Below are 447,064 nucleotides of genomic sequence, written 5' to 3' on the forward strand. Positions count from 1 at the left end.
AGCATCCAGTCGTGCAGCTTGCCGACATCGTCCTCGGTGAAGTAGCCGCGCGCCACGCCGGACTGATTGGTGAAGAAGAACACGAAATAGCCGGCGTCGTTGAGGCGGCGGATCGCCTTCGCCGCGTTCGGCATCCAGCGGATCCGCTCCCGCGTGCCCATATAGCCGTCGTCGTGATTGACGACGCCATCGCGGTCGAGGAAGGCGGCGGGTCGAGGCGTCGAGCGGGCGGGATCGGCGCCGCTCATTTTCGCAGTGCCTCGCGCATCATGGTCCGCTCGATCTCGTCGCAAATGCCGTGGGCAACCGCGAGATGGATCTGCTGCACCACCGGCGTGTCGTCGGTCGGCGCGACCAGCAGGTGATCGCAGAGCGCGCCGAGCGCATCGCCCCTGAGCCCGGTGAAGCCGATGGTGACGAGCCCGATGTCGCGCGCCTTGCGCAACGCCGCCAGGATGTTGGGCGAACGTCCCGAGGTGGAAAGCGCCAGCAGCACGTCGCCGCGCCGGCCGAGCCCTTCGACCTGCCGGGCGAACACCTGCTCGAAACCGTAGTCGTTGGCGATCGCGGTCAGCGCCGAGGTGTCGGTGGTCAGCGCGAGCGCGGCATAGCCGGGCCGGTCCTGCTTGTAGCGGCCGATGATTTCGGCGGCGATGTGCTGGGCGTCGGCGGCGCTGCCGCCATTGCCGACGACCATGAGCTTGTTGCCGGCGCGCAACGCCGCGATCATGGCGGCCGCAATGGCGCGCGCGGCGGCGAGCATTGCCGCATCCTTGGTCGCCCGCTCCAGCGCTGCGAGCGACTGGCCGAGATGGGCTCCGATCGGATCTTTCGAATCTTTCGAATCTTGGCTCAACGCGCACCGTCAGGGTTGGAATTGGCCATCTTGGTAATGACCGCACCGCGGCTGCGCAAGCTCGCGGTGTCAGCGCGCAACGCCGGCTCCTGCCTCGGCCAGCACGCACCCGGCGATCGCAACCACGTCGGAAGCGGGAATGTCGCGCATGCAGCGATGGTCGTTCATGGTGCAGACCGGGCGGTGGCAGGGCTGGCACGGCACCGCTGTCCTGGTCTGCACCGTCGCGGCGAGGCCGTTCAGCGGCGCCCAGTGATAGGGGCTGGTGGGACCGAAAATGCCCATGGTCGGCGTGCCGATCGCCGCCGCAATATGCATCAGCCCGGAATCGTTCGATATCGCGACGCTGGCCGCCGCCATCGCCAGAATGCCGTTGCGCAGGTCGGTGCCGGTGAGGTCGCGGACGCGAGGTCCGCCTGCAGCCACGATCTCGGCCGCCAGCGCCTTTTCGCCGGGGCCGCCGACCACCCAGACATCAAGGCCGCGTTCGGCCAGCAGGCGCGCGGCTTCCGGATAGTAGGTCCAGCGCTTGGACGCGCCGACCGAGCCCGGTGCCAGGGCCACGGCAGGGCCCGTGCCAAGCCCGTTGGCCTGCCGCCAGCGGGCGCTTTCCTCAGGCGGCACATGAAGCTGCGGCACCGGCCATTCGCCCGGCAGCGGCGCGCCATCGGGCAGCGCCAGGGCCGCATTCTTGTCGATGAAGCGGGGCAGGGCCTTTTCGCCCCAGCGCCATTGGTTGATCAGCCCGAACCGGGCCTCGCCGACGAATCCCACCCGTTCCGGAATGCCCGCCAGCGCCGGCGCAATGGCCGATTTCCAGGTGCGGGGCAGCACCAGCGCGGTGCCGTAGCCCCTGGCCCTCAGCTGCTCGGCCAGGCCCCATTGCTTGGCCAGAGCCAGCCGGCTGCGCGGCAGGTCCCAGACGATCCCGGCGCGCACCCCGGGCATATAATCGACCAGCGGGGCGCACAGCGAGGTGACGAGCAGATCGACCGGCCGATTCGGCCAACGCTGCTTCAGGACGCGCACCACGGTATGGCCGCGGACGAAATCGCCGATCCACATGTAGGGAACGATCAGGATCGGCCGGGTATCGCCCGGGTCCTCCAGCGCCTTAAGTATTGAATCCAGACTCATATTTTGGTGGTCTTCCCCGGGGCATTTCAAACCTGTCGGTACCGGCTCCTCCGGGCGAGGTAAAGTCACCGTCCGGGGGGCAGCCTTCGTCTTCACCAAGCGGGACGCCCCAAGTTGCCTGCCGGGCTGGGTTGAGGCAAAGCTGCGATCCCACATCAAGGGCAGGGTACGGAATGTTGCTGGTGACCGGTGGCGCCGGTTTTATCGGATCGAATGTCGTGGCCGCGTTGAACGACGCCGGCCGCGCCGACGTGGCGGTGTGCGATGTGCTGGGCCATGACGGCAAATGGCGCAATCTCGCCAAACGCCAGGTTGCGGACATCGTGCCGCCGGCGGAACTGATGGACTGGCTCAAGGGCCGTCGGCTCGATGCCGTCATCCATCTCGGCGCCATCTCGGAGACCACGGCGACCGACGGCGATCTGGTGATCGAAACCAATTTTAGGCTGTCGATGCGGCTGCTCGACTGGTGCACGGCCAATGCGACGCCGCTCATCTACGCCTCGTCGGCGGCGACCTATGGCGACGGCGCGCAGGGCTTTCGCGACGACCAGTCGATGTCGGCGCTGAAGACGTTGCGGCCGATGAATCTGTACGGCTGGAGCAAGCATCTGTTCGACATGGCGGTCGCCGAACGCGCGGCCAGGAGCGAAAAGCTGCCGCCGCAATGGGTGGGCTTGAAGTTCTTCAACGTGTTCGGCCCCAACGAATATCACAAGGGCGCGATGATGAGCGTGCTGGCGCGTCGCTTCGACGACATCAGGGCCGGCCGCGTCGTGCAGTTGTTCAAGTCGCACCGCGAGGGCATCGCCGACGGCGATCAGCGCCGCGATTTCATCTATGTCGACGATGTGGTGCGGGTGATGATGTGGCTGCTCGCGACACCGTCGGTCAGCGGCATCTACAACGTCGGAACCGGCAAGGCGCGCAGCTTCAGGGATCTGATGCTTTCGGCCTATGCCGCGCTCGGCACGTCTGCGAATATCCAGTATATCGACATGCCCGAGCAGATTCGCGGCAGCTACCAGTATTTCACCGAGAGCGATGTCGGCCGGCTGCAGCGCGCCGGCTACAACGGCGGCTTCACGGCGCTGGAAGACGCGGTCGGGACTTACGTCAGGGGTTTTCTCGATTCCGCCGACCGCTTCCGCTGACGCGCAACGGATAACGAGTTCAGATGTTCGATTTTGAAGCCCTGTCGCATGCGATTGCCAGCCGGACGGTGATCTGCGTCGGCGATCTCATGCTCGACGAATTCGTCTATGGCGAGGTATCGCGTATTTCGCCGGAGGCGCCTGCGCCGGTGATCGCGGTCCAGCGCAGCGAGATCAATATCGGCGGTGCCGGCAATGTCGCGCGCAACATCGCCTCGCTCGGCGCACGCTGCATCTTTGTCGGACTGATCGGCGACGACGATTCGGGCGCGACGCTTAAATCGGCGCTGGCGCAGGAAGGCAGAATCGAAAGCGTGCTGGTGTGCGATCCCTCGCGGCCGACGACGCGGAAGGTGCGCTTCGTCTCCGAGCATTTCTCCACCCACATGCTGCGCGCGGACTGGGAACTGGCACAGCCTGCGGCAGCGGATATCGAGCAGAAACTGATCGACGCCATCCTGCCGCAGCTCGCCCGCGCCGACATCGTGCTGCTGTCCGACTACGCCAAGGGCGTGCTCACGGCTCGCGTGATCCGCAACGTCATCGACGCTGCGCGAAAGCTCGGCAAGCGCGTGATCGTCGATCCCAAGAGCGCCAATTTCGCGATCTACCGCGGGGCGACGCTGCTGACGCCCAACCGCAAGGAGTTCGCGGCGGCGACCCGCAGCCGCGCCGATACCGAAGACAGCATTGCGGTCGCAGCCCAGGATGCGATGCAGCTGGCCGACTGCGAAGCCATCCTGGTGAAGCAGAGCGAACACGGCATGACGCTGGTGCCGCGCAAGGGCGAGGCCATCCACGTGCCGGCGCATCCGGTCAAGGTGCGCGACGTCTCCGGCGCCGGCGACACCGTTGCCGCGGCGCTGGCGGTGGCGCTGGCGGCGGGGGCCGATTGGGAGACCGCGCTGCGGATGGCGAATGCGGCGGCCGCGGTGGCCGTCGGCAAGAAGGGTACCGCCAGCGTGACGCCGGCGGAACTGCGGCGCAAGATTCTGCCGCACGCTTTCCTCGCGGCGGAGGAAAAGATCGTGGCGACAGGCGGTGGCCTCGACGCGCAGCTTTCGGATTGGCGCAAGCAGGGATTGCGGGTCGGCTTCACCAACGGCTGTTTCGACATCCTGCATCCCGGCCACGTCAAGGTCTTGACCGCGGCGCGCGCCGCCTGCGACCGGCTGATCGTCGGTCTCAACAGCGACGCATCGGTGAAGCGGCTGAAGGGCGAGGGGCGTCCGGTCCAGGACGAGCGCGCCCGCGCCGAGGTGCTGGCGGCGCTGGAGGCGGTCGATCTCGTCGTTGTCTTTGAAGAGGACACGCCGCTCAAATTGATCGAGCAGATCAAACCGAGTATTTTGGTCAAGGGTGGCGACTACACCCGCGAGCAGGTCGTCGGGCACGAGATCGTTACGGTCGGCGGCGGTGAAGTGTTGCTCGTTGACGTGCTCCAGGGCTTCAGCACGTCATCGCTGATCGGACGGGCGCGCAAGGTAGACAGATGAAGACGAGCAACGCTAATTATCTAGCTGGCAAAACCTTGTTGTTTTGGGCCGATATCGAACGGCGAAAACTCGTCTCCGATGTTTTGGCAGTATTGGTTGTGGTTACATTGCTGTGGTCAACGTCGCTTCCAGCCATTTTTATCGCTATTTGGTTGCTGGTGCTGGTGCAGACAGGACATACAGCGCCTGTTGATGCCCCCCAGGCGGGTCGGTCCGCTAACCGTTGCGCAGACGAGTTCGATGCTTAGTTCTCCCTTGTTGGACTTCCAAGAGGGATGGATGTACGTACTTGGCGTGGACATCACGGGTGGATCGGTGACAAAAGCGGCCTCACAGTCGGCGGTTTTGCCGACCCTTAGGATGCCTTGAATCCCATGCTCTCTCGCTCAACAACTCAGAAGTCAGTTGCGATCTGTTATGCCCCCCGCTTATTTTGAACATTCAATAAATAGCCTTCGACGCCTGACCTGGCGCAACCTGCTCATTGCTGTTCACGATGCTGTAGTCACGACTATCGCGGTTCTCGCGAGCTTCTACTTGCGTTTCGAGGGACAGGAATTTCTAGTTCGGATTCCTCTCCTGTTTTTGATTTTGCCTTGTTTCGTCGCGTTTAGCGTCGTTGTTTGTTACGTCTTCAATCTGACCACAACAAAGTGGCGATTTGTTTCTCTTCCGGATGTTCTCAATATTTTACTCGTGGCGACCGTGCTGACGCTGACCCTTCTCGTCATCGATTATATTTTCCTTGCGCCCAATATCTATGGGTCGTTTTTCTTAGGCAAGACGACGATGCTGATCTACTGGTTTCTTGAGGTTGCCTTCCTCAGTGGATCTAGGCTGGCGTATCGTTATTTTCGCTATAGTCGCACCCTCAACCGAGCAAGAGCTCTGGACGCGGTGCCGACGCTGCTAATCGGCCGGGCTGCCGACGCAGAGATTTTCCTTCGCGCGGTCGAGAGCGGCGCTGTGAAGCATCTCTGGCCCGTTGGCGTACTCTCTCCGTCCAGGGCTGACCGCGGGCAAACGATACGTGGTATGCCGGTGCTCGGGGGAATTGATGATCTCAACGAGATTTTGAACGAGTTCATCAAGCATCAGAAACCTGTTGAACGTATCGTTATGACGCCATCGGCTTTCGAGCCGGACTCTCAACCGGATTCGGTTCTCATGCTGAGTCGCAGGCTGGGGCTGATCGTCAGTCGTCTCCCCTCGCTCGAGGAGAGCAGGGAGATGCCGCAGTTGGCTCCTGTTGCGGTGGAGGACCTGTTGCTTCGTCCAAGCGAGACGATCGACTACAATCGACTTGAGACTTTGGTGAGAAACAAGTCGATCGCGGTGACCGGTGGTGGCGGATCAATCGGATCTGAGCTCTGTAATCGTGTTGTTGCGTTTGGCGCAAGCAGATTGCTGATTATCGAGAATTCCGAGCCTGCACTTTACGCTATCAGCGAATCCCTGACGAGCAAGAATCGCATCGCCGTGATTGAAGGCCGAATTGCCGATATTCGTGACCGTGATCGAATGCTTCGCCTAATGGAAGAATTCAAACCTGATATCGTCTTTCATGCAGCAGCCCTCAAACATGTACCGATTCTTGAGCGCGACTGGAGCGAAGGTGTCAAGACGAATATTTTTGGATCGATGAACGTCGCAGATGCGGCATTGGCTGCGGGCGCTGAAGCGATGGTTATGATATCGACCGACAAGGCAATCGAACCGGTTTCCATGCTTGGTCTAACCAAACGCTTCGCTGAGATGTACTGTCAAGGACTTGATCGCGAACTTGCGGCGCAGGTGAAAGAAAAGCCCCCGATGAGGCTAATCTCGGTGCGGTTCGGAAATGTGCTGGCTTCGAACGGATCGGTCGTACCGAAATTCAAGGCGCAGATCGAGGCAGGTGGGCCAGTAACTGTCACCCACCCGGATATGGTGCGTTATTTCATGACGATCCGCGAAGCGTGCGATCTGGTCATAACGGCGGCGAGCTATGCATTGACGCCGGCGCGCCGGGATGTGTCGGTGTTTGTTTTGAACATGGGCCAGCCGGTCAAGATCGTTGATCTTGCTGTGCGAATGATCCGTCTATCCGGACTTGAACCGTATCACGATATCGACATCATTTTCACCGGCATGCGGCCGGGAGAGCGGTTGAACGAAATCCTTTTTGCGAAAGAAGAGCCGACGATTGAGATCGGCTTGTCGGGGATCCTGGCGGCCAAGCCGAACGAATTTCCCCTGGAGATGTTGCGCCGATGGATCGCCACGTTGGCGGAGGCGATTGCAAACGAGGACAAGGCGGCCATTCGTTCAATTTTAAAGCACGCGGTGCCTGAGTTCAGATCCAATACTATTTCTATCTCAGATTGACATGACGATAGAGGAAAGGCTGTAGCCTAACCGGTCGCCACCATGGAGCGTGGGTGATCGAGCGGCGAAAGTTCATGAGGGAGTTGAAGCTTGAGCTGCGCGGACTGGGTGAGTAAGTTTGCAAACGATCCGCAACATGCGGTTGCTGACCAGCAGCAATGAAGCCCAGGCAGTTGGAGATCTGGCGGCTGAAGCACAAGGTCACCAAAGCTGAAATCGAACAAGACAGCTATGGGAACGGTATATTGCACAGAAAGCTGATGCTTCTGCCGTCAGGTGACTCTCCTACCTGTCTCGGGAAGCAGTTCGTCTATTCTGGGATTTTGACTGCGGCCGAACCCTGAAATGCCTTTTCCGCGCTGAAAATCCATACCAGCCCGCCGCAGGCGCCGACGATGAAGGACACTGCTCCGAACAGCAGCGAGATGTTCACGCCTTCACTTGTCACCAGCCCGGCATATCCGAACGCCAGGCCCATGGTGGCCTCGCGGACGCCCCAGCCGGCGATCGAGATCGGCAGCATGGTGATCAGCATCACCGGCGGAATCAGCTGGAAGATCTGGCCGAACACGACCGGCGCCGCGATCGACTGCACCACGCACCAGGCGATGACGATGGTGAGAACGTGGACCAGCGACGACAGCACCGCGATTTTTGGTCCGCGCTGCCGGCTGAAGATGACGCGGTTGGCGATTACCGAGCAGGCGTGCAGGTGATGCGTGCCCCACCACCGCTTCAGCCAAAGCCATGGCAACCTGCCAAGAATCAGGAATCCCGCTCCGCCCGCAAGGGCGGCGAGATCGACGAACAGCAGCGCCGATCGGCCATGGGGATCGCTGATCAGCTTGTAACTCCATGGCAGGCTTGCCACGATGATGACCGCAAGCGCGATCAGGCCGATCGCGCGGTCGACGAAGATGGAGTAGGTCGCGGCGCGCCATCCGGCGCCGGCGCGCGCCAACAGCCATAGCCGCACCGCGTCGCCGCCGATCGAGGACGGCAGTGTCTGATTGAAGAACGTCCCGATGACGTTGTAGCGCATCGCCTGCGCGGTTCCGAGCGGCGCGCCGCATTCTGCGCTGATCTCGCGCCAGCGCAGCACGCCGACGAAGATCTGCAGGAACGACACCGCAATGGCGAGGCCAATCCAGCCCAGGCTCGCGACGTTGAAGCGCGAGGCGAGTTCGTAAAAATTGACCTTGCGGAGCGCGAGATAAAGCAGCGCCGCGGAGATCAGTATTTTTGCCGCTGAAAGCAGTATCCGGCGCATGTCGCTCGCGCTCTCGGGTTTGAGAATGTGTCAGAAGAACGCGATCCGGTGGCCGGGCGTTGCATTTCGACCGCCTTGGTATGGTTTTGAAGTCGATATGGCAATAGCCGGGCAAACGGGTATTGCCGCACCCTCGACACGGCAGGTAAAGAGGGCCGGCCGGAGCGGCCGCAGCTGAAATCGATGCCCTCGAGGATACGATGGCGGATCAAACAATATTGGTCACGGGTGCGGCCGGCTTTATCGGCTTTCACGTTGCCCGCCGGTTGCTGGCGGAAGGCCGCGAGGTTTTTGGTCTGGACAGCCTCAACAGTTCTTACGACCCTGCCTTGAAGCAGGCGCGGCTGAGTATCCTGCGCGAAAATCCGCGGTTCGATTTCGTCCAAACCGACCTTGCGGACCGCCGGTCGATGGCGTCGCTGTTTCAGCAACACCGGTTCGAGGTGGTGGTTCACCTGGCGGCTCAGCCTGGCGTGCGCTATTCGATCGACAATCCTCACGCCTATGTCGACGCCAATCTCGAAGGTTTCGTCAACGTCCTGGAAGGATGCCGGCACAATGGATGCCGTCACCTGATTTATGCGTCGTCGTCGTCGGTATACGGCGTCAACGCGAAGCTGCCGTTTTCCGTCGATGACAGGACGGACCATCCGATCAGCTTCTATGCCGCGACCAAGAAGGCCAATGAAGTGATGGCTTATTCCTATAGCCATCTCTATCGCCTTCCGGTCACCGGCCTGCGGTTCTTCACTATCTACGGGCCGTGGGGACGGCCCGATATGGCGGTTTTCCTGTTCACCAAGGCCATCGTCGAGGGCACGCCGATCAAGCTTTTTAACCATGGCAGGATGCGGCGGGATTTTACCCATGTCGATGACGTCAGCCGTGTAGTATTGCGCCTTGTCGATCGGGTTCCGGCAAGTGAGGGTGAAACCGGAGTGCCGCCGGCCAAGCTTTACAATGTCGGTAACAATCACCCGGAAGAACTCATGCACGTCGTGTCAATTCTGGAGAAGGAGTTGGGCCGCACGGCGATAAAGGATATGTTGCCGATGCAGCCCGGCGACGTCATGGAGACTTTCGCGGATGTCGACGACCTGATGCGGGACTTCGGCTTCCGGCCCGAGACGTCCATCGAGGCTGGTCTGCGCGATTTCGTCGCGTGGTATCGCAGTCACTACAAGGTTTGAGGCGCCGATGACCGGACGAATTATTCCCCTGATCATGTGCGGCGGCGCCGGGACGCGGCTGTGGCCGGCCTCGCGCGAGGTTCATCCGAAGCAGTTCCTGCCGCTGTTCGGGCCGCGCTCGACCTTTCAGGATACCATGGTGCGGGTGTCGGATGCGGCGCTGTTCGAGCGGCCGATCGTCATCACCAACACCGCCTACCGCTTCATGGCGCTGGAGCAATTGGCCGAGATCGGGCTCGAGGCCGATGTCGTGCTGGAGCCGATGCGGCGGGATTCCGGGCCGGCGATCGCCGCCGGCGCTGCCTTTGCGCAGATGCGCGACGGCGAGGCGGTCGTGCTGGCGCTCGCCGCCGATCACGTCGTGCGCGACACCAATGCGTTTCTCGCCGCCTGCCGGCAGGGTTTCACCGACGCCGAAGCCGGACGCATCGTCACCTTCGGCGTTGCGCCCGAGCGCGCGGCCACCGAATACGGCTACATCAGTCCGGGCGGGGCGATTTCAGGCGAGGTCCGCAGCGTCGCGAAATTCGTCGAGAAGCCGGATGCGAAGACGGCGGCCGAATACGTCAAGGCGGGCTACCTCTGGAACAGCGGCAACTTCATGTTCCGCGCGTCGGTGCTGCTCGATGAATATCGCAACGTCGATGCGGACAGCGTGCAGGCCGTCACCGATGCCGTGACCAAAGCAGGCCGCGATCTCGGCTTCATCACGCTCGATCCCGACGCCTTCGGATCGGCGAAGGCGATCTCGATCGACTATGCCGTGATGGAAAAGACCGCGCGCGCCGCGGTGGTTCCGGTTTCCTGCGGCTGGTCCGATGTCGGCTCCTGGCATGCGGTCTGGGAATTGTCGGGCAAGGACGACCAGGGCAACGCCGCGCAAGGCGCCGCCGTGTTCGAGGATTCCCGCAACTGCAACGTCTCCACCGACCGGGCGCTGGTGGCGCTGGAGGGGGTCGACGATCTCGTTGTGGTGGCGACCCAGGACGCGGTGCTGGTGTCGCGGCAAAAGGATGCCAACGGCCTGAAGCGGCTGGTGGCGAAACTCAAGACGGTAGCGCCTGAAGTCACCGAGGATCACATCAAGGTGCACCGGCCGTGGGGCAGTTACCAGTCGGTCGACAATGGCGACCGTCACCAGGTCAAGCGGATCATCGTTAAGCCGGCCGGCCGGCTGTCGTTGCAGAAGCATCACCATCGCTCCGAGCACTGGATCGTGGTGCGCGGCGCGGCGCGGGTGACGGTCAACGAAACGGTGAAGACCGTGCACGAGAACGAATCGATCTACATCCCGATCGGCGCGGTGCACCGGCTGGAAAACCCCGGCAAGATTCCGCTGGAACTGATCGAGGTTCAGACCGGCAGCTATCTCGGCGAGGACGATATCATCCGCATCGAGGACGACTACCAAAGATCGTGAGCACCAGCGATCGTGACGAGGAATTTCCGTTTCAGCGAAATCGTTGGCTATTCGTCGAGTTAGGTTCGCAGGGAACGTGCGCGGGTGATTGTCATGAAGTTCCCCCGATGACCGCGACGGTCTTTTGCGAAGATGGACGCGCAACGACTCCAGCAGATCAGGCCTCCTCAAATCCGCTTCACAAGCTAGCCAAGTTTTTCGTGCCTCTCATCCCGCAGCGGCAGAAAGCTTTGTGCCTCGCATCGGTCAACGATGGCGGACAATCGCATTGAATCGTATCTGCTATCCTTAAAAAATACGGAATACACCCGCTGCTTTGATTGCTCTGTAGCGCCGCTCCTCAAGCAAATGATCCATGGAGCAGATGAAATTGGGTGGGCAGCGATGGGTCCCGCGACTTCAAGTGGCTCGGCAAGTTTGGCTTCGGCGGCAGCCTTCTTCAGATCTTGAACGGAGGTCGAAAGGAAGGGGGCGGGGTCTTCCCTGGGCGGTAGATCTTCAACAACGGATAAGCAGGCCACGAGGACGAGACACGGCAAGACCTTGGCCAATTGCATCTGTTTGTTCCCATTTCTATGGTTTCGTCCAAGTCCAAGGACAATTTTCGGACTGCAAAAACCAAAGAGGCCTGACCGGCAGTCATTTCGGCGAGGATGACATCATCCGCATCGAGGATGATTACCAGCGCTCGTGATAACTCCCTCTTCGCAGCTAGGTTGTTTGGCTACCGCACTCACAACGTCAGGACTTAGAACCATTGATGGGCCGCTGAGCATTCCGGAGGCGGACGCCCAGTCCGCCTCCATTCTCAAAAAGAAACTCGATTCCTGCGGTTTCAAGCGTACGGCGGATGGCTGCCAAATTTGATGCGGTCATTTGTGGAGGCCCGTCCGCAGATTCAGCGCGGCGTATCGTGGCTACGCCCAGAACGGCCTCTCTTGCCAAGTCTTCTGCCGTCCAACGTATGAGAGCACGCGCAGCTCGAATATGAGCGCTCGTGATATTTTTAAGATCATCTGATTTCCTATTGACCAAGGCCGACTCATTTGATATGTAAGCGATCATAAGATATTAAAGAGATCAAAGAGAGATTCTTATGTCATGTGATCGTGTGTTCTCTCAGGTCAAAAAGCAAAGCCTATTTGACCGCAAGAATTTTATCGGCGGCTCCGATGCCCGGATCATCATGGGCAAGGACGAGAAGGCCCTGCTGCGGCTCTGGAAGGAGAAGCGGGGCGAGGCAACTCCCCCGGACCTATCGGCCGTATTGATCGTCCAGCTCGGTTTGGTGACCGAAGACCTCAACCGCCGCTGGTATGAACTAAACTCCGGCCACCGGATCGGCGATGTCCAGCGCCATGCGATCCACCGGACCATCCCATGGATGGCCGCCACGCTGGACGGGCTGGTCAAGGAAACCGGCGCGGTGTTCGAGGCCAAGTTTATGCTGCCTTGGTCATTCTCGGACGAGGGGGCCGCCGAGAAGCATATGGCCCAGCTCCAGCACAACATGCTGGTCGCTGGCACCAAGAAGTCCGTGCTCTCGATCATTAACGGCGGGGGCAAGTGGATTGAACTCTCCATCGAAGCCGACCCGATCTACCAGACCATCTTGATCGCAGCGGAAAAGGCTTTCTGGCGGGCGGTCAAGACCGGCGAACCCCCAGCTTTGTTCGATTGCGAACCTCCGAAACCACGGATCGAGGCGGTCCGGGTGGTCGACATGAACGCCTCCAACTCCTGGGCGGAATTTGCGGCCCTGTTTCGCGAGACCCGAAGCGCTCACGAAGAGCACGAGCGCGCCAAGACCGAACTCAAGACCTTGATGCCGGAGGACGCCAAGGAGGCCATGGGCCACGGCATTCGGGCGAAGCGCTCAAAGTCTGGCGCGGTCAGCTTCGACCTGGTCGAGATGGAGGCCAGCCATGCATCGGTCCAGTGAAAGCGTCGCGGCTATCGCCACGGCTCTGGCCAAGGCCCAGATCGATCTCTCCAACCCCGAGAAGGCGATGGTCGGGACCGTCTACAACAACCGATCGGACAGCCCCCAAAGCTTCCGCTATGCCTCTCTGGCGAGCGGCCTCGACATCGTTCGGAAGGTCTTGGGTAGCCAGCAAATCGCGGTCGCCCAGACGACCGACATCGATCGGGCCAATGGCACGGTCAACCTCACCACCCTCCTGCTGCACACGTCAGGGGAATGGATCTCCTCGGACTGGCCGGTCTGCCAGCTATCGGAGACATCCGCGCCCCGACGGATGGGGGCGGCGCTGACCTACGCCCGCCGCTATGCGCTGTTTACGATGGTGGGGATCGCCGGCGAGGACGATCTCGACGCCCCGGATCTCACCACCGATCAGCCTGAAGGAGACAAGGCTGTCGGTACGGGCGTTACCCCCAATCCCAACGTCAGGCCGGCCCCGGTCCGCCCCAGCCAGTTCCGAGCCGGGAACGCGCGCATGCCGATTCACGAAAAGCTCAGTACCGAGGACTCAGCCGCGATCAGGGCCGAACTGCTCCGGGAAATCGAAACCCTTCCAGAAGAGGACCTGCATTCCCGCGCGATCGCCATCCTGAAGGCTAAGAACCGCCTGTCATTAAATCACGCCAAACAGGTCGAGGACGCCTTCGCAGCGAGGATGGCGCTGCCAGGCGCGTTGGTGGAGGTTCTTACGAGGGATGAGCCTATGTCTGCTCCGACAAATCCACCGCCGCCCCAGCTGCCCCCAGTTTCAACGGACGCCGTCAAGCCGCCGCGGCCCAGGCGTTCGAGAAGGGTCAAAGTCGCGACCGAGCAAACTGCTGCGCCAGTCGACGACAGCCTGTCGGCTTCGGTACGTCTTCAAGCCGACGGTGACCCCGCTAGGATCCAAAAGAGCGAGCTCGCGATCAGCGAGCCGCGCCGGCATCGCGATAAAGGCCATCTCAGGTTTGTCGCGTCGCAGCCTTGTTTGGTCTGCGGCAGAAGCCCCGCTGACGCCCACCATCTGCGATTCACCCAGCCGCGGGCGATGGGACGCAAGGTCAGCGACGAATTCACGGTCCCTCTGTGTAGAACCCATCACCGGGACAATCATCGCTTTGGAGATGAGCAGGCTTGGTGGGGCAGACAGGCTATCGACCCTGTCGGGGCGTCACGACAGCTCTGGGTTTCAACGCGGCGTATTGAATGAGGGCGACGTGATTTATTCCCGTCCTTGCCGGATCAGCGACGAGTTCACCGTACCCCTGTGCCGAACCCTTCACCGGATCAACCGTCGTTTCGGAGACGAAGTCGCCTAGTGGGAGAGACATCCTTGACCGCAGCGAACGACCTCGCCGCTCGTCGGGCGCTGGAAGCCGCCGGCGTCGAGTTCATTGATGAGAACGGCGGTTGCCCAGGCGGCCGCCCTCGAAAGCCCGCAAAAGAAAAGTCGCGGAAATAAGCGGATCCGGCGCACGGCCGGTTTGCGAATTCGAAATACACCCCGTGCGCAGAAATACGCTTGGTCCCAACATGGGACTATGGTAGGGTTATTCCGTGAGGATCATTGCGCTCAGTACGCTCAAGGCTTTCATCAGCCGAAGCCCCGCGCACGCTGATGCGCGCGAACCATTGATGGCCTGGTACCGGCAGGTCAGGGGAGCCGACTGGGCGACGCCGGCGGATGTGAAGCGAGCCATCGGCAGCGCAAGCATCCTCAACGACGGTCGTGCGGTGTTCAACATTGCCGGCAACAAGTATCGCATCGTGGTGTGGATCAATTATCCTTATCGCGTCGTCTATATCCGGTTCCTCGGCACGCACCGGCAGTACGATGGGATCGATGCACAAACCGTTTGAAGGTAGAAGTCATGGACATTTTGCCAATCAAGAGCCAGCGCGACTACCGTAAAGTCCTCAAGGAGATCGAGGGCCTGATGATGGCGAAACGCAACACGCCCGAGGGTGATCGCCTCGACGTGCTTGTCACGCTGGTGGAGGCGTGGGAGCGAAAGCATTATCCAATGGATCTTCCAGACCCGGTGGAGGCGATCAAGTACCATATGGATCAAAATGGGCTGCAGCCTCGCGACCTCATTCCCTTCATCGGCAGTCGCAACCGGGTGCATGAGGTGCTAAATCGAAGGCGCTCGCTGACGCTCAAAATGATCTGGCGACTACATGAGGGACTGGGCATTCCCGCAGAGTCGCTGATTAAAATGGGACAGGAGCAGGGGCAGGCAGCCTGAGACTAAAAGGCTCACAACCGCGCCTAGAGCCGCCTGCGTCGAGTTCATCGACGAGAATGGTGGCGGCCCCGGCGTGCGTCTTCGAAAGCACGCCAGAGATAAGCCAAGAAAATGATACCAACGGCCTCAAGGAATGACCGTCGCCCAGGTTCTGGATGTGATTGAGGCAACGCGCTCGGGGTCGTCGGCGAAGAAGCGCCAAGCAGCGCAGGATTTGTCGACAATGTCGTCGTAGCTTTCGAACACGGTGATGGCGAGTTTGTTGCCGCGCAGATATTCCCAGACATTCTCGACCGGGTTCAGCTCTGGAGCGTAGGGCGGCAGGCGGACGAGCGTGATGTTGCTTGGAACGGAGAGACGCGCCGCGACGTGATAGCCTGCGCCATCAATGACGAGCGCAGCATGTGCTCCCGGCGCAACACGGCGGCCGATTTCGGCCAGATGCATGGACATGGCATCGGTATCGGCGGCGGGCAGGACGAGCGCCGCCGTAGCTCGGCGTTGCGGACAGACGGCGCCAAAAATGTAAGCCCACTCGTAGCGTTGGTCGCGTGGCGCACGAGGCCGTGTTCCTCGCTTGGCCCAGACGCGGGTCAGCGTCCCTTGCTGGCCGATGCGGGCTTCGTCCTGGAACCAGATTTCGATGGGTTTGTCTTTCGCGCGGTCGGGGAGTTGCGCCGCGACCGTTGCGGCAAAGTTTTTTTAAAGGCCTCCTGGGCTTCTTCGTCGGCCTGCGGATGGCGCGGACGCACCGAGAGCCGGCGGTAGCCGAGCTTCGCCAGCACCTTGCCGACCGAGCGTTCATGCAATGCGACGCCAAAGCGCCGTTGCAACTCGTCGCGCAAATCCACGCGCCGCCAGCGCACTACCCCATGGCGAGCCGGATCGGGCCCGGCCTCAACCAGCTTGGCCAGTTCGGCTTGCTGCTCCGCTGTGAGTTTTGGCGTGGGACCTGGCGTCTTCAAATCGTGCAGGCCGTCCAAGCCCTCAGCGTTGTAGCGATGCACCCAATCCCGCAGGGTCTGGCGATCCATGCCGCAGCTCTCCGCCGCCGACTTGCGATCCATCCCATCGAGCACCATCGCAAGAGCCAACATCCGCCGTGCTGCTGAACCATCCTTCTCCCGGCCCGCCGCCGCACGAAGGTCCTTTGCCGTCAAATCAAGCCGTAGGATCCTAACCGCTCCACCCATCGATGCTGCTCCTCTCAAAAGCAAACATCGAGTCAGAGTTTCTCTGATTTGGGAATCCCAAAATGAGTCAAAAGCCGCGGCCGTTGGTATGAGAGGACAGATCGCACGCTAGCAGTTGGTTGGCCGGCGCTTTTGTAGAACGAGCCCAAATCTTTGCGGCCCATTCCTCCGGAATGGATGCGCCTGAATCCCTTTCAGATTTTTCTCTTGTTCCCGTATTGGGAACAGTGCTATAAGGCACGCATGCGGGTGATTGCGCGAAACGTTCTCCTGACCTATGCCCGCGTGCATGCTGAAACGGCGATTCCGCTTGAGCGTTGGTATCGGCTAGTCAAGGCCGCGAATTGGACTTCGATGGACGACATTCGTCGTGCTGCTCCGAAATCCAAGGTCCTTAATCGTGATCGTATCCGCTTCGAAGTTGCTGGCGGAGACTATCGGCTGATCGCCGCATTCGACTTCCGTCGGCAAATTGCGTTCGTGAAGTTTATCGGCACGCACGCTGAATACGATGCCATCGACGCTCTGACTGTCGCTCGATTTTGATGAGGACCGCCATGCAAATCCGCCCGATTCGCAATGACAAAGACCACCGCGCCGCACTCGCGGAGATCGAGAAGCTTTGGGGCGCGTCCAGTGGGACATCAGAGGGCGATAAGCTCGACATTCTCGTCACGCTGGTCGAGACGTATGAGGAGCGGCGTTGGCCGCTCAAGAGCCGTCGGCGGTTTGACCCGGTCGATGTGCTGCAGTATGCGATCGAGGAGCTCGGTCACAGTCAGGCGGAGCTTGCAGACATTCTCGGCTCGCGGTCGCGCGCTTCGGAGGTTCTGGCTCGTCGTCGGCCCCTTACCCTTGAGATGATTCAAAAAATCAATGCCAGTTGGAAAATCCCGGCCGATCTTCTTGTTCAGCCTTATCGGGTCACCGCAAAGGCAGCGTGAAAGAGATTGGTGAGGTTTTGCTCAGCCTCGCACTTAGCGAAACAAGGTCTTCGATCGCTTCCGGCGACCAAGCGATGTCCATGTCGCCAATCGCTTAGGGGCTGGACGCTTGCGCTTGCCGTTCCAAGAATTAACCCATGCCCTGACCTGTTCATGCGGGACATTTCCCCTCGATCAACCATCGTTTTGGCGACGAGCAAGCCTGGTGGGGTCGACAGGCGATCGATCCCCTGAACGATTAATTTCGTATTTGCTTCATCTGGACCCCGGATGGTCCGGAATCTTAGCGTCATTTTGAACCTGAAAAGCTCGGTGATGCAACGGGACGGGACGCCAGAGCGCCCGCGTCCAGGCGAAGGCGCACTACCATGGCGATCCCTTCCGGCATCCCATGGTCGCGCGACTTCATTCCGGCGATCATGTTTATCGCATCCAGCAAGGCAACTTGCAGCAACTGAAGTTCGGCGCGGGATCAACCTTCAGGATCAGTCTTCCCTGAAACACCGGTCGGTTTTGCAGGCAGCACTTCGATCTCGACAGATTTTGCGTCAACGGCTTTTGCCACGTAGAATTTCTTGTATTCTTTGATCATCACCAATCGCTTCAACGCCTTCTCGATCCTCCGGTCGATTTCGGCGAGGATCTTCAATTCCCTTTCCGTAATGTCCGGATGGTAAGCTCGCTCGATCTGATCAAGCTTCTGTTTTTCAGCGGCATGAAGCGTTGGAACGATGAGATCTTTGCTGACGAGGTTCAGCTCTTTGGCCAACGTGGTTAGCTTCTCGAATTCAACGGCTTCGCTGTCGGCTTTCGCTTCATCGGGCTTAATGATTCGCTCCATGTGTTTGACGATCATGTCGCAGACAACCTGCGCGGCCTTGATTTGCGACTTGGCTGCGGCGCGAGCGTCATCAGCCACGCGATCCCAATCGTCGCTGCTGGCGTCAGCCACAGTAGGGTCCCCCTGCTTTTGGAGGGCCTGTTTCAATCCGGCTTCGAACCGGAGTTTTTTCCAGTGCAGGCTAGCCAGATCAAATACCGCTGTTTCTTCCGAGACGGCACCTGGACAGTATTCGTCGCGAAGGGCTTGCAGTAGATCGTCGAAATCCTGCTGATTTTCCCAGGGTAGAACGAAGTCGTTAGAATAAAAACCGTGTGAGAGGGCATTTTTAGGTTTAGAATTAGGCATTTTAAGATCTCCTATAAATTATATTTGAAATATTGAGCAATAAATACAACCATTATATATTTATATTTCAATATTTATAAGTATATCATAATATAATTATTTTTCAACTAGTATACGAGCCAAATTTCGATCCTAAGTATACTATAAGGCACAACTATCAAGTGTATTCTTGGTTATGCTCGCATAAGATGTATTTGTCGGAAACGAGGTCCAACGGCCGGAGTTGATGGCACCCTGAGCTGGTCTTGCCAGTTTGCGAAATGAAGCCAATGGGGCGCTCCAACGCGGACCTGGATAACCTCAGGCTTCTCCGTGTGTGCTACGTCGCTGAAGCTGAGCGTCTCCTGCTGTCAGTGATTGGACGTGTAGCTGATCGACCGGGATCATTTCCGTCAGATTATCTACGCCGAGACGTCACTTACGCTCTGATCTAATCGCGTCGCTGCGAGCTACGATTGCGCTCAATTCGGAAACCGATTGATCGAAGGACGGTGTAATTTTTTGAATCAAAACGTGTCCGGGATCGCCTCTCTGCATTCGCCACGTGTGTGGCGACGTGCTAGGAGAGCGACCGGGATATTCGTGACGAGGGATACCGGGGTTGAGAAGATGAGTTCCAAAGGGGCCGCATCGGGGGTGAAGGCCGAGGCGAAGCGTTCGCTTCGCATCGGCGTGATCGGCGCAGGCGTCATGGGCAGCAATCATGCGCGCGTGCTGGCCGGCTTGCCGGACATCACGCTGGTCGGCGTCGTCGATCCCCTGCAGGCGCATCGGACGCGTGCGACGGACCTGACCGGCTGCCGCACCTTCGCAAGCCTGGACGATCTGATCGCGGAAGGCGTCGAGGCGGTGACCATTGCCGCGCCGACCCACCTCCATCACGAGGTCGCGCTCGCCTGCATCGCGCGCGGCATTCACATCCTCGTCGAAAAGCCGATCGCGCCCTCGGTGGCGGAGGGACAGGAGATCGTCGCCGCGGCCCACCGCGCCGGCGTGACGCTGATGGTGGGGCATGTCGAACGGTTCAACCCGGCGGTCGCCGCCATCAAGAAGGCGCTGTCGGGCGAAGACATTCTTTCGATCGCGATCACGCGCGTCGGCCCGTTCCCGCCGCGGATGTCGAATGTCGGGGTGGTGATCGACCTTGCCGTGCACGACATCGATCTGATCCGCTGGTTCACCGAGTCCGATATCGTCGAGGTGCAGCCGCAGCTTTCCAGCGCCGTCGCCGAGCGCGAGGATATCGCGCTGTTGCAGTTCCGCACTGCCTCCGGCGTGCTCGCGCACATCAACACCAACTGGCTGACGCCGTTCAAGGCGCGCAGCGTCACGGTCGCGACCCGCGGCAAATATGTGATGGGCGATCTCCTGACCCGTCAGGTCACCGAGTGCTTCGGCTTCAAGCCGGACGGCAGCTATTCGATGCGCCATCTGCCGGTCGGCCATGACGAGCCGTTGCGCGCCGAATTGATCGCGTTCCTTCATGCCGTGCGCTCCGGCAACGTGCCGGCGGTGACCGGCGATGAAGGCGTCGCCAGTCTCGAAATCGCGATCCAATGCCTGGAAACTCCGACAAAGCCGACCGCAGCCTCAGCAGCCCTCAAGGGGCCGCGCCGCGTTGTCGGCTGATCGTACTCTTCAGAGAAGTCACATGAACCAGCATACGCCAGCTCAACCTATCGCTTTCATCGATGTCGTCGAACAGCGCCGCCGTCTGGGCAAGCGAATCGACGATGCGGTCGCACGGGTGTTGACGCATTGCCAGTTTATAAACGGGCCTGAAGTGGCGCGTCTGGAGGCTGACCTGGCGGCGTTCAGTGGAGCGAAACATGTGGTGGCCTGCGCGAGCGGCACCGATGCTTTGCTCATGGTCTTGATGGCAAAGAAAATCGGTCCGGGCGACGCCGTCATCTGCCCGACGTTTACCTTCTGTGCAACGGGCGAGGTGGTCGCACTTCTCGGGGCGACGCCGGTATTCGTCGACGTCGATGAGGCAACCTTCAACATCGATCCTACCTCCCTGAAAGCCGGAATCGTGGCGGCAAAAAAGCAGGGCTTGAAGCCGCGGGCCGTTATCCCGGTCGATCTGTTCGGCCAGCCGGCCGACCATCACGCCATTGCGGCGATTGCCGAGGCCGAGGGGATGTTCGTGCTCGATGACGCGGCCCAGAGCTTCGGGGCCGCCTACAAGGGACAACCGCTGGGAACATTTGGACTTGCGACCGCCACGAGCTTCTTCCCGGCCAAGCCGCTCGGCTGTTTTGGCGATGGTGGGGCGATCTTCACCGACGATACCGAGCTTGCCGAAACCCTGCGCAGCGTGCGTGTGCACGGCCAGGGATCCGACAAATACGATAACGTCAGACTTGGCCTCACGGCGCGTATCGATACGATTCAGGCGGCGATCCTGATCGAAAAACTCAAGATATTCCCTGACGAGATTGCCGCGCGGAATGCGGTCGCCAAGCGATACAATGAGGGACTTGGCAATGCCGTGATCGTTCCTCGCGTGGAGCAGAATTGTACGTCGGTATGGGCGCAGTACACGATTCGACTTCCGGAAGGCGGTCGGGACGTCATGGCTGCGACATTAAAGGCACAGGGCATTCCGACCGCGATCTATTATCCGAAGTCGCTGCACCAGCAAACCGCCTACCGAAATTTTCCGGTTGCAAGCGGCGGCCTTCCGGTGAGCGAGAGACTTTCCGGGGAAGTCATCAGCCTGCCGATGCATGCCTATCTTGACGAACCGACGCAGGAGCGGGTCATCAGGGCTGTGCGCGGCGCGGTTAGCGCATGATCCCGACCCGAAGGGCCGCGTTGGCGCAAAGTGGCGTCCGGTTTTCGGAAAAGATCATGCGCAAAGAAAGAATCACCTGATTTCGCCGTTTTGCAGCGCCGCCGCTTGCTGTAGAAGCGGCTGATGCTCGGACGTATCTTCACCGTCGGCGGCTTTACGCTCCTTTCGCGGCTGACCGGCTTCGCGCGCGACATCATGCTGGCCGCGATTCTCGGCGCCGGTCCGGTGGCGGATGCGTTCTTCGTGGCGTTGCGGCTGCCCAATCATTTTCGCGCGATCTTCGCCGAGGGCGCCTTCAATGCGGCGTTCGTGCCGGCCTACGCCCATGTCCACGGCGAGCGCGGCGCGGCGTCGGCGCGATTGTTTGCCGACCGTATCTTCACCCTGCTGTTTCTGACGCAACTGGTGCTGCTGGTCGTCGCATGGCTGTTCATGCCGCAGGTGATCGCCGTCCTGGCGCCGGGATTTACCGACGATCCGGCCCGCGGCGAGCTCGCGATCACGCTGACCCGGATTACCTTCCCCTATCTGCTGCTGGTGACGCTGGTGACGCTCTATGGCGGCATGCTCAATGTGATGCACCGCTTCGCCAGCGCCGCGGCGGCGCCGATCTTCCTCAATCTGTCGATGATGGCGACGCTGGCGCTGGCGGCGTTCTTTCCCGGCGCCGGCCATGCGGCGGCGTGGGGCGTGTTGATCGCGGGCTTCCTCGAATTTTTCCTGCTGGCGGGCGACGCGGCGAAGAGCGGCATCCTGCCGCGGTTCGCACCGCTCAAGCTCGACGAGGATGTCCGCGCCTTCTTTCGTGCGCTGGGGCCCGCGACGCTGGGTTCGATGGGGACGCAGGTCGCCCTGTTTGCCGACACCATCATCGCGACGTTCCTGCCGGCGGGAGCGCTGTCGGCGCTGTATTACGCCGACCGGCTCAATCAGCTGCCGATCGGCGTCATCGGCATCGCCATCGGCACCGTCCTGCTGCCGGAGATGTCGCGCAGCCTGACCTCGAACGACCAGGCCGGCGCGATGGCGTCGCAGCGGCGCGCCTTCGAGTTCACGCTGTTGTTCTCGGTGCCGTTCGTCGCCGCCTTCCTGACCGTGCCCGACGTCATCATGCGGGCGATGTTCACCCGCGGCGCGTTCACGAAGGCCGATGCCGCGGCGGCCGGCGCCACGCTCGCCGCCTACGCGATCGGGCTGATCCCGTTCGTGCTGATCCGCAGCGCGGTCGCGACCTTTTACGCCCGCAAGGATACCGCGACGCCGGTCAAGGCGGCGCTGACCGGGGTCGCCGTCAATGTCGCGCTGAAGATCGCGCTGGTGGGCGCGCTCGCCCAGGTCGGCCTCGCGCTCGCGACCGCGGCCGGGGCCTGGATCAATCTCCTGCTGGTGGTCGGGTTTGCGGTGCGGGCAGGGTATCTCGATCTCGACCGGGCGCTGATGCAGTCGCTGGCGAAGTTTGCCGGGTGCGGCGTCGCATTGGCGACCGCGCTCTGGTGTGCCGCTTGGTTCGCGACCCCGCAGCTCGCGCATTTGGGGGTGTTGCGTGACGAGGCGGCGCTGGTGCTGCTGGTTGCAACCGGCGCGGTTGTATATGCCAGCTCGATCCTGCTGCTATTTGGCCGCAATTGGCTGGTGTCGCTGGTTCGTTCTTCATAAATTCGCTCGATATTTCAAGTGTATATGACCGATGCCGCGATCGTCCGCCGCACTGGCTCCTTTTTGCAACATCCGCGAGCAAAATGCTGGAGGGGTACAACTCTGAATCCCCTCGACCGGGAATCCCCGTTAAGATCGCGCCAGGTTTCGATTTGATCTTACGAACAGGGGCTCCCCATGCGCGCTTCGACATTCAAGGCAATCGCGACCGCGGCCTTCGCCGCGGTGGCAGCAATTCCGGCAGCGTCCGCGGCGGATCTCGCTCCGCGCTACACCAAGGCGCCGCCCGTGGTCGTGGCCGTCTATGATTGGACCGGCTTCTATATTGGCGGAAACCTTGGCTACAGCTGGGGTCGCGAGCGAACCGATGGAACGCAGTCGGGTACTCAGAATGTCAGCGTTTTCCGCACGGCGGGACCAGTCTTGGAGTCCTCCGTTACCACGGCTCTTTCGGCGCCTTTGACCGGGCGGGCCAATATGGACGGATTCATTGGCGGCGGACAGATCGGATATAACTGGCAGCGCAGCAGATGGCTATTCGGCCTGGAGGCGGATTTCCAGGGCAGCGACGAACGCGCGACGGCCGGTGTCTGTACGATTGCCGGCTGCCCGCTGGGATCGGCGGTTTTCACGGCAAACTACAAGCTCGACTGGTTCGGCACCGTACGTGGTCGGGCTGGCTTTCTTGCGACGGATCGCGTGCTGCTTTACGCCACGGGGGGTCTCGCTTACGGTCATCTCTCGGCGGATGATCCGTTGGTGTCGTTTGGTTGGGGCTCGACCCGCGCCGGCTGGACGGTGGGTGCAGGCGTAGAGGCTGCGATCAACAGCAACTGGTCGGTCAAGCTCGAATACCTGTACATGGATCTTGGCGACTTTGGCGGCAATTCTGCATCGGCAACCGTCGTGACGAACGCTTTGAACACGCCGACACAAGGCTTCAATACGGTCACGACGACGACCCTCGCATCGGCTGTCAATACCCGATTCACTGACAACATCGTTCGCGTCGGCGTCAATTATCGTTTCGGCGGTCCGGTGGTCGCGAAGTATTGATCTCGACGCGAACGCTGCTCCCGACAATCAAAGCCCCGGCATCGGCCGGGGCTTTTTTGTCGGCTGATTGCAGCGCAACCGGGGGCTGAGCTTGCTTCGGGCCGCGAATTCCCGGCTGAAAGCGGTTTGCGCTGGCAGCAGAACCGCTGCAATATGCGCCGCCTTTCATTTGTAACCCGGAGATACGATGGCTGCTCCCATCAAGTTCGGCATCGGTCAAAGCGTCGTTCGCAAGGAGGACGACGCGCTGATTCGCGGCAAAGGCCGCTACACCGACGATCACGCGCCGCAGGCCTCGATGCATGCGCTGGTGCTGCGTTCGCCTCATGCGCACGCGAAATTCACCATCAACGCCACCCGCGCCAGGAGCCTGCCGGGCATCGGTGCGATCCTGACGGCGGAAGACGTCAAGGACCTCGGCGGCCTTCCCTGCCTGTTCAACCTGGAAGTCAATCCGTTCACCGGCCCGCTTTATGCGATTCTCGCGCGCGATGTGGTGCGCCACGTCGGCGATGCCGTGGCCTTCGTGGTCGCGGACACGGTGGATCAGGCCCGCGACGCGATCGAGGCCATCGAGGTCAACTGGACGCCGCTGCCGGCCACGATCGGCGTGGCCAATGCGGTGAAGAAGGGCGCGCCGCAGGTCTGGCCCGAGCATCCGGGCAATGTGCTGTTCGACGTTCCGATCGGCGACAAGAAGGCGACCGAGGCGGCGTTCGCGAAGGCGCATGCGGTGGCCGAAATATCGATCGTCAATCCGCGGGCGGTGATCAACTTCATGGAGACGCGCGCGGCGGTCTGCGAATACGACGCCAAGCGGGACCATCTGACGCTCACGGTCGGCAGCCAAGGCAGTCACCGGCTGCGCGATATCCTGTGCCAGAACGTGCTGAAAATTCCGGTCGAGAAGATGCGGGTGATCTGCCCGGATGTCGGCGGCGGCTTCGGCACCAAGCTGTTTCCCTATCGCGAATATGCGCTGATCGCGGTCGCCGCGCGCCGGCTGCGCCGTACCGTCAAATGGACGGCCGATCGCTCCGATCATTTCATGGGCGACGCGCAGGGCCGCGACAACGTCACCACGGCGCGGATGGCGCTCGCCGAGGACGGCAAGTTCCTCGGCATGGACGTCGATCTGATGGGCGACATGGGCGCCTATCTGTCGACCTTCGGCCCCTACATTCCGCATGGCGGCGCCGGCATGCTGCCCGGTCTCTACGACATCCAGGCCTTCCATTGCCGGGTCCGCACCGTGTTCACCCACACCGTGCCGGTCGATGCCTATCGCGGCGCCGGACGCCCCGAAGCCGCGTATGTCGTCGAGCGGCTGGTCGACGCCGCCGCGCGCAAGCTCGGGATGACGCCGGACGCCATCCGCCGCAAGAATTTCATCTCGCCCCGCGCGATGCCCTACAAGACCGCGACCGGCAAGGTCTACGATTCCGGCGACTTCACCGCGCATATGAAGCGGGCGATGGAAATCGCCAACTGGAAGGAATTTCCCAAGCGCGCCAAGGCCGCGAAGAAGCAGGGTCTGGTGCGCGGCATCGGACTGGGCACCTATGTCGAGGTCTGCGGCACCATGGGCGAGGAGACCGCCAATGTGGCGCTCGATCCCGATGGCGGCGTCACCATCCTGATCGGCACGCAATCGAGCGGGCAGGGCCACCAGACCGCCTATGCGCAGATCGTCGCCGAGCAGTTCGGACTCTCGCCGGATCGCGTTCGCACCTTGCAGGGCGATACCGACAAGATCGCCACCGGTCTGGGCACCGGCGGTTCGGCGTCGATTCCGACCGGCGGCGTCAGCGTCGAGCGCGCCACCCGCACGCTGGGTGCGAATTTGCGCGAGATCGCCGCCGAGGCGCTGGAAACCAGCGCCGGCGACCTCGAGATCAGCGGCGGCATCGTGCGGATCGCCGGCACCGACCGTTCGATCACCTTCGCCGATCTCGCCAGGCGGCCGGGCGTCGACCCGTCGAAGCTGAAGGCCAGCGCCACCTTCACCAGCGCCGATGGCACCTTCCCCAACGGCACTCACCTTGCCGAAGTGGAGATCGACCCTGCCACCGGCATCATCAGGATCGTCAACTACGTGATCGTCGACGACTTCGGGGTGACACTGAATCCGCTGCTGCTCGCCGGTCAGGTTCACGGCGGCGCAATGCAGGGGATCGGCCAGGCCCTGATGGAACACGCGGTCTATGATCCCAAGAGCGGCCAGCTCGTGACCGGCACGCTGATGGACTACGCGCTGCCGCGCGCCACCGATGGTCCGTCATTCGTGTTCGAGACCCGCAACGTCCCCTGCAAGACCAATCCTTTGGGAGTGAAGGGCGCGGGCGAGGCGGGCGCGATCGGCTCCTGCCCGGCGGTCGTCAATGCGATCATCGACGGGCTGTGGCGCGAATACAAGATCGACCACATCGACATGCCGGCCACCCCCGAGCGGGTCTGGATCGCGATCCGCGAGCATCAGCGCCGGCATAGTCTCTGACATTTTGTCGCGTCGCGGGAATGAAAATCCGGGCGCGGGGTTGGGCCATAGTCAGCGCAGTTCGCCGACGGCGGACTGGCGCGCTCAAAGCAGGGGGATTCGACTGATGATGATGCGAACTGTCGTGGTGGTGGTGGGAACGTTGTTGCTCGGAGTTGGCGCTGTCACGGCGCAACAGGACCTGGTCACCAAAGCCCAGAACGTCATGAAGGCCAACGGAAAGAACTTGGGCGGCGTTTTGGGCCCCATGTTCAAGGGCGAAAAGCCCTACGATCAGGCCGCGGTCGATGCCGCTCTCGCGCAGCTCGACGACACCGCCAAGAAGCTTCCGACCATGTTCCCCGCCAGCATCAAGGGTCTGAAGCCGGAGGGCGATTACAGCTCCTCGCCCAAGATCTGGGAAGACAAGGCCGGCTTCGACGCCAGGATCGCCAGCTTCGCCAAGGTGGTGAGCGAGGCCAAGGCCAAGATCAAGGATCTCGACTCGCTGAAAGCGAATTTCCCCGGCATCGGCAAGGAATGCGGCGGCTGCCACGAGACCTTCCGCCTCAAGAACGGCTAAAGCGTGATGGCATTAGGTTCGATAGCCTGAATTTTTGAGGTAGTTGGCGCATTCTTGGGGTGTGAAGGCGTTGAGCAACTGACTGATTACGGCGCAGACCGCATCGACGGTTCGCGCGGCGGCCTTTCGGAGCAGATGTTTGAGCTTGGCAAAGACCTGTTCGATCGGGTTCAGGTCGGGTGAGTATTTGGGCAGAAAGAACAGCTTGGCACCGGCAGAACGGATGAGCTGACGCACGCTCTTGCTTTTGTGGCTGCCGAGATTGTCCATGACGACGATGTCGCCGGGCCGCAGGGTCGGCAGGAGAGCCTTTTCGACATAGGTCCGAAAGCTCTCGCCATCGATCGGTCCCTCGATGAACCATGGCGCATCGATCCGGTCATGGCGCAGGGCCGCCAGGAAGGTCATGGTCTTCCAGCGCCCGTGGGGAACCTTGGCGGGCAGTCTGCGCCCGCGCAGTGCCCATCCCCGCAAGGGAGCCATATCGGTCCGGGTCCAGGTCTCGTCGATGAAGACCAGCCGCTCAGCTTCGACGCGACCTTGATACTTTGTCCACTGGGACCGCCGCCGCGCCACGTCGGGACGATCGCGCTCGCCAGCCACCACGCTTTTTTTTGAAGCTGAGCTTCTCGGCATGCACGAAGTCCCACACCGAGTGGTAGTCGACCTTCAGGCCGCGTCCGGCGAGTTCGGCAACGAGCCCGCGTATGGTGAAATCGCTGTCCCTGAGCCGCTGCGACAGCCAGACCGCGTGGTCTCCCGAAATTGCTTTCGGCTTGTGGCCACCCATCTGGCCAGGCTCAACGCTGCCGGTCTCCTCGACCCGCTGCATCCAGCCGATGGCCGTGCTGATCGCGACCCCAAACCGCTTGGCGGCCTGATTGCGGGACATCCCTCCCTCAATTGCCGTCACGACACGCTTGCGCAAATCCAGAGAGTAAGGCTTGCCCATACATGCTGGCCTCCTAACCCAGCCTGCATGGTGAATCAGAAACACGCTGATTTGGGAATCCCAAATCGATTCAACCTAACCCCATCCCGCTTTAGTCCGGGCTTGAGCGAACAAAGGGCGGACGCTTGCGGCGTCCACCCTTCTTCGTACTCTCGCGTACGAAATTTACTTGGTCACCGCGGGTGCGAAGACTTACTTCGTCACCTGACCGCGGATTTCGCCGGCCGGATTGGCTGCGGTGTGGATGTTGATGTAGTATTTGCCGGCCATCAGGTCGGCGGCCTGGGCGTCGGTCAACGTGGCGCTGCCTTCGACCGGGCTCGCGGCGGCATTGGGGATCGCCAGTGCGACGCCGCCGTTGGCGCCGGCTGCGGCGGGGCCGTGGAAATGCGCGGCAGTCGCCGGCCCGGAAAGCCCCGAATAGGTCAGCTTCCAGCTCAGCTTCTTGGTGGCGGCGTCGTAGTCGAGGTCGGCGGTGCCTTTTCCGGCAGAGGTGGTGGCGGGGACCTCGGCTTTTCCGTCGAGGGTCGCTTTCAGCTTCTCGGCAAAGGCGGGTCCGGCAATGGCGACGGCTGCGCCCAGAGCAAGGGTGGCAAGCATGGTCCTGGTCTTAGACATGGTTTTCTCCCTGTTGACGCGAGGCGGTAGTGCCAGTTTCAACCGCGGGATTCCGGTATTATTCCCGCAGGCTTGCTCCAACGCCCTAAATTTTCCGGCAGCTTATGGCCGCAATACCGGCCATACTAGCCAACAGATTCAGGCGGTTGATGACGGATCGGTGAATGCTGCGGCGAATTTTCCCAACTGTTATTTTCCCAAGTCTTATCTTCTCAAGTCCTGTTTTCCTTGGCCTTGTCGTCACCGCCGTCATTGGCTGCGCGATGTTCTGGTGGCTGACGATCCCGGCGGTCGTCGCTTCGAATGTGTTGCCCGCTTACACGCCGAATTCGGCCAACGGCCTCACAACGTTCAACGCCGGCGGATGTTCCTCCTGCCACGCCGTGCCCGGCCAGCCCGATCGCCTGAAACTCGGCGGCGGCCTTGCCATCCCGTCGCCGTTCGGGACGTTCCGCGTGCCCAACATCTCGCCCGACCCTGCCGACGGCATCGGGCGATGGACCGAGGCGGAATTTGTCACGGCCATGCTCGAGGGTACTTCGCCCGCGGGCAGGCATTACTTTCCGGCGTTTCCTTATGCGTCTTACAGGCACGCGAAGGTCGAAGATGTCCGCGATCTCTTTGCCTACCTGAAGACGCTGGCGCCGGTGTCCGGCAAGGCGCCCGATCATGATGTGCCGTTTCCATTCAATGTCAGGCGCAATGTCGGGATCTGGAAATTTCTGTTCATGGACGGCAAGCCGTTCGCGCCGGATCCGGCGCGTTCGGCGCAATGGAATCGCGGTGCCTATCTGGTGAACGGCCTCGGCCATTGCGCGGAGTGTCACAGCCCGCGCAATTTTCTCGGCGGCATCGTCGCGGCGCAGCGCCTCGCGGGCGGACCGAATCCCGAAGGCGAGGGCTGGGTGCCAAACATCACGCAAAAGCGGCTTGGCGAGTGGGGCGCGAAGGACTTCGCCTATTTCCTCGAGACCGGGCAGACGCCCGAAGGCGACACCGCCGGCGGATCGATGGCGCGCGTGATCAGGAACACCTCGCAACTCAAGCCTGAGGATCGCGCGGCGATGGCCGAATACCTGAAGTCGCTGCCGCCGGTGGAGGGACCGCCGCGGCCGAAGAAGGCGACGAAATCCCAGAGCCCCGATTCTGGCTGAACCAGAATCGGGGTTCTCGGCCGCATCGCTAGAACGTATTCACCAAGCCGGCCTTGGCGAGCGCCGCCTTGCGCGCGCTCATCCACTCCTCGGCGAATTTTGCCGGATCGGCCGACGGGCTGCCCTTGTTGAAGTCCGTCCACGCCGCGGCCAAAATCTCCTGCCGCTTGAACAGCGCGTTGTTGTGCTTCTCCTGGTCGTCGCTCCAGGCACCGGCTTCCTTCAGCGCCTTGACGGCGCCCTTGTGCACCGGCACCGCCCAGTTCTTGGTCTGCCCCTTCACCGCAAGCCCGCTGGCGCCCGGCGCGCCGTCCTTGTATCCGTCATAGCCTTCGATCAGCGCCTTGGTCAGCATGTAGACCTCGTTCTCGGCCTGGCTGCCGTAGACCGTGTAGATCGGATACGGATAGGTGCCGATCTCGATCGGCTTGTCCTTGGAAAATTCGCTGCCGGCGCCGCAGGTGGCTTTGTGCTCGGTGAAGAACGGCCCGACCTTGCGCACGCGATCCCAGCCCGCCTTGTCGGAGTGCGGCAGGGGAGGCCAGACGATACCGCGCGGCGAGGTTTGCAGCTCCTTGGCGGGCCCGGCGATGGTCGAACCGAACATCGCATCGACGTCGTTGTTGTTGGCGCCTTTCCACATCGCGTTGTTGCTGGCGAATTCGACGATCTTGACATCCTTGGCCGTCAGACCGGCAAACGCCAGCATCGCCAGTGCATTCTGGTTGAGCGCGGGCGAGCCGACGACGAAGCCGACGCGCTTGCCCTTCAGCTCCGCCAGAGTCTTCACCCCGACGTCGCCGGCGACCGCCAGCGAAAGGCCGTTGCAGTCGACTGAACTCAGGGTGATCTGGACCGCCTGCGGTCCCCATTCCCGCGTCGCGAATTCGAAAACGCCTTCCTGCGAGAAATAGACGCCGGCGCCCATCGCCGAGATGACCGCGCGGTTGAGGCGCAGAGGCTGCAGGCGGGCGACGTCGTTGCCGGCGGGCAGGACGCGTGCGTCCGTGCCGTACTTGTCCTTGAACATCTTGCCGATCGCGACGGTGATGTTGAATCCGGACGTGCCGGTGTCATAGGCCGTCATCGTCACGCTTGGCGGCAATTTCACCTGCGCGACCGCAGTCGATGTCGCAACCGCAGTTCCGGCCAGTGCAATGGCCGCAAGCCTGATTATCGGATTGATCATTCCATTCCTCCCTTTGCGGCTGACGTTGCAGCCTTGAGACGCTTTGTCGCCGATGCTTCCTCGCCCGCAAGGGACGCCGGCTGCCACAGGCTCGTGTAGTGGAATGAATGCTCGCGGATTTCCGGCCTTCCCGCAAGGCGGAAGCGAAGCGGGGGATATTGATCCGCGCCGAGAAGTACCCCGCAACATCGCGGTGCCGGCGTCAGCGGCGTCCTAGCCTGGGCCGAACGCCTTGAAGGTGATGATGGTATGGGTGTCCTGGATGCCGGGAATGACCTGCACCTTCTCGTTGACGAAATGGCCGATGTCGGTGTCGTTATCGACGTAGAACTTGACCAGCAGGTCATAATCGCCGGCGGTGGAATATATCTCCGAGGCGATCTCGGCCTCGGCGAGCGCATTGGCGACGGCATAGGATTGGCCGAGCTTGCATTTGAACTGTACGAAAAAGGGAACCATCGCTGTCGTCTCCGAAAGGCGTCTCGTTGGGGCCAATATAGCGTTTTCAAGCGAAGTGGATACCGGTTCGCGTCAAGAAAACACAGCTGCTGGAAAGAGCCAAATTCAAGGGCTCATAGCAAGCGAACTTGCTGGTCGTGGCACGTCGGGTTAGGACAATCGATGCCCATGCCGGATTGCCTGAAATTCCCGCGAGCCGAACCATGACGATCCCGATTGCGCTTACCATCGCCGGCTCGGATTCCTCAGGCGGCGCCGGTATCCAGGCCGACCTGAAGAGCTTTGCCGCGCTCGGCGTCTACGGCGCCTCCGTCATCACCGCCCTGACCGCGCAGAACACGCGCGGGGTGACCGGTATTCATCAGGTGCCGGCCGATTTCGTCAGCGCGCAGATCGACGCGGTATTTGGCGATCTCGAGGTCAGGGCCGTCAAGATCGGGATGGTGGCGGAGCTTGCGGTCATCGACGCCATCGCCACGGGGCTGAAGAAGTGGTCGCCGCAACACATCGTGCTCGATCCCGTAATGGTCGCGACCTCGGGCGACCGCCTGCTGGCCGCGGACGCGGTCGAAGGCTTGCGGACCAAACTTATTCCGCTGGCCTCGCTGATCACGCCCAATTTGCCGGAAGCCGCCGCGCTCTTGAACGAGCCGCTCGCCGCCGGCGAGGCCGTGATCGAGAGCCAAGGCCAACGGCTGTTGGCGATGGGCTGTCCCGCGGTGCTGATCAAGGGCGGCCACGGGCAGGGCGCCGAGAGCATCGATTATCTCGTCAGGGATAGCGGTGTCATCGCGCTCGCGGCGCCGCGCATCACCACCGGCAACACCCACGGCACCGGATGCTCGCTGTCCTCCGCCATCGCGGCCGGCCTTGCGAAAGGCGAAGACCTGGAAACCGCGGTGCGCCACGCCAAGGCCTGGGTCAGCGCCGCAATCGCCGCCGCCGACCGGCTCGGCGTAGGCCACGGCCACGGCCCGATCCATCATTTTCACCGGTTTTATTAGACTCTCGTCCTGCGTGTCGTCCCCGAACGCGGGATTGCGGTGACAGCACTGTCACCGTAATGCTGTCACCGTAATGCTGTCACCGTAATGCGGGCGCCATGCGCCGCGAGATCGCGAAGCTGTTTGAACGTCATTGCCTGCGACAAACGCGAAGCGTTTGCGCAAGGGAGCGAAGCGACGAAGCAATCCAGCTTCATTCCTGCTGCGACAATGGATTGCTTCGCGGAGCCTGTCATCGGGCGCGCGTTCGCGCGACCCGTTGGCTCGCAATGACGGTTCCGAAGCCGCGCCACACCCACAACTGTCATCACCCGCGAAAGCGGGTGATCCAGTATGTGCGCCCGGCATGGGCATTGACTTGGAGGTGAAAGTCCTCCCGTGAGCTGGTCACAGCGAGCGAAGGGAAACGCAGAGCGTCGGGCCGTGAGGACGGCGTGAAGGAAGCGTGGAACGAAGCTGCGGGCCGACGAACAGGAACCGGATAGAAGGCGGAGCCGAGCAGGGCGAGCGGGCATACGGCCGCGAAGCTCTCGTGACCAAGGCGAGGCGACGTAGATCCGGCGGTCGTGCAGCGAAGGCCGATGTTCTTACCCGGGGAGATCTCGCCTTGTGCCTGAAAGGGCGACGATGGCCGAAAGGCCGGCGGAGCGAGAAGTCAGCAGAGGCCATAGTAGTTCTGCCGAAGCCTTGGCGACGGCATGACGAAGGGCCAAACGATGGGAAGGGCGAGACGCCCATGGGCCTCGGGGGAATTATGCCACGGAAGTCGGATGAAGATCCGAGCGCTCGAACGGCCAATGCGGTGAAGCCGCAGGGGTCGGACGGACGTGTGGAAGCGCCCCTGACTGGCAGTGGAAACGAGTGCCTGGGAAGTAACGACCTGATGGAGCGGGTGTGCGAACGCCCAAACCTTCAGGCCGCATTGAAGCGCGTTCGACAGAACGCGGGAAGTTGCGGCATCGACGGGATGACGGTCGAAGAGCTGCCCGGCTATCTGCGCGTGCACTGGCCGCGTTTGCGCGAGGAACTGCTCGCCGGACGCTACCAGCCGCAGCCGGTGAGACGGGTGGCGATTCCCAAGCCCGGCGGGGGCGAGCGTGAGCTCGGCATCCCGACGGCGCTCGACCGGTTCATCCAGCAGGCCCTGCTGGGTGTCCTGCAACCGCTGTTCGACCCGACCTTCTCGGATGCGAGCTACGGCTTCCGGCCCGGACGGAGTGCGCACGACGCGATACGTCGCGCGCAAGCCTACGTGCAGGAAGGTCGGAGCTTTGTCGTGGACATCGACCTGGAGAAGTTCTTCGACCGGGTCAACCACGACCTCCTGATGGGGAGGTTGACCAGACGGATCGCGGACCGTCGGGTGCTGCGGCTGATCCGCCGCTACCTCAACGCGGGCGTGCTCGCCGACGGGGTGGTGATCGGGCGGGAGGAAGGCACGCCGCAAGGCGGCCCACTCTCGCCGCTGTTGGCCAACGTGCTGTTGGACGAAATCGACAAGGAGCTGGAGCGAAGGGGCCATACCTTCGTCCGCTACGCCGACGATCTGAACGTCTATGTTCGGACGCAGCGTTCGGGCGAGCGGGTGATGGCCTCGCTGCGCAAGCAGTTCGGAAAGCTGAAGCTCCGCGTCAACGAGGCCAAGAGCAAGGTGAGGCGTGCCACGGCATCGAAGTTCCTCGGCTTCTCCTTCTGGACAGGCAGAGGGCGGACGATCCGGCGGCGCGTCGCTCCACCGGCCATCAAGCGCATGAAGGAGCGTGTGCGGGAACTGACCCGGCGCAGTGCCGGACGAAGCCTCGCGCAGACGTGCAAATCGCTTGGGGTGTATCTGACCGGGTGGAAAGGCTACTTCCGCCTCGCAGAGACACCTGGGGTGTTTGCCGACATCGATGCCTGGGTCCGTCATCGCCTGCGGGCGGTGCAGCTCAAGCACTGGAAACGGGGTCGGGTTATCTACCGCGAGATGATCGCACGGGGGGCATACCCGGCCGCGGCCAGACGAGCAGCCGCCAACAGCAGACGCTGGTGGCGCAACTCGGCGATCGCGCTCAACACGGTGCTGCCGAATGACCTCTTCAAACGATTGGGAGTCCCAAAACTTGCCAGTTGACCTCAACCCGTCGAACCGCCCGGTGCGGACCCGCATGCCGGGTGGTGTGGCAGGGGACGCGGAGACAAACCTCCACGCCCCTATGCCGATTCCAGAGACGTCAGTGATTGAACCGATAAGCCGCGGCGTACTGGTTCCCCCGCATGCGCGCATAGGCGTTAAAATAGACTTGTGGCGTGGAATCGCGTGTGATTCATCAATTGGATGATGCACGAATCGCTTGTGAACGAAGATTGGCAGAGCATTGTTGCCCGGCTTGGCGGGGCGAAGGCGCTTAATGAGAGCGCGCGCGAGACGAAGGCTTTTCTGCGCCCGCGCGAGATCAAGGATGCGGTTGATCTGCTACGCATGATCTTGGCGTATTGCCTGGGAGAACGAGGCTTGCGCCTGACCGCGGCGTGGGCTGCGTCAGTTGGATTGGTCGACATCTCCGGCGTTGGCTTGCTGTACCGGCTCCGTCAGTGCGGCGATTGGCTCGAGCTGCTGATCGGCAAGGTGCTGAGTAGCGCCGCACCGAAGGCGAGCCGAGGTCGACTAATCCGCATCGTTGATGCGACCACGGTGCCGAAAGCCGGAGCGGCGGCCAAGAAGAATAGCCAGTTGTGGCGCATTCACAGCGCCTTCGATCTTCCGCATGAGCGCTTTGGCCACTTCGAGCTCACCGATCAGAAGGAAGGCGAGAGGCTCGACCGCATCCCTGTCGTCAAGGGCGAGATACGCATCGCCGATCGTGCCTACCTTCAGCCTGAACGAATGGCCACTGTTCTCGGTCGTGGGGCCGATGTCCTGATCCGGGCCGGATGGAAGAGTGCGCGCTGGCTCGACGCCAAGGGTAATCTGTTTGATCTCATCGCCGCTTTGCGCAAGGCTTCAGCGCGCGGGCTGATCGATCAGCCGATTTGGGTTGGACGCAAAGGCGGTGCTGCGCTCGCCTTGCGGCTGGTCGCCATCAAGAAGCCGCCGGAAGCAGCCGCCGAGGCGCGCCGCAAGGCTCACCGGGATGCTCAGCGAGAGGGCTATCAACTATCGAAGCAAGCCCTTGCCGCCGCAGACTGGGTTATCCTGATCACCTCGCTCAGTCCTGATGACTTCACGACCGACGACATCCTCGCGCTCTATCGCCTACGATGGCGCATCGAGCTCGGCTTCAAGCGGCTAAAAAGCCTAGTTGGCCTTAAGAGCCCGCCCGGCATAAATGCACGTTCCGCCAGACCCTACATCCTGGCCCACCTTCTCGTCATTCTTCTGCTCGAGCCGCTCGTTGAGCGGATCGAGGACTCTCCCCGCTTGGCCGAGGCCGCTTGACCCGGCCAGGCCTGTGGCGGACGATGCAGCAGCTCGTTGCTTCCCTGTTGCAAGCCATCATCCCTCAGCCGACATTCGCTGCTCTACAGCGATGCAAAGCCGCCATCCGGCGGCATCTTCACGAGCCACCTAGAAAAAAGCGTCGCTACCAAACAATGGTCTCGCTACCTTAACGCCTATGCGCATGCGCGGGGGATGACGACTGTTGGGGTGGCGGACATCTTTGGCATCGACCAAAGCCGCTGCATATGGGTCTCGGATTGCGCTCGCTTGTCCAGGACGACGGGTGAAGAGAGGCCTGTCGCTCAATTGTCGTACGGCACTGTTATTTGCCATTCGAACGCACACCATTGATTCGTGTTTGCCCTCTTTCGGATGCCGCATGCAAAGCACCGATCTCGACCGCCGCATCGTTGAAACCGCCTATGCGCGGTGGGCGCCGATCTATGACGCGGTGTGCGGGCCGGTCATGGTGAATGGCCGCCGCGCGGCGGCGAAGGCGGCGCGCGCGACCGGCGGCAAGATTCTCGAAGTCGGCGTCGGCACCGGTCTGTCATTCGACGACTACGATGCGTCCACCGAGATCACCGGCATCGATCTTTCCGCGCCGATGCTGGCGAAGGCGCGCGAGAGAATGGCGAGCGGGCGCTATCCTTACGTGAAGGATGTGCGGCTGATGGATGCGCACCGGATGGCGTTTGCCGACGCGACCTTCGATTGCGTGGTGGCGCAGTTCGTCATCACGCTGGTGGCCCATCCCGAACAGGTGCTGTCCGAGTGCCACCGCGTGGTGAAGCCGGGCGGGCGGATCATCCTCGTCAACCATCTCTATTCGGAGAAAGGCGTCGCCGCTGCGGTCGAGCGATGGGCCGCGCAGCGCACCCGCGGGCTCGGCCTGCGGCCGGAATTTCCGTTCGCGCGATTGCAGGCATGGGCCCACGCCAACAACGACGCCATTCTGGTCGAGCGGCGCAAGGTGGCGCCGTTCGGGATCTACACGCTGGTTTGTTTCGAACGCGCGGTATCCTCGGCAGCCTAGACTGTCATCGCGCTGTCACGGAGTTCTGTTAGCTGCTCGCGCATGGGAATGACGCTATGAGTGAAGAGTTGCCGGACCGGCGCTTTCGCACTTTGTTTATCTCCGACGTCCATCTCGGAGCACGCGGCTCGCAAGCCGGCCAGTTGCTGGATTTCCTCCGCTGCCATGACGCCGAGACCATCTATCTGGTCGGCGATATCGTCGACGGCTGGGCGCTGCAGTCGAGCTGGTACTGGCCGCAATCGCATAACGACTTCGTGCAGAAGCTGCTGCGCAAGGCGCGCAAGGGCGCCAAGATCGTCTATGTGCCCGGCAACCACGACGAGTTCCTGCGCAACTACTACGGCACGCATTTCGGCGGCATCGATGTCGTGGAAAACACCATCCATACCGGGGTCGACGGCCGGCGCTATCTGGTGATCCACGGCGATATCTTCGATCTCGTGGTGCAGAATGCGCGCTGGCTCGCCCATCTCGGCGACAAGGCCTACGATTTCGCGATCCGGATGAACCGCCTCGTCAACGCCTTCCGTCGCGCGTTCGGCGTGCCTTATTGGTCGCTGTCGCAATGGGCCAAGCTCAAGGTCAAGAATGCGGTCAATTACATCGGCGCCTTCGAACAGACGCTGGCCGCCGAGGCGCGGCGTCACGGCGCCGACGGCGTGATCTGCGGCCACATTCACTACGCCACCATCCGCGACGAGCATGACATCCGCTACATGAACTGCGGCGACTGGGTGGAGAGCTGCACCGCGCTGGCCGAGCACGAGGACGGCCGATTTGAAATCATCACCTGGACCGATCCGCTGCGGCGGACGGCCCCTGTCGCCGCCGTGGCGGCGCGCGCGGCCTGATGCGCGTCCTGGTTGCGACCGACGCATGGCATCCGCAGGTCAACGGCGTGGTGCGGACGCTGGCCATGACGGCGGAGGCGGCAAGGGCGCTCGGCGTCGATGTCAGCTTTCTCACGCCGCAATCGTTCCGCACCGTGGCATTGCCGAGCTACCCGGATCTGCGCCTGGCGTTGCCGTCTCCTGCGGCGATCGCCCGGCTGATCGGTGAAGCCCGGCCCGACAGCATCCACATCGCAACCGAAGGCCCGATCGGGTTGTTGACGCGACGCTATTGCCGGAAGCACGGATTGCCGTTCACGACCAGCTTTCACACCCGCTTTCCCGAATACATTTCCGCGCGGCTGCCGATCCCGGAGTCCTGGATCTGGGCGGCGCTACGCTGGTTCCACGGTGCGAGCCAGGCGGTGATGGCGGCGACGCCGGCGCTGGCCAGTGAATTGCGCGTGCGCGGCTTCCGTAACGTGGTGCTGTGGCCGCGCGGGGTCGACACCAGCCAGTTTCACCCGCGCGCGGTCGACCTCGGCCTGCCGCGCCCGGTCTTCCTCAGCGTGGGCCGCGTCGCGGTCGAAAAGAATCTGGAGGCGTTCCTCGGCCTCGATCTGCCCGGCACCAAATTGATCGTCGGCGACGGGCCGGCGCGCGCCGGCCTCGCCCGGAAATATCCGCAAGCGGTGTTCCTCGGCGCGCGGCAGGGCGAAGAACTGGCCGAGGTCTATGCGGGCGCCGACGTGTTCGTGTTCCCGAGCCGGACCGACACGTTCGGCCTGGTGCTGCTCGAAGCGCTGGCCAGCGGCCTGCCGGTCGCCGCGTTCCCGGTGACCGGGCCGCGCGATGTGATCGGTGCCGCGCCGGTCGGCTCCCTGAACGAGGATTTGCAGGTGGCGTGCCTGGCCGCGCTGGCGATTTCACCGCGGGCCTGCCGCGAATTTGCGGCCGGGCATAGCTGGGAAGCCTCGGCCCGCGCCTTCGTCGAAAATATCGCCCATGCCCGCTCGCTCGATCCGAAGGGCGAACCCGTACAATTTGCGGTGAAAGCGCCGCGTTTGATCGGCTGATCCCCAGTCAAGCGCCTTGCCCGGGCGTCGCGGTACGCGATACAAGTTGAGGGATGAACACTCAGATCCTGCCTGTCACGTCTGCGGATATCGATGCGGCGGCGCGCGTGCTGGCGCCGTTCGCGGTGCGGACGCCGCTGTTGTCGCCGCCGGTTCTCAGCGAACGCATGGGAACCCGGGTTTTCCTGAAGCCGGAAATGCTGCAGCGGACCGGCTCCTTCAAGTTCCGCGGCGCCTTCAACAAGATGTCGTCGATCCCGCCGGACAAACGCAGCGGCGGCGTGGTCGCATTCTCGTCCGGCAACCACGCTCAAGGCGTCGCGCACGCCGCGCAGATCCTGGGCATGCAGGCGACCATCGTGATGCCATCAGACGCGCCGCTCTCCAAGCGCGAACGCACCAAGGCCTTCGGCGCCGAGGTCGTGCTGTACGACCGCGACCGCGAGGACCGCGAGGCGATCGCCAACGGGATCGCCGAAAAGCGCGGCGCTACCTTGGTGCGGCCCTATGACGATCCGTTCGTGATCGCGGGCCAGGGCACCGTCGGCCGCGAAATCTGCGAGGACATGGCGGCGCTCGGCGTGGCCCCGGATATCGTGATCGCGCCCGCCTCGGGCGGCGGCCTGGTCGCCGGTGTCGCCACCGCGATCAAGGCGCGCTATCCGCAGGCCATGGTAATGTCGGGCGAACCCGAGGCTTTCGACGATCACGCGCGCTCGCTGCGCGCGGGCAGGCGCGAGCCGCACGCTTCCAAGGGCCGCACCATCTGCGATGCGCTGATGGCCTCGATCCCCGGCGAGATCACCTTTGCCATCAACAGCCGGCTGCTGGCGCAGGGCGTCACTGCTTCGGACGCCGAAGTCGGCACCGCGGTTGGATTTGCATTCCGTGAATTGAAGCTGGTGGTCGAGCCCGGCGGCGCGGTCGGGCTCGCGGCGCTGATGGCCGGCCGCATCGATATCGGCGGCAGGAACGTCGTGATCGTGCTGTCGGGCGGCAATGTCGACGCGGATATGTTCTCGCGCCTGATCAACTGATCCAAGAGGTCACGAGAAGAACGCGATCTTCTCGGCCTGACTCATGCGCCGGATCGGCGCGAACGGATCGCACGCCGTCATCTTGGGCCGTTGCAGGATGCCGCTGGCGATAAGTGTCGAGCCCAGAGAAGGCTCGGGTTCGGCGGAGGCTTCGGGCGAAGCCTGCAACGGGAGTTCAACGGCCTGCGGCTCCGCCGCGGCGGCGGCGATCGGCTCCGGTTCCTCGGCGACGACGATGGGATCGGCCGGCGCCAACTCCGCGACGTGAGTTTCGCCGGCATCCATCTCAAGCGCATCGTCGGCGTCGCAGGGATCTTCCGCAGCCATCTCAAGCGCGATCATGTCGAGGATCGCGTCGTCATGGGCATCGGCGGCTTCGTCCGTGATGACCTCGGCCTCGACCGTTGCGACCGCGGTCTCCGCGACCTCATCGAGCTGTGCTGCCGGGGACGTCATCGCGGCCTCGACGATGTCCTCCGCCATTGCCACCTCGGCGGCGGCGGACATTTCGGCTGTCGGGGCGGGAGCCGATGATGGGGCGGCTGCTTCGACGGTAGGCGCGGTGGCGGTCGGTGCGGTGGCGGTGTCGTCGTCACCGAGCTCCGCGATCCGCTCCGCGATCAGGTCGAAGGCGGCGCTCAGTTCCGTCCGGGGATCGATCGAGGCGATCTGTCCGCAGGCGCCTTCGATGGCGGCGACCTGGGAATCGAGGAGATCGCAGATCCGGCCGTCGGCGCCGATTTCCCGCCAGCGCCAGGAGATCTCGCGGATGATCCGGGCGCCCTTGCGGACCGGCGCAAGCTTGTCCTCGAGCGCCAGCCCGTCGAGCGCCGCAGCCGAGGCGCCCCGTGCCTCGTCCACCGCATTCCGGATGGCGGCGAGCGCCTCCGCAAGCCCGTTGTCGGGGGCCGGTTGCGGTTGCCGCTGGGCGGCGAGGCTGTCCTCGATCCGCGCCACCGCGTCGAGCACCATGCGGGTGTCGGCATTGCGGTTGCGCTTGGCGTATTCGCCGAGGAACCAGCGGCCCCGCGAGGTCTCCATGAACGCCTGGCTGATGGCGTCATAATCCTCCTCGCTCGGCTGCGCGGCGCGCGCCGAGATCGGGGACAGGGCAAATGCTTCATCAGCCATGCAAGACTCATCGCGCAAATGTCGGCGCGTTGCGTTAACGATCATCACGATATCGAGCGAATCGCAATTGAATTGATGCCGAGCGAATCACAAATCCCCACCGCATCTCAAGCGGCGTCCCGGCGATTCGCGACTCGGCTGGCGCTGTTTTACGGCACGCTGTTCGGCCTCGTCGGCACCCATCTGCCGTTCTTCACGGTGTGGCTCAAGGCGGTCGGCATCGATGCGTCGTGGATCGGGATCATCTCGGCGGTGCCGTCGGTGACGCGGTTCACGATACTGCCGTTCATCACCAGCCTGGCCGAAAGGCGTCGGGCGCTGCGCGGCGCCATGATGGTCGCGGCTTTCGCGACCGCGCTCGGATTCGCGGTAATCGGCACCCAGCATGTGCCGCTGGTGATATTCGCTGCCTATGCTGCCACTTGCTGCCTGTGGACGCCGATGACGCCGCTGACGGACGCCTATGCGCTGCGCGGCGTGGCGCGCTACGGCCTCAATTACGGGCCGCTGCGGCTGTGGGGCTCGGCGGCCTTCGTCGTCGGCGCGCTGGCCTGCGGGCTGCTGGTCGAGGTCATCGCGGCCAGGCACCTGATCTGGGTGATTGCGTCGGTGGCGGCGCTCGGCGCCCTCGTCAGCCTCGGGCTGCAGCCGCTCGGTCATCCGAAACCGGCCGCGGCGACGTCGCACGGAGCCAAGGCGCTGCTGCGCGATCGCGGCTTTCTCGCCATCATCGCGACGTCGGCGCTGATCCAGGGCAGCCACGCTGCCTACTACGTCTTCGCCTCCATCGCCTGGCAGCAGTCGGGATTGGGCGGGCTGACCATTGCCGGGCTGTGGTCGCTGGGCGTGCTCGCCGAGATCGTGGTGTTCGCGCTGTCGCCGCGGTTCAAGCTGCAGCCTTCGCTGCTGGTCGTGATCGCAGCATTCTGTGCCGTCGCCCGCTGGTCGATCACCGCGCAGGATCCGCCGATCGCGATCCTCGCCATCGTGCAACTGGCGCATGGCCTGACGTTCGGACTGACCATGGTCGGCACCATGAGCCTCTTGGTGCGCCACGTGCCCATTCATATGATGGCGCGGGCGCAGGGTTATCTGGCGGCCTGCACCGGCATCGTCAGTTCGGCCGCATCGATCTCGTCCGGCGTGATCTTCGCCCGCTACGGGCAGGGCGTCTACTACGTCATGGCCGCGATGGCGCTGTCAGGCGGCATCATCATGTGGCTGGCGCGGCACCGGCTTGCCGATCATCCCCACAACGCGGCCTCCGGCGGATAGACCAGGCTGCCGTCGTAGCGCAATCCGCCGTCGCGGTCGCGCGCCAGCAACAGGGGGCCATCGAGATCGACGAAGCGCGCCTGCGGCACCAGCAGCATCGCCGGCGCCATCGCCAGCGAGGTCGCGACCATGCAGCCGATCATGATCTGAAATCCCAGCGCCTGTGCGGCATCCGCCATGACCAGCGCTTCGGTCAGGCCGCCGGTCTTGTCGAGCTTGATGTTGACGGCATCATAGCGCTCGCGCAGTCCGTCGAGCGAGGCGCGATCGTGCACGCTCTCGTCGGCACAGACGGCCAGCGGCCGGCGGATGCGCGCCAGCGCCGCGTCCTGGCCGGCGGGCAGCGGCTGCTCGACCAGCGTGACGCCGGCTTGCGCGCAGTCGGCCAGATTTCGTTCGAGGCTGTCCGCCGTCCAGGCCTCGTTGGCGTCGACGATGAGTTCGGATTCGGGCGCGGCCTTGCGCACCGCCGCGATTCGCATTCCGTCGCCATCGCCGCCGAGCTTGATCTTGAGCAGCGGCCGGTGTGCCGCCTTGGCGGTCGCTGCCGCCATCGCCTCCGGCGAGCCCAGCGAGATGGTGTAGGCCGTGGTGCAGGGGCGAGGGGCGGGGCGCCCGAGCAGGGTCCAGATGCGCTGGCCGCTGGCCTTGGCCTCGAGGTCCAACAGTGCGCAATCCAGCGCGTTGCGGGCGGCGCCGGCGGGCATGGCGGCCTGCAGGGCCTGCCGGTCGAGGCCGCGCGCCATGGGCTCCTGCATCGCCTGCAGGGCGGCCAGCGTCGCCTCCGGGGTCTCGCCATAGCGCGGATAGGGCACGCATTCGCCCCGCCCGGTCAGGCCGTCGCGGCAGACCTCGGCCACGACCGTCACCGCCTCGGTCTTGGCGCTGCGGCTGATGGTGAAGGAGCCTGCGATCGGCCAGTGCTCGATTCTGGCGGAAAGGATTGGAGATTTGCTGGAAGTCATTTCAAAATCTGGCAATTTCTGAACCGTGAGCTTGCCCGGCGCAACCAATTATGGCTGGTTAGGGACACGTGTTCTACAGGGCGGCGGCGACGTGCAGGAACTTTCAATTTCCATGAATAGCGGAGAATCGGCTGAGGTGCTGGCATCGTGAGCGGCGACCCGACATTGGAACGGATTGCCCAGGGCAACGGCCTTGCGCTGTGCGCTGCGGGGTCGTGGACCGCCCGTTTTGCGCCCGATCTCGAGCAGATCGTCGCCGACGCCGAGAAACTGGCCGGCAGCCGGCCCAACATCTTCATCGATGTCTCGCAGGTTTCCAAACTCGACACCTTCGGGGCCTGGCTGATCGAGCGGCTTCGCCGCAGCCTGACCCAGGGCGGGGTGGAGGCGAAGATCGCAGGCCTTTCGGCCAACTATTCCAGCCTGGTCGACGAAGTACGCCGGGTGAAGGCGGCACCCGCGCTCGACGCCAGTCCGGTGACGATCACGGGGATGCTGGACCAGGTCGGCCGCAGCGTGGTCGGCGTCGGCGCCACCCTCGTCAGCCTGATCGACATGCTGGGCGCGGTGCTGGCGGCCAGCGGCAGGGTCCTGATCCATCCGAGGGGCTTTCGCCTGACCTCGACCGTGCATCACCTCGAACAGGTCTGCTGGCGCGCGGTGCCGATCATCGTGCTCATCACCTTCCTGATCGGCTGCATCATCTCGCAGCAGGGCATCTTCCATTTTCGCAAATTCGGCGCCGACATCTTCGTGGTCGACATGCTCGGCGTGCTGGTGCTGCGCGAAATCGGCGTGCTGCTGGTGGCGATCATGGTCGCGGGCCGCTCCGGCAGCGCCTACACCGCCGAACTCGGCTCGATGAAAATGCGCGAGGAGATCGACGCGCTGCGCACCATGGGGTTCGATCCGATCGAGGTCCTGATCCTGCCGCGGATGCTGGCGCTGGTGATCGCGCTGCCGATCCTGGCCTTTCTCGGCGCGATGGCTGCGCTGTATGGCGGCGGGCTGGTGGCCTGGCTCTATGGCGGGGTCGATCCTGAAGCCTTCCTGCTTCGCTTGCGCGACGCGATCTCGATCGACCATTTCATCGTCGGCCTCATCAAGGCGCCTGTCATGGCGGCGGTGATCGGCATCGTCGCCTGCGTCGAGGGGCTCGCGGTGCAGGGCAGCGCCGAATCGCTCGGCCAGCACACGACGTCGTCGGTGGTGAAGGGGATCTTCTTCGTCATCGTGATGGACGGCGTGTTCGCGATCTTCTTCGCATCGATCGGAATGTGACGATGGCGCTGCAACCTTCCGACGCCATCATCCGGGTGCGCGACATCACCGTGCAGTTCGGCTCCACGCGCGTGCTCGACGGGCTCAATCTCGACGTCAAGCGCGGCGAGATTTTAGGCTTCGTCGGCCCGTCGGGGGCCGGCAAGTCGGTGCTGACGCGCACCATCATCGGCCTCGTGCCCAAGCTCAGCGGGCGGATCGAGGTGTTCGGCATCGATCTCGACGCTGCGGACGCGCGGGCGCGGCGCGGCGTCGAGCGGCGCTGGGGCGTGCTGTTCCAGCAGGGTGCGCTGTTCTCCTCGCTGACGGTGCGGCAGAACATCCAGTTCCCGGTGCGCGAATATCTCGATCTGTCGCAGCGGCTGATGGACGAGATCACCATCGCCAAGCTCGTCATGGTGGGCCTGAAGCCCGAGGTCGCCGACCGGTTCCCGTCGGAACTCTCCGGCGGCATGATCAAGCGCGTGGCGCTGGCACGCGCGCTGGCGCTCGACCCCGAGCTGGTGTTCCTGGATGAGCCGACCTCAGGCCTCGATCCGATCGGCGCCGGCGACTTCGACGAGCTGGTCCGGACCCTGCAGCGTACTTTGGGGCTGACCGTTTTCATGGTAACCCACGACCTCGACAGCCTTTATACAGCTTGCGACCGGATCGCGGTGTTAGGGAACGGTAAGATCATTGCGGCAGGATCGATCGCCGACATGCAGGCCTCGCAGCATCCCTGGCTGAGGCAATATTTCCACGGCAAGCGTGCCCGCGCCGTGATGGGCTAGAGCATGATCCCGAAAAGTGGGTACCGGTTTTCGGAAAAGATCATGCGCAAACGAAAAGACAAACGACGGCTCTGATCGAGCGGAGCTTGATCAGAGCCTAGTACCGGAGTTGGATTGATGGAAACGCGGGCGAATTTCGTCCTGATCGGATCGTTCACGCTGGCAGTGATTGCCGCGGCGTTCGGCTTTGTGCTGTGGTTCCAGAGCCTCCACACCACCAAGGCGCGCAGTCCGATCCGCATCGTGTTCGAGGGCCCGGCCGCCGGCCTGCGCAATGGTGGCAGCGTCAATTTCAACGGTATCCGGGTAGGAGAGGTCGTCTCCGTGAAGCTGGATAACCCGCGTCGAGTCGTCGCACTCGCTATGGTTGAGAACAAGGCGCCGATCCGCAAGGACACCCTGGTCGGGCTCGAGTTTCAGGGGCTGACCGGCGTCGCCGCGATCTCGCTGAAGGGCGGTGAGGAGGCGGCGCCGCCCGTTCCCTTGGACGAGGACGGCATCCCGATCCTGACCGCCGATCCGAACGCGCTGCAGGACGTCACCGAGGCGATCCGCGCCACGCTGCAGAACGTCAACCGCATCGTTGCCGACAATCAGGAGTCGGTGAAGAATTCGCTGCGTAACCTCGAGACCTTCACGGCGGCGCTGGCGCGCAATTCCGAGAAGATCGACAACGTCATGGTTCGGGTCGACGGCGTCATGACCAAGGCCGACAGCCTGATGCTGGGCCTGAATTCGATCGCGGGCGGCAACAGCGGCGGCGAGCTTTCGGCGATGGTGAAGGCGATCAAGGACCTCGCCGAAGACTTCGACAAGCGCTCAGGGCTGCTGATGGCCGACGGCCGCCGCACCCTGGCCGACATCAGCCGCGCCGTGAACAATTTTGATCGCAACCCGAGCCGCGTGATATTCGGCGGGAGCAACAACGCCGCGCCGGCCGAGCCTGCGTCAACCCCGCCGAGGTCGGCGCCAACCGCGGCAGCTCCGCCGAAGCCGGCGCCTGGACCCGCAGCACGTCCTCCGGCCCGTGCGGCGCAATAGCGAAGCGGGGTGGTGCAAAGCGCCGCCCGCGCGCAACCCGTTGGCTAATTTATCCCGCTGGCTAGCGGTATATGACCTTGATGTCACCGACGCGTTGTTCGCTCAGTGTCACGCGACCGAGTGAAATTGAGATCGGCCCCTACCAGCGGCGAACGGCGCAATGCGGCGAGGATGCCGCCCTTACTCGGCGGTTCGGTGGCGGCATCAAATCGCGCCGGGCGCTTGGCCAGCCGCCTCCGATAATTCGGTATCGCTTTCTATGCGGTGTCGATCATGGCGGATTGATGCCTCCGAATACACCAAGAAATATATCGGGATCTTCATTCAGTCGCGAGTTGAGCGTTGCAGTCGCAACCTGTGCCCAAACCAAAATGGAGGCCGCGAGGCCTCCATCTCTATTCGCTACTCGCTACTCGCTATTCGCAGCCTTACCCCAGCCGTCCCGCCGCATGCGCGAGCAGGGTGTAGACGAGGCCCGTCTCCGAGGTGAGGTGACTGCGCAGCATCGCAGGTCCCCGTTCGTCGCGCGCGACTTCGTCGAGCAGGCGTTCGAACTCGGCGATGTAGCGGTCGACCGTCTGCTTGAAGCCGCGGTCGGCGCGGTACTTGCGGGCGACCTCGTCGAAGGCCTTCTGGCCGGCCGGCGTATAGAGCCGCTTGGTGAAGGCCTTGCTCTCGCCGCGCTGATAGCGATCCCACATCTCGGCGGCGAGATTGCGATCCATCAGGCGGCCGATGTCGAGCGACAGCGACGCCAGCGGATTTTCGCCTGCGGCCTGCTGCGGCGCGCGGCCGCGCGGGGCCTGGTTGGCGCCGGCATCGGTGCGGCTCAACAGGTCGGAAAGCCAGCCGTCGCGTCCCTGGTCGGAACTCGCCGGGCTGACCGGCGGGGCTTCGGTGCGGCGCGGGGCCGGCATGCCGAGATCCGGCGGCGGCAGGTTCGAGGCTGAGCCACGCGATGCGGTGCGGGACTGTCCGCCGGCGGCGACCAGCAACGGCTCTTCCTCGCGCTGCACGCTGGCGCGGCCGGAGGTCGTCATGACGTCCAGCCCGCGGCCATGATGGGCCACGATCCGGTTCAGTTCGGCCAGGGCTTCGATCTGGTCGACGATCACCTTGCGCATCTGCGCAGTGCTCTCGGCGGCCTCCTGCGGCATCTCCAGCACGCCACGGCGCAGCTCGTTGCGGGTGGCTTCGAGCTCGTTGTGCATCTCCGCGGCCATCTGCTTCATGCTCGACACCATATGGGCGAACTTGTCCGCGGATTGCTTGAACATCGCGTCGGCTTCCTGCGTGCTCTGCTGATAGAGCGCGGTCATGGTCTCCGCCGTCAGCCGGCGCTCTTCCTCGGCGGTCTCACGAACCACCTCGAACTGGTGGCTGATGGCGGCGGAACCTGCGCCAGCGGTTTCCGCAACCACGCGGGCGATGTCGCGGGCGCGCTCTTCGGCGGCGGCCAGCGATTCATCCAGCAGGCTGGTGAAGCGCGACAGCCGCTGATCGAGATCGGTGGTGCGCAGATCGATGGTGGTGACCAGCGATTCCAGCGCCGACTTGCGCTCGGCGACGGAGGCGGTGGTGCTGCGGTTGGCTTGCTCGACCACTGCGGCTGCCTCGACCAGTGCGTGGCCGTGATGTTCGAACTGGCTGGACAGCGAACCGAGGTCTTCCAGCGCCTTCGACGTCTTGGTGTTGAAGATCGACAGCTGGTCTTCCAGGGTCTGGGTGGCGACGCCGTTGCGCGAGGTGACGTCGTTCATGGCGGAGACGAAGTCGGCCACGCGGGTCACCAGCGCACGTTCCAGCGAGTTGAGGTTGTCGTGCGCGCCGGTCAGCACTTCCTGCAGCAGAATGTTGCCTTCGCGTAGCCGCTCGAACAGGGCAACCGTGTCGGTGCGCAGGATCTTGCTGGTTTCCTGCATTTCGGTCACCGCCGCGATCGACACCTGACGCGACTGGTCGATCGCCGCGCGCGATGCCTGCTCGAGGTCCTTGAGCGACTTGTTGACGGCGCCGGAGGCGAGTTCGCCTGCGGAGGTGATGGTCCGCGCGACGTCGGAGCCGTTGGTCATCATCGACTGCGAGAATGCCTGGCCCCTGGTCTCGATCGATTTCAGGGCATCGGCGGTGACGCGGTCGATGTCGATCGTGAGCTGGTTGGTCTTGGAGCCGATCGCCTCGACCAGCGTTCCACGCTTGCCATCGATGATCTGCGACAGACGGTCGGTCTGCTGCTGCACATAGGTGACGATTTCATCGGTCTTGCCGGTCATGGTGGAACCGAAGGTGCCGCTGGCGGCGAGAACCGTCCGTTCGACTTCAGCCGAGGTCGACTTGACCTTGGAGCTGACTTCATTCGATGCGGCCACCAGCGCGCTCTGTGCGTTGAGGGCGCTGGCCTGGATATTGTCGGTGGTATTGGCGGTGACGACGCCGAGCGAACGCTCGATGTCGGTTGCGATCGCCTTGATCTGGCTGGCGGCATCCGCCGACGTCGTCGTCAGCGAGGTTTGCGCCTCGCGCGCACTGGCGAGGATCGACGCTGCGGTGTCGGCGCCGACTGCCGTCAAGGTGCGTTCCACATCGATCGCAAGCGACTTGACATGGTTGGCGGCCTCCGAGGAGGCGGCGACCAGCGTGGACTGGGCCTCGCGGGCGCCTGATGTGACCGCCTCGGCGGTGGAGGTTCCGGCGATCGACAGCGTGCGCTGGACGTCGGCGGCCAGCGATTTAACCTGGTTGGCCGCATCGGTGGAAGCGTTGACCAGCGTGCTCTGGGCTTCGCGCGCGCCAGCGGTGATCGATTCGGCGGTGGAAGTCCCGGCAATCGACAGTGACCGCTCGACGTCGGCGGCCAGCGACTTGACCTGGTTGGCCGCGTCCGTGGAAGCGGTAACCAGTGTGGTCTGCGCCTCGCGGGCGCCGGAGACGATCGAATTCGCGGTCGTCGTGCCGGCTGCAGAGAGCGTGCGCTCGACGTCGGCAGACAGCGACTTGATCTGGCTGGCGGCCTCGGTGGAAGCCGACACCAGAGTCGACTGCGCATCGCGGGCGCTGGTCAGGATCGAGTTTGCAGCGCCGGTGCCGACGGCGGTGAGGGCGCGCTCGACTTCCGCCGAGGTCAGCTTGAGCTGGGCGCCGACGTCGGAAGAAACCGTCAGCAGCGCCTGCTGCGCGGCGCGGGCGCCGGTCTGGATGGTCTCGCTGGTATTGACCACGAGGTTGGTCAGCGAACGCTCCGCATCCTCGACGTGGGACCTGATCCCGAGCGACAATTCTTCGGCGCGTGCCATCAGGCCTTCGCTGGCCTGCCGGCCGCTGCTCTCGATGCGGCCTGCCACCGCTTCGACGCGCGAGCCGAGCAGATCCTCGAACTGCGCGACGCGCATGTCGATGTCGCCGGCGACCGCGCCGACCCGGGTTTCGATGCCCTGATGGATTTCCTGGAACCGCGCCGTGATGGTGTCGGTCAGGTGAGCGCTGCGACCATCGATGGTCTGGGTCACGCTGGCAATGCGCTGGTCGACGGCGTCGATCGCCTGCGCGGCGCCCGACGTCAGCGACGTGGTGAGATGGGTGAGGCGCGAGTCGATCGACTGGATCGCCTGCGCGGTGCCATCGGTCAGGGAAGAGGTGAGGTGGGCCAGGCGCGAGTCGAGCAGATTGACCGCCTGTGAGGCGCCGTCGGTCAGCGACGAGGCCAACGTGCCGAGACGGTTATCGATGGTTTCGGTGACCGACTTCGCGCGGGTGTCGAAATTCTGTTCGAGCGACTTGAGTCGGCCGTCGATCGATTCGTCGAAGGACTTGATCTTGCCGTCGAGCGAGGTGTCGAGATTGGCGACGCGGCTTTCCAGCGTGGTCTCGAACTGCATCAGGCGCTGGTCGAGCGAAGCGGTGATCTCGCCGCCATTCGAGGTCAGGCGAGTGTCGAAGGTATCGACATAGGTCTTGAGCGTTTCCGCGATATCCTGGGTGCGCTGACCCATGCGGTCGACGATTTCGCCGCCGAAGGTTTTGACGGTGCGGTCGAATTCCGAGATGTGGCGGGTGATCAGGGCGCCCAGCGTGCCGCTGTCGCGCGCGAATTTCTCGGCCAGTTCGCCGCCCTGGTTCTTCACCAGTTCGTCGAACGCGCTCATCTGCAGCGAGAGCGTGTCGTGCGCGGTTTCGGTCTGGCTGACGACCTTCGCCACCAGCGAATTCACGGTGACGTCGAGCGCCTCGCTGGCCTTGTCGCCGGAGGTGAGGATCTGGGTCGCCAGACGGTTGCCGGCATCGTCGATCTTGTTGACGAGGTCGCCGCTGCGCAGTTCGAGTTCGAGCAGCAGGGAGTCGCTGGAATTCTTCAGCGAGTCGTGAACCTGCTCGGTGCGGTCGGAAATGCCGTCCACGATGGTGGAGGAGCGCTGCTCGAATTCGCTGGTGATACGGTCGATCCGCTCGTTCAGCATCTCATGCACGCGATCGGCGAGATCGACGAACTCGTCGTGGACGTGGCCGGTCTTGAAATTGAGGCTGGTGGTGAGACGTTCGCTGGCGTCGAGCACGGCGCGCGTGGTCTCGGTGCTGGCTTCCTCGAGGCGGTCGAGCAGGTCGCCGCCGCGCTCGCCGAGCGCGAGGATCATGTTGTCGCCGGCATGGCTGAGCGCGCCGGTGATATGCGCGCCGCGTTCTTCCAGGGCGCCGGTGATGCTTTTCGCGACTTCGTCGACGCGCGAGGCGATCGCGTCAGAAATCAGCGCGATGTCGTGGCGCAGGTCGATCTGCACGCCGGAAATGGCGCTGCGAACCTGTTCGGCCTGTCCAACCAGGTTGTCGCGCTGGTGGGCGATATCCTGCAGCAGGGCGCGGATGCGCACTTCGTTGTCGCTGTAGGCGCGTTCAAGCGCGGAGACTTCGTTGGCGACGAGGGTTTCCAGTTCGCCGGCGCGCGCGATGGCGCGTTCGACGCCGTCGCCCATCGCTGCGACCTCGCGGCGGATCGCCTGGCCGACGGTCACCATCGAGTCGGAGGCTGCGCCCTCGGGCTCCGAGAAACGGATCGCGACCTGCGCCATCGACTGCGCGATCATGCGCAACTCCTGGCCGCGCCAGGCCAGGCTCGCCAGGAAGTAGAACAGAAGCACCGGCGCAAAGAACAGCGCAGCAAGGCCGGCCAGCACCAGCGTGCCGCCGGGGCCCTGGCCGATCGCGGCCTGCAGCGAGGCAAAGAAGCTGACGGTCAGAAGCGCGCAGCCGAGCAGCCAGACGCCGGCAAAAAGGGTGGCAAGCGTATAGACGTTGCGGGCGGGGCGGCCCTTCTGAATCGCCTGCAGGATCTGCCCGATGGTTTCGCGGTCGTCATTGGCGGCGCGCCGGGCCGGGCGCGGCTCCTCGATTGGCTCGAAGATCTGGCGGTCGTCGCTGGGGCGGGTGTCGAAGCTGTCGTTGTAGGTCGGCGCCGCGGACGCATTGGAGGGCGCCGCATCGCTGCGGACCGAGCCGCGCGCGCTGTCGGAAGCGGGCGCGTCGCTGATGTTGAGCGCTTCCTGAATGGCGGAGAGCGCGACTTCGGTAGGGTCTTTGACCTTTTTGGGATTGTTCGCCATGTTCAGTCTGAGCCCTCGTTCTACTTTTTACGCATCCGGGCCGGTCTTGCTGGAACGCCCCCTTGCAAGCTCGAAACCGGTGTCATGCCCTGCGCGGAGCGAAAGCGCGGCCGTTGCTCGCCTTCTCCGCTAACATCCGGAAACATCCTATTGGCAGAGCGATGCGAATGAAATGCCTGCGATTAATACAATCTTAATCATCGTTAACAGCAGGGCCGCCTAAGGCCTTACGGTTCCACAAAATTCTCGTTTCGGTGGGTTAATTGCGGCGACTCTTCGCCGAAAACAAGGCGAACTTGCGGCGGATGCGCCAAACGTTCCGTTAACCATTTCCGTGATTGGCTGGCGCAAACATCGTTGCCCGGATCGATCAAGCCGGGAGATCTGGGCTATCGCCATGCCGCTTCATCTGGAACGGATTGACTGGATGCCATCGCCGCCGCTCGCTCCCGATGACGGTCCGCTCGATCTCGAACATCTTCGCCGCATGACCCTTGGCGATGCCGGCCTCGAGCACGAGGTGCTGGCGATGTTCTCGGCCCAGACCGCCAGCCTGATCGGCGCTCTCGCCGCCATGCCCGCGGATGCGGGCGCCCTGGTGCATACGCTGAAGGGTTCGGCGCGCGCGATCGGCGCATTCACCGTGGCTGATGCCGCCGCCAGGCTGGAAGCCGCCATCCACAACGGCGACGATCCGGCGGAGGCGCTTGCCGGGCTCGCGGCTGCGGTGGCCGAAGCGCGCAGCGCCATCGACGCGATCCTGCGCCGATCCTGATCCTGATCCGATCCTGATTCCTGGCAGTATGATTGGGCCGCACCCGGGGCCCGCCAAAACCGCGCCGCAGGTTTTCCTCCCCGGCGCTGGCGCGGAGCGGATCGACCCGTTATAGGACTGCCCGGACCTGTCTTAATCCCCCGACAATACGAGCAATCATGGCCAAGATTCACTTTGTCGACCATAACGGCGAAACCCGCATCATTGACGTTGAGAACGGCGCGACCGTGATGGAAGCGGCGATCCGCAACGCCATCCCGGGCATCGAGGCCGAATGCGGTGGCGCCTGCGCCTGCGCGACCTGCCACGTCTATGTCGACGAGGCCTGGCGCGAGAAGGTCGGCGCACCGTCGCCGATGGAAGAGGACATGCTGGATTTCGGCTTCGACGTGCGGCCGAATTCGCGGCTGTCGTGCCAGATCAAGGTGACCGACGAACTCGACGGCCTGATCGTGACGACACCGGAGCGGCAGGCCTGAAGCGCCTCGCCGCCTAGGCTGTGTCGATGCCACGCCGCAGCCAGGGCTGGAAATTCTTGAGGATATCCTCGGTGAGCGCGGTCGGCTTGCGCGTCGCCTCGTCCAGCAGCACCGACACCGATCGCGCCGAGGCGACGCAGACGCCTTCGGAAAACACCACCTGATCGAACGTCACCGAGGTGCGGCCGAACTTCACGACGCCCAGCCCCATCTCGATCGCGCCGGGCCAGCGCAGCTCGGCGCGGAAATGCATGTCGAGCCGCACCATGATCCAGGTGACGCCTGATGGCATCAGGCCGTAACTGCGGTCTTTCATCAGGGTGACGCGGCCGGTCTCGAAATAGGTTGCATATACTGCATTGTTGACGTGCTGGTTCGGGTCGAGGTCGGCAAACCGCACATTGTCCGTGAGACGGTAGGGGAAATCTTCCAGGCGCGGGGTTGAATCGAGACGGGCAGGGGCGTTCACGGGGGCGGTCTCCGTACGTTTCGTGCCGTTACAGCCCAGTTATACAAACCCGGCAAGGGGTTGCCGGACAGCCCAGCCGCCCATTTATGGCTTTCCTCAATCGGCGGCGTTGGCTAGACAGGCGCAGCCAAAAAGCGACCCTCTGGCCTGCCGGCGAAGGTTCAACCGAAAAGAAGCTGATATGAGCGAAGCGATCAAAACCGATGTGCTGATCATTGGCGCGGGCCCGTGCGGACTGTTTGCCGTTTTCGAACTGGGCCTGCTCGATATGAAGGCGCATCTCGTCGATATTCTCGACAAGATCGGCGGCCAGTGCGCCGAGCTCTATCCGGAAAAGCCGATCTACGACATTCCCGGCATCCCCTTCGTCACCGGCCAGGGCCTGACCGATGCGCTGATGGAGCAGATCAAGCCGTTCAATCCGACCTTCCACCTCAACGAAATGGTCGAGAAGATCGAGAAGATCGGCGATCCCGGCTTTCGCGTCACCACCGACGCCGGTCAGGTGTTCGAGTGCAAGGTGGTCGTGATCTCGGCCGGCGGCGGCTCGTTCCAGCCGAAGCGTCCGCCGGTGCCCGGCATCGAGGCCTATGAAGGCACCTCGGTGTTCTACGCCGTGCGCAAGATGGAGCAGTTCCGCGACAAGGAGCTGCTGATCGTCGGCGGCGGCGACTCCGCGCTGGACTGGACGCTCAACCTGCAGCCGATCGCCAGGCGGGTGACGCTGCTGCACCGGCGCGACGACTTCCGCGCCGCCCCGCACAGTGTCGAGCAGATGCGCGCGCTGGTGGCATCGGGAAAACTCGACCTGAAGATCGGCCAGGTCACGGGCCTGGAAGGCGAAGGCGGCAAGCTCACCGGCGCCACCGTCAAGGGCAACGACAATGCTGTCTCGAAGATCGCCTGCGATACCATGCTGCCGTTCTTCGGCCTGACCATGAAGCTCGGCCCGGTCGCGAACTGGGGCATTGCGCTGGAGAACAATCTGGTGCCGGTCGAGACCTCGGCGTTCGAGACCAGCGTGCCCGGCATCTTCGCGATCGGCGACATCAACACCTATCCCGGCAAGCTGAAGCTGATCCTGTGCGGCTTCCACGAGGGATCGCTGATGGCGCAGAAGGCGCATCGCTACGTCTATCCGGACAAGCGGCTGGTGTTTCAGTACACGACGTCGTCCTCCAGCCTGCAGAAGAAGCTCGGGGTCAACTGACGGCTTGCAAATGCCGATCGATCAGGCAGTGCCGGCCGCCCCGGCCGCCTCCGATCCCCGCCGGCAACGCTGGAACCATCCGCGAAATGGCCTTAGTCTGGGGCCATTATTTTGTGGATTGGTCAGGTGGTGACGATGCGGACTGCGATATCCAGATTTTTGGCCCTGCCGTTCATTGTCCTGGCGCTGTCGTTCGCGACGATAGCTGCAGGGCAGGTCGCAGAGCCGACGGCCGCCGGCCTCTGGCAGAAGATCGAAGACGGCAAGACGGTCGGTTGGTTTCTTTTCGTCGATCGCGACGGAATCTTCGAAGGCGTGATCGCCAAGACGTTTCCAAGGCCGGGTGACGATCCCAACGAGGTTTGCAGCAAGTGCGTCGACGACCGCAAGAACGCGCCGGTGCTCGGCATTTCCTTGATCAGGGATATGAAACGCGACGGACTGAAATATGAGAACGGCAACGTTCTCGATCCGCGCGACGGCAAGATCTACAAGGCCAGGATGACCGTCAGCCCCGACGGGCAGACCCTCACCATGCGCGGCTATCTCGGTATCGCGCTGTTCGGCAAGGATGAGACCTGGGTCCGGTTGCCGGATACGGCGATGGCCCAGCTCGATCCCGGCATCATTGCGAAATACCTGCCGGCGCAGGCCGCGGCGATGAAGCCGCCCGGGAAGCCGCCCGTCGCCCCGAAGAAGGCCGGCGCACCCGCACCCGCGCGTTGACGTCGGTCAGCGCGCCACAGGCTCCGGGCTAACCCCGGATTCAACCGCATCGAGCTGCAGCACCGAGGCTACCGCCGGCAATGCTGCGTCCGCCATCGCGGCGTGTCCCTCGGCGGAGGGGTGAACGGCGCCGCCATACACGGCGGAAAGCACCCCCCAGGTCGCGTCATGGATATCGGTGGGCTGGCTGGAAGCGGGCAGCCCGCCCGGATAGGTCATCGCTGCGAAGTAGCTGTCATTGGCGTCGCGAATCCAGCGCGCGCGCGGAAGATAGGCGCGGTATTCTCCGGCGCTGCGGCCGCACAGCATCGGCTGGCTGGCCGCCGCGACGATGTCGGGATCGAAGCTTTCGCCGGTGGCTGAAAAGCACGCCTGGTCGAATTCCGGATCGGTTGGCGCGCGCGCGCAGAAGCCGTGGTTTGCGAATGCCGCCTGATGGGCATCGACGAAGGTCATGCGATCGGCTGCCGGGTCGCGGCACAGGATACCCGACTGACACAGCGCGAGCGCCTTCAGCTGCGGCAGGAATTCGTTCTGCACATAATCGGAGACGTTGGCGAGGCGCTGCGGCCGCGCGTTGAAGGAGGGGTGAATGTCGAAGCCGGCGCGTCCGCCGGGGCAGGGCGCGCCGCCTTCGGCGAGCGTCGGGTTGGCATAGGAGACATAGACGACCCGCGACATGTCGCCGACCAGCGGCTTCAGCGCCTCGCGCAGTTTGGCGAATCCCTGCGGCAGGTCGCGCGCCATCGCCGCGCGGGAATCGTCGACCGATCCGAGCACGCCCGAGCGCCGGAACAGCGCGCGCTCGGTGGACGTGTCCACGATCACGTCGGCGACCAGTCCGGAAAAATTGATGTCGTTGGCGCCGACCGACAGCAGCACGAGATCGAGACTGCGCTCGGGCTGCCGGCGCTTCGCCGCGCTGACGGCTTCGCGCAATTCGGCGAGCTGCGCGCTGACCGTGCCGGAGCATCTGGCCCCGGCCTTGGTCGGCGGGCATTCGCGGGCGCGCTGCGAGCCGAACAGCCCGTCGGCGATGGTGGCGCCGGTGCATGCGAGCGGCAGATAGGTCACCGCGATGTGCGGATGCTGCACGGCGAGCGCCAGCGCGGTGCGGGTCTGGTAGCTGTACAGCGAGCGATGGCAGGCGGAATTGAACCAGAGCGCGCTCTGGCGCTGCCAATTCTGCACCGTATCCGGCGCCTCGCAGGCCCGTCCGCCCTTGTAGCCGGCGCGGCTCGGGCGGTAGTACTGGGCGCTGGCGCTGCTGAGATAGAAGCGGAAGCAGAAGCCCTCATCCGAAAGGGCGATCGGCCGGTCCGGATTGCCCTCGCCCGAGGCGATACTGTCGCCGAGGCCGGCGATGAAGAAATCGCGCACCATGACCTCGGTGGCGACGCGCTGCGGCGCGTCGGGACCGGAGGAGACCTCCACACTGGCGACGGTGGGCCGGCCGTAGCGGGCGCGGAAATTGACCGGCTCGGCGCAGTCGAAGGTGGACAGCCGCGGACCGTCGCCATCGTCGAGCGTCCAGGCGCAGGTGGCGCCCACCGGAACCTGGCCGGTCAGCCGGAGGGTGACGGGATGTTCCGTCGGCGTCAGGTAGCTTTCCTTGATGTTGTCGCGGGTGCAGGGCTCGCTGACGCGGCCCAGCAGGTCGATGCAGAGCCGGTTCACCGTATTGCGGGCCCAGCCGCGGCCGTCGCTCTGCAGCTCCAGCGCCTGTTCGGAGGCGAGAATGCTGCGGCCGTGCGCCCCATCGGTATGGAGCAGGAAATCGCGCTCCTCGCGGAACAGCCGGAAGCGGTTGCGGACCTCCCACGAAATCTGCATCGGGACATCCGGCGCGCCCTGCGCTGCCGCCGGCGCGCCCTGCGCTGCCACCGGGGCGCTCTGCTCTACCGCTACGGGAGCGGTCTGCGCCGCCGCCGGTTGCACCGGCAGCGCGGCCGGCGCCGCCGCGAGCAGCGCTGCGAGCACAATGAGGCGGACAGGAGTTCGGGCCATGACGCGTTTGACGTTACCGGTGGGGCGAAAATAAGAGAACCCATAACAGGCCGGATAACGTGGCCGTTACGTGGCTATTACCCCTGCGCCTGCCGTTTCCGCACCGGCCGCCGCACCGCGGCGGAAGCCGTGCAGGCCCCGCTCAGCCGGCGGCGTTCCTGCCAGGGCAGCACGACGCTGAGCCATATCTCCCGGGTGCCCATGATCGAGATCGAGATGGCGAAGGGGATCAGGAAGTACAGGATCCGGAACACCACCAGCGTGGCCAGCAGCTGTTCCCTGCCGAATTCCGGCAGCGCCACCAGCATGGCGGCGTCGAACACGCCGATCGAGCCGGGCGCATGACTGGCGAAACCGAGCAGGGTCGCCAGAATGAACACCACCGCCAGCGAGATGAAATCGATGCCGGGCTGCGCGGGCATCAGCAGATACATCGCAAGCGCGCAGAAACCGAGATCGACCACGCCGATCAGGACCTGCAGCAGCGTCAGCCGCGCCGAGGGCAGCACCACCTTCCAGCCGTTCTGCCCGAGCTCGCGGCGTTTTTTGCCGGTCACGAGCCAGACGAAATAGGCGGCGATGCCCGCGAGGCAACCGAGCGCAATCAGCCGGTTCATGGCCGGCGGCAGCAAGTCCATCGCGGATGCGGCCGATGGATGCCAGGCCATGCCGAATCCCAGCACGAACAGATTGCCGAGCCAGAAGGTGAGCCCGGAAAGGAAGCATATCTTGGCGACGTCGATGGCGGAGAGGCCGTAATCCGAATAGATCCGGAAGCGGATCGCGCCGCCGGTGAAAACGGTGGCGCCGATATTGTGTCCGATGGTGTAGCTGGTGAAGCTCGACAGCGCTGCGATGCGATAGGGCACGTGCTTCTTGCCGATGGTCCGCAGCGCAAAGAAATCATAGAATGTCAGCGTGCAAAAGGCGCCGATCACGCACAGCGCGGCGAGCGCGATGTTCGCAGGAGGAATCTCCGTCAGTGCGGTGAGGATGACGCCGGTATCGACGCCCCGCAGCGTGCGAACCATCGTGTTGATGGCGAAGGCGATGATGAGGAGGCTCGCGGCGATTCCAAGCCGTTTCCAGCCGATCCGTTCCTTGAAGCCACGCCTCAGCGCGGTCAGCAGTCGATGCATTCATCCTCCCGGCAGGGCGGCAACCAGTTGCAGGCCATTTCGCAGCGATTGATGACAGGCATGACGCCAATCGCCCGATATCCGAAGACCCATAGGGCAAAAAAGCCGCGTTGTGCAGTCCCTTGACAACGCCAGCTTGGTGCTTCGCAGGCGCGGCTGTCACACTGCGTACATATGCCGTGACGCAGAAGATTCGAGTTCCGGCATTGACCGGTATCAATCGTTGCATGGCTGGCGGTGCCGCCGTTCCGCCGCGTTTCAGCCCAGTGCCAGGAACTTCCTGCAGCGAAGAAACTGGGCTCGGAAAGGCGGCCACCACAATCAAAACTGTCGTCGCCCGGCTTGATATACGGCCCGGAGAGATGGGTAACGGGTGTTCGGAGACATGGGTAACACATGGTGGCATGGATTGGCCTTCCAAAAAGGGGAAGCGCGAGCAGGTGCTTCGAAAGGAGAAGGTCCTAGCCCGATCTTCGCGAGGGTTGTGCCCAGCCCCTTGCTCCCGCTATGTTGCCGCTCATGGGGGAATCCAGAAATAGCGAAGCCGTTGAAGCGTTTATACGGCGCTGGCAGGGCCGCGAGGGCGGCCAGGAGCGGGCCAATTACGTCTCCTTCCTCAACGAATTGATCGCGCTCCTGGGATTGCCGCCGCCGGACCCGGCCGACGCCACCCATGAGAACAACGATTACGTGTTCGAGCGCGCGGTCCGGAAGCACAAGGACGAAGGCGATTCACAGGGCCGCATCGACCTCTACAAGAAGAACAGCTTCGTTCTCGAAGCCAAGCAGAGCCGCCTGAAAGGCGTCAAGAAAGTCGCCGGCCAGAACGACCTGTTCACCGCTGACGTTCCCGAAGAATCGCGCGGCCGCCGCGGCGCCGATCGCGCCTGGGACGTGCTGATGCTCAACGCCAAGCGTCAGGCAGAGGAATACGCCCGCGCGCTGCCGACCTCGCACGGCTGGCCGCCGTTCATCCTCGTCTGCGACGTCGGGCATTGCATCGAGGTCTACGCCGACTTCTCCGGGCAGGGAAAGAACTATACCCAGTTCCCGGACCGCCAGACTTTTCGCATCTATCTGGAAGACCTCCGCATCGACGAGGTCTGTGAACGTCTGCGGCAAATCTGGCTTCATCCCGAAACGCTCGATCCGGCGCAGGCCTCGGCGAAGGTCACGCGCGACATCGCCAGGCGTCTCGCGCAGGTGTCGCTGGCGCTGGAGAAGAAGAACTATCCCGCGCCTGATGTGGCGATGTTCCTGATGCGCTGCCTGTTCACGATGTTCGCCGAGGACGTCGGCCTGCTGCCGGAGAAATCCTTCAAGGAAGTGCTGGAGGAATGCGAGAAGAACCCGGAAGCCTTCACTCACGATGTCGGCCAGCTCTGGGAAGCGATGGACCTCGGCACTTGGGCGCACGTGCTCAAGACCAAGGTGAAGAAATTCAACGGCGAATTCTTCCGCAATCACGCGGCGCTGCCGCTCGGTCGCGAGGAAATCGGCGAGCTGCGGCAGGCCGCGAGCTACACCTGGAAGGAGGTCGATCCCTCGATCTTCGGCACGCTCGTCGAACAGGCGCTCGATCCCGAAGAGCGCAAGCGCCTTGGCGCGCACTATACCCCACGCGCTTATGTTGAGCGCCTGGTGGTCGCGACCATCATCGAGCCATTGCGCGAAGATTGGCGCAACGTGCAGGCCACGGCGGAAACCAAACGCGCCTCCGGCGATCTCAAAGGCGCGGCGGCCGAGGTGCAGGCGTTTCACGACAAGCTGTGCGAAACCCGGGTGCTCGATCCCGCCTGCGGCACCGGCAACTTCCTCTACGTCTCCCTCGAATTGATGAAGCGCCTGGAAGGCGAAGTGCTGGAAGCGCTGCTCGACCTCGGCGGCCAGGAAGCCTTGCGCGGGCTTGGTTCGCACAGCGTCGACCCGCATCAGTTTCTCGGCCTCGAAATCAATCCGCGCGCGGCGGCGATTGCCGAACTGGTGCTCTGGATCGGCTATCTGCAATGGCACTTCCGCACCAAGGGCGCCGCACCGGAAGAACCGATCCTGCGCGCCTTCAGGAACATCCAGGTCAAGAACGCGGTGCTGACATGGGATGGCAGCCCGATCCCGCGAATCGTTGATGGCAAGGAAACCTATCCGAATGCGCGACGGCCGGAATGGCCGACGGCGGAGTTCATCGTTGGCAATCCGCCATTCATAGGCAAAGGATCATTTCTGCGAGCAGCATTGGGGAATGCGCAAGTTGAAGCACTTTGGCAAGCAAACTCAAGCATGAATGAATCTGCGGACTTTGTTCTCTTTTGGTGGGACCGGGCAGCCGAACTCTTGACGCGCAAGGGCACGGCACTTCGCAGATTCGGCCTTGTTACAACAAATTCCATCACTCAAGTGTTCAATCGAAAAGTGATGGAACGGCACTTCAAGTCCAGCAAGCCTGTTTCACTTGTTATGGCTATACCGGACCACCCTTGGACAAAAGCAACCCGAGACGCTGCGTCTGTTCGTATCGCGATGACGGTTGTCGATGCCGGATCGAAGGAAGGTCTCTTGGAAGAAGTCGTTCACGAGGAGAGCCTTGATACAGACGCTCCAAAGATCGACTTGAAGCTAAGCCTTGGTCACATCAACTCTGATCTAACGATTGGTTCAGACGTAACAACCGCGAAACCTCTCAGAGCTAATGCAGAGCTGTCCTCCAACGGCGTTATGCTTGCCGGGGCTGGGTTCATCATCACTCCGTCAGAGGCTGAACATCTCGGCCTTGGACGGCGTGCCGAGCTAGAGAAGCACATTCGCGACTATCGCAATGGGCGCGACTTGGCGAGTCGTCCGCGCGGAGTAAAGGTAATTGATCTGTACGGACTTGCCGTAGAGGAGGTCCGTACAAAATTTCCGGAAGTGTACCAACACGTTGTGACGACGGTGAAGCCAGAACGTGATTCCAATCGCGATGCCGGCTTCCGAGACAGGTGGTGGATTTTTGGACGTCCTAGTACCCACTATCCGAAGTGACTGAGTCATATTTGCACTATCGTGCGGCGTTGCGGCGTGATTCAAGATGGCATGATAAGCGATGCCATGAAAGTCCGGCTGCGGCCGGGAGATCGCGCGATCCTTGAAGCGCGGTTGCGCGCCGGCAGCACCGAGCAGCGGCAGCTGTTGCGGATACGGATCGTGTTGGAGGCGGCCGGCGGGCACGCGACACGGGAGATCGCCCGCGAGCTGGAGACGACGCCGACCACGGTCAGCTTGTGGCGTATCCGTTACGCGCGCGAAGGCCTTGATGGGCTGGAGGATCGGCTGCGGTCCGGCACCCCGCCGATCTACGACGAGGCGACCGACCAGCGCATTCGCAAGGTTCTCGACCAGCCGCCGCCCAAGGGTTTTGCACGCTGGAACGGGCCACTGATCGCGCGGGCTTTGGGCGACGTCGATGTGCAGTATGTTTGGCGATCGCTGCGCAAGCAGAAGATCGATCTGGCCGGACGCAAAAGCTGGTGCGAGAGCAACGACCCGGATTTTGCGGCAAAGGCCGCCGATGTGGTCGGCCTCTATCTGGCGCCGCCGAAGAACGCGATCGTCCTGTGCGTCGATGAGAAACCGTCGATCCAGGCACTTGAACGGGCGCAGGGTTACTTGAAACTGCCGAACGGGCGCGCCCTGACCGGGCAAAGCCACGACTACAAGCGGCATGGCACGACAACCCTGTTTGCCGCCTTTGAGGTCGCCACTGGCAAGGTCCGGGCCACACACAAGAAACGCCGTCGCCGCAAGGAATTCCTCGACTTCATGGATGACGTCGTCGCCGCCTATCCAAAGGCACGGCTCAAGGTCATCCTCGACAATCTGAATACGCACCAGAAGAACGACGAATGGCTGAAACGCCACCCGCTTGTGACATTCCACTTTACGCCGACACGCGCCTCGTGGCTCAATCAGGTCGAGGGCTGGTTCTCCATCTTGCAGGGCCAGTCGCTGACCGGCGCATCATTCACCTCGGTCGAGCAACTCAAGCAGCACATTAATGCCTTCGTCAAAGCCTACAACAAACATGCGGAGCCGTTCATCTGGACAAAATCCAAAGTCCACCAGCGCCGCGTCAAAGGACGCCGTCTTAGTGACTTATGATTCCGGGTACTAGAACTGAATTACGGCCAGCTCTTCAGGGCCTAGCACGATACATTGCGACCGTGGAAACGACGAAACACCGGACGTTCCAATTCTTGGATATCGGAGTCCTTCCGGATCACATGCTGATCGCAATTGCTACCGATGATGCAGCAAACCTTGGGATTCTCTCCTCCCGTATTCACGTTGTTTGGTCACTTCGCGCGGGCGGTTGGCTCGGCGTTGGCAATGATCCGCGCTATTCGAAATCCCGCTGCTTCGATCCCTTTCCCTTTCCCGAAGCCAACAATATCCAGAAGCAGAAAATCCGCGTCATCGCCGAAGAACTCGACGCTCATCGCAAGCGCGTGCTGGCCGAACATCCGCATCTGACATTGACCGGGCTCTACAACGTGCTGGAGATGTTGCGCGCCGGAATTAAACCGGATGCTCTCGACGAGCGCGACCGCAAGATTTTCGACGACGGCCTCGTGCTGATCATGAAGGAACTGCACGACAAACTCGATGTCGCGGTGGCCGAGGCCTATGGCTGGCTCGCCGATCTCTCCGACGACGAAATTCTGGCGCGGCTGGTGGCGCTGAACAAGCAGCGGTCCGAGGAGGAAAAGCGCGGACAGGTGCGCTGGCTGCGGCCGGACTACCAGATTCCCCGCTTCGCCAAGGGCGTCGACAAGCAGGCGGCCAAAGAGGAGGGCGCGCAGGTCGCAGCCGAACTCATCGCCGTCGTTGAGCAGAAGCCGACGTTCCCGAGCGGCGCGGTGGAACAGACCGCCGCCGTATTCGCGGCGCTGGCCGCCGCCAGCGGTACGCTCGACGCGAAAGGGCTCGCGGCGCAGTTCAAGCGAACCAAGACCACCGAAAAGAAGGTCGGCGAGGTGCTCGCCTCGTTGGCGCGGCTTGGTTACGTCACGTCGGAAGACGGCAAGACGTTTGCGCTGCGGCGGGTGGCGTAGGGCATGCTTAACCTCGCATAAGACCTAGTACTCGTAGACCATTAAGATTCTTGGGAGCAAGTGATCGAATGAGCGAATTGAAAACATGCTTCAAGCGCGTCGACTACGATTTGGCAGGTTTGCTTCATTATCTCGATATCGGCGATATAGGTTTGCCAGACATTCAGCGCCCATTCGTATGGTCAAATGCAAAGGTGCGGGACCTCTTCGATTCGATGTATCGCGGCTTCCCGGTCGGATACTTCCTCTTCTGGGAGAATGTCCAAGCCAATGGCGCGAAGCAAATTGGGGTTGGGGATAAGCAGCATGCAGTCCCATCTCGTCTGATCGTCGATGGTCAGCAGCGACTGACCTCCCTTTATGCGGTCTTCCGCGGAAAAAAAGTGCTGGACGATGACTACAGGGAAAGACTCATCGAGATCGCGTTTCGCCCGCGGGACGGACGATTTGAGGTCGCTGACGCTGCCACCCGCCGCGATCCTGAGTGGATTCCCAACATTTCGGATCTTTGGGCTTCGGGCAAATCCAGCTACCAGATGGTCAAGGGATTTTTGAGTAGCCTTCAAGAGAAAACAGCGCTCTCAGAGGACGAAGAAGAGCACATCAGTCACAATTTGGATCGGCTCTTTGACTTACTGAAGTATCCTTTTACGGCATTGGAGATTGCATCAACCGTCGACGAAGAGCAAGTCGCGGATATTTTTGTTCGCATCAACAGCGAAGGGGTTAAGCTCAACCAAGCCGATTTTATATTAACATTGCTATCTGTCTTTTGGGACAAGGGTCGTGCCGACCTCGAGGATTTTTGTCGAGCATCCAGGCAGGCTCCGACCGGTGGCGGAAATGCATCTCCCTTTAATCATTTTATCGAGCCTGACCCGGACCAGTTGCTCAGAGTTTCAGTGGCATTAGGTTTTGAACGGGGTCGTCTCAAGAGCGTTTATCAAGTCCTGCGAGGAAAGGATCTCGATACCGGCGTCTTTTCTGTTGAACGAAGGGATGCGCAGTTCAAGATTTTGCAAGAAACCCAAGCGGATGTTCTGAACCTGACGCATTGGCACCAGTTCTTGAGCGCCTTGATAGGCGCGGGGTTTCGCAGCGGTGAAATGATATCTTCGCAGAATGCGCTGCTCTATGCTTATGCTTTCTATTTGATCGGGCGCCTGAAATATAAGGCTCCGGAACACAAACTTCAAAAGGCAATTGGACGATGGTTCTTTTTTTCCAGCCTCACCGGTCGTTACACGAGTTCGCCGGAAACGGTGATGGATGGCGACCTCAATCGCTTGAAGAATCTCACCGATGGTGACGCATTTCTCTCGATATTGAATAACCTGATGGAGAATGAGCTAACAAATGATTTTTGGACCACGACGTTGCCGGCGGCACTCGAAAGTTCATCGGCGCGCAATCCAGAATTGTTTGCGTTCGTTGCCGCGCAAAATCGTTTAGGAGCTCCGGTTCTATTCTCGCATAAGAAGATTAGTGACCTGATTGACCCAGCGTTGAGAACGAAGAAGAAGTCATTGGAACGGCATCACTTGTTCCCCCGCGCATGGCTTGAGAAGGCGGGCGAAAAAGACCTCAAGGTGATCAATCAGATGGCGAATTATGCGTTGCTCGAATGGCCGGAGAATATATCCATCAGCGACGATCCTCCCAGCAAATACGTCAATGAAATTCGCCAACGCTTTGAGGCAAGTGAGTGGAAGCGCATGAGCGAGATGCATGCGCTACCTGAAGCATGGGAGACAATGTCCTACGAATCGTTTCTAAAAGCCCGAAGAGGGTTGATGGCTTCGGTTATTAGGCGGGGTTTCGAGACCTTGCAGTAGGATAGGGCGTAATCCACTATCTGGAAGAACGGCGGATCATCGATCGCCCCACAGACTACGGACCTGGCAAATAATTTGTCCAACCAATTCAACAAGTCCACCCGATCGCCCGGTCAAGCCGGGCGACGACAGGTGAGCGTGAACTGCGCTCATTCTCACCCCCGCGCAGGAGATGGCGCCTCACGCCTTGCGCAACGCGAAATACGCGCCGCAGAACGCCATCGCCGCGCCGAGGCACAGCGCGGCCAGACCTGCGAGCACGCCTGAGATCGACGGGATCGGGCTGGGGGCGGAGGCCGCCTGGCCCGCGCCCGCCAGCACCAGCACGCCGACCGCGATCAGGAACTGCCGCATCCGCTGCGGGATTTGCCCCGATACGGCGCTGTCCATCAATGTCGCGGTGAAATAGCCGCCGGAGAAGCCGACGGTCGCAATCAGCCACCATGCGATGGCGGCTCCCGCGGGCATGAATTCTCTGATGTCGGAGCGCCACAGGCCGCCGAGGTCGAGGCCGTAGCGCGCGCCCAGCATGTGCACGGCGAGCGCCAGCAACACGCCGGAAATCATCGCGCCGGCGAGGATCAGACGGCGCGGAAAATAGGTCGTCTCGGCCATGGCTCGCTTGTAAGGTAAAGCCTGCGGTGCGCGCAAGCCGACGCAACCAGCTACGACCGGGATTTATCGAATTGCCAGAACCGCTCCAGGACCATCCAACGGCGTCGCAGGACGACGCTCCCGCCACCCGTTACGCCTACAAGGCGTCGCTGATCGGCAGTGCCCATCAATTCGAACTGACGGATGAGGGGCTTAAGTGGAAGGTCGGCAGCAGGTCCGGCGTCTGGCCCTATGCCGATATCACAGCGGTGCGTCTCACCTATCGGCCGATGTCGATGCAGCCGCGCCGCTTCCGCGCGGACATCGAACGCAAGGACCGTCAGCGCGTCGCCATCCTGTCGACCAGCTGGCAGACGGTGACATTGATGGCGCCGCAGGATCGGGAATATAGCGCTTTCATCGCCCAGCTGCATGAACGAATGAAACAGGCCGGCAGCAAGGCCGCGCTGATCGGCGGCATCAAACCCGGCCTCTACGCCGCAGGTGTCGCGCTGGTGGCGCTGGTCGCGGTCGCCATCACCGGGCTGCTCGCGCGCGCGATCGCTACCGGCGAATACGGCGGCGCCTTGTTCCTGGTCGGATTTGCCGCGCTGTTCGGCTGGCAGATCGGCGGCTTCATCCAGCGCAACCGGCCGCAGAGCTATACGTTCGACCATTTGCCGCAGGCGTTGCTGCCGTGACACCTGCTCCCGGCTGACACGATCGCCCGAGGTGACGTCCAATTGCTATTCGGTGGAGTCGAAATCCTCTTCCTTCGAACGCAGAATCCCCGCAAGCGTGCGCAGCGCCGTATCGAGCTGTTCGATCGGAGGCGCCGCCAATGCCAGCCGCACCGCGTTCGGTGCATGGCCGGGGCTGACCGCAAACGTCGTCGATGGCGTGAGCGCGATATCGCGCCGGGCCGCGGCCGCGACGAAGGTCTGCGACCGCCAGTGCGAGGGCAAGGTCAGCCAGAGATGGTACGATTTGCTGCTGGTCTGGATCTCGAAACCGGAGAGGCAGGCGACCGCAATCTTCTGACGTTCCTGCGCATCGATCCGCTTCAACCTGGCAAGCTCGGCCGCCGTGCCGTCGCCCATCAGCTGTTGCGTGGCCGCGAAGGCAAATCCCGACGCGGTCCAGCCGCCGGAGCGGACTGACGCCATGACGCTTTCGCGCAACCGAGGCGGCGGAACGACGAAGCCGAGCGACAGCCCGGGCGCCACCTTCTTGGAAAGGCTGTCGAGCACTACGCAACGATCCGGCGCCAGCGCGGCCAATGGCGGCGCGTCGTCGAGAAAGCCGTAGACCATGTCTTCGATGACGGTGAGATCGAGTTTCTCGACGACGCGCAGGAGGTCGGCGCGCCGCGCAGGCGGCATGGTGATGCCCAGCGGGTTCTGAATGACGGGTTGAATGTACAGCCCGGACAGATGCGCCTCGCGGTGCGCTTTCTGCACCGCATCCGGGCGTACGCCGTTTTCGTCCATCGCCAGCGGCACCAGTGTCACGCCGAGCCGGGCGGCGATGCCCTTGATGAACGGGTAGGTCAGGGTCTCGACGCCGCAGCGGCCGCCGGCCGGCACCACAGCGGCAAGTGCGGCCGCGATGCATTGCCGGCCGTTTGCGGTGAACACCATCTGCTCCGGCTTGGGCGACCAGTCCCGGTTCTGACGGGCGAGATAATCGGCGGCGACATTCCGCACCGCCTGCGTTCCGATGCTGGTCGCCTGTCGCAATGCGCCATCGAGCGCCTCGGGCCGGTTCAGTCCCTCGAGGCTCTTTGCGATCAGCGCGGATTGCTTCGGCAGCAGCGGATAGTTGAATTCCAGGTCGATGCGCGCGCCGCGCGGCTCGGTCGGGGCGGCGATGCCGCGGCGCCCTTCTCCGGAAATGAACGTGCCGCGTCCGACTTCGCCGACCACGAGGCCGCGGCGCAACAGTTCGGTGTAGACCCGGCTCGCCGTCGAGACGGCGATCCGGCGCTCATAGGCAAAGCTGCGCTGCGGCGGCAGCCGGTCGCCGGGCTTGAGCGCGCCGTTTTCGATCTCGGCGGCAACGGCGTCGGCAAGCTTCAGGTATTCGAACTTCGACATTATTGCACCGAGAGCAATGTTTCACTTGCACCGATACATCTACAGGAGCATTTGAAGCCCATCAAGTCAGCGATTGTACCGAGGAGAGCGAAAGCAATCCGAGGTCACGAAACGCGTGCAGCCGCTGCGACCAGCGTCTCGCGCGAACGGCCGCGCTTTGCCGCGCGGAAGCATTGGAGAAGAAAGATGACCATGTTTTCCTCGAGCACCGTTCAACCCGCGATGTCAGGCACGTCGGGCGGATTGGTCCGCTGGATCGGGATTGGGGCGCACGCTTTGGCCACTTTTTGGGTGCGCCGGGCCGCGATCAAGGCGCTCCGGGAACTGGATGACCGCGCGCTGCGCGACATCGGGCTGCACCGCAGCCAGATCGAGTCCGCGGTCGGCGGCGCATTCAATCCGGATATGGGACGGATGCGGTAATTCTACTTTGCATGGGGTCGTTTTCGCGATTTTCTGTAGAGGCGAGGCGCTCAGTGCCGCACCACCAGCACCGAGCATTTGGCGTAGCGCACCACATGCCCGGCGTTGGAGCCGAGGAAATAGGTCCGCATCGCCGGCCGGTGCGACGTCATCACGATCAGGTCGGCCTTCATCGCCGCGGCTTCCTCCAGGATCTCGTGATAGATGCCGCCCTGACGCACCACGGTCGAGATCCGCGACGGCTCGATGCCGGATTCCCGCGCCACGATGGAGAGCGCCTCCTCGGAGGTTTCGCGCTGCTGGGTGTCGAAATCGGCGGGCACATATTCCGCCAGCATCACCGGCGTCATCGGCAAGACGTTGAGAAGGCGGACCGCGCCGCTCCAGGTCTGCGACAGCGTCGCCGCCGTCGCGATCGCGGGTTTCGCCAGATCGGTATCGGCGAGATCGATCGGCACGAGAATGGACTTGAACATCTGCCCCTCCATTTCCGCGATCAGCCTAGCATAAAAACGCCTTGTGTCCGGCTCAGTCGCCCGAAGTTTGCTTCAGGAGCCTCGGGCTGACGAATTTTGCCAGCCGTCCGCGGCGGAAGGCCACGTCGCCCCAGTCGTCGACCTCGAAGTCGAATATCGCAAGGCCGGATGTCGGCAGATTGTCCGAGAGCGCCTTGCGCCCCGCGGCGTCGCCGCTGCCGGCAAGCATCAGCGCCAGTTCATGCATTCCGGGATTGTGTCCGACCATCAGCAGGACTTTCGGATCGGTTGTTGCCGCGGCGTGGACGGCTTCCAAAAGTTGCGACGGTTCGGCGCCATAGAGCTCCGGCGAGAGCTCGACCTTGGGCTGTGGCGCCAGAGCCTTCATCGCCTCCCAGGCGATGTCCCAGGTCTGGTTGGCCCGAACCGCCGTCGATACCAGCACGGAATCGGGAAACGGCGGATGCCGGCCGATCCAGCCGCCGATTTCGGCGGCATCGTTGCGGCCGCGGTCGTCCAGCCGGCGGTCCTGGTCGCGGCCCGAGGGCGCGTCGTGTTCGGTCTTGGCGTGACGCAGCAGCATCAAACGGCGCATGGCGCTATCTCGATTCGTTTCAGGCATCGCGGATTAATGTACAAGCTCATGCCCGGGACAAGGTGACAAGCGCCGGATCGGTCCGTAAGAAAACGACATGAGCGAGACTTTCACAAGCGCGACCAACGGAGCCGATGCCGCCGAGATGCCGGCGCGCTCGCGGCTTTCGTTCGATCTGGATGTCGATATCTGCGTGGTCGGGGCGGGGCTTGCCGGCCTCACGGTGGCGCTGGAGGCCGCGCGGCTCGGCGCCAGCGTCGCCGTGCTCGAGGGCCGGCATATCGGCTGGAACGCGTCCGGCCATCAACTCGGCACGGTCATGCCGGGTTACGGTCTTCCGATCGGCGAGCTGATCGCGCGTATCGGTCTCGATGATGCCCGCGAGCTCTGGTCGCTGTCGAAGGAAGGCGCCGAATATGTCCGGGCCAATGCCACCGAGGAGCAGATTCCGGGCATTGCGCTGAGCGAGGGGGCGCTGGAGGTCTCCAATGTCGAGGCCGGCGACGCGTTGATCAGGCGGCTGCAGATGCTCGGCGGGGATTTCGATACCGAAGTCGAGGGCTGGCAGGTCGACCGCGTGCGCGCCGAGCTCAAGACCGATCATTATTTCCACGGCGTGTATTATCCGAGGGCGTTTCAGGTTGACGGCCGCAGATATCTCCACGGTCTTGCCGCGATGGCGCGGCGGGCAGGGGCGCGGATCTTCGAGGACACCCCGGTCGTCAGCATCGATCCCTCTGGCATCCGCAAGCGGATCGTCACGCCGTCGGCGCGGCTGCGCGCATCGCATATCGTGCTCGCCGGCAACGTCCATCTCGGCGCGCCGCTGCGGCGGCTGTCGGAGACGCTGCTGCCGGTCTGGCGCTACGCCGCGGTGACCGAGCCGCTCGGCGGCCGCCTGGCCGAAGCCGTGACGTTCCGGGGATCGGTGAGCGACAGCGACGGCATCGACCATTTCCGGATCGTCGAGGGCGACCGGCTGATGTGGGCCAGTCCCGAAACCACCTGGGCGGCGCGGCCGGAGCGCTTTGCGCCCGCGATCCAGCGCCGGATCCAGACCATCTTCCCGCAACTCGGAAAGGTCGGGATATCAGAGGTCTGGGGCGGAGCGGTCGGGGAGACCGTGCATGGCATGCCGCAGATCGGCCAGTTGCGTAAGGGGTTGTGGGTCGCCAGCGGCTTCGGCCGCCAGGGTTTGAACACGACGGCGATGGCCGGACTGCTGGTGGCGCGAAGCATCCTGTGGGGCGACGAGCGCTGGCGGCTGTTCTCGCCGTTCGAACTGGTCTGGGCGGGCGGCGCCATCGGCCGCGCCGCCGGATATGCCATCGGGCTCTGGGGGCGGGGAAGTGCCGCCGCCGCCGGTGCGCTGGCCCGTTACCGGGAGCGGGCGCGGGTTAAGGAACGGCTGCGCGAGGCGCGTCTGGCCGAGGCCAACCGTCAGGCCGGGACCCGGCCGCCTCGTCCCCGCCCGCCGCCCGGCCACTCGCCTCCGCAGCCGCCGCCTGCAGCGAATGCTGGCGACGCCGATTGACCTCCGCCCTAGACGTCCCCTCAAGCGGGAGAGGTGGGATCCTCGCAACAAAGTGAGAAATTTCGTTCGATATCCGTGTAACTTCCGTGGGCGCGCGCCGTATTTAGCAGCGAACCGCCATTTCGCTTCGCACGGAGACCATCATGATCGACCGCCGTATCCTGCTCGCGTCCGTCGCCAGTTTGCTCGGCCTTGCCGCCTTCCGCTGGCTGCGATCCTCGCCCGCACAGGCCGCCGAAAAGTTCGAGATCGAGAAGACCGATGCCGAATGGCGCGCGCAGCTGACGCCGCAGCAGTACGAAATCCTGCGCAAGCATGGCACCGAACGCCCGGGATCGAGCCCGCTGTTGAAAGAGCACCGCAAGGGCGTCTTCGCCTGCGCCGGCTGCGACCTGCCGCTGTTTTCCTCGGAAACCAAGTTCGAGAGCGGCACCGGCTGGCCAAGCTTCTATCAGCCGCTGGAGAACGCCCTCGGCAAGACCGAAGACCGCGCCTACGGGATGCTGCGGACCGAAGTGCACTGCCGTCGTTGCGGCGGCCATCTCGGTCATGTTTTCGACGACGGGCCGAAGCCGACCGGCCTGCGCTACTGCATCGACGGCTTCGGCCTGGTGTTTCACCCGGCCGCAGCCTCGGCGAGCTGATCCTGAGGGCTTGCGCCCGGCAATTGTTGCCCGCCCCGGCAATTGTGCCCCGGTCTCTGGACCGGGGCTTTTTATTTAAGTAGCTGATTCATATGGAATTTTAATCTGGCATAGCGCTTGCGACACTCTCCTTCGATTGCGGCCAAGGTTCCTGGGATCGGCGGCCGCCCGGATTGAATTTGGAGAAAGTGTCATGGGTATCTTCGGCGCTCTTACGACCTCCGTCTCGGGCCTGCGCGCGCAGTCCTATGCGCTGGAAAACATCTCCGGCAACATCGCCAACTCGCAGACCACCGCCTTCAAGCGGATCGACACCAGCTTCCTCGATCTGATCCCGGACACCGGCGTCAACAATCAGCTCGCCGGCAGCGTCACCACCGGATCGCGTGAGACCAACACGGTGCAGGGCGACGTGCAGAGCGCGTCGGTGTCCACCTACATGGCGATCAACGGCAGCGGCTTCTTCGTGGTGCAGAAGCCCGGCAGCTTCACCGACAACCAGCCGGTATTTTCGGGCGTCGACAACTACACCCGCCGCGGCGACTTCGCGCTGGACAAGAACGGCTACCTGGTCAACGGCGCGGGCTATTATGTCGAAGGCGTCGGGATCGATCCGGCGACCGGCAACATGACCGGCAGCGTACCGCAGGTTTTGAAGTTCGCCAACGACTTCCTGCCGGCGGTGCCGACATCGGTGGTGAATTATCGCGCCAACCTGGCGAGCTATCCGCTGACCACCAGGCACGACAATTCCGTTCCGGGCTCGGAATTGCTGCGGCCGGCGGATTTCGCGTCCGGCAATCCGCGCTCGCTCGGCACGCCGGCAGCGCCTTACGTCGATGCGTCGATCACAGGCGCCGCCAAGAATAACAAGGCGGCGATCCCGGCGGCGAACACCGCCGCGACGTTATTGTCCGGTGCGATCGGCACGGATTCGCTGACAACGAATTTCGCCGCCGGCGACACCATCACGGTCAACAGCATCGTCATCACCTTCGTGGCGGCGGGCGCTGTCGGCAACCAGCTCAACGTCACCGACAACATCGGAACGCTGCTGGCCAAGATCGATTCGATCACCGGCACGGCAACTGCGTCGTCGATCAACGCCAGTGGCGCCGTTACCCTGCACACCGGCACCACGTCTGATCTGAGCATCACCAGCTCCAACACCACGGCGTTTGGGGCGCTCGGCCTGACGAGCCCCGTGAGCGTGTTGCGCGGCGGCGGCGGCACGGCCGGCACCGGACAGGTGCTCGGCAGCGATCTCCAGGCCTTCATCAACGAATCCGTCAGCGGCGGCGCGGTGACGGCCTACGACATCTCCGGATCGCCAGTCAGCCTGCAACTGCGCTGGGCCAAGGTCGACAGTTCGTCGCTCGGCGCCGGCCACACGGATACCTGGAACATGTTCTACCAGGTCAACTCCAACGCCACCGGCTCCGACCTCGCCTGGCAGAACGTCAACACCGACTTCACTTTCTCGCCGAACGGCCAGATGAACCCGGCGATCGCCGGCATCACCCTGACCGCGCCGACCATCGGCGGCGTGCCGCTCGGCAACGTCGCGATCAACTTCGGCGCCGGGGGTGTCACCCAGTTCGCCGACTCCAACGGCAACGTGAAAGTCAACCAGATCCAGCAGGATGGCTTTCCGGCGGGGTCACTGCAGACCGTGTCGGTCGGCGAGAACGGCCGCGTGGTCGGCAACTACTCCAACGGCCGCAACATCGACCTGGCGCAGATCTCGGTCGCGACATTCAACGGCACCAACTTCCTCAAACGCATCGACGGCGGCGCGTTCGAGGCGACGGACCAGTCCGGCTCGGCGCTGTACGGCAGCGGCGGGACGATCGTCGGCTCGTCGCTGGAAAGCTCCAACACCGACATTGCCGACGAGTTCACCAAGCTGATCGTCACCCAGCAGGCCTATTCGGCCAACACGAAGGTGATCACCACAGCCAACTCGATGGTTCAGGATCTGCTGAACGTGATGCGATAGGTCGCGCACATGGACGGCCTGATCCGACAGGGAATTGAAACGAGCAGTTTGTCATGAGTCTCAGTCAAGCCCTTTCGATTGCCATGTCGGGACTGCGCGCCAACCAGCTTGGGCTGTCGCTGACCTCGTCGAACGTCGCCAATTCCGACACGCCTGGCTACATCCGCAAGACCGTCAACCAGGTGCAGACGGTCTCCGGGGCGATCGGTGCCGGCGTCAGCGTCACCGGCGTCAATCGCGAACTCGACCTGTATCTGCAGCAGCAGATACGCACCGAGCAGTCCGGCGCGTCGTACGCCGACCTGCGCTCCTCGATTCTGAGCAGCCTGCAGTCGATCTACGGCGCCCCCGGCAACACCGGAACGCTGGAAGCCGCGTTCAACAATCTGGTCACCGCGGTGCAGGCGCTATCGACCAGCTCCGACAGCCAGTCGGCCCGGATCGGCGTGCTCAATGCAGCGCAGTCGCTGACTCAGCAGCTCAACAGCATGTCGGGCGGCATCCAGTCGCTGCGCAGCCAGGCGGAATCCGGGCTCAATTCGGCGGTCAACACCGCCAACACCGCGATGCAGCAGATCGCCGATCTCAACGCCCAGCTTCAGAGCGGCAACACCACCGATGCCGCGGCCGCGGCCCTGAAGGACCAGCGCGACCAGTATGTCGATCAGTTGTCGCAACTGATGGACATCCGCGTCATCGACAACGGCGACAATCAGATCCAGATCTTCACCAATTCCGGCGTGCAACTGGTCGGTGCCCAGGCCTCGACGCTGTCGTTCAATCCGCAAGGCACGGTAACACCGAACACCCAGTGGGACGCCGACCCGACCAAGAGCACGCTCGGCACCCTCACGCTCAATTTCCCGAACGGCGGTTCGCTCAACCTGATTCAGACCAATTCGATCCGCTCCGGCACCATCGCCGGCTATCTCGAGCTGCGCGACAACACGCTGGTGCAGGCGCAAACCCAGCTTGACCAGTTTGCCGCCAACATGTCGAGCCTGTTGTCCGACAAGACCACGGCGGGAACTGCGGTGAGCTCGGGGCCGTCGAACGGCTTCGATCTCGATCTGTCCGGCCTGCAGAACGGCAATGTAATCCATCTCACCTATACGGATGCCAGCAACGTCCAGCATCAGCTGTCGCTGCTGCGGGTCGACGATCCGTCGGTGCTGCCCTTGTCCAACAGCGCCACCACCGATCCCAACGATCAGGTGATCGGTATCGATTTCTCCGCCGGCATGGCTTCGGTGACGAGCCAGCTCAATGCGGCGCTCGGCTCGGCCGGCCTGCAATTCTCCAACATCGGCTCGACGCTGCGGGTGCTCGACGACGGCTTCGGGACGGCGACCGTGAACGCCGCCTCCGTGACGTCGACCACATCATCGCTGCTGGGCGGCAGCGGCGAGGTGCCGTTGTTCACCGACGGCAACAGCCTTTATACCGGCGCGATCACCGCGGCGGGCCAGCAGTCGGTGGGGCTCGCGGCGCGCATCCGGGTGAACAGCCAGATCGTCGGTGATCCGTCGAAGCTGGTGCAATACAACGCGACGACGTCGTCCGGCGACACCAAGCGGCCGGATTTCCTTTACCAGCAGCTCACCGCCGGCAAGTCGCTGTATCCGGCGTCGACCGGTTTCGGCACCTCGGCGACGCCGTTCCAGGCGACGCTGTCGAATTTCTCGCAGCAGATCGCCAGCGCCCAGGGCCAGTCGGCGGACACCGCCAAGCAGATCGCCGACGGTCAGGACGTGGTGCTGAGCACGCTGCGGGAGAAGTTCAACACCCAGTCCGGCGTCAACATCGACGAGGAAATGGCGCACTTGCTGTCGCTGCAGAATGCATATGCGGCGAACGCGCGGGTGATGTCGACCGTCAAGCAGATGTTCGACGCGTTGCTGCAGATCTAACGTTATGTTTTGGAGTAGGACATCATGACGGTTAGCGGCGTAGGCATCAAGACATCGGTTCTGGCATCGCGAATCCTGAATCTGCAAGGCCAGTTCGACGATCTGCAGACTCAGCTGGCCACCGGCAAGAAATCGAACACCTATGCCGGCATGGGCGCCAACCGCGGCTTTGCCATTGGGCTGCGTGCGCAGATCAGCAGCATCGACGCCTTCGCGGACACGATGACTAACGTCAGAACGCGCATCGACGTCGCCAACGCAGCACTGACGCGGATTGTCGCGATCGGAACCACGGTGCAGGGCGCGGCGACGACGTCCTCGACCCAGATCACCAGCAACGGCCAGACCATTGCCCAGGGCACGGCACGCAGTTCGCTCGACGAGATGCTGAGCCTGCTGAACAGCCGGTCGGGCGATCGCTATCTGTTTTCCGGACGCGCCACCGATACGCCGGCCGCGGCGGCGACCGACGACATTCTCAACGGCGTCGGCGCGCAGGCGGGCCTGAAACAGCTGATCGCGGAGCGCAAGCAGGCCGACGTCGGCTCCGGCACCGGCCGGCTGACACAGGCGACGCCGACGGCGACGTCGATTTCATTGACCGAGGACGCCGGTCCGTTTGGCCTGAAGCTCGTCGCGATCACCTCGTCGGCCGCAAGCGTCACGATCACCGGGCCGGCCGGCTCGCCGGCCACCGAGTCGCTCGATCTCGGCGCGACCAACCTGAACGCCGGCGCCACCATCACGCTGGCGTTCAATCTACCGGACGGCACCACCGAAAACGTGCAGTTGACCGCGACCACCACGACGCCGCCGCAGGCCGGCCAGTTCCTGATCGGCGCCAACTCGACCGCGACCGCCGCCAACCTCAACACCGCGCTGACCACCGCCGTCGGCGGCCTCGCCAACGGCGCCCTGGTGGCGGCGTCCGCGATGAAGGCGTCCAGCGAGTTCTTTAGCGGCAGCCCGGTGCCGCGCGTCGGTGGCCCGCCGTTCGCTACCGCGACGGCGCAGGTGCCCGGCACGGCTGCGAATACGCTCTCCTGGTACAATGGCGAAACCGGCACCGACTCCGCGCGCGGCACCGCGGTGGCACGCGTCGACGACGCCATCACCGTGCAATATGGCGCCCGCGCCAACGAGCCGGCGCTGACGGCGCAATTGCAGACCATCGCGGCCATGGCCGCCATGACCACCACGACCGGCGACCCGAACGCCAGCGCCCAGATCGGCGCGCTCTATCAGCGGGTCGCGACAAAACTTCTGGTGCAGACCGGCCAGCAGAGCGTGCAGGACATTGCGGCGGATTTCGCCGGCGCGCAAACCGCGATGAAGTCGGCAGCCGATCGCCAGACCCAGACCAGGAACACCGCGGAGACCATGCTGCAATCGATCGAAGGCGTCACCGACGCGGAGGTCACGGCGAAACTCCTCGCCGTGCAGAACAGCCTCAACGCGTCGTACCAGACGACGGCGATGCTCTATCAAACCACGCTGCTGAGATATCTCTAAGGCGCGCTGTCCGGCTTAGACTTGTTCGACGCGTCAGGCTGGCCATTGGGGGTAGCGCGCAGACCCGCGCATCCGGCTTTTTCAGCGTTTCAATTGCAAGCGAGCTGGATTGCGCAGCAGTTCGGGCCTGCCCGAATTGCGTTCTTCTCAAGAGGGCCAAGTCGGATAGATCCGGCCTGGGCTGTCAAGCCCGGCAATGACGAACAACAAGATCGTCTGCGCTTTCCCGGGGATTGAAAAGCACGAACGTTTCCAGCCTGCGCCGAAGTGCGAGCGAAGGGCGCCTTAGGAACGGCGCCCCACACGCGATGTTCGGATTTGCTTAAGACCTGAACGCCGGCTCGCCCGCCGATGGCTTCGGATACTCCCCACCATCTTCACCTTTTCTTCACCATGATTTTGGAACCGGCGCGGTAGCACCGTATATCTGCCGGGTCCGATTCATTTTTCATTGATCATTTGGTTTCAGGGTGCCCGGGTTCGGCCAAGAAGGCCGCGCTGTTGCGTAACACCAGAAAGGTTGTGTCCATGTCTCTCTCCAACATCACGCTCTCGTCTTCGGTTCGCCAGAACCTGCTCTCGCTGCAGGACACTGCGAACTTGCTCTCGACCACGCAGACCCGCCTCGCCACCGGCAAGAAGGTCAACAGCGCGCTCGACAACCCGACCAACTTCTTCACCGCCGCCGGCCTCGACGCCCGCGCCAGCGACATCGGCAACCTGCTCGACAGCATCGGCAACGGCGTGCAGGTGCTGCAGGCCGCCAACACCGGCATCACCTCGCTGTCAAAGCTGGTCGATACCGCGAAGTCGATCGCCAACCAGGCGCTGCAGCAGCCGGGCGGCTACACCTCGAAGGCGACGTACACGGGCAACGCGCCGACCGGCGCCGGTCCGCTGGCCGTCGCTGGTACGGCGACCGACATCACAAACAACGGCACGAACTCGCTGAATGCCCAGGCTCTGGTGATCAACACGGCAAGCGGCACGACAACGCTGACGATCGGCACCGGCGCCAACCAGCTCAACACGATCACCGACCTCAATTCGGCGCTCTCGGCCGCCGGCATTGAGTTGACCGCAAGCATCAATGCAAACGGCTCGCTGACCTTCACCTCGAGCAACGACGCCGCCTCCCAGACCATCACCAACGCCGCTGCCCTTGCGGCTCCGCCGGCTGGTTCGTCGGGCTCGGTGAACATCAGCACCACCAGCGGTGCTGCCTTCACCGGTGGTACGGTCGTCGCGGCCGTCGCCGACGTCGCCTCGCAGAACACCCGTGCGGGTCTCGTCGCTCAGTACAACCAGATCATCCAGCAGATCACGACGACGGCGCAGGACGCGTCCTTCAACGGTGTCAACCTGCTGAACGGCGACTCGCTGAAGCTGGTGTTCAACGAAACCGGCAAGTCGACGTCGACGATCGCAGGTGTGACCTTCAATCCGAACGGTCTCGGCCTGGGCTCGGCCACCGTGGGCACTGACTTCATCGATAACGTCGCCACCAACAAGGTGCTGACCGCGCTGAACACCGCCAGCACCACGCTGCGCTCGCAGGCCTCGGCCTTCGGTGCCAACCTCTCGATCGTGCAGATCCGTCAGGACTTCTCGAAGAACCTGATCAACGTGCTGCAGACCGGGTCGTCCAACCTGACCTTGGCCGATGCCAACGAAGAAGCGGCCAACAGCCAGGCGCTGTCGACCCGCCAGTCGATCGCGGTCTCCGCGCTCGCGCTCGCCAACCAGTCGAACCAGAGCGTTCTGCAACTCCTGCGCTGATTTCGGCGAACCATTCGATCCATCACGGCGGCGGGGCTTCGGCCCCGCCGTTTTTTTGTGTCTGAGGTCCTGGCGCCGAAAACCGTCGCGAGCGGGGTATTAACCATGTCTAATAAGGTACCGTTAACCACCTTTTAAAAGCTTTCGTTCATAACGTCCCTGGGTGAAGTCACGTAGTCCGTTGGCGCGGGAGAAGTCGCCGGCGATGCACACTTGAGGAAGGCGTTGAATATGTCCGATATCGTCCTGACGGCGGCAGTCCGCCAGAACCTGCTGTCCCTGCAGAACACCGCCGATCTGCTCTCGACCACGCAGACCCGCCTTGCCACCGGCAAGAAGGTCAACAGCGCACTCGACAACCCGACCAACTACTTCACCGCCGCCGGCCTCGATGCCCGCGCCGGCGACATCAGCAATCTGCTCGACAGCATCGGCAACGGCGTGCAGGTGCTGCAGGCCGCCAACACCGGCATCACCTCGCTGCAGAAGCTGGTCGACACCGCCAAGTCGATCGCCAACCAGGCGCTGCAGCAGCCGACGGGCTACAGCACCAAGTCCAGCATTCAATTCACCGGTACGGGCGTCGGGGTCGCCCCCGCAGGTCCGGCGACTGCCGCCAACCTCACGAGCAGCAAGCTCAACGGTGGTGTTTTCACCTTCACCAATTCCGCGGGCACCGCTGTGACAATCACTGTCGGCACGGCTGCCGCGGCCTTCGATCCCACAACCAAGACGGCGACCGTCAAGACTCTCGACCAGCTCAACACGGCGCTGGCAGTGGCGGGCGTCAACCTGTCGGGTTCGATCACCGGCCCGGACGATCTGACCTTCACGTCAACCAACGATGGTGCAGGTCAGACGATCACCGGCACTGCGGCTCCAACCGCGCCGGCGGCGCTCGACGCGATCAACATCAGCGCGAACGCGCTCGGTGGCGGCGCCGGCGGTGCAGTCGTTGCAGCGGTTCCCGATGCGGTGTCCCAGAATGCGCGCGCCACGCTCGTCGCGCAGTACAACCAGGTCATCCAGAACCTGACGACCACGGCGCAGGATGCATCGTTCAACGGCATCAACCTGCTGGACGGCAACTCGCTGAAGCTGATCTTCAACGAAACCGGCAAGTCGACGTTGACGATTGCGGGGGTCAACTTCGACCCGAACGGCCTCGGCCTCGCAACGCTCACCGCCGGCACCGATTTCATCGACAACGTGTTGACCGGCAAGGTGCTGACGGCGCTCAACGCCGCCAGCGCCACGCTGCGCTCACAGGCCTCGGCGTTTGGCGCCAACCTCTCGATCGTGCAGATTCGTCAGGATTTCGCGAAGAACATCATCAACGTGCTGCAGACCGGTTCGTCCAACCTGACCTTGGCCGACTCCAACGAGGAGGCGGCCAACAGCCAGGCGCTGTCGACCCGGCAGTCGATCGCGGTCTCCGCGCTCGCGCTCGCCAACCAGTCGCAGCAGAGCGTGCTCAAGCTCCTGCAGTAGACCGGAGCAACGTTCGAGCCATCAAAACGGCGGGCAGGGTCCCGCCGTTTTTCATTGAAGCCGCGACGGAGCCGGCCGGCAACACCCAAAACTTGCTCCGTTGATGAAGCAAAAGCCTTTTTTTTGATGCAGTTTTGCATTCGAATGTTCGGGTATTGTTCCTGATGATTCGTGAAATCGTTTCCGGACACGCGCTCTGCGACGCTGCTGCGGTTTGCAAGGGATGAGGCGATGGCGCTGAAGATTGAATTGAGGCCGTTCGAGCGGATTGTTATCGGCGAAAGCGTCATCACCAATTCGGAGACGCGAACCCACTTTTTTATCGAGGGCGAAGCGCCGATCCTGCGCGAGAAGGATATCCTGACGGCGGAGACGGCCAATTCCCCGGTGAAGCGGCTCTATCTCTGCGTACAGATGATGTATCTGGAGAAGGACATCCCGAAGTACCAGGAGCTTTATATGGGCTTCGTCAAGGATTTGCTGGAAGCAGTGCCGAGCTTCAGGCCGCAGATCGAGGCCTCAAGTAAGCTAATTTTAAGCGGCTCGCTTTACAATTCGCTAAAGGAAATCCGCAAGCTTATCAAACTGGAAGAGGAGTTGCTGAGGTGACGAATGTCTAGTGCTGCCGCCAGGGCCTACTCACGCGTTGCGACCACCACCGCCTCCCCCCGTGACATCGAAGCCCAGGCCCTGCTGAAGGCGGCGAACAAGTTGCAGGCTATCGTCACCGACGAAAATGCGACGATCGAGCAGACCTCCGAAGCGCTGATGTTCAACCGCAAGCTGTGGGCCATCTTTCTCAGCGACGTCTTGCGCGACGAAAACCAGCAGCCGGTGGAGCTGCGACAGAAAATCGCCAACATCGGTATCTTCGTTCTGACCCAGACCATGGCGCTGCAGATCAGCCCGCAGGTCGAGCACATCGAGCCGCTGATCGAGATCAACCGCAATCTCGCGGCCGGCCTCAGCGGCCGCATGTGAGTCGCAACGGGCATCAAGCCGGAAGGTTCAGCTATGGGTGATATCTTCAGCGTTCTTGCAGCCGGCTACACGTCCAAACCCCCGACGCCTCCGTCGCGTACGACCTATGTGCCTGTCGATGCCACGCAGTGGGAAGGGACCTGGAAGGGGACCTATTCGACGGGCGAGAAGTTTTCCTTCACGGTGTCCAACGTGGCGGGATTTCGCGCGAAGGTGAGATATCAGAGCGGCAACGGTCCGATCAAATTCCAGGATGTCCTGATCAAGGACAACGCCTTCAGGATGGGCGACTCTAAATTCTTGCTGTCGAAGGCCGGTCACGGCACGATCAAGACCGTGGTCACCAATCCTGCCACCGGGCAGTCGACCCTGAACTCGGCGCCGGTCGATAAGACCTGATTGTTGTAAACTTTGCTTCGGCACGATCACCACCAGCGATCGAACGCGGCGGGGAAAGCCCGCCGTTTTTTTTGCACCACGCAATGAGTGAACGAGCCGGCAATGCCCGAATTCCGTCACATTTGGTAACCGTTGCTAACCATATTTAAATGCACGGACTGTATGAAAGTTGGGCAGTTTTGAAGTCCCCGGCGGTCCTGCGAACCGCCCCCATTGAGGTCGTGAATGTCCAATGCAGCCCAAGCATACTCGCGTACGTCACATACGACGGCATCCCCCCGTGAAATCGAGGCGCAGGCGCTGCTGAAGGCTGCGAGACAGCTTCTGGATGTCCAGGCCAACTGGACTGGTCCCGACAAGAACATGCACAACGCGCTGCTCTTCAATCGCCGGCTGTGGTCGATCTTCATGAGCGCGGTCGAGACCAACGACAACCCGCAGCCGCTGGAAATTCGTCAGAACATCGCCAATATCGGCGTGTTCGTGATGAAGCAGACGGTCGACATGCAGCTGAATCCGGATCCGGCGAAACTGAAGTCGCTGATTGACATCAATTGCAACCTCGCCGCGGGCCTGTCAGGCAAGGTTTGATGGCCGGTGGGCTAGTGGAGCGGAATCATGGTTGATCTCATGAGCATGCTGTAGGCCAACTACTAGGCCGTGGGACCGTTCCCTCCAAGACTCCGTATGTGGCGGTCGATCCTGGGCTCTATCAAGGCAACTGGACCGGCAAATACGCCAACAACAAATCGTTCAAGATCACGATCTCGAACGTGACCCTTGGATCAAGCCTTGCGGTCGGTGGCCAGCAGCCGCGTCGGCGCACCCCTCGTCAGGTCGAGGGTGCGGAAATAGGCGCGGCGGCGCAGGATCGCCTCGTCGGGAAATTGCCGCACCACCAAGCTCGTTTTTTCGTCGACCACTTGATAGACGATCGAGGCGGCGGCGCGATCGATCACCACCTGATGCGACACGGAAGAGTTCGCGACGTTGGAATCGATCCGCGCGCGCATGCTCGCGTCCGCCGCCGTGACGCTTTTCGACGCCGGCAGTTCGGTCGCGACCGCATGATCGACCGCTTCGCTGACGGGCGGCGCCACCGGTGTGGCAACCGGTGCCCCCACCGGTTTGATGTTGAAATCCATACTCATGGCAGCCTCCTGGCTTCCTTTGAGTCAAATCCCAACCCCTCTCTGGGCGCAACTATGCCCGGTACCTCTCAACACTGAGTTAGAGAATGCGATGAATGCGGCGCTGAAATCGGCGCGGCAGTTTGATGAAAATTGTCGGTATTTCGCGCCGCGAACCGCCGCTGCTCAGAGCGAGCGGCTGACCGCCAGCGGCGTGATGTTGCGCGGTCCCGGCGTCGCGCGCTGTCCGGAAGCCGTGTAGGTGTTGGGAATGTTGCGGCGCTGAATCTCGGTGTTGACGCCGCGCACGATGCCTTCGGACACCGCGTGCGCCGTTGCCAGCACCGTGAGGTTGACCTGCAGCATGGCGCGAAAAGTGTCGTGATGACGATGCAGCGTGGTCAGAAGCTCGGGTGCCTTTTGCGTGAGATAGTGCTGGCTGGCCTTCAGATGCGCGACCGCGCCGAGATAGCGGCGGGACAGTTCGGCCTTCTGCGCTTCCAGCGCGATCGCCTCGCGCACCTTGCCGGCGCGAACCAGTTCGGTTTCGCGCTCGATGACGGCGAGCAGCGCGTTCATGGCGTCCATCAGGCTCTCGGCAAGCTTGCGGGCCTCGGCGGGGGACGAAGCGACCGGAATCGGCGCGGCCGTCTGCTGCCGTTGAGGTTGCGCATTCATGTCGGTATTCCTTTCGATCAGCCGGCGCGCTTGGCCTGCTGCAGGATCAGCGTGCGATAGACGTCGGTGGAAATGCCGACACCGCCGGCCTTGGCGAAATTCTTCGAATATTGTTCCGTCAGCATCGAGCGCCACACGCCGGTGCCGGTGGTGCTGCCGAACGGGCCATCGCCCTTGATGCCGCTGGTCATCTGCGCGAACATCGAATTCAGGAACACCGCCTCGAAGTCCTGCGACGAAGCCTTGGCCTTGGCCTGCGCCTGCGGCGAGACCTTCGTCAGCGCTTCGGCGAGCTGATAGTCCGGACGGCCGTAGCGCATCGGCATCGCCGCCCTGGCGGGCGTCGTGCCGGTGGCCGGGTTGATCAGGCTGGCCGGCATCACATCACCTCGATGTCGGCCTGGATCGCGCCGGCGGCCTTGATCGCCTGCAGGATGCCGATCAGGTCGCGCGGGCCGATGCCGAGGCCGTTGAGGCCGTCGACCAGCTGCTGCAGCGATACGCCGTCCTTGACGACCGCGAATTTCTTGCCGTCCTCGGAGACGCCGACGCTGGTTCGCGGCGTCACCACGGTTCGTCCGCGCGAGAACGGATTGGGCTGGCTGACCTGCGGGCTTTCGGAAATCGTCACGGTGAGATTGCCCTGCGCGACCGCGACGGTGGCGACGCGGACGTCGCGGCCCATCACGATGATGCCGGAACGTTCGTCAATCACGATCTTGGCGGCGAGATCAGGATCGACTTGCAATTGCTCGATCTCGGTCAGGAAGGCGACGACGTTGCCCTTGAATTCGGAAGGGATCGCCAGCTGCACGGTAGAGGGATCGATCGGCTCGGCGGTCTTGACGCCGAGAAAGTCGTTGACCGCCGCGGCGATGCGCTTGGCGGTGGTGAAGTCGGCATTGCGCAGCGCCAGCCGCACATTGGGCAGGCGGTTGAGCGCGAATTCGATCTCGCGCTCGATGATGGCGCCGTTGGCGATGCGGCCGACGGTCGGCACGCCGCGGACGATCTTGGCGGCCTCGCCCTCGGCCTGGAAGCCGGAGATCGCAAGCGATCCCTGCGCCACCGCATAGACGTTGCCGTCGGCGCCGAGCAGGGGGGTGACCAGCAGGGTGCCGCCCTGCAAATTCTTGGCGTCGCCGAGCGCCGAGACCGTGACGTCCATCCGCGTACCCTGGGTGCCGAAGGCGGGCAGGTTGCCGGTCACCATCACGGCGGCGACGTTGCCGGTGCGGATGGTGGCGCCGCGGATATTGACGCCCATGCGCTCGAGCATCGCCTGCAGTGACTGCTTGGTGAAGGGGATGTTGTTGAGGGTATCGCCGGTGCCGTTGAGGCCGACGACGAGGCCGTAGCCGATCAGCTGGTTCTGGCGCACGCCCTCGATATTGGCGAGATCCTTGATCCGCGAGGTCGCGCCCGCGGGCATGGCCGATAGCGCCAGCGCCAGCAGCGCGGCGCAGGCCACTCCAAACACGGTCTTCGAACGGACGCTTGGCATCCTCTGCTCCCCACGAGGTCTTCGGCTGGATCGCCTGGCCACTCCCATGACGGCGATCCGGCATTAACTATGCGAGCTCCGTGCCACGCCCTGTTTCTTTTATAAGACATTGATATATAACAAGAATCATTGCTTGGTCGACGGCGCCTCTGCGCCGCCGCAACGGCGAAACTGCCGCATCCCGGCAGATTCTGCCGGGCGATTTACGCTTCGTTAACCACAAGGAGGCGAAGCTGCCGCCTGCACCCGCGAGACAGCACGATGCGCATCTACGGACCGAACGGCACCACAATCGGGTCTCAGACCGGCAATACCAAGCGAACCTCCTCGACCGGTTTTGCGCTGCCCGACACCAATTCGACCGCCGAAACCCGCTCCGCGGCGCCGCCGAAAGCGGCCGGGAACATCGATGCGCTGCTGGCGCTGCAGGGCGTCGAGGACCCGGTCGAACGCCGCAAACGTTCGGTGCAGCGCGGTAGAGGCGCGCTCGACGTGCTGGACGACCTCAAACTGGGGCTGTTGTCCGGCAATTTCGACGCTTCCACGGTGAGCCGGCTGCGCGACGCCGCCGCCAACCTCAAAACCTCCTCCGGCGACCCCGGCCTCGACGCGGTCCTGTCCGAGATCGAGCTGCGGGTCGAAGTCGAACTGGCCAAAGCCGGGCAGTTCTGACGCCGCCCGGGCCGGGCCGGCGCTTTTTCACAGGTTCCTGCGCGAAACCCCGAGAAACCCTTGGTCCCGCAGGCTTTCCCGCTTCGGGCGATATTGTCTGTCACAACACGTCGCTATATAAGGCGCGCGCGGACGGACCGTTTCCGCCCCGCCTTGCACGTGAAGATGGGCTGGCCTTGGAAAAGTTGAAGAATTATCGACCCTCCGAAAAAGAGCCTTTCATGAACGACCGCCAGCGCGATTATTTTCGCGCCAAGCTCTTGGCGTGGAAGGACGAAATCCTGCGCGAATCCCGCATCACGCTGCAGACGCTGCAGGAAGAGAACGTCAATCACCCCGACCTCGCCGACCGCGCCTCGTCGGAAACCGACCGCGCGATCGAACTGCGCGCCCGCGACCGCCAGCGCAAGCTGATCTCCAAGATCGACGCAGCGCTGCAGCGCATCGAGGACAACACCTACGGCTATTGCGAGGAGACCGGCGAGCCCATCTCGCTGAAGCGGCTGGAAGCCCGCCCGATCGCGACGCTCTCGGTCGAAGCCCAGGAGCGCCACGAGAAACGCGAGAAGGTCTATCGCGACGAATAATGGTGGCCGCCGCGTGCGGCCATTTTGTTGTCCCATTTGCGGACCCGTCTGGCGGTTATCGCTTCGTTTCCCGATCGGCGCGAAGGTCGGTCTCGTAGTCGCGTCCGGCATAGGCAATCGTCACGATTTCTACCCGCGTTTTCAGCACCCGATAGGCGATGGTCACGCGCCGTTCGAAGGCAATCGTGCGTAGCCCCGGTGTGAGATCGTCGCGCCTGGTGCCCCGATCTGGAAACGTTCCCAGCGACGTGCAGGCAACCTCGATGTGGTCGATGTAGCCGCCTGCATTGGCCAAGCCGGACGCTTCGGCGGTGTAGCGATAAAGCGCCAGCAGGTCCGCTTCGGCTTGTGGCCGAAAGAAGACCTTAAGTGCCACGCTTGCTCGCCTTCATCGTCCTTCCATGAACCGCCCGCAGACGTTTGAACACGTCGGCTGCAGGAACGCTCTTCCGAGGATCGGCAAGCGAAGCAGCCACCTTGGTGCGGAGGTGGTCTTCGATAGCCGCTTCCTCCCGGTCGAGCGCCCGCAGCGCCGAACGCAGTATTTCACTGGCGTTGTCATAGCTACCTGACTTGAGCCGCTTTTCGAGGCTCGCCTGCATCGGTCCGAGTGTAACTGTGATAGGCTTGCTTGTACGCATGGTCTGGTTCCCTGTTCGTCAGCAGTCTAACATATGTGTATGACGATGTCATACAGTCTGATCCAGAGAAGTCTTCGCCGATGGACAAAATTCTCGCGGCCGCAAAGGCCATCGCCACCGCCCGCCGCAATCGCACGCCGCTCGCCGCGCTGCCGCCCGACATCGCCCCGCGGGACGAGGCCGAGGGCTACCGCATCCAGCGCGCGCAGCACGATCTCCTGTTGCCGCATGCCGGCGCCATGGTCGGCTACAAGATCGGCTGCACCTCTGCGGTGATGCAGCGATACCTCGACATCCCGCATCCCTGCGGCGGCGGTGTGTTCGCCAAGGGCGTGCACGACAGCGGGGCGCGGCTTGCGGCGAGCGACTACGTGCGCGTCGGCGTCGAATGCGAGATCGCGGTCAAGCTGGCGCGCGACCTGCTGCCGACGGAAGCGCCGTTCACCGCGGAGTGGGTGGGCGAAGCGATCGAGGCCTATTACCCCGCGATCGAGATCGTCGACGACCGCTACGTCAAATGGGAAACCATGGGCGCGCCCACTCTGGTGGCTGACGATTTTTTCGCCGCCGGCTGCGTGCTCGGCGAGGCCGTGGAGCGAACCAAAGCGCCCGACCTGCTCAAGGTCGCCGGCCGCGCCGTGATCAACGGCGTGGAAGCCGGCCGCGGCACCGGCGCCGACGTGCTCGGCCATCCCCACAATGCGCTCGCCTGGCTCGCCAATCATCTCGCCGCCGAGGGCAGGGGACTGCATGCCGGGCAGATCGTGCTGACCGGGAGCCTGGTGAAGACGGTGTGGCTCAAGGCCGGCGACAGCGTGACGATGGAGCTGGCGGGGCTGGGGAATGTGCAGGTTACGTTCGCGTGACGCGACGACCATTGCGCGCAAATGTTGAGCGGCTTTGCGACCATCTCTCGTCGTCCCGGCCTTGAGCCGGGGCCCATAACCACTGAGTTGAGTGGCGAAAAAGATTGGGGCTCCAGCCTGACATAACATCGGCGTCGGTGGTTATGGATCCCGGATCGCGTTCGCTGCGCTCACTTGTCCGGGACGACAGAAATTATCCCCGCGGCGCGATGACGCGACCCCGGGCCGGCGAAAGGATTTCTTAACCGGGAACATCAGTCGATCCGGCCCGGCATTTGATATTCGTTTAGGGTTCTCCGCGTTGATGGCGGAGGCGTCCGGCGCGGGAGAGCGTCCCGACCCTCTGCGAGCGAGAGCCCTCCGATGGACGATTCAGTTCAGGTCCACTGCACCCGCTGCAGGAACGTGTTCCGGGATCGGGCGCGCCGGCTTCAGAACGGCTATTCCAGGCAGTGCCCCTGCTGCGAGGTGGTGCTGTTCTTCGAGGAAACTTCCCCCGACAAGAACATCAAGCGCGCGATGTCCTCGGCGCGCGGCGTGTGCAAGGCGCTGCGCGAGGAGGAAATGGCAGGCCCGCCGAAGGCCATTCGGGGCACGCGCCGGTCGTATTGAGAGGACTCGCTTCGACGTCATTGCGAGCCAACGGGTCGGCGCGAAGCGCCGCCCGATGACAGGCTCCGCGAAGCAATCCAGCTCTCGTCCCTAATTCGCTTTGCCCGTCTGCCGCCGCAGCTCCCCGATCAGCGCCGCCAAATTCCGGTCTTCCGGCGTAAGGACCGCGAGCTGTTCGGCGTAGCCGAGCGCGGCGCCGGCATCGCCGGCGGTGCGGCTGAACGAAACCAGCGCCGACAGGATATCGCGATTGTTGGGATGGCGCTTCAGGGCTTCCTTCAAAACGGCCATCGCTTCGTCGCGGCGGCCGCCGGAATTGAGCGCGACGGCGTGGACATAGGCGTAGCGCGCTTGATCCGGCTGCAGCCCGGCCGCTTGCTGCAACTCAGCGAGCGCGTCATCCGGCCGCTTCAGCCGGCTCAGGGTCAGGCCGAGCGCGTGATGCGCGGCGGCATCGCGCGGCGACGCACCAAGTGCGGCGCGCAGCACGGCTTCGCCGTCGGTGTCGCGACCGCGTTGCCGATAGAGGTCGGCCAGATTGATCGCCGCCGTCGCATATTGCGGGCTGAGTTTCAGCGCGGCTTTGTACTCGGTCTCGGCATCGTCGCTCTGCCCGCGCTGGGCGAGAAAATTCGCCAGCGTGGTGCGGGCTTCCGGCCGCTCGGCATTGGCGCGCTGCGCCGCGATGAATTCCTTCGCCGCCTGATCGAAGCGTGCGCGATCCGCCGGCGGCTGGCTTGCGGCCGGAACGGAAGCGAGCAGCGCGGCCGCCCTGATCCGGACCCCGCGCACGGGATCGGCGAGCAGCGGAGCGGCAAGAGGCCAGATCTGGTTGGCCGGCAGGTTCTCCAGCATGTCGAGCGCGCCGATCCGCACCATCGGATCGGGATCGGCCAGCGCCGTTCTCGCGGTCGCGATATTGGCCGGCGAGACGCGGGAGGCGAGTTCTGAAAGCGCGCCGGCGCGGGCGACGGCCGGCGCATTCTTGTCCGCGGCGATCACGCCGAGCAGGGCTGCGGCATCGGCCGCGTCGGTGCGCGCGGCATGGAACGCCGCGCCGTAGTTCTGCAAGCCCTTGCGGGTGGGGCCGAACCATCGCTCGACCGCCTCGGCGGCCCATTGCGCCGGCTTGTCGCGGTGGCAGTCGTTGCAGGCGTTCGGCGTTCCCAACCTGACCGAGAGATCGGGCCGCGGCACGCGAAAGGCGTGGTCGTGCCTGATATCGACCACCATGTAGCTGCGGGCCGGCATGTGGCACGACATGCAGGTCGGGGCTGCGTCGGCGCTGGCATGATGGCGATGCCCGGCGTCGGCATACTTGTCGGAAGCATGGCATTGCAGGCAGACGCCTTCGCCTGAAGTTCGAAGTTTCGCGCTGTGCGGCTCGTGGCAGTCGCTGCAGGTGACGCCGGCGGCGAACATTTTTCCTTGCTTGAACGGCGTGTAATTATACGGCTCCTCGACGTCGCGAAGCTGGCCGTCGGCATGATAGGTGGTGCGCGCCAGCGCTTCGACCGCGTGGGTCTGCGACAGCCATTGGCCGGGCACCCAATCGGCGTGGAACGCGGCCCGGCGCGCGTGGCACAGGCCGCAGGTCTCGACTTCCTTGCTCAGCGTCGCCGGCGCGAGACTGCGCCGTGCGTTTCCGGTCCGGGCGTCGATCGGCCAGGCGACGTTGCGACGCTCGTCGAAACGCACCAGCAACCCCTTGCTCGAATCCTCGCGCTTGCCGAACGGCCACCAGCTCTGCCGGTCGCGCGCCCAGGCGGCGTGACGCGAGCCCTGGCCATGGCAGGCCTCGCAGCCGACGCTGATTTCCGCCGATGTGGTAGCGAAGCGATCGGTACTGGCGTCGTAGTTCTTGGCGACACCGGTGGAATGGCACTCCGCGCACATGAAATTCCAGTTCTGGTTCAGTTTGGTCCAGTGCAGGATATCGTCGTGCCGGATTTCCTCCTGGGGCGAGAGGTGAAACCAGCGCTGGCCGCCGTTGGCTGACGGCCTCGAGTCCCAGGCGAGCGACAGCGCCTGGATGCGTCCGTCAGGGAATTCGACGAGATATTGCTGCAGCGGATCGACGCCGAAAGTGTATTTCACCTCGAACACGGCGAGCTTGCCGTCGGGGCCGTCGGTCTCGACGAGAAATTTGCCGTCCTTGCGGAAGAAGCGCGAACGCACGCCGAAATAGTCGAAGCTCAAGTCGTTGAAATTGCCGAGCACGGTCTTATCGGTGGCGTGCTGCATCGCGGCCTTGTGCTGCGAGGCATTCCACAGCTTCGCCTCCGCCTGGTGGCAGCCCGCACAATTCTCGCTGCCGACGAAAGTCGCGACGGCGGAGTGTTGTGCCTTCGAGGCCGGCCCGCCGCCATTGAGGAGATGGAAGGCGACGCCGAACGCGAACACGGCAGCGATGGCGACCGCGATCGCTATCCAGATCCGGCGCTTCCGGAAGAGGGCGATTTTGAATCCGGCGGGAGCAGGGGCTTGCGACGGCGCGGCCTGCGAGGGCTCTCCGGCAGGTCCTTTCCGCGATCCAGCCTTGTTGCCGGACTTACGCCGCTTGCGTGACAACAACAGCCCCTCAGTGCTGGGATCGCCTAACCGCGATCGGGCAATGCCTGCGTCGGAACCGCCGCACGCATCATCGGCCGGCCCTGTATCAAGTCAAGCAGACCTCTCAGCGCATGGGCTGGTCGACGCTCTTGACCTGCATCAATACGCGGATCACTCTATGACGCCATTTTGAACTAAAATGGAGGACGTGGACATGAAGCTCTCGATCGCGTTATCGGCGCTGCTGACGACCGGGCTGGTGACTGGCTTCGTCGCCGCGAGCACGGAAAAGGCCAGCGCCGTCGTGTACTGCCAATATGTCGAATATCCCGTCGGTTGCGTTGTCAGGCCCGGCGTCGTGCTGCGGCCCCGGCCGGTCGCGCGCGCCGTGGTGGCCCCCGGCGTCGGCGTCCGCGGCACACCCATGAATCGCGGCGGTCCGGTCAACCGCGTCGGCCGGCGCTAGACGCCATGTTCCGGGGTGTCACCTCGGATGTGTCGCAATGTTGCCGTTGCCGGCACTTTTTGAACATGACCGCTTGAGCTGACGCAGGCTATGCGCGTCATTTGCTATTTCGGTTTTTGCTCGCGCCTCTGAGTTTAGGCGCGGGAGAAAGCGATTTGGCCGCGTCTGCCATTTGCATGCAAGTGAGCAGGTCGACATAACTGTCGCTTCCGGCTGCCGTCGCCTCGCCCTCGCATTGGTTTCTGATCTCTTTGGAGTTTGAGAGCCAAACGGAATTCAGCTGTTGTTGCGCGTCATTCTCGTCGCGCATGCAATCCTCGTAGCTCTGGGGCAGGGCGAGGCCCATCGCCTTGTCGGCTGCGACTGTCGCCTTGCATGTCGCCTCGACATTGAGTTTGGGAACGCGATCGCTGACGGGGATCGCCACTTGACCTCCAATCATCGCCATCGATAACAGCGCAATCTTCATCAAAGCCTCCTCCGAAAAATGAGAAGCATATCAGACGGCTGGTTGCGACGGTACGCTTGATTCAGCTCAGCGATCCCAAATCGTCGATGGCTTCCGCCGGCTTGAATTCTGTTGTCGGTTGCCATGGACGAATTGAAGCAAATACGAACGGGTCGACAACCGTTTGCGTCAATATCGCTGACACAAATGGAGCGTGATGACCGGCGCGTTTGCGCAACTGACATGATCATGCGAGCTGATTGTCATCCGCGCTTGATGTGGACCGCTTACGAGATGAAGGAGTATAGATTCTCTTCATTCTGTAGGAGGTATTTGATGAATTGCTCTCGAATTATTCGCACGATGATCGTTGTTGGTGGGCTTCTTTGCGTGCCGGCCCTGGCGTTAGCTCAAGGAACGCCCGTTACCCCGCCGCATGCTCCACTGCAAAAGACGATCGGCGGTCAGACCAAGCCCGAGGTCGTGCACACGGCGACCGTTCCGCACGAACAGCGGGGCGGTCACGATAATCCGGCGTCCGACATTTGACCTGAATCAAGAGCTAACGCGCCATCGTCTGCGATTTTATAAAATATTTGCTCCGCGCGATGAAAATGCATGTCTCAAATGTTGCCGCAGCTTCAGGCGGCGTTCGATCGTACCGGGAGAGCTTCATCATGAAATCGTATCAATCGGTTTTCGCGGCATTGAGCGTGTCGTTGCTGGTTTCCGCTTCGGCAGGCGCGCAACAGATCACCGGCGTTCCCGGCTCGCCCAGCGCTACGACAACCATTCCCGGCGATCAGCTTCCGGCGCCTCCGGAGAAATTCGGCGGCAAGATCGAGCGCGAGGCGACGAAGTCGAAGCCTTACTGGCCGGCGCGCATCGTGCCGCCGAAGGGCGCGCCGAACGTGCTCATGATCATCACCGACGATTCCGGCTATGGTGTAACCTCGACCTTCGGCGGCGTGATTCCGACGCCGGCGCTCGATCGGATTGCGAAGGATGGTCTGCGCTACACCAATTTCCATTCGACCGCGCTGTGCTCGCCGACCCGCGCCGCGCTGATCACCGGCCGCAATCATCACTCGGCCGGTTACGGGGTGATCGCCGAGCAGGCCACCGGCTTTCCCGGTTACGACAGCGTCATCACCAAGGACAAGGCCACGATCGGCCGCATCCTGCAGGACAATGGCTACCACACCGCCTGGTTCGGCAAGAACCACAACACCCCGGAATACCAGGCGAGCCAGGCAGGCCCCTTCGATCAGTGGCCGACCGGCATGGGCTTCGAATATTTCTACGGCTTCATGGGCGGCGACACCAATCAGTGGGAGCCGGGTAATCTGGTCCAGAACACCACGCCGATCTATCCCTATGTCGGAAAACCCGGCTGGAACCTGATGACGGCGATGGCCGATGAGGCGATCGATTACGTCAACCGCATGACTACGCTGTCGCCCGATCAGCCCTTCCTGATCAAGTTCGCGCCGGGCGCCACCCACGCGCCGCACCATCCGACGCCTGAGTGGGTCAAGAAGATCAGCGACATGAAGCTGTTCGACCAGGGCTGGAACAAGCTGCGGGAAACCATCTTCGAAAACCAGAAGAAGCTCGGCGTCATTCCGCAGAACGCCAAGCTGACACCGTGGCCGAAGGACCTGATCAAGGAATGGGACCAGCTCAACCCCGACGAAAAGAAGCTGTTCATCCGGCAGGTCGAAATCTTCGCAGCCTACGTCGCCTACGCCGACAACGAAATCGGCCGTGTCATCCAGGCGATCGACGACCTCGGCAAACTCGACAACACGCTGGTGATCTACATCAACGGCGACAACGGCACCAGCGCCGAGGGCCAGCCGAACGGCACGCCGAACGAAGTCGCGATGTTCAACGGGGCCAATCCGGGTGTCGAAGAGCAGCTGAAATATTTCTACGACGTCTGGGGCACTGATCGCACCTACAACCACATGTCGATCGGCTGGGCCTGGGCGTTCGATACGCCGTTCTCCTGGACCAAGCAGATCGTGTCGCATTTCGGCGGCACCCGCCAGGGCATGGCGATCTCGTGGCCGAAGGGGATCGCCGACAAGGGCGGGATCCGCCATCAGTTCCATCATGTCATCGATGTCGTGCCGACGATCCTGCAGGCGGCCGGCATCAAGCAGCCGGCCATGGTGGACGGCATCAAGCAGAGCCCGATCGAGGGCGTCAGCATGATGTACACATTCGATGCCAAGAACGCGAACGCGCCCTCGACGCACAAGACGCAGTATTTCGAGATGTTCGCCGACCGCGCGATCTATAACGACGGCTGGATCGCCTCTACCAAGGTCATGCGGCCGCCGTGGGTGACGGATGCCAAGCTGCCGAGCCCGCTGGATTATCCCTGGGAGCTTTACGATCTCAAGAACGACTGGACGCAGTACGAGGACGTTGCGGCCAGGAATCCTGCCAAGCTGAAGGAGATGCAGGAGCTGTTCTGGAAGGAAGCGCAGAAATATCAGGTACTGCCGCTGGATTCGTCGGTGGTTTCGCGGATGATAACCCCGCGGCCAAGCCTCAGCGCCGGCCGTAGCTCCTTCACCTGGACCCGGCCGATGACCGGCACGCCGAACGGCGATGCGCCGAGCCTGCTCAACACTTCCTATAATTTCAAGATCGACGTCGAAGTGGCGCAGGGCGGCGCCGAGGGCATGCTGATCACGCAAGGCGGGCGGTTCGGCGGCTATGGCTTCTACCTCTTGAAGAACAAGCCGGTGTTCACCTGGAACCTGGTCGACCTCAAGCGCGTGCGCTGGGAGGGGCCGGAACTTGCGCCCGGCAAGCACGTGATCGAGTTCGACTTCAAGTATGATGGTCTTGGGCCTGCGACCATGGCGTTCGGCGATTATAGCGGTGTCGGCGCCGGCGGGACCGGCGAGTTGAAGGTCGATGGCAAGATGGTCGCGACCGAGAAAATGGAGCACACGCTTCCCTTCACGGTGCAGTGGGATGAGTCGCTCGATATCGGATCGGACACCGGCACGCCGGTCGACGACAACGATTACAGCACGCCGTTCGCCTTCACCGGCAAGCTGAACAAGATCGCGCTGACCATCGACCGGCCGAAATTGAGTCCCGCCGACATCAAGCGTCTGCAGGAAACGGCGCGCGCCGCCGGCGACGGACCGTCGGCCGATGCCGGCGATACGGCGGCTGCCGGCGCCGCGCCGCAGGTCTCGGGCGACATCGGCCTCGGCCTCGCGCAAAAGGTCGTGCTGCGCATGGACAAGCTGGAAGGCTGCCGCAAGCAGGCCCAAGGGCTGGGTCTCAGGATTGTCGAACGTGTCCAGTACGTCCGCAATTGCATGAAGTGAGATGCGGTCGAACCGGCTGTCGCGTGAAAACTCGGTCACGTGCAGCGCGCAACAATCGAATTGCGCGTTGCCGGGATGTGGCATCAAAGCCTCACGCGGGATAGATCGACGCATTCGGGCCGTTTTCATCTTGCGTCCCGAAATCTTCGGGAATCAACTGGCATCGCGATCGAACTTGTGGGGGGCCGCCGATGCAGCCTGAGATATCGGTTTTGAGATCCGGCGGTTTGCGGCGAAAGCTGAGCGCCGGCCTGGCCGCCACCGCGCTTGCTGCGCTTTCTCCTCAAATCGCGCGTGCCGACGAAAGCGGCGTCTCGTTCTGGCTTCCGGGATTATACGGCAGTCTCGCCGCAACGCCGGCCACGCCGGGCTGGTCGGTGGCCGCGATCTACTACCATACCTCCGTGGGCGCGTCGGGAGCCGCCGCTGCATCGCGGGAATTCCAGGTCGGGAGATTTTCGCCGACCGTCAACATCGATCTCAATCTGGCCTTGCGCGGCCAGGCCGATCTGATGCTGATCGCGCCGACCTACACCTTCGCGACGCCGGTGCTCGGCGGCCAGTTGTCGGCGACGCTCGCCGGCGTCTACGGCAGAAATTCCGCGAGCCTCGACGGCACGCTGACCGTGGCGGCGGGGCCGATCGTGACCACGCGCAACGGATTCCTCGAAGACGCGCTCGTCTCCTATGGCGATCTCTATCCGACCTTGAAGCTGAAGTGGACCAACGGCGTCCACAACTACATGGTTTACGGCGCGGGCGATATTCCCGTCGGCGACTACAATCCGAACCGGCTGGCCAATATCGGCATCGGTCACGGCGCCATCGACTTCGGCGGCGGCTACACCTATTTGAATCCCGCGACCGGCACGGAATTTTCCGGCGTCGGCGGCTTCACCTACAATTTCAAGAACCCCGATACCCAGTACCAAAGCGGCATCGATTTCCATTTCGACTGGGGCGTGTCGCAGTTCCTGTCGAAGCAGGTCTTTGTCGGCTTCGTCGGCTATGCCTACCAGCAGATCACCGACGACTTCGGTCAGCCCGCCGTTCTCGGCGGCTTCCGCTCGCGCGTTCTCGGCGCGGGCCCGCAGATCGGATATATTTTTCCGATCGGCAGCAACCAGGCATTTCTCGGCCTGAAGGGATATGGCGAGTTCGACGCCGCCAACCGGCCGTCCGGCTGGAACACCTGGCTGACGTTCTCGATCTCGGAGGCCGCGCCCGCCAGCGCGATGACGCCGACCAGGCATATCGTGCGGAAGTAGACCGGCGGCGTTTATTGGCCGTCGCCCGGTAGCGCCAGAAACAACCACGGCCTCCGCCAGGGGAGCTGACGGAGGCCGCGTTGGAACACTTCATCGCGCCTAGGTTCGCAATGAGGTGTGGGAGCTCTTGAAACGAACGACTAGAACGGCAGCAACACGTCCATCACCTGCTGGCCGTATCGCGGTTGCTGCACATCGGTGATCTGGCCGCGGCCGCCATAGGCGATGCGGGCCTGCGCGATCTTGCTGGAGTCGATGGTGTTGTCGCTCTGGATGTCCTCCGGGCGCACGATGCCGGCGACGATCAGTTCGCGGATTTCGAAATTGACCCGGATCTCCTGCTTGCCCTCGACCACGAGATTGCCGTTCGGCAGCACCTGCGTGACCACGGCGGCGACGCTGGTCTGCAACGCTTCCTGGCGATTGACCGAACCCTTGCCGTCGCTGGAAGACGTCGAGTCCGTGGTCAGGAGGCGGCCGGGCAGGATCTTGTTGGGTTGCGTGATCGTTTGGGAGCCGATGAAGTCGGTGATGCCCGAATCTTCCTTGCTGGTGCGGCTGCGCTGGGTCTCGTTGGCGATATTGGCCTTGTCGGTGAAATTCACGGTCACCGTGAGCAGGTCGCCGATCCTGGCGGCGCGCTGGTCCTTGAAGAAGGCCCGGGAGCCGTTGCGCCATAATGAATTGGCGTTGTAGGAGGCGGTCTCCGGCTTCGGCATCGGCATCTGCACCGGCTTGTAGCCGGGCTGCGCCGTCGGATTCTCGATCTCGGTCAGCTTCGGCTTCTCGCCGATCTGCGACAGCCGGTCGATCGACGAACAGCCGCTTGCAAGGGCTGTGGTCGCCAGCAGCGCGCCGGTCAGGATGAAGCGGTGGATACGGGAAGCGTACATCTACATTACTCGGCTTTTGGAGACACGGGTGCAGTTGCGTTGGCGGCGGCGACCGCGACCGGCGCTGCGCCGACGGCGGAAGTCGCGTCTGACGTGTCGGGCAGGCGGGGCGTCGCGACCGTGATCGAGACCTGGCCGCGGCCGGTGACGACGCCGGAGATAGTGCGCTTGGATTGCAGGTTGAGCACGTTGACGACGTCGCCTTCGGTGCCGCTCTCCAGCGCCTTGCCGCGAATGGTGAGATAGAGCCCGGCGGCTTGGTAGATCAAAGTGACGCTCTGGTCGCGCTGCACCAGATCAGGCTTGGCGAGATCGGCCAGCCGCAGCGCCTGGCCGGCGCGCAACTGCCTGCGCGCCTGCATGCCGACCGCGCGGTCGCGGCGGGCGGCGTCGTTGCCGACCTCGGCCTTCGGCCGGCGCTCGATCACCACGTCGGAGGCTTTCAGCACTTCATTGCGCTCGACGCCGCGCGCCAGCACCGCGGCCTCGACGGTCTCGATCACGGTGCCGGCGAAGCGCAGCCTGACCGGGGCGGCGCCGCTGTCATTCGATATCTCGAGCGTCACGTCGAAACGGCCGTTGCGCGCGTCGTAGCGCACCGATGCGGGGTGCAGCGCGCCGCTGTTGGCGGCGTCCAGCCTGACATCGCCGGCGTCGCGGTCGAAGGTCAGGCCGAGATTGGCGGCCTCGCCGAGGCCATTCCGGCGCTCCAGCGCATGGGCGACGGCGAGCTCGATGTCCTTGCCCTCCAGCGTCCGCGCCAGCCGGGTGACGGAAATCTCCCTGAGGTCGCGGGTGTCGACGCCGATCACCTGATGCGCGCGCAACGCGGTCAGCACCCGGTCGACCGGCAGCGTCCCTGTCATGCCGAGATCCGGCGCGCGATAGATCGCGATTCCAGCCGAGGGGCCGGCGTTGTCGATGACGTCGCCGATCCGAACCAGGTCGCCCGATACCGTGACATTGGCGCGCAGCACCGGCGTCGCGATGGCGTCGTCGCGGGTCTGGCCCAATGCCGCCGCGGACACGGCGGCGAGCAGGGCGATGGCGAGGGAAAGCGAACGGACGAACATTTTCAGCGCCCTCAGCGGAACATATTGGAAGTGGATTGCAGCATCTGGTCGGCGGCGCTGACGACCTTGGCGTTCATCTCGTAGGCGCGCTGCGCCGCGATCAGGTCGGAGATCTCGGAGACCGGATCGACATTGGCCTGTTCGAGGTTGGACTGCTGCATGTCGCCGAAGCCGTCGGTGCTGGCGATGCCGTCCTGCGGCGTGCCCGAGGCCGGGGTGTCCGTGAACAGATTGTCGCCGATCGGCTGCAGGCCGGCCTTGTTGATGAACCGCGTCAGCCCGATCTGGCCAACGGTGGTCGGCGTGGTCGATCCCGGCAGCGTCACCGTCACCTGGCCCTGACTGTTGATGGTCAGGCCGGAGGCGCTCTGCGGTATCGTGATCGTCGGCTGCACCGGATTGCCCTGCGAGGTGACGACGCGGCCCTGCGCGTCCATCTGGAATGAGCCGTCGCGGGTATAGGTGTAGGTGCCGTCGGGCATCTGGATCTTGAAGAAGCCTTCGCCGCGGATCGCGATGTCGAGTTCGTTGCCGGTCGGCAGCAGCGAGCCCTGGCCCATCAGCCGGGGCGTGCCCACCGTCTTGACGCCGCCGCCGAGGTCGATGCCGACCGGCAGGATGGTGCCCTGGTCGGAGGCCTGCGCGCCGACCCGGCGGACGTGGTCGTAGATCAGATCCTGGAACGCGGCGCGCTGCTTCTTGTAGCCGGTGGTGCGCATGTTCGCGATGTTGTTGGAGATCACCTGAACGTTGAGTTCCTGTGCCGCCATTCCGGTCGCTGCGGTGTAAAGAATGCGCATGGGTGGTTCTCCTTACGCCGGAACGTCGGCGAGCCGGTCGAGAGCGGATTTGCGCAGGTCGCCCTGCTGCTGCAGCATGGACGAGATCTGCGTGTAGGTACGCGTCACCTCGATCATGCGGCTCATCTCGGCCACGGAATTGACGTTGGATTTTTCGATGAAGCCCTGGCGAACCCTCGAAACGGTGTCGGGCTGCGCCGCGGTGCCGGCGCCCGCCGAATAGAGGTTGGAACCTTCCTTCACCAGCTTCTGCGCATCCGCGAAGTTGACGATCCGCAGCTTGCCGCGCACCGAGTCGATCCGGTTGCTGCCCTCGACGACCGTGATGTTGCCGTCGGCGGCGATGGTGACTTCCTTGTCGGTCTGCTGAATCACGATCGGGCCGCTGGCGCCGAGCACCGGGTAGCCCGAGACGTTGACGAGCTGGCCCAGATTGTTGATCTGCAGTCCGCCGTCGCGGGTGTAGCGCTCGCCGGCCGGGGTCTGCACCACCAGGAAGCCGTTACCCTCGATCGCGACATCGAGCGGGTTCTTGGTCTGCTCGACCGGTCCCTGCGAGAAGTCCTTGAAGGTGCCGCGGTCCTGCACATAGCTGACGCGGCGGTCGCGTCCGATGAAATTGTCTTCGTGCGCGCGCGAGTTGAGGAATTCCTCGAACAGCGAGCGGTCGGCCTTGAAGCCCGACGTGTTGACGTTCGCGACGTTGTTGGCGACGACATCCATCTGCCGTTCCAGCACCATCTGCCGCGATAGTCCGATGAGAAGCATATTCTCCATCGGTGGTTCTCCCCTGATCGATCCGAGAGGGGCTCTCCCAAGCCCGTTCGCGGATCATTCCGAACCGAAGGCTCTCCCAAGCCGCGGTTCGCCATACTCAGAGCGAAAGCCGTGCCAGTTGGGAAAATCTCTAGTTTAGAATGGCTTGGGCGTTTCAGAGGGGGGCCGGAGGGGCGGCAATAAGGTCTTGTTGACCATGTTTGCCCGGCAGTTTTTTCCTACCCGAGGGGCAAAAGAAAGGTTCCGTTAACCATTATTACCTTAGCGTCACCATTCAGAGAGCGCGTGTGCGCTGGGGGCATTTGTATCGCGTCATAGCCGGCCTCACGGCATCGGGTTCGTTTCCTAATACTTCGGCGGGCGGGCGATGGCAGACAACGATCAGATGGAAGGCGGCGCTGACGGCGTCGAAGCAGCGGCTCCCGCCCCGAAGGGCAAGCTCAAGCTGATCATCGCGGTCGTCGGCCTGGTCGCCATCATCGGCGGCGGCGCCGGGGCCTGGTTCCTCTTCTTCAAGGGCGGCCACGGCGAGGAAAAGCACGCCGAGGCGGCGCCGGCGGCGAAACCGGCTGTGTTCGTGGACGTGCCGGACATGCTGGTCAATCTGGTCGGGCTGCCCGGCGAGCGCGTGCAATACCTCAAGGTCAAGGTCGTGCTCGAGATCAGGGAAGAGAAGCAGGTCGAGGCGATCAAGCCGGCGATGCCGCGCGTCACCGACATCTTCCAGACCTACCTGCGCGAACTGCGGCCGGCCGATCTCAACGGCTCCGCCGGCATGTTTCGCCTCAAGGAAGAACTGACCAAGCGGGTCAATGTGGCGGTCGCGCCGAATGCGGTCAGCGCCGTGCTGTTCAAGGAAATCGTCGTCCAGTGACGAGACGGATCTAGCATCATGGCGGGCAACCCACTCGACGACCAGGACGCAATCGCAGCCCAATGGGAAGCGAGCCTGGATTCCGAGGATCCGGCGGAAGCCGCGGCCGCGGCCGCCGCCAACGAAATCTCCGGCACCATGGCGCTGCAATGGGCCGCCATGGTCGAAGACGGCAGCCGCGACTTCGGCGGCGGCAAGAACGGCGGCGAGCGCGTCCTGTCGCAGGAGGAAATCGACAACCTGCTCGGTTTCTCCGTCGGCGAAGTCAATCTCGACGACAATTCTGGCATTCGCGCCATCATCGATTCGGCGATGGTCTCCTACGAGCGTCTGCCGATGCTCGAAATCGTCTTCGACCGCCTGGTGCGGCTGATGACCACCTCCTTGCGCAACTTCACTTCCGACAACGTCGAAGTCTCGCTCGATCGCATCACCTCGGTGCGGTTCGGCGACTACATGAATTCGATCCCGCTGCCGGCGGTACTCAGCGTGTTCAAGGCCGAGGAGTGGGAGAATTTCGGCCTCGCCACGGTGGACTCGAGCCTGATCTATTCGATGATCGACGTTCTGCTCGGCGGCCGCCGCGGCCAGACCTCGCTGCGGATCGAGGGCCGGCCCTACACGACGATCGAAACCAATCTCGTCAAAAGGCTGGTCGAAGTCGTGCTGGCCGACGCCGAGCAGGCGTTCCGGCCGCTGTCGCCGGTCAAGTTCACGATCGACCGGCTGGAAACCAATCCGCGCTTCGCCGCCATCAGCCGGCCCGCCAATGCCGCGATCCTGGTGCGACTGCGCATCGACATGGAAGACCGCGGCGGCAATATCGAACTGCTGCTGCCTTACGCGACCATCGAACCGATCCGCGCCGTGCTGCTGCAGATGTTCATGGGCGAGAAATTCGGCCGTGATCCGATCTGGGAAGGACATTTCGCCACGGAAGTGGCGCAGGCGCAGATCTTGGTCGATGCCGTGCTCTATGAGGCCGATATCCCGCTCAAGCAGCTGATGAAGCTGAAGGTCGGCGACACCCTGCCGCTCGAAATGCGCGCCGACGCGCTGGTCGCGGTGCGTTGCGGCAGCGTCACCCTGACCGAAGGGCGGATGGGGCGCGTCGGCGATCGCGTCGCCATTCGCGTCACCAAACAGCTCCGCAAGCCGAATACCACCTTCGCGATGTTCGAGAAGGCCGATGAGCAAACCAAGTTGATGGAGGCCCAATGAGTCATTCATTTGGAATTGTGATCGAGAGCCTGGTGGCGGTGCTGCTGCTGCTGACGATCGGCTATTGCATGCTGCTGAACACCAGGCTGAAGCGGCTGAAGGCGGACGAGCATTCGCTGAAGGCGACGATCGGGGAACTGATCACCGCCACTGAAATCGCCGAGCGTGCCATCGGCGGCCTCAAACACACCGTTCGCGACGTCAACGAAAATCTCGGCAACCAGCTGACCGCGGCGGCCCAGATGTCGCAGCAGCTGAAGAAGCATCTCGCCGAAGGCGACAACGTCATCCGCCGGCTGTCCAAGATCGCGCTCGCTGCAAGGCCGTTGTCCGAATTGGAACCGGCGGCGCCGGGGGCTCCCAGGGTATCGTCGGCCAAGGCGGTTGCCGCGGCGGCGCAGGCGTTCTCCGAGCGCAGAAGGTCTGATGGCCTGGCGGCATGAAATCCTTCCGTGACATTCGCGTTATCCCGGTCGTCCTGATCGCGATCCTCGGCCTTGCCGTGCTGAAGGTCGCCGGGTTGGTGATCGATGGCGGTTACGTGTTCGACTATCAGCCGCAGAGCACCCAGAAATCCTGGGCGCAGGAAACCCTGAACTTTCCCCTCGGAAGCAAATCCGATCCCGCCGACATCACCGGTTCGGTCGCGGCGAAGAAGGAGGAGGCTCCCAAGCCCGCCGCCGCGCCGCCGGAAGTGACCAAGCCCGACGGCGTCGCGGCCCGTCCTGAGCAGAGCGCGCCGGTGTCGGCGTCGGAGCGCGCGATCCTCGAACGGCTGCAACAGCGCCGGCAGGAACTGGAGGCGCGCGCGAGAGAGATCGACATTCGCGAAAGCCTGCTCAAGTCAGCCGAAAAGCGGATCGAAACCAAGGTCGAGGAGCTGAAGGCGGTCGAATCGCGGATCAGCATCGCAGCCGGGCAAAGGAGCGAGGCCGACGCCGCCCGCTTCAAGGGCATCATCACCATGTATGAGGGCATGAAGCCGAAGGACGCCGCCAAGGTGTTCGACCGGCTCGAGATGGGCGTGCTGTTCGAAATCGCCTCGCAGATCGCGCCGCGCAAGATGTCCGATATCCTCGGCCTGATGCAGCCGGAAGCGGCCGAGCGGCTGACCGTCGAACTGGCGCGCCGCGCCGGAACGGACAAGTCCGCCGCCGTGACCGAACTGCCGAAAATCGAGGGCAAGATGCTGCAGCAAAAGTCCAATTAACAGGGACAATTAACAGCCTCTTAATTCGCCAATTCTAGGATTCGAAGGCGCGGGGTGAGGGCGTCCCGCCGAAACAATAGATGGTCGAAGCTGAAAGACCCCTTGGAATGGCGCGAACGGCTGCCGCTGGAACCTGGTCGCGACGCCGTGCTTGCGCGCGGACGGCGCGGCGTTGTCCCGGCGGGACGTCACGCCTCGCCGCCGGGCTTGCGTTGCTAGCCGCCGGGCTGGTCCTGTTCGGCCTGACCTCGCCGGGGTCGGCGCAGACCGAGCCGGTGAGGGGCGCCGCGACGTTTTCCGCTGCCGGCGGCTACGCCCGGCTGGTTCTCAAGCTCGCCGAGGACGTCGAGTCCGACGTGTCCACCGCCGGCTCCATCCTCGTGATCCGGTTCAAGCGCCCGGTGGACATTCCGGTCGAAAAACTGTCCGACGCGGTGCCCGATTATGTCGGGTCGGCGCGGCGCGATCCCGATGGTTCGGCGATCCGGCTGTCGCTGGCGCGAAGGGTGACCATCAACACCATGACGGCGGGCGAGCGGGTGTTCGTCGACCTGTTGCCCGACACATGGAGCGGCCCGCCGCCGGCACTGCCTGCTGAAGTGGTGCGCGAACTGTCCGAGCGCGCGCGGGCCGCCGAGCGCGCCTTGCGCCAGCAGCGCGCGGCCGCGCTTGCCCAGAAGCGGTCGCCGATTCGCGTCCGCGCCTCGGTGCAGCCGACCTTCGTTCGCTTCGTGTTCGAAATGCCCGACGGCGTCGGCGTCTCCAGCGTGCTGAACGACCAGAAACTGTCGCTGTTGTTCAACGCCGCACTCAACTTCGATCTGGCGGACGCCAAGCTGGCGGCGCCGTCGAACGTCGCCTCGATCGATCAGAAGATCGAAGGCGACACTTCCGCGGTGCAAGTCGCGCTGATCGGCGATGTCGACGTCCACTCCTTCCGCGAGGAGAAGAACTACATCATCGACGTCGCCTTCCAGCAGCCGCAAAAACCGCCGGCGCTGCCGTCGCCGGCCGCCGATGACTCGCATGCTCCGGCGACAGCCGCTCCGGCGACAGCCGCCCCGGCCGCGAAGCCCGTCGAGCCTCCGGCGTCCCGGCAGGTGAGCGAGATCGTACCGCCGACGTCGGAGATGATCGCGAAGCAGGCGAAGATCGAAATCAATCCCGAGGCGGCGCCGAAGAACGTGCCCGCGCCGGAATCGCCGCAGCCCGCGCCGCCATCGAATGAGATGTCCAAGGAGGCGCCGGCTCCCGCAGCTGAAGCCCCGGCAAAAATGGCGCCCGTTGCATCCGAACCGGCGCCGGAGGTCAAGGCGCCTCCGGCAATCCAGGCGCAGCCAGTCGTTCAGGCGCCGCCTGTCGCTCAAGCGCCGCCGGCGGTTCAGGTCCCGCCGGCCACGGCGGCCGGCGAAGCGGCTGCGATCGTCAGCGCCCAGCGGGACAGCGACGGCCTGCGCCTGACGTTCGCCTTTGCCACGGTGACACCCGCGGCGGCGTTTCGCCGCGCCGACACTGTCTGGCTGGTGTTCGATACAATGAAGCCGATCGATATCGAGCCGATCCGCAGCAAGGGCGGGGCGCTGCTGGGCGATGTGAGCCGGATCCCGCTCGACAAGGGACAGGCGATCCGCATGCGCCTCAACCGCCCGCAAATGCCATCACTGAGCGGCGACGATCAGGGCGGCTCGGGCTGGACGCTCACCTTTGCCGATACGATGCAGGCGCCGCCGCAGCCGCTGGTGGTGGTCCGGAACATCACCGATCCAGCGCTCGCCAATGTCACCGTACCCTTGTCCAGGCCCGGCCTGCTGCATCGGCTTACCGATCCCGATGCCGGCGATACGCTGCTGGTGGTCACCGCGCCGCTGCCGGTCCGCGGCTTCATCAAGCGGCATGATTTCGTCGAGATGTCGCTGCTGGAATCGATCCATGGCGTCGCCATCCATCCCAATTCCGAAGACGTCCGCGCCGAGGTCGCGCCCGACAAGGTCATCATCGGCAGGCCCGGCGGCCTGACGCTGTCATCGGCCGACTCCGCCGCCGAGCGGGCGACCACCGCGGTGCGGCCGATTTTCGATGTCGCCGAATGGCGGAAGAACCAGGCGGAGGACTTTATCACGCGCCGGGATGCGCTGATCGCCGCGGCAGGTGCGATCGAGCCCGGTCAGCGCACGCAGGCCCGGCTCAACCTTGCCCGCTTCTACATGTCGCGCGGGATGTATCCGGAAGCCAGAGGCGCTGCCGATCTCGCGCTCGCCGACGTCAAGTCGGGATCGGAAGATCCGATCGCTTTTATGGTGCGGGCGGTCGCGAGCATCGCGATGGGCCGTCCCGAGCAGGGCCTGAAGGAACTCGCCAATCCCGTGATCGGGTCGAATTACGATTCGCAGCTGTGGAAGGCGCTCGGCCTGGCGCGGCAGGGCAAGTGGTCGGAAGCGCGGGAGAAATTCAAGAACGTCGAATTCGCCATCACCTCGCTGCCGATCGAGCTGCAGCGCATCGTGATTTCGGAGGCGATGCGGGCTTCCCTCGAGGTCAGGGATTTTTCCGGCGCCGCCAAACGCGGCAGCGATCTGCAGGTGGTCGGCATCCCGCCCGAGATGAAGCCGGCGATGGCGGTGCTGCACGGCCGGCTGGCCGAGGCGCTCGGCCACGACAAGGATGCCGAGAGCGAATACAAGGCCGCGATCAAATCTTCCGACCGCGCCGCCGCGGCCGAAGCCAGGCTGCTCAATGTCTTCCTGCGCCAGAGGCGCGAGGAGATCAGTCAGGCCGACGCCTTGCGTGAACTCGAGACGCTGTCGGTGACGTGGCGCGGCGACGCGGTCGAGATCCGGGCGCTGCAGATGCTGGCGCGCATCTACACCGATACCGGGCGCTTCGCCGAATCGCTGGCGGCGGCCAAGACCGCGACCAAGATGCAGCCGAATTCGGAAATTTCGCGGGCAGCGCAGGATGCGGCAGCGACGCTGTTTGCGCAGATCTATCTCAGCCCGAAGGGCGACGATCTTCCGCCGGTCGACGCGCTCGCGATGTTCTACGAATTCCGCGAATTGACGCCGATCGGACGGCGCGGCGACGAGATGATCCGCCGGCTCGCCGACCGGCTGGTCGGGGTAGACCTGCTCGATCAGGCCGCCGAACTCCTGCAGTATCAGATCGACAAACGGCTGGAGGGCGCGGCACGCGCCCAGGTCGCGGCGCGTCTGGCCATGGTCTACCTGACCAACCGCAAGCCGGATCGTGCGATATCGGCGCTTCACACCACGCGGATCGCGGACCTTTCCGGCGAACTGCGTCAGCAACGGCTGCTGCTGGAGGCGCGCGCCCAGAGCGACGTCGGCCGCCGTGACCTCGCGCTCGACATCATCTCGAACATCGGCGGCCGGGAAGCGATCCGGCTGCGCTCCGACATCTACTGGGCGTCGCGGCGCTGGCGCGAGGCGTCCGAGCAGATCGAGTTGTATTACGCCGATCGCTGGCGCGATTTCAAACCGCTGAACGCGGTGGAGAAGGGCGACGTGATTCGCGCGGTGGTCGGATACGCGCTGGCCGAAGACGCCATCGGCCTGGCGCGCTTCCGCGAAAAATATGCGCCCTTGATGAGCGGCGAAGCCGACCGCGCCGCGTTCGAGACCGCCGGCACGCCGGCCGCCGCCAGCAGCGCGGAATTCGCGGCGATCGCGAAGATGGCGGCCAGCGTCGACACGCTCGACGGCTTCCTGCGGGAAATGAAGACCCGTTTCCCGGATGCGACCGCACGGGCGCCGTTGCCGCCGGGAACCGCGAAGGGGGAGCCGGTTCACACCGGCTCGCTGCCCCGGATCATCGGATTGACGCGGGCCGACGCCAAGCGGTGGTAGAGCGTCGATCTGTTCTCCCCGGGCGTCCAATGAGGGTGACTGGTTCGACGAGGGTGATTATAAGTCGCGCCCCGAAACCGATTCCGCCTACCGACGTAGCTCCGGGATGACAAACATGGAGAGATGCCGGTGGACGCCCAGAGCGGAAATAATCGCACACATCGGGTGCCGGCGGCGACCGCTGCGGTCCTGGCGGCTATCGGCATTGCATCCTTCCTTTTCACGCATTTCGGTCCGAAAGCGGATGTTCAACCCGGCGGCATCAGCATGATCTCGACGGCGGCGGTCGAGCGGGCAGGCGCCACCCTGATTCCGACCGAACCGCGGGCTGGACCGGGCCAGCCGGAAATCTCCGCTGCGTCCCAGCCGCCGGCGGATTAAATCGGGCGCGCCGGCTTTGCAGGAATATTGCGCCGCCGCCGCGATCCCCTCGACAGATGCCTGCCGAAACGGCAACCTGCTGTAAACCGAAGCCCGGAGGAAGCCGTCGCCATGAGCAAGCCCGTCAAGACCGAAGCCGAACTGATTGCGATGGCGAAGGCCGAACTGAAGGTCCACGTCGATGGTCCGGATGGAATCGTCATCTCCGTGCTGCGCGACGGCGATAGCTGGGAGTTCCGGGCTTCCGCCGACGAGGCGACGATTGCAAAACCCGGCTATCCCGAGAGCGTCGCGATGCTGGTTCAGATCGGCGACCATCTCAGCAAGCAGTATGACGTGAAGGGGTGAGGGCGGGCGCCGTTCTGAGGTGCGAGCCGTATTCGGTAGCGCGGCTGAGTTTTCAGCTGATCGTGTTCGGCTGGATCGTTGAAGATACGAACCCGCATCTCGGGATATGCTTGCGCACCTTTTCATCAAGCGTATCGACAGGCTGATCGCGGCTCCGCCGGGCGAGGGCTGGGATGGCTCGTGGCATCTCGAGCGGAAGTAACGCGGGAATAACGGAAGTTACCGGCTGTACCGCGCAATGCAGGGGCGGATGACATCCGCTACCGCTCGTCGAACTGGTCCGGTCCCATCGCCCAGTCCCACTGCTCGTGGCCGTGGGCGTAGGTGCGGTTGGTCACGGCCGGATTGCGGTTGACCAGCGGCCGCAGGTACATCGGATGGGTGGCGCTGCGCACCTCGTGCTCGACCGTGAACAGGTGCCTGCCGTCGGCGGGATCGACGATGTCGCGAAAGCGGTACTGGTATTGGTTGTCTTCTTGGGAGACCAGGCCGCGATGTTGCAGGCGGCGGTAAGGACCGGAGAAATCCGTGATGTACATCTGCACATGGTGACCGTCGTAATCCGGCTGCGGCCGGTCGGTCTCGCGGAATAGCAGATACTGGTCCTTGCCCATCCTGGCGCGCGCCACGGTGCCGTCGCCGTTCCTGTGTTCGGCCGGGATCCCCATCACCTCCCGGTAGAAGGCGCAAATGCCTTGCGCCGTGCCGGCCGGCACCTCGAACTCGACATAGGGAATGCCGAGCGTGATGCGTCCGAAGCGCGCGGCGTCCGGCTCATGGCAGCGCACGCGATTGCCCCAGGGACAAACAGCCTCGACATAGTCGTTGTGTTCGCTGAACGCGAAGGCGGTGCCGTCGAGCTTTTTGGCGACCGACGCCAGCCGGTCGAGCAGGGCCTCGCGGCCCGCGATCACGATCCCGGTATGCCCCCGCAGCACCTGCGGCGCGCCGCTCGGCAGATGAAACTGGCCGCGGCCGACGTTGACCCACATATTGCCGTCGGACACCATCAGGTAGGGATCGCGGGTCAGCCCGAGCCCGGCGACATAGAACAAGGTGGCCAGCCGCTGGTCGGGCACCTGGACGTTGACGTGTTCGAGATGGATGGCGTTGCCGAGATCTTCGTGGGTGCGGTCGAATGACGGCTGCATGGAGGCGCTTCCTGAATGCGTTCCGGCGCATCATAGGGGAGGGCTGCGGCCTGATCCAATCATTCGGCGATGCAGGATCGCTTCGCCGCGGCCGGGCGATCGCCGCCGCAAGACCGCCCGCCTATCCCCCGTAGCTCTGCACCAGGCTGCCTGCCACCAGCGACCAGCCATCGACCAGCACGAAGAAGATCAGCTTGAACGGCAGCGATACCACGACCGGCGGCAGCATCATCATGCCCATCGACATCAGCACCGAGGCGACCACGAGGTCGATGATCAGGAAGGGGAGGAACAAGAGGAAGCCGATCTCGAAGGCGCGCTTCAGTTCGGAGATCATGAAGGCCGGCACCAGGATGCGCAGCGACAGGTCGTCCGGCGTCGCCGGCGGCGGTTCGCGCGACAGGTCCATGAACAGCCGCAAATCCTTTTCGCGCACGTTCTTCTGCATGAAGCCGCGCAACGGCACCGAAGCGCGCTGCAGCGCGTCCTCGACCCCGATCTGGTTGGCGACCAAGGGCTTGATGCCGTCGTCATAGGATTTCTGCAGCACCGGGCCCATCACGAACGCGGTCAGGAACATCGCGAGCGCAATGATGACGGAGTTCGGTGGCGCGGTCGCGGTGCCCAAGGCCGTGCGCAACAGCGACAGCACCACCACGATCCGGGTGAACGAAGTCATCATGATCAGGATCGACGGCGCGATCGACAGCACCGTGAGCAGCGCGATCAGCTGGATCGCGCGCTCGGTGACGCCGCCACCGCCCTGGCCGAGATTGATGCTGATATCCTGCGCCAGCGCCGGATCGATCAGCGATCCGGCGGCGGTCAAACTTGCAAAAAATAAAACTCTACGCGGGACTGTCGCCGATCTCACGAAGGAGACTTTGGACGGCCCAGCAGGGACGCCATCTCGTCTTCGAGATTCTCGAAGCCGCTCTTTGCAGGCGCCGGCGGCTGCTCGCTGCGCGGGGCGCGGGCGGGCGGCGGCTCGGGAGCGACCGGCGGCGCCACCGTGTCAGCGGGCGGCCGGCGCAGCGCGGCTTCCAGCCGTTGCGCCATCTCGGCGAGATTCTGGTCGGCGCTCGACTGCGCCGGAGGAGGCGGCGGCGGTGCCGCGGCCCGTTCGGGTGCGCGCGGTGGCGCCTTCGGCGGTTCGGGGCGCGGTGGACGCGGCATGACAGGCTCGCTGCGCGCAACGGCCCGCGACGGCATCGGTTCCGGCCGCGGCTCGGGGCGGGGTTCGGGCCGGACGCCCATCGGCTCCGGCGCAAAGCCGGTGAGAGGATCGGCACGTTCGACGCGCGGCATCGGCGGGGCCGGGCGACGCACTTCGTCGGCAAAAGAGGGGCGAACCGGCCGCGGCGGCGGCTCGGGCATCTGCGGCTCGGCGTGGTCGAATTGGCCTTCCTCGGCCCAGCCGGCGTCGGGCAGCGGCGCGATCCGGGGCGGCGGTTCCGCGCCGCCGACGGCGGGCCGTTGCGGGATCTGTTCCCGGCCGGGCATGGCGCGGACGATGTTGGATTCCACCACGATGTCGCTCGGGCCGCCGATCATCAGGAGATGTTCGATATTGTCGCGCCGGACCAGCACCAGGCGCCTGCGGCCGTCGACCGCGGCAGCGTCGATCACCGCCAGCCGCGGCATCCGCCCGCGATTGGTGTTGGCGCCGAGGCGGTTGGTGGCGAATCGGCGCACCAGCCAGGCGGCGACGCCGATCAGGGCCAGGACGGCGACGAATGCGAAGAAGAATGTAAGTGCCTGCATACTCTCAGTCCCCGGCCAATAAAGCCCGCTTCAGGCTTCGATCCCGGCGAATCCGGACCGCAATCGATCCATCGGACGGCAAACGAAGCCCAAGATCAGCCTTATTTCTTAAATTCCCCACGGCAAGAAGTGCCGCCCAGTCATCTTAATAAACCAAGAATCGCTTGAGCCAAAACGACTTCTGAGCGCTCGCAGTTCATCCCCTCGACTGGTTAACGCAGCTTTCGTGGCAAAAATGCGCTCGTCCCGTCGCCGGATGCGCGATTCATGGCCCGCTTTGGGCGGTTGTGCACGGCATCGGATGGAATCTTAACCAGCTGTTAACCATACACACGGCAAATTCTGCCTACCTCAGCGGCGGCATGCCCCGGAGGCAACGGGGCGGATGCGATGGCTATCAACGATCTTCCGGTGTTGTCGGCGCTGCGCACCAAGATGCAGTGGCACCAGGAGCGCCAGCGCGTGCTCGCCGAAAACGTCTCCAACTCCGATACGCCGAATTTCAAGCCGCGCGACCTGATCGAACCGAAATTCGACCGCAACGGCGCCAACCCCGCCGCGGCGCAGGGTTCGCTTGCGATGATGCGCACCAGCGCCAGCCATATCGCTCCCGCAGGCGGCGGCGGCGACAGCTTTGCGCACGGCGGCAAACCCGATTTCCGCACCCGCCCCGCCGGCAACGCCGTCAACCTCGAGGACCAGATGCTCAAGGTCTCCGCCAACCAGATGGACTACGCCGCGGCCACCTCGCTCTACAGCCGCAGTCTCGGCCTTCTGAAAACCGCCATCGGCAAGCGCTGACGCGCAGTTAGGGAAAGTTAGGGAAACCCGGTCATGGCAAATGATGGAAGCGATTTCGCCCGCTCGATGAGCATCGCGACTTCGGGCCTGCGCGCGCAGGCCGGACGGATGCGGGTGATCTCGGAAAATATCGCCAACGCGGATTCCACGGCGGCGAGCGCCGGCGGCGAACCCTACCGGCGCAAGATCCCGACGTTTTCCTCGGCGCTCGATCGCTCGCTGGACGCCAAGGTGGTGGCGCTCGGCAAGGTCAGGCCCGACCAGTCATCGTACCGTATCAAATACGAGCCGTCCAATCCGGCAGCGGACCAGGCCGGCAACGTCAAATATCCCAACGTCAATCCGCTGGTCGAAATGACCGACATGCGCGAAGCGCAGCGATCCTACGAAGCGAACCTCAACATCATCAGCGCCACGCGCCGGATGATCCAACGCACGCTCGACATCCTCAAGGCCTGAACAGGAAAGCTTGAACCATGGCATCACCCACAGTCGCTGCAAATGCCTACGCCAGTCTCGCCCGCATGGTGGAATCCGGCGGCGCCGGCAAGGGAGCCGTGGCAGGCGGCCAGTCCTTCAGCGCACTGCTCAAGGACGCGCTCGGCAGCGTGATGGACGCGGGCCGCAAGTCCGACGCGCAGACCGTCGCGATGACCTCGGGCAAGGCCAATGTGATGGACGTGGTGACGGCGGTAGCCGAAACCGACGTCGCGGTCTCGACGCTGGTGTCGGTGCGCGACCGGGTGATCCAGTCCTACGAAGACATCATGAGGATGCCGATCTGAAAATGGCGAATAGGGAGTGGCGAATGGCGAATAGCGACGGATTGCTCTGATCTCCATTTCGCTATTCGCTATTCGCTATTCGCGATCGGCGAAGCAAGAAGACCAATACAACAGGAAAGCAATATGACCGGTGCCGAAACCCTCGATGTGGCGCGCGATGCGATCTGGACCATCGTGGTGGTGTCGTCGCCGCTGATGGTGGTCGGCCTCGTAGTCGGCGTCGTGGTGTCGCTGTTCCAGGCGCTGACGCAGATCCAGGAACAGACGCTGGTGTTCGTGCCGAAGATACTGGCGATCTTCGTGACGCTGTTGTTGGCGCTGCCGTTCATGTCGGACTCGCTGCACGGCTACATGATGCGGATTTCATCGCGAATCATAGGCGGCTGATGCACTATGGCTAGGTCATGCGCATCGACGTTTCACTGCTGCCCGCGCTCGCTGCGACCTTCATGCTGGTGTTCGCCCGCATCGGCGCGATGGTGATGCTGTTGCCGGGGTTCGGCGAGACCAACATTCCGGTTCGCATCAAGCTCGCGATTGCCCTGCTGCTGACGCTGATCATCCTGCCGCTGCACCGCGCCGCCTACCAGGTCGACATGGGGTCGATGACGCCGCTGTTGGTATTGATGATGCACGAGATCGTTATCGGCGTCGTGCTGGGGGCGACCGCGCGGGTCACGCTTTCGGCGCTGCAGGTCGCGGGCTCGGTGATCGCCCAGCAGCTCGGCCTCGGTTTCGTCACCGCCGTCGATCCGACCCAGGGCCAGCAGGGCCTCCTGATCGGAAACTTCCTCACCCTCCTCGGCCTGACGATGCTGTTTGCCACCGACAGCCATCATCTGGTGATCGCGGCGCTGAACGAAAGCTACAGGATTTTCGCGCCGGGCGAGTTGATGTCGAGCGGCGACGTTGCCGCGCTCGCCACCCGCGCCTTTGCCGCTGCGTTCAAGATCGGCATGCAGCTTTCGGCGCCGTTCCTGGTGTTCGGCCTGGTCTTCAATATCGGGCTCGGGGTACTGGCGCGGCTGATGCCGCAGATGCAGGTCTATTTCGTCGGCGTGCCACTGTCGATTCTCGCCGGCTTCCTGATCTTCGCGCTCGTCATCGTCACGATGATGGGAACGTTCCTCGACTATTTCATCGGCGTCATGCACCAGCTGATACCGCAGAGGTGAACGATGGCCGACGAGAATGACGCATCGGACAAAACAGAGGACCCGACACAAAAGCGTCTGGATGACGCCCATGAAAAAGGCGACGTCGCCAAGAGCCAGGAGGTCAACACATGGTTCGTGATCGCCGGCGCGACGCTGGTGCTGTCGTCGTTTTCCGGATCGATCGGCGGTGGGGTGCTGATGCCGCTGCGCAACCTGGTCGCCAATTCTTGGATGATCCGCGCCGACGGGCCGGGCCTGATGGCGCTGACGCAGAGCCTCGGCTATGCGCTGATCGCGGCGCTCGGCGTGCCGTTTTTGATGCTGATGCTGGCGGCGATCGCAGGCAACATGATCCAGCACCGGCTGGTGTGGTCGGCCGAGTCGATGAAGCCGAAATTCAGCAAGGTCTCGCCGGGCGCCGGATTCAAGCGGATCTTCGGCAAGCAGGGGGTGGCGAACTTCGCCAAGGGCCTGTTCAAGGTGATCGCGCTCGGAGCGGTGATGACGGCGGTTCTGTGGCCGGAGCGGCATCGCCTCGACGCGATGGTGCGGTTCGATCCGGCGGCGATCATGGGCGTCACCACCAGCTTGACGCTGAAACTGCTGGGCGCCGTGGTGGCGATGCTGGCCGTGGTCGCGATCGCGGATTATTTCTTCCAGTACCGGACGTGGTTCGAGCGGCAGAAGATGTCGCTGCAGGACATGAAGGAGGAGTTCAAGCAGTCCGAAGGCGACCCGCACGTCAAGGCCAGGATCCGGCAGTTGCGGATGGAGCGCATGAAGAAGCGGATGATGGCTGCGGTTCCCAAAGCCTCCGTGATCATCACCAACCCGACCCACTATTCGGTCGCGCTGCGCTACGAACGCGGCATGGCGGCCCCGGTCTGCGTCGCCAAGGGCGTCGATACTATTGCGCTCAAGATCAGGGAAATCGCCGGCAAGCACGATATCCCGATCGTGGAAAACGTGCCGCTGGCGCGGGCCCTGTACGCGACGGTGGATATCGACGAGGAAATCCCGGTGGAACATTATCATGCGGTCGCCGAGGTTATCGGCTACGTCATGGGCCTCAAGCGCGGGCTGGCCAGCCGGCAGGCATGAGCCCGAGGGGGCGGTTTACCCCTCGCGAATGCGCCGGAAACGGCCGTAGCGGGCGAAATAGCCGTCTGACGGCCTTGCGCTTGCAGGCCCGATTCAGGCACTCAGGAGCGGCGCGAAAAGCGCGTAACATCTAGTCGACAGGCTGTATCCCCCGGTATGACCGCCGAACTTGACAACGATCCGCCGCAAGAGCCGTTCGCCGCCCATGAGCCGGTACGGCGCAACGGCAGCATCGTGCTGGTGCTGCTGGTGGCCTTCGGGATCGTCGCGGTGGCGGTCGCGCTGATGACCATCGGCCGGGCGCAGGCGCAGCCCTATATCCTCGGCCTGCTGGCGCTCCTGGCGATGGTCGGGCTGTTCAACCTGTTCGCCTTTGCCGCCGGCATCATTCGCTTCGCCGATCGCGCCGCCGACGATCCGGTCATCAGCCGGATCGCCGATCATGCCCATGATGGGCTGGCCGTGACCGACTCCCGCGGCCATGTGGTCTATTCCAACGCCGCCTATCTGGCGCTGACGGGTGCTGCGACCGCGGCCGATGTTCGCCCGGTGGAGCGGGTATTCATCGGCAATCCCGATGTGTCGGAGGCGGTGTTTCGCCTGCTCAAGGCGGCGCGCGAGGGCAAGCGGCAGCAGGAAGAAGTCCGCATCGCGGGCACCGACGGCAGCCATGGCCGCTGGCTGCGGATGCGGGTCCGGCCGCTCGGCCAGGGCAAGCGCGAGGCGAAATATGCGGTGTGGTCGATCGCCGACATCACCCGCGACCGCGAGCGGCAGGAGGACGTATTCCAGGAACTGCAGCACGCCATCGAATATCTCGATCATGCGCCGTGCGGGTTCTTCTCGGTCAATGCGGGTGGCGACCTCGTCTATGTCAACGCCACGCTGGCGAACTGGCTCGATCACGACCTCGCGGAAATCGGCAATGGCGGGCTGAAGCTGACGGACATCGTGTCCGGCGACGGCGCCTCGCTTCTGACCTCGATCGTGGCGGTGCCCGGCGAGGTCAAGACCGAGGTGTTCGACATCGACCTCAGGATGCGCAGCGGCAAGACCATGCCGGTGCGGCTCTACCACAAACTGGCGTTCGGCGCCGACGGCGTGCCCGGCGCCTCGCGCACACTGGTGATCAGCCGGGCGCGGGACGAGCATTCCGACCCGCAGCGAGCCGCCGAAGTCCGCTTCATGCGCTTCTTCGATCACACCCCGATGGCGATTGCGACCGTGGACCGCGCCGGCGCGGTGGTACGCGCCAATGCCCGGTTTGCCAAACTGGCGCAAAGCCTCAATCCCGACGGCGCCGCCGGCAAGTCGATCTTCCGCGCGGTGAATCCTCGCGACCGCCACCTCCTGATCGCGGCCATCAACCAGGCGGCCGAGGGGCAGGGCGACATCGCGCCGGTCGAGGCGATGCTCGACGGCGCCAAGGAACGCTGGGGACAGTTCTTCGTCACCGCGGTCGAGGAAAACGAACGCGAGACTGAGGCCGCCATCGTCTACATGCTGGAGACCACCGAGCGGCGCGCGCTGGAGAACCAGATCAACCAGTCGCAGAAGATGGACATGGTCGGCCAGCTCGCCGGCGGCATCGCCCACGACTTCAACAACGTGCTTTCCGCCATCATGATGGCGAACGACTTCCTGCTGAACGCGCACAAGCCGACCGATCCGTCGTTCCAGGACATCATGCAGATCAAGCAGAACGCAACCCGCGCCGCGACGCTGGTGCGGCAGCTGCTGGCATTTTCGCGCCGCCAGACCTTGCGGCCGCAGGTGCTCGATCTCGGCGACGCGCTTTCCGACCTCACCATGCTGCTGCGTCGGCTGATCGGCGAGAAGGTCAAGCTCGACCTCGTGCATGGCCGCGATCTCTGGCCGGTCAAGGTCGACGTCTCGCAGTTCGAACAGGTGATCGTCAATCTCGCCGTCAACGCCCGCGACGCGATGCCCGACGGCGGCAAGCTGACGGTGCGGACCGCCAACGTCACCGCCGAGGAGGCCGGGCGTCTCACCTACAAGGGCATGCCGGCGGCGGATTATGTGCGGATCGACGTCGCCGACACCGGCACCGGCATTCCTGCCGATATCGTCGAGAAGATCTTCGAGCCGTTCTTCTCGACCAAGGAAGTCGGCAAGGGCACTGGGCTCGGCCTGTCGACGGTGTACGGCATCGTCAAGCAGACCGGCGGCTTCATTTATGTGGACTCCGAGGCCGGTGAGGGCACCTCGTTCCACATTTTCCTGCCGCGGCACCATCCCGAGCAGGAGGTCCAGCCCGAGGGCGCTGCCAATGGCGCGGCCAAGGCGCCGGCGGGCGAAGCCAAGCCGCGGGCCGATCTGACCGGGCAGGGCACCATTCTGCTGGTCGAGGACGAGGAGGGCCTGCGCTCGCTGAATGCGCGCGGCCTGCGCTCGCGCGGCTACAACGTGATCGAGGCCTCGAACGGCATCGAGGCGATGGAAGCGCTGGACGAGAAGGACGGCGCCGTCGATCTGGTGGTTTCCGACGTGGTGATGCCGGAAATGGACGGGCCGACGCTCTTACGGGAGATGCGGATCCGCAATCCCAACCTGAAGATCATCTTCGTTTCCGGCTATGCGGAAGAAGCCTTCGACAAGAGCCTGCCGGAAAACGAGCAGTTCGCCTTCCTGGCCAAGCCCTTCGCGCTCAGCGCGCTGGTCGCCAAGGTCAAGGAGACCATGGCGCCATCGTGAGGGGCGGTCTGCGTCCGTCCAATGCGGGATCGCGAGGCCCTGCACTAAATGACGAACACCGGCGCAAACCCGCCGCCCGGCGTCCGGAAGTTCGTGGTCTGGCCCTGATACAGACGCGCCGCGGTCAGCAACACCTGGCCGTCGTAGACGTACAATCTGACATCGGTTTTCCGGGGCTCCGATGAGCCGTCGAGCTGGATCATGCGCTCACTGGGCGCAGCGAATTCCTGCGCGACGTATCCGCCGCGAATGATCTCCGCCCATACTCCCTTGGTGACCTTGTCGCCGCGATAGACCGCCTTGCTGCCGTAACCGCCCGCCGGCTTGAAGAACAATGACTTCCGCCTCTGCCACAACTCCTGCGCATTGCCGGAAGTGACGAGAACCGTGTGCGGCACGCCCGCAAGATCAGCCAGCATCTGCGCCGACGCTCCCCAGGAGCGAAGGGTCGAGCGATCAGACAGCAGCGCCAGATTGCGCTTGTCGGCGTAGAGCGCATGTACACGCGGGTTAGGCGTGACGACGACGGCGTCGTCGAGATAGGCTGCACGCAGATCCCGGTGTTCGGGATCGTCTAGAGAAAAATCGACCAGTCGATTGTAGACGAGATCGATCGGCGCTCCCTCAGCGAGCAGTTGATCGCGCTCGTAGCGGAGCTGATTTCCATCGACGACCATCGCGTCGATGCCGTTCTTCTGAAAAAAGCGCTGAGCCAGCAGGAACTCCGGATAGAGATATTGCTCTGCCGGCCGGTCATCGACGATGGCGATCCGTCGCGGAAGGCCCTGCCTATTCTGCAGTTCCCACTCGTGTCTGAACATGCGCATGACCGCCGAATCAAAATCGCCGGTCTTTGGCTTGCCCAGGGTGACCTCGACTTCCGCGCAGCAGGCCCGTTGCGCCTTGGCCAGCAGCGCATTCAGGAAAGCCCCGCCGGCGTTGGTATTCACCTCGATCAGCTTGGGGCCATCGGCGGCCAAGTGGAAGTCGTAGCCCATGAACACGCCGAGCGGTCCGAAATCGCGTCGAGCGATCTCGGGAGCCCAGGACAACGCCGCCTCGCGATAGAAGGGCAATCGGGTCGCGGCCTCGACCGCATGGACGATCCGAAGCATCTCGCCGACATTGGCTTCTGACAGGAATACCGGCACGTTCGAGAACAGATTGGTCTTCGGGCCGATCAGCGTCCTGCAGAACTCCGGGTCTCCGGCCTCCCGTTCGAGCGCCCGGCACAAGACGTTTCGGTCCAACGTGATGCAGAAGCACTCGTGGTTCAAAAGCTCGGAGACGGATCGAGCCCCGGACGTGGCAGTGACAGGCGCTGGAGCGTCCATGCGTTCAACCTCACGCTTTCCGTTCCGAATACCGGTTCGTCCGGCGGTTTTGATGGCTGGCAAAATAGGTTCGACTCCAGACATCGTCAACGATATTTCTAGAATTATAGAAATAAAGGTTCGGACTGCCACAATCAATACCAAGGGCGACCCGTCGGCTCCTTGCGCCGAATCCTGTGTGGCTACGGCCCCATGCCGGGGCGCGGACCCCAATGTGCGGCGTGCCCCCCCGGAAAACGGCGAAAACCGGCCTTATTGACGCATCCCCGCGACCGAGCGCCGCAGCCATGCGTCCCTTTAGCGGCTTCACTTTTGGGCAGCACTGCCCATGTTAGGGGCGCTTCCCCCTGCCGGGGACATTGAGGAAACAGACATGAAATTTACGCAGCGCACGCGCGGCATCGTTCAGGCCATCGCCGTCGTCCTATCGCTGGCGGTACCGGTGATGTTCGCGATCTCCGCGGCCGACGCCCGCGTTGGTGGCGGCGGCAGTTCGGGTTCGCGGGGAACGCGGACCTACTCCGCGCCGCCGTCGACCTCCACCGCGCCGGGTACGGCGCAACCGATGAATCGCACCATGACCCAGCCGGGCAGCCCCGGAATGGCCGGTCCCGCAGCCGCGGGTGCTGCCAGCAAGGGCGGCTTCTTCAACCGGCCCGGTATGGGCATGCTCGGCGGCCTCGCCGCGGGCTTCCTCGGCGCCGGCCTGCTGGGCATGCTGTTCGGCGGCGGGATGTTCTCCGGCCTCGGCGGCCTGTCGTCGATCATCGGCCTGATCCTGCAGATCGGCCTCATCATCCTCGTGGTCCGGCTGGCGATGTCGTGGTGGCAGCGCCGTAACGCCACCGCGTCGGCCTATGCCGGCCCGGCGCCCGGCGCCGCCGTCGGCCCGGGTGCGCAGACCAGCTTCCGCACCGGAACCGGCTTTGGCCTCGGATCGGGCAGCGCGCCGCTGGAGATTCTGCCCGCCGACTACGAAGCGTTCGAACGGCTGCTCGGCGAGGTCCAGGCCGCGTGGTCGAACGAGGATGTCGAGAAGCTGCACACGCTGGCGACCCCCGAAATGGTGTCGTATTTCAGCAAGGATCTCGAGGAGAACAAGGCCCGCAACGACATCAACAAGGTCACCGATGTGAAGCTGTTGCAGGGCGACCTCGCCGAAGCCTGGCGCGAGGGCGATACCGACTACGCCAGCGTGGCGATGCGGTTCTCGCTGGTCGACAAGACGCTGGAGCGCGGCACCGGCCGGCTGGTCGCGGGCAGCGACACGCCCACCGAGGCGACCGAGGTGTGGACCTTCGTGCGGCCGCGCGGCGCCAACTGGGAACTCTCGGCGATCCAGCAGACCAACTGATCGCCCCAAAACGATCATGACGAAAGGCGCCGCGGTTCACTCCGCGGCGCCTTTTCATTTGAGGGGCGCCTGTCGGTAGAATGACCTGAAGGGCATCGGCAGCGACGGGTTGTTCCACTGCTTCGCAGCAAACCAAGATTTCGCTGGCGCGTTGGCGCCGGGAATATAGCTTTGCAGCGGCGGAGCCATGCTTCGTCCGCCGGAGGGACGCCGATGCGTTATGAGCTCTATTACTGGCCGGGGATTCAGGGCCGCGGCGAATTTGTCCGGCTGGCGCTGGAAGAGGCCGGCGCCGATTACGCCGACGTCGCGCGCGAGCGCGGCATGGGCGCGATGATGAAGATGATGGAGGGCGGCGGCACGCCGCCGTTCGCGCCGCCGTTTCTGAAAGCGGGGAAGCTCGTGATAGGACAGACCGCCAACATCCTGCTCTATCTCGGGTCGCGCCATGGGCTGGCGCCGAAGTCGGAAGCCGGCAAATTGTGGGTGCATCAGCTGCAGCTGACGATCACGGATCTGGTGCTGGAAATTCACGACACCCATCACCCGCTCGGGCCGACACTGTATTACGAGGACCAGCGCGCGCCGGCAAAGAGACGCACCGGGGAATTCTGGAAAGAGCGAGTCCCGAAATATCTGGGTTATTTCGAGGGATTGCTGGAGAATACGGGCGGTCCCTACGTCACCGGCCGCCGGCTGAGCTATGTCGACCTCTCGCTGTTCCAGATCGTGGAGGGGCTGCGCTACGCATTCCCGAAGCGGATGAAAGCGTTCGAGCGCGACATCCCCGGCCTGGTCGATCTGCACGACCGCGTTGCCGCAAGGCCGAACATCAAGGCTTATCTATCGAGCGACCGCCGCATTCCCTTCAACGAGGAGGGGATCTTTCGTCGGTACAGGGAGCTGGATTCGCAGCTTGTGATCTAGCGGTTCCGCCCGTCGATCGGCGTCATCGCCAGTTTTGCCAGCTCGATGCCGTCGATGCAGCTGACGTTGAGCGCCACCACCTCGGTGCCGTCCGGCTTGTTGCCGTTGGCGAAGACCTCGACGCCGCAGTCGATACAGGACTGGTGCCGGATCGCGTGCTTGTTGAAGAGGTATTCCTTGAGATTGTCCTCGCCGGCGCGCAGCACGAAGCTCTTCGGCGCCAGGAAGGTGAAATGCAGGCCCTTCTTGGTGCAGATCGAGCAGTTGCACGCGGTGACCATGGCAAGGTCGGTGGTGCATTCGAAGCGCACCATGCCGCAATGGCAGCCGCCGGTGTAGGTCTTGGTGTCGGGCATCGGTCTGGCATCCGTGAGTGGCTGATGCCGGCAGTATAAGCCCCGACACAATACCGGCGCCATACGTCAATGCGAGGCGCATTGCACGGGAGCGCGGCGCCCTCACGCGAGCTGGTCGATCCGCCTGCCTTGGCCCGGGGGAAGGGGCGCAAGGCCCGTCGGCTTGGGCAGGCCGGTGCGGTCGTCCTCGGGTTTGACTTGCGGTGGTTTGGGCTCGCTGGCTTCCGGCGGTTTCACCGGGATGGAGACGCTGACGGCAGAAACGTTCATCGGACAGATCCTTGGCTTCGTTGCCATCGACTGTGAGACGGCGGAACCGAATGCTTTATGAATCCGCAGCAGGGATCGCGCGCCATCGCGGCCATTCCCGCCGGATGGTGAACGGCAGGCTCCAAACTCCGTCAAATTGACCGGTATTTTATCGAATGCGATGCCCGCAGAGGGACCGATCACTCATCCTTGCCTCGGGTGATCGCGATCGACGCCTCGGTCTTGGTGCGGGTGCACTCCATGTTGAGCCGGCGGAAGCGCATCTTGACGGTGTCGCCGCGCAACAGGCCCATCCGCTTGATGCAGCGGGTGGCGCCGGTGAGCACATCGGGCTTCGGAATGGTGAAGACGATGGCGCCGGCCCTGGCGACCAGCTCGTAAAATTCCGGCTTCGGCTTGCGGCTGTCGGCCTTGGCGTAGAACTCGTTGGAGTAGTTGGCGCCGCGGCAGCCCAGCGAAAGCTCCCTCGCCTGGGGATGCGACAGATAGACTATTCTGGCGGCGGTGATGCCGATCTTGAGCCCGTCGATCTGGCTCTTGAGCTGGTTGGCGATATCCTCACAGCGATCGGCGCGGGCGGGGGAAATGCCCGATATGGTCAGTGCCAGCGCCGCCAGCAGCGCCGCGGCCATGAACGTCGTCGATCTCAGAAACTTCATTCTCGATGCCATTGCGGATGCCCTTTTGTGCCATTGAAGCGTCCGCAAGCGGATAGCGCAAGGGCGGCAATTCTCGACATGCTTTTTGTCGCGTCATGGCCGGGCTTCACCCGGCCATCCACGTCTTCAGTTAGCATTTGAGAAAGACGTGGATGCCCGCGACAAGCGCGGGCATGACGGGTAAACTGCCAAACCTCACGCCTCAGCGACCGCCCGAACGAGCGACGACCGATGAAAAGGCCAACAGTTAAATACAGCAAGGGCGAGATCGGCCGCGTCCGGGTCGTCGAGGACTTCCTGCCGTCGCCAGACCGGCTGGTGCTGCGCGAGGAAAATGTGAGGGTGACTCTGAGCCTGTCGCGGCGCTCGGTGGCGTTTTTCAAGCGCGCCGCCCGCCAGCGCCGTGTGCCGTACCAGAGGATGATCCGCGCGCTGGTGGATGCCTATGCGGAGAAGCAGCAAGGGAAGGGGTGAATGAGGGTCCGGTCGCGGCTGGTAGCCATTCGGAATCTTCCTTTTATCCAAAAAGTGCTTAGAACGGTTCAATCGCCGGGCGTCTCAAGACAGACGCTTCCGGTTCCTAACCCATGCGAGTCCCCATGAACGCCCCCACCGCCTTTCCCGACCAGAAGCCCGTCCCGCCCTACAAGCACACCCCGCTGTTTCCGCTGGGGCCGGACACCACGCCGTACAAGAAGATCACCGCCGAAGGGGTGCGGGTCGAGAAGGTGCTGGGCAAGGACATGCTGGTGGTGTCGCGCGAGGCGCTGCGGGCGTTGTCGGAAGCAGCGTTCGGCGACATCAATCATTACTTGCGCCCCGGCCATCTGAAGCAGCTGCGCGCGATCCTCGACGACAAGGAGGCCAGCCCCAACGACAAGTTCGTGGCGCTGGATTTCCTGAAGAACGCCAACATCGCCGCCGGCGGCGTGTTGCCGATGTGCCAGGACACCGGCACCGCGATCATCATGGGCAAGAAGGGCTGCAACGTCATCACCGAGGGCGACGACGAGGCCGCGCTCTCGGAAGGCGCGCGCGACGCCTACCTGCGCCGCAATCTGCGCTATTCGCAGGTGGCGCCGCTGTCGATGTATGAGGAAAAGAACACCGCCAACAACATGCCGGCGCAGTGCGAGATCTATGCCGAGGGCCAAGGGGACTCAGCAGCCGCCTACAAGTTCATGTTCATGGCCAAGGGCGGCGGGTCCGCCAACAAGAGCTTTCTGTTCCAGGCGACGCCGTCCGTCCTCACAAAGGACCGCATGCTGGCGTTCCTGAAGGAGAAGGTGCTGACGCTCGGCACCGCGGCGTGCCCGCCCTATCATCTGGCGATCGTGATCGGCGGCACCTCGGCCGAACTCTGCATGAAGACGGTGAAGCTGGCCTCGGCCCGCTATCTCGACGCGCTGCCGACCCACGGCTCGCCCGACGGCAATGCCTTCCGCGATCTCGAGATGGAGCAGGAGATATTGAAGATGACGCAGTCGCTCGGCGTCGGCGCGCAGTTCGGCGGCAAGTATTTCTGCCACGACGTCCGCGTGATCCGCTTGCCGCGCCACGGCGCCTCGCTGCCGATCGGTTTGGGCGTGTCCTGCTCGGCGGACCGCCAGGTGCTCGGCAAAATTACAAAAGACGGCGTCTATCTCGAGGAGCTCGAGCATAATCCGGCGCAGTATTTGCCGGCAGTGGAACAGGCGCTCGGCGGCGAGGTCGTCAAGATCGATCTCAACCAGCCAATGAAGGACATTCTCGCCACGCTCTCGAAGCATCCGATCAAGACGCGGCTGTCGCTGACCGGCACCATGATCGTGGCGCGCGATTCAGCGCATGCCAAATTGCGCGAGCGGCTGGAGAAGGGCGAACCGCTGCCGGATTATTTCAAGAACCATCCGGTCTATTACGCCGGTCCCGCCAAGACGCCCGACGGTTACGCCTCCGGCGCGTTCGGCCCGACCACCGCGGGCCGCATGGATAGTTTCGTCGACCAGTTCCAGGCGGCGGGCGGATCGATGGTGATGGTGGCCAAGGGCAACCGCGCGGTCGCGGTGCGCGAGGCCTGCAAGAAGCACGGCGGCTTCTATCTCGGCTCGATCGGCGGTGCGGCGGCCAATCTCGCCGAACACTGCATCAAGAAGGTCGAGGTGGTGGAATATCCCGAACTCGGCATGGAAGCGATCTGGCGCATCGAGGTCGTGGATTTTCCGGCCTTCATCATCATCGACGACAAGGGCAACGACTTCTTCAGGGAGCTGAATTTGGGGTAGGTTGTCGTCCCGGCGAACGCCGGGACCCATAATCCCGGGCGTTCATTGTTGAGGGGAAGGCCGGCGACCATCGCGTCCGACAACGGCCGCCACGGCGTATGGGTCCCGGCGTTCGCCGGGACGACCAAGATGAGGCCCTTACGCCCGTGTCCCCGTGAACGGGAAGCTGCCCATCGGGCCGATGCCCATTTCGCCGGACATGCTGTCGCCTTCGACCTTGCCGGAGAACGCCAGCGTCAGCGGCATCGGGTTGGTGATCGAGATCTTCCAGGCGACGTCATCGCCGGAGACGGTGCCGTCGAAGATTTCGCCGGAATTGCCGTCGGCGCCTTGCGTGCCCGTCAGCGTGCCGCCGGCGCTCTTCACGGTCAGCGTTGCCTTGCGTTCGCCCATCGGGGTGCTCATGACGATATTCCAGTTTCCGTCCACGGCCATCTTTTGGTCTCCTCACGCTGTTCTTCGCAAAACCGGAATGGTTCTGGGAGCTGGTCTAGCTCGGGCGGCGGTATATAGCGCATCTTTCGGCCCGTGCACATTGATCTCGGTTAGCCGCGGCCTTTTGTCGTGACGCGTCTCCCTGGGCGCTTGCCATTGCGAGACGGGTGCCCGCCATGACGGCCGCACCCGTTCGATTGGTGAATACTGTCAGATTCCGGATAGCGCCTTGGCCGGCGCAGGCCCGTGCTTCGCCTTGTGGTATTCGGGATACCATTTGGTAAAATAGACCGCGCTGTTGCGGGCAGCAAACGCGATCAGCAGGCCAAGCCAGAGCGGAAGGCCGGGCACATAGATCAGCGCGATATTGCCGATCATCATCAGCAGGAAGCAGGCGGTCCACGCCCAGGTGATGATGTAGTTCGCCCGCATGAAGCCGGGCTGTTCGGCGGTTTCGGCGTCCACCACTTCGAGCGCATATTGCAGCGTGAACGGCTTGCGGAACGCCAGCGAGCCGAGCGAGATCGCGAGCACGCCGATATCGATCGTGAGCTTGACGGCGGAGCCGCTCAAGGTGTCATCGATCAGGGTGAGGTAGAAGCCGAGGGCGAGGAACAGCGCGACGGTGCCGGCGCCGAGGATCTTGAGTGAGCGGCTGCGGGCCATGTCGTAGGCGATCACCAGCAGGCAGATCGCGGCGGCCGCGAACAGGCTGGCGGCGGCCGACGTCACCAGCATCAGCAGCGTGAACACGCCGTAGGGGGCAAGGATCAGGAATATCGTCATGGCAGCCTCTCGGGCTAATCTTTACAGTGGCGTCAAGCGAAATCTTTACAGTGTCAAAATAATGTGAGTGCGACCACGACGACGGCGACGTCATTCCGGGGCGATGCGAAGCATCGAACCCGGAATCCGGAGCCCCCGGAATGACGTGGGTGATCCCTACGCCGCCCTCACCCAGTTGCCATGAAAACCATCGGGCACGCGATGTCCGAGCTGCACCAGCGCCACCGGGCCGGCGGCGACGTCGGTGGCGTTGAATACCGCGAGATCGCTGCGGTTTTCGCGCGCGCGCCACACCGCAGCGAGCAGCCAGCCATCGCCCTCGGCGGCGTCCTTGCCGCGCTCGACAAAGACCGGCTCGGAAAGGGTGTCGCCCTCCGGCAGCAGATACTGGCCTAGCCGCGAGCCCTTGCCGTCGACATGCACGATGCCGCAAAGCGCACCGACGAACGGCAGATCGGGATTGGCGCAGGCGTACCAGCCACGGCTGCTGTTGAGACCGGCGCGGCGATCGTCGATGCGCGGGAATTCGCCTGTGATGTCGTCGAGATAGGTTTGCGTGAAGCGGTCGGTATTGCCGGCGAGATCGAAGGTCCAGCGGCACAGCCGGGCGTTGGATTTCCTGGGGTCGGTCGGCGAGCCGTCGGGATGGGGGAATAGCGGCGCCTCCTCATACTGCATGACGTCGGCGATGATGCGGTCGCCTTCTTCCCAGGCATTCATGACGTGGAAGACGTAGCAGGTCTCGGCGCGAAACCAGACGATGTCACTGGGCGAGCCGTTGCGCTTCATGACGCCGACATAGCCGCCCTTGTCCGGCTCCCAGGCGTAGGGCGGCCGGCCGCGCATGGCGCGCTCCATGCTGCCGGTGATCGGCAGGATCGGAAACAGCAGATGGTTTTCGGTGACGATGAAGTCGTGCACCATGCTGGCATAGGGCGCTTCGAAGCGGTCGAACCGCGTCACTACGCCGGAGGCGTTGACGGATCCGAAGGAGAGGGCAGGGGTCAGCGGCCCCGCGGCGTTGTAGCCGAAGAACACCATCTCGCCGGTGACGGGATCGATCTTGGGATGCGCGGTGAACGGCCCCGAGATACCGCCGTTATAGTCGCAGTAGCCTGTTCGCTTCAGCGTCCCGGGCTCGATCTCGGTCGGCAGATGGCCTTCCTCCAGCGCCAACAGCCGTCCGGCGTGAAAGATGATGTTGGTGTTGGCGACGCCGCCGTCAGGGGTCACCGAGGCGGGGACGTCCGGCAGCTTGCGGCCGAAGCCGCCGAACAACGCGCGGCCGGCGTCATGCTCGGCCTGCCACTTGGGGGTGCGGACCCAGCGGTTGCGGTAGCTGGCGCGGCCGTTTTCGAGATGGAAGGCGTGCAGCATGCCGTCGCCGACGAACCAGTGGGCGCCCGGCGATTCGAATTGCGGGTCGGGGCCGTTGCGATAAAGCGTGCCGTTGAGTTCGCGCGGTAGCTCGCCCACGACCTTCAAAAACGGCGCGTCGCATTCAAACGGGATCGGCGCCAGATTGGTCCGGGCCGCCTTGGTCGCTGCTTCCTGCTGCATCATTCGCTCCCTGGATTGATCTTTACATCGTAAAGATATGAGTACAGGGCATGGCAGCCATCGTCAAGCAAAATCTTTACAGTGTAAAAATAGGGACTATAAGAAACCCATGGCAAGAAAACCCGCTGCACTGAAGAACCGCGCCCGGCCTGCTGCCAGCAGGGGCGCTCAGGCGCGTGGGCCGCGGAAACGGCTGGCGCCGCGCGCTGCAGGCGCAAGCGAAGATACGCCGTACCACCACGGCGCGCTGCGCGACGCGCTGCTGACGGCGGCGGAGACGGTGCTGGAGCGCGACGGGCTTGGCGGCCTGACGCTGCGCGCGGTGGCGCGCGAGGCCGGCGTGTCGCATGCAGCACCGACCCATCATTTCGGCGACCTCACCGGGCTTGTCAGCGAACTGGCCGCGATCGGCTTCCGCCAGTTCAACGCGGCGATGGCGGCGGCGGGCGCGGTCGATGCGCCGCCGCTGATGAAGGCGATGGCCCGGGCCAAGGCCTATGTCGCCTATGCGCAGGCGCATCCCGGCATGTACGGGCTGATGTTCCGCACCGAGCGGCTGGATATGGCGCGGCCGTCGTTGCACGAGGCCGCCAGCGCTTCGTTCGCTGGCCTCGCCGGTGCGATCGGAGTCAGCCGTCAGGAGCAGATTTCCGACGAAGCGCTGTCGCTGGAACAGGCCGCGGCTATCGTGAGGGCGTGGTCGCTGGTGCATGGCTTCACCATGCTGCTGCTCGACGGGCGGCTGACCGACGTCCTGCGGCGGCTTCCCGCAGGCAACAATGCCGAGACCCTGCTGGACGCCATGCTGAGGTCGACCGTGGCCCGGCCGCCGGGGCCATAGATCAGCGTTGTTCAGCGCCGCTTCGCCAGCTCCACGGCGCGGCCGCTGGCGCCGATCACCTTCACCTCGTCCTTGCCGCATTTGAAGCCGCGCGCGATTTCGTCGGCGGCCTTGCGGGCGAGTTCGTTAGCGTCGGGATTGGCCTTCACGTCGACATAGGCGACATGGCACACCGCCCCAGGGGGCAACCGCGTTACCGCCAGCAGCGGCTTTGCGATGGGCCGGCCCTTCTTGTCCTCGTCGGTAATGTCGGCGATATGCCAGCGCTGGATGATGGCGAAGGGTTTGCCGTCCACGGCCCGCCATTCCACGGTGTGGGTGGTCGAGTTGAACGGCCCGAAGGAAGCCTCCGCCGCCGGCTCCCTGTCCGCCGCGGCGCGGCTGCGGCCGACCGAGACCGCCTCGCGCAGGTCATCCTCGCTGATGACGACCACGAGCCCGGCCTTGCCCGGGCAAACCCGTATCGTGGAATCGTCGACGCCGTTGCCGGCGCTCTTCACTCGGCAATCCCTGGGGGCGGTCGAAGTGTAGCTGCTGCCGAATGTTTGGGCGCTGGCCGGCGGAATCAGGGCGAAGCAGGCCCAGAACAGCGCCGACAGGGCCATTTGCGGCATGACAAGCACGCCGGGGACGATGAGGTGAGGGATGCGCTTCATCTAGCCGCCATTTTGATTGCGGAACCGCTGATGCTTCGACGTGCGCAATCTGGGGAAGGTTCACGCGAAATGCGCGAAAGGCCTGACATCGGCGCGGAATCGTCCTAGAACAGCGGCTTCGCAATCCCCTTCATAGCGTGTCAGTTCAAGTCGATCATGTCTGCCATTCCGTCGAATAAACCGTACCGCGTCGGCCGTTCCCGCACCGGGCTTGGCCTCTTCGCCACCAAACCGATCAAGAAGGGCACTAGAATCATCCGCTATTTCGGGCCGCTGCTGGATTCCCGGAAGAAGGAAGAGGACGCGATCGAGAACAAGTATCTGTTCGAGCTCAATAACCGCTGGACCATCGACGGCTCGGTGCGCAAGAACATCGCTCGCTATATCAACCACGCCTGCAAGCCGAACGCCGAATCCGACGTCAAACCGCGCAAGCGCAAGGTGTTCATTCGCGCGATCAAGAACATCGAGCCCGGCGAAGAGATCAACTACGATTACGGCACCGACTACTTCAAGGCCTACCTGAAGCCGATCGGCTGCAAATGCGACGCTTGCGAGAAGAAGCGCAAGAAGCAGCGCGCCGAGGCGAGGGCAGAGAAGGCGCGGCTGAAGGCCAAGGCCGAGCGCAAGGCCTTGAAAAAAGCCGAGGAGCTGGCGGCGAAGGCCGAAAAGCTGAAGCGGAAGCTGAACGGCGCCAAGACCAATGACATTAAGGCGAACGGCGTTGAGGCGAACGGCGTCAAGCTGAACGGCAAGCTGATGAATGGGCACGGCGGAAAATCCGCCGCCGGCAAGCCGACACCGGTAAAATCCGGGATCTTTGCGACGGCAAAAGCGAAGCCAGGCCGGGAACGCCGCGCTTCGGCTTAAGACGGCGGTCTCTCTCCTCGTCACTGCGTGGAGCAACGCGACGAAAATCTGACGCCGTCATTCCGGGGCGATGCGAAGCATCGAACCCGGAATCTCGAGATTCCCCGATGTGCAGTTGCACATCTGAGGTCTGGTCCTCCGGACCATCCCGGAATGACGGAGGACGGACTGCTTCGCTTCACCAGAGATGACGAGTTCAGGCTGCTGCCGCTCGCCGAAATGCCGGTTACTTCTACCCGCCGGGCTTCCGGATCGATTTCGGCAGCGGCGCATCGCCAAAATCGAGTGCCGAGCGTTGCAGGATCGCGCCGGCTTCGTCGACGACCACGCGAAATCGCCGGTGCTCGGAGAAGAAGGTCAGGCGATAGCGGCCGCTGTCGGCATCGACGCCGCGCTCGGAGAGGCCGGTGATCTTGCCGGCGCGCATCTGCTCCCTGAACAGCGGCAGCGCGATACCGAGCCCCTCGGCAATCACGGAGGCATCGATCGCAACGGCGCCGTTCTCGAATTCAACCGGTTTCATGGCCTTTGTCCAACTCTCATGCGACGCCTGCCGCCTTTCTCGACCGGGCGGGATAGGCGCATTCCGCCAGCGTGGTGGCGTCGAGCTCCCGCATGAAGGCTTCGCGCGCGGCGGCAAGGCGGGCCTTCAGGCGGCAGCGCGGCTTCAACACGCAAGTGCCGCCGTCGCCGCGAAAGCATTCGACCAGCGCGTGGCGGTCTTCGAGCGCCCGCACCACTTCGCCGAGCGTGATCGACTGCGGCGGCCGCGCCAGCATGAAACCGCCGCCGGCGCCGCGCTGGGTGCTGATGAAGCCGCCATCGGCGAGGTCGCGCACCACCTTGGCCAGATGATTGCGCGAGATGCCGAACTCGGCGGCGATCTCGTTGGTCGCGAACGACCGCGCCGGCTCGCCGGCCAGCCGCATCAGGGCGCGTAACGCAAAATCCGTAAACGACGTCAGGCGCATGGGATCCCCGAAAAATAGGCCTTGCAAACCATCTATAGCCATCTAAATAGGCATTTAAAATACCTATTTGAGGAGATCGTCGTGACCCCCACGGAACGGCGCGAAAGGATCACGGCCGAGATCGTCGCTAGGACCGGCATCACCGAGCCGCTGATCGAGCGGCTGGTGCGCGGTTTCTACACCAGGGTCCGCAGCGATGCGGTGCTGGGGCCGGTCTTCGAAGCGCGAATTCACGACTGGGAGCCGCATCTGCAGCGGATGTTTGCGTTCTGGTCGTCGGTGGCGCTGATGTCGGGCCGCTATCACGGCACGCCGATGGCCAAGCACATGCCGCTGCCGGTCGATGCCGATCATTTCGACCGCTGGCTGGCGCTGTTCGAGGAAACCGCCCGGGAGGTCTGTTCTCCGGAAGCCGCCATGCATTTCGTCGAACTGGCGCGGCGGATCGCCGCCAGCCTCGAACTCGGCATCGCCGGCGCGCAGGGCGTGCTGCTCGGCAACGGCGAAAGGTTTCGGCGTAACGCGGCAGGAGAGATGCCGGGATGATCGCCGCCGTAATCTGGAGCTGACGGAACGGACCGGCCGCCGCCAGGCCTCAAGGCCTCGGCGGCAGCAGCTTGCCCCTCCTCGTCATTGCGAGGAGCCAACGGGTCGGCGCGAAGCGCCGCCCGATGACAGGCTCCGCGACGAAGCAATCCATCTTGGTAGCAGGGAAGAATGGAGCTTCGCGGAGCCTGTCATCGGGCGCGCGTTCACGCGACCCGTTGGCTCGCAATGACGGCTCAGGCCGTGATCGCGCCGCCGCTCTTGCGCAGGCCGATATATTGCAGCTCGGCAAACGCGCCGACCGCAATCGCCTGCGCCGCGACCATGATCTCGCCGAGCAGATTGGGGTTGACCCAACCTGAGAACAGCAGCGCGATGCTGGCGAGGGTCCAGGCCGCATTGCCGGCGACCACGATCGCCAACAATGCTTTCGGCATCGTCTGCCGCGTGCCGAGCCAGCCGACCAGCGCCGCATAGGCGATCAGGAAGAGGCCGGTTTCGCGCAACAGCGCCTCGGGCAGGCTGAGCCACGGCGCGAGCATGCCGGCGCCGAGCGCGAGCAGCACCGCCGAGATGCCGCTGAAGATGGCGTCGGCCAGGATGGCGCGGCGAAGAAACAGGGATGGCTGGATCATGGCAGTTCTCCTTTGCAGAGGGATGGACCAGAGTGATGCGAAGATGATCCGGCCGGCGAGGTAATTCGATTACGTCGGAGGTAATGGAAGCCGCGAAATTCGCATGGTAGGTTTTCCCACCATGAACGCACACACCGCCACGGCCCGCACCGAGAAGGCCCAGCCCGTCCATATCGGCGATCACCTGCGCGAATGGCGGCAGCGCCGTCATCTCAGCCAGCTCGATCTCGCCGGCGACGCCGAGATTTCCGCGCGGCATTTGAGTTTTGTCGAGACCGGCCGCGCGACGCCGTCGCGCGAGATGGTGCTGAAGCTCGCCGAACGGCTGGAGGTTCCCTTGCGCGAACGCAATGTGCTCTTGGTGGCCGCGGGCTATGCGCCGGCGTTTCCGCAGCGCTCGCTCGACGATCCCGCGCTGAAGTCGGCGCGGGCGGCGATCGATCTGGTGCTGAAGGCGCATGAGCCCAATCCGGCGCTGGCCTATGACCGGCACTGGAACCTGGTCTCGGCCAACCGCATGGTCGCGCCGCTGCTGCAAGGCATTCCGCAGCGGCTGCTCGGCCAGCCCCTCAACATCCTGCGGCTCGCCTTTCATCCCGAAGCACTGGCGCCGCGCACCGTCAACCTCGCCGAATGGTCCAGCCATCTCTTGGAGCGGCTGCACCGCCAGTGCGAGGCCACCGCCGATCTCGAACTGCTGAAACTCTATTCGGAGCTGAAGGCCTATCCGATGCCGGCGCGCCCGGCGCCGCTGTCGTCGGACAATGTCGCGATCCCCTTCAAGCTGCGGCTTGACGGCGACGTGCTGAGCTTCATCTCCACCACCATGATCTTCGGCACGCCGGTCGACATCACGCTGTCGGAACTGGCGCTGGAGACGTTCTTCCCCGCCGACGAACTGACCGCCGAGCGGATGCGGAAGCTGGCGGCAGACTTGAGGTAGGCGACAACGTGAGGCGTTTACAGCGCCGTGCGCCGCTCGCATAATCCTGCCATGGATTCACGCGCGCAAAGCATCGGCTTGCGGCCGCATCCGGCCGGCGATCTCCTGCGCGGCTGGCGCAATCGCCGCGCCATGAGCCAGGCCGACCTCGCCTTCGAGGCCAACATCTCGATCAAGCATCTGAGCCATGTCGAGACCGGCAAGGCCGCCGCCAGCCGCGAGATCCTGCTGCAACTGGCCGCAGCCCTCGGGTTGTCGCTGCGCGACCGCAACGCGCTGCTGGAAGCCGGCGGTTTCGCCAGGCAATATGGCGAGCGCGACCTGTCCGCACCCGAAGTCGCCGACGCCAAGCGCGCCATCGATCTGTTGCTGCGGCGGCACGAGCCGTTTCCGGCCATCGTCACCGACCGGCAGTGGAACGTGCTGCAGGTCAACCGCGCCGCGGCGCGGCTGATGACGCTGCTGCTTGGACCGGAGCGCATGACGCGCCCGCTCAATCACATGCGGATGTTCCTGGCCCCGGACGAGTTGCGCCCATTCGTGGAGAACTGGCCTGATGTCGCGGCGGCGCTGATGGTGCGCGCGCGGCATGAGGCGATGGCGGCGCCGCTGGATCTGGCGCTGCAATCGACCTGGCGCGAACTGACGAGACTGCCTGATGTCACCACGCCGCAGCTCAATGAGAGCGAGGCGCCGGGGCCGTTATGCGAGGTGCGTCTGCGCAAGGGCGACGTCAGCATCGGGCTGATCGGCGCGGTGCTGACCTTGGGCACGCCGCAGGACGTCACGCTGCAGGAATTGCGGGTGGAGATGTTCATGCCGGCGGATGCGGCGTCGGAGGCCGCGCTGGTCGCCTTCGCCGCTCAGGACGCCTGAGCCTGCGCTTCCCGCCGCTCGAACGTCATCGCCTGCAGCACTTCGGCGAACGGGCCCTGCCGGTCGCTCAAGGTCGCCATGGTCAGCCCGGCGCCGTTGGCGCCGGCGCGGGTACGCGAGCGGATCAGGATCCATTCGCCCTCGGGCGGGCGAAAGAAATACAGGCTGATCTCGGGGTTGATGAAGGTCCATTCCCGCATGTCGACGATCTGGCCGACGCCGCTGGAGAAATCCGCCGCCTGCACGGCCTGTACGAGCGGCGTGTTGGCTTCGCCTTCCACCATGGCAACGTCGAGCCGCATCCAGGCCGCGGCCGGTCCCGGCTTTTCCAGCGCGCCCTCGATCAGCCGCACCGACACGTTCTGGAAATAGCGGCTCCATTTCTGTGCGAAGGCCGGCGGCGGCGTGCCGGTTTCAGGCGCGGCATCGGCGCCGGTGACCTTCGAGAAGGGATCGGCGGGGGATTCGCTGCCTTGCGCGGTCAATAGCGCGGTGCAGCGGCCGATCTCGGTCTCGCCGTCCAACAGCCGCACCTGGATGGTCTTGGCCTTGCGGCCGTCGCGCAGCATCCCGGTCTCGACGCGATAGGCGCGCAGTCCGGCGGGCCGCCACAGATCGAAGGTGAGGCGGCGCACCGCAAAGCCGGAAGCGACCGCCAGCCGCTCGACCTCGCGCACCATCAGTGCAGTGGTGGCGCTGCCCTGCAGCATATCCGGCGACCATAGCCCGCCGGCAAGCTCGGTGGCGCGAAACAGGTTGCCTTCCCTGGTGAAAATGGCGGTCATGGCCGGGCTCCGCGGTTCAGGTCCCGATGCGTTCTTACGAATCCGGAGCCACAATCACAATAACCCCGGAGGTTATGTGGCGCAGGGCATGCGGCCCGCGCACTTGTTTCGCGCCCGGATCGGCCTATTTTGCGGACATCATTTCACGAAAGGCTAGCCTGATGAGCACCCTGAAACCGCTTCCGATCGACGTCGTCTCCGACGTGGTGTGCCCGTGGTGCTATATCGGCAAGCGCCGCATCGAGAACGCGCTGGCGCTGACGCCGGACGTGCCGGTCGAGATCAACTGGCGGCCGTTCTTCCTCAATGCCTGGGTGCCGCGCGAGGGCATCAGCCGCGACGAATATCTCACCGCGAAATTCGGTTCGGTCGAGGCCTACAATGGCATCGCCGGCCGCGTCGTCGCCGCAGCGAGCGAAGAGGGCCTCACCTACCGGCCGGAACTGGTCAAGCGCCAGCCCAACACCATTGACTGCCACCGGCTGATCTACTGGGCCGATGCGCAAGGCAAATCCGCCGAGATGAAGCAGCGGCTGATGGAGTTGTATTTCCGCGACGGCGGCGATCTCACCGACGTCGATGTGCTGGTGCAGGCGGCGGCCGATGTTGGCCTCGATGCCGGGGACGTGCGCAAGCGCCTGGCGACCGACGAAGACGTCGACCTGATCTCGGCGCAGGCCAAGGACGCCTCCGACAAGGGCATCTCCGGCGTGCCGACGTTCGTGTTTGCGCAGAAATATGCGGTGTCGGGCGCGCAGCCGGCCGAGCAGCTTGCCCGCGCCATCCGTCAGGTGTCGGCGGAAGTGAACGCGCAGGCGGCGGAGTAGGGGCGGATCTGCCCGTCCTTGCATCGCGCGGCCTCCGTCGCAGAAATTTTTGTCGAACGGGTCGTGCACGCAAGAGCCGATTTGTTCAATCGATTCAACGAATCCACCCGACGGGCAAATCGGTCGAAAGTCCGTCAAGCCAATTGGGCAAAAATATTCTGATTTTCCGAAATCGCAAATCGGTCTATATCCATCGCATCCCGTCCCATCAAGAGGGGCGTTTCGCGAACGTCACGGACGTAGGGGCGGGATGCGGTGGACGCGGGCGGCGCGCGAGACGGGCGTGCAGCTTGCGTACGGCGAAGCCGTGTGGTCCTGAACGCCTCGAGGTTGGCTTCAAGTTCGCGGGAAGGAAAACTTCCGCGGACGACGGTGACAAGCAAATCCTGATCGCCGGGGAGCGCGGAGTAAGCCGTAAAACCATTGCGCAGGGAAGGCCGGAGTGTCGCCGCTGAACCTGTATGCTCGTGTGCGTTTTCTCGTGCATTCATTGCACACGAGACCGCGGGTGCAGCGCGCACCCGGTCTTCCCTTCGCCCTCTGACCGGAGGGCCGAGGAAATTCGATAGCAAACCTCGGGCGAAACGCGCCGCGAGATCGCGAAGCTGCATTTGCGCGTACCGCTGTTTGAAATCCAGTTCCGTCAGCGCAGGCCCATCGGCTCGACGCCTCACGCTCCCTTCAGATAGTAATTCGCCCGCTTGCCGAGCGCGATCCTCCGCAGTACGCGGCGCATCGCGAGCGAGCCGCGCAGCGGTTTGATCGCGGCGATCACGGTGCGATAGAAGGCAAGCTTGAGCGCATCGCGTACCGGCTGGTGGCCCGGCGGCTGTTGTGGCAGGCCAATGCCGCGCAGCATCGAATTGAAGAAGTGCAAATCGTTGACGCGACGCACCTCGCAGGTCTTCCAGGTGATCGCCATCGAGATCGAATGGCTGCCGGCGGTGCGTACCCAGTGCGGCCACTGATAAGGCACATAGCAGCCGTCGCCCGCGAACATGTGGAATTCGATGCCGCGCGACGCAAAGCGCTCGTCATACTTCAGGTTGCGGTGCTTGGTCATCGAGCGCTCGATCGCCTCGTCGGAGACGATGGCGCGGTCGTTGTTGTCGTAAATCGTGAAGAATTTCTCGCCGTGGATCTGGACGAAGAAATTGTCCTCGCTGTCGAGATGGAACGGGGTGGTCGAATTCGGCGAGGATACGAAGATGAAGCCCTCGACCTGTTCGAAGCCGGCGTCGAGCAGGCTGTTGAAACCGCGCGCCCGCGCCACCGACAACAGCGTGTCTTCCAGCAGCTTGCGATATTCCGGCGCGTTCTCCACGCGCTTGAGCACCATCCAGGCGCCGGCGGTCTCGATGCGCTCCACGACTGCCACGGGATCGAGATCGACCGATGGAATCGCATCCGGGTCCTGGCTGATCGCGACCTTGCCTGAATTGTATTCGATCAGGTCGCGCGGCAATTCCGAAGCCAGCTGCGCGATGCGCGGCAGGTTCAACAGCGGGTGGCCGGCGAGGCGGTGACGGATCGCGAACGGCTTCAGCGGAAAGTCGCGCTTCAGCGCGTGATTTTCCGCGGTCAGCACCGGCGCAAAGGCGGTGACAGTGGTCATGACGGTTTCTCCTGGCGTTTCCGGATCAAATGAGCGGCGCGGCGCAGCGGCTCGCGGATCAGCTGGCGAAGCTTCAAAGCGGCGCGGACCAGCGGCACCACGGGATCGTGCGGCCGCAGCGGAATCAGCACGTCGCCGATGGCGAGGCGCCCGCGCCAGATCGGATTGATCATCGGATGATCGGCACCGGCGGTGGAGTCGACCAGCCTGATCGCTGGATCGGCACAGAGATGCCGCGTCAGATCGAGCGTCAGCTGCACGCCGGGTGAGAATTTCGCATAATGCTCATCGACGCCGAGCTTGAAGTAGAACGCGCGGTCCTGATGCCGCAGCACGACCGCGGCCGCGACCGGCGTATCGCCTGACAACAGCGTCACGATCTCGCATTGGCGGAATTCGGCGAGTGCGGCGGTGGCGCGGCGGACAAAGCCGGCATCGCCGTCATGCTGCAGCAGCGCGGTGCCGCGCTGGCCTTTCCAGCCGGAGGCTTCCAGCTGCAGGAAGATCTCGACCGCGGAGGCGACCGCTTGCGGCGTGCTCGCGACCTCGAAGCGGACCTCGCCGTGCTCGGCGAGGCGGTTGCGCTGGCGGCGCAGTTCCTTCAGCTTCTTCGGCCCCAGCGCATCGTGCAGGCATTCATCGGCATCGCGCGTGGCGTCGAGACAGGCGCGGAGGTGGGATTGCAGCAGACGCGGACGCATGCCGCCCTGCCGCAGCACTTCCCTGAATGCCTTCATGGCCGCGCCGTCGAGCGACATGTCGCGCAGGATCAGCGCATGGGCGCCAGCTTTCCGTGCCTGCATCATCAGCCCGGCGGCGGCGTCCTCGGCCATGTCGCGATCGAGCGGCGGGGTGCCAAGCGTGCCGTAGGGATCGGCGCTTACCAGAACCGGCAGCGGGATCTTCCAGGCGCGCCACATTGAAATCGCGGGCAGGAGCCCGATCAGCCGCGCCGCGCCGTCTTTTGCCGCCGCAGGTTGGCTCCACGCGGCCAGCGCCGCGACGCCGGTACGGCCGCGCGCGGAGGCGTTCACCGCCAATTCCCAGTCGGGGAGGTAATAGCCGTTCGGCTCGTTGGCGCGTTCGGCAAGTGCGCGCCACTGGCTCGCGGCCACGGCCGTAAGCGGCGCGAGACCGTCGGGACGCGAAGCCGCTTCCGGCGGCGGCCGCTTCCCGGCGATTACCGAACTGCCGCGCACCAGCACTGTATCAGCTATCTCGACCACGTCCCCGTTTCCCCGTTCGCGATGACCGAAGCGGGCGCGTGCGTCGCTTCCTGCATTGCGTTGACGGGGACGCTAGCGGAAAAGATTGGAAAAACCCGCTGGAGCGGAGATGCAATTCGAGCGGCTGTGTTAACCGGCCGTTCATCATGCGGGCGTCGTGAGCGGCGTGTCCGGGGCGCTGCCTTGCCGTGCATTGGCGTTGATCCAGGTTAACAACGCAGATCAAATCGACCTCCCCTTGGGTTAACTCAGGCGGCCTATAACTTGGCCGACAGCGCTGTCGACGCTTCGGGGCAATGAAAGACGTGTGTGGTGAGATGAGTTTCATCAAGAAGAATTTCGGATGAATCCGTTGAACCAGCCCTTGAGAGCGTGGCAGATCCACGGCGCCCGCCTGCAGGGCGCCGCGATTCTGGCCGCCGCCGGTTTGGCTGCGATCGCACTCCAGCTGGCGCCCGGAATATCCGGGCTCTATGCGAGTCTGCTTGTTATCGCTGTGCTGCTGGCAGGCGGCATTTACGCCAGGCAAGGTTCGAAAGGCGCGCAGCACGCGGCATCGTCGTACACGCGGCCGGAGATGCTGTTGGCGACCGCGATCGAAAGCACGCCGAACGGCCTGTGCATTTTCGATGCCGACCTCAGGGTCGTGATCAGCAACAGCCACTTCGCCACGATGTATGGGCTGACGCCGATGCAAACCCGGCCGGGGACATCGCTGCTCGCTGTTCTCGACAGCCGTGCGGCTGCTTCCTGCCGTCCGCCGGATGCGGCGGAGTATGTCGCCGATTGCCTCAGGAGTGTCGGGTCCGGGGAGACGTTCGATTCGACCGACGAACTCAGGAATGGAAACATCATCGCCGTCAGCCGCCGTCCCATGCTCGACGGTGGATTGATCGAGGTTCACCGCGACATCACCGATGCGCGGCTCGCGGAAGTCCGGGCCGAAGCGGTCCGGCAGGAACTGATCGAAAAACAGTATGCGATCGACCAGGCCGTTATCGTTGCGGTGACCGATCTCACCGGCAGCATCACCTATGCCAACGACAATTTCTGCAGGATCAGCGGATATTCCCGCAGCGAATTGCTGGGGCGGAACCACCGCATCCTGAATTCCGGCGCACATTCGAAGGAGTTCTTCCGCGACATGTATCGTTGCATCGCGGGCGGCGAGGTCTGGCGCGGCGAATTATGCAACAAGTCCAAATCGGGCATGCTCTATTGGGTCGACACCATCATCACCCCGCAACTCGGCGTGCATGGAAAGCCAATTGCCTACATGGCGATCCGGATCGACATCACCGCGCGAAAACATGCCGAAGCCCAGATTTCCTATGCGGCGACCCATGATGCATTGACCGGGCTGGCCAACCGGGCGGCGCTGCTGGAGCGGATGAGCGATGCGCTGGCTCACATGCAGCAGCACGGAGGCGCGCTGACCGCGCTGATGCTGGACCTCGACGGATTCAAGAGCGTCAACGATACGCTGGGGCACGCCGCCGGCGATACCCTGCTCAAGGAGCTGGCGGACCGCTTCGAGTCCTCGCTCGGCGACACCGACCTGATCGCGCGTCTCGGCGGAGATGAATTTGCCGTCATTCGAACCGATATGGCGGATCAGAGAGAGGATGCGATCGAACTGGCGGTCCGGCTGCTCGAACTGGCGGCCAAGCCGTTTCATCTGGACGGGCAGGACGTCTGCATCGGAACCAGCATCGGCATCGCGCTGGCGCCGGCCAACGGCACCGATGCCGGGGAGTTGCTGAAGAAGGCCGACCTCGCTCTGTACCGGGTGAAATCCGAAGGGCGTAACAGCTTCAGTTTCTTCGACGAGGATCTGAGCGAGAAGGCGATATCGCGGCTGCAGCTGGTCAACGACATGCGGGCGGCGTTGTCGCGCAATGAATTCGAGCTGCACTACCAGCCGTTGTTCGATACCGCGACGTCGCGGCCCTGCGGTATGGAAGCGCTGGTCCGGTGGCGACACCCGGTCGCAGGACTGCTGTATCCGGATCGCTTCATCGGCATCGCCGAAGAGACCGGACTGATGGAGCCGCTCGGACAATGGATCCTGCAGCGCGCCTGCGCCGATGCCGTCTCCTGGCCGCAGGATATCAAGGTGGCGGTCAATCTTTCCGCCGCGCAGTTCCGGGCGGGGACGCTGTTCGACGTGATCCTGTGCGTGCTGGTGGAGACCGGATTGCCGCCGGAGCGGCTGGAACTGGAGATCACCGAATCTCTGCTGCTGCAGGACAAGGACAGCAACGTGCTGATCATCCAGCAGCTCAAGAATATCGGAATTGCCATTGCCCTCGACGACTTCGGAACCGGATATGCGTCGCTCAGCTACCTGCTGTTGTTTCCGTTCGACAAGATAAAGATCGACAAGTCCTTTACGCAGGGCTTGTTGTCGCGGGCGGATTGCAGGGCCGTGGTGGCGTCGATCCTGACGCTGGCCCGAGGGCTCGAGATTGCCGTGACCGCCGAGGGCGTGGAGACCAACTCGCAGTTCGAACTGCTGCGGGCCCAGGGCGTCGATTACGTCCAGGGTTACCTGTTCGGTCGTCCATGTCGGCTGGCGGAACTTGACTTCGCGGCACTCGAACTGATCGCGCGGGCAGATGAGGCGGCCTGAGCATGATTTGCCGCGGCGCGAACCACCACCGCGCCCGTGCGGCCGAGGGCAGGCATCGTGATTGCAAACCAGTCACTGGTCGATGAGCTCGAGACGGCTATCGCGAACGCCGATGTCGGACGCAGGGCCGCGATATTGCGGCGCGTCGCCGATCTCTTTGCGTCGACCTCCGGAAATATTTCGAACGAACAGACCGTCCTGTTCGATGACGTCCTGCAGCAGCTGGTCGATGAGATCGAGGTCTCTGCGCGCGCCTGTTTCGCCGAATATCTGGCGCAGAGTCCCGCCGCCCCGCCCCGGATATTGCGCCGGCTGGCGCTCGACGACGTCATCGACGTGGCCCGTCCGGTTCTCTCGCACTCCGAGCAATTGGACGAGGTGACGCTGGCGGAAGGCGCCAGGACCAAGAGCCAGGCGCATTTGCTGGCGATCTCGATCCGCAAAACCATTCCGGAATCCGTGACCGACATCCTGGTCGAGCGGGGGAACCGGGAGGTCGCCCTGAGCACCGCGGCAAATCCGGGAGCTTCGTTCTCCGAGTCCGGTTATTCCTCGCTGGTAAGGCGCTCGTCGGATGACGACGATCTGGCGGTTTGCACCTGGTCGAGGCACGAGATTCCGCGGCGGTATCTGCTCAAGCTGTTTGCCGACGCCTCCGATTCCCTGAAACGCAGGCTGTCGAAAGAAGACCCGCGCAAGGCCGCGCGCATCGCCGACATCGTTTCGCGGGCGTCGAACAGGCTTCAAGCCCAGACCAGGGAAGGCTCGGCGGACTTCGCCAGGGCGCGCGCGCTGGTTCAGCCGCTCGACGAAGCCGGCAAGTTGGACGAAGCCGCGCTGTTTGATTTTGCCAGCGCGGAGAAGTTCGCCGAAACCGTGCTGGCACTGTCCGTCATCTGCGACCTTCCCGTCGGCCTCATCGAGCGTGCATTGGTCGAGGAACGGTCGGAGCAGCTTCTCGTCCTGGCCAAGGCGGCCAGTTTGAGCTGGAAGACCACCAAGGCGATCCTGTTGTTGCAGGCACCGGCCGAGAAATCGACTGCAGATCTCGACCGGCTGCTCGAAACCTTCCTGCGGCTCAGGCCGGAAACCGCCGGACAGGCGGTGCAGTTCTATCGGCTGCGCGAACGATCCTTGGCGGGAGGTCCGAATTGACCGGATGGAACACCGCTCAAGGTGGTTCGCTATCGCAGCGAACCGATCTTTTCCAGTTCCGCAAGGTTGGAAACCCTGAGCGTGCTCTCGGACATTGCGAGAATGCGGCGTTTGCGAAGCTGGCTGAATACCCGGCTGACATGGACGGGGGTCAGTCCGACCGCGTCGGCGATGTGCTGCTGGCGCAACGGAAACGGGTAGCGCTGTTCGCGGATCACGTTCCTCGCCGCTACTCGCGACATCAAGTGCAACAGCAGATAGGCGATGCGTTCCTCGGCCGAGAGCTGGCCCAGCACGGTTACAAGCTCGGTCGCCTCGCGAGTTTCTGCGGCGCAGGAATTTGCCACGGCCCATCGGATGTCGGGGCTGGCGGCGCACCTCGCAAGGATTTCGGCGCGCGCGATTCCGCTCATCTGGACCTCGGTTAATGCCTTGACCGAGAAATGGTACGCTTTCTCGAAAATGGCAGTAGGAGAAAAGAAGTCTCCCGGCAGCAGGAATTTCAGGATTTGCCTGCGGCCGTCGGCAAGCTGAAAGTAGCGGAAGGCCCAGCCCGTGCAGAGTACGAATATGTCGTTGGACGGCTGATTTCGGTAGGCGATCTGCTCGCCTGCCCGGGCCGCAGCGAAGTGCTGCCAGCCGAACGCCTGGTCTGCTTTCGGGGTTTCCGAGGGCGACCCGAGCAGCGTCCCGCAAAAGCCGGTTTCGCGGTGAGGGCAGGTTACGCAAATCGACGCAATGGACATATCAGGGTGTTTGGCTAAACGGGATCACAGAATTCTACGCTAGATAGTGTCGGAACTTTTCTTCCCGTCGCAGGGAGGAGGTTGCATCTGCATCTATCAGAATTAGCTAATTGAGCAAAACCAAATTGTAATTAGCTTTAATGCCAGCGGCGCCATCGGCCGCAGTCATGCCTGGAGCGGCGGCAGTTTGAAGGCTCCGGCGCCGCGTTTGCTTGCGTGCACTTGATGCAGATCAACAACCTGGATCAAGTTATGGAGCTCGGAGTTTTTCCGAGAATCAATCTAGTTTTTGACGGTGAGGAAATCACATTGTCCGCCCTGCCGGGACGCGGGGCTTTGTTTCGAAAAATTTCAATTGGCATCATTTAAGGAAAATGTTCATGACGGAAGTAACTCTTGCCGACAGCAGCCAGGATCGCGAAACCAGGATGCGCTTCATGCGCATCGACACCACGACCGGCGAACTGCTGCGGGAGTTCTGGAAGATCGTCGAGCCGGCGCTGCCGGAGGTGCTCGAAGGCTTTTATCGGCATGTCACCAGGGAGCCGCAACTCGCGCGCCTGATCGGCAGCGACATTCCCCGCCTCAAGGCCGCGCAGCAGTCGCACTGGGCGCGGCTGTTCAACGGCCGCTTCGATCATGAGTACATGCAGGGCGTCCGCGCGATCGGCCTGATCCACAACAAGATTGGGCTGGAGCCGCGCTGGTATATCGGCGGATACAATTTCGTGCTGAGCCAGCTCGCCGCGCTCGCTGTTCGCCACTACCGATGGAAGCCGGGTCATCTCGCGGCGGTGCTGACCGCCACGAACTGCGCGGTGCTGCTCGACATGGACATCGCGATTTCGGTCTATCAGGAAGCGATGCTGGCGGAGCGTCAGAAACATCAGGACAAGATCACTGCCGCGATCCGGGACTTCGACGGCCAGATGAAGATGGTGCTGAAGACGGTCGGGGGCTCGGCGGAAAATCTGCAGAACGCCGCCAATACGCTCGCCGCCAATGCCGAACAATCGACAAGGCAGACGACCACGGTGGCCGCGGCCTCGGAGGAGGCATCCGCCAATGTGCAGGCGGTAGCGTCGGCCACCGAGCAACTGACGTCGTCGGTCAGGGAGATCGGGCGTCAGGTGACGGAGTCCACCAGGATGACGGGCAAGGCGGTAGAGCAGGCCAGCCAGTCCAGCGCCGGCATGCAGGGCCTCGCGGAAGCGGCGCAGCGGATCGGCGCCGTGGTCGAACTCATCAACAGCATCGCCGGGCAGACCAACCTGCTGGCGTTGAACGCCACCATCGAAGCGGCGCGCGCCGGCGATGCGGGCAGGGGATTTGCCGTCGTCGCCTCCGAGGTCAAGGCGCTGGCCGAGCAGACCGCGAAGGCGACCGACGAAATCAGCCAGCAGATTCTCGCGATCCAGACCGCAACCCGGCAATCGGTGGGTTCGATCGAGGAAATCGGAACGACGATCGCGTCGGTCAACGAGATTGCGACGGCGATCGCGGCGGCTGTCGAGCAACAGGGAATGGCGACGGCCGAGATCGCGCGCAACATTCAGGAGGCTGCCCGCGGCACCCACGACGTTTCGAGCAACATCAGCGGCGTCAGTCAGGCCGCGAGCGAAACCGGTCAAACCGCAACGCAATTGCTGTCTTCCGCCAACGAGCTCTCGCAGCAGTCGGAGATGCTGCGCAACAATGTCGAAGGTTTCTTCGCGATGATCCGGGCTGCCTGATGCGGATGCCGCGTCGGCGCAAGAATGCGGTTCGCATTGCGATCAGGACAGTTGTGGTTTGTTCCAGGAGAGTCTCAAGCGCACACTTCAAGGAGGCCGCATGTCAACCTCATCAGATCGCCCGTCCGATGAATTGATCTTTCAGCACCTTGGCGCAGCCATCGTGCTGTGCTGGGCGCAATTGCCCCCCGGGGCGAGAGACCGGATCCTGCGCCAGGCCGACGATGTGATCGGGCTGGCGCCGATCCCCGAGATTCGAAGCGAGATCGTGAAGCTGCTGTTGCGCCACGCCAAGGCGCAGTGGGCGGCTTCGTTCCTGTCGGTCACGGCGCCCCGGAGTAACCCTCCCTTTCGAGGGCACTGATCCCGGCGGGTCGGCGTGAAGCCAAATTCGAGGGCGCCGCTAGATCGGCTCGTAGCTCTCGGATGCGCAGTTGTCGTCGGCCTCGGCGCGCCGGCGATCGATGATCGTGCCGCTGTTGATGACGAGGCGGTAGGTCTCGGCGCCCAGTGGCTTGCCGATGACGGAGGTAAGCTCGGCCCTGACGCACGCCGTCCAGCCCGCGCCCCTGACCTCGCGGTGCGGCGGCGAGACCCGCACATGGCGCGGGTTCGCCGCGGCGAGGAAGACCGAGTCCAGTTTTTCGCGCACCAGCCGTTTTACGTCGGGCGGCGGCTCGGGCGGCGGTGGTTCGGCGGCTTGGCTGCGCATGAACTCAGGCACCGGCGAGCGGCTGTCGGCGATGCCGCACCCCGCCAGCGCAAATGCCCAGCCCGCAATCAACGCCAACCGAACAACGACCCGCTGCATTTGCCCACTTTATCCCGTGCCGGTTAAAATTGCCCACAATTGCGGTTAATTTGCCCTTTTCAGCCATCACCAATTGCTGAAACCGGTCCCACAGCCAGGCCGGCGCCCTGCCATATCGATGGGGTTCACCCCGGAATCTGCCAGGAAGCCAAATAGCCAGGAAACAAAGCAGGGTATTCGTGGCCGGGGTTTGAACCTCCGCGCGAGGACGACTGACGTATGGGGAAGCCTGGAGGTGTCGCCATGATCCGCCCCGTCCTTCGCCATGCCTTTCTCGCAGCGGGAATCTTGCTGGGCTCGCACGCGGCGCTCGCTGAAAATCGCGTCGCGCTGGTCATCGGTCAGTCGAACTATCGTGCCGTGGTTCCGCTCCCCAATCCGGCCAACGATGCCAAGGCCATGTCACAGATGCTGACCGAGTCGGGTTTCGAGGTGCTGACTGCTGCCGACCTGTCGCAGAACGAGCTGCGGACCAAGGTCGGCGACTTCGCGGCAAAGGTCGCCGAGAAGGGCCCCGATACCGTGGCGCTGGTGTTTTATGCGGGCCACGGCCTGCAGATCGACGGCGAGAATTTCCTCGTGCCGGTCGATGTCGACCCGAAGCGGGAAACCGACATTCCGCTACAGGCGGTCCGTCTCAACGACGTTCTGAACACGCTTGCCTCGGTGCCGAGCAAGACCCGCATCCTGCTGCTCGACGCCTGCCGCAACAACCCGTTCCCCGACATCAACAAGACGGCAGGCCGCGGGCTCGCGATCGTCGATGCCAAGACCGGCGCTCCCGGCACCTTCATGTCGTTCTCGACCTCGCCCGGAGCAGAAGCCGAGGACGGCAGCGGCGCCAACAGCCCCTATACGTCGGCATTGCTGGCCGCTGCGAAGGAGCCGGGACTTTCGATCGAAGATACCTTCAAGCGCGTGCGTGTTGCGGTCAACAAGGCGACCGCGGGCCGCCAGACGCCCTGGGACAGTTCCTCGCTGACCGACGACTTCAGGTTCGTCGGTCCCGCCGTTGCCGGCCCAAAGCTCGCTTCCGTCAAGAAGACGGTCGACGAGTGGAAGCGCGACTTGAAAGGCAAGCCGGCCGAGGCCGCCAATGAATTGATCGTCGCCGACGGCACCGACGAGGCCTATGAAGCCTTCGCCGTCCTCTACGCGCAAACGCCGCTGGGTTTGCAGGCGCGCGACTGGCTCGATCGTCACCGCCGCATGGTGGCATGGAACAACGCGGTGATCATCAATACGGCGGCCGGCTATCGCGCCTTCATTGCGCAGTATCCCGACAGCGATCTCGCCCCGACGGCGCGCAAGCTTGAAGAGCGGCTGCGCAATCGTCCGAACTTCGTGGCGACCGTCGCCACCGCCGGCGGCGCGCCGAACGCGTCCGGCGCGGCCGCGTCAGGCCCGGCAGCCGGCCAGCCGACCAACGCTTCGCTCGGCCCGACCTGTCCCTGCACCACGCCGACCCTGCCGCTGAAGAAGGTCGATACGCCGCCGAAGAAGCGCACCGAGCCCGATCCGCCCAAGCGCGTCGACCGTGCGCCGCCGAAACGTTATGTCGTGCCGGAAGACGATGTCGTGGTCTATCGTCGCCCGCCGCCGCGTGACTATTACGAGCCGCGCGGACCGTCGATCGGCATTGGAATAGGCATTGGCGGGTTTGGAGGAAGCGGTGGCTACGGAGGCGGTGATCGTGGCGGCGGTCACCAGGGCACATCGAGGAGCGGATACTGAAGGCAACCCTTGCAGCGGCTTCGCCAGCGTCATGGCCCCCTGAGCGATGATCGTGCTGCAGGGGAGAGCCATGCAGAAAGTTCTCGCGCTGTTCGTGCTCGCCGTCTTTGCTGCAGCGCCCGCGCTGGCCTGGGAGCATTATGCGGTTTTCGCCGCTCACCCAGATCGCACCGGCCAATGTCGGCGATCTCGTGCGCGCCTGGGATTTTCGCGCCGGCGATCTCGACAGCTGCGCGCCGGCGGTGATGGCGCGGATGATGGTCGCGGTCGACCTGAAGGCGGGGAAGATTCTCTGGCAGTCGTCGGTCGGCACCGTGGAGGACCGCGCGCCGTTCGGGGGCGCATTCAGCTTCGGCACGCCGTTGGTCAACGGAGTGGCGATCACGGCAGGCGGCCTCGTCTTCACCGGCGCAATGGACACATATTTGCGTGCCTTCGACGCGGAGTCGGGCGAGGAACTCTGGCAGGGCAGGCTGCCGGTCCCCGGCGTCGCCAATCCCATGACCTATCTCTGGAAGGGCGAGCAATATGTCGCGATCGGTGCCGGCGGCCATTCCGAATCCGGCACGACGATCGGCGACAGCTTGGTGGCGTTTTGGCTGGCGCGGCCGGGCGAAGCGCCCTCGCTATGGTCGCGCACCATCGACCGGCCCGGCGGACGGTTCCTGAGTAAGGCGATTGTGCTCGCGCTCGTGATTATGCTGGCGGCAAGCGTGTTCTGGCGCTGGCGCCGTCACTCAAGGCAGGGCCGGACCGGGCTGTCCGGCACTCCCCGATAGTTGGAAGCGGCTTACGCCTGCAAATCCGCCCACCACATGACCCCTGCGAACACCGCAAACATGGCGACGACACTGACGGTAACCAGGATCGAATCGAGGGGCATTGCTGAATCCTTCAAAAAAGAAGGCTCAAAGTGGCAAAGGGCCGCGGGTGGCTTCATTGATCTGGATCAATGACAGCCATTTCGGCGCCTGCCCTTGGCCGAAGCAAGCCGCGGCAGATCGCGGCCCCGATACCTGCGGCTATCGATGCTTCTTCGGGCGGATCGAATGGGTGGTTACTTCCCGCGCGGCGGCCTGTTGCAGTTCGCGCCGAAATTCATCGCGCTTCTCGTGGATGGAGGCAATGACGGGTCCTGTCGCCTGTCCCAATCCGATTAGCGCCGCTTCCGACAACTGCAGGCTGGCCTCGATGGTTTCGGGCACGGCGTCGGTCACCCCGATCGCGTAGAGGTGGCGGGCGTGGGAAGCGTCGCGGGCGCGTGAGACGATAACGACGTCCGTTCGGAGCGAACGCACCTGTCTCACGATCTCGTCGATTTCGGCCTTCGCGGCGACCGTTACGATGACGGCCTTGGCGTCCATGGCCCCGCAGCTCTTGAGGAATTCCGGATCTGTTGCATTGCCATAGTAGACCTCGCTGCCGCTTCGCCGCTGTGCCGGCACTACGGCGGCATCGTTGTCGACGGCGATATAGGGACAGCCGTGCCGATCCAGTAACGAGCAGACGACTTGTCCAACCCGGCCATGCCCTATGACGATTGCGTGTCCAGTGCTTCCATTTGGCGCGATGGTCAGTTCCGGGTCGAGCGCCTTGGGCTCCCGGAACCTCGGCGTCAATCGCCGCGCGACCAGCGACAGCGCTGGAATGAGCGCCATGGTGATTGACGTCACCGTCAAGGTGAAGCTCGACACATTGGAGCCGATGAGCCCGAGCGTGGTTGCCAGGCCGATGCCGACGAATGCGAATTCGCCGCCGGGCCCAAGGAGAAGACCGGTTTCGATCGCTGCAGACCAGGGCAGGCGAAAGATCCGGGCGAGCCCGATGAGCAGGATGGACTTGATGACGATGAGGCCGACGACGCATGCAACGAGCAGCAATGGCTCGCGAGCAAGCTCGCGAACGTCGATACTCATGCCGACGGTAAAGAAGAACACGCCAAGCAGCAGCCCCTTGAAGGGGCCGACAGTCGTTTCGATCGCCTTGCGGAATTCGGTCTCGGCGAGCAGCAGCCCCGCGATGAACGCTCCCAGCGCCATCGAAAGTCCGGCCATGGCCGCGGCGACCCCCGTGCCGATAATCACAAACAACGTTGCCGCCACGAACAACTCGATGGTTCCGGCGGAAGCAACCAACCGAAACAGCGGTCGCAAGAGCAGGCGGCCGACAGCAACGATCGCTGCAACCGCGAGTGTCGCATTCAGGAGCGCAAGCCCGAGACTGGTCATGACCGAGCCGCTCGCACCGCCACCCAGAATGGAGACAAACAGCAGGATCGGAATCACCGCCAGGTCTTGCGCCAGCAGAACGGCGAAACCGGTTCGGCCGGCCGTCGTGGCGAGGCGGCCCTGGTTGGAGAGGACCTCGATGACGATCGCGGTCGAGGATAAAGCAAGGCACGCGCCGATGATGACCGATACGGTGGGAGAGTTGCCGGCTAGGCTGGCGATGCCGCCGATCACTGCAGCAGTGACGATGATCTGCAGGCTTCCGAGTCCGAACACCAGGCGGCGCATGGTTTTCAGGCGCTCGTAGGACAGTTCCATGCCGACAATAAACAGCAGGAAGACGACGCCGAGTTCGGCGATGCCTGCAACGTTGCTGGCATCGACGACTGTAACCCAGTACAAGAACGGAAACGTCTTGATGAGCGAGCCCAATCCGAGCGGGCCAAGGACCGCGCCTGCCGCAAGGTAGCCGAGGACGGGGCTCAGTCCGAAGCGGCGCACCAATGGGATGACAATGCCAGCCGTTCCAAGCACGACCAGCGCATCGCTGTAGACATCGATATTGATCGGCGCCGTCACTGATTTCCCTAGCTTGGCCTGCAATTCCGCACTGGACTACATGGCGTGTGCATAGGCAAGGTTATCCCGGACGCAAAGGTCCGTGCCTCAACCCGATGCGGCGGGAAAGAACCTGCCGCCAGCCGGGGCGGCGAGACCCCAAGAGATCGGTCGCAGTGGGAGGGAAGGCGGACGCAGCGCCGACATCGAAATCCGGCGGTGATGCCGCGCGCCCTGCGACTAGTCGAAGGCGAGGCCGATCCGCCTGTCGTGGCTCCAGACCGCGTGGCAGCGGCGGATGAACTGGTCTTTTTCGATCACCAGCATGAACGATGACGGCAGGCTGACGCAGCTGGCGAGGTCGACCGCGGCGCCGTTCGGCGACAGATTGCGCACGGTGCAGGTGATGATGCCGCTGCCATCGAATGCGATGGCGCCGCCCTTCAGCACCCGGAATCGCTGCGCCGCTCTCCTCTCTGTGATGTGCTCGCTCATCGCCGCAAATCCGAAAATCCCGCCTGGCAATTCTGTCCAAATTAGCGCACCGGAATTACGGACGATTGAATCGAATACCCGTAAAATTTGATCCCGGATTAGGGTTTCGTTTACGCTGGCGCGGCACAGCAGAATCTGTCCATGCTGCAACTTCACGCTGCAACGGAGATCACGATCATGAAAACGACGGGTGCGCTGCTGTTTGCCGCCGGCCTCCTGCTTTCGGCGCCGGCCCATGCCGTCGTGCTCGACCTGTCGACCATGACCTGCAAGCAGTTCGTCGAAGGCAGCCAGGACGAAATCAAGATGGTGCTGACCTGGATGGACGGCTGGTACAAGGGCGATTCCGACGAGGCGATCATCGATACCGACGTGTTCGTCGAGAACGCCAAGAAGTTCGGCACTTTCTGCGGCAAGAATCCGACCGTCAGCATCGTCACCGCCGCCGAAAGGATTCTCGGCAAGTGATCCGCTAACCGGCAGCAGGCTTTCGCACGAAAGCACTATGTCAGCATCGCGAAAGCGCTCGATACCATCGCCACCGGCTTGTTGTCGTGGGCGCTGGACAGGGTGACATGGCCAAAGCTCATGGTGCGGCCCATGCGGACCACCCGCGCGTCCGCCAGCACGTCGGACGCGGTCGCGGCCCGCATGAAATGCGTGGTTTGGTCGACCGTCGTCATCGGCCGGTAGCCGCGGTTGGCCGCGAGGTTGGCAATCACCATCGCGGTGTCGGCGAACGCCATCAGCGCCTGGCCGCAGACAATACCGCCGTTCCGGCACAGCCGCTCGGAGAAGGGCATGCGCAGGATCGCACCCGGCTGCCAGCCGGCGGCGGCAGTCTGCGGCGGCTCATAATCGATGCCCTCGATCGAGAGGTTGAGATCCTGCACCCACGGCGCAAACACATCGCCGAGCACGCGCCTGGCTTCCTCGATATCGAATTTCCTCGGGTGCTGCTGGTGCTGTATCAACGTCGGTTCCCCCGTTTCATTGGTTTCCTCGCATTCTTAAGTGCGTCCGGCCCAAATGAACACTCTCCCTGCGCGGCTTGAAAATGCCTGACTTCCAGCCGTAGGATGGCAGGGTAGAGAGCAGGGTAACCATGCTCAGGCGATTGGCACTGATTTTTGGCGTGGCCGCCCTGGGTCTCGCGCTCGATGGCTGCACAACATGCGGCCCGATCTGGGACGATTGGACGCAATCGCCGAAATCCTGCAAGTCGGACCGGTTTTAGGCCTTGGAGCTGACGTGCTTGGCGTCATGGTTGGCGCGATGATATATAGCCTTCGAAAATGCAAGGGAGCTTCCCCGATGAGAATTCTTGGCGCGGCCGCCGTCATCGCGTTGCTGGCAGGGACGGCTTACGCGCAGACCCCCAACATCAACCTGATCCCGGAGCTGCAATCCAAATCCCCGGAGGAAAAGGAAGCCGAGGCGGAACGCGACAAGAAATACAAGGATTCGCTGAAGAAGATTCCGGACGCCAAGGTCTCCAACGATCCCTGGGGCACCGTGCGTAGCGCCGATGCGCCCAAGACATCCACATCCAAGACGTCGGCTCCCGCGAAGCCGCGCACCAAGACAGGCAGTACCGCCAACTGAGGCGGCGCGCCTCGATCAAGCCAGCGCGGCCGACTGATCGAGCAGCGTCTCGTAGCACTCGCAGGACAACCGCAGCAGTGCGGCCCGGTCCAGGATCCTGATCACGCCCCGCGAATAGCGGATCGCGCCTGCGGCCTGCACCTTGCTCGCAACTTCAGTCACCGAGGTGCGCCGCACTCCCAACATTTCCGCGAGAAATTCCTGCGTCAGCGCGACGGTGTCGCTGCCCGCGTGGTCGGCGCTCTGCAGCAGCCAGCGGCAGAACCGGGCCTCGATCGAGTGCAGCGCGTTGCAGGCAGCCGTCACCCGCGCTTGCGACAGCAGCACCTCATTGTAGCGGATGCAGAGATTGCGGATGGGTTCGCTGGTAGCGGCGACGGTCCGGAAATGGGTGGCGGCGATCCTGCTGCAGGCCATCGGCATCTGCACCACGACGCGAACCAGCGACTTGTACAGGCCGAGCCCGGCCATCGCGCCGACCACGCCTTCGCGGCCGACGGTTGCGGTCTCGATCGCCTTGCCGTCGCGCAGCACGGTGAGCAGCGACAGCATGCCGTTATGGGGAAAGTAGATCTGGTCGACCTCATCGCCGGCTTCGCCCAGCACGAGCGCCTGCGGCAGAGACACCGACGACAGGTGCGGAAGCAGCCGATCGAAATCATGGCGCGGCAGCGCGGCGAGCAGTTTGTTGTCAGAGGGAAGGCCGATGTCGACGGGCGTTGCCACTGCGATGTCCTGCCCGGTCGGTTGGCCGAGTTACCGCAGGGTTGAGAAGAGCGCTCCGAGAGGGCGATCCGCGGCTCGCCGGCGACTGGGGGATCATTGCCGGTCCTCAATTGTAGCAATCCTAGGTCGAACAGGCGACTCAATTCCCGGCAGTCGGGTAGGGGGACTCGGATTGGTTCCTCGCCCACCCTATATTGTGCCGGTCGTCATCTGTTTGGAGTTGCGACATGGCCTCTCGCCCGCGCGACCTCGCCGACCGGATGGCCGCCCGGCGCAAGCCGGACGACGGCTTTCTGCGCGAGACCTTCACCTTGCCCCGCGGGGCGGCGCGGACGAAAGCGAGGGACTTCCTCACCCGCTATCCCAAGGCCGCCTATATGAGCGGGGTCGAAAGCTGGCGCGAACTGCCTGATGGGGATATCGAATTCACCATGCGGCGGCTGCGCAGCGCCGACTGACGGTTCCGGATGTGGGACCGGTGTCGCGCCCCCAACTATCTATGAATATTGAGATTCTTCCCGCAGAGGACGTTCCGGCGTCTTCGCATGGCCTCTGCCGGAGGGGGAACGATGGCTGGACACCTCGACCTAGGCGCGGTCGGAAACCACGTGATCGCAAGCGTAGCAGCGGAAAACCTTGATGGCGGCGTGGGTCGACAGCGCGGGGAGTTCGCCCAGCCGTTTCATTTCAGCGCCGCATCTTTCGCAACGGCGCGCGGGGCTGTTCTGATCCGCGGGGTTGGGCGGAACGTTCCCGTCGCCAGACGCCATGACGGCTGCCCCTCACGCTTTTTTCCGAATCGGTGACAGTCAGACTGCCACATCTGCGTGTATAGGATTGTATCAGCTCAACTAAAGCTTGTGGATGGGGCGGCGCTGGCCGGGGGTTATTCTTCGTCTGCCCCCAGCAGCCTGCCGCTCGTTCGGTTGATGAAATGGAGGCGGCTGCAGGCCTGGCAGACTACGGTTTCGTAACTGGAGGTTGAATCGTCCGCCCCGGGGTCGTCAGCCAGCCAGTGCTGCACATTCATACCGGTTCGTGGACACTTGAAAATAATGTTACCCATAAGTAGGCCACTCTGGCCTCAAGAAAAATTTTCCGAATTGATCCGCGTCAATGATTTCGGACGGAGGATGTGCCGGCGAGCCCCGCCGCCACGCGAATCGGGGGCCAGTTCTGCGGTAAGAGCTCAATTCGGCGCGCAGGATCTATCGAAAAGGCGGAGCCCGAACGATCTGCTCGCCGGGCTCCTGGCAGATGCCGGAACGGCGCCCTCGCGGGGCCACTCGGTAGGTGCTGGTGCATGAATGATCCAGGTTGCAACAGCGCGCATTGATCCAGGGCAAAGGCACGAGGCCTTATTCAGCGGCTTTGCCGCAACATGGATGGGAAAGGAAGAATCGAGTCTCGCCCGCCGGGCCGGGCTTAGTCGAACGCGACACCGATCCGTTTTTCCTTGCGCCAGATGACGTGGCAGTGGTGCGGCGAGCCATCGGTGAACAGCGTGAAATGCGCGGGGATGCCGACCGGACTGGTCACGTCGAGAGCCGCGCCCGCAGCCGATAGATTGCGGACCATGCAATCGATCCCACCGCCGTGGAACTCGATCGTTCCGGCCTTCAAGACGCGGTGCCGTGGGGAAGTCCGCTTCTCGTCCATGGAATCCACATACACCCTAATCCTAAGAATTCGATAAGCGTCCGGTGGGCGGAATACCCCGTGGGACCGTGAGGTGGCTGCCAACCGAGGCGGCGGGCTAATAGGGCTCCGATGCGACGTTGTTGCATAAGTGGCAGCGGAAAATCCGGACCGCAGGCCTTGCCCTGACCTGCGGCAGTTTGCCGAGGGCATTCATGTCGCCTCCGCAATCCTCGCACTTGCGGGGTGGAGGCTCCTGCTGTGGCTCGCCGGTTCTGGTCATTTGCCGAAACGGTCTAGTCGAGGACGATTGCCACCGCTACTCAAGTCACGACAAAACAGCCGTCTCCGTAGTCCTACGGGGCGTTGTCGGTGTTCTGATGACGAGACTGCGATGACGGGTATCCGAGCTTCAGGGCGAAGAATGACGGATGAATGAGGCCGCCAACTGAGGCGGCCTTACCCGTAATTTTACGGTTTCCGTTAACGGAACGTCTATTCGCGATCCGTTCTCCAAAATCAAAATAGGCCAGTGCTCATTTCAATTTAGGCCACTAGGGCCTGGAAACAGGCCAGTACCCCGCGAGGAAAAAGAACATATTGCGAACTTGGAACAAATGGGGTACGTTTTTGCTATCGCTCGTTTCAAGCTCAGCCGCCCGTTTGTCCCTCTAGCGAATCCCCGTCATAAGGAGCACCACCAATGGCCGCGCCCACCACCGCCCTGCGTATCGTCGAAGGATCCTCAATGGACAAAACCAAGGCCCTGTCCGCCGCGCTCTCCCAGATCGAGCGCCAGTTCGGCAAGGGCTCGGTGATGAAGCTGGGCAAGAACGACCGCTCGATGGACGTCGAGACCATTTCTTCGGGTTCGCTCGGCCTCGATATCGCGCTCGGCGTCGGCGGCCTGCCGAAGGGACGGGTGGTCGAAATCTACGGGCCGGAGTCCTCCGGCAAGACCACGCTGGCGCTGCACACGGTGGCCGAAGGCCAGAAGAAGGGCGGCATCTGCGCCTTCATCGACGCCGAACACGCGCTCGATCCGGTCTATGCCCGCAAGCTCGGGGTCAACATCGACGAACTCCTGATCTCGCAGCCCGACACCGGCGAGCAGGCGCTGGAAATCTGCGACACTCTGGTGCGCTCCGGCGCGGTCGACGTGCTGGTGGTCGATTCGGTGGCGGCGCTGGTGCCGCGCGCCGAGCTCGAGGGCGAGATGGGCGACGCGCTGCCCGGCCTGCAGGCCCGTTTGATGAGCCAGGCGCTGCGCAAGCTCACCGCCTCGATCAACAAGTCCAACACCATGGTGATCTTCATCAACCAGATCCGGATGAAGATCGGCGTGATGTACGGCTCGCCGGAAACCACCACCGGCGGCAACGCGCTGAAATTCTACGCCTCGGTCCGCCTCGACATCCGCCGCATCGGCGCCATCAAGGAGCGCGACGAGGTGGTCGGCAACCAGACCCGCGTCAAGGTGGTGAAGAACAAGCTGGCGCCGCCGTTCAAGCAGGTCGAATTCGATATTATGTACGGCGAGGGCGTCTCCAAGATGGGCGAAATCCTCGACCTCGGCGTCAAGGCCGGCATCGTCGAGAAGTCCGGCGCCTGGTTCTCCTATGACAGTCAGCGATTGGGCCAGGGCCGCGAGAATTCGAAGGCGTTCCTCAAGGCCAATCCCGACATGACCGCGAAGATCGAGGCGGCGATCCGCCAGAACTCCGGCCTGATCGCCGAGCAGATTCTGGCCGGCAGTCCCGAGCGCGACGCCGACGGTGACGAGCCGGCGGAGGATTGAGCATGATCCGGAAAAGTGGGAACCGGTTTTCCGACTAGATCATGCTCAGACAAAGAAACGAGGTCATGATTCCGATTCATTCGGATCATGACCGAGAGAATTTGTCGGGCCTTGGTCGCCTGACTTAAGGTTCGACATGAACGGGCGCTGAGGACGTTGAGTTGCCGACGTCCCCAGTGCCTGTTTTGATTTTGGACGAGTCGCGAAGGCGGCGTTTTGTGCGCGCGACCGATTCGGAATTGCGAGAGTTTGAAAGCGCTTGGAGTCGTGAGCGGAGATTTCTGATCCGCTCACCTGGCGTGGCACTTGAAGCACTGGAACTGTCATTCCCTAGACCGGGATGAGATTTGGTTGGGCCGTGACGACGGAACGTTTTTCTTCTCGTGCCCCGGACGCAGCACAGCACGAGTGCAGCGAGCCGGGGCCCACTTTACTTTGCATGGGGTCGTTTTCGCGTTTTTTTGTCCGGGTGCTGCGGTGCACCGCCGAAGCAGCGCTATGCTGGGTCCGGGACATCGTTAGTGCCCCGCGCTTACGGGACGAAGCGATCCAACTTCGACCCATCATTCCCTAGCGCGAGCGAACCCGAAAATCCCGGGACCATCAGATGCAGTCCACACGTCTGAGGCCCGTGCGCCGCACCATCCCTGAATGCTCTTAACAACCCGTCACTCCGCCGCCTCTGCGTAATCCGCCACCGGCGGGCAGGAGCAGACGAGGTTGCGGTCGCCATAGACGTTGTCGACCCGGCCGACTGGCGACCAGTATTTGTCGGAGCGCGAGGTGCCGGCCGGGAAGCAACCCTCGGCGCGGCTGTAGGCCCGCTGCCACAGATCGTCGGCGATGTCGTGCACGGTGTGCGGGGCGTGGCGCAGTGGCGAGGCCTCGACCTTCCAGCGGCCGGACTCGATCTCGGCGATCTCCTGCCGGATCGCGATCATGGCGTCGCAGAAGCGGTCGATCTCGGCTTTCGATTCGGATTCGGTCGGCTCGATCATCAGCGTGCCCGGCACCGGGAAACTCATAGTCGGCGCATGGAAGCCGTAGTCGATCAGCCGCTTGGCGATGTCGTCGACGGTGACGCCGCTGGAAGTCTTCAGCGGGCGGGGGTCGACGATGCATTCATGGGCGACCCGGCCTTTGGCGTTGCGGTACAGCACCGGGAAGTGCGGATCGAGCCGGTTCGCGATGTAATTGGCATTGAGGATCGCCATTTCGGTGGCGCGGGTCAGGCCTTCGCCGCCCATCAACAGGATGTAGATGTAGGAGATGGTCAGGATCGACGCCGAGCCGAACGCCGCCGCCGACACCGGCCCGACCGCCGAGGGCGCCGCGCTATCCGGATCACCCGGCAGGAACGGGGCGAGATGCGCCCGGACCCCGATCGGACCCATGCCGGGACCGCCGCCGCCATGGGGGATGCAGAAGGTCTTGTGCAAATTGAGATGGCTGACGTCGGCGCCGTAGTCGCCGGGCCGCGACAGCCCGACCTGGGCATTGAGGTTGGCGCCGTCGAGATAGACCTGCCCGCCGTGGCCATGCACGATGTCGCAGATCTCGCTTATATGCTCCTCGAACACCCCGTGGGTAGAGGGGTAGGTGATCATGATTGCGGCGAGGTCTTGTGAATGCTTTTCCGCCTTGGCGCGCAAATCGGCCACATCGACATCGCCCCTGCTGTCGCAGGCGACCACCACGACCTCCATGCCCGCCATATGGGCGGAGGCCGGGTTGGTGCCGTGCGCCGAGGAGGGGATCAGGCAGACCTTGCGGTGCGGCTCGCCGCGGGCGGCGTGGTAGCCGCGGATCGCCAATAGCCCGGCATATTCGCCCTGCGCGCCGGAATTCGGCTGCAGCGAAACCGCGTCATAGCCGGTGATCTCGCACAGCCATCGTTCCAGCCGGTGGAACAGCGCGTGATAGCCTTCGGCCTGGCCGCGCGGCGCGAACGGGTGCAGCGCGGCGAATTCGGGCCAGGTCAGCGGGATCATCTCGGTCGTGGCATTGAGCTTCATGGTGCAGGAGCCGAGCGGGATCATGGCGCGGTCGAGCGCGAGATCGCGATCGCTGAGCTTGCGCATGTAGCGCAACAGTTCGGTCTCGGACCGATGGGCATGAAACACCGGATGGGTGAGGAAGGCGGTCGCCCGCTTCAGCTCCGCTGGCAGCGCCTCGCGGGCGCCGGCCTCGACTTCCGCGTAAGCCAGCTTGCCGCCGAACGCCCGCCATACCGCTTCGACGTCTTTCGGGCTCGTGGTCTCGTCCAGCGCGATCCCGAGCGTGCCCTCGCCGAGCCGCAGGTTGATCCTTTCCGCCAGCGCGCGGGCGGCGATTTCCCCGGTTCTGGCGCCGGCGTCGACCGTCAGGGTGTCGAAGAAGGCCGCCGATTGCGGCGCAAAGCCGAGCTGGCGCAGTCCCGCCGCCAATATGCAGGCGCGGCGATGCACGGTCCGCGCGATGTGGCTCAGCCCCTCCGGGCCATGATAGACCGCATACATCGAGGCGATGACCGCCAACAGCACCTGTGCAGTGCAGATGTTGGAGGTCGCCTTTTCGCGGCGGATGTGCTGCTCGCGGGTCTGCAGCGCCAGCCGATAGGCGGGCTGCCCCCGCGAATCGATCGACAACCCGACGATGCGGCCGGGCAGCGAGCGTTTCAGCGCGTCGCGCACCGCCATATAGGCCGCGTGCGGTCCGCCATACCCCATCGGCACCCCGAAGCGCTGCGCCGATCCGATCGCGATATCGGCGCCGAGTTCGCCCGGCGACGCCAGCAGCGTCAGCGCCAGCAGGTCAGCGGAGACCACGGCCAGCGCGCCCCTGGCACGCAGCCCCGCGATCGCCGGACGCAGGTCGCGCACCGCGCCGGAAGTGCCGGGATACTGCAGCAATCCGCCGAACACCTCGGCCTTGTCGAGATCACAGGCGGGATCGCCGACGATCAGTTGCCAGCCCAGCGGCTCGGCGCGGGTGCGCAGCACGGCAAGGGTCTGCGGGTGGACCTCGTGGTCGACGAAGAAGGCTTTGGTCTTGCCTTGCGCGGCGCGCTCGGCCAGCGCCATCGCTTCCGCAGCGGCAGTGGCTTCATCCAGCAGCGAGGCATTGGCGACGTCGAGCCCGGTGAGGTCGCAGATCATGGTCTGGAAGTTGAACAGCGCCTCCAGCCGGCCCTGGCTGATTTCGGGCTGATACGGCGTGTAGGCCGTGTACCAGGCCGGGTTCTCCAGGATGTTGCGCTGGATCACCGCCGGCAGCACCGTGCCGGAATAGCCTTGCCCGATCAACGAGGTGAACATCTGGTTCTGCGACGCCAGCTCGCGCATATGCGACAGCGCCTCGGTCTCGCTCAAGGGGAAGCCGAGATCGAGCGGCGCCTTTTGCCGGATCGATGATGGCAGGGTCTCGGCCATCAACGCGCCGAGGCTCTTGGCGCCCACGGTCTCCAGCATCGCCTGGATGTCGCGGGGCGAGGGGCCGATGTGGCGGCGCACGAAGGTGGCGGCGGGCTCAATGGCGGGTTTGCGGTGCGCGGTCATGGGCTGTTCCTCTATTGCTCGTCATGCCCCGCGAAAGAGGGGCATCCAGTACGCCGGGAAGTCAGAGATTGAGCTGAAGGGCCGCGGCGTACTGGGTCGCCCGGTCAAGCCGGGCGACGACAGCGCGTGTGTGGCTGCAAATCGCTTCATTCAGTCACGCCGTGTGTGCCTTGTAGGCGGCCTCATCCATCAGGCCGCCGAGTTCGCTCTTGTCCGATATCTTCACTTTGAAAAACCACGCCTTGCCGGCGGCGTCGGAATTGACCAGCGCCGGTTCGGCCGCGAGCGCGTCGTTGACCTCGAGCACTTCGCCGGAAATCGGCGCGTAGACGTCGGAGGCGGCCTTCACCGATTCGACCACGGCGGCGGCTTCCGCCTTTTTCAGGCTGCGGCCGATCTTCGGCAGTTCGACGAACACGACGTCGCCGAGCTGCGACTGCGCATAATCGGTGACGCCGACGGTGGCGACATCGCCCTCGATGCGGAGCCATTCGTGGTCGGCGGTGTACAAGGTCGTCATGGCAATTCCTTCAGCGTTCAGCGTTTGCAGATTCAGCGCTTGTAAGTGTTGGGAACGAAGGGCATGGCGGCGACCCGCAGCGGCAGCCGGGCGCCGCGCAACTCGGCGAACACCAGCGTGCCCGTGGCCGCCTGCGACGACGGCAGGTAGCCCATCGCGACCGGCGCATTGAGGCTGGGGCCGAAGCCGCCCGAGGTGACCGCGCCGATCGGTTCGGAGGACGCCTCACTGGCGAATAAAAGCGCGCCTTCACGCACCGGCGCGCGGCCCTCCGGCCTCAACCCGACCCGGCGGCGCGGGGCGCCTTGTTCGAGCTGCGCCAGAATTTTGTCCGCGCCCGGAAAGCCGCCGGCGCGCGTGCCGCCATGGCGGCGGCTCTTCTGGATTGACCATTCCAGCGCGCCCTCGACCGGCGTGGTCGTGGTGTCGATGTCGTGGCCGTAGAGGCAAAGCCCGGCCTCCAGCCGCAGGCTGTCGCGGGCGCCGAGGCCGATCGGCAGCACGTCGCTGTCTGCCAGCAGTGCCTTGGCCAGGGCTTCCGCCCGCTCGGCCGGAACCGAAATCTCGAAACCGTCCTCGCCGGTGTAGCCCGAGCGCGAGACGAAGCAGTCGATGTTGTCGACGCGCCGCGGTCCGGCGTCCATGAACCGCATCGCCGTTACGTCCGGGCACAATTTGGCCAGGGCCGATTCGGCCTTCGGACCCTGCAGCGCGATCAGCGCGCGATCGCCGAGCGGTTCGATGATGCAGTCGTCCGAAAGCTGCGCGCGCAGATGCGCCTCGTCCTCGGCCTTGCAGGCGGCGTTGACCACCAGGAACAGGTGGCTGCCGAAATTCGCCACCATCAGGTCGTCGAGGATGCCGCCCGCTTCATTGGTGAACTGCGCGTAGCGCTGGCGGCCCGGCGCAACCGCGACGATATCCTGCGGCACCAGCCGCTCCAGCGCCCTGGCCGCATCCTCGACCCGGCCGGATTTCGCCCGCAGCGCGATCTGGCCCATATGCGAGACGTCGAACAGGCCGGCAGACTTGCGGGTATGTAGGTGTTCCCTGAGCACGCCGGCGGCGAACTGCACGGGCATGTCGTAGCCCGCGAACGGCACCATTTTGCCGCCGCAGGCGGCATGCAGCGCATGCAGGGGAGTGGTTTTCAGTGGCGTCTCGGCTTCGCGCGCAAGCATCATGGGGCCCTCGCGGTTCTCGAGGACAATTCCTCGAAAACCTGTCGAAGCCCCATCTGTCGCTGTGCCTGAGAGTATTATCCCGTCGGCGGACGCCTCCCGGAACCGGCCCGGTGGCGTCTCTTTCCAGATGCTAGCAAGTCACGCGGTCCGTTTGCCTGAGAGTTTCCGGGGCGGTTGCTCCTTCGGCGCCGGCGTCTAAGCCGATCTCTCCCGACGTGACTGTCTTGAACAGATAGGAGGAAAACACAGCCGCGCCAAGGCTGTCAACGCAGCCGCAGCATCTATCAACGGTTCCTGTGCTGGTGCGGCAAGCCCCTGATCTCCTGCACACTTTCTGGACACCGCCATCCCCCGCGTCTAAAAGCGTTGCGCCGGGAGAAATGGGCCAATCCCGGGCGATATTGCGATTGGACGGACATGAGCGGCGTTAACGAGATCAGGTCGACTTTTCTGAAATTCTTTGCCGACAACGGCCACGAGATCGTGCCGTCGTCGCCGCTGGTGCCGCGTAACGACCCGACGCTGATGTTCACCAATGCCGGCATGGTGCAATTCAAGAACGTCTTCACCGGCGTCGAAAAGCGGCCGTATCAGCGCGCCACCACCTCACAGAAATGCGTGCGCGCCGGCGGCAAGCACAACGATCTGGACAATGTCGGCTACACCGCCCGGCATCACACCTTCTTCGAGATGCTCGGCAACTTCTCCTTCGGCGACTATTTCAAGGATCGCGCCATTGAGCTCGCCTGGAATCTCGTCACCAAGGAATTCGGCCTGCCGAAGGACAAGCTGACGGCGACCGTCTATGTCGACGACGACGAGGCCTTCAATCTCTGGAAGAAGATCGCCGGCCTGCCGGAGTCCCGCATCATTCGCATCGCGGGCTCGGACAATTTCTGGCAGATGGGCGATACCGGTCCGTGCGGGCCGTGCTCGGAAATCTTCTACGACCACGGCGACAAGATCTGGGGCGGCCCTCCGGGCTCGGCCGAGCAGGACGGCGACCGCTTCATCGAGATCTGGAATCTCGTGTTCATGCAATACGAGCAGCTCGAAGGTGGCGTGCGCAATCTGCTGCCGAAGCCATCGATCGACACCGGCGCGGGGCTGGAACGCGTCGCCGCCGTGTTGCAGGGCCAGCATGACAATTACGACATCGACCTGTTCGTCGCGCTGATCCGCGCCATCGCGGAACTGACCGGCGCCGATCCGAAGGGCGAGCAGAAGGCCTCGTTGCGCGTGATCGCCGACCATCTGCGCGCGTCGTCGTTCTTGATTGCCGACGGCGTGCTGCCCTCGAACGAGGGCCGCGGCTACGTGCTGCGCCGGATCATGCGCCGCGCCATGCGCCACGCGCAGTTGCTCGGCGCCAAGGACCCGCTGATGCATCGGCTGGTCTGGGCCCTGGTGCGCGAGATGGGCCAGGCCTATCCCGAACTGGTGCGCGCCGAAAACCTGATCGAGGAAACCCTGCGGCTGGAAGAGACCCGGTTCCGCAAGACGCTGGAACGCGGCCTGACTATCCTGGAGGAGAAGAGCGAGAGCCTGAAGAAGGGCGACATGTTCGACGGCGATACCGCGTTCACGCTGTACGACACCTATGGCTTCCCGCTCGACCTCACCCAGGACGCGCTGCGCCACCGCGGCATCTCGGTCGACCTCGCCTCCTTCACCGACGCGATGGACCGGCAGCGGGCGAAGGCGCGCGCGGCATGGGCGGGTAGCGGCGATACCGCCAGCGAGAACGTCTGGTTTCCGCTGCGCGAGAAGCTCGGCGCCACGGAGTTTTTGGGCTACGAGACCGAGACCGCCGAAGGCGTGGTCGCGGCGCTGGTGAAGGACGGTAACGACGTTGAGAGCCTGAAGGCGGGCGAGAGCGGCGCCGTCGTCCTGAACCAGACGCCGTTCTATGCGGAGTCCGGCGGCCAGGTCGGCGATACCGGGGTCATGACCGGCGAGGGCGTGCGCTTCCGCGTCACCGATACCCAGAAGAAGGCTGGCGATCTCTTCGTGCATCTGGGCCAGGTCGAGCAGGGCACCCTGAAGCCGGGGACAGCGCTGGCGCTCGAAGTCGATCACATCAGGCGCTCGTCGATCCGCGCCCATCACTCCGCGACGCATCTGTTGCACGAAGCGCTGCGCCAGGTGCTCGGCGACCACATCGCCCAGCGCGGCTCGCTGGTGGCGCCGGATCGCCTGCGTTTCGACTTCGTGCATCCGAAGCCGATCACCCAGGACGAACTCGTCCGCATCGAGGACATCGCCAACGAGGTGGTGCTGGAGAATGAAGAGGTCGTCACCCGGCTGATGGCGGTGGATGACGCCCGCGACGCCGGCGCGCGCGCGCTGTTCGGCGAGAAATACGGCGACGAGGTGCGCGTGGTCTCGATGGGCCGGCAGGCCCGCGAGCACGGCAGCAACGCGCTCGGCTGGTCGGTGGAATTGTGCGGCGGCACCCATGTCAGGCGCACCGGCGATATCGGCCTGATTTCGGTGACCGGCGAAAGCGCGGTTGCCTCCGGCGTCCGCCGCATCGAGGCGCTGACCGGACGCCATGCGCGCAAGCACGCCAATGACAGCATTGCGCTGGCGAAATCGGCTGCCGGCGAACTGCGCACTTCGATCGACGAGATGCCGGCGCGCATCGCGGCCTTGATGGAAGAGCGCAAGAAGCTGGAGCGCGACCTGTCGGATGCGCGCAAGAAGCTCGCAATGGGCGGCGGCGCTTCCGGTTCCAACGGAGCGGCGGCTGCCGCGGGTGTCCGCGAGATCGGCAACGTCAAGCTGATGGCGCGCGCGGTCGAAGGCATCGAGATGAAGGATCTCAAGAGCCTCGCCGACGACGGCAAGAAGCAGCTTGGCTCCGGCGTGGTCGCCATCGTCGGCGTCACCGGCGACGGCAAGGCCGGCGTCGTGGTCGGCGTCACCAGCGATCTCACCTCGCGCTTCAACGCGGTCGATCTCGTCAAGATTGCCTCCGAGGCGCTCGGCGGCAAGGGCGGCGGCGGCCGGCCCGACATGGCGCAGGCCGGCGGTCCCGATGGCGCCAAGGCGGGTGCCGCACTATCGGCCATCGAAAAAGCGATGGGCAGTGCCTGAGCCCATCCACCCGGGGGAGAGCGCGATGCAAGGTTACGATCTGCGCCGCCGGGTTTATGATCTGCTCGAGCACGACAACATTCCCTACACGCCGAGCGCGCGGCTCGCGCATGTGATCATCGGGATCGTCGTCGTCAATGTGTCGGCGATGGTGCTGGCGTCGGTACCGGAGATCGATGCGCGGTTCGGCTGGCTGCTCAGCGCGATCGAGGCGGGGTCGCTCGCGGTCTTTGCCCTCGAATATGCCGCGCGGCTCTGGTGCGTTGCCGGACATGCGCCGTATCGGGAGATGAGCCCGTGGCAAGCCCGCTTTCACTACGCGACCTCCAGCCTCGGCATCATCGATCTGTTGTCGGTGCTGCCGTCCGGCATGGCGCTATTCAGCGGCGAGCGTCCGATGCTGGTGTTGTTCGGCATGCTGCCGTTCTTCAAGCTGGTCCGCTATTCGACGGCGATGCGCTCCTTGCTTGCGGCGGTGCATGCCGAGCGGCGCACATTGTTCGGGTGTCTGGTGATCCTGGTCGGCGCGGTGCTCACCTTCGCGACACTGCTGTACGCGATCGAGCATGAGGTCCAACCCGACAAGTTCGGCACCATTCCGCAGGCGATGTGGTGGGCGATCGTGACGCTCGGCACGGTCGGCTATGGTGACGTTATTCCGGTAACGCCAATGGGCAAGGCTGTGGCCAGTTTCGCCATCGTCGGCGGATTTGTGATGATCGCGCTGCCGGTCGCGATCATTTCCGGCGCCTTCGCCAACGAAGTCCGCCGTCACGACTTCATCGTGACCTGGGGCATGCTGGCCCGGGTGCCGCTGTTTGCACATCTGCGCGCCGTCGAGATCGCCGATATCATGCGGCTGTTGCGCACCCAGACCATCGAGACCGGCGAGATCCTGGTGCGGCGCGGTGAGCCGGCTTCGTCGATGTATTTCATTGCCGCCGGCGAGGTCGAGATCGAGCTGCCGGCGCAGAAGATACGGCTCGCCGACGGCAGTTTCTTCGGCGAGATCGCGCTCCTGCAGCGGACCCAGCGCAGCGGCACCGTCACCGCGCTGCGCAAATCGAACCTGCTGGCGCTGGACGCGCAGGACTTCCATGCCCTGATCGCGCGGGCGCCGAAGCTCGCCGCCCACGTCCAGGAAGTCGTCAAGGCGCGCCTCGCCGAAACGGCGGTGGCGCAGAAGGGCGACATTGCCGCCGACGAACTTACTCAGGCCGCGCAGACGGATGATGACGATGAAGGCGGCGTCGTCGTGTAGTCGGCGAAACGCCGGACTATTTCCTGTCCAGAAACGGTGCGACCACTTCCCGCGTTTCCTTGCTCGGCACGACCGGTACGATCTCGAAGGTCATGCCGAGGTCGCGATTGCTGAGGATCCATTCCTGCAGCAGCCGCGCATCGTCGCATTCCATCAGCTGGAAACAGCGGTCGAAATTGGGTTCGATCCAGCTGCCGACATAGGTCAGCCCTTCCGGGAATTTGATGCCGGGATCGCGAACGCGCCGGTAGACCGGAATCGGGTCGCGGTCTTTGAAGCGCTCGATCACCATGAACAGCACGGAAACCTCACCTTTGCTCGTCATTGCGAGGAGCGTAGCGACGAAGCAATCCGGCGGTAAGACTATGGATTGCTTCGCTTCGCTCGCAATGACGTTGATAGGCCTAAAGTCGTCGCCGGCTCAGGCGGCCATCGCCTTGGTCAGGTTTTCGGCGACCTTGTCGAGGAAGCCCGTGGTCGACAGCCAGCGCTGATCGGCGCCGACCAGAAGCGCGAGGTCCTTGGTCATGAAACCGGCTTCGACGGTATCGACGCAGACCTTTTCCAGCGTCAGCGCAAATTTTTCCAGTTCCACATTGTTGTCGAGCTTGGCGCGATGCGACAGGCCGCGGGTCCAGGCGAAGATCGAGGCGATGGAGTTGGTCGAGGTTTCCTTGCCCTTCTGGTGCTCGCGGTAGTGCCGCGTCACCGTGCCGTGGGCGGCTTCGGCCTCGACCGTGTTGCCGTCCGGCGTCATCAGCACCGAGGTCATCAGGCCGAGCGAGCCATAGCCCTGCGCGATGGTGTCGGACTGCACGTCGCCGTCGTAGTTCTTGCAGGCCCAGACGTAACCGCCCGACCACTTCATCGCGGCGGCGACCATGTCGTCGATCAGGCGATGTTCGTAGGTGATCTTCTTCGCCTCGAACTTGGCCTTGAACTCGTTGTCGTAGATCTCCTGGAAGATGTCCTTGAAGCGCCCGTCGTAGACCTTGAGGATGGTGTTCTTGGTCGAGAGATAGACCGAATAGCCCTTGGACAGGCCCTGGTTCAGCGAGGCGCGGGCGAAATCGGCGATGGAATCGTCGAGGTTGTACATGGCGAGCGCGACGCCGGCGCCGGGGGCCTGGTAAACCTCACGTTCGATCACCTTGCCGTCCTCACCGACGAATTTCATCGTCAGCACGCCCTTGCCCGGGAACTTGAAGTCGGTGGCTTTGTACTGGTCGCCGAAGGCGTGGCGGCCGATGATGATGGGCTTGGTCCAGCCCGGCACCAGCCGCGGCACGTTCTTGCAGATGATGGGTTCGCGGAACACCACGCCGCCGAGGATGTTGCGGATGGTGCCGTTCGGCGACTTCCACATTTCCTTCAGACCGAATTCCTTCACCCGGGCTTCGTCGGGGGTGATGGTGGCGCATTTGACGCCGACGCCGACCTTCTTGATGGCGTTGGCGGCGTCCACGGTGACCTGGTCGTTGGTCTTGTCGCGGTGTTCCATCCCGAGGTCGAAATACATCAGGTTGATATCGAGGAACGGGTTGATCAGCTTGTCCTTGATGTATTGCCAGATGATCCGGGTCATCTCGTCGCCATCGAGTTCGACGACGGGGTTGGTCACCTTGATTTTTGCCATGGCAGGTCGGGCCTTTTCGGAACAGCGCGTTTCGGATGGGGTGGGAAGGTAGCTGGGTCGCTATAGCACCCGGAAACGCGGGCTGGAAGGCGAATGGCAGCACAGATCCGGCTGGTTTTCAGGTGAGGCCGAAACGCCGTTCCAGCCAGCTTCGCGCCTCGCCAGGCGGCATGGCGCGGATCACCGCGGCAGCGCCACTGGGATTCCGTCCGTTCTGAATTTCCGCGATGTGCAGATAGAGCCGGGCGGCACGCCAGTTGTGGTCCGGGTGGCAAAGCTCCAGAATTCTGTCCCAGACCGGTTTGGCATTGCTGGGGGCCGCCGCGAAGCAGGCGCTCCAAAGAATCTCAAGCGCATAGGCCTGGGACGCGCGGGGCTCGATCCCTGATGCCAGCGCAAGGCACTTTTTGAGTTCGCGCTCGGCGAAGTTGAGATGTCCCTGCTTGAATGCCACGCGAAGCGGCCACGCCATCACGGCCACCGTGCCATAGGCGTCTGGACATGATTGCGCTTCACGCGCGGCTTCTTCCAGAATCGACAAGACCAGGCGCTGGTCCGCGTGCTCCGCAACCGAGGCGAGAGCCTGGACGCGATACCACGCATCGGGGCAGGCGCGCGCGGCCTGCAGCGCCTTCCCGGTGTCGGTCGGCGCCAGCTGTCCCGCCCTCCGACGGCCCGTAAGGGACGCACGCGAAGGCGAGGGTGTATGTGGATAGCGCTGTTGCTGCGAAGACATGATGCTTTGTCGCAGCGAGAGGAGATGCGGTTCGCGGCGAGGGCTGCCTCACGCCCAGTATCAGGGCGATCAGAAAGCCGTCTGCGTCGCCGTTCCCGCCACCACGTACCAGGTAACGAACATGCCGCAGATCAGGGCGCCGGGCAGGCTCGAGCCAGTGCGCCGCCAGGTGAATGTCGCGATCACGGCTGCGATCGCCAAGAGCGGCACGAACTGGATGGCGACGATGGTGGAGAGCGGCACGAAGCCGGGATCGGGCAGCGGGTTGAACAGTTTTCCGCCGAGCCAGAGCAGGCCGTATTGCAGGGCCAGGAGCACGATGAAGCCGAGCGTGAGCGCGAGAATATTGGTGAGGTAGAGCGCGCCGCGGCCCAAAGCCATGGTCGAGAAATTCCGGTGCAGCACGTGCAGAGCGATCACGAAAAACGCCGTGAACGGAACCAGATAGATCAGGAAGATCAGAAACTGCTTGGCGCTCATCAGCTTCAAGGTGACGATCCAGAACCGGAAGTCGATCTTGAAGAGGAGATCGGCCAGCCACAGCGCGGCATAGCCGGCGATGATGGTCAGGACCGCGATCACCACCGACTGCAGGACAATGCCGCCGCGGCTGGCGCGCTTCGGCGCGAACGGCATCAGCGCCAGCGCGATCAGCGCGTTGATGACGGCCCAGACCAGGATCTGGTTGGTGATGCCCTGCGGCAGCCAGGCCGACGGTTTGACGAAGGTGCCGCCCAGCGCGAACGCCGGATAATAGGTCAAGGCCGGAATGAAGGCGGACAGGATGAACGCCATGGTCCAGCGGCGGCCGGAAGCGGCAGCATGCGCCGGCATGGTGCCGTCGGCGATCTCGGGCAATCTCAGGCGGGAAAACATCTTGGCTTCCAGCAGGCCGTCGAAGGCGCCGATCACGAGCGCGACAAAACCCAGAAACGCGATCAGGGTGCCGATCTCCTTGCGGAACCAGATCTGGTCGTCGGCCGGCTTCGGCGTGCCGCCCTGCAATGTCTTGGCGAACCAGTCGAGGCTGTAGCCGATCGCCTCGTGCGAAATATGCTCGGCCGGATGGGTGATCGCGGGCGTGTAGAGCACCCGCGCGGTGCCTTGCGCGATGTCGCCATAGACCTTGCCGGGTTCGACCGGCCCTTGGGTACCGAACAGCGCCCAGAGTTTAGGGCTCCTGGTGACGTCGCGGGCGAGTTCGACGCCCCACATCAAATTGGAGAACTCCTCGTATCGGGCGAACACCAGCGCGGCATTGCGCGGCCAGTTCGCGGTGCCCTCGGCGGCGAACGGCTTGCCGGTGGAGGAGCCCTCCAGCACCATCGACTTGTAGTCGTTGGGCATTGCGGTGGCGGCAGCCAGCACGGTCCAGCCGCCCATCGAATGGCCCTCGAGCCCGATATTGTTCTTGTCGACGATGTCGAGGCTGCGCAGGTGCGCGAGTCCGTCCGGCCCGCCGAAGCCGTTGGCGAAAGCCGGCGGATCGCTGTAGCCGTGGCCGGTCTGGTCGAGCGCGAGCACGACATAACCGCGGCGGGCGAACTCGATGGCAAAGCCGTCCTGGGTCTCGCGCGAATTGATGTAGCCGTGGACCGCGAGGATGCCGGGGGCGGGGGTCTGCGCGGTTGCATTGGGCGGGATGTAGAGCAGGGCGCTCATGGTGTTGCCCTTGGCGCCCTTGAAGCGGACGTCCTGGATCTTGATTCCGCCTGATGTCTGGGTGAAGTGCGCGAGCAAGCCGCCGGCCAGAATCAGCACCACGCCGGCAATCGCCAGCGACCATCTGCTGCGCATTGGAGCCTCCCTTGTGCCCTGGCCGTTCGACGGCTTTGCGGTTCGTTTCGATTGTGATTGATAGCCTATCCGAAACCGGAACGCGCGCAAGATGCGGCGATGCCGATGCTACCTGAGGTTTTGGCCGAGAGTTAGATAACGCCGCTAACCCTGTTATTTGACTTGAGAAATCCTGCCCGTCAGGCAATCCAGTACGATTGATCGTGAGGTCTTGGGTGAGGTTCCCCGGAACCTCGTCCAAAACCTTCAGATGTAGAATCAGAAAGTGAAGTGAGATGTCCGGTTCGGGCACCGACAAGACTAAAACCGGCCATGACCTTGCGGGTCCTGTTGTGATCCTAGTCGAGCCGCAGCTCGGCGAAAACATCGGCATGGCCGCGCGCGCGATGGGTAATTTCGGGCTGACGCGCTTGAGAATCGTCAATCCGCGCGACGGCTGGCCGAACGTTCACGCCCGCCGCGCCGCCTCCGGCGCCGACCATATCCTGGACCATGTCGAACTTTACGACACCGTCGAGCAGGCGGTTGCCGACTGCACACTGTTGTTCGCCACCACCGCCCGCGCCCATGACCAGGCCAAGCCGGTGGTGGCGCCGGAAGCCGCCGCGCGGGAGATCGTGGGCGGCATTGCCGGCGGCGGCACGGTCGGCATCCTGTTCGGCCGCGAGCGCTACGGGTTGCAGAACGAGGAGGTCGCGCTCGCCAACCGCATCATCACCTTTCCGGTCAACCCGGGCTTCGCCTCGCTCAACCTGGCGCAGGCGGTGCTGCTGATCGGCTACGAATGGTTCAAACTTTCGACCGCAGGCACGCTGCCGTTCGCGATGCCCGAGCGCTCCGAGCCCGCCTCGCAGCACCAGATGCAGGCGTTCTTCGACAATCTGGTGCGCGAACTCGACAAGGTCGAGTTCCTGCGCCCGGCCGAGAAGCGCGAGACCATGCTGGTCAACCTGCGCAACATCTTCACCCGCATGGACCCGACCAAGCAGGACATGCACACGCTGCACGGCGTGGTGATGGCGATCGCCGAGGGGCGGAAAGGTCCCGCCAAGGGCGGCGTGCTCGACGGCGAACAGGCGACGCGATTGCGCGCGCTGCTCGCCGAGCACGGGCAGGGCGCGCTGCCCTCGGAGAGCGGCACGGTGAGGGGGCTGGCGCGGCTGCTGCGGCGAAACCCGACCGACGCCGAGCGCATTTTGTGGCAGGCCTTGACCACCGACCGCCGCTTCGCCGGCCAGTTCAAGCGCCAGACTCCGGTCGGCCGGCACATTCCGGATTTCGTCTCCTTCGTGCACCGGATCGCGATCGAACTGGTCAACCCCGACGAGACCGAGGTGATCGCCAAGGACCGCGCGATGCGGCAGCAATGGCTGGAGGCGCGCGGCTACCGGGTCGTGAACATGGCCGCCGCCGAGATCGAGGGCGATCTGGCCGCGCAACTCGGCCGGCTGGAGTCGAGCGTGGCGGAAGCGCGGTAGGGTTGTCGTCATTGCGAGCGAAGCGAAGCAATCCATCGGCACCGTATGGATTGCTTCGTCGCTTCGCTCCTCGCAATGACGGCAGGGCGGAGCCTTCGCTCACACCGCCATCAGCTGCGCCGTTGCCTCGCGTTTCGGCTTCTTCACCTTCGAAGGCCCGAACAGCGAACCGGCGGCAAGGGCGGCGGTGTCGGCGACGCCGGGATTGCGCGACACCATCGCGGCGACGATGGCGCCGTCGATCAGCAGCGCGAGCTGATGGGCGAGCACTTTCGGCTCCGCCGCGCCCATCTCGGCCGCGAGTTTCTCCAGATGCGCCAGCACCACCTTCTTGTGGCGCATCGCGATGGCGCGAAACTGCTTCTGGTCCTTGTCGTGCTCGCCGACCGCATTGATGAAGGGGCAGCCGTAGAAGCGTTCCTCGCCGAACCAGTCCTTCAGCGCCGGAAACATTCGCGAAAGCTTGGTCTGCGGGTCGCCGCCGCCAGCTTCCATCGCGCCGATGAACCATTCGCGCCACTGCTTGCCTTCGGTCTCCAGCACGGCGTGCACCAGATTGGTCTTCGAACCGAACAGCTTGTAGAGCGTGGTCTTTGCGGTGCCGGCCTCGTTGATGATGGCGTCGATGCCGGTGGCGTTGATGCCGTTCTTGCAGAACAGCCGCGTCGCGGCGCTGAGCAGGCGTCCGCGCGCCGACTCGTCGTCGCCGGCTGCGAGACTTGCCGCGGTCGAACGCTTCTTCGAAGCAGGTTTGCGCATGCGCTCAGTTAATCGAAATGCGGCGCGATCATCAAGCCGCATCTCGTGCTGCTCAAAATATCCGCGACGAGGCAGCAATTGCATCCGATTTGAGCAGAAGGCTACCGATCGGTTTTCGAGGCCGTGCGGCTTAAGCGGTTTCAGGAATTCGGATTTTGGCTCGATGCGCCGTGTGGCACGCTTCGTGCAGGAAACAGACCGTTCGGTATCCTGACCCTCTAGGGAGAAAACCAATGACCGCGGTCGCTCAAAAAACAGTACTGACGGGCTGCCTTGCCCCGATCGACAAGGACGGGCTGGAACAGCTCATCGTCACCAGCAAAGCCAACCCGAAGGTCATCAAGACCTTGAAATGCAAGACCGTGGCCGAAGGCAAGTTCCGTCACGCCAATTACATCCGCAACCTGCCGCCCTACATCGTCGACGAACCGCCGGGCCTGCTCGGCGACGACACCGCGCCGAATCCGTCGGAGGCTTCATTGGCGGCGCTCGGTTCCTGCCTCGCGGTCGGCCTGCACGCCAACGCGGTGCATCGCGGCTGGATCGTCAACAAGCTCGAACTGCAGCTCGAGGGCGACCTCAACATCACCGCGGTGTGGGGCACCGGCGACGTCAGCGAGAAGCCGGTCGGCTTCACCGACGTGCGGGTCAAGGTCGACATGGTCTGCGAGGGCGTTTCGCAAGCCGAGATCGACGCGCTGGTTACACACGTCAAGAAATGGTCGCCGGTCGCCAACACCTTCACCCGGCCGGTCAATCTCGAAGTCAGCGCGTAGAGGCAACCAGCGTGCAATCGCTTCCCAGAAAACCGGTGCGGAGATTCCGATGAGTCCAGTGGCTGTATCACGTTTGCCGGTCGACGAAGTCGGCGACCCTTCGCCGGCATCGGTCGTCGAAGCGGTTGCTTCGATTGCACGCAAGGACCTCGCGCCGCTCGCCTCTGCGATCGACGAGGGTACGGTCTACCCGGCCGAACTGCTCCGGCGTCTCGGCGACGCCGGGGCCTGGGGCAGTCACCGCCCGAAGGGTGGCGCGGCCGATCTATGCTGCGCCATTCAATCGATCTCGGCGCTCGGCGAGGTGTGCGGCGCCACCGCCTTCATGGCGTGGTGCCAAAACACGCTGGCCTGGTATGTGACCAATTCCGGCAATCCCGCGCTGGTCGCGCGGCTCGCCGACGGCGTTTCGTCGGGCAAAATTCTCGGCGGCACCGGCCTATCCAATCCGATGAAGACCTTCTACGGAATCGAGAAGCTGAAATTGAAGGGACGCAAAGTCGACGGCGGCTATGTCGTGCGTGGCGCGCTGCCCTGGGTGTCCAATCTCGGACCCGATCATCTCTTCGGCACGATCTTCGAGATCGAGGATCAGCCCGGCGAGATCGTGATGTTTCTCGCCGACTGCTCCGATCCCGCGGTCACGTTGACGCCGTGCAAGCCGTTTCTTGCGATGGACGGCACCGGCACCTATGGCGTGCAGTTTCGTGATGCCTTCGTGTCCGACGATTTGATCCTTGCCGCACCCGCCGGTCCGTTCGTGAAGAAGATCCGCGCCGGCTTCATCCTGCTGCAAGCGGGCATGGCGACCGGCCTGATCCGGGATTGCATTGCCATCATGAACGAAGTCGCAGCACCGCTTGGCCACGTCAATCGCTTCCTGCCGCAGCAACCGGTCAATTTCCAGGAGCTGCTGACCGAGCTTGAATTGGAAACCATGCAACTGGCGCGCGATCCCTACAACGCCGACGACAGCTATTGGCGCCGCGTCGTGGCGCTGCGCCTGAGGGCGGGCGATGCGAGCGTCGCCGCCGCGCATGCGGCGATGCTTCACTGCGGCGCGCGGGGTTACCTGAAGAGCCATCGCGCCCAGCGCAGGCTGCGCGAAGCCTATTTCGTCGCCATCGTAACGCCGGCCACCAAGCAGCTGCGCAAGATGATGGCAGAGGCCTGAGTCTTGCAGGCAAGCTTTGCAGGAGAGTGTTGCAAGAGAGGTGTGCAGACAGATTCTTAGAGACATCGGATCGACCCTAACTTTCAACGACGAAAACAGGAGAGGCCTGACATGACGGACGTTCTGATTTCTGCCGGCGAACTCGCCGATCTCGCCACCAGGGAGCCGTGCGTGATCATCGACACGCGCAATCCGGAAGCCTACGGCGCGGGACACATCCCCAATGCCGTCAATGTGCATGAGATCTTCACCTACCTTGCCACCTCCACGCCCGAGGGCATGAGTGAATTGAAGACGAAGTTCGCCGACGCCTTCGGCAAGGCCGGGCTTTCCGGCAAGGAAACCGCCGTCATCTACGAACAGTCGATGAATTCCGGCTTCGGCCAGTCCTGCCGCGGCTATTTCCTGCTGACCATGCTCGGCTATCCCAAGGTCAAGGTGCTGCATGGCGGGTTCGACGCCTGGGCTGCCAAGGGGATGCCGGTCACGACGGAAGTTCCGGCGCCGAAGCCGGCTTCATTCAGCGTCGTGCCGGAAGCCGGCGACATCCTGATCGACGCCAAGACGATGCTGGCCGCGGTCGGCAAGCCCGGCATCGCCCTGCTCGATGTGCGCGATGTCGATGAATGGATCGGCGACAGCTCCTCGCCCTATGGCAAGGATTTCTGCCCGCGCAAGGGACGCATTCCCGGCGCCGTCTGGCTCGAATGGTATCGCATGATGAAGCCGACCGCCGAGGGCCCGCGCTTTAAGTCCAAGGACGAGATCCTGGCCGAATGCGCCACCGTCGGCATCACCCAGAATACCCCGGTCTACCTCTATTGCTTCAAGGGCGCGCGTGCCTCCAACACCTTCCTCGCGCTGAAGAATGCCGGGGTGAAGGACGTGCGGATGTATTTCGGGTCGTGGAACGAATGGTCGCGCGATCCGGCGCTCCCGATCGAGGAAGGCCTGCCGACTGAAGTCAGGCTGACGGAAAAGGCGGCATAGAACCTGCAAGTCTTCGCATCGCCCGGCCGCGCGCAAGCGGCCGGGCGATGAATGCGCCCAGGGCGGCGCTAGCTGTTTGATTATCCCGGTACCCACAAAAAGGAATGGGCATGTCCACCTTCGATGATCCGTTCGATGCCGATCGCAAGCTGTCACGGTCGGGCTGCGTCTGCGGTCAGCACGGCTCCGCAGCCGAGCACGATGCGCTGACGCTGCGCTGCGAGCCGGCGCCGACGGAGGAACAGCGCTACGAGGGCGTCGTGGCCTCCGCCGTGATGCGCGCGATGTTTCCCAAGGACGCCGCGCGGCGGGCTTTCCTGAGATCGGTCGGGGCTTCGACCGCGCTTGCCGCGATCTCGCAATTCTTTCCGCTTCAGGCCGCGACCGAGGTTTTCGCGCAGGCCGGCACACCCGAGAAGAAAGACCTCAAGGTCGGCTTCATCCCGATCACCTGCGCGACGCCGATCATCATGGCCGCACCGCTCGGCTTCTATTCGAAATACGGTCTCAACGTCGAGGTGGTGAAGACCGCCGGCTGGGCCGTGATCCGCGACAAGACCATCAACAAGGAATACGACGCCGCGCACATGCTGGCGCCGATGCCGATCGCGATCTCGCTGGGTCTCGGCGCCAATGCGATCCCGTTCACGGTGCCGGCGATCGAGAACATCAACGGGCAGGGCATCACGCTCGCCATGAAGCACAAGGACAAGCGCAATCCGAAGGACTGGAAGGGCATGAAATTCGCCATTCCGTTCGATTACTCGATGCACAATTACCTGCTGCGCTATTACCTCGCCGAGCACGGCCTCGATCCCGACACCGACGTGCAGCTGCGTTCGGTGCCGCCGCCGGAAATGGTCGCCAACCTCCGCGCCGACAATATCGACGGCTTCCTTGCGCCCGACAACATATGCCAGCGGGCGATCTATGACGGCGTCGGCTTCCTGCACATCCTGTCCAAGGAAATCTGGGACGGCCATCCCTGCTGCACCTTCGCGGCGAGCCGCGAGTTCATTACGCAATCGCCAAACAGCTTCGCGGCGCTGACGCGGGCGATCGTCGACGCCACCGCCTACGCCTCGAAGGCCGAAAACCGCAAGCAGATTGCCGAAGCCATTGCGCCGGCGAACTACATCAACGCCCCGGTCACCGTGCTGGAGCAGGTTCTCACCGGCACCTATGCCGACGGACTCGGCGGCATCAAGACCGACCCCAAGCGCGTCGACTTCGATCCGTTCCCCTGGCAATCCTTCGCGGTCTGGATGCTGACGCAGATGAAGCGCTGGGGCCAGATCAAGGGCGACGTGGACTACAAGTCGGTGGCGGAGCAGGTTTTCCTTGCGACCGATACGGCCAAGGTCATGAAGGAGATGGGCCTGACGCCGCCGGCAAGTTCGTACAAGTCGTTCTCGGTGATGGGCAAGGCCTTCGACGCCGCGAAGCCCGACGATTATCTCGCGAGCTTCAAGATCAGGAAGTCGTCGTAAAGGACACGCGATTTCTCGTGTGCTAGCTAGTCTTTTGTTTTGACGCGTTTTCTTTACGCGAACCGGTGCCCACTTCGCTCGAAAACGCTATGAACGGCGCGCGGCTCAAACACCTGCCTGCCGCGAACGGGCAGGCGCGATCCCGAGCGCCTTCATGCGGGATGCCAGCGTGGTCGGCCTGATGTCGAGCATCGCGGCGGCGCCGCCTGCGCCGAACACCTTGCCGTTGCAGGCCTCGAGGGCGGCCAGGATGTTGGCGCGCTCGTGGTCGCGCATTTCGGCGGACGTCATGACGGCCGGCGGGGGTTCCGCCTGTTGCCGGCCGGAACCGGATGGCGCGTGCGGTCCCGGCATGTCCGGCAGATCGATGCGCAACCGTCCATTTTGCGCAAGGATTGCCGCGCGCTCGATCACGTTCTGCAGTTCGCGGACATTGCCGGGCCAGTCGTAGCGCGACAGCCGCCGCGCGTCGCCTTCGGACAGCCGCAGGTCGGATTTCAACTCCTTGCTCTCGCTCGTCAGGAAGTGCTGGGCGAGCAGCGGAATGTCCTCGCGGCGGTCGCGCAGCGGCACGGATTCCACCGGAAACACGTTGAGCCGGAAATAGAGATCCTCGCGAAACCGGCCGCGCTGCACTTCCTGCTTGAGGTTCCGGTTGGTGGCGGCGATCACGCGCACATCCACGGTGCGGGTGCGCTCTTCGCCGACCCGCTCGAAATTGCCCTCCTGCAGCACGCGCAGCAGCTTGCCTTGCAGTTCCAGCGGGATTTCTCCGACTTCGTCGAGAAACAGCGTGCCGCCGTCGGCGAGCTCGAACCGGCCGATGCGGTCGCGCACCGCGCCGGTGAAGGCGCCCTTGACGTGTCCGAAGAATTCGCTCTCGAACAGTTCGCGCGGAATAGCCGCACAGTTGACGCGGATCAGCGGCCGGTCGCGGCGGCCCGAGGCCTCGTGAATGGCGCGCGCGATCAGCTCCTTGCCGGTCCCGGACTCGCCGGTGATCATGACAGCCGCGGCGGTCGGGGCGACGAGCTTGACCTGGCGCAGCGTCTTCTGGATCGCCGCGCTCTGGCCGATGATCCCGCGCGGATTGGTCTCGATCCGGATTTCTTCCTGCAGATAGGCGTTTTCCAGTTCCAGCCGCTCGCGCAGCCGATCGACTTCGGCGAGCGCGGCGTGCAGCTTTTCATCGGCCTCGCGGCGCTGGCTGACGTCGCGAAACACGATCACCGCGCCGACCACCATGCTGCGGTCGCGGATCGGCGTTGAGGTATATTCGACCCACACCGGCGAGCCGTCCTTGCGCCAGAACACCTCGCCGTCGACGTTGTGCACGGCGCCGTCGCGGAACGCCGCATAGATCGGGCAATCCTCGTCGGGGTAATGACTGCCGTCATGGTGGCTGTGGTGGACGATCGGATGGATCGTCTTGCCGACCAGTTCCTCGGCGGCCCAGCCCAGCATCCGCTCCGCGGCGGGATTGACGAAGGTGGTCTTGCCCTCGGCATTGACGCCATAGATGCCTTCGCCGGCCGCGCGCAGGATCAGCTGGTTCTCCCGCTCGATATCCTGGAACACCCGCTCCACCCGCTGCCATGCGGCGAGCCCGCTGCGCATGTGGTCCTCGGCGGTGGCATCGACATATCGGCGGCGGCGCAGGTCGAGATCGCTCATGGTGAGCAGCACCAGCGAGCGCCCGTCATGCGGCAGCCGCGATCCCATATATTCGAGCCGCAGCGGCTGGCTGGTGGCGTGGCGCGGCGTCAGCGCATTGGTCCAGTACGCGCCCTTGTCGAGCACGGCCTGGGTGAACACGATGAGCGCGGGCAACTGCCCGGCGTGCAGGGCGCTGATCTTGGTTTCCCGCAGCAAGGCCCGGTCGTAGCCGAGCAGGGCGCAGGCGGCCGGATTGGCATCGATGATCTGGTCGGCGTGCGGATCGAGCAGCAGCGTCGGTTCGACCAGATAGTCGAAAGCCAGGGTGCGCAGATCGGCGTCGCGGACGGCTCCGGCAAAAGGTTGCGGCGCCAGCTCCATGCGAAAATACTCCGAAAATTCGTAATTCACCTACGATTTTTCGTATATCACGGATTTTCGTAATAGCCAATAATCCAGCGAAATGCTTGTGCCAATTAGGCAATCGCGGAAATCGGCATGTGGCATATTCCTTGCTGCTTCTGCCTCAGCTTTAGGCAGGAGGGCTTCATGTCCACATTCGACAATCCGTTCGATCCCGACCGCAGACTTCGCGCCGGTGGCTGTAGCTGCGGCCAGCATGGCAGCGAAGCCGAGCATCAGGCCGCGGCCCAATTGCAGATCCAGGCGTCGGTCGAGAGCGAGCAGAAGCGCTACGAGGGCGTGGTTGCTTCCGCGATCATGCGCGCGATGTTTCCGCAGGATGTGGCGCGTCGCGCCTTCCTCAAATCGGTCGGGGCCGCCACCGCCGCCGCGGCATTGTCGCAATTCTTTCCGCTGAAGACCGCGACCGAAGCCTTCGCGCAAGGCGGACCGCTGGAAAAGAAGGACCTCAAGGTCGGCTTCATTCCGATCACCTGTGCGACGCCGATCATCATGGCGGCGCCGATGGGGTTCTATTCCAAGAACGGCCTCAACGTCGAAGTCATCAAGACCGCCGGCTGGGCCGTGATCCGCGACAAGACCATCAACAAGGAATACGACGCGGCCCACATGCTGTCGCCGATGCCGCTCGCCATCACCATGGGCGTCGGCTCCAACCCGCTGCCCTACACCATGCCGGCGGTGGAAAACATCAACGGCCAGGCGATCACGCTGGCGGTCAAGCACAAGGACAAGCGCAACCCGAAGGACTGGAAGGGTTTCAAGTTCGCGGTTCCCTTCGACTATTCGATGCACAACTACCTGCTGCGCTACTATCTCGCCGAGCACGGCATCGACCCGGATGCCGACGTGCAGATCCGCGCGGTGCCGCCGCCGGAAATGGTCGCCAATCTGCGCGCCGACAACATCGACGGCTTTCTCGGGCCCGATCCGATGAACCAGCGCGCGGTCTATGACGGCGTCGGATTCATCCACATCCTGACCAAGGATATCTGGGAAGGCCATCCGTGCTGCGCCTTCGCCGCATCGAAGGAATTCATCACCTCGATGCCGAACACCTATGGCGCGCTGCTGAAATCCATCATCGAGGCGACCGCATTCGCGCACAAGGCCGAGAACCGCAAGCAGATCGCCGAAGCCATCGCGCCGGCGAACTACCTGAACCAGCCGCAGATCGTGCTCGAGCAGATCCTCACCGGCACCTTCGCCGACGGCCTCGGCAATATCGTGAAGCAGCCGAACCGCGTCGATTTCGATCCGTTCCCCTGGCAGTCGTTTGCGATCTGGATCATGACGCAGATGAAGCGCTGGGGTCAGGTCAAGGGCGACATCGACTACGCCGGGATCGCTTCCCAAGTCTATCTCGCCACCGACGCCACCAGGCTGATGAAAGAGGCCGGGCTGACGCCGCCGACCACTACCACCAAGAGCTTCTCGGTGATGGGCAAGACCTTCGATCCGGCAAAGCCCGAGGAATATCTCAACAGCTTCAAGATCAGGAAGGCCAGCTGACCATGTCGGCCTCGCTCCGGCTTCGTGCCGCAATCGTGTCGATAGCGCTGTTCCTGGCCTTCATCGGCATCTGGCACATCGCCACGCGCGGCACCGGCGCCGTCGCCACCATGAGCCCGGAATACGCCAAGCTGATGGGGCTGACGGCGACGCAGGGCAAATCGGCGATGCCGGGCCCGCTCGACGTCGGCGCCAAGCTGTGGGAACACGTCAAGCGGCCGTTCTACGACAACGGGCCGAACGACAAGGGCCTCGGCATCCAGCTCGGCTATTCGATCGCGCGCGTAGGGCTCGGCTATTTGCTCGCGGTCATCGTCGCCATCCCGCTCGGATTCCTGATCGGGATGTCGCCGCTGATCAACAAGGCGCTCGATCCGTTCATCCAGATTCTGAAACCGATCTCGCCGCTCGCCTGGATGCCGCTGGCGCTCTACACCATCAAGGATTCCGGGCTGTCGGCCATCTTCGTGATTTTCATATGCTCGGTGTGGCCGATGCTGCTGAACACCGCGTTCGGCGTCGCCGCCGTGCGCAAGGAATGGATCAACGTCGCGCGCACGCTGGAGGTCGGCACCGTCAGGCGTGCCTTCACCGTGATCCTGCCCGCCGCGGCGCCGACGATCCTGACCGGCATGCGGATTTCGATCGGCATCGCCTGGCTGGTGATCGTCGCTGCCGAAATGCTGGTCGGCGGTACCGGCATCGGTTACTTCGTCTGGAACGAGTGGAACAACCTCTCGATCACCAACGTCATCATCGCCATCCTCCTGATCGGCGTGGTCGGCATGCTGCTCGACCAGATCCTCGCGCGGTTCACGCGCATGGTCACCTTCCCGGAGTGATGCGATGACCGAAAAATTCATCTCCATCGAAGCTATCGCCAAGCGCTATCCCGGCGCGGGCGGCGGCGAAATCGCGGTGTTCGATAATCTCTGGCTGTCGATGGGTCGCGGCGAGTTCGGCTGCGTGATCGGTCATTCCGGCTGCGGCAAGACCACGGTGCTCAACATTCTCGCCGGGCTCGACGAGCCGAGCGAGGGCACCGTGATCGTCGACGGCCAGGCGATCGAAGGCACCAGCCTCGACCGCGCCGTGATCTTCCAGAGCCACGCGCTGTTGCCGTGGCGTACCGTGCTCGGCAACGTCGCCTACGCCGTAACCTCGAAATGGCGCGACTGGGACCGCGCCAAAGTCAAGGCGCACGCCCAGACCTTCATCGATCTCGTGGGTCTCACCGGCGCCGAGCATAAGCGGCCGTCGGAACTCTCCGGCGGCATGAAGCAGCGCGTCGGCATCGCGCGGGCGCTCTCGATCACGCCGAAGATCATGCTGATGGACGAGCCGTTCTCGGCGCTGGATGCGCTGACCCGCGGCACGCTGCAGGACGAGGTGCGCCGCATCTGCCTGGAGACCGGCCAGACCGCATTCATGATCACCCACGATGTCGATGAAGCGATCTATCTCGCCGACAAGATTTTCCTGATGACCAACGGCCCCGGCGCGGTGCTGGCCGAGATCGTCGAAAACCCGCTGCCGAAGGATCGCGGCCGCGCCGACCTGCACCGGCATCCGCTGTACTACGCGCTGCGCAATCACATCGTGGATTTCCTGGTCAGCCGCAGCAAGACCTTTGCCGCCGACGTGCCCGGTCACGATCCACGCAATGTGCCGGTGGTTCGGATCGGTAAACCCGAACTGATGATCGCGTCCGATCCCGACGCGTCGCGCGACGAGTCCCGACAGACGTCATGGCCGGGCTTGTCCCGGCCATCCACGTCTTCCTAATCAACTTAGCAAGGACGTGGATGCCCGGGACAAGCCCGGGCATGACGATCGTAATAAGGAGACCACAATGAAACGATCCGACCTCACCGAGAAGCTGCTCGACATCAAGCGCGAGAAGGGCTGGAGCTGGAAGCACATCTGCGAGAAGATCGGCGGCTATTCCGAAGTGCTGATCGTCGGCGCCATCCTCGGCCAGATGAAGCTGACCAAGCCGCAGGCCGCCAATGCCGGCGAGCTGTTCGGGTTGTCGAAATCGGAAGTCGCAATGCTGAACGAGACGCCGATGCGCGGCGAGGGCACGCCGATGCCGCCGACCGATCCCCTGATCTACCGGTTCTATGAGCTGGTGATGATCAACGGCCCGGCCTGGAAGGCGCTGATCGAGGAAGAGTATGGCGACGGCATCATGTCGGCGATCGATTTCGACATGGTGATGGAGCGCCTGCCCAACCCCAAGGGCGACCGCGTCAAGATCACGATGTCCGGCAAGTTCCTGCCGTACAAATATTACGGCGCCAGCGGCAACGTGCCGGAATACGGGTTCAAGGAAGGATAGGACGCGAATGGCGAGTAGCGAATGGAAATTTCCCCATTCGCTATTCGCCACTCCCTATTCGCTTGGCCTTACGTCCCGGCCTTCACCTGCTGGATGGCCTGCGCCATCAGCTCGTCCATCTTCACGCGAAGCTGCGGCTCGGTGATGGCGACGCCCTTGGCGGTGAGGTCGGCCAGCACCTTGCGGACCACGTCGGCGTCGCCGGCTTCCTCGAAATCGGAGGCCACGACTTCCTTGGCATAGGCGGTCGCGGCCTCGCTCGTCAGTCCGAGCTTCTCCGCTACCCACATTCCGAGCAGCCGGTTGCGGCGGGCCTCGGCCTTGAACTTCTGTTCCTCGTCGAGGGCGTACTTCTTCTCGAAACCTTCCTCACGCTTGTCGAATGTGCTCATACCCCAGGGTTCCGATCTCTGTGCCAAAAATGGTTAAAACGGCCACGTTGCGGTCGCCGGCTCGCGCGCTTAGATAACGGTAGCCATTCGTTAAAACAACCGGCTTTAAGCCGCAGGGAGAGGGGTAAAACTCGCCCCAAACGGACCGGATCGATTGTACTCGATAGGCCAATCGGATAGGTTGCCTTTGGGCCCGGTTCTTGTTCTGTTTCCCGTTCCTGGCCTTCACGGCAGCTCCGTCGTGGGTCGCAATCCCTATGTCATCCGGAGCACACCAAATTCATGGATTTCAACAACACACGGTACATCCCAATGAGCCGTCGACGCCGCATTTATGAAGGCAAGGCCAAGGTCCTCTACGAAGGCCCGGAGCCGGGAACCCTGATCCAGCACTTCAAGGACGACGCGACCGCGTTCAATGCCAAGAAACACCAGGTGATCGAGGGCAAGGGCGTCCTCAACAACCGGATTTCGGAGTACCTGTTTCAGCACCTCAACGACATCGGGGTGCCGACCCACTTCATCCGCCGGCTCAACATGCGCGAGCAGCTGATTCGCGAGGTCGAGATCGTGCCGCTCGAGGTGGTGGTGCGGAACGTGGCGGCGGGCTCGCTGTCGCAGCGCCTCGGCATCGAGGAAGGTACCCAGCTGCCGCGCTCGATCATCGAGTTCTATTACAAGAACGACCAGCTCAACGACCCAATGGTCTCGGAAGAGCACATCACGGCGTTTGGCTGGGCCACGCCGCAGGAAATCGACGACATCATGGCGCTGGCCATCCGCGTCAACGACTTCCTGACCGGACTGTTTCTGGGCATCGGCATCCGCCTGGTCGATTTCAAGATGGAATGCGGCCGGCTGTTCGAGAACGACATGATGCGAATCATCGTCGCCGACGAGATCTCGCCCGATTCGTGCCGGCTATGGGACGTCAAGTCGAACGAGAAGCTCGACAAGGACCGCTTCCGCCGGGATCTCGGCGGCCTTTTGGAGGCCTATACCGAGGTCGCGAAAAGGCTGGGCATCCTGATGGAAAACGAGCGGCCGGTCGGCTCCGGTCCGGTGCTGGTCAAGAGCTAGAGGTCGGAAGTGAAAGCGCGCGTCACCGTTACACTGAAATCAGGCATTCTCGATCCGCAGGGCAAGGCCATCGAAGGGGCGCTGAAATCGCTCGGCGTCGACGGCGTCGCCAGCGTGCGCCAGGGCAAGGTATTCGACATCGAGATGTCGGGCTCCGACAAGGCCAAGGCGGAAGCCGCGCTGAAGGCCGCGGCCGACAAGCTGCTGGCGAACACCGTGATCGAGAATTACCGGGTTGAACTTCTCTAGGCCGATACCTCGATGAAATCCGCTGTTCTCGTTTTCCCCGGAATCAATCGCGAGCGCGACATGGCGCGCGCGCTGAAACTCGTATCGGGCCATGAAGCTGCGATGGTCTGGCATGCCGAGACCGCGCTGCCGAAGGGCACCGATCTGGTCGTAGTGCCGGGCGGGTTTTCTTATGGCGACTACCTGCGCTGCGGCGCCATCGCTGCCCGCGCGCCCGTGATGAACGCGGTGCGTGCTTTCGCTGCCGATGGCGGCTTGGTGCTCGGGGTCTGCAACGGTTTCCAGATTCTCTGCGAGGCAGGGCTGTTGCCCGGCGTGCTGATGCGCAATGCGCGGCTGAAATTCATCTGCCATGACGTGCATCTGCGGGTCGAGCGCTCCGACACGCCGTTCACCCGCGGCTACAATGCCGGCCAAATCATCCGCGTGCCGGTCGCCCATGGCGAGGGCAATTACGAGGCCGACGAAGAGACGCTGAAGCGGCTGGAGGGCGAGGGCAGGGTGCTCTATCGCTACTGCTCCGCCGAAGGCGTGGTCGACGAGCAATCCAACATCAACGGCGCCGCGAACTCGATCGCCGGCATCGTCAACGAGCGCGGCAATGTGCTCGGCATGATGCCGCATCCGGAAAATCACGTCGAAGACATCATGGGCTGCACCGACGGCCGCGGCCTGTTCGCAGGGCTGGTGGCGCATCTGGAGCGCGCGGCGTGAACGCCATAGCGTTTTCAAGCGAAGTGGGGACCGGTTCGCGTGAAGAAAACGCATCAAAATAAAGTCAGGGCGCGGCTGCTTGCAGTCGTCGCGGTGCTTTCGTTTGCCGCTGCCGCCCAGGCTCAGGACTACCCGAAGCGTCCCATCACCATGATCGTGCCGTTCGCGGCCGGCGGCACCTCCGACGTCATCGCGCGCACGGTCGCCGAACAGATGGGCGCATCGCTCGGACAGACCATCGTGATCGAGAATATCGCCGGTGCCGGTGGCTCAACCGCGTTGACACGGGCCGCGCGCGCGGAAGCGGATGGCTACACCATCGCAATCGGCAACGCCGGCACCAGCGCCGCCTCCTACACCATCTACCCGAAGTTGCCGTTCACGCCCGACTCCTTCGCGCCGATCGCCATGGTGGCGAAGACTTTCGGCATCGTGGCGCTGCGCAAGGACTTTCCGGCCAAAGACCTCAAGGAGTTCATCGCCTACGCCAGGAGCAATCCCGGCAGGATCAATCTCGGTCATGCCGGCGTCGGCTCGTCGAACTTCCTGATCTGCAAGAGCTTCGTGCGGGCGGCAGGCATCGATGTGCAACTGGTCGGCTATCGTGGTGCTGCGCCGGCTTTGACGGATGCGATCGGCGGCCAGATCGACGGCGTCTGCGACGCCGCAGCTTCCGTTTCCCAGCCGATCGGCGACAAACTGGTGAAGGGGTTGGTGGTCGGCTCGACCGTGCGGCTTTCGACGTTGCCGGATTTGCCGACCTCGGCCGAAGCCGGCCTTCCCGAATTCGAGGCGCAAGGCTGGAACGGCCTGTTTGCGCCGAAGGGCACGCCGCCCGAGATTATCGCCAAGTTGAACGCATCTGCGCGCACGGCGGTGGAGAGCGAGCAGGTCAAGAAGCGCTTTGCCGATCTGTCGACGGTCGCACCCGATGCCAACGAGCACGCCCCGGAAGTCTTGCAGCAGCTGGTGACGCGAGACGTCGAAAAGTATCGCAAGCTGCTGGAGGAGAAGAGGTAAATCGTTTTTCGAAGGCAATCACTCTGTCAGCTGGGGCCAGAACCGGTCATCGCCCGCCACCTCGCGAGACTGGCCGCGGGCCAGATCTCTTCCCTGTCATAGAACTCTTCGACGGCGGGCACGTTGGAGGGTAACACGATCCATGGCTGCTTCGACATCGTGAAAATGTGAACGTTCGGCGGTAGCGCATCCGGCGTGTCGAGCGTACCGACGCGAACGAAGCGGAAGCGATCGCCCGAACCCGCGAAGTTACTCCAGACCGCGATACGGCATTTGGGGCATCGTGAAATCTTCTGGCCCTTGCCGCTGAGAGAAGGAGTCACGACGATTTCAGGCTCGCCGGAGAGTAGTTCGACCCGGTCGGCTTCGATCATGGCATTGAGCGCAAACGATGCGCCGCTTTCGCGCTGGCACCATCGGCAATGACAGCAGTGAACGAAGAGGGGACGCTCCGTCATGCGGTAGCGGACGTTCCCGCACGTGCAGCCGCCCTCGATTGCGAATGTGCTCATGACCATGCTCCATCGTAGCGGCCTCGTCATCGAGGCAGACAACCGAGGTTGCTGCCAGGTTAGCGAATGCCTGATCCTGCCGTCAAACCCGGCTGGCAGATGGCTATGCCTGCGTTCGGCACAAGCCACCGGAAAACGGCTATCGCAGCCAGTGCGCCTGCGGCTTCGGCGGCAACGAAGCCAACAACATCCGACGGTCGGATGCCGGCGAACGTATCGGTGAGGGCCCGGGCGACGGTCACCGCGGGATTTGCGAAGTCGGTCGCCGTAAACCAGAAGGCTCCGCCTATATAGGCGGCAACCGCGCCCGCGACCGAAGAAGGGCGCGTCAGCGAACATGTCCAGACAATGCCCACCAGGCCAAAGGTCGACACGAATTCGCTGAACAGCTGCGATGGCCCGCTTCGCACATGTCTCGACAGGGAAAACACCGGCACGTCAAACATGAGGTGCGCTACACCCACTCCGATCACGGCCCCGGCAATCTGGATCGGCATATAGGCCACAGCGGCGCGGGGCGAGATATCGCCGCGGATCGCCATCGCAAATGTGATCAGCGGATTGAAGTGCGCGCCTGAAAGCGGCGCAAACCATTCGATCAAGGCGAACAGCGCGGCTGCTGTCGCCAGCGCGTTGGCAAGCAGCGCGATCGCGGCATTCCCGGCAGAAAGGCGTTCTCCCAGAATTCCGGAGCCGACCACCGCAACAAGCAGGAATCCCGTCCCGAGCGCCTCCGCCGTCAGGCGACGCCGGAGCGATATCAATTGGACCGCGCCGCGCGCATTGGTCGTCTCCGCAACACCGATGCCATGAAAGACCTCGGCGTATCGCTGTTGCATCTTGCCGGCCATGCCATCTGTCCTCAGGTGACCTGAGAGACCTTGTAGGCAATCCCGCCTTCGATCAGATATCCCGACCCTACGCAGACAATGTCGTTCAGCCAGGCGTATTGCTTCGCTCCCGTTTCGAACAGAGGGTTGGTCCGGAAGTAGTAGCGAGCAGGATCGACCTGATATCTTTTGACCGGATCGGCCATGTCGGCTCGCAGTTCGGGCGGCGTGATCCAGCGGCCGCCGTAGGTCATGTGCACCAGAGCGTCATCATGGGTGCGCAGGGTCAATCGCACGTCCAGCGTCATAGCTCCGTCGGCACGAAACAAGGCCCAGTCGCCGCCGCCAGCGAGAACCTCGCCACGCAATTTGGGGCCTTCGAAGGTGCCGCCGGCAGCGCCGAACAAAATCCGCCGACCCAGCGGGCCGTCGCCGATATTCAGCCGCGGATTCAAATCGATGACGATGTCGAACAGGTGGGTGGTCTCGATGTCGCCGATGGCCTTCACGCGTGGGTCTGATGTCATGAGTCGTTGCCTTCAATTGCGGGGAGGGTGATGCGGATGCCGCGCGCTATTCGGCCGCGAGCTGTGCAGCGGCGGCGTCTCCGAAGATCTTTCGCCGGACCGCGTCGGTGGACACGCCGGATTGGGCGCAGAGCGCCGACAGGTCAAAGAAGAACCGTTCGCCGGCAATCAGGTCGTCCTTGAAGGCGAATTGGATGTATACCGGCAGCTCAGCGCGCCTGCCGTTGGGGACTACGCCGAACCGATCGCCGGTCATGGTCATGTGCACCGTGCCCCAGCAGATCAACGCATCGTCGTTGCTGGCGCGACCTTGCAGGGCGACGTTGTAGTCAGGAAAGGACGCGAAGAACCTGGTCAGCGCCTTCTCGTTCTCGGCGAGGCCCCGCGCCATCGTCCCGAAGGCCGGGCTCTCAAGCAGCATTTCGGAGTGGAGAAGTCTTAAAGCCGCAGGCAGGTCCTGGCGGCTCTTGGCGACCGCCAGCGCCTGCGCCAGTTCGAACATCCGATTGCCGTTCATGTGATCCTCCGATCTGCGGCATGTCACGCTCATTCCGGATGCCTGGGTGGCAGTCGGCCGTACAAACATTCGAGATGTCTTTAACATACCGAATGTATGTAATATATTGAGAGACTAAACGACGTCAAGCGGTATGTTGCCTTCATGGACAAGAGCAAACCTGAGCGAAGTCGGCGCGAGGAGTACACGGAGGCAACCCGACTGGCGCTGCTGTCGGCCGGCCGTGATGTATTTGCGAAGGAGGGCTATCAGGCGGCTGGAATCGAGACGATCTCGCGGGCGGCGCGGGTGACGCGAGGCGCCTTCTATCACCACTTCGATGACAAGAAGGCCCTGTTCGATGCCGTCGTCGTGTCCCTGCAATCGGAGGCGGCTGCCAAGATCGGCGAACGGGCCCGGGCGCAGCGGAAGATATGGGAACGTCTGAGCGTGGGGATCGACGCGTATCTGGACGCCTGTCTCGAGCCGGCTTACGGGCGCATTGTCATCCAGGAGGCGGCGGCGGTGCTTGGCAACGAGCGCTATCGGGAAATCGAAGAGGCCTATCCGATGGCGCTTCTCACCGCGACCCTGAACGCCCTGAAGCGCGAGGGCGAACTCGATTTCGAGGACATCGATCTTCTCAGCCGCATGGTAGACGCCATGATCTGCAAGATGGCGCTCATGCTGCCGGAGGCGGACCACCCCAAGAAACTGCGAGAGCGTGGACAGAAGATCATCGGCAGCCTGCTCGGCGCCTTCCGCCGGGGATGATTGGCGTCCGCCTCATTGCTCCGCGGCTGGCCCGGACTTGCGTCCGTTCAGTCTTGCGCGGAACTGGTCGATCCTTCGTCCGTAGCCGCCGCCGGGGACGGTCATGGCGGCGACGCCGGCCATCACCAGCAGCAATCCGAGCGCCAGGTTCGACGGTACGGTTTCGCCGAGCAGCACGACCGACAGGCCGACGCCGATCGGAATGCGCAAATAGCCCTGCGCGTTGGTGGTCAGCGTGCCCAATCGCGTCAGGCACATGTAGAACAGCATCAATCCGAGCGCACTCGAGAAAATTCCCATGGTGACGGTGGCGGCGAGCGCTTCCGGCGTCGGCCGCAAGGTCCAGGGGTGCTCGACGATCAGCGCCGCCGGCAGCAGGATGAGACCGCCGAACAGCAGCGAGCCCGCCGCCACCACCATCGGGTCGTACTCGGTCAGCCGCAGCCCGAAGATCGTGGCGCAGGCAAAGGAGACGGTGGCGACCAGGATGACCATCTCGGCGAAGATATTGCCGCCGAGTCCGCCGAGCGAGTCGAGGCCGATGATGACGGCGGTTCCGGCGAGCCCCAGCACGGCGCCGGCGAGTTTCAGGAGCGTGGCCGGTTCATGCCGGGTGATGCCCCAGGTGATGAGGAAGGCGAAGATCGGCGTGGTCGACGCCAGCACCACGGTCGGCGCCGCCGCCACATATTGCTGCGCCCAGGTGATCATCAGGAACGGAATCGTCGAATTGATGGTCTGCTGCTGGGCGAACAGTTTCCAGGCCCTGGCATCGGCCGGAATTCGCATGCCCCGCGCGCGCAAAATCATGAGCAGAAAGCCGGCGGCGATCAGCGAGCGCGCCGAGATGAAGGTGATCGGAGGGATCGAGCCGAGGCCGATCTTGGTCAGCGGATAGGTCGAACTCCAGCAGCACGCCAGCGCCAGCAGCAGCGCGTAATCGCGCCAGCGGTGAGGGGCCCTTGGAGACCGGGCTGGATCCGGTGGCGCGGGTGGTGGGTCGCCTTCTATCGCTGCCATTTTCTTGAGCAACTCAATTCTCCCGGCGCGCCGGCCGCTCACAAGTCAGGAAACGCCGGGGATTGAGAGAGGCCGGGTCGAATCAGGTGGCAACCGCGCCCGCCTTTGCCGGCGGCTTCCACTTCACCCGCTTGATGGTGCCGGAAAAGGTGAATAGCGTCCGCTCGCCGGCTTTCAGCACGCCGCGCAGGAAGATCATCGAGCCGCCGGCCCGCATGACCTCGCCGGTACCCTCGACCAGCTCGCCTTCGCGCGCGCCGTCGAGAAATTCGCAGCCGAACGATACCGTCACTCCCGGACCCTGCAGCACGGGTGCGGCAAAGGCGAACAGGCAGTAGTCCGCAAACGTCATGAAGCAGCCGCCATGGACGTTGCGCATGCCGTTGAGGTGCTTCTTCTCGACCCGGAACGCACAACGCACGCTGCCGTCGTCCTCCATCCGGTGCCAGAACGGCCCGGTATGGGATTCGAAGTGGTCGCGGATCCAGGTGCGCCAGCCGGCGAATTCGCCCTCGGTTTCGACGTGCAGATCGGGACGGTGGAGGAATGCGGATTTGGTGATGTCGTCCAAGTGAAAAGGCCTTCAATTGAGGGTTTGAATCCTTAAATCCGATCCAGAACTGATGTGCAAACCCCGACAATGCATGGACCGCCCGCAAATCTATGGACAGCGGGAAAATGCGCCTAAAAAGGCCTTTTCCGGCCCCTCCGATCTCCCTAATAAGGGGACCTCAATCGCCCAAAGAGCCTCATGAACCAGCCCCAGATTACCCCCGAACTCGTCGCCAGCCACGGCCTCAAGCCCGACGAGTATGAGCGCATTCTCAAGCTGATCGGCCGGGTGCCGACCTTCACCGAGCTCGGGATTTTCTCGGCGATGTGGAACGAGCACTGCTCGTACAAGTCCTCACGTATCCATCTTCGGGGCCTGCCGACCAAGGCGCCCTGGGTGATCCAGGGGCCGGGCGAGAACGCCGGCGTGATCGATATCGGCGACGGCCAGGCGGTGGTCTTCAAGATGGAGAGCCACAACCATCCGAGCTACATCGAGCCCTATCAGGGCGCGACCACCGGCGTCGGTGGCATTTTGCGCGATGTGTTCACGATGGGCGCGCGCCCGATCGCCTGCCTCAATGCGCTCTCGTTCGGCGCGCCGGAACATCCCAAGACGCGCCATCTGGTGTCGGGCGTCGTGGCCGGCGTCGGCGGCTACGGCAATTCGTTCGGCGTGCCCACGGTCGGCGGCCAGGTGCGTTTCCACACCCGCTATGACGGCAATATCCTGGTCAATGCGATGGCGGTCGGCCTCGCCGACAGCGACAAGATATTCTATGCGGCGGCCTCCGGCGTGAACATGCCGATCGTCTATCTGGGCTCGAAAACCGGCCGCGACGGCATTCACGGCGCCTCGATGGCGTCGGCCGAATTCGACGACGACTCCGCCGAGAAGCGGCCGACGGTGCAGGTCGGCGATCCCTTCGCCGAAAAACTGCTGCTGGAAGCCTGCCTCGAAATCATGGAAGCCGATTGCGTGATCGCGATCCAGGACATGGGCGCGGCGGGGCTGACCTGCTCGGCGGTGGAGATGGGCGCCAAGGGCGACCTCGGCGTCGATCTCGATCTCGACGCGGTGCCGACCCGCGAAACCGGCATGAGCGCCTATGAGATGATGCTGTCGGAAAGCCAGGAGCGCATGCTCATGGTGCTGAAGCCCGAAAAGGAAAAGCAGGCCGAGGCGATCTTCAAGAAATGGGGGCTGGATTTCGCCGTGGTCGGCTACACCACGCCGAGCAAGCGTTTTGTCGTCAAGCATGGCGGCGACGTCATGGCCGATCTGCCGATCAAGGAACTGGGCGACGAAGCGCCGCTGTACGACCGGCCGCACGTGCCGTCGCAACCGCTGCCTGTGATCCATGCGCGCGACGTGACGCCGCCGATCGGAATCATGCCTGCGCTGGAAAAACTGATCGCCACGCCCGAGCTGTGTTCGAAGCGCTGGGTGTGGGAGCAGTATGATCACGTTATTTTGGGCAACACCGTGCAGCGCCCCGGCGGCGACGCCGCTGTCGTGCGGGTGCAGGACGGGCCGAAGGGGCTGGCGCTGACCGTTGATGTGACGCCGCGCTATTGCGAGGCCGATCCTTATCAGGGCGGCAAGCAGGCGGTGGCGGAGGCCTGGCGCAATATCACCGCGGTCGGCGGGCGGCCGCTGGCGATCACCGACAATCTCAATTTCGGCAATCCGGAGCGGCCGGAAATCATGGGCCAGTTCGTCGGCTGCCTGAAGGGCATTTCGGAAGCCTGCCGCACGCTCGACTTCCCGGTCGTGTCCGGTAACGTCTCGCTCTACAACGAGACCAACGGCCGCGGCATCCTGCCGACGCCGTCGATCGGCGGCGTCGGGCTGCTCGACGACTTCACCAAATCCGCGACATTGGCGTTCAAGGCCGAGGGCGAAGCGATCCTGTTGATCGGCGAGACCCATGGCTGGCTCGGGCAATCGGTTTATCTGCGCGACATCTGCGGCCGAGAAGAGGGAGCGCCGCCGCCGGTCGATCTCGCGGCCGAAAAGCGTAATGGCGACGTGGTGCGCGGCATGATCCATGCCGGCACCGCGACCGCCGCCCACGACCTTTCCGACGGCGGGCTGTTGATCGCGCTGGCGGAAATGGCGATCTCGAGCGGCATCGGCGCGAAGCTGTTGGCGGCGCCGGGCGCGATCGTGCCGCATGCTTATTGGTTCGGCGAGGACCAGGCGCGCTATATCGTGACGGTGCCGGAGGAACAGGCCGGCCTGGTGCTGGCGAAGATGCGGGGCGCCGGCGTGCCCTGCGCGCGGATCGGCACCACCGGCGGCGACGCGATCAGCATCGTCGGCGAGGCGCCGGTGACGGTGAAGGGCCTCGAGCACCGTTTTGAAAGCTGGTTGCCGGCCTACATGAACGGCGCGGTCTAATCTCACCGTTTATCGTCATTGCGAGGAGCGCAGCAATCCACACGTCATTCCAGCCGTGCTGATGGATGGATTGCTTCGCTTTATAGCACCTTCGACGCGCCCGGGATCTGCCGTAGCGCCCGCGTCGCCGCCCAACTGAAGGCGACGGTCAGCACGAACGCGATCAGCGCCTTGGCGACCGCGGGCAGGTCGTAGTCGAACAGCCAGTATTGCAGCCAGAGCACGATCGGGTAGTGCACGAGGAACATCCCATAGGCGTCAGCCTGCATCGGGTCGAGCATGCTCCAGCCCGATCGCTTGAACCGCAGGAAATACGCCAGGATCGCGAACAGGATGGCCGCGCTGAAGGCGACGAAGAGCAGGCCGTAACTAGCTTCGTACCAATTGGGCAGGACGACGGGATTGTCCAGTATTTCGCGCTTTATGGCGATCAGTCCCCACAACAGGCAATACGGAACCAGCGTCACGGCCATCCAGCCCCAGCTGCTCCTGGCCAGCCGTCCGTCCTCGCTCAGCACGCCGTGCTCGAAATTCGCAGCCCCCACTCCCGCGCCGATGAAGAAGTAGGCCGCATAGAGCAGCACGCGGCTGGCTTGGATGTCGAACGGTCCCAACTCGAACCACTTGCCCGGTCCGAAATGGACTCGCGCCGGGATATAGAGGATGGCGGTGACCACGGTGAGAAACAGGAAGAAGTCGGCCGGCCGCTCGAAGCCGCGTTGCGACAGGCGATTGATCGGATCAACCATCCTTGGCGAGATCCGGTACAACAGGCTCGCGGTAAGATCGAACGCCAGCAGCACCCAGATGAACCAGACCGGGCCGCTTGGCCAGGGACCTGATGTGACCGTCTTCCACCAGAATGCCGAGAAGCCGAGGTCGGGATTCTGCCGCAGCGCGATGGCGTAGTAGGCGATCGGGATGATCGTGAACGCGGCGACTGCGAAGGGCAGGCCGAGCCGGAGCAGGCGGTCGCGAAAGAAGATGGCTGGCGACTTGTGCCCGAGGCCCGGCCACACGAACAGTCCGGACAGGAAGAAGAACATCGCCATGAAGAAGCTGTCGGTGGCGAGCACGATCATGTCGAAGCCGATGAACGACTTGGCGTCGGTATGACCGAAATAGGTGTAGGGAATGACGGCATGGTGGACCAGCACCACAAGGGTCAGGAAGGTGCGTGTGCGGTCGAGCGAGGCGTCGCGCGCCTTGGCTTGTGGCGCCGCCTGGACTTCGGCGGCCGCCCCCGTGTGGGAGATCGTGGTCATGCGCGCCCCGGCAAGGATGATGATCGCCAAGATGTTGCCGCCGGGAACCGGATTCAGCAAGGCCCAATCAGAATGCGACTGGTGCTGCAGCGAGCCGGCGGAGTCATCCAGCGCGAAGACGCACTTCGCGCTTTTGCCCGGCCATGACGGATGATCTGGGGCTCAGCCCACTTCCTCGATCTTCACCCTGTCCGGATAGAACGCCAGATGGCCTGTTATTTCCTCCATGGCGGGGAATGGCGTCTCGTAGGTCCAGATCGAATTTTCCAGCGTCGCGCCGTTCGCCTTGATGCTGAAATAGTTCGCATCTCCCTTGTAGGGGCAGTGCGTTACCCGCTCGGTGCGCGCCAGCAGCGCCATATTGGCGTCGCTGCGCGGCACATATTGCACGGCGGGATAGCGCGCTTCCTTCAGCGTCAGCGCCTGGGTGGTGTCGGCGATGACGACGCCACCGGCGGTGATGCGGACGCGCTTCGGGTTCGCTGTAATGGTGATGGGGTGGTCGGGGCCGGGGAGTTTCATCGAGGGGTAGCCTTTTCGGTCAGCCGGTTGTGATCGCGAGCCGCGATATCAAGGGCTTTGCAGCGACTGGATCGGGAATATAGTGCCACAGGGCGTGACGTAGAAGGGTGGCCGGGCTAAGTTCCGGTGCCGCCGCAGCGAAGCTGGCGGCGATTCGAAACGCCGGATTTGGAGAGATTTTGGATGCCGATGGACGCCCACGATATCGAATCGATGATCAAGGCGGCAATTCCCGACGCCGAGGTGACGATCCGCGATCTGGCCGGCGACGGCGACCACTATGCCGCGACCGTGATCTCGGAGTCGTTCCGCGGCAAATCCAGGGTCCAGCAGCACCAGATCGTCTATCAGTCGCTGCGCGGTCAGATGGGCGGCGTGCTGCACGCGCTGGCGCTGCAGACCGGGGTACCTGGCGGACCCGGGGTACCGGAAGGTTAGGCCCGGGGTAGCACTGCCATGGCGGGGGACGATCAACACGGCGCGCTGTTTCGCCCGCTCGTGCCGAACCAGCACAGCCGCGTCACCTACGCTGAACTGTTCTTCGACCTGGTGTTCGTGTTCGCGGTCACGCAGATCTCGCACACGCTGCTCGGCCGCTTCACCCCGCTTGGCGCGGCGCAGACGACGCTGTTGTTTCTCGCGGTCTGGTGGGTGTGGGTCTACACGTCCTGGATCACCAACTGGCTCAATCCGGAAACGACGCCGGTCCGGGTCATGCTGTTCGTGCTGATGCTCGGCGGACTCGTGCTCTCGACCTCGATTCCGCAGGCGTTCGAATCGCGGGGGCTCTGGTTCGCCGTCGCCTACGCCGCGATGCAGGTTTCGAAGACGGTGTTTCTGCTGGTATCGACGCCGCCCGCCCGAACCTTGGCGCGCCTGAATGCAATCCGCATCACGACATGGCTGTCGGTCTCGGGCGTGTTCTGGATCGCGGGCGGCTTTGCCGAAGGGCAAGCGCGGCTGGCATTCTGGGCGGTGGCGCTGGGAATCGAATATCTCTCGCCCGCGGTGCGGTTCTGGATCCCGAAATACGGCGCGTCCTCGATCGAGGACTGGACCGTCGAGGGCGGCCACATGGCCGAGCGCTGCGCGCTGTTCGTCATCATCGCGCTCGGCGAATCCATCGTCGTGACCGGCGCGACCTTTGCGGATCTCACCTGGACCGCCGAGACACTCGGCGCCTTCGCGTCAAGCTTCATCGGCAGCCTCGCGATGTGGTGGATCTATTTCCACCGTGGCGCGGAGGCGGGGTCCGAGCTGATTTCGAGATCGAGCGAGCCGGGGCGGCTGGCGCGGCTCGCCTACACCTACCTGCACATGCCGATCGTGGCCGGTATCATTCTTTCGGCGGTCGCCGACGAACTCGTGCTGAAACATCCCGGCGGCCATTCCGATCTCAAGACGGTGCTGAGCGCGATCGGCGGACCGCTGTTGTTCCTGCTCGGGACCATCCTGTTCAAGCACACCATTCGCGGCTGGCTGCAGCTCTCGCACGGCGTCGGCATCATTGCGCTCGGCGTTCTCGTCTGGTTCGCCGGCGAGATGTCGCCGCTGCTGCTCTCGATCGTGACCACCGCGATCATGATCATCGTCGCGGCGTGGGAGTCGATCTCGCTGAAATCGGAGGCCGCCAAGCCCCGGCGTGAACAGCCTCACTCCGAAGCCGGCAGCACGTAAGCCGCCAGCGCAGATCGCGCGTCAGTCTTCCCTAAAATGCGCCGGGTCGGCAATGACGCCTTTTTCGCAGAACTGCTGGAACGATGCCAATCGCGAAGTGAGCCCGGACAGGCTGACGGCGTAGCTTCCGCCCGCCAGCGTCAATTCCATATCGCTGGCGGTCTTGATCGACGCCAGCAGCGCGGGGCTGGCTTCGGCATAGTGAATAGCCGCATCCCAGTCCATGCTGCAATACGCCGGCCAGACCTGCGGCGAGCGACATCGATAGAGGCGGCGGACGCCCGCCGAACCAGAGACTGACCAGGGTGCCGATCACAATGACGGCAAGCGACAGCAGCAATGCCACCGCTTCGATCGCCTTGGCCTTGCGGAAGGTCAGCACCATCGTCACGATCGACAGGATCAGCATCGCCATGCTGGCGACCGCGATGAGTCGAAAGAAGACCCGCAGCGGATTTGCAAACAACGCCGAAACGGCCGCCAGGATGGCCAGTCCGCCAAGGAGTATCCCGCCGGTCTTCACCCGCCCGAGAATTTGGCGTTTGATTTGCGATTCGACGTCGTAAGGCACGAAATGACCAATGTGGCAGTAAACACCGCCCTGATCATTCTCTACTGCACCACCCCGCAGCCGGCATCTTGACGTACGTCAATCCGGGCATCGGCACCGCCGAAATGCGGATGCGGCAGATCTTCATCACCGGCCTGTCGGCGTGCTTCGGACTGAGGCTTTCACTCCGAGGCCACCAGCGCATGAACCGAGAACATGCCATCCGCGTCGGTCCAGGATTCCAGTGGGGTCCAGCCCGAGCCGCGCGCCAGCGCGTTGAAGCGGTCGAGGCTGTACTTGTAGCTGCTCTCGGTATGGATGGTTTCGCCGGGGCGGAATGAAAAGCTGCGGCCGAGCACCCGGACGGACTGCGCCTTCTTGCTGATCAGGTGCATCTCGATGCGATGCCGCTCGCGATTGTAGATCGCGCGATGGATGTACGCGCCGGTGTCGAAGTTGCCGCCGAGTTCGCGGTTGATGCGAACCATGACGTTGAGATTGAAGCGCGCGGTGACGCCGGCGGCATCGTTATAGGCGTCGTACAGCACGCGCTCGTCCTTTTCGAGGTCGACGCCGATCACCATCTGCGCGCCTTGTCCGAGAATCTCGCGGGCGCTGCGCATGAAGGCGCTTGCTTCGTGCGGCTCGAAATTGCCGAGCGTCGAGCCCGGGAAGAACCCGACCTTGGGCATATCCTTGACCGCGTCGGGCAGCGCGAACGGCGCGGTAAAATCGGCCGTCACCGGATAGACCGACAGCGCTTGAAAATCCCGGCGCAGCGCGTCGGCCTGGGCTTTCAGGAAATCGCCGGATATGTCGACGGGGACGTAGGCGCTGAGCGCGCATTGGTTCAGGAGCAGCCGGACCTTGGTGGTCGCGCCGGCGCCGAATTCCACCAGTGCGGCGCCTTGGGGGATGATCGAAGCGATCTCGCCGGCGCGGTCGCGCAGGATACCGAGTTCGGTGCGCGTCGGGTAATATTCCGGCAGCACCGTGATCTGTTCGAACAACTCGGAGCCGGTGGCGTCATAGAAATATTTCGGCGACAGCCGCTTCGGAAATTGCGACAGGCCCTCGATGGCGTCCTGAGCGAATGCCGAGGTCTGTTCGTCGAAACGATGCGCTTTGGCCAAAGCGGCGGCGTGCACATTCATGATGTTCTCCAGAACGCGCTTTCCGGCGCGATTGAATTTGAAAAATCAGGTGGCGTAGTCGGCAAGCCGCAGTCCCGTGAATTGCCAGCGATGATGCGGATAAAAGAAGTTGCGATAGGTAATACGGCTATGGCCGGCAGGAGTTGCAAGCGAGGAGCCGCGCAGCACCATCTGGTTGACCATGAACTTGCCGTTATATTCGCCGAGCGCGCCCTCGATCGCGCGGTAACCGGGGTAGGGGCTGTAGGCGCTGCGGGTCCATTGCCACACGATCCCGAAGGCGTCGTTGAGCTGCCCGGCGCGGGCTGCGACCTCCCATTCCATTTCGGTCGGCAGATGCCGGCCGCGCCAGCGCGCAAACGCATCGGCCTCATAATAGCTGACGTGGCAGACCGGCGCTGACGGATCGATCGTCTGAAGTCCGGCCAAGGTCATGATCTTCCATTCGCCGTCGACCTGACGCCAGTGGCCGGGCGCCTGCCATTCCTCTTTCTCGACGGTAGCAAAACCGTCCATCAGCCAGAGCGTCGCCGTCGCGTAGCCGCCGTCTTCCATGAAGGCGAGCCACTCGGCATTGGTGATGAGGTTGCGCGCCAGCCTGACCGGCCCGACCAGGGCGCGATGTGCGGGCTTTTCATTGTCGAAGTGAAAGCTGTCGTCGGTGTGTCCGACGGTGTGGATGCCCTCGTTCAGCGTCGCCCATTCGTCGCCGGCGCGAGTTTCGTCGCCACCGCGGGTCGAAGCGGGAAAGCGCCACACCGGATCGTAAGCCGGCGGGATCGGGTTTTGCGCAAACGCATGCAGGATGTCGGTCAGCATCAATTCCTGATGCTGCTGTTCGTGGTTGAGGCCGGTCTCGACCAGCGGCACGAGCGCCCGCAGCGCGTCCTCGCCGGCCTCGTGGAAGAATTTCACCACCGCCGCATCGACATGCCGGCGGTAGGCGGTGACGTCGTCGGCGCCGGGGCGGGTCAGAAGGCCGCGCTGGTGGCGGGCGTGCCTGGGGCCGGCGCTGACATAATAGGAATTGAACAGGAAGGCGTAGTCCGGGTGGAAGGGCTCGTAGCCATCGCAGTGTTCGCCGAGCACGAATTGCTCGAAGAACCAGGTGGTATGGGCGCGGTGCCATTTCGCGGGGCTGGCGTCCGTCATCGACTGGATCTGCTGATCCTCGGGCGACAGCGGGGCGGCCCGGCGCTCGGTCTCGTTGCGGACCATCAGATAGGCTTCCACCAGATTCTGGGTGAGGCTGCCTGAATCGGAGAATAATGACGGGCAAGGGGCGGCGATGGCGGCCGCAGCGGATGCTGGTTTCGTCACTGGTGTCTCCGGTTGGTTAGAGAACGTTGAACTGGCAGAGCGGTTCCCCGGGAACAGTCCGTCCTAGATAGGGGTTTCCGGCGGGGATAAAAGCCTCCACGGGCTATGATGTTGCTGCCTTCCGGCTATGGCCCCCCTCCGGCGCGCCTTGGGGATATCCGGATGCGGATAGCCTGCGCATGCCAGCTCCCCGCCATTTTACTTTGGATGCACAACGGTTTGGGATACATATATAAGTAGTGTCGGGTTTACGGGTCGACGCCGGCCCGGGAAGGTTATGCCGCAAAAGGACGCCAATATGAGCATCGAGCAATTCATCGATAACGAAGTGAAGTCGAACGACGTCGTACTGTTCATGAAGGGAACGCCGCAGTTTCCGCAGTGCGGTTTTTCCGGTCAGGTGGTGCAGATCCTCGACCACGTCGGGGTCGGCTACAAGGGCCTGAACGTACTGGAATCCGCCGACCTGCGTGACGGCATCAAGGCCTATTCGAACTGGCCGACCATTCCGCAGCTTTACGTCAAGGGCGAGTTCGTCGGCGGCTGCGACATCGTCCGCGAGATGTTCCAGGCCGGCGAGCTGCAGCAGCTTTTTGCCGACAAGGGTGTCACCGTTAACGCGGCGGCCTAGGCCTGAGCTTGGCCGCGCGCCAGATCGGCACGGCACGTCTCGAAGTCATCGTCGCCGACATCACCACCTTGAGTGTTGACGCCATCGTCAACGCCGCGAATGCATCCCTGCTCGGCGGGGGCGGCGTCGATGGCGCGATCCACCGCGCCGCGGGGCCCGAGCTGCTCGCCGAATGCCGTACCCTCCATGGCTGCGAGACCGGCGGCGCCAAAATCACGAGAGGCTATCGGCTTCCGGCGCGGCATGTGATTCATGCCGTCGGCCCGGTTTGGCGCGGCGGCAACGCCGGCGAAGATGACGCGCTGGCGTCGTGCTACACCAGCGCGATCGAACTCAGCCACGCCCACGGCCTTGCCTCGGTCGCCTTTCCTGCCATTTCCACCGGCATCTATGGTTTCCCCGCTGCTCGCGCGGCGCGCATCGCCGTCTCCGCGACGGTCGCGGCGCTGCCGGCGGCGCCGGCGCTCAGCCGCATCATCTTCTGCTGCTTTTCCGGGCAGAGCGCCGCCCTGCATGCGCAGGCGATGGCTGACTTCGGCAGCCCTTGTGCCGATTGAGACGGCCGGTAGACTGCATCGGCCGGCGATGAAGAAACGGATCCATGACGCGACGGAGAACTGACGGCTTCGGGCGGAGGCGCCCGGTTGCAGCCGTGCTTGCGCTGCTGCTTCTCGCGGCCGTCGTTCGGCCGAACACCGCCGCTGCCGAATCATCGCCTGTCGTCCGGTCGAGCTTCTCGCCCGACAAACTGACGCGCATCGGCGACTTCATCCGCAACGAGGTCGCAACCGGCAGGATCGCGGGCGCGGTCATGCTGATCCAGCAACACGGCCGTCCCGTCTTTTTCGAAAGCTTCGGGGTGCGCGACGTCGAAAGCAGGCGTCCGATGACCGCGGACACCATCTTCCGGATTTATTCGATGTCGAAGGCCGTCACGTCAGTGACGGCGATGCTGCTGGTCGAGGACGGCAACCTCGGGCTCGACGATCCCGTGTCAAAATACATCCCCGGCTTCGCCGACGTGAAGGTCGGCGTCGAAAGGCGCGATGAAAGCGGAAAGCCGATGCTGGCGCTCGAGCCGGCCAACCGGCCGATCACCGTCAAGGATCTGCTGCGCCACACCTCGGGCCTGACCTATGGCTTCTATGGCGACAGTCCGGTGCGAAAACGCTATGCGAATTCCGATCTGTTCGACGGCGATTTCGACAATGCCGCCTTCGCCGAGCGTATCGCCAGGCTGCCGCTCGCCGAACAGCCGGGGACGTCGTGGGATTACGGCCATTCGACCGACGTGCTCGGTCGCGTCATCGAGGTCGCATCGGGGCAATCGCTGTTTGCGTTTGAAAAGCAGCGGCTGATTGATCCGCTGGGCATGACCGAAACCGCTTTCTACCTCGCCGACGAGTCGAAGCGGCCGCGCATTGCCCAGCCGATGCCGAACGATCGCTTTGGCGGTCCCGTCGCCGGCATCCGCGATCCGATGTTGCAGCGGCGCTGGGAATCCGGCGGCGCCGGCATGGTCGGGACGATCGGCGACTACGCCCGTTTCGCACAGATGCTGCTGAACGGCGGCACTCTGGACGGCAGGCGCTACCTTAAGCCGGAAACCATCGCATTGATGGCGTCGGACCATATCGGCCCGGAAACCGGCATCGCCCGCGACCAGTTCTATTTTCCCGGCGAGACCTCCGGCTTCGGGCTCGGCTTTGCGGTGCGCACGTCGGTGCCGCCGAACACGTCTTGGCCGTTGGGTGAATTTCGCTGGGACGGCGCCGGCGGCACTTTCTTCTTTATCGATCCGCGCGACGATATGTTCGCTATCTTCATGGTGCAGGCGCCGTCGCAGAGCGGACGGATTCAACTGGCGCTGAAGACGCTGATCTACGAGGCGCTCGGAAAATGATCGAGCCGGAACTTGCCGTGCCAGCGTTGGAGACAACGAAACTCGACGGAAAGGGTCGCTTTCCGAAACTTGCTATCGCAGAGTGGCTCGCTCTGGCTATCTATCTCGTTCTGGTGATCGGCTTCGCGTGGAATCCAACACCTCTTGCGCAATGTCTGGCTGCGATCGGAATTGCCGGTGCCTGTGCTCACGCGGCATTTTTCTATGGTTGGAAGGATGCAGCGGCCCTGCTGGCTATCTGCGTTGTTACGGCATTCACGATGGAGAACTTGGGTGTCACCACGGGTATACCCTTCGGCCGTTACCATTTTGAGGTCGGAGCCGACCTGACGCATGTCGGTGCCGTCCCGATTATCGTCGGCCCGCTGTGGTTCGGCATGGGGTATTTCTCATGGATCATTGCCGCGGCTCTGCTTGGCGGCGCTGATCTGCGTTTGAACAGAAAATTCGAAATTATCGCACTGCCCATCGTTGCAGCGTTCGTGATGGCGCAATGGGACGTGGTTATGGACCCGCCCGAGGCGACAATCTCCAGGGCCTGGATATGGCATGACGGCGGGGCTCATTTCGGCGTGCCGCTATCGAATTACCTCGGCTGGCTGCTAACTGCATGGCTGTTCTATCAGGCGTTCGCAATCTATCTCAGCCGGCGCATCGTATCGGTGCCGACGATTGGGCGAAGGCGCGCGCTCACCCTTGTGGCAATCTTGTTCTATCTCAGCGCGGGCCTCACTCATGTTACGCCATGGCTGATAGGTCAAAGTGGCGAAGTGGTCGACGCGACCAACCATATTTGGCGCGTGCAGGATCTGCGTGAATCCGCGGTCGTGACCATGCTATTCACAATGTTCTTCACGTCGATGCTCACGGCGCTGCGTCTAGCAACGGACAATCTGCACACAAGAATTGATCGTGGTTGAGGAGGAACATGCCGCGCGCAAGCCCGCCGGATGAGGGCAGCATCGCGCTCTGCTGCGATGCGAAGCGGGATCGGGTTTCGCGCCAGCGCCCGGCTGGCGGGTGCGGGCAAAGCTGCTATCATTGCTGCCATAACAATAAACGGAAGGAAGCATCGCCATGGACGCCGTGACGTCGAAGGGCCCGCAGACCGCCGACACGCATTCCCATCTCGTTCGTCCCGACAGCATGGAGTGGCAGAAGACCCGCTTCCCCGGCTGCGAAGCCAAGACGCTGCTGTTCGATCACAAGACAGGCCTGATGACCGCCTTGATGCGGTTCGCGCCGGGCGCGGTGCTGCCCGACCACGAGCACGTCAACATCGAGCAGACCTACGTGCTCGAAGGCAGCCTGGTCGACAAGGAAGGCCCGGCCAAGGGCATCGAGTGCAAGGCCGGCGAATTCATCTGGCGCGAGGAGGGCAGCCGCCACGTCGCCTGGTGTCCGCAGGGCGGGCTGATGCTCGCGATCTTTCAGGTCCCCAACAAGTTCTTCGAAGCCGACGGCCGCGTCATCGACGCGGCTGGCCAGGACTGGGACGAGACCTGGGGGCATACGCGGAAGGGGTGAAGGATAGCCAGTGTTCGGCACGCAGGCTTATCTTTTCGTCATTGCGAGCGCAGCGAAGCAATCCATTGCCGCTACGGCAAGAAGGGTGGATTGCTTCGTCGCTGATGCTCCTCGCAATGACGACGAATAGGGCCGCTTGCCTACGCCCCCCGCACGATCTCGCGCACCAGGCTTACGGTTTCCTCGATCATCTCAGCGGTAACATCGAGATGGGTGCAGGCCCTGATGCGGCCGTCCATCATCGCGAGCAGCACGCCGCGCTGGCGTAAGCCACGGACCATGTCGTCGCCGGTGACGCCGGCGCCGTCGGGCTTGAAGAACACGAGGTTGGTCTCGGGCTGCTGCACTTCGACGCCCTGGATTTGCGACAAGCCCCGCGCCAGCGCGCGGGCGTTGGCGTGATCGTCGTCCAGCCGGTCGACATGGTGGTCGAGTGCGTAGACGCAGGCTGCGGCACAGATGCCGGCCTGGCGCATCGAGCCGCCGAGCCGCTGCTTCCAGCGCCAGACCTCGTCGATGAAGTCGCTGCTGCCGGCGATGGCGGCGCCGACCGGTGCGCCCAATCCCTTGGAGAAATCGATCCAGGCCGAGTCCCAGCCCGCCGCCATGTCGCGCGCATTGATGCCGGTGGCGACGCAGGCGTTCAAGAGCCGCGCGCCGTCCATGTGGGTGGCCATGCCGTTCGATTTGGCGATTTGCACGACCTCGTCGAGGTCGGCTTTCTTCCAGATCGTGCCGCCGCCGATATTGGCGGTTTGTTCGACGCTGACCACGGTCTGCGGCGGCTGGTAGCGCGAGCGCGGGTGCAGCGCCGCACGAAGGGCGTCGGGCGAAAATTGACCATCGGGGCCCTTGAGCGGCGTGATCTGGAAACCGCCGAGCGCGGCATGGGCGCCGCCTTCGCGGGCGATGATGTGCGCGCTCTCATGCGCCAGGATCTCGTCGCCGGGCCGGCAATGCACCAGCGTCGCGGTGACGTTGCACATGGTGCCCGATGGCAGGAACACGGCGGCCTCCTTGCCGAGCAGATCCGCCACCCGCTCGCACAACAGGTTCACGGTCGGATCGTCGCCGATCTGCTCGTCGCCGACCTCGGCCCGCGCGATCGCCTCGCGCATGCCTGAAGTCGGGCGGGTCTGGGTATCCGACAGCAGGTTGATGCGGACCGGCGGGGCTTTCGGATCCGGTGGGGCTGGGGTGTAATAGGTCATGGCGGGTTCTCTTCAACTCAACGTCATGGCCGGGCTTGTCCCGGCCATCCACGGTCTTGCTTGCCGGTGCGACCATAGAGACGTGGATGGCCGGGACAAGCCCGGCATGACGAAACAATAAGGCCCCGGCAAAACCGGGGCCTTTTCACGTGACGCCGAGGAAAAAATCAGCGCGAATAGAATTCGACGATCAGATGCGGTTCCATCTGCACCGCGAACGGCACGTCTGAGAGCGCGGGGATGCGGGCGAACTTCGCGGTCATCTTGCCGTGATCGACTTCGAGGAAGTCGGGCACGTCGCGCTCCGAGAGTTGGCTCGCTTCGAGAACCACGGTGAGCTGCTTGGAGGATTCCTTGACCTCGATGAGGTCGCCGACCTTGACCTTGTAGCTCGCGATGTTGACGCGGCGGCCGTTCACCTTGATGTGGCCGTGGTTGATGAACTGGCGCGCGGCGAACATGGTGGCCACGAACTTGGCACGATAGACCACGGTGTCGAGACGGCGCTCCAGCAGGCCGATCAGGTTTTCACCGGTGTCGCCCTTCATCCGGCCGGCTTCGACGTAGATGCCGTGGAACTGGCGCTCGGAAATATTGGCGTAGTAGCCCTTCAGCTTCTGTTTGGCGCGCAGCTGCACGCCGAAGTCGGAGAGCTTGCCCTTGCGGCGCTGGCCGTGCTGGCCGGGGCCATATTCGCGGCGGTTCACGGGGCTCTTCGGGCGGCCCCAGATGTTCTGGCCCATACGGCGATCGATCTTGTATTTCGCCTCACTGCGCTTAGTCATCGCGTCCTCTTTGAAGGTTTGAGTTTTGAGGAAACGCGCCCTCCTGTGCGCCGGGAAGTTCCCGGTGCCGACAGGCCCAACCCCCAAAGCTTGAAGGGATGGGCCACGGGTCGCGAAACGCAACGCGGGCCGAAACCGGCCCGCGAGCAGGCGTTTTCTAGGGAGAAACCGCTGCTATGTCAATTGGAAGGAGCCTGTTTGGGTAATGGAACCGTCATTCCGGGGCGTCGCGGTAGCGACGAACCCGGAATCTTGAGATTCCGGGTCTGGTCCTGCGGACCATCCCGGAATGACGGCCTTTCCGGCCGTCAGGTCGCGACCGCCCGAACCGGCTTTTGCTCGGCCTGCTGGCTCTGGCCGCGCAATTCGGCTGCGATCTCGCTGTTCAGCACCTGTTCCAGGCGGGTCAGGGCCTTGGCGATCAGGGCCGCGTCGGTGATCCGGTGATCCCAGCGGATCGCGACATTGATGGTCTGGTCAGGCTCGACCACGCCGTAACTGAGGATGAATGGCCCCGGGCTCAGCGCGTGCAGCTCACCCGCCCCGTAGGCGGCCACCGAGGTCACGCCAAAACTGCCGAACCAGTTGGCGCGCTGGCGGCCGAAATTCAGCCCCACCAGCCACATGAACCGCCGCAGCGGCAGCGGCAGCCGCGTCACCCGCAATATCTTGCGAAAGGCCGGTACCTCGCCGGCCGGCGCATTCTTGGCGTGCCGGATCTGCGCATCGATTTCGCTCAACGGCGATACGTCCGCCGAGGGGACCTTTTGCGGCAAGACACAATCGTGGCCGTCCTCGACTCGCGCGATGGCAACCATCGCGATGCTGCGCGGCAGTTCGTAAAAACTCGGCCACGGCCATTTGGCGTAGAGCGTGCGCAGGACGGGCTCATCCTTCGCCACCAGCGCGAACGCCTTGACGAAGATCGCGGCCCAGCCGGGCGGCTGCATCGCGAGCGCGCGGGCCTCCAGCAATGGCCTGACGTCGAGGGCGCGGGTGAGCGAAACAAAGGGTACGCCGATCGATGCGTGCATGAGGTCAGCGACGAGGCGGCGCGGCATTGAAATTTTTCGAACCGTTCCGCGCATCGTTCCACTCAGATTTCCGCAACAGCAAAGGGGAGCCGGATTACCTCGTCCGCCAAGCCACCATCTAGCACGAACAGACGGAGCTGACGCCAGTCCTTGCTATCAATCAATCAAAGCTGCCTCGGCGTCTCTTATCATAAATACCTTGAATGTGCTTGAGATTCTGGCGTGGACCTGTAGCCTCAGGCACATTGCAGGCACCCCTGCAGGTCCGGTTTTGTTGGACCGTCGGACGATGGCGCCAGGGCGAGTGTGCCGCATCCGATCCGGGGTGAATCTGGATTTGGCCCAGCCACTGCGCCTGCATCTTGACCGAGAGTGCCGGTGAAACGATGAATGATCTCGCCAAGGCTGGGCGACCCCGGAAAATACTCCGTCCGGCCGTCGTTGCATTGGCGGTGACGACTGCGACCCTGGCCGCGCTGGAAAGCTTTCTCCGCATTGCCGACTTCCGGGAGTTGCGCGAGGGCGTCAACGAGCGTTCGCTGAGCTATCGCCGCGTCCAACACAACAGCCTTGGTCTGCGCGACATCGAGTTCATTCGCGATTCCCGAACGACCATTATGTTCCTCGGCGATTCCTTCGTTTGGGGGCTGGATGCCGAGGCCGATCAGCGCTTCAGCGACTTGCTGAGAAAGCGCATCCCCGGTCACAACATCGTCGCCGCGGGTGTTTCGGGATTCGGCACCGACCAGGAGTATCTGCTGCTGCAGCGGCTATGGCCGAAGATCCAGCCGGCCGTGGTGGTGCTGATTTTCTGCACCCAGAACGATCGCCAGGATAACAGCACCAATATTCGTTACGAGGGCTATCAGAAGCCCTATTTCGTCGCGGCTGCGGATGGCTAGCTGGTGCTCCGAGGACAGCCGGTGCCCAAGTCGCGCCTGCAGGTCATCAAGGAAGACTGGCTGGTGCGCCATCTATGGCTCGCCCGGCTCGTGTCCGCGGTCCACCTCAAGGTCCGGGCCACAAGCTCGTCGCCGAACGCGTTCTCGGTCTGCTGTCCGGAAACAACATCGTCCCGGCGGGGGTTCGTTCGCCGGAATGATGACGCCGGTTGATACGATTTTCTTGATCATGTTTTCTTTTCTCCCTGTGCAGGGAGACTAGTACCCACTATCCGAAGTGACTGAGTCATATTTGCACTATCGTGCGGCGTTGCGGCGTGATTCAAGATGGCATGATAAGCGATGCCATGAAAGTCCGGCTGCGGCCGGGAGATCGCGCGATCCTTGAAGCGCGGTTGCGCGCCGGCAGCACCGAGCAGCGGCAGCTGTTGCGGATACGGATCGTGTTGGAGGCGGCCGGCGGGCACGCGACACGGGAGATCGCCCGCGAGCTGGAGACGACGCCGACCACGGTCAGCTTGTGGCGTATCCGTTACGCGCGCGAAGGCCTTGATGGGCTGGAGGATCGGCTGCGGTCCGGCACCCCGCCGATCTACGACGAGGCGACCGACCAGCGCATTCGCAAGGTTCTCGACCAGCCGCCGCCCAAGGGTTTTGCACGCTGGAACGGGCCACTGATCGCGCGGGCTTTGGGCGACGTCGATGTGCAGTATGTTTGGCGATCGCTGCGCAAGCAGAAGATCGATCTGGCCGGACGCAAAAGCTGGTGCGAGAGCAACGACCCGGATTTTGCGGCAAAGGCCGCCGATGTGGTCGGCCTCTATCTGGCGCCGCCGAAGAACGCGATCGTCCTGTGCGTCGATGAGAAACCGTCGATCCAGGCACTTGAACGGGCGCAGGGTTACTTGAAACTGCCGAACGGGCGCGCCCTGACCGGGCAAAGCCACGACTACAAGCGGCATGGCACGACAACCCTGTTTGCCGCCTTTGAGGTCGCCACTGGCAAGGTCCGGGCCACACACAAGAAACGCCGTCGCCGCAAGGAATTCCTCGACTTCATGGATGACGTCGTCGCCGCCTATCCAAAGGCACGGCTCAAGGTCATCCTCGACAATCTGAATACGCACCAGAAGAACGACGAATGGCTGAAACGCCACCCGCTTGTGACATTCCACTTTACGCCGACACGCGCCTCGTGGCTCAATCAGGTCGAGGGCTGGTTCTCCATCTTGCAGGGCCAGTCGCTGACCGGCGCATCATTCACCTCGGTCGAGCAACTCAAGCAGCACATTAATGCCTTCGTCAAAGCCTACAACAAACATGCGGAGCCGTTCATCTGGACAAAATCCAAAGTCCACCAGCGCCGCGTCAAAGGACGCCGTCTTAGTGACTTATGATTCCGGGTACTAGCAGCGCCGCGGTTGAGGGAAAGCGCGTGGGATGTGTTGGCCGGTACGGCGCGTTTCAGCGCTTGATGCCTTCGAAATTCGCCATGATGCCGCGCTGAAACAGCGACCAGTCGAAGCCGAGCGCCAGCGCCAGATAGCCGCGATCGATCATCGCATTGGCCTGTTCGGCGGTGCGCGCGACGCCGCCGATCGGCACGCCGCTTTTGAGAATGCCGGCCTCGGCGCGCGCCATCAGGGCCTGGACTTCGGGATCATCGATGCGGCCGCGCTTGTTGATGGAGGTGGCGAGGTCGCCGGGGCCGATCACCGCGACGTCGATGCCGGGGGTAGCCATGATCTCGTCGATGCGCTCGACCGCATCGACATGCTCGATCGTGACCATGCAGATCATGTCGTCGTCGGCGGTCGCCATGTAGTCGGGCATCGAGACGCCCCAGCGGAACGGTGCGTGGAACGGCCCCCGACAGCCGGTCGCCGCGCGGCGGATAGCGAACGCTGCGAACGGCTTTTTCGGCGCCCTCGCGGCTGCAGATCATCGGAAAATTGATGCCGAGCGCGCCGATGTCCATCGGCGCCTTCGCCAGCCAGGGCTCGTTGGATGCAATCCGCGCCAGCGGCATGCATGGCGTGCCCGAGGTGGCCGTGATCATCGCATGCGCGGAGCCGAGATCGATCGGGCCGTGCTCGAGGTCGACGATGATCCAGTCGAGCCCCGAACGGGCCATGATCTGCACGGTCTGGATGCTCGGAATGGTCGCAATGGCTCCGAAGGTGGGACGTCCCTCCCGCCACAGCTTGCGGAGACGGTTCAGGGGCGCAGGCGTCGGAGACGTCAAATGCGAAACTCCATCTTGATCACGCCGGGACGCGGCCGCCGAAAAACGGCGTCAGCGCCCGGCTCAGAGTGTGCGGACGGCCGGAGGTGAAATTCATTTCGGCGCCGGCGTGATCGGCCTCGCTGCCGGGAGGCCCGAGCAAGTCCGACACCCGCCGCGCGATCGCGGGGGCGGGATCGATCCAGTCCACCGGCCATGGCGCCAGCCTTTTGAGGCGATCCAGCAGCAGGGGATAATGGGTGCAGGCCAGCACCACGGTGTCGGTGCGCGCTGGATCGCTTGCGCCGGCCCCGACAAAGCATGGCGCGATCTCGGCTGCGATCGCGGCGTCGCCCACCGCTTCGCCGCTCAACGCCGTTTCCGCCAATGAGGCGAGCTCCGGCGACCCCACCAGTGTCACTTCGCAGCCCTGCGAGAAGTCGCGGATCAGCGCCCTGGTGTATTCGCGCTGGACGGTGCCCTTGGTGCCCAGCACCGACACCCGCTTGGTCCTGGAACTGGCGCAGGCCGGCTTGATCGCGGGCACGGTTCCGACAAAGGGCACCTGATATTCAGCTCGCAGATCCGACATCACCAGCGTGGAAGCGGTGTTGCAGGCGATCACCACCAGGTCGGGGGCGCGCGCGGCGATCAGTTCGCCGATCAGCGGCACCACCCGGGCGATGATCTGCTCCTCGCTGTGGTGCCCGTAGGGAAAGAACGCATCGTCGGCGACATAGACATAATGGGCGTCGGGCCGCGCCCGGACGATCTCACGCAAGACCGTGAGCCCGCCAAGGCCGGAATCGAAAACCAGAATCGTCGGAGGCGCTGACACGGCCGGGATCCTAGCCGATCCGGGGTTACCATTCAGTTGTTATTGCATGGCTGTGAGGAGGGCACGGCGCGGGTCGGGGAGGCGGGCCAAAGCCGCCGGCGGGTTGCGGCTAAATCCTTAGAATCGCTCCAAATTAGAGCGAGTCTCTTTGCGCCATAGCCGCGTAGCGGCTAACAGCGGCCTGATATCAGCACTCCATGAAAGAACGATCATGTTTGCCTCGCTTATGCTTTCGAAGACCGCGTTTATCGCCGCGCTGGGCATTGCATCAGTATCTGCCATGTCGACGGCCGTCGCGCAGACCGCCACCGAGATCCAGCTCAGCTACAAGGACAAGAAGTTCGAGCCGGCGGAGATCAGCGCCCCCGCCAACACGCCTGTCGTGATCAAGCTGAAAAATCTCGACGCCAAGGCGATGGAATTCGAGAGCAAGACCCTGAAGGTGGAGAAAGTGGTTGCCGGCGGCAGCGATGCGATTATCAATGTCCGCGCGCAAAAGCCCGGCCGCTATGAGTTTTTCGACGAATACAACGAGAAGACGGCTCGCGGCGCGCTGGTCGTAAAGTAAAAGGGGCGTCGTGCTCGCTGCTCTGATCATCGTATTCCGCGAAGTTTTCGAGGCCGGTTTGATCATCGGTATCGTGCTCGCGGTCACGCGTACCGTTCCGCACCGCAACCGATGGATCGGCGGCGGCGTGCTGGTGGGCGTGCTGGCCGCCTGCGTGGTCGCGGCGTTCGCCGGCGCGCTCTCCAATCTGTTCGCGGGGATGGGGCAGGAGCTGTTCAACGCGGCGATCCTGACCGTCGCCGTCGTGATGCTGACCTGGCACAATGTCTGGATGGCGCGTCACGGCAGCGAGCTCGCCGGCGAACTGCGCTCCGCCGGACAGGCGGTGGTCGAGGGGGCGAAGTCGCTGTTGGCGCTCGCGGTCGTGGTCGGTGTCGCCGTGCTGCGCGAGGGTAGCGAGGTGGTGCTGTTCCTGTACGGCGTGCTGGCGGCGGGGGGCGACTCGGCCTGGAGCGTGGCGCTCGGCGGCTTTGGCGGACTTCTGCTCGGCGCGCTCATCTGTGTGCTGACCTATGTCGGCCTGATCCGCATTCCCATGCGCGCGCTGTTCGCCACCACAACGGTGCTGATCGCGCTGTTGGCCGCGGGCATGGCGGCGCAGGCGACCCACTTTCTCGAACAGGCCAATTGGCTGACGGCGATGGACACCATCGTCTGGGACTCCGGCTGGCTGTTGTCGGATTCCAGTTTCCTCGGCCGCGCGCTGCACACCCTGATCGGTTACACCGATCAGCCCACCGCGATGCAGCTTGTGGTCTATCTGGCCATCCTGCTCGTGACCTTCGTGCTGATGCGGATCTACGGCTCGCCCGCCAAGGCGATGCCGGAGCCGGCGCACGGCTGAAATTCCGGCGCAGGCTTTCGGCAGTTCGATGCGGATCGCATCACCCCGCCGCACGTCGCCGTCCGCGATCACGCTGCTCGTGGCGACGCTTCGCGTCACGCTTCGCCGAACACCCGCCTGAAGATCGTGTCGACGTGCTTGAAGTGATAGCCGAGGTCGAACTGTTCCGAGATCTCGGTATCGCTGAGGTACTTCTTCACCTCGGCGTCCTTTTTCAGCAGCGTCTGGAAATCGCCCTGGCCGCGCCACACCGGCATCGCGTTGCGCTGCACCAGCTTGTAGGATTCCTCGCGGCTGCAGCCCTTTTGCGTCAGCGCGATCAATAGCCGCTGCGAATGCACGAGGCCGCCGAGGCGGTCGAGGTTCTTCTGCATGTTCTCGGGGTAAATCAGCAGCTTGTCGACCAGGCCCGCGAGGCGATTGAGTGCGAAGTCGAGCGTGACGGTGGCGTCGGGCGCGATCATGCGTTCGGCCGAGGAGTGCGAGATATCGCGCTCATGCCACAACACGACATTCTCCATCGCCGGGGTCACATAGGCACGCACCATGCGCGACAGGCCGGTGAGGTTTTCCGACAGCACCGGGTTGCGCTTGTGCGGCATCGCCGAGGAACCCTTCTGCCCCTCGGAGAAGAATTCTTCGGCCTCCAGCACTTCGGTGCGCTGCAGATGCCGGATCTCGGTGGCGAGCCGCTCGACCGAAGCGGCGATGACGCCGAGGGTTGCAAAATACATCGCGTGGCGGTCGCGCGGGATCACCTGCGTGGAGATCGGTTCGACCGCAAGTCCCATCGCCTTGGCGACATGGGCCTCCACGCGCGGATCGATCTGCGCGAAGGTGCCGACCGCTCCGGAGATCGCGCAGGTCGCGACTTCCTTGCGGGCAATCACCAGCCGCTCGCGGGCGCGGGCAAATTCCGCATAGGCATAAGCGAGCTTCAGCCCGAACGTCACCGGTTCGGCATGGATGCCGTGGGAGCGGCCGATGGTCGGCGTCATCTTGTGCTCGAAGGCGCGCTTCTTCAGCGCCGCCAGCACCTTGTCGACGTCGGCAATCAGGAGGTCGGCGGCCCGGGTCAGCTGCACGTTGAGGCAGGTGTCGAGCACGTCGGAGGAGGTCATGCCCTGGTGCACGAAGCGCGCCTCGGGGCCGACGATCTCGGCGAGATGGGTGAGGAAGGCGATGACGTCGTGCTTGGTTTCGCGCTCGATCTCGTCGATCCGATCGACGTTGAAGGCCGCATTTTTGGCCTTGGCCCAGATCGTCCTGGCGGCCTCCTTCGGGATCACCCCGAGTTCGGCCAGCGCGTCCGCCGCATGCGCCTCGATCTCGAACCAGATCTTGAAGCGTGTCTGGGCCTCCCAGATGGAGGCCATTTCCGGGCGGGTGTAGCGGGGGATCATCGACGACTCTGACGGTTCAGGGGTTACGCCGCGCTTTAGCAGAGCCGCCCCGGTGAGACAAACGCCGTCCCGGCGGCCTTGCGCCGCCGGCTGGCCACGGACGAACCCGCTCACGAAATATTGACTGACAGATATTGTAATCTGTCATCGCGATGGGCTATATAGCCCTCGACGCCAACATTGCGGCGTCAGCTTCGCCCGCCGGCCGATCGACCGCGGGCCAGCAGACTTGCAGAGGACTTCGCCATGACGATCGAGATCTTTCATCTGACCCAACAAATCACACGATGGCTTAATGCCCAGGTTGCCCGCCACCTTGAAGCGCAGGCCAGCCGGTTAGCCCGTTAAGAGGGCGGCGGTGGCCGCCCGCCACAACGACTGGAAGCAGACGGTGCGCGCATGAACGAGAATGTAGTTCTGACCCCCGAGCGGATCCTCGAAGTCACCGAGGACGTGCTGCGCCGCTACGGTCTGGCGAAGGCCACCGTGGTGGACGTCGCCCGCGCGCTCGATGTCAGCCATGGCAGCGTCTACCGGCATTTTCCGAGCAAGGCTTCGCTGCGCCAGGCGGTGGCCAAACGCTGGCTCGACCGCTTCAATGCGCCACTGCAGAAGATCGTGGACGCGTCGGGGCCGGCGCCGGCCCGGCTGGAGCGCTGGCTGCGCACGCTGTTTGCGAACAAGCACAAGAAGCTGTCCGACGATCCCGAGATGTTCGCGACCTATCTGGCGCTGGCCCAGGAGGCCTGTCAGGCGGTGAGTTCGCACAAGGAATGCCTCTGCGATCAGGTCGAACGTATTCTGGCCGACGGCGTCAAGCAGGGCGCGTTCGAGATCGCCGACGTCAAGGCCACTTCGCGTGCGGTGTTCGACGCCACCATCCGTTTCCATCATCCCGCCCATTCCGAGGAATGGAACGATGCCGGGCTCGCAGCAAGAATCGACGCCGTGCTGGCGCTGCTGCTCAAGGGGCTGGAAGCGCCGGGCAAGCGATAAATATCTCTGCGCGCGAATCGCCGCAGCACACCACACACCCCCTGTGTCTCTGCTGACCCGATCGCTGCCATCAGCGCGATTGCGGGACAGCCTCGCCCTGTTGTTTGATATCTGTCAATCTGTGCAGAGGCGCGGCCGGTGTCGTGCGGATGGAGGAAATTGTGCTGCTGGCCGTGTTTGCGGATATCCATGCCAATCGGCAGGCGTTCAGTGCCTGCCTCGACTATGCGCGGGCGCGCGGCGCGCGACGCTTCGCCTGTCTCGGCGATTACGTCGGCTATGGCGCCGATCCGGAATGGACGGTCGAGACGGTGATGGACCTCGTCAACAGCGGGGCGATAGCCGTGCGCGGCAACCACGACAACGCCATCAGCACGCCTTCCGAGACCATGAACGCCGAGGCCCAGGCCGCGATCGAATGGACGCGCGGGCGGCTGAATGCGGCACAGCGGCGCTTTCTGGCGGAACTGCCGCTGACGCAAAAGGAGGACGATCGCCTCTACGTCCATTCCGAGGCCAGCACGCCTGCTCGATGGCGCTACATCCAGAGCACGGCGGACGCCGCGCGCAGCCTGGTGGCGACCGACGCCCACGTCACATTCTGCGGCCACATCCATCAGCCGTCGCTCTACTCGATGTCGGCAACTGCGAAGATGACGAGTTTCATCCCGACATCGGGGGTGCCGGTTCAATTGCTTGGCGGCAGGCGCTGGCTCGCCGTTCTCGGCTCGGTGGGGCAACCGCGCGACCGCAATCCGGCGGCTTCGTTTGCGATGCTTGATACCGCAACCGGGGAAATCACCTATTGCCGCGTGCCCTACGACGTCGAGGCGGCGGCGCGGCGGATTCGCGAAAACGGGCTGCCGCTCTGGCTGGCCGACCGGCTCAAGGTCGGGAGGTAGGCGATGGTCAAGACGCTGGTTGAGCCCGGCGCCGTCATCGACGGCTTCACGGTCGGAGAGCGCGTCCATAGTGGCGGCATGGCGACGCTGTGGAGCGTGACCTGGCCCGACAGCGACACGCCGATGCTGATGAAGGTGCCGCGGATTTCCGAAGGGGAAGATCCCGCCGCCATCGTCGGGTTCGAGATGGAGCAGATGATCCTGCCGCGGTTGTCGGGGCCGCATGTGCCGGCCTGCTTCGGGGCAGGCGATTTCGCCCGCCAGCCCTATGTCGTGATCGAGCGCATTCCGGGCAAGACGCTGTACGAGCGCCTGAGCGAATTGCCGATCTCCTATGAAGAGGCGAGGGCGATCGTCGGCAAGATTGCCACCGCGCTGGCCGATCTGCACACGCAGAACGTCATCCATCACGACATCAAGCCGAGCAGCATCATGTTTCGTCCCAGCGGCGAAGCCGTGCTGATCGACTTTGGTTTGTCGCATCACAACCAGTTGCCGGATTTGCTGCAGGAAGAATTCCGGCTGCCCTACGGCACCGCGCCTTACATGGCGCCGGAGCGGCTACTCGGGGTGCGGGACGATCCGCGCAGCGACCTGTTTTCGCTGGGGGTGCTGCTCTACTTCTTCACCACGGGCGAACGGCCGTTCGGCGAGACCGAAACCCTGCGCGGCATGCGGCGGCGGCTGTGGCGAGATCCGCACCCTCCGCGCCGGCTGCGGGCGGACTATCCGCCCTGGCTGCAGGAGATCGTGCTGCGGTGCCTCGAGATCGAGCCGGTCTGGCGTTATCCGACGGCGTCGCATCTGGCGTTCGATCTGGGCCATCCCGACCAGGTCAAGCTGACCGCGCGAGCGGAGCGCCTGGTGCGCGATCCCCTCAGCACGGTCTGGCGCCGCCGTTTCAACCGCGGCCTGACCCAGCCGAAGCCGAAAGCGGATCTGGCGGCGCAACTGGCTTCATGCCCGATCCTGACGGTCGCGATCGACACCACGGAGGGATCGGAGCAGCTCAACGAGGCGCTGCGCGTCACCGCCGAAAGGATTCTCGCCACCCTGCCTTCCGCGAGGCTGGCCTGCCTGAACGTTCTGAAGCTCGGCCGCGTCACCATCGACCGGACCCTCGACGAAGAGGGCAACAACAAGCACATCGAGCGGATGGTCGCGCTCAAGCATTGGGCGTCGCCGCTCAAGCTCGACGAGGACCGGCTCACCGTCCATGTCCTCGAAGCGATCGATCCCGCTTCCGCGATCCTCGAATTCGCCGAAGCCAATCATGTCGACCATATCGTGATCGGCGCGCGCCAGAGTTCGCTGGTGCGCACGCTGCTCGGCAGCGTTTCCGCCAAGGTGGCGGCGGAAGCGCCGTGCAGCGTGACCGTCGTGCGGCCGCCGCGGCAGGCGCCGCTGCAGGAGCTGGAGGGAACAGGCAAGGAGCCCGGGGAGGCAATGTTCTAGCTGCGCTCCCCTTTCGAGCGGCTGCCCTCGATCGGTTGGTCGGCCAACGCTGGATGGCGCGGTTGCGCGGGATGGCGTAAGGTTCGGCGCGGGGGTTCTGCTGTTCGTGAAGGAGGATTTCCCATGTACGCCGCCATTCGCCAGGGCAAGGCCAAGGCCGGCATGGCCGAAGAGCTGACACGCAGGATCAAGGAAGGCGCCATTCCAATCATCAGTGATGTCGAAGGCTTCATTGCCTATTACGTGGTCTATGCGCCCGACGACACGGTGACGGCGATCAGCATCTTCAACAATTTCGCAGGCGCGGAGGAGTCGAACAGGCGCGGTGTCGCCTGGATCGAGCAGAATCTGACGCCACTGCTCACCGGGCCAGCCACAGCCATCGCCGGACCGGTGATCGTTCATACGCTGGCATGACCGCGTCCTCGTGCCCGCTCGAGGATATCCCGCACGGCCGAGGCGTCGCGAATGCAGCGAAACCCGTAGCGGCCGGTGTAATCGGTATCGGGAGAGCGGGTCGAAACCCCTGAGGCGAAATTCAGGTGGCCGGCGCCGCGGCCGATGTCGAGAATCTCGAACGTGGCGTCCATGTCCGCAAAGGCGGTTGCGGTCACGGTCCGCTTGCCCCAGGCCGTGCGCAGGATCAGCGCGCGCCGGTTGGTGATCACGCACAGCGTCTGCAGGTCGTGCAACAGCATCACCAGCGGCGCCGCAACCATCACGGCCCCGGACAGCAGAAGGAATGGCGTCGATTGATCGATCCAGCCCCGGGAGATCGCGATCGCCGTGACAAGCAGCCAGGGAAATCCGATCCACCACAGAAAGCGCCACATCATCATGTCGGCAACGCCGTCGGGCTGGCCCTGCCACAGCACGCGCTCGCCGGGTTCAAGCGTTTCCGAAAGCAGCCGCCGCAGCCCGGCCGAAAACAACGTCGATCGCAATTCGTCCATGGTCATGTTCGTTGGTCGCGGCAACGCAGGAATGCGTTCGACCAGGAACGACCAGGGTGCGTCAGATCGCTTCGCCGCGCGCCAGCGCCGCCGCGTTGCGGATCGCGGAAATGTTGGCCTTGTAGCTTTCCGTGGTGCCGCCCTTGAACACGGCGGAGCCGGCGACGAAGGCATTGGCGCCGGCGGCGGCGAGCTGACCGGACACATCTGCGCTGACGCCGCCATCGACCTCGATGTCGATCGGCCTGCCTGCGGTCATCGCGCGCAGGTCCTGGATCTTGCCGAGCGCCGAGGGGATGAAAGCCTGGCCGCCGAAGCCGGGATTGACCGACATCACCAGCACCAGATCGACGAGGTCGATGACATATTCGATCGCCGAGATCGGCGTGCCCGGATTGAGCGAGACGCCGGCCTTCTTGCCGAGTGCGCGGATCGCCTGCAGCGATCGATGCAGATGCGGGCCCGCCTCGGCATGCACCGTGATGTGATCGCAGCCGGCCTTGGCGAAGGCCTCGAGATAGGGATCGCAGGGCGCGATCATCAGATGCGCGTCGAACACCTTGCTGGTGTGCGGCCGCATCGCCTTGATGACGTCGGGGCCGTAGGAAATGTTGGGCACGAAATGGCCGTCCATCACGTCGAGATGGATCCAGTCGGCGCCCGCCGTATCCACGGCGCGGACCTCCTCGCCGAGCCTGGCGAAATCGGAAGCCAGGATCGACGGCGCGATGACCAGGGGGCGGGGAGCAAATTGTTGAGACATGAGCGCTGTTTTCCGGGCCACTTTGCAAGCGTGCAGAACGGGAAGCGTGCGGTTTTCGCGTAACACGCGCCAAGCCCGGGAGCAATGCGGGCTGGCGGCACCTCGGAAGCGGAAAATTCTGCCGTTGGCGGCATCAATTGCCGGGCAACCGCGGATCGCTCGGGACGAAAAGCCGCTGTTTTGTGGGGTTTTCGCGATGGCACGGCGTTTGCTCACTGTTCGGCGTGGAAGTGAAGGGCCGCGCCATGCGGCCAATGTCGGAGTTCTGCCATGCTGCTAGGTCTCGGCGCCGCGTCATCGGCTCTCGGCGCGCTGCAGTCGCTCACTGCGAAGAAGTCGACCCCGACCACCGGTGTCACGCAGAACAGGCAAACGCCGGATTTCTTCGGCCGCACCGAAAGCCCAGGTTTGTTGTCCAATTCGAGTGCGGCGCCGAAGGGCTCCTCCTCGAAGTCCGGCGCGCTGTCGCCCGAACTGATGAGCGCCTTGCTCGCTGCGCTCGGCCAGACGGATTCCTCGACAGGCGGGTCCGACGGCGCATCGTCAGCAGGCGGATCCAATCCGCTGAAGGACCTGTTCGCGCAGATCGACGCCGACGGCGACGGTAAGCTCAGCAAATCGGAATTCGAGAATTCGCTCGGCGCCGGCGGAACCAATACCGCGCAGGCCGACGACGTGTTCAGCAAGATGGACAAGGATGGCGACGGTTCGGTCAGCCTCAACGAGATAATGTCGGCGCTGCAGGGCAAGGTTCACCGCCACCAGCATCAGGTCGGCGGTGCCACGGATGCGGGCGGTTCGGGTTCGGACCCGCTGATGAAGACTTTGCAGGGCGCAACCAGCACAACGGTCACCAACAGCGACGGTTCGACCACGACGTCACTGACCTATGCCGACGGTTCCAAGGTAACGATGACGTCGCCGGCGGCATCGTCAGCATCCGGCGCCGCGACCTCGTCCTATAATTTCATCGAGCAGATGATTGCGCGGCAGGCCAAGGCGATTTCGTCGGCGGCGACCGCCTCGCTTTCGGTCAGCGCCTGACCCCCTTGAACGCGCGCGGGTGAAATCCTGCCGCTAACCGAAGCGGTCCTTCCACGCCGGTAGCGCGCCGGGGAAGGGCAGGGCTGTTGCCTCGTAAACGCCGCGCGCGATGGCGCGGGCCACGACATTGGCCGCGACCATGCCGAGCTCGGTGAGGCCGGCAAGCGGATCGATCGGCTTTTCGCCGGTGGCCGCGGCGAACACCACGTCGCCGTCGAGCGGCGCATGCACCGGATAGATCGCGCGCGCAAATCCGGTCTGCGCGATCATCGCCAGCCGCTGGGCCTGGGGCTTGGTCAGCGCCGCGTCGGTCACAACTACCGCCAGCGTCGTATTCTCCACCGCGGTCGCGGCCGCGCCGCCCTTGATCCGCATCGCCAGCATCCCGGGCGTGAACTGCGGCGGCCATCCGCGGCCGCCCAGTTCACCGCCGCTTTCAAAGGGCGCGGCCCAGAACCACGGCCCGTCGCCGACGGTGACGCTGCCGACCGCATTGACCACCGCAAGGGCCGCAACCTTGACGCCGCCGCGCGTCGCCGCCGACGCCGAGCCGATGCCGCCCTTGCAAGTGGCGGTGGTGGCGCCGAGCCCGGCGCCGACGCTGCCGAGCGCGAAGTCTTCGCCCGCCGCCACGGCGGCGGCGTAGCCGAGATCGCGGTAGGGCGGGAAGCGGCCCCAGGCCTTGTCGCCGCCGTTCAACAGATCGAAACAGATCGCGCCGGGTACGATCGGAATCAGCGCGCCGCCGACCGCAAAGCCGCGGCCTTGCTCGGCCAGCCAGGCCTGCACCCCGCCGCCGGCCTCGAGCCCGAACGCCGAGCCGCCCGAAAGCGCGATGCCGTGGATCTGCTCCACGGTATTGGCGAGGTCGAGCACCGCGCCCTCGCGGATACCGGGACCGCCGCCGCGGATATCGATCGCCGCCACCGCCGGCGTATCGAAGATCACGGCGGTGACGCCGGAGGCCAGCGTGGCGTCGTCGGCGTGGCCGACGCGGACGCCGGCAATATCGGTGAGGAGGTTCTTCATGCGACGTTCCCTGCGGAGCGCAGATGAGCGCAGGGCTGCGCTGCGGTCAACCGCGTCGCACGCAGCGATGCTCCCATCGGCTCGCTACCAACAAAAAACGCCCCGGCGAACCGGGGCGTTTGATGTCTTGATGGACCGGTCAGACCTTACGAGCCCTTCGGGTTGATCTCGACGTAGTTGCCCTTGGCGTCCCACTTGTAGACGACATAGTCGAGTACCTTGATGTCGCCCTTGGCGTCGAATTCAAGCTTGCCGATCACGGTGTCCCATGCGCCGGCCTTGATCGCCTCCATGACCTTCTTCGGATCGGTGCTGCCAACCTTCTTCACCGCCTGCGACCAGACCTGCATCGCGGCGTAGGTGTAGAGGGTGTAGCCTTCGGGATCGATGTTCTTGGCCTTGAACTTCTCGACGATCGCCTTGGCGGTCGGCTTGTTGCGCGGGTCGGGTCCGAAGGTGAACAGCGTGCCTTCGCCGGCGGGGCCGGTGATCGATGCAAACTCCTTGTCGGCCAGCGCGTCGCCGGCCATCAGGGTGGTCTTCAGGCCCTGGTCGCGCATCTGGCGCACCAATAGTCCGGATTCCTGATGGTAGCCGCCGACATAGACGAGATCGATATTGTCGCGCTTCATGCGTGAGACGATCGCGGTGAAGTCCTTGTCGCCCTTGTTGTAGGACTCGAACATCTTCTCGGTGAAGCCAGCCTTATTGAGCGCCTTCTTGGTCTCGTCGGCTAATCCCTTGCCGTAGGTGGTCTTGTCGTTGAGGATGGCGACGTTCTTGCCCTTGTAGTTCTTGGCAATGAATGCGGCGGCGACCAGGCCCTGCTGATCGTCACGGCCGCAGACCCGCGCCACGTTCCAGAGCTTGCGCTCGGTGAACAGGGGATTGGTCGAGGCCGGGGTTATCTGCAGCACGTTGCCGTCGGCATAGGCTTCCGACGCCGGGATCGACGACGAAGAACAGTAGTGGCCGGCGACGAACGGGATTTTCGCACTGGCGAACTTTTCCGCTATCGAACGGGCCTGCTTGGGGTCGCAGGCATCGTCACCGACCTGCAGCGCGAGCTTCTTGCCGAGCAATCCACCCGCGGCGTTGAGATCCGCCACCGCCTGCTCGGCGCCGTTCTTCATCTGCCGGCCGAATGCGGATTCGCCGCCCGTCATCGGGCCCGCCACTCCGATGGAGATGTCCTGTGCCAGCGCTGCCGTCGACAGCGCGAAGGTCGCGCCCAATGCCAGGCCGATGAGTTTCAGTGATTTCATGGTTGGTCCTCGCGATAATCGCTACGGTAGGGACCCGGCCCCTCGCCGGGTTCGAGAAGAGGGGGGCATTGTCGGCTGAATTTGGTCCGAAGTCATCGGCGATTTTCGGGCAAATCCACCATTCATTCGCCGCATCTTGCCGCAGCCGGCCGCGCCACGGGGGCTAACCCCGCCGGCCGCCTTCCAGATACGCAGCGCGGATTTCCGGGCGCTGCAGCAGCTCGCCGCCGGTACCTTCCAGCGTGATCAGGCCGTTGACCATGACGTAGCCGCGATGGGCCAGCTTGAGCGCATGATTGGCGTTCTGCTCGACGATCAGCACGGTGAGGCCGTCCTGCCGGTTCAGGGTCCGGATGGCGTCGAAGATCTGCCGCGCGATCAGGGGGGCGAGGCCCAGCGATGGCTCGTCCAGCATCAACAGGCGGGGGCGGCTCATCAGCGCGCGGCCGATCGCCAGCATCTGCTGCTCGCCGCCGGACAGCGTGCCGCCGCGCTGGGCCATCCGCTCCTTGAGCCGCGGAAACAGTGTCAGCACGCGTTCCAGCCCGGCGGCGCGGTCGGTTTCGCTGCTCTCGGTCGCGTCGGCTCCCATCTGCAGGTTTTCCGCCACGCTCATGCGCGGAAAAATCCGGCGGCCTTCGGGCGACTGCGCGATGCGCAGCCGCGCGATCTCGTGGGTCGGCACCGCGGTGATGTCGTGGCCGTCGAACAGGATCTGGCCCGAGCGGGCGCGCGGCCGGCCGAACACCGTCATCATCAGCGTCGATTTGCCGGCGCCGTTGGCGCCGATCAGGGCGACGATCTCGCCGGGGTTGATGGTGAGATCGACGCCTTTCAACGCTTCGATCTTGCCGTAGGCGGCGCGCAAGGACCGGATCGCGAGCAGGGGCGTGGCGGACGGCGCGGTCACGTTCCGCTCTCCATCACCGCGATCGCCTCGTCCTCGTCGGCGCCGAGATAGGCTGCGATCACCTTGGGATCGTCGCGGATCCGTTGCGGCGTGCCTTCCGATATCTTCACGCCGTAGTCCATCACCACGACATGGTCGGAGATTTCCATCACCACCGACATGTCGTGCTCGATCAGGAGGATCGAGGTGCCTTGTTCGGCGCGGATCGAGAGCAGCAACTCGCTCAAGGCGGCGCTTTCGCGCGCGTTCAGTCCGGCGGCCGGCTCGTCGAGACAGAGCAGCGCGGGTTCGGTGCACATCGCGCGCGCGATTTCGAGACGGCGCTGGTCGCCATAGGGCAGGTTGCCGGCGGCGTCGTCGGCGCGGTCGATGAGCCCGATGCGCTCGAGCCAGAGCTTTGCCAGGTCGATCGCGCGTTTTTCCGCCGCGCGCCACGACGGTGCGCCGATCAATCCGAGGAAGGTCAGGCCGGAGGCCAGCATCAGCGCGTTGTGCTGCGCGACCATCAGGTTTTCCAGCGCGGTCATGCCGGGAAACAGCCGGATGTTCTGGAACGTGCGCGCGACCTTGGCCTGTTTGGAGATCCGGAAATCGTTCAGCCGCTCGAGCCGGATCTCGGCGCCGCCTTCATGTTGCAGCCGCATCGTGCCGTCGCTCGGCTTGTAGAATCCGGTGATGCAGTTGAACACCGTGGTCTTGCCGGCGCCGTTCGGTCCGATCAGTGCGGTGATCTTGCGCCGTTCGGCGCCGAACGACAGATCGTTGACGGCGACGATGCCGCCGAAGCGCATCGACAGGCGGTCGACTGTAAGAATGCTGTCGCCGCTCATCCATGCCCCTCCTTGACGAGGTCGGATGAGATGGCTTGGCTATGGTGCAGGAACACGGTCGGGGCGCGATGGCCGATCAGCCCGCGCGGCCGCCAGATCATCAACAGCACCATCGCCAGTCCAAACACCAGCATGCGATACTGGTCGAGGCCGCGGAACAGCTCGAAGCCGCCGATCATGGCCAGCGCCGCAAGCGCGACGCCGAGTTGCGAGCCCATGCCGCCGAGCACGACGATCGCCAGTACCAGCGCCGATTCCTGGAAGGTGAAGGATTCCGGGCTGATGAAGCCCTGCCTGGTGGCGAAGAACGCGCCGGCGAAACCGCCGAACATGGCGCCGGTCGCGAATGCCGTCAGTTTGGTGGTTGTGGTGTTGATGCCGAGCGCGCGACAGGCGACTTCGTCCTCGCGCAGCGCTTCCCAGGCGCGGCCGATCGGCAGACGTCGCAGCCGGATCGTCACCCAGTTGGTGAGCAGCGCCAGCGCCAGGATCAGATAGAACAGAAACACGATGCGGTGGGTCGGCGAGAATTCGATGCCGAGTTTCGCCGCAAGGCCGTCGTCTCCCGGCGTCAGGGGAATGCCGAACAGACTCGGCCGGGGAATGCCGGTGACGCCGTTCGGGCCGCCGGTCAGGCTTTGCCAGTTGATGATGACGAGGCGGATGATCTCGCCGAACGCCAGCGTCACGATGGCGAGATAGTCGCCGCGCAGCCGCAGCACGGGAAATCCCAGGAGCACGCCCCAGAATGCCGCGAGGATGCCGGCGAGCGGCAGGCAGACCCAGAACGACAGTCCGAAATTCGTCGCCAGCAATGCGTAGGAATAGGCGCCGACGGCATAGAACGCGACATAGCCGAGGTCGAGCAGCCCGGCGAGCCCGACCACCACGTTCAATCCCCATCCCAGCATCACATAGGTCAGCACCAGAATGCCGAGGTCGAGGATGTAGCGCTCGTTGTAAAAGATCACCGGCACCAGGAAGGTGAAGACCAGCAGCACCGGCGCGATCCATCGTCCTGTGGTCGCCAGCACGCTCTGCACGGGTTGCGGCACGTTCCTGACGGTGCCGACCGGTCCCCACCACTGCCGCAGCAATTCGACGACGATGCTGCCGCCGAACACGGTGGCGACCATGGCGGCGAGATCGCCGAACCGGGTCCAGTAGATCAGTTGCCCGGAAGGGCCCGCCTCGGTGCGCACGCCGATCATCAGCGAGAACAGCACCAGCGCGACCAGCGCGCTGATCAGGGCTTTCTTGAAGATGAAGGCTGCGCCGGGGCCCCGCGATATGGCCGTCGCCCGGGGCGCGGGTGCTGTCACGCCGCCCATCAGACTTTTTCGACTTCGGGACGGCCGAGCAGGCCGGTCGGCATGAAGATCAGCACGACGATCAGGATCGAGAACGCGGCGACGTCCTTGTATTCGACCGAAAAATACGCCGACCACAGCGTCTCGATCAGGCCGATCGCGAGCCCGCCCAGCATCGCGCCGGGCAGCGATCCGATGCCGCCGAGCACGGCGGCGGTGAAGGCCTTGATGCCCGCGACGAAGCCCATGAAGAAATCCACCAGCCCGTAATAGAGCAGGTACATCATGCCCGCGACCGCGGCGAGCGCGGCGCCGATGACGAAGGTCATGGAGATGGTGCGGTCGACGTCGACCCCGAGCAGCGCCGCCATGGTCTGGTCCTGTTCGCAGGCGCGCATGTCGCGCCCGAGCCGGGTCCGCGCCACCAGCCAGGTGAACAGCGCCAGCAGCACGACGGTCGTGACGACGACGATGATCTGGATGTTGGAGAGCTGCACCACGAAGCCGCCGGCGCCCTCATGCAGCGTGTAGCCGCCGGTGATGATCGGCGGCACCGGCTTGACCCGGGCGCCCTGCGCCACCTGCGAGTAGTTGGTCAGCACGAACGACATGCCGATCGCCGACAGCATCGGCGCGAGGCGGAACGAGTGCCGCAGCGGCCGGTAGGCGATGCGCTCCACCGTCCAGCCATAGAGCGCGGTGATCGCCATCGATACCAGCAGCACGATCAGGAGGATCACGGGAACGAAGGTGAGGCCGAACGAGACCAGGATCAGGAACGAGATCAGCGCGATGAAGCCGCCGATCATGAAGATATCGCCATGGGCGAAATTGATCATGCCGACGATGCCGTACACCATGGTGTAGCCGATGGCGATCAGGCCGTAGATCGAGCCGAGCACGATGCCGTTGATGAGTTGCTGGGCGAAATAGTCCATGCGCTGCCGTTGTTTCGATGACGCGGCGGTGGCCCCGGCAGCCGGTACGACGCGTCGTGTCATTTTCTAACAGCGGGAACCGGGTGCGGCAACAGCGCGGGGGGCGGCTCGAAGGGCTTGTACAGTGGTCATTTTACGGTCGGAGTTCCCGGCGGGGCCGCGGCAACGCGACTCTGCCAGGCAATGATCCCGCCGGAACCGGCCTTTCCAGCGCAACCAAAATCGGTTTTGCGAGTTACCCGCCGGTTAGGTTCAACAAGGGAGATCCCGATGTCCAACCAGAACCAGAAGCCGGGCCAGCAGAATCAGAAACCGGGTCAGAAGCCCGGCCAGCAGCAGGGCGGCGGCCAGAAGCCCGGCCAGCAGCAGCAGGATCCGGGCCGTCAGGGCCAGAACCCGAACCCCAACCCGGGCCAGCGGGCAGGTCACTAGTTCGGACTTGATGTCAGCGCGAGCAGGAAGGGTCCGCCGAGAGGCGGGCCTTTCTTGCGGTGCTCGCCCCAAAACTAAAATATCGAAAACAACCCCATGCAAAGTAACCTAGCGTCGCTGGCATCAGCGCCTTTGAGCGATCCCGCGAAAACATTTGACACGTCGGGCAAATCACCGGCACTATTCCACCATCACGCAATTTGTAGAACGCTTATGGTCCTGCCCGACGGACCTTCCGGTGCGATTGCAGGCAAAAAAACCCCGACAATTGAAGCTGCAGCGGTTCGCCAGAGCGAATGATCGCCTGCGCCTTGCCGGTGCCGGGTCCGGGTAGTGTCTCAGTTCGAAATTTCATTGGCCTTTTTCTTATAAGGTCCGCGAAGCACGGGGTTTCCCGTACGTCGATCATCCCAATCAGCCGCCATTGCAGGCGTTGCGCCCAGCGTCTTGTGGGCACGGCAGAAGTTGTGGAACACGAAATAGAGCGCCAGCGCGTGGCAATGGTTCTCGAATTTCTTGCTGAACGCATCGGTGAGCCGGGTGAACCAGCGCATTGATATGTGCATTGTGACGTGCTGGCGCTCGGCAAAAGACGTGTTGATAAGGTCTGAGTGTAGGCCGTGCCAGCCAGTCCCGCGTCAACCAGCAGCTTCGAAAGATGGATACCCCAGTGATCCGGGATACCGAACGCATGGACGACCCTCGCAGAGAATTCAGATGGGTAGGTAAAATGTTACTTTCGGGGGAAAGCTGGACATTAAGCGCCTATCTCAAGTGTAAAGTAACTTGTAAAGTGTCAACTGGAGTGCCAAGTAATGGATTGCCAAGTGGAGGGGGTCATGGGCAAGAAAATGAATAATGCCCCGGTTTACTATGCGCTGGCGCAAGTCAAGTTTAATACCTTGGCGGCGCTGGCTACCTACGTGCCTGCAATCCAGGAAAACCTGCGCAAGGCTGGATACCCGGATTTTCAAACCATCCAGTTGGCACACTTGGAGCTAATCGGAGCTCCGGTACCAAAGACAACGGTCGCTACGCGGTACTTGTTTTTGAATTCCCGTAAGACGGCCGGCTTCATTTTGGACCAGTCTTGGTTGACATACCAAACGACAGATTACGACACGTTTGAACCATTTCTGTCGGCGTTCCTTTTTGGTTTGCAGGCGATACACAAAGAGGCGGTCCTGAACTACTCGGAGCGTGTTGGGGTACGTTATTTGGATGCGGTACTGCCTAACGCGAATGAATCTGTAACTGACTATCTGCAGCCTTGCGTTCTAGGGCTATCTGGTAGCTTTCCTGATAGATCCCTCGTTCATACGCTCTCCGAAACAAGGACTGTGCTCGACAAAACCACGCTGGTAAGTCGAGCTATTGTGCATACGCAACAGGATCGCGGCGCCGCATTTCCAGAAGATTTGCAGCCGATACACCTCACGCTAATAGCGAAATTTGCACAAGTCACTGGGCAATACGCGATCATTGATACCGATGGCTGGATGGAAGATCGACAGGATTTTGACTTGGACCGTCTAGCAACAACGCTGGATTCGCTTCATAAGAACATAGGCCGTTCATTCGAAAAAATGGTGACTCCTCATGCTCTCAAAGTCTGGGATTGAGACAATGGATAGGACAACTCCAAATCACCGCAACGGCACCTTCTTAGCCCCTCTTGTGACATTCACTGTTCTTTTGGGAGGGGTAGGTACGGGAGGAGATTATACGCCTGCCTATCATGCGCTCCGTGAAAGCAGGGATGTTTTCAGCAAGCAGCGAGACAGCGCTCCTAAGTCGAATGGGTTCGCGGTTAGTGCAGATATTGAATACACGAAGTCTACGCTGCACCTGTCAATGGCAGAGCTGGCGCGTTGTTTGGGTGTCTCGCGGCAGGCGCTCTATAATTGGATTGACGGTGGATCCATCAAACACGAAAACTTGGCAAAGCTGATTGAGTTGAAATCAGCCGCAATCGTCATTGCTGACGCTAGCTTGTCTGAACGCGCACTCTTTATTCACCGCAAATTGCCGGGTGGTAAGACGCTTATAGAAACTGTCGCTATGGGCGGAAGCGGTACAGAGGCCGCACAGTCTCTTGTAAAGTTGGCTAATGAGGAGGCCGAACAGCGGCTTGCTCTTAATGGGCTGTTAGTCGATCGAAAACCGCATAACCTTCTCGGACACGGCACTCCAGAGTTGGTCGATAAGTCATGAAGAATGCAAGAGACCAGAATTGATACCCCTTGGGAGCAAGGTCTGCTTCTCAGCGTAAGCAGCGCTGAGAAGCTCGGGCTGCTTCACCCAGAAACAAGAGAGGATACCGTTGCTATCCTTGTTTCGCATGATTGTGACGTTCTTGAGAGTGCTGCAAACGAGCCGTTCTGCGAGATTCTTATTGGACGGAAGATAGAGGCTATTAATGGACTCTACGCCAACGGTAAGAGCCCACGGCGCTTGCATCTGAATTTTTCAGCAGGGCCAACTGCTCTATTAGCTGAATTTTTTGCAACCGAAAAAAGGTCCATAAAGAAGGAATTGTTGCTCGCGGAGTCACCTCTCCCGGAGATCAGGCTCACTCAAGACGAACACTTTACGCTGCAGTCCTGGTTGGCAGCCCGCTATCATCGGGCAATTTTCCCCGATGAATTTGATCGGCGATTGAAGGAAAGGCCTGCGGAAGTCCATAAGAAGATAGCAAGCACTATCAAGGCGACGGGTACCGACCTCATCGCCGTTCTATTTGATATCGACTCCGGCAAGGACGAAAAGCATGGAGAGGCAGACGACCCTTACGCTCTAACAATAATTCTCGTTTACAACGTGTCAGAAGACCCCGGGAGGGCGCAGGCGTCAGCGAATAAAGCCGCAAGCACAATCAAGAGCCTCTTCAGGCAATATTACTACAGCGACAAGAAATGGAAAAATATCGAGTTGCGCGTATGCTTGCCCGTCTCTGCGGATAGTATTTCCCTGCATCAACTTCGATCTACAAGGCCGTGGAACTTCGATTACCTTGATATCGTTGAATCTGGTTAGGCCTCACTTTTCCATCGAGACTTGGCCGCCTTCTTTGCGATCTCCGACCGCTTCTTGGCAGTCATCCCCGCGGCCCGCGCTTTCCCGCCCATGCGTCCCAGCGCCACGGCGGCGGCGTTCTTACCGTCCTTGGTGGTGATGTCCTCGATCTCGCCGGTCGCGATCTTGGCGATCATGACGGCGTTTCCGATGGCGTCAGTTGGACGTTTTTCGCCTTTTGTTGAGCGCTGGTTGCGGTCGATGCAATCAGGGCAATCAGCGTGGAGCATGGTCCAGACCCATGACAAAATTTCAACCTGAGACACTACCCGGTGCGGACGTTGTCCCCCGGCTACCGCCTCGTTGTGTCCGCCGCCGCCCGCCATTAAGGTAAACAAAGGGTTTAAATTGCCCGCCCCAGTTTAAGCGAGTTACCTCGCCCGCAAGCCGCGGCTCCGGTCCGGAGCCAGCGGAACGAGCGGGAAGCGGCATGTCCACAAACTGGCGGATCAGTTCATTCAACGGCGCGCTGCTGGCGGCCTATTTCGTTCCGACCTGGACCATCGTTGCCCTCAAGATCGTGATTTCGCCGATCCACGGCCTCTACGAGCGGCCGAACATATCGGTGGCGCTGTTCATCAGCGATTACCTGCAGCTGGCGGCGCTGAACACGGTGCGCTTTGCCTGGCTGGTGGCGTTGGGCAAGCTCACGGTCGCCGCATTTTTTGCGCTGTTCGTGGTCCTTCTCACCCGCCCTTCGGTCCGCAAGAGCGGCGGCTGCGACGAAGCGCTTGGCATCGCGCTCGCGATCGGCAGCGTGATCAGTTTTGCCAGCATGGTGATGGCCTCGCAGGTCGGCGAAACCGCAGCCCTCAGGCTGCATGCGACGGAGCTGTTGCTGTTGCTCGGCGCCGCCATCGTGCTGGTGATCGAACGTCCGGCACAGCCGCAGACCGATCACAGCGTGACTGCGCCCGCTCTATCGCTCCAGCAGGCCCAACTCCCCCACAACCGCTGACGCCGCCCTGGCGGACGCGGCCTAGCGCTGCGTCAGGAAGCCGACCACCGCGTCGGTGAAGGCGTGCGGCTGTTCGACGTTGGAAATATGCGCGGCGTCGAGAATCGTTAAGGCGGCGCCGGGGATCTGGCTGCGGATGAACTCGCCGGCCGCGATCGGCGTCGACATGTCGTGACGCCCGGCGATGACCAGCGTCGGGCTCTTGATCCTGGGCAACAGCGCGCGCTGATCGAGCGTGCTCAGCGCTTCGCAGCAGGCGAGATAACCCTGCACCGGCGAGGCAATCAGCATCGCCTTCATGTTCGCCGTTATCTGAGGCTCGCGCTCGCGGAAATCGGCGGTCAGCCAGCCTGATATCACGGTGTCCGCCACCGCGGCGATACCGCCTTCCTTCACCGCCTTGATGCGGTTCAGCCAGTTGGTCGGATCGGGATAGTGGCAGGCGGTGTTGGCGAGAATGATCTTGCCGAACCGCTCGGGCGCGTTGGCCCCCAGCCATTGTCCGACCATGCCGCCCATCGACAGCCCGCACCAGTGCACCTTCTCGATGTTGAGGTCGTCGAGGATCGCCAGCACGTCGCGGCCGAAGCGCTCCATCGAATAGGGGCCGGGCGGCACATTGGACTTGCCGTGGCCGCTCCGGTCGTAGCGGATCACGCGAAACACCTGGGTGAGCGCCTTCATCTGCGGCTCCCACATCTGCAAGGTGCAGCCCAGCGAATTCGACAGCATCAGCGTCGGTCCGCCGTCGCGGCCTTCGACGGATACATTGAGCAGGCAACCGTCGGCATCGATCATCGGCATCAGGATTCTCCGGAGTGGTCCTATTTCTCGTCGGCGAGCGAAGCGGGCAGCCGGGCTTGCGAGTAGCTTTGATAGGCCATCGGTTCAACCAATGCAGCGATTCTTTCCACGCACAAAGGCGCGGCGGCCTCGGCCTCCCGCCTGGCTCCGGCAATCCCGAGACATCGGCGCAACTCTGTTGCGCTGCGAATATGCGTCGGTTGTGATCGGTCCGGCCTCTTCCTTTTGGCCCGGGCGTGCTTTACTTGGGGGACAACAGGCAAAGCGACTGGGGAGGCACCACGATGGCCATGACGATGAACGGCGAAGTCCAGCTTGCGGCGCTGCGCGAAGCGGTGTGGACCAAGTTGAACGACCCGGAAGTGCTGAAAGCCTGCATCCCCGGCTGCGAGGAACTGGAGAAGACCGAAGACAACGGCTTTCGCGCGGTCGCCAAGATGAAGGTCGGGCCGGTGTCGGCCCGCTTCAAGGGCCGGGTGATGCTGAGCGATCTCGATCCGCCCAATGGCTACAAGATTTCAGGCGAAGGCGAGGGCGGGGTCGCAGGCTTCGCCAAAGGTGGCGCAACCGTGGCGCTGGCAGAGAAGGACGGCGGCACGCTGTTGACCTACAATGTCGAGGCGCAGATCGGCGGCAAGCTGGCCCAGCTCGGTCAAAGGCTGATCAATGGCGCGGCCAAGAAACTGGCCGATGAATTTTTCGCCAATTTCGCCAAGGCGGTGCAAAATTAGTCTCGAGGACCCGAGCCCTCAACAGGCGGGTCCCGCCAAAGTCCGCATAAGTCACATCTGGCCATGCCCAAGGTGAGGTTGCTCATTGCCGGGATGGCCCATATTATGGCTTTGGAATTACTTTAAATGACTGTTTGGCTGTGCAATGCAGCAGGGCAGATGAAGAGAGTGCTGAATGGCCAAGATTTCGCTTGTTGTGAACGGTAGTCCCGTCAACGCCAATGTCGACCCCCGCACCCTGCTGGTGCAGTTCCTGCGCGAGAATCTGCGCCTGACCGGCACCCATGTCGGCTGCGACACCTCGCAGTGCGGCGCCTGTGTCGTGCATCTGGACGGCAAGGCGGTCAAATCCTGCACCACGCTGGCGGTGATGGCTGACGGCCACGAAGTCAGGACCATCGAGGGCCTGGCCGCCGACGGCGCGCCGCTGCATCCGATGCAGGAGGCGTTCCGCGAGCATCACGGCCTGCAATGCGGTTTCTGCACGCCCGGCATGATCATGACCGCGGTCGACCTCGTCCACCGCAAGGGCCACGATCTGACCGACCACACCATCCGGGAAGAGCTCGAAGGCAATCTGTGCCGCTGCACCGGCTATCAGAACATCGTTCAATCGATCGCGGCCGGCGCCAAGGCGATGGCGAAGTCCGATCTCGCGTAACGCACGTCCCGCACGGCGATCAGGAATATCTCATGTACGAATTCAAATATCACCGTCCGGCGACTGTGCGGCAGGCCGCCAATCTGCTGGTGAAGAACGAAGACGCCAAGGTCATTGCCGGCGGTCACACGCTGCTGCCGGTCATGAAGCAGCGGCTCGCCAGCCCGCCGCATCTGGTCGATCTTTCCCATATCGAGGGGCTCGACGGCATCGAGATGAAGGGCCGCTCGCTGGTGATCGGCGCCACCGCGACCCATAACGCGGTCGCCACTTCCGCCATCGTCGGCGAGGCGATCCCGGCTCTGGCCGAACTCGCAGGCCTGATCGGCGATCCCGCAGTGCGCCACAAGGGTACCATCGGCGGCTCGCTCGCCAACAACGATCCGACCGCCGATTATCCGGCGGCCTGCATGGCGCTCGGCGCCACCATCGTCACCAACAAGCGCCGGCTGAAGCCGGAGGAATTCTTTCAGGGCCTGTTCACGACCGCGCTCGAGAGCGACGAGATCATCACCAGGGTGATGTTCCCGCTGCCGAAGAAGGCCGCCTACATCAAGTTCCGCAACCAGGCCTCGCGCTATGCGCTGGTCGGGGTGTTCGTCGCCAAGCGTCCGTCGGATGTCCGCGTCGCCGTCACCGGCGCCGGTTCCGAAGGCGTGTTCCGCCTCACCTCGTTCGAGGAAGCCCTGAAGAAGCGCTTCTCGGCGAAGGCGCTCGACGGCCTGACGGTACCTGCGGACGGATTGAACAGCGACCTGCACGGCAGCGCCGAATATCGCGCCCATCTGATCGCGGTGCTGGCGCGCCGGGCCGTTGAAGCGGCGACCGGCAAAGCCTGACATTGCCGATTCCTGACGCATCGAGATTGGCGTTCCCATGACCGCATTGGCGCTGCCCACCTCCGTCGATGCGATGCTGGAACTGCTGACCTCGCGCGGCTATCTCGCCGAGCGCTCGCTGGCAACGGTGACCTATCTGTCGCTGCGGATGGGCCGTCCGCTGTTCCTCGAAGGCGAGGCCGGCGTCGGCAAGACCGAGATCGCCAAGGTGCTGTCGGCGGCGCTGGGTCGCAAGCTGATCCGGCTGCAATGCTACGAAGGCCTCGATGTCGCCTCCGCCGTCTATGAGTGGAACAGCGCGGCGCAGATGATCGCGATCCGGCTCGCTGAAGCGGCAGGGGATACCGACCGCGCGCAGCTGTCGTCGGATATTTTTGCCAAGCGTTTTCTGATCGAGCGGCCGCTGTTGCAGGCGCTGGAGCCCGATGTGGCCGGCCCGCCGGTGCTCCTGATCGACGAACTCGATCGCGCCGACGAGGCGTTCGAGGCCTATCTCCTGGAAATCCTCTCGGACTTCCAGGTCACGATTCCGGAATTCGGCACCATCAAGGCGCCGCATCCGCCGATTGTCATCATCACCTCGAACCGCACCCGCGAGATTCACGACGCGCTGAAGCGCCGCTGTCTCTATCACTGGGTGGACTATCCCTCTGCCGAGCGCGAGCTCGCGATCGTCAAGTCGCGCGTGCCCGGCATATCAGCGAAACTATCGCAGCAGGTCGTCCGTTTCGTGCAGGCGCTGCGCGACCAGGATTTCTACAAGTCGCCCGGCGTCGCCGAGACCCTCGACTGGGCCACCGCGCTGACCGAACTCGACGCCCGCTCGCTGACCCCGCAGGTGGTCGGCGATACACTCGGCGCGCTGCTCAAGTATCAGGACGACATCGCGCGGATGCAGGGCGACACGCTGCAGAAGGTTTTGAAGGAAGCGACGAGCGACTAGCCGCCATTCCGGGGCACGCGAAGCGTGAACCCGGAATCTCGCGCCGCAATCTCCAGATTCCGGGTCCGCACTTCGCGCGGCCCGGAATGACGAGGCGACAAACCCATGGCCGCAATCAATCACCTCAATCCCCCGACCGGCCAAATGGCCGACAACGTCATCGGCTTTGCCCGCGCGTTGCGCGCCGCCGGCATTCCGGTCGGGCCCGGCGCCGTGATCGATGCCATGAATGCGCTGCAGGCGATCGAGATCGGCAACCGCGGCGACGTCTTCACCACGCTGGAAGCGATCTTCGTCAAGCGCCACGAGCACGCGCTGATTTTCGCGCAGGCGTTCGATCTGTTCTTCCGCGCCGCCGAAGAATGGAAGCACATGCTGGATTCGGTGCCGCTGCCGGACCACGCCAGGAAGAAGCCGCCGCCGGCGTCGCGCCGGGTCCAGGAGGCGCTGGCGCAGCCGCAGATGAGCGAGACGCCGCAGGCCCAGGAGCAGGAGTTGCGGCTGTCGGTGTCCGACAAGGAAGTGCTGCAGAAAAAGGATTTCGCGCAGATGAGCGCGGCCGAGATCGCGGAAGTCACCCGCGCCATTGCGCAGATGAAGCTGCCGCAGGCCGAATTGCGCACCCGCCGCTACCAACCGGACGCGCGGGGCTTGCGGCTCGACATGCGCCGCACCCTGCGCGGCTCCTTGCGCACCGGCGGCGACATCATCGACATCCATCGGCTCGGGCGGATCGACAAGCCGGCGCCGATCGTGGCGCTGCTCGATATCTCCGGCTCGATGAGCGAGTACACGAGGCTGTTCCTGCATTTCCTGCACGCCATCACCGACGCGCGCAAGCGCGTGTCGGTATTCCTGTTCGGCACCCGGCTGACCAATGTGACGCGGGCTTTGCGGGCGCGCGATCCCGATGAGGCATTGGCGAGTTGCTCCTCGACGGTGGAGGACTGGGCCGGCGGCACCCGGATCGGCACCTCGCTGCATACATTCAACAAATTGTGGGGCCGCCGCGTGCTCGGGCAGGGCGCCATCGTGCTCCTGATCTCCGACGGGCTGGAGCGCGAGGCCGACGCCAGGCTGGCGTTCGAGATGGACCGGCTGCACCGCTCCTGCCGCCGCCTGATCTGGCTCAATCCCCTGCTGCGCTTCGGCGGCTTCGAGGCCAAGGCGCAGGGCATCAAAATGATGCTGCCGCATGTTGACGAATTCCGCCCGGTACATAATTTGAGTTCGATCGAAGGGCTGATCGCGGCCCTTTCGTCGGCGCCGCCAGCGCATCACCGCAGCCTGATTCGATCCGCAGCTTGAAAGAGGCTTCCATGCTCAATCGCGACGAAGACATTCTCAAAGCGGCTGAGGACTGGCAGAGGGCCGGTCACGGCGTGGCGCTGGCGACCGTGGTCGAGACCTGGGGCTCGGCGCCGCGGCCCGCGGGCTCCAGCCTCGTCATCAACGACGACGGCACGTTCCTGGGCTCGGTCTCCGGCGGCTGCGTCGAGGGCGCCGTGGTCACCGAGGCGCTGGACGTGATCGCCAGCGGCAAGCCGAAGATGCTCGAATTCGGCGTCGCCGACGAGACCGCGTGGAATGTCGGCCTGTCCTGCGGCGGCACCATCCGCGTGTTCGTCGAGAAGGTAGGCCAGTCGTGAAGATTGAGACGCTCAAGACCGTGAACGCCGAGCGCGCCGCGCGCCGGCCGGTCATCCTCATCACCGATACCGAGAACGGCGAGCAGCGGCTGGTCAAGGCCGCCGACATCGCCGCCGACCCCTTGCGCGCCGAGCTTTCAAAACAGTTGCGCATGGGCAAGAGCGGCACGGTCGAGGCCGGCGGCAGGAAGCTGTTTCTCAACGTCTATGCGCCGACCGCCAAACTCGTCATCGTCGGCGCGGTTCATATCAGCCAGGCGCTGGCGCCGCTGGCGCGCTCGCTCGACTATGACGTGACCGTGGTCGATCCGCGCACCGCCTTTGCCAGCCCCGAGCGGTTTCCGGACGTGCCGCTGATCGCCGAATGGCCCGACGTGGCGCTGCCGCCGCTCAACATCGATCATTACACCGCCTTCGTGGCGCTGACGCATGATCCGAAAATCGACGATCCGGCGCTGCTGCACGCGTTCGAACGCGACTGTTTCTATATCGGCGCGCTCGGCTCGCGGAAGACCCACGCCAAACGCGTTGAACGGCTGAAAGCGCAAGGCGCGCGGGATAGCGACATTGCCCGCATCCATGCCCCGATCGGGCTATCGATCGGCGCGGTCTCGCCGTCCGAAATCGCGGTCTCGATCATGGCCGAGATCACCGCGCAACTGCGGCTGCCTCCGAAAGAAAAAGAAGCCGCGGCATGAAGTTCGGTCCCGCCAGTCCGGCCGACGCGGTCGGCGGCGTCACCGTCCACACCCTGCGTCAGGGATCGCTGGTGCTGAAAAAAGGCACCACGATCGGTCCCGCCGAAGTCGAGGCGCTCGACAAGGCCGGCGTTGCGGAAATCGTTGTGGTGCGGCTGGAGCAGGGCGACGTCTCCGAGGACACAGCTGCCGCCAGCATCGCGCAGGCGGTGGCCGGTGACGGCGTCAATGTCGAACGCGCCTTTACCGGCCGCGCCAATCTGTTTGCGGCCAAGGCCGGCGTGCTGGTGGTGGACCGCGCAAGGGTCGACCGCATCAACAGCGTCGATGAGGCCATTACGTTTGCGACGCTGGCCGCCTTCAAGCCGGTGGTCGAAGGCGAGATGATCGCCACCGTGAAAATCATTCCGTTCGGCGTTGAAGCGAAACTGCGCGATGCCGCGGTGGCTGCGGCCGGCGGCGGCGCGCTGCGGATCTCGCCCTATGTCATCAAGCGCGTCGGCGTGGTCTCGACCTTGCTGCCGGGACTGGCGCCGAAGGTGATCGAGAAGACGCTGCGGGTGACGGCGGAGCGGCTGGCGCCGGCCGGCGCCGCCATCATGGCCGAGCGCCGCGTGCCGCACGACGAGGCGGCCTTGGCGGCGGCGATCAAGGAATTGCTCGGTCTCGGCGCCGAGCTCGTGATCGTGTTCGGCGCCTCGGCGATTGCCGACCGGCGCGACGTGATTCCGGCGGCGATATCGGGGATCGGCGGCGCCATCGAACATTTCGGCATGCCGGTCGATCCCGGCAATCTGCTGTTGATCGGCAATGCCGGCGGCGTGCCGGTGCTGGGCGCCCCCGGCTGCGCGCGCTCGCCGGTGGAAAACGGCTTCGACTGGGTGCTGATGCGCCTCCTGGCAGGCCTCAAGGTCACGCGCGCCGAGCTCACCGGCATGGGCGTCGGCGGGCTGCTGATGGAAATCGTCACCCGGCCGCAGCCGCGCGAAAGCCTTGTGACCGACAGCAATCGCAATATTGCCGCGGTCATTCTCGCCGCCGGGCGCTCGACCCGGATGGGCGGTCCGAACAAGCTGCTGGCCGAACTCGGCGGCAAGCCGCTGGTGCGGATCGTGACCGAACAGGCGCTGGCCTCGAAGGCGTCCGGTGTGACCGTGGTGACCGGACATCAGGCCGAGCAGGTCGAGAAGGCGTTGGCCGGGCTGAAAGTGAAATTCGTGCGCAATCCGGATTTCGCCGAGGGGCTGGCGAGTTCGGTCAAGGCCGGCATCGCGGCGGTGCCGCAAAATGCCGATGGCGCGGTGATCTGCCTCGGCGATATGCCGCTGATCTCGGCCGACCTGATCGACCGGCTGATCGAGGCCTTCGCGCCCGATCGCGGCAACCTGATCGCGGTACCGGTCAGCGACGGCAGGCGCGGCAATCCGGTGTTGTGGTCGCGCCGCTTCTTCAATGAATTGATGACGCTCGACGGCGATATCGGCGCGCGGCATCTGATCGCGAAACACAGCGAGGCGGTGGCCGAAGTCCCGGTCGAGGGCCATGGCGCCTTCCTCGACATCGATACCCCGCAGGCGCTTGAGGAAGCGCAGCGGGGGTAAGCGCGAATCCGTAGGGTGGGCAAAGGCGCGCTCTTCGCGCCGTGCCCACCATCCCTTTTCCCGCGGAGGTATGGTGGGCACGGCGCAAGGGCGCCTTTGCCCACCCTACGAATTCTTTTTCAACCTCCCGTTCACCAAGTTGAAACGTCCCCCGGATAGATTCGCCGCCGATTGCCTCGGGGGAGGGGATATTGATCGTTTCGACTACGAAAGCCCAACGCCGGGCGCTGTTCGTTCTTGTGCTGACTCTGCTGGTCGGTGCATCGCGCCTGGTGACGGAGAGTTGGGCGGCGGGCGCGTTTGCAGTCGGCAAGTGCGGCGCCTATGGCCAGGCCTTTGACTATCCCGCCGAAGCGGCGGCGCGCGCCGCGGCGCTGAAGCAATGCAAGGGCGCGTGCACTGCCGTCACCATGAAGCGCGCCTGCGCGGCATTTGCAGTCGACATGGCCAATCCCTGCGGCGCTCACGGCTATGCGGTCAAGCCGAGGATTTCAAGTTCGCTGAACGCGGCGACCAGGAAGTGCTACGAATTCGGCGGCAAAGAATGCGTGATCCGCGCCTGGGCCTGCGACGCCAGGGGGTAGATTCAACAACCGTCGTTCCGGGATGGTCCGAAGGACCAGACCCGGAACCTCGAGATTCCGGGTTCGCGCTAATGCGCGCCCCGGAATGACAGCGGAGAATCCAAGCAATTCGACACCAAGATCGCGGTCGTGAGCGCAAGGTGATCGACGTCGACGGGTTGAAATTTCACAGCTGATCTAGATCAAGCCGACGCCCCGGGCCTGTGTCGTACTTATTCAATGAACCGAACGGTCGGTGGGCAGGGCAGGGAACATGACGGCGGTCACCAAAATCGTCTTTATCGGCGCAAGCAGTGCCTCGTTCGGCATCAGCATGTTCCGGGACCTGTTCTCCACGCATGATCTGGCCGGCAGCACCCTGGTGCTGGTCGGCAGGCACGCCGAGCGGCTGGCGCGCGCCGGGCGCGTCGCAAAGTTGCTCAACGAGAAATCCGGCGCGGGATTGAAGATCGAGTGCACCACCGATTGGCGGGCCGCGCTGGACGGCGCGGAGTTCGTCGTCCATTCCACCGCGATCGAGCGCAACCGGCTGTGGAGGCTCGATTGGGAGGTGCCGCGCAAATACGGCATCCGTCACACCTTGGGCGAGAATGGCGGCCCGGGCGCGTTGTTCTTCACCCTGCGTACCCTGCCGGTGGTGTTCGATTTCGTGCGCGAGATGGAGCGGCGTTGCCCGAACGCGCTGTTCATCAACTTTTCCAATCCGGAAGGCCGCATCGTTCTGGCGCTCGGGCTGTACAGCAGGATCCGCACCGTCGGTCTCTGTCACGGCATTTTTCTGGCGCGCGATGCGGTCGCCTCGATCGTTGGGCTACTTCCCGAACGGGTGGACGTCTGGGGCGCGGGGCTCAATCATTTCCAGTGCCTGACGCAGATCCGCGATCGGGCGACCGGCGCCGACCTCTATCCGCTGCTGCGCGAAAAGGAGAGGGATTTCGACCCGAAGTTTTCGCCGCTGACGCGCAATCTGTTCCGGGCCTTCGGCTATTGGCTCGGCTGCGGCGACGGCCATGTCGGAGAATACATGGCGTATGGCTGGGAGGCCGGCGAGGGCGGCTTCAATTTCGATTGGGACGAAGGCGAGCGGGCCAAAACCGAAAAGACGATCGACGACGTGCTGGCGGGAAGGGCGGAGATTCCCTGGTGGTGGTTGACCGAATCGGGCGAGCGCGCCGTCACCGTCATCGCGGCGGTGCTGCACAACCGCAAGCAACTGATCGAATCCGGCGTGGTCTATAATCAGCAAGTCATTCCGAACCTCCCGGCCAATGCGGCGGTGGAAGTTCCCGTGATGGCTGACACGGCCGGCATTCATCCGGTTTCGCTCGGCCCGCTGCCCGATCCGGTCGCCAAACTCATGACCGTTCAGGTCAACGTGCAGCAACTCGCCGTCGAGGCGGCGGTGCATGCCTCGAAGGAGCTGGCATTGCAGGCGCTGCTGATCGATCCCGTCGTCAATTCCGTAGCCGCCGCGCGCAGCCTGCTCGACGAACTCTGGGAGATCAACCGGCCCCATATCCGCAAGTGCGTCTAGCGCGGCGCGGACAAGAGAAGATCGCCGACGGGCTGACGTTTCACCTCCTGCCGAATACGCGAACGCCCGGCTGCCTAGCGGGCGTCATTGCGAGGAGCGAAGCGACGAAGCAATCCAGCTTTGTTGCGGCAAAGCTGGATTGCTTCGCTTCGCTCGCAATGACGTTGATAGAGAGCGAGGGTAGGCAAGGCGCCGATAACCGCTCGCGATGGTGGGCGCGTCGCTTCGCGCCGTGTCCGCCCTACGGCCGACCGCGGCTGCGGCAAAATAACCTGACGGGCGGACTCACGCGCACGTGAAATTCGAAGGTTTCAATCGGAGTTGACAGTGACTGACCGGTCAGTCATATCGTGACCATGTCAATCCCGAGAACCAGCCGCGGAACCCCGCCGAAGCCGGCCCATCGCCGGCGCGGGGAGAAGGCCGCCGCGTCGAAGGCCGCACGGCCTGCTTCGCCAAAGACCGCGCCGCCCAAGGCTCCAGCGAACCGGGCGGAGCGCGCGGCGGAACGGCGCGCGGCCATCATCGAGGCGGCGCTGGACGAGTTCATCGCGCGCGGATTTACCGCAACGCGCCTCGACGACGTCGCGAGAAGGGCCGGGGTCGCCAAGGGCACCATCTACCTGCACTTCAAGGACAAGGAATCGATGTTCGAGGAACTGATCCGGACCGCGCTGGTGCCGATGATCAACCGGCTGCATGCGCCGCCGCCGATCGGCGGCTCGGTGCGCGATATGATCGAGGGCTTTGCCCAGAATTTCATCCGCGAAGTCGCGACCACGCGCCGCGGCGACATCGTGCGCCTGATCGTCGCCGAAGGTCCGCGCTTTCCGGCGGTGGCCGACTTCTACTACCGCGAGGTGGTTTCGCGCGGCCTTGCCGGCATGCGCGCGCTGATCGAGCTCGGCATTGCGCGTGGCGAAATCCGGCAGAAGGATTTGGCGCGCTTTCCGCAGATCATGGTGGCGCCCGCGCTGATCGCGGTGATCTGGCAGAGCCTGTTCAGCAGGCACGCGCCGCTGGATGCGATCGAGATGTTTCGGGTCCATCTCGACCTGATTTTTGGCGAACGGAGGACGGCATGACCCCGTCGCGAACGAGCCTATCCATTCTGGCGGCGCTGGCGCTGGCGGCGGTGCTGGCCGGCTGCAACGAGCGCCGGGATCCCGGTTACCAGGGCTGGGTCGAAGCCGACATGATCTTCGTCAGCCCCGACGAATCCGGCCGCGTGACCAAACTGAACGTGCGCGAGGGCGACGAGGTCAAGGCCGGCGCGCCGCTCTATTCCGTGGATGACGATCTGCAAAGGGCCGATCTCAACCAGACCAATGCCACGCTCGCCAACGCGCAGCAGACCTACGACCGCGCCGCCTCGCTGAGCAAGACCGGCTCGGGGACGCAGGCCAATCTCGACGCCGCCATCTCCGCGCTGCGGGTGGCGGAAGCCCGGGTCAACACCTCGCAGACACGGCTGGCGCGCCGCAGCGGCTTTGCGCCGGTCGGCGGCTCCATCCAGCAGATCTACTTCCGCGAGGGCGAGATGGTGCCGGCGCAGCGGCCGGTGCTGTCGATCATGCCGCCCGGCAACATGAAGCTGCGCTTCTTCGTGCCGGAAGGGGATCTGCCGAAGCTTGCCGTTGGCGACGAGGTCCGCGTGACCTGCGACAACTGCGCCGCCGATCTCACCGCAAAGATCTATTTCATCGCGACCCAGGCCGAATACACCCCGCCCGTGATCTATTCGCTCGAGGAGCGCAACAAGCTCGTCTATCTGATCCAGGCGCGGCCGAGCCGGCCCGATAGCTTGCGCGTCGGCCAGCCGATCAGCGTCTATCTCGGCGCCAGGACGCCGGTGGCGGACAAGCGATGACCGCGGCGCCCGTCCACGCAGCCGACATCGCGATCGACGTCCACGGCCTGTCCAAATCCTTCGGCGGCCGCGAGGTGGTGCATGACCTCTCGATGCAGGTCAGGCGCGGCACCATCTACGGCTTCCTCGGTCCCAACGGGTCCGGCAAGACCACCACCATCCGCATGCTCTGCGGCCTGCTGACGCCCGACAGCGGTGAGGGGACTTGCCTGGGCTACGACATCCGCCGCGACGCCGACCGGATCAAGCGCCAGGTCGGCTACATGACGCAGCGTTTCTCGCTGTACCAGGATCTGTCGGTGCGCGAGAATCTGGAATTCGTCGCGCGGCTCTATGGCATGGCCGATGCACGCGGCTCTGCGGCCGACATGATCAAGCGGCTCGGCCTCAACGGCCGCGAGGAGCAACTCGCCGGCAACCTCTCCGGCGGCTGGAAGCAGCGGCTGGCGCTCGGCGCCTGCACGCTGCCCAATCCGCAATTGCTGCTGTTGGACGAGCCGACCGCCGGCGTCGACCCCAAGGCGCGGCGCGATTTCTGGAACGAGATCCATGCGCTGGCGGCCGACGGGCTAACGGTGCTGGTCTCCACCCACTACATGGACGAGGCGGAGCGCTGCCACGAGATCGCCTATATCGCCTATGGCTATCTGCTGGCGCACGGCACCGTCGATGAGGTGATCGCCAAGTCGGCGCTGTCGACCTGGACGGTGTCGGGCGACGACCTCAACGGGCTCTCGTCGGCACTCACAGGCAAGCCCGGCGTCGACATGGTGGCGCCGTTCGGCACCTCGTTGCATGTCTCCGGCCGCGACAGGGCGGCGCTCGAGGCCACCATCGCGCCGTACCGCGACAACAAGGGATTGAACTGGCAACACAGCGAGCCGTCGCTGGAGGATGTGTTCATCGAACTGATGACGCGCTCGAAGGACAATTTCCAATGAGCGTCGCCGAGGCCCCCGATCACAGCCGCGACAGCAAGGAGCCAAGGTTCGGCTTCTGGCGGCGCAGCTTTGCGATGGTGGTCAAGGAATTCATCCAGCTCAGGCGCGACCGCGTCTCGTTTGCGATGATCGTTATGATCCCGGTGATGCAGCTGTTGCTGTTCGGCTTTGCCATCAACACTACGCCGCGCAACCTGCCGACCGCGGTGTTGCTGCAGGAGGACAGCGATCTCGCGCGCTCGATCCTGAAGGCGCTGGAGAACACCGCCTATTTCCGCTTCACCCGCGAGGTGCACGATGTTGCCGAGTTCGACAACCTGTTGCTGTCGGGCAAGGTGCTGTTCGGCGTGGAAATTCCGCGCGGCTTCGAGCGCGCGGTGCGGCGCGGCGATCACCCGGCGCTATTGGTCGCCGCCGACGCCACCGATCCGGTGGCTGCGGGCTCGGCGATGTCGGCGCTCAACATGGTGGTGCAGACGGCGTTGCAGCACGACCTGCACATTGGCGATCCGTCTTTGCCGCCGTTCGAGATCCGCACCCATGCCCGTTACAATCCGGCGGCGTCGTCACGGCTGAATATCGTGCCCGGGCTGGTCGGCACCATCCTGACCATGACCATGCTGATCTTCACGGCGCTGTCGGTGACGCGCGAGACCGAGCGCGGCACCATGGAAAGCCTGCTGTCGATGCCGATCACCCCGGTCGAGGTGATGCTCGGCAAGATATTGCCCTATGTGCTGGTGGGCTTCATCCAGGCCATCCTGATCATCAGCATCGGCGTGCTGCTATTCGGCGTGCCCGTCAACGGCAGTCTCACGCTGCTGGCGCTGCTCTCGACCCTGTTCATCACCACCAATCTGGCGATCGGCTACACCTTTTCGACCATCGCGCAGAACCAGCTGCAGGCGATGCAGATGTCGATCATGTTCTTTCTGCCCAGCATCCTGCTGTCGGGCTTTATGTTTCCGTTCGCCGGCATGCCGGTATGGGCGCAATATATCGGTGAAGGCCTGCCGCTGACGCACTACTTGCGGATCGTGCGGGCCATCATGCTGAAGGGCGCGACGCTGCCGAATCTGCAATACGATGCCATCGCGCTGCTGGCGCTGATGCTGCTGGCGATGACGATCGCGGTGTTGCGCTTCCGCCGCACGCTCGATTGATGCAGAATACTGATGGTCATTCCGGGACGACGCGAAAGCGTCGGCCCCGGAATCTCGAGATTCCCCGATGCGCAATTGCGCATCTGAGGTCCGGTCCCGCGGACCATCCCGGAATGACAACGGAAAATGGGTGCGACGTCATCGTGGGCAAGATGGACAAACAACAATCGGCGGTGTCGGCCGACTTTGAACAGGCGCTGACGCGCGAAATCCTGCTGACCGAGCGGCTGCGGGTCAAGGCGATCCTCGCCACCATTTCGCTGCTGCTGGTGATGCTGACCGCGGTCTACCTGATCGCGCCCGACGCCATCGAGCGGATCTGGCATGGCCATGTCCCGATCCTGCCTCTGTATGCCGTTTTTGTCGTGTTCGCGCTATTCGAGCTGTCGGTGCTGCGCGTGCTCGGCCAGCGCCTGGTGCAAGGCCGCGACGTGCCCCATGCTCGGCGCTATCTCGGCGCCCTGATCGAAACCAGCCTGGTCACCGTTGCGCTGTACCTGCAGATGAAGGCAATGGGGCCGGCGCAGGCATTGGCCTTCGTGATACCGCTGGTCTATTTCATCTTCATCATCCTTTCGACGCTGCGGCTCGATTTCTGGCTCTCGACCTTCACCGGCTTCGTCGCGGCGGCGGAGCTGTTCGCGATGGCGATGTTCTATCGCCCGGAGCAATTCGCCGCCGAGCCGGCGCCCGACTTCGCATTTCATCTCGTCCGCGGCCTCGTCATTCTGGTTTGCGGCATGCTGGCGGGCGCGGTGGGGATGCAGCTGCGCCGGCAGTTTGAGGCCAGCATCGTCGCTGCGACCGCGCGCGACCGCATCACCAACCTGTTCGGCCAGCATGTCTCGCCGCAGGTGGTCGAGCGCTTGCTGACGGAGGGCGCCAGGACCGACAGCGAAATCCGCCAGGTCGCCGTCATGTTCGTCGATTTCCGCAGCTTCACCGCCGGCGCACGGTCGCGCTCGCCGCGCGAGGTGGTTGAGCGTCTCGATGGCGCGTTCGGGGTGCTGGCGATATCCTCGATCGCCATGGCGGCATCCTGAACAAGTTTCTCGGCGACGGCTTTCTGGCGCTGTTCGGCGCGCCGCTGGAGGCGCCCGACGCCGCGCACCGGGCGGTCGCCGCCGCCCGCGAAATGCTGGCCGCGAACGAGCACATCAACCGGGAAACCAGCTGGCCGCTGCGGATCGGCATCGGCATTCACTTCGGCGAGGTCGTCGCCGGCAATATCGGCTCGCCCCGGCGCAAGGAATACACCGTGATCGGCGATACCGTGAACTTCGCCGCGCGGCTGGAAGCGCTCAACAAGGACTTCAATTCGCAGTTCCTGATTTCGGCCGACGTTCGCAACGAGCTCGGCGATGACGGCAGCGATGCGGTGCCGCTCGGCGAGGTCGCGATCCGGGGTTATGAGCGGCCGATGGCGGTGTGGCAGTTGGGATAGCGCCTGATGTGGTGGATGCTAAACCTGCCTCGCCGCCAGATTCTCGATCCTGACCCCGTCGCGCTGCTCGATGATCTCGGCGATCCATTGCCGGTGGCATTCGCGGTGATCGCGCTCGTAGCAGAGGATGCAGACCGGCCCGGATTTCTTCACCAGCGCCGAGAGCTCGTCGAGCTCCTCCCGCGCCTGCGGCGTCTTCAGGTGCCTGGCGTAGATCTTGTGCAGCGCGTCGAACCGGCCGCTGCGCGCCGCGTCGCGGCCGTCCTTGGGCGTGCCGAGTCCGCGCAGATGCAGGTAGGAGATGCCGCGCTCGTCCAGCCCGGCGGCGAGTTGGTTCTTGGAAAAACCGGGGCGGCGGGAGGCCGCGACCGCGCGCACGTCCACCAGCAGCTTCACGCCGGCCTGCTCGAGTTCGTCGAGCACCGCCTTGGCGGGCGTCTGTTCATAGCCGATGGTGAAGAGGCGGTTGGACTTGCGTGCCATAGCTTTGCGTACCATGTCGGCGTCCCGGCATTTGATGTCATCGGCGTAAGGCTATGCCGCCGCCCGCGAGATTTCCATAACCGCGGAGGTTATGCGAGGCCCGGGATCCGTTGCCGCCGGCTGCGGCATGGCGCATAGTCGGCTCCGAAAAAAGAGCCTGTCGAAGGCCGGTTTCTTTCCGGGGGGAATACGATGATCCGATTTCGCCGCTCGCTGGCATGGATCGCCGCTGTGCTTGCGCCGTTCGCGCTCGGTGCAGTGGCGGCGCAGGCGCAAGGCAGCTATCCCGACCGTCCCGTCAAGATCATCGTCCCGATCGGCCCGGGCGGCAGCTACGACCTGGTCGGCCGTTACCTCGCCGACGTGCTGTCGAAACGAATGGGCCAGACCTTCGTGGTCGAGAACAAGCCCGGCGCCGGCACCGTGGTCGGGACACAGGCTGCGGCGCAGAGCGAGCCGGACGGCTACACGCTCCTGGTCGGCGGGCTTTCCAACATGGCCTTCAATTCGGCGCTCTATTCGAAGCTTGCTTACCAGCCGCTGAAGGATTTCGTCCCGGTCGCACTGGTCTACAAGTTCGGCTATGTGATGGTCGGCCGCAAGGATCTGCCGCAGGCAAGCCTCAAGGACATCATCGCCGCGGCGAAGGCCAAGCCGGGCTCGATCACGGTGGCGACCGCGGGCGTCGGAACCGGCCAGCATCTGGTGGCGGCAGCCTTCATGAAGGCTGCCGGCGTGAAGTTCCTTGAAGTGCCTTACAAGGGCTCGCCGCCGGCCTTCACCGATCTGCTGGCGGGCCGCATCGATCTGTTCTTCGATTCGATCGCCGCGGGTCTTCCTTACGTGCGGTCGGGGCAGGCGAGGGGCATCGCCGTGCTGTCGTCGAAGCGCAGCCCGCTCGCGGCCGACGTGCCGACGATGTCGGAAGCCGGCGTGCCCGGGCTCGATGTCGACTCCTGGCTCGGCATATTTGTCCCCGCCAAGACCCCGCCGGAAGCGATTGCCAGATTGCGCAAGGAAATCCGCGCCTCGTTGCCGGACCTCAAGGAGCGCTTCGAGAAGAGCGGCGGCGAGGTGTGGGACCTGCCGGACGACAAGCTCAATGCCTTCGTCGCCTCCGAATACGAGACCTGGACCAGACTGATCCGCGAGGCCGGCATCAAGCTGGATTGAAGCGGATCACTTCACCCGCGCGATCAATTCCATCGCGCCGGCCGGTGCGCGCACCTTGCCCTCGTGGATGACATAGGCGAACACGTCGCGCGGCGACTTCTTCGCAGCCTTGGGATCGACCCGCGGCAGTTCGTCCGGCTCGCCGCCGCCGGCCCAGGTTTGGAAGCGCTTGGCCCAGGCGTCGAGCGCCTTCGGCGGGTAGCAGGTCTTCAGCTCGTCATTGCCCTTCTGCAGCCGGGCATAGACGAAATCGCCGGTGATGTCAGCGATCGCCGGATACTTGCCGTGCTCGGCGAACACGACAGGCGTTTCGAACCGGCGCAGCAGCGCGATGAAGTCAGGCACGGCAAAACTGTCGTGCCGCACCTCGACCACATGGCGCAGCGCGCGGCCTTCGAGGCTGCGCGGCAACAGTTCGAGGAACTTGCCGAAATCGGCCTCGTCGAATTTCTTGGTCGGCGCGAATTGCCAGAGCACCGGACCGAGCCGGTCGCCGAGCTCCAGCACCCCGGAATCGTAGAACCGTTTGATCGAATCGCCGGCCTCCGCCAGCACCCGCCGGTTGGTGGCGAAGCGCGGCCCCTTCAGCGAAAACACGAACCCGTCCGGCACCTCGCGCGCCCATTTGCGGAAGCTTTCCGGCTTCTGCGAGCCGTAATAGGTGCCGTTGATCTCGATCGAGGTCAGTTTCGACGCGGCGTATTCCAGCTCCTTCGCCTGCGTCAGTTTTTCCGGATAAAACACCCCGCGCCACGGCGCAAAGGTCCAGCCGCCGACGCCGATGTAGATATGGCCGGAGGATTTGGAGGCGGATTTCGGGGCCTTGGTCACGGGGAGTCTCGTCGGGCAAGAGGGAAGAAAGCTGTCGCATCGAGTCTATTCAAAAGAGCCCCGATTGGCCAGTTCACCGGAGCGGACCGCGCTGTCGGCATAGGGCCCCCGTCTTGTAAGCCCGCTCCGTCAGGCTAGGATGGGCGATGGCTGGCGAGTTCGACAAGCAGCTGGAGCGGATCGAAAACACGGTCGCCGAGATCGTCGAGGCGGTCAGAAAACTTCGCGACGACCGGGCGGCTGCGGGCGAGGCGGCCGAAGTCAATGAACGGCTGAGACGCTTTCTGGAACAAAAGAAATAGGCTTAAGATAGCGGCGGCGATGGGCGGGCAGGACCGGCGCGCGTTGCCGATCAGCCGGCCTCGGTGAGGCGACCAGGGAAGTAGCGGGATGGACTCGGAAGCTATCGCAAAACTATTGGGCGGAATCATCGCAGCCGTCGTGCTGGTGATCGCGTTCGTCTTTGGACCGGTCGGGCAGATGGGCAAGCCGGCCAAGGAGATGCAGAAGATCGAGGCGCCGAAGGCCGCGGCTCCGGCCGCGCCTGCGGTCCGGGGGCCGGTGGTGCGGGAAGTGCCGCAGTAGGCCCGCAAGGCCGCGGCGCAGCGGGATCTAGCGTGCTGCCGGCGGCGGCTTCGAAGGTGTGAACGCCTTCATGACGAGGTCGTTGTAGAGTTCGCGAATCTTCCGCGAATCCGCGGCGTAGGTCTCGTAAGCCTGCCTGGCGAATTCGCTCTGGATCTCGAGCGCCTTGTCGAGCGAGCGCACGCCGGAGAGTTTCTCGACAAAGCACCGGGCCTCTTCGAGGGATTTCATGGTGTAGTCGCTGTAGGCGGTCGCGATCGTCTGCAAGCCGATCGGGGGAGTGTCCGCCGATACGACCGCGCCGATCGGCGAGGTGTCGGTTGGCGTGGCTGCTGCTTCGATCGGCTCTTTGGCGGCCTGCTGCTGCTCCAGTTTCTGGCTCCGCTGCTGTTCCGCCTTCCGGTTGCGCCGGCCGGACTTGCCCCCTGACTTGTTCTGGTCTGCACTCGACATTTCCTGGATCCCCCGTTTTCCAAATCAAACCAAAGTCGCAAAGTCCGTCATGTTTGCGCTGGAATCGCGGTTCCGGATTGTCCCTTGCGGGGCGCTGGCGTGGTGACATTTGGAAATTCGCATGACTTGGCGCGCGCCTCTGCCCCCTTGCGGAACGGCCCGACCGTTCCTATCTAGCTCTCAACGGCGACGTCGATGCTTCATAGCTCCGGCGCTGGGACGACCACGGAATAGTAAGGTAGCGCCGGATGTACGCGCGCCCTCTGTTCGTGGTCGTTGGCATTTTTGGGCCTGTTTTGCCCCGTTTTGAGCCCCCGGACCGCGCTTTTTCGGCCTGTCGCCCTGGGGCTTCCCTTGGCTTCCCTTGGCTTCCCTTGGGCCTCCCTTGGCTTCCCCTGACGCTATCGGATATACGCTGGCGGCATGAATGAAGCCATCAGACCGGGCCCCGAAACCCTGCCGCAATCAGCTGTTGCGCCCCGGATTTCGGTCGTCGTCCCCACCTTCAACGAGCGCGACAACGTCACCACGCTGTACCGGCGGCTGGAGGCGACGTTCGCCGGCATTCCCTTCGAAGTCATCTTCGTCGACGACAATTCCCCCGATGGAACCTGGGAGGTGGTGCGCGGCCTGGCGCGGGCCGATACCCGCGTCCGCTGCATCCGGCGGATCGGACGGCGCGGCCTGTCCGGCGCCTGCATCGAGGGCATCCTGGCTTCCAGCGCGCCGTGCGCCGCCGTGATCGACGCCGACCTGCAGCATGACGAGACGCAATTGCCGAAGATGTTGGCGCTTTTGCAAAGCGGTGAATTCGATCTCGTGGTCGGCAGCCGCTACATCGAAGGCGGCAGCGCCGACAGTTTCAACCGGCAGCGGGCCGGGGCCAGTCAGCTTGCCACCGAAGTCGCCAAGCGCGTGCTGCGGGTGAAGATCGCCGATCCCATGAGCGGCTTCTTCATGATCCGCCGCGACCGCTTCGAGCAACTGGCGCCGCAGCTCTCGACGCAGGGCTTCAAGATCCTGCTCGACATCGTCGCCACCGCGCACGGCGAACTGCGGGTCAAGGAAGTTCCCTTCACCTTCGGCACCCGGCTGCATGGCGAGAGCAAGCTCGATTCCATGGTGGCGCTGGATTTCCTCGGCCTCGTGCTGGCGAAGCTGACCAACGACGTCGTATCGCTGCGCTTCCTGCTGTTCGCGATGGTCGGCTCGATCGGCCTCGTCGTGCACCTGGCAACGCTGAAGATCGCGCTCGACGTTTTCAACGTGCCGTTTCCGCATGCGCAGGCGGCTGGCGCGGTCGTCGCCATGACCAGCAATTTCGTCCTGAACAATTTTCTCACCTATCGCGACCAGCGGCTGAAGGGCTTTGCGATCCTGCGCGGCTTGTTGCTGTTTTATCTGGTCTGCAGCGTCGGCCTCGTCGCCAATGTCGGCGTCGCGTTCTCGGTCTACGATCAGGAGCCGATCTGGTGGCTGGCGGGCGCGGCGGGTGCGCTGATGGGCGTGGTATGGAATTACGCGATGTCCGGGTTGTTCGTCTGGCGCAAGCGATGATCGGAAAATGAGTTCGAACGAGGCGCGACTCGCCCGCAACACGGCGCTTACGGTGCTGGCGCTGGTGGCGTTGCGGCTGGTCGCCGCCGCCTGGACGCCGCTGACCTTCGACGAAGCCTATTACTGGATGTGGTCGAAGCATCTGGCCTTCGGCTACTACGATCATCCGCCTGCGGTGGCGTTCGTGATCCGCGCGGGCACCATGATCGCGGGCGATACCGAGCTCGGCGTGCGGCTGGCCTCGATCCTGCTGGCGCTGCCGATGAGTTTTGCGGTGTACCGCACCGCCGCCATCCTGTTTGGCGGCCAGCGCGTGGCGGCGACCGCCACCGTCCTGCTCAACCTCACTTTGATGGCCGCGGTCGGCACCCTGATCGTCACGCCGGATGCGCCGCTGCTGGTGGCCTCGAGCTTCGTGCTGTTCTTTCTCGCCAAGGTGCTGGAGACCGGGCGCGGCGCCTGGTGGCTCGCCGTCGGGGCCGCGGTCGGCACCGCTCTGCTTTCAAAATACACTGCGATGTTTTTCGGCGCGGCGATCTTGATCTGGCTGCTGGCGGTTCCGAAATTGCGGCGCTGGCTGGTCTCGCCCTGGCCCTATCTCGGCGGGCTCGTGGCATTGGCGATCTTTGCCCCCGTGATCCTTTGGAACGCCGATCACCACTGGGTCTCCTTCATCAAGCAGATCGGCCGCGCCAGGATCGAGGATTTCAGGCCGGCCTTCATCGGTGAGCTGGTTCCGACCCAGGTCGCGTTTGCGACGCCCCTGGTATTCATTCTCGGCGCGATGGGGCTTCACGCCCTGGTCTGGCGCGATGCCGGAGCGTTCGCCGCGCGGATGCTGGTCAACACGATGTTCTGGACCATCGTGGTCTATTTCATCTGGCACTCGCTGCATGCCCGGGTCGAGGCCAACTGGTTCGCGCCGGTCTATCCGGCATTTGCGATCGCCGCCGCGGTCGCCGCGCATCTGACGCGATGGGACCCGCGCCGCCAGCGCCTTGCCGATTTCTGCCTGCGCTGGGCGGCGCCATCGGCGATCCCCATGTTCATGCTGCTGATCGTGCAGGCCGATACCGGCGTGCTGACGGGCTATCGCCGCGACGCCACCGTGCGCAGCGTCGGCGTCGGCTGGCGCGAACTGGCCGGCGAGATCGAGGCGGTGCGCGTCCGCACTGGCGCGACTTGCGTGCTGGCGCCGGACTACGGCACCACCGGATGGCTCGCCTTCTATCTGCCGAAAGGAAGTTGCGTGGTGCAGCCGACCCAGCGCATCCGCTGGGTCAACATGCCCGAGCCGTCCGAGGCGCAGTTGTCCGGCAAGCTGCTGTTCGTCGACGAGGCGCGGCCCGCCGGCCGCCGGTACTTGCAGCAAAATTATGCCAGGGCCGAGAAGGTCGCCGAACTCACGCGCAAGCGCGGCCCGCTCACCGTCGAAACCTATTCGCTCGAGCTGCTCGAATTCCCCAAGGGCAGCGTGCTCGACCGCTCGCCGCCGCCGGAGCTGCAGTAGGGGGCGGGGGACGGGGCCTTTTGCGGCTCGTCATTGCCGGGCTTGACCCGGCAATCCATCTTCTTCGCAAGAGTCTCTTGAAGTCGGATGGATACGCGGGTCAAGCCCGCGTATGACGATCGGAAAATATTTCTTCCATCCCGTCGGATCGATGCCCTCCCGAACGTCTTATGGCGAGCCCCACTCCAACGGAGATCGTGCCATGAGCAGTTCCAGCCTGAAGGTCGCCAGTCATTCCATCCTGAAACCCGCCGCCGAGCTGGCGCGCGCCAGCGGCGTGCGTTTTCCCAACGAGAGCGCCGAATATCGCCGCGCCCGCGAGACGCTGTTGGCCGAGGAGATCGAACTCCGCCGCCACATCGAGCGCGTTGCCGCGCAGCGCCGCGCGCTGCCGCCGGGCGGCGAGGTCAGGAAGAATTACGCGTTCGAGGGCGAAAACGGAAAGGCGTCGTTCGCCGATCTGTTCGGGGACAAGGATTCGCTGGTCGTCTACAGCTACATGTTCGGCCCGCAGCGCGAGCGGCCGTGCCCGATGTGCACCTCGCTGTTGTCGGCATGGGACGGCGAGGTGCCGGATATTACGCAGCGCGTGGCGCTCGCCATCGTCGCGCGCTCGCCGATCGCGCGGCTGGTCGCATTCAAGCGCGAGCGCGGCTGGCATCATCTGCCGCTCTATTCCGATGTGTCCGGCGAATTCAGCCGCGACTATCACGCCTTGACGAAGGACGGCGGCGACGATGCGGCGTTCAACGTGTTCACGCGGCGCCGGGAAGGGAACGGTGTCACAATCAGGCATTTCTGGGGCGGCGAGATGAACGGCGCATCCGCCGATCCCGGCCAGGATCCGCGCGGCGCGCCCGATCTGATGCCGCTATGGACCATCCTTGACGTCACGCCCGAAGGCCGCGGCGCCGACTGGTATCCGAAGCTGAATTATTGAATTCGGAACGTCGAAAAACCCGCATAAATGCGGCCGATTCACTGAATCGGCCGCGTCGTTAACCATGCCCAACAACCGCCCGCACTTAATCCGCATTTAACTAAAAGTCGCCTTAATGACGCTCCGCGCCTCTGCGAAATGCTCTGCCGGAACTTTCGATCCGGTGCTGCGAAGAGGAAAAAAGTGGAACTTGTCTGGGTACGAGGCGAATGAGTTACAGTACGAGTGCGTCCAGTCAGTTCGCGGCCTCGAAGCGAAAAAAATCCCGTAAAGCCATTCCTAACCATGTTTTCGGAAGCGCCGCGGTCGCGTGCCTGGTGGTCGGCTGCGCCTGGAATCTCTATACGCATGTTTTCGGCGCCGGCATCTATCCGACCATGGCCGGCGGAAATTTCGATGCGCCGGTGATCCGGCGGCCGCAGGCCGTCGCGGCCCCGACCCCGCAAACCATCGTCAACACCGTGTTCGCCGCCTTGCCCGAACCGGCGCCGGTCGTCTCCGCGCCTGCTGCGATCGCATCCGCCACATCGCTGATGTTCCGCGATCGTTTCGCAGCCGCAGCGCCGCAGTCGGTCGAGCCGCAGCCGCAGCCGCAGCCGCAAGCCGAGACGATGAAGCTCGCTTCAGCGTCACAACCGGTCGAAGCGGCGAAGCCTAAACAAAGCGCACCGGCGCCTGCCAAGGTTGCGGCACTCGCGCCGGCGGCCGATCCCGTTGAAGCCAAACCGGCGAAGGGCGCGGCAGCTTCCGTCAAGGACATGACGCAGCGCGCCAAGGCGGCTGTGATGTCGATCGCTTCCGGCGGCAAGCCCAGCATGGTCGAAAAACTGTGGGGCAAGGAGCCGTCGCGCGGATCGCTGCTGTCCTACGCTTCCGCCGATGTCAGCGCGACCGGCAGCCTGCCCAGGGAACAGAACCCGATGCTCGGGGGATCGGCGCCCTATGATCGCTCGACCGCGGTCTACGACATTGCGGCGCGCAAGGTCTATCTGCCCGACGGCACCGTGCTGGAAGCGCATTCCGGGCTCGGCTCCAAGATGGACGACGTGCGCTACGCACATGTGCGGATGCAGGGCGTGACGCCGCCGCATATCTATGAACTGACCCCGCGCGAGGCGCTGTTCCACGGCGTGCCGGCGCTGCGGCTCAATCCGATCGGCGGCGAGGACAAGATCTTCGGCCGCACCGGGCTGCTCGCGCACACCTACATGCTCGGTCCCAACGGTGATTCCAACGGCTGCGTGTCGTTCAAGGACTACTACGCATTCCTCGACGCCTACCGCAACCGCGGCATCAAGCGGCTGGCGGTGGTCGCGAAGGTGGAGTGAGGGGGGATCGTCATGCCGCCGGGCGCGGCACGATCTTCTTGTAGCTGTGGGTGTTCTCCGCCTTGGAGAGATCGTAGGCGGCCTGCAGGTTGAGCCAGAAGCGCGGATCGGTGCGGAAGTAGCGTCCGAGCCGGATCGCGGTGTCCGCGCTAACGTCGCGCGCGCCGCGCATGATCTCGGTCAGCCGGTTGGCCGGAATATCCAGCTCCTTCGCCAGGACCCGCGCCGACAGGCCCAGCGGCACCAGATATTCCTCTTTCAACACTTCTCCCGGATGAGTCCGCAACCGCGCCATCGCTGCCTCCCTCAATGATAGTCCACGATCTCGATCGCCTCGGGGCCGTCGGGCGTCCAGCGGAAACAGATTCGCCACTGCCGGTTGATGCGAATGGAATGCTGCCCGCGGCGGTCGCCTTTCAATGCTTCCAGCCGGTTGCCCGGCGGGGATAGCAAATCGTCCAGACGGGTCGCCGCGTCCACCATATCGAGCTTGCGCAGGGCGACGGCCTCGATACTCCGCCAGCGGGCCGGGCAGGGGCCGCCACGAAACAGCAGTTCCGTGGCCTTGTCGGCAAAGCTGCGGATCATGCCCTGTAGTATGCGATACGTATCGCGGATTAGTCAAGCGGACTTTCGCGGTGGCTGACTGCCTCCCCATTTTTTCACCTTGGGCATGGCTTGCGCCCCCCCGGCTACGCCAGCGCATCGCCGTCGCGCGCGATAATCGCGAAACGGTCGGATAGCTCGACCAGCGCCACGTCGTGAACCGTTGCGGCGGCAATCGTCCCGCCGCGGCCGTCGGGAAGGTCGCGCGTGGCGCAGCTGTTGGCGTCGATGGTGACGCGAAAGCCGAGGTCGAGCGCCGCTCGCGCCGTGGAGCTGACGCACATATGCGTCATGAATCCCGCAAGAATGATGTTCTTGCGCCCGGTCGCGGCGAGGCGCGGCTGCAGATCGGTCCCGGCGAACGCATTGGGCAATTCCTTCTCGACCACCGGCTCGCCATCCAGCGGAGCCAGCGCGGATACGATCGCGCCACGCTCGGCGGCGCGATCGAACAGGCCGCCGGGCCGTCCCTTGTGCGCGATGTGAAAGATCGGGGCCCCGCTGTTCCGCGCCCGCGCCAGCAGCTTTGCGGCGTTTTTGATCGCCGCATGGGCGTCGGGCAGAGCGAGCGGGCCTGTGAGATATTCGTTCTGCAGGTCGATCAGAACGAGGCAGGCGTCGCTCAGCCTGGGAAGGCTGAGGTCGGCGCCGGCGAGCTGAAGCAGGGTTTTGGCGACGGTCATGGTTGCGGGATTTCCGATTGTGGTTGCCGATGACCAAACATAGCGAAAGCAGTCCGGCTTTCACGCAGGAAAATTGCTGCCGATGGCTGCAATATTGCAGGAAGCGGCTCCGTCGTGATAACGGAGAGCATGAACTGGGATGATCTCCGCATCGTTGCCGCAGTCAGGGACGAAGGCACCTATGCCGGCGCCAGCGCGCGGCTGCGGATCGACGAGACGACGGTGGGCCGGCGACTGGCGCGCATCGAGCGCGCGCTGGGCCTGAGACTGTTCGAGGCCGTCGACGGCGTGCGCCGGCCGACCCGGCAATGCGAGGCGGTTCTCGCGCATATCGAGGCGATGGCGGCGCACGTTGCCGACATCGGCAAGGTCGGCGAGAGCTTGGCCGGTCTGACCGGACGCTTCCGGATTGCGTCCACCAATGCCATTGCGGAGGAACTGTTGGCTCCGCGCGCCTGCCGTTTGCTGGTGCCGAACCCGGGCCTGAGCCTGCATTTCCTCACCTCCAGCGAGAACGTGAAATTCTCGCGCTGGGGTGCCGACCTCGCCATTCGCCTGCGAAAACCCGACAAGGGCGATTTCACGATCTCGAAGCTTGCTGAAATCAGGCTGTATTTTTTCGAGCCGGCCGTCGCGCCCGATTTCGAGCCTGTGATCTGCAGCTATCCCGATGACCTCGACCTCACCCCGGATTCCCTGTTCCTGAAGGGGAGGGGACTGCAACAGCGCGCGCGCTGCATCACGGATAATGTCCGCATCATCAAAACGCTGATCCAGACCCATCAGGCCATCGGCATCCTACCCGAACATTCCTGCGAGGAATTGCTGTCGGACCGCGGCCTGCGCGCCACGCTGCTGCCGCGGCGCCGCGACGTTTGGCTGCTGGTGCAGAACCATCTCAAGCGCGATCCCGCGGCGCGCGCCGTGATCGACTGGGTTCGCGACTGCTTTGAGGAATTTTCGAAGGCATAGGCGGGAGAGTGACTGGCGCAAGAACCACCTATCATACGCGGGCCGAGTTTTGCCTGCCAAACGAAAACCCCGGCATCGCTGCCGGGGTTTTGCATTTATGGAGCGAGATCCCGGCTCTGCGGTGCACCGCTTCGCGCTGCACCGCGTCCGGGACGACTTCGTCGCTTAGAAGTCCATGCCGCCCATGCCGCCGCCCGGGGGCATGCCGCCACCGGCCGGAGAACTCTTCTTCGGCAGTTCGGCGATCATGGCTTCGGTGGTGATCAAGAGAGCCGCAACCGAGGCTGCGTTCTGGATCGCCGCGCGAACCACCTTGGTCGGGTCGATGATGCCCTTGGTGACCAGGTTGCCGTATTCGCCGTTCTGCGAGTCGAAGCCGTAGGCGTACTGATCCTTCTCGAGGATCTTGCCGACGATGACGGAGCCGTCTTCGCCCGCGTTGATCGCGATCTGGCGGGCCGGCGCGGACAGCGCCTTGCGCACGATCTCGACGCCGGTCTTCTGGTCGTCGTTCTGGGTCTTGATGCGCTTGAGCTGCTCGGAGGCGCGCAGCAGAGCGACGCCGCCGCCCGGCACGATGCCTTCTTCAACCGCCGCACGGGTCGCATGCATCGCGTCATCAACGCGATCCTTGCGCTCCTTGACCTCGACCTCGGTCGCACCGCCGACGCGGATCACCGCGACGCCGCCGGCGAGCTTGGCCAGACGCTCCTGCAGCTTCTCGCGGTCGTAGTCCGAGGTGGTTTCCTCGATCTGCGCCTTGATCTGATGCACGCGGGCTTCGATGTCGGCCTTCTTGCCGGCGCCGTTGACGATGGTGGTGTTCTCCTTGTCGATCATCACCTTCTTGGCGCGGCCGAGCATCTGCAGGGTCACGTTCTCCATCTTGATGCCGAGATCTTCCGAGATCGCCTGGCCGCCGGTCAGGACAGCGATGTCCTGCAGCATGGCCTTGCGGCGATCGCCGAAGCCCGGCGCCTTGACGGCGGCAACCTTGAGGCCGCCACGCAGACGGTTGACGACGAGGGTGGCGAGAGCTTCGCCTTCGACGTCTTCCGCGACGATGACGAGCGGCTTGCCGGTCTGCACCACGGCTTCCAGCAGCGGAAGCAGTTCGTTCAGGTTGGAGAGCTTCTTCTCGTTGATCAGGATGTAGGCGTCGTCGAATTCGACGCGCATCTTGTCGGCGTTGGTGACGAAGTAGGGCGAGATGTAGCCGCGGTCGAACTGCATGCCTTCGACGACATCGAGTTCGGTCTCGAGCGACTTGGCTTCTTCAACCGTGATGACGCCCTCGTTGCCGACCTTCTTCATGGCGTCGGCGAGGAACTTGCCGATTTCGGCGTCGCCGTTGGCGGAGATGGTGCCGACCTGGGCGATTTCCTCGTTCGAGGTGACCTTCTTGGAGTTCTTGACGAGGTCGGCGACCACGGCTTCGACAGCCAGGTCGATACCGCGCTTCAGGTCCATCGGGTTCATGCCGGCGGCAACCGACTTGGCGCCTTCACGGACAATCGCCGCCGCGAGCACGGTCGCGGTGGTGGTGCCGTCGCCGGCAGCATCCGCCGACTTCGATGCCACTTCGCGCACCATCTGGGCGCCCATGTTCTCGAACTTGTCCTCGAGCTCGATCTCCTTGGCGACGGTGACGCCGTCCTTGGTGATGCGGGGAGCGCCGAACGACTTGTCGAGCACGACGTTGCGGCCCTTGGGGCCGAGCGTGACCTTCACCGCGTTGGCGAGGATGTCGACGCCGCGCAGCATGCGATCGCGGGCATCAACGCCGAATTTGACTTCTTTAGCTGACATTTATTCGTCTCCGTTTGAAACTGGATCCTCATCCCATGGGAGCCCGGAGGGCGTCTCGAAGGATGAGATGAGTTGAGCATGGGGCTCATCCTTCGAGACGCCGGCTGCGCCGGCTCCTCAGGATGAGGGAACGGACGCGGCTTACGCGGCCTTCTTCTTGGTGGCGGGAACGTCGGTGAGGACGCCCATGATGTCGCTCTCCTTCATGATCAGGAGCTCCTCGCCGTCGAGCTTGACCTCGGTGCCCGACCATTTGCCGAACAGCACGCGGTCGCCGACCTTGAGGTCGATCGGGATCAGCTTGCCGGCTTCGTCGCGGCCGCCCGGGCCGACGGCGGTGATTTCGCCCTGCGAGGGCTTTTCCTTGGCACTGTCCGGAATGATGATGCCGCCTGCTGTCTTCTCTTCGGCGTCGATGCGCTTGACCACAACGCGGTCGTGAAGCGGACGGAATTTCATGCAGTCCTCCTAAGATTTTGAAGATGTTCGAGTTTTTAGAAAATTAGCAGTCCCCGCCGGCGAGTGCCAGCGTGAGCGCTCTCGACATAGGGCAGGTTGGTTGCGGGGACAAGGGCTTCTAGCAGAAAAACTGGCACTCAAATATGGCGCCTGCCAAAATCGTTCATCATCATTAATTCCGGCGGCCAAACCGCGGAAAGCCGTATTAGCACCTGCGGTAAGCTGCTGCTAACGCGGCCTTTTTCAACAAATCGTTAAACATTTAGGCTTGTGATGGACGGGTCGCGTGCGTCACATTTCTCTCATGTGAGCGCATCTCCGCCGGGCTGGCTCCGGTTGGTGGCCACCACGTGAATGCGCTCCAGCAATGGAGGTTGGCATGGTTTCGCGGGTTGGAGTCGTTTCCGACGACTTTCGGAAACAGGTGCTGGGCTACGGGCTGACGACGGCGCAGATCCTTTATCGGATGCCGGATCATCCCTCGCTGCTGCAGACCTACGTCTGGCAGAACTACGATCTGTTTCCGAAATTCCCGGCGCTGAAGGATTTTCTCGTCTTCTGGCAGGAGAAGCTCGAAGGCCCGTTGTTCTCGGTCACGGTGGCGCATTCCAAGCTGATCAAGCCCGCCGAGCTGCGCGCCGTCGACGGCGTGTTCCGGCTGCATTGACACGGGGCAGGGTGGGCGCGGCGCGAGCGCGCTTTGGCCCACCCCGCGAAGCCCAAATTGTGCTAGCCTCTTTCCTCCATTCGGAAAGGGAGAGCACCAATGGCCCAGAAGAAGCCGAAATCGCGCGCCGCGTCGAAGACCGCCGCGTCGAAGAAATCGCCGGCGCGCAAGACCGCCGCCAAAAAGGCGGCCGCCAAATCCACCGCGCGAAAAGCCATCAAGGCCAAGGACCGCAAGACCAAGGCGCGTGCGGCGCCTGCCGCCAAGCGCGCCCGCCCGAAGCAGCGCGTCGCCGTCAGCCATCACCGCGAAGAGGATTTCAAGGCCGATGGCCTGCGCGCCTACGCTATGTACCGCGATCTCGGCTTCGCCGATGCGACCGAAGGCCTGGCGCAGGCGCATGTGATCCGGCTGGTCGGACCGTGCGATCCCGATGAGGTTTCGAAACTGCACTTCCACGATGTCGAATTCCAGATGGTCTATGTCCTCAAAGGTTGGGTGAAGACCTACATGGAGGGACAGGGCGAGACCCTGATGGAGGAGGGCAGCGCCTGGATCCAACCACCCCGCATCAAGCACCTGATCATGGATTATTCCGACGACGTCGAACTGCTGGAAGTGATCCTGCCGGCGGAGTTCGATACCGTCGAACTGACGGCGTAAGCCGTCATTCCGGGGCGGCGCGAAGCGTCGAACCCGGAATCTCGAGATTCCGGGTTCAGCCCTGCGGGCTGCCCCGGAATGACGATAACTAATTCAACACCCCGACGATCGCGCCCATCAGGCAGGTCGTCAGCGTGCCCGAGACGATCGACTTCAGGCCAAGCGCATTGATCTCGTCGCGGCGCTCCGGCGCCATGGTGCCGAGCCCGCCGATCATGATGCCGAGGCTGCCGAAATTGGCAAAACCGCACATCGCATAGAGCATGATCAGCCGCGAGCGGGGCTCGAGCGCGTCGGGGCCGAGCTTCGACAGGTCGACATAGGCGATCAGTTCGTTCAGCACGGTCTTGATCCCCATCAGGCTGCCGGCGGTGACCGCCTGCGGCCACGGCAGGCCCATCAGCCAGCACACCGGCGCCATGACATAGCCGAGCATCCGCTGCATCGAGATCGCGGCGCCGCCGACGTTGGGCAACAGCCCGAGGATGGCGTTGGCGAGATAGACCAGCGCCACCAGCACGATCAGCATGGCGATGATGTTGAGCAGCAGCTCGAGCCCGGCGGTGGTGCCCTTGACGATCGCATCCATGGTGGAGGAGGCGTGGATGTCGGGATCGGCCTGCGCCACCCTGGAATCGATGAACGCCACGCGGGGATCGCCCCGGGGATCGGCCAGCGCGCCGGCGGTGCGCCTGTCCGACGTCTCCGGCACCATGATCAGGCTGACCAGGATCGCCGCCGGCGCGCCGAGCACGGAGGCGATGACGAAATGCACCGCGGCATCCGGGATCAGCGGCGCCAGCAGGGTGGCGTAGAGCACCAGCACGGTGCCGGCGATCCCGGCCATGCCGCCGGTCATGACCAGGAACAGTTCGCTGCGCGTCAGCTGCGCCAGATAGGGCCGGATGAACAGCGGCGCTTCGACCATGCCGAGAAAGATGTTGGCCGCGGTCGATAGCCCGACCGCGCCGCCGACTCGAAGCGTGCGCTCCAGCAGCCACGCCATGCCGCGCACGACCGGCGGCAGGATTTTCCAGTAGAATAAAAGCGTGGTGAGCACGCTCATGACCAGCACGACCGGCAGCGCCTGGAACGCCAGGATGAAGGCGGCGCCCGGCGCCTTCAGGTCGAACGGCAACGCAGCCCCGCCGAGATAGCCGAACACGAAGGAGGTTCCGGCGCGTGACGCTGCGGAGATGGCGCCGACGGCGTCGTTGATGACGCCAAATCCATACACCACGAACGGCAGTTTGATCAGCGCCACCGCGGTGAGAAGGGTCACGGCAAGCCCGATCGCCGCCTGCCGCAGCGACACCGCGCGGCGGTTCTCGCCGAACGCCCACGCGATCAAAAGCAATGCCAACACGCCGAACGCCGATTGAAGTTGCAGCATGATTCCCCCGCGGCCCCGGGGGATTATGGCAGCGATGGCAAGGTGTGGAAACCCGGCGCGCCCGGGCTGGATCACTCAACATGTCGTCCCGGCGAACGCCGGGACCCATACGCCGTGTCCTCTCGGTGAGAGCACCAGCGTTAGACGCCTCTTAAACCAATCAGCGCCGCGGAGTATGGGTCCCGCTTTCGCGGGGACGACAAGAGAGTGCGCTTACCCCCGGCCCACGAACGGCATCTTGGTGGCCATGACAGTCATGAACAGCACGTTGGCGTCGAGCGGCAGGCCGGCCATGTAGGCCACGGCGTCGCCGACCGCTTTCGCATCCATCCGCGGCTCCGGAATCTTGCGGCCGTCGGGCTGCAGCACGCCGGCGACCATGCGGTCGGTCATCGGGGTCGCGGCATTGCCGATGTCGACCTGGCCGACCGCGATGTCGTACATGCGGCCGTCGAGGTTGCTGGCCTTGGTCAGGCCGGTGATGGCGTGCTTGGTGGAGGTATAGGCCGCCGAGAACGGCCGCGGCGCATGCGCCGAGATCGAGCCGTTGTTGATGATGCGGCCGCCGCGCGGGGTCTGGTCCTTCATGATCCGGAACGCGTGCTGCGTGCACAAAAACGGCCCGGTCAGATTGGTGTTCACCACCGCCTGCCATTGCTCGAGGCTCAGGTCCTCGAAGTTCACCGGCGGCGCGCCCATGCCGGCATTGTTGAAGAGCACGTCGAGCCGGCCGTAGGTGTCCATCACCTTGGCGAACAGGGCTGCGATCGAGCCGGGATCGGTCATGTCGGCGGACACGCACAGGCTCTTGCCGACATTGTCGCCGAGCTTTTTGGTTTCTTCCAGCATTTCCATGCGGCGTCCGGCGAGCACCACCGTGAAGCCCGCGTTCATCAGCGCCAGCGACGCCGCGCGTCCGACGCCGGTGCCCGCACCCGTCACCACTGCAATCTTGTCGGCCATTGGTTTCCTGCCCTTGTGCTTTATGTTTTTGCGTCTGGTTCGGTCTTGTAGGGTGGTCTCGGAATATTCTGGTGCGCGGCGCGCAGCGCCGCCGACCAGCGCGAGCGCAAGTCGTGGAAATACGGCTCGCCCGCCTCGATGCGGTGATTGAGATCGGCGTCGCAGACGTCGGTGCGCACCACCAGCACGTCGATCGGTAGGCCGACGCCGAGATTGGAGCGCATGGTCGAGTCCATCGAGATCAGGCTGGTCTTCAGCGCCTCGTAGAGTTCGACGTCGTAATGCATGGCGCGGTCGAGCACCGGCTTGCCGTATTTGTGCTCGCCGATCTGCAAATAGGGCGTGTCGGTGGTGCATTCGATGAAGTTGCCGGCCGGGTACACCATGAACAGCCGCATCCGCGAGCCCTTGATCTGGCCGCCGAACAGGAACGAGACGTCGAAATTGATGTCCTCCGATTTCAGCGCGACGCCTTCGGTGGCGTGCACCGCGCGGATCGCCCGGCCGATGCGCTGCGCGGCCTGGAACATGGTCGGCGCGTTCATCAGCGTCTCGATCTCGCCGGTGTGCGGGTCTTCGAGTCCTTCGGTCAGGGTCGACAGCACCGACTGGCTGATCGCCAGATTCCCGGCGCTGGCGATTGCCATGATGCGCTCGCCAGGCTTGTTGAAGATGTGGAGCTTGCGAAAGGTCGAGACGTTGTCGAGCCCGGCATTGGTGCGGGTGTCGGCGATCATCACCAGCCCGTCCCGCACCAGCACTCCGCAACAATAGGTCATTCCCGGTCCTCGGAACCATCCGCGATGATCGACGGGAAACGTGTAGCCAATTTCAGGGGGCCATCCAACCCCAATTCCCCTTCATTCCCCTTGGCGCAGCCATCCCCGAACGGGTAGAAAACCACCCATCGTATCCGAAGCAGGGCGGCCATGCGAAAACCAGTTGTGATCGGCGGCATGATCGTGGCCGCGCAGATGTGGGGCATCTCTGCCGCCTGCGCGGGCCCCTGGGAAGACGGCATGGTGGCCTATAACCGCGGCTTACGTGCCGGCGATCCGGCTGTTCCGTCCGCTCGCCGAGACCGGAAACGCCAAGGCGCAACACCTGGTCGGGGTGATGTACCGGAAGGGGCAGGGCGTCGCGCGCAACTCGGCCCGCGCCTTCATGTGGCTCAGCCTCGCCGCCAGGCGCGGCGACGCCAGGGCCAAGGCGGAGCTGCAGCAGGTATCGCAGGCCATGAGCCCGCAGGAAATTTCACAGGCGGGCGAAATGGTGCAGACCTGCGAAGCGTCGAATTACCGGGCTTGCGAGTATTGACGTCGCCCCGTCGATTCGCGGCGCTGGTTGGCATCGCGTGTTTCAGAACCGAGAAGGCCTAGAGGCGGCTTCGCGCCGTCTCTCCGGCATGTGGTTCAGCTTCGTCGCGGGGAGCGCACTTCCTAAAGGACTAGGCGGCAGCCACGTCGCCGTCGATGTCCGTTTCCGTGACAGTTCTATTGCGGCCGGATTGTTTCGCTTGATAGAGCGCACGGTCGCATCGCTCGATCAGGGCCTCTGCCGATTCCGCCATCCGGAATTGCGCAACGCCGACTGAAACCGTGACGCTCGAAATCTCCTCGCCTGTCGCGCGTCGGGTCAGCCGCGCTTCCGAAATGCGGCGACGAATGCGTTCGGCGACCGCTGCACAAGCAGCGAGGTCGCTTCCGGGAAGCACTGCGATCAGCTCCTCCCCGCCGTAGCGAGCCGCATGATCGACATCGCGCACGCTGTCCAGCATGACCTTGGCCACCAGCCGGAGCACCTGGTCTCCGACCTGATGTCCGAAGCTGTCGTTGAATTTCTTGAAATGATCGATGTCGATCATCAGGGTGCTGAGCGGTTCGCCCGTCTCCATCGCGGCAATCAAAGCCGACCGAAAGAACTCATCCAGCGAACGCCGGTTGGCCAGCCCGGTGAGTGCATCGGTGTTCGAGCGTTGCTCTGCGAGCTTCAGCGAGTCGCGGATCTTGTCCAGTTCGTGCGACGTCTCGGCGAAATTGGCCTCCAAAGCCGAGGCCCGCGTCGTCGCCTTTGACAATTCGGTCACCAGCTTTTCGATGATCGATCTCGGATCGCTGGTTGTCTCAACTTGTGACGAGACCTCGCCGAGCGCTTCGATCTGGGTACGATTGTCGGAGATGGCTGCCGCGAGGAATTGCCTGGCGGTGGATATCACCCCTTGCAGCTGTTCGGGAAAATCACCGGCGGCGGTACCGGCATTGGACTGCGGGTTGACATAGGTCACGTAGAGTTCGTGATTGATCGCGGAATCGAATTTGCGTTTGTTGCCGATCAGAATATCGATGGTCTTTCTCAGCGCCGGCGAGGTGCCCATCGCATAGTTGAACCAGACCGCGAAATTGTTAGGCGTTGCAGGTACAGATTGTAGCGACATCGACCGGATCGCGCGGTCCGCAACCGTGGTTGCATATTCCACATCCATGTCGTTGAGGCTGTCGTCTGCCATGGTTGGTGCCGGTGATTCAGCAAAAATGCCGCCTGTATCTAAGGCATCCGAATTAAACTTTCACTAATCCTTTGCCGGGCAGGCCATTCAGATCACTGGTATTGCATCTCGTTCGCAGAAGTCGTTGCGCTGTGGAAAAGACGGCGTGGTCTGGGGAGCATCCATGGTTCACGGCTCGAACGCAGGTGCGCGCCGCCTCAGCCGATTTCCCGCGCGTCGCGCCGTCGATAGACCATCAGCATCAAGGGCGCGAGTTTGCGCAGCAATCCGTGCGCGAGGATCGGGGCAGGATCCGTGAACGGCAGCGCGAGATCCTTTTCCGGGACACCCCGCACGGCTTTGGAAAGTTCGTCGCCGAGCGACATCGTCAGCGCGACCGCGCGGCCGTTGCAGCCGGTCCAGCCATAAGCGTCAGGCCCGAGGCGGTGAATGCGCGGCAGGAAATCGGTGGTCATGCCGACATAGCCGTTCCAGACATAATCGAATTCGACTGCCCCGATCTGCGGCCACAGCCGCTGCAGGCGCTCGCCGACTCGCTGCTTGATCCTTTCCACCTTGTTGCCGGGACCGATCACGGCGCCGCCGGTGACAAGGCGATTCCGTGCGTCGTAGCGCGCAAAATAGAGTTCGCCGTGGGTATCGGACATCGCCTGCCGTCCGGGAATGATGGTTTTGCGCGCCGCCTCGGACAGCGGCTGCGTCGCCATCTGCCAGGACAGCACCGGCATGACTTCGTGTGCGATATCGGGCATCAGCGATTTCGAGAATTCGCCGGTATAGGCGTTGCTCGCCACGATCAGCGCCCGGCCGCTGATCTCGCCCTTTTCCGTTCTGACCACCCAGCGGCCGTTGCGCCGTTCGAACGAGGTTGCGGGCGAGCGCGCGTAGATTCGGCCGCCGCGTTCCAGCACGACGCGCGCCAGACCGCGCGCCAGCGCCAGCGGATTGATGTGGCCGCCGGTCTTGTTCCAGAAGCCGCCGAACCAGGCATCCGATCCCAGCATCTCCCGTGTCTGGTCGCGGGACAGCAGTTCGACCGCAGCGCCAAATTTCGACCATTGCCGCACCCGCCGCTCGGCGATCTTGATGCGCCCCGGCGAATGCACCGGCTGCACCCAGCCGGTCTGTTCGTGCTCGGCCTGGATCTGATAGCGCCGCGTGATGTCGAACAGCGTGGACGCGCTGTCGCGCAAAAGAGCGACGAAACGTTCGCCGGCGGCGCCGTGCCTTGCAATGATGTCCTCCGGGTCGGGCCGCGACAGGGTAGGGATCACCTGTCCGTTGTTGCGCCCCGAGGCACCCCAGCCCGGCTCCATGGCTTCGACGATGGTGACATCGACGCCGGCCTCGCGCAAATGCAGCGCCGTCGACAGACCCGTGAAGCCGCCGCCGATCACGATGACGTCGGTTTCCGCGTTCCCGGCGAACTCCGGCAGTTCCGGACCGGGCGGCGTCGCCGCCGCCCACAGCGAGTCGGGCCAGCGGACAGTTGCGGTATCAATCATCATCTTTCCTCGTCGATCGACGGCGGTGAAATCGGCATCGCTCCTTCGTTGCCTTGCAGACGCCGGATCGATCGGGTTAGCTTAGTGTCCAATTCATGCCGGGGAAATAACAGAGTGACACTCAAGAATGTCATCGGAATCGATCATGCCGTGGTCATGGTCAGGGATCTCGACAAGGCCGCCGCGAACTGGAAGCGGCTCGGCTTCACGATATCGCCGCGTGGCACCCACAGCGCCAAGATGGGATCGGGCAACTACACCATCATGCTCGATCCCGATTACATCGAATTGCTCGGCGTGCTGGCCGAAACCGAACACAATGCGCCGGCGCGCGCCTTTCTCGCCAAGCGCGGCGAAGGCATCGAGCGCATCGCCTTTACCGCGGTGGATTCGGCCGCCGGCGCCGAAGAGATCCGCGCGCGCGGTTATGCGGCCCTCGGCCCGACCGATTTCGAGCGGCCGGTGACCATGCCTGACGGCACGCAGTCGGCGGCCAGGTTCAGGATCTTTCAGTGGCCGATCGAGGAGGCGCCCGCGGGGGTCCGCATCTTCGCTTGCCAGCACAAGACCCGGGAAACCGTCTGGATTCCCGAACTGATGAAACACGCCAACGGCGCGAGACGGCTGAAGCAGGTTCTGATCGTTTCAACCGAGCCTGCGAAAGATGCCGCGCATCTCGGACGCCTGATCGACCGCGACGCCAAGGCAGCGCCGGATGGCGCGGTCGCGGTGCCCTCCGGTTCGGACCGCGCCGATTTCGTCTTCCTCACCAGGGAACAGGTGGCCCGGCGTTATCCCGCGGCCTCGCTGGCGGGACTACCCGAGCGCGGCGGCGCAGGCCTCGTGATTGCGACATCCGATCTCTCCGCCGCGGAGAAGGCGGCCGGCGGCTCGGCTGTCCGCAGCGGAAACGCGGTGTGCGTTCCGCCTGCGGCGGCGAACGGCACGCTGCTGGCGTTTGTCGGGGTGTAGGAACGCGCGCGCAGATTGAGACCGTCATTGCGAGGAGCAAAGCGACGAAGCAATCCACTCTTGCTCCTCGGTTATGGATTGCTTCGCGGAGCCTGTCATCGGGCGCGCATTCGCGCGACCCGTTGGCTCGCAATGACGACTGACTACGCCTTCCGCAGCGTCTTCACCCTGTCGATGATGCTGCCCAGGATGCCCTTGGGCAGGAAGATGATGAAGACCACCAGCAGCACGCCGTAGACGAGGTTGTCCCAGCCGACCGCCTTGGTGCCGAATCCGATGCGCAGGATTTCCGCGAGCAGGATGGTGATGACGGCGCCGACCGTCGGCCCGAGCGAAACATAGAGGCCGCCGACGATGACGGCGAACACCATCTGCAGCGACACCGAGATGCCGCTCACCGTGTCGGGCGAGATGAACATCTGGTACTGGCAGTAGAGCGCGCCCGACAGCGAGGTCATCAGCGCCGAGATGATCGTGATCTTGAGCTTTTCCCAGGTCACGTTGACGCCGGCAGCCGCCGCGGCGTCCTCATCCTCGGAGATCGCCTCCAGCGCATAGCGGTCCATGCTGCGGTCGACCCGGTTCCAGATCAAGAGCCCCACCGCCCAGACCCCGAGCGCGATCAGGTACCAGGTCAGCTTGTCGTCGAACTGTAGCGCCCAGAGATGGTTGCCCTTGGTGCGGTCCGGCGTGTAACCGAGCGAGCCGCCGGTATAGTCGCGCGTCGCGGTGATTACCTGCAGCACGATACCGGACAGCGCCAGCGTCACCAGCACGAAATAATGGCCGGTGATGCGGAAGCGGAAACACGGATAGGCCACGATGACAGCCAGCACGGCGGCGGCGAGCATCGCGATGGGAATGCCGATCCACGGCGACACCCCCAGATGATTCCACAACAGCGCCGTCACATAGGCGCCGACGCCCATGAACCCGCCATGGCCCAGCGACACCAGCCCGAAGCGCCCCATCATCGACCATGACGTATAGGCGAACGACCAGATCAGGATCAGGATCAGGATGTGGAGATGGTAGGGCTCGCGATAGACGAAGGGCAGCGCGATCAGCGCCGCGCCGGCAATCCAGGGCAGGGACTGACGCATGGTCACGAGCGCCTCGCCAACAGCCCGGCGGGCCTGATGAACATCATGACGATGAAGAAGGCGAAGGCCAGCACGTAGCCCCACTCCAGATCGGAGAACAGGCCGCCGAGCGAGATGATCTCGGCGAACACGAACGCCGCGACGAAGCCGCCTACGAAATTGCCGAGCCCGCCCAGCACACAGATCAGGAAGGTGATCGGTCCGAACGACAGGCCGACGAAGGGGTGGATGTCGTATTGCAGCACCAGCAGGCAGGAGGCGAGGCCGGCGAGGGCGCCGCCGAGCGCCGAGGTGATGAGATAGATCCGTTTGGTATCGACGCCCATCAGCGCCATGATCTGGCGGTCCTGCGAGATGGCGCGGATCGCGGTGCCGATATAGGTCCGTTTCATGAAGAAATAGACCAGCAGCATGCCGATCAGCGCGGCGGCGAACGCCAGCAGGCGCGAATAGCTGAAATGCATGTCGGCGAATTTCAGCACCGGCATCCGGATGCCGAGGTTGCGGAAGTCGATGCCGAACGCGACGGTGGCGAAGCTCTGCAGCACGAACAGCACGCCGCCAGTGGCGAGCAACTGGTTGATCGGCGGCGCCGAGAGCAGGGGAGCGATCACGAGCCAATGCAGCAGCGCCCCAAGTCCCGCCACCAGCAGGATCGTGAAGGGTGCTGCAACGTAATAGGGCAGCCCGAAAACCTGGACCAGGTAATACATGCCGTACATGCCGATCATGACCAGTTCGGCGTAACAGATCCAGGTCACGTCGATGACGCCGAAGATCAGGTTCAGCCCCAGCGCCAGCAGCGCCAGTACGCCGCCGAGCAGGATGCCGTTCACCATGGCTTCGAGCAGGTAGATATCGAAAATGTCCGTCATGGTGTTACCTACACTCCGAGATAGGCTTGGCGGATGGTGTCGTCGGCGAGCATCTCGCCCGATGTGCCGGAGGCGCGGATCGAGCCCGCCTCCAGCAGGTAGGCGCGATCGACCACCTTCAGCACTTGCTGCACGTTCTGCTCGACGATCAGCACGGTGAGGCCGCCGGCGCGGATGCGCTTTACCAGTTCGAACACCTGCTGCACCACGACCGGCGCGAGGCCCGCCGAGGGCTCGTCGAGCAGCAGCAATTTCGGGTCCGACATCAGCGCGCGGCCGATCGCGCACATCTGCTGCTCGCCGCCGGACATGGTGCCGGCCATCTGGTGGCGGCGCTCCTTCATGCGCGGAAACAGGTCGAACACGAAGTCCAGCCGTTCGGCATAGCGCGCCCGCGCTTCCGGCATGAAGGCGCCCATCTTCAGATTGTCTTCCACCGTCAGGCGGGGAAACAGCCGGCGATTTTCGGGCACATGGGCGATGCCGAGGCTGACGATGCGATGTTCCGGCGTTTTCAGGACGTCGGCGCCTTCCATGGTGATGGTGCCGGCGCTGGGCCGGATCAGGCCGGAGATCACCCGCATCAGGGTGGTCTTGCCGGCGCCGTTGGGGCCGATCACGCCGACCGCTTCGCCCGCCTTGACGTCGAGACTGACGCCGAACAGCGCCTGAAAGGTGCCGTAGCCTGCATCGACCGATTTCAGTTCCAGCATGCGCGCTACCCCTTACCGACGCGCTTCGGCAGCTGCGGCCTGCGTCGCATCGGCGTCGGTGCCGAGATAGACCTCGACCACCCGCGGATCGTTCGACACCTCGCTCGGCAGCCCTTCCGAAATCTTCTCGCCGTGATCCAGCACCATGACGCGGTCGACCACGCGCATCAGCACGCCCATGATGTGCTCGACCCAGATGATGGTGATGCCGAGCTCGTCGCGGATCTTGCGCAGCATGTCGGCGGCCTGGTCCATCTCGGTCTCATCGAGCCCGCCCAGGCTTTCGTCGGCCAAGAGCAGTTTCGGACCGGTCGCGAGCGCCTTGGCGAGTTCGAGCTTCTTCAGCCCGGCGGCGCCGAGCCCGTCGACCGCAGCGGTGCGGTCGGTCGGCAGCCCGACCATGCCGAGCGCGCGTTCGGCGGCTTCCTCGGCCTTGATGCGGCTGTGCTTGCCCTGGCCGAAATAGCCGGCCAGCGCCACATTCTCGAACATCGTCAGGCGGTGGAACGGCCGCGGGATCTGGAAGGTCCGGCCGATGCCGCGATTGATGATCCGGTGCGGCGCGAGACCGGAGATTTCGGCACCGGCGAATTTGATCGAGCCCGCCGACGGCTGGAACGTGCCGGAGAGCATGTTGAAGATCGTGCTCTTGCCCGAGCCGTTAGGACCGATCAGGCCGAGAATCTCGCCCTGATCGACCTTGAACGATACCTGGTTGACGGCCGTGAAGCCGCCAAACCGCTTTACCAAGCCCTCGACTTCCAGCACGACGATCCCTTTGGTGCGCAAAAAACACGCGTCAAAACAAAAGACCGGAGCCGCGGTTCTGATTTCAATCAGAACCGCGGCTCCAGGGATCGCCTATTTGTCGCTGTAGGTCGTGCCTGCCGGCAGCGGCAACACGGCCTCGCGCTGCGCCTGGCTCTTCGGCCACACCACATACGACTTGTCGTCGACATACTGGATGACCACCGGGAACGAGCGTTCGTTCTGCCCGGCCATCGGCGCGCCGTCGCCGTAGAACTTGACGCCGAAGCCGAGCATGGTGCCGCCTTCGGGAATGTCGACTTCCAGCGACGCCTTGCGCAGCGCCTCGGGATCGACGCCGCCGTATTTCTTGATGGCGCGCGGCAGCACTTCGGTCAGGAAGACGTAGGTGTTCGACGCGGCCATGCCGACATGCGCCGAGCGGATGGCAATGCCCGGCTTCGCCTTGTCGAACTCCTCACCGACCATCTTGATGACCGGCGGCAGCTTGGGATCCATGGTCTTCTGGTTGGCGAGCCAGATCGAGATCGGATCGACGTTGAAGAAGTGGTTGACGTCGCCGCCGAGGCCTTCCTTCAGCTTCTCGTAAACGCCGTAGCCTGCGCCATGGCCGACCAGGGCGCCGAATTTCAGCCCCTGTTCGCGCGCCTGGCGCAGCAGCAGCGTGATGTCGGGATTGTAGCCGGTGTGGAAGATCACGTCGGGCCGGGCACGCTTCAGCTTGGTGACGAGCGCGGAGAGATCGGGCGCGGTCGCCGAATAGCCTTCCTTCATGACGACGTTGAAGCCGGCCTTCTTGGCGCCCGCCACATTGCCCTTGGCCACATCAACGCCGTAGGCGCCATCCTCGTGGATGATGGCGACGCGCAGGTCCTTCGGCTCCTTGCCGAACTTGGCCTTGGAATTCTTTTCGATGAAGTCCATCGCGATCATGCCGAACTGATCGCCGCTCGCCTGCGGGCGGAAGATGTATTTGAAATTCTTGTTCTCGAGCACCGCCGAGGAAATGCAGGTGGTAATCCACATGAATTTCTTGAGCTGCTCGACGCGGGCGGCCACCGGCACGCACTGCGCCGACGAGAAGAAGCCGAGCAGCATGTCGACCTTTTCCTGCTCGATCAGCCGGACCGCCTCGTTGATGGCGACATCGGGTTTGCTCTGGGCGTCGGCGTAGACCGCCTCGATCTTGTAGCCTTCGACCTCCTTCTTGGCATAGGAGTCGAGCATGATCTTGGCGCCGGTGTATTGCAGCTCCGAACCGCCGCCCGCGAGCGGGCCGGTCAGGTCGTAAATCACGCCGATCTTGATTTTCTTTTCCTGGGCGTCGGCGGAAGCCGCCATCCCCAGCGCCGCTACCGCGGCAATCAACCCACCAAACACACGAGCAGCTTTAAGCACCAGCATCGAAATCCTCCCCTGGAAAATTGTGCATTGCGCTTCTTGGTTTTTGTTGTCGCCCATCACAGAGGCAGGGCCGACGGATGTCAAGCGGCAAGCGTCGCTGATCCGACACGAGAAGGCCGGACGTCATGCCAACTGACGAAAAGCTGCACATCCGCCGCCGCGCCATTGCGCAGGCGGCAAATCGGGAAAATTACGACTGGCTCTGCCGCCCGGCCTGTTCGACCCTGACCGCCACCGACAGGGTTTCCGTGCCGCCGCCGTAGCGGGTGCCACGCACCGGTGCGGCGCCGAGATAATCCAGCCCAATGGCGACGCGGGCGTGGGCATCGGTGGTGCAGATGGCGTTGGCCGGGTCGAACCCGACCCAGCCGAGATCGGGCACGAAGGCCTCCGCCCAGGCATGGCCGGCCTGCTGATGGGTCATGCCGTCGGAACGCAGGAAATGTCCGGCGACGAAGCGCGCCGGCACGCCGGCGGTGCGCGCGCAGGCGATGAAGATATGTGCGTAGTCCTGGCACACCCCGCGCTTCAGCGCGAAGGCTTCCGCCGCTGAGGTGCCGCTGTTGGTGGGGTCCTCGTCGAAGGTCATGTGCTCGTTGATCTGCATCATCAGCGCATGCAGGAAGCCGAGCACGTCGGCTTCGGATTCCGAGCGCAATTCGCGCGCAAAGGCCGCCATCGCCGGATTGACCTCGGTCAGCGAGGTCGAGCGCAGGAACAGGCTCGGCGGAAACCGCTCGTCGGTGCCGCGGAGCACGCCGCCGGTGTCGTGGGTCTCGATCAGGCCCTCGACATTGATGGTGAGGGCGGCGATCGGCCCTTCGGTCAGCACATGCGTGACATTGCCGAAGGCGTCCTGATGCACCTGGAGCCGTGAATCGGTGGAAACGTCGATCTGCCATTCGGCGACATATTGCCCGTCATGGCTGCCCGGCGTCATGCGCAGGATCTGGATCACCCCGGTGGCCGGCGGCTCATAGCGATAGATGGTGGAATGGGCAATTCGCAGGCGCATGACGCTAAGATTCCGAATCGGGTGTGAGCAGCGAAGGCTGGCGCTAGATCAGGTACTGCTTGGTGATGATTTCGCCGAGCCTCGAATTATCCGCAATGAATTCCTGGATGAACTCGTGGACGCCGTGCTGGAAGATGTCGTCCATGTGGCTGTGTTCCAGCCGGTTGCGCACGCCGCGGGCATGGCGCTGGGCGGCGCCCTGGCGGCCATAGGCGACGCCGATCTGGTCGAGGTTGCGCACCAGGTTGCCGTAGCAGCTCGCCAATGAGCGCGGCAGCGAGTCGTTGAGGATCAGCAGGTCGGCGATCAGCCACGGTTTCAGCGTTTCGCGATAGACCCAGTGATAGGCGGTCAGCGCCGAGACCGAGCGCAGGATCGAGGTCCACTGGTAGTAATCGAGCGGGCCGCCGACATGCTCTTCCTCGGGCAACAGCACGTGATACTTGACGTCGAGGATGCGGGCGGTGTTGTCGGCGCGCTCCAGATGCAGGCCGAGCCGCGAGAACCAGTAGGCGTCGTTGCGCAGCATGGTGCGGTAGGCCGAGCCGTCGAAGCGCAACGAGGTTTCCTGCACGAAGCGCAGGAACCGCGCCAGTTCCTCCCGGGTCTTGGTGCCTTTGCCCCAGACTTCCTGCAGGTCGATCCAGGCGGAGTTGATGGTGTCCCACATCTCCGATGTCAGCGCGGTCCGCACCGAGCGCGAATTGAGCCGGGCGTTTTCGATGCAGTTCTTGATCGAGGAGGGATTGCTAGGTGAGAACGACAGATAATCGACGACGTTGTGCTCGTCGGCTTCGTCGTAGACTTCGTAGAAACTGGCGCTGACGCCGGCGGTCAACAGCGCCGAATCCCATTCGTTGGTCTTGCCGATATAGGTGTTCGGCAGCGCCGTGACGCGCAGCGTCGCCTCGATGGTGCGCGCGAGATATTCCGCGCGTTCGACATAGCGGGCCAGCCAGTACAGGTTTTCGGCAGTGCGCGACAGCATGCGTCAACTCTTCTCCCTCCCCCCTTGCGGGGGAGGGTTGGGGAGGGGGGTAATTCGACGTGCGAGTGGCGAATAGCGAATGGCGAGTGGTAACGCGCGCCGGCGCGGAACGGCTGCTCGATGCCCCGTTCGCCATTCGCCATTCACTATTCGCCACTCGCGTCTATTCATCCGGAATCCAAATTCTACTCGTCCAGTATCCAAGTGTCCTTGGTGCCGCCGCCCTGGCTGGAATTCACTACCAGCGAGCCTTCCTTCAGCGCCACCCGCGTCAGCCCGCCCGGCACGATGGTGACGTGGTTGCTGCCGGTCAACACGAACGGCCTCAAGTCGACATGGCGCGGCGCGAGCCCTGATTCGGTGCAGGTCGGGCAGGTCGACAGCGCCAGCGTCGGCTGGGCGATGAAACCCTCGGGCTCGCGCTTGAGCTTGTCGCGGAAGGCCTCGATCGTGGCCTTGGTCGCCGCCGGCCCGATCAGCATGCCGTAACCGCCGGAACCGTGCACTTCCTTGACCACCAGTTCGCTCAGATGGTCGAGCACGTAGGACAGGTCCCTCGGCTCGCGGCAGCGCCAGGTCGGCACGTTCTTCAGGATAGGTTCCTCGCCGAGATAGAACTTCACGATCTCCGGCATGTAGGAATAGACCGCCTTGTCGTCGGCGATGCCGGTGCCGACCGCATTGGCGAGCGTGACGTTGCCGGCGGCATAGGCCGACATCAGCCCGGGCACGCCGAGCGCCGAATCCGGACGGAAGGTGAGGGGATCGAGAAAGTCGTCGTCGACGCGGCGGTAGATCACGTCGACCCGTTTCAGGCCCTCGGTGGTGCGCATGAACACCTCGTCGTTCTTGACGATGAGGTCGCGGCCCTCGACCAGCTCGATGCCGAGCTTGTCGGCGAGAAACGAATGCTCGTAATAGGCGGAGTTGTAGACGCCGGGCGTCATCAGCGCCACCGTCGGCTCGGCCGAGGCGCCGAGCGGCGCCACCGAGCGCAGCGCCGACAGCAATTCGTCCGGATATTTTTCCACAGGTGCGACGCGGTGGCGGGCGAACAGGTCTGGAAACAGCCGCATCATGATTTCGCGGTTTTCCAGCATGTAGGAGACGCCGGACGGCGTGCGCGCGTTGTCCTCCAGAACGAAGAACTCTTCCGGATTGACGCGGACGATGTCGATGCCGGCGATGTGCACATAGACGTCGTGCGGCACGTCCTGGCCGTTCATTTCCGGCCGGAACACCGGGTTCTGGAAGATCAGGTCGTCGGGAACGATGTTGGCGCGCAGGATGTCGCGGCCGTGATAGATGTCGCGCAGGAACATGTTGAGCGCGCGCACCCGCTGCTTCAGGCCTTTTTCGAGGATCGCCCATTCCTTGGCCGATATGATCCGCGGGATCACGTCGAAGGGTATCAGCCGCTCCTGGGCCTCGGCGTCGCCATAGACGGCAAAGGTGATGCCGATCCGGCGGAACAGCAACTCCGCCTCCTGGCGCCGATATTCCAGCGCGTCGGGCGGCGTCTCCTTCAGCCAGCGGGCCAGCTCCCGGTAGGCCGGGCGGAGGTCGCCGCCGGGCCCATTCATCTCATCGAACGCAACTGCCATATACCCCGACGCTTTTTCAAGGCCATGCGAGACAGTGCATGACTGAAAGGGATGGTAGCAAGGGCCGGGCCAGCGCGATATGCATTCACACGCGGCATTTGGTATGGGTGCTCGAGGCATTGCCTGAAAAAACGGCGGCTGGGTGCTTATTTCGGCAGCAAAACCCCGTGACTTCAATGCGTTGCTTGCGCAAAGTCACTATAGAGGGCGAGGAGAGGTTATGAGCGAGATCGTCACCGCGGGAATTCTTGTTATCGGCGACGAAATCCTGTCCGGGCGGACCAAGGACAAGAATATCGGCTTCATCGCCGAATACCTGACCAATATCGGGATCGACCTCAAGGAGGTCCGCGTCGTCGCCGACGAGGAATCCGACATCATCGCGGCGCTGGACGCGCTGCGCCATCGCTACGATTACGTCTTTACCACCGGCGGCATCGGGCCGACCCATGACGACATCACTGCCGACGCCGTCGCCAAGGCGTTCGGGGTCGGCATCGACCATCATCCCGAGGTGGTGGCCCGCTTCAAGGAGCGCTGGAGCGAACAGGACCTGAACGAGGCGCGGCTGCGCATGGCGCGGATTCCCGACGGCGCCGACCTGATCCAGAGCGCGACCATTCTCGCGCCGGGCTTCAAGATCGGCAATGTCATCGTCATGGCAGGGGTCCCCACGATCATGCAGGCGATGATGGACATCGTCGCGCCGAAGCTGAAATCGGGTGTCCGGATGCTGTCGGAATCGGTGCGCGCCAATGCGCGGGAAGGCGATGTCGGCGGTCCGTTGCGGGAAATAGCTAAGGCGCATCCCGACACCGTGATCGGCAGCTATCCGTTTCTCGACGACGAGAAGAAGCCGAACACCAATCTCGTCGTCCGTTCGCGCGATCCCGAGAAGCTGACGGCCGCGATGAACGCGGTGAAGGAAATGCTGGCGGGACTGAACGTCACCACCCGCTAGCGGATCGATCACTGAAAGCGGAGCGAGAGCAGCGTGGTGAATAATCATTCGGAACCCGGCGCGCTGGAGCGGGCCGGCAAGCCATTCCCGGTCTCATGGGACCAGTTTCACCGGGATTGCCGGGCGCTGACCTGGCGGCTCAACGAGGTCGGGCCGTTTCACGCCATCATCGCGATTACCCGCGGCGGACTGGTGCCGGCGGCGATCGTCGCGCGCGAACTCGGTCTTCGCGTGATCGATACCGTTTGCGTTGCGAGCTACGATCACGACCAGCAGGGCGAGCTGAGGGTGCTGAAAGGTGTTTCGGCCGATATCGCCAAACTCGGCGGCGGCACCGGCAAGGGGTTGCTCATCGTCGACGATCTCGTCGATACCGGCAAGACCGGGCGGCTGGTGCGCGAGATGCTGCCCGACGCGCATTTCGCTGCCGTCTACGCCAAGCCGCAGGGCCGGCCGCTGGTCGATACCTTCATCACCGAAGTGTCGCAGGACACCTGGATCCACTTTCCCTGGGACACCGCGCTGTCGTTCCAGCCGCCGATCCGCGACGGCGCGGGGTGATAAGGGTCGTCATTCCGGGGCACGCGAAGCGTGAACCCGGAATCTCGAGATTCCGGGTTCGATGCTCCGCATCGCCCCGGAATGACGGCGGGGAATGATCGGACTCGCACCATGCCGCTGCAAAACCGGGTCACGCCGACAGGCGAAATCATCGCCACCCCGCATCGCGGGATGTTCACCGGCAATCGCGGCATCATCCACGATCCCGGGACCAAAACACTGACGCGGCGCTGGGCGAGCCAGGCGTGGCTCACCTGCGTCTGCGAATTCCGGGGACGGCGGCGTGAGGTGATGGGGGGACGGAGCTGGACCGAACTGTTCTTTCTCGACGAGGCCACTGCGCTCGCAGCCGGCCATCGCCCCTGTTTCTACTGCCGCCGCGACGACGCCAACCGGTTTCGTGCAGCGTGGGAGCAGGGCAATGGCGTCAGCCGTGTTCTCGCGCGCGATATCGACGCAGTGCTTCACCGCGAGCGGCTCGACGGCGGCAAGAAGCGGCTATATGCGCTTGCGGTGCCATTGGGCGAATTGCCCGACGGCGCGATGTTGCAGGAAGGGACGGAGAGCTATCTGATCGTGCAGGGCCGGCCGCTAAAATGGTCGCCAGCCGGTTATCGCGCCGCGCCGAACACGATCTGGGGCCCCATGCTGCTGACACCGCCCTCGACCCTGCGGGCGCTCGCCGCCGGATATAGCCCGGTGCTGCATCCGAGTGCAGTGGAATTGATGGCGTAGTTGCCTCGTCATTGCGAGGAGCGAAGCGACGAAGCAATCCAACTTCCTTCTTCGCGCGGCAAGCTGGATTGCTTCGCTCCGCTCGCAATGACGGAAATTCTCACCCCAGCTCCTGCCTTGCCAGCTTCGCCCCCGCGCCGAGCGCCATCAATTTGGCCTCTGCGATATCGCGATGCATCGGCGCCATGCCGCAATTGGTGGTGGCGACGATGTTGCTGACAGGCACGAATTTCGAGACCGCCTCGATCACCTTGACCACATCCTCGGCGGTCTCGACGGTGTCGCTGGCGACATCAATGACACCGGCCTGCACGATCTTGCCCTTGAGCAAAGCGAGCAACTCCAGCGGCACCCTGGAATTGCGGCATTCGATCGCGACCTGCTGGATCGGGCTTTTGGCGATCGCCGGGAAGATATCCTCGTACTGCCGCCACTCGGCTCCCAGCGTTTCCTTCCAGTCGGTATTGGCCTTGATGCCGTAGCCGTAGCAGATGTGGACGGCGGTGGCGCAGGTCAGGCCTTCGGCGGCGCGCTCCAGCGCCTTGATGCCCCAGTCGGAGACCTCGTCCATGTAGACGTTGAAGGCGGGCTCGTCGAACTGGATCACGTCGACGCCGTCGGCCTGCAAGGCTCTCGCTTCCTCGTTGAGCAGTTCGGCAAAGGCGAACGCCATCTTGACGCGGTCGCCGTAATACTGGTCGGCGATGGTGTCGATGATGGTCATCGGGCCGGGCAGGGTGAATTTCAATTTCCGCGTGGTATGGGTGCGGGCGACGCGAGCCTCGTCGGCATGGACCCGGCCCTTCAGCCGCAACGGCGACACCACCTGCGGCACCATCGCCTTGTAGCGGTCTTTGCGGATTCCCATCTCGACCTTGTGGGCGAAATCGATGCCTTCGATCTTCTCCAGGAAGCCGTGAACGAAGTGCTGGCGCGACTGCTCGCCCTCGGTGAGGATATCGATGCCGGCGTCTTCCTGCAGTTTCAGCACCAGCAAAGTGGCGTCGCGCTTGGCCCGCGCCAGTTCCGCGCCTTTCGATTTCCAGGGCGCCCACAGCGTATTGGGCTCGGCCAGCCATTCCGGCTTCGGCAGCGAGCCTGCGATCGTGGTTGGAAACAGCATTGGCGAATCCTCGTCGTTTTGATTTGGACGTCTATCTGCCATGTCTCGCGCTCCTGGTACATATGCCCGTCGTGCCCGGCCATGACGATGCGGAGGCTTCAACCCGGCTAAACTCTGCTTTAGGGTGGCCCGATCAGGAATGGCGGAACTCCCATGATCGACCTGCACTATGCGCCGACGCCGAACGGCTGGAAAATCTCGATCATGCTGGAGGAACTCGGGCTTCCCTACACCGTGATTCCCGTCAACATCCGCTCCGGCGACCAGTTCAAGCCGGAATTTCTCGCCATCAGCCCGAACAACCGGATTCCCGCCATCGTCGACCATGCGCCCGCCGGCGGCGGCGAGCCGTTTTCGGTGTTCGAGACCGGCGCGATCCTGATTTACCTCGCCGACAAGACCGGCCGTTTTCTGCCCAGGGAAATGCGGGCGCGATCCAACGTCCTGCAATGGTTGATGTGGCAGATGAGCGGGCTCGGTCCGATGCTCGGCCAGCACGGCCATTTCGCGCTCTACGCCAGCGAGAAGATCCCCTACGCGATCGAGCGTTACCGCGACGAGGCGGCGCGGCTCTATGGCGTGCTCGACCGCCAACTGGGCAAGACCGGGGCTTACGTCGCCGGCGATGACTATTCGATCGCCGACATCGCCTGCTTCCCCTGGACCATGACCCACAAGGCGCAGGGCTTCACGCTCGACGATTACCCCAACGTCAAACGCTGGTACGCTGTAGTCCGCGCCCGGCCGCAGGTGCAGGCGGGGCTTGCGATCGGCAAATTCGTCAAGGAGCCGTTCGACGAGGAATCCCGCAGGATCATGTTCGGCCAGGCCGCGAAGGAGCTGGCGAAGCAGAAATAGGAGACCCCGTCATTGCGAGGAGCGAAGCGACGAAGCAATCCAGCTTTGCTGCGCCAAGAAGGAAGCTGGATTGCTTCGCTTCGCTCGCAATGACGGTGATAGAGCAAAGTTCAACAACGGAAATCGCGCTCAGACGCGGCAATGAGGAAACATCATGATCGAATTCTTCTTCGACTGCTCCAGCCCCTGGACCTATCTCGCCTTCCACAACATCCAGCCGGTCGCCAAGGAGTTCGGCGTCGAGATTTCGTGGCGGCCGATCCTGGTCGGCGGCATCTTCAACACCGTCAACCCGAGCGTCTATGCCTCGCGGGAGACGCCGGTGCCGCTGAAGGCGCGCTACATGAAGAAGGACCTCGCCGACTGGGCGCGCTCGGCAGGGCTTGCGATCAAGATGCCACCGACGGTGTTCCCGGTGAACAGCGTGAAAGCAATGCGCGGCTGCATCTGGTTGGGCAAGGACATGGTGCCGTTCGCGCGCGCGGTATTCGAGGCCTATTGGGGTGAAGACAAAGACATCTCGAAGGACGAAGTGCTGACCGAGGTCTGCAAAGGCGTCGGCGTCGACCCGCAAAAGTTCTTCGCCGGGATCGGCGAGCAGGCGATCAAGGATCAGCTCAAGGCCAATACGGATGAAGTGATGGCGCGCGGCGGGTTCGGCTCGCCGACCATCTTCATCGACAAGACCGACATGTATTTCGGCAACGACCGGATGCCGCTGATCCGCGAAGCGCTGCAGCGGCTCAAGGCGCGGGCGGCCTGATGCCGAAGAAAGTCGTCTGCCGCGAACTCGGTCCGCCCGAGAGCCTGCGCCTGGAAAGCTTTGCCTCGGCGCCGCTGGCGCCGGGCGAGGTGCGCGTCGCCATCCATGCCGCCGGGATCAACTTTCCCGACATCCTGATGGCGGCGGGTGAGTACCAGCTCAAGCCGCCGCTGCCGTTCACGCCGGGGGTGGAAGCCGCCGGTGAGGTCGCCGAGGTCGGCGCCGATGTCGGCGGTGTCGCGGTCGGCGACAGGGTGATCGTCAAGATGCGGCACGGCGCCTATGCCGACGAGGCCGTGGTGGCGCCGTCGCAGCTGACGCCGTTGCCGTCGACCTTCGATTACGCGGAAGGCGCGACCTTTCTCGCCGGCCATGGCACCGCCTATCACGCGCTGATCGATCGCGGCAAGGTTCAATCAGGCGAAGTGTTGCTGGTGCACGGCGCCGGCGGCGGCGTTGGACTGGCCGCGGTCGAGATGGGCAAGATGTTAGGGGCGACCGTGATCGCGGCGGCGTCATCCGAAGAAAAGCTCGCGGTCGCAAAGGCGCGCGGCGCCGACCACCTGGTGCTCTACAGCCGCGAACCATTCCGCGACGCCGTCAAGCGCATCACCGGCGGGCGCGGCGCCGATGTGGTGTTCGATCCCGTCGGAGGCGAGGTGTTCGAGAACAGCATGCGCTGTATCAATTGGGGCGCGCGGCTTCTGGTGATCGGCTTCACCGGCGGTATCGGGCTTGCCCGCACCAACCTGTTGCTGATCAAGGGCGCCAGCGTGCTCGGCGTCCGCGCCGGCGAGGCCGTGCGGCGAAATCCTGAACTGGCGGCGGTGCGGTTGAAGGCTTTGGTGGAATGGGCCGAGCAGGGGAAAATCCGTCCCAACGTCTCGCACCGCTTGCCGCTGGAAGAGTATGCGAAGGCGATGCGGCTCCTGATCGACCGCAAGGCGATCGGGCGCGTGGCGCTGACGATGCGGTAGCCCCGCCGTCATTGCGAGCGAAGCGAAGCAATCCATCAGGCCGCAAAACAAGAGTGGATTGCTTCGTCGCTTTGCTCCTCGCAACGACGCCTTTGGTTATTTATACTCCCGCTCTTCCCACCATGGGAAATAGTCGGGCATGTCTGCTGACACCTTGTTCTTGAACACCGCCGGGCGCTTTTCCAGGAACGACACGACGCCTTCCTTGACGTCGTCGGAGCGACCGCGGGCATAGATGCCGCGGCTGTCGATCTTGTGGGCTTCCATCGGATCGTCGGCGCCCAGCATGCGCCACATCATCTGCCGGATCAGCGCCAGCGAGACCGGCGCGGTCTTGGCGGTAATCTCCTTGGCCAGCGCGCGCGCCGTCGGCAGCAGGTCGTCCGGCGGCACCACCTTGCTGACGAGGCGGCCGGCCAAGGCTTCCTGCGCCGGAAACACCCGGCCGGTGTAACACCACTCCAGCGCCTGGGCGATACCGACCAGGCGCGGCAGAAACCAGCTCGACGCCGCTTCCGGCACGATGCCGCGCTGGGAGAACACGAAGCCGATCCGGGCATTCTCGGAGGCGATGCGGATATCCATCGGGAGCAGCATGGTGGCGCCGATGCCGACCGCCGGGCCGTTCACCGCGGCGATCACGGGCTTCAGGCATTTGAAGATGCGCAGCGTCACCGTGCCGCCGCCGTCGCGCACCTGGGGATCGCTGTAGTCGACCTTGCCGTTGGCCAGCCGCTTCACCGGCCCGCGCCGCGCGTCGCGGTCGAAGGTGTCGGCGCCCGAGGAGAGGTCAGCCCCGGCGCAGAAGCCGCGCCCCGCGCCGGTGACGATGATAGCCCTGACATTGTCGTCCTTGTCGGCGGCATCGAAAGCGTCGATCAATTCCTGCTGCATGGAGCCGTTGAAGGCGTTGAGCTTGTCCGGCCGGTTCAAGGTGATGGTGAGAATCTGTTCGTCGACCTCGTATTTGATGGTCTCGTAGGCCATTGGGTGCGGTTTCCTCTCGCTTTTGCTTTGATTGCATTTCGTCATTGCCGGGCAAAAGCGCAAAGCGCGTCTTTGCGCTAGGTGACCCGGCAATCCATCTTCTTCAAGAAGATGGATGCGCGGGTCAGGCCCGCGCATGACGATTAGCGCGTGCCGTTCTACTTCCTCGGCGGGCTGGGCCACGGCCGTTGCGGCCCGCGCAATCCCTCGAACGCCTTGGCCATGCCGAGCACGCCGATGTCGTCGAAGCGGCGGCCGATGATCTGGACGCCGATCGGAAATCCCTTCTTGTCGAAACCGCCGTTGATCGAGGCGGCCGGATTTTCCGACATGTTCCAGGGCACGGTATAGGCGATGTGCTCGAACGGCTTGTCGGGATCGTTGATCGGGGCGGCGAGTTCGGCGGCGAAGTTCACCACCGGCGACACCGGCGAGATCACATAGTCGATTTCACAGAACAGTTTCGCCGCCGCTGATCGAATCGCCATGGTGGCGTTGAAACCCCTGATGACGTCGACGCCCGACAGTTTTGTCGCGGTCTCCGCCCATTGGTAGATATAGGGCAGCGCCTTGGCGCGCTCGGCCGGCGTCAGCCTGGACAGGTCGTCCCACATCCGCGCGCGCCAGAAATTGTCGAGCCCGTCGAGCATCTCGCGCGTCATGATGCCGTCGACTTCGGTGACGACCGCGCCCGCGGATTCGAAGGCTTCCGCAGCCTTGACGGCGACTTCGCGCACGTCCTTCTCCAGCGCCTGGCCAGTTCCGGCATCCAGCATCAAGCCGATGCGCAGCTTGCGCGGCGACTTTTCCAGCGCCTTCCAGTTGATGTCATTGGGCGGCAGGCTCATGCCGTCGCGGCGGTCGGGCCGCGACAACACGCTCATCATCAATGCGGCGTCGTCGACGGTGCGGGTCATCGGACCTGCGATCCGGCCGACATAAGGCGGATCGATCGGAACCCGCCCGAGGCTCGGCTTCAGCGCGACCAGGCCGCACCAGCATGCCGGCAGCCGCACCGAACCGCCGATGTCGGTGCCGAGATGCAGCGGGCCGTAACCTGCGGCGCCGGCTGCACCGGCGCCGGCGCTGGAGCCGCCGGGGTTCTTGCTGACGTCCCAGGGATTGCGGGTGAGGGGATGGAAACTGGAGAGGCCCGACGACAGCATGCCGTAGTCCGGCATGGTGGTCTTGGAGAAGATCACCGCACCCGCTTCGCGCAAGCGCGCCGCCGGCGGCGCATCCGCCGGCGCCGGCACCAGTTTGACGCTGGCCGCCCCCAGCGGCACCGGCACGCCCTTGGTGGCGATGTTCTCCTTGATGGTGACGGGGACGCCGTCGAGCGTGCCCATCGGCTCGCCCTTTTGCCAGCGCTCGGTCGAGGCCCTGGCGGTGGCGCGCGCGCCGTCGGGATCGAAGGCGTACAGCGCCTTGATATGCGGCTCCCACACCGCGATATGCGTCAGCACGTCTTCCAGCACCTCCGACGGCGAAAACTGCTTGGCGCGAAAGCCGGCGATCAGGTCGACGGCGGAAAGGTCGTGCAGCGACGTGATCGCGTCGTCGGATGCCGGTTTATGCATCGGCGCCTACCGGAAGCCGGGTTTCGATGATGCGCGCGAACATGCTGGCGCCGATCGGCAGGATCTTGTCATCCAGCACATAGCCGGGGTTATGCACGGGCACCGAGCCCTCATGGCCGAGCCAGAAATAGGCGCCGGGCACCGCTTGCAGCATGTCGGCGAAATCCTCGCTGCCCATCTTCGGCTGCGACCGGGTGAAGACCTTGGTGGGATCGACCACCGTGCGCGCCACGGCCTCGACCACGCTGGACTGCTCTTCCTCGTTCACCAGCACGCCGAAAGTATCGCGGATGTCGGCGACGATCTCAACATGGAAGGCTGTGGCCATGCCGGCGCAGAGCGCGCGCATCCGTTCGCGGATCATCGCGCGAACCTCGTCGGAAAAGGCCCGCACGGTGCCGCACAGTTTGGCCTCGCCCGGGATCACGTTGTAGGCGGAGCCCGAATGGATCTGGGTGATCGACAGCACCGCCGACTGCAGCGGATCGACGTTGCGGCTGACGATGGTCTGCAGCGCCTGGCCGAGCGTCATCGCGATCACGACCGGGTCCTTCGAGCGCTCCGGCATCGCGCCATGCGCGCCATAGCCCGAGATGGTGATGTCGAAGAAGTCGGCGCCGGCCATCGCCGGTCCCGGCAGGATGGCGATCTCGCCATGGTTCAGGTCGGGCGCATTATGCAGCCCGTAGATCTCGTCGCAGGGGAATTTCTCGAACAGCCCGTCCTTGATCATGGCGCGGGCGCCGCCGAGGCCTTCTTCCGCCGGCTGGAAGATGAAATGCACGGTGCCGTCGAAGTTCCGGGTTTCGGCGAGATAGCGCGCGGTGCCGAGCAGCATGGTGGTGTGGCCGTCATGGCCGCAGCCGTGGAAGCGGCCGGGAATGGTCGAGCGCCAGCGCAGATTGGTGTTCTCTTCCATCGGCAGCGCGTCCATGTCGGCGCGCAAGCCGATCCGCTTGGTGCCGGCGCCCTTGCCCCTGAGGACGCCGACCACGCCGGTGCCGCCGAGCCCGCGATGCACCTCGATGCCCCATTGCGTCAGCTTGTCGGCGACGATCCCGGAGGTGCGGACCTCCTCGAAGCCGATCTCGGGATGCGCGTGCAGGTCGCGGCGGATGGCGGTGAGTTCGTCGGCATAGCCGTCGATACGTTCGATGTTGGGCATGATCAGTTATCCGGTTGCAGACGACGTTGAACGTGATTCGGTTTCGGGCGCGAAGGCGGGACCGTTCGGCCGGATGCGCACGCCCGCGCGCAGCCGCGTCCAGGGCAGGGCGGCGGTGTCGGCCGGCATCGCGCCGGGCGCGGCGCAGATCAGGAGCTTTTCGGCGATCGGCTCGAAATCGGCGCGGAAATGCACCGAGCTCTTGTTGACGAGGATGGACTGCTCGGTCGGCTCGATGCCGACATAGCGGTACATCGATTGGTCCGCGAGCTGCGCCTTGTAGGATCCCACGACCACCCGAACGTCGCCGATGCGCAGGCAAGCCGACGGTCCCATGTCCATGTCGCGGCCGCCGTAATACGGACCCGGCGCGACGAATTTTCCATCGGATAATTCCTCGACGACGAAGGTTTCTTCATATGGTTCATCGCCTGGGATGCCCGATTTGCCGCCGAGCGCCAGCGTGACGACGGCGCCAACACCTGCAGCATGTGCGGCCAATGCCGACTCTGGATCGTGGATCACGCCGATCGCGGCTTTGGTTGCGTTGTTGCGCACCAGCGCGCGCAGCATGCCCGTGGTGTCGGAATCGCCGCCGGCGCCGGGATTGTCCTGGGTGTCGGCAATGATGACCGGCTTCGTCGCGCGCGTCGCCAGCTCCATCGCGTGCAGCACGCCCTCGTCGGGCGTGAAGATGCGGCCGTCGAAATCGTCTTCGTGGCCCTCGACCAGCGCGGCGAGCTGGTCGGCCGCCGCATCCGCATCAGCTTGCGTCCGGCCATAGGCGAACACGCTCGGCCCGCAATGGGCAAAATCCGCCGCCGGAAAACCCGGCGCAAAGGACAGCGTCGGCACCGCGTCGCTCTGCATCGCCGCCAGCTTCTGGTAGATGCCTTTGGTCGGCTGGTCGTTGGTGCATTGCCAACTGATCGGAATCAGGAACGGCAATTGCCGGAACGCTTTTGCGTATTTGTGTCCGGTGTCGAGCAACAGCGCCAGGTGCTCGGCGGCGGCGCGGCCGGTGTCGGCCATGTCGACATGGGGATAGGTGCGGTAGGCGATGAGCGCATCGGCATGTTCGACCATTTCCGGCGTAACATTGGCGTGCAGGTCGAGGCTGGCCACCAGCGGCAGATCGTTGCCGATCACCGCGCGCACGCGCCGGAGGATTTCACCTTCGCCGTCGTCGAAATGTTCTGACACCATGGCGCCGTGCAGGTCGAGATAAACCGCATCCAGCGGACCTGCGGCTTTGATGCCGTCGACCATCGCCTTGACGATGCGCTCATAGGCGTCCTCGGTGACGTGCGCCGACGGGCTGGCGGCGCAGGCGATGGTCGGCGCTATCTCCCAGCCGCGGGCTTGCGCCGCGCCGATGAAACCGGCCAGCCCGACATTGATGTTGCGCATCGTCGTCAGAATATCGCCGCCATGCGCCATCGACGGCCAGCCGCCGCCATGCACGAAATCGGCATAGGTTGCCTTGGTCGGCGCAAAAGTATTGGTTTCGTGCAGGAAGCCGCCAATGGCGATACGGGTCATCAATGATCTCGGTCAGTGGTTCGTGCGCGCGACGTTAGACTCGTCATTGCGGCCAGCGCAAGCGACGAAGCAATTCCGTTTTGCATGCCGCATGGGCGCTCTGTCATTCCGGGGCGATGCGTCAGCATCGAACCCGGAATCTCGAGATTCCGGGTCTGGTCCTTCGGACCATCCCGGAATGACGAACATTGTTCTATGCCGTCGCAGGAGTCGCTTCCGCCACCGGCCGGAAATTCGCAAAATCCCATTCCCGCCCAGGGGCGGCGTCGAGCAGTGCGCGGGTATAGGCCTGTTGCGGATGGGTCAGCACCTCGGCCGCCGGGCCCTGTTCGACGATGCGGCCGTGCTGCATCACGGCGACGTCGTCGCAGATCTGCGCCGCCACCCGCAGATCGTGGGTGATGAACAACAGTGCGATGCCGAGCCTGGTCTGGATTTCGTCGAGCAGTTCCAAAACCTGCGCCTGCACCGAGACGTCGAGTGCCGACACCGCTTCGTCCGCCACCAGCACGTCGGGGTCGAGCGCCAGCGCGCGTGCAATCGCGATGCGCTGGCGCTGGCCGCCGGAGAACTGGTGCGGATAGCGCGAGATCGCGTCCGCCGGCAGGTCGACCAGTTCCAGCAGTTCGCGCGCCTTGGCCAGCGCTTCAGCGCGCGGCATGCCGTAATTGATCGGCCCCTCGGCGATGGTCTCGCCGACGGTGATGCGCGGATTGAGCGAACGATAGGGGTCCTGGAAGATGATCTGGATGCGCTTCCGGTGCGGCTGCAGCAGCCGCCGCGACAGGTCGGAGATTTCGCGGCCGGCGAGGCGAATGCCGCCGGAGGTTGGATCGATCAGCCGGACGATGCAGCGTGCCACCGTGGATTTGCCGGAACCGCTTTCGCCGACGATGCCGAGCGTGCGGCCCTTGCGCAACGTGAGCGTGACGTCCTTGGCCGCTGCCACTTCGCGGACGCCGCCGAAGAACGAGCGTTCGCGGTAGACCTTGCCGAGTTCGTTGGCTTCCAGCACCACCGGCTCCGTCGATTCCGGCCGCGCCGCGCGGGGGATCAGGCTCGGCACCGCCGACAGCAGGTTGCGGGTGTATTCCATGGTGGGCGTGCGCAGGATGGTGTCGAGCGCGCCGGTCTCGACCAGCCGGCCCTGGCGCATCACGGCGACGCGGTCGGCGATCTCGGCGACCACGCCCATGTCGTGGGTGATGAAGAGAACGGCGGTGCCGTGATCCCTTTGCAGGTCGCGGATCAAAGTGAGGATCTGTTTCTGCGTGGTGACGTCGAGCGCGGTGGTCGGCTCGTCCGCGATCAGCAGTTTCGGTTCCAGCACCAGCGCCATCGCGATCATGATGCGCTGGCGCTGGCCGCCGGAGAGCCGGTGCGGGTAGGAGGCGAAGATGCGCTCGACCTCGGGCAGCCGGACCTGCTCCATCATGTCGAGGATGCGCTTCCTGCGCGCGCGGGCGTCGAGATCGGTGTGAGCGCGCAGCACCTCGTCGATCTGGCGGCCGACCGGCACCACCGGATTGAGCGCGGTCATCGGCTCCTGGAAGATCATCGCCATGGTGGTGGCGCGCAATTGCCGCAGGCGGCGGTCGCTGGCGCTGAGCAGTTCCTCGCCGACCAGCTTGATGCTGCCGCCGGATGCCACCAGCGAGCCCTTCTGCAACAGGCCCATCACCGTCAACGAGGTGACGGACTTGCCGGAACCGCTTTCGCCGACCAGGCACAGCGTCTCGGCTTCGCGGACCTGCAGCGAGACGCCGTCGAGCACCCGCTGGTTGCCCGGCTTGTTGCCGAGGCCGACCACGAGATTGTCGATGTCGAGGACGAGGGGTTTCATGTTCATCGTTCTCTCACCATCGTCATTGCGAGGAGCACTTGCGACGAAGCAATCCATTCTTTCTTTCTGCGGCGCGATGGATTGCTTCGCTGCGCTCGCAATGACGGGATGAAACACCTTCACTTGCCGCCCTCCCGCTGCTTCATGCGGGGATCGAGCGCGTCGCGCGCGGCATCGCCGATCAAATTGACGCTGAGGATCGCGATCGAAAGCAACAGGCCCGGCCAGAAGATCAGCGACGGCTTGATCTGAAAATAGGCGCGGCCCTCGGCCATGATGTTGCCCCAGGTCGGCGTCTCCGGGTTGATGCCGGCGCCGAGGAACGACAGGATCGCCTCGGTGAGAATGGCGGACGCGCAGACATAAGTGCCTTGCACGATCAGGGGCGCCACCGTGTTCGGCATCAGATGCCGCCACATGATCTTGGGCAGGCTGGAGCCGACCGAGATCGCGGCTTCGACATAGGGTTCCTCGCGCGCGGACAGCACCACCGAGCGCACCAGCCGCGCCACGCGCGGGATTTCGGGAATCGTGATCGCGACCAGCACCGTGGTCAGGCTGGCGCCCGACAGCGACACCACGGCGATCGCCAGCAGGATGCTCGGGATCGCCATCAGGCCGTCCATCACGCGCATCATCACCGCGTCGACCCATTTGAAGAAGCCGGAGACGAGGCCGATCAAGAGCCCGATGCCGATCGAGAACACGGCGGCGCCGAGACCGATCAACAGCGAAATCCGTCCGCCATAGAGAATGCGCGACAGCACGTCGCGGCCATAGGCGTCGGTGCCGAGCAGGAACTGCGCGCTGGCCGGCTTCAGCCGCTGTGCCGGCGCCAGCAGCAGGGGATCGTGCGGCGAAAGCAGCGGCGCGAAAATCGCCGACAGGATCACCAGCGACAGGCAGACCGTCGCCGCGGCGATGATTGGGGTTGCCGTCAGAAATCCGAGCCCCGGCCGGAACGGCGTGGTGATCGGGATCGACGGCTCTGGAACGGTTTCGATGGCCATCAGTACCGGATCCTCGGGTCGAGCAGGGTATAGGCGACGTCGATCAACAGATTGACCGTGACATAGATCAGCGACGTCAAGAGGATCATCGCCTGAATGACGGGATAATCGCGCGCCAGCACGGCATCGACGGTGAGCCGTCCGATGCCGGGCAGGTTGAACACGCTCTCGGTGACGACCACGCCGGAGATCAGAAGCGCGAATCCGGTGCCGATCACGGTGATGACCGGCACCGCGGCGTTGCGTAGCGCATGGCGCAACAGCACGCCGGTCTCATTGATGCCCTTGGCGCGGGCGGTGCGCACATAATCCTCGCCGAGCACGTCGAGCATTGCAGCCCGGGTCATGCGCGCGATCAGCGCGACATAGATAAAGGACAGCGTGCAGGTCGGCAGGATGATGCGTTCGAAGAACGGGCCGAAGCCCGCGGTGATACTCTTGAATCCCTGCACCGGCAGCCAGCGCAGTTCGATCGCAAAGACCTGGATCAGCACATAGCCGATCACGAACACCGGCACCGAGAAGCCGAGCACCGACAGTCCCATCACGAAGCGGTCGATCCATGTGCCGTGTTTCCAGGCCGCGATGACGCCGAGCGGCACCGCGACCACGATGGCGAGGATGATGGTCGACAGCGCGATCGAGATCGACGGCTCGACCCGCTGGCTGATCATCTTCAGCACCGGCACGTTCGAGATCAGGGAGACGCCGAGGTCGCCGTGCAGGAGCTTGCCGACCCAGGTGAAGAACTGGGTGTAGAGCGGCTCATGCAGGCCGAGCGAAATGCGGATGCGCTCGAGCTGCTCGGGGGTTGCATTGTCGCCGGCGAGAATCGCGGCGGGATCGCCCGGCGTCAGCCGCAGCAACAGAAACACGAACAGCGCCACCACGCCCATCACGGGAATGGCGGCCAGCACACGTCGAAGCAGGTATCCGAGCATCAGACGCCCCCACTTCGTCGTCCCTGCGAAAGCAGGGACCCATACGCCGGGAACTCTCGATGGAATGCTGGAGCAGACGTTTGGAACGACAACACAGGCCTGTGGTTTTGGGTCCCTGCTTTCGCAGGGACGACGTATTGAGATTGGGGAATGCTGCAGAAATCCATCATGACGTCACTCTCGCACTCTGCGGCCCCGATGCAAGGTTAGCAAATCCTGTGCCATCGGGAATGCACAAAAGTGCCATCACTCCAGCGTCGCCAGCAGGCCGGCCATCAGGCGGCCGCGTTCGGCGAGGCTGTCGATCTCGATGTGTTCGTTCAGCGTATGCGCGTCGGCGCCGCGGACGCCGAGGCCGTCGAGGGTCGGGATGCCCATCGCGCCGGTGAAATTGCCGTCGGAGCCGCCGCCGGCGCTGCCATGCGGCAGCTCGACGCCCATTTGCTCGGCGACGCCGCGCGCCTTTTCATACAGCGCCATGGTGCCGGCGTCGGGCTCCCAGACCGGCCGGGTCACGCCGCGCGTGACTTTAAAGGTAACGTCATTGGCGGAGCCGGACAGCGCCAGCATCCGCTCCACGCCGTGGTCGAGATCGGCCTGGCGCTTGGCCATGCTCAGCGCCTCGCCGGTAGCGGTGGTGGCGACGCAGTTGACCCATTGGCCGCCATGCACGATGCCGACCGAGAAGGTGCAGTCCGCCGTCGTCATGGCGTCGATGGCGAGGATTTGCCGCGCCATTTCGCGGATCGCGGAACGGCCCGAGGCGAGGGTGGCGCCGGCATGGCTCGGCTTGCCGATGGCTTCCAGATTGAACCGCGCGATGGCGTAGCGCCCGGTGACGACGCCGTTGTCCGGGCGGCCCGGCTCCGGCACCAGCACATATTTGTTGCGTGCGGCTTCGGCCTCGATGATGTCGCGGGTCGACGGTGTGCCGACTTCCTCGTCAGGCGTGAACAGCACGGTGATCGGCAGCGGCGTGGTGAAGGACGCGCGCGCCAGCTGCCGGATCGCTTCCAGGGTGAGGTAATTGCCGCCCTTCATGTCGAAGATGCCGGGACCGTAACATTTGTTGCCCTCGCGCCGCCACTTCAGCTTTTCCAGCGTGCCGATCGGATGCACGGTATCGAGATGGCCCGCGATCAGGATGCCGGGCTCGCCCGCTTTCGGATGCGGAAAGCGCGCGCGGACGCAGCCGCCAAAACCCTGCCGGCCGGCGATGCGCTCGATCGAGGCGCCCATGATCGCCATGTCGCGCGCGGCGATATCGAGCATGCGCTCGACCGCGGGCGCGTCGAAAGTCGGACTTTCGCATTCCACCCAGCCGCGCAGCCCCTGCAGCATGGCCTCGGAATCGAAAGGAAGGTTGGCGGGGTTCATGGGCTTCTCTTGGTTCTTGAACGGGATGCTTTCTTGGCGCGCCGGCTCTCGGCGACAGGCTTACGAGAATGACCGGCGGCGAGTTTGTAAAGTGAAACTTGCGCGCCGTTGTGCGGCGCATTCGCCGCGCACACTTGCGCTAAAACCCGATTGACGCGCAACGCACTTGATGCAAGGCTCAAATGCTTCGGAGTTACAGCGTGTTAGCGCGCGCCTAAATAACGCGCCGCATGCATAACGAATAATCTGAGTTTGACCAGTTTCACGTCAGGAGACAAACCAATGTTCCACATCCCGCGCTGGAAACCTACCGCGATAGCTTCAGGTGTCGCGCTATCGGTCCTCGCTCTTTCGGCGGCCGCGACATCGCAGGCGATCGCCGCCGGCAAGACCATCACCGCGGTGATGCACTCCGATTTGCGCGTGCTCGATCCCGGGCTCACCACCGCCTACATCACCCGCGATCACGGCTACATGGTCTACGACACGCTGGTGGCGACCGATGCCAACTTCAAGATCCAGCCGCAGATGGCGGAGTGGAAAGTCTCCGGCGACAAGCTCACCTACACCTTCACGTTGCGCGACGGCCTGAAGTGGCATGACGGCGCGCCGGTCACCGCGGAAGACTGCGTGGCCTCGCTGAAGCGCTGGGGCAAGAACGACGGCATGGGCCAGAAGCTGATGGACTTCACCGCCAGCATCGAGGCGCCAGACGCCAAGACCATCGTGCTGAAGCTGAAGGAGCCCTACGGCCTGGTGCTGGAGTCGCTCGGCAAGCCGTCGTCGCTGGTGCCGTTCATGATGCCGAAGCGGCTGGCGGAAACGCCGGCCGGCAAGGCGATCGCCGAGCAGGTCGGTTCCGGCCCGTTCAAATTCGTGCAGGCCGAATTCCAGCCCGGCGTGAAGGCGATCTATGTCAAGAACGCCGACTACGTGCCGCGCAAGGAGCCGGCGAGCTGGACCGCCGGCGGCAAGGTGGTCAAGGTCGACCGCGTCGAATGGGTGACGATGCCCGATGCGCAGACCGCAGTGAACGCGCTGCAATCCGGCGACATCGATTTCATGGAAAACCCGTCCTTCGACCTGTTGCCGGTGCTGGAGGCCAACAAGGACATCAAGATCGAAATCCTGAACAAGTTCGGCTTCCAGACGCTGGGGCGGATGAACTTCACTCTTCCGCCGTTCGACAACGTCAAGGTACGCCGCGCCGCGTTCCTGGCCATGAGCCAGAAGCCGGTGCTCGACGCGCTGGTCGGCAATCCCAAATACTACAAGATCTGCGGCGCGATCTTCATCTGCGATACGCCGCTCGCCACCGACGTCGGCTCGGAGACGCTGGTGAAGGGCAACGGCATGGCGGAAGCCAAGAAGCTGCTCGCCGAGTCCGGCTATGACGGCACGCCGATCGTGGTGATGGCGCCGGGCGACGTCGTCACGCTGAAGGCGCAGCCGATCGTGGCCGCGCAATTGCTGCGCGAAGCCGGCTTCAAGGTCGACGTGCAGGCCACCGACTGGCAGACCGTGGTGACCCGCCGCGCCAGCCAGAAGCCGGTCAAGGAGGGCGGCTGGAACATGTTCTTCACCAACTGGGTCGGCGCCGACGTGGCCAACCCCGTCGTCAACGTATCGATCGGCGGCCGCGGCACCAAGGGCGGCTGGTTCGGCTGGGCGGAAGACGCCAAGGTCGAGCAGCTTCGCGATGCCTTTGCTCGTGCGGGCTCGCCCGAAGAACAGAAGAAGATCGCCGCCGACCTGCAGAAGCATGCCTATGAGCAGGCGATCTACATCCCGCTCGGGCAGTATTTCGCCCCCAGCGCCTGGAGCAAATCGCTCTCCGGCGTGCTCGACGGCCCGGCCACGCCGGTGTTCTGGAATATCGAGAAGAAGTAGGGGGCGGGGGCGACGCCGTCGCTCAGAGAGTCCAACTCGAAACCATCGTCATGCCCGGCCTTGTGCCGGGCATCCACGTTTTTGCGGCAAGCGACCAAGTATGAAGACGTGGATGGCCGGGACGTAGGTCGGCCATTCGGTATCAGATATGGAGCGGATGCGTAGTTCCTGGATGTGGTCGTGAAGAAATACGAAGAAGCTATGTCTCAAGACAGGATTCGGCGCTGTCGCTGCTCTCATTGAAGAGCGCTCTCAGCAAGCGCCAGAGTTCGCGGTGTCCAGCGGTTTGACCACCTTGCGTTAGATAATCGGCGATATCCATTGTCGCTGTTTGGTATTCGACTTTGCCCCCAATGCTTGCCTCCAAATGCGCCACTTCTCGCTCGACATACAGACTTTTGGTGTCCGTATCGAAGACAAGGGAACAACGATCCTCGTGTGTGATCTCGGGGCCTTTTACCTGACGGTACAGTTCTCTTTTCAGGAGGGCCATTTTCCGTTCCAGATGAATAAGGCGCGATGGCCAGGTTTCCTAGCTCAATAGGGTTCGGACCTTTGTAACGGCGTCATAAATTTCGATCTGGAGCATCGGATAAGCCGATTTCAGTTTCCGACCCGATGCTTCAGCAGTTTCGACAGTGTCAAACTCTGACTTGAAGTGCCCGTCGACAATCACCACAAATCCTTCCGTCGGTGGCCTGTCGGCACGTGGTGCCTTCTGCTCAGGCTCGTCAGTTGAGCGAACTGGCTTCTTCATCGGAACTCTCATCATGTCGCAGACGCGTAACAGGTGGGCTCTTTGAGACCGAAAGCTCCACTAGGCCGTGGATTGAAATTTCGTTCGATCACGGCATCGAAAAGTGAATGACAAGATCCGGAGACCGGAACTGGTTTACTTGGTTCGGATCTCCGGTTTCTTGCGATGACCGCGCAGGACTATGCGGCCTTGTTCGGTGCAGCGGCCTTGTTCGATACAGGGGGCGTGCTCGGTGGAGCGCCTGTCTTGATATTGATTGTCTTGGTGGACTTCACCGCCTTGGCGGGCTTCTTTATGGTGATAAGTAGCACACCCTTGTCGAAATGAGCTTCGACGGCCCCGTCTTCCGGCTCGAAGGGCAACAACATCGATCGATAGAAGGAACCGTAACTCCGCTCCTCGACATGCCAGTCCTTTTCTTCTTTCGTACTCTCCGCCTTTTTCTCACCGGAGATGACCAGCTGGTTGTCGTCCAGGCTGATATTGATATCTTTCTCGTCCACACCGGGAAGTTCGGCTGTCACTTCGAAGGCGTCATTTGTCTCCGCAACATTGATTGCCGGCGCGCCCGCCCCAATGCTGGGAGAAGGCGAACTCTGATCGAATGCACGCAATGCGTTTTCCATTTCGCGCCGAATGGCTCTGAAAGGGTCGGATGCAAGCTCTTGGCCACTGGTCCACAATCTCGGGAGGCTCATCTGTTCTCTCCATTAGGCTAGAGAATGTTTAAAGCCTGCCCCTCACGATCCTGATGGCCTTGACGTAGCTCAAAATGGCCAAGTTTTTTCGAGCCGGAAAGGCCGGCCGTGATGCCAATCAGCGAATCTACTTGCATCATGGCTCGCAAAAGCAAAATCAGCGACTATGTAATCGGAAGCATGCGAGAGAGCACGTCAGTGAGGTTGACCTAATGACTGGCAAATACCCATCGAGCTTCTATCGCCGCGTTGAGCGCCGCTGGGCTGGACGCATCGAGTCGCTAAGACAAATCCGCGGTCAGATTGTTGTGGCAACCGAGCGTACATTGCAACGCATGTTCAACCGTGACGGTTCGTTGATCCCAATCCCGGTAAGAGCGGTTTCGGACCGGCAACGACGTGATCGGTGCCGATCACGTGATTGATTTTCCAAATCATGGTCGTTCATACGACCATACGCGGCGCGCCGTGCGCGTCTCGATCAGCGGCCGCGGCACCAAGGGCGGCTGGTTCGGCCGGGCGGAAGACGCCAAGGTCGAGCAGCTGCGCGATGCCTTTGCGCGTGCGGGCTCGCTCGAAGAGCAGAAGAAGATTGCCGGCGATCTGCAGAAGCATGCCTATGAGCAGGCGATCTGCATCCCGCTCGGGCAATAGTTCGCGGCCAGCGCCTGGAGCAAATCGCTCTCCGGCGTGCTCGACGGCCCGGCGACGCCGGTGTTCTGGAATATCGAGAAGAAGTAGGGGGCGGAGGACGCATCGCGTCCTTACCGTCTAGCGCAAGACTATCGCGTACACGTCATGCCCGGCCTCGTGCCGGGCATTCACGTTTTTGCGGCAGTCACCTGAGTCAGGGCGTCTACCGGTTCGCCTGAATCGTTGCCGCTTCTTCCCGTGTCCTGATGGTTCGAGACGCGCGAAGATGCGCTCCTTACCATGAGGGTCTGAGACTTCATCTTGAGGAGCATCGCCAACGGGTCGCGTGGATACGCGCCCGATGACAGGCTCCGCGATGCGTTTCGAAGGATGAAGCCATTGAAGTGGAAATTGGGTTAGAAGACGCGGATAGCCGGGACGAAACCCGGCCATGACAAAATCCCAAGGCGGTATCAGCAGTCGCCGCTGCGCGGCAGTTCCAACCCGTCGTTTGATATCGGCGGGCCGGCGCAGCTGGGTTAGATTGGTGCGCAATTCTCCGGCGGCGCGCTTCGGTCCTGTTTAATTCGGAACGCCTGCGATTGAGGCCGACGCGAAGTCAGCGAGTTCAAAAAATTGCCATGAAAGCGGTGAAGCTGAGCCAGTTCTGAACCAGGAAGCGGCGATTCAGGGAGTTCATTCGCGGCGCCTCATGAATCCGCGAGCATTTGAGACATGCCGAGCGTTTCAAGCCGGCTCATCATTTTGGCGCCGGTGTCCTTCTGATCAATCAGGATATTGACGACCTTGTCGATGTCATCGGTGAAATGAACTTTGCTCTTGTATTGTTCACCATGGCCATTCTTGACGAACAACGCCTCGAGCAGCGGTTCGACGGGAAGCGTCTCCCGCCAGAATTTCGTGTCGAAAAAAATCATCGGACTGAAAGGGCCGTCGCCCCGATAATAGTTCTGGGCGGCATCCTGGAAAACCTCCTGCAGGGTGCCCGCGCGTCCCGGGGCAAAGATGATACCGTTGGTCGCAAGCGCCAGCAGAACATCTTCACGAATGCTGTTGAGGAAATACTTGGCCACTTCGGTAGCCAGAGGCGTGAGTGGCTCGTGGCCATAGTGCCAGGTGGGGACGGCCAGACTGCGCCCGCCATCGCCAAGCTTGTCGAGCAGTTGGACGGCGGGTGCCGCCCATCGATGGACTTTCGCGACGAGCGCCTTATCGACAGCGCCGTCCTTGTCGACGATGTTCATGGAGTTCGGAAGCTCCGGCTGCGTAGCAAGAAGATCGATAGATTTTGCCACGGTTGCGGCGTCCTTGTGTGCAAGCAGCGCCCCTAAATGGGTTGCTTCCATGGCGCCTGGCCCGCCGCCGCTTGCCATCAGGAATCCCCCCTCCGTCAGGCGCTTGGAGATTTCCGTAACGGCCCGGTAGGCGGCGGAACCTCGCGGCTCTTTGTGACCGCCCATGATCGCGGCGATCGGTTGCCTTGCCGCGCGAATGAAATTGAACATCGCGCGCAATATCGAATTATCGTGCACCGCCTCCATCATGCCGGCGTAGGGATCTCTCGGCGTCGAGCGGCCCTTGATGACGAAATAAACGTAGATAAGGAAGTCCGGAATCCGTTCATGACTAAGTGGATCAGCCACATCGAAGCCGGCCATTAGTTCGCGCGAGCTATAAAGACTGGAGCGTATCGGCTGAAACGGCAATTGGTCATCTGTCGGCATGTTTGGTCCCTTCGGCCACGAGCGTTAATTGGCCTCATATGAAAAAAGGGCTCGTATCAAATGGCCGATGCGGCAGCGCTGCGCTCGGCGAGCGGCGCAACCGAACCGTTAGAGATCGACGTCCACCCAGATTGCGGCATGATCCGAAGCGCCATCCCGCTTTTCGACGATCTCGTCATACACGTCCCATTTTTTGGGACGAACTCCAGGCCACATGCCCTTGCGGATAACGCCGCCTGCGATGACCTTGTCGAAAAGTTTCGGGGAAAGCAGCAAATAGTCGATCTTCTTGTCTGCCGAACAACTGTCGTAAGTGCCTGGATAGCCGCCATTGTCGAAGCTGGGATGCTTGAACGCATCCTTGAGCGTCGTCGTGCCGATGAGGGGCGCAAGGGGAATGCTGTCCGGCGTGTCGTTCAGGTCGCCGACGACGGCGATGAATTGTTCACCTTGCTGGATCAGGCCCTCGTAGATCTCCTTGACCCGTTGGGCCTGCGCTTTGCGGCGGGCTTCTGAGCTGGAAAGCGAGCCGTAGCCTTTGCTCTTGAAATGATTGACCATGACGACAAGGCGATTGCCGTTTGGAGTCGTCAGATGATACTCCGGGCAATCCCGCGAGAAAGTCTCGACGCCATTTGCCATCCGATCATCGACATGGCTGCGCATCACATCGATGGCAAATCCCTCGCGGCAAAGTAATCCGACATCGATGCCGCGTTCATCGTTGCCGTCGATCACCATGACATGCCGAAAGGCGGTTCCGCCAGCCGCCGGAATCATGATCCGATTGAATTCGTTCAGTGCCGGCCGATTTTCAGCTTCGATCACCCCGACGACATCGGCCTCAAGATCAGCAAGAACGCGGGCAGTATTCCGTACGGCGTTTTCGTCGATCGGCTCGTCACGCAATTCGAGCGAACCCACCCAATCTGCGCTGCCGTCGGCGATGATCTCCAAGCCTCCTGTGCGTGGTCTCTTGACCAATCCACCATGATTGCGTCGAAGGATGACGAATGGACCTTTGTCGCTTTTCTCCAGACCGAGCTCGATCATGAGCTCGACCATCTTGCGCTTGTCCGCGGTCGAATAGGAAATTTCGCCCAGCAAGGAATTGAGCTTGGCGAATGCCGTAAGGATTGGTTTGCCTTCTGCCCATGAATCCAGGTTCATGGCCTTGGCGCGATCGAACAGGTTCTCGACGTTATAGGCTGCCAGTCTCATATTTCCTCCACTATGAACTTAAGCAATATTTCTGGTGCGGCTGCGTCGGAGCATGGAGCGAAATACATCTTCTCCTTGCTTGTTCGGCTCGTCCGCGAAACTTCATTCAGATCGCGGGATGCCAAAATGAGGCGATTGGTCGTCCCTCAGCACTGTCATTGATACCACCACAGGATGTAAATATGAAGAGCCGTTCTTAATGCGAGATCAAACGAAGGAGTGTCGTAGGGCGGGCCTCGCCCAAGGCAGTCGCCAATACTTCGTCATGAAAGGGCTGGGAGGCCTGATCGCTGGGTTTGATCGAGTTGCTGCGGTCAGCCCGTGCCCACGTCGGACTATAGGGGGCTAGTTGGTGCGGGCGGTGGGACTCGAACCCACACGACGTTGCCATCGAGGGATTTTAAGTCCCTTGCGTCTACCAGTTCCGCCACGTCCGCTTTGATCACGAGATCAGATACTTAGCGCGTTTCCTTCGGCTTGGGAAATGGGTAGGCTTGAGGGAAATCGCGGCTTTTCCTTAAGCGAGTGCGCGGGCCAAGGCAAAGCCTCATTCCCGACACCGGCGGCTGCTTTAGGCATTCTCAACCGTGTCGGTTTACGAAAGTCGCATGATCGTCTTGCTCAAGCATTCCCGGCCTCCGCTGCGCCTCGTCGCCGCGATGGGGCTATTCGCCTCCGCCATCGGGCTCGGCGGCTGCGCCGGCATGAGCGACGGCATGACCACGGCGTTTGCCGATCCCGCCAAATACGACCTTTACGAATGCAAGCAGCTTGAGGCCGAACGCAAATCGCTCGCCGCGCGTCAGGCCAGTCTGCAGGCCCTGATGGCGAAGGCCGAAACCGGCGCCGGCGGCGCCGTGGTGGCCGAGATCGCCTATCGCAACGACTACATCGCGGTGCGCGGGCAAGCCCAGTTCGCCGAGGAAGCCTGGCAGCGCAACCGCTGCGTCGCCGGTGCGCCGGCTGCCGTGACCGCGCCTGTGCCGCCGGTCGTCGCGCCGGCGCCAAACCGTGCGGCGAAGCGCTAAATCAGGGCGCGGTCGATGCGCGATGGCGACCAATTCCTCCGGCGCTTCATCGGCTTGACGCCTGTCCAGTCGTCCGCGCGGGGATGACGGCCAGTGGCGGAGCAGCGAACGCGAACTCCCACCCAACACTCCAGCCCTCACACCCGCCAGTCGTAGATCCAGTCCTGCCGCGCCAGCATGCGCTGCGGCCCCATCGCGCGGATGAACCAGTCGCGCGCCAATGCCGCCGGGCCGCTCAGATGATAGATCGCGCCGTTGTGCCGAGCGGTACGCTGCACGCGGCTGACGCGGGCGCGGCGCAGCCGGCCGTAGCGCTTCAGCGCCGCCGCAATGCCGGCGGCGGCTTCGCTTTCGCCGAGGCACTTGGCCAGCACCGCGGCATCCTCGATCGCCATGCCGGCGCCCTGCGCGGCAAACGGCAGCATGGCGTGGACGGCGTCGCCGAGCAGCGCGATCGGGCCCTTGCTCCATTCGACGCCTTCGGGCACCGCGAACAGTGCCCATTTGCGCCAGTCGTCGACGGCGTTGAGCATCATCCGCGCCGGCCCCGGCCATTTGTACGAGGCGAACGCGTTCTTGATTTCGGCGTTTTCGCCTGCCGTACTCCAGCCCGGCCGGTTCCAGGTGCCGGGCACCACGGCGACGACGTTGATCTGGCGCGCGCCCGAAATCGGATAGACGACGAGATGCGCGTTCGGCCCCATCCAGAGCTGCACCCGGCGCGAGGTATACTCGCGCGGCAGCTGCGTGGCATCGAGCGTTCCGCGCCAGGCGATCAGGCCGGAGAATTGCGGCTGCGCGTCCGGAAACAGATGATGCCGCACGGTAGACCAGATGCCGTCGGCGCCGATCAGCGCCGTCGCCAGTTCCTGGTGGCGCGCATTGCCGCTCCGCTGCACCACCGTCAGCCCCTTGGCATGGGGGGCGGCGTCCTCGAACTGGCAGCCGAGCCTGAGTTCGATATCGGGATTGTCGGCCACCTGCGCCGCCAGCGCGCCCTGCAGGTCGGCGCGATGCACCACCCAATAGGGGGCGCCGGCGCGAAAAGTGGCGGCCTCGCCGAGCGGCAGGCGGCTGATTTCGCCGCCGGCGCGCGCGCTCATGATGCTGACGGCATCGGGGATAACCGCGCGTCCGGCGAGCCGCGGCTGCAGTCCGAGTCCGACCAGCACGCGGCTGGCATTGGGGGAGAGCTGCAAGCCGGCGCCGACTTCCTCGAGCCGCTCGGTCTTCTCCAGCACGACGACGCGAAAGCCTTGCGCGGCGAGCGCCAGCGAGGCCGTCAGTCCGCCGATCCCGGCACCAGCGACGATGATGGTGCGCGACGCGGCCACGGCCCGGTCAGGCGACTTTCAGGACGCACTCCGGCGGCCGGGCTTCGCCGGCCTCGAGGTCGGTGGCGTAGCGATAGAGTGTCGAGCAATAGGGACAGATGATCTCGTTGTCGTTGCCGAGATCGAGAAAGACATGCGGGTGATCGAACGGCGGATTGGCGCCTACGCACATGAACTCCTGCGAGCCGATCTCGATGACCGGAACGCCGGCGTCATTGTGGAAGTGCGGGACGACATGGTCGGACATTCTATTTCACCTTGGGTGGCAACGGCGGCGCAGAAAAACAACGATACGCGGCAGGCCGGTACTGCCGCGCAGCCTACTGATACTTGCGGGTGGCGTTGATTCCTAGAGCCCCGGACGCTCATTTGTTCATGCAAATTCGACACAATCTTGTCGTCCCAGAGAAGCCCTTCTTTCGTCGGGCTTCTTTCGTCGGGGCTGTTGTGTCCGAAAAGCGGCACCCCATGTTGAGGGCATCGGAACCCAAGGGTTTTTCGGCATGAGGCGGTCGCGGATCGGTCCGGCACTGGCTGGTATGGCGGTGTGCGCGGTGGCGTGCGCGCTGCTGTGGCCGCATGCGCGGGACGCCTATGCCCTGCTGGCGGCGCGGGACGATCCGGCCGAGCTTTCCGACCTCCAGCTCGGTTCTGCTCTGCGGAATAACGCCGAACTGATCGGGCAGAACATCGAGGCGGCGCTGGCCGAAAACGACCCCGATCTGGCGGGCAGTTTCGCCGACCTCGCCCGGGACAAGAACATCCCGCTCGGCGATGAACTTTCGAAGCGTGTCAGCGACGCCGTCGCGGAGCATCATTCGACGCCGCAATTCGCCAAGCGCTTCGCCACCGGGCTCGTGACCGGCAATGCCGACGACGTCGCCAGCCTGTCGGGCACGGTGGCCGGCGATCTCTTCGTGTTCGGCGACATCAGGGACGTGGTGCGCGAAGGCAAGCATCTCGCCATGGGCGAAGACACCGACCATTTGGTGCTCGGGCTTGCCACCGCGGGCCTTGCGGTGACGGCGGCGACCTATGTCTCGGTCGGCGGCGCGCTGCCGGTGCGCGCCGGGCTCACGCTGGTCAAGGACGCCCGCAAGGTCGGGCGGCTGGGTGCCGGGCTGACGCATTGGGCCGGGCGCTCCGCGCGCGAGATGGTAGATGCGCCGGTCCTGCAGCAGGCGGTCGCCTCCGGCTCGGTGCTGCGGCCGGGCCAGACCATGACCGCGATAAGAGCGGCGTTCCGCGCCGAGAAGGCCGGCGCGCTGGTGCGGCTGGCCAAGGACGTCGGGCGGGTCGGCGAGAAGGCGGGCATCCGCGCCGCGCAGGACACGCTGAAAATCGCGGAGTCGCCGAAGGACGTCGCACGCGCCGCGCGGCTCGCGGAATCCAAGGGTGGCCAGACCCGCGCGATCCTGAAGGTGCTGGGCCGAGGCGCATTGCTGCTGGCGACCGGCGCCTTCAATCTGACGCTGTGGCTGTTCGGCGCGCTCATCACGCTGTTCGGCTTGCTGTCGTCGATCAAGGCCACCACCGAACGGCTGACCTTGGCCTATCTGCGCCGCAAGAAGGCGCGACGATTGCGAAGACAGTTGGCGGCCGCGGCGTTGGCGCCCGACGCCTCTCTGGCGGGCGCCGTCGCGCAGGCCTAAAGTTGCAGCGAGCCTCCGATCGACGATCTCCCTTTCAGGAAATACGGAACGACCCGATGCCGAGTTTTCACAACGGCGAAGTTGAAATTGCCTATCTCGACGAAGGCGAGGGCGATCCGATCGTTCTGGTACACGGCTTTGCCTCGACCAAGAATGTGAACTGGGTCTATCCGACCTGGGTTTCCGAGCTGAAGAAGAACGGCCGCCGCGTCATCGCCTTCGACAACCGTGGCCATGGCGATTCCGGCAAGCTCTACGATGCGGCCGCCTATGACGTCGCCACCATGGCCGGCGACGTCATCGCGCTGATGAATCACCTCGATATCGAACGCGCCGACGTCATGGGCTATTCGCTGGGCTCGCGGATGACGGCGGTGCTGGCGCGGCAGCAGCCGCAGCGGCTGCGTTCGGTTGTGTTCGGCGGCATCGGCATCGGCCTGATCGAGGGCGGCGGCCCCGGTGAAAACGTCGCGGCCGCACTGGAGGCGGCCTCGCTCGACGACGTCACCGATCCGGTGGGGCGGACCTTTCGCGCCTTCGCCGACCAGACCCGCTCCGACCGGCTGGCGCTGGCGGCCTGCCTGCGCGGCTCCCGCCGCCTGATGACGCGGGATGAAGCCGCCGGCATCGAGGTGCCGGTGCTGATCGCGGTCGGCACGACCGATGAGATCGCGGGCTCGGCGGACGCGCTAGGCAAGGTCATCCCGGGCGCCGAGGTGCTCCATATTCCGAACCGCGACCACATGCGGGCGGTCGGCGACAAGGTCTACAAGGCGGGCGTGCTGGATTTCCTGTCACGGCGGAAGTGAACCGTCCGGCTCGTCGCGGCCGGCGAAATGTCTGACGATCGCGATCAGCGCGACCAGGGTGGCGACCCATGCGATGCGCGCGCCGTAGCGGTCATGCGGTCCCGATATCACGCCGCAGACGAAGGCGTTGCCGAGCAGCGCCAGCGTGATGGTAGCGGCGAGCAGGGAGAGATCGTCGAGCTTCCGCCGCCAGATCGCGCCGGCGCAGATGGCGGCGACGGCCAGCATCGAGGCCAGCGCGACGGGGACGTGGAGCCGGTTGATGACGGCAAAGTCGATGTCCCAGTGCTGCTGATGCGCCGCGCGCATCGGCTTGAGTTGTGACGGGATATAGCGCTCGATGATGCCGTAGGTGTGGGGGATCCAGCCGCTGGTGCCTTCGCCGGTTCCGACATGGACCAGTTGCTGTGCGGTGGCGACGATCGCGGCTTGGGCCTGCCACAGCGGATATTCGGCGAGCGAACGCGTGACGATGAAGCCCATCTCGTCGTTCAGGCCAGTGAAGCGGCCGAGCGTGTTGAACATGCTGCTGCCCCAGAGGAACTGATCGGCGGTCGCCGGAAGTTCATTGCGATAGGGGCAGAGCTTCAGTTTCTGCTGCGGGCAATGATCCCGCAGATATTGTTTGACGATGCCGTCCTGCAACATCCGCCCGAACGCGACGCCGTAGCCGCCGGGTGTCCATGCCGGTTGTCCGGACAGCGCGAAATTCGCGGACACCAGCATGGCGGCGCCAGCAACAAGGGTCAGGCTGCCCTGCAGCAGTCCGGAAATGGCGATCCGTGAGCGCAGGAAGGGGAGTGCGATCCAGCCGGCGCAGCACAGCCCCAGCAGCACCGCCAGCGTGGCGCTGTGGGTTGCCGCGGCGAAGGCGGTGAAGGCGAACAGCAGGCACTTCTCAATCGTGGAAGTCTTGTCGCCGTGTACGACCAGGATGAACAGCGCCAGCACAGACAGGCCGGTGAAGATGTCGGTCAACAGCATCGAGGCGAGCCAGGGCAGCGCCGTGGTCACGATCAGAGCGACGCTGATGGCCGCCAGCCGCCATGGCCTGACCATGCCGAACACGCGCAAGGTCAGTTGCAGGATCCAGAGCGTCGCCAGCGCCTGAATACCCAGATTGATCCAGAAGCTCGAATCCTCGCCGAAATGCAGGTAGAGGCCGAACACGGTGGAGCGGCTGGGGACCAGATAGCCTTCGTACCACCGGGCCAGATACCCGCCGGTGTCCCACTGCAGGAGCGGGTAGCCGTTCCAGAGCGCCGGCGCGATCAGCATGAGGGGTATGGCTACCGCCGATAGCCATACCCAAGCGCAATCCGGCGCGCGCGCGCGTAAAATCTGGGTGTGAATGCTGTCTCCCCCCGAGTTTTGCGATTAGCATGCCCCCATTGGCATGCGGAAATCCACAAATAGTTGGAACCCGGGTGGCTTGATTTCCCGAAATCGCGGGCCACCTTGAACGGATCCTGTCCGTGGGGTGGTCGCGGCTGGTCAAGGAATGTGTGCCGTATCAATGTCTTGGCGCAGTTTCCTAACCGGGGCTGCCGGTCACTTTGCCTGGGAGCGGGACAGCCGTCCGGCCGTCGTGCTATAAGTACGTTTAAGAAACCCGAAATCGCGAGAGCAGCCCATGGCAGTGCATCAGATCAATCCGCAGGGTGGGAAAGTGGCGGCGCTCGATCCGATCTGGGATCGGGTGCGGACCGAAGCGGAGGACATCGTCCGCCGCGAACCGGAGCTCGCCTCCTTTATTTATTCGGTCGTGCTGCATCACGACCGTCTGGAAGACGCGGTGGTGCATCGCATCGCCGAGCGGCTCGACCATACGGCGCTGTCGGGCGATCTGATCCGCCAGACCTTCGATGAGGCGCTGCGCGACGATCCCGATCTCGGCAACGCGTTTCGCGCCGACATGGTGGCAGTGTACGACCGCGATCCCGCGACCTCGCGGTTCATCGATCCCTTGCTCTACTTCAAGGGCTTCCATGCGATCCAGACCCATCGCCTCGCGCACTGGCTCTATAAAAAAGGGCGCAAGGATTTTGCCTATTACCTGCAGAGCCGCGCCTCCGCGGTGTTCCAGACCGACATCAATCCGGCGGCACGAATTGGCCGAGGTATTTTCCTCGATCACGCCACCGGCTTCGTGGTCGGCGAGACCGCCGTCATCGAGGACGACGTCTCGATCCTGCACGGCGTCACCCTCGGCGGTACCGGCAAGGAGAACGAGGATCGCCATCCCAAGATCCGCCGCGGCGTATTGATCGGGGCGGGCGCGAAAATTCTGGGAAATATCGAGATCGGCCATTGCGCCCGCATCGCCGCGGGCTCCGTGGTGGTGAAGCCGGTGCCGCACAATGTGACCGTGGCAGGCGTTCCCGCCAAGATCGTCGGCGAAGCCGGCTGCGCCGAGCCGTCGCGCACCATGGATCAGATGCTCAACGCGATCGGGATTTGATTCTTGCGCGTATTCCGCGAAGGAATACGCGCAAAGCCAAAAAAGTCGTCTGAATCGCGTGCACGATTTTCTGCAAGTTGGGCTGGCAGTCCGCTTCGTCCCGGCCTAGAACCTCCCGAAACCTAATCCGATTGGAGACTGCCGTGGACGTTCAGGAAGTCAGGAAACTCGACGCCTATCTCAAGCGCCTGTTCGGCAATCCGAAGATTCGCGTGGTGCCGCGGCCGAAGAAGGACGATTCAGCCGAGGTCTATATCGGCGAGGAATTCATCGGCGTGCTGTTCGTCGACGATGAAGACGACGACCGCTCATTCCAGTTCCAGATGGCGATCCTCGAGGACGACCTGGTCGAGCAGGGCTGAGCATCCCGCAAGGGGATCGTTACTTCGGTCCGCGCAATTGCGCCGTCAGCCGATCCATCGCATCGGCGACGTCGCGCCACTGCGCGAGCCAGCTCCGCGGAAAGCGAAACGTCAGGTCGGCGCCGTCGATGCGGCGCTCGCTCAGGCACATGCCGGGGGTAGCCGCGTCGCGCGTGCAGCGCGCGTTGAGGCCCGGCGAGCTCGCAAGGAACAGGTCTTCATTGCCGTAGGGCGTGCCGTCGCGGAATGCGCGCAGCGTCAGGCCGTCCTGTGCCGCCGAGGGGGCCTGCTCGAGATAACGCGGATAAATGGTGCGCAGGCGGGTATCCGGCGCCAGCGTGTCGTGATGCGCCGATATCGACAGGAAGATCCGGTCGATCGGCTGCACCGATTCCTCCACGGTATCGGCGCTGACGTGCTTCGGCGCCTCGGGCGCTTCGAGCGAGGGAAACATGAAGCTGAGATCGACGCGTTCCTGCGGCCCGGAGTGACGCTGGATCTTCCTGCGGATCGCCATGGTCGGCACGTTGAAGAGGGTCGCACCGACGCTCACCGGCAACCGGTCCGGATTGCTCGAAGCCTTCGGTCCCCAGGTCGGCCAGAGCAGATAGGCGACGATCGCGATCGCGCCCGCCGTGACCGCGCCCCCCAGCACGATCGGAATCATGTGGCTGCGGCGATGCCGGCGCGAGTTGCGGGCGCTGTGCTGGGCGGTCGAGAAGAAGGTCATGAACGGGACATCGTGAGGGTGGCCCTCGGTGGTCGAATCAATTGCAAATATGCCATGCGCCAGCGGACTTCCGTACCACTTCGCGCGCTTTCAGCCGCCGCGAGCCATGTCCTGGCCGCGGTTCCGGCCGGCAGCGTTAACCTTTCCTTAAGGATAGTGTGGCGGCCGCCTGCCGATTTTGCGAAGCAGGGGAGGTCGTTGTGTAGCGGAAGCGTTGCGATGTCGCCTGAAGCGTTGAATTCCCTGTTTTCCATCGGCATCGGCTTCGCGCTCGCTGGCGCGCTTGCCAGCGGATACCAGGCGTTGGCGCAGCGCCCGGCAGGATTCGGACTGCTGCAAGAGGGCGTGGCGCCGAGGGCTTTCGCCGCCGTGCCGTTCCTGGTCTTCGCGGCGCCCTTCATCATCATGCGCAACACCTTGCGCGGTGCGAAGATCGAGCGCCGCCGCGTCGAATTCGTGATGATGGCAACCGTGCTGGCCGGATTCTGGAGCCTGATGTCCGGCACGTTTTTCGTCATGACGCTGCGCGCCGCAGGGGTGCTGGCCTGAGCGATACGCCTATGCCAATGTCTCCGCGAACCGGAGACTGACAAGAGCATGGCGATCTACGAACTCGACGGGCAGGCGCCCAATCTTCCTTCCGACGGAAACTATTTTATCGCCGACACCGCAACCGTGATCGGCAAGGTCCGGCTGTTGAATTCCGCGAGCGTGTGGTTCGGCGCGGTCTTGCGCGGCGACAATGAATGGATCGAGATCGGCGAGAATTCCAATGTGCAGGACAACTCGACCTGCCACACCGACATGGGCTTTCCGCTGACGATTGGAAAGAATTGCACGGTCGGCCACAATGTCATCCTGCACGGCTGCACGCTGGAGGACGACGCGCTGGTCGGCATGGGTTCGATCGTGATGAACGGCGCCAAGATCGGCCGCGGCAGCGTGGTCGGCGCAGGATCGGTGATCACGGAAGGAAAGCAGTTTCCCGAATATTCCCTGATCATCGGATCGCCGGCGCGGGTGATCCGCACGCTCGATCCCGCGCAGGTCGCAAGAATGGGAAGCGCGGCAAAATTCTATGTCCTCAACGGCTCCCGATACAAAAAGGGCCTGAAGAAACTCGGCTGAAGCGCTGCAAGCACTTCAGATGCCGCTTCATGACTTGGTATGTCTCGATGAGCGCGGCCTTGCGCTGTTTTGCGCCGACGTCTTTGTCAGCGCAGCACTTCTGCGAAGCGCGTCCTTCAGGTCGACGGGAATGCCGTGCTTCCTGAGCAGGTCGGCGAACGCTTCATCCGCCAATTCCTGAAAGGTCGCCATCCTGTCGCGGCCGAGCTGCTTCAGTTTGTCGAAGGTGTCGTCGTCGAACGCGATCAATTTGCGCAACTCGGGCCTGCCTTCCGCGCCGCAGACGGACGCTGATTCAATCGTGGTTGAGGAAATCGCTCGGGCGAGGAACCTGCGGCGCTTCTGCAATTGAACCGCAGTCGCAAATGTCGGGAAAGCCGGTCAAATAAATACCGCCTGGCCCGGGACAAGCCTGCGACTTTAGTATAGCATTCATCTACGCCGTTGACCTGATTCATGGATGCTCACCATGCTCACAGCGCTCACAACCCCGGCATTGACGTTACTGTTTCTGGGCGTTGTCGTTGGTCTGGGCGCTGCCTTTGTCTGGATGTTCTGGGAAATCGAGCAGGTGAAGGCACGCCATAGCCGTGATCGCTTCGCAGCCGCCGCCAGACGTCCTCGTCATAACCGTCCGGGATAGCGCCCTCCACGGTGACCAGGATCGCGCCGAGCAATCCTGCAAAAAAACAAGGCCGCCGACGCAGTATAACGCCAACGGCCTTGCCAGCCCCGGATATTGAAATTGGCTTGCGCCATCCGGTGAACTGCATACTGCCCCGGAACAATACGGGCATATGTGATCCAGTTCACAATCGGACGGAAAAAGTTCCGGCAGCGCCTATGGGGTTTCCGGCTGCGCCCATGGGGCTGGAGACGCCGCGCGACGACCGGCGCGGTGCCTCCTGGGACGACGCTAGTTTAGCCTCGCGATTTGCTGCGCTTGCGATGCGACACCGCGCTGCGCTTGGTCCGGATCGGCTTCTTTCGGATGGTGGGCGTATTGGATACGTCAGAGGGTTGGGCGCTCGCGAACGACTGTCGCAGGCCGTCGATCGCGCCAGTCAGGCCGCCGACCTGTTCGGCCAGCTTCTTGGTCTCGGTCTGCTGCGCGGCGAGCAGGCGTCTGACGGTCTGCAGCTGATCCTGAACGACTTGTAGCTGATCGATCGACTCCTGCTGGGTCGCCTCCAGGCCCTTGGTCTTCTCCACGAGTTGCTCGGAGGCCTGAGCCGTCCGGGCCTGCAACTGCCTGGTGGCAGCGACGCGGTCCGGTTCGGGCGAGATGCCGGTGTACCCACGCCACAGGGCGATGGAGGCGCCTCCGGCCACCACGGCAACCAATACCGCGGCAGCGAGCGCAATCGGCTGCGAGCCGATGCGGGTGAGGCTGTTGCTCATGCTTTGATCAGGTGCGAGTTCGATCATGGGACTCCAAAGCCTAACAGCCAAAGTTCCAGCACGCTCGACGCGTGCCCACCGGCACGGCGCTAGTATAGATAACTATGACCGGCGGCCGGCCCGTTCAACTGCACGGGTGGCGTCGGCCGTCCTGGCCCCGGTAGCTTGCCGTCGATTGCCCGCAATGGCGATCGAATCCGTCATAGATGCCGTAGGGCCGTTCATTCAGCGGCACGACGACCCGGTCCGGCGGCGCTGTCGTTCCCGGGTAAAAGTCGGCGGGGCCGTAATTATGCGAATAGTCGATGATCAACGGGGCGTCAAAAACCTGCTGCGCACGCTGGCGGTGACCGCGAACATCGGCGTCGGCGGCAAACGCGGGCAGGGAGAACACGATCAGGGCCGCGGCAACCAGCAGTCTCGGTTTCATCTCGCCCTCGTTATCCGACCAACGCGCAAATCCTAGCGGCATCGGTCAGGGCGGTAAAGGGAAGCGGTCGGAAGACCGCGTGCCACCGCTGCAAGGCGCCTCGGCATCGCCGGCCTCATTCAGGTCGCAGCTCGGCGGCAAGCCTTTGAAAAATCGCGAGTTTAAGTACCCCGAAAAAGTTGCGGCCAGCCTTTGGGGGAAGGCTGGCCGCGCGCGATCCGGTCTGGGACGGGGAGGGGTGGGGATGTGACCGGGTCGCGTGTTCTCTGATTCCTTTGTGTCAGCGATCCCTGGCGCTGGCGGTGGCAACGGCCGGGCGGCTGTCGCCCAGCGAGACCCACACATTCGGGTCGCCCTGCGACTGGCGCTTGACGAAGCGGTATCCGGTCTCGGTCCAGGCCAGGACGTTTTCGTTCTGGTTGTCGAGCACGAATTCGCCCTTGTCGCTTTTCACGGTCAGTACCGCGTGGCCTTCGCCCTTCTTGTCGCGCACCACCGTGATCAGCAGCGCTTCGCGAGGCCAGCCGGCGTCGATCAGCATCTTGCGCTTCAGCAGGACGTAGTCCTCGCAGTCGCCGTGGCCGTCCGTCGGCAACGACCATTTCTCGATCACGCCCCAATGATCCATGTCGGTGATCGGCTTGACGGTTTCATTGACCCAGCGGTTGACCCGCAACAGATCCCGCCATGCCGTCTGCGACATCACGATGTCGCGTGGCTGTGACGCGCCGCCGCGGCAGTCGCCGGGATTTTCGGCGCAGAATTCGACCCAGCCGATCGGCGAACGCGTGGTGTCGCCGAGGCTGGCATAAAGTACGTCACCGGCACGCGCCGGTGCATTCAATCCGATCAGGATGGCGACAACCGCCAATCCTTTCCCCTGTCCCCCGAACCCAAACATTGTGGCCCCCGTTTCTTGTTGGGACCACGTTTCGCACAAAGGTTTTGCGCCGCCGCTAAGTAGCACAAGTACATTTGACGCGAATACAAGTAAAAGTCGCGGATAATTCTTTCTATACTTGAATCAAGTTCGACTAAAATTTTAAACGACTGCAATTGATTCAAATTTTATGTATTAACGCGGCAAAGCCCGCCGATACGGCACTTGCGGCGGCAAAGCGGCGGCCGGTTAACCTCGTTTTGGCCGGCTCCGAATACGAAAAGGCGGCATCCGCGACGCGGATACCGCCCTCAAGCCTTGGAAAAAATGGGAAATTGCGGGCTCTCGCGCTTTACCGCGCGGTAACGCTGTCTTCGAGCGTCTCGGCAATTTGCTCGTGAACGAACTCCAGCGCAAAGCCTTCCTCGAGATTTCGCACCACCCGGGCCTGGACCTTGCCGAGCATGACCAGCGATTTCAGCGGCGGGCGGTTTTCCGCGGCGATGGCGGCGCCCGACAGCGACATGTCGATGATGCGGCAGGTCATCTTGGTGCCGTCCTCGAGCGTGAGCAGTGCGATCGGGTTGCGCGGCACGATACGGTCGTGGCGGCGGTCTTCCGGCAGGTTGAGAATGTCGCGGTTGGCGAGCCAGGTCAGCTGCGCCGCCAGCTTGTCGCGCTTGCGGGCGGTGGCGCCGATGCTCATCGCGAAACCATTGTCGATGATGCGGGTGATCTTGCCCTCGACCCGGCCGATATGGTCGAGATAGGCGATCACGCGGTCGCCCACATTGCCGATGCCTGGCGCCAGCAGGGCCAACCCCCCCGGCGACATGTTGATGATCTGGCATGGAAATTCGCGGCGGTCCGGCAGCATGTAGCGGCCGAGCAGGTGGACTTTCACCCGCTGGAAACGCCGTCGCTCTTCGGCGGCCGGAAGAATCGATCTTTTCGCAAACGCCATCTTCGCCACCCGACAACCGGCATTTCGGTGTCACCTGACCCTACGGCCGACAAGGTTAACGAGGAGTTAGCGGTGGTTGCATTAAGTGTGTGCAGGGGCCTTGCTTCAACCCGGACGAGCATTTCGTCGTCCGGTCTCTCGTTCCTGATGCCGCCCAAGCTCGCGCGATCTGCGCCGGCGCACCCGAAGCGTCGAGCCAGCTTCAGCGCAACCCCTCATAGACCATGAAGCCGCGTGCGACGGCGAGTTTGCGCAATGCGCGCGGAACCAGTCTTTGCGGCTGATGTCCGACGTAGCGCCACGATGTCAGTTTGAAATCCCCGAGTTGCCGGTGTTCGCTTTCGAACGGCGCCAATAGCCCGGTCAGGCTGAGCGGTGAATGTGCGCGGGCGTTGAACGGCAGCAGCAGCAGTTCCAGATGCGCCGGCCTGCCGTCTTCCGAGATGGCGGTGATGCCGGCGACCGCCGCCAGTTGTTCTTCGGCCACGACGGCGACGACTTCCTCGATCTCGCGGCGGCTCTCGGCTGCAAACAACGCGGAGAAACTGCGGTCCTTCAAATCGTAGCCGAGCAGGGCGCAGACGCGCGTTCCGGCGACGCGGAACGGATAGCCGGCAGCGTAGGACAGTACGAAGATGTCGCCGAGCAGCTCGCGCACGGCGCCGGGCTCGATCTCGCTGCGATCGGGTGCGCGGGCGTCGCCACGCTTCTCATCCCAGTATGCGTAGAACTCGCGGCTTGACGGATGCTTCATAATTTTGCCTTGCCCCCCGCGCCCGGCTCGGCGGGACAGATCTGTCCCGCTTTCGCGCATGCGCCTTCCCCGGTTTGTTTTGCAAGACAGGCTTTGCAGCGTCCATGCCGCCGCCGTGTTTTCGCGAGCCTGGCGCCGTCTTTGCGTTGTTAACGTTAAGTTAACTATGACCTTGGGGATCGGCGCAGAGCTGGCTAGGGTCCGCCCGCTCTGGTTCGCCGGTTTTCTCAGCGCGTGTTCCGCAAAAGTGGCTACGGTTTTGCGATCAGAGCATGCGCAGAGTATCGATTAAGAACATTTTCCTACGGAAAATGCTCTCGGGCCGGCGAGTTGGTACACAGGCGGCGTCAAACAGTTTGGTCGTCGCGCGGGGAGGGGTGGGGATGTCGCCCGGGCCCCGGCGCGAAAAGATCAGCACGGACGAGGGAGGGTGTTCTCAGCACCCTCCCTTTTTCCTGTGCGCCCAGCATGGGCGCACTCTTATGGGTGCAAGTCCCATCGTGAGTTGATCACAACGAACGAAGCGAAGCGCAACTGCATGAGGGAGACCGAGTGTGGGGAGGAAGCGTGGAGCGAAGCTGCGGGCCGATGAACAAGAACCGGATAGAAGGCGTTGCGGACCAGGGCGAGCGGGCAAGAAATCGCGAAGCTCTCGTGATCAAGGGGAAGCGGCGTAAATCCGGCGGTCGTGCAGTGAAGGAGTGCGTTCTTACCTGGGGAGATCTCGCCTTGTGCCCGAAAGGGCAACGGTGTCGAGCCGGAGCGAGAAGTCAGCCGAGGTCGTAGTAGTCGGTGGGAAGGCTGCGAGCCGTCTTGCAGGCGAAGGGCCGAACGAGAGGGAGTGTTCGACGCCATGTCGATGTGGCGAGCATCGCATCAGATGCCTGCGCGAGCAGGGCGGCCCGGGGTAGGACGCGGTGAATCCGCGTGTGGCTCGGGCAGCGATGAAGCTCGTCTCCCGCGGCATGAACCGAAGGACACAGGGTCAGCGCTGCTTCTAGCGGTACTGGCGAGAGAGAACCTGCAACGGGCGTGGAAGCGGGTGCGGGCCAACAAAGGCGTAGCCGGTGTAGACGGTCTGGATATTGACCAGACTGCCGCGCATCTACGCACGGCGTGGCCCGTGCTCCGCGAGCAACTGTTGTCGGGGACGTACCGGCCCAGTCCGGTGCGACGGGTGACGATCCCCAAGCCTGAGGGTGGGGAGCGCGAGCTTGGCATCCCGACGGTGACGGATCGTCTGATCCAGCAGGCGCTGCTGCAAGTGCTGCAGCCCATTCTTGATCCAACCTTCAGCGAGCACAGCTACGGCTTCCGGCCGGGCCGAAGCGCGCATGACGCCGTCCTTGTGGCGCAGTCATACGTGCAATCGGGCCGCCGGATCGTGGTGGACGTGGACCTGGAAAAGTTCTTTGACCGGGTCGATCACGACATCCTCATCGACCGCCTCCAGAAACGGATCGGGGACACCGGGGTCATCCGGCTGATCCGTGCGTATCTGAACAGCGGGATCATGGACGATGGCGTGGTCCGGACGCGCATGATGGGGACGCCGCAGGGCGGCCCGCTATCGCCGCTGCTGGCCAACGTCCTGCTCGATGAAGTGGACAAGGCGCTGGAACGTCGGGGCCATTGCTTCGTGCGCTACGCCGACGATGCGAACGTCTACGTTCGCAGCCGCCGGGCGGGCGAACGGGTGATGGCGCTGCTTCGGCGGCTCTACGGCAAACTGCGCTTGACGATCAACGAGACCAAAAGCGCAGTGACCGGTGTGTTCGGTCGCAAGTTCCTCGGCTACGGCTTCTGGCCGGGGCCGGGTGGTGTGATCAAACGCAAGGTTGCTGACAAGCCGCTGAGGACGTTCAAGCAGTGCATCCGGCAACTGACCGGCCGCAATGGCGGGCGCAGTATGCAGGATGTGGTGGATCATCTGCGGCCCTACATTCGGGGATGGAAGGCTTACTTCCGGCTGGCGCAAACCCCACGGGTCTGGCGAGAGCTCGACCGGTGGCTGCGTCATCGGCTGCGTGCCATCCAGCTCAAGCAGTGGAAGCGCGGCACGACCATGTACAGGGAATTGCTGGCGCTGGGAGCCAAGCTTGACGTTGCGCGAAAGGTGGCGGCCAACAGCCGTCGCTGGTGGCGTAACAGCGGCATGCTCCTCAACGCCGTGTTGACCCTGAACTGGTCGGACCGGCTGGGACTGCCCCGGCTCTCATGACCTCAACTTCTCGAACCGCCCGGTGCGGACCCGCATGCCGGGTGGTGTGGCAGGGGAGCGACCCAAAAGGTCGCCCCCTATGCCGATTGGCGATGGGCTCCATCGCTGTGATGCCGTGCTTGCGCCGCCCGGCCAAGCCGCCTATTGGGGCGCAACCGCTCCCGTCAGCCGCTCGTTTCAGGTCCTGAGCCCTTGGAATCCCCGCCAGAATTGCCGCAAGCCACCCCGCGCGAACCAATCCTGACGCTGCCCGGCGCGCTGACCGCCTATGTCGTGCTGCTTGCGGTCATTCACCTGCGGGTGCTGCTGCCGCCCGATCTCGAATACTGGACCATCGAAGTATTCGGCTTCATTCCGAAACGCTACGATTCGACGCTGCTGGCGATCGCTTTTCCGGGCGGCGCCGGCGCCAAGGTCTGGACCTTCGTCAGCTATTCCCTGCTGCACGCCAATCTCAGCCATATCGCCTTCAACGTGCTGTGGCTGCTGCCGTTCGGCAGCGCGCTGGCGCGCCGCTTCGGCGCGGTCAGGTTTTTCGTCTTCATGGCGGTGACCGCCGCGGCCGGGGCGCTGGCGCATCTCGTCACCCATGAGCACGCGATTGCGCCGATGATCGGCGCTTCGGCGTCGGTGTCCGGCGCGATGGCGGCTGCGATCCGCTTTGCCTTCGTGCAGGGCAGCTTCCTGTCATTCAGCCGCGGCGACGCCGATGCGGCGGCGCGCGTACCGGCGCTCTCGCTGATGCGCTCGTTCCGCAATCCGCGCGTGCTCGGCTTCCTCGCTGTCTGGTTCGGCGTCAACATCATCTTCGGCATCGGATCGATCGCGATCGGCGCCGACGGCACCAGTGTCGCCTGGCAGGCGCATATCGGCGGATTCTTCGCAGGGCTGGTGCTGTTTTCGCTGTTCGATCCTGTTCCGCGCGCCGCTGCCTATGCTGCGGATGCGTCATCCCGGGACGCATCGGATCGCGGCTGATCGTCGCTTGCGGGGCAACGCGATTTCATCCATCATTGCTCCGTTGCAAAGCAGGGCTTTAAGCCCGCGAACGTGCATAAAAATAGCCGTGCTTGCCGAAAGCGCCTGCAACGAAATTGGCGCAGAACTGTTGATTGAAGACTCAAGGGAACGAAGGTCGCGCTCGCTCAGGGGCGCGATCGGCTTCAGGGAGACGACAATGACGGTACGTGCAATTCTCGATTCCAAAGGCCATCACATCCAGAGCGTCGAGCCAGACGTAAAGCTCTCGGCTGCCATCAAGATTCTGGCGGAGCGGAGGATCGGCGCCGTGCTGGTGATGAACAAGGGCCGGATCGAGGGCATCCTGTCGGAGCGCGACATCGTGCGGGTGCTCGGCGAGCGCGGCGCGCGGGTGCTCGACGAGCCGGTCAGCGCGGTCATGACGCGCAAGGTCGTCAGTTGCCGGCAGGCCGACACGGTTGCCGCGATCATGGAAATGATGACGCTCGGCAAATTCCGGCATCTGCCCGTCGTCGAGGAAGGCATGGTGGTCGGCCTGATTTCGATCGGCGACGTCGTCAAGTGGCGCGTGCACGAATTCGAAGTCGAGCAGGAAGCGCTGCGCGACTACATCAAGACCGCCTGACACGCGACTCTTTAAGGCAAGCCCGCGCGGTCAGGGCGTCTTGTTGGCCGCCGCACCCGGTTCGCCCGGCACCGGTGCCAGAACGTGGATCACTTCCTGGATCGAGTCGATGGCGCGCTCGGCGGCGCGGGTGCCGAATGCGATCAGATCGTCGGCGCGATGGAAATCGAACCAGCCGATCTGGCCGACCCGGGGCGTGATCAGCATGTCCGGCGGATCGCCGGCGAGGCGCGCGCGGGTGATGCGGTCCTGCATGATGTTGAAGGCATCGACCATGACTGAGGAAATGCCCGGCCGTCCACCGCCGCCGAAGAACTCGCGTTTCACAGTGCGCTCGGCGGAGAACAGTTTTCCGAAACCGCGCTTCGGCGGCGCGGGCTCGATCGCAGCTCCCGGCGTGTCGGCGGTCGGGCCGTGGGCGTAGATCGTCGTTGAGTGGGTAAAGACGTCGCTGGAGAGATTGGCGGCGATCACGATTTCCGCGCCCAATGCGCGCGCGGCCGACACCGGCACCGGATTGACCAGCGCGCCGTCGACCAGCCAGCGGTTGCCGACCAGCACCGGAGAAAATATTCCGGGCAGGGCATAGGACGCGCGCATCGCATCGACCATGCGGCCGTGGGTCAGCCAGATCTCATGGCCGGTGCGGACTTCGGTCGCCACGGTGGCAAATTTCAGCGGCAGATCCTCGATCAGGGTCGGGCCGATCGCGGCCTCCAGCTGCGATGCGAGCTTTTCGCCGCCGATCAGGCCGGAGCCGTTGAGGCGGATATCGAGATAGCCGAGGATATTTCGGGGCTGCAGGCTGCGCGCCCATTCCTCCAGCGCATCGAGCTGGCCGGCCGCATAAGCGCCGCCGATCACCGCGCCGATCGAGGTGCCGACCACGACATTGGGAACGATGCCATGGGCCAGCAATGTCCTGAGAATCCCGATATGGGCAAATCCGCGCGCGGCGCCGCCGCCCAGCGCCAGCCCGATCACCGGCCGCCGGATACTACCGAGTCCCACCTTGTCCTGGTCCTCGGTGCTACCTTGGCCGAGTCCGATCAAACTCTTCAGCACCTGTATCTCCTTGCCGGACAAGCGCTTCGCAGTGGCCTCAGGCCGCCGGTATGTACTGACAAGTAATCATATGTCCGCATAAGCATAGACCGTGCCGCCAACCGGCCTAGGCAGGGATTGTGACTGGACCGCGACCTCGCCACGACACTGGGGCTAACTCTCAAGCAGTTTCCGGGTTCCATAGCCGGAACATCCTGCGAACGGATCGCCACAGGCTTGAATTTGCCGCGTTTTCAGTGAAAAGCATGCGCCATGACATCAGGGGGTAAAGCAATCGGCAAGTCCGGGTGGGGCGGGAGCCTGCGGCCGGCGCTGGCGCTCGCGGCAATGCTTGCCGCCTCGACTGCAAACCCTGCCTGGGCCCAGATGTTTTCCGACCGGCCGCCGCCGGTGCCGCCGGCATCCGTCCCGGAAGCGCTCACCGGACCAGCGATGAATCTGGCCCCGCCGTCCGGTCCGGCGTCGACGCCCAATTTGCCCGTACCGCTGACGCAGCCGCCGATCGCGGCGGTGCCGCCGGTGGTTCCGCCGCCGGGCGCCTTGACCGCCGGCCAGGCCGTGCTGTCGCTGACCGCGCGCTACGGCAAGGACCTGCCGGTGATCAACAACGGGCTGGTGTGGCGGGTGTTCGCCGACAAGCCGGATGAGACCGGCATTTTCAAACTGATCCGCGAGGAGCGTGGCGCTACGCCCAACATCGTGCTGCCGCCGGGCGGCTATGTCGTCCATGTCACGATGGGCCTGGTCAGCGCGGTCAAGCCGGTGACGCTGAAGGCCGAGACCGACCGCCAATCCTTCGTGCTGCCGGCGGGCGGTCTGCGCATCGAGGGCCGCGTCGGCACCAGCCGGATTCCGCCGAACCAGATTTCCTTCGCGATCTACAAGGGCAGTCAGTTCGAGGGCGGCGATCGCGCTTCGCTGGTGCCGAACGTCGCTGCCGGCGACGTCGCGCTGCTGCCGGAGGGCACCTACAACATCATCTCGAACTACGGCGACGCCAATTCCGTGGTGCGCTCGGATATCCGCGTGCAGGCCGGCAAGCTCACCGATGTGGTCATCACCCATCGCGCCGCGGTGATTACCTTGAAGCTCGTCAGCGACAAGGGCGGCGAGGCCCTGGCGAACACCGCCTGGTCGGTGATCACGCCGGGCGGCGACGTCATCAAGGAATCAATCGGCGCCTTCCCGCGCGTCGTGCTGTCCGAAGGCGAATATCGCGCCATGGCCAAGAATGAAGGCAAGGTGTTCGAGCGGCCCTTCAACGTCGTCAACGGCGTCGACGGCGAAGTCGAAGTCGTCGCGCGGTAGCTCGCGGCGCCGGCGCAATACCGCGCGGATCAATCCCGGCACAACTGTCATAGTCGCTAATCCGCACTAACCATCGGATGACTTAGAACTGTCATAATCGCCGGATCGGCGTACCGCCCTTGCATTTTTTACAAGGCGTTAAGCCCGGTTGCATTGGATGCGGCCGGGCCAAAACGGCTGTTTGCGTTGCAGGGAATGTCATGATTGCCGCCAAAAAAGCACCCGGAAAATTCAACATCGAAATGTTCGATGACGTCCCCGTCCTGCAGCGCAAGTGGCACGCGGGGCTGAGGCCCGGCGAAAGGCTGCCGCGCTATGAAGATGTGATGCTGGGCAGCCTCGGCAGGCTGGCGGATCATATCGTCCTGCTCAAGGACAACAATGAAACGCTCGAAGTATCGCGGACTGGCCGCTTCATTCAGAAATGGCTCGAAGACGATCGCTGGGACATTCCCTTGAGCGCGCTGTCGCCTGATTGCGCCACCGCGCTCGGCGAGGCCGCCGCCAGCGCGCTGCGGAACAGCCGCCCGTATCCCACCGTCGCGCATCGCGTGCGCGATGGCCTGGTCCAGACCTACGATATTCTGGCGCTGCCGACATTTTCACGATGGGGCGGCACGCTGATCGGCGTCTATGTCAACGAGCGGGCCCCGCAGTATAATCTGCTGGACGCGATTTTTTCCACCACCGACGAGGGTGTGCTGTCGCTCGCGACGATACGCGATGCCGCCGGGCAGCCGTTCGACTTTCAGATCGTCCATCACAACCAGGGCGCATCGCGGCTCCTCAAACTGCCGTCGACCGAATTGCAGTGGCGCCGGCTCAGCGCCGGAGGCAATCTGCTGTGCCTGCCTGAGGTGACCGAGCGATTGCTCGGTGTGATCAACAGCGGCAGCCGCGATCAGTTCGAAGTCGACAGCGACGACCGTAACCTGAGATTGGGCGTGACGGCGTTCGGCGACATCCTTTCGCTGACGGTTTCGGACGTCACGGCCCTGAAGCGGCGCGAAGCTTCGTTTCGCCTGCTGTTCGACAACAACCCGATGCCGATGTGGGTGTTCGATGCCGAGACGACCGGTTTTCTGAGCGTCAACGACGCGGCGGTGCAGCATTATGGATACAGCCGCGCGATGTTTCTGCGCATGAAGCTTCGGGAGATATGGCCGGAGGACGAATGGGTGCCCCATAACCAGGCCCTGCAGCAGGTCGGCGACGTCTATCATTCCGGCCGCAACTGGCGCCATCTCAAGGCCGACGGCAGCGAGATCGAGGTGCTGACGTTCGGGCGGCGCGTTGCCTTCGACGGCCGCGACGGCTTTCTCGTCGCCGTCGTCGACATCACCGAACGGCGCAAGGCCGAGGCCCGGATTGCCCATATGGCCCACCACGACGGCCTGACGAATTTGCCGAACCGGGAGCTTTATCAAGACCGCCTCAAACAGGCACTCGAGCAGAGCCAGCCCGGCAACAAGCGGGTGGCGGTGCTGTGCGTCGATCTCGACCTGTTCAAGAACGTCAACGATTCGTTCGGGCATCCGATGGGCGATCGGCTGTTGAAGGCAGTGGCTGACCGGCTGAGGTCGGAAGTTAGCGGCAACAATCTCGTTGCCCGGCTCGGCGGCGACGAGTTCGCGGTCGTGATGGCCTCCGATGTCTCGCCGAACGAGGCGAGCGATTATGCGGCCGGTCTGATCAAGACCTTGAGCGCCACCTACGACCTCGACGGCATCGATGTCGTGGTCGGCGCCAGCATCGGCATTGCGCTGTCGCCGGGCGATGGCGCCACGAGCGAGGAGTTGATGCGCAACGCCGACATGGCGCTGTACCGGGCGAAGTCGGACGGCGGCGGCGTGCATCGGTTCTTCGAGCGGGAGATGGACCGGCAGGCGCAAAAACGCCGCGACATGGAGCTCGACCTGCGCCGCGCTTACGCAAATGGCGAATTTGAACTGCACTATCAGCCACTGGTGAACCTCGCCGCCGACCGGATCAGCGGCTTTGAATCGCTGCTGCGCTGGCGGCATCCCGAAAAGGGCATGATCTCGCCGGCGGACTTCATCCCGGTCGCCGAGGACATCGGGCTGATCGTCTCGCTGGGCGAGTGGGTGTTGCGGGAGGCCTGCATCGAGGCCGCGAAATGGCCCGCGGACGTCAAGGTCGCCGTTAACCTGTCGCCGGTGCAGTTTCGCAGCCGCAACCTCGTTCAGGTGGTGGTCTCGGCATTGGCGCATTCCGGATTGTCGCCGCGGCGGCTCGAACTCGAGATCACCGAATCGCTTTTCCTGGCCGAGACCGAGGCCAATCTCGCGATCCTGCATCAGTTGCGCGAACTCGGCGTCAGTATTTCGATGGACGACTTCGGCACCGGATATTCAAGCCTCAGTTATCTCCGAAGCTTTCCGTTCGACAAGATCAAGATCGATCGCTCGTTCGTGAAAGACCTTGCGGAGCGCTCCGATTGCGTTGCGATCGTGCGGGCGATCTCCGGTCTCGGGCGCAGCCTGAACATCACCACGACGGCCGAAGGCGTGGAAACCATCGACCAGCTCGACTGGCTGCGTGCCGAAGGCTGCAACGAGGTGCAGGGCTTCCTGTTCAGTGCGGCGAGGCCCGCCGCCGAGATCGAAGCGCTGTTGTCGAAGTTTGGCCGCTGTGCATCGAAGGCGGCGTGATCACATCGTCATTGCCGGGCTTGGCCAGGCTTGGCCCGGCAATCCATCCAACAAGCCTTGTCGTATGGATGCCCGGATCAAGTCCGGGCACGACGATATCTCTAGAACCGCGTCACGATGTCGCCGAGCGCGGGCCGCGGGCGGTCTTCGCTCGGCTTGGTCGGCGTGCCGATATGAATGAGGCCGGCGAGCTTTTCGTCCGCCTTCAATCCGAGGCCGTCGAGCACGTCGCGATCGAAGGCGAACCAGCCGGTCAGCCAGCAGGCGCCGTAGCCGAGCGCGGTCGCCGCCGTGACGATGTTCATGGCGCTGGCGCCTGCCGACAATTCCTGCTCCCAGGGCGGCACCTTGGGATGCGGCTTGGTGAAGCTCACCACGCCGATCACCAGCGGAGCATCGGTGAGCCGGCGCTTCTCGACCTCGATCTCGGCTGCCGCCGCCGCCGGGTTCTTTCGCGCGAATACCTGCGCGATCACCTCGCCGGCGCGCGCCCGCGCATCGCCTTCGAACACGATGAAGCGCCACGGCGTCAGCTTGCCGTGGTCGGGCACCCGCGCGCCGATGGTGAGAATGGTGTCGAGTTCGGCAGGCGAGGGGCCGGGACCGCTCATTTCGCGCGGCTTCACCGAGCGGCGGATTTTCAACAGTTCAATGGCGTCAAGCATCGGGATTTCCGCTGTTTCGCAGGTTTGCAGCAGATATCTGCATCCGCGGGGCGATAGCAAGCCGAAGCTGTCTATCTGGACTCCAGACTGGCGTTCCCGGCCGGACCGCCGGGAGCTCAGGGATCATTGATCCCGGTCAAGGACCCCCTCGGAAATGCCCCTACCGTAATGTTACGGGACTTCTTGGGAAACCCTGTCGATGTCGGAATCGAAAAAGATCGATGAGAATGCAACCGCAGGTCATCCTGTCAGCGCGGTCAAGCTGCCGGCGGTTCTCACCGCCAGCATCGATGCCTGGGCCAGCGCGCATGCCGTCAATCGTTCCGAGGCCATTCGGCAGCTGGTCGAGTTGGGCCTGAAGGCGGAAGCGACGGCAACGGCGTCATGGCGTGAGACAAGCTTGGCGCTTGCCGTCGAAGAACTGGCCACAAGCCAGCTCGATCAATTCATCGATCCGGCCACGCCGCAGGAAGAACGCGACCGGCGCATTCACCGGCTGACGGAAGGACCGCCGGAATTCGTCGGTCTGCGCATCGATCTGCCGAAACGCGGAAACTGAAGGGCGAGGCCGCTCGGGAATCGATCGATCGCGGTTCGGTCTATTGCTTGCGCGCCGCCGGGGCAGGGGCCGCGGGCGGCGCCGGCACACAATTGATGCTGCCGATGGTATTGGGGCCGTACTGGACGAACCCGGTCGCCGTGGTCGGCGAATGCGGCGCCGAGATCGGCAGATAGAGATAGCAGATGGTGCCGTCGACGGGATCGCGCAGCCGCTGGATCACGGTGTCCTGCAAGGGACCTGCGAACTGGCGCTCCAGGGTCATCTTCGGCAGCTTTCCCCATTCGGCCGATTGCTGGAACTGCTGCTGAGGCGCCTGCGCGGGCGGTTGCTGCGCCAACGCGGCTTCGGGCCATGCGGCTGAGATCAATGCCGCAAGCCGGACGTATCGGATCATCATCGGGAGGCGAGGGGTTCGAAGCATTTTCAAGCTTCTAGCCCAGTCAGAATTCGACCGCCATACCCGCGCGTCCGATATGTTCGGCGCCGCCGCCGTTGGAATAACTGCCATAGAGCACGGTCGGCACCGCGAATCTCAGCCGGTGCGAAATGCCGATGCCGATGCCGGTCTCGCCGCGATAATAGCCGGCGTTGACCGCGACGGTGGTCTTGCCCGCCGCCGAAGGCATCAGCACCGGCGCCACCGCGACCGCGGCGACGATACCGCGTCGCGCCTCGCGCTGGTTGTCGGTGATCTGGTTCTGCAATCCGCCGATCTGCGACTGGAAGCCCGAAGCGATCGACTGCAGTTGCCCGACATTGACGGCGTCGGTCTGGCTGATGCCGGCGGCGACGTTGGTGAGCCGCCGCTCGTTTCCGGCGGAGCCGAACGACACCGTGTTGGCGACGGTGTTGGTGGAGCCTGAGCCGATCGCGACCGAATTCGCAGCCGTGGCCGAGGCGTTGGTCCCGAGGGCTGCGGAATTCGCGCCGGTTGCGATCGTGCCATCGCCAAAGGCGGCGCCGCCGTTCGACGCGGTGGCGGCCGCGCCGACCGCGACCGAGCCGGTAGCGAGAGCCCCGGTGCCGATCGCGATCGCATTGGCGCCGGTCGAGGCCGAATTCAGCCCCATCGCGATGGCGCCCGACTGCGTCGCCCGCGCATTGGTGCCGAATGCCAGCGCATCGGCGCCGCTGGCGTTCGATCCCGAGCCGATGGCCGCGGCGTTGGCTCCGGTCGCGGATGCGGCCGGTCCGGTGCCGTTGGCGCGAATGTAGTTCGATCCGGTTCCGCTGCCGCCGAGCCCCGCCACGACGGTGGAGAGATTTGCGATGTCGGACGTATTGGCGGCGACCTGCTGGTTGGTGGCATAGAGCTGGCTGCCGTTGACGGCGTCGGTGCTGGTCGACGTCACAGCGCCGTTCGCGACGCCGGTGACGGTGCGGTTGCCCGATGTGCCGGACACATCGACGGTGCTGCCGTCGGTGGCAGCGCCAACCGTGATGACGCGCGTCGTCGCGTTCTGCTGCACGATTCCGCTCGACGCGCTGACCTGCGTCTGCAGGCTGATCAGACTCACGCCATAGGCGGTCAGCCATGAATCCACCGCGCCGAAGGCGCTGCCGACATTGTTGTAGGCCGTTCCCTGGATCGTGTAGCTCGGGGCAACGAGCTGGCCGCTGCCGTCGAGCGTGGTGCCGAAGGCGGCGGCGACGCGCTGGTTGGCGGTGTAGAGCTGGCCGGCGGTGGCGGCGTCGCTCGAGCCCGACGCGATGGTGCCGTCGGCCACATTGACGATCCGGCGTTCGCTGCCGAGCGCGCCGACCGACACGGTGTTGGCGACATCGGCGAGCGAGCCCATGCCGAGCGCGACGGCATTGGCCGCCGTCGCGCTGGCGCTCGCCCCGAGCGCGAGGGCGTTGTTGGCCTGGGCGCTGGCGCTGATGCCCAGAGCGGTGGCGTTGGTGATGCCGCTCGCGCTGCTGCCCGCCAAAGCGCGCTGGCCGATCGCGGTGTTGCCGGCGTTGTTGAAGCCGTTGGCGTCGGTGCCGCCGGCCGCGGCGCGGTTGCCGATGGCGATGCTGCCGCTGCCGGCCGAATAAGCCGCCTGAGTCGCGTTCAGTCCGGCGCCGATCGCGATCGACTCCTGTCCGGTCGCGCGGCTGAAAAAGCCCATCGCCGTGCTGCGCAATCCCGATGAAGTTGCCTGCGAACCCAGCGCCACCGACGACCCCCCGGCGGCCGAACTCTGAAAACCTTATGCGCTGGCGCCAAGTCCGCTTGCAACAGCGGAGGCGCCGTAGGCCACGTTGCCGTATCCGGAAGCGAGGGCTTGATAGCCGGTCGCGACGGCAAGCGTCCCCAATGCTCCGGCCGTCCCCGTACCCGTGCCAATGGCGATGCTGTTGTTGCCCTGCGCAAGGCTTCCGAAGCCGAAGGCCAAACTTTGCAGGCCGGTCGCTGACGTCGACGCCCCGAAGGCCGAGCTTTGCAGGCCGCTGGCTGACGCCGACGCCCCGACAGCCGTTGCGTAGTCGCTGGTCGCCGAGGCGCCTGAACCGACGGCGACGTCTTGAATGCCGGTTGCCGCCGCATTCACGCCGCAGACCAGGTCCTGGACATCGTTGGCATCCGTCGTTCCTGACGCCGGGCCGAGCGTTCCAGTGCAAGTGAATGCGCGTGCAGGTTGTGGTCCCAGAAGGAACAGGGTTCCGGCTGTTATCGCGATGGCCGCTGAGAAACGTCGCACTCGGCTTGACGATCGGGCAGCAAATGCCCTTCCTTCGCGTCGGCAGAATGTCGTACACGTCGTCAATTCAGGTCCCCTTGTTCGGGCCGAACCTAGACGCCCTCGGTGCGCGGGCAACTGCAGAAATTTGGTCGTATCTCGCGAAATGTTGCAGCGCGCGATCGCAGACGTGGAGTAACATTGTGACGGCGTCTGTGGCGATGGATCTCCAGCCGAAGATTGCCGCTCTCCGGGCGCATCCTTCATTCCCGCAGGCCAGCCGCGCTTTGGCGATCGGACTCACCGGCTTCTATCGCGGCGGGCCGCTGCTGAACTGGCTGATGGACGATCGCGCACGCGTCGTGCTCAGCCATGTCGTGCTCCACAGCCACTTCGCGCGCGATCCCGCCGACCCGTCGTCCGGCCTGACGCCGACCCGCATGAAGGAACTCTGCAGTGAGTTCGATCTCTGCAGTCCGGGGCGGGCCACCGCGATGCTGTCGCTGATGCGTTTCGCGGGCTATCTCGCGCCCGATCCGGACGCAGACGATCGGCGCCGGCGGCCGCTGGTGGCGACACCCAAGCTGCTCGACCTGCTGCGCCCGCGCTGGCGCTCGCATTTCAGGAGCGGCGTTCCGGTGTTCCCCGATGGCGCTGTTCTGGCGGAACGCCTGGACGATCCGGCCTTCGTGCGGGCGTTTCTCGCCGCGATGTTCGGGCGCTACAAGGACGGCTTCCGGCTGATCATGTACACGCCGGGGCTCGGCCTGTTCGGCGACCGCAGCGCCGGCATGATGATCGCCTCGACCTTCCTGGCGGCGGGCGCCGAAAACGACACCGTGCCGCCGTCGCGGCCGTTCGCGATCTCGATCTCCGAGCTGTCGCGGCGGTTCGGCGTGTCGCGGGCCCATGTCGCCAAGATGCTGCGTGACGCCGCGCCCGACGGACTGATCATGCGCGCCGGCGACAAGGGCGAGGAGATCACGCTGACGCCGGTCCTGGCGGAGGCGCTGAGCGTGTTCTACGCCAACGCCTTCATCTTCTTCTTCGATAGCGCGCGCGAGGCGGCGGCCACGCTCGATGGGGACAATCGCAACATCGGCGAACGCAGGCAGCGTTCCGCCTGACGCCGCTCGGACGCCCGCGTAGAATCTCTACGCGACGATGCTTTTGCTGTTCGCTGACTGCGCGTGCGAGGCGATGCGGGCGGCCGGCTAAGGTTTTGCAGCGCGCAAGCTATCGCGGTTGCGTCTTGGCCGGCATCTTCGCCGCGCGGTTGAGCAGGTCGCGGCCAAGGTCTTCGAGAATCTCCCGCGTCGCCAGGAACAGGCTGTGGCCCTGTTCGGTTTCGATCGCCAGCGCCACCACATCAGGCCGATTGGGATCCGGGATCAGCTGGTAAGCCCGGATCGGAAATGCGGGAAGCTCTTGCTCTTCCGTCATCAGGTCCCGAGCCTGGCCCGCTTGACGTCCGGCGGAGTTGCTTCATCGACCAGCGCCGCCAGCGCCTCGTCGGTCGGCATCACCTTCTGCCCGTCGCTGCCGAGCCGCCGGATCGAAACCGAATGCGTCTCGGCTTCCTTCTTGCCGACCACCAGCAGCGCCGGGATTTTCGCCAGCGAATGTTCGCGGACCTTGTAGTTGATCTTCTCGTTGCGCAGGTCGATCTCGACGCGCAGGCCGGCGCGCCGCGCGGCGGCTGCGACCACCTTGGCGTATTCGTCGCCCTCCGAAGTGATCGTGGTGACGAGAACCTGCACCGGCGCCAGCCAGAGCGGGAAATTGCCTGCAAAATGCTCGATCAGGATGCCGATGAAGCGCTCCATCGAACCGCAGATCGCCCGATGCACCATCACCGGCGCTTTCTTCGAGCCGTCGGCATCGATGTAGAACGCGCCAAAACGCTCCGGCAGGTTGAAGTCGACCTGCGTGGTGCCGCATTGCCAGTCGCGGCCGATGGCGTCGCGCAGCACATATTCGAACTTCGGACCGTAGAACGCGCCCTCGCCGGGATTGATCGCGGTCTTGATGCGGCCGCCGGACTGCGCCTCGATCTCCGACAGCACGGTGGCCATCACGCGCTCGGCATGATCCCACATCTCGTCGGTGCCGACGCGCTTCTCCGGGCGGGTCGAGAGTTTCACCGTGAGATCGCCCTCGAAGCCGAAGTCGGCATAGGTCGACAGGATCAGATCGTTGATCTTGAGACACTCGTCGGCGAGCTGTTGTTCGGTGCAGAACACATGGGCGTCGTCCTGGGTGAACCCGCGCACGCGCATCAGGCCGTGCATTGCGCCGGACGGCTCGTAGCGATGCACCACGCCGAATTCGGCCAGCCGCAGCGGCAGATCGCGATAGCTCTTCAGGCCGTGCTTGAAGAGCTGCACATGGCCCGGACAGTTCATCGGCTTTAACGCAAACCAGCGCTTGTCCTCGGCCTCGTCGCCGGCCGATTGCGCCGCGAACATGTTCTCGCGGTACCAGTCCCAATGCCCCGAAGTTTCCCACAATACCTTGTCGAGGATCTGCGGCGCGTTGACCTCGCTGTAGTCGCCGGTCAGGCGGCGGCGCATATAGGCGATCAGGGCCTGGAAGATGGTCCAGCCCTTGGCGTGCCAGAACACCACGCCGGGGCCTTCCTCCTGGAAGTGAAACAGGTCGAGTTCGCGGCCGAGCTTGCGGTGGTCGCGCTTCTCGGCTTCCTCGATCTGCTTCAGATAGGCGTCGAGGTCTTCCTGCTTCGCGAACGCCGTGCCGTAGATGCGCGTCAGCATCGGATTGTTGGAGTCGCCGCGCCAATAGGCGCCCGCCACCTTCATCAGCTTGAAGGCGTTGCCGATCTTGCCGGTCGACGTCATGTGCGGGCCGCGGCACAGGTCGAACCAGTCGCCCTGCTTGTAGATCTTGATGGTCTGGTCGGCCGGGATCGCGTCGACCAGTTCGACCTTGAACATCTCGCCGTTGTCGCTGAACACCTGCTTGGTCTGCTCGCGCGTCCAGATTTCCTTGGTGAAGGGTTTGTCGCGCGCGATGATCTCGCGCATCTTCTTTTCAATCGCGGCAAAGTCTTCCGGCGTGAATGGCTCGTTGCGGAAGAAGTCGTAATAGAAGCCGTTCTCGATCACCGGGCCGATCGTGACCTGGGTGCCTGGCCACAGCGACTGTACCGCTTCGGCCAGCACGTGGGCGGCGTCGTGCCGGATCAGTTCCAGCGCGCGGGCGTCGTCGCGGGCGACGAATTCGATTTTGGCGTCATGATCGATCGGATCGGCGAGATCGGTCAGCACGCCGTCGAGCGCCATCGCCACCGTGCGCTTGGCCAGCGACGGCGAAATGCCCTTGGCGATGTCGAGGCCGGTGATGCTCTTGGGGAATTCGCGCCTGGCGCCGTCGGGGAAGGTGAGGGCGACTTTCGCTTGCGGCTCGGCGGGTTTCAGATTCGTGAGGCTGTATTTGAAGTCGGTCATGGCGGTCTCCTGATGCTCACTCCTGCGAACGAGCGCAGGTAAGCGGGAAGCAGCGGTATAGCAGGCGATTCGGGCGGCGCAATCAGGGCCTGCCAAGAAAATGGGCGCTTGGCAAAGCAGGGGGCAGCGGGCAAAGTCCTGTCCGGGCCGGATCAGACCGACCGCCCAGCTTGAAACTTACGTTGCCTTGCCTCAACGCAAAACCGAAGTGAAGTGACATGAGAAAATTGCTCGCGCTCGTCCTGGTGCTTTGTTCAGGCGCCGCCATCGCGCAAGACAAGCCGGCGCCGACCGTCGGCGGCAAGCCGCTGGTCCAGATCAAGTCGAAGGACGCGGCGCCAAAGGCGAAACCCCAATCGGTTGCCGTGAGGATGCAAGCCTGTCTTGAAATCGATGACGAAACCAAGGAGCGGCTGAATTGCTACGATGCAATCTTCCCGCCCAAGCCGAAGGCCAGGGTACCCGCCCCGAAAAGTGTCACGGACTGCACCTTCTTCAAGGAAGAAGACGGGCGGCTGAAATGCTTTAACGGTTTCGCCGAGAAACTCCCGAAGCCCCCGAAGTAACCGGAATCGGGGGCTTCAGTCGCCGATCCGCGTCAGGATCGCCTTGAAGGCGATGCCGGGCAGTTGCAGGGCAAAGCCCTCGAAGTCGACCATGTCGCCGTGTTCGGCTCCCTTCAGCGTCAGCGTGATCATGTCGGTTCCGAACAGCGGCTTGAAGCCGGGGTCGGGATTGTGGCGCAGGGTCGAGATCTTGACGTGGATTTCCTCGCCCTTGCGGATGTAATTCCCGGTAAAGGCAAAGCCGGAATTGCCGCCGCGGAGTTTGCCGCTGGTGGCGTAAAGCACGCCGTTGCCGGTGCCATGAACGGTATGAAATTCAACCTTGTAAAGGCCTTCCTGCAATTGTTTTCCCCTGCAGTTGTGCATTCTTACTCCTGCACCCTAGGCCCGGGGCATGGGCCGAACAATGCCGCAGGCCGCAAATGGCGCGGCCATCAACATCCCATTTTTCGATTGGCGGTATGATGACGATGGAGGCCGCCGGGATCAGCGGTCCGCGTGTGAGGGCGAGTTTGTCGCCACCCGCGTCAGCGCGGGCGTTGCCGCCATCTTGACCAGCACGTCCTTCACCGGATTTTCGGTCCAGGCGCGCGTGACGTAATCGCGATGGGTCACGCCTTCGGGCGTCTCGAGGAAAACCACGCTGCCGGGCCGCAACGGCCCGCCCATATCATCCGATATGGCGATGCCCTTCTCCTTCAGCATGGCCATCAGCTCATGCTCGTGCCGCCGGGTGGAGCGGGTATAGGCGCTGACGAAGAAGCCGGACCGGTTGCTCACGATCCAGGACGCAAACTTGTCCAGTTCGCCATAGACCGCGTCGAGCAGGAATACGCCGCGCACGCGGTTGCCGAGACCGCCGACCTCGAGGCTCCAGGCCGCCGGCATGAAGCCGCCGCTGTAGCCGACGATGACGATCGGCATGTTGGCGAAAGCCCCGGCCGCGCGCGGATCGCCGTAGAGACGGGCCAGATGATCGGCCGACTCGTTGACGAAACGCTTCAGTCCGCCGGGTTGCCAGAACTTGCCGGCGCTGGAATCGGCGGCGTCGACCGCAAGTTGCGGCGCCAGCAGCACCGCGTTGACGCCGGACTCCGAAATCTGCTGCGGCACCAGTTGGCGGTCGCGCACGTCGCGTTCCAGCGTCGCGCCGTTGCCGTGGAAGAACACCACGATGACGCCGGGTTTGCGGACATCGAAGTTTTCGGGGACGTGCATCAGCACGCGGTTGTCGTTGTAGGTCTGGTCCTGCCAGTAGACCCGGCCGCCGTAACTGCGGTGGCCGCGGCGGTCACCCTTGGAAATGTTCAGGAACGGCTCGTCGGTGCGCGGGTTGGTGCCGAGATAGGGAAACGCCGAGGATTTCAGGCCAACCAGCATGGTCTGGTCCTCGCGCGGCGGACGCTGGTACGGCACCGTCGGCGCCAGCGACGCCACGCGATAGGGAGCGGGCGTGGACTGCGCGGTGCGCCCGCCCGCTGCTGCCGCAGGAGACTGCCGGGGCGCCAAACTCTCGCTCGTGGTCGGGAAGCGTTCCTTGAAGGTCGGCGCCGGAAACCGGTCCTCGAACGTATCGCCCGACGAGGCGTGCGCATTGGCGGCCAGCATTCCCGCGCTCGGCGCCTTGCCGCATTGAACCAGCACGAATGACAGCGGCACAAACGCGGAGAGGAGGGCGATCCAGCGCCATCGATGCGGACCGGTGCGATGCTGCGACGGGGTCGGTCGCCCCGCATCTTGCGGCGCGCCCGGTGAAATCATCCGGTCCGTGCGATCATGCTGCTGGAATTTCGGATTCGCCCCGACCATCCACCCACTTGCCCCAATATCCGCCTGAAATCGGCGTATGCCAGCTCGCGTTGAGGTGACGTTAAGCTTCCGGGAAAACTCCCCACTCCCGGAGCGCCCTAAAGAACACGAAATCGTGTCGCGATTGTGGGGCAGTCACTTGCTTTTCGTTGCGCCGCGGGGCCCTCAAAGACCTCCGCGGTATTTTAGTACCGAATGATGTCCCGATTTAAATCATTGTTAACACTGCTTGAACTGACGGGGGCCAGCCTGCACGATGAATACAAGCAAAGACGCGGCGCCCGAGGCGTGGACCGACATGGCGGCATCAGAGACGGGAAGCGCGGCATGGCCTGGCCGGCTCCCCGGCAGCGGTTCGACCGTATCGGTCCTTGTGGCCACCGCGATTGTGGTGGCCGACATGGTTGGCGTCGGCGTGTTCACCAGCCTCGGCTTCCAGGTCAAGGACATCCCGTCGGGCTTTTCGATCCTGCTGCTGTGGGCGATCGGCGGCATCGTCGCGCTGTGCGGGGTGTTTTCCTACAGCGAACTCGGCGCGATGTTTCCGCGCTCCAGCGGTGAATACAACTTCCTGACCCGGGCGTTTCACCCGGCATTCGGATTTCTCGCCGGCTGGGTGTCGGCGACGGTCGGTTTCGCCGCACCGGTGGCGCTCGCCGCGATGGCCTTCGGCGAATACGGCAAGTCAGTGCTCCCCGATGCGCCGCCGCTGGCGCTCGCCATCGGCGTGGTCTGGCTGGTGTCGCTGGTGCAACTCGGCGGAGTCAAGCACTCCAGCACCTTTCAGCTGATCGCGACCATCCTGAAAGTGGTGCTCATCGTTGCCTTCCTGCTGGCGGGATTTGTCATCGCCACCCCGCAACCGGTCACGTTTACGCCCTCGGTCTCCGACCTCGGCCATGTCACCAGCGCGCCGTTCGCGATCGGTCTGGTGTTCGTGATGTATTCGTTTTCGGGGTGGAACGCCGCGACCTACATCATCGGCGAGATGCGCGCCCCGGAGCAGAACCTGCCGCGCGCGATGCTGGCGGGGACGCTGATCGTGCTGGTGCTGTATGTCGCTCTCAACGCGGTGTTCCTGCACAGCGCGCCGATCGACAAACTGGCCGGGCAACTCGATGTCGCCCGCATCTCCGGCAGCTATATCTTCGGTGAGATCGGCGGCCGCATCGTCGGCGCGATGATCTGCATCGGGCTGATATCTTCGATCAGCGCGATGATGTGGATCGGCCCGCGCGTGATGATGACCATGGGCGAGGACATTCCGGCGTTGCGGATATTCTCCCGCAAGTCGAGCAGCGGCGCGCCGGCTTACGCCATTCTGTTCCAGCTCGCGGTGGCGAGCCTGATGCTGTTCACCCGCAGCTTCGAGAAGGTGCTCGACTTCATCCAGTTCAGCCTGCTGTTCTGCTCGTTCTTCACCGTGCTCGGCGTCATCAAGCTGCGCATCACGCGGCCCGATTTGCCGCGGCCCTATCGGGCCTGGGGATACCCGGTTACGCCTGTGGTTTTCCTGCTCGTGACCGGTTTCATGATGTACTATCTTGCGACCGAGCGCCCGTTGCAGTCGTTCCTGGGTACTTTGATCATGATCTCCGGCCTGTTGATCTATGCCGTTTTCCGCAAGCGGGCCGATCGGGCCCCCGCATCCCCGGGCCGCGAATAGACATGTTTCAATCCCTGAAAATCGCCGCTGCCGCTGCAGCCATGTTTTTCGCGGCGTCGATGCCGCTGTATGCTGCCGATACCGCGACCGCCGATGACACCGCGCGTTTCCTCGCCGGCATGCCGCCGTCGGCCGGTTCGCCGCTGATGCCGCTGACCAAGGACCCTTCGTGGCAGCGGCACGCCAAATTCTTCGATACCGCGTTCGGACAGCTCGAGCAGCGCCAGCTTTCGAAGATACACAGCTGGGCCGAAACCAATCTGGCGGCGCCACGGCCGACCATGTTCTACATGTTCAGCGGTCCGGACTTCCTTTACGCAAACGCGTTCTATTCGAAGGCCTCGACCTATGTGCTGAGCGCGCTGGAGCCGGTCGGCTCGGTGCCCGATCTCACGCGATTGCCGCATGGCGGGATCGGCGCTGCGCTCTACAGCGTCGAGCGGTCGCTGGGTTCGATCCTGAGTTTCAGCTTCTTCATCACCAAGCAGATGAAGACCGATCTGCATGCCGGGCAGCTCAGCGGCACCTTGCCGATCCTCTACGTCTTCCTGGCGCGCTCGGGAAAGACCATTCGCGACGTCAGTCCGATCGCGCTCGACGACAAGGGAGCGGCGTATTTCGCCAACGAGAATCCGGGCCCGAATGCGACGCGGGGCGTCCGGATCATCTTCGCCGGCAGCGACGGCGCGGAAAAGACGCTGTATTATTTCTCGACCGATCTTTCGAACAGCGGCGTCAAGGCGAGCGGCTTTCTGAAATTCTGCGCCACGCTCGCGCCCGGCAACAGCCTGATCAAGAGCGCGTCGTATCTCTTGCACTCCGGCAACTTCACCACCGTCCGCGAATTCATCCTCGCCAACAGCGCCACCATCATCCAGGACGATTCCGGCGTGCCGCTGGCGTATTACGATCCGAAGAAATGGCGGTTCTTCCCGTTCGGCCGCTATCTCGGTCCGATCGGCGAATTTCCGGGAAGGCACCAGCAGTCCTATGCCGAATTGTTCCGGCGGGCGCAGCCGATGGATTTCGGCATCGGTTATCGCTGGCGCACCCATGAATCGAACCTGCTGCTGTCGGTGAAAGTGCCGTCGGACGGTTCGGCTCCGGTCGAGTCGACGTCATCGACGGAACCGCCGCGGCCGGCGCCACGCGCCAGGCGGGTGCCGCGTCCGCCGCGGGACGTCGGCGAGCCGCCGCGCGGTTTCCGCTGGTTCTCGCGCTAGCGCCGCCCCGGCAGACCCCTACGGCGCGTTGACGCCGCGCCAGCGGCCGAACCGCCACGGCAGGTACCATCGCGCGCCGGGCGGCGTGGTCTGCGGCACGTTGTCGATCCCCGAAGTGCCCCAGGGCTGGCAGCGCAACAGCCGCGCCAGCGTCATCCAGCCTCCGCCCCATAGTCCGAAGCGTTCGATCGCCTCGTCGGCGTAGACCGAACAGGTCGGCAGATGGCGGCAGTTGTAACCGACCAGCGGCGACAGCGTGTGCCGGTAGATCCAGATCAGCGCGCGGCCGAGATTGCGCGGCAGGCGCTGAACCGTTCCGGCGCAGGCCGAACAATCCGCTGAATGCTTCATGGGCGATTGGCTCATCGTTGAGCGATGGTTTGCTCGGTTCCCTTGCATGGAACCCGCACCGCATATCTCCGGATATGCAATTGAGTCACATACGTCAAAATACCGCACCTGTTCGGTGGCGGTGCAGCAAAAGTTAATAGACGCTTCCGTGACGTGAGGTTACCTTTTTCATGACGCTGGCGTGACAGGCACGCCCGGCGTTGAACTGGGGCCGTTACCACCGTCCGGCAAGGGGCTTGGGGAAGGAACCAAATTGAGGCTCGTGAAGTCGCTTCGATCCGGCGGCTGGGCGCTCATCTGCGCCGCCGCACTTTGCATCATATTGCCTGCCATGATGGCCGGTGATGGCGGCCGGGCACATGCCGGCGTCACCCTCGAAGAACGCAAGCTGCCGATGAAGTTCAACTGGGTCGCCTGCCAGCCGGATTGCCGGGGCTGGGTCAGCGCCGTCGGCATCGTGACTGCCGACAGCCCCAAGGATTTCGACGACTTCGCGCTCGGACGGCAACTCGGCGGCGCCACCATCGTGCTGGATTCCAGCGGCGGCTCGGTCAATGATTCCATCGCGCTTGGGCGGCGCTGGCGCAGCCTCGGCATGCTGACGACGGTCGGCACCAGCATCCAGAACCGCAGCGCACAGGGCGAGCGCGCGAGCGTTGCGCCCGAAGCCTATTGCGAGTCGATGTGCGTGTTCCTGCTGCTATCCGGCAAGGCGCGTTATGTGCCGGAAGCAGCGCATGTCAGGGTGCATCAGATCTGGATGGGCGACCGCGCCGACGACGCCAGGGCCGCGAGCTACAGCGCGCAGGATCTGATGATCGTGGAACGCGATATCGGACGTCTCGCCAAATACACCTTCGACATGGGCGGTACGGGCGATCTGTTGTCGCTGTCGCTGAGCGTGCCGCCGTGGGAAGACCTGCACGAGCTGTCGCGGGCAGAATTGCGGCTGACCAACCTCGTCACCACGGATGCGGTCGCCGCGGTGCTGCCTCAGATGGATGGCTCCGCCGTGCCGATGGCCGAGGTGACGGCAAAACCTGTGCAGGATCGTTTCGTGAGCAGCGCGATCGACGAGGAAGCCCATCCGCAACCGGCGAAGTCGACCAAGACCGCGGAGGCCATGGTGCCGACCGGCGGCGTCGCGGCGACGGTTCCGGTTCAGAAGTAGCGGCAAATCCAGAACAACCGTCATTCCGGGGCGCGCAAAGCGCGAACCCGGAATCCAGAAATGATAGCAGCGAGATTCCCCGATGTGCAATTGCACATCTGAGGTCTGCGCCTGCGGCGCATCCCGGAATGACGAAGCGAATTCAGCCCTGCGCCGCGGCCGGCTGTTTCGCCTTCGACTCGATCTGGCCGATCGCATCGACCACGGCATCGAAGGTCAGCATCGTCGAGGCGTGCCGCGCCTTGTAGTCGCGCACCGGCTCGAGCAGCGCGATATCGGCCCACTTGCCCTCCGGCGGCCTGCCGTTTTCCTTCAGCATCCTGCGAACGGTCTCGCGTAACTCGCGCAATTCATTGGCGGTTGAGCCGACGACGTGACTTGCCATGATGGATGAAGAGGCCTGCCCAAGCGCACAGGCCTTCACGTCATGGGCGAAGTCGGTGACGACAGGGCCTTCCATCTTGAGGTCGATCTTGACGGTGGAGCCGCACAGCTTGGAATGCGCCGTGGCGCTGGCGTCGGGGTCGGGGAGGCGTCCGAGCCGGGGTATATTGCCGGCCAGTTCAATGATGCGCTTGTTGTAGATGTCGTTCAGCATAGAATCGGCGCCTCGGGCTTCCCGGCCGGCCGCCCTTGGCGGCAGCGGACCGTGGTCCTATATATGGCTGGAAACGGCGGAAATACAGTCCGGCCGTTTCCCCAGGCGGGACCGAAATAGAAGCCAATTCGGCGCAGGGGTGTTAGAATTGTGAGATTCAGGCGTCCGGCGGCAAGCCCGCCCCGTCTGCCGGTGACACTCCGGTCTCACCCAAGGACCGGTCGAACGGAGCTGACATGGACGCATTGATCAAATCCCTCCGCCCGGGCAAGCCTTCCGACATCAAGCCCGACCCGAAACTCGCGGATACGAAGCTTGCCGAGGCCCGTCCGGCCGAACTCGACCCATCCGAGTTTCTGGCTGCGGCGGTCCGCGCCGACCAGCCGCGCCCGTCGCGCGCCGAGGCGGAGGCGGCGGTGCAGACCCTGCTCGGCTATATCGGCGAAAATCCCGACCGCGAGGGCCTGATCGATACGCCGCGCCGCGTGGTCGAGGCCTTCGACGAGCTCTATCAGGGCTACCACCAGTGTCCGGCCGAGGTGCTCGACCGCACCTTCGGCGAGACCGCGGGCTATGACGACTTCGTGCTGATCCGCGACATTGAATTCACCTCGCAGTGCGAACATCACATGATGCCGTTCTACGGCAAGGCGCATATCGCCTATACGCCGGTCGAGCGGGTGGTGGGATTGTCGAAGCTGGCCCGACTCACCGACATCTTCGCGCGCCGCCTGCAGACCCAGGAGCATCTGACCGCCCAGATCGCAGCCGCGATCGACGAAGTCTTGAAGCCGCGCGGCGTTGCAGTGGTGATCGAGGCGGAGCATACCTGCATGTCGGTGCGCGGCGTCGCCAAGCATGGCGCGATGACCTTCACCAGCCGCTATACCGGCATGTTCCGCGACAATCCGGCGGAACAGGCGCGTTTCCTGTCCATGGTGCGAGGGGCACAGCGCTGACCCTCGCTTTATGAGTTCGCGAGGACTGCCCGTGTCCACATCTGCAGATATCAATGACCGCGAAGAGGGGCTGGCATTCCAGCCCAAATTCGACGCGTCGGGACTTGTCACCTGTGTCGCGACTGATGCTGCGACCGGCGAGGTGCTGATGGTCGCGCATATGAACGACGAAGCCTTGCGCAGGACTATAGATACCGGGGAAGCCTGGTACTTCAGCCGCTCGCGCAATGCCTTATGGCGAAAAGGTGAGACTTCAGGTCATACCCAGCGGGTGCTCGAGATGCGCACCGACTGCGACCAGGACGCGGTCTGGATCCGGGTCGAGCAGACCGGCGCGGCCTGTCACACCGGACGGTGCTCCTGCTTCTATCGCAAGGTCGACGGAGACGCGGGCGGGGCGCGGCTGTCGTTCGTGGATGCGGACAAACAGTTCGATCCGAAGGCGGTTTACCGGAAGTGACGTGAGCACTGTCATTCCGGGGCGCGCCAACGGGTCCGCGCAAAGCGCGGCCCGATGACGGGCTCCGCGCGAACCTCAGATGTGCTATTGCACATCGGGGAATCTCGTTCAGCAATCTCCAGATTCCGGGTCCACGCGAAAACGCGTGTCCCGGAATGACGAAGCGGGCAGACCGGAACTTCTTAACCCGCCGTTAACCATAATCGCCCCAGTGTGACAGCGGCATGAGCGCCATTTGGGCGCTCGACAGGCCCAGCGGTCGTTTCGCCAGGAGCGGGGCACCTACAGATGTCGGTCGACGCTTCAATCGCCACGGCAACGGCAGGCATCGATCCTTCGCGCGCGCGGATCGCCGGCACGATCAGGCAGGCCGCCGATACCACCGGCACCAGCTTCGAATACATGCTCGCCACCGCGAAGATGGAATCCAACTTCAATCCGAAGGCCGCCGCCTCGACCTCGTCGGCGCGCGGGCTCTATCAATTCATCGACCAGACCTGGCTCGGCACCGTGAAGGAAGCCGGCAGCCAGCTCGGCTACGGCAAATATGCCGACGCCATCTCCCGCTCGCCCTCGGGCAGCTATTATGTCAGCGACCCCGCCGCGCGGACCGCGATCATGAAGCTGCGCGACGATCCCACGGCGGCCTCCGCAATGGCGGGCGTGCTGACCCAGTCCAACAGCTTCAAGCTCACCGGAAAGATCGGCCGCCGCCCGACCGACGGCGAACTCTATATGGCGCATTTCATGGGCGTCGGCGGCGCCGCCAAGCTGATCTCGAACGCCGAGGACAATCCGAACGCGTCTGCGGCACGGCTGTTTCCCAATGCCGCCGCCGCCAACCGGCCGATCTTCTACGACCGGGCAGGGCGCGCGCGCAGCGTCTCCGAAGTCTATTCGGTGCTGAACTCGCGCTACGCCAGCGCCGCCAATTCCCCGGCGACGCGCACCGCGATGGCCGCGGCCGGCGGTGAGACGCCGAGGCGGGTCACGCTCGCCGCCGCAACCCCCGCCACAACGTCGATCGACAACGCCGCCTATCTCTCGAGCTTTCCGGACTCGCGCGCGGTGACGCCGGCGGCAACCGCGCCGCAGCCGGCGCTGCAGACCGCATCGCTGCCGCAGACCGAACCGATTTTCCGTTCGCTGTTTCAGGCCGGTGAGCGTTCGCTGCCGGTCTCGCCGGCAGTTCAGGAATTGTGGGGCAACTCCTCGTCGCTGACTTCGGTTGCCTCAGCAACTTCGGTTGCTTCAGCAACTTCGGTGGCGAGCGCGACGCTGGCGCAGAAGCCCGAGATCCGCGCGCCGCGGCCGCTTGATCTCTTTAGCGATCGCGCCGGCACGTTCAGCAGCTAAATCGTCACGGTACGGATGCGCATTAGCGCCGTCTCCGGACGATGCTTCGCATCGCCGGGAGAACCAGAGGCCGCGGATATCCGGCCGCGCACCCTTAACAAAACGTCAATAAAACCAGCCATTTATGGTGAACCCTTTGTTAAGCGTCATGGTTTATTTTTCCTTGTAGTGGCATCGCGTCACGGTGTCGTTTCGGGTTGCGTAGGCCGGCAGGGTCATGATCGTTCGGCAGTTTATTGGTTGGATACGTACCGCTCCGGCAGGCGAGCGGGCAGAGGCAACGCGGTCGTTGGCGCGGGCCTGGCTGATTTCGGATTTGTCCGAGGACGATCGCGCCGCCGCCGAAGGCGCGCTGCTGATGTTGCTCGACGATCCATCCCCGCTGGTGCGCCAGGCCATGGCCGAGGTCTTTGCGCGCAGCTCGGAAGCGCCCGCCGCCATCGTGCAGGCGCTCTCGCTCGACCAGCCGTCGGTCGCACTTCCGGTGCTCGAACATTCACCGCTTCTGATCGACGCCGATCTCGTCGACATCATCGCGACCGGTAATGGCGAAATGCAATGCGCGATCGCGCGCCGCATCAATCTGCCGGCCTCGGTCTGCGCCGCGATCGCCGAAGTGGGCTCCGCCGCGGCCGCGCTCGAGCTGATCGAGAATCCCTATGCGGAACTGGCGCCGTTTTCCTGGGATCGTATCGTCGAACGTCACGGCCATCTCGCCGCGATTCGGGAATCGATGCTGGTGCTGGAGGACTTGCCGGCGGCAACGAGGGTCGCTCTGGTCGCCAAGCTGTCGGATACGCTGGCGCAGTTCGTCGTCGCCCGCAACTGGCTCTCCGCCGACCGGGCGGGGCGGATCGCCAGCGAGGCGCGCGATCGATCCACCGTCAATATCGCGGCGCGCTCGCGCGGCGACGACATGCGCGGCCTGGTGCAGCACTTGCGCGCCACCGGCCAACTGACCGCCGGGTTGATCCTGCGCGCGCTGTTGTCGGGCAATGTCGACCTGTTCGATTCAGCGCTTTCGGAATTGTCCGGGCTGCCGCAGGCGCGCGTTTCCGCGCTGCTGCACGACCGCGGCGGCGCCAGCCTGCAAGCGCTGCTGGTCCGCGCCGGGCTGCCGCCATCCACATTCGCAGCGTTCCGGGTGGCGCTGGAAGTCTGTCAGGAAACCGGATTTGTCGATACCGTCGGCGGCGCTGCAAGGCTGCGGCGGCGCATGGTCGAGCGCGTGCTGACCCATTGCGAGACCGATCCATTGGCCGCCGAACCGCTGTTGATCCTGCTGCGCCGCTTTGCCACGGAGTCGGCACGGGAAGAAGCCCGCCTGTTCTGCGACGAACTGGTCGCGGACGAGGCGATTGCGCCTGTGCATCACGAGCTGATCGCGGCGTAGCCGCATCACACTCGATGTCGTCCCTGCGCACGCACTATTGCATGCACACATCTCGAAAACCGAATCTAGAACAGGGACTTAGATACCCCCCTGTTTTGGACCGATCTCGGGCTGGGTTGCGCGGGGATCATTGAAAAGACTCGCACTTTTCTCGGATGCGGCGAGCCGACCAAAAGATGTGTGCATGCAATAGTGCGCACGCAGGGACCCATATGTGGACGGCCCCCGTGCCACAAGAGTTTTTTGAGGTCTGATCGGATCGCTTGCATCCATATGTCCGGCCTGTTGGTGCGGTCGCTTGGACCGCTGGCCAAGATGGCTTCCGCGACGCGAGTTCCAAACAACCACACGACCTGTCTTGGGCCAATGGGTCCCACGGATTGTCTCGCACCTCGGATCGATCGATCCTACCATCTGCTCCTCTTGCAGCTCCGGCTCAGCCGATAAGACGAACTTACCGGCTGATCTCTTAGGCGGCTGACGCCGATGCCTCAGACATCCGCGCGCCGTCGTAATTATCCCCCGTAACCATCAGTTTCCAGGCGATGCGGGCAATCTTGTTGGCGAGCGCCACCGCCGCGAGTTTTGGCGGCTTGCGCTTGAGCAAAGCGATCAGCCAGGGCGATGGATGGCCACGGCCGTACTTCGCCTGCTGAATCACGGCGGTCGCTCCTGCCACCAGCACGCTGCGCAACCTCTCATCGCCGGCACGGGTGATCTTGCCGAGCCGGGTTTTGCCGGCAGTGGAGTGGTCTTTCGGGGTCAGTCCGAGCCAGGCCGCAAAATGCCGGCCCGAGGAGAAGGCACGCGGATCAGGCGTCTTCATCACCAGCGCCGTGGCGCCGATCGGCCCGACTCCTGGAATCTTCGCCAAGCGCCGGCTATCGGCATTGCCGCGGTGCCAGGCCCTCAGCCTGGCTTCGATTGCCTTCAACTCTCCCTGCAACTGCGCGTACTCGCGGCCCTGGACCGCAAACGACTCGCGCGCCAGCGCCGGCACGCTGTCATCTTGCGCGATGCCAGCTAAAAGCGGTTCGATCTTGTCGAGGCCCTTGGCCACCGCAAGGCCGAACTCTGCCGCATAGCCCCGGATCATATTGCTGAGCTGGGTGCGACGGGCGACCATCTGCTCGCGGAGACCTGCCAGCATCAAAGCTGCCTGCTGCTCGGCCGTCTTCACTGGCACAAACCGCATCGTCGGTCGGCCCATCGCTTCACACAGCCCCTCGGCATCTCGCCCGTCGTTCTTGTTCCGCCTGACGTAAGGCTTCACGTGTTGCGGCGCGATCAGCTTCACCTCGTGGCCGAGCTTGCCAAGCTCGCGCGCCCAATAATGCGCCGCACCGCAGGCCTCGATCCCGATCACGGTCGGCGGCTGCTTGGTAAAAAATGCCACCATTTGCGCCCGGCCGAGCCGCCTGCGCAACACCGGCCGTTCGGTCGCATCAACCCCATGCAGCTGGAAAATATGCTTCGACGTATCCATGCCAATTCGGATAATCTGTTCCACGGACGGCTCCTTTGTCTGAGATTTGCAACAACCTCATTCTGGCACAACTGATGCCGTAGGGGGCCGTCCACCCCATCAACCACCAGCGCTCATTGTTGAAGAAGGTATCTACTCCATCGCTCCACGGACAAGCCGCGGCGTATGGGTCCCTGCGTGCGTGCGCAGGGACGACAACACTCACTCCGCCGGAGCGATGCTCGGGGCGAGGATGGCTTCGAGATGCTCGGGCCGATTGCGATTGGCATGGGTGAGAAATACATCCGCGATGCCGCGGAGTTGCTTGCTCAGCTCGCTCGCCATGGCGGCGGTGTCGAGCTTGGTGCGTTCGCGCACGATGGCCTGGATGGCGTTGATGTGATGCGCGATCAGGTTGGACGGCACTTGGTCGAGATCGGGCGCGTGCTCGATGATCCGGCACAGGCTTTCGGCGGCGGCGCTGGCAGACGGAAATCCGAAAGTGGCGGCGTCGCCCTTGATGTCATGGGCGGCGCGAAACAGTTCGTCGCGCGTCTCATTGGTAAAGCCGTTCCTCAAGATGACGGCGTGAGCGGCCGACAGGCGGTCGGCCTCGATCGCCATCCAGTTCTTGAATTCGCCGGACAGCCCGGCAAGCGCCTTTTCGGCGCGCGCGACGGGATCGTCGAGATCCTTTTCGGCGACTCGCCGCAACACCTTGCGCAAGGGGTTGGGCTGGGTGATGACGTGATGGTCGGCGAAGGTTGCGACCTGCACGTCGGATTTGCCTTTGGCCATGATGGGTTCCTTGGCGCGATGCGCTAAACGGTGGACCGGGCCTTGTCGAGCAGCGAGGGCTGCTGCATCACTTCGACCTCGCCGCCGATGCGGCGCTCGGGACCGATATAGGCGGTGTTGGTATTGCGGCGGCGGTCGGGGCCGAAATAGGTCTTGGTCTTGATGAACGGCCGCGGATTGGCGACGACGTTCAGGATGCGCTGATAAAGCCCCTTGGCCGAGATCGGCTTGGCGAGAAATTCGGTCACGCCGGCGTCGCGCGCCACGGTGACGCGCCGCTTCTCGGAATGACCGGTCAGCATGATGATGGGGGCGTAAGGATTACCCTTCGATTCCGGTTGCCGGATCATCTGGGCGAGTTCGAGACCGTCGAAGATCGGCATCGACCAGTCGGTGATGACGATGTCGGGGACATAGTGGCTGTACATCTCGAGCGCGGTGGCGCCGTCCTCGGACTCGTAGACCTCGCGCGCGCCGAACGAATGCAGCAGCGTCCGCAGGATGCGCCGCATATGCGGATTGTCGTCGCAAACGAGAAATCGCAGCTTGTTGAAATCGATGCGAAACATGGCGTGGCCCTGAGGAGATACCTGCCGGAAACGGTATATACCCGGCGTTAACCATATCGCGGGGCCGGTTAACGAATGGTTGCGATCCCGGCGCGGCGTCGCTCCGGGGCAGGAGCTCAATAGTTGAACTGCTCGCTCAGAATGCGCTCTTCCAGGCTGTGGCCGGGGTCGAACAGCATCCGCATCGAGATGGTCTTGTCGGACCGCACCTCGACCCGGCGGACGTCGCGCGCCTCGTCGTGGTCGGCCACCGCCGCCACCGGGCGCTTGTCGCCCTCGAGCACCTCGATGACGACATAGGCGGTGTTGGGCAGCAGCGCGCCGCGCCAGCGCCGCGGCCGGAACGGGCTGATCGGGGTCAGCGCCAAAAGCGGGGCGTTGATCGGCAGGATCGGCCCCTGTGCCGAGAGATTGTAGGCGGTGGATCCGGCCGGCGTCGCCACCATGACACCGTCGGCGATCAGTTCCGGCATGCGCTCGCGTTCGTCGATCAGGATTCGCAGGCGCGCCGCCTGATGAGTCTGGCGAAACAGGGAGACTTCGTTGATGGCGTGATGCAGATGCACCACTCCATGCACGTCGGTGGCGCGCATCAACAGCGGATGAATCAGGTTCTCGCGTGCCGCGGCGAGACGCGCATGCAGGTCGTTGGTGCTGAACTCGTTCATCAGAAAGCCGACGGTGCCGCGATGCATGCCGTAGATCGGCTTGCCCGAACGCATGTGCCGGTGCAGCGTCTGCAGCATCAATCCGTCGCCGCCGAGCGCCACCACGATGTCGGCTTCCTCAGGATCGTGATTGCCGTACAGCTCAACCAGCTGCGCCAGCGCCGCTTGCGCCTCCACGCCAGCGCTCGCGACGAAGGCGATCCGGTCATATCGCTTGGGGCTGTTCATGGGACGGCTGGCTCATCTCGGCGCCGGTGGGAGCAGGGGGCGCAGGGTCGTCTATACGACGTTGGCCGGAATTGTCGAGACGAGCGAAGCGTCCTTTTGCGGCGCACGTGCATGATCCCTGCTATTTTTCCTGCAGCGTTCGGATCGGGTCCCATTCGCCGGCCGGCGCCTGGCCCGCAAAGCTTCTCGCCCGCTCGAGAAATATGGCAGACGGCCGGTCGGCTTCGGCCGAGCGGGCGAACCATTCCGCGGCGGAATCGAATTCGCCGGCGCGCCAGTGCGCGAGGCCTTGGGCGTAATCCGCCGCGACCGCAGCCTGCGCAGGCGTCAGCTCCGCCGCCTGCGCCAGCAATTCGTAGATCGTGAGCTGGTTGGTGCGGCCCTTGACGCGGATGGTGTCGAGTTCGCGCCAGGCAAACGTTCCGCCGGTCATCGCGACCGTGGTTTCGGAGGCGATCACGGTGGTGCCGTAGAACTTGTTGGCGCCCTCCAGCCGCGAGGCGAGGTTCACGGCATCGCTCATCACGGAATAATTGAAACGCCGCCGCGATCCGAAATTGCCGACCAGAGCGTCGCCGGTGTTGATTCCGATGCGCTGGACGATCTTGCGGCCCTGAAACGCCGTCGCGCTGCGATTGAGTTCTTCGAGACGCGCGCAGCAACCGAGCGCGGCGCGGGCGGCATTGCCGGCATGGTCGGGATCGTCGGCCGGCGCGCCGAACACCGCCACGACGGAATCGCCGATATACTTGTCGACATAGCCGCCATGGCTTTCGATGATGTCGGTCATTTCAGACAGATATTCGTTCATCAGCGCCATCAGGGCGTCAGGCGACATCCTTTCCGCGATCAGCGAGAAACCCTCGAGGTCGGTAAAGAGCACCGTCACGTTGCGGGTTTCTCCGCCCAGCACCGGCAGCTTGTTCGATGCGAGCATCCGGTCGATCACGTCGGGGGCGAGGTACAGCGCGAAGCTTTTCCGCAGCAATCGGCGGTCCTTGTCGGCAATCATGAAGCGATAACCGACCATCGCGGCCAATGCGCCGACCCCGGCAATGAATGGCTCGCTGAGCGGCAGCACCAGCGCGTGGTTGAATGCTGCCGTGGCTGCGGTCGCGTAAACGGCGATGGCTCCGAGCCAGGCCAGAACGGCGCCGGCCGGCTTGAGCATTCGCGCAACGACCGCCGCAAACGCCGCAGCGAAGGCCGCGATCAGCGCGATCGGCAGCCGGCCGAGCTCGACGGCCGCGTCTTTGGCGATCAGGTTGTTGACGGCGGTGGCATGAATATAGATGCCGGCGATCTCACGGCGCTCGAAGCGTCCGCTGACCGGCTGCTCCGCAACCGCGCAGCGCGGCGCCCGCGCGCCCTCGATCCCGGTGGTGAACCGCTTCGACGTCAGCCGGCGATCTTCCAATTCCAGAACCGTGCCGACGATGACGACCTTGCCCTCGAACTGACGCCGAAAGAACTCCTTGTCGTTCTTCCTGGCGCAGGAACTCAGATCGGCGAACGAAAAGGTCGGGATACGATCCGCGCCGCCCTCGAAATTGAGCGTCATGGTATTGGGTACCGCGCCCGGAATCCGGTAGCCGGCCAGCGCGACCGCTCCGTCCGCCGTCAATTCCGGTTTGGCGCCGAGCGCGCGCGAGGCCAGTTCGAGCGCCATCGAGGGCACTGGTTTGCCGTCAACGGAAAATGTCAGCGGCACCCGGCGGACGACATCGTCGATGTCGGTGTAGACGTTGAGCGGGCGGATATTCTGCTGCTGGCGAACCGCAATGCGCTGTCCCGGCGACGGCCGGATCGGTTGGTCGCCGCGCAGCACTTCACCCAGCACCACCTTGCCGGTCGAGGATCCCGCCGCGAGCGCGCGCAGGAAATCGCGATCGAAACCGCGGACCTTTTCGCCGAACGCGCCTTCGCCGAACGGGATTTCCGACTGTTCGATCGACCTCTGAAACACCATGTCGAAGCCGACGACCCTGGCGCCGCCTTCCACCATCGCACTGAGCACGCGGCCGATCTCGCCGGTCCAGGTGAGGAGCGGCGAGCTGTTGAACGGCGGGGTCTGGTAGGTTTCCTCGTCGATCGCCACCACGACCGCGGGCGAGGCGGCCGGCGCCTGCCGGCTGCCGAACATCTCCCAGCGCAGCGCCGTGAGAATGTCGATCGACAGGCCGTGGACCATGTTGAACACGGGCGACACGGCCGCCCCGGCGCAAATCAATACGATGGCAGCGACTGCGATGCCGTCCCGCGTCGTGCGCCCGATATTCAAAGGCTGAGGCCCGGCAAAGCCTATTCCATGCGCAGCAGGCGGCCGACGATCGGCGTCGGACCGGGCTTGGCCTGGGGGTCGACCCGGAACACGACCCTGCGAGATGCGAATGTCGCCGCATAGGTCCCGCCGGGAGTGAGCGATTTGCTGGTGCCGGCAAGATCGTAGAACTTGCCCTTCAGCTGGTTTCCGGTGAGCTCGAACTGCAGGCGCTCGCCCTTCTGGTCAAGCCGATCGAACACAAGCGTGCCGCGCCCCCTGGCTTCGACAAGGGGTGCGGTGCCGTAAAGCGTCAGCTGTGGGCTTGCCGAGGCATCTTTTGCCAGGCTGCGGACGACAGTCGCGGCCACGCCGCTGGTTTCCCGGGCCGTCGCGTGCGCCTGGGCCGGGTCGCATTCCGTCTTTGTGCCGTTGACATCGGCGAGGTGAACCATGCTCTCATCCTGGCCGACGATGACGGTGCCTGTTCCGGCGATGGTTTCGCGGCGGCAGGATTTCATGTAGCCGAGCACGACGGAACCGCCTTGCCCGAGCTTGATGACCTTCCCCTGCGCAACGTAGTCCATGAACTCGGCGCCGGTGACGTTGCCCTGAACCTCTTCCACGACTGCAACCGGCGCCTGGGCTGCCGCGGCTCCCGCAAACCCCATGACACCGATGAGAATAACAATCGCTTTTTTCATCCTAAAACCTCATCCAAAGAGTCGAAGCCAGGCTCAACAAGGAATCGAGCCAGCTCCCTAAAGCCAGATATCGAAACTCGCCGGCCTTCATCAATTCGCTTCCGCTGATGATCAAAGTCGAACGACATATCGCGCAGCTAGCTTGATCCGCCCTGAGGCGAATGTGACCAATATCACGCAATGGCGCATTCAAGAAACCGGCACCAAACGTGGTTTTGCCGGCGGCGCCGCGGTGAAGGCCCGAGTTTACGACAGGAACGCGCCCAAATCGAGCATTCCAGCGGCCGGCTCGGTGACCTGCGTCACGGTGACATCGACCGGTCCGGCCTGGTCTCCAATCATCCGCAAGCCATGGTCGTCAGGGATAGGGGACGGCGATGAGCAACATCTTTACCGCGGTCAAACCTGCGCTCTCGGCGATCGACCGCGTCATCGCGCACTCGATTTCGGTGTTCTGGATATCCACGTTGCAGGCGCAGCTCCGGTACGAGCGCCAACTGCAGCAGTGATTCGTCGCCGAACGCTTCGAGGCCCAGTTGGATCATGATCTAGCGGAATCGTGATTGTCATCGATCCCTGTTTGTTGCGAAAAATATCGGGGCTGCAGCCAGGAACCGCTGCCGGAAGCGCCAGCCCTGTTTGATCGACGGGGCGGCGCAAGCAGGGAGAAAAACCGACATGGCCATTCGCCGGGCCGCGCCGCGCCATGCGCTGGTCGTGCTTGTGCTCCTCGCTCTCGCGGCGATGACCGGCGTGCGCGCCGAGGACGCGCATCAGCCGCAACCGGTGGCGACGCCGTCCGGACAAAAGGCGGGTGCAGCGGGGGCTTCTACCCCGCCGGCCGCCGAGCAACATCGTCTGCCGCAGGATTCGACGACCAGGCACACGCTCGCTCTCCCCGGACGCACGCTCGACTTCACCGCCACCGCCGGCTCGATTCCCCTGTTCGACGACAAGGGCGAGCCGCAAGCCGACATCGCCTACACCGCCTACCAGCTCAATGGCGCCGACGCGCGTACCCGGCCGGTGACCTTCCTTTTCAATGGCGGGCCGGGCGCGGCCTCGGCGTGGCTGCAGCTCGGCGCTGCCGGTCCGTGGCGGCTCGCCATCAACGCCGACGCGATGACGTCGTCCGCATCCCCGGATCTCTTGCCCAACGCCGAGACCTGGCTCGACTTCACCGATATCGTCTTCATCGATCCGGTCGGCACCGGTTACAGCCGCTTCGTCGCCAGCGGCGAGGAGGTGCGCAAGCGCTTCTATTCGGTCGACGGCGACGTCAACTCGATCGCACTGACCATCCGCCGCTGGCTGGAGAAATCCGACCGCCTGCTGTCGCCGAAATTCGTCGCCGGCGAAAGCTATGGCGGGATACGCGGGCCGAAGATCGTCCGCAATCTGCAGGTCGACCAGGGCGTCGGGGTGAGAGGGCTGATCCTGGTCTCGCCGCTGTTCGACTTCCGCGAGTTCTCCGGTTCCAGCCTGCTGCAATATGTCTGGAGCCTTCCCTCGATGGCGGCGGTGGCGCGGGAGGCCGAGGGCGCGGTCAAGGGCGCGGTGACCCGCGCCGACCTCGCCGATGTCGAGCGCTATGCGCAAGGCGAATTCCTGAGCGATCTCATCAGGGGATCGGCCGATACCGAGGCGACGACGCGACTCGCGGACAAGGTGGCCGCGCTGACGGGAATCGATCCTTCAGTGAGCCGCCGGCTCGCCGGGCGCTTCGGCGTCGCCGAGTTTCGCCGCGAATTCGACCGCCGCAATGGCAGGGTGACCGGCCGCTACGACGCCTCGGTCACGGGCTTCGATCCCTATCCGGATTCGAGCTACCCTCGTTTCGGCGATCCCTCGGGCGACCCGCTGGCGGCGCCGCTGACCAGCGCGGTGGTCGACCTCACCACGCGCAAGCTCAACTGGCGGCCGGTCGGCTCCTACCAGTTGCTCAACGGCGGGGTGGAGAGGGCCTGGGATTTCGGCCGCGGCATCCATCCGCCGGAATCGATTTCCCAGTTGCGGCAGGTTCTCGCGCTCGATCCCAAACTGAGGCTGTTGGTGGCGCACGGGCTGTTCGATCTGGCGACGCCGTATTTCGGCTCGAAGATCCTGCTCGACCAGTTGCCGGCCTACGCCTCGCCCGAGCGCGTCAAGCTCGTGGTCTATCCGGGCGGGCACATGTTCTATTCACGCGATGCCTCGCGCCAGGCGTTTCGAACCGAGGTCGAGGCGCTGATGAAGTGAGGTGGTTGGCGGCATCAGCGGGTCGGACGGCTTTTGCGCGGGCTGTATCGGCGCTCCATCTCCGTCGCCACGGCCTTCTCCGGCCTCACTTTGCCACCGGCGAACCAGACTTCGGTAACCTTGCCGGCCTTGCTGCGCGTGCGGCGCACGGCTTCGCCATGGCTTGCATAGCCGGCGGCCACTGAAATCCGGCCGGTGTCACGGCCCGTCACCTCGATTTCCGTCGAATCCAGGAACGGATTGAAGCCGTGCGGGTTACCGACAATGACGACGCTTCCCATGGGAACGAGATCGACCGCACCCCATGCGCTCCACCAGCGACCGGTCCAGTCGCGAACCCGTCGCTTCGGCGCGCCGTGGGCCGCGAAGGCGCGCATGATGTGCATGGCGCCCTCCAGCCAAAATCCGGCCCAGCCATCGGTGGCGTTGGTCAGGATGCTGATGCTGACCTCGCGTGAGGGGACGACGCAGGTCCGTGAGATGTAGCCCTGAAGCCCGCCGCTGTGACCGAAGCAGTCCCAGCCGCCCAGATTGCCGCTCATGATTCCGAGGCCGTAGTAACTCTCGATGCTCGAATGCGGGTTGCGCCAGTGCCGGCGCGTCATTTCGCGGCGGCTGGCGGCGGAGACCACACTTCGCTTTGCGTTCGGGGCCAGTTGCGCGAAGAAGCGGGCCAAGTCCGCCGCCGTGCTGACGAAACCGCCGGCCGGCGTGATCGCATTGAGCCTGTTCTCGCCGGGAATGACCAGGCGGCGGCCCAGCGGAAGCCGGGGGCTGTGGCCGCGCGCGAATGGCGTGGCTTTGACGAGCGGCATGTCGGATTGCGTTTCGCGCAAGCCGGCGGCGGCGACGATCTCGCGTTCGATCCAGACCCGATACGGCTGTCCGGTGATCGCTTCGATCACAAGGCCGATCAATCCGAACCCGTGGTTGGAATATTTGAAGCGGGTGTTCGGCTCGATCAGGGGAGGCGACGTCAGGTCGGCGATCAATTCCTCGGTGCTCAGGAACGGCCGGCTATCGGAAAACTGGCCGCCGGCCATGCCGTCGCGCACCAGGCCCGCGCTATGGGAGAGAATTTGCGCGATGGTGGTTTCCGCGACCTGGCGGTGCAAGCCCGTGATGTATTGCCCGACGGGATCGTCCAGCCGCAATTTGCGCTGCTCCCGGAGCTTCATGATTCCGGCCGCGGTGAAACTCTTGGAATGCGACGCGATCCGAAACCGGTGGCGTGGCGTGAGCTTTTCGCCGGTGGCGAGGTTGGCATGCCCGAATGCGAATTCGGCGACAACCTTGCCCCGATGCGCGATAGCGACGATGCAGCCGGGCTGCTGTGACGCACGTACCTGAAATTCGATCCAACTACGAATATAGCTGATCGCGGGTTGCAGCCATGGTTCCACGTGCGCGATCTCCAAAAAATGTCGGATGATTATTGCAATCGGGGATGTGTCGAATATTCAGCAAGAATGTTGGATGCTACCGGACAAAACAAAACCGGCGCAACCCTTTAAGGTTACGCCGGTTGAACTCGTGTGACCGAATTCAGTAGACGAGGCCGGTGCCCGGCGGCTTTTCCAGTGCTGCGGCCAGCGAGCGATATTCCTCGCTAGCAGTGCCGCTGAGAGCAGCGATCCGGTTCAGGTGATATTGCGCGGAATCGCGGTTGCCCTGTTCGACCTGCCACAGCCCGTAATACTGCCAGGTCTTGACGTGGTTCGGGTCGGCCTTCAGCGCGCGCTCGTACCAGATCTGCGACACCTTGTAGTCGCCGAGCTTGCGATAGGAATAGCCGATCAGGTTGGCGACGGCGGCTGTGTCGTCGTGACCGAGCGCCTTCAGCTGCGGAATCGCGGCAGCATAGTCGTTGCGGTCATAGATCGTGGCGTAGGCGGCGCGATAACCCTTGGCGAAGGCGGTGTCCTCGATGCCGGGTTTGACTTCGCTGGTCTTTTTCTTCTTCTTCTCCGACGACGGAGGTGGCGACTCGTCGGGCGCGGCGTATACCTTGGTGATTACGGGCGCCGTGGCCAGCGCCATCGCAAATATCGCCAGCGTCAATAACCTGATCGCAAATCTGCTCATGCATCTCTCCCGATTTCCAATAGGGCAAATCCTACACCGCTGCCCGCTGATTTGAACACCTCCTGCGCCGGAACATTCCCGGCTCATCGCCCCAATGTGATCGGCCGCCGGCCGCGAGCCGGACATGACGAACATGTCATGCAGATGAACGAAGTCCGCGTTTGCGCTTCAGGATGGGTTCAGCGCGCGGCGATTAGGTTCACGGGCATGATCGACGAGCCCGGCCATCCGACCGGCACCCTCGTGATCCCCCGGAGGACACGACCATGCTGAAGACCATTTCCGCCGCGCTGCTTGCGGCTTCCGTGCTTGCAGTGGCGCCCGCGATGGCCCACGGCCCGGACCGGACCGGCCATGTCCCCGACAGCGTGTATGTGAATCCGGGCATGCTGGATGCCAACGCCTGGATGGGCCGCCATCACCACCGGCATTTCCGTCATCACCACAGGCATTTCCACCATCACTATCGCTTCCACCGGCATCACTGGTACTGATCCGCAGGGCGCGGTTCGATCCGCATTGCCCCGCCGCGTCCCGCGGAGATCAGGCCCGGCCCGCACGCCATTGCTTCCCCAGTGGCGGGCGGGCCGGCACGTTTCCCGGCAAGCCGCGCGCCGGCCGCCAACCGGGATGCGAATTCCATTTGGCGCGGGGAAGGGCTAGAACGCTTCCGGTCGTCAGAGCCTTAAACCACGGGTTGCATTTGGGGATATCAGCCAAGCGTGCCGCGATCCTGCTGTTGCCGATCGCGCTCGCCGCCTGCGTGAGCAGCGACGACGGCAGGAGCATCACCTATACGGATGATCGCGGCGTCGCCAACCAGCCGTATCCCGCCAGCTATCGCGCCGAGATACTGGCGTTCATGCGAACCTACCTGAACAACCCTGTCGGGGTGCGGGACGCCGTGATGGCCGAGCCGGTGCAGCGGACCGTCGGCGGGCGGCTGCGCTATGTCAGCTGCCTGCGCTTTGCGGCGCGGGATAGCGACGGCGGCTATCGCGAGGGGCGCGCACGCGCCGTGCTTTATGTCGATGGCCGGCTCGACCGCCTGGTCGAGAACGCAGGCGAAATTTGCGCCGGCGCGACCTATGCGCCGTTTCCGGAACTGGAAAAGCTGACGCGGTAGCGGCCCGGCGCTGCCGCCGCGGGCCCGTCTCCCGGTCATTTTGCCCCGGCTTCGGGCAGGGCCCATCCGATCACATTTCAGCGAGGCTTGAACCTGACCCTGACTTCGGGAGACGCAGCCCATAGCTGCGAGGTGAGCTGTTATGGGCAGAAAACTGGGATCTGGCTGCAACCAAAGTTTGCTGCCGTCACGGTTACGAACCATCACAGCTCCGGCATGGCCGCGAAGCAACCTAATTGAGGCCACGTTGTTTGTTTGATGTCGACGGCGACATAACGGGGAACCAATCATGAAGAAACTTCTGCTCGGCGCAGCCGCCCTGATCGCGTTTGCCGCCCCCGCGGCCGCGGCTGACATCCCTGCGCGCACCTATTCCAAGGCTCCCGCCTACACCGCCCCCGCGGTGGTCTACAACTGGACCGGCTTCTACATCGGCGGCCATCTCGGCGGCGCGTTCGCGGGCGACAACAGCCTGCAGAGCAGCGACGCGCGCTTCCTCGGCGGCGTGCAGGCCGGCTTCGACTACCAGTTCGCGCAGAACTGGGTGATCGGCGCCGAAGCCCAGTACAGCTGGCTCAACGGCGACAATAACAATGGCGTGCTGTTCCCGGGCGGCACGCTCGTGACCGGCAGCAACAACAACCAGCTCGGTTCGGTCACCGGCCGGGTCGGCTACACCTGGGGTCCGGCGCTGCTCTACGCCAAGGGCGGCTACGCCTGGCGCGACAGCAACAATATCGGGGTGACCGTCGCCGGCGCCCCGGCGGCCTTTACCACCGACGGCAACCGCAAGGACGGCTACACCGTGGGCACCGGCCTCGAATACATGTTCGCGCCGAACTGGTCGGCCAAGGCCGAGTACCAGTATTACAACTTCGGCAACACCACCGTGACGGCCGGCCCGCCCGACGTCGTCGGCGCCCGCTTCCGCAACGACGAGCACTCAGTCAAGGTCGGCCTGAACTACCGCTTCGGCTGGGGTGGCCCGGTCGTCGCCAAGTACTGAGCCAAGTACTGATCGAAGTACTGATCGAAGTACTGAGCCAGCTACCCAGCCGGGTACTGGCGGGCACTGCAACGAAACGGCAGGAGGCCGGCCTGGGGCCGGCCTTTTTATTTACAAATCTCATTTACAACCCGCCGCCATGCAGGCGGGCGCTTGCGCCGCCAGCCGAAAAATAATTTTTGCCGGCGCCGGAACTTGCGCCCGCAATGCGCTATTATGGTTTTGCCGGTTGGTGGACAACGAACATGCGTGTTTTTGCGTTAGGGCTGGTTTTGTTGGCATTTGCGGTGCCGTGCTCCGCCCAGACTGTCCTGAAATCCGAACCCCTGATCCTTGCACCCTATGAAATCGCCTACGTGCAGGACGCCTCCTGTACGGCAGGCAAGGTGCTGAAGGTGACCGGAGCGATCCGGGGCCTGCACCGCAAGAAGGTTTGCGTGGCACGGGCCGGCGATCAGGCTTCGTTGGCGGTGGCGACGCCGTAGCGTCGGTCTCAAAAACGGTCTCGCCTTCGCGATTCCGGGTTCGCTTGGCACGCCCGGTAGCCCCGTCGCGTCCTCAACTGCAGATCCAGCCCCGCGAGGGCCGGCGGGTCATGCCCGGGTGAGGAGCCCGTTAGGAGCAACCTGACAGGCCGGTTCGCCGGATCTGGGGCCGCCGGGGCCGGGAGTCCCTGAGTCGTAAACGAGTCCTGAATCGTCCGAAAAATATCCCGCGAGACTCCTCGGGTAGAATCGCCGGATGTTTTGCGGGCCATGAGAATGACCCTGCAAACCTCCTGCGAACACGTGCATGTCACGCTGTCAGTCGCGCTGCTGGCGGCCTGCGCGGCCAACCTGGTGCTGGTCTACGCCTGGTTGTAGCCGGTTGACGCGGCGGCCAATCCCCTGATCATGCGAGACAAATGGTAACGGCGCCGCGGCCGGCGGCTTGCCGAAATCGTATGGGGAGGCCGGGACGGTCGAGACGCTCAATGTTGCCGTGTAGACGATCCGGTTTCGGAACCTAACGCTTACACGGCCACGCGGCGCGAAGGGCTTCCTGCGCCAGTACCGTAAAGTCTTCGTTCAGCCTTGCCGGACGTTTGTCGACATAATCAATCACCACGCGAATGGCTTGCTCGTACGTCGAACTTGGAGACGGCGTACAAATGCGATTGTCCGCAAAGGTGATCCCCACCACAATGCCAAAACACGTGCCCTCTGTTAAAGCCTCCGTTGCGGAAGGGACCTTGGTCGAGGCGACCACGACGCCTCGACAACCCGGCAAGAGGTCTGTTGCCCTGTCGTTGAAAGCCACAGCCTCGGAATCGACGGCCAACAAGGCCAGGCTGGTCGCCGCGGCAACCCTAAGAAATCGAACCATGCTCTCCCCCCAAAGGGTCTCACCAGACACGCGATCTCGTCTCTTGCAGGCTGTTCTGACGATAAAAGCCAACTTCGAGGGCAGCAATGCGGCCTCACCGGCGGAGTTCTTGCAGCACCTGCTGCCGGTGCTGGAGAAAATATCGGAATCCCGTCCAGCGTGACGGGCCGCACAGGTCTCCCGATGCCTGCACCCTAGGCTTCAGCATCATTCACGGGAGACGAAAAAATGCTGGCCCTGGTTCTCTTGAGCGCAAGCCTGCCTTCCATTTTCTGCGCGGGCTGCGCTACGTTCCTTGCGTATAACGAGCGTCGGCAATGGGTCTGGTTCGCCGGTCTGTCCGTCCTGGCCGGGATCGGCGCGATCGGTGTCCTTCAGATGGTTCAGCTGTGGCGGCTTGCCGGTCACTCCTGACGGGCGGCGGGTCTCATTGAATGGTCTATCCCGGCCCATGGTTCGAAGCCTGATAATCCAGGATGCGAAAGTTGAACCGCGGCCACTCTTTCGTTGGCCAGCATTCGCGCTAACGGTTTTGGGCTCGGCAAAACGTTTGGACCAGGACACGACGCAACTCCACAACAGAGCCGAGATTCAAGCCGGATTCCGCCAATTCGTTCCTATTTCACCCCGGCAAGTTTATGAAGAACGGGCTCGAACTCTAAAATCCGTGCAGCCTGAATACAGATTCCAAGATGGTTTGGGATGCCTGACAAGGCCACCGACCTCGTCTGCGTCGGGATGGTGATTGTTATGATTTCGCCTTGAGCCTTATGAAGGTGAACGGCATAGACAATGCCAATCATCCAAAGTCGGGTGCCCATCACCAACCCTCCGGGCACAGCGTAACTACCTTCGTTGAAAATGAAAACTGGTGAGCCGCTCGACCCAGGAAACACGGCCGCGTCCACCAAGAATTCTGGCCTGCCGCGGTAATTTCGATTGCACGCGGTGGCCGTGACGCCCCGTCGAAAAATTGGCAAATTGTTGACGTCGTCCCAAATCCCGTTGGGGTATCCGATCATCAAAACATCTTCCAACGGCGTCAGCGTCGAAAGCTGTTCAACGGAAGGAATGTTGTCCGAGTGTATCGTCGCCCAAAACGGGAAAATCTTTGCCTGTTCCAATTGCCGCAGTAGGGGCGCGAGGGGAATGGCCACAAGGTCAACATTTGGATCGGGGTGGTTGACCCAGCTTGGCTCGCTCACGTTGATTGGCATGTGGCGGTCGGTCGGCTGTTTATTTTCATCCGCGAGCGTCAAGGTGAACGTTATCTGAATGGCACCGTCAACGACGTGACGATTTGTGATGACGACCGGGATATCTCCAATTTCAATAGGAGCATGAAAATCAAAATGAAATCCTGTTCCTGAAGACGTCGAACCGTCAGCTTTGCGACATTCAATCCGGATCGTGGAATGTTGTAACAACCGGGACGGCCCCAACGGGGGCGGGAGCGACACCTCGCTGACTAATCCGGCTTCGGTCATTTCAGCCTCGCTTCGAGAGAACGGACATTGACCGACCAGTAGGGCCATTCAACCGTTTCCGGCACCAATCCCTAGCGATATTGCCAGCACTCGCAAGGTCCGCTGTAATATCTCGGCATGGGCACCAAGTCACGAACGGCGATTTGGGGGCCCCAGATCAGAGGAGCCGAGCAACAAGCGCGGCACGCTCGGGAAGAGGCCCAGAAGGCCGTCCGTGAGGCCGATCGGGCGGAGGCTCATGAGTGGTCCGTCCGCATGGAGGGCTACGGTGGACCGGCGCAACCATCCCCGACGATTGGCCAATGTCTCAACGGCGGACTTGGCTGGCTCGAGGTCGAATGTAACCGCTGCAAGACGCGCGCAAGCCTGCCACTGAACGGCCATCCACCGGCCGCGCGACACGCCGGTATGGAAGCTCGAAGCATCCTTTAAATGTCGGTCATGCCGGAAGGGCCGCTACGCGCCGCCGGTCCACATGATCAAGCTGACGGCGACGCAGGAGATCACGCCTTACAAGTGGGTGCATCCAGACGAGGAGCGGTGAAGAAGTTCGCCGTCTCGCTACCCGAGCCGCTACCCGGAACAAAATTGGTGGGGCTTCCTATTTCAGGGCTGCCCGACTTCTCCATTGATAACAAGGAGTTTTGCTGGTGCCGGTTGAGAGGATTGAACTCCCGACCTTCGGTTTACAAAACCGCTGCTCTACCGCTGAGCTAAACCGGCGAATTGGATGCGATCGGCGGGGGACGAAAATCCTCACCTTATTTCGCTGACCGTTCGGCCGGTCGAATACCAGACTTGCCCGCAAAGGGCCAGAACCTCGCGCCGCCCCCTTCGTCGGGTGGGCCCCTGCGGGCAGTCATACTGGCGGCCATCCTCGCCCGTGGCTGGTTCCGAATCCGGGTTGTGCCGGCATCAAACCGATGTGAAATTCCGGGTTCTCCGTTTTGAGGAGTTGAGTGAGCGCCGATGCAAACGCAGGACATCGATTACCGCGCCGGCGCGGTCAATTTGCGCGGCTATCTCGCCTTCGAGGAGACCGATGCGGCGCGGCGGCCGGGCGTGCTGGTGTTTCACGAGGGGCCGGGGCTCGGCGAATTCGCGATGACGCGGGCGCGCCGGCTGGCGGAGCTTGGCTATGTGGCGCTCGCCGCCGACATGTACGGCGATCGCCGGCAGGGGCGTAACCTGCAGGAAATCGCAAAACTGGTCGGCGACCTCCGCAACGAGCCGGAAACGCTGCGCGGGCGCGGCCATGCCGCGCTGGCGACGCTGGCGGCGCTGCCGCAGGTCGATGCGGGCAGGCTCGCGGCGATCGGTTTCTGCTTCGGCGGCTCGGTGGTGCTGGAACTCGCCCGCGACGGCGCCGACCTCAAGGCCGCCGTCAGCTTTCACGGCGTGCTCACCACCAGGATGCCGGCGGTCTCCGGAAAGGTGAAGGCGAGTGTGCTGGTGCTGACCGGCGCCGATGATCCGCTGGCGCCGCCCGATCAGGTCGCTGCCTTCGAAAACGAGATGCGCGCGGCCGAAGTGCGGGACTGGCAGGTCATCAGCTACGGCGACACGCTGCACGGTTTCACCAATCCGGCCGCCGACGGCTCGATGATGCGCACCGCGCTCTACAGCGCGCCGGCCGACCGCCGCTCATGGGCGTCGATGCGGGGGCTGTTGGATGAAGTTTTGTGAGACTGAAAAAGTTGCGCGACGATGTTGGAAGTGTGCCAGTGATTTGCCCGACGTGTCGAGCTCTTTTCGAGGTGTCGCCGAGCCGCTTGCGCCAATGGCTCAGGTCCGAGCGCTCGTGCCGGAAGGCGTGCTGGAAAAACTCTTCGCCGGTGAAGAACTGGAAATACGGGTCATGGACCCAGCGCTCGCACACCCCTTCATCGGACAGCCCGTAAATCTGCTTGAGCAACAACAGCCCGATCATGAAGCGGGTCTCGATCCCCGGCCGGCCGTTCTCGCTGTAAAGCGGCGCGATCTCGCCGTCGATCCAGTCCCAATCGATCTTGCCGGCCAGCAGAACCAGCTCGTGCTTCAGGTTGATGATCTGGTCCAGCCGCGCCCGGAACAGATCGTTCGATCCCGTCGTCTTGTGCTTCTTCGGCCGCATCGTCCCCTCCGATGCACCACAGAATCATGGTCCGCAGCAAAAGGGAATCCACAAACGAAATTGCAAGGTTTGGGGTTCTCAAGCTCCCAATCCCTGCAATCTCAAATGCCGCATCCGAAAAACAGACTCCCGCTCAATCGCTTAGAGCCTTGTTCACGGACGACTACCGGACAAGTTGACGCGCTAGCGACACGCCGCTACGTGAGCTTGGAAACCATGGCCGGATTGAGCGATGATGCAAACGCCGGCACGCCAGCTATCGCGGCTGCCTGGAATCCGGGCAGCAGTGAGCCTGGACCATGCCACCGCTGTTACACCACGCCGTGGGACGCGACCAGGGGGAGAAACCATGAGACTCGAAATTATATCCAAGTATCCGTCTGGCGGCGCGCATTCAACACCGCTCCTCTTCGTTCACGGTGCCTGGCACGGCGCGTGGTGCTGGGATGTTCATTTTCTCGACTATTTCGTCCAGCAGGGATTTGCGGCCCACGCCGTCAGTTTGCGCGGGCACGGCAAGAGCGAGGGGCGCGAAAGGCTTCGATGGACAAGCATTGCCAGCTACGTCCAAGACGTCGAGGCAGCCGCACAGCAGCTGCCAAACCCTCCGGTTTTGATCGGTCATTCAATGGGCGGGTTCGTCGTCCAGAAGTATCTGGAAAAGCATCCCTCTCCAGCAGGCATTTTGCTGGCTTCCGTTCCCCCGCGCGGAGTTTTGGCAACAACACTCAGAATAGCAAGGCGGCATCCGCTTATCCTCGCAAAGATGAACCTTACTTTGAGCCTGTTTCCGCTCGTTGCCACGCCGCAACTGGCCCGCGAGGCTTTCTTCTCGGAAAGGATGGCCGATGAAGAGGTGCTGCGATATTGGCGGAACCTCCAGGAAGAGTCCTATCGTGGGTTTATGGATATGCTCGCCCTCGCCCTGCCCAATCCAAGGAAGGTTGCCACGCCTTTGCTCGTCTTGGGTGGCGCACAGGATACGGTTTTTCACCCCAGCGAAGTTGAAGCCACGGCGCGAGCTTATCACACCGAGGCTGAGATTTTCAGCGATATGGCTCACGACATGATGTTGGAGCCCCGGTGGCAAGCGGTGGCAGAGCGGATGCTGGGATGGCTCACGAACCGCAATTTGGCAGGGGCGTGATACCAACACCGTCCGCTAGCGTCATCCCGGGCGCGCTGCAGCGCCTGTAAGAACCCGGATACGGCGCAAGCGCCCGCGCCGGTGCGGTCAATTTGCGCGGCTATCTCGCTTTCGAGGCGACCGATGCGGCGCGGCGGCCGGGCGTGCTGGTGTTTCACGAGGGGCCGGGGCTCGGCGAATTCGCGATGACGCGGGCGCGCCGGCTGGCGGAGCTTGGCTATGTGGCGCTCGCCGCCGACATGTACGGCGATCGCCGGCAGGGGCGTAACCTGCAGGAAATCGCAAAACTGGTCGGCGACCTCCGCAACGAGCCGGAAACGCTGCGCCAGCGCGGCCATGCCGCGCTGGCGACGCTGCCGCAGGTCGATGCGGGCAGGCTCGCGGCGATCGGTTTCTGCTTCGGCGGCTCGGTGGTGCTGGAACTCGCCCGCGACGGCGCCGACCTCAAGGCCGCCGTCAGCTTTCACGGCGTGCTCACCACCAGGATGCCGGCGGTCTCGGGCAAGGTGAAGGCCAGCGTGCTGGTCTTGACCGGCGCCGACGATCCGCTGGCGCCGCCGGACCAGGTCGCCGCGTTCGAAAACGAGATGCGCGCGGCCGAGGTGACTGGCAGGTCATCAGCTACGGCGACACGCTGCACGGTTTCACCAATCCGGCCGCCGACGGCTCGATGATGCGTACCGCGCTCTACAGCGCGCAGGCCGACCGCCGCTCCTGGGCGTCGATGCGGGGACTGTTGGATGAAGTTTTGTGAGACTGAAAAAGTTGCGCGATGTTGGAAGTGTGCCAGTGATTTGCCCGACGTGTCGAGCTCTTTTCGAGGGGTAAAGCATCCGTGCCGGCGACCCCGTGTTACTTTGCATGGGGTTGTTTTCGATATTTTGGTTGGGAGCGAGAACCGCGTCGGTCTGGCTCGAACTTTGCCCTGACAAGCGCGTGGGCTGATGTCATAACAGATGTCGGGCCGCCGTCATTGCGAGCCAACGGGTCGGCGCGAAGCGCCGCCCGATGACAGGCTCCGCGAAGCAATCCATTCTTTCTTCGCGTGGCGACATGGATTGCTTCGTCGCGGAGCCTGTCATCGGGCGCGCGTTCGCGCGACCCGTTGGCTCCTCGCAATGACGGGGTAAGGCGAGCAGGGGACACATGTTCGGAATTCTGGGTTTGGGCTTTCTCCTGGGCATGCAGCATGCGCTGGAAGCCGACCATATCGCGGCGGTGTCCAGCATCGCCGCACGCAGCAGCCATGTCGGCGATATCGTCCGGCATGGCCTGACCTGGGGACTCGGCCATACGCTGACGCTGTTCGCCTTTGCCGGCGCCGCCATCCTGCTCGGCAGCGCCATCCCCGAAACATTCGCGCGGCCGATCGAGGCCGCCGTCGGAATCATGCTGGTCGGTCTCGGCGCCCATGTGCTGTGGCGGCTGTGGTGCGACCGCGTGCATTTTCACAAGCACGGTCACGGCGACGGTACGGTGCATATCCACGCCCACAGCCATGCCGGCGAGACGTTGCCGCATGCCCGCGCCCCGCATGCGCATGGGCACGGCTTTCGCTGGCGCACGCTGCTGGTCGGGTTGATGCACGGCATGGCGGGATCGGCGGCGCTCCTGGTGCTCGCGGTGTCGCAAGCCTCCAGCCCCGCGGCCGGGCTCGGTTATGTCGCGCTGTTCGGAGTCGGCTCGATGATCGGGATGGGCGCGCTGTCGGCGGCGATTGCAGTGCCGCTCGCGGTCTCCGCGCGCTGGCTCACCTGGGCCAATCGCGGCCTGCAGGGCGCGGTCGGCGCCGTCACCATCGCGGTCGGCGTCACCACCATCGTCGAAACGGTGTTCGCGTAAGCGGCATTCCGTGCGCGTTAACAATTTCCTGTCGCGGTCGTTTGCAATTGAATGAGCGCGAATGCTTGCGCGTTAGGCTTACCGGAAGTTAGGCCGGCGGCTTTAACCCTTGGCTTTTCATGTGCGGTTAGGTTGTGCGCGAGCATTTTCCGGCAAAGTGGAATCCGGTTTGCCGCAAGAAAATGCTCTACTTTAAAGTAGCGCGTATTCTGATCGCAAAACCGGTATCCACTTTTGCGGAATACGCGCCCAAATTGGAACCCGAAACCATGCGCACAGGGATTGCACTGGCCATTTTGATCGGAACGACCTGCACGGCATTTGCCGGCGGCGGATTTGATATCGTGATTCCCGGCCGCGCCGGCGTGCCCATCATCATTAACGGTCTCGACGCATCCTACGCCGCCATCGAAGGCGAATGGGGGCTCGGCCGCAACGAGCAGGTTCAGCCCACCATCTATGGCGGCCGCACCATCGATCCCGTGCCGCGCGTCGGCCATTATTATCCGAGCGCCGGTCATGTGCCGGGCTACGGGCGTCTCGAGATCGAGCCGCCGGCCAACCGCAAGCTGCCGCAGCCGGCGGAGAGCTACCATCAGTCTTGGTCCTCGCAATCGAGGCCGCTGCCTGCGCAGTCCGATGTCCCCTTCTACCCGCCGCCGGTGATCGTTGCGCCGCAAGTCGACCTCGGGCCGCACCATTATCGGCGTTGATATCCAGTTGATATCCAAGAGCAGTTTTCAGACCAAAGCCCAGGCCAACAAAAGAAACAGATCCACAGGAGAGAGTAATGCGTCGGAAGATTTCAGGAATGGTAGCGGCAGTCGCCGTGATGATGACCGCAGGCTCCGCGTCCGCGATGGCTTGCGGAGGCGGACTGTTCACGTCGTGCGCGCCGTGCGGTTACGCCGCCCCGTGCGCGCCGGCTCCGGTTTACGTGGCTCCGGTCGTGGCCTATTCGGGCTGCTACACCGGCTGCGGCTGGACCGCCGAGCGGCTGGCCGATCCGGTCCGTCAATATTACTACGTCAACCAGGGTCCGACCTATACCGGTCCGGGCAACTGGGCTCCGGTGCGCACCTATGAGGAAGGCTCGGTGTCGTATGCTCGCCCTTACTACGGCTATCGCGCGCATCGGCACTACGGCTACCGCTACGGGGTCCGTCCGGCCTATCGTTATGGCTATGGCGCCCGTCTTGGTTACCACGCTCCGCGCCACAGCATGCGCTACGGCGCCTACCATCACGGCGCAGCGCGCTATTCGGTCGGGCCGCGCATGGATGGTCAGCACATGATGCGTCACCGGTACTGATCCGAAGATCGTCTTGAAGAGTTCCGCGCCCGTTCGCATCAAGCGAGCGGGCGTTGACTTTTGTGCTCAGCCCATCAGGCCGAGCCGGCTCGCACCGATATAGAGCGCCAGCACCGCGGCGTTCGACACGTTGAGGCTCTTGATTTCGCCGGGCATGTCGAGCCGTGCCACCGCGCTGCAGGTCTCCCGCGTCAGCTGCCGCAGGCCTTTGCCCTCCGCGCCCAGCACCAGCGCCAAAGGCTGCCGCAACGCCATGGTGCCGAGGTCCTCGCTGCCCTGGCTGTCGAGGCCCACGGTCATGAAACCCTGGTCGTTCAATTCGGTCAGTGCGCGCGCGAGATTTTGCACGGTCACCAGCGGCACCAGTTCCAGCGCGCCGGAGGCGGATTTCGCCAGCACGCCGGTCGCTTCCGGGCTGTGCCGCGCGGTGGTGACGATGGCCTTGACCGCAAACGCGGCCGCCGAGCGCATGATGGCGCCGACATTGTGCGGATCGGTGATCTGGTCGAGCACCAGCACGATGCCCTGCTGCGGCAGGCTGTCGATGTCGGGCGAGTCCAGGGGATCGGCCTCCGCCAGCAGGCCCTGATGCACGGCGTCCGGCCCGAGCCGGGCGTCGATCAGGCTCGGCCGCACGATTTCCGGGGGCACCCTGGTGTCGATCTTGTCGTCGGCCAGCCGCCGGGCGGCGTTTTCGGTGAGCAGCAGCTTGCGGATGCGGCGCTCCGGGTTGGCCAAGGCCGCCGTCACCGTGTGCCAGCCGTACAGGATCACCGGGCCGTCGGTATCGGCCTCGCGGTCGCGCCAGGCCGGCCGGCGGCCTGATGGGTGGCCCTTGTCCGGTCCTTTTCCGCCCCGGCGCTGGAAGCGCGGTTTCCGTTCGCGATCGCTCATGGGCCAGCTTGTGTCACGGGTTCCGAATAATGGCAATTTGGGCCCCTGACGGCCCGCAATAGGGGCTCGCCTTGGTTGACTTTGCCATCGCCCTTCCGTCATAAACGCGCCCGACCGGGAGCCCGCCATCGGCTTTCCGGTCTTAACGCCATCGACGGCCTTCCTGTCGCCATTTCGGCGGGTAAGCTATTGATGTTGTTGAGCGGGGGAGTGTCCCGAGTGGCAAAGGGAGCTGACTGTAAATCAGCCGTCTTATGACTTCGAAGGTTCGAGTCCTTCTTCCCCCACCAGCCTTCGCGCGCGAGCGAGAAGGCTGCCGCGCCGAAGCCCTTTGGGCGCAGGCGGGCGTGTAGCGCGCTACGGCTCGGCAAGCCATTCTGTACCGCCGCGATTAGCGTCCCCGAGAATCCTCTAGCTCCCGAACCCGGATGCCCTTCACCGAGATTGCGCGATTTCTGGTGCGGGGGCTGAAGGCTCGGTTCCGCGATCAGAGTTGCGAATTCGAGATCATCCGCCGGCATGTCCGGCCGGGCGATATTGTCTGCGACATCGGCGCCAACAAGGGCAGTTTTGTCTGGTGGCTGTCGCGCTGGGTCCGCAACGGCCGGGTGATCGCGTTCGAGCCGCAGCCGCAATTCGCCGAGCGGCTTGCGGCGGTCTGCGGCGCAATGAAGCTCGCCAATGTCACGGTCGAGGCCAGGGCGGTCTATGCGCGTTCCGGTGCGCAGGACCTGTTCGTGCCCGCGGGCCATTCGCCGGGCGCTTCGCTCACCCACAAGGCGGTGGAGGCGGAAAGCTTCACGACGCTGTCGGTGTCGGTGGTGGCGCTCGACGATTATTTCGAGGCGCGCGACAAGGTCACGCTGCTCAAGATCGATGTCGAGGGCGCCGAGCTCGGCGTCTTGAAGGGCGCCGAGCGGATCCTGCGCCAGCACGCGCCGCTACTGGTGTTCGAGTGCGAGAACCGGCATCTTGCGCCCGGCACTGTCGGGGATGTCTTTTCCTGGCTCGAGAGCCTCGGCTATCGCGGCAGCTTCATCTGCCGCGACCAGCTTCGTCCGCTGTCCGAATTCGATGCCGCCATCCATCAGCGCCGCGACGGCGAATGGTTCTGGAAGAGCAGGGATTACTGCAACAATTTCGTGTTCGCCAGGAAGGCTTGATACGGCGGTCTCATCGGCCTAATCGCTGCCCGCCGCCTCCGTCACCGGGAACGGGACGCCCGGCAGATAGAGCGGGATGGGCCGGATCTCGTAGACCGCGCTGGGATTGGCGGTGCGCAGGTCGCGGGCGGCCTCGACCGCCGCTTCGGCGCTGGCGCAGTCGACGACGTAGAAGCCCAGCAACTGCTCCTTGGTCTCGGCAAACGGGCCGTCGAGCACCGTTCCCTTGCCCGGGCCGCGCAAGGTGAGCGCCCGCTGCGTCGGGCCCAGCCGCGCCGCCGGCCCGAGGCTTCCCTGCTGATTGAGGCGGTCGTGGACCTCATGCAGATTGGTCATGACAGCCGCGTCCTCCTCCGGCGTCCAGGACATGACCTCGGTCTCCACGTGATAGGCCAGAATGGCATAAAGCATCGGCATCTCCTTCGTTACCGGATGGCGTTCGACCGCAGGACGTTTGGCCGCGGCGAATCCCGACAAGTCAGCATTTTGCAGGATCACGGGGCCTGTTGGCAGCCGATTCGGGGATCGCCGGCATGCTGCCGACGAAACACTCCTGAAACACAATAGTTCGGAACCGGCTTGAACGCAGGATATGGGCGCCACGACTGATGGTGCAGAACGCGCGCAATTGCGCAGCCTCAAACGGAGACGGTCATGTTACGCAAGCCAGCCACCATCATCAGCGATAGCGCGCGGGCTCCTGCCACGTCTCAGGCTGCAGGCGACTGGCACGACGTCACTGGCCATCACCGCTATTACGGCAGCTCGGCCTGCAATGGCGGCGAGCGCATCGTCGAAAGCCGCCGCGGCCCGCGCCCGTTCAACCGGTTCGGCTTCTGATCGCCGCGATCCCGGATCTCCCGACGCCAACCCCCTCCAAGTCAGGCGAACTCAGATGGCGACCCTCACCATGGCCAAACTGCTGGTCCTGTTGCTGCCATGTCTGCTTTCGCTGGCGGGGCAGGGCGGAATGCCGAAGCTGCTCTGCCTGGTGGCCAGCATTTTGGCGCTGCTGCTCAGCGTCGAGCCCTACGGAGCGGTACTGCCCTGGGCCGTCGGCATGGCGATCGCGGTGCTCTCCGTTCGCGAACGAATTCACCGGCTGTGCGCCGCCGGCGTGCTGCACCTGAAATGAGAGTCGTCATTCCGGGGTGCGCGAAGCGCGAACCTCAGATGTGCAATTGCACATCGGGGAATCTCGAGATTCCGGGTTCAGCCCTGGGGGGCTGCCCCGGAATGACGATCGGACAACAAAAAAGCGCGACGGGATGGCTCCCGTCGCGCCCGACTTTTGTGCTCGCTGGTCCAGGGCTGAGAGCGCCCCGATGCCAAGCCTCAAGGAAGCTTAGCGGGCGATCCCAGCGAGGTGACAGCGCTTGGTAAGAGACACTGGATCACCTCCTTTCATTGTTGATCGAAATCTAAGTATAGGAGCGAATCACCCGATGTTAAGGGGCGGGCCGGCGAGGGCCGCCTGCGGAACCGCCTCCGCTTTACCGGGGTGGACCCGGGCAGGGGCAGTTGAGGCTTGTCCGATGGCGTGTTAGGTGATCGCCCCATACGCGGGTGTAGCTCAATGGTAGAGCAGCAGCCTTCCAAGCTGAATACGAGGGTTCGATTCCCTTCACCCGCTCCAATCCCGTCAGGGGATGCCGCTCGCCTTGCGCGAGCATGCGTGCCCGGGCATGGCGGCCGCGGGACGGATAGCTGCATGCCGCCAGCGCAGTGCTCGCCACCAGGGAAATAGTGTATCCGCTCTCTTCGAAAAGTGCCGGGAGACCGTTCCCGTAACACGACGAAAAATTTCGGAGGAACGTTTCATGTCGGCTCTGCCACTCCAAGGCATCAAAATCCTTGATCTGACGCGCGTGCTCGCAGGCCCGCTGTCGGCGCAGATGCTGGCCGATCTCGGCGCCGAGGTGATCAAGATCGAGCGGCCGGGCGGCGGCGACGACGCGCGCGCCTTCGGCCCGCCCTATCTGAAGGACCCGGACGGCCAGCACAACAACAACAACTCGTTCTATCTCTGCGCCAACCGCAACAAGAAATCGGTCACCGTCAACATCGCGACCGAGGAAGGCCAGGACATCGTCCGCGAGCTGGCAAAATCCTGCGATGTCATGATGGAGAATTACAAGGTCGGCGATCTCAAGCGCTACAGACTGGATTACGAATCGATCAAGGCGATCAACCCCGGCATCATCTATTGCTCGGTGACCGGCTTCGGGCAGACCGGACCTTACGCGCCGCGCGCCGGTTACGACGCGATCCTGCAGGCGATGGGCGGGTTGATGAGCGTCACCGGCCACCTCGACGGCGAGCCCGGCGCCGGGCCGATGAAGGTCGGTCCCTCCATTGTCGACTACATGACCGGCATGAACTCGTCGATCGGCATTCTCTCGGCGCTTTATCATCGCAAGGTCAATGGCGGGGAAGGGCAGCATGTCGACGTCTGCCTGTTCGACACCGTGATCGCGTCGCTGTCGCATTACGCGCAGATCTTCCTCGTCAACGGCCAGACCCCGCCGCGGCGCGGCACCTGGGGCAATGGCGGCATGCCCGCGGGCGTGTTCCGCTGCACCGACGGCGAATTGATGCTGGTGGTCGGCAATGACGGGCAGTTCGCGCGCACCTGCGCCGTGCTCGGCGAGCCGCAGCTTGCGACCGATCCGAAATTCCTCAGGAACAACGACCGCGTCGTGCACGGCAAGGAGATCATGGCGATCTTCGCGGGGCTGTTCCTGAAGAAGCCCGTGGCCTACTGGCTGGATGAACTGGAGAAGGCCGGCGTGCCCTCGGGGCCGATCAACGATTTTTCGCAGGTGTTTGCCGATCCGCACGTCCGCTCGCGCGGCATGCAGGTCAAGGTCGAGCATCCCTTCGAGCAATCGCTGTCGCTGATCCGCAACGCCATCACCTTCTCCGGCACCCCGGTGAAGCAATATCGCGCGCCGCCGCTGCTCGGCGCGGACACCAGGGATGTGCTGGCGACGATCGGGTATGACGAGGCGAAGGTGGAAGCGCTGAAGCAGCAGAAGATTGTCTAGCCAAAGCGGCAGCCAATCTATTCCGAGACCATCAGCGTCAGCCATTCGGCGACCAGCGCCGTCCGTGGCGCAAACATCACAGCCGGTCAGGAACTGCCGATCGTTCCGCATGGGACGAGTCCGCGTTCCGGCAGGACCAAGACGGTTGAGCTTTCTCGGGTCAATTTGCCGGCGATGGCCGCTTTGGCCGCAAGACCCGGGAATGATTAATGAAACCGATCGATGGCGCCGCGCGGACGAGGAAGACGATATCGGCGAAATTCATCGCGCCGCTGGCTGCGGGGATCGCAGCGCTTGCGGGATCGCCGGCGATGGCTGCGTGTCTCCAGTCAGGCAACACCGTCACCTGCAGCGGGGCCAGCGCTACCGGTTTCGGCACCGGCGTTGAGAACAATCTTGCGCTGACGGTTCAGCCGGATGGCTTGATTACGCTCGGCGCGGCCCAGAATGGCATCTATCTCGGCGCGGGCAACACCGCCATCAATAACGGCGCCATCGTCGTCGGCAACGGCGGTTATGGGATGCTGGGATTCGACAACAACACCTTCACCAACAACGGTTCGATAACCGTGAGTACGTCGGCCGTCGGCATGGCCGCCTTCGGCAACAACAACACCTTCACCAATGCCGGCACGATCGGCTCGGCCGCTCAAACCAGTTTCGGCATGGCCATCGTCGGCACCGGCAACACGGTCCTCAATTCCGGCACCATCAGCCTGATCGGCGACAATTCGATCGGCATCCGCGATCTCGGCGACAACAACAGCATCACCAATTCCGGCACGATCGCGATGGGTGGAACGAATAGCAGCGGTATCAACGTCACCGCCGCCGGCGGTGGCACGGTTCTGAACTCGGGCCTCATCTCGGTCGGCGACAACAGCATCGGCATTCAGGGCCTCGGCAACAACATCTTTACGAACAACGGCATGATGACGATCGGCTCCAATTCCGTCGCCATGTTCGTTGTCGGCAATAACAACGTTCTCGCCAACACCGGGACAATCAACTCGACGGGGTCGGGCGCGGTCGGCCTCAGCTTGCTCGGCACCGGCCACACGGTCACGAATTCAGGCACCATCAGCCTGACCGGCACGGGGTCCTACGGCATCGCCGCCGGCGTCATGGGGACCACGATCCTGAATTCCGGCATCGTCACGGTTGGCAGCGGCAGCACTGGCACCAACGGAGTGGGCGTCTGGCTGATGAGCGGAGCCAATTTTACCAACACCGGAACCGTCACGGGGGCGGGCGACTCTGGCAGGGGGGTCGATGTCGGCGACGACAACACGATGATCAACAACGGCACGATCAGTGCGACTGGCGGTTTGGGAACCGCTGTCGGCATCAGTGGCCTGAACAATACGATCGTCAACAACAGCATCGTCCGCGGCGGGGTCAACGGCTATTCGTTGGTCTCCCTGGGTACAACCGGAACCAGCATCACCAACAACGGCACGCTGGATGGGCAGATGATGGTCCACGGGACAGGCAACAGCCTGATCAATGCCGGGCTGATCACCATCACCGATCCGGGGACGGCGCTAACGGCCGGCAATCTGACCTTTAGCGGCACGTTCACCCAGACTGCCGCGGGCACGCTGTCACTGCGTCTCGGCAATACCGGCCTTCATGACAGCCTTTTGGTGCACCAGGCCAATCTCAACGGCACCTTGCGCGCGGTGCTGCAGGCGGGACTGTACGGGACGACGACGACCTATCAGGACGTCCTCGTCAGCAGCACCTCGGTCGCAGGCCAGTTCGCGAACGTCACGTCGTCGTCGGCCTTCTTCAACGCGGTTGCGACCTACAACGCCGGTTCGGTCGACCTGACGCTGACGCGCCAGGGCTTCGGCGCAGTCGCGGGCGAGACCGCCAACCAGCGCTCGATCGGCAACGCGCTCGAAGCCGGCTATTCGACCGCGCTGACCGGCGCTGCAGCGACCTTCTATAGCAATCTGTTGCAGGCGGGCTCGCTGCGTGTACTCGACCAGCTCTCCGGCGAAGGCAGCAGCGGCACCCAGAACACCGCGTTCAACGCAGGCACGCTGTTCGGCCAGACCATGGATAGCCAAATGGCGGCGTGGCGCGCGGGCAGCCGTGGCGGCGTCAATGGTGGTGCCGCGCTCGGCTACGCCGCGGAAGAGCCACGCGGTCCGGCGGCGGCCTTCGCCGCCCTGAAAGCGCCCGTCATGGCGCAGCCGCAGTGGAATGTGTGGGCCGCGGCCTTCGGGGCCGGGCAGCAGCTTTCGGGCAATGCTGGTGTCGGCAGCGCGAGCTTCAGCGATCGCGCCGCCGGCGGGTCGATGGGCGTCGATCGTCTCGTCAATCCCGATTTGTTGGTGGGCGTCGCCGCCGGCGGGTCGAGCGCGACCTTCTCCGTCGACGATCGTGCCACGTCAGGCAGGCTCGAAGGCGCCCATGTCGGCGCCTACGCGATGCAACGATACGGCGCCAGCTATCTTTCGGCACAGATTGCCTACAGTCATTTCAACAACAGCACGACGCGAACCATCGCCGGCGTCGGACCAACCGAAACCGCGCAGGGCTCGTTCGCCAGCGACCAGTTCGGCGGTCGGCTGGAGATCGGCCGTGCCTACGACTTCGGCCTCATTTCGGCGACGCCGTTTGCCGCCATCCAGGCCGCGCGGCTGTGGCAGTCGGCCTATACCGAAACCAGCACGGCCGGTGCTGCACCCGGCGTGCTCGGGCTGAGCTATGCCGCGCGCGCGGTCAACTCGTTGCCGGCCTTCCTCGGCGTCAAGTTCGACGGCCACACCGCTCTCGGCAACGGCATGATCTGGACCCCGTTCGTGCATGCCGCCTGGGTGCACGAATTCAAGCCGTCCCGCACCATCACGGCCTCGCTGACCGGCTTGCCGGTTCCGGCGTTCACCGTCGCCGGTGCAAGCGCCGCCTCCGATGCCGCGCGGCTCGATCTCGGATCGCGCCTTGCGATCACCCGCGGGTGGGAGGTGTCCGCGCGCGTGTCAGGCGAATTCTCCAACCTTGGCCAGAGCTATTCCGGCATGGGAGCACTGAAGGCGAGCTGGTAGGGAAGGATTGGCGGTCAGGCCGGTGGAGGACGTCGCATGTCGATCCTCACCGCCGGCGAGCTCGATTTTCTCGCCAGCTTGAACACGCGCTGGCGGCGGCTCTATTGGAATGAACTCATGCGCCTCCTGAAAGAGGATGACAGCCCGTTTCCGATCTCGCTGCTCCGGCAATGCGCGGCAGGGGAGCTAACGGCATTCCCTCGGATGCCGATTCGCGTGAAGAAGAAAATGTGTCCGCGGGGCGGAATTCAGCCCGCTTCAGCTCCGGAGACGGTAGGCATTGCGACGGGACCGGCGATCGGGCATAGCCCGCCTTGGTCGGCCGCGTTGCGGCCTTGTGCTCCCTGGGGAGGGGATATGACGTTTGCATCGCGCCTGGACCAGACACCGTCGCCTGCGCCTGCACAGGGCGACGTCCACGGCCATTGGACGACGGAAGCGGCCTTGGCGCTTTATGAAGCGCCCTTCAACGATCTGCTGTTTCGGGCGCAGACCGTCCATCGCCGACACTTCGATCCCAACAAGGTACAGCTCAGCCGGCTTCTCAGCATCAAGACTGGGGGCTGTCCCGAAGATTGCGGCTATTGCAGCCAGTCGGCCCATCATGATTCCGGCCTCAAGGCTTCGAGGCTGATGGAGGTGGACCGCGTCGTTGCCGAGGCGCGCAAGGCCCGCGACGCCGGCGCGACCCGGTATTGCATGGGCGCCGCATGGCGCAGCCCGAAGGATCGCGACATGGAAGCCGTCGTCGCCATGGTCGAGGGCGTCAAGGCACTTGGCATGGAGACCTGCATGACGCTCGGCATGCTCGACAGCGGGCAGGCCGCGCGGCTGGGGAAGGCCGGTCTGGATTATTACAACCACAACATCGATACGTCCGAACGCCATTACGGCAAGGTCATCTCCACGCACAGTTTTGCCGACCGCTTGGAAACGTTGGCTCATGTGCGGCAATCCGGTATCAAGGTTTGTTGCGGCGGCATCGTCGGCATGGGCGAACAGCCGATTGACCGCGTCGATATGTTGGTGACGCTGGCCAACCTGCCGGAGCAGCCGGAAAGCGTGCCGATCAATATGCTGATCCCGATCGAAGGCACGCCGCTCGCGAAAGCCGGTTCGATCGACTCGATCGCGTTTGTCCGCACCATCGCGCTGGCGCGCATCGTGATGCCGAAATCCTATGTTCGCCTCTCGGCGGGCCGCACCGCCATGACCGACGAGATGCAGGCCTTGTGCTTCTTTGCCGGCGCCAATTCGATTTTCGTCGGCGACACGCTGCTGACGGCCGGTAATCCCGGAGAAGACCATGATGCGGCGCTGTTCCGCCGTCTTGGCATCGAGGCGAAGGTGGAAGCGCTGAAGGTGCAGAAGATCGTCTAGCCAAAGCGGCGACCAGTCTATTCCGAGACCATCAGCGTCAGCCATTCCGCGACCAGCGCCGGCTTGATGCGGCGTTCGATCTCGACGGTGACGCCGAACGTCAGCGTCACCTGTCCGGGGGCGCGCTGTTCCGCCCCCTTCGCGATGAAGATGGCCCGGATCCGCGAACCTGAAGGAACCGGCGTTACCAGGCGGATGCTGTTGAAGCCGTAATTGTAGCCGATCTTCGTGCCTTCGATCGGCGGAATCACCTTCGGCCCCAACCCGCCGATGATCGCGAGCGTCAGGAAACCGTGCGCGACGGTGCCCCCGAGCGGGCTTTCCCGGGCGCGGACGGGATCGATATGGATATACTGGTTGTCGCCGGTAAGCGCGGCAAACGCATCGATCATCGGCTGGTCGATCAAGACCCAATCGGATCGGCCGATTTCACGCCCGATGGCTGCGCGGTAATCCGAAAGCGAAAGCGGCGGCCGCGGCATATAGCCGTCGCTCAGGATCGTCTGCTGGGTCTTGTGCATGGCTTAACCGATCCGTCCGCTGTGTTGCGTGATGTCACACGCCTCCGGGCCGCAAACGGGGGGCCGGACCAGGACGGGCTTCATGGAGCCTCGCGCCAGGACTTCAGGCGCGGCGTCGAACGGCATCACCTCCGTGGTGACCAGTTCGGTCTTGACGCGCCGTGCATCGACGAAGGCCATGGCTTTCTCGATGTTCGGACGACCCTGGCCTCGGCCGGTATAGAAATTGATGCCCCGGACATACATTTCCATCATTGGTATTGCGACTTCGCCGAAGTGGCAGCCGACGCTCGAACACTGTCCTTCCGGTTCGGTGGAGCGGATGGCGCAGCGAAGGGAATCCGCGTTCATGCTGGCGTCGACGGTGATCGGGTAGCTGCCGTGCCGGCGCGGTGGCGGCATTTCGATTGCGTTCGCGCCGAGTTTGGTCGCGATGTCGAGCCAGGTGCGATCGGTATCGATATAGTCGACCGCTCCGGCGCCGGCGGCGCGGGCAAAAGCGGCGGCGTAGAGCGCAACCGACCCGCAACCACCCATGATCAACACGTCGGCGCCCGGGTTGCGCAACAGATGCGGGACGGTCAGCTCGTAGCCGAACGGGATATTGTCGGACAGACTGGCCCAATGCGTCGGATCGACGCCCGGGGGCAGCGGCACCAGACTCGCCGGTGCATGAGGCACGCGCACCAGATCGGAGAACAGCCCGCCCCAGGGCCCCTGGACCGGTGAGCCGAAGGCTGCGCCGCGTGGAAAGTGCGAACAGGTGTTCGGCAGCTGCCGCCGGGCGCAGCGATGGCAGCGTCCGCAGGAGATGTGCCAGCTCACGATGACATGCTGCCCTCGATAGAATTGGGTGGCGCCGGGGCCGACATGGGCGACTTCCGCGACGCATTCATGGCCGATGGCGAACGGGCCCTCGAACGGTGTCGTTCCACGAATGATCGCCGTATCGAGATCGCAGGTTGTGGCTGCGATCGGGCGAACGATGGCGTCCTCCGGATGCTCGATCCGCGGTTCCGGGGCTTCGCGCCATTCAAGCTTGCGCGGTCCTAGAAAGACGAGTTCGCGCATGGTTCAGGCCTTTATGGCTGATTTCTTGTCGGCATCGAGCGCGCCTGAGGGCACTTGGATGGTGACAACTGGCATGAGGTTCTCCGAATTACTATGGCGATTGCCATACTATGGTGATCGCCCTATACCACCGCTCCGGATTGACCGCAAGAGACGCGCCGCAGCAATGACGAGGACGACCGACGCCCGACAGAAAGCGCTGGCAACGGCGGAACGCCTGTTCCGCACGCAAGGCTATGCGGCGACCGGCCTCACGCAGATTCTGGAAGAGAGTGGCGCTCCCAAGGGCTCGTTCTATTTTCATTTTCCCGACGGCAAGGAGCAGCTTGCGCGCGAAGTCCTCGAGGCCTACGGGGCCCGCACCGAAGCCGGGATGCGTCAGCTGGCCGGGCGCTGCGAGAACGACCCTGATCGCTTCATTCGCGCTCTCTGCAAGGGTATCGCGAAGGAAATGGAAGCGGCTGATTGGGGGATCGGCTGCGCGGCGCAGAATCTGGCAAACGAACTGGCGCCCTCGAACCGCGATTTCGCGGATGCGCTGGCAGCGGTCTTCGCAGCCTGGACCGCGGCCATCGCCGAGGTGTTCGCGGCAAGCAGTTCGTCGGGAACGGCGCAACGGCGGGCGATGGCGTTGATCGCCGCGCTCGAGGGTGCGCGCAGTCTCGCGCGCGCCATGCGCTCCGCAGCGCCGTTCGACGCCGTCGTCGCGCAGTTCACCCACGCGAAGTAAGCGAGCGTTCGGCGCTGGCAACGATGGTTCCGTCTCCGGCGAAGCCGCGCGGCTACCGCGCGTCCCGCGCCAGCAGTTTCGCGGGCGCCTTGCCCTGCGTCTCCCCCACCGTCAGCGCCATCACCGACATCGCCACGACCCGGTCGATGATCCCCTGGACGTCGTTGAGATCGCATTTGCCGTCCGACAGCTTGGTCAGCCGTTCCCGCTCGCGAATGGTGTGGTGCGCCATCGCCAGCGCGAAGTGCAGTCCCCAATAGAGATCGACCTCGTCGCGGCCGGGCAGCGAACGCCGCATCGCCGCGGCGAATTTCCGCAGGTGATCGACTTCGCGGTTCTTGATGCGGCGGATCGGCGGCACCGATTCGATCGAGGCGCGGATCATGAAGCGCGCCGCGGTCGAGCCCTCGCGGTCGGGACCGAGGCAGCCGCGCAGCGTCGGCCCGACCAGTGCGCGGAAGATGGCTTCGATGCCGGCGCGGCCGCCGCCTTTTTCCTCGGCGCCCTTCAGCTCGTTGAGCCGCTCGCGGTTGGTGGCGAGGCTGCGGGTCACGAACAGCTCGGCGATCAACTCGTCCTTGGAGCCGAAATGATAGTTCACCGCCGCCAGATTGACGTTCGCCGCGGCGACGATGTCGCGCAGCGTGACGTCGCCGAAACCGCGATCGGCGTAAAGCCGCTCGGCGGCGCTGAGGATTGCGGTTCTGGTCTGATCCGACGCCATGGCTTCCTCTTTCGTCATTCCGGGGCGCGGCGCAGCCGCGAACCCGGAATCTCACAATCTCCAGATTCCGGGTTCAGCCCTGTGGGCTGCCCCGGAATGACGAGAAGTCTGGATTTGCATTTCAAACGTATGTATGAAACTATCGTTTGAAGGGCCGGAAATGTCAATCATTGTTCGTAATGAGTCGCATTTCGAACCCGGCCCAAAGCCGCCGCGACGATCGTTGCAGGAAATGATCTTGCGGCGATTGGGGGGCGGGCAGACAGTGCGGCCCAAAGATTTCAGAAGGTGAGGAGCGTCCCATGGACTTCAATATGAGTGATCGCCAGAAAGATTGGCTCAATCGCGTGCAGTCTTTCATGACCAAGCACGTCCGGCCCGCGGTGCCGATCTACAAGCAGCAGGACGAAGCCGGCGAGCGCTGGAAGGTGATCCCGGTTCTTGAAGACCTGAAGAAGAAGGCGAAGGCCGAAGGCCTCTGGAACATGTTCATGCCGCCGTCCTCGCACGAGGACGATGAATTCCGCGGTGCGGGATTGAGCAACCTGGAATACGCGCCGCTGGCCGAAGAGATGGGCCACATCGGCTGGGCTTCCGAAGTGTTCAACTGTTCCGCGCCGGATACCGGCAACATGGAAGTGCTGATGCGCTACGGCTCCAAGGAGCACAAGCGGCAGTGGTTGAAGCCGCTGATGAACGGCGAGATCCGCTCCGCCTTCCTGATGACCGAGCCCGCGGTGGCGTCCTCGGACGCGACCAACATCGAAACCAGAATCGTGCGCGATGGCGATCATTACGTCATCAACGGCCGCAAATGGTGGTCGTCGGGCGTCGGCGATCCCCGCTGCAAGATCGCGATCGTAATGGGCAAGACCGATCTGAACGCTCCGCGCCATCAGCAGCAGTCGCAGATCCTGGTGCCGCTCGACACTCCCGGCATCAAGGTCGAGAAGATGCTGCCGGTGTTCGGCTACGACGATGCGCCGCACGGCCACGCCCAGGTGCTGCTCGAGAACGTCCGCGTTCCCGCCAGCAATATCCTGCTCGGCGAGGGCAGGGGCTTTGAGATCGCGCAGGGCCGTCTCGGTCCGGGCCGCATCCATCACTGCATGCGCACCATCGGCAAGGCCGAGGAGGCGCTGGAGAAGATGGTGAGGCGGCTGTCGTCGCGCACCGCGTTCGGCAAGAAGATCATCGAGCATTCGATCTGGGAGCAGCGCATCGCCGAAGCCCGCACCGACATCGAGATGAACCGCTTGCTGTGCCTCAAGGCCGCCGACATGATGGACAAGGTCGGCAACAAGACCGCGCAGCTCGAGATCGCCATGATCAAGGTGGCGGCGCCGAACATGGCGCTGAAGATCATCGACAACGCCATCCAGGCGTTCGGTGGCGCCGGCGTCTCCGACGACGCAGGCCTTGCCCGGGACTATGCTTCCATGCGCACCATGCGCCTGGCGGACGGCCCGGACGAGGTCCATAACCGCGCCATTGCCAGACTTGAACTTCGGAAGTATGCAAACGCTTCGAAGCACTAACAATAAAGGGAGGGCGAACGCAGCGCTCTCCCCGCCGTCATTCCGGGATGGTCCGAAGGACCAGACCGCAGGTGCGCAATCGCGCACCGGGGAATCTCGAGATTCCGGGTTCGATGCTGCGCATCGCCCCGGAATGACGGATGATATGGTAAGGGAGCGTCATCTTGGCCGAGGGCGTCAGAAGCGACGAAGAGTTTTCGGGCACCAAGCCCGTCGAGGAGCGGCATCGGATCGATGAGATCAGTCTCGACGGCTGGATGCGCGAGCATGTCGAAGGCTATCAGGGACCGCTGGTCGTCCTGCAATTCAAGGGCGGCCAGTCCAACCCGACCTACCGGCTCGATACCCCCGGGCGTTCCTATGTGATGCGGCGCCGGCCGTTCGGCAAACTGCTGCCGTCGGCGCATGCGGTCGATCGCGAATTCCGCGTCATCGCCGCATTGAGCAAGCAGGGCTTTCCGGTGGCGAAAGCCTATGCGCTGTGCACCGACGACAACGTCATTGGTGCGGCGTTCTACATCATGTCGATGGAAGAGGGCCGGGTGTTCTGGGATCCGACGCTGCCGAGCCAGACGCCGGAAAATCGCCGCAAGATCTTCACCAGCAAGATCGAGACGCTCGCCAAGCTGCACAATTTCGATCCGCAGGCCATCGGCCTCGGCGATTTCGGCAAGCCCGGCAACTACTTTGCGCGGCAGGTCGATCGCTGGACCAAGCAATACCGCGCCTCCGAGACCCAGCACATTCCCGAATTCGAGAAGCTCGCCGTGTGGCTGCCGAGCACCCTTCCGCAGCAGGAACGGGTTTCGATCGTTCACGGCGACTATCGTCTCGACAACATGATTTTCCACGCGACGGAACCGCGGGTGCAGGCGGTGCTGGACTGGGAACTGTCGACGCTTGGCGATCCGATGGCGGACTTCACCTATCTGTTGATGCAGTGGACCATGCCGGGTCTCGCCAATGCCGACCTCAAGGCGCTGAATATTCCGAGCATGGAAGAGGCCGCGAAAATCTATTGCAACGTCACCGGCAGCGCGGTTCCCGACCTCAACTGGTATTTCGCTTACAACCTGTTCCGGCTGGCCGGCATCACCCAGGGTATCGCCGGACGCGTGCGCGATGGCACTGCGGCCAATGCCAAGGCGATGGAGTCGGCCAAGCGCACGGTGCCGCTGTCGAAGGCCGCCTGGGAATACGCGCAGAAGGCCGGCGCGACCTGACGGTGTGCGCCATTCTGGAAGACTCGTCATACGCGGGCTTGACCCGCGTATCCATCGATCTTCAAGAGACTCCTTCGAAGCAGATGGATGGCCGGGTCGAGCCCGGCCATGACGGTTCTGCCGCGTAATCCCTACCGGAAACCGACTTGGCCCTTTCCCCGAATATTCGCGGAAGCCTGCTGATGGCGGTGGCCATGGCGGGCTTCACCATGAACGACGCGATCACCAAGGCGGTGTCGTCCGAGATGAACTTCGGCCAGATGATGCTGGTGCGGGGCCTGGTCGCGGTTGCGCTGATCGCAGCGCTTGCCGTGCATCAGGGCGCGGTGCGGCCGCTGCGCACGCTGATGATGAAGCCGGTAGCACTTCGGGTGGTCGGCGAGATCGGCGGAACGGTGTCGTTCATGGCGGCGATCGTGCACTTGCCGCTTGCCAACACCGCGGCGATCTTTCAGGCGCTGCCGCTGGCGGTGACGCTTGGCGCGGCGGTGATGTTCGGCGAGCCGGTCGGCTGGCGGCGCTGGCTGGCGATCGCGGCCGGCTTTGTCGGCGTCCTCATTGTGGTTCGGCCCGGACTCGAGGGCTTCAACCAGTTTTCGCTATTGGCGCTGACCGCGGTGGTGTTCTGCGCCGTCCGCGATCTCGCGACCAAGCAAATTCCCGCGAAGATTCCGTCGCTGTTCATTACCCTGGTGACGACCGTGACGATCACGATCACCGGAGCCGTCATCCTCGTTCCGCTCGGCGGCTGGACGCCGCCGTCGGGCCGCGCGCTCGGCCTGCTTGCGATGGCCGCGGTGCTGCTACTGGTCGGCTACCAGTGCATCATCATGGCGCTGCGATCGGGCGATATCTCGGCGGTGGCGCCGTTCCGTTATTCCGCGCTGTTATGGGCGATGCTGCTCGGCTATCTCGTGTTCGGCGATGTGCCCGACGCCATGATGGTGACGGGTGCTTCGACCATCGTGTCGTCCGGCCTCTACGCCTTTTACCGCGAGCACAAGCGCCACCGCCCGGTGGCGGCCGACGCATCCGGAATCCCGCCCGATGGGCTGTGATCGGCGTCTTGCGAACGTTGCCCGACGGGCTGTCCGACTACCCGACGGGCAAATCTTCCCGGCGCCCTCTGATCAAGAGGGTAAGGAGATTGAGAGCAAAACTCGGACGCCATGCGCCGCGAGATCGCGAAGGTATGTCAGATTATCGTCTCAGATTACCGTCATTGCGAGCGAAGCGAAGCAATCCATCTCGCCGCATAGGCGAAGAATGGATTGCTTCGTCGCTTTGCTCCTCGCAATGACGCCAATCAATCAGCTAAATCGGTTTCCCCGTATACGGCATCGAGGCGGTGAGGCCGCCGTCGACCGGGATCGCCTGTCCGTTGACATAGGATGCGTCGTCGCTGGCGAGGAACAGTCCCATCGCCGCCAGTTCGTGCGGCTGGCCGGCGCGCTTCAAGGGATTGAGCTGGCCGATCTTGTCCTCGGTGCCGCGCTCCTTGGCGCGATCGAACACCGGCTTGGTCATGCCGGTCTCGATCAGGCCCGGGCATACCGCGTTGATCCGCACCCCGGTGCCGGACAGCGAGTAGGCCGTGGTCTGCACCAGGCTGATGACGCCGGCCTTGCTCGCCGCGTAGGGATGGCCGCTGGCGCCGGACTTCAGGCCCGCCACCGACGCGGTGCAGACGATCGATCCGGACTTCTGCTTGATCATGTGCGGCATCGCATATTTGATCGCGAGAAACGGGCCGATCAGATTGATGCGCAGGATTTCCTGCCAGTGTTCCACGGTCTGCTCGGGAATCGGCACCAGCCCGCCGCTGACGCCGGCATTGGCCCAGATCGCGTCGAGCCTGCCGTATTTCGACACCGCCTTGTCGATGAAGGCCTTGACGTCGCTTTCCGAACCGGCATCGGCCATCACGGCTTCGACGGTGCCGCCGGCGTCGCTGACCAGCTTTGCCGTCTCTTTCACGCTCTCGCTGCGGTCGACGATGATCAGCTTCGCGCCTTCTTTGGAAAACAACAGCGAAGCTGCGCGGCCGATGCCGCTGCCGGCGCCGGTGATGATGACGGATTTGCCTTCGAGGCGGCCCATGATTTTCTCCCTTATAGCTTTGGATTGCCGGCGCTTGCCGCCTTGCGGAATTTCAAACAAGATTTCAAACGCTCGAGTCGCTTCGAACGCACTTGAGGCGATGTGTGCTCTGACGTAGGACACGGGACAATATTGAAGGGTCTTTGCGATGTCCAATCCAGCCAAGCCGGCAGTGGTCGTGACGCGGTGGTGGTGGGTGCGCCATGCGCCGGTGCGCAGCGACGGCGGCAACATCTACGGCCAGACGGATATCGCCTGCGATACCGGCGACCGCGAAGTGTTCGAGGCGGTCGCAAAGATATTGCCGCGCCAGGCCGTCTGGTACGCGAGCAGCCTGATGCGGACGCATCAAACGGCGGAAGCCATCTGGGCCACCGGATTTCCCAGGCCCGCAACCATGGCCCGCGAAGCGGCTTTTGCCGAACAGAATCTCGGGCAATGGCAGGGAATGAATCGCGCTGCATTCCTGGCCAGCCGTCCGGTCGGCAGTCATTGGTTTGCTGCGATCGACGAGGCAGCGCCTGGCGGCGAGAGTTTCATGGATCTCTATAACCGCACCTGTGACGCAGTCGACCGCATCAATCTCGAACATGCCGGCAAAGACGTGATCGCGGTCGGCCACGGCGGAACCATCAAGGCCGCCGTCGGCCTCGCGCTCGGCGGTCAACCCGAAAAAGGCCTCGCCTTTGACATCGACAATTGTTCGGTGACGCGGCTCGATCATTTCGCAAGCGCGGGCAAGAAAGTCTGGCGGCTGCCGATGGTCAATCAGCAGCCGTGGATTGCGGATGCCTCGCACAACGCCATGCATCAGCCTGCGGGCCCGGAGGTCATACCGGAAACCAAGCTCGCGTAACTGTCATTCCGGGACGGTCCGCAAGGACCGGACCACAGGTGCGCAATTGCGCACCGGGGAATCTCGAGATTCCGGGTTCGATGCTTCGCATCGCCCCGGAATGACGTTAGACGTGAAAACCATGACCGGCGTCGCCGGACCAATATCTGGGAGAAACACATGACCTTGTTCGACATGACCGGAAAAGTCGCCGTCATCACCGGTTCCACCCGCGGCATCGGCCGCGCGATTGCGGAACGGATGGCCGAGCACGGCGCCAAGGTGGTGATCTCCTCGCGCAAGCAGGATGTGTGCGATCAGGTCGCCAAGGAGATCAACGACAAGTTCGGCAAGGGCACAGCGGTCGCCATCGCTGCCAACATTTCCAGCAAGGAAAATCTGCAGAACCTGGTCAACGAATCCAACCGCGCCTTCGGCAAGATCGACGTGCTGGTCTGCAACGCCGCGTCCAATCCCTATTACGGGCCGCTCGCCGGCATTTCCGACGACCAGTTCCGCAAGATCCTGGACAACAACATCGTCGCCAACAACTGGCTGACCAGCATGGTGGTGCCCCAGATGATCGAGCGCAAGGACGGCTCGGTCATCATCGTGTCCTCGATCGGCGGCCTGAAGGGGTCGACCATCCTCGGCGCTTACGCGATCTCGAAGGCCGCCGACATGCAGCTCGCGCGCAACCTCGCCTGCGAATACGGCCCGCACAATGTTCGCGTCAATTGCATCGCGCCGGGCCTGATCAAGACCGACTTTGCCAAGGCGCTGTGGGATAATCCGGAAAATCTGAAGGCATCGACGTCGCGCTCGCCGCTGCTGCGCATCGGCATTCCCGACGAGATCGCAGGTGCCGCGGTGTTCCTCGGCTCTGCGGCCGGCAACTTCATGACCGGCCAGACCATGGTGATCGACGGGGGTGCCACGATCAGCTGACGCTGCGCGTCACTCCACCGCCGCGTACACCAGGCTGCGCAGCATCGAACGGATATATTCGCGCTGGCCGGGGCCCTGCATCATGAACACCGCGAACATGTCCTCGGCCGGATCGATGAAGAAGAACGTTCCGGCCATGCCGCTCCAGAAGTACTGACCGGCCGAGCCCGGAAAGGGCGCCATGCCGGTGTCGGTGCGGACCGCGAAGCCGAGCCCGAAGCCGTGACCGGCCGGCATCAGCGGCGAAGAGACCTTGACGTCGGGGCCGAGATGATCGGACGCCATCAGTTCCAGCGTCTTGCGGCCGACGATCCTGTTGCCGTCGAGCGTGCCGCCATTGAGCAGCATCTGGCTGAAGCGCGCATAATCCATGGTGGTCGAAACGAGGCCGCCGCCGCCGGATTCCATCACCGGCTTTTCCAGCATGTTGAAGAACTGCACCTTGTCGCCGGTCCAGGGATCGTTCGGGAACGGCTCGGCGAGCCGGCCGGCGTTCTGCTCGCCGGTGTGGAACGCGGTCTCGGCCATCTGCAACGGCGCGAGGATGCGTTCGGTCAGGAACGCGCTCAGGCTTTTGCCGGAAACCACCTCGATGACGCGGCCGAGAATGTCGGTGGAGCGGCTGTAATTCCATTCCGCGCCCGGCTGGCACATCAGCGGCATGCCGGCGACCATGGCTGCGTGTTCGGCGTTGGTGATCTTGCGGCTGCGGAGCCGCGACTGCTGGTACATCTGCTGCACCAGCCCGTTGCCGGTGTGGTCGTAGGTGATGCCCGAGGTGTGGCGCAGCAGATCCTGTATCGTCATCTGCCGCTTCAACGGGATGAGGTCGAGCTTGCCGTTGTTTTCGACGCCGACCTTCTGGTCGGCAAATTCCGGGATGAACCCCGAAACGGGGTCGCTGAGCAGGAAATGGCCGTCCTCGATCAGCATCATGATTCCGATCGAGACGATCGGCTTGGTCATCGAGAAGATCCGGAAGATCGAGTCATGCGCCATCGGCGCGCTCGCCGACGGGCCCTGCCTGCCGAGCGCGTCGAACCAGCCGATCTGGCCGCGCCGCGCCACCATCACGGTCGCGCCCGGCAGCGTGCCCTTGTCGATCTCGCGTTTGAAGGCGTCCGACATGCGCTGCAGCCGGACCGGGGACAGACCCAGCGATTCCGGCTTGGCCTGGGGCAGCGAGGGCGTCTGCGGGGCGGAGCTGTGCTTTGCGGCGGTTTGCGCGGTCATGGTTTCTCCCGTTTGTTGCTCTTGTTGCTGGCCGTCTGAGAAGTCTGGCGCAGAACGCTCGACTTGAATAGGGCCGTCCGGTTAACCGCTTCGCCCTTGCAATCGGGGCGCTGCCTATGCTTGAAACGGCGCGGATCTGCGGCGACGCGGGTTCCCTGTAGGAGTGTAGCTCAATTGGTAGAGCACCGGTCTCCAAAACCGGGGGTCGCAGGTTCGAGCCCTGCCACTCCTGCCAGCTAATTCAAATACTTAAGCTGACTTCCTGCAGCAGCCGGTGATGCGTTTTGAGCGCTGCCGGAACGGGTACGTGACGTTTCCGTCAGCCGCTTGGCTTGCGTTCGCGGGAATCAGACGGCGCCCGCGGTCATCCGGCTATTTTGCTGAACCAATTCGGGGACGGGCAGGTGGGGTTCGCCGGCGGGTGGATGGTGCGCGCCGGCATGGACGGATTTTTCGACGCGCTTCGACCACGACCTGTAATAGGCGACCGCCGTCATGATCGCGAGGCCACAGGTTCCGACCAGGAGTTGGGCAAGAACCCCGCCGGAAATCCTTTCCAGAACCAGCGATGCAATGAAGGAAAGGTAGATTCCGACGCAAAACACTTCGAGGGACTGCTGGCCGCATTTGACCAGCGGCCGCCAGATGGCGGCCTCCAGTCCCGGCGCGTCGATCGGTATCAGCCGCGCGCCCACGATGATCAGGATCGCCAGATGCAGGAAGCGGTAGGGCGCCAGATTGGTCTTGTCGTTCGGATTGAAGGCCTCGAACAGCGCGCGCGGAAGAACTCCCTGTAGCGCAGGCAGGAGCGCCGCCAGGGTCATGGCGGCCGCAAACGCCAGATAGATCAGGCCGAGCCAGAAAACGGTCCGGGAGCGGACCAGGAAGTGCAGCGTATTGGCGCCGCCGAGCGCCAGCCACGCGCCCAGCACGAACAGAAGCTGCCACGCGAGCGGGTTGAAGTACCAGACGCCCGAAGGATAGGAGGGCAGATTCCACCCGAACTGCCGGGCGGCGAAATAGAGCAGCACCGATCCGGCCATGACCCAGTTGCCGTGCCGGAGCATCAGCCAAAGCACCGGCGGAAAGGCGCCCATCAGGACGACGTAGAGCGGCAGCACGTCCAGATTCAGCGGCTTGTATCGCAGCAGCAGCCCCTGCGTCAGCGTCTCGACCGGCGCATTGAGCAGGAGGGCTACATTGTACAGATCGATGAAATCAGGCGTGTGGAATTTGTCCGACAGGAAATGAACGGAAGTCAGATAGGCCACGAACAGCAGGATGTGGGCGACATAGATTTGCCAGACGCGCCGCAACAGCCGCGTCGTCCCGAACAGGAAACCGCGCTCTTGCATCCTTCGCGTATACACCAGCGCCGACGTGTAGCCGGAAATGAACACGAACAGATCGGCGCCGTCGCTGAAGCCGTAGTTCCGGAACGAAAACCAGGCCAGCACGGTGCTGGAAACATGTCCCAAAAACATCGCCCAGTTGGCGAGGCCACGAAACAGATCGAGGCGCAGATCGCGCTGGGACGGTGGGAGGGCTAGTACGACTTTCATTGGTTCCCAGTTCGCGCGTGACTATCCGGAAGATCGGGATTTTCGCCGCGCCCGGCTCGAATCCATCGTTGGAGCCTTCGACTGTCGCTAAAAACCAGGGAAATGCTAGGGGTGGCGCGGGCGGTCCTGTTGAGCCATGTCAAGGCAGGCGCAGCTTTCAGACCCGGTCCGCGATGCAGGGTAGGGAGCGGTCGACGGGCACGACCGGGCAGGGTCGAGCCCATCGAAGTCCGTCATCAAGCTGCCCGGCAAAGCCCTTGATCCTGGTCGGTCCGCCCTCGACCGGCTCTGCCCGGTGGTTGTCTCTACCTTGACCTTTGGCCGGGTCCGCAGTACATAGCCGCCACCTGCAGCCGGCCCGTTTGACGGATATCCGGCGCGGCTTTGATTTCCCCCGAATATCGAGCCCGCTTGCCGGCTCATCCTTCAAGAGAGGGCTGGGCGCTAGAGGGCTGTTCGGATTCCTTAACAGACAGATCGTCCCGAGGGACGCGGATTACACCAACGATGGCTTTCAGCCCGTTCAAGTTCCTGCAGGAAGTGCGCTCGGAGACCGCCAAGGTCACCTGGCCGACCCGGCGCGAGACCACGATCACCACGATCATGGTGTTCGTGATGGTCGCGCTGGCCTCGATCTTCTTCTTCGCCGCGGATCAGATCATCCGCGTCCTCGTCACCTTTTTGCTCGGTATCCACTGATGGCAAGCGCCGGAACGCAAACGATGGACAAGCGCTGGTATATCGTCCACGCCTATTCGAACTTCGAAAAGAAGGTCGCGGAGTCGATCCGCGAACAGTCGAAGCAGCGCGGGCTCGAAGACCTGTTCGAGCAGGTCCTGGTGCCGACCGAAAAGGTCACCGAGGTGCGCCGCGGCCGCAAGATCGACGCCGAACGCAAGTTTTTCCCGGGCTACGTGCTGGTGAAGATGAAGCTCACCGACGAGGCCTTCCATCTGATCAAGAACACCCCGAAGGTGACGGGCTTCCTCGGCGCGGAAAACAAGCCGATGCCGATCTCGGAAGCCGAAGCCATGCGGATCCTGCACCAGGTGCAGGAAGGCGTTGAACGCCCGAAGGCGTCGGTCTCGTTCGAGATCGGCGAGAATGTGCGCGTGGCCGACGGCCCGTTCGCGTCGTTCTCCGGGGTGGTCGAGGAAATCGACGAGGCGCGCTCGCGCGTGAAGGTCGCGGTGTCGATCTTCGGCCGCGCCACGCCGGTCGAACTGGAATTCGGTCAGGTCGAGAAGGTCTGATCGTTGTTGTCATTGCCGGGCTTGACCCGGCAATCCATCTGCTTCGTAAAGATCATTTTGCGAAGATGATGGATGCCCGGATCAAGTCCGGGCATGACGAAGAGAGCAAGCGGCGAGGCCGCTTGAGAAGTGCCGTGGAAGGGGACTGACGGTCGCCAGCCGTCATGCGAACCGGACCACGGAACCTGAAACAGCCGATTTCGGTCGGCACAACAGGAGTGAGATATGGCAAAGAAAGTGACCGGATACCTGAAATTGCAGGTGCCGGCCGGTGCGGCGAACCCTTCGCCCCCGATCGGCCCCGCGCTTGGTCAGCGCGGCCTCAACATCATGGAATTCTGCAAGGCGTTCAACGCGCAGACGCAGAAGGAAGAAAAGAACACCCCGATTCCGGTGGTGATCACGATCTACGCCGATCGTTCGTTCACCTTCGAGATGAAGACCCCGCCGATGTCCTTCTTTCTCAAGCAGGCCGCCAAAATCCAGTCCGGATCGAAAGCCCCGGGCCGCGACAAGGCCGGTGCGGTGACCAAGGCGCAGGTGCGCGAGATCGCCGAGAAGAAGATGAAGGATCTCAATTGCGACTCCATCGAGTCGGCCATGAAGATGGTCGAGGGCTCCGCCCGTTCGATGGGTCTTGAAGTTGCGGGGTAACGGGTCATGGCAATCGGAAAACGCTTGAAGAAGGCCCGCGAGGGCGTTGATCGCGAGAAGCTTTATCCGCTCGCGGACGCCATCAAGATGGTCAAGGAACGCGCCACGTCGAAGTTCGACGAGACGGTCGAGATTGCAATCAATCTCGGCGTCGATCCGCGTCACGCCGACCAGATGGTCCGCGGCGTGGTGACCCTGCCGAACGGCACCGGCCGCACCTTGCGCGTCGGCGTGTTCGCGCGCGGTGCCAAGGCCGACGAGGCCAAGGCAGCGGGTGCCGACGTCGTCGGCGCCGAGGACCTGGTCGAGAAGGTGCAGGGCGGTCAGATCGATTTCGACCGCTGTATCGCCACTCCCGACATGATGCCGCTGGTCGGCCGGTTGGGTAAGGTCCTCGGACCGCGCGGCATGATGCCGAACCCGAAGATCGGCACCGTGACCATGGACGTCACGTCAGCCGTGAAGGGCGCCAAGGGCGGTTCGGTCGAGTTCCGCGTCGAGAAGGCCGGCATCGTGCAGGCCGGTATCGGCAAGGCGTCGTTCTCGGAAGAGAAGCTGGTGCAGAACGTCAAGGCGCTCGCGGACGCGGTCGCCAAGGCGAAGCCAGCCGGCTCCAAGGGTACCTACATCCAGCGCGTGGCGGTTTCCTCCACCATGGGCCCGGGCGTGAAGGTCGAGCCGAGCACGCTGCTCGGCTGAGGCCGATCGAACGGTTAGCCAATATCGAGGGCGGGACGGGGTAACCCGTTCCGCCCTTTGTCTTTGAAGTCTTGGTTTGACGCCTTTTCCTTACGCGAACCGGTACCCACCCCCGGATCAAGTCCGAGGGCATGCCTCGCTCGAAAACGCTGCAGGAAGTCCGCCGATGTCCCACAAAGTGTTGATCTATTCGCGCTTCCCCAAGGCCATGATGGTGCGCATCGGGCAGCGCTTCGAACTGATGGACGCCGCCGGCAAGCCGCCGCATGAGATGTTCACGGCAGAACAGCTCGCAGGCATCACTGCGATGATCACGGCGGGTGGAACGCCGCTTGGCGGTGACATGATGGACCGGATGCCCAAGTTGGGGGCCATCGTCTGCTACGGTACCGGCTATGACGGCGTCGATCTGGCCGCCGCGGCGCAGCGCAAAATCGCAGTCGGGCACAGCCCCGGCGCGAATGCGTCATCAGTCGCGGACATCGCAATGACGCTGATGCTGGCGGCCACGCGGCGCCTGCTGCCGGCCGACGATTATGTGCGGGGAGGCGGCTGGTCGTCGGCCAAACCCTCGCCGATGATGCGGCCGCCGCATCGGCGTCTATGGCATGGGCGAGATCGGCCGCAAGATCGCCGCGCGCGCGGCGGCATTCGAGACCGAGGTCGGCTATTTCAGCCGCAGCCGGCATGACGTGCCCTATCAATATCTGCCGAGCCTCGAGGCGCTGGCGGATTGGTGCAGCGTGTTGATGATCGCGGTTCGCGCCGGTGCGGATACCCACCACGCCGTCGATGGCGGGATCCTGAAAAGGCTCGGCGAGGACGGCTGTGTCGTCAACATTTCCAGGGGCTCGGTCATCGACGAACAGGCGCTGGTCGAGGCGCTGGCCGACAACACCATCGCGGGCGCTGGTCTCGACGTGTTCGAGCAGGAGCCGCACGCGCCTGACGCGCTGACCGCGTTGCCGAATGTGGTGCTGACCCCGCATATCGGCGGCCACACCCTGGAATCGCACACGGCGATGCAGAATTGCGTGATGGCCAACCTCGAGGCGTTTTTTGCCGGCAAGCCGCTGCCCTATCAGGTGCGGGGCGGCTGAGGGGCCGAAGGCTTGCCAGCCGGCAGTATCGGCTCAGGTGGAGGGTGCTTTTTCGGGCATGATGTCGGCCTGGTAACCCAGCCTGCGGGCGAGACCGGCCAATCCATTGAGCAGCCGGACCTGCACGCCAAGGGGAGCGCCGGCAAGGTAGGTGACGGGAAGAAGCCCGTCGGCGAGCACGAGCGCGCCCTGCAGCGGGTTCTGGATGTCGCCCTTTCGGTTGGCGCGTCCTCAGGCACGGTTTTTCCGTCATGGCGTGACAAGGCGGAGCCCGACCGGAGTTGCGCCAGTAACGGAAGCGATCTGACGGCGCTCATCAGCCGGCGAATGCGTGCGCGGTCGCTGTCTGGCTACTGCGCAGCTGCCGGGGCAGTAGGTTTTGGGGCGTGCGCCGCAGGAGCGGGGGCAGGTTGCCGGCGCTCCGCCACGCGCGGTACGGCGGCCGGCACCGCCTGACAGGAAATTGAGCCGATCCCGTTCGGACCGTAATGGACAAAGCCGTTTGGCTGGACCGGCGAGGTCGGCGCGACGATCGGCAGGTAGAGATAGCAGACAATTCCGTCCAGCGGGTCACGCCAGCGCTGGACGATCGTATCCCGGAGCGGCCCGCCATAGACCGCCTCCAATTTCATCTTGGGCATTTTCTGCCAGGCGTCGGAGACCTGCGGCGGCGGAACCGGAGCCTGCGGAGCCGGATGCGCCGGAGCTCGTTCCGCCGGCTGCTGGGCGGGTCGAGCCTGTGCCAGACCAAGGCTCTTGGCCGAGGAGGCGCGTTCCTCCCCGGCCAAAGGCTGCCGCCTTTCGGCAGGGGCGGCGGCGATCGGCTCTGGCCCCGCGCCCGGTCCGGCATAGGCCAGAAGGGCGAAGCCGCTGACGAGAGCCGCAAGGACGCTCGTCGCCGCGATGAAAGCGACCACGAAACGATCCCTCGATTCGAACCCGCGCCCTTCGAGGGCCGTGGCGGCGCGTCTTTGCGACCACGGCCACCGGAGCTTTGGCATCAGAACTCGCCCGCCAGTCCCGCGCGCACGCCATGCGCGCTGCCGCCGCCATAGGCGTAGGAGGCGTGGACCATCATCAGCGCATCGACATTGAGCCGGTACGCGAGCGAGACGCCGGCGGCGCCTTCGCCCTTGAAGGAGGCACCGTTCAGCGCCCAGCTCACCTTGCCCGGCTTGGAGGGCATAGGCGCCTGGACCATCGCCATGGCGGCGGCGACGCCCTGCCGGGCCTCGTTGCGCGTGGCGCGGACTTCGGCGCGCACGTTCTCCAGCGCCGCCACGGTGTAATTCGCCAGATTACCAAGGCCGCTTTGCACGGCCTGGACCTGTCCGACATTGGCGGCGTCGGTCGCGTTCACGCCATTCGCCACATTGGTGATGCGGCGCTCATTGCCCGCCGAGCCGACCGAGACGGTATTCGGCGCGGCGGCGACGGAGCCTGCGCCGATAGCGACGGAATTGGCCGCGGTCGCCGTCGCGCCGGCGCCCACCGCGACCGAGTAATCGCCCGTCGCGGCGCTGAAGCCGCCATAGGCGGTCGATCCCTGTCCTGCAGCCGCGCTGGCGTAGCCATAGGCGGAGGACAATTCGCCGTAGGCGCCCGAATTGTTGCCCGTGGCGGTGGCGTATTGGGCCTCGGCTGCGCTATTGGCGCCGACGGCGGTCGCATAACCGAAGTTTGCCATGCTGCCGGCGCCATAGGCGGACGACCCGAATCCGGCGGCCGAACTTTGGCTGCCATAGGCGGAGGAGATTTCGCCGGACGCGGTCGCTTCGGAGCCCGAGGCGGTAGATGAGTTTCCCGAGGCTGTCGCCCTTGTTCCGACCGCCGTAGAGTTGAGTCCTGTTGCTCGTGCGGCAGATCCCGCCGCGAGCGATTGATTGCCGGTCGCGGCGCTGCCGTAGCCGAACGCGGACGAACTGGCGCCTGAGACATCACTGAAAGCGCCGACTGCTGTAGAGTTGAGGCCTGCTGCGGTGGCGTGGCTGCCGAATGCGGACGAATTGTCTGCGAAGGCGTTGCTGATGGCGCCAAAGGCGGAGGAGGAAGCGCCGGACGCGGAGGCCTGTCTACCGAAGGCGGAAGATTGCGCGCCCGAGGCTGCCGCCGTCGTTCCGACAGCCGTGGAGCTTTGGCCTGTCGCGTGGGCGTCGTAGCCGAAGGCGGAAGAACTCATTCCTTCAACTGTACTCTCACTGCCGACGGTCGTCGCACCGAATTGCGGGGCAGCCGAATTGACACCCACGGCCGTGCTGAAGTCGCCGCTCGCCGCGGAACTGTTACCAATGGCCACATCCGACGCGTGTCCGTAGCGGGTGAAGTTGTCGTATTTTTGTAGCTCGTGATCTGTCGCCTTCGTTATTGAGTTTCGGAGGAGCCGGAAGGCGTGGACGGTTCCGCCGGTTTGGTCATGCCATGGATATTGGTGGCAGGTTAGCCCCTCGGGTTGGTTTCTTTGTTTGACTTGAAGCCCGTTTCTCCGCCCCGACCCGCGCTATCTCGACGGCGGCGCGCGCAGGAGCGGTCAAGGACGCGCACTTGCGCGCCCGTAAGGGCTTGTCCTTGACGGCTCCGAGCACGCTGCCAGGCTGAGGCGCGTCGGGGCTGATCTGCTGTCCATCGGCGGCAAACCTCGCCAATCGGTGCGGGCCAAGGAACACGCCCACGGTGCCATCGGGATACCCGTGAACCCGCACCACGGCCTTGACGAAGTGGGGCCTGAGCCGGCTCTCCGGCAACTGCAGCCGCCGGCCGCTCCATGCGATCGTGTTGTCGTTGGCGACGGTTCGCTCTTCGATCACGCACAGCGCTTCGCGCCAGGCCTCGTGCCGGTCGGCTACGAACGCCGTGCCTTGCTGTTCGGCCACGATCGCAAACGCCGCATTATGCTCGGCGATGTAATGCGCCTTCAACCACGCATTGGCGGCCTCGACCGTCCTGATCCCGGCGAGCCGCAGATCCTTCGGCAGCCGGCCCTGCAGCGTGCCGAACACCCGCTCTGAACGCCCGCGCGCCTGCGGCGAATAGGCCGCGATATGCTCGATCCCAAGATGCGATAAAGCCCGTCCCACCTGGGTTTGTTGCGTCTTCGAGACCTTCGCGCCGGCCTTCGGGGTGTAGAAGTAATGGCTGCCGCGATCGGTGTAGAGCGCGCAGAACAGACCACGCTCGCCAATCACCTCGCCCAAGGCCCGGAACGTCGACGCCGTCCCTTCTTCCTCGACCAGCAGCATCGAGTAGATCTCGCTCGTCGCATCGTCCATCGTGACGATCAGGTCCATCGCCGGCAGACCTTCGATCCAGACGTGGCGCGACCCGTCCTGGTGAAGCAGCATGCCCCGAAGCGGCCGGCGCGGACGCTTCTTGCGGTGCGCCGAACGCTTCGGCGCCTTCTGCACCAAGCCCGCAGCATGCAAGGCCAGCTTCGTCACCGTGTAGCCCAGCACATAGCCATGTCGCTTTTGCAGCTGCTCGTGGAAGTGCTTCACCGTGAAATCGGCGTACTTGTCCCGGAACAGCCCCAGCATCCGCTCCAGCTCTTCCTCCGGCGCACGCCTCGGTGATCGCCGGCCCATGCGCCGGTCGACCAGCCCGTCATCGCCCTCCGCCTCAAAGCGTTCCGCCCAACGTTGGAACGTCCGCACGTTGATCCCCAGAAGCTCAGACGCCGCCTCCTGCGTCAGCTCCTTCGCCTCAGTCCGATCCAGCAAACTCGAAAACCGCATCCGTCGTACACCCTCGTGAATGGATGCCGTGCCCATCGTGCCCCCTTTGTTCCGGGGCACCAAAAACACGACACTTCACGAGCTACAAACAGGCGACAGATCACGAGCTACTGACAGGCCACATCCGACGCGTTGACTGCGTCCGCGGTGCCGTCCACGCTGACTTGCGTGCCGGCGCCGGCGTGCGCGCCATCGGGCGCGGTCAGCGCCAGAGCGACGAGCGCCGCCGCTCCGGTAAGAACTCTTTTTTTCATGACCCTATTTTCCTTCGAGCAGGCAGGAATGCCCCGTGAAGGGATTAGGTAATTTGGCCCCGCCTTTCTCGGCAGCGGCGGAAGCTTTGTCGGTCACTCTCGGAAGCGATGCGGCGGTGGCGGAAGTCGGTCGGGCAAAAACGGAAGTCGTTGGCGATTGACCTCCCGCGTAATTCGAGCGAACTGACGAAATGATAAGCGGCCGCTGATCACGATGCGTCGGTACACCCGTCAGCGATTCGGGGAGGCAGGAAATTGGAGTTCCAGACGTTATGCGCAAAGTCACGTTTTTGAGCGATTCCTTGCCCGAAAGGGATCGCATCGAAGCGACGAGCCATATTCTTTCCGCGCCCGGCGGAAAGACAACGGTCGCAAGATGCTCGGCGGCTGACTTTCATTGCCGCCTGGAGAGTCTGGAACTACCCGGCTTATATTCGCTCGTGATGCACTCCTCCGCTGTCGTCATCGACTGTGCCGGAGGCGGGCCTCGTTCGGATCACTTCAGATTCGGCTTCGGGGCAGCGCCCTGGTCGATGGCTTGCGCCGGCGTCGATACGACCATCCAAAGGCGAGACGCTTATCTGCGAAGTTCGGAGTTTCCCTGCACTTTCGCATGCGACACTTCGGCCGGCGCCCGGGTGGTCGAGATTCCCGCACAGGAAATCTTCCGGCGTCTGAGAATCAAGGATACCGCCTTTGCTCGCCCGGTGCTCGGCGATACGCCGGGATTGTCACTCCTGCGGCAATATCTCGGCGCTCTAGATCAGGGCGACGCCCTCTCCGATCCGGTCGAGCAGCGGCTGTTCGTCGGCCATGTCTATGATCTCATGGCCCTGGTCCTCGGCGCCAATGCGGACGCCCTCGAGCAGGCGCGTCACGGCGGCCTTCGCGCCGCTCGGCTGAAGGCCGCCAAGGACTTCATCGACGCGCATCTGCTCGATCCCGATCTGTCGGACCGCGCCGTCGCAGCCCATCTCGGCGTCTCCGATCGTTATGTGCGCATGTTGTTCGCCGGCGAAGGAACGAGCTGCAAGAGCTATATCCATGCGCGAAGGCTGGCGGCGGCATATGCGATGCTGACGAGCCCGGTTTGGGTACGAGTGAAGATCATCGATCTAGCCTATCGATGCGGTTTCAGCGATATCACCACGTTCAATCGACAGTTTCGCGCCCGCTACGGCATGACGCCGTCCGAGGCGCGGGAAGCCCCGTCGGAAGCAAGACCGAATATGGGCGACTGGAAATAACGCCAGCGGCGCTTGGGTATCAGAACTCGCCCGCCAGTCCCGCGCGGGACGCGTGGACCATCATCGGCGCCGCGACGTCGAGCCGGTATGCGAGCGAGACGCCCCCGGCGCCTTCCTTTGGAAGAGCAATTGCCCGCCGGCCCGGCGAAGTGCAGATAGCCCAGTTCCTCGCGAACGACCAAATCCATGCGCTTATGATAATCGACCAAGCGGCGCCGATCGCAGCGCTGACCGACCAGACCATCGCCGGTTGGAGTCGCATGTGGCGATGCAGGACTGCGTGATCGCCAATCTCGATGCGTTTTTCGCCGGCAGGCCGCTGCCGTATTCAGTCACGGAGTCTTGACCGGCCGATGGTGGCAAGAATTCAGGCGGCTATGCACGGGATAGCCGAGCGCCTGGCGGAGCTTCCCAATCCGTCGAACGCCCACACCTGCAGCCTATGGGGCCCCGGGCGATAGAGGTTGCAGGCAGAAGCCCGTCGGTGAGCAGCCGGCGCCCCGAAGCGGATTCGGGACATCGCCCTTCGGTTTGCGCGACCTTGCTGGCTTAGCCAATCTTAGCCCTCAAGGTCGCCCACATGCTTGTCCGGAATCTCATTGTCGTGGCGTCGGTCGTCGTGGCTTCTTGCCTCCGGCCGGCTGTTGAGAACGCACCATCAAACCTGGGGACGGAAACATCTAGCGCGCTAACTCCACCCTCCGATTCTTGGCCCGCCCATCTTCCGTGGTGTTGTCGACGATGGGCTTTGCATCGCCGAAACCCGCCGGGGTAAGACGATCCGCGTTGACGCCCTGCCGGCCAAGCCAAGCCACCACCGCTGCCGCTCTGGCCTGAGAGAGCTTCTGATTTGTGGCAGGCGCTCCCACGTTGTCCGTGTGGCCTTCGACCTTCAGCCGCAGATTGGGATGGTCCACCAGCAACTTTCGAATTTCGCTCAGGACCGCTTCCGAGTCCGGGCGGATCGTCGCCTTGCCTGTGTCGAAGTTGATGCCATACACGGCAACGCGTCCTTTGTCCTCGAGTGCCTTGTAGAAGCCGTCTGCGTCTGCGTCGAGCTTCTGCTCCATCTGACCGGGCTCGGCGATTGTCAGCGTCGACTCCATCCAATCTCCCTGATCAGTGGCGCTGAGGTTCACGTAGACTGTAGGCTTCCCGCCGCGATCGAGCCGAAATGCGCCGAAGGTCTCTCCTCCGATCTTGGCATGCGAGGGCAGCTTGTCGACCCGTCCCGCCACAAGCGTCACGAACCCGGCTTTGCCGAGCGCGGCCTCGTACTGGCGCAGGATCTCGAAAGCGGACGTGCCGGGCTTGTGCTCATAGACATATCGCATGATACGGCCCCCTATCTCCTCGATCTTCGCCTCGGGCTCCCCATCACTGCCATGCTGGGTTCCGGTGACGACTTCGACGCTGTCAAAAGCCTTCTCGTCATATTCCGTCACCCGTGCCTGCGGGTAGAACTTGATGATCGAATGCTCCTTTGTCCCCTTCACATTTTTCTCATTCCAGGCCGCCGACGACGGCAGGCTCAAAGCAAGCATTAACAATCCAGCGAGTATCATGCGCATCGAATGCCTCATTGGTATCTCTGATCATCTATTTTGCGTGGGGGCATCGTAACGAACAGGCGTGCAGCGCAAATCCTGCGGGATACGTGGGAGGACGTCCGGTACGATGACCTTGCAAAGGGCGGTTCGTATGATCTCGCGGCCGCGCTGTCTCGGCGCTGGCTGCAGGCCGATCGGCAATTAGTGCAGACTTCGCTTGACTGCGGAGTCTGGATCGGAAACATGGGCTGGCTTTCTCCAATGATGCCCCATGCCTGTGCTGTTCGACTCCAAGACGATTGCCGCTCGCGATAATTTTCCTCTTTGGCAGGAGTTCATCGCCTCCGCCTTTTTCGGCATGAAGGCCGAACCGATCGGTGTGGACCCATTCGTAGCGCAGGTGGAGCTCTCCAACGTCAGCGGCATCGATATTGCCACCGCTCGATTTCCTGCCCAGCGCCTGTACCGCAGCAAGGCTGAGATCGCCCACATTGCGCAGGACGCTTATTGTGTGGCGCTCGTCGAAAGCGGCCTGAGCCAGGGCACGCATGGAGGCGTTTCGTTCACGGCAAGGCCGGGAGATCTGGTGATTATTGACGTGAGTAAGCCTTTCGACCTTTCCGTCTTGGGCGAGGGCACCAAGCTTTCCGTCATCCAGATCGACAAGCAGCAACTCGCCCAGCGACTGGGCGAGCCGAGGCTCGTTCCTGTCACGGCTTCGACAGGCAGCGGAGCAGAAGCCCTGCTCGCGAGCTACATAGGGGGGCTTGCACAATCCGCTGCCACGTTACCCGCAGCATCGGCCGGAAGGGCCGCTTCGATCGCCTGCGACCTTTTTGCGATCGCTTTCTCCCAACGGGCAACCGCGGACCTTGGGGCTGAGAGCGTCCACGATGCGCGCCTTGCGGCAGCGTTAACCTTCATTGCTCGCAACATTACCGATGTCTGGTTGGATGCCAAGCGCGTCGCGTGCCATCTCGGTATCTCCCCGCGATCCGTCTATGGCCTATTCGAACGCTCGGGCCTCAGTCTTGCCGAGACCATCCTGTCCCAGCGCCTGGAAGCATGCCGCGCGGCGCTCATCGACCCCACATATGCCAGGCGGACGATTGCAGACTTGGCGCTCGACCTCGGATTCAACGACCTTTCCCGGTTCAATCGTCACTACAGGGCACGCTACGGCGAGACGCCCCGTGAGACCCGAACCCGCATGTCTGGATGTGAGCGTAGTACCTAGTTCGGCCAGGGCCGATTTCGAAGGCGGGACGAGCCACAATGACACCTGTGGCCAGACAAAGCGGCGGATCGCGGTGTCGTTTACGCTAAAGGAGCCGCATCCACCGGAGGGGCTGACCAAATTTCCGAACGTCGTGCTGTCCCCGCATATCGGCGGCCATACACTGGAGTCGCATGTGGCGATGCATGACTGCGTGATCGCCAATCAAGTCGCGCTACGCCCCGATATGCAGCGTCTGCAAGTGTTTGTTGGAATTCCCGAGCTTGGACAATCCGCCGGCGCTCCGGTTACCCCGCCAGTGGCCGTTGTCGCTGGGAATAGTCATTTTTTGGGGCAAATAGTAATAGGGGGGCCCAATCGGCCCGAACTTTGCACTTGGCAAGCTGGGAAAGACTCGTTAAACAACCCCTTCCGGGCGTGCTGGCTGTCGCTGGCACGTCCGTGCTCGCATTCCGAAAACCCGATACGCTAGGAGATCATTCCTTTCAGGACATCCGCTTGGATTGCTCGAAAGGAAGGAGAGCCGTCGTTTCGGAGGGATGTGGGCAGGGGTCTTTCGGTTCGCCGGACGGCCTCGATCCTGTCCAAGACTGCAGGCGCCCGCGGTGAAACCTAGTTTCTTCAACGGCTTAATCCATCGGCCTGCATAGACGGGTGAAGACTGGATTTTCATTTTGCGCCGAAATCTGCGGCGCGATGCGGATTTGGTTCGAACCTCGACACCCCGTGGCCCGTTCGGCCCGGGAGGGCAGGCGTTTCAAATGTCGTCTTGCCCGACGTGTCCTGAGACCAAGATGTCTCGAGGTCAGGTTCAGGCGGGACGATGGGTGCAACCCGGCGGTCCTGCCTTAGGGCTAGAGACCGCCAACCGGAGAGAGCTTGCTGTGGAAAGAGCGGCAAAAAAGGACGCGGTTGAGGCGCTGAACGGTCTGTTCAAGACCACCAGCGTTGCAGTCGTCGCCCACTATTCCGGCCTCACCGTGGCCCAGATGCAGAAGCTGCGTATGCAGATGAAGCAGGCGGGTGCGTCGGTGAAGGTCTCGAAAAACCGTCTCGCCAAAATTGCTCTTGAAGGCACGGACGTCGTTGCCATCGGCTCCCTGTTGAAGGGGCCGACCGTGATCGCGACTTCAAACGATCCGGTAGCGGCGCCCAAGGTTGCCATCGAATTCGCCAAGACGAACGAGCAGTTCGTCATTCTCGGCGGGTCGATGGGTAAAACCGTCCTGGACGTGAACGGGGTGAAGGCGCTTGCCTCGCTGCCGTCACTCGATGAACTGCGCGGCAAGATCGTCGGCCTCCTGGTGGCGCCGGCGACCAAGATCGCTCAGCTCTCGACTGCGCCCGCGGCCAAGCTCGCGCGCGTCGTTCAGGCCTATGCCTCAAAGAGCGAAGCGGCCTGACGCCCTTCGCAAACATCAAACCTGGTTCGAACCGATACGCTTAAGGAAACAGATCAATGGCTGACTTACAGAAGATTGTTGACGACCTCTCGAGCCTCACCGTGCTCGAGGCTGCCGAGCTCGCGAAGTTGCTCGAAGAAAAGTGGGGCGTGTCCGCCGCTGCCGCCGTCGCGGTGGCCGGTCCGGCCGCTGCCGCCGCTGCTCCCGCGGAAGAAAAGACCGAGTTCTCGGTCATTCTCGCTGCCGCCGGCGAGAAGAAGATCGAAGTCATCAAGGAAGTCCGCGCCATCACCGGCCTGGGCCTCAAGGAAGCCAAGGACCTCGTCGAAGGCGCGCCCAAGCCGGTCAAGGAAGGCGTGAACAAGGACGAAGCCGAGAAGATCAAGGCCCAGCTCGAGAAGGCCGGCGCCAAGGTGGAATTGAAGTAAGCGAAGCTTGCTTCAACTCCATCCCCGGACGAGCGAGGCGTAGCCGAGCGCGATCCGGGGATCCACTCCACCAAAGACGTGGATGGCCGGGTCAAGCCCGGCCATGACGACGGTGGCGAGGATCAATGGAAAAGACGTGGCCGGGATCGTCCGGGCCGGGTTGTACACAAGAATGTGTGGGGATTCGAAGGTTTACCCCTCGAATCTCCACGATTGTCATCCCATATCGGGACGGCAGCACGAAAGCACGGTAGGCGGCGGGAACGGCAACGTTCCTGCGCAGGCCGTTGGGAGACGGGCAATTTCGGGCTTTTTCGGTCCGTAACTAGGCAAGTTGAGACGGGCGGGTGCGGAAGCGCCCCGCGCGTCGTTTTGCGTTTTGTAGGTCTGGCGCCAACGCTTTGGGATTTAAATCCTGAAATCAGGCTTCAGACTTTCGGGATGTATCGGAAATTCAACCCGGGGGCGATGGCAGTCGCGCTTCGGAAGGTTCGCCCCTCACGGGCGACGAAATGAGAGGCCACGATGGCGCAGCAGACATTCACCGGTCGCAAACGCGTTCGCAAGTTCTTCGGACACATCAAGGAAGTCGCCGAGATGCCGAACCTCATCGAGGTTCAGAAGGCGTCCTATGATCAGTTCCTGATGGTGGATGAACCGGTCGGCGGACGGCTGGACGAGGGCCTGCAGGCGGTGTTCCGCTCGGTGTTTCCGATCTCGGATTTCTCCGGCACCTCGATGCTGGAATTCGTCCGCTACGAGTTCGAGCCGCCGAAATACGACGTCGACGAGTGCCGCCAGCGCGGCATGACCTACGCGGCGCCGCTGAAGGTGACGCTGCGCCTCATCGTGTTCGATATCGACGAGGAAACCGGCGCCAAGTCGGTGAAGGACATCAAGGAGCAGGACGTCTACATGGGCGATATCCCGCTCATGACCATGAACGGCACCTTCGTCGTCAACGGCACCGAGCGCGTCATCGTCTCGCAGATGCATCGTTCGCCCGGCGTGTTCTTCGATCATGACAAGGGCAAGACCCATTCGTCGGGCAAGCTGTTGTTTGCCGCGCGCGTGATTCCCTATCGTGGCTCCTGGCTCGATATCGAATTCGACGCCAAGGACATCGTATTCGCGCGCATCGACCGCCGTCGCAAGATCCCGGTGACCTCGCTGATGTTCGCGCTCGGTCTCGACGGCGAGACCATCCTGAGCACCTTCTACAAGAAGATCAATTACAAGCGGGCCAAGGAAGGCTGGCGCGTGCCGTTCGACGCCACCCGTTTCCGCGGCTACTCGACCATCAACGACTTGATCGACGCCGACACCGGCAAGGTGGTGCTCGAGGCCGGCAAGAAGCTGACCGTGCGCGGTGCGCGCCAGTTGCAGGAAAAGGGCCTCAAGGCGCTGCGGCTGTCGGATGAGGAACTGGTCGGCAACTACCTCGCCGAGGACCTCGTCAATCCCAAGACCGGCGAGATCTACGCCGAGGCCGGCGAGGAAATCACCGAGAAGTCGCTGAAGGCGCTCAACGAGCAGGGCTACAAGGAACTGCCGCTGCTCGACATCGACCACGTCAATGTCGGCGCCTACATCCGCAACACGCTGCACGCCGACAAGAATATGACGCGTGAAGACGCGCTGTTCGACATCTATCGCGTGATGCGTCCCGGCGAGCCGCCGACCATCGACTCGGCGCAGACCATGTTCCAGTCGCTGTTCTTCGACAGTGAGCGCTACGACCTGTCCGCGGTCGGCCGCGTCAAGATGAACATGCGCCTCGAACTCGATGCGCCCGATACCCATCGCACGCTGCGCAAGGAAGACATTCTCGCCGTCATCAAGACGCTGGTCGACCTGCGCGACGGCAAGGGCGAGATCGACGACATCGATCACCTCGGCAACCGGCGCGTGCGCTCGGTCGGCGAGCTGATGGAGAACCAGTACCGCATCGGCCTGCTCCGCATGGAGCGCGCGATCAAGGAGCGCATGTCGAGCGTCGATATCGACACCGTGATGCCGCAGGACCTGATCAACGCCAAGCCGGCGGCCGCCGCGGTGCGCGAGTTCTTCGGCTCGTCGCAGCTGTCGCAGTTCATGGACCAGACCAACCCGCTGTCGGAAATCACCCACAAGCGCCGTCTCTCGGCGCTTGGCCCGGGCGGTCTGACCCGCGAGCGCGCCGGCTTCGAGGTGCGCGACGTGCATCCGACGCATTACGGCCGGATCTGCCCGATCGAGACGCCGGAAGGCCCGAACATCGGTCTGATCAATTCGCTGGCGACGTTTGCGCGCGTCAACAAATACGGCTTCGTCGAAACGCCCTATCGCAAGGTGAAGGACGGCCGCGTCACCGACGAGGTGGTCTATCTCTCGGCGATGGAAGAGGGCCGCTACCGCGTGGCGCAGGCCAACGTGCCGCTCGACAACAAGGGTCGCTTCACCGAGGACCTGATCGTCTGCCGTCACGCCGGCGAAGTGCTGCCGATCACGCCGGACAAGGTCGACTACATGGACGTGTCGCCGAAGCAGCTGGTTTCGGTGGCCGCGGCGCTGATCCCGTTCCTCGAGAACGACGACGCCAACCGCGCGCTGATGGGCTCGAACATGCAACGTCAGGCCGTGCCGCTGGTGCGCGCCGAAGCGCCGTTCGTCGGCACCGGCATGGAGGGCGTGGTCGCGCGCGACTCGGGGGCTGCGATCGCAGCCCGCCGCACCGGCGTGATCGACCAGATCGACGCCACCCGTATCGTGATCCGTGCTACCGACGATCTCGATCCCACCAAGTCGGGCGTCGATATCTACCGGCTGATGAAGTACCAGCGCTCCAACCAGTCGACCTGCATCAACCAGCGTCCGCTGGTGAAGGTGGGCGATCAGGTGGCGAAGGGCGACATCATCGCCGACGGTCCGTCGACCGATCTCGGCGAACTCGCGCTCGGCCGCAACGTGCTGGTCGCGTTCATGCCGTGGAATGGCTACAACTTCGAAGACTCGATCCTGCTCTCGGAGCGGATCGTGAAGGACGACGTCTTCACCTCGATCCACATCGAGGAATTCGAGGTGATGGCCCGCGACACCAAGCTCGGTCCTGAGGAAATCACCCGCGACATTCCGAACGTCTCGGAAGAAGCGCTGAAGAACCTCGACGAAGCCGGCATCGTCTACATCGGCGCCGAAGTCCGCGCCGGCGACATCCTGGTCGGCAAGATCACGCCGAAGGGCGAAAGCCCGATGACGCCGGAAGAAAAGCTCTTGCGGGCCATCTTCGGCGAAAAGGCATCCGACGTCCGCGACACCTCGCTGCGGGTGCCGCCGGGCGTGCAGGGCACCATCGTCGAAGTCCGCGTCTTCAACCGGCACGGCGTCGACAAGGACGAGCGCGCCCTGGCGATCGAGCGGGAAGAGATCGAGCGTCTCGCCAAGGACCGCGACGACGAGCAGGCGATTCTGGACCGCAACGTCTACAATCGTCTGGCGGAGCTGCTGGAAAACCGCCAGGGCATCGCCGGTCCGAAGGGCTTCAAGAAGGACACCAAGATCACGCGCGCCGTGCTCGAGGAGTATCCGAAGTCGCAGTGGTGGCTGTTCGCTTCGCCGAACGACAAGCTGATGGCCGAAATCGAGGCGATGCGGAAGCAGTACGACGAATCGAAGAAGGGCCTCGAACAGCGCTTCCTCGACAAGGTCGAGAAACTGCAGCGCGGCGACGAATTGCCGCCCGGCGTGATGAAGATGGTCAAGGTCTTCGTCGCGGTGAAGCGCAAGATCCAGCCCGGCGACAAGATGGCGGGCCGTCACGGCAACAAGGGCGTGGTGTCGAAGATCGTTCCGATCGAGGACATGCCGTTCCTTGAGGACGGGACGCATGCCGACATCGTGCTCAATCCGCTCGGCGTGCCCTCGCGCATGAACGTCGGTCAGATTCTCGAGACCCATCTCGGCTGGGCCTGCGCCGGCCTCGGCAAGCGCATCGGCCAGACGGTCGACGCCTACCTTGCCAGCGCCAAGCAGGACACCAAGCCGCTGAAGGAGACCTTGAAGAAGATCTACGGCGACGACGAGACGATCAAATCGCTCAACGACAACGAGCTGATCGAACTCGGACGTAATCTCAGCCACGGCGTGCCGATCGCGACCCCGGTGTTCGACGGGGCCAAGGAAGCCGACATCGAGGAGATGCTGAAGCTCGCCGGTCTCGACGCTTCGGGCCAGTCGACCGTCTATGACGGCCGGACCGGCGACGCCTTCGACCGCAAGGTGACGGTTGGGTACATCTACATGCTCAAGCTGCACCATCTGGTCGACGACAAGATCCACGCGCGTTCGATCGGACCGTACTCGCTCGTTACCCAGCAGCCACTGGGCGGCAAGGCGCAGTTCGGCGGCCAGCGTTTCGGCGAAATGGAAGTGTGGGCGCTCGAGGCTTACGGCGCGGCGTACACGCTCCAGGAAATGCTGACCGTGAAGTCGGACGACGTCGCCGGCCGTACCAAGGTGTACGAGGCGATCGTGCGCGGCGACGACACGTTCGAGGCGGGTATCCCGGAATCGTTCAACGTGCTGGTCAAGGAAATGCGTTCGCTCGGCCTCAACGTCGATCTGCACAATTCCAAGATGGGTGCAACGCCGACGTCCGAAGCGGCCGAGTAGTTCAAGCTCCAATGCCCGGCCTCGTGCCGGGCATCCGCGCCTCGCTCGGACGTTGAGCGGTGCGCGCGCGACTTAGAAGAATTTCGAATTTGCTGCCGGTGGCGACCGGCACGCGAGGAGAAGACCATGAACCAAGAAATTATGAATCTTTTCAATCCGACGACCCCGGCCCAGGTCTTCGACCAGATCCGGATTTCGATCGCGTCCCCTGAAAAGATTCTGTCGTGGTCCTACGGCGAGATCAAGAAGCCGGAGACCATCAACTACCGCACCTTCAAGCCGGAGCGTGACGGCCTGTTCTGCGCGCGCATCTTCGGGCCGATCAAGGACTACGAGTGCCTGTGCGGCAAGTACAAGCGCATGAAGTACAAGGGCATCATCTGCGAGAAGTGCTCGGTCGAAGTGACGCTGAGCCGCGTCCGGCGCGAGCGTATGGGCCACATCGAGCTGGCCGCCCCCGTCGCGCACATCTGGTTCCTGAAATCGTTGCCGTCGCGCATCGGCCTCCTGCTCGACATGACGCTGAAGGATCTCGAGCGGATCCTGTATTTCGAATATTACGTCGTGCTGGAGCCGGGTCTCACCGCGCTGAAGGACCGTCAGCTCTTGTCGGAAGACGAGTACCTGAAGGCGCAGGACGAATACGGCCAGGACAGCTTCACCGCCATGATCGGCGCCGAAGCGATCCGCGAGCTGCTGAAGGGGCTTGAGCTCGAGAAGCTCGAGGCGTCGTTGCGCGTCGAGATGCAGGAGACCGAGTCCGACATCAAGCACAAGAAGCTCGCCAAGCGCCTGAAGATCGTCGAGGCGTTCCGCTATTCCGGCAACAAGCCGGAATGGATGATCCTGACCGTGGTGCCGGTGATCCCGCCGGACCTGCGTCCGCTGGTGCCGCTCGACGGCGGCCGCTTCGCGACCTCGGATCTCAACGATCTCTACCGCCGCGTCATCAACCGCAACAACCGCTTGAAGCGGCTGATGGAGCTGCGTGCGCCCGATATCATCATCCGCAACGAAAAGCGCATGCTGCAGGAGGCCGTCGACGCCTTGTTCGACAACGGCCGCCGCGGCCGCGTCATCACCGGCGCCAACAAGCGCCCGCTGAAGTCGCTGGCCGACATGCTGAAGGGCAAGCAGGGCCGCTTCCGGCAGAACCTGCTCGGCAAGCGCGTCGATTACTCCGGCCGTTCGGTGATCGTGGTCGGTCCCGAGCTGCGGCTGCATCAGTGCGGCCTGCCAAAGAAGATGGCGCTGGAGCTGTTCAAGCCGTTCATCTATTCGCGGCTCGACGCCAAGGGCCTGTCCACCACGGTGAAGCAGGCCAAGAAGCTGGTTGAAAAGGAGCGGCCGGAGGTTTGGGACATTCTCGACGAGGTGATCCGCGAGCATCCCGTGCTGCTGAACCGCGCGCCGACGCTGCATCGCCTCGGCATCCAGGCGTTCGAGCCGGTGCTGATCGAGGGCAAGGCGATCCAGCTGCATCCTTTGGTCTGCGCGGCGTTCAACGCCGACTTCGACGGCGACCAGATGGCCGTGCACGTTCCGCTGTCGCTGGAAGCGCAGCTGGAAGCGCGCGTGCTGATGATGTCGACCAACAACATCCTGCATCCGGCCAACGGTCAGCCGATCATCGTGCCGTCGCAGGACATCGTGCTCGGCCTCTACTATCTGTCGATCATGCGCGAAGGCCTGTCCGGCGAGGGCAAGATCTTCGGCGAGATGTCGGAACTCGAGCACGCGCTGCATGCGAAGGTCATCCACCTCCACACCAAGATCAAGTATCGCTGGCAGGGCGTCGATGAGACCGGCAAGCCGGTCAAGCGCTGGATCGAGACCACCGCCGGTCGCGTGATGCTCGGCAACGTTCTGCCGAAGTCTCCGAAGATTTCGTACGACATCATCAACAAGCTGATGACCAAGCGCGAAATTTCCGGCGTGATCGACCAGGTCTATCGTCACTGCGGTCAGAAGGAGACGGTTATCTTCTGCGACCGGATCATGGCGCTCGGCTTCTACAACGCGTTCAAGGCCGGCATTTCGTTCGGCAAGGACGACATGGTGGTTCCGCACAGCAAGTGGAAGATCGTCGACACTACGCGCACGCTGGCGAAGGATTTCGAGCAGCAGTACAACGACGGTCTGATCACCCACGGCGAGAAGTACAACAAGGTGGTCGATGCCTGGTCGAAGGCGACGGAAGAAATCGCCAAGGAGATGATGAAGGAAATCTCTTCGACCAAGAAGAACGCCAAGGGCGTCGAAGCCGACATCAACTCGATCTACATGATGGCGCATTCCGGTGCGCGCGGTTCGCCGGCGCAGATGCGTCAGCTCGCCGGCATGCGCGGCCTGATGGCCAAGCCGTCGGGCGAGATCATCGAAACGCCGATCATTTCCAACTTCAAGGAAGGTCTGTCGGTGCTCGAATACTTCAACTCGACCCACGGCGCCCGCAAGGGCCTCGCGGACACCGCGTTGAAGACCGCGAATTCCGGCTACCTGACGCGCCGTCTGGTCGACGTGGCGCAGGACTGCATCATCACGGCCGATGACTGCGGCACCAAGCTCGGCATCAAGATGCGCGCCATCATCGATGCCGGCACCGTGGTTGCCTCGCTGGCGTCCCGCATCCTTGGCCGTACCGCCGGGGAGGATCTGCGCGATCCCGCGACCAACAAGGTCGTGGTCAAGCGCGGCACGCTGATGGAAGAGACGCATGTCGATGCCATCCAGCAGGCCGGCATCCAGGAAGTGAAGATCCGCTCGGCGCTGACCTGCGAACTCGTCAACGGCATCTGCGGCAAGTGCTACGGCCGCGATCTGGCCCGCGGCACGCCGGTCAACCACGGCGAAGCGGTCGGCGTCATCGCCGCCCAGTCGATCGGCGAACCCGGCACCCAGTTGACGATGCGGACGTTCCACATCGGCGGCGCGGCGCAGATCAGCGAGCAGTCGTTCATCGAGTCGAACTTCGACGGCAAGGTCACCATCAAGAACAAGGCCATCGCCAAGAACAGCGAAGGCCACCTGGTCGCGATGGTGCGCAACATGGTGGTTGCAATCGCCGACGCCGACGGCACCGAGCGTGCGACCCACCGCATTCAGTACGGCGCGCGCATGCACGTCGACGAAGGCGACATGGTCAAGCGCGGCCAGCGCATCGCGGAATGGGATCCGTACTCACGGCCGGTTCTCACCGAGGTCGAGGGCACCATCGCCTTCGAGGATCTGGTCGAGGGGCAGTCGATCTCGGAAACGCTCGACGAGTCCACCGGTATCGCCAAGCGCGTCGTCATCGACTGGCGCGCGTCGCGGGGCGGGGCGGATCTGCGTCCGGCCATCGTCGTCAAGGGCAAGGATGGCAAGATCCTCAAGCTCGCGCGCGGCGGTGAAGCCCGCTACATGCTGTCGGTCGATGCGATTCTGTCGGTCGACGTCGGAGCCAAGGTCAAGAACGGCGACATCCTCGCGCGTATTTCCACCGAAAGCGCGAAGACCCGTGACATCACCGGCGGTCTGCCGCGGGTTGCGGAACTGTTTGAGGCCCGCAAGCCGAAGGATGCCGCGATCATCGCGGAAATCGCCGGCACCATCCGGTTCGGCCGCGACTACAAGAACAAGCGCCGCATCTCGATCGAGCCGATCGACAAGAACGAGGAGACTCGCGAGTACCTCATTCCGAAGGGCAAACACATCCATCTGCAGGACGGTGACATCGTCGAAAAGGGCGATTTCATCGTCGAAGGCAATCCGGCGCCGCACGACATTCTGGCGATCAAGGGCATCGAGGAACTCGCTGCCTATCTGGTCAACGAAATCCAGGAGGTCTACCGGCTGCAGGGCGTGCTGATCAACGACAAGCACATCGAGGTGATTGTCCGTCAGATGCTGCAGAAGGTCGAAATCACCGACCAGGGCGAGACCGACATGATCTCGGGCGAACAGATCGACAAGATCGAGTTCGACCAGCTCAACGTCAAGGCCAAGGAAGAGGGCAAGAAGCCCGCCACGGGAACGCCGGTTCTGCTCGGCATCACCAAGGCGAGCCTGCAGACCCGCTCGTTCTTCTCGGCGGCCTCGTTCCAGGAGACCACCCGCGTGCTCACCGAAGCCGCCGTCAACGGCAAGGTGGACCCGCTGGAAGGCCTCAAGGAGAACGTCATTGTCGGCCGGCTGATCCCGGCGGGCACCGGCGCCTCGATGGCCAAGATCCGCGAAGTCGCCGTCAAGCGCGACAAGCTGATCCTCGACGAACGCGAAAAGCAGGCCACGATCGTGCCGACGGCGCCCGAGGCCGAGCCGCTGGCGCTGCCGCCCGCGGAATAAAGTTGCACGGATTCAGTGCGTTAGGAAAAGGCCGGCTTCACGCCGGCCTTTTTTGATTTTTTGACCCATCTCAAAGCCCGAACCCGGTTTGTTCATCTTTCCTTCAGGCTGAAAAGCGCTTTTGCTAGGGTGACTTAAGGCTGGCCACCTGGGAACAAATGGGGTGGTGGAGGCGACGGAAACATATGCTGGATCTTGCAATCGTTGGTGGCGGCCCCGGCGGGCTGATGAGCGCCTGGTATCTGAAGAAGAAGCTCGGCGAACTCTGCCGCATCACGATCTACGAAGCTTCCGACCGCGTCGGCGGCAAAATCGTCACCCGCAAGTTCGATTCGGCGCCCGCGATGTATGAAGCCGGCGTCGCCGAGATCTACGATTACTCGATGACCGGCCCCGATCCGCTGCGCGAGCTGATCCAGCATTTCGGCCTGCAGACCATTCCGATGGACGCCGAGCAGGTCCATCTCGACGGCGAGCTTCTGAACGACGTGCCGGGGATGCGCCGCAAATACGGCGCCAAGACCGCGGACGCGATCGAAGCGTTCCGCAAGCGCTGCACCGAGATGGTGTCGCCGGTCGAATATTACGAAGGTGTCGGCGCGCACGACAACGAGCACCCGTGGGCCTACCTCTCCTGCGAGGAACTGCTCGACAAGGAGGTCGACGATCCCACAGCCAAGCGCTTCTTCAAGGTGATGGCGCGCTCCGATATCGCCACCGAGAGCCACAACACCAATGGGCTGAATGCGCTGAAGAACTTCGTGATGGATGTCGACGGCTACATCGGGCTGTATTCGATCCAGAACGGCAATGAGCAGCTGATCGAGTGCCTGCAGTCGGAAGTCAACGCGAAGATCCAGCTCAATCACCGGGTGCTCAAGGTCGGCAAGACCGAGGCGGGCCGCTATCGGCTCAACATGATGAACGGCAAGGGACCGGAGACGAAAGACTTCGATCTGGTGCTGATGTGCCTGCCGCATTCCTGGCTCGCCACCATGCGCTGGGACGGCGAGCAGCTGCGCAAGTCAATGGTCAAGCACGTCGCCTATTTCGACCGGCCTGCGCATTATCTGCGGATCTCGCTGCTGTTCGACGAGCCGTTCTGGGGCGAGAAGATCCCGGGCGCCTGGTTCATGTCGGAAGCATTCGGCGGCTGCTGCGTTTACAACGAAGGCGCGCGCCACGACGTCGGCAAGCATGGCGTGTTGAACTGGCTGATCGCCGGGTCCGATGCGCTCGCATTCGCCAATCTCGGCGATCAGGAACTGATCGACGCCGCGCTGAAGTCGCTGCCGGCTTCGCTCGGCGATGCGCGCGAGCATTTCCTGGAGGGCAAGACCCACCGCTGGCTGTCCTCGGTGAATGCGATTCCCGGCGGTCTTCCGGCGCGCGACGTCATGACAAATCACCGGCCCGAGCCGAAGCAGCACCCCGGCCTCGTCGTGGTCGGCGACTATCTGTTCGACTCGACGCTGAATGGGCTGCTCGATTCCTCCGATGCCGCCACCGACATCATCGTCACCGAGATGATGCGGTTGCGCCGCGCCCGCGGCGAGGGCGGCAAGCCTTCGTCCGACAGGATCGACCGCGAATATTTCGAGAACTATCGCGGGCTCGGCCCCTATCACGAGGTCTGGAGCCAGTTCACCGATCCTGGTTACCTGACCGATCTCATCAAGATCGTCTGGGGCAGGGCCAAGGGCTACAAGCTCCTGGTGGCCGGCTCCGCCAGCGGAGAACTGGTGGGAGCGCTGCGCGATCGCGGGATAGATGCATGGGGTATCGAGAACAACCGTACGATACACGCCAGGACGCCGAAGGCGCTGAAGAAATTCAACAAGCTTGGATCGATCGTCGATATGCCGTTCAAGGACGGGGAATTCGACTTCGTGTTCGAAACCAGCCTGTGCCATGTCGGGGAAAAGCAGGTGCCCCGCGCGATTCGCGAATTGAACCGCGTGACGAAGACCGGCCTGGTGTTCGGCTCGGTGACGTCGGATATGGCGCCTGCGCTGATCGATCGCTACGACCTGCTGCGCGGGGTCAAGAAGCTCGGCACCTGGTGGGAGTGGTCGGAATTGTTCTTCTCCAACGGGTTCGACCTGTCGATGCACCGCCGCGACACCACGGACGCGCTCTGGGCGGCGACGCTGGCCGCCAACAAGGGACCCGGCCAGTGGTATGCGGATTCCGACAGCCTGCGCTACTCGTTCTTTGACAAGGTTGCCGACGACGACGATTAGTTGATGGTGCGTATTCTGATCGCAGAACCGGTGCCCCTCTTGCGGAATGGCGCCCGGCGCTTCGCCGGTACTCCAATTATTTTGCCGAACGCATCCTGATCGCATAGGATCGCGGGCGGTGGCTCTCCGGGCCGCCTCCCTCGATTTTTGCGGTCATGCCGGCCGTGCAGCATCGGTTGGTCTAATGGCGCCCAAGCCTCCCTCATCGGATGATCGGAACCCTGCTTCCGCTGACGATCCGGTTGCGCCGGAGCGCGACGAAAAGCTGGCGGCGGACGCCGGGCTTGCGAATCGCCCCGTCGACGACATGGCGGCCAAGCTGCCGGAACCCGATGACGAGATCGAGATAGACGACGATGATGATGAGGATCTCGTCGTCTTTACCGCCAAGGAAGCCGCCGGCGCGCTGGCAACGATCTATGCGTTCATTCAGCCGTTCCTGAAGAACTACAAGAAAATGCTGGCAATCGTCAGCTTCGGCGTCGTGGTCGAGACGCTGTTCAACGTCATCATGCCGCTGAGCCTGAAATTCCTGATCGACGATGCGCTCGGCGAGGAGGATTTCCACGCGCTCTACATCATCCTCGGTGTGCTCGCGGTGGCCGGAATCATCACCTCGATCGTCGCGGTATGGTACGAGCGCTGGGACGCCAGGCTCGCGTCCTCCGTCATATCGGACGTGCGTTCCCGCCTGTTCGAGCACGTGCAGGATTTGCCGGCGTCCTATTTCGCGCGCACCAGGCGCGGTGAAATCTTGTCGCGCTTTTCCATCGACCTTTCGGCCTTTGAAGGTTCGGTCAAGAGTTTTGCCAACAGCGCGGCGTTGCCGTTCCTGGAACTGATCGCCGGCATCATCCTGATGCTGTTTTTGAACTGGCAGCTCGCCGTGGTGTCGCTGCTGGTGTTTCCGATCACGCTGATCGGTCCGCGGATTCTGACGCCGAAAGCGGTGCAGGCGAATTACGAGCAGAAGCTCCACGAATCCTCGCTGCTCGGCATGGTGCAGGAAAACGTCGCCGCACAGGCGGTGGTCAAGGCATTCAGCCTGCAGCGCCGCACCTTCGGCTGGTTCACCATGCGGAACCACGACGTTCGCAACAAGACTGCGTCCGCGGTGTTCCTTTCGACCATGGTCGAGCGTTCGGTCACAATTGCGGTGCTGTTGCTGCACCTCGTGGTGCTCGCGATCGGCGCCTATCTCGCGACCAAGGGACAGATCACCGTCGGAACCTTCGTGACCTTCGAGAGCGCGTTCTGGGAGGTGTCCTACAACATCGCCCACCTCATGCATTTCATTCCGGTGTCGATCCAGTCGGCGGCGGCGGTGCGTCACATTCAGGAACTGCTCGATGAGCCGATCCGCGGCGGTGCCGACCGCCCGGGCGCACCCGAGCTGCCGCGCATCACCAACGACATCACCTTCGACCGCGTGTCGTTCAAGTATGAAGGCACCGATACGCCGGTGCTCGACAATCTCAGTCTCAAGCTCGATGTCGGCAAGACCATCGCCATCGTCGGCCCGAGCGGCTCCGGCAAGAGCACGCTGCTGAACCTGATCCTTCGCCTCTACACTCCGGACGAAGGGCGTGTGACCATCGACGGCGTCGATATCCGAAGGGTGACCCGGGAGTCCCTGCGCAAGAGCATGGCAGTGGTATTCCAGGAAAACATGCTGTTCAACATGTCGATCCGGGAAAACATCCGGCTTGGCAAGGAAGGCGCGACCGACGCGGAGGTCGAGGAGGCGGCGCGCAAGGCCGAAATCCATCGCTACATCATGAGCCTGCCTGAGAAATACGATACCCAGGTCGGCGAGCGCGGCGATACCCTGTCGGGCGGGCAGCGCCAGCGCATCGCGATCGCCCGCGCCATCGTGCGCGATCCGTCAGTGCTACTGCTCGACGAGGCGACCTCGGCGCTCGACCAGACCACGGAAGCCGCGATCAACAAGACGCTGCTGAAGCTCGCCAAGGGCCGCACCATGATCTTCTCGACCCACCGGCTGACTTCGGTGGTCGAGATGGACGAGATCATCGTGATCTCCGGCGGCAAGGCGATCGAGCGCGGCTCGCACGAACAGCTGCTCGCCGCCAACGGCGTCTATCGAAAGCTGTGGGACGATCAGAGCCACAGGCCGCATCATGCGGCCGATCAGGTTGACGACGATGATGATGAGGATTGAGCCGGCGAATGCCGCGAGATCGAGCCGGCGCCGCCGCTAGAATCGACTGACGTCAGGACGCGAGACTTCCTTGTTCCGGAGGCGCCGCCGGCTTCGTAGCCAGACTTCGCGGCATCGATCCGGCCAAAAGCCGCTTTCGGATCGATCGCCATGTGCCCATCGACAATCGTGCGATGAAGCGTGCCCAGCGCCGGGCGCGCCACGACAGGCCGTTGTCGGTCGACAGCGAACGCAGGTGGTAGGCCTTTGCCAGACACCGCGCCTCGCACGCCGTCTTTTCCGGATCGCTGTAGAACCCCGCAATCTTCTGGACGTCCATGCCGTCGGTCGCCAGCCATTGCGGGATGTAGACGTTGCACAGGCGCCCAACGTCGGTGAAGACCTTGGTGGTGCCGGTGCCTGCTGCGGGGCAGGAGGTCGAGAATGCGTCGCCGACCAGCACGATCCCCGGCTGAAGGTAGCCATCGGTGACGAACAGATCGGCGGGCCGGATCTTGACCGGGCCGCTCACCTTGAAATCACCCATCATGCGCTGCAGGCGCGGCATAAGTGCGCGCATGGTTTCTTCCGGCGCCTGCTTGAACCGCTGCAGCCACGGGTCGGTCATCTCGCGGTACACCATGAAATTGGCGCGCATCTTGCCGCCGATCGGAAACAGCGAGAGGTAGGCCATCCGCGCGCTCGAGCGCTTCGGCCAATAGGTCAATGCCGGGAAGCTGAATGCCGCACGGCCAACCGGCTCGACGTCGAAGCCGAGCGTGATCGAATGGCATTCGCTGACGACGCGGCGCTTGATGCCGAGCGTGTGACGAAGGCCGACATTGAGGCCGTTCGCGAGCACCACCAGCCGCGCCGAGATTTCCTCACCGTTGGACAACACGATTTTCTGCCGCTCCGGGCCGTTGGCAATGCTGGAGGCCTTGGCGTGGATCGTCGTGACGCCTTGCGGAATCTGCGCGCGCACGGTGTTGACCAGGGTGTCGTACATGATGCCGTGCTGGTCGCTGGCTTTGCGGGCGACGACGTAGCCGAAGCGCGCTTCCCACACTTCGCCGTCGAGCGTGGTCGCCCGCAAGGTCGCATCCGCAAGACCGGTCTTGCGCAGCAGACCGAGCTGCTCGCCGCCGAGTTTTTCGCAGCGCAGTTCGGGCGGATAGACGGTGTGGGGGTCGATCAGGACCGCCGGGATACCCGCGCGTCCGAGCATCGCCGCGGCCGTGGAGCCGGAGAGACCGCCACCGACGATTGCAACATCCGTGTACCGCATGCATCTGCCCCGGATCCGAAGGCCCATCCATGCGCCGCAAAAGGCAAACAAAGCCTGAAAGAAAAGGCCCGAATAGGCGTGGTACCGGTTCCCGACTTAACTCAAAAGCAATCAGGGGCGAACAAGATCGCGCCGGCGCAGCCCCTCGAAGCATTGGTCCGATGATTTCGGTAACGATTGATTCACCTAACCCTGACATCGGCCCGCAGTGGGACGATCTCGTCCCGCGTGCGAACTCGAACGTCTTCATGAACCCCGCCGCGTTGACGGCGGCTGCCGAGCTGAACTTCGCCAGGATCCAGGTGTTGCTGGCCTGGGAGGAGGGCGGAGGCGAGCGCAAGCTGGTTGGCGTCTGGGCGCTGCAATCGCGCCGGCCCGTGCCGTTCTGGCCCATGCTGCTCGAAGCGCTGCCGTACAATTACGCCTTCCTTTCCAGCCCCGTCGTCGATCCCGTCTGCGTCGACGAGGTGATTGCGGCATTCTTCGCGGCGATCGAGAAAAGCCCGTCGTTGCCGAAGGTGCTCAGCCTGCAATCGCTGGACGCGGAGTGTCCGAGTTATCCCGCAATATCAAGGGAACTGGCCAGGCGCGGCATCGAGCCCCTGATGCTTTCGGAAGATGCCCGGCCTTTCGTGACCCGGGAGTTCGGCGTCAAGCGATCCGGCTCCACGCGCAAGAAGCTGCGGCAGGAGTGGAAGAGATTGTCGGCGCTTGGCACCGTCGACGTCGTGAACGATCGAACGCTCGATGGCGCGCGGCAGGCCTTCGAAAGCTTTCTCGTGCTGGAAAAGGCCAGCTGGAAAGGCGACCGGGGCACCGCGCTGTTGTCCGATCCCCGCGACGCCGCCTTCGTCCGCCGGCTGTTTCAAGATCTCGCGGCGCAAGGCAACGCTTCGGTCGCGCTGCTGCGCGTCAATGGCGAGCCGATTTCCGCCCAGGTGCTGATGTATTGCGGCGCCACGGCCTATACTTGGAAAACCGCGTTCGACGCCCATTACGGCAAGTATTCGCCGGGCGCGCTGCTGATCGACAAGATTACCGACGAACTCTTCGCCGGGCCGGATATCACGGCGATCAATTCCTGCGCCATTGAAGCAAGCTTCATGGGACAATTGTGGGCCGGGCGGCGCGTGGTGGTCGATATGCTCCTGGACATCGGCCCGGGCAAATCGCTCGGCTACCGAATGGAGGCAGGCCGGCAACTCGGATATCAGCATCTGCGGAGCCTGCGGGACCGGTTGCGGCGCTGGCTTTCGCCGGGAACTCCGAAGAAACCGGCCATGGCCGCGCCGCATTGAGGGCAGGAACGCTATATTACCCGGATAATATCTAGTTTCGACCGATTTCTGTGCGATTGCGCCCGGGCTCGCGGAGGAGGGCGCCCGGATGGCCGCGAGAGATTCGCCCTATCAGGGACCCTGGACAGCGATTCCGGCGCGCGTTGAAATGCGCTCGCATGCCGATTATGCAGATGGCAGAGGCGTTTCTTTCGCTGTCGTTTCGCCTTGACTTGGCTATCCACCGCCGATAAAACCCGCGCACTTAACGACAGGCGGTGAGCGACGCCAGAGTCGGAACGGATTACCCACTCAATCCTTCGGGAACGGGCCGGGCACCAACCTCGACGAATGCCGCTCAAACGCTGTCGATTATAGCTAGGCACTGCCAGGACGATCTTGGTTCTCTAGAGCAAGTCCTCTTGAGATTGATTTCGGATGCATGACCTCGGTAGCCGACTGAGCAGCGCGAGCTGATCGGTTACGACCGCGGTCCTCTGTGGCGTCGAAGCGCTTTCCGCTCAGCAATGAGCAGTTGGCGCGATTTCGCTTTGCGCGGTTGTTTCCGCGTGGTGCGGCCGGACGGGACCGGATGTCCCGAATGAATTTGCGGAGCCAACCATGGTTTCGCGCGAACTAAAGGGTGAAGGCTGACATGCCGACGATCAACCAGCTGATCGCAAGTCCGCGGACGGTACAGAAGTCGCGCAAGAAGGTGCCCGCGCTGCAGCAGTCGCCGCAGAAGCGCGGCGTTTGCACGCGCGTCTACACCACGACCCCGAAGAAGCCGAACTCGGCGCTTCGTAAGGTCGCCAAGGTGCGCCTGACCAACGGCTTCGAGGTCATCGGCTACATCCCGGGTGAAGGCCATAACCTTCAGGAACACTCGGTGGTCATGATCCGCGGCGGCCGCGTCAAGGATTTGCCCGGCGTGCGCTACCACATTCTCCGCGGCGTCCTCGATACCCAGGGCGTCAAGAACCGTAAGCAGCGTCGTTCGAAGTACGGCGCGAAGCGTCCGAAATAATCGGGAACAGACCAGATGTCTCGTCGCCATTCTGCTGAAAAGCGTGAAGTGAACCCGGATCCGAAGTTCGGGAACATCATCATCACGAAGTTCATGAATTCGATCATGTATGACGGCAAGAAGTCTGCCGCCGAGAGCATCGTCTATGGCGCGCTCGAAATGATCGAGACCAAGACCAAGCAGGGTCCTTTGCCGGTTTTCGAGCAGGCTCTGGAAAACGTGATGCCGACCATCGAAGTGCGGTCGCGCCGCGTCGGTGGCGCTACCTATCAGGTGCCGGTGGAAGTGCGTTCGGTGCGCCGTCAGGCGCTCGGAATTCGCTGGATTATCACGGCGGCGCGCGAGCGCAACGAAAAGACGATGACGGAGCGGCTCTCGGCCGAGCTGCTTGACGCGTCGAATGGCAGGGGGAACGCCGTCAAGAAGCGTGAAGACGTGCACCGGATGGCGGAAGCCAACCGTGCCTTCTCACACTATCGCTGGTAACGGCGAAACAACGGATTTTAAGGAACACCCCATGCCCCGCGTTCATGCCATAGAGAACTACCGCAACTTCGGTATCATGGCGCATATCGATGCCGGCAAGACCACGACCACCGAGCGCATTCTCTATTATACCGGCAAGAGCCACAAAATCGGCGAAGTGCACGAAGGTGCCGCGACGATGGACTGGATGGAGCAGGAGCAGGAGCGCGGCATCACCATTACGTCGGCCGCCACTACCGCGTTCTGGAACGGCAAGCGCCTCAACATCATCGACACCCCCGGCCACGTCGACTTCACCATTGAAGTCGAGCGTTCGCTGCGCGTGCTCGACGGCGCCGTATGCGTGCTCGATTCGAACCAGGGCGTTGAGCCGCAGACTGAAACCGTCTGGCGCCAGGGCGACAAGTACAAGGTTCCGCGCATCGTCTTCGCCAACAAGATGGATAAGACTGGCGCCGACTTCTACAAATGCCTCGACGATATCGTCGACCGTCTCGGCGCCAAGCCGATTGCGATCCAGCTGCCGATCGGCGCGGAGAACAACTTCAAGGGCCTGGTCGATCTGGTCCGCATGAAGGGCGTGATCTGGGAAGACGAGGCGCTCGGCGCCAACTTCAAGGACATCGATATTCCTGCCGACCTCGCCGACAAGGCGAAGGAATACCGCGAGAAGATGCTGGAAGCCGCCGTCGAGCTCGATGACGACGCGCTGGCCGCCTATCTCGACGGCAAGGAGCCCGACGAGGCGACCTTGAAGCGGCTGATCCGCAAGGCGGTGCTGACCGGTGCGTTCTTCCCGGTGCTGTGCGGCTCGGCGTTCAAGAACAAGGGCGTCCAGCCGCTGCTCGACGCGGTGGTGGATTATCTGCCGTCGCCAGTCGACGTGCCCGCCATCAAGGGCGTCGATGATGACGGCAATGAAGTCGTTCGCCTGCCGAACGACGCGGAGCCGCTGGCGCTGCTCGCGTTCAAGATCATGGACGATCCCTTCGTCGGCACCATCACCTTCTGCCGCATCTATTCCGGCACGCTGCTTTCGGGCACCGGCGTCGTCAACTCGACGCGCGACCGCAAGGAACGTATCGGCCGCATGCTGTTGATGCATGCCAACAACCGCGAAGACATCAAGGAAGCCTATGCCGGCGACATCGTCGCGCTGGCTGGCCTGAAGGAAGCCCGCACCGGCGATACGTTGTGCGATTCGAACAAGCCGGTGATTCTGGAAAAGATGGAATTCCCCGAGCCGGTCATCGAGATCGCGATCGAGCCGAAGTCGAAGGCCGACCAGGAAAAGCTCGGCGTCGCGCTGGCGAAGCTGGCCGCCGAAGATCCGTCGTTCCGGGTTTCGACCGACCTGGAATCCGGCCAGACCATCCTCAAGGGCATGGGCGAACTCCATCTCGACATCAAGGTCGACATCCTGCGCCGTACCTACAAGGTCGACGCCAACATCGGCGCGCCGCAGGTGGCGTTCCGTGAGCGCGTCACCAAGCGCGCGGAAGTCGATTACACCCACAAGAAGCAGACCGGCGGTACCGGCCAGTTCGCGCGGGTCAAGTTCGTCGTCGAGCCCAACGAGCCGGGCAAGGGATTCGAATTCGAATCCAAGATCGTCGGCGGCGCAGTGCCGAAGGAATACATCCCCGGCGTCGAAAAGGGCCTCAACAGCGTGCTGACTTCGGGCGTGGTCGCCGGCTTCCCGGTGGTCGACGTCAAGGTCCAGCTGGTGGACGGCGCCTATCACGACGTCGACTCCTCGGCGCTGGCCTTCGAAATCGCATCGCGCGCGGCGTTCCGCGACGCGCTGCAAAAGGGCAAGTCGGTCCTGCTCGAGCCGATCATGAAGGTCGAAGTGGTGACCCCGGAAGACTACACCGGTTCGGTCATCGGCGACCTCAACTCGCGGCGCGGCCAGATCCAGGGTCAGGACATGCGCGGCAACGCCAACGTCATCAATGCGATGGTGCCGCTCATGAACATGTTCGGTTACGTGAATAACCTGCGCTCGATGAGCCAGGGGCGCGCAACCTTTACGATGCAGTTCGATCACTACGCGGAAGCGCCGGCGAACGTGTCGGCGGAAGTCCAGAAGAAGTTTGCCTGATTGTCGTTGACGGCAGTTAACGACTGAACGGAGAGTCAAATGGCCAAAGCAAAGTTTGAACGTACTAAACCGCACTGCAACATCGGCACCATCGGTCACGTCGACCACGGCAAGACGTCGCTGACGGCGGCGATCACCAAGGTGCTGGCGGAAACCGGCGGTGCGACGTTCACCGCGTACGACCAGATCGACAAGGCGCCGGAAGAGAAGGCGCGCGGCATCACGATCTCGACCGCACACGTCGAATACGAGACCAAGAACCGGCATTACGCCCACGTCGACTGTCCGGGCCACGCCGACTACGTCAAGAACATGATCACCGGTGCGGCGCAGATGGACGGCGCGATCCTGGTGGTGTCCGCGGCCGACGGCCCGATGCCCCAGACCCGCGAGCACATCCTGCTGGCCAAGCAGGTCGGCGTTCCCGCCATGGTCGTGTTCCTCAACAAGTGCGACATGGTCGACGATCCGGAACTGCTCGAACTGGTTGAGCTGGAAGTCCGCGAACTGCTGTCGAAGTACGATTTTCCCGGCGACAAGATCCCGATCATCAAGGGATCGGCGCTGGCGGCGCTGGAAGACAAGGACAAGAAGCTCGGTCACGACGCCGTGCTGGAACTGATGGCGGCGGTCGACAGCTATATTCCGCAGCCGGAGCGTCCGGTCGACCAGCCATTCCTGATGCCGGTGGAAGACGTGTTCTCGATCTCGGGCCGCGGCACGGTGGTGACCGGTCGCGTCGAGCGCGGCATCATCAAGGTCGGCGAAGAAATCGAGATCGTCGGTCTGCGCGATACCCAGAAGACCATCGTCACCGGCGTGGAAATGTTCCGCAAGCTGCTCGACCAGGGCCAGGCCGGCGACAACATCGGCGCGCTGCTGCGCGGCACCAAGCGCGAGGAAGTCGAGCGCGGTCAGGTGCTGTGCAAGCCGGGTTCGGTGAAGCCGCACACCAAGTTCAAGGCTTCGGCCTACATCCTCACCAAGGAGGAGGGCGGCCGTCACACTCCGTTCTTCACCAACTACCGGCCTCAGTTCTACTTCCGCACCACCGACGTGACCGGTGTCGTGCATCTGCCGGAAGGCACCGAGATGGTGATGCCGGGCGACAACATTTCGATGGAAGTGCACCTGATCGTGCCGATCGCGATGGAACAGAACCTGCGCTTCGCGATCCGCGAAGGCGGCCGCACCGTCGGTGCCGGCGTCGTCGCAAGCATCATCGAGTAAGCGAATAGGGAATGGCGAATAGCGAATGGTCTAAGTCCACTCGCTATTCGCTACTCGCCACTCGCTACGACAAAGAAAGACATCGGCAATGAACGGCCAGAATATCCGCATCCGTCTCAAGGCGTTCGACCATCGAATTCTCGATTCGTCGACGCGTGAGATCGTGAACACGGCGAAACGGACCGGTGCTCAGGTTCGCGGACCCATTCCGCTGCCCACCCGCATCGAGAAGTTCACCGTCAACCGTTCGCCGCACGTCGACAAGAAGAGCCGCGAGCAATTCGAGATGCGCACGCACAAGCGTCTTCTCGACATTGTCGATCCGACCCCGCAGACCGTCGATGCTTTGATGAAGCTCGATCTGGCCGCCGGCGTCGACGTCGAAATCAAGCTCTAAGGTTTTTGGATCCCGTCCGAAGTTAGCGGACAGAAAGAACAGGAAGCACGCCGATGCGCTCCGGAGTGATCGCACAAAAGGTCGGGATGACGCGGGTCTTTACGGAGACCGGCGAACATATCCCTGTGACCGTGCTGAAGCTGGGCAACTGCCAGGTGTTGGGCCACCGCACGACCGAGAAGAACGGTTATGTCGCGTTGCAGCTCGGCTCGGGCACCCGCAAGACGGTCTATCTGCCGAAGGCGGAGCGCGGCCAGTTCGCGGTCGCCAAGGTCGAGCCCAAGCGAAAAGTCACCGAGTTCCGCGTGTCGCAGGACGCGCTGATCCCGGTCGGCGCCGAGATTCAGGCGGACCATTTCGTGGTCGGCCAGTTCGTCGACGTCACCGGCACCTCGGTCGGCAAGGGTTTCGCCGGCGGCATGAAGCGCTGGAATTTCGGCGGCTTGCGCGCCACCCACGGTGTCTCGGTTTCGCATCGTTCGATCGGTTCGACCGGCGGACGCCAGGATCCCGGCAAGACCTTCAAGAACAAGAAGATGCCCGGCCACATGGGCGTCGATCGTATCACTACGCTTAATCTGCGCGTTGTGCAGACCGACGTCGAGCGCGGCCTGATCCTCGTCGAGGGCGCCGTTCCCGGCTCCAAGGGCGGATGGATCGCGGTGCGCGATGCCGTGAAGAAGCCGCTGCCGAAGGATGCTCCGAAGCCCGGCAAGTTCAAGGTCGTGGGCGGCGAGCAGGCTGCGGAAGCGCCGGCCGAGCAGGAGGGCGTGTGAGATGGAATTGAAAGTCACAACGCTTGAAGGCAAGGCGGCTGGTTCGGTTCAGCTGTCGGACGAGATCTTCGGTCTCGAGCCGCGCAAGGACATCATCCAGCGCTGTGTGCAGTGGCAGCTCAACAAGCGGCAGGCCGGCACCCACAAGGCCCAGGGCCGCGCCGACGTCTGGCGCACCGGCAAGAAGATGTACAAGCAGAAGGGCACCGGCGGTGCCCGTCACGGCTCGGCCCGCGTGCCGCAGTTCCGCGGCGGCGGTCGTGCCTTCGGTCCGGTGGTTCGTTCCCACGCCACCGACCTGCCGAAGAAGGTTCGCGCGCTCGCGCTCAAGCATGCGCTGTCGGCCAAGGCCAAGGACGGCGGCCTGATCGTGATCGAATCGGCGACGCTGGAGGCCGCCAAGACCAAGGCGCTGATCGGGCATTTCTCGGGTCTCGGCCTGACCAATGCGCTGATCATCGACGGCGCCCAGGTTCATGACGGATTCGCCATCGCCGCCCGCAACATTCCGAACATCGACGTGCTGCCGGTCCAGGGCATCAACGTCTATGACATTCTGCGTCGTCAAAAGCTGGTGCTGACCAAGGCGGCGCTCGATGCGTTGGAGGCGCGCTTCAAATGAAGAATATCGATCCGCGCCACTACGACATCATCGTCTCGCCGGTCGTGACCGAAAAGGCGACCATGGCGTCCGAGCACAACAAGGTGGTGTTCAAGGTCGCGGCCAAGGCGACCAAGCCGCAAATCAAGGAAGCCGTCGAGAAGCTGTTCGACGTCAAGGTCAAGAGCGTGAACACGCTGGTGCGCAAGGGCAAGACCAAGGTCTTCCGCGGCACCTTCGGTTCGCAGTCGGACGTGAAGCGCGCGATCGTGACCCTCGAAGAGGGCCACCGCATCGACGTCACCACCGGGCTATAAGGCGATACGACGATGGCATTGAAAAAATTCAACCCCACGACGCCGGGCCAGCGCCAGCTGGTGATGGTCGATCGTTCGGCGCTCTACAAGGGCAAGCCGGTCAAGGCTCTGACCGAGGGCAAGCAGTCCTCGGGCGGCCGCAACAACACCGGCCGCATGGTCGTGCGTTTCCGCGGCGGCGGCCACAAGCAGTCCTATCGCATCGTCGACTTCAAGCGCACCAAGGTCGACATGCCGGCGACGGTCGAGCGGTTGGAATACGATCCGAACCGCACCGCCTTCATCGCGCTCTTGAAGTACACCGACGGCACCCAGTCCTACATCCTGGCCCCGCAGCGCCTGGCAGTCGGCGACACCGTGATCGCCGGCAATTATGTCGACGTGAAGCCGGGCAATGTCATGCCGCTCGGCAACATGCCGATCGGCACCATCGTCCACAATGTCGAACTGAAGATCGGCAAGGGCGGCCAGATCGCCCGTTCGGCCGGCACCTATGCGCAGCTCGTCGGCCGCGACCATGATTACGTGATCGTCCGCCTCAATTCGGGCGAACAGCGCCTGGTTCACGGCCGCTGCACCGGCACCATCGGCGCAGTGTCGAATCCGGACCACATGAACATCTCGATCGGCAAGGCCGGTCGCAACCGCTGGCTCGGACGCAAGCCGCACAACCGCGGTGTCTCCATGAACCCGGTCGACCATCCGCATGGCGGCGGTGAAGGCCGCACCTCGGGCGGCCGTCACCCGGTGACCCCGTGGGGCAAGCCGACCAAGGGCAAGAAGACCCGCACCAACAAGTCGACCAACAGATTCATTCTCATCAGCCGCCACAAGCGGAAGAAGTAAGGAACGCCGGACATGGTTCGTTCAGTCTGGAAAGGCCCGTTCGTCGAAGGCTCTCTGCTCAAGAAAGCAGATGCCGCTCGCGCGTCCGGCCGTCATGACGTGATCAAGATCTGGAGCCGCCGCTCGACCATCCTGCCGCAGTTCGTCGGCCTGGTGTTCGGCGTCTACAACGGCCAGAAGCATGTGCCGGTATCGGTCAACGAGGAAATGGTGGGCCACAAGTTCGGCGAGTTCTCGCCGACCCGGACCTTCCACGGCCATTCTGGCGACAAGAAAGCCAAGAAGGCTTGAGGATTGAGCGATGAGCAAACCTAAGCGCGAACGGAGCCTCCCGGATAACGAGGCCAAGGCAATCGCCCGAATGCTGCGGGTGAGCCCGCAGAAGCTCAACCTGGTCGCGCAATTGATCCGCGGCCGGAAGGCTTCGGCTGCGCTCGCCGACCTGCAGTTCTCGCGCAAGCGGATCGCGGTCGACGTCAAGAAGTGCCTGGAATCGGCGATCGCCAACGCCGAGAACAACCACGATCTCGAAGTCGACGATCTGATCGTCGCCGAGGCGCATGTCGGCAACGGCATCGTGATGAAGCGTTTCGCACCGCGCGGCCGTGGCCGCTCGGGCCGTATATTCAAACCGTTCTCGCAGCTGACGATCGTCGTTCGTCAGGTCGAGGCCGAGGCTAGCGCCTAAAAGCGCAGGAGACAACGATGGGTCAAAAAATCAATCCAATCGGACTTCGTCTCGGCATCAACCGGACGTGGGATTCCCGTTGGTTCGCCGGCAAGAACGAATACGGCAAGCTGCTGCACGAGGATGTGAAAATCCGCGAGATCCTGCACAAGGAGCTCAAGCAGGCGGCGGTCGCCAGGATCGTGATCGAGCGTCCGCACAAGAAGTGCCGCGTGACGATTCACTCGGCGCGTCCCGGCGTCGTGATCGGCAAGAAGGGCGCCGACATCGACAAGCTGCGCAAGCGGGTTGCCGACATCACCGCCTCCGACGTCGTCATCAACATCGTCGAAATCCGCAAGCCGGAGCTCGACGCCACGCTGGTGGCCGAATCGATTGCGCAGCAGCTCGAGCGCCGCGTCGCGTTCCGCCGCGCCATGAAGCGCGCAGTGCAGTCGGCGATGCGTCTCGGGGCCGAGGGCATTCGTATCAACTGCTCGGGCCGTCTCGGCGGCGCCGAAATCGCGCGCATGGAATGGTATCGTGAGGGCCGCGTGCCGCTGCACACGCTGCGCGCCGACATCGATTACGGGGTGGCGACCGCGTTCACCACGTTCGGCACCTGCGGCGTCAAGGTCTGGATCTTCAAGGGCGAAATCCTCGAGCACGATCCGATGGCCCAGGACAAGAAGATGGCCGAAGGCGACACTTCGCGGCCGCGTCGCGACGCTGCCTGAGCGAAACAGAGAAGGTTTGAGGGCGTAAGCCATGATGCAACCAAAGAAAACGAAGTTCCGGAAGGCGCATAAGGGCCGTATCCACGGCGTTGCGACTTCGGGCGCGACGTTGTCGTTCGGTCAGTTCGGCCTGAAGGCGATGGCGCCCGAGCGCCTCACCGCCCGCCAGATCGAAGCCGCGCGCCGCGCGCTGACCCGTCACATGAAGCGCGCCGGCCGCGTCTGGATCCGCATCTTCCCGGACCTGCCGGTGTCGAAGAAGCCTGCCGAAGTCCGCATGGGCTCCGGCAAGGGTACCCCGGAATTGTGGGTGGCGCGGGTCAAGCCCGGCCGCGTGATTTTCGAGATCGACGGCGTGAACGTGCAGACCGCCAAGGAAGCGCTGTCGCTTGCCGCCGCCAAGTTGCCGATCAAGACGCGCTTCGTCGCGCGCATTGCGGAGTAAGGACGCTGGCCATGGCCGAGATGAAAACCGCCGATATCCGCGCAATGAGCGCCGATCAGATGGACGACGCCGTCCTCAATCTGAAGAAGGAGCGCTTCAACCTGCGCTTCCAGCGCGCCACCGGGCAGCTGGAGAACACCTCGCGGCTGCGTGAAGCCCGCCGCGACATCGCCCGCATCAAGACCATCGCCGCGCAGAAGCGCGACGCGAAGAAGTAAGGGGCCGACATGCCGAAACGTACACTTCAGGGCGTGGTCGTCAGCGACAAGCAAGCCAAGACGGTTGTGGTGCGCGTCGATCGCCGCTTCACCCACCCGATCTACAAGAAGACGATCCGCCGCTCGAAAAACTATCACGCGCACGACGAGAACAACGAGTTCAAGCCTGGCGACTTGGTGTGGATCGAGGAGAGCAAGCCGATCTCGAAGTTGAAGCGCTGGACCGTGGTCCGGGGCGAACAGAAGAAAACGGCCTGAGGTCAACGGCTTAGCCGAAAGACTTCAGGAAAATTTTAAGCGCTTATAAGCGCATCAGAAAGAGGACGAGGTGCATCAATGATTCAGATGCAGACCAACCTCGACGTGGCCGATAATTCAGGCGCACGCCGTGTCATGTGCATCAAGGTGCTTGGGGGCTCCAAGCGCCGCTATGCCACCGTGGGCGACGTTATTGTCGTGTCGATCAAGGAAGCGATTCCGCGCGGCAAGGTGAAGAAGGGCGACGTCATGAAGGCCGTGGTGGTGCGGGTCCGCAAGGACATTCGCCGCGCCGACGGCTCGGTCATCCGCTTCGACCGCAACGCCGCCGTGCTGATCAACAATCAGTCGGAGCCGGTCGGCACCCGTATCTTCGGGCCCGTGCCGCGCGAACTGCGTGCCAAGAACCACATGAAGATCATTTCGCTTGCGCCGGAGGTGCTGTGATGGCTGCCAAGATCCGGAAGGGTGACAAGGTCATCGTGCTGACCGGCCGCGACAAGGGTCGTACCGGCGAGGTGTTCGAGGTGCGTCCTGACGCCAACAAGGCGCTGGTCCGCGGGATCAACCTCGTGAAGCGTCACCAGAAGCAGACCCAGGCGCAGGAGGGCGGCATCATCTCGAAGGAGGCGCCGATCCACCTGTCCAACATCGCGATCGTCGGCAAGGACGGCAAGCCGACGCGCGTGGGCTTCAAGATTCAGGCCGATGGCAAGAAGGTACGTATTGCCAAGAGCTCGGGAGCAGAGATCGATGGCTGAGACCGCATACATCCCGCGCCTGCGCGCGGAATACGACAAGAGCATCCGCGGCAAGCTGACCGAGCAGTTCGGCTATGCCAACGTCATGCAGGTGCCGCGCCTGGACAAGGTCGTGCTCAACATGGGCGTCGGCGAGGCGGTCAATGACCGCAAGAAGGCCGAGCTAGCTGCGGCCGACCTCGCGCTGATCGCCGGCCAGAAGCCGGTCGTGACCTATTCGCGGGTCGCGATCGCGACCTTCAAGCTGCGCGAGAACCAGCCGATCGGCGCCAAGGTCACGCTGCGCAAGGCCAAGATGTATGAGTTCATCGACCGCCTGATCAACGTGGCGCTGCCGCGCGTGCGCGACTTCCGCGGCCTCAACCCGAAGAGCTTCGACGGCCGCGGCAACTATTCGCTCGGCATCAAGGAACACATCATTTTCCCCGAAATCGACTTCGACAAGATGGGGGAAACATGGGGCATGGACGTCACCGTATGCACCACGGCGAGCACCGACGACGAAGCACGTGCCTTGTTGACCGCATTCAATTTCCCGTTCCGGCAGTGAGACGCTGACAAGCCTCTCAAACGCGGAAACCCAGGAGCCAAGCATGGCAAAGAAGAGTTCGATCGAGAAGAACAACCACCGCAAGCGGATGACCAAGAACGCCGCGCCCCGCCGCGCGAAGCTCAAGGCCATTATCGCGGACAAGAGCAAGCCGATGGAAGAGCGGTTCGCGGCGACGCTGAAGCTCGCCGAGATGCCGCGCAATTCGTCTGCGACCCGCATCCGCAACCGCTGCGAAATCACCGGGCGTCCGCGCTCGAACTATCGCAAGAACAAGCTTTCCCGCATCGCGCTGCGTGAACTCGGCTCCAAGGGCCTGGTTCCCGGGCTCGTGAAGTCGAGCTGGTAAGGAGGATCGGACATGTCAACGCACGATCCCATCAGCGATCTCATCACTCGCATCCGCAACGCCCAGATGCGCGCCAAGCCCAAGGTCTCGACCCCGGGCTCGAAGATGCGCGCCAACGTGCTCGAGGTGCTGAAGACCGAGGGTTACATCCGCGGCTACGCCAGCGTCGAGCATGCCAGCGGCCGCAGCGAGCTCGAGATCGAGCTGAAGTATTTCGACGGCGAGCCGGTCATTCGCGAGATCGAGCGGGTATCGAAGCCGGGGCGGCGCGTTTACGCCTCGGTCAAGAACCTGCCGCGCGTGAACAACGGTCTCGGCATTTCCGTGTTATCGACACCGAAGGGAATCATGGCTGACCACGACGCGCGCGACGCGAATGTGGGCGGCGAAGTTCTCTTCACGGTGTTCTGAGGAAGGATCAGCCATGTCACGTGTTGGCAAGCGGCCTGTAACGATCCCGTCCGGTGTGACGGCGAACGTCGAAGGGCAGACCGTCAAGATGAAGGGGCCGAAGGGCCAGCTTCAGTTCGTCGTGCACGACGACGTCGAGGTGAAGTTCGAAAACGGCGCAGTCAAGGTCGCGCCGCGGTTCAAGACCAACCGCGCGCAGGCCCTGTACGGCACCGCGCGCGCCCAGGTCGCGAACCTGGTCGAAGGTGTCACCAAGGGCTTCGAGAAGAAGCTCGAGATCACCGGCGTCGGTTATCGCGCTGCGCTGCAGGGCAAGAACCTGCAGCTTGCGCTCGGCTACAGCCACGACGTGGTCTACGCGATCCCGGAAGGCATCGCGATCACGGTGCCGAAGCCGACCGAGATCATCGTCGCCGGCAACGATTCCCAGCGCGTCGGCCAGGTCGCCGCCGAGATTCGCAGCTATCGTCCGCCGGAGCCCTACAAGGGCAAGGGCGTGAAATATTCCGACGAATTTATCTTCCGCAAGGAAGGCAAGAAGAAGTAACGGAGCCGGCCATGTCGAGACTCAAGATCACGAACGACCGGCGCAAGAAGCGCGTGCGGCTGTCGTTGCGCCGGACCGCCAACGGCCGCCCGCGGCTGTCGGTGTTCCGTTCGTCGAAGCACATCTACGCCCAGGTCATCGACGACCTGAAGGGCGAGACGCTGGCCTCGGCGTCTTCGCTGGAGAAGGCGATGCGCGAGACCGGCAACACCGGCGCCAACATCGACGCGGCGAAGGCCGTCGGCAAGCTGCTGGCGGAACGCGCGGTGAAGAACGGCGTCACCGAAGTGGTGTTCGACCGCGGCGGTTACCTCTATCACGGCCGCGTCAAAGCGCTTGCGGATGCGGCGCGTGAAAGCGGCTTGAGCTTCTAAGGTTTGGAATTGAACGGACGAACGGACAGGGGCGGGAGCCTCTCAAGGCAAGTCTTTTAAGGATCGGAAAAACACCATGGCAGGTGAACGCGAACGCGGTGGCGGCCACAGGGGCGGCCGGGAAGAACGCGACAGCGAGTTCGTCGACAAGCTCGTCCACATCAATCGTGTGGCGAAGGTCGTCAAGGGCGGCAAGCGCTTCGGCTTTGCGGCGCTGGTCGTGATCGGCGACCAGAAGGGCCGGGTCGGATTCGGCCACGGCAAGGCGCGCGAAGTTCCCGAGGCGATCCGCAAGGCGACCGAGTCGGCCAAGCGCAACCTGACGCGCGTCGCATTGCGCGAGGGCCGCACGCTGCATCACGACATCGCCGGCCGTCACGGTGCGGGCCGGGTCTACCTGCGCGCGGCGCCGGCTGGTACCGGCATCATCGCGGGTGGTCCGATGCGTGCGGTGTTCGAAACTCTCGGCATCCAGGACGTGGTGGCGAAGTCGATCGGCTCGTCGAATCCCTACAACATGGTTCGCGCCACCTTCGACGCGCTGAAGCATCAGGATTCGCCGCGCTCGGTTGCGGCCCGCCGCAACATCAAGGTGTCCACGCTGCAGTCCCGCCGTGTCGGCGGCGACGCTGAAGCGGTCGCCGAATAACAACACGCGCGCATCACGCGCCTTTCGGAGTTAAGACGATGGCCAAGGCCGCAAAGACGATCAAGGTCGAGCAGACCGGCAGCGCGATCCGCCGCCATCACTCGCAGCGTTCGACGCTGATCGGCCTCAAGCTCAACAAGATCGGCCGGGTTGCCGAGCTGCAGGATACCCCTGAAGTTCGCGGCATGATCACCAAGGTTCAACATCTCGTCCGCATCGTCGGCGAGAAGTAAGACAGGCAAGGAGACAGGGCGATGAAGCTCAGCGATATCGCCGACAACGCCGGCTCGCGCAAGAAGCGCATGCGCGTCGGCCGTGGCATCGGTTCAGGCAAGGGCAAGACCTCGGGCCGCGGCGGCAAAGGCCAGACCGCGCGTTCGGGCGTGCGCATCAAGGGCTTCGAAGGTGGCCAGATGCCGCTGCACCGGCGCCTGCCGAAGCGCGGCTTCAACAACATCTTCCGGCTCGATTTCGCCGAGATCAACCTCGACCGGCTCCAGGAGGCGATCGACGCCAAGCTGATCGACGCCAAGGACACCATCAACGTCGAATCGCTGGTCAAGGCCAAGGTCGTGCGGCGCCCCAAAGACGGCGTGCGGCTGCTCGGCCGCGGTGAACTCAAGGCCAAGTTGAATATCGAGGTTCACGGCGCTTCGAAATCCGCCGTCGCGGCGGTCGAGAAAGCGGGCGGCACGGTGAAAATCCTGGCGCCGGCAAAGAAGGATGAAGGCGAGGCGGCGTAACATCTGCGTCATCGCCAGCGCAAGCGGGCGGTCCGGCATGCCGAGACGGTAGATTTTTCGAGGGCCGAGCACCAAATTAATGTCCGGCGCCTGCGCAATGTCCCGCCTTCGGAGGGACCACGGCGCAAGGGGCGCGGGAGAAAGCCAAACATGGTCTCAGCAGCGGAACAACTTGCGGCAAACCTGAATTTCTCGGCGCTCGGTAAAGCCGAAGAACTGAAAAAGCGCATCTGGTTCACACTGGGTGCGCTGCTTGTTTATCGGCTCGGTACCTATCTTCCGCTGCCCGGCATCGATCCCAACATCTGGGACCAGGTGTTCAAATCGCAGGCCGGCGGCATTCTCGGCATGTTCAACATGTTCGCCGGCGGCGGTATCAACCGCATGGCGATCTTCGCGCTGAACATCATGCCGTACATTTCGGCCTCGATCATCATTCAGCTTTTGACCACGGTATCGCCGCAGCTCGAGGCGCTGAAGAAGGAAGGCGAGGCCGGCCGCAAGACGCTGAACCAGTACACCCGCTATCTCACGGTGATTCTCGCCGCGTTCCAGTCCTACGGCATCGCCATCGGGCTTCAGGGCGCCGGCAATGTCGTCGCCGAACCCGGCCTGTTCTTTCTGATCTCGACCTCGGTCACTTTGACCGGCGGCACCATGTTCCTGATGTGGCTCGGCGAACAGATCACCTCGCGCGGCATCGGCAACGGCATCTCGCTGATCATTCTCGCCGGCATCGTCGCCGAGCTGCCATCGGCGCTCGCCAGCATGCTGGAGTTGGGACGCCAGGGCGCGCTGTCCACGGGCCTCATCCTGGTCGTCATCGTGATGGCGGTCGCCGTGATCGCCTTCATCGTGTTCATGGAACGCGCGCAGCGCCGGCTATTGATCCAGTATCCGAAGCGCCAGGTCGGCAACAAGATGTTCGAGGGCCAGTCCTCGCATCTGCCGCTCAAGCTAAATACCTCAGGCGTGATTCCGCCGATCTTCGCTTCCTCGCTGCTGCTGCTGCCGACCACGGTTGCCAACTTCAATGCCGGCAAGGGGCCGGAATGGTTTCAGTGGCTGAACACGCAGTTGAGCCATGGTCGTCCGCTGTTCCTGTTCCTCTATCTGGCGATGATCGTGTTCTTCGCGTTCTTCTACACCGCGATCGTATTCAACCCGACCGAGACCGCCGACAATCTCAAGAAGCATGGCGGCTTCATTCCGGGCATCCGGCCGGGCGAACGCACCGCCGAATACATCGACTATGTGCTGTCGCGCATCACGGTGCTCGGTGCCGCCTATCTCGCGATCGTCTGTTTGATTCCCGAAATTCTGATTTCCTACGCCTCGGTGCCGTTCTATTTCGGCGGCACGTCGCTGTTGATCGTGGTCAGCGTGACCATGGATACGGTGGCGCAGGTTCAGGGTTATCTGCTAGCCCACCAGTATGAGGGGCTGATCAGGAAGTCGAAGTTGCGAGGGCGCCGCCGCTGACACCCGAATTGACGCGCCGCAATACCTAGCCGGCGCTGATCGGGGTAGCGATGGTCTGGATTTGATGAGGGTGCGCGGTCAACCGCTCACCATGCCGGGGGGCGAATAAGGATGAGACTGATTCTTCTCGGGCCGCCGGGATCTGGCAAGGGGACACAGGCCCAGCGGCTGGTTGCCCGCTACGGCATCGTGCAACTCTCCACCGGCGAAATGCTGCGCGCCGCGGTGGCGGCGCAGACGCCGGTCGGCGTCAAGGCTCAGCACATCATGGCCGCCGGCGGCCTGGTGCCGGATGAGATCGTGGTCGGGATCATTTCCGACCGGCTGGATCAGCCGGATGCGGCAAAAGGCTTCATTCTCGACGGCTTTCCGCGCACTGTGCCGCAGGCTGAAGCGCTCGACGAGCTCCTGAAGAAGAAGCGCATCAAGCTCGACGCCGTGATCGAGCTGCGCGTCAACGAAAGCGCGCTGCTGCAGCGGGTCGAGACCCGGGTCGCAGAGATGCGCGCGCGCGGCGAGGACGTCCGGGCCGACGATACCCCGGAGGTGCTGACCAATCGGCTGGCGAGCTACCGTTCACAGACGGAGCCGCTGATTCACTATTACTCCGAGCGGCGCAAGCTGCTGACGGTCGACGGCATGATGACCATCGAGGCCGTCACTCTCGAGATCGACCGAATCCTGTCCGCGATCGGGGCGGTGGAGGAGGCCAAGGCCGCGAAGAAGGCGGGCGCCAAGCGGACCGCCAAACTGGCCAAGAAGGCCGGCCCCGGCATGGTCGCCAAGAAAACGGCCAAGAAAGCGGCCAAGCCGGCCGCCGGAAAAACCGCCAAAAAGGCAGCCAAGGGGACTAGGACGGCTAAAAAGACCGCCAAAAAGGCCGCCAAGGGCTCCCGCAAGGCCTCCAAGGGGGCCAAAAAGTCGGCCCGGAAGGCGCTTGCGGGTTCCCGAGCCCGCGCCGTCGGCAAGACCAGGAAAACTGCTAAAAAGGTCACGAAAAAGCGAGCTAAAGCATAGAGACGGTTGACGAAACGAAGTTGAATCCTTTAATAAGCCCGCATCCAGTCGGATAGTTTTCAGACGATGCCGGGCCCCGAGATACCCGAGGGGAAGGGCGTCGTGTTCGCGTTTGCGGACACCTGCCCGAGATAGCGAAAAACACGAGCCGTATTCCCGCGAAGGGATCGGCGACAGGAGAGAAGTCCGTGGCCCGTATTGCCGGCGTGAATATCCCGACCAACAAGCGCGTCTTGATCGCGCTCCAGTACATCCATGGCATCGGCCAGAAGAATGCCGCCGACATCATGGAGAAGGTGAAGATCCCGAATGATCGCCGCGTCAATCAGCTGAGCGATCAGGAGGTGCTGCAGATCCGTGAAGTGATCGACCGCGACTATATGGTCGAGGGCGATCTGCGTCGCGAGACCGGCATGAACATCAAGCGGCTGATGGATCTCGGCTGCTATCGCGGCCTGCGTCATCGCCGCGGCTTGCCGGTGCGCGGCCAGCGCACCCACACCAATGCGCGCACGCGCAAGGGTCCGGCCAAGTCGATCGCCGGCAAGAAGAAGTAAGAGGCGAATGGCGAATAGGGAGTAGCGAGTAGTTCTATTCGCTACTCCCTATTCGCTACTCGCATTTTTTCAGGTGTAGCCGCTGGCATTACGGCGGCGTTGAGATCGTAAGAAAGGTTCTGAAATGGGCAAGGATGCCACCCGCGTACGCCGCCGTGAGCGCAAGAACATTGCATCTGGTGTCGCGCACGTGAACTCGTCGTTCAATAACACGACCATCACCATCACCGATGCGCAGGGCAACACCATTGCCTGGTCGTCGGCCGGCACGATGGGCTTCAAAGGTTCGCGCAAGTCGACCCCTTACGCCGCACAGGTCGCGGCGGAAGACGTCTCCAAGAAGGCGCAGGAACACGGCATGCGCACGCTGGAGGTCGAGGTCGCCGGTCCGGGTTCGGGCCGCGAATCGGCGCTTCGCGCGCTGCAGGCCGCGGGCTTCACCGTCACCTCGATCCGCGACGTGACCACGATCCCGCACAATGGCTGCCGTCCGCGCAAGCGCCGGCGCGTCTGATTTTTTACGACCGCGGGCGGCACGGCCGCCCGCGATGAACTTGCGATGTACATGACGCGGACAGATCCGCGATCTCCAACGCCAGTACTTCAGATGGCATGGGTGACACAGTGACGATCCAGAAAAATTGGCAAGAACTTATCCGGCCGAACAAGCTCCACGTGACCCCGGGCACCGACTCGAACCGTTTTGCGACGCTGGTCGCCGAGCCGCTCGAGCGCGGCTTCGGTCAGACCCTCGGTAATGCGCTGCGCCGCATCCTGTTGTCCTCGCTGCAGGGCTCAGCCGTGCAGTCGGTGCACATCGACGGCGTGCTGCACGAGTTCTCCTCGATCGCGGGCGTTCGCGAGGACGTCACCGACATCGTGCTCAACATCAAGGACATCTCGATCAAGATGCAGGGCGAAGGTCCCAAGCGTATGGTCGTGAAGAAGCAGGGGCCGGGCGTGGTCACCGCCGGCGACATCCAGACCGTCGGCGACGTCGTGGTGCTCAATCCCGACCTGCAGATCTGCACGCTGGACGAGGGCGCGGAAATCCGCATGGAATTCACCGTCGCGGCCGGCAAGGGCTACGTCGCCGCCGAGCGCAACCGTCCCGAGGACGCACCGATCGGCCTGATCCCGGTCGACAGCCTGTTCTCACCCGTGCGCAAGGTCTCCTACAAGGTCGAGAACACCCGCGAGGGCCAGATCCTCGACTACGACAAGCTGACCATGACCATCGAGACCAACGGCGCGATCACGCCTGACGACGCGGTGGCCTATGCCGCACGCATCCTGCAGGATCAGCTCAACGTGTTCGTGAACTTCGAAGAGCCGCGCAAGGAAGTGGCGCAGGAGATCATTCCCGATCTCGCCTTCAACCCGGCGTTCCTCAAGAAGGTCGACGAACTCGAACTGTCGGTGCGTTCGGCGAACTGCCTGAAGAACGACAACATCGTCTACATCGGTGACCTCGTGCAGAAGTCGGAAGCGGAGATGCTCCGTACCCCGAACTTCGGCCGCAAGTCGCTGAACGAGATCAAGGAAGTGCTGGCCCAGATGGGCCTGCATCTCGGCATGGAAGTGCCGGGCTGGCCGCCGGAGAATATCGACGAGCTGGCCAAGCGCTTCGAGGATCACTATTGAGCGAATAGGGAGTGGCGAATAGCGAATAGAAAGAGAAACCATTCGCTACTTACTATTCGCTACTCGCTACCCAGGGCGAACGCAGGCGGCCCACCTGAGCAAATTGTCCGACGAGCCGTCGCGACAGAACAAGCACAAAGGAATTTAACATGCGTCACGGCAAGGTTCATCGGAAGCTCAACCGCACCGCTGAGCATCGGCGTGCAATGTTCGCCAACATGTGCGCGGCACTGATCAAGCACGAGCAGATCGTCACCACGCTGCCGAAGGCGAAGGAACTGCGTCCGATCGTCGAGAAGCTGGTCACGCTCGGCAAGAAGGGCGGTCTCGCCATGCGCCGTCAGGCGATCTCGGAGATGCGCGACCAGGATCAGGTCAAGAAGCTGTTCGACGTGCTGGCCACCCGCTACAAGGACCGCCAGGGCGGCTACACCCGCATCATCAAGGCCGGCTTCCGCTACGGCGACAACGCGGCGATGGCCGTGATCGAATTCGTCGACCGCGACGTCGATGCCAAGGGCCTCGATTCCGGCCCGGTGCAGGAGAAGTCCGCCGAAGCGGCGTAAGATCTCCTGAAGCGAAATTGAAAAAGCGGTGCCATCCGGCATCGCTTTTTTTGTTGCCTCAGTCGAAATCCTTAAAGCCCGGCTTGCCCGCGATCGGCGGCCGGCGCTGCAGCCAGGCGATGTCGGGAACGGGGCGGGCGGTTTCGGGATTGGCGGCGAGCAGCGCCTCGATCTCGCGCGCGACCGCAAGCGTGGCGAGATCGCCGCCGCGGGGGCCGATGACCTGGATGCCGAACGGCAGTCCGGCGCCGTCGCGCCCCGCGGGGATCGCGACCACGGGATGCCCCACGTTGGTGACGGCATAGGCCAGCGCTAGCCAGTGGAAATAGCTTTTCGTCTTCACGCCGTCGATCTCGGCTGGATAAAGCTCCGACCACGGCCGCGGGCTGATCGTGACCGCCGGTGCCAGCACGAAATCGTGCGCGCCGAAGAAGGCTTGCCAGCGGCGATACATGTCGGTCTGCATCGACAGCGCGCGCGCCACGTCAGCTGCGGAATAGCCGAGCCCCTCGGCGACGTTGTCGCGGATATTGGGGCCGACTTTGTCCGGGAATTTTTCCGCGAGCTCCCGGTGCCGTCCGAGGAAGGCGACGGCGCGCAGGATGCGGAACACTTCATCGGCGTTGCTGCAATCCGGGTGCGCCCATTCAACCGCGCGGAACGCCGAACCGAAGCTAGCAAGCTTCCTCCTGAACGTCTCGGCAGTCGCACGCTCGGTCGGCGCGAACCCAAAGTCAGTGGTCGCAGCGATGCGCAAGGCGGCCAGATCGATCCGCTGCGGATCGCGATAGGTCGCAGCGTCGGGCGAGCCGCCGGCATGCAGGATCGCCGACAAGGGATCGCGCCCGTCACGGTCCAGCATGCAGGACAGCATCAGACACGCATCGGACACGGTTCGCGCCATCGGCCCAAGCTGCGAGATCTGCAGCCAGGCCATGTTGCGGCTGTTGCTCGCGATCAGGCCGGGGGAGGGCCGAAAACCGACCACGCCGCAGAACGCGGCAGGGTTTCGCACCGATCCGCCGGTGTCCGAACCGGTCGCAAGCGGCACCATGCCAGTCGCGAGCGCCACCGCCGATCCGCCGGAGGAGCCGGCGGCAGAGCGGTCGGGGTCGAACGGATTGCCGGTCGCGCCATGCAGCGCGTTGCGGGTGTTGCCGCCAGCGCCCCATTCGGGGACGTTGGTCTTGCCGACCACGATCGCGCCGGAGCGCTTCAGCATCGCCACGATCGCCTCGTCCTCCTTGGCGATGTTGTCGGCGAACAGCACGCTGCCGAAGCTCGTCGGCAGTCCCCTCGCGTCGATCAGGTCCTTCACGACGAGCGGCAATCCGTGCAGGGCGCCGAGCTCGTCGCCGCGCATGACGGCGGCCTCGCTCTGCCGCGCCGTCTCGCGCGCGGTCTCGAACGAGCGCGCGATGATGGCGTTGACGGCGTGATCGACCGCCTCGATACGGGCGATGCAACTGTCCATCAGTTCGACTGGCGAAAGCTTGCGCTCGCCGATCAAGACCCGCGCGGTTGTTGCGGGCAGATCGCACGGCTCGGTCATGGCAGGCTATTCTTCCTTGATGCCGGCGGCCTGGGCCAGCGCCTTCATCTCGGCGATCTCCTTGCCGATGAAGCCCGGCCAGTCCGTATAACGCTTGAAAGCCGGTTCGAACCCGACCTTCTTGAAGCGCTCGGCGACCGCCGGGTTGGCGATGGCCTCTTCGAGTGTCGCGGCCAATCTGTCGCGGAAGGCGGCGGGCGTTCCCTTCGGCACGACGACGGTGCCCCAGGAGACGAGGTCGACCTTAGGATAGCCGAGCTCGGCCAGCGTCGGAACGTCGGGAAGGAATGCCGAGCGTTTGGCGGAGAAGATGGCGAGCGGGCGAACCGCGCCGGCTTCGGCCTGCGGCTTGACCGCGATCACGGTATCCACATGATACTCGATATGCTTGCCGATCAGGTCGTTCATCGCCGGCGCGCTGCCCTTGTAGGGTAGATGCACCATCTTGATGCCGGCACTGGATTTGAAGAGCTCGCCGGCAAAATGCGAGATGGTCGCCACCCCGAAGGAGGCCAGCGACAGCTTGTCGGGATTGGCCTTGGCGGCGGCCACCAGCGCCGGCACGTCCTTGACCGGGGTGTCGCGATGGGTCACCAGCACCATGGCGAGCGTGCCGACCTGGGCGATCGGCTCGAAGTCCCTGGCGCTGTCGAAGGGCACGGTTTCCTTCGCCGCATTCTGCAGGGTGAAGGTGGAATTCGAGCTGAAGAACAGCGTGTAGCCGTCCGGCGCCGCGTTGGCGGCTTCGCGCGCGCCGATGGTGGTGCCGCCGCCGGGGCGGTTCATGACGATCACGGGCTTGCCGAGCCGCGCCTCCAGTTCGCCGGCAATGATGCGGCCGATGACGTCGGCGGCCCCGCCGGGCGGGTAGGGCACGATCAGCTGCAACTGCTTTTCGGGGTAGCTGCCTTGCGCCACGGCGATCGAGGTGCTGGCAGTCATGCAGGCCGACACAATGGTGGCCGCCAAAAACATCCGCATCATGCCGACAAGTATCCCCATCTTCCGTGTTGACCGATGATTCGCGCCGGGGTTACAGCGACAGCCGTCACCGTACGCGATCCATGAAGACATGGTCACTTGAATCGACTTCCCGATCAAGAGGCTGCCCTTCCCGCGCCGCGACGGCAAAGCTATGGTGGCGCGCGTCAGAATTTGTGGAGGTGAACAATGTTTAAGCTACGGCACGCGATCTCTGCTGCTTTTTTGATCCTTTTCATGCACTGGCCACATTCGGCTGTGCTGGCCGATCAGCCCTTTCAGCGCTTCCTGCCACTTCTGGTTGATCTCGCGGGCTGGCAGGGCAAAAAGCCAGAGGGCATGTCGATGCAAATGTCGGATGCCAGCATGACCACCGCGACCCGCGACTACGAGCGCGGCCCGGCGCAGGTTCATGCCTCTGTCGTAGTCGGGCAGGCGGCTGAAGGCGCGCTGGCGCCGATCCAAACAGGGGTGAACTTGCAGACCACCGAAGGTCACATGATCACGGCCACCATACGCGGCATGCCTGTCTTGAAGACCTTCAACACCAAGGACAAGTCGGGCGCGCTGATGGTGGCGCTCAGCAAAGACGCCATGTTCAGCATTGCCTATGAGGGCGTCACCGAAGACGAAGCAGTGCAGCTCGCCGAGAAATTTAACTGGAATGCGCTGCAAACGGCGGCTCAGATGAAGAAATAGAGTTCGGCGCAAGGGCTGACGGTCCACCAATTGAGGTACGCCGCTGGATGGTGGGCACGGCGCATACGCGCCTTTGCCCACCTTTTGTGGTCGAACGCCTACCACCCCTCCAGCACGATCTTGCCGCGTGACTTGCCCGATTCCAGCAGCGCGTGCGCGCGCTTCAGATTCGCGGCGTTGATGGTGCCGAACGTCTGGTCCAGCGTGGTGCGCAGCACGCCCTTGTCGATGAGGTCGGCGACGTCGTTCAGCAGGTTGTGCTGGGCGATCATGTCAGGGGTCTGGAACGAGGAGCGCGTGAACATCGATTCCCAGTGGATCGAGATCGCCTTGCCCTTGAAGGCGCTGACGGTGAATTCCGGGGGATCGTCGATCAGGCCGAACTTGCCCTGCGGCGCCATGAAATCCGCGATCGCCTTGTAGTGCTGGTCGGTGAAGGTGAGGCTGGCGACGAGGCCGACCGGCGGCACTTTGAGTTTTTCAATCTGCTCCTTCATCGGCCCGGCGTGATCGATCACCGCATGGGCGCCGAGGTCGAGGCACCATTGTTGCGATTCGGGCCGGGTCGCGGTGGCCACGACGGTCAGGCCGGTGAGGCGGCGGGCGAGCTGGATCAGGATCGAGCCGACACCGCCGGCGCCGCCGGTGATCAAGAGCGTGCGCGGATCGAGGCTCTTGCCGGGCACGGCGTCGAGGCGGTCGAACAGCAATTCCCACGCCGTGATCGAGGTCAAGGGGAGGGCGGCGGCTTGCGCGAACGACAGCGTCTTTGGCTTCCGGCCGACGATGCGCTCGTCGACCAGGTGGAATTCCGAATTGGTGCCCTGGCGCTGGATCGATCCGGCGTAGAACACTTCGTCACCCGGCTTGAACAGCGTGACGTCGGGACCTGTGGCGTCCACGATCCCGGCGGCGTCATAGCCCAAAATCTTGGTTTCGCCCGCCGGGGGTGCTGCGCGCTTGCGCACCTTGTAATCCACCGGATTGGCCGAAATCGCCTTCACGGCGACCCGGATGTCGCGGCCCTTTGGCTCGGGCTTGGCGGTCTCGAAATCGATCAATGAACTGGGGTCTTCGATGGGCAGCGACTTCTGGTATCCGACGGCTTTCATGCCTGTTGTCTCCGGTCTTGAAGGCTCTCTCGATTTGACGCGTTTTCTTCACGCGAACCGGTTCCCACTTCGCTTGAAAACGCTCCGGGACCTCATTGTCGGTCTGGCGCAATTTTGGCAAGTACTGTAAATACGGGCATATAGTCCCTGTTTGGATACTATTGGAAAAATCCCATGAAACGGCGGAATTTTGCCCACCGGCCTGGCTGCGCGGTCGAAGCGACGCTCGATCTGATCGACGGCAAATGGAAGGGCGTCATCCTTTATCACCTGCAGGGCGGCACCCAGCGCTTCGGCGAGTTGCGGCGGCGGATGCCCGGCATTACCCAGCGCATGCTGACCAAGCAGCTACGGGCGCTCGAGGACGACGGTCTGGTGGTCCGCACGGTCTATGCCGAGGTGCCGCCGCGGGTGGAATACCGGCTCTCGGAGATCGGCGAGAGCCTGCGTCCGGTCATCGACACCTTGAAGGCGTGGGGCGAAGGCCACCAGGAAAGGCTGTCCTGCGCGCCGGCTTCGGACGCCGCCGAAGTCCCTGATCGCGCCGCATAAGGCGGCCATTTGTCGGTCCGTTCCCTTCTCTCGCACTTGCCCCGCGGCTATATCTGGGGCGACGAATTTCAGGATCTTCCCGCATGATGTTTCTACGCTCCCTGGCCGTGATCTGCTTTTCCGCGTTGGTGGCCACGCCGTCGCTGGCACAGGACCGCCGCGTGCCGACTTCCCCCGCGGAGTTGAAACTCTCCTACGCGCCGATCGTGCAACGCGTGCAGCCCGCTGTGGTCAACGTCTATGCCGCCAAGGTGGTGCAGAACCGCAATCCGCTGCTCGACGATCCGATCTTCCGCCGCTTCTTCGGCGTGCCCGGCCAGCAGCCGGAACAGATGCAGCGCTCGCTGGGATCCGGCGTGATGGTGGATCCGTCCGGCCTGGTGGTGACCAACAACCACGTCATCGAAGGCGCCGATCAGGTCAAGATTTCGCTGTCCGACAAGCGCGAATTCGAGGCCGAGATCGTGCTCAAGGACAGCCGCACCGATCTGGCGGTGCTGCGGATCAAGGATGGCAAGGAAAAATTCCCGACGCTCGATTTTGCCAATTCGGATGAATTGCTGGTCGGCGACGTCGTGCTGGCGATCGGCAATCCGTTCGGCGTCGGGCAGACCGTCACCCACGGCATCATTTCGGCGCTGGCGCGCACGCAGGTCGGCATCACCGACTACCAGTTCTTCATTCAGACCGATGCCGCGATCAACCCCGGCAATTCCGGCGGCGCGCTGGTCGACATGACCGGCAGGCTCGCCGGCGTCAACACCGCGATCTTCTCGCGCTCCGGCGGATCGCAGGGCATCGGTTTTGCGATCCCCGCCAACATGGTGCGCGTCGTGGTCGCCTCCGCCAAGAGCGGCGGCAAGGCCGTCAAGCGGCCATGGCTCGGCGCGCGATTGCAGGCGGTGACGCCTGAAATCGCCGAGACGCTCGGGCTTCGCGTTCCCTCCGGCGCGCTGGTCGCCAATGTCACCGCCAGCAGCCCGGCGGCACGGGCCGGATTGAGACTGTCCGACCTGATCGTCGCGATCGACGGTCATGCCGTCGACGATCCCAATGGCTTCGATTACCGCTTCGCCACCCGGCCGCTCGGCGGCAGCTCGCAGATCGACGTGCAGCGCGCCGGCAAGACGGTCAAGCTGACCGTCCCGCTGGAAACCGCGCCCGACACCGGGCGCGACGAGATCGTTTTGACATCGCGCTCGCCGTTCCAGGGCGCGAAGGTTGCGAACATATCGCCGGCGGTGGCCGACGAGTTGCGCATTGACGCGGACACCAAGGGCGTCGTGGTGACGGAACTGGCGGAAGGCAGCACCGCCGCCAGCGTCGGTTTCCAGAAGGGCGACATCATCCTTGGGGTCAACAACCAGAAGATCACCAGGACAGGCGATCTCGAAAAGGCCACGCGCGAGACCGCGCGAATCTGGCGCATCACCGTGGTACGGGGCGGCCAGCAGATCAACGTCACGCTCGGCGGATGAGCCCGAAGCGACCACACGAAGCTACCAACCTGTTCGCTGCCGCAGGAATGGAGCAGGATGCGCCGCGTCCGCTCCCGGACCGGCTGCGGCCGCGTACGCTGTCGGACGTGGTCGGACAGGACCATATCCTCGGCCCCGACGGCGCGCTGACGCGGATGCTGGCGACGCGCACGCTGGGTTCGCTGATCTTCTGGGGCCCGCCGGGCACCGGCAAGACCACGGTGGCGCGGCTGTTGGCCGATGCCACCGAACTGCACTTCGAGCAGATTTCCGCGGTGTTTTCCGGCGTCGCCGATCTCAAGAAGGTATTCGACGCGGCGCGGGCCCGGCGCGAGATGGGCAAGGGCACGCTGTTGTTCGTCGACGAGGTGCACCGCTTCAACCGCGCGCAGCAGGATTCCTTTCTGCCTGTCATGGAAGACGGCACCGTGGTGCTGGTCGGCGCGACTACCGAAAATCCCTCGTTCGAACTCAACGCCGCTCTGCTGTCGCGGGCGCGCGTGCTGGTGTTCCATTCGCTCGATGCCGCCGCGATCGAAAAACTGTTCGCCCATGCCGAGAACATCGAGGGCAGGAAACTGCCGCTCGACGCGGAAGCGCGTGCGGTGCTGGCGCGGATGGCCGACGGCGACGGCCGCGCCGCGCTGACATTAGCCGAAGAGGTCTGGCGCTCTGCGCGCGAGGGCGAGATATTCAATGCGGCAGCGCTGCAGGACGTCCTGCAGCGCCGTGCGCCGATCTACGACAAGTCCGCCGACGGCCATTACAACCTGATCTCGGCGCTGCATAAATCCGTGCGTGGCTCCGATCCGGACGCAGCGCTCTATTATCTCGCGCGTATGCTGGACGCCGGCGAGGACCCGCTGTTCCTGGCCCGCCGCGTGGTCCGCATGGCGGTCGAGGACATCGGTCTTGCCGATCCGCAGGCGCTGGCGATCTGCAACGCCGCCAAGGACGCCTATGATTTCCTCGGGTCTCCCGAAGGCGAACTCGCGATCGCGCAGGCCGTGATCTATCTCGCCACTGCGCCGAAATCCAACGCCGCCTACAAAGCCTTTGGCGCGGCGATGCAGGTGGCGAAAGAGGGCGGCTCATTGCTGCCGCCGAAGCACATCCTGAACTCGCCGACCAAACTGATGAAGTCGGAAGGCTATGGCGGCGGCTACCAATACGATCACGACGCCCCCGACGCATTTTCCGGTCAGGACTATTTCCCGGAAGCGCTGGGCCGCCAGACTTTTTACGATCCGCCCGATCGCGGCTTCGAGCGCGAGATCAGGAAGCGGCTGGATTACTGGGCGAAGCTGCGCAGGGAGCGCGGCTAGATCATCTTTCGGTCAGTGTTCGCTGCGCTCGCAATGACGGTTGTTAGACCGCTTATTTCCCCGCCTTCACGAAATCCAGAATCTCACCGGTCAGCCGCGTGTCCTTGGTGTTGATCGAATACACCTCCGACATGTGGCTGTGCTGCGGAACCAGCAAAGCACGGGCGCATCCGCTCGCGCGCTTGCACGTCGCTTGCTTTGCCAGATCGAATTGCAGCACAAAGCCGGAGGGGTCCAGTTCGGCGACAGCCAGCATCAGCGGGATGTTGGTTGTCGCTAAGCCCGACAGCGAGGATCGTTCGGCGTAGCGCGCGGGATCGGCGCCGAAGTAGGCGCGCCCGGAATCGGCGAGCGGCGTCGCTGTCACGTCGTAGATGCCTGAGACCATGATCGCGCCGGCCAGGCCGCCGCCCTTCACCTTGTGAAATTCGGGATGCGATACATAGCTCGCGACGTGAACCGCGCCGGCGGAGTGTCCCATCAGATAGATCCGCCCGGGATCGCCGCCACGCTCGCCGATCTTGTCCGAGATCCATTGAACCGCGGTGGCGAGATCCTCGGCGCCCGCCGGCCAGGGGTGCAGCGGCGCGAGGCGATAGCTGACGTTGACGCCGACAAATCCGTTCTTCGCCGCCCACAGCATGATGTTGTCATAGAACGGGCTGGTCGGTGTCGTCCGCTTGTTGCCGCCCACGTAGGCGCCGCCATGGACGAAGATCAGCACCGGCCGGGCCGATGCCACCGTCTCCGGCACGAAGATATCGAGCAGGTTACGATCGGCCGGACCGTATTTGACGTCGCGCTCGACCTTGACACCGTAATACGGCTCCTTTTCCTGCAGCGGCGCATAGAGCGCGACGGTCTTCGGCGGGTCGATGACGCGGCCAAGTTCCAGCAGCTTCCAGGCCAGATCCTCCGGCATCGGGCTTTGCTGCGCCAAGGCCACGCCCGCGAACATGGTCGCAACGACGGTCAAGGCCGCTCTTGATACTGCCATCCGGACTGCCCCACGTTTCCTGGTCGTTTGCCCTAGCATGACCGATCCTGCGGCGGATTTGTACCGATTCACCGTGACGATTCGCTGCTTTTGCGCTACCCAACGGCTTCATCCGGAGCCGCAGCAATATGAGCCGTCGCGTCAAGAAACCTCTTCGTCCGGCGGGCGATCGCCCCAAGGGCGCGCGTCCCTACCGGGGCTCGCAGGCCGAGCGGCCGGCGCATCGTCCGGGCGGCAAACCGCCGGCGCGTTTTCCGGCCCCGCGCGCGGCGAAGCCGGCGCCGTTCATTCCCGAGCCTGCGAAAATTGTCCCTGAGCCGCCGCCGTTGCCCACCAAGGTGCAGACCGTGGTGGTGACGGCCGACGAGAACAACATGCGCGTCGACCGCTTCCTGGAAGCGCGCTTTCCCGGCCTGTCGTTCTCCCACATTCAGCGCATCGTCCGCAAAGGCGAGTTGCGCGTCAACGGCAAGCGCGCCGACAGCAAGGACCGGCTGGAGGAGGGCCAGAGCGTCCGCATTCCGCCGCTCAAGCTCGATGCGCCGAAGGTTGCGGGAAACCTCTCCGAGGCGGGGGCGAAGACGCTTCAAGCCCTCAAGGACATGATCCTCTATGAGGACGCCGACGTCATGGTGCTGAACAAGCCCGCGGGGCTGGCAGTGCAGGGCGGTTCCGGCACCACGCGGCACATCGACCAGATGCTGGAAGTGATGCGCGATGCCAAGGGGCAGAAGCCGCGGCTGGTGCACCGGCTCGACAAGGAAACCGCCGGCTGCCTGCTGATCGCGAAGACGCGCTTCGCGGCGACCGCGCTGACCGGATCGTTCCGTCATCGCTCGGCGCGCAAGATCTACTGGGCGCTGGTTGCAGGCGTGCCGAAGCCGAAGCAGGGCCGCATCTCGACCTATCTCGCCAAGGACGAGGGCGAGGACGATACCATCATGCGCATCGCCGCCCATGGCGACGAGGGCGCCAGCCACGCCGTGACCTACTACGCTGTGGTGGAGACCTCGGCGCAGAAGCTCGCCTGGGTATCGCTGAAGCCGGTCACCGGGCGGACCCATCAGTTGCGCGCGCACATGGCCCATATCGGCCACGCCATCGTCGGCGATCCCAAATATTTCAACAAGGAAAACTGGGAGCTGCCGGGCGGACTGCAGAAGCGGCTGCATTTGCTGGCGCGGCGGATCGTGATTCCGCACCCGCGCGGCGGAATGATCGACGTGACCGCGCCGCTGCCGCCGCACATGCTGCAATCATGGAACCTGCTCGGCCTGGAAGCCGACCGCTTCGATCCGATCGAGAACGCGCCTGAAGAATAGTTCAGGTACGATCTCCTTGCGGTTGCGGGAGGGGATCACGACATACCCTCGCATGAAGCGATCATCGATCTTCGTTGTTGGCGCGGTTATGCTGGCGCTGGTTGCCGCAAGCGCCGCTTCCGCGCAGCAGCAATTCATTCCGCCGGGCGGCTCGCAGTACAACCCGCCGCTGCCGCCGCCGCCGGCTGTCCCGAAGATCGAGGTGCCCGCGATTCCGAAAATGGACGCGCCGCCGACGCCGCCGCGCGTCCAGGGTTTGCAGCGCGGCTCGTTCAGCGACCGCATCAGCAAATGCCTCGACGATGCCGCCGCTTCCGGACTGGGCCCCAACGAGCGCGCGGCCTATTCGCGTTCCTGTGCCAATCAGTAGGCCTGCGAACCGGCGCGCGTGCTCATGCGCGAGATTGCCTGGCGCGCCCCACTCGATGTGAACAGCGCCCGCCGACGCATCTCATCAGGTCCTTGCCTTCCTATTGATTGACTCGCGGGGCAGGCACCGAACTGCTAGATCTGCGATACCGGCGCACCAAGGGGACCCGGCATCGGGGGCGCGCCATGAAGATCATACTGGACATTTCCAAGCTGGTCGAAGAAGGCAAACTGACGCGCGAGGAAGCCGACAGGCTCACGGCGCTCGCTGCGCATGATACGGGCTCGTTTGGAGTCAACGTCCTGATCGGATTCGGCGTGGTCGCTATCGCGGCAGGCGCAGTGGCGCTGGTGCCGACGCCGCTGACGGCGGTAGGCCTGGGGCTCGCACTTTTCGCCGCAGGCAGCGCGATCACGATCAACCGCGTGCAGCAATGGATACTGCTCGGGCAGATCTGCCTCGTTATAGGTGCACTGATGTTCGGCGGCGGCGTGATCGCCTTCGGGGCCGGCTCGCTTGCGTCCATGCTGATCGTTATGGGCGCCTTCGGGATCGCGGCCATCGCCGCCCGCTCGAGCCTCTTGATGGCGTTGGCGGTGCTGGCGGCCTCCGCCTGCCTCGGTGCGCGCACCGGTTATAGCCACGCGGTCTATTCGCTGGCGATCTTCGAGCCGACGCTCACCGTCATGCTGTTTTCCGCGCTGGCGCTGATCGCCTACCAGGCTTCGCAACGCCTGTCGGCCGACTGCGAGCGGCTCGCGATCACAGCCGCGCGTACCTCGCTGCTGCTGGTCAATTTCGGCTTCTGGATCGGCTCGCTATGGGGCGATCCGCTGATGCTGATGCGCTCGATGAATGCCAAGGATGCATCGTTGGCGTTCATGACCAAGATTGTCATCCCGGCCTCGGTGTTCAGCATCCTCTGGGCAGTGGTCTTGCTGGGCGCCGGGATCTGGGCGCTGCAGGTCAACCGCCGCTGGTTGGTCAATCTCGTTGCCGTCTTCGCCGGCATCCATTTTTACACCCAATGGTTCGAGCGCCTCGGCGCCACGCCGTTGTCGGTGCTGCTCGGCGGGCTTGTGATGTTGGCAAGCGCTGTCGGGCTCTGGATTTTCAACCGGCGCGCCCCGGCCGTCTAGGGCTGCGGGCGAAGCCATCGCGCTTCTAGTTTCTGTATTGCGCGAGGAACATGCGCAGTGAATCGTGCGGGCTCTCGACATCCGAAATCACCCAGCCGTCGGGGCCGTTGACGAGAATGAAGTTCAACGTCACCGCGCGGCCCTGGTTGTCGAAGGCGGCGGCCACATAGGTTTTGTCGAATTGCCTGCGCAGGATCGATATCGAGACGGCGCCAAGTTTCCGCTCGGGCTCTGCACCAGGAAGTCGTAGGGATGGCTCTTCAGAGAGATCCAGGCGGCGCGCAAGCCGGGATCGAAGAACTGGGCAGCGGTCGCTGCATCGCG

438 protein-coding genes, 5 tRNA genes, 10 pseudogenes and 1 riboswitch (2 of these 454 only partly in view) are annotated in these 447,064 nt (G+C 63.6%); of the genes and pseudogenes, 269 read left to right on the top strand and 184 right to left on the bottom strand.

The window, feature by feature from the left end:
* From KMZ29_RS09850 to waaF, 3 genes are all read right to left on the bottom strand, one after another.
* Window positions 1-248 carry the 5' portion of an HAD family hydrolase gene (locus tag KMZ29_RS09850; protein ID WP_215623516.1) on the bottom strand. Its footprint begins 295 nt before the window's first position, so only the first 248 of its 543 coding nucleotides appear in the window; its start codon is at window positions 246-248; the stop codon falls past the left edge of the window.
* Window positions 245-856: a D-sedoheptulose 7-phosphate isomerase gene (locus KMZ29_RS09855; RefSeq protein ID WP_249779881.1), complete on the bottom strand. Its 612-nt coding sequence runs from the start codon at window positions 854-856 to the stop codon at window positions 245-247. The genes KMZ29_RS09850 and KMZ29_RS09855 overlap by 4 nt, the downstream gene beginning before the upstream one ends.
* A gap of 69 nt (window positions 857-925) precedes the next feature.
* Complete coding sequence (gene waaF / locus KMZ29_RS09860) at window positions 926-1,993, bottom strand: lipopolysaccharide heptosyltransferase II (RefSeq protein WP_215623517.1); 1,068 nt, start codon at window positions 1,991-1,993, stop codon at window positions 926-928.
* A 173-nt stretch (window positions 1,994-2,166) separates the two neighbouring features.
* Between waaF and rfaD the strand changes: the two genes are divergently transcribed.
* The 4 genes from rfaD (at window position 2,167) to KMZ29_RS09880 (ending at window position 7,010) form a co-directional block, all read left to right on the top strand.
* A complete protein-coding gene (rfaD, locus tag KMZ29_RS09865) occupies window positions 2,167-3,147 on the top strand; it encodes an ADP-glyceromanno-heptose 6-epimerase (protein WP_215623518.1) in 981 nt (326 codons plus the stop codon).
* A 23-nt stretch (window positions 3,148-3,170) separates the two neighbouring features.
* A complete protein-coding gene (rfaE1, locus tag KMZ29_RS09870; protein WP_215623519.1) occupies window positions 3,171-4,643 on the top strand; it encodes a D-glycero-beta-D-manno-heptose-7-phosphate kinase in 1,473 nt (490 codons plus the stop codon).
* Entirely contained in the window at window positions 4,640-4,891 is a 252-nt protein-coding gene (locus KMZ29_RS09875; RefSeq protein ID WP_215623520.1) for a hypothetical protein, read from the top strand. Before rfaE1 ends, KMZ29_RS09875 begins: the two co-directional genes overlap by 4 nt.
* Window positions 4,892-5,060: 169 nt before the next feature.
* The gene (locus KMZ29_RS09880) at window positions 5,061-7,010 is read left to right on the top strand and encodes a nucleoside-diphosphate sugar epimerase/dehydratase (RefSeq protein ID WP_215623521.1); all 1,950 of its coding nucleotides are present in this window, start codon (window positions 5,061-5,063) and stop codon (window positions 7,008-7,010) included.
* Between the two features lie 310 nt (window positions 7,011-7,320).
* Here the strand turns inward: KMZ29_RS09880 and KMZ29_RS09885 are convergent, their stop codons facing one another.
* Window positions 7,321-8,280 carry a lysylphosphatidylglycerol synthase transmembrane domain-containing protein gene (locus KMZ29_RS09885; protein ID WP_215623522.1) on the bottom strand — a complete coding sequence of 320 codons (960 nt, stop codon included), beginning with the start codon at window positions 8,278-8,280 and terminating at the stop codon, window positions 7,321-7,323.
* 200 nt (window positions 8,281-8,480) lie between these two features.
* Between KMZ29_RS09885 and KMZ29_RS09890 the strand changes: the two genes are divergently transcribed.
* Together KMZ29_RS09890 and KMZ29_RS09895 are read left to right on the top strand one after the other, a co-directional pair.
* Window positions 8,481-9,470: an NAD-dependent epimerase gene (locus KMZ29_RS09890; RefSeq protein WP_215623523.1), complete on the top strand. Its 990-nt coding sequence runs from the start codon at window positions 8,481-8,483 to the stop codon at window positions 9,468-9,470.
* 7 nt (window positions 9,471-9,477) lie between these two features.
* Window positions 9,478-10,890 (top strand): mannose-1-phosphate guanylyltransferase/mannose-6-phosphate isomerase, encoded by a 1,413-nt coding sequence (locus tag KMZ29_RS09895; RefSeq protein WP_215623524.1) that lies wholly within the window; start codon window positions 9,478-9,480, stop codon window positions 10,888-10,890.
* 185 nt (window positions 10,891-11,075) lie between these two features.
* On the opposite strand, the gene KMZ29_RS09900 is transcribed toward KMZ29_RS09895, so the two are convergent.
* Window positions 11,076-11,447, bottom strand: coding sequence for a hypothetical protein (locus KMZ29_RS09900; protein WP_215623525.1), 372 nt, complete (start codon window positions 11,445-11,447; stop codon window positions 11,076-11,078).
* Window positions 11,448-11,986: 539 nt separating this feature from the next.
* Here KMZ29_RS09900 and KMZ29_RS09905 point away from each other — a divergent pair.
* From KMZ29_RS09905 to KMZ29_RS09920, 4 genes are all read left to right on the top strand, one after another.
* Entirely contained in the window at window positions 11,987-12,832 is an 846-nt protein-coding gene (locus tag KMZ29_RS09905; protein WP_215623526.1) for a YqaJ viral recombinase family protein, read from the top strand.
* Window positions 12,816-14,063, top strand: coding sequence for an ERF family protein (locus KMZ29_RS09910; protein WP_215623527.1), 1,248 nt, complete (start codon window positions 12,816-12,818; stop codon window positions 14,061-14,063). Before KMZ29_RS09905 ends, KMZ29_RS09910 begins: the two co-directional genes overlap by 17 nt.
* A 347-nt stretch (window positions 14,064-14,410) precedes the next feature.
* Complete coding sequence (locus tag KMZ29_RS09915) at window positions 14,411-14,713, top strand: type II toxin-antitoxin system HigB family toxin (RefSeq protein WP_249779883.1); 303 nt, start codon at window positions 14,411-14,413, stop codon at window positions 14,711-14,713.
* Window positions 14,714-14,724: 11 nt separating this feature from the next.
* On the top strand, window positions 14,725-15,102 hold the full coding sequence (locus KMZ29_RS09920) for a helix-turn-helix domain-containing protein (protein ID WP_215623528.1): 378 nt from the start codon (window positions 14,725-14,727) through the stop codon (window positions 15,100-15,102).
* A gap of 126 nt (window positions 15,103-15,228) precedes the next feature.
* Here KMZ29_RS09920 and KMZ29_RS09925 read toward each other — a convergent pair.
* Window positions 15,229-16,295, bottom strand: a protein-coding gene (locus KMZ29_RS09925; protein ID WP_215620268.1) for an IS630 family transposase whose coding sequence is annotated in 2 segments (ribosomal slippage) — window positions 15,229-15,806 and window positions 15,806-16,295 — 1,068 coding nt in all. Because the reading frame shifts where the segments join, the coding sequence is not laid out codon by codon here.
* 177 nt (window positions 16,296-16,472) lie between these two features.
* Here KMZ29_RS09925 and KMZ29_RS09930 point away from each other — a divergent pair.
* A complete protein-coding gene (locus KMZ29_RS09930) occupies window positions 16,473-16,841 on the top strand; it encodes a type II toxin-antitoxin system HigB family toxin (RefSeq protein ID WP_249779884.1) in 369 nt (122 codons plus the stop codon).
* 11 nt (window positions 16,842-16,852) lie between these two features.
* On the top strand, window positions 16,853-17,239 hold the full coding sequence (locus KMZ29_RS09935; protein WP_215623529.1) for a helix-turn-helix domain-containing protein: 387 nt from the start codon (window positions 16,853-16,855) through the stop codon (window positions 17,237-17,239).
* A gap of 472 nt (window positions 17,240-17,711) precedes the next feature.
* On the opposite strand, the gene KMZ29_RS09940 is transcribed toward KMZ29_RS09935, so the two are convergent.
* Entirely contained in the window at window positions 17,712-18,428 is a 717-nt protein-coding gene (locus tag KMZ29_RS09940; RefSeq protein ID WP_215623530.1) for a hypothetical protein, read from the bottom strand.
* 609 nt (window positions 18,429-19,037) lie between these two features.
* Here KMZ29_RS09940 and KMZ29_RS09945 point away from each other — a divergent pair.
* From KMZ29_RS09945 to KMZ29_RS09970, 6 genes are all read left to right on the top strand, one after another.
* Entirely contained in the window at window positions 19,038-20,057 is a 1,020-nt protein-coding gene (locus tag KMZ29_RS09945; protein ID WP_215623531.1) for a Gfo/Idh/MocA family protein, read from the top strand.
* A gap of 22 nt (window positions 20,058-20,079) precedes the next feature.
* Window positions 20,080-21,228 carry a DegT/DnrJ/EryC1/StrS family aminotransferase gene (locus tag KMZ29_RS09950; protein ID WP_215623532.1) on the top strand — a complete coding sequence of 383 codons (1,149 nt, stop codon included), beginning with the start codon at window positions 20,080-20,082 and terminating at the stop codon, window positions 21,226-21,228.
* A 123-nt stretch (window positions 21,229-21,351) separates the two neighbouring features.
* On the top strand, window positions 21,352-22,884 hold the full coding sequence (gene murJ / locus KMZ29_RS09955) for a murein biosynthesis integral membrane protein MurJ (RefSeq protein ID WP_215623533.1): 1,533 nt from the start codon (window positions 21,352-21,354) through the stop codon (window positions 22,882-22,884).
* Window positions 22,885-23,061: 177 nt separating this feature from the next.
* Window positions 23,062-23,940, top strand: a complete 879-nt coding sequence (locus KMZ29_RS09960) for an outer membrane protein (RefSeq protein ID WP_215623534.1) — start codon at window positions 23,062-23,064, stop codon at window positions 23,938-23,940.
* A 187-nt stretch (window positions 23,941-24,127) separates the two neighbouring features.
* A complete protein-coding gene (locus KMZ29_RS09965) occupies window positions 24,128-26,437 on the top strand; it encodes a xanthine dehydrogenase family protein molybdopterin-binding subunit (protein WP_215623535.1) in 2,310 nt (769 codons plus the stop codon).
* A 112-nt stretch (window positions 26,438-26,549) separates the two neighbouring features.
* A complete protein-coding gene (locus KMZ29_RS09970; RefSeq protein WP_215624213.1) occupies window positions 26,550-26,999 on the top strand; it encodes a c-type cytochrome in 450 nt (149 codons plus the stop codon).
* A gap of 12 nt (window positions 27,000-27,011) precedes the next feature.
* Here KMZ29_RS09970 and KMZ29_RS09975 read toward each other — a convergent pair.
* Both KMZ29_RS09975 and KMZ29_RS09980 read right to left on the bottom strand, forming a co-directional pair.
* A protein-coding gene (locus KMZ29_RS09975; protein ID WP_369810020.1) for an IS630 family transposase occupies window positions 27,012-27,951 on the bottom strand; the annotation gives its coding sequence in 2 pieces (ribosomal slippage) (window positions 27,012-27,614 and window positions 27,616-27,951; 939 coding nt in all).
* Window positions 27,952-28,143: 192 nt separating this feature from the next.
* Window positions 28,144-28,569 (bottom strand): CHRD domain-containing protein, encoded by a 426-nt coding sequence (locus KMZ29_RS09980; protein WP_215623536.1) that lies wholly within the window; start codon window positions 28,567-28,569, stop codon window positions 28,144-28,146.
* Between the two features lie 263 nt (window positions 28,570-28,832).
* Between KMZ29_RS09980 and KMZ29_RS09985 the strand changes: the two genes are divergently transcribed.
* A complete protein-coding gene (locus tag KMZ29_RS09985; protein WP_249779885.1) occupies window positions 28,833-29,723 on the top strand; it encodes a c-type cytochrome in 891 nt (296 codons plus the stop codon).
* A 28-nt stretch (window positions 29,724-29,751) separates the two neighbouring features.
* On the opposite strand, the gene KMZ29_RS09990 is transcribed toward KMZ29_RS09985, so the two are convergent.
* Together KMZ29_RS09990 and KMZ29_RS09995 are read right to left on the bottom strand one after the other, a co-directional pair.
* A complete protein-coding gene (locus KMZ29_RS09990) occupies window positions 29,752-30,912 on the bottom strand; it encodes a TAXI family TRAP transporter solute-binding subunit (protein ID WP_215623538.1) in 1,161 nt (386 codons plus the stop codon).
* A gap of 213 nt (window positions 30,913-31,125) precedes the next feature.
* Window positions 31,126-31,371: an Lrp/AsnC ligand binding domain-containing protein gene (locus KMZ29_RS09995; protein ID WP_027541873.1), complete on the bottom strand. Its 246-nt coding sequence runs from the start codon at window positions 31,369-31,371 to the stop codon at window positions 31,126-31,128.
* Window positions 31,372-31,574: 203 nt separating this feature from the next.
* Between KMZ29_RS09995 and thiD the strand changes: the two genes are divergently transcribed.
* The 7 genes from thiD (at window position 31,575) to KMZ29_RS10030 (ending at window position 39,778) form a co-directional block, all read left to right on the top strand.
* The gene (thiD, locus tag KMZ29_RS10000; RefSeq protein ID WP_215623539.1) at window positions 31,575-32,375 is read left to right on the top strand and encodes a bifunctional hydroxymethylpyrimidine kinase/phosphomethylpyrimidine kinase; all 801 of its coding nucleotides are present in this window, start codon (window positions 31,575-31,577) and stop codon (window positions 32,373-32,375) included.
* Between the two features lie 736 nt (window positions 32,376-33,111).
* Window positions 33,112-34,488: a group II intron reverse transcriptase/maturase gene (gene ltrA, locus KMZ29_RS10005; protein ID WP_369810021.1), complete on the top strand. Its 1,377-nt coding sequence runs from the start codon at window positions 33,112-33,114 to the stop codon at window positions 34,486-34,488.
* Window positions 34,489-34,692: 204 nt separating this feature from the next.
* On the top strand, window positions 34,693-35,793 hold the full coding sequence (locus KMZ29_RS10010) for a transposase (RefSeq protein WP_215623540.1): 1,101 nt from the start codon (window positions 34,693-34,695) through the stop codon (window positions 35,791-35,793).
* Window positions 35,794-36,175: 382 nt separating this feature from the next.
* The gene (locus KMZ29_RS10015) at window positions 36,176-36,832 is read left to right on the top strand and encodes a class I SAM-dependent methyltransferase (protein ID WP_215623541.1); all 657 of its coding nucleotides are present in this window, start codon (window positions 36,176-36,178) and stop codon (window positions 36,830-36,832) included.
* A 56-nt stretch (window positions 36,833-36,888) separates the two neighbouring features.
* On the top strand, window positions 36,889-37,686 hold the full coding sequence (locus KMZ29_RS10020; protein WP_215623542.1) for a UDP-2,3-diacylglucosamine diphosphatase: 798 nt from the start codon (window positions 36,889-36,891) through the stop codon (window positions 37,684-37,686).
* The gene (locus tag KMZ29_RS10025) at window positions 37,686-38,741 is read left to right on the top strand and encodes a glycosyltransferase family 4 protein (protein ID WP_305855092.1); all 1,056 of its coding nucleotides are present in this window, start codon (window positions 37,686-37,688) and stop codon (window positions 38,739-38,741) included. The genes KMZ29_RS10020 and KMZ29_RS10025 overlap by 1 nt, the downstream gene beginning before the upstream one ends.
* Window positions 38,742-38,794: 53 nt before the next feature.
* Window positions 38,795-39,778, top strand: coding sequence for a threonine/serine dehydratase family protein (locus KMZ29_RS10030; protein ID WP_215623543.1), 984 nt, complete (start codon window positions 38,795-38,797; stop codon window positions 39,776-39,778).
* 9 nt (window positions 39,779-39,787) lie between these two features.
* Here KMZ29_RS10030 and KMZ29_RS10035 read toward each other — a convergent pair whose 3' ends face one another.
* Window positions 39,788-40,909: a hypothetical protein gene (locus tag KMZ29_RS10035; protein ID WP_215623544.1), complete on the bottom strand. Its 1,122-nt coding sequence runs from the start codon at window positions 40,907-40,909 to the stop codon at window positions 39,788-39,790.
* Window positions 40,910-40,984: 75 nt separating this feature from the next.
* Here KMZ29_RS10035 and KMZ29_RS10040 point away from each other — a divergent pair, with 75 nt between their 5' ends.
* The gene (locus KMZ29_RS10040; protein WP_215623545.1) at window positions 40,985-42,184 is read left to right on the top strand and encodes an MFS transporter; all 1,200 of its coding nucleotides are present in this window, start codon (window positions 40,985-40,987) and stop codon (window positions 42,182-42,184) included.
* Here KMZ29_RS10040 and dgcA read toward each other — a convergent pair.
* Window positions 42,154-43,149 carry an N-acetyl-D-Glu racemase DgcA gene (dgcA, locus tag KMZ29_RS10045; RefSeq protein WP_215623546.1) on the bottom strand — a complete coding sequence of 332 codons (996 nt, stop codon included), beginning with the start codon at window positions 43,147-43,149 and terminating at the stop codon, window positions 42,154-42,156. The genes KMZ29_RS10040 and dgcA overlap by 31 nt on opposite strands.
* 147 nt (window positions 43,150-43,296) lie before the next feature.
* On the opposite strand from dgcA, the gene KMZ29_RS10050 reads away from it, so the two are divergent.
* The 3 genes from KMZ29_RS10050 to KMZ29_RS10060 all read left to right on the top strand — a co-directional run bounded on the left by KMZ29_RS10050 (window position 43,297) and on the right by KMZ29_RS10060 (window position 46,244).
* Complete coding sequence (locus KMZ29_RS10050; RefSeq protein WP_215605882.1) at window positions 43,297-44,430, top strand: ABC transporter permease; 1,134 nt, start codon at window positions 43,297-43,299, stop codon at window positions 44,428-44,430.
* 2 nt (window positions 44,431-44,432) lie between these two features.
* Window positions 44,433-45,203, top strand: coding sequence for an ABC transporter ATP-binding protein (locus KMZ29_RS10055; protein ID WP_215623547.1), 771 nt, complete (start codon window positions 44,433-44,435; stop codon window positions 45,201-45,203).
* A gap of 117 nt (window positions 45,204-45,320) precedes the next feature.
* Window positions 45,321-46,244: an MlaD family protein gene (locus KMZ29_RS10060; RefSeq protein WP_215623548.1), complete on the top strand. Its 924-nt coding sequence runs from the start codon at window positions 45,321-45,323 to the stop codon at window positions 46,242-46,244.
* Window positions 46,245-46,672: 428 nt separating this feature from the next.
* Here KMZ29_RS10060 and KMZ29_RS10065 read toward each other — a convergent pair whose 3' ends face one another.
* Window positions 46,673-51,835: an apolipoprotein A-IV repeat region-like domain-containing protein gene (locus KMZ29_RS10065; protein WP_215623549.1), complete on the bottom strand. Its 5,163-nt coding sequence runs from the start codon at window positions 51,833-51,835 to the stop codon at window positions 46,673-46,675.
* Between the two features lie 397 nt (window positions 51,836-52,232).
* Between KMZ29_RS10065 and KMZ29_RS10070 the strand changes: the two genes are divergently transcribed.
* Both KMZ29_RS10070 and KMZ29_RS10075 read left to right on the top strand, forming a co-directional pair.
* Window positions 52,233-52,610, top strand: coding sequence for an Hpt domain-containing protein (locus KMZ29_RS10070; RefSeq protein WP_215623550.1), 378 nt, complete (start codon window positions 52,233-52,235; stop codon window positions 52,608-52,610).
* Between the two features lie 158 nt (window positions 52,611-52,768).
* Complete coding sequence (locus KMZ29_RS10075; RefSeq protein WP_215605887.1) at window positions 52,769-53,089, top strand: 2Fe-2S iron-sulfur cluster-binding protein; 321 nt, start codon at window positions 52,769-52,771, stop codon at window positions 53,087-53,089.
* A 13-nt stretch (window positions 53,090-53,102) separates the two neighbouring features.
* Here KMZ29_RS10075 and KMZ29_RS10080 read toward each other — a convergent pair whose 3' ends face one another.
* The gene (locus KMZ29_RS10080; protein ID WP_215623551.1) at window positions 53,103-53,558 is read right to left on the bottom strand and encodes an acyl-CoA thioesterase; all 456 of its coding nucleotides are present in this window, start codon (window positions 53,556-53,558) and stop codon (window positions 53,103-53,105) included.
* A gap of 181 nt (window positions 53,559-53,739) precedes the next feature.
* Between KMZ29_RS10080 and KMZ29_RS10085 the strand changes: the two genes are divergently transcribed.
* Together KMZ29_RS10085 and KMZ29_RS10090 are read left to right on the top strand one after the other, a co-directional pair.
* Entirely contained in the window at window positions 53,740-54,768 is a 1,029-nt protein-coding gene (locus KMZ29_RS10085) for an NAD(P)/FAD-dependent oxidoreductase (RefSeq protein WP_215605889.1), read from the top strand.
* Between the two features lie 135 nt (window positions 54,769-54,903).
* Complete coding sequence (locus tag KMZ29_RS10090; protein WP_215623552.1) at window positions 54,904-55,494, top strand: DUF2147 domain-containing protein; 591 nt, start codon at window positions 54,904-54,906, stop codon at window positions 55,492-55,494.
* A gap of 6 nt (window positions 55,495-55,500) precedes the next feature.
* Here the strand turns inward: KMZ29_RS10090 and KMZ29_RS10095 are convergent, their stop codons facing one another.
* Together KMZ29_RS10095 and KMZ29_RS10100 are read right to left on the bottom strand one after the other, a co-directional pair.
* Window positions 55,501-57,501, bottom strand: coding sequence for an SGNH/GDSL hydrolase family protein (locus KMZ29_RS10095; RefSeq protein ID WP_215623553.1), 2,001 nt, complete (start codon window positions 57,499-57,501; stop codon window positions 55,501-55,503).
* Between the two features lie 77 nt (window positions 57,502-57,578).
* Window positions 57,579-58,640, bottom strand: coding sequence for a lysylphosphatidylglycerol synthase transmembrane domain-containing protein (locus tag KMZ29_RS10100; protein ID WP_215623554.1), 1,062 nt, complete (start codon window positions 58,638-58,640; stop codon window positions 57,579-57,581).
* Window positions 58,641-59,147: 507 nt separating this feature from the next.
* Here KMZ29_RS10100 and KMZ29_RS10105 point away from each other — a divergent pair.
* The 4 genes from KMZ29_RS10105 (at window position 59,148) to KMZ29_RS10120 (ending at window position 65,562) form a co-directional block, all read left to right on the top strand.
* Window positions 59,148-61,658 (top strand): class I SAM-dependent DNA methyltransferase, encoded by a 2,511-nt coding sequence (locus KMZ29_RS10105; protein WP_369810093.1) that lies wholly within the window; start codon window positions 59,148-59,150, stop codon window positions 61,656-61,658.
* Window positions 61,659-61,709: 51 nt separating this feature from the next.
* Entirely contained in the window at window positions 61,710-62,774 is a 1,065-nt protein-coding gene (locus tag KMZ29_RS10110; protein ID WP_215620943.1) for an IS630 family transposase, read from the top strand.
* A gap of 122 nt (window positions 62,775-62,896) precedes the next feature.
* Entirely contained in the window at window positions 62,897-63,727 is an 831-nt protein-coding gene (locus KMZ29_RS10115) for a type IIL restriction-modification enzyme MmeI (RefSeq protein WP_249779886.1), read from the top strand.
* A gap of 68 nt (window positions 63,728-63,795) precedes the next feature.
* Window positions 63,796-65,562: a GmrSD restriction endonuclease domain-containing protein gene (locus tag KMZ29_RS10120; RefSeq protein ID WP_215623555.1), complete on the top strand. Its 1,767-nt coding sequence runs from the start codon at window positions 63,796-63,798 to the stop codon at window positions 65,560-65,562.
* A 180-nt stretch (window positions 65,563-65,742) separates the two neighbouring features.
* On the opposite strand, the gene KMZ29_RS10125 is transcribed toward KMZ29_RS10120, so the two are convergent.
* A complete protein-coding gene (locus KMZ29_RS10125; RefSeq protein WP_215612619.1) occupies window positions 65,743-66,177 on the bottom strand; it encodes a hypothetical protein in 435 nt (144 codons plus the stop codon).
* A 71-nt stretch (window positions 66,178-66,248) separates the two neighbouring features.
* Here KMZ29_RS10125 and KMZ29_RS10130 point away from each other — a divergent pair, with 71 nt between their 5' ends.
* Window positions 66,249-66,857: a hypothetical protein gene (locus tag KMZ29_RS10130; RefSeq protein WP_215623556.1), complete on the top strand. Its 609-nt coding sequence runs from the start codon at window positions 66,249-66,251 to the stop codon at window positions 66,855-66,857.
* A gap of 45 nt (window positions 66,858-66,902) precedes the next feature.
* Here KMZ29_RS10130 and KMZ29_RS10135 read toward each other — a convergent pair whose 3' ends face one another.
* The gene (locus KMZ29_RS10135) at window positions 66,903-68,252 is read right to left on the bottom strand and encodes an aminotransferase-like domain-containing protein (protein ID WP_215623557.1); all 1,350 of its coding nucleotides are present in this window, start codon (window positions 68,250-68,252) and stop codon (window positions 66,903-66,905) included.
* 186 nt (window positions 68,253-68,438) lie between these two features.
* Between KMZ29_RS10135 and KMZ29_RS10140 the strand changes: the two genes are divergently transcribed.
* The gene (locus KMZ29_RS10140) at window positions 68,439-68,675 is read left to right on the top strand and encodes a DUF1127 domain-containing protein (RefSeq protein ID WP_215623558.1); all 237 of its coding nucleotides are present in this window, start codon (window positions 68,439-68,441) and stop codon (window positions 68,673-68,675) included.
* A gap of 50 nt (window positions 68,676-68,725) precedes the next feature.
* Here KMZ29_RS10140 and KMZ29_RS10145 read toward each other — a convergent pair whose 3' ends face one another.
* Both KMZ29_RS10145 and KMZ29_RS10150 read right to left on the bottom strand, forming a co-directional pair.
* Window positions 68,726-69,151: a universal stress protein gene (locus tag KMZ29_RS10145; protein WP_215605895.1), complete on the bottom strand. Its 426-nt coding sequence runs from the start codon at window positions 69,149-69,151 to the stop codon at window positions 68,726-68,728.
* A 52-nt stretch (window positions 69,152-69,203) separates the two neighbouring features.
* Window positions 69,204-69,746 (bottom strand): SixA phosphatase family protein, encoded by a 543-nt coding sequence (locus tag KMZ29_RS10150; protein WP_215623559.1) that lies wholly within the window; start codon window positions 69,744-69,746, stop codon window positions 69,204-69,206.
* A 97-nt stretch (window positions 69,747-69,843) separates the two neighbouring features.
* Here KMZ29_RS10150 and KMZ29_RS10155 point away from each other — a divergent pair, with 97 nt between their 5' ends.
* From KMZ29_RS10155 to flaF (KMZ29_RS10205), 11 genes are all read left to right on the top strand, one after another.
* Window positions 69,844-71,280 (top strand): NAD(P)/FAD-dependent oxidoreductase, encoded by a 1,437-nt coding sequence (locus KMZ29_RS10155; protein WP_215623560.1) that lies wholly within the window; start codon window positions 69,844-69,846, stop codon window positions 71,278-71,280.
* Between the two features lie 143 nt (window positions 71,281-71,423).
* Window positions 71,424-71,924: a peptide-methionine (R)-S-oxide reductase MsrB gene (msrB, locus tag KMZ29_RS10160; RefSeq protein WP_215623561.1), complete on the top strand. Its 501-nt coding sequence runs from the start codon at window positions 71,424-71,426 to the stop codon at window positions 71,922-71,924.
* A 193-nt stretch (window positions 71,925-72,117) separates the two neighbouring features.
* The gene (locus tag KMZ29_RS10165; RefSeq protein ID WP_215623562.1) at window positions 72,118-73,923 is read left to right on the top strand and encodes a flagellar hook protein FlgE; all 1,806 of its coding nucleotides are present in this window, start codon (window positions 72,118-72,120) and stop codon (window positions 73,921-73,923) included.
* Between the two features lie 53 nt (window positions 73,924-73,976).
* The gene (gene flgK, locus KMZ29_RS10170) at window positions 73,977-75,833 is read left to right on the top strand and encodes a flagellar hook-associated protein FlgK (RefSeq protein WP_215623563.1); all 1,857 of its coding nucleotides are present in this window, start codon (window positions 73,977-73,979) and stop codon (window positions 75,831-75,833) included.
* A 24-nt stretch (window positions 75,834-75,857) separates the two neighbouring features.
* The gene (locus KMZ29_RS10175; RefSeq protein WP_215623564.1) at window positions 75,858-77,345 is read left to right on the top strand and encodes a flagellin family protein; all 1,488 of its coding nucleotides are present in this window, start codon (window positions 75,858-75,860) and stop codon (window positions 77,343-77,345) included.
* Window positions 77,346-77,873: 528 nt separating this feature from the next.
* Window positions 77,874-79,124, top strand: coding sequence for a flagellin N-terminal helical domain-containing protein (locus KMZ29_RS10180; RefSeq protein ID WP_215623565.1), 1,251 nt, complete (start codon window positions 77,874-77,876; stop codon window positions 79,122-79,124).
* A gap of 231 nt (window positions 79,125-79,355) precedes the next feature.
* Window positions 79,356-80,615 (top strand): flagellin N-terminal helical domain-containing protein, encoded by a 1,260-nt coding sequence (locus tag KMZ29_RS10185; protein WP_215623566.1) that lies wholly within the window; start codon window positions 79,356-79,358, stop codon window positions 80,613-80,615.
* Between the two features lie 231 nt (window positions 80,616-80,846).
* Window positions 80,847-81,224, top strand: coding sequence for a flagellar biosynthesis repressor FlbT (gene flbT / locus KMZ29_RS10190; protein ID WP_215605904.1), 378 nt, complete (start codon window positions 80,847-80,849; stop codon window positions 81,222-81,224).
* 3 nt (window positions 81,225-81,227) lie between these two features.
* On the top strand, window positions 81,228-81,596 hold the full coding sequence (gene flaF, locus KMZ29_RS10195) for a flagellar biosynthesis regulator FlaF (RefSeq protein ID WP_215623567.1): 369 nt from the start codon (window positions 81,228-81,230) through the stop codon (window positions 81,594-81,596).
* A gap of 33 nt (window positions 81,597-81,629) precedes the next feature.
* A complete protein-coding gene (locus KMZ29_RS10200) occupies window positions 81,630-81,995 on the top strand; it encodes a hypothetical protein (RefSeq protein WP_215623568.1) in 366 nt (121 codons plus the stop codon).
* A 225-nt stretch (window positions 81,996-82,220) separates the two neighbouring features.
* Window positions 82,221-82,586 (top strand): flagellar biosynthesis regulator FlaF, encoded by a 366-nt coding sequence (gene flaF, locus KMZ29_RS10205; RefSeq protein WP_215623569.1) that lies wholly within the window; start codon window positions 82,221-82,223, stop codon window positions 82,584-82,586.
* Window positions 82,587-82,780: 194 nt separating this feature from the next.
* Here flaF (KMZ29_RS10205) and KMZ29_RS10210 read toward each other — a convergent pair whose 3' ends face one another.
* The 4 genes from KMZ29_RS10210 to KMZ29_RS10225 all read right to left on the bottom strand — a co-directional run bounded on the left by KMZ29_RS10210 (window position 82,781) and on the right by KMZ29_RS10225 (window position 85,307).
* Window positions 82,781-83,146: a hypothetical protein gene (locus KMZ29_RS10210; RefSeq protein ID WP_215623570.1), complete on the bottom strand. Its 366-nt coding sequence runs from the start codon at window positions 83,144-83,146 to the stop codon at window positions 82,781-82,783.
* 165 nt (window positions 83,147-83,311) lie between these two features.
* Entirely contained in the window at window positions 83,312-83,803 is a 492-nt protein-coding gene (locus KMZ29_RS10215) for a hypothetical protein (protein ID WP_215623571.1), read from the bottom strand.
* Between the two features lie 17 nt (window positions 83,804-83,820).
* Window positions 83,821-84,129, bottom strand: a complete 309-nt coding sequence (gene flgJ, locus KMZ29_RS10220) for a flagellar assembly peptidoglycan hydrolase FlgJ (protein WP_249779940.1) — start codon at window positions 84,127-84,129, stop codon at window positions 83,821-83,823.
* A 53-nt stretch (window positions 84,130-84,182) separates the two neighbouring features.
* On the bottom strand, window positions 84,183-85,307 hold the full coding sequence (locus tag KMZ29_RS10225) for a flagellar basal body P-ring protein FlgI (RefSeq protein ID WP_215623573.1): 1,125 nt from the start codon (window positions 85,305-85,307) through the stop codon (window positions 84,183-84,185).
* Between the two features lie 261 nt (window positions 85,308-85,568).
* Here KMZ29_RS10225 and KMZ29_RS10230 point away from each other — a divergent pair, with 261 nt between their 5' ends.
* Complete coding sequence (locus tag KMZ29_RS10230) at window positions 85,569-85,979, top strand: flagellar assembly protein FliX (RefSeq protein WP_215623574.1); 411 nt, start codon at window positions 85,569-85,571, stop codon at window positions 85,977-85,979.
* A 221-nt stretch (window positions 85,980-86,200) separates the two neighbouring features.
* Window positions 86,201-86,566, top strand: coding sequence for an RNA polymerase-binding protein DksA (gene dksA / locus KMZ29_RS10235; protein WP_100382788.1), 366 nt, complete (start codon window positions 86,201-86,203; stop codon window positions 86,564-86,566).
* Window positions 86,567-86,621: 55 nt separating this feature from the next.
* On the opposite strand, the gene KMZ29_RS10240 is transcribed toward dksA, so the two are convergent.
* A complete protein-coding gene (locus KMZ29_RS10240) occupies window positions 86,622-86,942 on the bottom strand; it encodes a type II toxin-antitoxin system RelE/ParE family toxin (protein ID WP_215623575.1) in 321 nt (106 codons plus the stop codon).
* On the bottom strand, window positions 86,932-87,207 hold the full coding sequence (locus KMZ29_RS10245; protein ID WP_215623576.1) for a ribbon-helix-helix domain-containing protein: 276 nt from the start codon (window positions 87,205-87,207) through the stop codon (window positions 86,932-86,934). The genes KMZ29_RS10240 and KMZ29_RS10245 overlap by 11 nt, the downstream gene beginning before the upstream one ends.
* 80 nt (window positions 87,208-87,287) lie before the next feature.
* Here KMZ29_RS10245 and KMZ29_RS10250 point away from each other — a divergent pair, with 80 nt between their 5' ends.
* A complete protein-coding gene (locus tag KMZ29_RS10250) occupies window positions 87,288-88,073 on the top strand; it encodes a 2-keto-4-pentenoate hydratase (protein WP_215623577.1) in 786 nt (261 codons plus the stop codon).
* A 363-nt stretch (window positions 88,074-88,436) separates the two neighbouring features.
* On the top strand, window positions 88,437-88,685 hold the full coding sequence (locus KMZ29_RS10255) for a hypothetical protein (RefSeq protein ID WP_215623578.1): 249 nt from the start codon (window positions 88,437-88,439) through the stop codon (window positions 88,683-88,685).
* A 90-nt stretch (window positions 88,686-88,775) separates the two neighbouring features.
* On the opposite strand, the gene KMZ29_RS10260 is transcribed toward KMZ29_RS10255, so the two are convergent.
* Window positions 88,776-91,256: a tetratricopeptide repeat protein gene (locus KMZ29_RS10260; protein WP_369810123.1), complete on the bottom strand. Its 2,481-nt coding sequence runs from the start codon at window positions 91,254-91,256 to the stop codon at window positions 88,776-88,778.
* 196 nt (window positions 91,257-91,452) lie between these two features.
* On the opposite strand from KMZ29_RS10260, the gene KMZ29_RS10265 reads away from it, so the two are divergent.
* A complete protein-coding gene (locus tag KMZ29_RS10265) occupies window positions 91,453-91,704 on the top strand; it encodes a hypothetical protein (RefSeq protein ID WP_215623579.1) in 252 nt (83 codons plus the stop codon).
* 97 nt (window positions 91,705-91,801) lie between these two features.
* On the opposite strand, the gene KMZ29_RS10270 is transcribed toward KMZ29_RS10265, so the two are convergent.
* Window positions 91,802-92,173, bottom strand: coding sequence for a hypothetical protein (locus KMZ29_RS10270; protein ID WP_215623580.1), 372 nt, complete (start codon window positions 92,171-92,173; stop codon window positions 91,802-91,804).
* A gap of 656 nt (window positions 92,174-92,829) precedes the next feature.
* Between KMZ29_RS10270 and KMZ29_RS10275 the strand changes: the two genes are divergently transcribed.
* A complete protein-coding gene (locus tag KMZ29_RS10275) occupies window positions 92,830-95,511 on the top strand; it encodes an arylsulfatase (protein ID WP_215623581.1) in 2,682 nt (893 codons plus the stop codon).
* A gap of 191 nt (window positions 95,512-95,702) precedes the next feature.
* Window positions 95,703-96,779 carry a SphA family protein gene (locus KMZ29_RS10280; protein WP_215623582.1) on the top strand — a complete coding sequence of 359 codons (1,077 nt, stop codon included), beginning with the start codon at window positions 95,703-95,705 and terminating at the stop codon, window positions 96,777-96,779.
* 140 nt (window positions 96,780-96,919) lie between these two features.
* Here KMZ29_RS10280 and flgH read toward each other — a convergent pair whose 3' ends face one another.
* From flgH to flgF, 4 genes are read right to left on the bottom strand one after another with little or no spacing between them, the layout of a single operon-like run.
* A complete protein-coding gene (gene flgH / locus KMZ29_RS10285; protein WP_215623583.1) occupies window positions 96,920-97,672 on the bottom strand; it encodes a flagellar basal body L-ring protein FlgH in 753 nt (250 codons plus the stop codon).
* A gap of 5 nt (window positions 97,673-97,677) precedes the next feature.
* Window positions 97,678-98,745: a flagellar basal body P-ring formation chaperone FlgA gene (gene flgA, locus KMZ29_RS10290; RefSeq protein WP_215623584.1), complete on the bottom strand. Its 1,068-nt coding sequence runs from the start codon at window positions 98,743-98,745 to the stop codon at window positions 97,678-97,680.
* Between the two features lie 11 nt (window positions 98,746-98,756).
* On the bottom strand, window positions 98,757-99,545 hold the full coding sequence (gene flgG, locus KMZ29_RS10295) for a flagellar basal-body rod protein FlgG (protein WP_215623585.1): 789 nt from the start codon (window positions 99,543-99,545) through the stop codon (window positions 98,757-98,759).
* Window positions 99,546-99,557: 12 nt separating this feature from the next.
* A complete protein-coding gene (gene flgF / locus KMZ29_RS10300) occupies window positions 99,558-100,322 on the bottom strand; it encodes a flagellar basal-body rod protein FlgF (protein WP_215623586.1) in 765 nt (254 codons plus the stop codon).
* Window positions 100,323-100,689: 367 nt separating this feature from the next.
* On the opposite strand from flgF, the gene fliL reads away from it, so the two are divergent.
* The 6 genes from fliL to KMZ29_RS10330 all read left to right on the top strand — a co-directional run bounded on the left by fliL (window position 100,690) and on the right by KMZ29_RS10330 (window position 108,219).
* On the top strand, window positions 100,690-101,196 hold the full coding sequence (gene fliL, locus KMZ29_RS10305) for a flagellar basal body-associated protein FliL (protein WP_215623587.1): 507 nt from the start codon (window positions 100,690-100,692) through the stop codon (window positions 101,194-101,196).
* A gap of 18 nt (window positions 101,197-101,214) precedes the next feature.
* On the top strand, window positions 101,215-102,417 hold the full coding sequence (fliM, locus tag KMZ29_RS10310; protein WP_215623588.1) for a flagellar motor switch protein FliM: 1,203 nt from the start codon (window positions 101,215-101,217) through the stop codon (window positions 102,415-102,417).
* Window positions 102,414-102,860: a DUF6468 domain-containing protein gene (locus KMZ29_RS10315; protein WP_215623589.1), complete on the top strand. Its 447-nt coding sequence runs from the start codon at window positions 102,414-102,416 to the stop codon at window positions 102,858-102,860. Before fliM ends, KMZ29_RS10315 begins: the two co-directional genes overlap by 4 nt.
* Window positions 102,857-103,627: a MotE family protein gene (locus KMZ29_RS10320; protein ID WP_215623590.1), complete on the top strand. Its 771-nt coding sequence runs from the start codon at window positions 102,857-102,859 to the stop codon at window positions 103,625-103,627. The genes KMZ29_RS10315 and KMZ29_RS10320 overlap by 4 nt, the downstream gene beginning before the upstream one ends.
* A gap of 107 nt (window positions 103,628-103,734) precedes the next feature.
* Window positions 103,735-107,490 (top strand): tetratricopeptide repeat protein, encoded by a 3,756-nt coding sequence (locus KMZ29_RS10325; RefSeq protein ID WP_215623591.1) that lies wholly within the window; start codon window positions 103,735-103,737, stop codon window positions 107,488-107,490.
* A gap of 492 nt (window positions 107,491-107,982) precedes the next feature.
* Complete coding sequence (locus KMZ29_RS10330; protein ID WP_215623592.1) at window positions 107,983-108,219, top strand: hypothetical protein; 237 nt, start codon at window positions 107,983-107,985, stop codon at window positions 108,217-108,219.
* Window positions 108,220-108,479: 260 nt separating this feature from the next.
* Here the strand turns inward: KMZ29_RS10330 and KMZ29_RS10335 are convergent, their stop codons facing one another.
* The 3 genes from KMZ29_RS10335 to KMZ29_RS10345 all read right to left on the bottom strand — a co-directional run bounded on the left by KMZ29_RS10335 (window position 108,480) and on the right by KMZ29_RS10345 (window position 111,134).
* Window positions 108,480-109,370, bottom strand: coding sequence for a VOC family protein (locus KMZ29_RS10335; protein ID WP_215623593.1), 891 nt, complete (start codon window positions 109,368-109,370; stop codon window positions 108,480-108,482).
* Window positions 109,371-109,491: 121 nt separating this feature from the next.
* Window positions 109,492-110,244, bottom strand: a complete 753-nt coding sequence (gene fliP / locus KMZ29_RS10340) for a flagellar type III secretion system pore protein FliP (RefSeq protein ID WP_215623594.1) — start codon at window positions 110,242-110,244, stop codon at window positions 109,492-109,494.
* Window positions 110,241-111,134: a flagellar biosynthetic protein FliO gene (locus tag KMZ29_RS10345; protein WP_215623595.1), complete on the bottom strand. Its 894-nt coding sequence runs from the start codon at window positions 111,132-111,134 to the stop codon at window positions 110,241-110,243. Before KMZ29_RS10345 ends, fliP begins: the two co-directional genes overlap by 4 nt.
* A gap of 390 nt (window positions 111,135-111,524) precedes the next feature.
* On the opposite strand from KMZ29_RS10345, the gene flgB reads away from it, so the two are divergent.
* From flgB to cckA, 7 genes are all read left to right on the top strand, one after another.
* Window positions 111,525-111,935, top strand: a complete 411-nt coding sequence (gene flgB / locus KMZ29_RS10350) for a flagellar basal body rod protein FlgB (RefSeq protein ID WP_215623596.1) — start codon at window positions 111,525-111,527, stop codon at window positions 111,933-111,935.
* Between the two features lie 33 nt (window positions 111,936-111,968).
* Entirely contained in the window at window positions 111,969-112,394 is a 426-nt protein-coding gene (gene flgC, locus KMZ29_RS10355; RefSeq protein ID WP_215623597.1) for a flagellar basal body rod protein FlgC, read from the top strand.
* Window positions 112,395-112,411: 17 nt separating this feature from the next.
* Entirely contained in the window at window positions 112,412-112,720 is a 309-nt protein-coding gene (gene fliE / locus KMZ29_RS10360) for a flagellar hook-basal body complex protein FliE (protein ID WP_215623598.1), read from the top strand.
* 123 nt (window positions 112,721-112,843) lie between these two features.
* Window positions 112,844-113,107, top strand: coding sequence for a flagellar biosynthesis protein FliQ (gene fliQ, locus KMZ29_RS10365; protein WP_215605934.1), 264 nt, complete (start codon window positions 112,844-112,846; stop codon window positions 113,105-113,107).
* Window positions 113,108-113,124: 17 nt separating this feature from the next.
* Complete coding sequence (fliR, locus tag KMZ29_RS10370; protein ID WP_215623599.1) at window positions 113,125-113,895, top strand: flagellar biosynthetic protein FliR; 771 nt, start codon at window positions 113,125-113,127, stop codon at window positions 113,893-113,895.
* A gap of 3 nt (window positions 113,896-113,898) precedes the next feature.
* Window positions 113,899-114,978: a flagellar biosynthesis protein FlhB gene (gene flhB / locus KMZ29_RS10375; RefSeq protein ID WP_215623600.1), complete on the top strand. Its 1,080-nt coding sequence runs from the start codon at window positions 113,899-113,901 to the stop codon at window positions 114,976-114,978.
* A gap of 156 nt (window positions 114,979-115,134) precedes the next feature.
* Window positions 115,135-117,693, top strand: a complete 2,559-nt coding sequence (gene cckA, locus KMZ29_RS10380; protein WP_215623601.1) for a cell cycle histidine kinase CckA — start codon at window positions 115,135-115,137, stop codon at window positions 117,691-117,693.
* Window positions 117,694-117,737: 44 nt separating this feature from the next.
* On the opposite strand, the gene KMZ29_RS10385 is transcribed toward cckA, so the two are convergent.
* Window positions 117,738-119,090 (bottom strand): ATP-grasp domain-containing protein, encoded by a 1,353-nt coding sequence (locus KMZ29_RS10385; protein ID WP_249779887.1) that lies wholly within the window; start codon window positions 119,088-119,090, stop codon window positions 117,738-117,740.
* 310 nt (window positions 119,091-119,400) lie between these two features.
* Between KMZ29_RS10385 and KMZ29_RS10390 the strand changes: the two genes are divergently transcribed.
* Window positions 119,401-120,381: a Tim44 domain-containing protein gene (locus tag KMZ29_RS10390; protein WP_215623602.1), complete on the top strand. Its 981-nt coding sequence runs from the start codon at window positions 119,401-119,403 to the stop codon at window positions 120,379-120,381.
* Between the two features lie 213 nt (window positions 120,382-120,594).
* Complete coding sequence (locus KMZ29_RS10395) at window positions 120,595-121,308, top strand: glutathione S-transferase (protein WP_215623603.1); 714 nt, start codon at window positions 120,595-120,597, stop codon at window positions 121,306-121,308.
* Here the strand turns inward: KMZ29_RS10395 and KMZ29_RS10400 are convergent.
* The 3 genes from KMZ29_RS10400 to KMZ29_RS10410 all read right to left on the bottom strand — a co-directional run bounded on the left by KMZ29_RS10400 (window position 121,305) and on the right by KMZ29_RS10410 (window position 122,593).
* Window positions 121,305-121,664, bottom strand: a complete 360-nt coding sequence (locus KMZ29_RS10400) for a GFA family protein (protein WP_215623604.1) — start codon at window positions 121,662-121,664, stop codon at window positions 121,305-121,307. The genes KMZ29_RS10395 and KMZ29_RS10400 overlap by 4 nt on opposite strands.
* Before the next feature lie 102 nt (window positions 121,665-121,766).
* Window positions 121,767-121,934 carry a hypothetical protein gene (locus tag KMZ29_RS10405; RefSeq protein ID WP_215623605.1) on the bottom strand — a complete coding sequence of 56 codons (168 nt, stop codon included), beginning with the start codon at window positions 121,932-121,934 and terminating at the stop codon, window positions 121,767-121,769.
* Window positions 121,935-122,113: 179 nt separating this feature from the next.
* Window positions 122,114-122,593: a hypothetical protein gene (locus KMZ29_RS10410; protein ID WP_369810095.1), complete on the bottom strand. Its 480-nt coding sequence runs from the start codon at window positions 122,591-122,593 to the stop codon at window positions 122,114-122,116.
* Window positions 122,594-122,824: 231 nt separating this feature from the next.
* On the opposite strand from KMZ29_RS10410, the gene KMZ29_RS10415 reads away from it, so the two are divergent.
* Window positions 122,825-123,067 carry a hypothetical protein gene (locus tag KMZ29_RS10415; protein WP_215623607.1) on the top strand — a complete coding sequence of 81 codons (243 nt, stop codon included), beginning with the start codon at window positions 122,825-122,827 and terminating at the stop codon, window positions 123,065-123,067.
* A gap of 125 nt (window positions 123,068-123,192) precedes the next feature.
* Window positions 123,193-124,857, top strand: coding sequence for a fumarate hydratase (locus KMZ29_RS10420; protein WP_215623608.1), 1,665 nt, complete (start codon window positions 123,193-123,195; stop codon window positions 124,855-124,857).
* Between the two features lie 138 nt (window positions 124,858-124,995).
* On the opposite strand, the gene KMZ29_RS10425 is transcribed toward KMZ29_RS10420, so the two are convergent.
* The 3 genes from KMZ29_RS10425 to KMZ29_RS10435 all read right to left on the bottom strand — a co-directional run bounded on the left by KMZ29_RS10425 (window position 124,996) and on the right by KMZ29_RS10435 (window position 127,638).
* Window positions 124,996-125,292, bottom strand: coding sequence for a hypothetical protein (locus KMZ29_RS10425; protein ID WP_215605950.1), 297 nt, complete (start codon window positions 125,290-125,292; stop codon window positions 124,996-124,998).
* Window positions 125,293-125,502: 210 nt separating this feature from the next.
* A complete protein-coding gene (locus KMZ29_RS10430; RefSeq protein WP_215623609.1) occupies window positions 125,503-126,078 on the bottom strand; it encodes a hypothetical protein in 576 nt (191 codons plus the stop codon).
* Between the two features lie 156 nt (window positions 126,079-126,234).
* A complete protein-coding gene (locus KMZ29_RS10435) occupies window positions 126,235-127,638 on the bottom strand; it encodes a carotenoid oxygenase family protein (RefSeq protein WP_215623610.1) in 1,404 nt (467 codons plus the stop codon).
* Window positions 127,639-127,747: 109 nt separating this feature from the next.
* Between KMZ29_RS10435 and KMZ29_RS10440 the strand changes: the two genes are divergently transcribed.
* Window positions 127,748-128,479 carry a TetR/AcrR family transcriptional regulator gene (locus KMZ29_RS10440; RefSeq protein ID WP_215623611.1) on the top strand — a complete coding sequence of 244 codons (732 nt, stop codon included), beginning with the start codon at window positions 127,748-127,750 and terminating at the stop codon, window positions 128,477-128,479.
* A gap of 11 nt (window positions 128,480-128,490) precedes the next feature.
* Here the strand turns inward: KMZ29_RS10440 and KMZ29_RS10445 are convergent, their stop codons facing one another.
* A complete protein-coding gene (locus tag KMZ29_RS10445; RefSeq protein WP_369810124.1) occupies window positions 128,491-129,084 on the bottom strand; it encodes a hypothetical protein in 594 nt (197 codons plus the stop codon).
* Window positions 129,085-129,291: 207 nt separating this feature from the next.
* On the opposite strand from KMZ29_RS10445, the gene KMZ29_RS10450 reads away from it, so the two are divergent.
* A complete protein-coding gene (locus KMZ29_RS10450) occupies window positions 129,292-130,005 on the top strand; it encodes an SET domain-containing protein (RefSeq protein ID WP_215623612.1) in 714 nt (237 codons plus the stop codon).
* 232 nt (window positions 130,006-130,237) lie between these two features.
* Here KMZ29_RS10450 and KMZ29_RS10455 read toward each other — a convergent pair whose 3' ends face one another.
* The gene (locus KMZ29_RS10455; RefSeq protein WP_215623613.1) at window positions 130,238-130,528 is read right to left on the bottom strand and encodes a DUF6522 family protein; all 291 of its coding nucleotides are present in this window, start codon (window positions 130,526-130,528) and stop codon (window positions 130,238-130,240) included.
* 16 nt (window positions 130,529-130,544) lie between these two features.
* A complete protein-coding gene (locus KMZ29_RS10460; RefSeq protein ID WP_215623614.1) occupies window positions 130,545-130,976 on the bottom strand; it encodes an RrF2 family transcriptional regulator in 432 nt (143 codons plus the stop codon).
* Window positions 130,977-131,057: 81 nt separating this feature from the next.
* Between KMZ29_RS10460 and KMZ29_RS10465 the strand changes: the two genes are divergently transcribed.
* Window positions 131,058-131,522, top strand: a complete 465-nt coding sequence (locus KMZ29_RS10465; protein ID WP_215623615.1) for a group III truncated hemoglobin — start codon at window positions 131,058-131,060, stop codon at window positions 131,520-131,522.
* A gap of 236 nt (window positions 131,523-131,758) precedes the next feature.
* On the opposite strand, the gene KMZ29_RS10470 is transcribed toward KMZ29_RS10465, so the two are convergent.
* Window positions 131,759-132,157 carry a hypothetical protein gene (locus tag KMZ29_RS10470; protein ID WP_215623616.1) on the bottom strand — a complete coding sequence of 133 codons (399 nt, stop codon included), beginning with the start codon at window positions 132,155-132,157 and terminating at the stop codon, window positions 131,759-131,761.
* Between the two features lie 121 nt (window positions 132,158-132,278).
* Between KMZ29_RS10470 and KMZ29_RS10475 the strand changes: the two genes are divergently transcribed.
* Together KMZ29_RS10475 and KMZ29_RS10480 are read left to right on the top strand one after the other, a co-directional pair.
* Window positions 132,279-133,100, top strand: a complete 822-nt coding sequence (locus tag KMZ29_RS10475) for a helix-turn-helix domain-containing protein (RefSeq protein ID WP_215623617.1) — start codon at window positions 132,279-132,281, stop codon at window positions 133,098-133,100.
* Window positions 133,101-133,151: 51 nt separating this feature from the next.
* Window positions 133,152-133,976: a helix-turn-helix transcriptional regulator gene (locus tag KMZ29_RS10480; RefSeq protein WP_215623618.1), complete on the top strand. Its 825-nt coding sequence runs from the start codon at window positions 133,152-133,154 to the stop codon at window positions 133,974-133,976.
* Here KMZ29_RS10480 and KMZ29_RS10485 read toward each other — a convergent pair.
* Window positions 133,964-134,761, bottom strand: a complete 798-nt coding sequence (locus KMZ29_RS10485) for a thioesterase family protein (protein ID WP_215623619.1) — start codon at window positions 134,759-134,761, stop codon at window positions 133,964-133,966. The genes KMZ29_RS10480 and KMZ29_RS10485 overlap by 13 nt on opposite strands.
* A gap of 161 nt (window positions 134,762-134,922) precedes the next feature.
* Between KMZ29_RS10485 and KMZ29_RS10490 the strand changes: the two genes are divergently transcribed.
* Window positions 134,923-135,588: a DsbA family oxidoreductase gene (locus KMZ29_RS10490; protein ID WP_215623620.1), complete on the top strand. Its 666-nt coding sequence runs from the start codon at window positions 134,923-134,925 to the stop codon at window positions 135,586-135,588.
* 670 nt (window positions 135,589-136,258) lie between these two features.
* Here KMZ29_RS10490 and KMZ29_RS10495 read toward each other — a convergent pair.
* Entirely contained in the window at window positions 136,259-137,203 is a 945-nt protein-coding gene (locus KMZ29_RS10495; RefSeq protein WP_215623621.1) for a JmjC domain-containing protein, read from the bottom strand.
* Window positions 137,200-138,429: a GNAT family N-acetyltransferase gene (locus tag KMZ29_RS10500; RefSeq protein ID WP_215623622.1), complete on the bottom strand. Its 1,230-nt coding sequence runs from the start codon at window positions 138,427-138,429 to the stop codon at window positions 137,200-137,202. The genes KMZ29_RS10495 and KMZ29_RS10500 overlap by 4 nt, the downstream gene beginning before the upstream one ends.
* Window positions 138,430-138,772: 343 nt before the next feature.
* Here KMZ29_RS10500 and KMZ29_RS10505 point away from each other — a divergent pair, with 343 nt between their 5' ends.
* Complete coding sequence (locus KMZ29_RS10505) at window positions 138,773-141,061, top strand: putative bifunctional diguanylate cyclase/phosphodiesterase (RefSeq protein WP_215623623.1); 2,289 nt, start codon at window positions 138,773-138,775, stop codon at window positions 141,059-141,061.
* Window positions 141,062-141,118: 57 nt separating this feature from the next.
* Complete coding sequence (locus tag KMZ29_RS10510) at window positions 141,119-142,216, top strand: DUF2336 domain-containing protein (protein ID WP_215623624.1); 1,098 nt, start codon at window positions 141,119-141,121, stop codon at window positions 142,214-142,216.
* A gap of 29 nt (window positions 142,217-142,245) precedes the next feature.
* Here the strand turns inward: KMZ29_RS10510 and KMZ29_RS10515 are convergent, their stop codons facing one another.
* Window positions 142,246-142,962, bottom strand: a complete 717-nt coding sequence (locus KMZ29_RS10515; RefSeq protein ID WP_215623625.1) for a Crp/Fnr family transcriptional regulator — start codon at window positions 142,960-142,962, stop codon at window positions 142,246-142,248.
* A 380-nt stretch (window positions 142,963-143,342) separates the two neighbouring features.
* Here KMZ29_RS10515 and KMZ29_RS10520 point away from each other — a divergent pair, with 380 nt between their 5' ends.
* Together KMZ29_RS10520 and KMZ29_RS10525 are read left to right on the top strand one after the other, a co-directional pair.
* Window positions 143,343-144,695, top strand: coding sequence for a globin-coupled sensor protein (locus KMZ29_RS10520; protein WP_215623626.1), 1,353 nt, complete (start codon window positions 143,343-143,345; stop codon window positions 144,693-144,695).
* Between the two features lie 100 nt (window positions 144,696-144,795).
* Window positions 144,796-145,059: a hypothetical protein gene (locus KMZ29_RS10525; protein ID WP_215623627.1), complete on the top strand. Its 264-nt coding sequence runs from the start codon at window positions 144,796-144,798 to the stop codon at window positions 145,057-145,059.
* A gap of 39 nt (window positions 145,060-145,098) precedes the next feature.
* On the opposite strand, the gene KMZ29_RS10530 is transcribed toward KMZ29_RS10525, so the two are convergent.
* Window positions 145,099-145,506, bottom strand: coding sequence for a hypothetical protein (locus tag KMZ29_RS10530; RefSeq protein ID WP_215623628.1), 408 nt, complete (start codon window positions 145,504-145,506; stop codon window positions 145,099-145,101).
* Window positions 145,507-145,749: 243 nt separating this feature from the next.
* Between KMZ29_RS10530 and KMZ29_RS10535 the strand changes: the two genes are divergently transcribed.
* Both KMZ29_RS10535 and KMZ29_RS10540 read left to right on the top strand, forming a co-directional pair.
* Complete coding sequence (locus tag KMZ29_RS10535; RefSeq protein ID WP_215623629.1) at window positions 145,750-147,240, top strand: caspase family protein; 1,491 nt, start codon at window positions 145,750-145,752, stop codon at window positions 147,238-147,240.
* Between the two features lie 257 nt (window positions 147,241-147,497).
* Window positions 147,498-148,019: pseudogene (locus KMZ29_RS10540) on the top strand (outer membrane protein assembly factor BamB family protein); the annotation flags it as partial.
* Window positions 148,020-148,262: 243 nt separating this feature from the next.
* Here the strand turns inward: KMZ29_RS10540 and KMZ29_RS10545 are convergent.
* Together KMZ29_RS10545 and KMZ29_RS10550 are read right to left on the bottom strand one after the other, a co-directional pair.
* Complete coding sequence (locus KMZ29_RS10545; protein WP_215623631.1) at window positions 148,263-150,047, bottom strand: cation:proton antiporter domain-containing protein; 1,785 nt, start codon at window positions 150,045-150,047, stop codon at window positions 148,263-148,265.
* A gap of 219 nt (window positions 150,048-150,266) precedes the next feature.
* Entirely contained in the window at window positions 150,267-150,521 is a 255-nt protein-coding gene (locus KMZ29_RS10550) for a PilZ domain-containing protein (RefSeq protein WP_215623632.1), read from the bottom strand.
* 177 nt (window positions 150,522-150,698) lie between these two features.
* On the opposite strand from KMZ29_RS10550, the gene KMZ29_RS10555 reads away from it, so the two are divergent.
* Window positions 150,699-150,989, top strand: a complete 291-nt coding sequence (locus KMZ29_RS10555) for an HdeA/HdeB family chaperone (protein WP_215623633.1) — start codon at window positions 150,699-150,701, stop codon at window positions 150,987-150,989.
* 35 nt (window positions 150,990-151,024) lie between these two features.
* Here the strand turns inward: KMZ29_RS10555 and KMZ29_RS10560 are convergent, their stop codons facing one another.
* A complete protein-coding gene (locus KMZ29_RS10560) occupies window positions 151,025-151,492 on the bottom strand; it encodes a PaaI family thioesterase (RefSeq protein ID WP_215624219.1) in 468 nt (155 codons plus the stop codon).
* A gap of 343 nt (window positions 151,493-151,835) precedes the next feature.
* On the opposite strand from KMZ29_RS10560, the gene KMZ29_RS10565 reads away from it, so the two are divergent.
* Window positions 151,836-152,126: a hypothetical protein gene (locus KMZ29_RS10565; RefSeq protein WP_215623634.1), complete on the top strand. Its 291-nt coding sequence runs from the start codon at window positions 151,836-151,838 to the stop codon at window positions 152,124-152,126.
* 15 nt (window positions 152,127-152,141) lie between these two features.
* Here KMZ29_RS10565 and KMZ29_RS10570 read toward each other — a convergent pair whose 3' ends face one another.
* Window positions 152,142-152,852: a Crp/Fnr family transcriptional regulator gene (locus KMZ29_RS10570; protein ID WP_215623635.1), complete on the bottom strand. Its 711-nt coding sequence runs from the start codon at window positions 152,850-152,852 to the stop codon at window positions 152,142-152,144.
* A 227-nt stretch (window positions 152,853-153,079) separates the two neighbouring features.
* On the opposite strand from KMZ29_RS10570, the gene KMZ29_RS10575 reads away from it, so the two are divergent.
* Window positions 153,080-153,310: a hypothetical protein gene (locus KMZ29_RS10575; RefSeq protein ID WP_215605983.1), complete on the top strand. Its 231-nt coding sequence runs from the start codon at window positions 153,080-153,082 to the stop codon at window positions 153,308-153,310.
* Between the two features lie 967 nt (window positions 153,311-154,277).
* Here the strand turns inward: KMZ29_RS10575 and KMZ29_RS10580 are convergent.
* Complete coding sequence (locus tag KMZ29_RS10580) at window positions 154,278-154,511, bottom strand: PilZ domain-containing protein (protein WP_215623636.1); 234 nt, start codon at window positions 154,509-154,511, stop codon at window positions 154,278-154,280.
* A 682-nt stretch (window positions 154,512-155,193) separates the two neighbouring features.
* Between KMZ29_RS10580 and recA the strand changes: the two genes are divergently transcribed.
* Complete coding sequence (gene recA, locus KMZ29_RS10585; protein WP_215623637.1) at window positions 155,194-156,288, top strand: recombinase RecA; 1,095 nt, start codon at window positions 155,194-155,196, stop codon at window positions 156,286-156,288.
* Between the two features lie 668 nt (window positions 156,289-156,956).
* Here recA and gcvP read toward each other — a convergent pair.
* The 3 genes from gcvP to gcvT form a co-directional block, all read right to left on the bottom strand.
* Window positions 156,957-159,824, bottom strand: coding sequence for an aminomethyl-transferring glycine dehydrogenase (gene gcvP / locus KMZ29_RS10590; RefSeq protein ID WP_215623638.1), 2,868 nt, complete (start codon window positions 159,822-159,824; stop codon window positions 156,957-156,959).
* 154 nt (window positions 159,825-159,978) lie between these two features.
* Window positions 159,979-160,344, bottom strand: a complete 366-nt coding sequence (gene gcvH, locus KMZ29_RS10595) for a glycine cleavage system protein GcvH (RefSeq protein WP_215605986.1) — start codon at window positions 160,342-160,344, stop codon at window positions 159,979-159,981.
* Between the two features lie 32 nt (window positions 160,345-160,376).
* On the bottom strand, window positions 160,377-161,525 hold the full coding sequence (gene gcvT / locus KMZ29_RS10600; protein WP_215624220.1) for a glycine cleavage system aminomethyltransferase GcvT: 1,149 nt from the start codon (window positions 161,523-161,525) through the stop codon (window positions 160,377-160,379).
* A gap of 136 nt (window positions 161,526-161,661) precedes the next feature.
* Window positions 161,662-161,752, bottom strand: a riboswitch (glycine riboswitch).
* Between the two features lie 193 nt (window positions 161,753-161,945).
* Between gcvT and alaS the strand changes: the two genes are divergently transcribed.
* Complete coding sequence (alaS, locus tag KMZ29_RS10605; RefSeq protein ID WP_215623639.1) at window positions 161,946-164,627, top strand: alanine--tRNA ligase; 2,682 nt, start codon at window positions 161,946-161,948, stop codon at window positions 164,625-164,627.
* Between the two features lie 25 nt (window positions 164,628-164,652).
* A complete protein-coding gene (locus tag KMZ29_RS10610; RefSeq protein ID WP_215623640.1) occupies window positions 164,653-165,888 on the top strand; it encodes a cyclic nucleotide-gated ion channel in 1,236 nt (411 codons plus the stop codon).
* Between the two features lie 16 nt (window positions 165,889-165,904).
* On the opposite strand, the gene KMZ29_RS10615 is transcribed toward KMZ29_RS10610, so the two are convergent.
* The 4 genes from KMZ29_RS10615 to KMZ29_RS10630 all read right to left on the bottom strand — a co-directional run bounded on the left by KMZ29_RS10615 (window position 165,905) and on the right by KMZ29_RS10630 (window position 170,057).
* Window positions 165,905-166,189, bottom strand: coding sequence for a DUF3303 domain-containing protein (locus tag KMZ29_RS10615; RefSeq protein ID WP_215624221.1), 285 nt, complete (start codon window positions 166,187-166,189; stop codon window positions 165,905-165,907).
* Window positions 166,190-166,309: 120 nt separating this feature from the next.
* Complete coding sequence (locus KMZ29_RS10620; protein ID WP_215623641.1) at window positions 166,310-167,524, bottom strand: NADP-dependent isocitrate dehydrogenase; 1,215 nt, start codon at window positions 167,522-167,524, stop codon at window positions 166,310-166,312.
* 118 nt (window positions 167,525-167,642) lie between these two features.
* On the bottom strand, window positions 167,643-168,260 hold the full coding sequence (locus KMZ29_RS10625) for a hypothetical protein (protein WP_215623642.1): 618 nt from the start codon (window positions 168,258-168,260) through the stop codon (window positions 167,643-167,645).
* 69 nt (window positions 168,261-168,329) lie between these two features.
* Complete coding sequence (locus KMZ29_RS10630) at window positions 168,330-170,057, bottom strand: alpha/beta hydrolase family protein (protein ID WP_215623643.1); 1,728 nt, start codon at window positions 170,055-170,057, stop codon at window positions 168,330-168,332.
* A 275-nt stretch (window positions 170,058-170,332) separates the two neighbouring features.
* Between KMZ29_RS10630 and KMZ29_RS10635 the strand changes: the two genes are divergently transcribed.
* Window positions 170,333-171,535, top strand: coding sequence for a TrmJ/YjtD family RNA methyltransferase (locus KMZ29_RS10635; RefSeq protein ID WP_215623644.1), 1,203 nt, complete (start codon window positions 170,333-170,335; stop codon window positions 171,533-171,535).
* A 99-nt stretch (window positions 171,536-171,634) separates the two neighbouring features.
* On the opposite strand, the gene KMZ29_RS10640 is transcribed toward KMZ29_RS10635, so the two are convergent.
* Window positions 171,635-172,294: a TetR/AcrR family transcriptional regulator gene (locus KMZ29_RS10640; protein WP_215623645.1), complete on the bottom strand. Its 660-nt coding sequence runs from the start codon at window positions 172,292-172,294 to the stop codon at window positions 171,635-171,637.
* A 233-nt stretch (window positions 172,295-172,527) separates the two neighbouring features.
* On the opposite strand from KMZ29_RS10640, the gene KMZ29_RS10645 reads away from it, so the two are divergent.
* From KMZ29_RS10645 to KMZ29_RS10660, 4 genes are all read left to right on the top strand, one after another.
* Entirely contained in the window at window positions 172,528-173,070 is a 543-nt protein-coding gene (locus tag KMZ29_RS10645) for an OsmC family protein (RefSeq protein ID WP_215612519.1), read from the top strand.
* Between the two features lie 49 nt (window positions 173,071-173,119).
* Window positions 173,120-174,244 (top strand): acyl-CoA dehydrogenase family protein, encoded by a 1,125-nt coding sequence (locus KMZ29_RS10650; RefSeq protein WP_215623646.1) that lies wholly within the window; start codon window positions 173,120-173,122, stop codon window positions 174,242-174,244.
* A 111-nt stretch (window positions 174,245-174,355) separates the two neighbouring features.
* Window positions 174,356-175,234, top strand: a complete 879-nt coding sequence (locus KMZ29_RS10655; RefSeq protein ID WP_215623647.1) for a sulfurtransferase — start codon at window positions 174,356-174,358, stop codon at window positions 175,232-175,234.
* Window positions 175,235-175,344: 110 nt separating this feature from the next.
* Complete coding sequence (locus KMZ29_RS10660; protein ID WP_215623648.1) at window positions 175,345-176,724, top strand: CmpA/NrtA family ABC transporter substrate-binding protein; 1,380 nt, start codon at window positions 175,345-175,347, stop codon at window positions 176,722-176,724.
* Window positions 176,725-176,829: 105 nt separating this feature from the next.
* On the opposite strand, the gene KMZ29_RS10665 is transcribed toward KMZ29_RS10660, so the two are convergent.
* Entirely contained in the window at window positions 176,830-178,761 is a 1,932-nt protein-coding gene (locus KMZ29_RS10665; RefSeq protein ID WP_215624222.1) for a sigma 54-interacting transcriptional regulator, read from the bottom strand.
* A gap of 168 nt (window positions 178,762-178,929) precedes the next feature.
* Between KMZ29_RS10665 and KMZ29_RS10670 the strand changes: the two genes are divergently transcribed.
* From KMZ29_RS10670 to cynS, 4 genes are all read left to right on the top strand, one after another.
* Window positions 178,930-180,315, top strand: a complete 1,386-nt coding sequence (locus tag KMZ29_RS10670; protein WP_215623649.1) for a CmpA/NrtA family ABC transporter substrate-binding protein — start codon at window positions 178,930-178,932, stop codon at window positions 180,313-180,315.
* Window positions 180,316-180,317: 2 nt separating this feature from the next.
* Complete coding sequence (ntrB, locus tag KMZ29_RS10675; RefSeq protein WP_215606000.1) at window positions 180,318-181,157, top strand: nitrate ABC transporter permease; 840 nt, start codon at window positions 180,318-180,320, stop codon at window positions 181,155-181,157.
* A 4-nt stretch (window positions 181,158-181,161) separates the two neighbouring features.
* A complete protein-coding gene (locus KMZ29_RS10680) occupies window positions 181,162-182,100 on the top strand; it encodes an ABC transporter ATP-binding protein (RefSeq protein ID WP_215623650.1) in 939 nt (312 codons plus the stop codon).
* A gap of 67 nt (window positions 182,101-182,167) precedes the next feature.
* Entirely contained in the window at window positions 182,168-182,656 is a 489-nt protein-coding gene (cynS, locus tag KMZ29_RS10685; protein ID WP_215612511.1) for a cyanase, read from the top strand.
* 68 nt (window positions 182,657-182,724) lie between these two features.
* Here the strand turns inward: cynS and KMZ29_RS10690 are convergent, their stop codons facing one another.
* A complete protein-coding gene (locus tag KMZ29_RS10690; protein WP_215623651.1) occupies window positions 182,725-183,048 on the bottom strand; it encodes a DUF1476 domain-containing protein in 324 nt (107 codons plus the stop codon).
* Between the two features lie 312 nt (window positions 183,049-183,360).
* Between KMZ29_RS10690 and purC the strand changes: the two genes are divergently transcribed.
* The 4 genes from purC to KMZ29_RS10710 are packed head-to-tail and all read left to right on the top strand — an operon-like array spanning window position 183,361 to window position 186,111.
* A complete protein-coding gene (gene purC, locus KMZ29_RS10695; protein WP_215606004.1) occupies window positions 183,361-184,128 on the top strand; it encodes a phosphoribosylaminoimidazolesuccinocarboxamide synthase in 768 nt (255 codons plus the stop codon).
* A gap of 9 nt (window positions 184,129-184,137) precedes the next feature.
* Window positions 184,138-184,377 (top strand): phosphoribosylformylglycinamidine synthase subunit PurS, encoded by a 240-nt coding sequence (gene purS / locus KMZ29_RS10700; RefSeq protein ID WP_215612509.1) that lies wholly within the window; start codon window positions 184,138-184,140, stop codon window positions 184,375-184,377.
* Between the two features lie 12 nt (window positions 184,378-184,389).
* A complete protein-coding gene (purQ, locus tag KMZ29_RS10705; protein ID WP_215623652.1) occupies window positions 184,390-185,091 on the top strand; it encodes a phosphoribosylformylglycinamidine synthase subunit PurQ in 702 nt (233 codons plus the stop codon).
* Window positions 185,092-185,130: 39 nt separating this feature from the next.
* Entirely contained in the window at window positions 185,131-186,111 is a 981-nt protein-coding gene (locus KMZ29_RS10710) for a tripartite tricarboxylate transporter substrate binding protein BugD (RefSeq protein WP_215623653.1), read from the top strand.
* 26 nt (window positions 186,112-186,137) lie between these two features.
* Here the strand turns inward: KMZ29_RS10710 and KMZ29_RS10715 are convergent, their stop codons facing one another.
* The 4 genes from KMZ29_RS10715 to KMZ29_RS10730 form a co-directional block, all read right to left on the bottom strand.
* Window positions 186,138-186,623, bottom strand: coding sequence for a GFA family protein (locus tag KMZ29_RS10715; RefSeq protein WP_215623654.1), 486 nt, complete (start codon window positions 186,621-186,623; stop codon window positions 186,138-186,140).
* 59 nt (window positions 186,624-186,682) lie between these two features.
* Window positions 186,683-187,474 (bottom strand): aquaporin, encoded by a 792-nt coding sequence (locus tag KMZ29_RS10720; RefSeq protein ID WP_249779888.1) that lies wholly within the window; start codon window positions 187,472-187,474, stop codon window positions 186,683-186,685.
* 11 nt (window positions 187,475-187,485) lie between these two features.
* A complete protein-coding gene (locus KMZ29_RS10725) occupies window positions 187,486-187,962 on the bottom strand; it encodes a DUF3237 domain-containing protein (RefSeq protein ID WP_249779889.1) in 477 nt (158 codons plus the stop codon).
* Between the two features lie 64 nt (window positions 187,963-188,026).
* On the bottom strand, window positions 188,027-188,482 hold the full coding sequence (locus tag KMZ29_RS10730) for an ester cyclase (protein WP_249779890.1): 456 nt from the start codon (window positions 188,480-188,482) through the stop codon (window positions 188,027-188,029).
* Between the two features lie 159 nt (window positions 188,483-188,641).
* On the opposite strand from KMZ29_RS10730, the gene KMZ29_RS10735 reads away from it, so the two are divergent.
* Complete coding sequence (locus KMZ29_RS10735; protein ID WP_215623657.1) at window positions 188,642-189,250, top strand: TetR/AcrR family transcriptional regulator; 609 nt, start codon at window positions 188,642-188,644, stop codon at window positions 189,248-189,250.
* Between the two features lie 12 nt (window positions 189,251-189,262).
* Here KMZ29_RS10735 and KMZ29_RS10740 read toward each other — a convergent pair whose 3' ends face one another.
* Entirely contained in the window at window positions 189,263-190,270 is a 1,008-nt protein-coding gene (locus KMZ29_RS10740; RefSeq protein WP_215623658.1) for a DMT family transporter, read from the bottom strand.
* A gap of 82 nt (window positions 190,271-190,352) precedes the next feature.
* Window positions 190,353-190,841, bottom strand: a complete 489-nt coding sequence (locus KMZ29_RS10745; RefSeq protein WP_215623659.1) for a PaaI family thioesterase — start codon at window positions 190,839-190,841, stop codon at window positions 190,353-190,355.
* Between the two features lie 180 nt (window positions 190,842-191,021).
* Between KMZ29_RS10745 and purL the strand changes: the two genes are divergently transcribed.
* On the top strand, window positions 191,022-193,226 hold the full coding sequence (gene purL / locus KMZ29_RS10750; RefSeq protein WP_215623660.1) for a phosphoribosylformylglycinamidine synthase subunit PurL: 2,205 nt from the start codon (window positions 191,022-191,024) through the stop codon (window positions 193,224-193,226).
* A gap of 80 nt (window positions 193,227-193,306) precedes the next feature.
* Here the strand turns inward: purL and KMZ29_RS10755 are convergent, their stop codons facing one another.
* Window positions 193,307-194,491 carry an acyltransferase family protein gene (locus KMZ29_RS10755; protein WP_215624224.1) on the bottom strand — a complete coding sequence of 395 codons (1,185 nt, stop codon included), beginning with the start codon at window positions 194,489-194,491 and terminating at the stop codon, window positions 193,307-193,309.
* A 162-nt stretch (window positions 194,492-194,653) separates the two neighbouring features.
* On the bottom strand, window positions 194,654-195,013 hold the full coding sequence (locus KMZ29_RS10760; protein ID WP_215623661.1) for a DUF427 domain-containing protein: 360 nt from the start codon (window positions 195,011-195,013) through the stop codon (window positions 194,654-194,656).
* A gap of 183 nt (window positions 195,014-195,196) precedes the next feature.
* On the opposite strand from KMZ29_RS10760, the gene KMZ29_RS10765 reads away from it, so the two are divergent.
* Window positions 195,197-195,451: a BolA family protein gene (locus KMZ29_RS10765; protein ID WP_215612498.1), complete on the top strand. Its 255-nt coding sequence runs from the start codon at window positions 195,197-195,199 to the stop codon at window positions 195,449-195,451.
* An 18-nt stretch (window positions 195,452-195,469) separates the two neighbouring features.
* Window positions 195,470-196,690, top strand: a complete 1,221-nt coding sequence (locus KMZ29_RS10770) for a low temperature requirement protein A (protein ID WP_215623662.1) — start codon at window positions 195,470-195,472, stop codon at window positions 196,688-196,690.
* Between the two features lie 31 nt (window positions 196,691-196,721).
* Here the strand turns inward: KMZ29_RS10770 and KMZ29_RS10775 are convergent, their stop codons facing one another.
* The 3 genes from KMZ29_RS10775 to egtB form a co-directional block, all read right to left on the bottom strand.
* The gene (locus KMZ29_RS10775) at window positions 196,722-197,261 is read right to left on the bottom strand and encodes a hypothetical protein (RefSeq protein ID WP_215623663.1); all 540 of its coding nucleotides are present in this window, start codon (window positions 197,259-197,261) and stop codon (window positions 196,722-196,724) included.
* 161 nt (window positions 197,262-197,422) lie between these two features.
* Window positions 197,423-198,394: an L-histidine N(alpha)-methyltransferase gene (egtD, locus tag KMZ29_RS10780; RefSeq protein WP_215623664.1), complete on the bottom strand. Its 972-nt coding sequence runs from the start codon at window positions 198,392-198,394 to the stop codon at window positions 197,423-197,425.
* A gap of 45 nt (window positions 198,395-198,439) precedes the next feature.
* Window positions 198,440-199,771, bottom strand: a complete 1,332-nt coding sequence (gene egtB / locus KMZ29_RS10785; RefSeq protein ID WP_369810125.1) for an ergothioneine biosynthesis protein EgtB — start codon at window positions 199,769-199,771, stop codon at window positions 198,440-198,442.
* Between the two features lie 241 nt (window positions 199,772-200,012).
* Between egtB and grxD the strand changes: the two genes are divergently transcribed.
* The 5 genes from grxD (at window position 200,013) to KMZ29_RS10810 (ending at window position 203,775) form a co-directional block, all read left to right on the top strand.
* Window positions 200,013-200,345 carry a Grx4 family monothiol glutaredoxin gene (gene grxD, locus KMZ29_RS10790; RefSeq protein ID WP_215606018.1) on the top strand — a complete coding sequence of 111 codons (333 nt, stop codon included), beginning with the start codon at window positions 200,013-200,015 and terminating at the stop codon, window positions 200,343-200,345.
* A 2-nt stretch (window positions 200,346-200,347) separates the two neighbouring features.
* Window positions 200,348-200,902, top strand: a complete 555-nt coding sequence (locus KMZ29_RS10795) for an O-acetyl-ADP-ribose deacetylase (RefSeq protein WP_215624225.1) — start codon at window positions 200,348-200,350, stop codon at window positions 200,900-200,902.
* A 44-nt stretch (window positions 200,903-200,946) separates the two neighbouring features.
* The gene (locus KMZ29_RS10800) at window positions 200,947-202,248 is read left to right on the top strand and encodes a serine hydrolase domain-containing protein (protein WP_215623666.1); all 1,302 of its coding nucleotides are present in this window, start codon (window positions 200,947-200,949) and stop codon (window positions 202,246-202,248) included.
* Window positions 202,245-203,168, top strand: a complete 924-nt coding sequence (locus KMZ29_RS10805; RefSeq protein ID WP_215623667.1) for a carotenoid biosynthesis protein — start codon at window positions 202,245-202,247, stop codon at window positions 203,166-203,168. The genes KMZ29_RS10800 and KMZ29_RS10805 overlap by 4 nt, the downstream gene beginning before the upstream one ends.
* 157 nt (window positions 203,169-203,325) lie before the next feature.
* A complete protein-coding gene (locus KMZ29_RS10810; protein WP_215623668.1) occupies window positions 203,326-203,775 on the top strand; it encodes a cupin domain-containing protein in 450 nt (149 codons plus the stop codon).
* A 140-nt stretch (window positions 203,776-203,915) separates the two neighbouring features.
* On the opposite strand, the gene KMZ29_RS10815 is transcribed toward KMZ29_RS10810, so the two are convergent.
* The 3 genes from KMZ29_RS10815 to KMZ29_RS10825 form a co-directional block, all read right to left on the bottom strand.
* Window positions 203,916-204,986 (bottom strand): threonine aldolase family protein, encoded by a 1,071-nt coding sequence (locus KMZ29_RS10815; RefSeq protein WP_215623669.1) that lies wholly within the window; start codon window positions 204,984-204,986, stop codon window positions 203,916-203,918.
* Between the two features lie 167 nt (window positions 204,987-205,153).
* Window positions 205,154-205,771 (bottom strand): 30S ribosomal protein S4, encoded by a 618-nt coding sequence (gene rpsD, locus KMZ29_RS10820; RefSeq protein WP_215623670.1) that lies wholly within the window; start codon window positions 205,769-205,771, stop codon window positions 205,154-205,156.
* Between the two features lie 308 nt (window positions 205,772-206,079).
* Window positions 206,080-206,859 carry an acyltransferase gene (locus KMZ29_RS10825; protein WP_215623671.1) on the bottom strand — a complete coding sequence of 260 codons (780 nt, stop codon included), beginning with the start codon at window positions 206,857-206,859 and terminating at the stop codon, window positions 206,080-206,082.
* 332 nt (window positions 206,860-207,191) lie between these two features.
* Between KMZ29_RS10825 and KMZ29_RS10830 the strand changes: the two genes are divergently transcribed.
* On the top strand, window positions 207,192-207,707 hold the full coding sequence (locus KMZ29_RS10830) for an SGNH/GDSL hydrolase family protein (protein ID WP_215623672.1): 516 nt from the start codon (window positions 207,192-207,194) through the stop codon (window positions 207,705-207,707).
* 332 nt (window positions 207,708-208,039) lie between these two features.
* Window positions 208,040-209,104 carry an IS630 family transposase gene (locus KMZ29_RS10835; protein ID WP_215620943.1) on the top strand — a complete coding sequence of 355 codons (1,065 nt, stop codon included), beginning with the start codon at window positions 208,040-208,042 and terminating at the stop codon, window positions 209,102-209,104.
* A 67-nt stretch (window positions 209,105-209,171) separates the two neighbouring features.
* Here KMZ29_RS10835 and KMZ29_RS10840 read toward each other — a convergent pair.
* A pseudogene (locus KMZ29_RS10840) lies at window positions 209,172-209,952 on the bottom strand (HpcH/HpaI aldolase family protein).
* Between the two features lie 19 nt (window positions 209,953-209,971).
* Window positions 209,972-210,769 (bottom strand): glutamate racemase, encoded by a 798-nt coding sequence (gene murI, locus KMZ29_RS10845; protein ID WP_215623673.1) that lies wholly within the window; start codon window positions 210,767-210,769, stop codon window positions 209,972-209,974.
* 211 nt (window positions 210,770-210,980) lie between these two features.
* Here murI and KMZ29_RS10850 point away from each other — a divergent pair, with 211 nt between their 5' ends.
* Entirely contained in the window at window positions 210,981-211,337 is a 357-nt protein-coding gene (locus KMZ29_RS10850; RefSeq protein ID WP_249779891.1) for a cupredoxin domain-containing protein, read from the top strand.
* 10 nt (window positions 211,338-211,347) lie between these two features.
* Window positions 211,348-212,181, top strand: coding sequence for an FTR1 family iron permease (locus KMZ29_RS10855; protein WP_215623674.1), 834 nt, complete (start codon window positions 211,348-211,350; stop codon window positions 212,179-212,181).
* 95 nt (window positions 212,182-212,276) lie between these two features.
* Here KMZ29_RS10855 and purB read toward each other — a convergent pair whose 3' ends face one another.
* Window positions 212,277-213,584 carry an adenylosuccinate lyase gene (purB, locus tag KMZ29_RS10860; RefSeq protein WP_215623675.1) on the bottom strand — a complete coding sequence of 436 codons (1,308 nt, stop codon included), beginning with the start codon at window positions 213,582-213,584 and terminating at the stop codon, window positions 212,277-212,279.
* A 399-nt stretch (window positions 213,585-213,983) separates the two neighbouring features.
* On the opposite strand from purB, the gene KMZ29_RS10865 reads away from it, so the two are divergent.
* The 4 genes from KMZ29_RS10865 to KMZ29_RS10880 all read left to right on the top strand — a co-directional run bounded on the left by KMZ29_RS10865 (window position 213,984) and on the right by KMZ29_RS10880 (window position 217,354).
* Window positions 213,984-214,580, top strand: coding sequence for a TetR/AcrR family transcriptional regulator (locus KMZ29_RS10865; RefSeq protein WP_215623676.1), 597 nt, complete (start codon window positions 213,984-213,986; stop codon window positions 214,578-214,580).
* 161 nt (window positions 214,581-214,741) lie between these two features.
* A complete protein-coding gene (locus KMZ29_RS10870) occupies window positions 214,742-215,482 on the top strand; it encodes a metallophosphoesterase family protein (RefSeq protein WP_215624227.1) in 741 nt (246 codons plus the stop codon).
* A gap of 3 nt (window positions 215,483-215,485) precedes the next feature.
* Window positions 215,486-216,937: a serine/threonine protein kinase gene (locus tag KMZ29_RS10875; protein ID WP_215623677.1), complete on the top strand. Its 1,452-nt coding sequence runs from the start codon at window positions 215,486-215,488 to the stop codon at window positions 216,935-216,937.
* Between the two features lie 123 nt (window positions 216,938-217,060).
* Window positions 217,061-217,354 (top strand): antibiotic biosynthesis monooxygenase, encoded by a 294-nt coding sequence (locus tag KMZ29_RS10880; RefSeq protein WP_215623678.1) that lies wholly within the window; start codon window positions 217,061-217,063, stop codon window positions 217,352-217,354.
* Here KMZ29_RS10880 and KMZ29_RS10885 read toward each other — a convergent pair.
* Together KMZ29_RS10885 and rpe are read right to left on the bottom strand one after the other, a co-directional pair.
* Entirely contained in the window at window positions 217,339-217,890 is a 552-nt protein-coding gene (locus KMZ29_RS10885) for a hypothetical protein (RefSeq protein WP_215623679.1), read from the bottom strand. The two genes, KMZ29_RS10880 and KMZ29_RS10885, sit on opposite strands and share 16 nt — an antisense overlap.
* A gap of 61 nt (window positions 217,891-217,951) precedes the next feature.
* Window positions 217,952-218,653 (bottom strand): ribulose-phosphate 3-epimerase, encoded by a 702-nt coding sequence (rpe, locus tag KMZ29_RS10890; RefSeq protein ID WP_215623680.1) that lies wholly within the window; start codon window positions 218,651-218,653, stop codon window positions 217,952-217,954.
* Window positions 218,654-218,923: 270 nt separating this feature from the next.
* On the opposite strand from rpe, the gene KMZ29_RS10895 reads away from it, so the two are divergent.
* Window positions 218,924-219,697 (top strand): EF-hand domain-containing protein, encoded by a 774-nt coding sequence (locus tag KMZ29_RS10895; RefSeq protein WP_215623681.1) that lies wholly within the window; start codon window positions 218,924-218,926, stop codon window positions 219,695-219,697.
* 33 nt (window positions 219,698-219,730) lie between these two features.
* Here the strand turns inward: KMZ29_RS10895 and KMZ29_RS10900 are convergent, their stop codons facing one another.
* The 6 genes from KMZ29_RS10900 to KMZ29_RS10925 form a co-directional block, all read right to left on the bottom strand.
* Entirely contained in the window at window positions 219,731-220,726 is a 996-nt protein-coding gene (locus KMZ29_RS10900) for a P1 family peptidase (protein WP_215623682.1), read from the bottom strand.
* 146 nt (window positions 220,727-220,872) lie between these two features.
* Window positions 220,873-221,991: a branched-chain amino acid ABC transporter substrate-binding protein gene (locus KMZ29_RS10905; protein WP_215623683.1), complete on the bottom strand. Its 1,119-nt coding sequence runs from the start codon at window positions 221,989-221,991 to the stop codon at window positions 220,873-220,875.
* A gap of 163 nt (window positions 221,992-222,154) precedes the next feature.
* Entirely contained in the window at window positions 222,155-222,901 is a 747-nt protein-coding gene (locus KMZ29_RS10910; protein ID WP_215623684.1) for an ABC transporter ATP-binding protein, read from the bottom strand.
* Window positions 222,898-223,731: an ABC transporter ATP-binding protein gene (locus KMZ29_RS10915; protein ID WP_215623685.1), complete on the bottom strand. Its 834-nt coding sequence runs from the start codon at window positions 223,729-223,731 to the stop codon at window positions 222,898-222,900. The genes KMZ29_RS10910 and KMZ29_RS10915 overlap by 4 nt, the downstream gene beginning before the upstream one ends.
* Window positions 223,728-225,062, bottom strand: coding sequence for a high-affinity branched-chain amino acid ABC transporter permease LivM (livM, locus tag KMZ29_RS10920; protein WP_249779892.1), 1,335 nt, complete (start codon window positions 225,060-225,062; stop codon window positions 223,728-223,730). Before livM ends, KMZ29_RS10915 begins: the two co-directional genes overlap by 4 nt.
* The gene (locus KMZ29_RS10925; RefSeq protein ID WP_215606652.1) at window positions 225,062-225,979 is read right to left on the bottom strand and encodes an ABC transporter permease subunit; all 918 of its coding nucleotides are present in this window, start codon (window positions 225,977-225,979) and stop codon (window positions 225,062-225,064) included. Before KMZ29_RS10925 ends, livM begins: the two co-directional genes overlap by 1 nt.
* Before the next feature lie 270 nt (window positions 225,980-226,249).
* Here KMZ29_RS10925 and KMZ29_RS10930 point away from each other — a divergent pair, with 270 nt between their 5' ends.
* Window positions 226,250-226,411, top strand: coding sequence for a hypothetical protein (locus tag KMZ29_RS10930; protein ID WP_215623686.1), 162 nt, complete (start codon window positions 226,250-226,252; stop codon window positions 226,409-226,411).
* Window positions 226,412-226,749: 338 nt separating this feature from the next.
* On the opposite strand, the pseudogene KMZ29_RS10935 reads toward KMZ29_RS10930, so the two are convergent.
* Window positions 226,750-227,013 (bottom strand): annotated as a pseudogene (locus tag KMZ29_RS10935) (IS1 family transposase); the annotation flags it as partial.
* A gap of 237 nt (window positions 227,014-227,250) precedes the next feature.
* On the opposite strand from KMZ29_RS10935, the gene KMZ29_RS10940 reads away from it, so the two are divergent.
* The 3 genes from KMZ29_RS10940 to KMZ29_RS10950 are packed head-to-tail and all read left to right on the top strand — an operon-like array spanning window position 227,251 to window position 229,447.
* A complete protein-coding gene (locus KMZ29_RS10940; RefSeq protein ID WP_215623688.1) occupies window positions 227,251-228,033 on the top strand; it encodes a TIGR04255 family protein in 783 nt (260 codons plus the stop codon).
* Window positions 228,034-228,037: 4 nt separating this feature from the next.
* Entirely contained in the window at window positions 228,038-228,625 is a 588-nt protein-coding gene (locus KMZ29_RS10945; RefSeq protein ID WP_215623689.1) for a helix-turn-helix domain-containing protein, read from the top strand.
* 3 nt (window positions 228,626-228,628) lie between these two features.
* Window positions 228,629-229,447 (top strand): hypothetical protein, encoded by an 819-nt coding sequence (locus KMZ29_RS10950; RefSeq protein ID WP_215623690.1) that lies wholly within the window; start codon window positions 228,629-228,631, stop codon window positions 229,445-229,447.
* Here KMZ29_RS10950 and KMZ29_RS10955 read toward each other — a convergent pair.
* Entirely contained in the window at window positions 229,444-229,623 is a 180-nt protein-coding gene (locus tag KMZ29_RS10955; RefSeq protein WP_249779893.1) for an RNA-binding protein, read from the bottom strand. The genes KMZ29_RS10950 and KMZ29_RS10955 overlap by 4 nt on opposite strands.
* Window positions 229,624-229,916: 293 nt before the next feature.
* On the opposite strand from KMZ29_RS10955, the gene KMZ29_RS10960 reads away from it, so the two are divergent.
* Window positions 229,917-230,444: a hypothetical protein gene (locus KMZ29_RS10960; RefSeq protein ID WP_215623692.1), complete on the top strand. Its 528-nt coding sequence runs from the start codon at window positions 229,917-229,919 to the stop codon at window positions 230,442-230,444.
* A gap of 21 nt (window positions 230,445-230,465) precedes the next feature.
* Here KMZ29_RS10960 and pcaD read toward each other — a convergent pair whose 3' ends face one another.
* Window positions 230,466-231,248: a 3-oxoadipate enol-lactonase gene (gene pcaD / locus KMZ29_RS10965; protein WP_215623693.1), complete on the bottom strand. Its 783-nt coding sequence runs from the start codon at window positions 231,246-231,248 to the stop codon at window positions 230,466-230,468.
* Between the two features lie 284 nt (window positions 231,249-231,532).
* On the opposite strand from pcaD, the gene KMZ29_RS10970 reads away from it, so the two are divergent.
* The 15 genes and pseudogenes from KMZ29_RS10970 to KMZ29_RS11040 all read left to right on the top strand — a co-directional run bounded on the left by KMZ29_RS10970 (window position 231,533) and on the right by KMZ29_RS11040 (window position 245,906).
* Window positions 231,533-231,979, top strand: a complete 447-nt coding sequence (locus tag KMZ29_RS10970; RefSeq protein WP_215623694.1) for an SRPBCC family protein — start codon at window positions 231,533-231,535, stop codon at window positions 231,977-231,979.
* A gap of 175 nt (window positions 231,980-232,154) precedes the next feature.
* Window positions 232,155-232,640, top strand: coding sequence for a (2Fe-2S)-binding protein (locus KMZ29_RS10975; RefSeq protein ID WP_215606049.1), 486 nt, complete (start codon window positions 232,155-232,157; stop codon window positions 232,638-232,640).
* 32 nt (window positions 232,641-232,672) lie between these two features.
* A complete protein-coding gene (locus tag KMZ29_RS10980; RefSeq protein ID WP_215623695.1) occupies window positions 232,673-233,479 on the top strand; it encodes an FAD binding domain-containing protein in 807 nt (268 codons plus the stop codon).
* A 37-nt stretch (window positions 233,480-233,516) separates the two neighbouring features.
* Window positions 233,517-234,422 (top strand): AAA family ATPase, encoded by a 906-nt coding sequence (locus KMZ29_RS10985; RefSeq protein ID WP_215623696.1) that lies wholly within the window; start codon window positions 233,517-233,519, stop codon window positions 234,420-234,422.
* Between the two features lie 105 nt (window positions 234,423-234,527).
* Window positions 234,528-235,730, top strand: coding sequence for a vWA domain-containing protein (locus tag KMZ29_RS10990; protein ID WP_215623697.1), 1,203 nt, complete (start codon window positions 234,528-234,530; stop codon window positions 235,728-235,730).
* An 11-nt stretch (window positions 235,731-235,741) separates the two neighbouring features.
* The gene (locus KMZ29_RS10995) at window positions 235,742-236,071 is read left to right on the top strand and encodes an XdhC family protein (RefSeq protein WP_215623698.1); all 330 of its coding nucleotides are present in this window, start codon (window positions 235,742-235,744) and stop codon (window positions 236,069-236,071) included.
* Window positions 236,068-236,769, top strand: a complete 702-nt coding sequence (locus tag KMZ29_RS11000; protein ID WP_215623699.1) for an XdhC family protein — start codon at window positions 236,068-236,070, stop codon at window positions 236,767-236,769. The genes KMZ29_RS10995 and KMZ29_RS11000 overlap by 4 nt, the downstream gene beginning before the upstream one ends.
* The gene (locus KMZ29_RS11005) at window positions 236,766-238,370 is read left to right on the top strand and encodes an NTP transferase domain-containing protein (RefSeq protein ID WP_215623700.1); all 1,605 of its coding nucleotides are present in this window, start codon (window positions 236,766-236,768) and stop codon (window positions 238,368-238,370) included. Before KMZ29_RS11000 ends, KMZ29_RS11005 begins: the two co-directional genes overlap by 4 nt.
* A gap of 194 nt (window positions 238,371-238,564) precedes the next feature.
* Complete coding sequence (locus tag KMZ29_RS11010) at window positions 238,565-238,954, top strand: DUF4189 domain-containing protein (RefSeq protein WP_369810126.1); 390 nt, start codon at window positions 238,565-238,567, stop codon at window positions 238,952-238,954.
* Window positions 238,955-239,207: 253 nt separating this feature from the next.
* The gene (locus KMZ29_RS11015; RefSeq protein ID WP_215623702.1) at window positions 239,208-240,488 is read left to right on the top strand and encodes a family 4 glycosyl hydrolase; all 1,281 of its coding nucleotides are present in this window, start codon (window positions 239,208-239,210) and stop codon (window positions 240,486-240,488) included.
* Between the two features lie 356 nt (window positions 240,489-240,844).
* Entirely contained in the window at window positions 240,845-241,573 is a 729-nt protein-coding gene (locus KMZ29_RS11020) for a TetR/AcrR family transcriptional regulator (RefSeq protein WP_215623703.1), read from the top strand.
* Complete coding sequence (locus KMZ29_RS11025) at window positions 241,570-242,358, top strand: HlyD family secretion protein (RefSeq protein WP_215623704.1); 789 nt, start codon at window positions 241,570-241,572, stop codon at window positions 242,356-242,358. The genes KMZ29_RS11020 and KMZ29_RS11025 overlap by 4 nt, the downstream gene beginning before the upstream one ends.
* On the top strand, window positions 242,355-243,299 hold the full coding sequence (locus KMZ29_RS11030) for an ABC transporter ATP-binding protein (protein ID WP_215623705.1): 945 nt from the start codon (window positions 242,355-242,357) through the stop codon (window positions 243,297-243,299). The genes KMZ29_RS11025 and KMZ29_RS11030 overlap by 4 nt, the downstream gene beginning before the upstream one ends.
* Window positions 243,296-244,462 (top strand): ABC transporter permease, encoded by a 1,167-nt coding sequence (locus tag KMZ29_RS11035; protein WP_215623706.1) that lies wholly within the window; start codon window positions 243,296-243,298, stop codon window positions 244,460-244,462. Before KMZ29_RS11030 ends, KMZ29_RS11035 begins: the two co-directional genes overlap by 4 nt.
* A gap of 113 nt (window positions 244,463-244,575) precedes the next feature.
* Window positions 244,576-245,906: pseudogene (locus tag KMZ29_RS11040) on the top strand (adenylate/guanylate cyclase domain-containing protein).
* Between the two features lie 18 nt (window positions 245,907-245,924).
* On the opposite strand, the gene KMZ29_RS11045 reads toward KMZ29_RS11040, so the two are convergent.
* On the bottom strand, window positions 245,925-246,404 hold the full coding sequence (locus KMZ29_RS11045) for a DUF488 domain-containing protein (RefSeq protein ID WP_249779894.1): 480 nt from the start codon (window positions 246,402-246,404) through the stop codon (window positions 245,925-245,927).
* 177 nt (window positions 246,405-246,581) lie between these two features.
* Between KMZ29_RS11045 and KMZ29_RS11050 the strand changes: the two genes are divergently transcribed.
* Window positions 246,582-247,562, top strand: a complete 981-nt coding sequence (locus KMZ29_RS11050; protein ID WP_215623707.1) for a Bug family tripartite tricarboxylate transporter substrate binding protein — start codon at window positions 246,582-246,584, stop codon at window positions 247,560-247,562.
* Window positions 247,563-247,568: 6 nt separating this feature from the next.
* Here the strand turns inward: KMZ29_RS11050 and KMZ29_RS11055 are convergent, their stop codons facing one another.
* On the bottom strand, window positions 247,569-248,393 hold the full coding sequence (locus KMZ29_RS11055) for a DUF72 domain-containing protein (protein WP_215623708.1): 825 nt from the start codon (window positions 248,391-248,393) through the stop codon (window positions 247,569-247,571).
* Window positions 248,394-248,539: 146 nt separating this feature from the next.
* Between KMZ29_RS11055 and KMZ29_RS11060 the strand changes: the two genes are divergently transcribed.
* Together KMZ29_RS11060 and KMZ29_RS11065 are read left to right on the top strand one after the other, a co-directional pair.
* On the top strand, window positions 248,540-248,695 hold the full coding sequence (locus KMZ29_RS11060) for a hypothetical protein (protein ID WP_215623709.1): 156 nt from the start codon (window positions 248,540-248,542) through the stop codon (window positions 248,693-248,695).
* 88 nt (window positions 248,696-248,783) lie between these two features.
* Window positions 248,784-248,978 (top strand): hypothetical protein, encoded by a 195-nt coding sequence (locus KMZ29_RS11065; protein ID WP_215623710.1) that lies wholly within the window; start codon window positions 248,784-248,786, stop codon window positions 248,976-248,978.
* 27 nt (window positions 248,979-249,005) lie between these two features.
* Here KMZ29_RS11065 and KMZ29_RS11070 read toward each other — a convergent pair whose 3' ends face one another.
* Window positions 249,006-249,320, bottom strand: coding sequence for a phasin family protein (locus KMZ29_RS11070; protein ID WP_369810127.1), 315 nt, complete (start codon window positions 249,318-249,320; stop codon window positions 249,006-249,008).
* Between the two features lie 534 nt (window positions 249,321-249,854).
* On the opposite strand from KMZ29_RS11070, the gene KMZ29_RS11075 reads away from it, so the two are divergent.
* The 4 genes from KMZ29_RS11075 (at window position 249,855) to KMZ29_RS11090 (ending at window position 254,766) form a co-directional block, all read left to right on the top strand.
* Entirely contained in the window at window positions 249,855-250,988 is a 1,134-nt protein-coding gene (locus KMZ29_RS11075) for a glycosyltransferase (protein ID WP_215623712.1), read from the top strand.
* A 7-nt stretch (window positions 250,989-250,995) separates the two neighbouring features.
* Window positions 250,996-252,498: a glycosyltransferase family 39 protein gene (locus KMZ29_RS11080; RefSeq protein WP_215623713.1), complete on the top strand. Its 1,503-nt coding sequence runs from the start codon at window positions 250,996-250,998 to the stop codon at window positions 252,496-252,498.
* Between the two features lie 202 nt (window positions 252,499-252,700).
* A complete protein-coding gene (locus KMZ29_RS11085) occupies window positions 252,701-253,438 on the top strand; it encodes a DUF899 family protein (protein WP_215623714.1) in 738 nt (245 codons plus the stop codon).
* A gap of 209 nt (window positions 253,439-253,647) precedes the next feature.
* Entirely contained in the window at window positions 253,648-254,766 is a 1,119-nt protein-coding gene (locus KMZ29_RS11090) for a DUF2778 domain-containing protein (RefSeq protein ID WP_215623715.1), read from the top strand.
* Between the two features lie 10 nt (window positions 254,767-254,776).
* On the opposite strand, the gene KMZ29_RS11095 is transcribed toward KMZ29_RS11090, so the two are convergent.
* The 3 genes from KMZ29_RS11095 to KMZ29_RS11105 form a co-directional block, all read right to left on the bottom strand.
* On the bottom strand, window positions 254,777-255,061 hold the full coding sequence (locus KMZ29_RS11095) for a HigA family addiction module antitoxin (RefSeq protein ID WP_215623716.1): 285 nt from the start codon (window positions 255,059-255,061) through the stop codon (window positions 254,777-254,779).
* Between the two features lie 11 nt (window positions 255,062-255,072).
* A complete protein-coding gene (locus KMZ29_RS11100) occupies window positions 255,073-255,354 on the bottom strand; it encodes a type II toxin-antitoxin system RelE/ParE family toxin (RefSeq protein ID WP_215623717.1) in 282 nt (93 codons plus the stop codon).
* A 104-nt stretch (window positions 255,355-255,458) separates the two neighbouring features.
* Entirely contained in the window at window positions 255,459-256,055 is a 597-nt protein-coding gene (locus KMZ29_RS11105; RefSeq protein ID WP_215623718.1) for a cysteine hydrolase family protein, read from the bottom strand.
* A gap of 129 nt (window positions 256,056-256,184) precedes the next feature.
* Here KMZ29_RS11105 and KMZ29_RS11110 point away from each other — a divergent pair, with 129 nt between their 5' ends.
* Window positions 256,185-257,027 (top strand): LysR family transcriptional regulator, encoded by an 843-nt coding sequence (locus tag KMZ29_RS11110; protein ID WP_215623719.1) that lies wholly within the window; start codon window positions 256,185-256,187, stop codon window positions 257,025-257,027.
* Window positions 257,028-257,192: 165 nt separating this feature from the next.
* On the opposite strand, the gene groL is transcribed toward KMZ29_RS11110, so the two are convergent.
* Both groL and KMZ29_RS11120 read right to left on the bottom strand, forming a co-directional pair.
* A complete protein-coding gene (gene groL / locus KMZ29_RS11115) occupies window positions 257,193-258,836 on the bottom strand; it encodes a chaperonin GroEL (RefSeq protein WP_215623720.1) in 1,644 nt (547 codons plus the stop codon).
* Between the two features lie 141 nt (window positions 258,837-258,977).
* Window positions 258,978-259,295 carry a co-chaperone GroES gene (locus KMZ29_RS11120; RefSeq protein WP_215606075.1) on the bottom strand — a complete coding sequence of 106 codons (318 nt, stop codon included), beginning with the start codon at window positions 259,293-259,295 and terminating at the stop codon, window positions 258,978-258,980.
* Between the two features lie 379 nt (window positions 259,296-259,674).
* Between KMZ29_RS11120 and KMZ29_RS11125 the strand changes: the two genes are divergently transcribed.
* On the top strand, window positions 259,675-259,962 hold the full coding sequence (locus tag KMZ29_RS11125) for an usg protein (protein ID WP_215623721.1): 288 nt from the start codon (window positions 259,675-259,677) through the stop codon (window positions 259,960-259,962).
* Window positions 259,963-260,061: 99 nt separating this feature from the next.
* Window positions 260,062-260,625, top strand: coding sequence for a cupin domain-containing protein (locus KMZ29_RS11130; RefSeq protein ID WP_215623722.1), 564 nt, complete (start codon window positions 260,062-260,064; stop codon window positions 260,623-260,625).
* Between the two features lie 88 nt (window positions 260,626-260,713).
* On the opposite strand, the gene KMZ29_RS11135 is transcribed toward KMZ29_RS11130, so the two are convergent.
* The 3 genes from KMZ29_RS11135 to KMZ29_RS11145 form a co-directional block, all read right to left on the bottom strand.
* Window positions 260,714-262,018, bottom strand: a complete 1,305-nt coding sequence (locus tag KMZ29_RS11135) for a NupC/NupG family nucleoside CNT transporter (protein WP_215623723.1) — start codon at window positions 262,016-262,018, stop codon at window positions 260,714-260,716.
* A gap of 213 nt (window positions 262,019-262,231) precedes the next feature.
* The gene (locus KMZ29_RS11140; protein WP_215623724.1) at window positions 262,232-262,981 is read right to left on the bottom strand and encodes an SDR family oxidoreductase; all 750 of its coding nucleotides are present in this window, start codon (window positions 262,979-262,981) and stop codon (window positions 262,232-262,234) included.
* Window positions 262,982-263,001: 20 nt separating this feature from the next.
* Window positions 263,002-263,760 carry a proteasome-type protease gene (locus KMZ29_RS11145; protein ID WP_215623725.1) on the bottom strand — a complete coding sequence of 253 codons (759 nt, stop codon included), beginning with the start codon at window positions 263,758-263,760 and terminating at the stop codon, window positions 263,002-263,004.
* Window positions 263,761-264,025: 265 nt separating this feature from the next.
* Here KMZ29_RS11145 and KMZ29_RS11150 point away from each other — a divergent pair, with 265 nt between their 5' ends.
* A complete protein-coding gene (locus tag KMZ29_RS11150; RefSeq protein ID WP_215623726.1) occupies window positions 264,026-264,298 on the top strand; it encodes a tetratricopeptide repeat protein in 273 nt (90 codons plus the stop codon).
* Between the two features lie 130 nt (window positions 264,299-264,428).
* On the opposite strand, the gene KMZ29_RS11155 is transcribed toward KMZ29_RS11150, so the two are convergent.
* Both KMZ29_RS11155 and KMZ29_RS11160 read right to left on the bottom strand, forming a co-directional pair.
* The gene (locus tag KMZ29_RS11155; protein WP_215624230.1) at window positions 264,429-265,415 is read right to left on the bottom strand and encodes a GGDEF domain-containing protein; all 987 of its coding nucleotides are present in this window, start codon (window positions 265,413-265,415) and stop codon (window positions 264,429-264,431) included.
* Between the two features lie 269 nt (window positions 265,416-265,684).
* Window positions 265,685-266,992: an NAD(P)/FAD-dependent oxidoreductase gene (locus KMZ29_RS11160; RefSeq protein WP_249779895.1), complete on the bottom strand. Its 1,308-nt coding sequence runs from the start codon at window positions 266,990-266,992 to the stop codon at window positions 265,685-265,687.
* A gap of 114 nt (window positions 266,993-267,106) precedes the next feature.
* Here KMZ29_RS11160 and KMZ29_RS11165 point away from each other — a divergent pair, with 114 nt between their 5' ends.
* A complete protein-coding gene (locus tag KMZ29_RS11165; protein ID WP_215623728.1) occupies window positions 267,107-267,964 on the top strand; it encodes a VOC family protein in 858 nt (285 codons plus the stop codon).
* 143 nt (window positions 267,965-268,107) lie between these two features.
* On the opposite strand, the gene KMZ29_RS11170 is transcribed toward KMZ29_RS11165, so the two are convergent.
* The 8 genes from KMZ29_RS11170 to KMZ29_RS11205 form a co-directional block, all read right to left on the bottom strand.
* Window positions 268,108-269,067, bottom strand: a complete 960-nt coding sequence (locus KMZ29_RS11170; protein ID WP_215624231.1) for a branched-chain amino acid ABC transporter permease — start codon at window positions 269,065-269,067, stop codon at window positions 268,108-268,110.
* Between the two features lie 2 nt (window positions 269,068-269,069).
* Window positions 269,070-269,942 carry a branched-chain amino acid ABC transporter permease gene (locus KMZ29_RS11175; RefSeq protein ID WP_215623729.1) on the bottom strand — a complete coding sequence of 291 codons (873 nt, stop codon included), beginning with the start codon at window positions 269,940-269,942 and terminating at the stop codon, window positions 269,070-269,072.
* Between the two features lie 8 nt (window positions 269,943-269,950).
* The gene (locus KMZ29_RS11180) at window positions 269,951-270,655 is read right to left on the bottom strand and encodes an ABC transporter ATP-binding protein (RefSeq protein ID WP_215623730.1); all 705 of its coding nucleotides are present in this window, start codon (window positions 270,653-270,655) and stop codon (window positions 269,951-269,953) included.
* Between the two features lie 12 nt (window positions 270,656-270,667).
* Entirely contained in the window at window positions 270,668-271,423 is a 756-nt protein-coding gene (locus tag KMZ29_RS11185) for an ABC transporter ATP-binding protein (RefSeq protein WP_215624232.1), read from the bottom strand.
* Window positions 271,424-271,516: 93 nt separating this feature from the next.
* Complete coding sequence (locus KMZ29_RS11190; RefSeq protein ID WP_215623731.1) at window positions 271,517-272,827, bottom strand: ABC transporter substrate-binding protein; 1,311 nt, start codon at window positions 272,825-272,827, stop codon at window positions 271,517-271,519.
* A 190-nt stretch (window positions 272,828-273,017) separates the two neighbouring features.
* Window positions 273,018-273,842, bottom strand: a complete 825-nt coding sequence (locus KMZ29_RS11195; protein WP_215623732.1) for a transglutaminase family protein — start codon at window positions 273,840-273,842, stop codon at window positions 273,018-273,020.
* A gap of 43 nt (window positions 273,843-273,885) precedes the next feature.
* Window positions 273,886-274,830 carry an alpha-E domain-containing protein gene (locus KMZ29_RS11200; RefSeq protein ID WP_215623733.1) on the bottom strand — a complete coding sequence of 315 codons (945 nt, stop codon included), beginning with the start codon at window positions 274,828-274,830 and terminating at the stop codon, window positions 273,886-273,888.
* A gap of 185 nt (window positions 274,831-275,015) precedes the next feature.
* Window positions 275,016-276,434: a circularly permuted type 2 ATP-grasp protein gene (locus KMZ29_RS11205; protein ID WP_215623734.1), complete on the bottom strand. Its 1,419-nt coding sequence runs from the start codon at window positions 276,432-276,434 to the stop codon at window positions 275,016-275,018.
* Window positions 276,435-276,654: 220 nt separating this feature from the next.
* Between KMZ29_RS11205 and KMZ29_RS11210 the strand changes: the two genes are divergently transcribed.
* The 3 genes from KMZ29_RS11210 to KMZ29_RS11220 all read left to right on the top strand — a co-directional run bounded on the left by KMZ29_RS11210 (window position 276,655) and on the right by KMZ29_RS11220 (window position 278,691).
* Window positions 276,655-277,395, top strand: a complete 741-nt coding sequence (locus KMZ29_RS11210) for a competence/damage-inducible protein A (RefSeq protein WP_215623735.1) — start codon at window positions 276,655-276,657, stop codon at window positions 277,393-277,395.
* Between the two features lie 33 nt (window positions 277,396-277,428).
* On the top strand, window positions 277,429-277,956 hold the full coding sequence (gene gpt, locus KMZ29_RS11215) for a xanthine phosphoribosyltransferase (protein WP_215623736.1): 528 nt from the start codon (window positions 277,429-277,431) through the stop codon (window positions 277,954-277,956).
* A 111-nt stretch (window positions 277,957-278,067) separates the two neighbouring features.
* Window positions 278,068-278,691: a hypothetical protein gene (locus KMZ29_RS11220; protein WP_215623737.1), complete on the top strand. Its 624-nt coding sequence runs from the start codon at window positions 278,068-278,070 to the stop codon at window positions 278,689-278,691.
* Window positions 278,692-278,791: 100 nt separating this feature from the next.
* On the opposite strand, the gene KMZ29_RS11225 is transcribed toward KMZ29_RS11220, so the two are convergent.
* The gene (locus KMZ29_RS11225) at window positions 278,792-279,814 is read right to left on the bottom strand and encodes a methionine synthase (protein ID WP_215623738.1); all 1,023 of its coding nucleotides are present in this window, start codon (window positions 279,812-279,814) and stop codon (window positions 278,792-278,794) included.
* Window positions 279,815-279,967: 153 nt separating this feature from the next.
* On the opposite strand from KMZ29_RS11225, the gene KMZ29_RS11230 reads away from it, so the two are divergent.
* The 3 genes from KMZ29_RS11230 to KMZ29_RS11240 all read left to right on the top strand — a co-directional run bounded on the left by KMZ29_RS11230 (window position 279,968) and on the right by KMZ29_RS11240 (window position 282,412).
* Window positions 279,968-280,672 carry a glutathione binding-like protein gene (locus tag KMZ29_RS11230; protein WP_215623739.1) on the top strand — a complete coding sequence of 235 codons (705 nt, stop codon included), beginning with the start codon at window positions 279,968-279,970 and terminating at the stop codon, window positions 280,670-280,672.
* A gap of 154 nt (window positions 280,673-280,826) precedes the next feature.
* Window positions 280,827-281,435 (top strand): 2-hydroxychromene-2-carboxylate isomerase, encoded by a 609-nt coding sequence (locus KMZ29_RS11235; RefSeq protein ID WP_215623740.1) that lies wholly within the window; start codon window positions 280,827-280,829, stop codon window positions 281,433-281,435.
* On the top strand, window positions 281,435-282,412 hold the full coding sequence (locus KMZ29_RS11240; RefSeq protein ID WP_215623741.1) for an NADPH:quinone oxidoreductase family protein: 978 nt from the start codon (window positions 281,435-281,437) through the stop codon (window positions 282,410-282,412). The genes KMZ29_RS11235 and KMZ29_RS11240 overlap by 1 nt, the downstream gene beginning before the upstream one ends.
* A 96-nt stretch (window positions 282,413-282,508) precedes the next feature.
* Here KMZ29_RS11240 and KMZ29_RS11245 read toward each other — a convergent pair whose 3' ends face one another.
* The 8 genes from KMZ29_RS11245 to KMZ29_RS11280 all read right to left on the bottom strand — a co-directional run bounded on the left by KMZ29_RS11245 (window position 282,509) and on the right by KMZ29_RS11280 (window position 292,857).
* Entirely contained in the window at window positions 282,509-283,399 is an 891-nt protein-coding gene (locus KMZ29_RS11245) for a crotonase/enoyl-CoA hydratase family protein (RefSeq protein WP_215623742.1), read from the bottom strand.
* 158 nt (window positions 283,400-283,557) lie between these two features.
* Complete coding sequence (locus KMZ29_RS11250; RefSeq protein ID WP_215623743.1) at window positions 283,558-284,979, bottom strand: amidase; 1,422 nt, start codon at window positions 284,977-284,979, stop codon at window positions 283,558-283,560.
* Window positions 284,972-286,144, bottom strand: a complete 1,173-nt coding sequence (locus KMZ29_RS11255; RefSeq protein ID WP_215623744.1) for a M20 aminoacylase family protein — start codon at window positions 286,142-286,144, stop codon at window positions 284,972-284,974. The genes KMZ29_RS11250 and KMZ29_RS11255 overlap by 8 nt, the downstream gene beginning before the upstream one ends.
* Window positions 286,145-286,150: 6 nt before the next feature.
* Window positions 286,151-287,686, bottom strand: a complete 1,536-nt coding sequence (locus tag KMZ29_RS11260) for a M81 family metallopeptidase (RefSeq protein ID WP_215623745.1) — start codon at window positions 287,684-287,686, stop codon at window positions 286,151-286,153.
* A 193-nt stretch (window positions 287,687-287,879) separates the two neighbouring features.
* Window positions 287,880-289,529 (bottom strand): ABC transporter ATP-binding protein, encoded by a 1,650-nt coding sequence (locus KMZ29_RS11265; RefSeq protein ID WP_215624233.1) that lies wholly within the window; start codon window positions 289,527-289,529, stop codon window positions 287,880-287,882.
* Window positions 289,530-289,648: 119 nt separating this feature from the next.
* The gene (locus tag KMZ29_RS11270) at window positions 289,649-290,539 is read right to left on the bottom strand and encodes an ABC transporter permease (protein ID WP_215606102.1); all 891 of its coding nucleotides are present in this window, start codon (window positions 290,537-290,539) and stop codon (window positions 289,649-289,651) included.
* Entirely contained in the window at window positions 290,539-291,480 is a 942-nt protein-coding gene (locus KMZ29_RS11275; RefSeq protein ID WP_215606103.1) for an ABC transporter permease, read from the bottom strand. The genes KMZ29_RS11270 and KMZ29_RS11275 overlap by 1 nt, the downstream gene beginning before the upstream one ends.
* A gap of 246 nt (window positions 291,481-291,726) precedes the next feature.
* Window positions 291,727-292,857, bottom strand: a complete 1,131-nt coding sequence (locus KMZ29_RS11280; protein ID WP_215623746.1) for a M20/M25/M40 family metallo-hydrolase — start codon at window positions 292,855-292,857, stop codon at window positions 291,727-291,729.
* 282 nt (window positions 292,858-293,139) lie between these two features.
* Between KMZ29_RS11280 and KMZ29_RS11285 the strand changes: the two genes are divergently transcribed.
* Entirely contained in the window at window positions 293,140-294,747 is a 1,608-nt protein-coding gene (locus tag KMZ29_RS11285; RefSeq protein WP_215623747.1) for an ABC transporter substrate-binding protein, read from the top strand.
* A 199-nt stretch (window positions 294,748-294,946) separates the two neighbouring features.
* On the opposite strand, the gene KMZ29_RS11290 is transcribed toward KMZ29_RS11285, so the two are convergent.
* The 3 genes from KMZ29_RS11290 to KMZ29_RS11300 form a co-directional block, all read right to left on the bottom strand.
* A complete protein-coding gene (locus tag KMZ29_RS11290; RefSeq protein ID WP_215623748.1) occupies window positions 294,947-295,240 on the bottom strand; it encodes a hypothetical protein in 294 nt (97 codons plus the stop codon).
* 39 nt (window positions 295,241-295,279) lie between these two features.
* Window positions 295,280-295,504: a hypothetical protein gene (locus tag KMZ29_RS11295; protein ID WP_215606109.1), complete on the bottom strand. Its 225-nt coding sequence runs from the start codon at window positions 295,502-295,504 to the stop codon at window positions 295,280-295,282.
* A gap of 179 nt (window positions 295,505-295,683) precedes the next feature.
* On the bottom strand, window positions 295,684-296,202 hold the full coding sequence (locus tag KMZ29_RS11300; RefSeq protein ID WP_215623749.1) for an Hsp20/alpha crystallin family protein: 519 nt from the start codon (window positions 296,200-296,202) through the stop codon (window positions 295,684-295,686).
* A gap of 474 nt (window positions 296,203-296,676) precedes the next feature.
* Here KMZ29_RS11300 and KMZ29_RS11305 point away from each other — a divergent pair.
* Window positions 296,677-296,943 (top strand): annotated as a pseudogene (locus tag KMZ29_RS11305) (ABC transporter substrate-binding protein); the annotation flags it as partial.
* 602 nt (window positions 296,944-297,545) lie between these two features.
* Here the strand turns inward: KMZ29_RS11305 and KMZ29_RS11310 are convergent.
* From KMZ29_RS11310 to KMZ29_RS11320, 3 genes are all read right to left on the bottom strand, one after another.
* The gene (locus KMZ29_RS11310; RefSeq protein WP_215623750.1) at window positions 297,546-298,580 is read right to left on the bottom strand and encodes an LOG family protein; all 1,035 of its coding nucleotides are present in this window, start codon (window positions 298,578-298,580) and stop codon (window positions 297,546-297,548) included.
* Window positions 298,581-298,688: 108 nt separating this feature from the next.
* Entirely contained in the window at window positions 298,689-299,801 is a 1,113-nt protein-coding gene (locus tag KMZ29_RS11315) for an endonuclease/exonuclease/phosphatase family protein (protein ID WP_215623751.1), read from the bottom strand.
* 350 nt (window positions 299,802-300,151) lie between these two features.
* Window positions 300,152-300,238 (bottom strand) — tRNA-Leu (locus KMZ29_RS11320).
* Window positions 300,239-300,409: 171 nt separating this feature from the next.
* Here KMZ29_RS11320 and KMZ29_RS11325 point away from each other — a divergent pair.
* Window positions 300,410-300,829: a hypothetical protein gene (locus tag KMZ29_RS11325; protein WP_369810096.1), complete on the top strand. Its 420-nt coding sequence runs from the start codon at window positions 300,410-300,412 to the stop codon at window positions 300,827-300,829.
* A 137-nt stretch (window positions 300,830-300,966) separates the two neighbouring features.
* On the opposite strand, the gene KMZ29_RS11330 is transcribed toward KMZ29_RS11325, so the two are convergent.
* The gene (locus tag KMZ29_RS11330) at window positions 300,967-302,163 is read right to left on the bottom strand and encodes an FAD-dependent monooxygenase (protein WP_215623752.1); all 1,197 of its coding nucleotides are present in this window, start codon (window positions 302,161-302,163) and stop codon (window positions 300,967-300,969) included.
* Between the two features lie 7 nt (window positions 302,164-302,170).
* Window positions 302,171-302,410 (bottom strand): zinc-finger domain-containing protein, encoded by a 240-nt coding sequence (locus KMZ29_RS11335; RefSeq protein ID WP_215606113.1) that lies wholly within the window; start codon window positions 302,408-302,410, stop codon window positions 302,171-302,173.
* Between the two features lie 256 nt (window positions 302,411-302,666).
* On the opposite strand from KMZ29_RS11335, the gene KMZ29_RS11340 reads away from it, so the two are divergent.
* Together KMZ29_RS11340 and KMZ29_RS11345 are read left to right on the top strand one after the other, a co-directional pair.
* Window positions 302,667-303,815, top strand: coding sequence for a hypothetical protein (locus tag KMZ29_RS11340; protein ID WP_215623753.1), 1,149 nt, complete (start codon window positions 302,667-302,669; stop codon window positions 303,813-303,815).
* Between the two features lie 56 nt (window positions 303,816-303,871).
* The gene (locus KMZ29_RS11345) at window positions 303,872-304,624 is read left to right on the top strand and encodes an alpha/beta fold hydrolase (RefSeq protein WP_215623754.1); all 753 of its coding nucleotides are present in this window, start codon (window positions 303,872-303,874) and stop codon (window positions 304,622-304,624) included.
* Here KMZ29_RS11345 and KMZ29_RS11350 read toward each other — a convergent pair.
* Window positions 304,610-305,902 carry a hypothetical protein gene (locus KMZ29_RS11350; RefSeq protein ID WP_369810097.1) on the bottom strand — a complete coding sequence of 431 codons (1,293 nt, stop codon included), beginning with the start codon at window positions 305,900-305,902 and terminating at the stop codon, window positions 304,610-304,612. The genes KMZ29_RS11345 and KMZ29_RS11350 overlap by 15 nt on opposite strands.
* 355 nt (window positions 305,903-306,257) lie before the next feature.
* Here KMZ29_RS11350 and cysE point away from each other — a divergent pair, with 355 nt between their 5' ends.
* Together cysE and KMZ29_RS11360 are read left to right on the top strand one after the other, a co-directional pair.
* Window positions 306,258-307,085, top strand: a complete 828-nt coding sequence (cysE, locus tag KMZ29_RS11355) for a serine O-acetyltransferase (protein ID WP_215623755.1) — start codon at window positions 306,258-306,260, stop codon at window positions 307,083-307,085.
* Between the two features lie 143 nt (window positions 307,086-307,228).
* On the top strand, window positions 307,229-307,447 hold the full coding sequence (locus KMZ29_RS11360) for a DUF3126 family protein (protein WP_079543740.1): 219 nt from the start codon (window positions 307,229-307,231) through the stop codon (window positions 307,445-307,447).
* A gap of 19 nt (window positions 307,448-307,466) precedes the next feature.
* Here the strand turns inward: KMZ29_RS11360 and KMZ29_RS11365 are convergent, their stop codons facing one another.
* Window positions 307,467-308,177: a hypothetical protein gene (locus KMZ29_RS11365; protein ID WP_215623756.1), complete on the bottom strand. Its 711-nt coding sequence runs from the start codon at window positions 308,175-308,177 to the stop codon at window positions 307,467-307,469.
* 219 nt (window positions 308,178-308,396) lie between these two features.
* Between KMZ29_RS11365 and KMZ29_RS11370 the strand changes: the two genes are divergently transcribed.
* Complete coding sequence (locus KMZ29_RS11370) at window positions 308,397-308,726, top strand: DUF6949 family protein (protein ID WP_215612398.1); 330 nt, start codon at window positions 308,397-308,399, stop codon at window positions 308,724-308,726.
* Window positions 308,727-308,774: 48 nt separating this feature from the next.
* Window positions 308,775-309,305 (top strand): gamma carbonic anhydrase family protein, encoded by a 531-nt coding sequence (locus tag KMZ29_RS11375; protein ID WP_215623757.1) that lies wholly within the window; start codon window positions 308,775-308,777, stop codon window positions 309,303-309,305.
* Window positions 309,306-309,332: 27 nt separating this feature from the next.
* On the opposite strand, the gene KMZ29_RS11380 is transcribed toward KMZ29_RS11375, so the two are convergent.
* Window positions 309,333-309,653 carry a hypothetical protein gene (locus KMZ29_RS11380; protein ID WP_369810098.1) on the bottom strand — a complete coding sequence of 107 codons (321 nt, stop codon included), beginning with the start codon at window positions 309,651-309,653 and terminating at the stop codon, window positions 309,333-309,335.
* A 121-nt stretch (window positions 309,654-309,774) separates the two neighbouring features.
* Between KMZ29_RS11380 and KMZ29_RS11385 the strand changes: the two genes are divergently transcribed.
* Complete coding sequence (locus KMZ29_RS11385; protein WP_215624435.1) at window positions 309,775-309,948, top strand: hypothetical protein; 174 nt, start codon at window positions 309,775-309,777, stop codon at window positions 309,946-309,948.
* Window positions 309,949-310,226: 278 nt separating this feature from the next.
* On the opposite strand, the gene KMZ29_RS11390 is transcribed toward KMZ29_RS11385, so the two are convergent.
* From KMZ29_RS11390 to KMZ29_RS11410, 5 genes are all read right to left on the bottom strand, one after another.
* Window positions 310,227-310,733 carry a hypothetical protein gene (locus KMZ29_RS11390; RefSeq protein ID WP_215623758.1) on the bottom strand — a complete coding sequence of 169 codons (507 nt, stop codon included), beginning with the start codon at window positions 310,731-310,733 and terminating at the stop codon, window positions 310,227-310,229.
* Window positions 310,734-310,830: 97 nt separating this feature from the next.
* Window positions 310,831-311,136 (bottom strand): hypothetical protein, encoded by a 306-nt coding sequence (locus tag KMZ29_RS11395; protein ID WP_215623759.1) that lies wholly within the window; start codon window positions 311,134-311,136, stop codon window positions 310,831-310,833.
* Window positions 311,137-311,416: 280 nt separating this feature from the next.
* Window positions 311,417-312,037, bottom strand: coding sequence for a transglutaminase-like cysteine peptidase (locus KMZ29_RS11400; RefSeq protein ID WP_215623760.1), 621 nt, complete (start codon window positions 312,035-312,037; stop codon window positions 311,417-311,419).
* Between the two features lie 331 nt (window positions 312,038-312,368).
* Entirely contained in the window at window positions 312,369-312,980 is a 612-nt protein-coding gene (locus KMZ29_RS11405) for a PilZ domain-containing protein (RefSeq protein WP_215606123.1), read from the bottom strand.
* Between the two features lie 202 nt (window positions 312,981-313,182).
* On the bottom strand, window positions 313,183-313,734 hold the full coding sequence (locus KMZ29_RS11410) for a PAS domain-containing protein (RefSeq protein ID WP_215623761.1): 552 nt from the start codon (window positions 313,732-313,734) through the stop codon (window positions 313,183-313,185).
* A gap of 880 nt (window positions 313,735-314,614) precedes the next feature.
* On the opposite strand from KMZ29_RS11410, the gene ltrA (KMZ29_RS11415) reads away from it, so the two are divergent.
* The 3 genes from ltrA (KMZ29_RS11415) (at window position 314,615) to KMZ29_RS11425 (ending at window position 317,561) form a co-directional block, all read left to right on the top strand.
* Window positions 314,615-315,955: a group II intron reverse transcriptase/maturase gene (gene ltrA / locus KMZ29_RS11415; RefSeq protein WP_369810114.1), complete on the top strand. Its 1,341-nt coding sequence runs from the start codon at window positions 314,615-314,617 to the stop codon at window positions 315,953-315,955.
* 210 nt (window positions 315,956-316,165) lie between these two features.
* Window positions 316,166-316,933 (top strand): rhomboid family intramembrane serine protease, encoded by a 768-nt coding sequence (locus KMZ29_RS11420; RefSeq protein WP_249779897.1) that lies wholly within the window; start codon window positions 316,166-316,168, stop codon window positions 316,931-316,933.
* A 199-nt stretch (window positions 316,934-317,132) separates the two neighbouring features.
* A complete protein-coding gene (locus KMZ29_RS11425; protein WP_215623763.1) occupies window positions 317,133-317,561 on the top strand; it encodes a CBS domain-containing protein in 429 nt (142 codons plus the stop codon).
* 30 nt (window positions 317,562-317,591) lie between these two features.
* Here KMZ29_RS11425 and KMZ29_RS11430 read toward each other — a convergent pair whose 3' ends face one another.
* Window positions 317,592-318,626 carry a patatin-like phospholipase family protein gene (locus tag KMZ29_RS11430; RefSeq protein ID WP_215623764.1) on the bottom strand — a complete coding sequence of 345 codons (1,035 nt, stop codon included), beginning with the start codon at window positions 318,624-318,626 and terminating at the stop codon, window positions 317,592-317,594.
* Between the two features lie 252 nt (window positions 318,627-318,878).
* On the opposite strand from KMZ29_RS11430, the gene KMZ29_RS11435 reads away from it, so the two are divergent.
* Window positions 318,879-319,934, top strand: coding sequence for an RgsD C-terminal domain-containing protein (locus KMZ29_RS11435; RefSeq protein ID WP_215623765.1), 1,056 nt, complete (start codon window positions 318,879-318,881; stop codon window positions 319,932-319,934).
* Between the two features lie 200 nt (window positions 319,935-320,134).
* The gene (locus KMZ29_RS11440) at window positions 320,135-322,606 is read left to right on the top strand and encodes a putative bifunctional diguanylate cyclase/phosphodiesterase (protein ID WP_215623766.1); all 2,472 of its coding nucleotides are present in this window, start codon (window positions 320,135-320,137) and stop codon (window positions 322,604-322,606) included.
* A gap of 101 nt (window positions 322,607-322,707) precedes the next feature.
* Here the strand turns inward: KMZ29_RS11440 and KMZ29_RS11445 are convergent, their stop codons facing one another.
* Window positions 322,708-323,271: a nitroreductase family protein gene (locus KMZ29_RS11445; RefSeq protein WP_215623767.1), complete on the bottom strand. Its 564-nt coding sequence runs from the start codon at window positions 323,269-323,271 to the stop codon at window positions 322,708-322,710.
* 199 nt (window positions 323,272-323,470) lie between these two features.
* Here KMZ29_RS11445 and KMZ29_RS11450 point away from each other — a divergent pair, with 199 nt between their 5' ends.
* Window positions 323,471-323,830 (top strand): hypothetical protein, encoded by a 360-nt coding sequence (locus KMZ29_RS11450; RefSeq protein ID WP_215623768.1) that lies wholly within the window; start codon window positions 323,471-323,473, stop codon window positions 323,828-323,830.
* A gap of 40 nt (window positions 323,831-323,870) precedes the next feature.
* Here the strand turns inward: KMZ29_RS11450 and KMZ29_RS11455 are convergent, their stop codons facing one another.
* From KMZ29_RS11455 to KMZ29_RS11465, 3 genes are read right to left on the bottom strand one after another with little or no spacing between them, the layout of a single operon-like run.
* Window positions 323,871-324,254 carry a hypothetical protein gene (locus KMZ29_RS11455; RefSeq protein WP_215623769.1) on the bottom strand — a complete coding sequence of 128 codons (384 nt, stop codon included), beginning with the start codon at window positions 324,252-324,254 and terminating at the stop codon, window positions 323,871-323,873.
* A 19-nt stretch (window positions 324,255-324,273) separates the two neighbouring features.
* Window positions 324,274-325,995 (bottom strand): YadA family autotransporter adhesin, encoded by a 1,722-nt coding sequence (locus tag KMZ29_RS11460; RefSeq protein ID WP_215623770.1) that lies wholly within the window; start codon window positions 325,993-325,995, stop codon window positions 324,274-324,276.
* A gap of 33 nt (window positions 325,996-326,028) precedes the next feature.
* Window positions 326,029-326,370, bottom strand: coding sequence for a hypothetical protein (locus KMZ29_RS11465; RefSeq protein WP_215623771.1), 342 nt, complete (start codon window positions 326,368-326,370; stop codon window positions 326,029-326,031).
* Between the two features lie 332 nt (window positions 326,371-326,702).
* Here KMZ29_RS11465 and KMZ29_RS11470 point away from each other — a divergent pair, with 332 nt between their 5' ends.
* The gene (locus KMZ29_RS11470; protein WP_215623772.1) at window positions 326,703-327,626 is read left to right on the top strand and encodes a helix-turn-helix domain-containing protein; all 924 of its coding nucleotides are present in this window, start codon (window positions 326,703-326,705) and stop codon (window positions 327,624-327,626) included.
* Window positions 327,627-327,735: 109 nt separating this feature from the next.
* Here KMZ29_RS11470 and KMZ29_RS11475 read toward each other — a convergent pair whose 3' ends face one another.
* A complete protein-coding gene (locus tag KMZ29_RS11475) occupies window positions 327,736-327,942 on the bottom strand; it encodes a hypothetical protein (protein WP_215623773.1) in 207 nt (68 codons plus the stop codon).
* Window positions 327,942-329,966: a threonine--tRNA ligase gene (thrS, locus tag KMZ29_RS11480; protein ID WP_215623774.1), complete on the bottom strand. Its 2,025-nt coding sequence runs from the start codon at window positions 329,964-329,966 to the stop codon at window positions 327,942-327,944. The genes KMZ29_RS11475 and thrS overlap by 1 nt, the downstream gene beginning before the upstream one ends.
* Window positions 329,967-330,184: 218 nt before the next feature.
* Here thrS and KMZ29_RS11485 point away from each other — a divergent pair, with 218 nt between their 5' ends.
* Entirely contained in the window at window positions 330,185-330,532 is a 348-nt protein-coding gene (locus KMZ29_RS11485) for a hypothetical protein (RefSeq protein WP_215623775.1), read from the top strand.
* Between the two features lie 15 nt (window positions 330,533-330,547).
* On the opposite strand, the gene KMZ29_RS11490 is transcribed toward KMZ29_RS11485, so the two are convergent.
* Entirely contained in the window at window positions 330,548-330,874 is a 327-nt protein-coding gene (locus KMZ29_RS11490; RefSeq protein WP_215623776.1) for a GrlR family regulatory protein, read from the bottom strand.
* Between the two features lie 144 nt (window positions 330,875-331,018).
* Window positions 331,019-332,341 carry an alpha/beta hydrolase gene (locus KMZ29_RS11495; protein ID WP_369810099.1) on the bottom strand — a complete coding sequence of 441 codons (1,323 nt, stop codon included), beginning with the start codon at window positions 332,339-332,341 and terminating at the stop codon, window positions 331,019-331,021.
* Between the two features lie 298 nt (window positions 332,342-332,639).
* Between KMZ29_RS11495 and KMZ29_RS11500 the strand changes: the two genes are divergently transcribed.
* Window positions 332,640-334,007, top strand: coding sequence for an APC family permease (locus tag KMZ29_RS11500; RefSeq protein ID WP_215624236.1), 1,368 nt, complete (start codon window positions 332,640-332,642; stop codon window positions 334,005-334,007).
* 2 nt (window positions 334,008-334,009) lie between these two features.
* Window positions 334,010-335,230 (top strand): hypothetical protein, encoded by a 1,221-nt coding sequence (locus KMZ29_RS11505; RefSeq protein ID WP_215623777.1) that lies wholly within the window; start codon window positions 334,010-334,012, stop codon window positions 335,228-335,230.
* An 18-nt stretch (window positions 335,231-335,248) separates the two neighbouring features.
* Here the strand turns inward: KMZ29_RS11505 and yidD are convergent, their stop codons facing one another.
* Window positions 335,249-335,581, bottom strand: a complete 333-nt coding sequence (gene yidD / locus KMZ29_RS11510; protein WP_215623778.1) for a membrane protein insertion efficiency factor YidD — start codon at window positions 335,579-335,581, stop codon at window positions 335,249-335,251.
* A gap of 253 nt (window positions 335,582-335,834) precedes the next feature.
* On the opposite strand from yidD, the gene KMZ29_RS11515 reads away from it, so the two are divergent.
* Window positions 335,835-336,752 carry a COG3904 family protein gene (locus KMZ29_RS11515; RefSeq protein ID WP_215623779.1) on the top strand — a complete coding sequence of 306 codons (918 nt, stop codon included), beginning with the start codon at window positions 335,835-335,837 and terminating at the stop codon, window positions 336,750-336,752.
* A 142-nt stretch (window positions 336,753-336,894) separates the two neighbouring features.
* Here the strand turns inward: KMZ29_RS11515 and KMZ29_RS11520 are convergent, their stop codons facing one another.
* Entirely contained in the window at window positions 336,895-337,350 is a 456-nt protein-coding gene (locus KMZ29_RS11520; protein ID WP_215623780.1) for an iron-sulfur cluster assembly scaffold protein, read from the bottom strand.
* Window positions 337,351-337,586: 236 nt separating this feature from the next.
* On the opposite strand from KMZ29_RS11520, the gene folE reads away from it, so the two are divergent.
* The 4 genes from folE (at window position 337,587) to KMZ29_RS11540 (ending at window position 341,518) form a co-directional block, all read left to right on the top strand.
* Window positions 337,587-338,309 carry a GTP cyclohydrolase I FolE gene (gene folE, locus KMZ29_RS11525; protein WP_215623781.1) on the top strand — a complete coding sequence of 241 codons (723 nt, stop codon included), beginning with the start codon at window positions 337,587-337,589 and terminating at the stop codon, window positions 338,307-338,309.
* A gap of 10 nt (window positions 338,310-338,319) precedes the next feature.
* The gene (gene hisI, locus KMZ29_RS11530; RefSeq protein ID WP_215623782.1) at window positions 338,320-338,769 is read left to right on the top strand and encodes a phosphoribosyl-AMP cyclohydrolase; all 450 of its coding nucleotides are present in this window, start codon (window positions 338,320-338,322) and stop codon (window positions 338,767-338,769) included.
* A 288-nt stretch (window positions 338,770-339,057) separates the two neighbouring features.
* Window positions 339,058-340,125 (top strand): transglycosylase SLT domain-containing protein, encoded by a 1,068-nt coding sequence (locus tag KMZ29_RS11535; RefSeq protein ID WP_215623783.1) that lies wholly within the window; start codon window positions 339,058-339,060, stop codon window positions 340,123-340,125.
* 217 nt (window positions 340,126-340,342) lie between these two features.
* On the top strand, window positions 340,343-341,518 hold the full coding sequence (locus KMZ29_RS11540) for a DUF2336 domain-containing protein (RefSeq protein ID WP_215623784.1): 1,176 nt from the start codon (window positions 340,343-340,345) through the stop codon (window positions 341,516-341,518).
* Window positions 341,519-341,987: 469 nt separating this feature from the next.
* Here the strand turns inward: KMZ29_RS11540 and KMZ29_RS11545 are convergent, their stop codons facing one another.
* The 6 genes from KMZ29_RS11545 to KMZ29_RS11570 form a co-directional block, all read right to left on the bottom strand.
* Window positions 341,988-343,028 carry an IS110 family RNA-guided transposase gene (locus tag KMZ29_RS11545; RefSeq protein WP_215621526.1) on the bottom strand — a complete coding sequence of 347 codons (1,041 nt, stop codon included), beginning with the start codon at window positions 343,026-343,028 and terminating at the stop codon, window positions 341,988-341,990.
* A gap of 177 nt (window positions 343,029-343,205) precedes the next feature.
* Window positions 343,206-343,781 carry an Hpt domain-containing protein gene (locus KMZ29_RS11550; RefSeq protein WP_215623785.1) on the bottom strand — a complete coding sequence of 192 codons (576 nt, stop codon included), beginning with the start codon at window positions 343,779-343,781 and terminating at the stop codon, window positions 343,206-343,208.
* A 23-nt stretch (window positions 343,782-343,804) separates the two neighbouring features.
* The gene (locus KMZ29_RS11555; RefSeq protein ID WP_215606152.1) at window positions 343,805-344,350 is read right to left on the bottom strand and encodes a response regulator; all 546 of its coding nucleotides are present in this window, start codon (window positions 344,348-344,350) and stop codon (window positions 343,805-343,807) included.
* 116 nt (window positions 344,351-344,466) lie between these two features.
* A complete protein-coding gene (locus tag KMZ29_RS11560; RefSeq protein WP_215623786.1) occupies window positions 344,467-345,246 on the bottom strand; it encodes an NAD kinase in 780 nt (259 codons plus the stop codon).
* Between the two features lie 121 nt (window positions 345,247-345,367).
* Entirely contained in the window at window positions 345,368-347,527 is a 2,160-nt protein-coding gene (locus KMZ29_RS11565) for an adenylate/guanylate cyclase domain-containing protein (protein ID WP_249779900.1), read from the bottom strand.
* A 20-nt stretch (window positions 347,528-347,547) separates the two neighbouring features.
* Entirely contained in the window at window positions 347,548-348,210 is a 663-nt protein-coding gene (locus tag KMZ29_RS11570) for a hypothetical protein (protein ID WP_215623787.1), read from the bottom strand.
* A gap of 377 nt (window positions 348,211-348,587) precedes the next feature.
* Between KMZ29_RS11570 and KMZ29_RS26875 the strand changes: the two genes are divergently transcribed.
* A complete protein-coding gene (locus KMZ29_RS26875) occupies window positions 348,588-348,719 on the top strand; it encodes a hypothetical protein (RefSeq protein ID WP_256442515.1) in 132 nt (43 codons plus the stop codon).
* A 169-nt stretch (window positions 348,720-348,888) separates the two neighbouring features.
* Window positions 348,889-350,448 (top strand): S10 family peptidase, encoded by a 1,560-nt coding sequence (locus tag KMZ29_RS11575; protein WP_215623788.1) that lies wholly within the window; start codon window positions 348,889-348,891, stop codon window positions 350,446-350,448.
* A gap of 14 nt (window positions 350,449-350,462) precedes the next feature.
* Here KMZ29_RS11575 and KMZ29_RS11580 read toward each other — a convergent pair whose 3' ends face one another.
* A complete protein-coding gene (locus KMZ29_RS11580) occupies window positions 350,463-351,851 on the bottom strand; it encodes a serine hydrolase domain-containing protein (protein WP_215623789.1) in 1,389 nt (462 codons plus the stop codon).
* A gap of 142 nt (window positions 351,852-351,993) precedes the next feature.
* Window positions 351,994-352,533 (bottom strand): tetratricopeptide repeat protein, encoded by a 540-nt coding sequence (locus KMZ29_RS11585; protein ID WP_215623790.1) that lies wholly within the window; start codon window positions 352,531-352,533, stop codon window positions 351,994-351,996.
* Window positions 352,534-352,799: 266 nt separating this feature from the next.
* Here KMZ29_RS11585 and KMZ29_RS11590 point away from each other — a divergent pair, with 266 nt between their 5' ends.
* The 4 genes from KMZ29_RS11590 to KMZ29_RS11605 all read left to right on the top strand — a co-directional run bounded on the left by KMZ29_RS11590 (window position 352,800) and on the right by KMZ29_RS11605 (window position 355,150).
* Window positions 352,800-353,027 (top strand): His-rich protein BRANT, encoded by a 228-nt coding sequence (locus tag KMZ29_RS11590; RefSeq protein ID WP_215623791.1) that lies wholly within the window; start codon window positions 352,800-352,802, stop codon window positions 353,025-353,027.
* 209 nt (window positions 353,028-353,236) lie between these two features.
* Window positions 353,237-353,659 (top strand): hypothetical protein, encoded by a 423-nt coding sequence (locus KMZ29_RS11595; RefSeq protein ID WP_215623792.1) that lies wholly within the window; start codon window positions 353,237-353,239, stop codon window positions 353,657-353,659.
* A gap of 289 nt (window positions 353,660-353,948) precedes the next feature.
* Window positions 353,949-354,665: an outer membrane protein gene (locus KMZ29_RS11600; RefSeq protein ID WP_215623793.1), complete on the top strand. Its 717-nt coding sequence runs from the start codon at window positions 353,949-353,951 to the stop codon at window positions 354,663-354,665.
* A 245-nt stretch (window positions 354,666-354,910) separates the two neighbouring features.
* Complete coding sequence (locus KMZ29_RS11605; protein WP_215623794.1) at window positions 354,911-355,150, top strand: DUF6719 family protein; 240 nt, start codon at window positions 354,911-354,913, stop codon at window positions 355,148-355,150.
* Between the two features lie 520 nt (window positions 355,151-355,670).
* Here KMZ29_RS11605 and KMZ29_RS11610 read toward each other — a convergent pair.
* Window positions 355,671-356,030, bottom strand: a complete 360-nt coding sequence (locus KMZ29_RS11610; protein WP_215623795.1) for a Rap1a/Tai family immunity protein — start codon at window positions 356,028-356,030, stop codon at window positions 355,671-355,673.
* 228 nt (window positions 356,031-356,258) lie between these two features.
* Between KMZ29_RS11610 and KMZ29_RS11615 the strand changes: the two genes are divergently transcribed.
* Window positions 356,259-356,444 (top strand): hypothetical protein, encoded by a 186-nt coding sequence (locus tag KMZ29_RS11615; RefSeq protein ID WP_215623796.1) that lies wholly within the window; start codon window positions 356,259-356,261, stop codon window positions 356,442-356,444.
* 203 nt (window positions 356,445-356,647) lie between these two features.
* Here the strand turns inward: KMZ29_RS11615 and KMZ29_RS11620 are convergent, their stop codons facing one another.
* Window positions 356,648-357,565 carry a S1 family peptidase gene (locus KMZ29_RS11620; protein WP_215623797.1) on the bottom strand — a complete coding sequence of 306 codons (918 nt, stop codon included), beginning with the start codon at window positions 357,563-357,565 and terminating at the stop codon, window positions 356,648-356,650.
* 69 nt (window positions 357,566-357,634) lie between these two features.
* On the opposite strand from KMZ29_RS11620, the pseudogene KMZ29_RS26705 reads away from it, so the two are divergent.
* Window positions 357,635-358,061, top strand: a pseudogene (locus KMZ29_RS26705) (hypothetical protein).
* 104 nt (window positions 358,062-358,165) lie between these two features.
* Here the strand turns inward: KMZ29_RS26705 and KMZ29_RS11625 are convergent.
* A tRNA-Thr gene (locus KMZ29_RS11625) sits at window positions 358,166-358,240 on the bottom strand.
* Between the two features lie 246 nt (window positions 358,241-358,486).
* On the opposite strand from KMZ29_RS11625, the gene KMZ29_RS11630 reads away from it, so the two are divergent.
* Entirely contained in the window at window positions 358,487-359,203 is a 717-nt protein-coding gene (locus KMZ29_RS11630) for a dienelactone hydrolase family protein (RefSeq protein ID WP_215623798.1), read from the top strand.
* A 73-nt stretch (window positions 359,204-359,276) separates the two neighbouring features.
* On the opposite strand, the pseudogene KMZ29_RS11635 reads toward KMZ29_RS11630, so the two are convergent.
* A pseudogene (locus KMZ29_RS11635) lies at window positions 359,277-359,630 on the bottom strand (transposase); the annotation flags it as partial.
* Window positions 359,631-359,979: 349 nt separating this feature from the next.
* Here KMZ29_RS11635 and KMZ29_RS11640 point away from each other — a divergent pair.
* The 5 genes from KMZ29_RS11640 to KMZ29_RS11660 all read left to right on the top strand — a co-directional run bounded on the left by KMZ29_RS11640 (window position 359,980) and on the right by KMZ29_RS11660 (window position 363,931).
* Window positions 359,980-360,777: an alpha/beta hydrolase gene (locus KMZ29_RS11640; protein WP_215623799.1), complete on the top strand. Its 798-nt coding sequence runs from the start codon at window positions 359,980-359,982 to the stop codon at window positions 360,775-360,777.
* A 92-nt stretch (window positions 360,778-360,869) separates the two neighbouring features.
* Window positions 360,870-361,451 (top strand): dienelactone hydrolase family protein, encoded by a 582-nt coding sequence (locus tag KMZ29_RS11645; protein ID WP_215623800.1) that lies wholly within the window; start codon window positions 360,870-360,872, stop codon window positions 361,449-361,451.
* A 472-nt stretch (window positions 361,452-361,923) separates the two neighbouring features.
* Complete coding sequence (locus KMZ29_RS11650) at window positions 361,924-362,619, top strand: urease accessory protein (RefSeq protein ID WP_215623801.1); 696 nt, start codon at window positions 361,924-361,926, stop codon at window positions 362,617-362,619.
* 269 nt (window positions 362,620-362,888) lie between these two features.
* Window positions 362,889-363,332: a hypothetical protein gene (locus tag KMZ29_RS11655; RefSeq protein ID WP_215623802.1), complete on the top strand. Its 444-nt coding sequence runs from the start codon at window positions 362,889-362,891 to the stop codon at window positions 363,330-363,332.
* Window positions 363,333-363,409: 77 nt separating this feature from the next.
* Window positions 363,410-363,931 (top strand): hypothetical protein, encoded by a 522-nt coding sequence (locus KMZ29_RS11660; protein ID WP_215623803.1) that lies wholly within the window; start codon window positions 363,410-363,412, stop codon window positions 363,929-363,931.
* A gap of 66 nt (window positions 363,932-363,997) precedes the next feature.
* On the opposite strand, the gene rlmB is transcribed toward KMZ29_RS11660, so the two are convergent.
* Window positions 363,998-364,825, bottom strand: a complete 828-nt coding sequence (gene rlmB / locus KMZ29_RS11665; protein WP_215623804.1) for a 23S rRNA (guanosine(2251)-2'-O)-methyltransferase RlmB — start codon at window positions 364,823-364,825, stop codon at window positions 363,998-364,000.
* 204 nt (window positions 364,826-365,029) lie between these two features.
* Here rlmB and KMZ29_RS11670 point away from each other — a divergent pair.
* Window positions 365,030-365,115 (top strand) — tRNA-Tyr (locus KMZ29_RS11670).
* A 138-nt stretch (window positions 365,116-365,253) separates the two neighbouring features.
* Entirely contained in the window at window positions 365,254-365,988 is a 735-nt protein-coding gene (locus KMZ29_RS11675; RefSeq protein WP_215623805.1) for an FkbM family methyltransferase, read from the top strand.
* A gap of 18 nt (window positions 365,989-366,006) precedes the next feature.
* Here the strand turns inward: KMZ29_RS11675 and KMZ29_RS11680 are convergent, their stop codons facing one another.
* A complete protein-coding gene (locus KMZ29_RS11680; protein ID WP_215623806.1) occupies window positions 366,007-366,399 on the bottom strand; it encodes a YciI family protein in 393 nt (130 codons plus the stop codon).
* 243 nt (window positions 366,400-366,642) lie between these two features.
* Here KMZ29_RS11680 and KMZ29_RS11685 point away from each other — a divergent pair, with 243 nt between their 5' ends.
* The 6 genes from KMZ29_RS11685 to bioB all read left to right on the top strand — a co-directional run bounded on the left by KMZ29_RS11685 (window position 366,643) and on the right by bioB (window position 373,471).
* Window positions 366,643-366,828, top strand: a complete 186-nt coding sequence (locus tag KMZ29_RS11685) for a hypothetical protein (protein WP_215606179.1) — start codon at window positions 366,643-366,645, stop codon at window positions 366,826-366,828.
* Between the two features lie 55 nt (window positions 366,829-366,883).
* Window positions 366,884-367,123: a hypothetical protein gene (locus tag KMZ29_RS11690; protein ID WP_215623807.1), complete on the top strand. Its 240-nt coding sequence runs from the start codon at window positions 366,884-366,886 to the stop codon at window positions 367,121-367,123.
* Between the two features lie 427 nt (window positions 367,124-367,550).
* Window positions 367,551-367,624 (top strand) — tRNA-Gly (locus KMZ29_RS11695).
* A gap of 184 nt (window positions 367,625-367,808) precedes the next feature.
* Entirely contained in the window at window positions 367,809-369,035 is a 1,227-nt protein-coding gene (locus KMZ29_RS11700; RefSeq protein ID WP_215623808.1) for a CaiB/BaiF CoA transferase family protein, read from the top strand.
* 209 nt (window positions 369,036-369,244) lie between these two features.
* Window positions 369,245-372,091, top strand: coding sequence for an autotransporter outer membrane beta-barrel domain-containing protein (locus KMZ29_RS11705; protein WP_215623809.1), 2,847 nt, complete (start codon window positions 369,245-369,247; stop codon window positions 372,089-372,091).
* A gap of 357 nt (window positions 372,092-372,448) precedes the next feature.
* A complete protein-coding gene (gene bioB / locus KMZ29_RS11710; RefSeq protein WP_215623810.1) occupies window positions 372,449-373,471 on the top strand; it encodes a biotin synthase BioB in 1,023 nt (340 codons plus the stop codon).
* 17 nt (window positions 373,472-373,488) lie between these two features.
* Here bioB and KMZ29_RS11715 read toward each other — a convergent pair whose 3' ends face one another.
* On the bottom strand, window positions 373,489-373,992 hold the full coding sequence (locus KMZ29_RS11715) for a MaoC family dehydratase (protein ID WP_249779901.1): 504 nt from the start codon (window positions 373,990-373,992) through the stop codon (window positions 373,489-373,491).
* 3 nt (window positions 373,993-373,995) lie between these two features.
* Entirely contained in the window at window positions 373,996-375,063 is a 1,068-nt protein-coding gene (locus KMZ29_RS11720) for a zinc-dependent alcohol dehydrogenase (protein WP_215623811.1), read from the bottom strand.
* Window positions 375,064-375,229: 166 nt separating this feature from the next.
* Here KMZ29_RS11720 and KMZ29_RS11725 point away from each other — a divergent pair, with 166 nt between their 5' ends.
* Window positions 375,230-375,793 carry a TetR/AcrR family transcriptional regulator gene (locus KMZ29_RS11725; RefSeq protein ID WP_215623812.1) on the top strand — a complete coding sequence of 188 codons (564 nt, stop codon included), beginning with the start codon at window positions 375,230-375,232 and terminating at the stop codon, window positions 375,791-375,793.
* 52 nt (window positions 375,794-375,845) lie between these two features.
* Here KMZ29_RS11725 and KMZ29_RS11730 read toward each other — a convergent pair whose 3' ends face one another.
* Entirely contained in the window at window positions 375,846-376,517 is a 672-nt protein-coding gene (locus tag KMZ29_RS11730) for a TetR/AcrR family transcriptional regulator (protein ID WP_215623813.1), read from the bottom strand.
* Window positions 376,518-376,819: 302 nt separating this feature from the next.
* On the opposite strand from KMZ29_RS11730, the gene KMZ29_RS11735 reads away from it, so the two are divergent.
* The 3 genes from KMZ29_RS11735 to KMZ29_RS11745 all read left to right on the top strand — a co-directional run bounded on the left by KMZ29_RS11735 (window position 376,820) and on the right by KMZ29_RS11745 (window position 380,336).
* Window positions 376,820-378,055: an acyl-CoA dehydrogenase family protein gene (locus KMZ29_RS11735; RefSeq protein ID WP_215623814.1), complete on the top strand. Its 1,236-nt coding sequence runs from the start codon at window positions 376,820-376,822 to the stop codon at window positions 378,053-378,055.
* A gap of 164 nt (window positions 378,056-378,219) precedes the next feature.
* Window positions 378,220-379,278, top strand: a complete 1,059-nt coding sequence (locus KMZ29_RS11740; protein ID WP_215623815.1) for a phosphotransferase family protein — start codon at window positions 378,220-378,222, stop codon at window positions 379,276-379,278.
* A 146-nt stretch (window positions 379,279-379,424) separates the two neighbouring features.
* Window positions 379,425-380,336, top strand: coding sequence for a DMT family transporter (locus tag KMZ29_RS11745; RefSeq protein ID WP_215623816.1), 912 nt, complete (start codon window positions 379,425-379,427; stop codon window positions 380,334-380,336).
* Between the two features lie 256 nt (window positions 380,337-380,592).
* Here the strand turns inward: KMZ29_RS11745 and KMZ29_RS11750 are convergent, their stop codons facing one another.
* Window positions 380,593-381,378 carry an SDR family NAD(P)-dependent oxidoreductase gene (locus KMZ29_RS11750; RefSeq protein WP_215623817.1) on the bottom strand — a complete coding sequence of 262 codons (786 nt, stop codon included), beginning with the start codon at window positions 381,376-381,378 and terminating at the stop codon, window positions 380,593-380,595.
* Window positions 381,379-381,526: 148 nt separating this feature from the next.
* Between KMZ29_RS11750 and KMZ29_RS11755 the strand changes: the two genes are divergently transcribed.
* A complete protein-coding gene (locus tag KMZ29_RS11755) occupies window positions 381,527-382,234 on the top strand; it encodes a histidine phosphatase family protein (RefSeq protein WP_215623818.1) in 708 nt (235 codons plus the stop codon).
* A 159-nt stretch (window positions 382,235-382,393) separates the two neighbouring features.
* Window positions 382,394-383,161: an SDR family NAD(P)-dependent oxidoreductase gene (locus tag KMZ29_RS11760; protein WP_215606190.1), complete on the top strand. Its 768-nt coding sequence runs from the start codon at window positions 382,394-382,396 to the stop codon at window positions 383,159-383,161.
* 9 nt (window positions 383,162-383,170) lie between these two features.
* Here KMZ29_RS11760 and KMZ29_RS11765 read toward each other — a convergent pair whose 3' ends face one another.
* Window positions 383,171-384,394, bottom strand: coding sequence for a serine hydrolase domain-containing protein (locus KMZ29_RS11765; RefSeq protein ID WP_215623819.1), 1,224 nt, complete (start codon window positions 384,392-384,394; stop codon window positions 383,171-383,173).
* 159 nt (window positions 384,395-384,553) lie between these two features.
* Here KMZ29_RS11765 and KMZ29_RS11770 point away from each other — a divergent pair.
* Window positions 384,554-384,629 (top strand) — tRNA-Trp (locus tag KMZ29_RS11770).
* A gap of 112 nt (window positions 384,630-384,741) precedes the next feature.
* On the opposite strand, the gene KMZ29_RS11775 is transcribed toward KMZ29_RS11770, so the two are convergent.
* Window positions 384,742-385,956: an OpgC domain-containing protein gene (locus KMZ29_RS11775; protein ID WP_215623820.1), complete on the bottom strand. Its 1,215-nt coding sequence runs from the start codon at window positions 385,954-385,956 to the stop codon at window positions 384,742-384,744.
* Window positions 385,957-386,463: 507 nt separating this feature from the next.
* Here KMZ29_RS11775 and secE point away from each other — a divergent pair.
* The 5 genes and pseudogenes from secE (at window position 386,464) to KMZ29_RS11800 (ending at window position 389,662) form a co-directional block, all read left to right on the top strand.
* Complete coding sequence (gene secE, locus KMZ29_RS11780; RefSeq protein WP_024509066.1) at window positions 386,464-386,655, top strand: preprotein translocase subunit SecE; 192 nt, start codon at window positions 386,464-386,466, stop codon at window positions 386,653-386,655.
* A 23-nt stretch (window positions 386,656-386,678) separates the two neighbouring features.
* Window positions 386,679-387,209: a transcription termination/antitermination protein NusG gene (gene nusG, locus KMZ29_RS11785; protein WP_215606194.1), complete on the top strand. Its 531-nt coding sequence runs from the start codon at window positions 386,679-386,681 to the stop codon at window positions 387,207-387,209.
* Between the two features lie 225 nt (window positions 387,210-387,434).
* Window positions 387,435-387,863, top strand: a complete 429-nt coding sequence (rplK, locus tag KMZ29_RS11790; RefSeq protein WP_007602986.1) for a 50S ribosomal protein L11 — start codon at window positions 387,435-387,437, stop codon at window positions 387,861-387,863.
* Between the two features lie 6 nt (window positions 387,864-387,869).
* Window positions 387,870-388,562 (top strand): 50S ribosomal protein L1, encoded by a 693-nt coding sequence (gene rplA, locus KMZ29_RS11795; RefSeq protein ID WP_215623821.1) that lies wholly within the window; start codon window positions 387,870-387,872, stop codon window positions 388,560-388,562.
* Window positions 388,563-388,728: 166 nt separating this feature from the next.
* Window positions 388,729-389,662 (top strand): annotated as a pseudogene (locus tag KMZ29_RS11800) (2-hydroxyacid dehydrogenase).
* Between the two features lie 33 nt (window positions 389,663-389,695).
* Here KMZ29_RS11800 and KMZ29_RS11805 read toward each other — a convergent pair.
* The 5 genes from KMZ29_RS11805 to KMZ29_RS11825 form a co-directional block, all read right to left on the bottom strand.
* Window positions 389,696-389,842 carry a hypothetical protein gene (locus KMZ29_RS11805; RefSeq protein ID WP_215623822.1) on the bottom strand — a complete coding sequence of 49 codons (147 nt, stop codon included), beginning with the start codon at window positions 389,840-389,842 and terminating at the stop codon, window positions 389,696-389,698.
* A gap of 170 nt (window positions 389,843-390,012) precedes the next feature.
* The gene (locus KMZ29_RS11810; protein ID WP_215623823.1) at window positions 390,013-390,579 is read right to left on the bottom strand and encodes a hypothetical protein; all 567 of its coding nucleotides are present in this window, start codon (window positions 390,577-390,579) and stop codon (window positions 390,013-390,015) included.
* An 83-nt stretch (window positions 390,580-390,662) separates the two neighbouring features.
* Window positions 390,663-391,841, bottom strand: coding sequence for a YadA family autotransporter adhesin (locus tag KMZ29_RS11815; RefSeq protein WP_215623824.1), 1,179 nt, complete (start codon window positions 391,839-391,841; stop codon window positions 390,663-390,665).
* A gap of 232 nt (window positions 391,842-392,073) precedes the next feature.
* Window positions 392,074-393,390: an ISNCY family transposase gene (locus KMZ29_RS11820; protein ID WP_215620016.1), complete on the bottom strand. Its 1,317-nt coding sequence runs from the start codon at window positions 393,388-393,390 to the stop codon at window positions 392,074-392,076.
* A 107-nt stretch (window positions 393,391-393,497) separates the two neighbouring features.
* A complete protein-coding gene (locus KMZ29_RS11825; RefSeq protein ID WP_215623825.1) occupies window positions 393,498-393,644 on the bottom strand; it encodes a hypothetical protein in 147 nt (48 codons plus the stop codon).
* Between the two features lie 272 nt (window positions 393,645-393,916).
* Here KMZ29_RS11825 and KMZ29_RS11830 point away from each other — a divergent pair, with 272 nt between their 5' ends.
* On the top strand, window positions 393,917-394,891 hold the full coding sequence (locus KMZ29_RS11830; protein WP_215623826.1) for a helix-turn-helix transcriptional regulator: 975 nt from the start codon (window positions 393,917-393,919) through the stop codon (window positions 394,889-394,891).
* Between the two features lie 680 nt (window positions 394,892-395,571).
* Here the strand turns inward: KMZ29_RS11830 and KMZ29_RS11835 are convergent.
* Window positions 395,572-396,462: an OmpA family protein gene (locus KMZ29_RS11835; protein ID WP_215623827.1), complete on the bottom strand. Its 891-nt coding sequence runs from the start codon at window positions 396,460-396,462 to the stop codon at window positions 395,572-395,574.
* Window positions 396,463-396,712: 250 nt separating this feature from the next.
* On the opposite strand from KMZ29_RS11835, the gene KMZ29_RS11840 reads away from it, so the two are divergent.
* The 8 genes and pseudogenes from KMZ29_RS11840 to KMZ29_RS11870 all read left to right on the top strand — a co-directional run bounded on the left by KMZ29_RS11840 (window position 396,713) and on the right by KMZ29_RS11870 (window position 412,910).
* Window positions 396,713-397,678: a helix-turn-helix domain-containing protein gene (locus KMZ29_RS11840; protein ID WP_215623828.1), complete on the top strand. Its 966-nt coding sequence runs from the start codon at window positions 396,713-396,715 to the stop codon at window positions 397,676-397,678.
* An 88-nt stretch (window positions 397,679-397,766) separates the two neighbouring features.
* Window positions 397,767-397,892 (top strand): annotated as a pseudogene (locus tag KMZ29_RS26710) (2-hydroxyacid dehydrogenase); the annotation flags it as partial.
* A gap of 670 nt (window positions 397,893-398,562) precedes the next feature.
* Window positions 398,563-399,081 carry a 50S ribosomal protein L10 gene (gene rplJ / locus KMZ29_RS11845; RefSeq protein ID WP_079571039.1) on the top strand — a complete coding sequence of 173 codons (519 nt, stop codon included), beginning with the start codon at window positions 398,563-398,565 and terminating at the stop codon, window positions 399,079-399,081.
* Between the two features lie 56 nt (window positions 399,082-399,137).
* Window positions 399,138-399,509, top strand: a complete 372-nt coding sequence (gene rplL / locus KMZ29_RS11850; protein ID WP_215612328.1) for a 50S ribosomal protein L7/L12 — start codon at window positions 399,138-399,140, stop codon at window positions 399,507-399,509.
* A 525-nt stretch (window positions 399,510-400,034) separates the two neighbouring features.
* On the top strand, window positions 400,035-404,159 hold the full coding sequence (gene rpoB, locus KMZ29_RS11855) for a DNA-directed RNA polymerase subunit beta (RefSeq protein WP_215623829.1): 4,125 nt from the start codon (window positions 400,035-400,037) through the stop codon (window positions 404,157-404,159).
* A 126-nt stretch (window positions 404,160-404,285) separates the two neighbouring features.
* Complete coding sequence (gene rpoC, locus KMZ29_RS11860; RefSeq protein WP_215623830.1) at window positions 404,286-408,485, top strand: DNA-directed RNA polymerase subunit beta'; 4,200 nt, start codon at window positions 404,286-404,288, stop codon at window positions 408,483-408,485.
* 185 nt (window positions 408,486-408,670) lie between these two features.
* A complete protein-coding gene (locus KMZ29_RS11865) occupies window positions 408,671-410,728 on the top strand; it encodes an FAD-dependent oxidoreductase (RefSeq protein WP_215623831.1) in 2,058 nt (685 codons plus the stop codon).
* 184 nt (window positions 410,729-410,912) lie between these two features.
* The gene (locus tag KMZ29_RS11870) at window positions 410,913-412,910 is read left to right on the top strand and encodes an ABC transporter ATP-binding protein (protein WP_215623832.1); all 1,998 of its coding nucleotides are present in this window, start codon (window positions 410,913-410,915) and stop codon (window positions 412,908-412,910) included.
* Window positions 412,911-412,962: 52 nt separating this feature from the next.
* Here the strand turns inward: KMZ29_RS11870 and KMZ29_RS11875 are convergent, their stop codons facing one another.
* Window positions 412,963-414,177 (bottom strand): FAD-dependent oxidoreductase, encoded by a 1,215-nt coding sequence (locus KMZ29_RS11875; RefSeq protein ID WP_215623833.1) that lies wholly within the window; start codon window positions 414,175-414,177, stop codon window positions 412,963-412,965.
* A gap of 248 nt (window positions 414,178-414,425) precedes the next feature.
* On the opposite strand from KMZ29_RS11875, the gene KMZ29_RS11880 reads away from it, so the two are divergent.
* From KMZ29_RS11880 to rplQ, 32 genes are all read left to right on the top strand, one after another.
* A complete protein-coding gene (locus KMZ29_RS11880) occupies window positions 414,426-415,475 on the top strand; it encodes a GNAT family N-acetyltransferase (protein WP_369810100.1) in 1,050 nt (349 codons plus the stop codon).
* 634 nt (window positions 415,476-416,109) lie between these two features.
* Complete coding sequence (gene rpsL / locus KMZ29_RS11885) at window positions 416,110-416,481, top strand: 30S ribosomal protein S12 (protein ID WP_029584567.1); 372 nt, start codon at window positions 416,110-416,112, stop codon at window positions 416,479-416,481.
* Window positions 416,482-416,496: 15 nt separating this feature from the next.
* Window positions 416,497-416,967, top strand: coding sequence for a 30S ribosomal protein S7 (rpsG, locus tag KMZ29_RS11890; RefSeq protein ID WP_215606206.1), 471 nt, complete (start codon window positions 416,497-416,499; stop codon window positions 416,965-416,967).
* Window positions 416,968-416,998: 31 nt separating this feature from the next.
* Complete coding sequence (fusA, locus tag KMZ29_RS11895) at window positions 416,999-419,071, top strand: elongation factor G (protein WP_215623835.1); 2,073 nt, start codon at window positions 416,999-417,001, stop codon at window positions 419,069-419,071.
* A 39-nt stretch (window positions 419,072-419,110) separates the two neighbouring features.
* Window positions 419,111-420,301, top strand: coding sequence for an elongation factor Tu (tuf, locus tag KMZ29_RS11900; protein WP_215612320.1), 1,191 nt, complete (start codon window positions 419,111-419,113; stop codon window positions 420,299-420,301).
* 88 nt (window positions 420,302-420,389) lie between these two features.
* Window positions 420,390-420,698 carry a 30S ribosomal protein S10 gene (rpsJ, locus tag KMZ29_RS11905; protein ID WP_011473876.1) on the top strand — a complete coding sequence of 103 codons (309 nt, stop codon included), beginning with the start codon at window positions 420,390-420,392 and terminating at the stop codon, window positions 420,696-420,698.
* A gap of 53 nt (window positions 420,699-420,751) precedes the next feature.
* Window positions 420,752-421,474 carry a 50S ribosomal protein L3 gene (rplC, locus tag KMZ29_RS11910; protein ID WP_215623836.1) on the top strand — a complete coding sequence of 241 codons (723 nt, stop codon included), beginning with the start codon at window positions 420,752-420,754 and terminating at the stop codon, window positions 421,472-421,474.
* Window position 421,475: 1 nt separating this feature from the next.
* Window positions 421,476-422,096, top strand: coding sequence for a 50S ribosomal protein L4 (gene rplD, locus KMZ29_RS11915; protein WP_215612318.1), 621 nt, complete (start codon window positions 421,476-421,478; stop codon window positions 422,094-422,096).
* Window positions 422,093-422,392, top strand: a complete 300-nt coding sequence (locus tag KMZ29_RS11920) for a 50S ribosomal protein L23 (protein ID WP_215612317.1) — start codon at window positions 422,093-422,095, stop codon at window positions 422,390-422,392. Before rplD ends, KMZ29_RS11920 begins: the two co-directional genes overlap by 4 nt.
* Before the next feature lie 12 nt (window positions 422,393-422,404).
* Entirely contained in the window at window positions 422,405-423,238 is an 834-nt protein-coding gene (rplB, locus tag KMZ29_RS11925; RefSeq protein ID WP_215623837.1) for a 50S ribosomal protein L2, read from the top strand.
* 12 nt (window positions 423,239-423,250) lie between these two features.
* On the top strand, window positions 423,251-423,529 hold the full coding sequence (gene rpsS / locus KMZ29_RS11930; RefSeq protein ID WP_027536815.1) for a 30S ribosomal protein S19: 279 nt from the start codon (window positions 423,251-423,253) through the stop codon (window positions 423,527-423,529).
* A 10-nt stretch (window positions 423,530-423,539) separates the two neighbouring features.
* Complete coding sequence (gene rplV, locus KMZ29_RS11935) at window positions 423,540-423,926, top strand: 50S ribosomal protein L22 (protein ID WP_215606213.1); 387 nt, start codon at window positions 423,540-423,542, stop codon at window positions 423,924-423,926.
* A 17-nt stretch (window positions 423,927-423,943) separates the two neighbouring features.
* A complete protein-coding gene (gene rpsC / locus KMZ29_RS11940; protein ID WP_215606214.1) occupies window positions 423,944-424,642 on the top strand; it encodes a 30S ribosomal protein S3 in 699 nt (232 codons plus the stop codon).
* A 31-nt stretch (window positions 424,643-424,673) separates the two neighbouring features.
* On the top strand, window positions 424,674-425,087 hold the full coding sequence (rplP, locus tag KMZ29_RS11945) for a 50S ribosomal protein L16 (protein ID WP_074276043.1): 414 nt from the start codon (window positions 424,674-424,676) through the stop codon (window positions 425,085-425,087).
* An 11-nt stretch (window positions 425,088-425,098) separates the two neighbouring features.
* On the top strand, window positions 425,099-425,305 hold the full coding sequence (gene rpmC / locus KMZ29_RS11950) for a 50S ribosomal protein L29 (RefSeq protein WP_215606215.1): 207 nt from the start codon (window positions 425,099-425,101) through the stop codon (window positions 425,303-425,305).
* A gap of 9 nt (window positions 425,306-425,314) precedes the next feature.
* On the top strand, window positions 425,315-425,563 hold the full coding sequence (gene rpsQ, locus KMZ29_RS11955; RefSeq protein WP_215623838.1) for a 30S ribosomal protein S17: 249 nt from the start codon (window positions 425,315-425,317) through the stop codon (window positions 425,561-425,563).
* A gap of 78 nt (window positions 425,564-425,641) precedes the next feature.
* On the top strand, window positions 425,642-426,010 hold the full coding sequence (gene rplN, locus KMZ29_RS11960; protein WP_011473865.1) for a 50S ribosomal protein L14: 369 nt from the start codon (window positions 425,642-425,644) through the stop codon (window positions 426,008-426,010).
* Window positions 426,010-426,324 carry a 50S ribosomal protein L24 gene (gene rplX / locus KMZ29_RS11965; RefSeq protein ID WP_215623839.1) on the top strand — a complete coding sequence of 105 codons (315 nt, stop codon included), beginning with the start codon at window positions 426,010-426,012 and terminating at the stop codon, window positions 426,322-426,324. The genes rplN and rplX overlap by 1 nt, the downstream gene beginning before the upstream one ends.
* A complete protein-coding gene (rplE, locus tag KMZ29_RS11970) occupies window positions 426,317-426,874 on the top strand; it encodes a 50S ribosomal protein L5 (RefSeq protein ID WP_215623840.1) in 558 nt (185 codons plus the stop codon). Before rplX ends, rplE begins: the two co-directional genes overlap by 8 nt.
* A 43-nt stretch (window positions 426,875-426,917) precedes the next feature.
* Window positions 426,918-427,223, top strand: coding sequence for a 30S ribosomal protein S14 (rpsN, locus tag KMZ29_RS11975; RefSeq protein ID WP_215623841.1), 306 nt, complete (start codon window positions 426,918-426,920; stop codon window positions 427,221-427,223).
* A 12-nt stretch (window positions 427,224-427,235) separates the two neighbouring features.
* A complete protein-coding gene (gene rpsH / locus KMZ29_RS11980) occupies window positions 427,236-427,634 on the top strand; it encodes a 30S ribosomal protein S8 (protein WP_215606219.1) in 399 nt (132 codons plus the stop codon).
* A gap of 13 nt (window positions 427,635-427,647) precedes the next feature.
* Window positions 427,648-428,181 carry a 50S ribosomal protein L6 gene (gene rplF, locus KMZ29_RS11985; RefSeq protein ID WP_215606220.1) on the top strand — a complete coding sequence of 178 codons (534 nt, stop codon included), beginning with the start codon at window positions 427,648-427,650 and terminating at the stop codon, window positions 428,179-428,181.
* An 11-nt stretch (window positions 428,182-428,192) separates the two neighbouring features.
* Window positions 428,193-428,555 carry a 50S ribosomal protein L18 gene (gene rplR / locus KMZ29_RS11990; protein ID WP_215606221.1) on the top strand — a complete coding sequence of 121 codons (363 nt, stop codon included), beginning with the start codon at window positions 428,193-428,195 and terminating at the stop codon, window positions 428,553-428,555.
* A gap of 76 nt (window positions 428,556-428,631) precedes the next feature.
* Window positions 428,632-429,204, top strand: a complete 573-nt coding sequence (gene rpsE / locus KMZ29_RS11995) for a 30S ribosomal protein S5 (RefSeq protein ID WP_029584548.1) — start codon at window positions 428,632-428,634, stop codon at window positions 429,202-429,204.
* Window positions 429,205-429,242: 38 nt separating this feature from the next.
* Window positions 429,243-429,437, top strand: coding sequence for a 50S ribosomal protein L30 (rpmD, locus tag KMZ29_RS12000; RefSeq protein ID WP_215612311.1), 195 nt, complete (start codon window positions 429,243-429,245; stop codon window positions 429,435-429,437).
* 21 nt (window positions 429,438-429,458) lie between these two features.
* On the top strand, window positions 429,459-429,947 hold the full coding sequence (rplO, locus tag KMZ29_RS12005) for a 50S ribosomal protein L15 (protein ID WP_215623842.1): 489 nt from the start codon (window positions 429,459-429,461) through the stop codon (window positions 429,945-429,947).
* A gap of 150 nt (window positions 429,948-430,097) precedes the next feature.
* Window positions 430,098-431,429 (top strand): preprotein translocase subunit SecY, encoded by a 1,332-nt coding sequence (gene secY / locus KMZ29_RS12010; RefSeq protein ID WP_215606224.1) that lies wholly within the window; start codon window positions 430,098-430,100, stop codon window positions 431,427-431,429.
* Window positions 431,430-431,540: 111 nt separating this feature from the next.
* The gene (locus KMZ29_RS12015) at window positions 431,541-432,446 is read left to right on the top strand and encodes an adenylate kinase (protein ID WP_215623843.1); all 906 of its coding nucleotides are present in this window, start codon (window positions 431,541-431,543) and stop codon (window positions 432,444-432,446) included.
* A 188-nt stretch (window positions 432,447-432,634) separates the two neighbouring features.
* Entirely contained in the window at window positions 432,635-433,003 is a 369-nt protein-coding gene (rpsM, locus tag KMZ29_RS12020; RefSeq protein ID WP_215606226.1) for a 30S ribosomal protein S13, read from the top strand.
* Window positions 433,004-433,127: 124 nt separating this feature from the next.
* Window positions 433,128-433,517, top strand: coding sequence for a 30S ribosomal protein S11 (gene rpsK / locus KMZ29_RS12025; protein ID WP_072823637.1), 390 nt, complete (start codon window positions 433,128-433,130; stop codon window positions 433,515-433,517).
* Window positions 433,518-433,615: 98 nt separating this feature from the next.
* On the top strand, window positions 433,616-434,647 hold the full coding sequence (locus tag KMZ29_RS12030) for a DNA-directed RNA polymerase subunit alpha (RefSeq protein WP_215623844.1): 1,032 nt from the start codon (window positions 433,616-433,618) through the stop codon (window positions 434,645-434,647).
* Between the two features lie 149 nt (window positions 434,648-434,796).
* On the top strand, window positions 434,797-435,213 hold the full coding sequence (rplQ, locus tag KMZ29_RS12035) for a 50S ribosomal protein L17 (RefSeq protein ID WP_215623845.1): 417 nt from the start codon (window positions 434,797-434,799) through the stop codon (window positions 435,211-435,213).
* A 58-nt stretch (window positions 435,214-435,271) separates the two neighbouring features.
* Here rplQ and KMZ29_RS12040 read toward each other — a convergent pair whose 3' ends face one another.
* On the bottom strand, window positions 435,272-436,765 hold the full coding sequence (locus KMZ29_RS12040; protein ID WP_215623846.1) for an amidase: 1,494 nt from the start codon (window positions 436,763-436,765) through the stop codon (window positions 435,272-435,274).
* A 6-nt stretch (window positions 436,766-436,771) separates the two neighbouring features.
* Window positions 436,772-437,749, bottom strand: a complete 978-nt coding sequence (locus tag KMZ29_RS12045; protein WP_249779902.1) for a Bug family tripartite tricarboxylate transporter substrate binding protein — start codon at window positions 437,747-437,749, stop codon at window positions 436,772-436,774.
* Window positions 437,750-437,935: 186 nt separating this feature from the next.
* Between KMZ29_RS12045 and KMZ29_RS12050 the strand changes: the two genes are divergently transcribed.
* On the top strand, window positions 437,936-438,445 hold the full coding sequence (locus KMZ29_RS12050; protein WP_249779903.1) for a hypothetical protein: 510 nt from the start codon (window positions 437,936-437,938) through the stop codon (window positions 438,443-438,445).
* 98 nt (window positions 438,446-438,543) lie between these two features.
* On the opposite strand, the gene KMZ29_RS12055 is transcribed toward KMZ29_RS12050, so the two are convergent.
* Window positions 438,544-439,557: a zinc-binding alcohol dehydrogenase family protein gene (locus tag KMZ29_RS12055; protein WP_215623847.1), complete on the bottom strand. Its 1,014-nt coding sequence runs from the start codon at window positions 439,555-439,557 to the stop codon at window positions 438,544-438,546.
* Window positions 439,558-439,731: 174 nt separating this feature from the next.
* On the opposite strand from KMZ29_RS12055, the gene KMZ29_RS12060 reads away from it, so the two are divergent.
* From KMZ29_RS12060 to KMZ29_RS12070, 3 genes are all read left to right on the top strand, one after another.
* Window positions 439,732-440,109, top strand: coding sequence for a winged helix-turn-helix transcriptional regulator (locus tag KMZ29_RS12060; protein ID WP_215623848.1), 378 nt, complete (start codon window positions 439,732-439,734; stop codon window positions 440,107-440,109).
* 86 nt (window positions 440,110-440,195) lie between these two features.
* Window positions 440,196-441,587 carry a DegQ family serine endoprotease gene (locus KMZ29_RS12065; RefSeq protein WP_369810128.1) on the top strand — a complete coding sequence of 464 codons (1,392 nt, stop codon included), beginning with the start codon at window positions 440,196-440,198 and terminating at the stop codon, window positions 441,585-441,587.
* Complete coding sequence (locus tag KMZ29_RS12070) at window positions 441,584-442,912, top strand: replication-associated recombination protein A (RefSeq protein WP_215623850.1); 1,329 nt, start codon at window positions 441,584-441,586, stop codon at window positions 442,910-442,912. Before KMZ29_RS12065 ends, KMZ29_RS12070 begins: the two co-directional genes overlap by 4 nt.
* 52 nt (window positions 442,913-442,964) lie before the next feature.
* Here the strand turns inward: KMZ29_RS12070 and KMZ29_RS12075 are convergent, their stop codons facing one another.
* Window positions 442,965-443,888 carry an alpha/beta hydrolase gene (locus KMZ29_RS12075; protein ID WP_249779904.1) on the bottom strand — a complete coding sequence of 308 codons (924 nt, stop codon included), beginning with the start codon at window positions 443,886-443,888 and terminating at the stop codon, window positions 442,965-442,967.
* A gap of 149 nt (window positions 443,889-444,037) precedes the next feature.
* Here KMZ29_RS12075 and KMZ29_RS12080 point away from each other — a divergent pair, with 149 nt between their 5' ends.
* From KMZ29_RS12080 to KMZ29_RS12090, 3 genes are all read left to right on the top strand, one after another.
* On the top strand, window positions 444,038-445,231 hold the full coding sequence (locus KMZ29_RS12080; RefSeq protein WP_215623852.1) for an RluA family pseudouridine synthase: 1,194 nt from the start codon (window positions 444,038-444,040) through the stop codon (window positions 445,229-445,231).
* A 52-nt stretch (window positions 445,232-445,283) separates the two neighbouring features.
* Window positions 445,284-445,601 (top strand): hypothetical protein, encoded by a 318-nt coding sequence (locus KMZ29_RS12085; protein ID WP_215623853.1) that lies wholly within the window; start codon window positions 445,284-445,286, stop codon window positions 445,599-445,601.
* A 185-nt stretch (window positions 445,602-445,786) separates the two neighbouring features.
* Entirely contained in the window at window positions 445,787-446,740 is a 954-nt protein-coding gene (locus tag KMZ29_RS12090) for a hypothetical protein (RefSeq protein WP_215623854.1), read from the top strand.
* Between the two features lie 25 nt (window positions 446,741-446,765).
* Here the strand turns inward: KMZ29_RS12090 and KMZ29_RS12095 are convergent.
* Window positions 446,766-447,064: pseudogene (locus tag KMZ29_RS12095) on the bottom strand (hypothetical protein) (it continues 150 nt past the right edge of the window).

Origin of the sequence: Bradyrhizobium sediminis (assembly GCF_018736085.1) — a bacterium.
Taxonomy (GTDB): domain Bacteria; phylum Pseudomonadota; class Alphaproteobacteria; order Rhizobiales; family Xanthobacteraceae; genus Bradyrhizobium; species Bradyrhizobium sediminis.

Bases quoted from the DNA above. Each gene is read 5' to 3' on its own strand.
- purC (WP_215606004.1), top strand. From the start codon at position 183,361: ATGAGCCGTCGACGCCGCATTTATGAAGGCAAGGCCAAGGTCCTCTAC.
- KMZ29_RS10175 (WP_215623564.1), top strand. From the start codon at position 75,858: ATGACGGTTAGCGGCGTAGGCATCAAGACATCGGTTCTGGCATCGCGA.
- KMZ29_RS10530 (WP_215623628.1), bottom strand. From the start codon at position 145,506: ATGCAGCGGGTCGTTGTTCGGTTGGCGTTGATTGCGGGCTGGGCATTT.
- rpsL (WP_029584567.1), top strand. From the start codon at position 416,110: ATGCCGACGATCAACCAGCTGATCGCAAGTCCGCGGACGGTACAGAAG.
- rplC (WP_215623836.1), top strand. From the start codon at position 420,752: ATGCGCTCCGGAGTGATCGCACAAAAGGTCGGGATGACGCGGGTCTTT.
- rpsN (WP_215623841.1), top strand. From the start codon at position 426,918: ATGGCAAAGAAGAGTTCGATCGAGAAGAACAACCACCGCAAGCGGATG.
- KMZ29_RS10320 (WP_215623590.1), top strand. From the start codon at position 102,857: ATGAAATCCTTCCGTGACATTCGCGTTATCCCGGTCGTCCTGATCGCG.
- KMZ29_RS11315 (WP_215623751.1), bottom strand. From the start codon at position 299,801: ATGAGACTGGCAGCCTATAACGTCGAGAACCTGTTCGATCGCGCCAAG.
- KMZ29_RS10490 (WP_215623620.1), top strand. From the start codon at position 134,923: ATGAGCACCCTGAAACCGCTTCCGATCGACGTCGTCTCCGACGTGGTG.
- KMZ29_RS11620 (WP_215623797.1), bottom strand. From the start codon at position 357,565: ATGGCCCTACTGGTCGGTCAATGTCCGTTCTCTCGAAGCGAGGCTGAA.
- KMZ29_RS11105 (WP_215623718.1), bottom strand. From the start codon at position 256,055: ATGACCGTCGCCAAAACCCTGCTTCAGCTCGCCGGCGCCGACCTCAGC.
- KMZ29_RS11495 (WP_369810099.1), bottom strand. From the start codon at position 332,341: ATGGTCGGGGCGAATCCGAAATTCCAGCAGCATGATCGCACGGACCGG.
- KMZ29_RS10410 (WP_369810095.1), bottom strand. From the start codon at position 122,593: ATGAAGTTTCTGAGATCGACGACGTTCATGGCCGCGGCGCTGCTGGCG.
- flgB (WP_215623596.1), top strand. From the start codon at position 111,525: ATGGCTATCAACGATCTTCCGGTGTTGTCGGCGCTGCGCACCAAGATG.
- KMZ29_RS09920 (WP_215623528.1), top strand. From the start codon at position 14,725: ATGGACATTTTGCCAATCAAGAGCCAGCGCGACTACCGTAAAGTCCTC.
- KMZ29_RS10155 (WP_215623560.1), top strand. From the start codon at position 69,844: ATGAGCGAGACTTTCACAAGCGCGACCAACGGAGCCGATGCCGCCGAG.
- KMZ29_RS10835 (WP_215620943.1), top strand. From the start codon at position 208,040: ATGATAAGCGATGCCATGAAAGTCCGGCTGCGGCCGGGAGATCGCGCG.
- KMZ29_RS10245 (WP_215623576.1), bottom strand. From the start codon at position 87,207: ATGCGTACAAGCAAGCCTATCACAGTTACACTCGGACCGATGCAGGCG.
- KMZ29_RS09950 (WP_215623532.1), top strand. From the start codon at position 20,080: ATGAACCAGCATACGCCAGCTCAACCTATCGCTTTCATCGATGTCGTC.
- KMZ29_RS11125 (WP_215623721.1), top strand. From the start codon at position 259,675: ATGGTTTCGCGGGTTGGAGTCGTTTCCGACGACTTTCGGAAACAGGTG.
- rpsD (WP_215623670.1), bottom strand. From the start codon at position 205,771: ATGACTAAGCGCAGTGAGGCGAAATACAAGATCGATCGCCGTATGGGC.
- flbT (WP_215605904.1), top strand. From the start codon at position 80,847: ATGGCGCTGAAGATTGAATTGAGGCCGTTCGAGCGGATTGTTATCGGC.
- KMZ29_RS10940 (WP_215623688.1), top strand. From the start codon at position 227,251: ATGGGCAAGAAAATGAATAATGCCCCGGTTTACTATGCGCTGGCGCAA.
- KMZ29_RS11250 (WP_215623743.1), bottom strand. From the start codon at position 284,979: ATGCATAAACCGGCATCCGACGACGCGATCACGTCGCTGCACGACCTT.
- KMZ29_RS10815 (WP_215623669.1), bottom strand. From the start codon at position 204,986: ATGACCTATTACACCCCAGCCCCACCGGATCCGAAAGCCCCGCCGGTC.
- KMZ29_RS09875 (WP_215623520.1), top strand. From the start codon at position 4,640: ATGAAGACGAGCAACGCTAATTATCTAGCTGGCAAAACCTTGTTGTTT.
- KMZ29_RS11225 (WP_215623738.1), bottom strand. From the start codon at position 279,814: ATGCTGTTTCCAACCACGATCGCAGGCTCGCTGCCGAAGCCGGAATGG.
- flgC (WP_215623597.1), top strand. From the start codon at position 111,969: ATGGCAAATGATGGAAGCGATTTCGCCCGCTCGATGAGCATCGCGACT.
- KMZ29_RS10495 (WP_215623621.1), bottom strand. From the start codon at position 137,203: ATGACCACTGTCACCGCCTTTGCGCCGGTGCTGACCGCGGAAAATCAC.
- KMZ29_RS10895 (WP_215623681.1), top strand. From the start codon at position 218,924: ATGCTGCTAGGTCTCGGCGCCGCGTCATCGGCTCTCGGCGCGCTGCAG.
- KMZ29_RS11450 (WP_215623768.1), top strand. From the start codon at position 323,471: ATGTCGGAATCGAAAAAGATCGATGAGAATGCAACCGCAGGTCATCCT.
- KMZ29_RS11700 (WP_215623808.1), top strand. From the start codon at position 367,809: ATGTCGGCTCTGCCACTCCAAGGCATCAAAATCCTTGATCTGACGCGC.
- KMZ29_RS12060 (WP_215623848.1), top strand. From the start codon at position 439,732: ATGAAACGGCGGAATTTTGCCCACCGGCCTGGCTGCGCGGTCGAAGCG.
- KMZ29_RS11575 (WP_215623788.1), top strand. From the start codon at position 348,889: ATGGCCATTCGCCGGGCCGCGCCGCGCCATGCGCTGGTCGTGCTTGTG.
- KMZ29_RS11550 (WP_215623785.1), bottom strand. From the start codon at position 343,781: ATGGCCAAAGGCAAATCCGACGTGCAGGTCGCAACCTTCGCCGACCAT.
- KMZ29_RS11015 (WP_215623702.1), top strand. From the start codon at position 239,208: ATGACGGCGGTCACCAAAATCGTCTTTATCGGCGCAAGCAGTGCCTCG.
- KMZ29_RS11735 (WP_215623814.1), top strand. From the start codon at position 376,820: ATGGACTTCAATATGAGTGATCGCCAGAAAGATTGGCTCAATCGCGTG.
- KMZ29_RS10915 (WP_215623685.1), bottom strand. From the start codon at position 223,731: ATGAGCGGCGACAGCATTCTTACAGTCGACCGCCTGTCGATGCGCTTC.
- KMZ29_RS12065 (WP_369810128.1), top strand. From the start codon at position 440,196: ATGTTTCTACGCTCCCTGGCCGTGATCTGCTTTTCCGCGTTGGTGGCC.
- ltrA (WP_369810021.1), top strand. From the start codon at position 33,112: ATGGGCCTCGGGGGAATTATGCCACGGAAGTCGGATGAAGATCCGAGC.
- KMZ29_RS11650 (WP_215623801.1), top strand. From the start codon at position 361,924: ATGTTCGGAATTCTGGGTTTGGGCTTTCTCCTGGGCATGCAGCATGCG.
- KMZ29_RS11310 (WP_215623750.1), bottom strand. From the start codon at position 298,580: ATGCCGACAGATGACCAATTGCCGTTTCAGCCGATACGCTCCAGTCTT.
- KMZ29_RS10025 (WP_305855092.1), top strand. From the start codon at position 37,686: ATGCGCGTCCTGGTTGCGACCGACGCATGGCATCCGCAGGTCAACGGC.
- KMZ29_RS11685 (WP_215606179.1), top strand. From the start codon at position 366,643: ATGTTACGCAAGCCAGCCACCATCATCAGCGATAGCGCGCGGGCTCCT.
- rfaD (WP_215623518.1), top strand. From the start codon at position 2,167: ATGTTGCTGGTGACCGGTGGCGCCGGTTTTATCGGATCGAATGTCGTG.
- KMZ29_RS11075 (WP_215623712.1), top strand. From the start codon at position 249,855: ATGAATGAAGCCATCAGACCGGGCCCCGAAACCCTGCCGCAATCAGCT.
- KMZ29_RS09905 (WP_215623526.1), top strand. From the start codon at position 11,987: ATGTCATGTGATCGTGTGTTCTCTCAGGTCAAAAAGCAAAGCCTATTT.
- KMZ29_RS10565 (WP_215623634.1), top strand. From the start codon at position 151,836: ATGAGAATTCTTGGCGCGGCCGCCGTCATCGCGTTGCTGGCAGGGACG.
- KMZ29_RS11175 (WP_215623729.1), bottom strand. From the start codon at position 269,942: ATGACGGACATTTTCGATATCTACCTGCTCGAAGCCATGGTGAACGGC.
- rpsQ (WP_215623838.1), top strand. From the start codon at position 425,315: ATGCCGAAACGTACACTTCAGGGCGTGGTCGTCAGCGACAAGCAAGCC.
- KMZ29_RS11585 (WP_215623790.1), bottom strand. From the start codon at position 352,533: ATGAGCAGATTTGCGATCAGGTTATTGACGCTGGCGATATTTGCGATG.
- KMZ29_RS11820 (WP_215620016.1), bottom strand. From the start codon at position 393,390: ATGCGGTTTTCGAGTTTGCTGGATCGGACTGAGGCGAAGGAGCTGACG.
- fliQ (WP_215605934.1), top strand. From the start codon at position 112,844: ATGACCGGTGCCGAAACCCTCGATGTGGCGCGCGATGCGATCTGGACC.
- KMZ29_RS10455 (WP_215623613.1), bottom strand. From the start codon at position 130,528: ATGAAACCGGTTGAATTCGAGAACGGCGCCGTTGCGATCGATGCCTCC.
- KMZ29_RS10035 (WP_215623544.1), bottom strand. From the start codon at position 40,909: ATGGCTGATGAAGCATTTGCCCTGTCCCCGATCTCGGCGCGCGCCGCG.
- rplX (WP_215623839.1), top strand. From the start codon at position 426,010: ATGGCTGCCAAGATCCGGAAGGGTGACAAGGTCATCGTGCTGACCGGC.
- KMZ29_RS10180 (WP_215623565.1), top strand. From the start codon at position 77,874: ATGTCTCTCTCCAACATCACGCTCTCGTCTTCGGTTCGCCAGAACCTG.
- KMZ29_RS11730 (WP_215623813.1), bottom strand. From the start codon at position 376,517: ATGGCGTCGGATCAGACCAGAACCGCAATCCTCAGCGCCGCCGAGCGG.
- KMZ29_RS10620 (WP_215623641.1), bottom strand. From the start codon at position 167,524: ATGGCAAAAATCAAGGTGACCAACCCCGTCGTCGAACTCGATGGCGAC.
- rplN (WP_011473865.1), top strand. From the start codon at position 425,642: ATGATTCAGATGCAGACCAACCTCGACGTGGCCGATAATTCAGGCGCA.
- KMZ29_RS12015 (WP_215623843.1), top strand. From the start codon at position 431,541: ATGAGACTGATTCTTCTCGGGCCGCCGGGATCTGGCAAGGGGACACAG.
- KMZ29_RS11145 (WP_215623725.1), bottom strand. From the start codon at position 263,760: ATGACCTATTGTTGCGGAGTGCTGGTGCGGGACGGGCTGGTGATGATC.
- KMZ29_RS10120 (WP_215623555.1), top strand. From the start codon at position 63,796: ATGAGCGAATTGAAAACATGCTTCAAGCGCGTCGACTACGATTTGGCA.
- KMZ29_RS11190 (WP_215623731.1), bottom strand. From the start codon at position 272,827: ATGCTGGTGCTTAAAGCTGCTCGTGTGTTTGGTGGGTTGATTGCCGCG.
- KMZ29_RS11425 (WP_215623763.1), top strand. From the start codon at position 317,133: ATGACGGTACGTGCAATTCTCGATTCCAAAGGCCATCACATCCAGAGC.
- KMZ29_RS10955 (WP_249779893.1), bottom strand. From the start codon at position 229,623: ATGATCGCCAAGATCGCGACCGGCGAGATCGAGGACATCACCACCAAG.
- KMZ29_RS10075 (WP_215605887.1), top strand. From the start codon at position 52,769: ATGGCCAAGATTCACTTTGTCGACCATAACGGCGAAACCCGCATCATT.
- KMZ29_RS10665 (WP_215624222.1), bottom strand. From the start codon at position 178,761: ATGGAGCTGGCGCCGCAACCTTTTGCCGGAGCCGTCCGCGACGCCGAT.
- KMZ29_RS11080 (WP_215623713.1), top strand. From the start codon at position 250,996: ATGAGTTCGAACGAGGCGCGACTCGCCCGCAACACGGCGCTTACGGTG.
- pcaD (WP_215623693.1), bottom strand. From the start codon at position 231,248: ATGCCGATGATCGATGCCGACGGTTGCCTGCTCAATGTATCCGTCGAA.
- KMZ29_RS11325 (WP_369810096.1), top strand. From the start codon at position 300,410: ATGATCGTCTTGCTCAAGCATTCCCGGCCTCCGCTGCGCCTCGTCGCC.
- KMZ29_RS11640 (WP_215623799.1), top strand. From the start codon at position 359,980: ATGAGACTCGAAATTATATCCAAGTATCCGTCTGGCGGCGCGCATTCA.
- KMZ29_RS10330 (WP_215623592.1), top strand. From the start codon at position 107,983: ATGAGCAAGCCCGTCAAGACCGAAGCCGAACTGATTGCGATGGCGAAG.
- KMZ29_RS10830 (WP_215623672.1), top strand. From the start codon at position 207,192: ATGAATGATCTCGCCAAGGCTGGGCGACCCCGGAAAATACTCCGTCCG.
- KMZ29_RS10010 (WP_215623540.1), top strand. From the start codon at position 34,693: ATGATGCACGAATCGCTTGTGAACGAAGATTGGCAGAGCATTGTTGCC.
- KMZ29_RS10525 (WP_215623627.1), top strand. From the start codon at position 144,796: ATGTCAACCTCATCAGATCGCCCGTCCGATGAATTGATCTTTCAGCAC.
- KMZ29_RS10850 (WP_249779891.1), top strand. From the start codon at position 210,981: ATGTTTGCCTCGCTTATGCTTTCGAAGACCGCGTTTATCGCCGCGCTG.
- KMZ29_RS10400 (WP_215623604.1), bottom strand. From the start codon at position 121,664: ATGCCCGACACCAAGACCTACACCGGCGGCTGCCATTGCGGCATGGTG.
- KMZ29_RS10905 (WP_215623683.1), bottom strand. From the start codon at position 221,991: ATGAAATCACTGAAACTCATCGGCCTGGCATTGGGCGCGACCTTCGCG.
- KMZ29_RS11760 (WP_215606190.1), top strand. From the start codon at position 382,394: ATGACCTTGTTCGACATGACCGGAAAAGTCGCCGTCATCACCGGTTCC.
- KMZ29_RS10580 (WP_215623636.1), bottom strand. From the start codon at position 154,511: ATGGACGAGAAGCGGACTTCCCCACGGCACCGCGTCTTGAAGGCCGGA.
- KMZ29_RS10720 (WP_249779888.1), bottom strand. From the start codon at position 187,474: ATGGCCGGCAAGATGCAACAGCGATACGCCGAGGTCTTTCATGGCATC.
- KMZ29_RS10970 (WP_215623694.1), top strand. From the start codon at position 231,533: ATGGCCATGACGATGAACGGCGAAGTCCAGCTTGCGGCGCTGCGCGAA.
- KMZ29_RS09880 (WP_215623521.1), top strand. From the start codon at position 5,061: ATGCCCCCCGCTTATTTTGAACATTCAATAAATAGCCTTCGACGCCTG.
- KMZ29_RS10755 (WP_215624224.1), bottom strand. From the start codon at position 194,491: ATGACCACGATCTCCCACACGGGGGCGGCCGCCGAAGTCCAGGCGGCG.
- flaF (WP_215623569.1), top strand. From the start codon at position 82,221: ATGTCCAATGCAGCCCAAGCATACTCGCGTACGTCACATACGACGGCA.
- KMZ29_RS11560 (WP_215623786.1), bottom strand. From the start codon at position 345,246: ATGAACAGCCCCAAGCGATATGACCGGATCGCCTTCGTCGCGAGCGCT.
- KMZ29_RS09890 (WP_215623523.1), top strand. From the start codon at position 8,481: ATGGCGGATCAAACAATATTGGTCACGGGTGCGGCCGGCTTTATCGGC.
- KMZ29_RS11290 (WP_215623748.1), bottom strand. From the start codon at position 295,240: ATGGCCCTCCTGAAAAGAGAACTGTACCGTCAGGTAAAAGGCCCCGAG.
- rpe (WP_215623680.1), bottom strand. From the start codon at position 218,653: ATGTCTCAACAATTTGCTCCCCGCCCCCTGGTCATCGCGCCGTCGATC.
- KMZ29_RS11170 (WP_215624231.1), bottom strand. From the start codon at position 269,067: ATGCGTCAGTCCCTGCCCTGGATTGCCGGCGCGGCGCTGATCGCGCTG.
- KMZ29_RS10610 (WP_215623640.1), top strand. From the start codon at position 164,653: ATGCAAGGTTACGATCTGCGCCGCCGGGTTTATGATCTGCTCGAGCAC.
- KMZ29_RS11160 (WP_249779895.1), bottom strand. From the start codon at position 266,992: ATGATTGATACCGCAACTGTCCGCTGGCCCGACTCGCTGTGGGCGGCG.
- KMZ29_RS10735 (WP_215623657.1), top strand. From the start codon at position 188,642: ATGGACAAGAGCAAACCTGAGCGAAGTCGGCGCGAGGAGTACACGGAG.
- KMZ29_RS11405 (WP_215606123.1), bottom strand. From the start codon at position 312,980: ATGGCGTTTGCGAAAAGATCGATTCTTCCGGCCGCCGAAGAGCGACGG.
- KMZ29_RS11570 (WP_215623787.1), bottom strand. From the start codon at position 348,210: ATGAAAAAAGCGATTGTTATTCTCATCGGTGTCATGGGGTTTGCGGGA.
- KMZ29_RS09910 (WP_215623527.1), top strand. From the start codon at position 12,816: ATGCATCGGTCCAGTGAAAGCGTCGCGGCTATCGCCACGGCTCTGGCC.
- KMZ29_RS11840 (WP_215623828.1), top strand. From the start codon at position 396,713: ATGCCTGTGCTGTTCGACTCCAAGACGATTGCCGCTCGCGATAATTTT.
- KMZ29_RS11375 (WP_215623757.1), top strand. From the start codon at position 308,775: ATGGCGATCTACGAACTCGACGGGCAGGCGCCCAATCTTCCTTCCGAC.
- flgJ (WP_249779940.1), bottom strand. From the start codon at position 84,129: ATGCCGATGCGCTACGGCCGTCCGGACTATCAGCTCGCCGAAGCGCTG.
- KMZ29_RS11540 (WP_215623784.1), top strand. From the start codon at position 340,343: ATGATCGTTCGGCAGTTTATTGGTTGGATACGTACCGCTCCGGCAGGC.
- KMZ29_RS12030 (WP_215623844.1), top strand. From the start codon at position 433,616: ATGGGTGACACAGTGACGATCCAGAAAAATTGGCAAGAACTTATCCGG.
- KMZ29_RS10345 (WP_215623595.1), bottom strand. From the start codon at position 111,134: ATGCAGGCACTTACATTCTTCTTCGCATTCGTCGCCGTCCTGGCCCTG.
- rpoB (WP_215623829.1), top strand. From the start codon at position 400,035: ATGGCGCAGCAGACATTCACCGGTCGCAAACGCGTTCGCAAGTTCTTC.
- KMZ29_RS10395 (WP_215623603.1), top strand. From the start codon at position 120,595: ATGCGTTATGAGCTCTATTACTGGCCGGGGATTCAGGGCCGCGGCGAA.
- thiD (WP_215623539.1), top strand. From the start codon at position 31,575: ATGACGATCCCGATTGCGCTTACCATCGCCGGCTCGGATTCCTCAGGC.
- rpsK (WP_072823637.1), top strand. From the start codon at position 433,128: ATGGGCAAGGATGCCACCCGCGTACGCCGCCGTGAGCGCAAGAACATT.
- fliE (WP_215623598.1), top strand. From the start codon at position 112,412: ATGGCATCACCCACAGTCGCTGCAAATGCCTACGCCAGTCTCGCCCGC.
- KMZ29_RS10275 (WP_215623581.1), top strand. From the start codon at position 92,830: ATGAAATCGTATCAATCGGTTTTCGCGGCATTGAGCGTGTCGTTGCTG.
- KMZ29_RS11410 (WP_215623761.1), bottom strand. From the start codon at position 313,734: ATGAAGCATCCGTCAAGCCGCGAGTTCTACGCATACTGGGATGAGAAG.
- rpsJ (WP_011473876.1), top strand. From the start codon at position 420,390: ATGAACGGCCAGAATATCCGCATCCGTCTCAAGGCGTTCGACCATCGA.
- KMZ29_RS11120 (WP_215606075.1), bottom strand. From the start codon at position 259,295: ATGAAATTCCGTCCGCTTCACGACCGCGTTGTGGTCAAGCGCATCGAC.
- KMZ29_RS10215 (WP_215623571.1), bottom strand. From the start codon at position 83,803: ATGAATGCGCAACCTCAACGGCAGCAGACGGCCGCGCCGATTCCGGTC.
- flgK (WP_215623563.1), top strand. From the start codon at position 73,977: ATGAGTCTCAGTCAAGCCCTTTCGATTGCCATGTCGGGACTGCGCGCC.
- rplB (WP_215623837.1), top strand. From the start codon at position 422,405: ATGGCATTGAAAAAATTCAACCCCACGACGCCGGGCCAGCGCCAGCTG.
- KMZ29_RS10655 (WP_215623647.1), top strand. From the start codon at position 174,356: ATGACGGACGTTCTGATTTCTGCCGGCGAACTCGCCGATCTCGCCACC.
- KMZ29_RS12045 (WP_249779902.1), bottom strand. From the start codon at position 437,749: ATGATGCGGATGTTTTTGGCGGCCACCATTGTGTCGGCCTGCATGACT.
- KMZ29_RS10460 (WP_215623614.1), bottom strand. From the start codon at position 130,976: ATGCGCCTGACGTCGTTTACGGATTTTGCGTTACGCGCCCTGATGCGG.
- rplR (WP_215606221.1), top strand. From the start codon at position 428,193: ATGTCGAGACTCAAGATCACGAACGACCGGCGCAAGAAGCGCGTGCGG.
- rplL (WP_215612328.1), top strand. From the start codon at position 399,138: ATGGCTGACTTACAGAAGATTGTTGACGACCTCTCGAGCCTCACCGTG.
- KMZ29_RS10660 (WP_215623648.1), top strand. From the start codon at position 175,345: ATGTCCACCTTCGATGATCCGTTCGATGCCGATCGCAAGCTGTCACGG.
- KMZ29_RS10255 (WP_215623578.1), top strand. From the start codon at position 88,437: ATGGACGATTCAGTTCAGGTCCACTGCACCCGCTGCAGGAACGTGTTC.
- gcvP (WP_215623638.1), bottom strand. From the start codon at position 159,824: ATGACCGCGCACCGCAAACCCGCCATTGAGCCCGCCGCCACCTTCGTG.
- rplD (WP_215612318.1), top strand. From the start codon at position 421,476: ATGGAATTGAAAGTCACAACGCTTGAAGGCAAGGCGGCTGGTTCGGTT.
- KMZ29_RS11455 (WP_215623769.1), bottom strand. From the start codon at position 324,254: ATGCTTCGAACCCCTCGCCTCCCGATGATGATCCGATACGTCCGGCTT.
- yidD (WP_215623778.1), bottom strand. From the start codon at position 335,581: ATGAAGCATTCAGCGGATTGTTCGGCCTGCGCCGGAACGGTTCAGCGC.
- KMZ29_RS11180 (WP_215623730.1), bottom strand. From the start codon at position 270,655: ATGCTGGAACTGAAATCGGTCGATGCAGGCTACGGCACCTTTCAGGCG.
- KMZ29_RS10765 (WP_215612498.1), top strand. From the start codon at position 195,197: ATGCCGATGGACGCCCACGATATCGAATCGATGATCAAGGCGGCAATT.
- flgA (WP_215623584.1), bottom strand. From the start codon at position 98,745: ATGTTCGTCCGTTCGCTTTCCCTCGCCATCGCCCTGCTCGCCGCCGTG.
- KMZ29_RS10760 (WP_215623661.1), bottom strand. From the start codon at position 195,013: ATGAAACTCCCCGGCCCCGACCACCCCATCACCATTACAGCGAACCCG.
- rpsC (WP_215606214.1), top strand. From the start codon at position 423,944: ATGGGTCAAAAAATCAATCCAATCGGACTTCGTCTCGGCATCAACCGG.
- KMZ29_RS10810 (WP_215623668.1), top strand. From the start codon at position 203,326: ATGGACGCCGTGACGTCGAAGGGCCCGCAGACCGCCGACACGCATTCC.
- KMZ29_RS10800 (WP_215623666.1), top strand. From the start codon at position 200,947: ATGACGCGACGGAGAACTGACGGCTTCGGGCGGAGGCGCCCGGTTGCA.
- KMZ29_RS09990 (WP_215623538.1), bottom strand. From the start codon at position 30,912: ATGATCAATCCGATAATCAGGCTTGCGGCCATTGCACTGGCCGGAACT.
- KMZ29_RS10450 (WP_215623612.1), top strand. From the start codon at position 129,292: ATGTCTGCCATTCCGTCGAATAAACCGTACCGCGTCGGCCGTTCCCGC.
- rplP (WP_074276043.1), top strand. From the start codon at position 424,674: ATGATGCAACCAAAGAAAACGAAGTTCCGGAAGGCGCATAAGGGCCGT.
- KMZ29_RS11615 (WP_215623796.1), top strand. From the start codon at position 356,259: ATGCTGGCCCTGGTTCTCTTGAGCGCAAGCCTGCCTTCCATTTTCTGC.
- KMZ29_RS10200 (WP_215623568.1), top strand. From the start codon at position 81,630: ATGGGTGATATCTTCAGCGTTCTTGCAGCCGGCTACACGTCCAAACCC.
- KMZ29_RS10145 (WP_215605895.1), bottom strand. From the start codon at position 69,151: ATGTTCAAGTCCATTCTCGTGCCGATCGATCTCGCCGATACCGATCTG.
- rplF (WP_215606220.1), top strand. From the start codon at position 427,648: ATGTCACGTGTTGGCAAGCGGCCTGTAACGATCCCGTCCGGTGTGACG.
- KMZ29_RS11750 (WP_215623817.1), bottom strand. From the start codon at position 381,378: ATGGGCCGCCTCGAAGGCAAATCCGTCATCATCACCGGCGCCGGCAGC.
- KMZ29_RS11020 (WP_215623703.1), top strand. From the start codon at position 240,845: ATGTCAATCCCGAGAACCAGCCGCGGAACCCCGCCGAAGCCGGCCCAT.
- nusG (WP_215606194.1), top strand. From the start codon at position 386,679: ATGGACAAGCGCTGGTATATCGTCCACGCCTATTCGAACTTCGAAAAG.
- KMZ29_RS11680 (WP_215623806.1), bottom strand. From the start codon at position 366,399: ATGCTTTATGCCATTCTGGCCTATCACGTGGAGACCGAGGTCATGTCC.
- KMZ29_RS11030 (WP_215623705.1), top strand. From the start codon at position 242,355: ATGACCGCGGCGCCCGTCCACGCAGCCGACATCGCGATCGACGTCCAC.
- KMZ29_RS10315 (WP_215623589.1), top strand. From the start codon at position 102,414: ATGAGTCATTCATTTGGAATTGTGATCGAGAGCCTGGTGGCGGTGCTG.
- KMZ29_RS11485 (WP_215623775.1), top strand. From the start codon at position 330,185: ATGAGAAAATTGCTCGCGCTCGTCCTGGTGCTTTGTTCAGGCGCCGCC.
- KMZ29_RS10650 (WP_215623646.1), top strand. From the start codon at position 173,120: ATGAGTCCAGTGGCTGTATCACGTTTGCCGGTCGACGAAGTCGGCGAC.
- KMZ29_RS09980 (WP_215623536.1), bottom strand. From the start codon at position 28,569: ATGTCTAAGACCAGGACCATGCTTGCCACCCTTGCTCTGGGCGCAGCC.
- KMZ29_RS09945 (WP_215623531.1), top strand. From the start codon at position 19,038: ATGAGTTCCAAAGGGGCCGCATCGGGGGTGAAGGCCGAGGCGAAGCGT.
- dgcA (WP_215623546.1), bottom strand. From the start codon at position 43,149: ATGACTTCCAGCAAATCTCCAATCCTTTCCGCCAGAATCGAGCACTGG.
- KMZ29_RS10875 (WP_215623677.1), top strand. From the start codon at position 215,486: ATGGTCAAGACGCTGGTTGAGCCCGGCGCCGTCATCGACGGCTTCACG.
- KMZ29_RS11085 (WP_215623714.1), top strand. From the start codon at position 252,701: ATGAGCAGTTCCAGCCTGAAGGTCGCCAGTCATTCCATCCTGAAACCC.
- KMZ29_RS10825 (WP_215623671.1), bottom strand. From the start codon at position 206,859: ATGCGCGGAACGGTTCGAAAAATTTCAATGCCGCGCCGCCTCGTCGCT.
- egtD (WP_215623664.1), bottom strand. From the start codon at position 198,394: ATGAATGTGCACGCCGCCGCTTTGGCCAAAGCGCATCGTTTCGACGAA.
- rplO (WP_215623842.1), top strand. From the start codon at position 429,459: ATGAAGCTCAGCGATATCGCCGACAACGCCGGCTCGCGCAAGAAGCGC.
- KMZ29_RS11285 (WP_215623747.1), top strand. From the start codon at position 293,140: ATGTTCCACATCCCGCGCTGGAAACCTACCGCGATAGCTTCAGGTGTC.
- livM (WP_249779892.1), bottom strand. From the start codon at position 225,062: ATGGGCGGCGTGACAGCACCCGCGCCCCGGGCGACGGCCATATCGCGG.
- purQ (WP_215623652.1), top strand. From the start codon at position 184,390: ATGAAATCCGCTGTTCTCGTTTTCCCCGGAATCAATCGCGAGCGCGAC.
- KMZ29_RS11835 (WP_215623827.1), bottom strand. From the start codon at position 396,462: ATGCGCATGATACTCGCTGGATTGTTAATGCTTGCTTTGAGCCTGCCG.
- KMZ29_RS11435 (WP_215623765.1), top strand. From the start codon at position 318,879: ATGACATCAGGGGGTAAAGCAATCGGCAAGTCCGGGTGGGGCGGGAGC.
- KMZ29_RS11720 (WP_215623811.1), bottom strand. From the start codon at position 375,063: ATGCGCGAACTCGTCTTTCTAGGACCGCGCAAGCTTGAATGGCGCGAA.
- KMZ29_RS11350 (WP_369810097.1), bottom strand. From the start codon at position 305,902: ATGCTGATCGCGCCGGCGCTCTGGAACGGCTACCCGCTCCTGCAGTGG.
- KMZ29_RS10900 (WP_215623682.1), bottom strand. From the start codon at position 220,726: ATGAAGAACCTCCTCACCGATATTGCCGGCGTCCGCGTCGGCCACGCC.
- KMZ29_RS10150 (WP_215623559.1), bottom strand. From the start codon at position 69,746: ATGCGCCGTTTGATGCTGCTGCGTCACGCCAAGACCGAACACGACGCG.
- fliM (WP_215623588.1), top strand. From the start codon at position 101,215: ATGGCGGGCAACCCACTCGACGACCAGGACGCAATCGCAGCCCAATGG.
- KMZ29_RS11600 (WP_215623793.1), top strand. From the start codon at position 353,949: ATGAAGAAACTTCTGCTCGGCGCAGCCGCCCTGATCGCGTTTGCCGCC.
- KMZ29_RS10995 (WP_215623698.1), top strand. From the start codon at position 235,742: ATGCTCAATCGCGACGAAGACATTCTCAAAGCGGCTGAGGACTGGCAG.
- KMZ29_RS11445 (WP_215623767.1), bottom strand. From the start codon at position 323,271: ATGCTTGACGCCATTGAACTGTTGAAAATCCGCCGCTCGGTGAAGCCG.
- KMZ29_RS10115 (WP_249779886.1), top strand. From the start codon at position 62,897: ATGCTGATCGCAATTGCTACCGATGATGCAGCAAACCTTGGGATTCTC.
- grxD (WP_215606018.1), top strand. From the start codon at position 200,013: ATGAGCATCGAGCAATTCATCGATAACGAAGTGAAGTCGAACGACGTC.
- rplE (WP_215623840.1), top strand. From the start codon at position 426,317: ATGGCTGAGACCGCATACATCCCGCGCCTGCGCGCGGAATACGACAAG.
- KMZ29_RS11590 (WP_215623791.1), top strand. From the start codon at position 352,800: ATGCTGAAGACCATTTCCGCCGCGCTGCTTGCGGCTTCCGTGCTTGCA.
- KMZ29_RS11265 (WP_215624233.1), bottom strand. From the start codon at position 289,529: ATGAAACCCCTCGTCCTCGACATCGACAATCTCGTGGTCGGCCTCGGC.
- murJ (WP_215623533.1), top strand. From the start codon at position 21,352: ATGCTCGGACGTATCTTCACCGTCGGCGGCTTTACGCTCCTTTCGCGG.
- KMZ29_RS11095 (WP_215623716.1), bottom strand. From the start codon at position 255,061: ATGGCGCGGTTGCGGACTCATCCGGGAGAAGTGTTGAAAGAGGAATAT.
- rplA (WP_215623821.1), top strand. From the start codon at position 387,870: ATGGCAATCGGAAAACGCTTGAAGAAGGCCCGCGAGGGCGTTGATCGC.
- KMZ29_RS11025 (WP_215623704.1), top strand. From the start codon at position 241,570: ATGACCCCGTCGCGAACGAGCCTATCCATTCTGGCGGCGCTGGCGCTG.
- KMZ29_RS11385 (WP_215624435.1), top strand. From the start codon at position 309,775: ATGCTCACAGCGCTCACAACCCCGGCATTGACGTTACTGTTTCTGGGC.
- flhB (WP_215623600.1), top strand. From the start codon at position 113,899: ATGGCCGACGAGAATGACGCATCGGACAAAACAGAGGACCCGACACAA.
- KMZ29_RS10480 (WP_215623618.1), top strand. From the start codon at position 133,152: ATGGATTCACGCGCGCAAAGCATCGGCTTGCGGCCGCATCCGGCCGGC.
- KMZ29_RS11555 (WP_215606152.1), bottom strand. From the start codon at position 344,350: ATGTTTCGCATCGATTTCAACAAGCTGCGATTTCTCGTTTGCGACGAC.
- KMZ29_RS10015 (WP_215623541.1), top strand. From the start codon at position 36,176: ATGCAAAGCACCGATCTCGACCGCCGCATCGTTGAAACCGCCTATGCG.
- KMZ29_RS10140 (WP_215623558.1), top strand. From the start codon at position 68,439: ATGACCATGTTTTCCTCGAGCACCGTTCAACCCGCGATGTCAGGCACG.
- KMZ29_RS11870 (WP_215623832.1), top strand. From the start codon at position 410,913: ATGGCGCCCAAGCCTCCCTCATCGGATGATCGGAACCCTGCTTCCGCT.
- KMZ29_RS11725 (WP_215623812.1), top strand. From the start codon at position 375,230: ATGACGAGGACGACCGACGCCCGACAGAAAGCGCTGGCAACGGCGGAA.
- KMZ29_RS11260 (WP_215623745.1), bottom strand. From the start codon at position 287,686: ATGACCCGTATCGCCATTGGCGGCTTCCTGCACGAAACCAATACTTTT.
- KMZ29_RS10550 (WP_215623632.1), bottom strand. From the start codon at position 150,521: ATGAGCGAGCACATCACAGAGAGGAGAGCGGCGCAGCGATTCCGGGTG.
- KMZ29_RS10645 (WP_215612519.1), top strand. From the start codon at position 172,528: ATGACCGCGGTCGCTCAAAAAACAGTACTGACGGGCTGCCTTGCCCCG.
- KMZ29_RS11110 (WP_215623719.1), top strand. From the start codon at position 256,185: ATGAACTGGGATGATCTCCGCATCGTTGCCGCAGTCAGGGACGAAGGC.
- KMZ29_RS11475 (WP_215623773.1), bottom strand. From the start codon at position 327,942: ATGACGGAAGAGCAAGAGCTTCCCGCATTTCCGATCCGGGCTTACCAG.
- waaF (WP_215623517.1), bottom strand. From the start codon at position 1,993: ATGAGTCTGGATTCAATACTTAAGGCGCTGGAGGACCCGGGCGATACC.
- KMZ29_RS11210 (WP_215623735.1), top strand. From the start codon at position 276,655: ATGAGCGAGATCGTCACCGCGGGAATTCTTGTTATCGGCGACGAAATC.
- KMZ29_RS10990 (WP_215623697.1), top strand. From the start codon at position 234,528: ATGGCCGCAATCAATCACCTCAATCCCCCGACCGGCCAAATGGCCGAC.
- KMZ29_RS10680 (WP_215623650.1), top strand. From the start codon at position 181,162: ATGACCGAAAAATTCATCTCCATCGAAGCTATCGCCAAGCGCTATCCC.
- KMZ29_RS10065 (WP_215623549.1), bottom strand. From the start codon at position 51,835: ATGGCGAACAATCCCAAAAAGGTCAAAGACCCTACCGAAGTCGCGCTC.
- KMZ29_RS11520 (WP_215623780.1), bottom strand. From the start codon at position 337,350: ATGCTGAACGACATCTACAACAAGCGCATCATTGAACTGGCCGGCAAT.
- KMZ29_RS10980 (WP_215623695.1), top strand. From the start codon at position 232,673: ATGTACGAATTCAAATATCACCGTCCGGCGACTGTGCGGCAGGCCGCC.
- rpoC (WP_215623830.1), top strand. From the start codon at position 404,286: ATGAACCAAGAAATTATGAATCTTTTCAATCCGACGACCCCGGCCCAG.
- KMZ29_RS12050 (WP_249779903.1), top strand. From the start codon at position 437,936: ATGTTTAAGCTACGGCACGCGATCTCTGCTGCTTTTTTGATCCTTTTC.
- KMZ29_RS10445 (WP_369810124.1), bottom strand. From the start codon at position 129,084: ATGGCCCTGTCGGCGCTGTTCTGGGCCTGCTTCGCCCTGATTCCGCCG.
- KMZ29_RS10925 (WP_215606652.1), bottom strand. From the start codon at position 225,979: ATGGACTATTTCGCCCAGCAACTCATCAACGGCATCGTGCTCGGCTCG.
- KMZ29_RS10715 (WP_215623654.1), bottom strand. From the start codon at position 186,623: ATGAGCACATTCGCAATCGAGGGCGGCTGCACGTGCGGGAACGTCCGC.
- KMZ29_RS10250 (WP_215623577.1), top strand. From the start codon at position 87,288: ATGGACAAAATTCTCGCGGCCGCAAAGGCCATCGCCACCGCCCGCCGC.
- KMZ29_RS10535 (WP_215623629.1), top strand. From the start codon at position 145,750: ATGATCCGCCCCGTCCTTCGCCATGCCTTTCTCGCAGCGGGAATCTTG.
- KMZ29_RS11400 (WP_215623760.1), bottom strand. From the start codon at position 312,037: ATGTTTGGGTTCGGGGGACAGGGGAAAGGATTGGCGGTTGTCGCCATC.
- KMZ29_RS11370 (WP_215612398.1), top strand. From the start codon at position 308,397: ATGTCGCCTGAAGCGTTGAATTCCCTGTTTTCCATCGGCATCGGCTTC.
- KMZ29_RS11195 (WP_215623732.1), bottom strand. From the start codon at position 273,842: ATGCGCCTGCGAATTGCCCATTCCACCATCTATCGCTATGAGCCGCCG.
- KMZ29_RS11205 (WP_215623734.1), bottom strand. From the start codon at position 276,434: ATGGCAGTTGCGTTCGATGAGATGAATGGGCCCGGCGGCGACCTCCGC.
- folE (WP_215623781.1), top strand. From the start codon at position 337,587: ATGGACGCATTGATCAAATCCCTCCGCCCGGGCAAGCCTTCCGACATC.
- KMZ29_RS10865 (WP_215623676.1), top strand. From the start codon at position 213,984: ATGAACGAGAATGTAGTTCTGACCCCCGAGCGGATCCTCGAAGTCACC.
- KMZ29_RS09930 (WP_249779884.1), top strand. From the start codon at position 16,473: ATGCGCCTGAATCCCTTTCAGATTTTTCTCTTGTTCCCGTATTGGGAA.
- KMZ29_RS10950 (WP_215623690.1), top strand. From the start codon at position 228,629: ATGCAAGAGACCAGAATTGATACCCCTTGGGAGCAAGGTCTGCTTCTC.
- KMZ29_RS11140 (WP_215623724.1), bottom strand. From the start codon at position 262,981: ATGGCCGACAAGATTGCAGTGGTGACGGGTGCGGGCACCGGCGTCGGA.
- KMZ29_RS10335 (WP_215623593.1), bottom strand. From the start codon at position 109,370: ATGCAGCCGTCATTCGACCGCACCCACGAAGATCTCGGCAACGCCATC.
- KMZ29_RS11365 (WP_215623756.1), bottom strand. From the start codon at position 308,177: ATGACCTTCTTCTCGACCGCCCAGCACAGCGCCCGCAACTCGCGCCGG.
- KMZ29_RS11100 (WP_215623717.1), bottom strand. From the start codon at position 255,354: ATGATCCGCAGCTTTGCCGACAAGGCCACGGAACTGCTGTTTCGTGGC.
- KMZ29_RS11230 (WP_215623739.1), top strand. From the start codon at position 279,968: ATGATCGACCTGCACTATGCGCCGACGCCGAACGGCTGGAAAATCTCG.
- flgH (WP_215623583.1), bottom strand. From the start codon at position 97,672: ATGTACGCTTCCCGTATCCACCGCTTCATCCTGACCGGCGCGCTGCTG.
- KMZ29_RS11130 (WP_215623722.1), top strand. From the start codon at position 260,062: ATGGCCCAGAAGAAGCCGAAATCGCGCGCCGCGTCGAAGACCGCCGCG.
- KMZ29_RS11920 (WP_215612317.1), top strand. From the start codon at position 422,093: ATGAAGAATATCGATCCGCGCCACTACGACATCATCGTCTCGCCGGTC.
- KMZ29_RS10085 (WP_215605889.1), top strand. From the start codon at position 53,740: ATGAGCGAAGCGATCAAAACCGATGTGCTGATCATTGGCGCGGGCCCG.
- KMZ29_RS12055 (WP_215623847.1), bottom strand. From the start codon at position 439,557: ATGAAAGCCGTCGGATACCAGAAGTCGCTGCCCATCGAAGACCCCAGT.
- secE (WP_024509066.1), top strand. From the start codon at position 386,464: ATGGCTTTCAGCCCGTTCAAGTTCCTGCAGGAAGTGCGCTCGGAGACC.
- KMZ29_RS11660 (WP_215623803.1), top strand. From the start codon at position 363,410: ATGCGTCGGAAGATTTCAGGAATGGTAGCGGCAGTCGCCGTGATGATG.
- KMZ29_RS12070 (WP_215623850.1), top strand. From the start codon at position 441,584: ATGAGCCCGAAGCGACCACACGAAGCTACCAACCTGTTCGCTGCCGCA.
- KMZ29_RS10040 (WP_215623545.1), top strand. From the start codon at position 40,985: ATGCCGAGCGAATCACAAATCCCCACCGCATCTCAAGCGGCGTCCCGG.
- ltrA (WP_369810114.1), top strand. From the start codon at position 314,615: ATGCCTGCGCGAGCAGGGCGGCCCGGGGTAGGACGCGGTGAATCCGCG.
- rplV (WP_215606213.1), top strand. From the start codon at position 423,540: ATGAGCAAACCTAAGCGCGAACGGAGCCTCCCGGATAACGAGGCCAAG.
- KMZ29_RS10635 (WP_215623644.1), top strand. From the start codon at position 170,333: ATGTCCGGTTCGGGCACCGACAAGACTAAAACCGGCCATGACCTTGCG.
- KMZ29_RS11245 (WP_215623742.1), bottom strand. From the start codon at position 283,399: ATGGCCTACGAGACCATCAAATACGAGGTCGACGAACAGATTCTCACC.
- cysE (WP_215623755.1), top strand. From the start codon at position 306,258: ATGGCAGTGCATCAGATCAATCCGCAGGGTGGGAAAGTGGCGGCGCTC.
- KMZ29_RS10520 (WP_215623626.1), top strand. From the start codon at position 143,343: ATGACGGAAGTAACTCTTGCCGACAGCAGCCAGGATCGCGAAACCAGG.
- KMZ29_RS09885 (WP_215623522.1), bottom strand. From the start codon at position 8,280: ATGCGCCGGATACTGCTTTCAGCGGCAAAAATACTGATCTCCGCGGCG.
- KMZ29_RS10325 (WP_215623591.1), top strand. From the start codon at position 103,735: ATGGCGCGAACGGCTGCCGCTGGAACCTGGTCGCGACGCCGTGCTTGC.
- KMZ29_RS11875 (WP_215623833.1), bottom strand. From the start codon at position 414,177: ATGCGGTACACGGATGTTGCAATCGTCGGTGGCGGTCTCTCCGGCTCC.
- KMZ29_RS11345 (WP_215623754.1), top strand. From the start codon at position 303,872: ATGCCGAGTTTTCACAACGGCGAAGTTGAAATTGCCTATCTCGACGAA.
- KMZ29_RS10475 (WP_215623617.1), top strand. From the start codon at position 132,279: ATGAACGCACACACCGCCACGGCCCGCACCGAGAAGGCCCAGCCCGTC.
- KMZ29_RS11500 (WP_215624236.1), top strand. From the start codon at position 332,640: ATGGCGGCATCAGAGACGGGAAGCGCGGCATGGCCTGGCCGGCTCCCC.
- KMZ29_RS12080 (WP_215623852.1), top strand. From the start codon at position 444,038: ATGAGCCGTCGCGTCAAGAAACCTCTTCGTCCGGCGGGCGATCGCCCC.
- hisI (WP_215623782.1), top strand. From the start codon at position 338,320: ATGAGTTCGCGAGGACTGCCCGTGTCCACATCTGCAGATATCAATGAC.
- KMZ29_RS10640 (WP_215623645.1), bottom strand. From the start codon at position 172,294: ATGCGCAAACCTGCTTCGAAGAAGCGTTCGACCGCGGCAAGTCTCGCA.
- KMZ29_RS11270 (WP_215606102.1), bottom strand. From the start codon at position 290,539: ATGGCCATCGAAACCGTTCCAGAGCCGTCGATCCCGATCACCACGCCG.
- msrB (WP_215623561.1), top strand. From the start codon at position 71,424: ATGATCGACCGCCGTATCCTGCTCGCGTCCGTCGCCAGTTTGCTCGGC.
- KMZ29_RS11655 (WP_215623802.1), top strand. From the start codon at position 362,889: ATGCGCACAGGGATTGCACTGGCCATTTTGATCGGAACGACCTGCACG.
- KMZ29_RS11005 (WP_215623700.1), top strand. From the start codon at position 236,766: ATGAAGTTCGGTCCCGCCAGTCCGGCCGACGCGGTCGGCGGCGTCACC.
- KMZ29_RS11880 (WP_369810100.1), top strand. From the start codon at position 414,426: ATGAACCCCGCCGCGTTGACGGCGGCTGCCGAGCTGAACTTCGCCAGG.
- KMZ29_RS11065 (WP_215623710.1), top strand. From the start codon at position 248,784: ATGGACTCGGAAGCTATCGCAAAACTATTGGGCGGAATCATCGCAGCC.
- bioB (WP_215623810.1), top strand. From the start codon at position 372,449: ATGACGTTTGCATCGCGCCTGGACCAGACACCGTCGCCTGCGCCTGCA.
- KMZ29_RS10420 (WP_215623608.1), top strand. From the start codon at position 123,193: ATGAACGCCCCCACCGCCTTTCCCGACCAGAAGCCCGTCCCGCCCTAC.
- KMZ29_RS10930 (WP_215623686.1), top strand. From the start codon at position 226,250: ATGTCCAACCAGAACCAGAAGCCGGGCCAGCAGAATCAGAAACCGGGT.
- KMZ29_RS11155 (WP_215624230.1), bottom strand. From the start codon at position 265,415: ATGTCGCTACAATCTGTACCTGCAACGCCTAACAATTTCGCGGTCTGG.
- KMZ29_RS11295 (WP_215606109.1), bottom strand. From the start codon at position 295,504: ATGAAGAAGCCAGTTCGCTCAACTGACGAGCCTGAGCAGAAGGCACCA.
- rpsG (WP_215606206.1), top strand. From the start codon at position 416,497: ATGTCTCGTCGCCATTCTGCTGAAAAGCGTGAAGTGAACCCGGATCCG.
- KMZ29_RS10430 (WP_215623609.1), bottom strand. From the start codon at position 126,078: ATGACGATATTCCTGATCCTTGCCCCCTACGGCGTGTTCACGCTGCTG.
- KMZ29_RS09985 (WP_249779885.1), top strand. From the start codon at position 28,833: ATGTTCTGGTGGCTGACGATCCCGGCGGTCGTCGCTTCGAATGTGTTG.
- KMZ29_RS10505 (WP_215623623.1), top strand. From the start codon at position 138,773: ATGAATCCGTTGAACCAGCCCTTGAGAGCGTGGCAGATCCACGGCGCC.
- KMZ29_RS10165 (WP_215623562.1), top strand. From the start codon at position 72,118: ATGGGTATCTTCGGCGCTCTTACGACCTCCGTCTCGGGCCTGCGCGCG.
- purB (WP_215623675.1), bottom strand. From the start codon at position 213,584: ATGATCCCCCGCTACACCCGCCCGGAAATGGCCTCCATCTGGGAGGCC.
- KMZ29_RS11090 (WP_215623715.1), top strand. From the start codon at position 253,648: ATGAGTTACAGTACGAGTGCGTCCAGTCAGTTCGCGGCCTCGAAGCGA.
- KMZ29_RS11275 (WP_215606103.1), bottom strand. From the start codon at position 291,480: ATGCTCGGATACCTGCTTCGACGTGTGCTGGCCGCCATTCCCGTGATG.
- KMZ29_RS11705 (WP_215623809.1), top strand. From the start codon at position 369,245: ATGAAACCGATCGATGGCGCCGCGCGGACGAGGAAGACGATATCGGCG.
- KMZ29_RS10265 (WP_215623579.1), top strand. From the start codon at position 91,453: ATGAAGCTCTCGATCGCGTTATCGGCGCTGCTGACGACCGGGCTGGTG.
- purL (WP_215623660.1), top strand. From the start codon at position 191,022: ATGAACCAGCCCCAGATTACCCCCGAACTCGTCGCCAGCCACGGCCTC.
- KMZ29_RS11300 (WP_215623749.1), bottom strand. From the start codon at position 296,202: ATGAGCCTCCCGAGATTGTGGACCAGTGGCCAAGAGCTTGCATCCGAC.
- alaS (WP_215623639.1), top strand. From the start codon at position 161,946: ATGAGCGGCGTTAACGAGATCAGGTCGACTTTTCTGAAATTCTTTGCC.
- KMZ29_RS10730 (WP_249779890.1), bottom strand. From the start codon at position 188,482: ATGTTCGAACTGGCGCAGGCGCTGGCGGTCGCCAAGAGCCGCCAGGAC.
- KMZ29_RS11240 (WP_215623741.1), top strand. From the start codon at position 281,435: ATGCCGAAGAAAGTCGTCTGCCGCGAACTCGGTCCGCCCGAGAGCCTG.
- KMZ29_RS11715 (WP_249779901.1), bottom strand. From the start codon at position 373,992: ATGCACAAGACCCAGCAGACGATCCTGAGCGACGGCTATATGCCGCGG.
- KMZ29_RS11060 (WP_215623709.1), top strand. From the start codon at position 248,540: ATGGCTGGCGAGTTCGACAAGCAGCTGGAGCGGATCGAAAACACGGTC.
- KMZ29_RS10100 (WP_215623554.1), bottom strand. From the start codon at position 58,640: ATGCATCGACTGCTGACCGCGCTGAGGCGTGGCTTCAAGGAACGGATC.
- KMZ29_RS11390 (WP_215623758.1), bottom strand. From the start codon at position 310,733: ATGATCGAACTCGCACCTGATCAAAGCATGAGCAACAGCCTCACCCGC.
- KMZ29_RS10135 (WP_215623557.1), bottom strand. From the start codon at position 68,252: ATGTCGAAGTTCGAATACCTGAAGCTTGCCGACGCCGTTGCCGCCGAG.
- KMZ29_RS11440 (WP_215623766.1), top strand. From the start codon at position 320,135: ATGATTGCCGCCAAAAAAGCACCCGGAAAATTCAACATCGAAATGTTC.
- KMZ29_RS11050 (WP_215623707.1), top strand. From the start codon at position 246,582: ATGATCCGATTTCGCCGCTCGCTGGCATGGATCGCCGCTGTGCTTGCG.
- KMZ29_RS11825 (WP_215623825.1), bottom strand. From the start codon at position 393,644: ATGAAAAAAAGAGTTCTTACCGGAGCGGCGGCGCTCGTCGCTCTGGCG.
- secY (WP_215606224.1), top strand. From the start codon at position 430,098: ATGGTCTCAGCAGCGGAACAACTTGCGGCAAACCTGAATTTCTCGGCG.
- KMZ29_RS09935 (WP_215623529.1), top strand. From the start codon at position 16,853: ATGCAAATCCGCCCGATTCGCAATGACAAAGACCACCGCGCCGCACTC.
- KMZ29_RS11335 (WP_215606113.1), bottom strand. From the start codon at position 302,410: ATGTCCGACCATGTCGTCCCGCACTTCCACAATGACGCCGGCGTTCCG.
- KMZ29_RS11200 (WP_215623733.1), bottom strand. From the start codon at position 274,830: ATGCTGTCGCGCACTGCCGAAAACCTGTACTGGCTGGCCCGCTATGTC.
- flgF (WP_215623586.1), bottom strand. From the start codon at position 100,322: ATGGAGAATATGCTTCTCATCGGACTATCGCGGCAGATGGTGCTGGAA.
- dksA (WP_100382788.1), top strand. From the start codon at position 86,201: ATGAACGACCGCCAGCGCGATTATTTTCGCGCCAAGCTCTTGGCGTGG.
- KMZ29_RS10270 (WP_215623580.1), bottom strand. From the start codon at position 92,173: ATGAAGATTGCGCTGTTATCGATGGCGATGATTGGAGGTCAAGTGGCG.
- rpmD (WP_215612311.1), top strand. From the start codon at position 429,243: ATGGCCAAGGCCGCAAAGACGATCAAGGTCGAGCAGACCGGCAGCGCG.
- rpsS (WP_027536815.1), top strand. From the start codon at position 423,251: ATGGTTCGTTCAGTCTGGAAAGGCCCGTTCGTCGAAGGCTCTCTGCTC.
- KMZ29_RS10280 (WP_215623582.1), top strand. From the start codon at position 95,703: ATGCAGCCTGAGATATCGGTTTTGAGATCCGGCGGTTTGCGGCGAAAG.
- KMZ29_RS10095 (WP_215623553.1), bottom strand. From the start codon at position 57,501: ATGGCCCGAACTCCTGTCCGCCTCATTGTGCTCGCAGCGCTGCTCGCG.
- KMZ29_RS11505 (WP_215623777.1), top strand. From the start codon at position 334,010: ATGTTTCAATCCCTGAAAATCGCCGCTGCCGCTGCAGCCATGTTTTTC.
- KMZ29_RS10030 (WP_215623543.1), top strand. From the start codon at position 38,795: ATGAACACTCAGATCCTGCCTGTCACGTCTGCGGATATCGATGCGGCG.
- flaF (WP_215623567.1), top strand. From the start codon at position 81,228: ATGTCTAGTGCTGCCGCCAGGGCCTACTCACGCGTTGCGACCACCACC.
- rpmC (WP_215606215.1), top strand. From the start codon at position 425,099: ATGGCCGAGATGAAAACCGCCGATATCCGCGCAATGAGCGCCGATCAG.
- KMZ29_RS10225 (WP_215623573.1), bottom strand. From the start codon at position 85,307: ATGCCAAGCGTCCGTTCGAAGACCGTGTTTGGAGTGGCCTGCGCCGCG.
- KMZ29_RS11755 (WP_215623818.1), top strand. From the start codon at position 381,527: ATGTCCAATCCAGCCAAGCCGGCAGTGGTCGTGACGCGGTGGTGGTGG.
- rfaE1 (WP_215623519.1), top strand. From the start codon at position 3,171: ATGTTCGATTTTGAAGCCCTGTCGCATGCGATTGCCAGCCGGACGGTG.
- KMZ29_RS11235 (WP_215623740.1), top strand. From the start codon at position 280,827: ATGATCGAATTCTTCTTCGACTGCTCCAGCCCCTGGACCTATCTCGCC.
- KMZ29_RS10185 (WP_215623566.1), top strand. From the start codon at position 79,356: ATGTCCGATATCGTCCTGACGGCGGCAGTCCGCCAGAACCTGCTGTCC.
- KMZ29_RS11675 (WP_215623805.1), top strand. From the start codon at position 365,254: ATGCCCTTCACCGAGATTGCGCGATTTCTGGTGCGGGGGCTGAAGGCT.
- recA (WP_215623637.1), top strand. From the start codon at position 155,194: ATGGCCGCGCCCACCACCGCCCTGCGTATCGTCGAAGGATCCTCAATG.
- KMZ29_RS10435 (WP_215623610.1), bottom strand. From the start codon at position 127,638: ATGCAGCAGGAAGCAGCGACCAAGGCGGCCCGGACCAATCTGGCGCCG.
- flgG (WP_215623585.1), bottom strand. From the start codon at position 99,545: ATGCGCATTCTTTACACCGCAGCGACCGGAATGGCGGCACAGGAACTC.
- KMZ29_RS11220 (WP_215623737.1), top strand. From the start codon at position 278,068: ATGCCGCTGCAAAACCGGGTCACGCCGACAGGCGAAATCATCGCCACC.
- KMZ29_RS09895 (WP_215623524.1), top strand. From the start codon at position 9,478: ATGACCGGACGAATTATTCCCCTGATCATGTGCGGCGGCGCCGGGACG.
- rplK (WP_007602986.1), top strand. From the start codon at position 387,435: ATGGCAAAGAAAGTGACCGGATACCTGAAATTGCAGGTGCCGGCCGGT.
- tuf (WP_215612320.1), top strand. From the start codon at position 419,111: ATGGCCAAAGCAAAGTTTGAACGTACTAAACCGCACTGCAACATCGGC.
- KMZ29_RS09940 (WP_215623530.1), bottom strand. From the start codon at position 18,428: ATGCCTAATTCTAAACCTAAAAATGCCCTCTCACACGGTTTTTATTCT.
- KMZ29_RS10670 (WP_215623649.1), top strand. From the start codon at position 178,930: ATGTCCACATTCGACAATCCGTTCGATCCCGACCGCAGACTTCGCGCC.
- KMZ29_RS10740 (WP_215623658.1), bottom strand. From the start codon at position 190,270: ATGGCAGCGATAGAAGGCGACCCACCACCCGCGCCACCGGATCCAGCC.
- KMZ29_RS11035 (WP_215623706.1), top strand. From the start codon at position 243,296: ATGAGCGTCGCCGAGGCCCCCGATCACAGCCGCGACAGCAAGGAGCCA.
- KMZ29_RS10985 (WP_215623696.1), top strand. From the start codon at position 233,517: ATGACCGCATTGGCGCTGCCCACCTCCGTCGATGCGATGCTGGAACTG.
- fliL (WP_215623587.1), top strand. From the start codon at position 100,690: ATGGCAGACAACGATCAGATGGAAGGCGGCGCTGACGGCGTCGAAGCA.
- cckA (WP_215623601.1), top strand. From the start codon at position 115,135: ATGACCGCCGAACTTGACAACGATCCGCCGCAAGAGCCGTTCGCCGCC.
- KMZ29_RS11830 (WP_215623826.1), top strand. From the start codon at position 393,917: ATGCGCAAAGTCACGTTTTTGAGCGATTCCTTGCCCGAAAGGGATCGC.
- KMZ29_RS11815 (WP_215623824.1), bottom strand. From the start codon at position 391,841: ATGAGTTCTTCCGCCTTCGGCTACGACGCCCACGCGACAGGCCAAAGC.
- KMZ29_RS09965 (WP_215623535.1), top strand. From the start codon at position 24,128: ATGGCTGCTCCCATCAAGTTCGGCATCGGTCAAAGCGTCGTTCGCAAG.
- KMZ29_RS12090 (WP_215623854.1), top strand. From the start codon at position 445,787: ATGAAGATCATACTGGACATTTCCAAGCTGGTCGAAGAAGGCAAACTG.
- fliR (WP_215623599.1), top strand. From the start codon at position 113,125: ATGCGCATCGACGTTTCACTGCTGCCCGCGCTCGCTGCGACCTTCATG.
- KMZ29_RS10880 (WP_215623678.1), top strand. From the start codon at position 217,061: ATGTACGCCGCCATTCGCCAGGGCAAGGCCAAGGCCGGCATGGCCGAA.
- ntrB (WP_215606000.1), top strand. From the start codon at position 180,318: ATGTCGGCCTCGCTCCGGCTTCGTGCCGCAATCGTGTCGATAGCGCTG.
- cynS (WP_215612511.1), top strand. From the start codon at position 182,168: ATGAAACGATCCGACCTCACCGAGAAGCTGCTCGACATCAAGCGCGAG.
- KMZ29_RS10390 (WP_215623602.1), top strand. From the start codon at position 119,401: ATGAAATTTACGCAGCGCACGCGCGGCATCGTTCAGGCCATCGCCGTC.
- KMZ29_RS10690 (WP_215623651.1), bottom strand. From the start codon at position 183,048: ATGAGCACATTCGACAAGCGTGAGGAAGGTTTCGAGAAGAAGTACGCC.
- KMZ29_RS10415 (WP_215623607.1), top strand. From the start codon at position 122,825: ATGAAAAGGCCAACAGTTAAATACAGCAAGGGCGAGATCGGCCGCGTC.
- groL (WP_215623720.1), bottom strand. From the start codon at position 258,836: ATGTCAGCTAAAGAAGTCAAATTCGGCGTTGATGCCCGCGATCGCATG.
- KMZ29_RS10885 (WP_215623679.1), bottom strand. From the start codon at position 217,890: ATGGACGAATTGCGATCGACGTTGTTTTCGGCCGGGCTGCGGCGGCTG.
- rlmB (WP_215623804.1), bottom strand. From the start codon at position 364,825: ATGAGCGATCGCGAACGGAAACCGCGCTTCCAGCGCCGGGGCGGAAAA.
- KMZ29_RS09995 (WP_027541873.1), bottom strand. From the start codon at position 31,371: ATGGTTCCCTTTTTCGTACAGTTCAAATGCAAGCTCGGCCAATCCTAT.
- KMZ29_RS11045 (WP_249779894.1), bottom strand. From the start codon at position 246,404: ATGGTACGCAAAGCTATGGCACGCAAGTCCAACCGCCTCTTCACCATC.
- KMZ29_RS10425 (WP_215605950.1), bottom strand. From the start codon at position 125,292: ATGGCCGTGGACGGAAACTGGAATATCGTCATGAGCACCCCGATGGGC.
- KMZ29_RS09960 (WP_215623534.1), top strand. From the start codon at position 23,062: ATGCGCGCTTCGACATTCAAGGCAATCGCGACCGCGGCCTTCGCCGCG.
- KMZ29_RS10210 (WP_215623570.1), bottom strand. From the start codon at position 83,146: ATGAGTATGGATTTCAACATCAAACCGGTGGGGGCACCGGTTGCCACA.
- KMZ29_RS10555 (WP_215623633.1), top strand. From the start codon at position 150,699: ATGAAAACGACGGGTGCGCTGCTGTTTGCCGCCGGCCTCCTGCTTTCG.
- KMZ29_RS10020 (WP_215623542.1), top strand. From the start codon at position 36,889: ATGAGTGAAGAGTTGCCGGACCGGCGCTTTCGCACTTTGTTTATCTCC.
- KMZ29_RS10470 (WP_215623616.1), bottom strand. From the start codon at position 132,157: ATGATCCAGCCATCCCTGTTTCTTCGCCGCGCCATCCTGGCCGACGCC.
- KMZ29_RS10055 (WP_215623547.1), top strand. From the start codon at position 44,433: ATGGCGCTGCAACCTTCCGACGCCATCATCCGGGTGCGCGACATCACC.
- KMZ29_RS10975 (WP_215606049.1), top strand. From the start codon at position 232,155: ATGGCCAAGATTTCGCTTGTTGTGAACGGTAGTCCCGTCAACGCCAAT.
- KMZ29_RS11765 (WP_215623819.1), bottom strand. From the start codon at position 384,394: ATGACCGCGCAAACCGCCGCAAAGCACAGCTCCGCCCCGCAGACGCCC.
- gcvT (WP_215624220.1), bottom strand. From the start codon at position 161,525: ATGCTTGCGCGCGAAGCCGAGACGCCACTGAAAACCACTCCCCTGCAT.
- gcvH (WP_215605986.1), bottom strand. From the start codon at position 160,344: ATGACGACCTTGTACACCGCCGACCACGAATGGCTCCGCATCGAGGGC.
- KMZ29_RS11535 (WP_215623783.1), top strand. From the start codon at position 339,058: ATGTCGGTCGACGCTTCAATCGCCACGGCAACGGCAGGCATCGATCCT.
- KMZ29_RS11255 (WP_215623744.1), bottom strand. From the start codon at position 286,144: ATGCCCAACATCGAACGTATCGACGGCTATGCCGACGAACTCACCGCC.
- KMZ29_RS10515 (WP_215623625.1), bottom strand. From the start codon at position 142,962: ATGTCCATTGCGTCGATTTGCGTAACCTGCCCTCACCGCGAAACCGGC.
- KMZ29_RS10805 (WP_215623667.1), top strand. From the start codon at position 202,245: ATGATCGAGCCGGAACTTGCCGTGCCAGCGTTGGAGACAACGAAACTC.
- KMZ29_RS10070 (WP_215623550.1), top strand. From the start codon at position 52,233: ATGCCGCTTCATCTGGAACGGATTGACTGGATGCCATCGCCGCCGCTC.
- rpsH (WP_215606219.1), top strand. From the start codon at position 427,236: ATGTCAACGCACGATCCCATCAGCGATCTCATCACTCGCATCCGCAAC.
- KMZ29_RS10770 (WP_215623662.1), top strand. From the start codon at position 195,470: ATGGCGGGGGACGATCAACACGGCGCGCTGTTTCGCCCGCTCGTGCCG.
- KMZ29_RS12040 (WP_215623846.1), bottom strand. From the start codon at position 436,765: ATGACCGAGCCGTGCGATCTGCCCGCAACAACCGCGCGGGTCTTGATC.
- KMZ29_RS11610 (WP_215623795.1), bottom strand. From the start codon at position 356,030: ATGGTTCGATTTCTTAGGGTTGCCGCGGCGACCAGCCTGGCCTTGTTG.
- KMZ29_RS11340 (WP_215623753.1), top strand. From the start codon at position 302,667: ATGAGGCGGTCGCGGATCGGTCCGGCACTGGCTGGTATGGCGGTGTGC.
- KMZ29_RS10440 (WP_215623611.1), top strand. From the start codon at position 127,748: ATGGCAAGAAAACCCGCTGCACTGAAGAACCGCGCCCGGCCTGCTGCC.
- KMZ29_RS10060 (WP_215623548.1), top strand. From the start codon at position 45,321: ATGGAAACGCGGGCGAATTTCGTCCTGATCGGATCGTTCACGCTGGCA.
- KMZ29_RS10405 (WP_215623605.1), bottom strand. From the start codon at position 121,934: ATGAACGTTTCTGCCGTCAGCGTCTCCATCCCGGTGAAACCGCCGGAA.
- KMZ29_RS11395 (WP_215623759.1), bottom strand. From the start codon at position 311,136: ATGAAACCGAGACTGCTGGTTGCCGCGGCCCTGATCGTGTTCTCCCTG.
- KMZ29_RS10090 (WP_215623552.1), top strand. From the start codon at position 54,904: ATGCGGACTGCGATATCCAGATTTTTGGCCCTGCCGTTCATTGTCCTG.
- KMZ29_RS11280 (WP_215623746.1), bottom strand. From the start codon at position 292,857: ATGAACCCCGCCAACCTTCCTTTCGATTCCGAGGCCATGCTGCAGGGG.
- KMZ29_RS11605 (WP_215623794.1), top strand. From the start codon at position 354,911: ATGCGTGTTTTTGCGTTAGGGCTGGTTTTGTTGGCATTTGCGGTGCCG.
- KMZ29_RS10230 (WP_215623574.1), top strand. From the start codon at position 85,569: ATGCGCATCTACGGACCGAACGGCACCACAATCGGGTCTCAGACCGGC.
- KMZ29_RS10575 (WP_215605983.1), top strand. From the start codon at position 153,080: ATGGCCTCTCGCCCGCGCGACCTCGCCGACCGGATGGCCGCCCGGCGC.
- thrS (WP_215623774.1), bottom strand. From the start codon at position 329,966: ATGACCGACTTCAAATACAGCCTCACGAATCTGAAACCCGCCGAGCCG.
- rpsE (WP_029584548.1), top strand. From the start codon at position 428,632: ATGGCAGGTGAACGCGAACGCGGTGGCGGCCACAGGGGCGGCCGGGAA.
- fusA (WP_215623835.1), top strand. From the start codon at position 416,999: ATGCCCCGCGTTCATGCCATAGAGAACTACCGCAACTTCGGTATCATG.
- KMZ29_RS10630 (WP_215623643.1), bottom strand. From the start codon at position 170,057: ATGCGCAGCAGATGGTCGCTGGCGATTGCCGGCGTGGTGCTGATTCTG.
- KMZ29_RS11135 (WP_215623723.1), bottom strand. From the start codon at position 262,018: ATGCTGCAACTTCAATCGGCGTTCGGCGTGTTGGCATTGCTTTTGATC.
- KMZ29_RS11865 (WP_215623831.1), top strand. From the start codon at position 408,671: ATGCTGGATCTTGCAATCGTTGGTGGCGGCCCCGGCGGGCTGATGAGC.
- KMZ29_RS10125 (WP_215612619.1), bottom strand. From the start codon at position 66,177: ATGGCCGAGACGACCTATTTTCCGCGCCGTCTGATCCTCGCCGGCGCG.
- KMZ29_RS09970 (WP_215624213.1), top strand. From the start codon at position 26,550: ATGCGAACTGTCGTGGTGGTGGTGGGAACGTTGTTGCTCGGAGTTGGC.
- KMZ29_RS10960 (WP_215623692.1), top strand. From the start codon at position 229,917: ATGTCCACAAACTGGCGGATCAGTTCATTCAACGGCGCGCTGCTGGCG.
- KMZ29_RS26875 (WP_256442515.1), top strand. From the start codon at position 348,588: ATGAGCAACATCTTTACCGCGGTCAAACCTGCGCTCTCGGCGATCGAC.
- KMZ29_RS10110 (WP_215620943.1), top strand. From the start codon at position 61,710: ATGATAAGCGATGCCATGAAAGTCCGGCTGCGGCCGGGAGATCGCGCG.
- KMZ29_RS11690 (WP_215623807.1), top strand. From the start codon at position 366,884: ATGGCGACCCTCACCATGGCCAAACTGCTGGTCCTGTTGCTGCCATGT.
- KMZ29_RS11775 (WP_215623820.1), bottom strand. From the start codon at position 385,956: ATGAAAGTCGTACTAGCCCTCCCACCGTCCCAGCGCGATCTGCGCCTC.
- KMZ29_RS10485 (WP_215623619.1), bottom strand. From the start codon at position 134,761: ATGACCGCCATTTTCACCAGGGAAGGCAACCTGTTTCGCGCCACCGAG.
- KMZ29_RS10625 (WP_215623642.1), bottom strand. From the start codon at position 168,260: ATGTCTTCGCAGCAACAGCGCTATCCACATACACCCTCGCCTTCGCGT.
- KMZ29_RS10945 (WP_215623689.1), top strand. From the start codon at position 228,038: ATGGATAGGACAACTCCAAATCACCGCAACGGCACCTTCTTAGCCCCT.
- KMZ29_RS10105 (WP_369810093.1), top strand. From the start codon at position 59,148: ATGTTGCCGCTCATGGGGGAATCCAGAAATAGCGAAGCCGTTGAAGCG.
- KMZ29_RS12085 (WP_215623853.1), top strand. From the start codon at position 445,284: ATGAAGCGATCATCGATCTTCGTTGTTGGCGCGGTTATGCTGGCGCTG.
- KMZ29_RS09900 (WP_215623525.1), bottom strand. From the start codon at position 11,447: ATGCAATTGGCCAAGGTCTTGCCGTGTCTCGTCCTCGTGGCCTGCTTA.
- KMZ29_RS11630 (WP_215623798.1), top strand. From the start codon at position 358,487: ATGCAAACGCAGGACATCGATTACCGCGCCGGCGCGGTCAATTTGCGC.
- rplQ (WP_215623845.1), top strand. From the start codon at position 434,797: ATGCGTCACGGCAAGGTTCATCGGAAGCTCAACCGCACCGCTGAGCAT.